Raw genomic sequence first — 374581 nt, 5'->3', positions numbered from 1 at the left:
CCGACCATCTTGGCGCCTTGAATTACGTTCAGCCCGATGCCGCCCAGGCCAAATACGACCACGTTGGCGCCAGCTTCCACCTTGGCCGTGTAGACCACGGCGCCCACGCCCGTGGTAACACCGCAGCCGATGTAGCAGACCTTGTCGAACGGCGCATCGGGGCGGATCTTTGCCAGCGCAATTTCCGGCACCACGATGTGATTGGCAAACGTGGACGTGCCCATGTAGTGGAACAGCGGCTTGCCGTCGAGCGAGAAACGCGACGTGCCATCCGGCATCAGGCCCTTGCCCTGCGTGGCGCGAATGGCCTGACACAGGTTCGTCTTGCGCGAGAGGCAGAACTTGCACTGCCGGCATTCCGGCGTGTAAAGCGGAATCACGTGGTCACCAGCTTTCAACGACGTGACACCTGCGCCCACCTCCAGCACGACGCCCGCGCCTTCATGGCCGAGGATCGCCGGGAAGATGCCTTCGGGGTCGGCGCCCGAGAGCGTGTAGTAATCGGTATGGCAGATGCCGGTCGCCTTGATCTCGACGAGCACTTCGCCGGCGCGCGGGCCTTGCAGGTCCACTTCCTCGACAGTGAGCGGAGCACCGGCTTTCCAGGCGATGGCGGCTTTGGTTTTCATGCGCATTCCTTTTCTTGAAGTGCAGCTCGCCCGACTTGGGCAGCGTAGGAAGGGCGATTGTAGAACGTTGCCTGCTGAGGCAACGTGACAGCGAAGTCATGTCATGCAGATCAGACTTCAGATTTCCTTACGACGGCCGTTTCATGTGCGACGGCAGGCCGACTGGGCCGTGTGCCGCATGCCTTACATGGTGGAATCCCTGCCATGGGCCTCGTAGTAGGAAACCATACCGTGCTTGCATCCATCCGTACTCGCATTTTGCTGACCTGCGTCGCCATCGTGGTCGGCGCATTGACCTTCGCTGGCGGTCTCAACTATCTCGTAACGCGCTCGTACAACGACGAGTCCATCCGCCAGAACTTGCAGTCCGTCGCGCGCGGCCACATCGCTGGCATCGACGACTGGGTAGCGTCCAAGACGCAGATGGTGGTGTCGTTGCAAGAAGTGGCGGTGTCTGCCGATCCGATTCCGGTCTTCAAGGCCGTGCACAAGGCTGGCGGCTTCATCAACGTCTATGTCGGCTACCCCGACAAGTCGTACAAATTCTCCAACCCCGAAGGCATTCCGCCGACGTATGACCCAACCGCGCGCCCCTGGTACAAGCAGGCCGTGGAGGCGGGCAAGCCCGTGGTGACGCCGCCATATGTGAGTGCCAGCACCGGCCAACTCGTCGTGACTTTCGCGGTGCCCATTCTGGAAGGCGGCACGCTCAAAGGCGTGATCGGCGGCGACGTGGCGATGGACAGCGTGATCGCCAACGTGAAGGCCATTCACCCGACGCCAGCCAGCTTCGGCTTTATCGTCAACGCGGCGGGCAAGATCGTCGCGCACCCGAATGACAAGCTCACGCTCAAGCCGGCGACCGATCTGTCGGCAGGGCTGAACGAAGCCACGCTGACATCGCTGGCGCAGGCGGAGAAGCCGGTGGAAGTGTCGGTGGATGGCGCATCCAAACTGCTCTACCGCCAAGGCGTAAAAGGCACCGACTGGGGCCTGGTGGTGGCGCTGGACAAGTCCGATGCCACGGCCGGCATGCGCTCGCTGGTGATGACGTCGATCGGCGCGCTGGTGGGCGTAGCCATCGTTGCGGCACTCATCGTGGGTGCGATGACGGCACGCGCATTCCGTCGCCTGTCGATGATCCGCGATGCCATGGACGACATTGGCTCGGGCAGCGGTGACCTCACCAAGCGTCTGCCCTCAGATGGCGAAGACGAAGTCGCCCAGATCGCCCGCTCGTTCAATACGTTTGCCGACAAGCTGACCGCCGTGATGCAGCAGATCCGCCTGGGCAGCGACTCGGTGCGCTCGGCCGCGCAGGAAATTGCTGCCGGCAATGCAGATCTCTCGCAGCGCACGGAAGAGCAAGCCAGCTCGCTGGAAGAAACGGCGTCGAGCATGGAAGAACTGACGAGCATCGTGAAGCAGAACGCCGACAACGCGCGTCAAGCCAGCCAGCTTGCCGTGACGGCATCTGACGTTGCCACGCGCGGCGGCAACGTGGTCGGCCAGGTCGTGCAAACCATGGGCGGCATAAACGAAAGCAGCAAGAAGATCGCCGACATCATCGGCGTGATCGAGAGCATTGCCTTCCAGACCAACATCCTGGCGCTGAACGCTGCGGTGGAAGCCGCGCGCGCTGGCGAGCAAGGCCGCGGCTTTGCCGTAGTGGCCAGCGAAGTGCGCAGCCTGGCACAGCGCTCGGCGGGCGCTGCGAAGGAAATCAAGGCGCTGATTCACGACTCGGTGGATCGCGTGAGCAACGGCACGGCGCTGGTTGATCAGGCCGGGGTGACGATGGCGGAGATCGTGGATGCGGTGAAGCGTGTGACCGACATCATGGGCGAGATTTCGTCAGCGTCGGAAGAGCAAAGCAGCGGCATCGAGCAGGTCAATCAGGCCGTCAACCAGATGGACCAGGTGACGCAGCAGAACGCCGCTCTGGTCGAGCAGGCGGCGGCCGCCGCGGAGTCGCTGGAGGAACAGGCCCACAACCTGAACGAGGCGGTGGGGCAGTTCCGCTTGTCGCACTGAACTGGGCTCAGGCCTGGGGAGCGGTTGCGCTGGCGGCCGCTTTTGCCTTGTCCTGTTCTTCCGCCAGAGCGAGGTCTGCGGCCCGGGCGCGCTTGACCGCGGGCCGTGCCAGGATGCGGTCGATATACGCGCGCACCACGGGCGTTTCGGGCATCAGCTTGAACATCGTGATCCAGTCCAGTGCGGCGCCCCAGAGCACGTCTGCCGCCGTGAAGCGCTCGCCGAGGAAGTAGGGCCCTTTGGCCAACTGGGCGTTGATCGCGGCAATGACCGTATCGAAGTCGCCATAGGGTGAGGTCGAATACGCGGCAGGCGGGCGGCCCATCGAATGGTCGACGACAGCGGGCTCGAAGCACGAACCGTAGAACGCCATCCAGCGCAGATATGCGCCGCGCAGCGGGTCGCCCACCGCGGGCGACAGCCCGGCTTCCGGATACAGCTCTGCCGCATAGAGATACACCGCCACCTGCTCGGTGACGATCACATCGCCGTGACGCAGTGTCGGCACCTTGCCCAGCGGATTGAGCGCGAGAAACTCCGGCGTCTTGTGCTGGCCCGTGGTCAGGTCGAAGGCGTGTACCTCGTAGTCGGCACCGAGTTCTTCGAGCAGCATGCGCATGCCCCGCGAGCGGCTGCGCGGCGAGTGGTAAAGGATCAGGTGGCGGTCTTGGGGCATCGTCGGCTCCGTATGCGATGGAAACGGGTGAGGAAAGACTGTCACTGTAGGCGCGAGGCATGCCTGCGTCTTGGAAAAATCCGCTGCGGCGGTGCATCATCGCGGCATTGTCTGTGCCCCCGCCGCTTCCATGACCGATCTACGTGACGTTGCCGCCAAGCCAAAGGGTGTGGTCGACCCGCTGGCGTTTCGCCAGCGTTTTCGCCTGAACCGTTACGAGCCGAGTGCTGCGTTGGCCGGGGTGCTCGATCACCACTGGATTGTCGAATGGGACTTGCGCGGCCAGCCGCCCTATACGCAGCGCACGCTGCCGTATCCGTGCGTCAACCTGGTGTTCGACCGTCAGCAGACCGCCGTTTTTGGCGTGGTATCGGGCGCGTTCGAAACCACGTTGGCCGAGACGGGCCGCGTGATCGGCCTGCGCTTTCGGCCAGGTGCGTTTCGCGCGTTCTTCGGCAAACCGGCGCGTTTGCTGACCGACAAGACCATGCCGGTTTCCGATGTGCTTGGCATTGGCGATGCGCAGGCAGAAGAGATCGTGCTGTGCGCACGTGACGACGCCGGCATGGTGTCTGCCGCAGAAAGGCTGCTGCTGCGCGTGCTGCCGCCGCCCGATCCCCAGGTTGAGCGCATCCACAGCATCTTGCAGTCGCTTCACCAGGACGCAGGCCTGATCCAGGTGCGCGACCTGGCCGAGCGCGCTGGCATGAGCGAACGCACGCTCCAGCAATTGTTCTCTGAGTATGTGGGTGTGACACCCAAGTGGGTGATCCGCCGATACCGCTTGCATGAAGCGGCCGACCAGCTTGCCAACGGCGCGGATGTGGATCTGGCTGAGCTTGCGCATAGGCTCGGTTACTTTGACCAGGCCCACTTCACGCGTGACTTCCGCCGCCTTGTCGGTAAGGCGCCCGCGGAGTATCGGCGCGCCAATCAGGCCTAGCGCGCCCGGCGCATCAATCCGCCGTGAGCGCCACGTCTGGCGACGCAGGCGGGCGATCCGCCATCACGCAGTTGCGCCCCGCCAGCTTGGCGGCATACAGCAATCGGTCTGCACGCCGCAGCAGCGGCTCCAGTTCGGGGCCATCGGCTGCAGGTGCTGCCGCCACGCCAAAGCTGGCCGTCATGCGGCAGGGCAGATCGGTGCCGGTGGGCACCGTCACCTCGGCAATGCGATGGCGGAGGTGATCGGCCACAGCGCGCGCCTGCGCGAGGTTATCTGCCCACACCATCACCGCGAATTCTTCGCCGCCGATGCGCGCCACCATGTCGGCGGACGGGCCCTCGGCGCGGCACAGGCTTGCAACGGTGCGCAGCGCTTCGTCGCCCACGGCATGGCCGTACGTATCGTTGATGCGTTTGAAGTGGTCGATGTCGAACATGATGAGCGCAATGAGCCGCGCTTCCGGCTGCGGCGATTTGCACATCGCGCTGGCACGGTCTTCAAAGGCGCGGCGGTTGAGCAGATGGGTGAGCGGGTCGGTCTCGGCCATGCGCGAGAGTTCCTGCATCAGGTGCGCGCGTTCCACCTCCAGCCGGCGGCGCTCGATGCTGTTGATACGCAGCACGCGGATCGCCTCGAACATCGCCCGGATCTCGCGCCGCGCGAAGCCGGTCGGGATGTGCACGCTCAAGTTGCCGCGCGCAATCCCGTCGATCAGCCGCGTGGCATTGACAAACGGCCCCACCACGTTGCGGCGGAACGAAATCGTCATCCATGCCAGCGCGCCCAACACCGACACCACGGCGCCTGCCGAGCCGATAAGCACCAGCAGCATCGCGCGTCGATGTTCGCGGATGTCGTCATCCGCCAGGCCCAGCACGATGTCGCGGAAATGCGTGATGGCGCGCATGGTGGGCACGTAGCGCTCGGCAAATGCGGCAGGGGTGATATCGACCCCGCCGGGCTGGCTGGCCTTTGCACGCACGGTGGCCACGTAGCGCAGCCCGTCGCCGAAGTATTGCGCGCCGAGCGTGGTGACGGCGTGCTGGTTCAATGCCGCCTGCGCGCCCACGCGGGTCTCGATCATGCTGCGCAGCTGGTCAATACGGCCTTGCGTGCGTTCGATGGCAAGCTGCTCTTCAAATGTGAGCATGCGGTGCATGGCCAGCGCACCGGTAAAGCGCGAACCGAGCTGGCCCGCGTATTCACGCAAATCGGCCGACAGCCGCGCCAGCGTCAGGCAATTGAGCACGTCAGGATCGCCGCGCGTGATGTTGGCCGTGCGTGCGTTGACGATGGGCAGGAATTCCGGGATCACCGCGATCATGCGGTTCACGCCGTCGGCCAGGTCGCTGCTGCCGCGCGAGCGCAAGGGCAGGGCGGTCAGCCGGTCGATGTTGGCGCGGGCCGCGGCCAAGTTCGTTTGGGCGCGGCCTGCTGCCTTGATGTCGGCTTCGCAGCCTGGGCAATGTTCCGGACCCAAGGCGTCGAGTAACTCGGCGATGTGTTTGTCGCTGGCGGCGCGCATGCGTTGCAGGGCCGCGATGCGCTCGGGCGCTACCGGCAAATCTTCGCCCAGCACGCCGTTGGTGGGGCCGCGTTCGGCTGAAACCTTCTCCATGGCCAGCAGTGTCATGCGCAGCGCCTGGACGCTGCGGGCTGCATTGTCGGCGCGGCCGTACGCCAGCCACGCGTAGCCCAGCAGCCAGCACGATAACGACAACACGGGAACGAGGACGATGGCGACGCTGGCGCCAAAGCGCCTGTCCATCGACGTTTCAGAAGACATGAACGGAGTGGTTGAGCGTCTTGGCGGGCGGTTGGGCAGAGCCGGGAGGCTGTTGCGAACGGGTGGCACAGGTGCCCGCGCTCATTGCCGCGCGCAGTGCACATCTCTGGCTAACGGCAGCATCGGGGGCTTCTTTACGCTGCCATTCAACTCGCGCCGCGGGAGCGGACTGCAAACAAATGCAAAAGGATTCTTACGGGATGTTCAGGCCGGAGCACAGAAAAAGGAGCCGGACGGTCAGGCCGTAGCGCTGGCAAGGCACGAGATGAGTGCAAGCCGAGAACGCCGCGTATCTCGTGCCTTGGGGGAGGATCGAATGATTCGGGCGGGCCGATTACTTGACTGCCACCTCCGAGTGCACGACTTCCGCCGCCTTGGCGAAGAACGGCCCTACCAGCTTGCGCCATTCTTGGAAGTCGTCGGACTCGCGAAAATCGACCATATGGTCTTCCACGGTGTTCCAGCGCACGAGCAGCACGTAGCTGGTGTCGCGCTCGACGATGTGGTGCAACTCGGCGCCGTGGCAGCCCTTGGCGCGGGCAAATAGCGGCAGGGCTTGCTGGACGGCGGCTTCAAACTCGCGCTGCTTGCCGGCGAGAATTTCGATGTGGGCCATTTCGAATACCACGTTGTGCTCCGTTCGGTTGGATGGGTGAGGAGACTATAGCTGGCAATGCCCGTTGCCATAGCCTGGCCGGCTTCGGGGTTGTTCAACCGTGGGCGCCAGCCTTCGGCGGGCTTCGTAAGCCTGTCTGCACAGCCGGCCGCCCCTATGACAACCGCGGTTGCGCGGGCATACTCGAATTTCATTGCCTGGCCTGGATCCTGCTCGGGCCTTTTAGACGTCACCTTCAAGCGAAAGCAACCCATGGATAGCGGAAACGACCACCAGAAATTTTTCTACCTCTTGCTGTTCGTCGTCACGCTCGGGCTCTGCTGGATTCTCTCGCCGTTCTTTGGCGCGGTGTTCTGGGGTGTCATCCTGGCGATCCTGTTCCAGCCCGTGCAGCGCGCGCTGGTCGCCCGGATGGGCAAGCGGCGCAATCTCGCTGCGCTCACCACGCTCGCCCTTATCATCCTGATCGTGATCCTGCCCGTCATCTTTGTGACGGCGACCATCGTGCAGGAAATCGGTGTTGCCTATCAGGAGATTCAGAGCGCGCAGCCGAATTATTCCCGGTACCTTTCCGAAGCGGTTCATGCGCTACCCACATGGGTGCAGCAACTGCTTGCCAAAGCCGGCCTGACCAACATCCCAGGCATCCAGAAAAAGCTGGCCGACGGCGCCGCGCAGATCAGTCAGTTTGCCGCCACGCAGGCGCTGAGCATCGGGCAGAACACGTTCCAGTTCGTGGTCGGTTTTGGCGTGATGCTGTACATGGTGTTCTTCCTGCTGCGCGATGGCGCCGAGATCGGCCGCCGAGTGCGCCGTGCGCTGCCGATGGACGAAGAGCACAAGCGCCTGCTGCTGACCAAGTTCACGACCGTCGTGCGGGCCACCGTGAAAGGCAACATTGCCGTGGCGCTGGTGCAGGGTGCGCTCGGCGGCCTGATCTTCTGGATCCTTGGCATTGACGGCGTGGTGCTGTGGGGCGCACTGATGGCCTTCCTGTCACTGCTGCCCGCAATTGGCGCCAGCCTTGTGTGGATTCCGGTCGCGCTCTACTTCCTGATGGTGGGCGCGGTCTGGAAATGCGTGATCCTCGTCGCGTTCTGCGGCGGGGTGATCGGCCTGGTCGACAACCTGCTGCGCCCTTTGCTGGTCGGCAAGGACACCAAGATGCCCGACTGGGTCGTGCTGATCTCCACCCTGGGCGGTATGGAGTTGTTCGGCATCACCGGTTTTGTGATCGGGCCGCTGGTCGCTGCGCTCTTCATGGCCAGCTGGGATATTTTTGCGCGCGGGCAGAACGAATGATGCCTCGGCCCGGCGGGCGGCCCATCGTGCTTATATCCGCTCGAACCGCAGACCTGCATGGCGGGTCAGGCGCTCGATGAATCGGTCATCAAACATCGTGGCCGGCGTCCAGAAACCGCCCGGGCGCCCGGTCTTGGTGCCGTCGTCTTTCACGTGGTCCAGCGCGAGGCTGGCGGCAGCCTGACCCAGCATCTTGCCGGTCGAGCCATAGCCGGGGTCGCGATCCCCGGTCACCTTCACGCGCAAGGTGTTCCCTTGATCGGTGCGGCCAAAGAGCCGCAGGTCATAGCGGCCTGCTAGTTGTGCCGCTGGCGTAGGGCCTTCGCCGGGTTTGGGCAACAGAAAACGCTCCATCACGATGCGGATGGGCTTGATGACAATGCCGAGCATGAAGGCACCCAGACCGGCCACCATCGTCACGGCTTTCAAACGACCGCTCAGGCCCGCCCCGGTGATCACCGCTTCGTCGTATCTGAATTGGCTGCCATAGGCGTTGCCGGACAAAGCGTTGGAGCGGTGCACCACGCGCTCGTTGATGGCCGCCATGACGAAGGGCGCAATCCACACATCGAAATCAGCATCGAATGCTGCGCCCCGGACCGAGCGCTGGCGTGCCGTGTAGCCGTGGCCCTTGGGGCAGAGCGCGTAAGGGTCGGCCAGTTCCTTGCGCAAGGTGGGGTCGGCAGCGGCTTCCTGCACGACGTTGATCAGGCTGGCCACCGTGCCGCCAGATGCGCCGCCCTTGAGTGTCTTGACCCGCAACTTCACCTGCGTGGCCGGCGTACCCCATTCCCGCATGGCGTGTTGCTGCAGGAAGTAGACGCCCATGTCCGATGGCACCGAGTCGAAGCCACAGCAATGCACGATGCGTGCTCCTGATTGCTGCGCCGTCGCTTCATATTTGTCGATCATGCGCCTGATCCATTGGGTCTCACCGGTGAGATCGCAGTAGTCCGTACCGCTTTCGGCGCAGACCTTGATCAAAGGCTCGCCGTACAGCGCGTAGGGGCCAACCGTGGAGACCACCACCCGGGTCTGTGCGCACAGTGCGCGCAACTGTTTTTCGTTTGCTGCGTCCGCCACGATGATCGGGAGGGATTCACCTGCCGCGCCCAATGAACGCTTGAGGTCCAGCAGCTTTGCGTCGGATCGGCCGGCGATGGCCCAGCGCAGCGTTTCTTCACCGGCCGAAAACTGTTCGGTCAGGTAGCGGGTCAGGATCTGGCCGACAAAGCTGGTGGCGCCAAAGACGACCACGTCGTAGTCCGGAGCGAGCATGGGGTCTTCCTTTTGCTGTGGGCGGATGAGGGCGCTGGCCTGCGCCACTTCGATCGTTGAGCGGCAAGCACATAGTGAAGGCGCCGAGCCCGCCCGGCAACTGGCTGCGCGGGTATCGCCGCTCCAGGTTGACGCGCGTCCCTCGGTGTTGCACCGGTGAATTTGCCGGACTTCAGCACCTGAAAGGCCGTTTCACATTGCGGAATTTACCCCAAAATTCTTCGTTGCCGCCGTCCCGTTTGCTGAAAACACGTTCCGCATCGCAAAATTTGTTTGCTATCTCTTTGAAAAATAAAGAGAAACTAAGTCTTATGTCTTATATAAGACCTTGCTGCGACGCGTCAAAGCCGACCTACAATAAATCCACGCTGCTCGCTTCGAAGTCCGTAGCTGCACACGCAACCGATTCTTCTCAAACGCGCTTTATTTCCAGGAAATTGACATGGCCCAGTATCAAGACGACATCAAGGCAGTTGCCGGTGTGAAAGAAACCTACGGCAGCGCATGGAACGCGATCAACCCCGAGTACGCTGCGCGCATGCGTGCCCAGAACAAGTTCAAGACGGGTCTGGACATCGCCAAGTACACCGCCAAGATCATGCGCGCCGACATGGCCGCCTACGACGCCGATCCGGCCAAGTACACGCAGTCGCTCGGTTGCTGGCACGGCTTCATCGGCCAGCAGAAGATGATTTCCATCAAGAAGCACTTCAAGAGCACCGAACGCCGCTACCTGTACCTGTCGGGCTGGATGGTCGCCGCACTGCGCTCGGAGTTCGGCCCGCTGCCGGACCAATCAATGCACGAGAAGACTTCTGTCAGCGCGCTGATCCGCGAGCTGTACACGTTCCTGCGCCAGGCCGATGCTCGTGAACTGGGTGGCCTGTTCCGCGAACTGGACGCCGCCAAGGACGCAGCCGCCAAGGCCGCCATCCAGGAAAAGATCGACAACCACGTCACGCACGTGGTGCCCATCATTGCCGACATCGACGCCGGTTTCGGTAACGCAGAAGCCACGTACCTGCTGGCCAAGCAGTTCATCGAAGCGGGTGCCTGCTGCATCCAGATCGAAAACCAGGTGTCGGACGAGAAGCAGTGCGGCCACCAGGACGGCAAGGTCACCGTGCCGCATGAAGACTTCCTGGCCAAGATCCGCGCGATCCGTTACGCGTTCCTGGAGCTGGGCGTGGACGACGGCATCATCGTCGCCCGTACCGATTCGCTGGGCGCAGGCCTGACCAAGCAGATCGCCGTGACGAACACGCCGGGCGACCTGGGCGACCAATACAACGCGTTCCTCGACTGCGAAGAGCTGTCGGCCGACCAGCTGGGCAACGGTGACGTCGTCATCAAGCGCGACGGTAAGCTGCTGCGTCCGAAGCGCCTGCCGAGCAACCTGTTCCAGTTCCGTGCCGGCACCGGCGAAGCACGTTGCGTGCTGGATTGCATCACCTCGCTGCAAAACGGCGCAGACCTGCTGTGGATCGAAACCGAAAAACCGCACATCGCCCAGATTGGCGGCATGGTGAGCGAAATCCGCAAGGTCATCCCGAACGCCAAGCTGGTGTACAACAACAGCCCGTCGTTCAACTGGACGCTGAACTTCCGCCAGCAGGTGTATGACGCGATGAAGGAAGCCGGCAAGGATGTGTCGGCCTACGAGCGCGCTGCGCTGATGAGCACGGAATACGACGACAGCGAACTGGCCAAGCTCGCCGACGAGAAAATCCGCACCTTCCAGGCCGATGCATCGCGCGAAGCCGGCATCTTCCACCACCTGATCACGCTGCCGACGTACCACACCGCCGCGCTGTCGACCGACAACCTGGCCAAGGAATACTTCGGCGACCAAGGCATGCTCGGTTACGTGGCTGGCGTGCAGCGCAAGGAAATCCGCCAAGGCATCGCCTGCGTCAAGCACCAGAACATGTCGGGCTCGGACATCGGCGACGACCACAAGGAATACTTCAGCGGCGAAGCAGCGCTGAAGGCTGCCGGTAAGGACAACACGATGAACCAGTTCCACTGATTCACGGATAAGTCTTACTTCAAGCAGAACGCCAACCCATTGCGGGTTGGCGTTTTTTTTCGCGAAAACGTGGCGATGCAGGCCAGAAAAGATTGATAACAAACGAACATCAATCCTTCCGAAAATTGCACTTCCCGTTTGTCGGTCTCCCGGTGAATATTGCCAAAACGACAAAACGCCGTTCGACGGCGTATTCTTTTTTTGGCTTCCAGGAGACACCTCGATGCACCCCCAGTCCAGCCTTTCGACCGGGCAATCAAAGGCCGCCGCGGTCTTCCGCGTCACTGCCGGGAATTTCCTGGAGCAGTTCGACTTCTTCCTGTTTGGCTTCTGCGCCACGCAGATCGCCAACGTCTTCTTCCCCGCCCAGAGTGAGTTCGCCTCGCTGATGATGACCTTCGCCGTTTTTGGCGCCGGCTTCCTCATGCGGCCACTGGGCGCCGTCGTGCTCGGTGCGTACATTGACGATGTCGGTCGCCGAAAGGGCTTGATCGTCACACTGTCGATCATGGCAAGCGGGACCGTGCTGATCGCGTTCGTTCCCGGCTACGCCACGATCGGCCTCCTGGCGCCTGCGCTCGTGTTGCTCGGGCGCCTCCTGCAGGGCTTCTCGGCGGGTGCCGAGTTGGGCGGCGTATCGGTGTATCTGGCCGAGATGGCCACGCCGGGCCGCAAGGGTTTCTTCACGAGCTGGCAGTCGGCCAGCCAGCAGGTCGCAATCGTCGTGGCGGCGGGCCTGGGGTTTGTGCTCAACCAATGGCTGAGCGCACCGGCCATCGCCGCATGGGGATGGCGCGTGCCGTTCTTCGTCGGTTGCATGATCGTGCCGTTCATCTTTGTGCTGCGCCGTAATCTTGAAGAAACGCAGGAGTTCAAGGCACGCAAGCATCGCCCGAGCATGAACGACGTATTCAGCACGCTGGCGCAAAACTGGGGCGTCGTCATCGCCGGCATGATGCTGGTTGCCATGACCACCACGAGCTTCTATCTCATCACCGTGTATGCGCCCACGTTCGGCAAAACGGTCTTGCACCTGAGCACGGCCGACAGCCTGCTCGTCACGCTGTGCGTGGGGGTGTCGAACTTCGTGTGGCTGCCGATTGGAGGTGTGCTCTCCGACAGGATCGGCCGTCGGCCGTTGCTCATCAGCATGACAGTGCTCACCATCGCCACCGCATATCCGGCGCTGTCGTTCCTCGCGCACGCGCCGAGCTTCATGAACATGCTGCTCGTGCTGCTGTGGCTGTCGTTCATGTACGGCATCTACAACGGTGCGATGGTCGTTGCGCTCACAGAAGTGATGCCCGTGCAGGTGCGCGTTGCAGGGTTCTCGCTCGCTTATAGCCTTGCGACGGCAGTGTTTGGTGGCTTTACCCCCGCCATCTCGACGGCCGCCATCCACATGACGGGCGACAAGGCGGCCCCCGGCTACTGGATGAGTTTTGCCGCCGTGTGCGCCCTCCTGGCGACGTTGACGCTCTATCGCCGTCGCGCGGTGGTGCTGGCACCGGCGCACTGACGCACAGCGCGTTCCGCATATTCACAAACACGTACGACCTGGCATGACCACCACCATGAAGACTCTGCTTCTGAAACTGTGCGCAGCCGCGCTCGTCGCAACCTCGGCAGTTGCAGCGCCCGTCCAGGCAGCCGAGCTGCACGTCATGAGCTCCGGTGGCTTCACCGCCGCCTACAAGGTGCTCGGGCCGAAATTTGCATCGCAGACGGGCAACACGCTCAACACCGCGCTTGGACCCTCGATGGGCAAATCGCCCGAAGCGATTCCGAATCGGCTCGCGCGCGGTGAGCCTGCCGACGCCGTGATCATGGTCGGCTACGCGCTCGACGATCTGATCAAGCAAGGCAAGGTCATTCCAGACTCGCGCGTGGAACTGGCCGACTCGCGTATCGGCATGGTTGTGCGCGAAGGCGCGGCTAAGCCCGACATCAGCTCGCCGGAGGGGCTCAAGCAAGCGCTGCTGCATGCCAAGTCGATTGCCTACTCGGACAGCGCAAGCGGCGTCTATATCGAGCGCGAGCTGTTCAAGAAGCTCGGCATTGAAGATCAGGTCAAGGCGAAAGCGAAGATGATCCCGCGCATTCCGGTGGCGTCGGTGGTGGCCACCGGCGACTATGAAATCGGCTTTCAGCAAGTGAGCGAGTTGCTGCCGGTGCAGGGCGCAACCTTCGTCGGAAAGATCCCGGAGTCGCTGCAATCGGTTACGCGCTTTGCCGCGGGCGTCCCCGTTGGCGCACAGCATCCGAAGGAAGCCAAGGCGCTACTTGACTACCTTGCTTCGCCCGGTGTGCAGGCAGACGTCAAATCGACTGGGCTCGATTCAGTACTTACCCATTGAGGCACGACGGCGCCCGCGTGGCACATCAAGCGGTCATGGCTATGCATTGCTTGCTGTCACGCCGCCACGCTTCGCTTCAATGATCATCCGGTGAAATTCCTCCGCGGCTGGTGTCAGCGCACGGCCGCGCCGTTTCACGATGCCTACGCGCCGGTTCACCACCGGCTCCACCAGCGGCACGCTCGTGAGAATCGGGTGGTCACGCCCCGGCATGGCCATCGATGGCACCGCGGCAACGCCAAGCCCCGCTTCAACCAACCCCAGCATGGTGGTGACGTGCCGCGTCTCGCACACGCTGGGCGCTCGCGGCGCCACGGCTGACAGCGCCTGGTCCAGCAACAGGCGGTTGCCTGACGTCTTGTCTACCGATACGTATTCGTGCGCGTACAGCTCGTTCCACGTAACGCGCTTCTTGCGGGCGAGCGGATGATCGCGCCGGCACGCTGCAACAAACCGCTCCTGCAGCAGCATCTTGAATTCGATCTCGGGCTCCTGGCTGCCTATGAAGCTCACGCCAAAATCTGCCTCGCCGCTGATGACTGCACCGAGCACTTCGTTCGCGCCTGCATCCAGCAGCTTGACCCTGATGCGCGGAAAGCGGCGGTGGTAGGTCGCAATCAGGTTCGGCAGAAAGTAATAGGCCACCGACGGCACGCATGCGATGGTCACGTGCCCGAGGCGGCTCGATGAAACGTCGCGGATGCCGAGCAGGGCGACGTCCAGGTCGTCGAGCAATTGTTCAGCACTGCGCGCAAACACGCGCCCGACGGTGGTGAGCGTGACGCTGCGTGTGGTGCGTTCGAACAAGGGCACACCCAGCGCGCTCTCGAGCTTATCGATCCGACGGCTCAACGCGGGCTGGGAAATGCTGATCGCCTCGGCGGCCTTTCGGAAGTTGCCCAACTCCACCACCGCGCGAAACGCCTGCAAGTCCGTCAAATCGAAATTGATGCCCACCGGCTTGCCTCCACATCTCAGATGCGCAGCATTTTGCGCGATTTATCACGGGGTGACACGGGGCGGAGAAGGACGGAAGCGATGCTGCTGTCACGGTAATGCACCCATTTGCGCAAGGAACCATGCCGGAACGCGCACCCGCGCTTTATCAAAAAAGCTCATCAAACCTGCCAATGCATTGAAATGTGCTGACGCTTCGTGTCACATGGCGCACCAAGCCGCGTCACCCCTCTTTCGTAGGGGGTGTGGCACGGTTCGTGCAACGCTGCGCACGGTTTGACGACAACAAGAAAAAGTTGGGAGGGTGTATGAGCAACAAGCCGGTGCCGGGGAGGCCGCCGTTGGAAGAGGTTTGCCAGCCGGGCAGCATGACGAAAATTTCGCGCCGACACTTCGTGATGGGGCTGGGGGCCTCGCTGCTGGCCGGTTGCGGGGGCGGGGGCGATGATGCCGACGCCGCGAGCGTCGCCCCGGCAACAACGGCAGGCGGCAGCACCACCGCGCCGGGCGCCCCGATCAACAAGACGCCCGTTGCGCCGCCCAGCGGGGCCGTGCAGATCCAGAGCTTCACGCATCCAGGCCTGCTGCATACAGAAGCCGATTTCGCGCGCATGCGCACCAAAGTGGGGGCCCACGCGTCCCCTTGGATCGATAGCTGGAACGTGCTGGTTGCGAATGGCCATACTCGCCTGACGAACAAGCCGAATCCGCAAGCTGCCATCTACCGGGGCAATGACCCGACGCGTGCTCAGAACTACGGCACGCTCTACCACGACATCGCCGCTGCCTATGGCGACGCGCTGCGCTGGAAAGTGTCGAACGACAAGCAATACGCCGACAAAGCCATCGAGTATCTGGACCAGTGGGCCTCGACGCTGACGACGCTGGGCGGCAGCGACGTGGCGTTGGCCGCCGGCATCTATGGCTACGAGTTCGCCAACGCGGCCGAAATCATGCGCAGCTACAGCGGCTGGAGCCGTGCCGGCCTGGCTGCCTTCCAGTCGATGATGCGCAAGGTCTTCTACCCTGCCAGTCATGGTTTCCTCACGCGTATCGACACGGCCATGGATACGCACTACTGGGCCAACTGGGGCCTGGCCAACATCGCGTGCATTCTGGCCATTGGTGTGCTGTGTGACGATGCCGATCTCGTCAACGAGGCCATCACCCATTTCAAGACCGGTGGCAGCAACGGCTGTATCCGGCAGGCCGTGTATTACATGCACCCCGGCAACCTCGGGCAATGGCAGGAGGCCGGCCGCGATCAGGGCCACAGCACGCTCGGCATTGCATTGACCGGTGCCATTTGCGAGATGGCGTGGAATCAGGGCATTGACCTGTACGGCTATGACAACAACCGCTTCCTGGCGGGCGCCGAATACGTCGCCAAAGCCAACCTGACGCAGCTGGACGGCACGTTCTATACCGTGCCCTTTGTCACGTACCAGAACAGCGCCGGCGTCATCCAGACGCAGTTGTCCACCGGAGGGCAGGGCGGTGCCCTGGGCCGCCCGTGCTGGGCGCTGGTGGCCAACCACTACATCAACCGGAAAGGCCTGGCGGCGCCTTACACGAAGCGTGCAGCTGACCACGTGGCGCCGGAAGGCGGTGGCGGCAACTACGGCCCCAACAGTGGCGGCTTCGATCAGCTGGGCTATGGCACGCTCACGTGCACGCTCGACCCTGGAACACCCGCAGCGGCACCGAGTGGCCTCACTGGGCATGCCGGCGCGGGCAAGGTCGTGTTGTCGTGGTGGGGCACCAGCAACGCCACCAGCTACAGCGTCAAGCGCGCCACGATTGCCGGCGGCCCGTACACCACCATCCGCAGCGGTGTCACAGACCTGCTGACCTACACCGATACGCCGCCCGCTGCCGGCACGTATTTTTATGTTGTGACAGCGCAAACGATTAGCGGTGAATCGACCGTCTCCAACGAGGTAAAAGCAATCACGGCGGTGCAGCTGCTTGCGCATCTCGCCTTTGATGAGGGCAGCGGCACCACCGCAGCAGACAGCTCCGGCAACGGTCGCAACGCCACGCTCAACGGTGCGGCATGGGGTGCCGGACGCAGCAGCAACGCGGTCTCGCTTAACGGCTCGGGCGCCTACGTGGCGTTGCCCAACGACCTCCTGGTCGATGTGTCGGACTTCACCATCGCGGCGTGGGTGTTCTGGGATGGCTCACAAACTTGGGCCCGCCTGTTCGACTTCGGAACGGGCTTTCACCGTTACATGATGTTGACGCCCCGCGGGCAGTTGCGCAGCGGCTGGGCCGGCATGCGCTTTGCCATGACGGCCAATGGCCCCGGCGATGGCCCTCCGGAACAGATCATCGACGCTCCCACCGAGCTGCCCAGCAAGCAATGGGTGCATGTGGCCGTGACGCTCTCGGGTTCCACCGGCACGCTGTACGTGGACGGTGCCGCCGTGAGCACCAACACAGCCATGTTCCAGGCACCGTTCCGCCTGGAGAGCACCACGCAGAACTGGCTGGGCAAATCGCAATACAGCACAGACCCAACCTTCAGCGGCCGGATCGATGATTTCCGCATCTATCGCGGTGCGCTCAGCGCTGCCCAGATTGCGTCGCTCATGACGAGTTGATTGCCACAGGCCCGATGGAGGCCCCGGCAACCAGATACCCCTTTTCTTTCAAGGATATTTTTTCGATGACCGTGTTTTCTCAACGATGGATTGCCGCTGCCGCGATTGCATTCGCGCTATTTGGCTGTGGCGGCGGGGCCGATAGCACGCAGGGCAGCAGCACGACAGGCAACGGCACTGGAACACAAGGCGGTACCAACGGAGGCACCACGGGCGGTACCACAGGTGGTACCACGGGTGGCCAGACCGGCGGAACTGGCGGCGGAACTGGAGGTGGAACCACCGGCGGCAGTACATCCACGCAGTCGGCCAGCGCCGCACTCGTCGCCAAGTTGGGCAAGCCTTCGCGCGTGCTCGTCGGCCTCGGTTCGAGCCAGTCGATTTCGGATATGCAAAGCCAGGGCATTCGGCCGGACATCATCGACGTCTACCTCGTCGGCGCGGGACCTGGCTCGTGGCCCTACTGGAACAGCCCCGACGGTGCCTACATCACGTATAGCGCGCAGGCCGCCCAGGCCTATGGCGCAACGCCGATGTTCACCTTCTATCAGATGGCCCAGAACGGTGACGGCAACCTCAGCGGCATCACCGATGCGACGTTCATGAACACGTATTGGAGCCAGGCGCGATTGATGTATCAACGCATTGCCGCCCTGAACGCGCCTGTACTGGTCAACCTGGAGCCCGACTTCTGGGGCTACGTGTTGGCGCAGGCACCGAACCATGATCCGACGCAGATGGCCGCGGTGGTGAGCAGCCAGCCCGAATGCAGCAGCCTGCCCAACACAGCCGCCGGCATCGGGCAGTGTCTGGTGCAGATGGCGCGCCAGATTGCACCCAAGGCGCTGATCGGATTCCCGCCCGCGTTCTGGTCAGGATCGCCGACTGCGGTGGCGGGGGAAATGCGTGCTGCGGCCGCGCACCAGGCCGACTTCATCGTTGCGCAGACCAGCGACCGTGACGCCGGCTGCCTGGAAGTTGCCGCCGTGTCGGAGTGCACGGGCCGCAGCGGCACGTTCTACTGGGACGAGGCCAACATCAACACGCCGAATTTCCACCAGTCGCAAAGCGGCTACCTGGACTATCGGACCGCATTGGGCAATGGGCTGCCGATTCTCTGGTGGCAGACGCCGCTGGGTGTGGCGTCCAGCACGCCGGGTGGCACCAACCAGCACTATCGCGATAACCGGGTCGATTACATGCTGCGCAACACGCAGGAATACGGCGACGGCCATACCTTCGCCATCGTCTTCGGCTCGGGCGGTACGTACCAGACGACGATCAACACCGACGGTGGCCAGTTTGCTCGCCTGCTCGGTCTGTATCTGGGCGGGGGCGGGGCCACGCTGCAATAACCGGGCGCGCGGCGCTCATGCGAGGTTAGGCAACCGTCGCACAGTCAACGCGGTTTCTCCCTTTGCGTTTGGCTTCGTAGAGCGCATCGTCCGCAGCCTTGGTCACTGCATCCAGTGACGCGAAGCTCGAGCGGCGCGCCGTAGCGCAACCGACGCTCACTGTGAAGGGAGCCAAGCCTGGGCTCCCTTCTGCCGTGCGGTTCCCTTCCACTTCGGCACGTATCGCTTCAGCGATTTGCCTGGCGCCGGCTTCGCCCGTATCGGGCAACAACACCACGAACTCTTCGCCGCCGTATCGGGCTGCAAGGTCGCCGCGTCGACGCGCATGCTTGGCAATGCAGTTGGCGAGGTACTGGAGCGCGGAGTCGCCCTGGGCATGCCCGTGCTCGTCGTTGTAGCGTTTGAAGTGATCGGCATCGACAAACAGCACGGATAGGCGACTGTCATTCCGTTGCAAACGGTCCCACTCGTTTTCCAGTGCGACATCCAGCGCGCGCCTGTTCTTCAGGCCGGTCAGCGGGTCGGTTTGCGTAAGCTCGCGTAGGTGGCTTTCGGCCATCACGCGCCCGCGCAGCGCAAAAGCCAGCAGCCATACGCCTGCGCAGAAAGCCAGGCTCACCGACAGCGACGACAACCCCACGATCCACGACAGCCGCTGCCACGGCGCAAGTGCATCGCTCATTGCCGGGGCCACCACGGCGATGAAGGGGGTGCCGGGCACACGTTGAAACGTATAGAGGCGCAGCACGCCGTCGCTGGTCGACGGTGCTACGTAGAAGCCGGACTCTTGATTCACCATGCGCGGGAACGTCAACGATTTGCCGAGATTGAGCGCGCGGGCTGCGCCGGGCGGCGGATTTCTTGCCACCAGCGTTCCGTCAGTCCGGACAATGGCCGTAATGCCGCGCGGCCCGACATCCAGTTTTTCAAGAAGCTGCTTGAAGTAATCCAGATCGATTGCGACCAGTGCGATGCCCGCGAACGTCCCGTCGGCGCGGTTCATCCTTCGGCTCAGCGCAATGGCTTCCACGCCCCCGCGAGAGCGCGCCTTATAGACGGCAGAGATGTAGAGGCCAACGTTTGCGTGGTCGCGATGGACGATGAAGTAATCGCGGTCGCTGAAATCCCAGCGGTGTGTCACAGAACAGCAACCGTCAATGAGCCGGCCCTTGTCGTCGGTAACGCCCATGCCCGTGACATACCGGGCAGAGGCTGTCGGGCTGAACAGCAGGTCGTGCTGTACCTCAGGATCGAGGTGTCGAATGCTGGGTTTGTCGAGTGCGGCGATCAGCGTCTGCAGCGACTGATCTGCCGATTCAACAGTGCGCGAGATGTGGCTTGCCAGAACGGCAGCGACGTTCCTTGAGGTTTCGTTAGCGTGCTCGATGGCCGTTTCGCGGTTGGCCCAAAGTGTGAGTGCACTGATTGCCAGGACAATCAATGTCAGCAGCGTCCCCAGCGCACCAACGATAAAGGGATGGTGGCCTGCCGATGTGGCCAGCCGTCGGGCGAGGGGGCGAAGGGGCATGTCGTTGTCTTGAGCACAACGACAGACCGCATGTCTGCCTGTTTGACGAGGCAGAGATGCGGTCTGTCTGAGGCGATGTTGATGCGTGCGTGGCACGCCATCACCGCTGGTAATCGGCACAAGACCGGAAAACTGCAGTCCAACAAGCGGTTTTTCATGCCGGGCTTTCCGGTTGGACCGAGCCCAACGCCGGCCGGCTTAGCCGGCGAGCGCGGCAGCGAAATCGCGATACGAGCGCAGCGGTCGGCCCAGGATGCGGGTCAAACGCTCGACATCGCCAGCCTGCGGAACCATGCCATCGCTGACATAACGCTCCGCCATCAGGCGCATCTCATAGGCCATCCATTTGGGCAGGAAGCTCGCCGCGTTGTTCTCGAAGCCGGTTGGATCGTCGCCGCCGTAGACGATCGGACGGCCGAGGGTTTGTGACCAGATGGAGGCCAGTTCAGCGCCAGTCAGCGTGTCGGGGCCCACCAGGTTGATGGTCTCGATCGGCAGCTTGCCCGGTGCCGTGTCCCGACGGATCAGTTCGATGGCCGCAACTTCTGCGATGTCGCGCGTGTCCACCATGGCGATGCCCTTGCTGCCGATCGGCATGGGGTAGACGCCATGGTTGACGATGACGTCCTTGGCCATGTGCTCGTTGTCCATGAAATAAGCCGGACGCAGGATGGTGGCGCTGAAACCCATCTGCTCGATCATGCGTTCTGCGCCGGACTTCACCGCAAAGTGCGGCACGTTCACGAAGCGCTCGGCGTGCATGACCGACAGATAGACGACGCGCTCAACGCCGGATTCGCGGGCAACGTTCAGCGCAATAAGCGCCTGGGTGAATTCGTCCCCTGCGACCGCGTTGAGCAGGAACAGCGTCCGGACACCAGCAAAGGCACGCCGAAGCGATTCGAGATCCAGCATGTCGCCTTGCACGACATTCACGCTGGCCGGGAAGTCGGCTTTTGACGGGTCGCGAACCAGTGCGCGCACGTCTGCACCGCGGTTGACGAGCTGATTGACGACTTGGCGGCCGACGCGGCCAGTAGCACCAGTAACGAGGATGGTCATGATGTTCACTCTTTGAGTGGGTTGGGTTCCCAGCTAAGGTAGGTGATCCATCTGTGGTCCGGAAGATGCTATAAATAGACTGGGTATCTCACTGGTGGAACACATGGATTTGCTTGCGCTTGCCGATTTCAACTTGGTTGCCCGGCATGGAAGCTTTGGCGAGGCGGCGCGCGCGAGCGGGCGTCCGAAGGCGACGCTGTCTCGCAGGGTGTCTGAACTGGAGACCAGTCTTAAGCTTCGGCTGTTTGAGCGCGGGCCTCGCGGGCTCAAGCTCACACAGGAAGGGCATGCGCTGTACGAGCGTACCGGCGCGCTGCTCACCGAGATTGCCGAGAGCGCCGCGGCAATTGCATCGGGAAGCGATCGGCCACGCGGCCGTCTGCGCATCAGCGCGCCAATGCTCTTTTCCCAGATCGCCATGGGCAAGCTGGTTGCCACATTCGCGCTGAAATATCCCGAGGTGCAGTTGGAGGTGACGACCGAAGACCGTGGCGTCGACATGATCGAGGAAGGGTATGACCTCGTGATTCGGGTCAATCCGGACCCGGACGAAAGCCTGATCGGACGCGTCTTCTTGCGTGATCGCCTCGTCGTCGTGGCAACGCCGGAACTGGCGCGGCCATCAGGCAAGACGGTTGCGCCGGCTGTCCTTCGAGGCCCCGGCTCTGGAAGCGCTGGCTGGGATGTCGCAGGGCCCCGGGGAAAGTCGCGCATAGCGATCAGGCCCGTCGCACACCTGTCGTCGCTGATCATGGTGCGCGACACAGTCCGTCTTGGCGTGGGCGCCGCCTGCCTGCCGGTGTCGCTCGTGGCCCACGATCTGGAGGCCGGCACGTTGGTGCATTGGGGCGATGTAGACGGCCCCGATATCGCGCTATGGGCGCTTTATCCTTCCAGGCGGTTGCTCAGCGCTCGCGTTTCCGCTTTTCTCGAGCACCTCAAAGACGCATTCCCGACGGGCGAGCCCGAAGAGCTGGCGGCTTATCTTCATTCCGCAGCATAGGCAGCCGGTTATAGCGCTTCGGGGTCTCCGCGCATTTCCGGCAATGGGCGATGCGCGATGTCTTCCGCCTCGGCGTGGTCCAACCCGAGCATGCGCAGCAGTGCCGATGCCGCCCGCTCCGGAAAATCGCTCTTGCTGTCGGCGAGGCCGTTCAACAGCGTGGCTGCCGGCTCCGTCTGCGCGTCGATCTGCACGCCCACAGCCACGGCGGCGAGCACGGTCCCGCCAACGGAAATCAGGCTCATCAGTGGATCGGGCGCGTCAAACCGACCTGCCGCAACGCCACGCCCGATGTCGCGAAGCAGCCGCTGGCCAAGCCCACGGCTGAGGATGCGAGGCGAGAATCCTTCGCGAATCAGGAACTGTCCCCACACCGGCTCCCGTCGCGCGCGCAGCAGCGTGTGCCGCACGGATACGGCGATCACTTCGGCTGGATCGGCAAGACCCTCGGCAATCCGATCCAGCGTGTCTGCGAACTCCTCGAACACCCAGTCCGTCAGCGCCAGGTAGATCGCCTCCTTCGATTCGAAGTGGTTGTAGAACGAGCCAAAGCCGACATCCGCAGCCTCGGTGATCTCGTTGATCGCCACGCCCTCCATTCCCTTCTCGGCCATCAGCTTGAGCGCCGCCTCTAACAGGCGCGACCGTGTCTCGCGTTTGCGACGCGCGCCACGCGGCTCCTTTTCTTCAACAGCGGTGGCCGCCGACGTGGCGGCTGCGGCCGCTGTGGCGGATTTGACGGCCTTGGCGGCGCGGGAAGTGGGAGTGCGGGGCATGGGATCGAATCGATGAAGCGGCGTTAGAGTTTAACCTGATCAAAGTTGACAAACTTATCAGTTATGATTTGAATATCGAAAACGCCCGCTCAATGGGCGATACAAGAACAGGAGTTCGCGTGGAGACAGCTGCACAAGAGGCGCAAGAAGCGCTTCCGTTCGCGCCCCAGTGCGCCCCCGCTGCCGATTTGACTTCTGCAGTCGATGTGCTGGTAGTGGGTTTTGGCCCCGTGGGTGCCATGGCTGCAAACCTGCTGGCCAGATACGGCGTACGGGTGTTGGTCGTGGAGAAATCCGCGGAGATCTTCATGGCGCCTCGCGCCATTGCGCTGGATAACGAGGCGCTGCGCATCCTGCAGTTGGCCGGAATTGGCGAGCGCGAGCTCGACACCATTGCGATCCCGTTTGTGCGCATGCGCTCGCCGGTGTTTGGCGAATTCGCGCGCGTGAATACGCTTGGCGGCGCAGACGGCCATCCGAAGCTCGTCACGTTCTACCAGCCCGATCTGGAGCGCAGCCTGAGGCGCCAGCTCCAGCAGTACGACGGCGTACACATCGCGCTGGGCGCGGAGTTCATGGGGCTGGAAGCCGCCGAAGACCACGTTGTGGCTTCGGTCGCAGTGGCCGGCGGACAGACGCATCGCGTGCGTGCGCGCTACGTCATCGGGGCAGACGGTGCCAGCTCCGTGGTGCGCGGGTTGATCGGACAGGCCTTCAAGGGAAAGACGTTTGCCGAAGACTGGCTCATCGTCGATGCGCGCAATGTGCCGCGCCCCATCGACCACGTTGAGTTCCTCTGCAACCATCGCCGCCCGACGCCTCACATGACGGCCCCGGGCGGGCGGGAGCGCTGGGAGTTCATGCTGAGCCCCGGTGAAACGCGCGCTGAAATGGAATCGGACGAACGCATCCGCACATTGCTCAAGCCCTGGTGCAACGTCGACGACATCGTCATCGAGCGCAAAGCCGTCTATCGCTTCCACGCGCGTGTGGTCGATACCTTCAGCAAGGGGCGCGTCTTCCTTGCCGGAGACGCCGCGCACATCACGCCGCCTTTCGTCGGACAAGGACTGGTTGCCGGCCTGCGCGATGTGGCCAATCTCTGCTGGAAGCTGGCATGGGTCGTCCAGGGCAGGGCAGCGCCGGGCATCCTGGATTCGTACGACCGCGAGCGCCGCCCGCATGCGAAGGCGATGATCAATCTCGCCAAGTTCATGGGCAAGCTGGTGATGCCGCGCAACGCCGGCGTTGCGTTGATCACGCACGGGCTGATGCGCCTTGTGCGCCTGGTTCCACCACTGCGTACCCAGCTCGAAGAACTCGGCATCAAGCCGAAGAACGCATTCGCACGGGGTCTGTTCGTGCAGGGAAAGGGCGGATCGCGCTTGCGCCGTGGTGCCGTGCTGGCCCAAGGCTGGGTGCGCGGCTGCGATGGCGCGACCCAATTGAGCGACGACGTGTTTGGCACCGGGCTAGCGTTGATCGGCTTTGGCCATGACGCCAGCACACACCTGGATGCCGACACCGCCAAGGCGTTTGCAGCGGCGGGCGGCAAGGTGGTCCAGATCACGCATCGGGGCCAGCGCCTGCATGTGGCGCAAGGCGAGCACTGGGAAGACCTTGAAGGTGTCTTTCTGCCGGGCTCCGTACCCTTCGGCTGGGCCGCCGTCATCCGGCCTGACCGCACCATCGTCCATGACGGCCCGGTACAGGATGCCGCCCGCCTTGTCCGAGAAAGCCTCGCATTGCTCGGCGCATCTGCCGGGCAGGTGTCTTCCCTGGCTCCCGTCGCACGCGCCGCTTGAGGTCTCACCATGAAACTCACGACAGCCCAACCTGCCCGCCACCCGAACCCAACCACCAAGGCGCTCGAACTGGCCTACCTGATCTTCGAGCGGCCTGACCTGACCAAGGCAGAGCAATTCCTCACCGACTTCGGCCTGCACACCGTGGCGCGCGACGGCGAGCGATTGTTCATGCGCGGCACCAGTACCGCCCCGTTCTGTTACGTGGTCAACAAGGCAGACACAGACCGCTTTGCCGGATTCGGCTTGCGCGTTGCCGACAGCAAAGACCTGGAAGCGCTCGCCCGCCTGCCGGGCGCATCGGGCGTGGAGCCCATCACTGCGCCGGGCGGGGGACTGTGCGTGCGCCTGCATGATCCGTCCGGCTTTCGTGTTGAGGCCGTGTGGGGCCAGGCGCCCAGCGGCACGCTGCCGCATCGCGCCGCCATGACGCTCAATACGGCCGACAGCATTGTCCGTGTGAATGACACGCAGCGCGTTCAGGCCGCGCCGCAGGAGGTCATCCGCCTGGGCCACGTCGTGCTGGAAGTGGCCGACTACCAAGCCACGAGCGCCTGGTACACGCAGCACTTCGGCTTCATTCCAAGCGATGTGCAGGTGCTGCCCGATGGCTCGCCGGCGGTGGCATTCATGCGGCTTGACCTGGGCGCTACGCCTGCCGATCACCACACGCTGGCGCTCGCCCAGGGCTTCGCGCCGGTCTACAGCCACAGCGCCTTTGAAGTGATCGACGCCGATGCCATCGGCATGGGGCAACGCATTCTGCGCGAGCGCGGCTGGAAACATGCTTGGGGCATCGGCCGGCACATCCTGGGCAGCCAGATTTTCGATTACTGGCAAGACCCCTGGGGCGACAAGCACGAGCACTACTGCGACGGCGATATGTTCACCGCCGACAAGCCGACCGGCATCCACGCCGTGAGCCGCGAAGCGATGTCGCAGTGGGGTCCGGTCATGCCGCGCAGCTTTACGAAACCCAAGCTCTCCCTCTCCAAGCTTGTCGCCCTGCTGAAGAACCTGCGGAACAGCCCCGACCTGACAGTCGGCAAGCTGCGCACGCTGGCCAAGCTCTTCGCGTAACCCCGCTTCATTTACCGACAGCCCCGATACGCCATGGCATTGAATGTTCTGCATTACCGATACCAGGGTCGCGCCCAGTGGGGAGTGATCCGCGCCGGCATGATCACGCCCGTCCCGGGGGAGTATCCGACCACCTCCGCCTTTCTCCAGTCCAACACGGTCGAGGCGCTGTCCGGATTGGCCGGCCACGCCATCAAGGTGTCGGAGGTTGAGATCCTCTCGCCGGTCACGCGCAACCAGCAGTTCATCTGTCTGGGTGCGAACTATCGGCAGCACATGATCGAGTCGGGCATGAATCCGGACGCCAAGCACTTCAACATGGTGTTCACCAAGGCACCGGGCTGCATTGTTTCGGCCACTTCGGATCTTGTGCGGCCACGACACGTGCAGTTTCTCGACTATGAGATCGAACTCGGCCTCGTCATGAAACGCGAGGTAACAACGCGCCAGCCGGTAACCGACGCCAACCTGCACGAGTACGTAGCCGGCATCGTCATCGTGAACGACTACTCGGCGCGCGACATCCAGATTCCGCAGATGCAGTTCTACAAGGGGAAGAGCTATCGCACGTTCGGCCCGGTAGGCCCGTATCTGTGTCTGCTGCAGCCGCGCGACTTTGGCCGGCTGCGCGACCTGCAACTCAGGCTGACCGTCAACGGCGTGACGCGGCAGAGCGACTGCACCGCCAACCTGGTTCACGGCCCCGCAGAGACCTTGACCGAGTTGTCGGGCGTTCATGATCTGCACACCGGCGACCTGATCGCCACGGGCACACCCGCCGGCTGCGCGCTGAGCGTTCCATCACCCGCCAAGCAGCGCATTGCCGCGCTGTTGCCGGACGCCACCAAGTGGCGAATGTTCATGAAGGTGCAGGCTGCGCGGCCGCAGTATCTGAAGCCCGGCGACATCGTCGAATCGCGCATCTTCAGTGCGGACAGCGAGATCGACCTGGGCACGCAGCGCAACCGCGTCGTGGAAGACGCAGCATGAACGGCATTGCAAACCAGAGCGACATCCTCGCCATTGAAGCGAGAGGAATGCCGGCAGATCTGCCAACCAGCACGTACGAGATGATCCGGCGCGGCGCGGCCATCAACCCGTCGGCCCCAGCGCTGTCGTTCTTCTTGCGCGCGGCAGATCACCGCAAGCCCCAGACGTGGACGTATCGCGAGCTTGTGCGAGACATCACGCGCACGGCGAACCTGTTGACGCGGCTCGGCATCCGCCGGGATGAGGTGGTCGCCTACGTGCTGCCGAATCTGCCGGAAACGCATTTCGTGATTTGGGGCGGAGAGGCAGCGGGCACGGTCTGCGCCATCAATCCGCTGCTCGAAGGGCCTGCCATTGCCGATCTGCTGAAGGCGGCCGGCGCGCGCGTGCTGGTCACGCTGGCGCCGTTTCCCGGAACCGATCTGTGGCCCAAGGTGCAGCGCATTCTGGGTGAAGTGGCATCGCTCGAGCATCTGGTGCTCGTCAATCTGGCTGATCGCGTGCGCGGGCCCAAGGGCTGGATGGCGTGGCTCGTGCAGCGCCGGGAATGCACACGGCTGCACGGCCGGGACGGTGTTCGCGCCGCCGTGCCCAGACATATCCACCTGCACGATTTCGGCAGGGCGATGGCGCGTGAATCTGGCGCAACGCTCGCGTATCCGCGCGTGTTCAAAGCAGGGGATACCTCTTCGTATTTCTGCACAGGCGGCACCACGGGGCTACCCAAGATTGCCATGCGCAGCCATGGCAATGAAGTGGCCAATGCGTGGGCGGCCGGGCAGTTCCTCGGCAACAGCGTGGGGCCCGGCAAGACGATCTTCTGCGGGTTGCCGCTGTTTCATGTGAACGCGGTGCTGGCAACCGGGCTTCTGCCGTTTTCCAAGGGTGCGCACGTGGTGCTCGGCACACCGCAGGGGTATCGCGGCGACGGAGTTGTCGCGCGCTTCTGGGAAATCGTCGAGCGCCACCGCATCAACTTCTTCAGCGCCGTGCCGACCCTGTATGCGGCGTTGCTGGATGTGCCCGTGGGCGAGCGCGACATCAGCTCGTTGGAATACGGCCTGTGCGGCGCGGCACCCATGCCCGTCGAAGTCTTCCGCACGTTCCAGCAGCGCACCGGCGTCAAGATTCTGGAGGGCTACGGCCTGACGGAAGGCACCTGCGTGAGCAGCGTCAACCCACCGCTGGGCGACCGGCGGCTCGGCTCCATTGGCCTGCGTGTGCCGGGCCAGCTCATGAAGGCCGTGGTGCTCGGTGAAGACGGGCGGTATGTGCGCGATTGCGTTACGGACGAACCTGGGGTCCTGGTCATCTCGGGGCCAAACGTGTTTGGCGGCTACGTGCAGCCAGAGCACAACAAGGGCTTGTGGATCGACCTGGGCGATGACCGGGCGTGGCTCAACACCGGCGATCTTGGCCGCATGGATCGGGATGGCTATTTCTGGCTGACCGGCAGAAAGAAGGAACTCATCATCCGTGGTGGCCACAACATTGATCCGGCCACCATTGAGGAGCCGCTGCACCGGCACCCGGCTGTTCAGATTGCAGCGGCCATCGGGCGGCCAGATATGCATGCGGGCGAACTGCCAGTGGCATACGTCCAGCTCAAGCCCGGCGCCACGGCCAGCCACGAAGAACTTGCGAACTTCGTGCGCGAAGCCATCCTTGAGCGCGCTGCACAGCCAAAGCAGATTCACATCGTGGATGCCATGCCGCTCACAGCGGTGGGCAAGATCTTCAAGCCCGCACTCAAGCGCATGGAAACCGCCGATGCCTTGCACTGCGCGTTGCGCGAGGCAGGTATCGAGGGTGTGCGCCTCGTGCTGGATGAGGACAAGACCACCGGCATCCTGGTACGTGCCGGCCTGCGTGACCCTGCATTGCACGATGGCGTGGCAGCGGTCCTTGGCCGATTCCCATTTTCGTTTTCCATCTCGCCAGACGGAGGCGCGCCTCCCTAGTCCGTCACGCCCCAGCTTGCCTTAGCCAATACAACGATTCCAAAACAGGAGACAAACCATGGCGCACTTCACCCTGCGCGTTGCCCCCGCTCGTTCATTTTTTGCCGTGGCGGCTGCCATTGCAATGGCAGCACCCTTGGCACATGCGCAATCAAACGAAGACCCGCCCGGCAGCGATGCCAGCTTCTTTGACCGATACATACGCGGGCGCAACGTGCTCTCGGTTGGGGTGCTTCGTATTCATCCCACGGATTCGTCAACGCCGCTGTCCACCTCAACCAGCGCGCTTGGCCTGGGTAGCTATGAGTCGCCCGGCACCAGTGCCAAGACGGGCAGCTCCACCACGCTGTCGCTCACGCAGACATATTTCGTCAACGACAACTGGGCCGTTACGGCGGTCGGGGGCATCCCACCCACCACGAACATCTACGGTCGTGGCAAGGTCGTCGCGCCCGTGCCGGGGCTTGGGAACCTCACGCTCATCGATCTGGGTCTGCCTAAGAACAACCCCGTTGCATGTGCCCGCGCGTGGAACCCGGCGCTCATTGGGCAGTACTACTTCGGAACCGCACAGAGCAAGCTGCGCCCGTTCATCGGTGCGGGCGTCAGCTACAACTTCTTCACCCAACTACGCCTGAACTCGAATTTCGTCAGCGCCATGCAGAACCTCGGCCAAGTCCTTCAGTTGGGCATGGGCCAGATTCCCACCGGCCCCGCCAAGGTGTCGGCTGCGACCTCCAGTTCGTGGGCGCCCGTCGCCAACATTGGTGCGTCGTACGAGTTCGCCCAGAACTGGACGCTTGTCGGCACCGTCGCCTATCTGCCTCTGAAGACCACATCCACCATCACGCTGCGCAGCCAGGAAGGCCAGGTGCTGGCCGTCAACAAGACGGAGATCAACGTGAAGCCAGTCGTCTTCAGCCTGAACGTTGGATACCGGTTCTAGCGGATCGGAGAAACCAAGGGTGAGCGAGCTGATGAACCCGGTGAGGCTCAACGCCGCTCGTGCCTGGGCATCCGCGGTGGGGCAGAGCGCGAGGCTCAGACCGTGGAGCTCGAGTGTTGAAGAGTGAAGCTCGACCCTCAGACAGTGGAGTACGACCCCCAAACAGTGAGATTCCAGTGCTTGAGGCTGAAAACGCGACCCTCCGACAGTGACGTTTCAGTGTTTGGCCCTGACGTTCGACTCTTTGAGGGTGGAGCTTGAGTGTCTGAGGGTGAAGCTCCAGTGTCTGAGGGTGGAGCTCCAGTGTTTAGGGGTGAAGCTTCAGTGATTAAGGGTGAAGCTTCAGTGTCTGAGGGTGAGCGTGAGATTCAGCCTAGCGCCCAACCCGCTGATGGGGAAGGGGGTTCTCCGCCACGGGGCCGTATCAATATGCGATGACGTTCAACAGCCACGACCATTACTGGCCGCCAGCGTTGGCTCTTCTCCTGCGCAGGGCGGCCTGCGATAGCGGATTGCCTGCGTCTGTTGTTACCGGCAGCGGTCGCCTTGCCTCAGACTAGAACGTGACGCACCTCAAGAAAGAAGCGCTGAATCTTTTGTTCAATTTTAGGATCGATCATTTCGTCCGGCCGCCTTCCGTGCGGGCAGGGAAGCCGTGGAGTCGTACCAAACAAGCGACAAATCAAGGGGCGCTCCAAATACACGCTGCATCCCTTGGTATCCAGATGAGGGCAACTTAGGTTTGCCAGCGCAGTGTCGCGCTCGGCATCGCTCTTAACGGGAAGCCTCGACATCTCCTCCGTTGAGGTGGTCACGGGTCCACAACAATCGTGACATCCCGGAATGCACTCGAATGTGGGAATTCGTGAGCGAAGAAACCTGATTTTTTGGCTATGCATCGGTGTAGTTAGGCGTAGCTGAGCACAAGGTTGTCGTCCATCGTGGACACGTTTCCCGGCATATGCGAATGGGCGTGGTCACTTCCGTGGCAAGGGCTTTCAGCTCTGGTCGATTCAGCGTCCGCCGCCGCGCTGCCAGCTCGCCTGCTCTTGCCAGAATTCGAGATCCGACGCGAGCCGTTTGCTTTGCTTCAGGTGGCGCGCAGCCAAGCGCAAGTTCAGAGCGTGCTCCATCTCCAGCGTGCGCGCACGCGTGAGCAGCGTGTCCAGCGCCGGAAGTTTCCACGACCCCTTCCAAGCGAACAACGTGTAGTTGCAGCTGTCCTCGGACGTCGAAACGGAGAACGACTCGCCGAATACCGAGTGCAACTCCTCAAGGTAGAACGGGATATCGCGATCACTCTCGAGGAAGTTGGCAACCAGAACGCCATCGTCGGCAAGGCGCGCGTAACAGGCAGCGTAAAAGTCTGCTGTCCCCAGTTGCGCCGCCATGCCATGCGCCAGAAATCCGTCGACCAGAATCACATCGGGTCGGGCATCCTGTCCTTTGACATACTCGGCGCCGTCCGCGCAGATCACTTCGAAGCGATCGTCGTCGCGGGGAATGTGGAACGTATCGCGCAAAGCGATTACAGCAGGGTCGATCTCGATTGCCACCACCTTGGTATCGGGGAGATGGTGGTAACAGTACTTGGCCAACGAGCCGCCGCCCAAGCCGATCATGGAGATTCGGGCAGGCGCCGGCTGCAGGAGCAGAAAGCCCATCATCGTTCGGGTATAGCCGAGCACCAACTTGTTTGGGTCGCGCCTTGACATGAGGCTCTGTACCCCATGCACGTCAAAATGGAGCGACAGTTCGTGCGCAGTTTCCAGCAGCGTTGGCGTCCCGTCGTTAGGGGCTTCGGCGAGAAACTTCACATAGGCGTCAAGGGAGCCGTAAGACATATCAATTGCCGATCTTGATCAAGCGTTCGTATGAATGAGTCAGGCACTCAGCAGTGCTGCAATGACTTTCACTGCGGCGGCGTCATCCCGACCAACGGCCTGGATCATGACCTTGGCGCCCGCGCGGGCGGGGAGCCGCATGACCTCCATGACATTCTTGGCGTTTGCCGTGCGCTCGTTGCAGACGAGCAGGATGTCGCAATCGAACTGGCTGGCGGCATGTACCAGCCGCGCAGATCCACTGCCTTGCAGACCAACGCGGCAGGTCATCTCGATCGTCGCTTCTACCACGGCATCCTCAAAAAACGGTGAATTCCAAACAGGCTCGCGGTCGCCTGGCTGCACCGCGAACTGGGGGCGGAGCACCTAACGCGCGTCTCAGGCTGTGCTTTGGTGCATGGTTGTATATAATGATAATGACATTATCATGCAATGATACTCCACATGGAATCCAAGACTGCGCGTCTCACCGTGTTGATCGATCCGGTGAAGAAGAAGTCCTTCGAGAAGTTGTGCGCGGCGCAAGATCAGACGCCGTCGCAAGTGGTGCGGCAGTTGATTCGCGACTATCTGGAGCAGCACGGCGTCAGCTATGCGACCCGCCCCAAAGTCGGGACGGCCACCCCGACACAAAAACGCAATCCGTAGTCTCTGAGCCCCTCAGGGCGGATCACCTCGAATTGCACTGACGCGTTGCCTGTGTCCTGGGAGGGACGGATACGCTGACGCCAGCGCGACGGCAAACCATGCGGCCACGGCCTTGGCGCACGCCTGCGCTCCCCAAGCGCTCTGTTCGAACGGGTTTAAGGGAACGGGGCTGTTTCCAGCTTGTGGCTGAGAACAACCCCAATTCATATAGCGTCTCGATGGTGTCAACGCTGAAATGCAGGGGTATCTTTTGCTGCGCGCCACTGGCACGGGGCGGGCCAAATTGATTTGCTAAGGACTCACGCTTGTTATCGGCATCAAAGGGAATTTGTCCGGACAGCAGCAAGGCGTGGCCTCTTCACGGCCACAGATTTGAAAATGTCCGGTTCGCGGGCTTACGCCTCGAAGGGGTTCGACAAGCGGGGCCAATAGTTGAGATCGCGACGCCGATAGTTCAGATCGGCGAAGCTCGGTGTGACAGCCCCGGGCGCTGCGATATGGAAGATCGCCTTGGCGCGCGGGGCGAATTCGGCTTGAAAGTGCTGGGTTGATTTCACGACAACCAGCCGCTTGCTTTCAAAATCGATCCCCAGACCCGTGAACGCGTCAACGCCAACCACTTGGTTGCGTACCGAGGCCAGAACAATATCGACACCATTGGCGGCCTCGAGCCAAACGGCTCGCCCAAACGGAATGGTCAATCCCGAAATGCTCTGCGTATGTTGATCGGACAGCGCGCGCACGGTCACGCGCAGGTCCAACGGGTCTGCCGAGGCCACACCGCATTTGCCACCCAAGCGCAAATCGAAGGTTGCGCCCACGCCGGCGTCGTGACAGATCTGGATCGCACCGAGATCCCAGAAGCACCCGATGGCGACGTTTGCGATCTGTCGCTCGATGATCCGGCGCAGGATGACCGTGTTGTCTCCTGGCGCCCCGCCCCCCGGATTGTCGGCAACGTCGCCGATCACGACGGGGCCGCTGCCAACCTCCAGGGCGCGGTCCAGCCCAGTATCGACGTCGAGCCATGCAGGCCGCGTGGCTTCGCGCTGGGCCCAGAATTCGTGGCCAAGCTGCGTGGCCAGCGCCGTCGCATCGGCGAGGTTGTTGTCGGTCACCACCCAAAACTTTGCGCCAGCCTCCGGAACATCGCCCCATGGGAACCCATGCCCGAGCGACACGGACAACACGCCGTCCCGTCCTTCCAGCGATTTCATGCGTTGAACGAACGTAGCCATTGGCTCACTGGTGGTGTGCCAGGCCCCAACCATGCGGCAGTCGTACACACCTGTGGTGGGGCGGATCTTGCCTGCCGCGGTGTCGAGCAGCAGTTGATACGCTTCACGCAAACGATCGATGGGATCGGTGTGCGGATACTCCTTGTAGGCGATCAGGATGTCTGCCGAGCGCCGCATGCGCTCCGTGAAATGGCAGTGCGGATCGAGTGTGGCGGCAATCGGCACTTCGGGGCCGACAATGGCTCGCACCCGAGATAGCAGATCACCTTCACAGTCGTCGTATCCCTCGGCCACCATCGCGCCGTGCAGTACCAGGAGCACGCCGCCAAGTGGCTGCGCTGCTTCGATCTTGCCTAGGATCTCGTCCCGCAGCGATTCATAGACCGCGCGAATCGTCGGGCCTGATGGTTGCGCCTCTGCGCAAATGCCCTCGACGATCTCATGCCCGTCGCGTTCCGCAAGTCGCCGCACTTCCGCAAGGGCGAACCCCATGCCTTGCGGGGCTCGCAGGCTTGCGTCGCCATGAAAGATGCCCGATTCCTCAAAGCCGCCCCAGCCAGTGGGGCAGGGCGCGAACGTATTCGTTTCGGTCGCAAGCTGAGCAGTGAATAGTTTCATCGTGAATCCTACGAGAGGGCGTGGAGATCGAAACCTCACTGTAGGCACACGCTGTTGCTAGTTTGTGAGCACTCTGTATCGCGTTCGACACGAGAGTGCGGCCGCAGGCAACACGGCGGCTGGGCGGGCTACCGGCGCGGCAGTCTCACCGTCGCTACCAGTCCTCCGGCCGGATCGTTGCGCAGCTCAAGCGCTCCGTTATGCCGCTTGACGATGTCGCTCGCGATGGCCAGTCCGAGGCCCGTGCCGCCAGTGTCCTTGTTGCGCGAGCTCTCAAGCCGGTAGAACGGTTCAAGCACGCGTGACAACTGCGCCTCGGGGATACCCGGGCCACGATCGGCGACATCAATGCAGATGAACGAGGGTCCGTCAGTCAGATGAATATGCGCCTCCTCTCCGTATCGGATGGCGTTGGCCACCAGATTCGTCAGGCATCGCTTCAAACCAAGCGGTTGCGCCATCAGCGCGCGTATCTCGCCGCTGACGGTGACGCGCTGCCCGCGTTCGGCGGCATCTTCCGCAATCGCATCCACCAGCGCGTTGATATCAACCGGGCTGAAGGCTTCAACGACTTCCGCGTTCCGCAAGAACGACAACGTGGCGTCCAACAACTGCGTCATCTCGTCGATGTCGCTTTGGAGCCGGTCATTCAACTCCCGGTCTTCAAGCGTGCGAAGGCGTAGCCGCATGCGCGTCAATGGGGTGCGTAGATCGTGCGAGACGGCGGCTAGGAATTGATTTCGCTCACTCATCTGGCGCCGTATGGCCGCTTGCATCGAGTTGAAAACCTGTGCCGCCTGCCGCGCTTCGATCGGGCCGGCTTCCTGGATGGGCGAAGCGTCGATGTGGTTCGCCAATTCGGCAGCCCCTTGGGCCAGTGAACGAAACGGTGCCGCGAGCATGCGCGCGCCGATCCAGGACGAGATCAATAGCGGCACCAGTTGAATCAGCACGGCCAGAAATAGCTGTAGCGGAACGCTCATGCCCGGAGGCGCCTTGAACGCTGCGGCGCTGTAGAACCACCACAAGACGAGAGCTGCGCAGGCCTGTGTCATCAGCACCATGGCCAGCATCACGAATAGCAAACGATAGAACGCGGAATCAAATGATGGCTTGGGCATATGCGTCCTAGGTACGTCGAATACGAATAGAAATCAGCATAGGGGGATTATCGCGCGCGACTGTATCGACTTTGTTTGTATTCCATTTCAACGTTGAAACAATGAACGACGGGGACGATGTTGCACCTCTGCTTGTTTCAGGACCGATACAAAGTACACACGAAACAGAAATGCCATGCACTTACCGTTGGCGACGAGTTGCGAAGTGAAACGGTGCTTTGAACACCGCAATCAGAAAGCGGAAAACTCGGAGGAGACGACAGTGAAAATGAACAATCGAAGGGCGCGTAGAGTGGATGCGACCGCGTCTCAGTTTCGCCAGGGTGGGCGATATATGACGTGGTTTGCCGGCCCGGTACTTGGCTTGGCGTCCCTGTACGCGCACGCACAAACGGTGAAGCCTTCACAGGACATGGTGCAGGTTGCGGCGCCTGATGCAGCGTCGGATACGGCAACTGGAGCGAGGCCTGAAAGCGGGACGGCCCCGGCTGAGAAGAGGGCGCAGGGAGCCGAGACTTCCGTCTCGCAGGGTAAAGAAGGCGCCACCCTCAACACGGTGGTGGTGACGGCAACGCGCCGCCGGGAGCCCGCACGTGAAGTGCCGATGCAGATCAACGTGGTTTCGGCTGAAGAGTTGCAGAAAGGCGGCGCAAAGACCATGTCCGACTTCCTGTCGTCGGAACCCGGTGTTGACCTGAACACGGCGGGCGGCAGCGGCTCTGGGCAAATCAGCATGCGCGGCGTGACGACAGGTGAGCAGACCGGGCCGACCGTCGGCGTGTACGTCGACGACGTGGCATTTGGCGGCAGCACCGTGTTCTCCCAGGGTGCAACGTTCGCGCTCGACATGAGCCTGCTGGACCTCAATCACATCGAAATTCTGCGGGGTCCTCAAGGAACGCTGTACGGTGCGGGTGCGATGGGCGGATTGCTCAAGTACGTCACCAACGAGCCGGATTCCGGTGAATTTTCGGGCCGCGCGTCTGCAGGCCTTTCCGTCACCAAGCATGGCGGCGTGAACAACTCCGCCAACGCCGTGTTGAATCTTCCGTTGAAGACCGATGTGGCGGCGGCACGGATTTCGATGTTCAGCCAACACGACGCGGGCTATGTCGATGCTGTAGGGCCACAGGCCGGTTCACGTATTGACCGCGGCGATACCTATGGCGCGCGCGCGTCGTTTCTTCTGACGCCCACGAATCAGTTGACGCTGCGCCTGACCGCGTTGACGCAGAACATCAACCGCAATGCACCGAACTACGTTGCCTATGGCAAAAATGGGCAACCCGTGGACGGCGATCTGACAACGCGGCTCTTTACGACGGAGCCCTTTCATCAGAACGTCCAACTCTATTCCGCCGGGGTTGAGTACGAGTTCGGCTGGGCACGCGCGAATTCGATCACGTCATACCAGTCGATGCGATCGGATGCGCCGCAAGACTTGTCGGTGGTGTACGTTCCGCTGCTCAACGGCCTCGGCCTCAACGTGAGTTCCGTTGCCGCAAAGAACGTGGCGACGACGAACAAGTTCACGCAGGAATTTCGTCTGACCTCGCCAGGTAACCGGACGTTGGAATGGCTTGCGGGCGTGTTCTACACGCGCGAGCGCAGTGACGCGAGCCAAGGGCTCATTACAACGCTGCCCGACGGAACCGTCGGCCCCAATTTGACCGCGCTTGAGGCACCGAGCACCTACAGCGAATACGCGGCCTACGGGGATCTGACCTATCACCTGACCCCGCGCCTGTCGCTGACCGGCGGCCTCCGTGTGGCACACAACACGCAGGAGTACCAGCAGACCACGTTTGGCGCGCTCGCGGGGCCCACGCAGACCATTACCGCCCCCTCGTCGGATACCAGCAAGACGTACATGCTTACGGCGAACTATGCGCTGACGAAAGACAGCAACGTCTACCTGCGCGCTGCCAGCGGGTATCGCCCTGGTGGGCCGAATGCGCTGCTGGTTGATCCAGTCACGGGGCTGCCTTCGTCTGGGAATCCCACGTTCCGCCCCGACACGCTGTGGACCTACGAGGCCGGCTACAAGGCCGATCTTCTGGACAAGCGCATGTCGGTTGCGATGGCGGTGTACGACATCGAGTGGAAGAACATCCAGCAGTTCGGCGCGGTCAATGGCGTCAATCAAGTGCTCAATGCCGGTGATGCGAGGATTCGAGGGTTGGAGCTCTCCAGCGCGTTCCGTCCGAATCGCCACTGGAATCTTGGTCTGAGCGTGTCACTCATCGACGCGAAGCTGACCACGGGCAATGTCAACACGGGCACCAATGCGGGCGATCCGCTTCCAAACTCGGCACGGGTTGCCGCCACGCTATCGGCCAGCTACCTCTTCGCGGTGAACGGATATCCAGCCTACGCAGGTGTGAGTCAACGGTTTGTCGGCAGTCGCCATGCTGGCTTTGGAAGCAATACAGGCCGCCCAGACTATCCCCTGCCGGGCTATGCCATGACGGATCTGCAGGCAGGACTCGACTTCAAGAAGTTCAGCCTCGCTTTCTACGTTCGCAACCTGTTCGACCGCCGTGCATTGCTTGCGGCAGGTACGTCCCTGGTTCCGATGGGTGGACCTGCGCTGGTCAGCGTGGCACAGCCTCGCACGATCGGTGCAACGCTGACGGTTCCCTTCTAACGCACATCACTCGAAATGACACACGATCCAATGGATATCAGGAAGCAACTCGACGCGTTGCTGGAGCCGTACAACAAAGCGGACCAGCCGGGCCTCGCGGTCGGCGTCGCGTTGCGAGGGGATGCGCTTTACCGGCGCGGCTTCGGGCTGGCCAGCATTGAGCACGGCACCATCAACACGCCCGCAACGCGCATGCGGATCGGCTCGACGAGCAAGCACTTCACGTGTCTCGCGGCGCTGCTGCTGGCAGAAGAGGGCAAGCTGGATGTCGACGCGGGCATCCGCTCGTATATCCCGGAGTTGCCGGTGCTCGCGGGCGATCCCACGTTACGCCAGTTGATGACGCACACCGGCGGCTACCGCTGTTACCTCGACCTGTGGGTGTTGACGCAGGGCGTGGTGACCATGCCTCGGGGCGCGGCCTTGGCGACGGAGGTCCGCCAACGCGACGTCAATTTCCGCCCTGGGGAGCGGATGATTTACTGCAACGGCGGCTACCACCTGCTGTCGCTTGCCATTGAGCGCGTCAGCGGCATGCCGTTCGAGAGCTTCCTGTCGGAGCGCATCTTCCGTGTGATGGGCATGGTCGATACCGAGGCCGTCGCCGACGACATGCAGATTCGGCCGCGCATGGCCACCCAGCACGTACCGGACGGAACGGGTGGCTTTATTCGCGGCTTGTTCCCTTCGTGGGAAGTGCGGGGTGAAGGCGGCATCGTGTCCACCATCGATGACATGCTGCGCTGGACGGCCCATCTGCGCGCGCCCGACAAGCTCGGCACCCAGGACGTGTGGCGGCAGATGCTGACCAAACCGCGCTATTCCAGTGGTGCCGAAGGTGTGTACGCGCTTGGGTTGATGCGCACACCGCATCGGAATGTTGAGTTGCTCCACCATGCCGGCGGCGTGTTCGGTGGGTCATGCCAGATGTTGACCGTGGCGGCGCATGCGCTTGACGTGGTGATTCTTACCAACGGTGCGCCGGTGGACCCGATTGCACTCGCAACGCAGATTGTCGACGTTGTTCTGGGCGACGAGGTACTCGGCGCATCGCGCGCCGAGCCACTGACCACCCGCGGCAATGAAACGCTGCTGGGCCGATACTTCTCGAGCGCCGATCGAGCGTACTGTGAGGTTGTCGATCGGGATGGGCACCTTGCTGCCGTCATACATAACCAGAAGCACCTGGCGCTACCGTTAATTGAGACATCGGACGGTTTGCGCATCGAGGACGGTACGGGTGGCGCGCTGATGATTCGGCCCGGCGAGACGTCGGCCGGCCGCGTGACGGCCATCGAGTTCATCGACTGCGGCCATGCATCGCTACTGGAACGGCTGCCAGATGAGGCGCCACCTGTCTCCGATGCCTTCGCGGGCATGGAGGGCGCTTACTTCAGCGGTGATGCAGCAGGGCATGCTGGACTGACGCTCTCGGACGGCTCCGTATCGATGCGGCTGGAGGGCCCCATGGGTGGTGTCAACTACCGGCTTGTCCCCGTTAGCGAAGACGTCTTCACGTTTGAACCGGCGGACGCGCAAGGTTTCTCCGCCGGTGTGCTGACCGTCGATCGTGTGAACGGGCGCGCTTCCCGTTTCTGGCTGGATACCTCGCGCACACGTGGCCTCGCTTTCTCGCGGGAGATATGAGAACAGGCGGAGCGGCAACGGTGCCGCTCCGCTTTTTTTTTACGTCAACCGCTGTGTCTCAGAGGCAGGGCTCCGGATATCGTGGCCGGTTGCCAACTGCCCGCATGAATGTGACACGTCGGCTCCGTTGGGTATCAATGCGGAAGCCGGGCGTCACCTGCTGGGATGGGTCTCGCGATAGCGTAACGATGCCATCGATGAAAGCCAGTGGGGCGATGGGATCCATGCCAAAGACGTGATCGGCGATAGGCGTCAGTCGATAATCACACCCTCCAGCTGAGCCTTGCATACGGAGTATCAAAGTACTGTGGTCGGCCGGATCGGGTTCGATGACGGCGCGGGCGTTGGCATCGTGGCTCTCGTAGATGCCACACACCTCAGCGGCGATCTCGGCCGTCATCGGGGGCGCTTCAGCAACGCGTTCGAATGTCTCGGCATGGCCGCAATGGGCGATCCGGAGATGGTCGATGTCATCGGGCGCGTTGTGCATTCCCCAGTGCACGGAGAAGGTTCCGTCAGAGCCGGCTTCAATGGCGACATCGTTGGTGGGGCTTCCTTCGATGGGGTAAAGCGGCAGGGGCTTCCCCGCGCAGAGCCAACCACCCAGCGCCAATGCGCCGTCGTGGTCCTGCAGTGCATACACCGCATTGCTCTCCAATGAGCGATAGCAGCCAACCCGCGCAGCATGTGCCGACGCACGCGCTGGTATCGGCGGCCCGTCGCCGCTCAAGACAGTGGCGAGCACGATATCGACGATGCGATGGGCGAGATCGATTGGGGTGCCGACCGCGCCGTTGCTGAGGAGCACCACATCCAGCCCGTGTGTGGCGGAGAACAGCATATGGCTGGTGCCCCCGACGACACCGCCCGAATGATGGGTGAGCTCGACGCCGCGATAGATGGTTTGCTTGAGGCCCAGGGCGTAGTTGCTGCGCTGTCCGCTGGAAAACACGGGCATCTCCAACATCTGCGCCCCGGTCGCATCCGTGCCGATGATCTTTTCGCCATGCATGTGCGCAGTCCATCGCAGCATGTCATCGACCGTCGAAACGATGCCGCCTTCACCCAGGATCTCTCTTGAGGGAAAGATGCCGCGCAGATACCCGCCTTCGCCATCCGGCACATGAAAGCTGGCGATGCCCGGCACCACGGCCATGTCGTTGTCGATGGAGGCCGTCTGGTGCATGCCCATCGGAGTAAAGATCCTCGCATTCAGGAATGCATCAAACGGCATGCCGCTGGCGCGCTCAATGGCGAGCGACAACAAGTGATAGCCCCCGTTCGAATACATCATGCGTTCGCCTGGGCGGAAATTCTCGTCGCGCTGGCGGATCTGTGCGGCGAGCGTTGCGCCACGCGGCGGGATGGCCAAGCCTTGCGTCAGCAAGGCCAGATCGAGCGCGCATCGTTGCCCGCCGCGGTGGGACATCAATTGACGCAGTGTCGGCGCACCGCCGGCACGCGAGAGCTCAGGAATATAGGTTCCGATGCCGGCGTCCGCAGCGAGAAGGCCCTCCTCGCAGAGCAGCAGTGCAGCCAGGCAGGTGAAGTGCTTGCTGACTGAGCCGATGCGCAGGCGCGTGGCGGTCGTCAGCGCGCGCGCGTGCTCAAGATTCGCCATGCCGAATGCCTTGCGGTAGAGCAGTTCACCATGCTGAGCGATACCGACAACCACGCCCGGACCATCGCTGCACGCGTAGGGGCGAAACAGCGCCGATAGCGCCTCGTACATGCATTCTCTCGATGGGCTTGTCATGGGGTTGTATCGTCGTCAATGCGAGTGAACAGCAAATTGCGCGTGCGCCAGGTGTCGAGCCGGAAACACGAGATGTTCCCGCCGCTGTCGCGTGAGAGGCGCATTGCGCCATACGCCATGCTGCTGGGGGCGTGCGGCGTGAAGGCAAGCATGTCGTTCGATTTTGGGTCGAGACGGTAGTGAGCGGCGCCGTGCCTGCCTTGGACAGACATTGCCAGAGCATTGCTTTCCTGCTTGATGATCGCAAGCGCATCGGCATCCAGGCTGAGGTAACGCCCGACCAATCCGTTGGCCGCGTCGGCTGCATGAAGCGCCGCATTGGCGAGGCGGTCCAGCGTCTGGCTTTGCCCGCACTGCGTCATGTCGAGACGCCTTCCGTCGCTGTGGAGTTTTAGATAAAGCGCACCCTCGGGGCCTTCATCCAGTGCCAGTGTCCTCGGCCGGTTGGGCACCAACTTGAGGGGCAGCGGGTGAATGACCAGGTTGTGGTGAATGAGATGCAGCGTGCCATCGCGGTCGACAATTTCGCAGTAGGCGCCCGTTTCGCATGAGTGGTACGTCCCCAGCCACGCAGGATATTCAACGGACGTTGCGGGGCGACTTTCCACTGTGGTGAGATGCGCCTCAAGCATGATGTCGATCACGCGCTTGGATAACGCGATCGGATCGATCGTGTCCGCGTTTGTCATGATCACGATGTCGAGGGCGTGCTCAGGCACCGTCAACATCTGGCAGGCACCGCCGATCGATCCACCGGAGTGGTGCAGCATCGAGACGCCGCGATAGCGTGTCTGCATGAGGCCGAGCGAGTAAGTGCCGATCTCTCCGTCGAAAAAGCGGACCGGGGTCAGCATTTCACGCCACGTGGCAGCGGAGCCAATGCGCTTCTCGCTGCGCAGGTGTGCGATCCAGCCCAGCATGTCATCCGCCGTCGATACGATGGCACCCTCGCCCAGGCAGCGCCATCCTGGCAGTAGCCCGCGCTCCCAGCCGCTCGTGGCGTCCCGTACATGCAATGTCGCCATGCCAGGCAGGATCTGCATATCGTGGGGCGCCGCAATGGTGTCGATCATGCCCATCGGACCAAAGAGGTGTTCCGCCAGAAACGCCTCGAACGACATGCCGCTGATGCGTTCAATCACGATCGACAGCATCTGATAGCCGCCGTTGGTGTACATGGCGCGCTCGCCCGCAGGGAAGTTGTGCTCGGACTGCCGTGCCTGCATCGCCAATGCAGCACCGGCGGGAACCATGCTCAATCCCTGTGTGAGCATGAAGAGATCAAGAAAGCACCGCTCCCCCCCGGAATGGTTCATGAACTGGCGAAGCGTGGGGTCGCTGTTCCGCGCGGGAAGCTCTGGGAGGTAGCGGCGCGCCGGCACATCAATGTCGAGCTTGCCGGCCTCGACGAGCAGCATGGCGGCCAAGCAAGCGAAATGCTTGGTGACGGACCCGATGCGCATGCGGGTGCATGGCGTATTGGCGACGCTGTGCTCCAAGCTGGCCATGCCAAAGCCACGGCGATAGCGCAGCGCGGCACCGTGCGTAATACCCACGACCAGGCCCGGTGTGTCACTACGCTGATACGGTGCAAAGAGGGCGTCGAGTCTCGCGGCTAGTGAAGAATTCATTGGCTTCGCGGTGGACGTTACGGGAGCATGGCATTGGTAACGGCGGACCCCCAGGCGTCGTCCGGGCACAACAAGAGGCCGTCCGAGTACTGGGCGCCAACCGCACGATCCCTGTTGAGAAACAACGGGCCATCGAGGTCGATGCGATCGCACAATTGTCCTAAGAGGAAGGCGGGTGCGATGGCCAATGACGTGCCCGGCATGCATCCAACCATGATGGAGAGGCCTGCAGACCGTGCGGTGGCGGCGAGTTCAAGCGCGCGTGTGAGTCCCCCGCACTTGTCGAGCTTGATGTTGACGATGTCGTATCGACGAACGACGCTGGGCAGGTCCTTAACATCCTGGAACGATTCATCGGCGGCCAGGGGTATCGGATAGTCCAACGTATCGAGGCAGGCGTCAGCACCGATGGCGAACGGCTGCTCCAGCATGTCGATGCCGACTTGCTGCAACACCGGAAGCATCGTATCGAGGTGAGCGCGCGACCAGCCTTGGTTGGCATCGACTGAGAGCGACACGTCAGGTCGCGCCTCACGAATCGACAACAGGCGGCTGGCATCGCGCACACTGCCATCGAGTTTGATCTTGAGCGCTCGGGCTTGGCGCAGGCTACGCGCCTTGCTCGCCATCGCCTGTGGGGTATCGACACCGATAGTCATCGTGGTCAGCAGGGGGCGCGGTGGCGGAAGCTGCGCGACGCGCCAGACCGGCAACGCTTCACGTTTCGATTCCAATGCCCAAAGCGCTGCGTCTACCGCATTGCGTGCGCCGCCCGATGGCAGCAGCGTCAGCAACTGCGCGCGGGTGATGCCTCGTTCGATAGAAGGCCGTACCGCTTCGATCTGCGCCGCGATCGATTCGGGCGTCTCGCCAAGATAGAAGACGCCGGCCGCTTCACCGACACCTTCATGGTGCGCGTCAGCGATTGTCACGACGACCACACGTGCAGCATCGACGAGATATCCGGTAATTCTGAAAGGCGCGGCCAGCGGCCAGTACTCGATTCGAATCGAGAGAGAACTGCGATCCATGGTGTTCGTTTGGTGATGGGAGGGTGTTATGCGTAGCGCTCAATCGCTTCGCGTACGCCTTTACCGGCGGCGCGCATCAGTACGCAAGCTGAAGAGAAGCCAACCAGGGCGACGCCAATGATCGCTACGAGGAGACCGTGGTTGACCGCCTGCAAGCGATCCGACATCACGCCGATGAAGACCGGGCTACCGGCTTGAACGACGATGGTGGTTAGCACGCCGATGGCGGCCACGCGCGAGCGCAGGTGCGCGGGGCAAATGCTTTGCATGATTGCGGGAAACAGCACCATGCCGGCAACAATGCAAGCGAATTGCAGTCCAAAGAGGCTGTAGACGAATGTCACCGAAGTGGCCGTCAGGTAGCCGACGGAAGTGAGCGCCGCGGCAAGCGCGCCCCACTCGCACACACGCAGCGGAGCCAACACGCCGAAGCGAGGGCTGAGGCGGCGAGCGATCAGCCAGCCCAGAACGCAGCCAATGACGCTGCCGATCGTGGCCGCGGCCCCCAACCCACCGCCAGCCGCAGCCGGCGCCGCGCCAAAACTCCGGACGGCAACGATGGGCATCCAGGTGGTAATGCCCGTGAAAGCCATGTTGACCAAGGCAATCGCGCCGAAGAATTTCGCCATCATGGCCCGTTCACGCGTGAAGTAGACGCGTGCGGTCAAGGGTGATGTGGCGACATGCTCGGTGGCGCGTATGTTCGTGCTGCGCTCGCCGTGCTTAGGGCGGATCATGGCGACCAGAATGACTAGAAGCGGCGCGGGGATGGCAACGGCAAAGAAGGCCAGGCGCCATGGCGAGAAGCCGGCCAACGCACCGGGTAGCGTGCCGTGCATCGTCGTGACGCCTTGCAACAGCGCGCCTCCCAGGGCCATGCCCGCACCGGCGCCGAGCAGGTTGACCAGCGCGAACACCGAGTTGGCGAGCACGCGCTGTCGTGCGGGAAACAGGTCGGGAATCATGCCGTAGATGATGGGCATCAATCCAGCCTCTCCGATGCCCAATCCGATCGAGGCGATGAAGAGTTGCCAGAAGCCGGTGGTGAGCCCGCAGGTGGCAGTCGCTGCGCTCCAGACCAGGATGCACACCGCCAGCACGAGGCGACGGTCGACGCGGTCTGCGATCCATCCGATGGGTAGCGCCGCCGCGCCCGCAAAGAGCGCGAGGCCGGCGCCTTGCAGCAGGCCGATCTGCAAGTCGGAGAGACCGAAGTCCTGCCGGATCGGTTCTGTAAGGAGAACAAGTATCTGCCGGTCGATATTGGCAAAGAACGCGACGATCACGAGTACCGCAAGGCCGAACCAGGCAAGCGCACCAGCGGACGCTTCCCTTGGGGCGGAGATCCCCATGGCGGGGGAAGGTAAGTCGAGTTTCGAGTCGAACATGGCGGAGCCGACAATTGAGGAGGAGGCGAGAGAGTGACCGAACGAACGGGCGGCCGCGCGGGGCCGCTTACGGCATGAACTGCTCGTTGCCGACCAGCCCGATGCGCTTCACACCCAGCCGCTGGGCGGACGCCATGACCATGGCAACGGCGCGATACGGCGCCGCCCTGTCAGGACGCAGGTGCAACTCAGTTGGCGCGGGGTCTGCGCTGACTGCCTCAAGCCGGGTTTCCAGCTGCGCACGGGAAGCCACCGGTTCGCCATTCCAGGCGAGCGAGCCATCGGGTGCGACGTCAATCTGGACGATGGTCGGCGGTGCCTGCTGAGGCTGCGCTGGCGCATCGGTCGGCATGTCCAGCTTCACCGCATGCGTTTGGATGGGGATCGTGAGGATGAGCATGATGAGCAGCACGAGCATCACGTCGATCAAAGGGGTGGTGTTGATCTCGACCATGACCTCGGCCTCATCGCCGTTGCCGCCATGCATCGTCATTGCCATGACGGGCCTCCTTTTGGTGTGAATGGGTTATTGGCGCGGCGGTGCTTCGGTAATGAAATCCACTTTCGCGATACCGGCGCGTTGACAGGCGAGGACGACACGCCCGATGGCGGCGTAACGTGCATCCAGGTCGCCACGGATGTGCACTTCCGGCTGCGGCTTTTGCACGGCCACCGTCTTGAGCCTGTCGACCAGCGTTTGGGTGTCCGGCACATGACCTTCATTCCAGAACACGTCGCCGTCCTTCGTGACCGCGAGGATCACGTTCTGGGGAGTGGTTTGAAGCGGATGGACGGCTTCTTTGGGAAGCGTGACGGGCACGGTGTGCGAGACCACCGGAATGGTGATCAGGAAGATGATCAGCAGCACCAGCATCACGTCCACCAATGGCGTCGTGTTGATGGTGGACATCACCTCATCGTGCTCGTCACTGCTGCCAGTTCCGACGGACATGGCCATGGCTCACCCCACGCGAGCAATCGCCATGGACCGCGTTGCGGCGGCAGCGGCAGCGGTGGTCTTGCCTGTGAAGAGAACGGTATGCAGCTCGGCGGAGAAGCCGCGCACACGCTCCATCACCGCCTTGTTGCGCCGTACCAGCCAGTTGTAGCCGAGCACAGCCGGCACGGCCACGGCCAGGCCGATAGCGGTCATGATCAATGCTTCGCCCACGGGGCCGGCAACTTTGTCGATCGATGCCTGGCCGGCAATGCCGATGGCCGTCAGCGCGTGATAGATGCCCCACACCGTGCCGAACAGCCCGACGAATGGCGCGGTTGACCCGACGGTACCCAGGAAAGAGAGGCCGTCCTGCAGGCGATTGGAAACGGTGTTGGTCGCGCGCTCAACAGCGGTGGTAACCCACGTGTCCAGGCTGATCTGTTCGAGCATCGCGCCATCGTGGTGGTCCCATGCTGACAGCCCGGCCTGTGCAATGAAGCGGAAGGGGCAGTCCTCGTTGAGCGCGCGTGCGCCGTCTGCGAGCGTGGGTGCAGTCCAGAAGACCTCTTCGGCAGTTTTTGCCCGGCGGAGCACACGGGCCTGTTCAAGCAGCTTCGCAACGATGATGTACCAGCTGCCCATCGACATCACGATGAGGATCAGCAGTGTGCCGCGAGCAATCAGATCGCCGCCTTTCCAAAGCGCCTCGAGGCCGTATGGATTCGTTACCGCATCGGTGGCGGCATGCGCAGCGCTGGTTGCCAGCGTCAGAGCGACGGCGGCGGCAGCTGGGTAGAAGCGTTTGAACATATTTGTCTCCTGGAACGTGTTGAAACAACGTGATGGCATTGGCTGTCGCTTGCAGCCTCAATCGAGCTTGAAAGAGAAAGGCACCTGCACCCGCACCTCCTGGCCTTGCGCGATGCAGTGGAATTGGCGCACGGCGTTCTCGGCCGCGCGATCCAACACAGGTGCGGCGGACGTGGTGACACGCAGGTCTTTCACGTTGCCGTCGGTGCCCACCGTGAACGCCACGACAACATCGCCCGTGAGGCCGTCGTTGATCGCTTCACGTGGATAGCGGATGCCTGCACGCACCTGCGTCGAGTTCGGGCACACAACGCCCACACTTGCGGCAACTGGCGCGGGTGCCGGCGCCGGCGCTGGAGGCGCGATCGGTGCAGACGGCGTTGGTGTGGCCGATTGGGCGGTGATGGTGTCTTGTGGCGGTGGTGTGGCGGTATGCACTTCCGGCGGCGGCACAAACGGGGGTGGCGCAACGTGCTTCGGCCGCGGCGGGGGCTCCGCCAGCTTCTTGGGAGGCGGTGGGGGCGGGGGCGGAGGCTTGATCTCTTCAAGCAGACGCGTTTCGATCGGCGTCGTGATGATCTTCACGACGTTCGTTGCGATACCGCTCAGCAGCGCGTACAGGATCACCACATGCAATGCGATCACGAATGCAATGCCAGCCATTCGACGAGCGTGCGGTTTGGGTTGGGCGTAGTTCATATGCCACGTGTCTCCTGCCTTGATAGGTCTTGTTGAGGAGCACGTTAAAGCCTGGGCATTTCCACTTCATCTCGACTTTGTATCGAGGTTGATACGAAGCGGAATGCGCGGGAAGCAGCTGGAGAGCGTGGCGCGATGGCGCGTGTAAAGCGCACATCTCGTTGCGCCACCGGCGCGCCCCGAATGTTGCGGGACGCTTGACCGTGGATGTATGCGCAACAGCACCCACGTCGATTATTTCAAGACTGAAATAATCCGTACAAAAAAGCCCCTATATTGGCGCCTCATAATTCCATGGGAGCGAGCGTGGCACGCTGCCGCTACGACACCGGAGAGGGGGAGACACCGTGACCAAATCTATTCATGTTCTCGCTGTCGACGACGACGCGCAGATCAGGGGCTTGCTGTGTGATTGCCTGGCCGATTTCGGCATGGTCACCACGCAAGCCGCCAACGGTGCCGATATGCATCGTGCGCTTGCCAATGGCACAGCCGATATTGTCGTCCTGGATCTGATGCTGCCTGATGGCGATGGACTCGATCTATGTCGCGAAATTCGTGCGAAGTCGGATATCCCGATCATCATCTTGACGGCACGCGGCGAGATGACGGACAGGATCGTAGGGCTTGAACTGGGCGCGGACGACTACGTCGTCAAGCCGTTCGAGCCTCGTGAGCTGGTGGCGCGTATCCAGACCATCCTGCGCCGCACGCGCGCCCAACTGCATGCGCATGCCGATACCCAGGAAGAGTGCCGATTCGCAAACTGGCGTCTGAACCTCATTGGCCGCCATTTGATCGCTGCCGACAATACGGTCATCCCACTGTCGAACGCCGAGTTCCGCCTGCTCAATGCATTTCTTGCAGCCCCAGGGCGCGTACTAAGTCGCGAATACTTGATGGATGCCGCACGCGGCAAGTCAACCGATGCATTTGACCGCAGCATCGACGTGCAGATATCGCGCTTGCGTCACAAGTTGCGAGAGGACATCAAGGAACCCAAGCTCATTCGTACGATTCGAGGGGAAGGCTACATGCTTGATACCAAGCAGCATTGAGCGTGGGTAGCAGTACTGCAGAACGGGATAGTTCTCGCCATCGAATCCAGGGAAGTCCACAAGCGCCGCCGATTGCCAGGGCAATGCCAGTGGAGAAAAGCGCGGGGACGCCGGTCAGCGCAACCGCCGAAACGGCTAGCGAGCTCCAGATTAGAAGCGCAAGGATTGCGAGTAACTCAGGCACGTACTTTCTCTTTCTTGAGTGCCTGTATAGGCACAGTCCACTGGGCAGCCGCACAACTACGATTGCGCGTTCTCAGAGTAGAGAAAGGCGCCTGCGGAGACTTCGCTGCGACGATTGGAACGCCGAGCAGCGCTTTCCTATGAAAACTAGCTGTGAATGGGGCGCCCGCGGCGATCAAGCCGCTGTTTCAGAGCAGCGGCGAGGTGTTCTCGCCCCAGCGAAGACAAATACTCCCGTGTCTTCTCACCTTTCCACGAGTCCCGCGGGGCTCATCCGTGCATATTTTCTTGTGATTCTTGGTGCTCGTTTTCCGGGCTGGAGCGGGAGGTTCCCGCCTCTCTCGGCGAGAGTAGGACCCCATTCGTTGTCCAGACTCACAGGGGTGGCGTCAGCTAAATCACTGAGGGGAAAGGTATTTTTGAGAAATGAGGTTAGTGAGGAGCCCCAGGAGTTCAGAGTTGAGCGAACAAAGTTCAGCGTTGAGTGAATCTCGACAACTGTCGAGATTCACTCAACGCTGAACCAGCAGGTCAGGATTTATGGACGTTTCCGACGGAAGTGCTCGGCCAACTTTGAACTCTTGGTTCGCTTAACTTTGAACTATCCGCGTTTTGGTTCACGTAACTCTGAACTTTCCGGAGGCGCCGCACACCGACCCCTTCGAGCGAGTCTAGCTTCGGGATTTTTCAGGTAGCCCTTCATCACGATGTTGCCGCGGAGTAAGAGTTCGCCTTGGGTTCTGCCATCCCGCGGCACAGGCTCACAAGTGACAGGATCGGCAACGCGAAGAGCCGATCGCAACGCTTGTTGCATAGCGCATAACTGCCAATCGGTGCATCGGCTCAGAGATTGGCACCCATTGATGCTGCAAAAAAAAATGGGCGTCGATTTGCATCGACGCCCAAAACCAAGCGCTCACAGAGAGAAGAGCGCTCAGAGACACAACGATTGTTCAAGCGATGGCTACCATCTCGTCGGAACTTCGAGATGAGCAAACGTAAAACCGCCGTAGCTTCCGGTCCATACAGAAGCCCTGTCGCTGACGGGTGAATCGGGAGGCCACACGCGGAGTTGATGTCCCCCTGCCTGAGCTAATGCCCGTTAAAGGGCTTCATGTCGGAGGCTGGAAGGTGTCCAGGAGCCAATCTCCTCTATGCCATCTGCAGTACAACTTTCCCCTTTGCTCGGCCGTTTTCAAGATAGGCAAGTGCTTCCTTTGCTTGACTGAATGGAAACACCTTGTCGATCACCGGGTGAATAGCTCCAGCATCGATAAGTTCCGCGATTTCTGAAAGCTGGAGGCCATCGGGGCGAACAAATAAGAATGAGTAATTTATATCGCTTTTCTTTGCTTTTCTAATTATGCTTCCACTAAGCAAGCCGAATACAATTTTCATGAGGAAGTTCATTCCTCTGGCCCGAGCGAACGCGGCATCCGGCGGGCCGATTAGCGAGACGACGTTGCTGTTGGGTTTCAATATCCGAAGGGATTTTTCAATTCCATCTCCCCTGACTGTGCCAAGGACGATGTCATATCCTTTCAGAACTGTTTCAAATTCTTGTTTTTTATAATCGATGACTTCATCAGCTCCGAGGTCGCGAACCAGCCGCACATTGCCCGTACTGGTGGTCGTTCCAACCTTCGCTCCCAGGTGTTTGGCCAGTTGAATGGCGAATGTGCCAATGCCTCCGGAACCGGCCGGGATAAATACCTTTTGTCCGCGCTTGAGACGTGCACGCTCTTTGAGCGCTTGCCAAGATGTGAGCCCGACCATCGGAACCGAGGCCGCTTCAACGAAGTCAAGGCTCGTCGGCTTCATCGCGGCCGCACGCTCTGGAAGGACAGCAAATTCGGCGAAGGTTCCGATATTGAGGTCGAAAGTACTCGCGAAAACTGCATCACCTGGCTTGAAGCGCGTCACGCGATTCCCGACCTCAACCACCACACCAGCAACATCGCTACCCATCGTTGTCGGCAGCCTAAACTTCAGGATTGGCTTGAACATTCCTTTCGGAATCATGTAATCAATGGGGTTCACGCCTGCAGCGTGAACCTTAACGAGGATCTCGTCCGGTTTTATCTCGGGCTGAGGAATGTCGGAAAAATCTAGCTGATCGACTTTTCCGTATCGTTTTAAGATTAGTGCTTTCATAATTATTCCCTGAATATTTTTGTCGATATCTTGGGTGGGTGCTAAATCCAGTCCAGGAAAGGCGGCGCCGCCACCCACGACGAATTTCGATCCACTGCTTACGCAAGAGCGGCTTCGTCGCTCTGGTTATGGCTTGTTCGTATCGCCAACGCGCGAGGTTGCCGTATCAGAGGTCGGCCCAAGGCTGAAGAACGACCTTCCCGGTGGTCCGTCGCCCCTCCATAAGCTGATGAGCGAATGGCGCCTGTGAGAGCGGTAATACTGTTCCTACCTGAAGCTTGAGTTTTCCTGTAACGATGAATCCCATAATTTCATTCAGCGTTGACTGGACTAGGTCGGGGAACGCCAAGTAGGCACCGATATAGAACCCGGTCACGGTGCGGTTCGGCACGGTGAGCTGCCAAGGATCGATCTGGGTGCTTTGTCCACTGGACTGTCCGAGAAAAACCATCCGGCCGAATGGTGCAAGGGTGTCAAGCGCTTGGCCGACCACGTCACCTCCAGCCATTTCCAGCACGACGTCTACGCCGCGACCGCCCGTCAGTTGTCGCACCTTGTCAGCCCAGCCGGGCGTGGTGTAGTCGACCGACGCATCGGCTCCGAGACGTTCAGCAATAGCTCGCTTTTCCGGCGTGCTGGCTGCGGCGATGACTTTGCTGGCGCCGTATAGCTTTGCAAGTTGTACGGCGAACGATCCAACGCCGCCGGCAGCCGCTTCAATCAAGACGCTTTCGCCCGCCTTCAGTTGTGCAGCCTTCCGCAGCGATAGCGCGGCGGTCAGGCCGTGACCCACTAGTGCTGCCGCTTGGACGGAATCGATGCCAGGAGGCAGTGGCATGACAAGCGCCGCCGGAACACAAATGTATTGCGCGTATCCCCCTGCGCCTGGGGTCGCAAGGACTGGTGTCCCGACGACTACCGAAGTGACTCCATTTCCAACGGCGACTACAGTACCTGCGACTTCCGCTCCCAATGTGAAGGGCGTAGGGGACGGATCCGGATAGTCGTCCCCACGCCGTCGCATGACGTCCGCGAAGTTCATTCCAACCGCTTCGATCCGGATTAGAACTTCGCCATCGTTTGGTGTTGGGTCAGGGACGTCCTCGTAGGTGAGAACTTCAGGGCCGCCTGTGTTGTGAAAACGTACAGCTTTCATTTGCTGCTCTCCGAATCAGAGGTGTTAGTAGCGCTATGCGCTCTGCTGTAAAAGGTTGTCGCTCTGGTCGGCATCCGCCGTCCTTTGCAAACGAGGGCAAGGCGATCGAATCGCTGCACCAATTTCGCTACGCTTCTTACGAAGCGATGCTCCGCCGATGGACTTGCCTGCGTCATTGACTGCAATTGCCGAGTGGTTGCGGTTCGGTAGTCGATGATGTTTCTACGTTTCTATCCCTGTCGTCGAGGATCGCAAAGCTCTTCGCAGTGTTTTGCCAACCGCTGACTTCGGCAGCTCAGAAACAAACTCAACAAACTTCGGTTGCTTGTACGCTGCCAAGCGAGCACGACAGTGTTCGCGGATCTGCTCTTCAGTCAGCTCCGCATGCGGCTCCTTGACGACAAACAAGTGCACCGCTTCGCCTGTCTTGCCGTCGGGAACACCAACGCTGGCTGACTCCAGAACGCCGGGACAGGAAGCGACCGCGGCCTCGATTTCGTTGGGAAACACATTGAAACCGGAGACGAGCACCATGTCCTTTCGGCGGTCGACGATCTTGATGAATCCGTTTGCATCGCATATGGCAATGTCACCGGTGCGTAGAAAACCGTCAGCCCAGAAGGACGTGGCATTGTCTTCTTCACGGCGCCAGTAACCGCGCATGACTTGAGGGCCGCGCACACAGAGTTCTCCTGGCTCCCCGATCCCGACTTCATGTCCGTCATCGTCGCGCAATGACACATCGGTCGACGGCAATGGAATGCCAACGGTCTCCGAGAAGTCCTCAAGATGCAGAGGGTTCAGGGTGACGATTGGGGAGGTTTCCGACATGCCGAACCCCTCCTTGATGTGCTGTCCAGTGAGCGAGTGCCACTTGTCCGAAGTCCCTTTTAGAATTGCACTTCCCCCTCCAAGAGCCAGGCGAAGGGAAGAGAAGTCCATTTGATGGATTCGGGGATGTGCCATCAGGTTGGCGAACAAAGTATTGACGCCCGTGACGATGGAGAAGCGATGCCTCTCAAAAGTCGCGACGAGTGAATCGATATCGCGTGGATTGGCTACGAGTACATTCTTTGCGCCTGCCGAAAAGAAGCTCAGGCAGTTCACCATCAGCGCAAAGATGTGATACAGCGGTAACGCAGTGATCACCAGATCGCGGCCTTCCCCGAAAATGCGCGGCGCGAAGGACTTGAACTGCAGGATGTTGGCGATGAGGTTGCCGTGCGAGAGAGCAGCTCCCTTGGGGACACCCGTCGTGCCGCCGGTGTACTGAAGATAGATCAGATCATCGTGATTCAGGTCGACCGGCTCGAAGACGAGTCCAGCGCCTGCATCGAGTGCGTCAGAGAACCACGTAAATTTGGTCAGCTCCCGCGGCAATGGGCTGCGTGGAGAGGGGCTGTCTCCAAGGTCGCCGGCCTCGGCAACGACGACATGTCGGATCGATACGGACTCCATCGCTTCCACCAGTGTGTTTGTCGCTCCGGAAAAAACGATGACAGTGTCGACGTCCGCATCCACCAGTTGATGTGCAAGCTCATGTGCCGTGTAGAGGGGATTGACGTTCACCTGCACTGCGCCCGCGCGGATGATGCCGAACATGGCCACCGGGAAGGCCAAGATATTCGGGGACATCAACGCGACGCGATCCCCCTTCTTGATTCCAAGCTCGCCCTGCAAGTAGGCCGCGAACTGCCGAGACAGACGATCGACGTCCCGATAGGCCAGTTCGCCACCGAGCGCGACAAAGGCCGGAAGGTGCGCGTATTGCTCCACCGCCTCCTGAATGAGCTGTGCGACTGAACGGTAGCGGCGATGGTCGATCTCGGACGGAATGTCGCTTCCATAGATCTTGTGCCAAATTCTTTCCATGCTGTCCTCGCTGTGACTACCGGTGGGAGTTGCCATGCGTTGCGGCCGGCAGTTGCTTTTCATTGGCACGACATGCCCGCCATGATGTCCGTATGATGATTGTCATATTTCTGAGCAAAGGAGTGCCGCAGAAGTAGCGGCATTAATGGTCAGTTGCTGCGTGTGGGGCCCAGTTGACTTAGCGCGGCATCACGCAGGGCCTCGGAAAGCTTGGGGTCGTCGACGGCACGTGCGAGCGTTAATGTGCCGACCATCATGGCGACGATAACGAGGGCTTGCTCATGCGCGCCAGGTTGCCCCCAGTTGGGTAATTGGCGCGTTACGAGGTCAATCATCTCCTTGATCCGCCGCGTGGCGGCTCGCCGAACTTCGGCTGTTTGTCGGGGCATTTCCGAGACAAGCGCCGCAGTACCACAACCGGTTTCCATGCCCTCCAAGTGCTCTTGGGAAAGATACGCTTGGGCCATCGCCCGAAGTGTTTCTTCGGGTGGAGTAGTGGCAGCAACGTGCTCCATCATCGCCACGCTTTCCGACCCTGCACGGTCAGCCGCTTCGGCAAGCATCGCCTCACGAGACTCGAAATGCGCGTAGAAGCCGCCGTGCGTTAGTCCTGCGGCTTTCATGATATCGGCCACACTAGTGCCGTTGTAACCGCTGCGCCGAATTGCACGCGCGGCGGCTTCCACGATCCGTTCGTGTGTGATTTCCTTTGGGCTTTGGGTGATTCTTTTCATATGATGGTTAGCATATTCCAACGAGCCCCGAAGTGCAAGTTGAGGTTTCGTTCCGCCACAACATTCGGAGAGGGCTGATCGGCAAGCTCCGCCGTCCCAGGAACGTCACATGCGGCGCACCGGGGAAGCGCCCACCAATATGAGCGGCGCTAGGAGTGTCAGCTACGGTGTGAAGTCTCCGGCCGTTATCGTGGTCGACCGGCGACATCTTCTAAATTTTCCTTGACCATTCATGACGCTCATCATATGATGGTCCTCATATTTGTGAGTCAGTGATTAATGAACCGCTGCCGAAGCCGACGCAAGGAAGAGACACATCAGCGCATCCTCGATGCAGCTGCGCGAGTTATTCGCAGCCGAGGCTACGAGGGGTTCGGAGTTGCTGAGGTGATGAATCAGGCCGGGCTGACGCACGGCGGTTTCTACGCGCACTTCAAGTCGCGAGACGCACTCTTTGTGGAAGCGCTCGAGCGTGCCAGTCGCGACATCGCCGTTGAGGCCGCGCTTGTAACTCGGCAATGGGCTGGCCCGGAGATTAGCGGGTTTCGCTGCCTAGTCGAGGTTTATTTGGCGGATCGGTTTTTGAGCTCACTGGATGGCGGTTGCCCCGTTGCCGCGCTCGCGACGGAGATGCCACGGCAATCGGGATCCGTGCGGCAGGCCTCAGTTGTGCATGTGCAGCAGCTTATTTCGGCGGTGCGCTCCACGCTTGCAGCATCGCATCGTGAGGCAGCAAGTATGGTGGCTGGATCGCTCATCGGTGCATTGCAACTAGCGCGCACGTTGGGGGATAACCCCAAAGGACGTGCACTTTTGGCGGCGGCTCGAGACTCATTGATTCAGCTCTACGACACGCCGACACAGGCACGCTCGGCTCCTCGGTAGGGCGCCAGCGCTTCGCAATTTTTTCGGGGCGCGCCAAAATATGATGAGCATCATAATTTTGGCTGCGCCAGCGACTTTGGAGGCGGACTTGAAGATTGGGAACGCAGTGGTGAGCAGATGACCTTCTTGTCGATGTCCAGACCACGCGTCTCTGGCGAAGTCTAGTCGTGATCAGTCCATGTACTGCCCCTCGGTCTCGTATCGTCCCGCGTTGAACACGGGACCAGCCGTTTTCGCAAACTTGGTGGCAATCGAATCTGGATCTGGATTGCTGCCGGTGTCGGTCAGGAAGGAGCCTGGCCGTCGCAGCGCCGTCTGACCTTAGCTGCGAGTTCGGCTCGTCTAGTCGGAACTAATAAACCATAAATTGGAGACAAATCATGAATTTCAGGAGCCCCGGAGCACGCTCTGGTCGCGCCGCAAGCCTGAGCTCAAGGTGCAGGCTATGAGCATTTCCTATGACTTCGACTACATCGTGATTGGCTCCGGCTTCGGTGGCAGCGTGTCTGCCTGCCGCCTAACCGAAAAGGGCTATTCAGTGGGTGTTATGGAGATGGGAAAGCGTTGGGAGGCCAAAGACTTTCCCAAGAGCAACTGGGACGCACGACGGTGGATGTGGTTGCCGGGCATGAAAATGCACGGCTTCTACAACATGCGGTTGTTTCGCCACGTCATGGTCTTAAGCGGCAAAGCGGTTGGCGGGGGATCTATTACCTATGCCAACGCGCTGCTAATTCCCCCTGACAAAGTTTGGGATGAAGGTTCCTGGGCCGACTTGCAAGACTGGAAAAACATCATGCCACGGTACTACGCCATGGCGGAGCGGATGTTGGGCGTGACCGAAAACAAGCTTTTGGGCGAGGCCGACCTGCGACTCAAGAAAATGGCCGAGCTTCACGGTGTAGCCAACACCTTTCACAGCGGCCGCGTCGCAACGTTCTTCGCGCCAAATGGAGAGCTCGGCGGCAAAACCTATCCTGATCCGTATTTTGATGGCGATGGTCCCGAGCGGGGGACTTGCGTTGGATGCGGCGGTTGCATGGTGGGTTGCAAGCACAACGCCAAGAACACGCTCGACAAGAATTATCTCTATTTCGCGGAAAAGCGCGGTGCTCAAGTCTTTGCCGAAACCAAGGTGGTGGACGTGCGCCCGCTCAACGGAAAGGAAGACGGCAGCGAAGGCTACGAGATTTTTACCGAGCGCTCCACCGCTTGGTTTAACAGGCAGCAGCGCAGCTTCCGCTGCCGGGGTGTGGTGTTCGCGGCCTCCTCGTTGGGCACGATGGAACTGTTGTTTCGTCTGAAACAACGAGGCTCCTTGCCGCGCATTAGCGACGACCTCGGCAAGCGCGTGCGTACCAATGCCGAATCGCTCGTCGGCGTGCGCTTTCCAGCAAAGGACAAGAGCATGTCACATGGCGTAGCAGGTGGTGCAGGCGTCTACATCGACGAGCGAACGCACATAGGGGCAGTGCGTTATCCGGAAGGCTCGGACGCCACTGGCCTCATGATGACCTTGTTGTGCGGCGGACGTGCAGGATGGACGCGAATTTTCGCGTGGCTGTGGACTCTTGCGAAACATCCTGTTCAAGCGTTCCGCGTGCATAACCCCATAGGGTTCGCTCGACAAACCGTCCTGTTTGTAGTGATGCAGACAGTTGATGCGTTCATCGACATGCAGTTCAAGCGCCGCTGGTATTGGCCATTCGCCAAGCAGTTATCTACTAGCGGTAACCCGATTCCCACCTTTATCCCCGAGGCAAATGCGTTTGTTGAAAAGGGGGCAAAGGCACTCGGCGGCATCCCTACGGCGTTCCTAACCGAGATTCTGTTCAACATTCCCACGACAGCCCATTGCATGGGTGGCTGCGCAATGGCGAATTCTCCGGAGCGCGGTGTGATGAATGCTCAAAACCGCGTCTTTGGTTATCAAAACATGTTGATCTGTGATGGCTCGATGCTGAGCGCCAATCTCGGCGTGAACCCGAGTTTGACCATCACCGCGCTGACCGAACACGCAATGTCCCACGTTGCACCGAAAACACCTGCAGCCCGCACCTTCTCGAGTACTCCTCATGTCCAGCCAGTCCACATCTAACGCCAGTCTGTTGAACCAGCCCTTACGCTTGCCTAATGGCAGCATCGTTCGTAACCGTCTCGCCAAATCTTCTATGAGCGAAACGCTGGGAACGTACGACAACCATGCCACGCCCAAGCTCGTCGAGTTGTATCGACGTTGGGCTGCATCGGGCCTTGGTCTACTTCTGACAGGTAACGTGATGATCGATCGCCGAGCGCTCGGCGAACCCGGCAACGTAGTCATCGAAGATGAATCCGACCTGCTCATCCTGCAGCAATGGGCCCGCGCGGCTACCGATCAGGGTGCGGCTGTCTGGGTGCAACTGAACCATCCCGGAAAGCAGTCGCCCAAGGGGCTGAACGCAAGCAATCTATCGCCCTCGGCTATCCCATTCCGTGAAGACATGGCAGCGTTTTTTGAAACGCCGCGAGAAGCCACAACCACGGAAATCGACGACATCATCAAGCGTTTCGGGCGCAGTGCTGCCATCTGCAAGAAGGCGGGCTTCAGCGGCGTGCAGATTCATGGCGCCCATGGATACCTCATTAGTCAGTTCTTGTCCCCTCATCACAACCATCGCACTGACGAATGGGGTGGCACTCCCGAGAAACGTCGCCGTTTTGTAATGGCCGTCTACTCGGAGATCCGTAGCCAAGTCGGCGCAGATTTCCCGGTTGGGATCAAACTCAATTCAGCAGACTTTCAACGGGGCGGCTTCACCGAAGAGGAGTCGATGGCAACTATCCGCGCGCTCGTAGAGGCTGGGATTGACTTGATCGAGATCTCCGGTGGCACTTATGAGGCGCCAGCCATGAGCGGTGCCTTCCAAAAGCCGCAAAAAGCTTCGACGGCGGCACGCGAAGCGTACTTCTTGGAGTTTGCAGAAAAGGTCAGAGCTGAGGTCCAAGTGCCGCTGATGGTGACCGGGGGCTTTCGCACGGCCGAGGGCATGAACGCCGCGCTCAGTTCAGGCGTACTCGACATCGTTGGCGTCGCTCGCTTATTGGCGATTGATCCTGATGCGCCGGCTGCTTTGCTAAACGGACGCGACAGCTCGCAGCGCGTGCGGCCCATCAAGACGGGCATCAAGCCGGTGGATCGCATGGGAATTATGGAGGTCCTTTGGTATACGCGCCAACTGAAGCGTATCGCGGAGGGGGGTAACCCTCGCCCGAACGAAAGTGCCTTAATAGCATTTCTCAAAAGTTTGGTGAATAGCAGCTGGGGAAACTACCGCACCAAGCGCATGAGAGCTTGATTGCCGCCCCTTTTCCTTTTGATGCTCGCTATGCGGGCCACGCAGCGCGGGCACAAGCAAGAACTTTATCGCAAGTGCCGAATTTTCTTGTCGGGAGTTCCGAGTGGCGGAGGCCACAAAACACTCCTTTGGCAATTACCTAACCTGGAATCAAAGCCGTGCATCACCTACTGAAGACAAGTCTGCTCGGATTCGCCTTGGCAGCAACGCTTATTTCAACGACGGGAGCGGCAGCCGACGCTCCGCCGGACGGTCCGAAGATGACCTCTCCAGCGGAGCAAGAGCAGGCGGTCACCTGGAAGAATGTGCCAACGCAAACCATCAAGGTTGGCGGAGTCGACTTCGCATACCGAGAGTTGGGAAAAAATCATGGCGGCACGCCGGTGGTGTTCCTTACGCACCTGGCGGCCGTACTCGACAACTGGGACCCACGTGTCGTGGATGGTTTCGCGGCGGAACACCATATTGTTACGTTCGACAATCGAGGTATCGGTGCCTCCAGCGATTCAACGCCGAGTTCGATCGAGGACATGGCCGATGACGCAATCGCTTTCATCAAAGCTATGGGGTTCAAGCAGGTCGACCTGTTGGGCTTTTCGATGGGCGGAATGATCGCGCAGGAAATCGTGCTCAAAGATCCGCAACTCGTCCGCAAGATGATTCTCGCCGGCACGGGTCCCGCTGGCGGTGAAGGTATCAGCACGGTATCCGGCGTAACGTTTTATGACGTTCTTCGTGGTGCTCTCACCCGCCAGGATCCAAAGCAGTATTTGTTCTTCACCCGCACGCCGAACGGTATTGAGGCCGGCAAGGCATTCCTGGAGCGTTTGAAGGAACGTTCGGAAAATCGCGACAAGGAGATCGCCACATCTGCGTTCTTGACGCAGTTGGAAGCGCTGCGTGTCTGGGGATTGAAGGAGCCAGAGGATCTATCAGTTGTCAAAAATCCGGTGCTCATCGTTAACGGCGATAACGATCGCATGGTTCCAACTAAGAATTCAGAAGACCTGGCGCGGCGTCTGCCTAACAGCAGCCTCATCATCTATCCCGATGCTGGCCACGGTGGGATCTTTCAGTACTACACGGAATTTGTTCCTAAGGCGCTGGAATTCCTTGCTCGATAGCCTGAAGTTCAACTTCCCTTTCGCGCGCAAATCATTACTGAGCCCGCGAAAAGGGGGATCAATTTAATTTAAGAATGGGATTTGTCGCCTGACTTCCTCATCCAGTGCGACTCTTACCCCTTCATACCGGAAGACCAACATGACTTATACCCACCTCACTGCCCCGACGCATTACGTGGAAGTCGATGGCAACAGATTTGCCTACCGCCGTTGGGGTAACAGTACGACTGGTGAGCCGCCATTGTTCTTCCTCCAACACTTCCGCGGTGGAATGGACCATTGGGATCCACTCATGACGGACGGCTTGGCCGCAGGGCGCGAGGTGATCCTGTACAACGGCCGCGGCATAGCTTCCTCTTCTGGAAAGCCACGCACCAGAATTGAGGATATGGCAGATGATGCGGCCGCCGTTATACGTGCGCTCGGTCTTCGCAAAGTTGACGTCTTAGGATTCTCGCTGGGCGGCTTTCAGGCTCAAGATCTGACGCGACGCCATCCTAGCCTTGTGCGAAAGCTGATGCTTCTTGGGACGGGGCCACGTGGAGGCAATCCTGACATGGACCCAGGTGTGATGGATGCGGCGCCGCGTCCGGTACCCACCGTGGAGGACTTCTTGTTTCTATTCTTCGGTCGGTCAGAAGCGGCGAAACAAGCTGGGCTCGACTTCTGGAAGCGTAGGCATGAGCGCGTTGATCAAGATCCGCCTAGTTCACCAGAGGTCACGCAGGCTCAGCTTGAGGCAAACATGTATTACTTGCCGAAGCTCGATCCCGAAGATCCTTTTGTGCATTTGCGGGAGATCAAGCAGCCAACATTCATTCTTAATGGCGTGAATGACATCATGGTTCCGACAATCAACTCCTGGCACATGGCGCAGAACATTCCAAACGCCCAATTGTTCATCTATCCAGACGCAGGTCACGCAGCTCAGTTCCAGTATCCGTCGCGCTTCTTGATGCACGCCACACAATTCCTGAACGAGTAGATTTGACTGAGTAGTCGATTTCGCTCGCTTAAATTTTTTGATGAGACGCTTGAGATAAGATCATGTTCAGGTTCAAAATCGTTCTGTTGGTTCTGGCAAAGCTATTACAACGGGCGGCAAAAAGCAATCCCGATTGCGTGAGCCACGTAAAGGGGAAGGATTTGATATTTCAGATCCGAACGATGCAGGGGAGCGGCCGGTACTTCATGGTAAAGAATGGAGGAATAAAGTCGGCTTCTGGGCTGGCGAAAAATCCGAAATTTACGTTGACATTCAGAGATGGGAGAATTGGATTCTCTGTTCTTTCCACTAAGGATGGGAAGGAGGCATTTCTCTCCGCGCTGCATCAGCAAGACCTCGTCGTCACCGGTGATTTTATTGAAGTAATGTGGTTCCAAAGGTTGGCTGATTATTTGAAGCAATAATAATGTAAAAATTTGGCCATCGAAAAAGATGGGTTCCGAGTTGTTGGGTTGTGAGTCTTATAGGTCGCCAATTTTTAATGCCAACAAGCCTTGGAGGGGATTTTGCTTAATAAATCTGAAGCTATCGGGTTGCAGTATTCGACGAAACAAGCGGAAGCCTTTGAAATGTGGATCCGGCGTTTCGGCGCTGTAACTTCAAAGGAACTCGATCTTGGGCTGTTGATGACCATCCACGAGTGGGTGATGGAAGGCAGGGTGCCAGCCGATCAAAGCGAAGGGCGATAGTGGGACTCAGACGATCGCCCGGGGTCTTCTTCTGTTGGCGCCGATCGTCTTTGCATCTCCGCAAACAGTCTCGCTGCAGAGTTTTGTCATTCGGTTCGATGCGTGAATTGCCGCGGCTCTGCCCGGTGCCGACTGGTGTCGGCGCGGGCTTCGCCAGACCGGTGGTCACCGCGAACTGGTGCATCCTCCGGCAACTTTGCCTGAGCCGGTGTCCGCCTGCACTTCAGTTTCCGCCTGTCGTTTCGGAAGATCGCCAGAGCGCCTCTCGCTGACCCTCAGCATCAGGTCTTGCGCGGCGTTGACTGGGCTCGGACCTACTTCCTGCGATCAGGCAGCCGGCGATGAGAAGTCGGTTCCCCGGAGGAACGGTTATGAAGAGATGACTCGCTGGATATCACGACGCAGCTCGAAATCATTGGAACACCGCGCCGATTGTTCGCTGCCGGTCATTTCAGCGCTTCTGCGCTGCTCTCGTTGTGCGAGAGGAATTCCAATGCCTTGGGTACGAAGTCTGCGTAGTGCTGAAAGATGCCTCCGTGCCCTGCGTCTTGATAAATGATGAGTTGCGCGTTGGGAATGCGGCGAGCCATGTCGTGGCTTAGCGCAGTAGGGACCATGATGTCGTTATCGCCATTGGCGATCAGGACAGGCATCGGCAGGCTGGTAAGATTCTGCGGCTTCTGTTGGCCCCAGGCCTTGATCGCTTTGAGTTGACGGAGGAAAGCGCGAGGTGTCGGCCCCTTGTCGCGACTGTTCTTGCGTTCCTTCAGTCGCTGCATGAACGCCTTTGCTGCCTGCCGGCCATTGGCCGTGGAGGTAAAGAATAGATAAGTCTTTGGATCGCGCAGCGTCAGCAGGCCCTTCAGTATCAGTGGCCAAGAGATTGCACCCACACGATCGATGCTCTGACCACCTGCGGGACCGGTTCCCGTGAGGATGAGTTTACGCACCAGAGTTGGTGCCTTTAGAGCCACGTCCTGCGCTACGAAGCCGCCGAGCGAAAAGCCGAGCAGATCGACCTGATCGAAACCCATGGTGCGGATCAGTGCGATGGTATCGCGGGCCATTTCTTCCACGGTTACCGGTGCGATGCCACCAGATAAACCAATCCCTCGATAGTCAATGGCAATAACGCGGTGCTTGCGAGCCAAGCCATCGACGATACGAGGGTCGAAGTTGTCCAGCACTGCACCCCAATGGTTGAGCAGAATTAGAGGGACTCCGCCGTGTGGGCCTAGTTCTCGGTAGGCGAATGCTCCTCTCTCTGTCCTGACAATCTTGTTCGGTGCTTCGGCATAGGCCATTGCCGATTGGGTTTCTGGATCGGACTTGGTCATCATTGCCTCCTTTGCGTTTCGTTTTTTATGCGTTGACATTGACAACGGTGCGACCTCGCACCTGGCCTCGGAGTACCGAGTTGGCGATGCCAGGCACTTCGGTCAAACCGATCACCTGTGTCGCGTGTGCAAGTTTGCCCAGATCCAGATCGGTGGCAAGGCGTTCCCATGCCTGCAGCCTGACGTCCTGCGGTGTGTTGACCGAGTCGATGCCTGCTAGGGTTACGTTGCGCAGGATGAAAGGGAGGACGGAAGCGGGTAAGTCTGCACCCTGCGCGAGCCCGAAGGCCGCCACGGCGCCACGGTAGCGCGTTTGCGCCAGCACGTTGGCCAGTGTGTGGCTTCCCACGGAGTCGATCGCGCCGGCCCAGCGTTCCTTGGCGATCGGTGCGCCAGGCTCCGACAGCGTGCGGCGATCAATGACTTCCGCAGCACCTAGCTCCCATAGGTACTTGGTCTCCTCCAGGCGCCCCGTGGAGGCCACCACCTTATAGCCGAGCTTGTACAGCAAAGCGATAGCGATGGACCCAGCTCCACCACTTGCCCCAGTCACCAGCACATCACCTTTGTCAGGTGTCAGCCCCATGTGCTCGAGTGCGAGCACAGACAGCATTGCGGTGTATCCAGCCGTGCCGATGGCCATGGCATCTCGCGTCGAAAACACGTCAGGCAGCTTGATCAGCCAGTCGCCGCTGACGCGTGCCTTCTGCGCGAAACCTCCGTGATGTGTTTGACTCAGACCCCAGCCATTGGCGACAACGCGGTCGCCCACCGCGAATCTTGTGTCCGACGATGCTTCGACGATGCCCGAAAAGTCGATGCCCGGAACTAATGGAAACTCGCGAATTACTGGGGCGCGTCCAGTGATCGCCATCGCGTCCTTATAATTCACCGCCGAATATTCAATCGCGATAGTGACGTCGCCCGGCATCATGTCGACTTCGTCGAAGTCGACCAAGGTGGTAGAAATTGCATCGCCCGTCTTGGCTGCGAGAAGCGCTTTGAATGTCATGGTCATGGCTCCTTTGATGCATTGGGTTCATCTGTCGACCCCATGCGGATGGGAAAAACTGAGCGACGGGCTGCTCGATCAGCCGACAGGGTGAGATGCCCTGGCACCGCCATCACCGGCGTCGTTAGCGGCTCTTCTTTCATCATGCGCACCGGCAGCGCCACTCCAACGGGTGAAACAAATGCCGCCGGTAGCGCAACGCCGTAACCTGTCGTACTCGGCAAATAACCCACGGCGTGCGTTTCGAGAAAGAAGGGGTGAGTCTCAGGCGTGCGGCAAATAGCGCTCGGCCGCGTGTGCTTGTCGAATGTCCGACATCAATCCTTGGCGTGCGCCATCTAACGCGTCCCAGCGCTCTGCAACATGCAGCGGCGGGATCGTGACCAATTCGCGGCGGTCGAAGCCAACCAGTGCCGCATCGACCAGTTCGTCGACCTCCATCACCTCGGGGAGGCTATTAACGTCAATGCCGGCGCGCTCCCAGATCTCGGTGCGGGTCGATGCCGGAAGCACCGCTTGCACATAGACGCCCTTGGGCGACAATTCCAAGTTCAAGCCTTGCGACAGGAATAGCACGAAGGCTTTGGTGGCGCCGTAGATGGACATGCCGAACTCAGGGGCGAAACCCACCACCGACCCAATGTTGACGATCGCGCCCGCACCGGACTGTGCGAAGCGCGTGGCAACCGCACCAGCGAGCCGCGTCGGTGCCGTGGTGTTGAGTGTGATCAGGCGTTCGATGTCTTCAGCGGTCTGCTGGACGAAGCTGCCCGACTGAGCCATACCGGCGTTATTGATCAGGACGCCGATGCGCGAGTCATCGCGCAGGCGAGTTTCGAGCGCGGACAGGTCGGCGGGGTGTGTGAGGTCGGCCTTTACGACTTCGACGGCCACATTGCATTCTTCGCGCAGACGCGCTGCCAGGGCATCCAGGCGCGACTTGTCACGCGCAACCAGCACGAGGTCGTGGCCACGGCGGGCGAAGCGGTTGGCGTAGGTGGCACCGATGCCGCTGGAGGCGCCGGTGATAAGGACAGTCGGAAGGCTGGTCATGGGTACTTTCCTTTTTTAAGGGTCGTTGTGGCAAGGCGCAGGCACTGGTGTGCTTCAGCCTGAGATGGTCGGGTAGTCGATGTAGCCCGCAGCGCCACCACCGTAAAGCGTGGCCGGGTTGATCTGTGTAAGCGGTGCGCCGGTCTTCAGGCGTTCAACAAGATCGGGGTTGCTGATAAACGGACGGCCGAAGGCGAACAAGTCAGCCTTGCCATCGTTCAGCTGTACGGTGGCAGATTCCAGGTCATACCCGTTGTTGGCCAGATAGGTCTGCTTGAACTGCCGGCGTAGCGCGTCATAGTCGAACGGGGCGATATCACGCGGACCACCAGTCGCGCCTTCGACAACGTGCAGATAGACGATTCCTAGCGCGCTGAGTTGCGAGACGATGTATTCGTACTGTGTCTGCGGATCACTGCTAGAGATTCCGTTCGCGGGGGAAACGGGGGAAATGCGCACGCCGGTGCGTTCGGCGCCGATTTCTTTCGTAACTGCGGCGACAACTTCGAGCACCAATCGAGCGCGGTTCTCAATCGAGCCGCCATAGGCATCTGCGCGCTGATTGGCCCCGTCTTTGATGAACTGCTCCAGCAGATAGCCATTAGCGGCGTGGATCTCGACGCCGTCGAAACCGGCAGCGATAGCGTTCGCTGCTGCTTGGCGAAAATCGTTCACGATACCCGGTAGTTCGTCGAGTTCGAGGGCGCGTGGTTCAGACGCGTCTACAAATCCGTTATTGACGAAGGTTTTGGTCTCCGCGCGGATCGCTGACGGCGCGACGGGTGCCGCACCCCCCGGCTGGACGTCGACATGTGATACGCGGCCCACGTGCCAAAGCTGGACGAAGATGAGCCCACCTTTGGCGTGCACGGCTTCCGTAACCTCGCGCCAGCCATCAATTTGCTCCGGCGTGTACAGGCCAGGTGTGTCCTGATAGCCCTGAGCTTGGGCCGACACCTGGGTAGCTTCGGTAATGATCAAGCCAGCAGAGGCGCGCTGGCCGTAGTAGGTCGGAGCCAATGAGCTGGGCACGAGACCCGCACCCGCGCGGTTGCGGGTCAAGGGCGCCATGACAATGCGATTGGCGAGCGTCAACTTACCCAGAACGTACGGTTCGAAAAGCGTCTTTTCGGTCATGTTGGTTCGGTCTTTCACAGGTAGGAGTGGCATTTATGATGATCATCATAATCTAACGTGTCAACACTTTGATGATGGTTGACATCAATGTATAGTTGAAACACGAGGCAGACACGGATTCACTCAGACGAAACATGAAGGTCACCAAAGCACAGGCGCAGGCCAACCGTGCGCGCGTTGTTGAGACGGCGTCCGCCCTGTTTCGGGAGCGCGGCTACGACGGGATTGGCGTTGCTGATTTGATGGCCGCCGCTGGCTTGACTCATGGCGGCTTTTACAAGCAATTCGGGTCGAAGGCTGACCTGATAGCAGAGTCGGCGGCCTGCAGCATCGCAAAGACAGCCGAACTGACCACCGGCGTGGATATGTCGGAATTCTTGCGGCTGTATCTCTCCCGAGAGCATCGCGACAGCCGCTCGACCGGTTGCACGCTGGCCGCGCTAGGCGGGGATGCCGCACGTCAACCAGAATCCGTCCGGACTACCTTTGCGGCCGGTATCGAGCGGCAGCTCGCTGCACTCAATGTTGGGTGCACTCAGATGGACAGTGCTGAAGCGGGCAGCGCAAGAGCGCAGTCTCTCAACATACTTGCGCACGCGGTCGGCGCCCTCGTCATGTCACGTGCCTGCCCGGACGATTCGCCGCTGGCAGACGAGATCCTGTCAGTGTGCCGCGACACAATCCTCGCGCTACTGAGTCCATCTGCTGCAAGCGGAACATGTGCACGCACTCCCCGATGATCCCCAGCCGATTCAGAATAAGGTACTGCCAATGACCGTAGACCAGACCATCGAGCTTTGGAAGGCAGACGAGGTAGCAATACGCGCCCGGTTGAGAGAAGCCGATGCGGCCCCTCAGGAGCAGGTCGCCGGACGATCTGGCATGGAGATCTTCGAGGCGATTTTTGCTGGCGAGCTTCCACCGGCGCCGATGGGCGAAACACTCGACTTCATTCCCATCCACATGGAGCACGGCGTGGCGGTGTTCCAAGGGCGGCCACAACGTCGGCACTACAACCCGCTCGGCACCGTGCACGGTGGCTGGTTCGCGACCCTCCTCGACTCGGCCGTTGGATGCGCGATTCACACCATGTTGCCGGCGGGCAAGGGGTACACCACGCTCGAACTTAAGGTGAACATGGTCCGGGCACTCAGCAGCGATGTGCCGCTTGTGCGTGCTGAGGGGAAGGTGATCCATGTAGGGCGCCAGGTCGCCACTGCTGAGGGACGCATCGTCGGACCCGACGGCAAGTTGTTTGCCCATGCAACCACTACCTGTCTGATCCTCAACTATCCTGCTCCCGCGACAAGGATCGGTCCATGAGCACGTCCCGCATCGCCGCAACGTTGCACTGAAAGGGCCCTGGTGCTGGCGAGTAAAGACGGTGTCACCAAATGCGCACGCAATAGCAGGGAAGTCGGATCACTGGCCGACAAGACCGTCAAAGTTCGGTGCGAACCTGTCGCAATGGGAGTACGAGCGGCCCGACGGAAGTTGTAACGCGCCGGCCGGTCCTTCCATCTACTCAGAGGTGGGCCTCCCTCAGTAGTCCCCTACATTTTTTTTGTGCGCACGGATTTGTGGGGTCGAGTCGGGGTATCTGTAGTGGTCAACCCATTCCGGACACTGCGTTAAGTTTTTCTTCTGCAACGGCCGGCGCCAGTCCGTGATTGAACTGATGCGGCCGTATCCAGTTGTACCGGTGCATCAGGTAATAGCTGATGTCCCGGTGTGCTTCATGCGCCGTCATGTAACCGACTGACGGCAACCACTCGGTCTTCAGGCTGCGGAACAGCCTCTCCATCGGGGAGTTGTCCCAGCAGTTGCCACGGCGGCTCATGCTCTGTTGTATCCGGTAGCGCCACAGGCGTTGCCGAAACTTCCGGCTTGCATACTGGCCACCTTGGTCCGAGTGGAACAGCAGCCCCTGCGGTCTGCCACGCTGCTCATAGGCCATGTCCAGTGCTTGCACGACCAAATCGGCGTCGGGACATGTCGAGAATGCCCAGCCGACGACCCGGCGCGTAAACAGATCGAGCACTACTGCCAGGTAATGCCAGCGGCCTTGCGCCCAGACGTAGGTGATGTCGCCACACCAGACTTGATTCGGCGCATCGACCGCAAACTGACGGTTGAGCCGGTTCGGGATGTCGATCCGCTCCACGGTGGCCTGCTTGTAGGCGTGGCTGCCGGGCTGCTTGCAGATCAGCCCCAGTTCCCCCATCAGACGACTGACCTTGAAGCGGCCAATCACCGTGCCTTGTTCGCGCAGCATGCCCATGATGCTGCGGCTGCCCGCCGAGCTTCGACTCTCGACGAACAGCTCGTGCACTCGGCTGCGCAGTGCCATGCGCTCGCTGTCGACGCGCTGGGAACGCTGCCGGTGGGCATACAGGCAAGACCGCGACACGTCGAAGACCGCGCAAGCCAACTCGACCGATTCGGTTCGGCAGATCTGATCGATTACCTCGTACGTTCGATGCTTTCCGACATCAAGAGCGCGGTAGCCTAATGGAATGGTCTGCCCCTCCTGCCGAGCATCGGCATACTGAGGGCTCTTCAACGGGAGGCCGCCATGAGCACACAAGCTGTTCGCGTCATCGGGATTGATCTCGGCAAGAACTGGTTCCATCTTGTCGGCATGGACGATCGGGGCCATCCGTTGTTTCGCAAGAAGCTCAATCGCACGCAACTCGCGGAGTTCGCCGCTACGTCGCCGGCGTGCATCGTCGCCATGGAATCTTGTCCCGGCTCGCAATACTGGGGACGTCGCTTCCAGAACGTCGGACACACGGTGCGTGTGATCCCAGCTCAGTTCGTGAAGCCCTACTTGAAGTCGAACAAGAATGACTTCAACGATGCCGAAGCAATTGCCGAAGCCGCCAGCCGTGGGACCATGCGAACGGTGCCACTCAAGTCGATCGACCAGTTGGAGATGCAAGCCATGCATCGCGTCCGGCAACGCTTCATCGTAGAACGCACCGCTGCCGTGGACCAGATGCGTGCCCTGCTGCTAGAGCACGGCATCGTGGTTCCGGTCGGCCGGGCCTTGTTCGCGCGCAGCGTGCCGCGCATTCTGGAAGACGCAGAGAACGGCTTGTCGATCAGGATGCGCCAGCTCCTGCAGCGTTTGCGGGAACGCTGGCAGGGGCTCGACAAGGAGATCGATTCAGTTTCCATCGAGATCCACGAGATCGCCAAGGATTCCGAGTTGTGCCGTCGCGCCATCACGGTGCCGGGGATCGGCCCCATTATTGCGAGCGCCATGGTCGCCGCAGTCGGTAGTGGCCAAGCGTTCGGCAAGGGGCGCGACCTTGCTGCGTGGCTGGGGCTGGTCCCCAAACAGTATTCGACAGGCGGCAAGTCCAATCTCGGCGGCATCAGCAAGCGGGGCAACGGTTACTTGCGCATGCTCCTGATCCAGGGTGCGCGTGCGCTGATGATCCACATGAAGCGTGAGCGATCTCGCATGGCGCAATGGCTCCAGGAAATCGAGAAACGTAGCCACCCACATGTTGCCCTGATCGCTCTGGCGAACAAGATCGCCCGCATCTGCTGGAAGGTGCTCGTCAGCGGAGAACCGTACCGACCGTTTCAGAATGCACCGATGACCGCCTGAGCACCACCGAACATCTGAAGGAAGTCACACCGTCTTGTTTTTGCGAGCCGCGATTGTTGATGACAGAACCGTTGACCGGCGCACCTTAAGCCTGGCTAAAAAAGCAGTCCTTCGTGACTGAACGCCTTATGAGGCAAGGCGCGCGCGGATTCCATCAAGGCCAGGGAGCAGCATTCCCAACCATAGGCCGGATACATTGACGCAAAACGTTCTTCTGACGTCGGCAAAGACAGCTTGCAAAACCGGGGCAGACCATACATTTTTTAAAATGACCTTCTCGCGCTCGAGGCGCTCAATGCGCGCCTCGAGTTCCTGGATACGCTGCTGATCTGCGGTCATGGCCTTGCCTTGCGGCGTGATGCCCTGGCGCTCCATCTGAAGCTGCTGCACCCACCGACGCAGCACCGATTCAGCGACGCCGACCGAGCGACTCGCCTCGATATGGCTGTAGCCCTGGTCGAGAACCAGGCTGGCAGCCTGCTGCTTGAATTCGGGGGAAAACGAACGACGTTGCTTGGCCATCAGACACCTCTCCACAGCGAGCATTCTCGCCTAAGTGAGTGTCCGGATTCATTAGATCACTACAATAGTCGATCTAGTTGACGATCCTGCTGCCCGAGCAAGTCCGACTCGACATCATTCATTCATCCGCACGTGCCATGCATGCATCCAAAGGCCCGCGCAGTCCGTGGGAGACGCGCTACTTTGTCGATACCGAGTTCACAGACTTTATCGATTGCCAGCTCATCAGCGTGGCTATCGTGGGCGAAGACGGCCGGGAGTTCTACGGCGAGCGTACGGACTTCGAGTTGTCCGCGTGTAGCGAGTTCGTTCGCGCCGCGGTGCTGCCACAACTTGGCCAGTTTCCCGGCCGCTCGATGCCGGCAGAGCAGTTGCGTGACGAGCTAATGGCGTGGTTGCTCGCCATGCCGACAAAACCCCAACGGGTATTATGCTTCGACTATCAAGGCGATTTCGACTTAGTGCTGGATCTGCTCGATGCCGAGATTCCCTCTGGCTGGAAGTGCGAGCACGTAGGCGGCCAGCTCGATATGGAACGGCTAGAAACGTACTTCCGTGAGCACGGTGGCCGGCATCACGCGCTGCACGATGCGCGCGCCAATGCCTTCGCTTTCATGTGAGGCCGCGCAGTTTCAATGACGCGTGATGCTCTGATCACGGCTGGGATGCCAGGGTACGCAACCAGTGGTACGACCGGCCTAGACCAACAGGGCTCGAATATCGTAGTGCCACGATAGGTACTAGACTAAATGTATCCAGCGGAGGCGAGATGAGCCCGACGAATGGAGCAAAGCCAACTGAGGGGGGCGCAAATCCACCCAAGGTAGTGATTCGCCGGTCAAAGCGGAGGCCAGTAGTCACACCTGAGATCAAGGCACAGTTGCGTGCCAACGCCCGGGTCTCTCAACGTCGCACGTTCCCCGAACTCCCGGAGTGGCGACGCGATGAGTCCGACTGAGCGTGTCGGCATGGATGTGAAAGGATAGTTGTTACGCGGGAATCCTCGCGTCTAGCTCAAAGATGTCTCGACAGTTCGTTACTGAGCCTGAATGGTTGAGCGTTAGTCTAGCCCCGTTGGTCCGGGCCGGTCGTACCACTGGTTGCGTACCCAGGCATCCCAGTCGTGCGGGAACGCGCAAACTCCCTTTTCCGGCACCAACGCACACGCACTTCCCGCGAGGGCTGCCGCAAACTGCTGGCGCCATGGCTCCGGTACGTCCTCAACGCATACATACTTGCGGCCCTGATATTCATAAAGAGGGACTGCCTTGATCAGATCATCACGTGTCATGCTCGCTCGCAATCGGTTGGCTTTGTGATTTCGATAGTCCGAAGTTGCTGCTGTCCAGTCGATCATGGCGTGGCGCCCTTATGTGACCTTTGACGCTTGATGGTGGCCTCGTAGCACTTGTCCGCCCAGGTGGCCCATCTCTTTCTGTCGCGAGCCGTCCGCAGATCAAGAATTTCCTCTGCCGTCTTCTTGTTTCGTCGTTCGAGACCGTATTCGTCGATAAGGTATGCCAAACCGTATTTGCTCTCTTCAGGACACGCGCAGCGTGCCCGGCGCTCAATGCAGGATTTGACCAACTCCGGGTTGTCTCTCAACCAGAGAATGAAATCCAAACTGACAGGCCAGTGGTAGCCTTCAAGACGGAGTCCACCTCTTCTGACCGCCGAAACGATCGCGTTCTGGACTTTGAGTTTGGTTGGACTAACCCATGTTTGTGGATAGCTCTCCGTTGTCGTCGCGAGCGGACGTTCGCAGAACGTGCAATGGCCAACGCCCAGCGCTTCGTCGTCCTCTGACATGCCAAGACAAGGCATGGTCCCGAGTATTGGAGCACCGCAGTTAGGGCAACGCTCCGACATTTTGACTTGGTGCTTTGGGCAAACAGTCCAATCCTTGAACCTCCACTCGATACGAAGGTACGGAACGAGATCTGTCGCAATGCATTGTGGACAGAACCGATACGATGGCGCGCCATCGTGAAAATTGAGCAGTGCTCTTGATGGGGGATGGAGGCGCACCGCGTGGAATACATCAGCGAGTTCTTGCAGTCGCTTCCCAGATATGCCGGTTCCCAGGCCGATGAAGCATACAAAGTGGCGCGGCACGGCAACATCAGGATCACGGCATGCTTTGATGCCTAAGAAGCTAGTCAAGGCCTTGTACGTCAGTCCGTGGAGTTGACAGACCCGCTGAATCCAAGATGCCGCAGACTCGTTGGGAAAGGGATACGGTGCGTTGACGATGCTAAGGGGACGATTCATCGGCGTCTCCGAACAGAGAAAGCTGTGGGTCGATGCTGGTCAGGCGTTGCAGTTGCCGCGAGGGGGCGCGTTTGTGCAAGCGTGAAATGAGCGAGGAGATGAACCGTCGGTCCGTGCTCGCCGTACTCTCGTCGTAGAGGGCCCGTAGCGCCGGCAATGGGATACGCAGCGACTCTCTGAGCGGGCGATTTGCGATGAGCGAGACCAACCGGTCGAACGCTCGGCAGACGAGCGCTGCTGCTTCGGTCGTCGGGAGTAGGCGATTGGCACACCGTGGGTGACTCACCTCTTGCTCAGCGTCGACAATGCCGAAGATCCAGAGCAACCTCAGGAGGGTGTCAACCGACAAGCCTCCGAATCCGCACGGAAGACAGCGCGATGCCTGAAAGGCAATCTGCTGGCATGCCGGGGCCACAAGATGTGCAACCTGATGACTTACTGCGAGTTCTCTCGAATCTGCTGCCCGGACCTTTTGGTCGTCAGTGGTTAGGCGCAGCCCGCACTCACAGAAATCAATTGCTGGCCGGCGCCAGCTTATCGAGCGGCCACATCGACACTCATCCAGAAGCCGAATGCCATGCTTGGGACAGGAGGTGACGAGGGATATCGACCAAATGGCCTGAGCCCTGCGGTCCTCTTGAATGCAGGCCGGACACAATTGAGGGTGTAACTGCCTGAGATGGTACGGGCGCAGAAACTGATGGCTGAGAAAGTCTGCCGCTTGCGCTCCATGGTGAAATCGCCGAACAACAAAGGCCTCCCGCAAGCGGCTCGGAGTGCATCCGAACATGAAGGCTATGGTTTCGCTAGCGTGCGAAGGAAGGTACAGGTGGCCCGGTGATGCCAGATGCCGGGCCAAATCAGAGAACGTGAGACCGTTCACCGTAGCCATGCGAAGGGCAAAGCCGACACCATCCTCATCCAGGCCAATTTCCTCCCTCCGAGGGAACGGCATGATGTCGGTTCGCAGCATCATAGGACGAAGGGGTTGTCCCGCGTGGAGCCCGAGCCAACTATTCGTTGAAACGCGAGTCTGAGATGTTCGATTTCAACTTTGGGTTGGTCGGCGTCGACGGCGATCATGGCTACTTCTATGACGAGGGTTTTCAGCGTCCGCATGACGCCTTGTGTGGCTTTGAAGATGAGCGTCGCTTGCTCTCTCAGTAAGGAGAGATCCACTTCCCGTGTCGCGCTCACGAAGCTTGCGATAACACCACGCCAGTTCTCATCATTCTTGAGGCTCGGCATGCTAAAGATGGAGGTGATTCGAGTTGTCAACTGTGCGTCACCGGTCTCAATGGTGCGCAAGCTCTCGATGCCACACAACAGAACTGGGCGCTTGATCCTCGTCATCAGTCGTTTCAGCCAGTCGATAATGGCTGTACGCACTTCATCCTTACGGGCAAGAAAGACGTGATGAAATTCGTCGAGCGCGATCATTTGTATGTCGTGCTGCTCGATGCTTGCGACAAGGACATTGAAAAGTACGGCGTTGGTTTTCCTTCCTGATCTCAGCGGGATGGCGTAGTTGAAATCAGCTAACAGGTCCTCTTGGATCTGAGCGACCGTAGGCGCTTCTTTCAAGGACGCCACCAGTACACTTTGCGATCGCAGGAATGGCCAGTTGCAGACGTTGTGCCGGACTGACTCGATTAGAAGAGACTTCCCTGCACCTGAGGGCGCGAGGACGCAGGCCCCGAAGGGGTGTTCTAAGCTGTTCCCCAGTTGGATGATCCTGCCGACGCCATCCAGCGTCTCTTTGAACGCTGGATGGTGAATTCGGATCTGGCTGATGCGGAGCCCCACTTGTAGTGCCTTTGCGCTGTAGCTCATGGTGCGTCTCCTGCGAACACTTCGAAGGTCGGGATGGAGCAGCTATCCGGCTCCGGCATATCGTTGTCGACTACGACGGAAGTTGGTTTGGTGCTCCCTGGTCGTTGCAGCGGGTTCGACCACGAAAGTGAGCTGACACCCTGGAAGAGCCCGAGCTCACGACTGCGTTTGACTTTCCGTCCGCCTCGAATCGCTTGCTCCCAGCGATCCTGCAGAGCTAGCCGAGCAGCTCGGAGTTCGGTTTCCGCATTTGCCAAGGTCAACTTGCGGCCAGCCTCTCGTCGAATCAGTTTGTGTTGGGTGAGCGTGAGTCCAGCCGCATATTCCTCGTCACGAGCCCCTACTGAGATCCACAGGCCTGTACGTGGATGCTGAACGAAGATACTGCCGAGGTCGTAGGGGTTGAACTTGATCAGCGTTTTGAACTTGGTACCGATGCATCGCTGCATGGATTCGAGTTCGTCATTCGTATACCGTAGGTACGTGTGGACTATCCCGCTGTGGTCCACCGTCTTGCTGGTACTCAGACCCGCGATCACCTCCAGATTTGCTGAGTTGTCGATAAGCGCCGGGGCGGGGCAACTCGTGAGCCCTTCCAGGAAGAGATCGATAGGGCGTGCGATCTTTCGTTCGTTGATCTCGAACGGATGAACATCGACAACCCACTGGAGGACGCCTGCGCAAAAGTCACTGAACGTGATACATGCAGTACTGTTGGGATCGATCGGATCCGGTCCCGAATCTGGCTTCTTGGGGCGTCCATGTGCCGGCAACTGCCGAGTGAGCTCACCGAGCATTCGCTCTACGCTCGGTTTGAACCACGGCATGCGAACGGGGCAATACTCAATATCCATGCACAGCTCGCTTGCGATATGGCGCAGATGCGGTGAGTGAAACGAAAGCGAGTTATCGAGTACGAGCGTTTCCCATAGCCCCATGGCGTGCCAAGTGTTGGACAGCCCTTGGCCGGCGGTAATGCTGTCTTTGGGCTGGGCCGCCACTTTGATGCTCTGCACCACTCGGCCAATGGTTTCTCCTTCGAAGGAGATGAAGAATCCCAAGATGTAGCTACTGAAGCTGCACACAAGTAGGGTGATGGTGGGGCGGCCAAGAGGAATGCCCAGCGCGTCGTCGATCACCACGAGATCAAGTAGCGTGTGATCCATCTCAACCCGTTCGAGAGGTCTGGTCGCATACAGGCCAGGTTTGCTGAAGCGCCATTTGGCGCGTGCTTGTGCAGGTCCGAGTCGCGCCCTGTCACGATCGAACGGCGTTGTCTCGGCCGCGAGTCGACGGATGGTCGACAGACTAATTGACGCAGCGGTTTCTTCAATGGAGTTGGCCTGTGTCGCCCGTTCTACCTCTCGTAGCACCTTGTCATGCACCATTCGCAGCGTGCATCCGTTGCGGACGAAGTAATAGCGTGCCAGAATGTTCTGGGCGATTTTGAGGACCGCTGGCGCGAGCTTCCTTGATGTGCGACGTCTTATGTTCCGAGACACCAGGCTGGTGGGATTTTGTCCGCTTATCTCGTAGTCACGCATCCACTGCATGACTGTTGGAGGTAGCGGAGGGCTATGATCTCCAAGCGTTGCGGCAATCGTTGGAATGGCTTCAGCGATGCGCCTACGTTGCCCCTTGGTAATGCCGCGCTTGCGCATATGCCAGACGTAAGCATAGGTGCGTTCGAATTGGCTCTTGTACTTCGCTGGCAGGGTTGCTGTACACATGACCGCATGACCGGCATGTGAGGTTTGCTCGGGCTGAGGTGCCCCGCTGTCCCGAACTACAGACAACTTGCCACCGGCGATATCGCTCGCAAGCTTGGCTATACGAACACGTCGAATCCTGGCTGTGGCTTGGTGCTCGAGTTGAACGTACTGGTTGTCCAGCACTCTGTGAACGCGCCACTGGGCGTCTCCATCCTGTATGACGAGATCGGTGTCAAGCGTGTAGACGGACATCATCGCCTCCGCTCGGGTAGACCACTTGGTCCTCGTCAAAATTGAGCGCCTCGTTGATCCGCAAACAACGACGTCCGATAAGATGCAGCACCGTATCGATCGATGTCTGCGCCTCAGATGCCAGCGCGCGGATTGGGATGCCCAGTGGGTGGCCCGACGCAACTACGGTGACTCGTTTTATTAGATCGGCAGGGAGTTGGCTACGTGCATACCGTAGGAGGATCGCAGCGCGGTCATGCCGCTTGTCCCGCCGAATGAACTTCTCAGTTGCGACCAGGAAGTCGAAGCCTCGCTCACATAGGACGCGTTCAGCACATGCAAGGCGAGGCTTGTTCTTTGTGTTGAGCGCCCGCTCCTCGGGTTTCACTTCAACAACAAGCTTTCGCGTCGGGCTGACCAAGAGGAAGTCCGGCACGTAGTTGCCGAATTCTCCGAGATTCAGGAGAAAAGGTTGGTGGGATATTGAAGAAATTTCAGGGTCGAGGAGCGCTATGCGGACGAAGTCGCGCTCCAGCAAGCTTTCATACTCGATGGTATTCGGCTGGAACCAGGGACATGCGATCAGCCCCACCCGCCGGTGGGGGGAGCGGGTGACGACCTTTCTTGCGGCAGGCATGAGGTCTCTCCAAGCAAAGGGATTCCCTCTTCCCCGAGGGGAAGGCTCGAAGAGGACTTGACAGGTGGGATAGTGGGTTCGATACTGACTGTGCCAACAGAGGTATCGAAGGATATCTCCACGCCGCCTAGTCCTCCGGGGTTAGGTGGCGTTTTTATTTTCTACATTGGGCTCTCCTCCACGCCCTTCGGCGTGCGGCTTACATAAGCAGGCGCTTGCTTGCTGCGCTGGAATACTTCCAACATCGCAGACAATGCTTTTGCGTCTGTCGGGGAGAGCGTGGGCAGGATCTCGGAGAATTGCGCGCATAAGCGATATGCGGCCGCCGGCGCGCCACGCGGCGGAAGGTTGAAGTTGCGCGACATTTCAAAGGCTTCGCGCAAATGAGCTTCGTCCACAGGATCCAAGTCCAGCACATGGACGATCTTGTGTACGAGTTCAGCTTCCTTGGGAAGCTTGGAGCCGCATTCAAGTGCGGAGACGTAGGCCTGGCGATAACCCAATCGTGCTGCGAACTCTCCCTGCGCTAGTTCGAACTTCGCGCGCAACGTTCGCAGAGCGATAGAGAACGGACTCATAGGGAAGACGTAGAATTGGTCTCCGCTAAGACTAAGAAATTAACGCTGCGCTTTCAAGGGTTTTATTTCTCAATCAATGGTATTTGTATTTAATTTTTCTTCATGATTTGAAACAGGATGTGGTTCTGCTTGATTTCAGCAGATTTTCTTAACTTCATCAGTAAAAGCGATGATTTGCGATTTTTCTGCTGAATTTGTAGTTTGCTGTTGATTTGCACCGAAGACCGACCCACCGGAGGTGCGGACGAAATCTTGAGCTACGTGGGGATAGTTGGATGCCGTATGGGTTGAAGCGCACAACTACTCCCCAGTCCCGCCGATTTCGTTGCTGAACTCAACTGGCCACCGTTTACTTTGATTCTCGGTTGCCACAACAACATTGTTAGCCGTTGTTCTACTGCTGAAGCTTTGCAAATTGCGCGGCGAGGAAGTCAACGAACAGGCGAATTCTGGAAGACAACTGGTGCCGATGAGGGTAGCTTTGTCGGAGCGGCTAGCTATACCACTCGCAGAGCAACGCACGTCAATTTGCTGTCATGATCAACCCACATCGAATCGATTTTGTTTCTCTATCGCTATTCGCCTTGGTGGCGCGCACCGGCAGCATCAGCAAGGCGGCCGCATTGGCGCATCTGGCGGTTGGCGCTGCGAGCAAGCGGATTTCCGATCTGGAGGTCGGGATGGGCGCGCCGCTGTTGGAGCGCCATTCGCGGGGTGTGACGCTCACGGTGGCTGGCCAGGCGCTCTACCGCCATGCGCAGCGCATCCTCGCGGACGTCGATCTGCTTGCCGCCGAATTGTCGGACTTCACCTCGGGCATCGTAGGCGTCGTGCGGCTCTGGGCGAATACCTCTGCGGTGACGCAATTCCTCCCACAGCAGCTGGCAACGTTCACGCAGGCCAATCCGGGCATCCGCATCGAGCTGGAAGAGAAGAACAGCAGCGATATTGTCCTGGCCGTGCTCGACGGCCGGGCTGACGTCGGCATCTTTGCGGACCGTACGCCGACGCTCGGCCTGCAGTGTCTCGATTACCGCGAAGACCATCTCGGGCTGGTCGTGCCCAAGCAACATCCGCTCAGCCGTCGCAGAGAACTTCATTTGGCCGAAGCCCTCGACTACGACTTTGTCAGCCTGTCGGAGGGGACATCGCTGGCCGAACGCTTACAGACCGAAACCGAGGCCATGGGGCGTCGCCTCAAGCTGCGCATTCGCGTGCGAAGCTTCGACGCAATGTGCCAGATGGTCGCCGCCGGGATGGGTGTCGCCGTGCTCCCCTTGCAGGCCGTGCGTGAGCTGGTGCGCTCAATGCAGTTGCGCCAGATCGCGCTCAAAGATGACTGGGCCCAGCGAAGCCTGCTGTTGGGCCTGCGTGACATCAATGCGGTGCCACGCCACGTCCGCACATTGATCGAACATCTAAGGTCGACCACCCCGTAGGTTCCTAAGCCGCTTTCGCGTTTCGTGAAAGCTCGGTTCTCGCATTTGTTCTTCTGCCGCGGCCCCGCCGCAACCAGAATGCCTGCATGCGCCATTCAGAGCGCACCACAACGATGCAGGTTGCCAGCCTCACCCATGTGAGCGCCCCGTCGCCTGATATCGGCATCCACAGGAGACAACGATGGCTGGCACGGAAACCATGCCGCTTCAGGCGGCCACACCACCGACGCAAATCGACGAAGCGCGCATCGTCAGCAAGATAGCGTGGCGCGTCATGCCGCTGATCATGGTGTGTTATCTGTTCGCCTTCTTTGATCGCATCAACATCAGCTTTGCCAAGTTTTCATTGCAGACCGACCTGGGTCTGAGCGACACGGCATACGGGCTCGGCGCCGGGCTGTTCGTCGTGGGCTATGTGCTGTTCGAGGTGCCGAGCAACCTCATGCTGTACAAGGTGGGCGCCCGGCGGTGGATTGCCCGCATCATGGTTTCGTGGGGCATTGCCACCGCGCTGATGGCGTTTGTGCAAACGGAATGGCAGTTCTATGGGCTGCGCTTCCTGATTGGTGCGATGGAGGCAGGTTTTGCTCCGGGCGTGCTGTACTACCTGACGATCTGGTTCCCGGCTGCTTACCGCGGCCGGATGACGTCCATGCTGTTCCTGGCATCTGCTTTTGCGGGGCTGCTTGGGGCGCCTGCATCGGGCCTGGTGCTTTCACACATGGACGGTGTGCTTGCCATGCGCGGCTGGCACTGGTTGTTCCTGGTGGGCGGGCTGCCGTGTGTGGTGCTTGGTTACATCGTCTTCAAGGTACTCAAGGACCGTATTGAAGATGCCCGTTGGCTTGCGCCGGAGGAGCGTGCGCTGCTGAGCGCCAACATCGCGCGGCAGAACCGCGATATTGCCGGCCACTCGCTGATCGGTGCGTTGAAGACGCCGGGTTTCCTCATGCTCGGGCTCATCTACTTCCTGATTCAGGTGAGTTCGTACGGCCTGAACTTCTGGGCGCCGCACATGATTCGCACGTCAGGTATCACCAACCCCACCACCATCGGTCTGCTGACGGCTGTGCCCTACCTGTGCGGGGCGATCACCATGGTCGTCGTGGGCCGTGTGTCCGACCGTACGGGCGAACGCCGCAAGTTCGTGATTGGGCTGATGCTGCTGGCCTCTGTTGGATTCTTCAGCGCCGGCATTTTCGACAAGCAGACCGCCATGCTGGTCCTGGCCCTCGCCATGATGGGCGCGGGCGTAGTGGCCGCCATTCCCGCGTTCTGGGCGCTGCCTCCCAAGCTCGTCGCAGGCGCCGGGGCAGCAGCCGGCATCGCCCTCATCAACACGCTGGGCCAGCTGGGCGGCATCGTGAGCCCGGTGGTCGTCGGACGCATCAAGGACATTGCGGGCAGCACCACGCCGGCGCTTTACCTGATTGGCGGCCTCGGGCTTGTGTGTGCGGCCATCCTGACGTTCGCGATGCCAGCCCAGCTGCGCGCAAAAGACTGAGGCAGAGAGATGGAACAACAACACGTGCAACCCGGTAACGGAATCCATCGCGCTCCCATGGCACTTCAAGGGGTGCGCGTTATCGAGATGGGGCAATTGATCGCCGGGCCTTTTGCCGGCAAGACGCTGGGCGAGTTCGGCGCCGAGGTGATCAAGATCGAGCCACCCGGCGCGGGCGACCCCCTGCGCAACTGGCGCATGCTGAAGGACGGCACCTCCGTTTGGTGGCAGGTGCAGTCCCGAAACAAGCGCTCGGTGGCGCTCGACCTGCGCAACCCGGAAGCGCAAGAGATTGCGCGAGAACTGATTGCTTCAGCCGATGTGCTCATTGAGAATTTCCGCCCCGGCACGCTGGAAAGCTGGGGGCTCGGTTGGGATGTGCTGTCGGAGCTGAACCCGGGCCTGGTGATGTTGCGTATCTCTGGCTACGGGCAGACGGGACCATACCGTGACTTGCCCGGGTTCGGCGCCATTGGCGAAGCCATGGGCGGCCTGCGTCATCTCACCGGCGAGCCGGGCCGCATACCTGTGCGGTGCGGCATCTCCATTGGCGACACGCTCGCCGCGTTGCACGGCACGATCGGCATCCTCACGGCGCTGTACCACCGCAAAGTGAACGGCGGCAAGGGCCAGGTCATCGACGTGGCCCTGAACGAGGCTGTGCTCAACGTCATGGAAAGTCTGATCCCGGAGTACAGCGCGTTTGGCGCCGTACGAGAGCCTGCGGGGAGCGCCTTGCCGGGCATCGCACCGTCAAATGCCTATCGTTGTGTCGACGGCTACATCCTGATCGCTGGCAATGGTGACAGCATCTTCAAGCGCTTGATGCACACCATCGGGCGCACTGATCTCGCGGACGATCCTGCCTTTGCCAATAATGCGGGCCGTGTCGCCCGGGTTGAAGAACTGGATGGCGCCATTGGCAGCTGGACGGCATTGCGAACGGTCGAAGAGGCGTTGCACCAGCTGGCTGAAGCGCGCGTACCGGCCGGGAAAGTCTATACGGCCAAGGACATCGTTGAAGACCCCCACTACCGTGCGCGAGACATGATCCTCTCGCAGCACACCCGTGAAGGGGACACGTTGGAAGTGCCGGGCGTGGTCCCGAAATTGGAGGGCACACCGGGCACCGTTCGCACCGCTGCGCCGCGATTGGGAGAGGACACCACTGCGGTGTTGCGAGAACTCGGTATCGCCGATGATCAGATCGACGTGCTGCGGAACAAAGGAGTCATTGCATGAGCGCCTGGCATGGAGATCGCCGCCGCATCCGCATCCAGGAGGTCGGCACGCGGGATGGATTGCAGGCCGAATGCACCTTTGTACCCACTGAAGAGAAGATTGCGCTGATCGATGCGCTGTCCTCTTTGGGCCTGGCCAAGATCGAAGTTACTGGATTCGTTTCCCCCAAGGCCATTCCCGTCCTGGCTGACGCGGAGGCCGTGATGAAAGGCATCCGTCGCGTGCCGGGCACGGTGTACAGCGCGCTCGTGCCGAACGTACGGGGCGCCGAGCGTGCGATCGACTGTGGGGCGGATGAGGTGAACCTCGTCATGTCGGCCACCGAAACGCACAACCTCGCGAATCTGCGCATGACCCGCGAGCAGTCGTTTAGCGGGTTGCAGGAGGTAGCTGCATTGGCTCGCAGGGCGGGTGTACGCGTCAACGTCTCGCTCTCGTGCGCATTCGGCTGTCCGATAGAAGGCGAAGTCGAGATGACAACCGTGCTGGACTGGGTGACGCGCTTTCACACCCAGTTGAGCGCCGACAGCGTCACGCTGTGCGATACCACGGGGATGGGGTATCCCACTCAGGTGAACACAATTGTGCGAGCGTTTCGCGAAAGATGGGCCGATGCCGCGTTGACGCTGCACTTCCATAACACCAGAGGCATGGGGCTAGCGAATGTGCTGGCGGCAATCGATGCCGGCGCTGACAGATTCGACGCTTCACTTGGTGGCATTGGCGGCTGTCCGTACGCACCTGGAGCCACCGGCAATATCTGTACCGAAGATACGGTTCATGCGCTTGAACTGATGGGCTACGACACAGGCGTCGACTTGGCTGGGTTGGTCGGTGCATCGCGTGGCCTTCCGGCGTTAGTGGGGCACGACACGCCGAGTCAGATCGCTAAAGCGGGACAACGGCTTCAACTGCATCCTGCGCCACAGGATCTTGACGCGATGCGAGTGCGAGCACATGCCCGAGGCTGACAAGATAGTTGCGCGTGTTGAGTTGCACCAAACTTGACCCACCCGAGGTAGGCGTCAGGTGTGGTGCAACTCAATAGCGCGACGTCAAGCACGAACCCTCGCGCCCCAACGTGCGGCAGAGGGGGGCGGCATGGCGCCGCCGCTAGACACAAGAGTTCATTGTTGCTTGCACGAATTTTGAGACAGGCTTGCCCAGTAAGATCGCTGGCCGCGTACCAGGGGCAAGCAGGCCCCAGGCTTCTTCGAATGTGAGTATGTTCAGAGTTCCAGTGAGTGGAGCACAGCATGCGTCTTCCAACGACCTTAGTAGATCAGGCGCTCACGAGCACAACGTGACGAGTCGCACCAGGCATGGTCATGGGCAACGCTTGCTTCTATGCCCGTTGCGGGCAGCTGTCTCGTTAAATAGAGAGGAATCGCCGAGCTGCTGGGCTGAGCGTCGTTAGGTCAATGTGCAAGCCATCAACATATATCCTGCGCAGTATCTTGTACGTAATATCGTCCAAGGTATGTTCCAGCTCCGCGAGGTTGCTACATACGTCGTACGCAGCTAGGTAACCCGCTTTCTTTGCAGCGATAACGCGCCCCAGATCTGACAGCCCTAGCCGTCGGCTGACCAACTCGTCTATGGAACCTAAAGCCAGCATCTCTTCGCGAATGCGTTGGCGTTGTTTGGTTGATAGCGACAGCGCGTAGCCGCTCGCTGATGGTTCGAGGCTTAAGCCTAAGAATTCGACGGCTTCATGGGGAGAGTGTAACGAGGACTTGGATTCTGGACCGATATCGGGAATCTCCAACCCAAGCTTCCCCAGCATATGTTTGCACTGCTCAGCGATCTCGCGACACTCGGATTCAGTGTGGCTGAAAAAGATAAGGTCGTCTGCATATCGGACAGCTTTCCACTTTTTCTGGACGACTTCTCTATCGAACCCGATGAGGACTACGTTGGCGAAGAACGGAGATAGCGGCATGCCTTGCCGTACTCCGAGACCATTTCGTATGCCAAGTTTGCGAATGCGCTGTTCGTTGCCACGCGAGGTCGAGGAAATTTCGCTGGCAATAACATGGCCCAGTATCGGATGTAGTGTTTTCTCTTTAACCAAAGAGCGTATCGCTTCGGTTAGGTGAGGTCGTGGAATGCGGTCAAAGAACGACGTGATATCGGTCTTGAAGACCCATTGAAATTTTGTGCGTAGAGAGATGGCTGCCTCAGCCGCCCGCTTGACTGAGCGGTGCTGAACGAAGCCATAGCTGATTTCGTTCGCTAGTACCTTGCCGTACTTCTTGGCTAGGAAGTCGAGGAGGGCACGTTGGACAATGCGGTCTCGAACAGTGGGTACGCAGATGAGGCGGTCCTTGCCGTTCTGCTTTGGAATCAGGAAGGGTTTAAGGGCAGAAAGCTGGAAGGTGCCCTCACGGACATCTTTGTTTAGCCGCGATAGGTGCAGCTTCGCATCGCGTTCGAAGTCGTTTATCGAAACGTCATCGACTCCAGTCGTGTTGCGCGAGGAGGGCTTGGTTTTTCGGTAGAGCCTGAGCCATGCATCCTCAAGGGCGGCTCTGGAGAGAGCTTGGTGGTACGCGTTTGTAGTCATTCGCAGGTTTCCGCGTCGGGGTTGCCTTCCCCGACCCGACGCGCATGAGAGCCCTGCCGGCGAACGCCTAGCAATGCGCCTCATGCGAGGCTTGGTTGCCGCTGATTCCGCCGGAGACGCGCCCGCGATGACTCGCGTTTGCGCCAGTTTGCCGCTTGGTCACGTGCAGCGCAACCCGCAGAGATGCCTGAAGGTCGACACACGCTTCCGCTGCGCCGCAAATGCGAATGCGTCTCATTTCTAGTGCTCCTGTTCCATCAAAACCTGCCAAGATCGCGAGGGCGGCCAGCCACCCAGCACAAACTCGTTTTGAGAACCAGAAGCGGCACGAACTTGTCGCATTTTCGTCACGCAGCCTCGTCCGCGCGCCCGCTTCCCTGCCTCCGGGCTGCCCTGCACGTTTCTTACTCGCCTTCCCAACGTTACTCGGGGAAGAAGGCGAATCCATAGACCTGCCGGCGAACGCCTTGCAATGCGCCTCATGCGAGGCTTGGTTGCCGCTGATTCCGCCGGAGACGCGCCCGCGATGACTCGCGTTTGCGCCTGTGGGCCGCTTGGTCACGTGCAGCGCAACCCGCAGAGATGCCTGAAGGGCGCTACGTACACCACAGATAGTAGCACCTGCTGATTTTTTTACTAGATATGGTGTCGTGTGTCGCTTGAGACGCACGATTCGTTAAGCGCTCAGCCGTGCGCTGGGGCTCGGGGGAGTTCAGAGTTACGTGAACAAAGTTCAGAGTTGCGTGAATCTCGACAACAACTTCCCCTGCGCCCGTTCTTGAAATCGTAATACCCCGTCCCTATAATTAGCACTCGCCGGGCAGGAGTGCTAACAAAGCCTCCACCCCCGATGCTTTCCCGATGCGCCGCGTCCTGCGGCGCGTTTTGTGAATAAACACTCACTTTGCATTGAGGAGTTTGTATGAACCTGCGTCCCTTGCATGATCGCGTGATCGTGAAGCGCCTGGACAACGAAACGAAGACCGCTTCGGGCATCGTCATCCCTGACGCCGCCGCTGAAAAGCCGGATCAAGGCGAAGTGCTGGCCGTCGGTCCGGGCAAGAAAGACGACAAGGGCAATGCGATCGCGCTGGACGTGAAGGTCGGCGACCGCGTGCTGTTCGGCAAGTACGCCGGCCAAGGCGTGAAGGTGGATGGTCAGGAAGTCCTGGTCATGCGCGAAGAAGACATCATGGCCGTGGTGGCGAAGTAAGCGGGCGCTCTGTCGCATCGGCTTACCAGTAACCCAATCCTCATTGTCTGCCCGGCGGATTTCCCCGGTGTAGGCAACATCCAAAGATCTCGGAGATTCTCAAGATGGCAGCTAAAGACGTAGTGTTCGGCGACGCCGCACGTGCCAAGATGGTCGAAGGCGTGAACATTCTCGCCAACGCAGTCAAGGTGACCCTGGGCCCCAAGGGCCGTAACGTGGTGCTGGAGCGCAGCTTCGGTGGCCCGACCGTGACCAAGGACGGTGTGTCGGTCGCCAAGGAAATCGAGCTGAAGGACAAGCTGCAGAACATGGGTGCGCAAATGGTCAAGGAAGTTGCTTCCAAGACCAGCGATAACGCCGGTGACGGCACCACCACCGCAACGGTGCTGGCCCAGTCGATCGTGCGCGAAGGCATGAAGTACGTTGCCGCCGGCATGAACCCGATGGACCTGAAGCGCGGCATCGACAAGGCTGTCGGCGCTGCCGTCGAAGAGCTGAAGAAGATCAGCAAGCCGACGACCACCAGCAAGGAAATCGCTCAAGTTGGCGCCATCTCGGCCAACAGCGACGAATCCATCGGCCAGCGCATCGCTGAAGCCATGGACAAGGTCGGCAAGGAAGGCGTGATCACGGTGGAAGACGGCAAGTCGCTGGCCGACGAGCTGGACGTCGTGGAAGGCATGCAGTTCGACCGCGGCTACCTGTCGCCGTACTTCATCAACAACCCGGAAAAGCAAGTTGTCCAGCTGGACAACCCGTTCGTGCTGCTGTTCGACAAGAAGGTCAGCAACATCCGCGACCTGCTGCCGGTGCTGGAACAAGTCGCCAAGGCTGGCCGTCCGCTGCTGATCATCGCCGAAGACGTTGAAGGCGAAGCCCTGGCAACGCTGGTGGTCAACAACATCCGTGGCATCCTGAAGACTGCCGCCGTCAAGGCTCCGGGCTTCGGCGACCGCCGCAAGGCCATGCTGGAAGACATCGCCATCCTGACGGGCGGCCAAGTCATCGCTGAAGAAGTCGGCCTGACGCTGGAAAAAGCAACCCTGAACGACCTGGGCCAAGCCAAGCGCGTTGAAATCGGCAAGGAAAACACCACGATCATCGATGGCGCAGGCGATGCCCGCAACATCGAAGCCCGCGTGAAGCAAGTGCGTGCCCAGATCGAAGAAGCGACCTCGGATTACGACCGTGAGAAGCTGCAAGAGCGCGTGGCCAAGCTGGCCGGCGGTGTTGCTGTGATCAAGGTTGGCGCTGCCACCGAAGTCGAAATGAAGGAAAAGAAGGCTCGCGTGGAAGATGCTCTGCACGCAACGCGCGCTGCCGTGGAAGAAGGTATCGTGGCTGGCGGCGGTGTTGCACTGCTGCGCGCCCGTGCGCTGATCTCCGGCCTGAAGGGTGCCAACGCTGACCAAGACGCCGGTATCAAGATCGTGCTGCGCGCCATGGAAGAGCCGCTGCGCCAGATCGTCACGAACGCTGGTGACGAGGCTTCGGTGGTGGTGGCTAACGTCATCGCCGGCCAAGGCAACTACGGCTACAACGCTTCGACCGGCGAGTACGGTGACCTGGTGGAAATGGGCGTGCTGGATCCGACCAAGGTGACCCGTACTGCGCTGCAGAACGCCGCTTCGGTCGCTTCGCTGATGCTGACCACGGATTGCGCCGTGGCAGAACTGCCGAAGGACGATGCAGCTCCGGCAATGCCGGGTGGCATGGGCGGCATGGGCGGCATGGACGGCATGATGTAATTTGCCTGTTCGGCAACCTGGCCCGGCCATCTTTCGGGATGGCTGTTCCAAGCAAAAAACCCCGTGGGTGCGAGCCCGCGGGGTTTTTTGTTGCCTGCTTTGTTAAGACGGCGTTAACGCTGCAATGTAGTGGGCTTCGATACAATCGGCCCACCCGCGAGCCTCAGCATCGTTAAGTATCGATAAGCGTCCTGAAGCGGGCACGACAACAACTCAGGGAAGGGAAAACAGATGAACGACATCGCACGCGAGTCCGTCCTGGGCAGCGCCCCCGCTCCGGCTGCGCCGCAACCCCTGCGACTGCGCTTTATCGGCAGTGGCTCCGAATACTTCCGCATCTGGATCGTCAACCTGTTGCTGACCATCGTCACGCTGGGCATCTACTCGGCCTGGGCGAAGGTGCGCACGCTGCAGTATTTCTATCGCAACACGCAACTGGCAGGGTCGAGCTTCGATTATCACGGCAGCCCGATCGCCATTCTCAAGGGCCGCGCGATCATTTTCGTGCTGGCGCTTGCGTTCAACCTCCTGGGCCATTCGTCGCCGCTGCTGGGGCTGGCGCTGCTTGCATTGATGGCCGCCGCGTTTCCGTGGCTGCTCGTGCGCTCGCTGCGGTTCCGCATGGCTAACTCCAGCTACCGCGGCCTGCGCTTCGCCTTTACTGGCAAGGATGCCGAGGGCTACATGGTGTTTCTGGTGTGGCCGATTCTGAGCGTGTTCTCGCTGTATCTGCTCGCACCGCTGGCGCACCAGCGCTTCAAGCGGTTCCAGCACAAGAACACGCGCTTCGGTACCGCGCAGTTCGATTTTTCGGGCACCCCGGGCAACTTCTACGGCGTGTATCTGCGCACCTTCGGGCTGGCGATCCTGGCGCTCGTGGTGGCCTCCTGCCTCGCGCTGCTGCTGGGTGTGTCGCTGCACCGCGCGCCGGGCGTGGGCCAGATCTTCGGCTTCATCCTCATCGGGCTGTTCATGTATGCCGCGATGCTGTTCCTGACGCCGTATTTCCTGTCGCGCTTGCAGAACCTCGTGTGGAACCACACCACGCTGGGCGCGCATCGCTTCCAGAGCCAGGTGGGTGCAGGCAAGCTGTTCTGGATTTTCGTGTCGAATGCGGTGCTGATCGTGATCACCATCGGCCTGTTCACGCCGTTTGCACGTGTGCGTACGGCGCGCTACAAGCTCGACTCGGTGACGATGCTTGCGGCCGGTTCGCTCGACACCTTCGTTGCCGGAGAAACCACCAACGTGGGCGCCCTGGGCGACGCAACGGTGGACTGGTACGACATCGATATCGCGCTGTAAGCGCGCTGCAGGCAAAGGCAACCGCTGTGATTCTCGCGACCTACTTCGACGGCCGTACCTCGCGCGCGCAACCCGTGCGCCTTGCCGTCGAGGCGGGCGAGGCGGTGCTGTTCGACGCGGAGGGCACGGCGCTGCGCCGCGCGGCGCTCTCTACGCTGCGGGTGTCAGAGCGCGTCAAGCATGCCCCCCGCTTGATCACCTTCGAAGACGGCGCGTTCTGCGAGATCAACGACCCGGCAGAGCAGGCATCGCTGAATGCGCTGCTGCATCGCACCGGCTATCGCGAGGGCTGGGTCGTGCTGGCGCAGAACAGCTGGAAGCTGGCGCTGGGCTCGCTGTTGGCCATGGTGATCGTGCTGGCGCTGGGCTACCGCTACGGCTTGCCGTGGGGCGCCAAGGTGGTAGCCAATATGGTGCCGCAGCGCGCCGAGGCACAGCTCGGGCGCAGCACGCTGAAAGCAATGGACGAGCGCTGGCTCCGGCCCAGCAAGCTCGCCGCCGCGCAGCAGGACCGCATCCGCGCACGGTTTTCCGCTCTGCACAGGCCGCCGCAGGCTACGCACACGTATCACATCGTTTTTCGTGATGCCGACATCGGTGCCAATGCCTTTGCGCTGCCTGGCGGCGACATCGTCGTGACCGACGCGCTGGTCAAGCTGGTGGGCGAGGGCGATGGCCTGACGGGTGTGCTGGCGCACGAGGCTGGCCACGTTGAATATCGCCATGGGCTGCGGCAAGTGATTCAGTCGTCGGCCATTGGGGCAACGGCGGCGCTGCTGTTTGGCGATGTCTCGACCATTCTGTCGGGCGTGCCGGCGGCGCTGCTGACGCTGCGCTATTCGCGTGACTACGAGCGCGATGCCGACCGCTACGCCGCGCTGCTGCTGCAGGAGAACGGCTTGTCTGTCGGCGCGTTTGCCGACGTGCTGCAGGCGCTGGAAGACACGCATGGCGGCACGCGCAAGGCAGATGCCACCAAGAAGGCCGACGCCGCCAGCGATGACGACGCCTCGGCGTTTTTCTCCTCGCACCCGCTGACGCGTGAGCGCATCGATACGCTGCGCCGCTTTGACCGCACGCACGGCGGAAGCGAAAACGGCGACGCGGAATGAAGTCTGTCGCCGGGATGGCCGCGCCGCATCAGCGGAACGTCCAGAACCGGTGCAGTACGAAGGTCAGCGGCGGCACTGTCGACAGGATGCCTGCCAGCCCGATCCAATAGCTCAGGCCCAGCGTCTGCGCGCACCACGAAATCGCAAGCGTCAATGCCAGGCCGAGCAGCGAGACGGCGTAGAAGCGCAGGAAGTTGGCGCGCGCCGGTTTGGCCGAAAAACTCCACAGGGCGTTGAGCAGGTACGAGCACACATTGGCGCAGACAAAGGCCGCGCCGTTGGCTGTCACCTGCGTTGCAGAGACGCCGCTGATGAGCGCCGTGGCAATCGCCACATGCACGCCGGTGGCGATAACGCCCGAGACTCCAAAACGGAACAAGCGGATCAGCAACATGCGATCCGGCAGCGGCAATGCGCCTGCCAATGCGTTCATGACGCTCGATTCTGCGTGTCGCATGATGCGTCTCCGGTTGGCTTCAACGCCGGGCTGCGTGGTTGCGCTGGCGTTCTCCCTGCGGTTGGCGCGGTCGGGCGCTGGCAATCGGAATCACTTGCCGGCTGTTGCTGCCTTGCACGCGGCTGCGTGGGCGCCGCTCCTGATAGCGGCGCTTCACCAGGTAGATGGGGCGACCCTTGGCTTCGTCATAGATGCGGCCGACGTATTCGCCGATCATCCCCAGGCCGATCATCTGCAACCCACCAAAGAACAGCATCAGCGACAGCTCTGAAGCGTAGCCCGGCACTACCACACCGAAGATCATCGTGCGCAGGATGATGAACGCGCCATAGCAGAACGCCAGCGCGGCAACGAGTGCGCCCAGATACGTCCAACTGCGCAACGGCAGCGTGCTGAAACTCGTGATGCCTTCCAGCGCGAAGTTCCACAGCCGCCAGCCGGAGAACTTCGACGTGCCTGCGCTGCGTCTCTCGCGTTCGTACTGCACGATCACCGTGCTGAAGCCCACCCACGCAAACAGGCCCTTCATGAAGCGGTGCCGCTCCGGCAACTGCTTGAGCGCGTTCACCACGGCACGGTCCATGAGGCGGAAGTCGCCCACGTTCTCGGGCAGCTTCAGGTCGGACAGCCGGTTGTGGATGCGGTAATAAGCGGCGGCCGTCACGCGCTTGAGGAACGAGTCGCAAGCGCGGTTGGCGCGCTGTGCGAGCACGACTTCGGCGCCCTTGCGCCAATGCGCGACCAGCGTTGGGATCAGCTCCGGCGGGTCTTGCAGATCAGCATCGATGGGGATCACGGCATCGCCCTGTGCCTCGTCCAGGCCGGCGGTAAGCGCGGCTTCCTTGCCGAAATTGCGGGTCAGGTCGACCACACGCACGCGCGGGTCGGCATGTGATACCGCAACGAGCTTGGCGAGTGTGTCGTCGGCGCTGCCGTCGTTCACGCACACGATCTCGAACTGCATGCCGTCGATCGATTCCAGGATCGGCATCACGCGGGCGAAGAACAGGTGCAGTGCATCGCCCTCGTTGTAGAACGGTACGACCAGGGAAAGCAGTGGCGGGTCGTGTGGGTCTTGATGGTTCGGCTGCATGACTTCCCCCAAAACTTTGATGACGATGTGCAGACCTATGGCTGGTCTGTTGGTGGTTATGCGGTGGTGCGCGCGTTGGCGCCTGCCGACATGCTTGCTGCTGATGCCAACCCGGGCTTGGCTTCGGTGGCGATGCGTACTCGCGCGTGCGTGAACGTTCGTTGCACGATCATCGCCATCATGGCCACCAGGAAGAACGGCCCGACCTGCGGCAGATGAAACAGCGGATTGGTGAACTCGAACACCGGCAGCAGCCATGCTGCAACCAGCAGCCCGCGCTCCGTGCTCGACAGGCCGAAGCGAATGCCGTGGTGGATGTAGCCTGCAATCGCCACGACGAGCCAGGTCAACTCATACGCACGCACATACGGCGAGATCAGCAACGTGGCGGTTGCCAGCGCAGCAACACGCAGCCCCGTATCGCTCGTGCGGCGCCATACAGCGGCGGTGGCAAGCATGGCCAGCACAGCGACCGACCCCTGAATCGCATAGGCCAGTTTGATACCGATGCCGGCTGCGCGCGCGGCCGCCAGGAACGTCGGCATGACGTACCACGCCGTGCCGCCGTGCTCGACGAGGTTGGTCTCGGCCCAGTGTGCGCTCTGGAAGAAGGCGGGCACGGTATCCCACCCGCAGACGGCAATGCTGATGGCGCCGAACAGCACGGCGGTGACTGCCGCGCTCGCCATCGTCTTCCATGCGCGGGTGACGAGCAGCACTACCGGAAACAGGAGCGCCAGTTGCGGCTTGATGGCCAGCAGGCCAATGGCCGCGCCAGCCAGCACGGGCCGCTTGTCGAGCCAGGCGACGGCGGTAGCGGCCAGCCCAGCGGTGAGCATGGAGTTTTGCCCCATCAGCACCGTTACGAACACAGCCGGCGAGCTGACCACCGACATCCACGCATGCTGATGTGCGTCCACCTTGTCACCAAGCAGCCGGGTTGTGGCCTTCACATAGAGGCCGCCGGTGGCCAGCATGAACAGCAGATAACTCGGCCACAGCGGCAGCAGCGACAACGGCAGCACCACCAGCAGAAAGGTCGGCGGATAGAGCCACGGCAGAATGCGCTCGCTGCCCGCTTCCAGCGTGCCGAATTGGTTGATCACCACCATGATCTTGTCGATGTCGTAGGCGTGCAGCGGCTGACCATGGAGCGCGATGTGCGATGCGCCCCAGAAGACGGAGAAGTCCGACGCGGGCCCAGTGATCCGCGTATCCGTGAAGCCGTTCGTCACCCAGGCTCCCAGCGCAAAAATCAGCACGAACACGGCCAGCATCACCTTGCTGCCCTTGCGCACCGTGTTGGCGTTGATCCAGTGGCGATCGGCCATCCGCGGCTCGTGTTCTTGTTGTGACGACTGGACCATGGCGCTTTCCCCGTGGATGGTCTGTGTGCCTAGTTCGCGAGGCGTGGCGGCACGTAGGCGCCGTAGTTGGTGCCGGAACCGCCTCCGCTGACCTTCGTGTTGGTTGTGAAGTTGCCTTCGATGTAGGAGTGTGTGCCGTTGGTGAAGATCCTCGTGATCGTGAAGCCGGCAAACGCGACCACGGGCGAGCTTGATCCGGGGACGACGTTGGCCACCACGGGCATCGTCACGGTGTAGGGCAGTGGAGGAATTGCGTTATAGACGCTGGTTTTCACGCCAGTGGAGATGTTGATGCTGTCTCCGATGCTGACGGTGGTCGGGTTGCCGCTCGTGACCAGACCTTTTTCGGTGTTGGCATCGGTGGCGCCCCCAAAGCCGGTCCACTCGCCGCTGGCGCAGGTTGGGCTGCTGGCAGGGTAGCTCGCGTCGATGTCGATTACGTAAGGCTTACCGGTCGATGGGTCGATCAGTGGCTGATTGGTGGTGTAGTTCCAGTACAGATCGAACAGGCACTTGTTGAGCGCCACCGGAAACAGTGCGCCGGGATTGGCCGTGCCGGGCGCAGCCATGACGGCGACCGCCGTGGCGCGGATATCCGCTGTGCCGCCGCCAAACACCCAGGTAAGCCAGCCCTTTACAGCGCCACCGTTGACACCCGAAGCGCGGGTAATAGTGACCTGCACACCCGGTACGTCGTTGGTTCCCGGCGTAATGGTTTGTGCTTGCATGCCAGCCGGGCTGCCCGTCAGGTTCCAGTAACCCGCGACTACGGTGCCGGTGGCGAGTTGCGTCCCATCGGAGGCATTCAGCTGGACTGCGTTTGTGCCTTTCGTGACAGCGTTGGTCCACTGCGGCGTGGGATTGGCCGGATACAGCCCGGCGGCGCCCGCCAGTGCGGCGGCATCCGCGGCGTTCTGCAGCTCGTTGCGCACCACATACAAATGCGCGACATCGACGGCGATGGCGCCAACCGACAGAAAGACAACCAGCAGCATCGGAGAAATCACCCCGATGGCGCCGCGTTGCCGAAGGGTGAGGGTTCGCTTGGTCATGACATACCTCGCACAGTGCAAGAGCTGCGGGTTACTCGCAGAGCATGGTGGTCTGCGCGCTCATCGCCAGCGACCCGGTGAAGGGCGCCAGGTGGCCCAGGACCAACCCGGTGAACGTGTACGACACCGTGACGGTGAGCGGGTTACCGCTGGCCGAGCACGTGGTGACTGCGCCGACGGTGCAGTTGGAGGCAGCGCCGAACGTTACGAGTCGGTTCTGGCAGTAGTTGGTTGCCACGCTCTGGATCTTGGTGCTGGTTGGCACCGGCGAGCTGAAGATCACACCCGCCCGCGCTGCCTCGCGGCTCGCGTTGGTGATGACGGCCTTGTCGTACCACGCCGCGCCAAATTCGACGATGCCGAACACGACCAGCAGCAGGATCGGAAAGACCAGGGCAAATTCGACACCGGCGGCACCGCGCATCTTGCGCGTGCGGGCAGGGCGGTGCGCGGTACGTTGGAAGGCACGGGAGCGCATGATGGTCTCCTTGAGGCGATGACGGGGTCGGCTGTTTGACTTCGATTTACTGTTGGGCCGCGACCGAGCGCAGTGCGCCAATCACCTGGATGGCAGCGGGGCCCAGCAGCACGACAAACAGCGACGGGAAGATGCAGAAGATCAGCGGGAACAGGATCTTGGTGCCGATCTTGGCGGCGCGCTCTTCGGCCAGCATGTGGCGCTTGGTGCGCAGCATGTCCGAATGCACGCGCAGCGATTCCGCCACGCTGGTGCCGAATCGGTCGGCCTGGATCAGCATGGCCACCAGCATGCTGACGTCTTCCACACCGGTGCGGGCGGCCAGGTTGCGCAGGGCTTTTTCACGTGCAAGGCCGGCGCGCAGTTCGAGTGTCAGCAGTTCGTACTCTTCGGACAGCGCCGGGCGTGCGGTGCGCATTTCTTCCACCACGCGCAGCACGGCGGCATCCAGCCCGAGGCCTGCTTCCACGCACACCATGATGAGGTCCAGGCTGTCCGGGAACGCTTCGAAGATGTCGCGTTGGCGGCGGCGGATCTTTGTGCGCAGCACGATGTTGGGCAGGTAGAAGCCAAGCAGCGCTGCGGCGAACAGCACGCTCAGGAATTCGTTCTGATGATTGGCATCGAAACGGCCAACCAGCGCCACCGACAGCAGCAGCGGCAGCCCGATCGCCAGCAGCGTCTTGATGCCGAAGTAGATGGCGGGTGCATCTGGCGAGCGCCAGCCGGCATGCACGAAGCGCGTGCGCAGCTCCGAAGCGTCCCAGCCGTCTTTGGGCAACGACGCCTTGGCCAGCGGCTTGGCGATCTGGCTGATCTTGTGCAGCCAGTCGTTGGATTTGTCCTGGGGCACGAGGCTCGGTGCCTCACGGTCAATTTGTCCGAGGCGCCGCTGCAGCGCACTCGGCCGCAGCACGTTGAGTGCGACCAGCACCGCGCCAAACACGATGATGAACGTGCCGCCAAGCAAGACTGTCTGTGCGATCTGCATGTCCGTTCAGGGTTGCCCCCGCCTCCGAATTCTGTTCTGTGCTCTATGGCGCTGATGTCGTGTCAGATGTGGATGCGTACGATCTGGCGGATCCACAACACGCCCACGCAGGTCATCACAATGGCGGTCCACATCATCTGAATGCCGGTCGGGTCTTTCCACAGCGTGGACATCAATTCCGGGTTCAACTGGTAGACCACCACCGCCATGCCGGGCGGCAGCGCGGTCAGGATCCAGCCGCCGAGCCGGCCCTCTGCAGAGAGCACGCGCACCTTGTCGAGCAACTGCAGGCGCTTGCGGATAAGCGAACCCACGTTGTCCAGGATCTCGGCCAGGTTGCCCCCCGATTCGCGCTGGATGAGGATGGCGATCACCAGGTAGCGCAGGTCGTCCACCGGCACGCGGTCGGTCAGGCCGGCGAGTGCATCGTTCAGCGAGACGCCGTAATTGATCTGGCCGAACACCATCGCTAGCTCGGCGCCGATCGGCTGCGGAAGTTCATCGCCGGCCATTTCCAGTGCGCTCGGCAGCGAGTGGCCCGCACGCAGCGCACGGCTGATCAGATCGGTCGCTTCCGGCAGCTGTGCCTCGAGCTTCATCAGTCGGCGCGTGCGTCGATGCAGCACATAGAACAGCGGTAGCGAGGCACCCGCAGCGGCCAGCGCAGCCGATGCCACCCATGGCGGGTTGAGCGTTGAGATACCGATGACTACCGCCACCGGCGCGATGACGGTGAGCGCCAGAAACCGCGCGACCGACCAATCGAGCCCCGATTGCAGCAACAGCAGGTCAAGCCGATTGACGCGCGGCAGCTTGCCCAGCAGCGCCGCCACTTCCTGCGATTCCGCCAGCACGCGCTGCTTGAGAATGCTCTCGTCGGCGCCGTGCCGTGCGCTGCTGAGCAGGGCCATCTTCAGCCGCTGGCTCAGGCGCTTGGCAGTCTGGCTGTGGCGACTGTCCCACCACAGATACACACCCGATACGCCCAGCGCAATGGCCACGAAAACCGAGAGCGTGAAACCGATCACCATGGTGTCCATGTCGGTTCTCCTTTAGACCTCGTATTGCACTGAGGGGTCGTACAGCGTCTCGGGCAGATGGATGCCGAAGGCCTGCAGACGTTCCGAGAATTTGGGCCGCACGCCCGTCGCGCAGAAGTGGCCCTTGATGCGGCCGTCTGCGTCGATACCCTTGCGGCGGAAGGTGAAGATCTCCTGCATGTTCACGACTTCGCCTTCCATGCCGGTGATCTCTTGCACGCTGACCAGCTTGCGATTGCCGTCGGTCAGGCGCGTGACCTGCACCACCACCGTCAGTGCGGAGGTGATCTGCTGGCGCATCGTCTTGGGCGGCAGCTGCAGGCCCGCCATGCTGACCATGTTCTCCAGCCGGGTCAGCGCATCGCGCGGCGTGTTCGCGTGGATGGTGGCGAGCGATCCTTCGTGCCCGGTGTTCATTGCGTGCAGCATGTCGAGCGCTTCGGCACCGCGTACTTCACCGAGGATGATGCGATCGGGCCGCATCCGCAGTGCGTTCTTCACCAGCGAGCGCTGGGTGATCTCGCCGCGGCCCTCGATGTTGGCCGGACGCGTTTCCAGGCGCAGCACATGGTTTTGGCGCAGTTGCAGTTCAGCCGCATCTTCAATGGTGACGATGCGCTCGTTCGAGGGGATGTAGCCCGAGAGGATGTTGAGCAGCGTCGTCTTGCCGCTGCCGGTGCCGCCCGAGATCAGGATATTGAGCTTTGCCTTGACCATGGCGTCCAGCAGCTGGGCCATTTCCGGCGTCATCGTGCGGAAGTTGATCAGATCCTGGATCGTCAGCGGGTTGACGGAAAAGCGCCGGATCGACAACAGCGGCCCGTCAATGGCCGAGGGCGGAATGATCGCGTTGATACGCGAGCCGTCGGGTAGACGCGCATCCACCATCGGGCTCGATTCATCAATGCGGCGGCCCACGCGCGACACCATCTTTTCAATCACGCGCATCAGGTGTGCGTCGTCGTGGAAGGTCACGCTGGTCAGCTCGAGCTTGCCGCGGCGTTCTACGTACACATACTGGTGGGTGTTGACCAGGATGTCGGAGACGGTCGGGTCTGCCAGCAGCGGTTCGAGCGGGCCGTAGCCGAGCATCTCGTCCTGCACGTCGGAAACAAGGCGGCGGCGTTCGCTCTCATTGAGCTGATGCTTGCCTTCGTCGACGATCTGTTCGACCAGTTGCGCCAGCTCGCGCTTGATCTGCTCGGGCGTGAGATGCTGCAGGCGGCTCAGTTCTACGCGGTCGATGATGATCTGGTGCACATCCTGCGCTACCTGCTGATAGGCCGCGCTGGTGTGGCCGTTCGAGCCGTTGGCGTAGGCAACGCGTTGCGGTAGTGCCTCGCCGGCTTGCTGAAAGAGTTGTTCTCGCAATGACATGATGGGCTCCACGCGATCGATGGGTTAGGCACTTGTCAGGCGCTTGTTAGGCTCGTACCGGCGCCGGCACTTGGTTGGCATGGCCGAACAGCTTGCGCAGCAGGCCGTCGCGCTGGGGCTGCGTGGCAGGAAAGAGCTGGCGCGCCATGTCCATCAGCGCGCGGCTGATATGACTGTTCTCGGCCATATCGAGCACGGGCCGCCCCTGGTTGACGGAGTCGCGTACGGCGGTCGGGTCATACGGCAGCACATGCGAGACGGGCATCCCGAAGGCGCTTTCCATGGTGTTCTGCGTCAGCGGAACGCGCTTGTCGTACTGGTTGACGACGAGCTTCAGCCGTTCTGCTCGATAACCGAGCGAGTGGCAGATCTCCATCAAGCGCCGGCCGGCGCGCAGGTAAGCGAGGTTCAGTTGCAGCACGGCGTAGATCACGTTGCTGTGGTCCAGCACCAGGATCGACGCCGGGTTGATGTCCTGCCCCAGGTCAAACACCACCACGTCGTACATCGATGCGGCCAGCGTCAGCAGACGTTCCAGATGCATCGCCTTGATCTCGCCCGCCTTGATCGGATCACCCGCGCCGGCCAGTACGTCGAAGTTCGCGCTGACGTGCGTCACGCAGGTATCGAGCAGGGAGGCATCCAGGCGGTCGATCTGGTTGCAGACGTTGGCCAGCGTTGCCGGCGGGGTCTGGTCGGTCACCAGGAAGGCGGCGTCGCCGTATTGCTGACAGAGATCGACCAGCAGCACATGCTTGTCGTGCCGGGCGCTGAGCACATGTGCAAAGTTGGCGGCAGTGAAGGTCGTGCCACTACCGCCCTTGCACGACAGAAACGACAGAACCTGGCCTTCGTTGCGCGAGCCGGACAGCGCATGGCTCGTGCAGCGTTGCAGCTCGTCGCGAAACTCCTGCGCATCGGGCGGCCAGGGCAGCACGCATTGCACGCCGGCGCGCATGGCACGCATCAGCAGGTCGGCAGACGGGTTCTCCGTCAGCAGCATGCACAGCGTGTCGGGGCGGTCCGTCGTCAGGCGGCGCAGTTGTTGGATGTCGTCGGTGCTGAAGCTGGCCGCTTCCAGGATCAGCAGATCGGCACCCTGCGCAAGACCCGGTTGGCCGAGTGCCTGGGCCGGGGCAGTGCACGTGCGCTGAACGACGTGGCTGGTGGCCTGTGCAATCAGCCCTGCGAGGTATTGCAGGTGCGATTCGTCGGCGGATACGAGAGCGATCTTGGCCATGGCCGGGCTCCTGTGAGCGTCTGGTGACGCGCCGCGCGAGGCGGCGCGTTTTCCTCTTTTTGCGTTCTTGCGTAGTGCGATCTACCGGCCCTGTGAATCCAGGCTGCTGCCCGAGCCCACGCCCACCGTGAAGGCGCTGACGTCGGCCGACGGTTTCACGAACTGCGTGTTGTAGCGGTCCATCGCGGCGGTGGCGGCACGCCCGTCGACGCCAGTCACCGGGTCGGCGTTTGCCGATGCATTCGGGTTGAGCGTCTGCATGGCCTGCACCGAGCGGACGGCCTCACCGAAGTGCTTGTCGTACACCGGAGTGGTTGTCATGCACCCGGTCAGGGTGAGGGCGATTGCGCTGCAGAGTCCCGCCCGCGCCAGCTTCGAAGTGATGTTCATGATTCGTCTCCTTGAAGGTCGTGCGGTCGGTTCAGTCGTGGAAGGGCTGTTCGCCCATCGACACGAAGCGGCGTGCGTCGGGTGCCGGCGCTATGGCGGCAGGCGCGGGCGGAGTGCCGTTGTCGGCCGGTGCTGCAGGTGCCGTGGCGGCTGCGGGTGCTTGCGCTTCGGCTGCGGTGTCGGCTGCAGCAGATGCGCTTGCGGCGGGGGCTGGCGCTTGAACAGGTTCGGCGGCGGTTGCGGTCGCAGCTTCCGCGGCCTTCGGTGCCGGCAGTGCGGAAGCAGGTGCCGCCGTGGCGGCCGGTGCCTTGGCCGGCTTGGCCTTGTGGCCTTCCATGTTGCCGTTGAGCAGGATCTCGCCGGTGTTGACCTGGCCGAATGTGTCGGTGGGCAGCGGGTAATCGGCAGGCAGCGGCTTGACTAGGCGCGGCGTGACCACGAACACCAGCTCGGTCTGGTCTTGCTGGAAGCTCGTGCTGCGCGCCAGCGCACCGATCACAGGCAGCTCGCCAACACCGGGGATCGCCTTGAGGCTGCCCGTGATGTTGTTCTTGATCAGCCCGCCGATGGCAAAGCTCTGGCCGTCATGCACCTGCAGCGTGGTGGAGGCGCGCCGGGTGGTGATCAGCGGCAGGATCTGCGTGTTGTTGCTGTTGGGCGCAGTCACCGCCACGCCCGTCGGCGACAGCTCGGATACCTCCGGCGACACCTTCAGGTTGATGCGGCCGTTTTCCATCACCGTGGGGGTGAAGCGCAGGCCCACGCCAAAGGTTTCTTCCTGCAGGATGACGGTGCTGGTTCCGCCCACGGCGGCACCTTGCGCCACCGGAATGAACACCTTGCCGCCGGCGAGGAAGCTGGCCTCCTGCCCGCTGATGGCCATCAGGCTCGGCTCTGCCAACACCTTGACGAGCCCGTCGCCCTTCTGCGCATCGAGCGCGAACTTCAACGGCAGACGGTTGTTCTTGCTGAAGTTGACGATGTCGTTGGAGCCCGACAGGAAGTTGGCGAGCGCGCCCACCGACCAGCTGCCGAAGGCACCGGCCACGTTCAGCGCGGAGCCCATCTGGTCGATCAGGGTCTTGGAAACTTCCGCCACCTTCACTTCCAGCATGACTTGTTGCGGGGCTTCCACCGCCATCATGTTGATGATGCGCGGGCTGCGCAGCGGCGCACCGTTCTGACCGCCCGCATTCATCTGGCCGGCGGCTTGTTGGCCACCGCCGCCTTCTTCACGCACGGGACCACGCGACTGACGTGTGACAAACGCATTGGCGATGTCCACGATCTTCTGCGCCTGCACCGAGTCGGTCACCGTGCCGCCCAGCACGATGCTGTCGGCTGCGGCGGAGACTTCGACGTTCTTTGCGCCCGGCACCAGGCGGCGCAGTGCAGCTTGCAGGCCGGCCGGGTCAGCGCCCACCGACACATCGATTACCGTGCACGATCCACTGCGGCCCTGCACGATCATGTTGGTGGAACCGACTTCCAGTCCCAACACGTACAAGGTCTGCGGCGAGACCAGCATCGCCTGCACCACGCGCGGGTTGCCCACGGTGCGGCTGCGTACGGGTTCGGGCAACTGCACCATCGTCGACTTGCCGATGGGGACGGTCACCTCACTGTGCTCGCGCATGGCGCCGGTGCAGTTCGGTCCTTTCGGTGTTGAATCGCGGCTGGCTTCGGCGTTGCTTGCGCTGCCGATGGTCAGCTGGATCGGCCCGCTGGCCGACATGCGCATCGGCTTGGTCGGAGCCGCCGCGTTGTTGGTCAGGATGGCGGATTCCACGCCGACCTGCGCGTGCGCCGCACCTGCCCAAAGCCCCCCCAACATGGCCACTGCGGTTGCAGTCGCCTTCATGTACGTCCCCATGCAGCGTGTCTCGCCGCGTTGCGTGATGAGTCGGTTCATGGTGATCCCCCAGATTGGTTGTTCTGCAAGACAAGGCCGGTTATGTGTTGCCTGTGACCGTGCCGGGGCCCTCTTCCTGGGGCCTTTGGTCTGTTCTTCCTGTTCTCTTGTTGATCGTTGCCCGTGACTTCCGTGGCGCTTCGCTTCAGAAGCACTCGGCGCTGTGATCCACGCCGGCAATCACGCCGATGCAGTTGCCGGGTGCGCGCTGCACAGCGGCCACGCGGTGTACGACCTGCACCGTTTTGACCACCGGCACCGCCACGGCAGCCGTGATGGCGGGTTCCTTGAGCAGCGTGCTCTTGGTCGCGCCATTGGTATCGGCGGGTTGCGGGTCGATCTGGTTGCGCAGCACCAGCGAGAGCGTGCCTACGCTGCGTGCGAGGTCGAGCTTCTCGGCTTGTTCGGGCGTGACTTCCAGCGTGACGGCGTTCACGACCTTGGGTTTGGTGTCGTCGCGGTTGACCTCTTGAGCGACGGCCAGCACCAGGATCTTTTCCAGCACGATCTTCGAGATCGATTGATCGGACCGATCGCCGGCCACCGGCTTGCCGTCTTTGCTGTCTTGCAGCGTGTTGACGATGATGTCGACGTAGCTGCCCGGCAGTGCGAAGCCCGCCACGCCCACGACGTCATTCACACGCACGGTGATGGCCCGTTTGCCGTCGGCAATGACGGCCGACAAACCGCCCGCCGTGCCTTGCGGCGTGAGCTTCGATTCCAGCACCGGCTCGCCGCGTGTCAGGCTTGCGCGGACGACGCGGCCGCTCAAGGCTTGCGTGTCGGAGATGGCGCCCGGCGGCAAGCTGGCGGTGGGCCAGTCCACCACCTTGACGAAGTCCGGCGACAGGCGCTGGCCGAGGTCGATATCGGCTGCGGCCACCGCCACCTTGGTAATGCCGCTGCTGCTTTGCTGTGTGAGCCAGCGCGAGGCAAAGACCACCGCCGCAAGGCCGGCGATCGTGGCAATCAACAGCATGGAGAGAATGCGCAGGTTTTTCATTTCCCAACCCCACTCAGATGGTTCTCAATCCCACCGCCACTTGGTCCGAAGACACGTGACGGGCATGCACGGCCGGCCAAGACGCCGGTCAGCCGAAGAAGACGGTAGAGAGGGAGGCGCGTGCCAGGAGGGACGTGGCCCGCAGGCATGGCGATGGGGCGCCGCGCAGGTCCTGGCTTGCCCGATGGTGCGACTGGATTGACGCATGTCACTTCTCCCCGGTCCTGGACCGTTCTTGCGTGGTCCTTGATGCCTCGTGTGTCTGGCGCGTGCCTGGTGGCGTTCATTCCGTCAGGCTGTCTGCGGCGACGCCGTGTGCTTGTCCAGCACCGCATCGGCACGCGTCAGGTGTTCCCCCCTCGGCTACAACACTCCCCACTTCACCAGCAACGTGCCTGCGGCAAAGGCCACCGCGTACGGCAACTGGATCGTTCCGCTGCGCTTGCCCCCGGTTTCCGGAGAAGGCACGGCCTTGCCGCCGAACGGCAGCGACATCAGCAGCGTTGAAACCCCTGCAAACGAGCGTTGCGCGTCGCGGCGCAGCAACACCATGGCAAGCGCGAGCACCCCGCCTGCCAGAAAACTCACGAAGGCAATGTGGAAGGCACCGAAGGGCCCCATGAACGCGCCGATCGCGCCCATCAGCTTCACGTCACCGGCGCCCATGCCACCGAGCAGGTAGACACCGATGCAAAGTCCCATGCCCACTGCTGCGCCACCGAGCCAGGCGAGCGCGCCTGCGGTGAAGCCTTGTGTGAGGCATTGCGCGAGAAGCGCAGCTACGAGGCCCGACGCCACCAGCCAGTTCGGGATGCGGCGCGAGCGCACGTCGCTCGCTGCGGCCATCACGATGAGCACGATCAGGCTGAGGTTCGCCAGGGCGCTCAGGCTTGTCATGGTGGTCATCTCGGGTTCCTCTCGGGCGATTGTTCTGGCTGTCCGCGCGGCATCGGGTGCCGCGGGCCAGCTTGTATTCGGCCGGATCAGGCCCGGGGCTGCCGGACCTGACCTGGGCGCACAGGCACTGCTCAGGCGGCGGCCGTCGACAGCTGGGTTGCGATCGAATTCCAGATGGCGCCGACCGCGGTCTTGACGGTGGTCCCGTAGGTCACCATCACCAGAGCCACAAAGGCCAGCAGCAGTGCGTATTCCACGCCGGCTGCACCGTCTTCTTCGCGCACGAAACGCTTGATCATGGCTTTCATTTCAATCTCCTCACGTCATGGTTCAAGGAAAGGCGCACCGCTGAAGTTCGGGCGCTGGGTTCTGGCCAGACAAGCCGGCCAAGGCCAAACCAGGGGTTCCGGAGATCGTGTGCGCACACCGGTGCCACACCGGCGCAAGGCCAGCATGTTCCGGAGCACGACAACACCAAGAGGCTCCCCCGACTTCACCAGTTCTCAGGGCTCGCACCGGCGTGGCCGCTGGTGTTCGCTCGCCCGGACATCGCCGCAAATCGCAGCAGGTGCCCACTGGGCGCCGTGGGCTGGTCCACCATTCCTCCAGGGACCGGCTCACGCCTGAAAGTGCAACAACTTCCGTGTTCACCGCAGACGCTCCCAGCGGTTTGCTGGTCTCTGCAGCCGGCTGGCCTCTTTGTGCCAGCGCGTTGACAACTTCCCCGTACGTCTTCTGTTCTGTTCGCTGCGCTGCTCGTCTGGCATGCGCTGTGTGCTACCGGCCCGTGGCGCGATTGCGCGCTGCCCAGGCCTTTGGAATATCAACCACCCGAACCACCGCCCTGCGAGCCCGATGATCCGAACCCGCCGGGTGTCATCAATACCGATGCCGCGTTGCTCCAGAAATCGCCCACGCTGGTTTCGACGCTCGCCATGACGGCAATCAGCACCAAAGCCACCATCACCAGCAGCAGGGCGTATTCCACGCTGGCTGCACCGGTCTGGCGGCATTTGATGTGTTGGTCTTTGGTTTCCACGTCCCACCCCCTCAGGTGTGCGTCGGTTCTGTCTTGTCTTTCCGAAACACCGTGCTGCTATGTCGGCGGGAGCAACAGAGCGACGAACGTGCCATTGCCGCTAAGTCCTTGATTTTAAATGGCTGGGCAGCCGTGCCAGCCTCTAGCCCAGGCAATCGGCCGGTGCTTGTTTCCCGGGCGTTACGCGCACTTTGTGCCGATTGCGATACAGCAAACGATGCCGCCGAATGAATTTGCGCAAACGCCAAACGTAAAAGTGACGCAGACGCGTTGTGCACCGCAAAAAGCCACGGGTAAGCCCGCAGCCGTGCCAGTCACATCAATGCGTGCATTGCTGAAACATGCGGCCTCTGCCGAGACAAGATGCGATGCATCGGTGTCGTCCGGCGCGGTGTGGCCGCGAGGCGTCTTAAGGAGCGCGTTGCAGGAAAAGAGGCGTGCTTTATCGGGGAGGTGGCCTACGGCAAAACCGCGGCCTGAGCTTGACGCCTGATACGCCGATGGCCATTTCCTCGTATGGAAGGATTAGGCGCGCGACCGACAGGGGTGGCGCGGCCGGGCATGTCAAAACCGTTTCAGTTCTGAAACATGGCTCGGCACGGCCGGGGAAGAAACGAATGAAGCGCAGCGCCGTTACAGCACGACTGGCCGGTCGCTCAGCTCGTTGGTGCGCGGCGTGCCATCGGAAGGCACGTGTGCGGCGAGGAGGTCGTTGATCTGCGCCAGCGCATCGAGCACCGGCGCCATGGCCACGCGCTGCGCGAAGCCGCGCGTGATGGTTTCGCAGATGGTGCGCCACGTGTGCGCGTCGACTTTCGCGGCGATACCGTGGTCGGCCAGGATCTCAACCGCGTGGTCGGCCAGGTTGATGTAGAGCAGCACGCCCACGTGCTCGCGCGTGTTCCACACCTCTAGCAGCCCGAACAGCATCCGGGCGCGGTGACGCGGCGATACACCAGCCCACGCGTCGCGCATCGGCAGCGAGCTTTCGATGACGACGCGCACTTCGCCGCGATGGCGTTGTTCGCCTTCGCGCACGGCGGCTTCGAGCTTTTGCAGTTCTGCCGGCGGAAACGCTCGTCTGGCGTGCGACGAGGTCGTCAGCAGATGGGTGAGGGCACGCCGGGCGCCGCGGTGATGTCGGGTCGTGGAAGCCATGGATGTGTTTACCGGTTACCAGTTGCCGGAGGCGCCACCGCCACCGAAATCACCACCACCCCCGCCGCCAAAGCCGCCGCCTCCACCGCCACCGCCGCCGCCGCCGCCGCCGAAATCACCGCCGCCGCGTCCCCAGCCACCGCCCAATCCACCACCCAAGCCGCCGATGGTGCCGGGGCCCCAGCCGCGATTGCCCATCACCACGCGCGAGCCGGGCCGGCCGGGCAGGCTGCCGGTCACGCGCCCGCCCGAGCGCATGGCCGCGCTGAGCACGAAGAACACGATGATCGCCAGCGGAAACAGCACGGGCAGCCAATCGCCGATGCCGCCACCGGATTGCTGGCGCTTTGCCCGCTCAGCCGGCGGCAGGCTCTCTTGCGCAATGACGGTCTGGATGGCCGAGATACCCGCTGACAGCCCGCCGTAAAAATCGCCCTGGCGGAAGTGCGGCGCCATTACGTCCTGCAGGACGCGCTTGGATTGCGCATCAGTCAGCGCCCCTTCAAGCCCGCGCCCGACTTCGATACGCATCTTGCGCAGCGAGGCCGGGTTGTCCTTGGCGATGAGGATGATCGCGCCGTCGTCCACGCCCTTGCGGCCGGCCTTCCACGCATCGGCCACGCGGATGCCGTACGCCTCGATGGGTTCTGGCGCAGTGGAGGGCACCATCAGCACGAAGATCTGACTGCCGCGCTGCTGTTCGTAATCGGCCAGCACCTGTTCGAGCGCGCTCTTCTGCTCGGCGCTGAGCGTGCCGGTCAGGTCGGTCACGCGCGCAGCCAGCGGCGGCACGGCCACCATGTCGCTTTGCGCCCGCGCAGGCAGCGCAGTGGCCAGCCACAGGGCTGCGGTCAGCAGGAAGGCGAAGCAGGCACGCGCGCGCATCGACATGATCGTCAGCTCGTCAGAACTTCACCGCCGGGGCGGTGGAGATACCTTTCTCGTTCTCGACCGTGAAGTTCGGCTTGACCTGGTAGCCCATTACCTTGGCCGTCAGGTTGGTCGGGAAGCTACGCGCAAGCACGTTGTACTCCTGCACCGATTTGATGTAACGCTGGCGGGCCACCGTAATGCGGTTCTCGGTGCCTTCCAGTTGCGATTGCAGATCGCGGAACGACTGGTCAGCCTTGAGCTGCGGATAGTTCTCCGACACCGCCATCAGGCGCGACAGCGCGCTCGAAAGCTCGCCCTGCACCTGCTGGAATTTCTGGAACGCTGCCGGATCGTTCAGCACCTCCGGCGTGATCTGGAAGCTGGTGGCTGCGGCGCGCGCCTTGGTCACCGCTTCCAGCGTGTCCTTCTCGTGCGAGGCATAGCCCTTGACCGTATTCACCAGGTTCGGAATCAGGTCCGCACGACGCTGGTATTGGTTGACGACCTCGGCCCAGGCGGCCTTGGTGGCTTCGTCCTTTGCCTGGAAATCGTTGTAGCCGCATGCAGACAGGAACGGCGCAGCCAGCACGGCCAGCGACAGCGCAAGCCAGCGCAGTACTGAAAAACGCGTCGAACGGAAGGTCAGGGCAGGGGTCATGAAGTCCTCTAGATCTGAATCTGAAAAGAATGTGGCATGAGACCGACATCGTCGCATGTCGTTTCAGCGCACTTTAGCTTATGCGCTTGACGCTCCAGTCACACATCAGTACGGTATGGGGACTTTTTTGACAATTTCCATGCGCGCGATTTCCTCTTCCTCGTCGATCTGCTCGGCACCGGCATTCAGCCTGTCGGTCGTGTCGACGCTCGCGCGCGCCAAAAAAGCCACCAAACAGCCGCTCGTCTGACCGGAGCGCTGTTCCGTCAGATGGGCGACGGAACAGCGGTTGACCGACACGTTAGACACGGTTGCCTCTCACCCGCATCTCGCGGGCCTGCATTCCCGAAGCGCTTCTGATGGTTCTTGACCGGTCGTTGATTCGTCCAGGAGTGTTGTCGTGCTTGAAAATTCATCCACCAATCTGTCGAACCACGAACGTCCGTCGTATGCGGGCATCTGGGTGCCCATCGTGACGCCGTTTGCCGATGACGTGGCGCGATCGGTCGACTACGGCGCGCTATATACATTAGTGGTGCGCTATCGCGCGCTGGGTGTTGCCGGCTTCGTGGCGTGTGGCAGTACTGGCGAAGCCGCAGCGCTGACGGATCAGGAACAGGCCGACGTGCTCGATACGGTACTCGCCGCCGCCGACGGCTTGCCCGTGGTGATGGGCGTCTCGGGCAGCGCCCTCGCATCTGTACGCGAGCGGATGCTGCGCCTCGCTGAGCATCGGCCGGCAGCGTTTCTGATTCCGGCGCCTTCCTACATTCGCCCGTCGCAGCGCGGGATCATCGAATACTTCACCGCATTGGCCGACGCCTCGCCCGTGCCGGTGCTGCTGTACGACATTCCGTATCGCACCGGCGCGAACATCGACACCGAAACGCTGCTTGCGCTGGCGGCGCATTCCAACATCCACGGCATCAAGGATTGCGGTGGCGATGCGGACAAGACGCAGCGCGTGATTGCCGACGGCCGATTGCAGGTGCTGGCCGGGGAAGATGCGCAGGTGTTCGGCACGCTGTGCGCCGGCGGTGTCGGGGCGATCATTGCTGCCGCGCATGTCCGCACGGAGCTGTTTGTCGAGATGGCAAGGGCGGTGCAGGAGCAGCGGTTGAACGATGCACGGCGGTTGCATCATGCGCTGGCACCGGTAATTCGGTTGTTGTTTGCCGAGACGAACCCTGGGCCTTTGAAGGCTTGGCTGGCTGCCGAGGGGTTGATTCGGAATGTGTTGCGGGCGCCGATGATGGGGGCTTCTGAGGGGGTTGCGAGGGAGTTGGGGGAAGTGGTTGCGCGGGTTTGATTTTGTTGTCGGTGGTCCATCCCTGTTTCGTACCCTGCCGGGCACGACCTACTTTTCTTTGTCTTGCCAAAGAAAAGTAGGCAAAAGAAAGGCGCGCCCGAGATGGCGAAAGACTCCTTGAATTTGCGTAACCGGGCGGAGGTGGGGAAAACTCGCTGCGCTCAGACAGTTCCCCACCTTTTTTCCGCCCGCTTACGAATATTCAAGGCGCCATCAAGGGCTCAACGTCAAAAGAAAAAGGCCAACCCCATCGTGAGGTTGGCCTTGTCGTTTGGGCCTGCGCTTAGGCGGTTTGGCCTTTGACTTTCCTGCCCTAGATGGAGCCTTGAATTTCTGTTGCAGGGAGGAAAAAGAAGGGAGGCCTGTCTGAGCGCAGCGAGTTTTTCCCTTCCCCTCCCTGCGACATAAATTCAAGGAATCTTTCGCCATCTCGGGCGCGCATTTCTTTGCTTACTTTCTTTGGGCAAGACCAAAGAAAGTGAGTCAGCCCCGGCAGGGGATGAAACAAGGGATGCACCACCAAGCCCCATCCCAAGAAACAAAACTCAAACAGCCCTAAACGCCTTCCGAGCCGCCTCAAACGTCGCATCCAAAATCCCATCATCATGCGTCGCAGACACAAACCCAGCCTCAAACGCAGACGGCGCCAGATACACACCCTGATCCAGCATCGCGTGGAAGAACGCATTGAAGCGCCCAACATCGCTCTTGGTCACTTCTGCAAAGCTCGTCGGCACGCCTTCGCGGAAGTAGATGCCGAACATGCCGCCCACGCTGTCAGCGGCAAACGGCACGCCAACTTCACGCGCGATATCGGCCAGCCCATCCACCAGTTTGCGCGTCTGCGCGGCCAGTCGGTCATGGAAACCCTCCGCCGCAATCAGCCGCAATGTGGTGAGCCCGGCCGCCACGGCCAGCGGATTTCCCGACAGCGTCCCAGCCTGGTACACGTTGCCCAGGGGCGCCAGGAACCCCATGATGTCGCGGCGGCCGCCAAACGCCGCGGCTGGCATGCCGCCGCCAATCACCTTGCCCAGACACGTCAGGTCCGGCTTGATGCCGTACAACGCCTGCGCGCAACCGAGCGCGACGCGGAAGCCCGTCATCACCTCGTCAAAGATCAGCACGGCGCCGTGCTCGGTGCACAGCGAACGCATGGCCTGGTGGAATTCGTTGCTGCCACGCACGAGGTTCATGTTGCCGGCCACGGGCTCGACGATGACGGCGGCGATTTCCTTGCCATGGCGGGCAAAGGCCTCGCGCAGTGCGGCCACGTCGTTGTACGGCAGCACCATCGTGTGCTTGACCACGTCTTCCGGCACGCCGGCGGAAGAGGGCGCGTTCTGCGTCGTATCGGCAAACGTCAGCAGGCCTGAACCGGCCTTGACCAGCAGGCTGTCGGCGTGACCGTGGTAGCAGCCTTCGAACTTGACGATCAGGTCGCGCCCGGTAAAACCGCGCGCCAGGCGCAGGGCGCTCATGGTTGCTTCGGTACCGGACGACACCAGCCGTACCTGCTCGATCGACGGCACGAGCTTGCAGATTTCCTCGGCCATCACGACTTCAGCCTCGGTGGGCGCGCCGAACGAAAAGCTATCGGCCGCCACCTCCTGCACGGCACGGACGACGTCCGGATGCGCGTGGCCAACGATCATCGGACCCCAAGAGCCCACGTAGTCGATATAGCGGGTGCCGTCCGCGTCCCACAGATACGGGCCGGCCGCCTTGGCGATGAAGCGCGGCGTGCCGCCCACCGAGCGGAAGGCGCGCACCGGCGAGTTCACCCCGCCGGGGATGGTCTTCTGGGCACGTTCAAACAGGGTGGCGCTGCGGGAGGGAGTCGGCATGGAGGGTTTTGGAAGAGAGCGTGGCGCCGAGCAGAGCGGCGCTGCGGCACGGTTTAAAGGCTGTTCAAGGCGATTATGCGGTGGTTTGCCGCAGATCCGGGTTGGATGCAGTCAAACACCGCGTCTGCCCGGCGCCTGTTCTGGCGCACCCGGGCGTGATTCGGTACCATCTGGCCTGCCATTTTAATAGACGGAACCCACCGAAGCTTTGCCCTATGGAACAACAGATTGAATACAAGACGTGGATGTGCCTGATTTGCGGCTGGATCTACGACGAAGAACAAGGCGCCCCGGACGACGGCATTGCGCCCGGCACGAAGTGGGAAGACGTGCCCATCAACTGGACGTGCCCGGAATGCGGCGCGCGCAAGGAAGACTTTGAAATGGTGCAGATCTGATCCGGATCTGACCTGTCTCCCGTCAGCAAGTGAGTGTTTGCCCTCTTGCTGACAGCCAAGTATCAGGAAATGACGGTTCGATGAATCGGCTCGTCGCTTCCATGCCACAAGCGCTCGGCGGACCGCCGGCGCCATTGACGGCGAATAGGTGACTTGTCACACTTCGTCAAATTCTGAGCTTCACACTTCATAAGCGGGCCGGGGGGCGTAGTTTTGAAGTCGTCGCCAGCGTGGGCCCTTTCCGTTTGGAGGGCACGCTGCGCGGCGATTTGCCGCGATCCATCCGGTCAGAATGTCGTGGCGACCCGTGGTCGCGCACTGCGAGAACATGATGCAATCCGCGCGGGTGGAACAACTGGCTGACTCTCAACCGCTGGCGAACTCTCCGCTGGCGCATTCCCTGACAGGCTGCAAGGTGCTGGTGATCGACGATTCCAGCACCATCCGCCGTACCGCGCAGATTTTTCTCACCCAAGCCGGGTGCCAGGTCATGCTGGCCGAAGACGGCTTCGACGCACTGGCCAAGGTGGGTGACCTGAAGCCCGATCTCGTATTCTGCGACATCCTGATGCCGAATCTGGACGGCTACCAGACCTGCTCGCTGATCAAGAAAAGCCCAAAGTTTCATGCCACGCCTGTGATCATGCTGTCTTCGCGCGACGGAATTTTCGACCGTGCGCGGGGCAAGTCGGTCGGGGCGGTTGACCACCTTGCCAAGCCGTTCTCGAAGGAAGCGCTGCTGGAGGCGGTCCAGACGCATTTGCCGGTGGCGCCAGCTGCCGCGCAGTGATGGCATCTCTCTTAACGAAGGACTGTTTGTATGGCAATCAAGAAAGTGTTGGTGGTCGATGATTCTCCGACCGAAGCGCTGCACCTGTCGGAGATCCTCGGCAAGAACGGTTTCAAGGTGACGGTCGCTGCCGATAGCGAGCAGGCCATGACCAAGCTCGAAGCTGAAACCTTCGACCTGATCCTGATGGACGTGGTGATGCCGGGCCAGAACGGCTACCAGGCGACCCGCGCCATCAAGAAGGACGAGCGCTTCCAGGGCATCCCCGTGATCATGTGCACGACCAAGGGTCTGGAGACCGACCGTGTGTGGGGCATGCGCCAGGGCGCATCGGACTACATCGTCAAGCCGGTCAAGGCCGAAGAGCTGCTCGAGAAGATCGCCAAGCTGGCGCAGTAAACCTGCGGCAGTCGGCCAATCGTTATCCAACCGCGCGCAACGCCTGACATGGCGTACAGCACAGGACATGAGCCAGACGTGAACGAACAGCGCACCAACCTGACCTCCCGCCAGCGCCTGCATGAATACCAGGCGATGCTGGCCCGCCGCCTCCAAGAGGCGCGCGCCAAGTCGTCGACGGAAGGCTTTCTGGGCGTGCAGATCGGCGAGCACCACTGGCTTCTGTCGCTGACCGAAACCGGCGAAGTGCTGGACTACCAGCCGCCTGCACGCGTGCCGCTCACGCAGCCGTGGTACCTCGGTCTCGTGAACGCGCGCGGCAACTTGCTTGGTGTGATCGATTTCGGCCTGTTCTGCGGTGAAGCGCCGACGGGCAGCGGCAGCGGCGCCAAGATCGTGGTGCTGTCCAAAGACCCGCAGCGTGCGTGCGCGATCGTCGTGCCGCGTGTGGCGGGACTGCGCAGCCTGAGCGATCTGCAGCCCGCCGAAGCCACCGTGGAAGAGGGGCGTCCTTGGTTGGGCCGCGCCTGGCGCGACGTGCACGGCACACAGTGGCGTGAACTGGATGTGCGGCAATTGCTGGCCGATCCGGCGTTCCTGCAGGTCGGCCGTAGCCGCACATAAAGCGATTGGGAATCAGGCCGTAGAGCCTTAGAGCAAACAAGAAAGATTGAGCATGCCGCTACGGGAGCGGGGTGTGCAGGGGCAAGAGGCGGTGCGTGGCGCGCGCAACAGGGCGCGCCAGATGTATTCGACGGGCACTGCCGAAGGTGCGTACCACGCCGGGTGGAACAAGGCGCGGACGCGGACGGGAAATCCATGCGGCTGATCTCGATAGAACGAGACGGCAGCATCGACAAAACAAGAGGGTCCTATGGGGTTCAAGTGGTTCAACGCAGGTCGCCGTGCCGCAGAGGCAGGGGCGCCGGAGGTTGCAGTGGAGGGCGCGTCGGCGGCTTCCGTGCAGTTGGCGCAGTTGGACAATGCGCCCCATACGGATGAGGGCAATCCCGCTGGCCCGCCCACGCAACTGGGCCGCTCGCCCATGGATGCCGTGGTCGGCTGGATGGAGCGCGTGCCGTTTGCTGCGCAGCAGCGTGTCTTCACGATCGGCCTCGTGGTCGGTCTGCTGGCCCTGCTGATCTCGGTGTACCTGGATAACCGCCAGGCCAACAACGGTTCGGTGCAGATTGAAATTGCGGGTGACACGCTGATGCACTCGCAGCGTCTGGCCAAGGCAGTGCCGGTGGCGCTGCTGGGTAACACCAACGCATTCGCACAGCTCAAGGAAAGCCGCGCGCGCCTGCAGGAGAACCTCGACGCGCTGAAGAACGGCAACTCCGAGCGCGGCGTGCGTGCCTCGGGTGGCGAGGCCGAAGCGCTGCTCGACAAGTCGATCGAAGAGTGGAAGCGCAGCGACAAGAGCGCCCAGGCCATCTTGGCGCAGGAAAAGACGCTGGTGGCGGTGGGTAAGACGCTGAACGTGTTCAACGCGTCGAACCCCGAATTGCTGGAAGAAGCCGAGCAGATCTCGTCGATGAAGCTGCAGACCAACGCGCCGGCCCGTGAAGTGGCCGCCTCGTCGCAGCTGGTGATGTTGACGCAGCGTCTGGGTAAGAACATGAACGAGTTCCTGGCCGGCGAAGGCGTGAACCCGGAAACGGCGTTCCTGCTCGGTAAGGACACAAACACCTTCCGCGAAACCCTGAACGGCCTGCTCAACGGCTCGGAAGCGCTGCGCCTGTCGGCCGCCACCGATGCCGAGACGAAGGGCTATCTGCAAGAGCTGTCGACCCGCTTCGACAACGTGCAGAAGACCACGCAGATCATTCTTGAAAACCTGCCGGGCCTGATTGCCGCCAAGCGCGCCCAGCAGCAGATCTTCAACGACAACGAAAAGCTGCGTGCCGACCTGTCGGATCTGCAGTCGGCCTATGCCGGCAGCGTGCGCAGCCGTCCGGTGACGCTCGGTGCGGTGGTGCTGTCGGCCATCCTGACCGTGGTCTGCCTGGCCGGCCTGGCCGCCCTGTACCTGCGCGATTCGCGCGTGCGTACGATGGAAGCAGAAGCCCGTCAGCGTGAAGCTGAAGAACGCCGGATGGTGGAAAAGCGCAACAACGATTCCACCCAGGCCGCAATTCTGCGTCTGATGAACGAACTGCAGGACATTGCAGACGGTGACTTGACCAAGCAGGCCACCGTGTCGGAAGACATTACCGGCGCCATTGCCGACTCGGTGAACTACACCGTGGAAGAACTGCGCGAGCTGGTCGGCCGGGTGCAACAGACGGCCGAGCAGGTGACGCAGGCATCGTCGGCAGTGCAGACCACGTCGGAAAGCCTGGTGGCCGCATCCGAAGAACAGTCCCGCCAGATTCGCCAGACCGGGCAGTCGGTGGTGGAGATGGCCGACCGCATTACGCAGGTCTCGCGCGGCGCTGCTGAATCGGCCAACGTTGCACGCGCCTCGCTGGCCGCTGCAGAGCAAGGCCAGCAGGCCGTGCAGAACGCCATCACGGGCATGAACGACATCCGTGACCAGATTCAGGAAACCTCGAAGCGGATCAAGCGCCTGGGCGAATCGTCGCAGGAGATCGGTGAAATCGTGGAGCTGATCTCGGACATTACCGAGCAGACCAACGTGCTGGCACTGAACGCTGCCATCCAGGCAGCATCGGCTGGTGAAGCCGGCCGCGGCTTCTCGGTGGTGGCAGAGGAAGTGCAGCGCCTGGCAGAACGTTCGGCCGAGGCAGCCAAGCAGATTGGCGCGCTGATCCGCACGATTCAGACCGACACGCAAGACGCGGTGCACGCCATGGAGCGCAGCACGGCGGGCGTGGTGGAAGGGGCGAAGCTGTCCGATAACGCCGGTACCGCACTGGTGGAGATCGGCCGCGTGTCGCGCCAGCTTGCCGAACTGATTGAGAGCATTTCGCAGACGACGTCGCACGAAGCGACGCTGGCTTCGGACGTTGCGCAGAACATCGAACAGATCCTGCACATCACGGAACAGACGTCGACGGGTACACGCCAGACCGCGCAGTCGGTGCGCCAGCTCACGCAGCTTGCTGAAGAACTGCGTGACTCGGTGGCGCGGTTCCGCATCGCCTGATTCGCGTAACGACGCCGTCACTGGATTTCGGGCGGGAGCGCCGAAGGGGTCACCCAGGCAACTGCGGCAACCGCCACCTGCTTTTTGGAAGCACACATGCGTCATCAATCTGCCGCCGAGCCCGCCCAGTCCCATCTTGCCTCGCTCGAGGTGGCTGGCGCCCCCGCGGTGCGCTCGAAGTCTGCCGTGCCGGCGCGTGACCTTTCCGCGCTGGCGTGGGTCGCGCCCAACATGCGCGCTGCGCTGGACGACGCCGTGCGCGAGTTCGGCGAATACGCAGCCGATGTCATCGCCAATCCGGAAGTCATCGGGGCGCGCGATACGACGTCGCTGCGCTTGGCCGGCCAGTATCTGCACCAGGCTGCCGGTGCACTGCTGATCGTCGGCCTGCGTGGTGTCGACGTGTATTGCCAGGCCGCCAAGCGCCTGCTCGAAGCCGTCGATGCCGGCACCGTAGCTGCCGACGCGCAGACGCTGGACGTGTTCTCGCGCGCCGTGCAGGCGCTGCAGGAATACGTGGCCGACCTGATGGCCGGTATGGCAGAAGAGCCGCTGCGCCTGTTCCAACCGTATCAAGCCGTGCTCGCCCGCCTGGGCGAAGAGCGCGTCCACCCGGCTGACCTGTGGGCCGATGAGCTGCGCCATCTGCCGGCCCTGCTGCTGCCCTCGCGCGATCTGCCGGGGCTGGCACGCCTGCGCCGCAAGTTCGAACTCGCGTTGCTGACGGCGCTGCGGGCACCGGCATCCAACGCCGATGGTGCGCAGGTGGATCCGTCCGCAGCAGCTGCAGCCTACGCCCCGCTGGAAGACCTGCTGCATGGCATTCGCGCGCTAGAGCGCGAACCGCGCCGCGCCGGGGACGATCTGCAGCGCGATCTGTGGCTCGTGCTGGCCCTGACGTTTGGCGCCTTGCGTGCCGGTCTGGTGCCGGCCGACATGACCGCCAAGCGCTTGGCGGCACGCGTCAACCTGCTGCTGCGCCAGTACTCGCACAACAACGTCCACCTGCCGCAAGGCCTGCTGACCGACGCGCTGTATCTGCTGGCCGGCATGGCCTACAGCAACGCGCCCGCGGCGCCGGTGGGCGACGACACGCTCGGCCCGGACATCATGGCCTGTGTGCAGGCCTTCGCGATTCCGCCCACGCACGCGCCCGCTGGCGCACTGCACACGCGCCAGTATTACGCGCTGCTGCCGGCGGACGCCAGCGACACGCTGCAACGCGTTGGCCGCTCGCTCGAAACGCTCAGCCAACAATCAGAGCCTGCAGCGGACGAACTTGATGCTGCACTGCAGACGCTCGCGCTGCATGCCGACGCGCTGGGTCAGCCGGCTCTGACTGACTTGTCGAACCGCCTGACCGAAGCCGCTGGACAGGACGTTGCCCCCACGCTGCAGTTCCTCTCGCGCATGCTGGCCCGCCCGTGGGCGCTGCATGGCGAATCTGGCGACTTGCGCAGCGCGTGGTTTGCCGCCCGCTGCAGTGAGCTGGCCGAACACGCCCGCGCCACGCAAGACGGCCACGCCGTACCGGCACCCGCATGGCTCACGCTGCTGGCCGAAGAAGCGGTGCAACGCCGCGCGCGCACCGAGCAGGTTCGCGCACTGCAAACGCTGCTGGCTTCTGCCGAAACGCACCTCGATGCTTTCGAGCGCGAGGGTGAAGAAAGCGGTGGGCTGCAAGAAGCTGCCCGCCTGTTCGGCGAGATGCAGACTGCCTTTGCCGCACTCGACGCCTATGAGGCCGTCCACGCTACCGAAGCCGCGCAATCGACCATCAACGCGCTGCACGCTGCGGGCGAGGGTGCTACTGCCGATCGCGAACGTTACCTGGCTGCGCTGGCCGCCAACGTCAGCGGCCTGCAAGCCCTGCTGGACGCACTGTCTGCCGGCACGGAACTGACCGGCGGCCAGGTCGACGAGATCGTCATCGAAGGCCAGTTGACGCCGACCGAGCGCGAAACCGCATGGCGGGAGTTCGCCTTCGATGCCGAATCCGGCATGCTGAACCGCCGCGAGCCGCAATCCGAAACGCTCGCCGGCGCAGGCGTGGCCAATGCCGATGCTGCATCGCCGCTGCAATCGCTGCTTGATCGCCTGCTGGCCAAGCAGCCAGTCGACCCGACCGACCCGCTGGCCGCCGAGTTGCGTACCGCGCTGCAAGAAGCACGCGACGCCGCCGCCATCGACGACGATCCGGCTCGCCGGCGTCGCCTGGAAGAGGCGCTGGCCCAGTTCGACGCATGGCAGATTGGCAGTGCCGGCGCGCTTGAGCGCATGCAGGCCGCATTGGCCGCTCCGGCTGCGGTGCCCGCTGCTGCCGCTGCACCTGCACTTGGTGCCGTGCGGGATACCCAATCCATTGATGCCGAGCTGCTCGACATCTTCCTGTCTGAAGCCGAAGAAGTGCTGGCTGGCGTCCGAGCCGATCTGCATGGCCTGCAGGCTGCCGCCGATATGGGCACGGGCGGCCTGGCTGCCGGCTCCGACCTGGACTTGCTCACGCAACTGCGCCGCGCGTTCCACACGCTCAAGGGCTCGGGCCGCATGGTCGGCCTCACGCGCTATGGCGAAGCTGCCTGGGCCATCGAGCAGGTGATGAATGTCTGGCTGGCCGAGAGCCGCGTGCCGACACATGACCTGGCCGCTCTGCTGGCGCGCGCCGAGTCCGAGCTGTCGACGTGGGCTGCCGCCATCGCGCAATCGCCCCAAGCCGATCACGCTATCGAACCGCTGGTTGCCGCTGCAGAGCGTGTGCGCCATGGCGGTCCGTTCGTGTGGCTGGAGGCCGTGCCCGAAGCGCAGGCAGCTCCCGAACACGTTGAGCCGCAAACGCCTGAAGCACCGGCTGCAGAAACCGCATCGCACGACGTCGACGCGGTGCAGCCGATGGAGCTGGCTGCGCCGGATGTGCCCGTTGCAGAAGCTGAAGAAGCCGTCGCGCTCACGTGGGATGACGAACCCCCGCTGCCCGAAGTCGAGGCGCCGATGCCCGAGGCCACCGCACCGGTGGTCGAGCATGAGGCAGTCGAGCCGGTTGCAGAGCACGTCGAAGAGGCTCATCAGGAAGCCGCCGCTGAACCGGTTGCTGCTGACGCCGATGCCAAGGTGATCCCGTTCCCGTTCGCGCAGACCGGCGAGCCGGAGGAAGCACCGCACGACGACGGCGTGAAGGAGATTGGTCCGGTCCGCATCAGCGTGGCGCTGTACAACGTCTACCTGCAGGAAGCCGACGATCTGATCCGCCGCCTGGGCGTGGATTTCTCTGAGTGGCGCCACGAAGGCCGCACGCCGCCGAGTGAGCTGGCACTGCGCGCCGCGCACACGCTGCAAGGCAGCTCCGCCGTGGTCGAACTGGAGCCAGTGCGCCAGTTGGCTGGGGCGCTGGAGCAAGTGCTGCTGAATCTGAACAGCCGCCCGGTGGCGATGCATCCGGGCGACTTCCGCCTGCTTGATCAATCCATCGAGCGCATGCGCGGCATGCTGCATCAATTTGCCGCCAGCCTCTGGCCGGAATCTGACGAGGCGATGCGTCGCAGCCTGGACGAACTGTGCGAGCGTCTGCTCGTGCGTCCGCGCCTGCCGCTGGAGCCGGCGCCCGCAGCCTTTACCGAAGCCGAACAGGCCGAGAACGAAACCGCTGGCTTGGCCGGCGAACCCGAGTTTGAGCCGGCGGAGATCACGCCGACGTTCGTGCCGTCGCTGGTGCCTGTGCACGAGTCGCCGGTTGCCGAGCCGGCCGTGGGTGAGCTTGTCCGCTCAGCACCGGCCGACGCGCTCGATCCGGCGCTGCTGGAAATCTTCCTGGAAGAAGCGCACGTCGCGCTGCCCGAGCTGGGCCAGCACCTGCGTGCATGGGAAGCCGCGCCGCAGGACCGCAATGCCGCCGGCCTGCTGCTGCGTAACCTGCACACGGTCAAGGGCAGTGCGCGCATGGCCGGCGCCATGACGCTGGGTCAGGCCGCGCACGAAATGGAAAGCGCCATTGAAGGCGGCTTGCGCCAGAACCGCGTGGACGACGCGCTGTTCCGCAAGCTCTACGTCTGGTTTGACCGCATTCAGGCGCACGTCGATGCGCTGGGCGCGGGCAATCTGCTGCCGCTCGATGCTGGCCTTGCCGATGCTACCGAGGCGCCGCAGACGGCAGCCGACGCGCAGACATCGTCCGGTACATCGATGCTGCCGGCTGTTGCAGTCTCGACGAACGTCGATCTGACCGGCGCGCGCAGCCCTGAAGCAGAAGCCCTGGAAGTCGCCGAACGCCAACGCGCGATGGTGCGCGTGCAGGCGCGTGCGCTTGACTCGCTTATCAACGATGCGGGTGAAGTCGGTGCCGCGCGGGCCCGTCTGGAGTCGGAAGTCGATGCGCTCAAGACCTATCTGTCGGAACTGAACGACAACGTGGCGCGTTTGCGCTCGCAGGTGCGCGAGATCGAAATCCAGGCCGAAACGCAGATGGAGTCGCGCATTGCCGATGCGGCTGCACACGATGAATCGTTCGATCCGCTGGAGTTCGACCGATTCACGCGCTTGCAGGAACTCACGCGGATGATGGCCGAGTCAGTCAATGACGTGGCGACGGTGCAGCAGAACTTGTTCCGCGGTTTCGATCAGGCGTCGCTCGATCTGGAAACGCAGGCACGCCTCACGCGCGGCCTGCAGCGCAGCCTGATGCGCGCGCGCATGGTGCAGTTCGATACCGTGGCCGATCGTCTGTATCGCGTGGCCCGCCAGGCGGCGTCGGAAACCGGCAAGGAAGTCCGGCTGTTCATCAAGGGCGGTACGGTGGAACTGGATCGCAGCGTGCTGGACCGCATGGGCGGCCCGCTCGAACACATGATCCGCAACGCCGTCGCACACGGCATTGAATCCGCCGACGAGCGTCGCGCCAAGGGCAAGAATCCGGCGGGCGAGCTCACGCTGGAAGTGCAGCAGGAAGGCAACGAAGTCGTGCTGCATTTCGTGGACGACGGCGCCGGACTGAACCTCGACCGCATTCGCGCCCGGGCACTGGAGCGCCAGCTTCTGGCGCCGGATGAGGAAGCCAGCGACGCGCGCCTCACCGAGATGATCTTCACGCCGGGCTTCTCTACTGCCGACCAAGTGTCCGAGCTGGCAGGCCGTGGCGTGGGCATGGACGTGGTGCGTGCTGAAACCGTCGCCCTGGGCGGCCGGATCTCGCTGCAGACCACGCCGGAAGTCGGCACGCGTTTCACTATCCACTTGCCGCTGACGACCGCCATTACGCAGGTGCTGCTGGTGCGTGTGAGCGAGCGCGTGTATGCGATTCCGTCGGGCATGATCGACCACGTGCAGCAACTGCGTCCGCAGGCGCTGGCCGAGGCGTACAACGCGGCTGCACTGCAATTGCCGACGGGCCCCGTGCCGTTCCACTACTTTGGCGCGCTGCTTGAAGAGGCGAAGTCCGTCACGGGCGGGCGCAAGTACTCGCCGGCCGTGGTGGTGCGCAACGGCGCCGAGCGCGCCGCCGTGCACGTCGACGAAGTGATCGGCAACCGCGAAGTGGTGGTCAAACACATCGGCCCGCACCTTGCGCGTCTGGAAGGGATTGCCGGTGCGACCACGCTGGGCGACGGCGAGATCGTGCTGATCTACAACCCCGTGGTGCTCACGCAGCGCTTTGAGCGTGAAGCTGCCGCACGTGGCATGTCCGATCAGGAAGCGACGGGCGCCGTGGCCGAGCTGCACCGCGACGGCAGCACCGATGCTGTGCCGGGCCTGGCTACACAGCCGATCGTCATGGTGGTCGACGATTCGCTCACGGTGCGCAAGGTCACGCAGCGTCTACTTACGCGCTCCGGCTACCAGGCCGTGCTCGCACGCGACGGTGTGGATGCGCTGCGTCAGTTGCAGGAGATCACGCCCGACGCGATGCTCGTCGACATCGAAATGCCGCACATGGACGGCTTCGACCTCACGCGCAACGTGCGTGCGGACGAACGCATCGGCGCCACGCCGATCATCATGATCACCTCGCGTACGGCGGACAAACACCGCCGCTACGCCGCGGAGATCGGCGTGAACGTCTACCTGGGCAAGCCGTACAACGAAGAGGAGTTGCTGCAGCATCTGCGCAACCTCATCGGCGAGCGTGCGCCCGCGGCCAACGCAGGCTGACGACACGCCTCGCATAAACAACAACGGGCCGGTGTTCTACCGGCCCGTTGTCTTTGGTGCGTGGCGATTCTCAATCGTCGTTGATCCTGCTCAGTGCCGCCGCCTCGGCGCCCGATGTGCGATGCGCCTTGGTGACGGCATAGCGGTCGAGCGTCGCAGCGCGCGCGGCCGCGTGGTCGACGATGGGCAAGGGATACGTCTCGCCCAACGCGACGCCTGCTTCCTTCAGCACATTGGCCGGCGCCGTCCATGGCGCGTGAATGTACTTGTCGGGCAGGTTCGCCAATTGCGGCAGGTACTTGCGGATGAAGCGGCCTTGCGGGTCGAACTTCTCCGATTGCGTGACCGGGTTGAAGATGCGGAACCACGGTTGCGCGTCGCACCCGCTGGAGGCAGCCCATTGCCAGCCGCCGTTGTTGGCGGAGAAGTCGAAATCGTTGAGCACGTTGGCAAAATACTGCTCGCCGCGTCGCCAGTCGATGCCGAGGTCCTTGATGAGAAAGCTCGCCGCCACCATGCGCAGGCGGTTGTGCATGTAGCCGCTCTGGAAGATCTGCAGCATGGCTGCGTCCACGAGCGGATAACCGGTGCGGGCGGCCTTCCACGCTTCGAAGCGCGCATCGCCGGTGTCTCCGTCTACCCAGCGGATGCGGTCGAATTCCGGATGGAACGCGGCGCCGTCTGCCAAGTCAGGGCGGTGATGCAGGATCATGAAATAGAAGTCGCGCCAGACCAACTCCGACAGCCACGTCGTCGCGCCCCGACTGCCGCGCAGCATGGCGGCATGCGCGCGCGCTGCGAGCGTGCGGATCGACACGGTGCCAAAGCGCAGGTGCGTTGACAGATAGCTGGGTCCGCGCACGGCGGGAAAGTCGCGGCGCGCATGGTAGTCGTCCATGCGCTCTTCAAACTCGTCGAGCAAGGCCTGGCCGCCCGACATGCCAGTGGGCAGGGCGATCTCCGACAGATTGGTGCGTGCGAAGCCCATCGCTTCCAACGCTGGCGTCGCGTGCGAAAGCGCCTGCGGCGGCTTGGCCAGCGCACCTAGGTAAGGCTCAGTCGGATACGCGCGCAAGTCGAACGGTGTCAACGCTGCCAGCCACGCGTTCTTGTAAGGCGTGAAAACGCCGTACGGTTTGCCTTGCCCGTTCAGGATTTCGTCGCGCTCGAAGATCACCTGATCCTTGAAGTCGAACCAGGCGCACGGCTGCTGGGCCAGCACTTTGCGCACCGCTTCATCGCGGGCCTGCGCAGAAGGTTCTTCGTCATGGTTGGCGAAGACGGCTTCGACGTTGAGCTGGCGCGCGATCTCCGGAATCGCCTGGCGCGGGTGATCATGTACGACGATGAGGTCGCCGCCGGCCTCGCGCAACGCGCTGCGCAGTTCCTCGATGGACGCGCGGATGAACTCGATGCGGCGGTCGGCCTTGAGCCCGCGCGCGAGCAGCGCGTCGAGGATGTCGCGGTCGAATACGAACACGCAATAGACCTCGCGGCAGTGGCGCAAGGCATAATGCAGCGCCGCGTGGTCGAAGTGCCGCAGATCGCGCCGGAACCACACTAGGCCTCGCTGGAAGTGCGCTCCGATGTTGTACGGCTGGCGGCTTGGGGCGGTGGAGGGCATCGGATGGAATCGGTTGCTCTTTATACCGGCCGAGCGTATCGCAAAAATCGCCCCTTTTTGTCTTGTTCACGTTGTTGTCATGGCTGATTCTTCTCGTCTTCCGCTGTATCGCATCCTGCAATCCCAGGGCTTCGGCACGCGCCGCTATTGCAAGGACCTCGTGCTCGCGGGTCTGGTCTTCATCAACGGTGTCGAGATGGAAAGCCCGGATGCGCTGGTCGATACCGCCGGCCTGGTGCTGGATGTCGACGGCGAGCGCTGGGCATACCATGCCCGCGCCTATCTGATGCTCAACAAGCCGGCTGGCGTCGAGTGCTCGCAAAAGCCGAAACATCATCCGAGCGTGTACACGCTGCTGCCGGTGCCGCTGCGCGAGCGCGCCGTGCAGTGCGTCGGGCGGCTCGACCAGGACACCACGGGGTTGCTGCTGCTGACCGACGACGGCCAGTTCGTCCACACCATCACCAGCCCGCGCCACCAGGTGCCCAAGGTGTATGAAATCACCACCGCCGAGCCCGTGACCGATGCGCAGATCACCCAGCTGTACGCCGGCGTGCTGCTGGCCGACGAAAATGAAAACGTTGCCGCCGCCTGGGCCGAGCGCGTAGACACGCATCACCTGCGCATGGCGCTCACGCAGGGCAAATACCACCAGGTGAAACGCATGGTGGCCGCCGCCGGCAACCACGTGGCCGGATTGCATCGCAGCGCCATCGGCGGCTTGTCGCTCGGCGATCTGGCGCCCGGCGAGTGGCGCTGGCTGGAAGCCGCCGATCTGGAAGCGCTGAACACCACGCCGCCGCACGCCAGCGGGTCAAGTGCCTGAAGCGGCACAATGCGCAATCCCAAAAAACCTTGCGCCGAGAGCCGATTCCTCCAAATGAGAGGGGCAGCGGCCGGGGGCTTTTGGTAAACTCCCTCTCATGGCCTCGCCTGACGCACTCATCAATCTCACGAACCAGTTCCTGATCGCTATGCCCGGCATGGCGGATTCGACGTTTTCGGGCACGGTCGTGTACATGTGCGAGCACAACGAGCGCGGCGCGCTCGGGCTCGTGATCAATCGGCCTATCGACATCGATTTGGCGACGCTGTTCGACAAGATCGACCTCAAGCTCGAAATCCATCCCCTCGCAGAACAATCCGTGTACTACGGCGGCCCGGTGCAGACCGAGCGCGGCTTTGTGCTGCACGACGCCACAGGCGCGTATTCGTCGTCGCTGGCGGTGCCGGGCGGGCTGGAAATGACGACCTCCAAGGATGTGCTGGAAGCCGTCGCCCAAGGCGGCGGCCCGCACCGCTTCATCCTGACCCTCGGGTATGCCGGCTGGAGTGCCGGCCAACTGGAAGACGAAATCAGCCGCAACGGCTGGCTGACTGTCCAAGCCGATCCCGAGATCATCTTCAACGTGCCTCCCGAAGAGCGGTTTGCCGCGGCGCTAAACCTGCTGGGCATCAACCCCGCCATGCTGTCGGGCGAGGCAGGGCATGCCTGAGCCGGCGCGTCCGGCCCTCCCTTCCGTGCCCGCAGAAGGCACCTTGCTGGCATTCGATTACGGCGAAAAACGCATCGGCGTCGCGTTGGGCAATTCCATTACGCGCTCGGCGCGGGCGCTGGAAACCATTCCTAACCGCTCGGTCGATTTCCGTTTCGCGCAGATCACGCGGCTTGTGGGCGAATGGCAGCCGGTCGGCTTTGTAGTCGGCATGCCCGTCCACCCCGACGGCGAAGAGCAGCCGATGATCAAGCTCGCCAAGCGCTTCGGCAATCAATTGCACGGCCGCTATGGCCTGCCGGTCACCTGGGTGGACGAGCGCTATTCGTCAATCGCCGCGCAGGACGCTGGTGCCTCCGACGATGTGCTCGACGCAGAAGCCGCGCGCATCATCCTCCAACAGTTTTTCGACGAACACGCATGACATCGCAACAGATCGATGCCGAGGCGCTGTACCAGAGCCTCGTTGCACAACTGCGCACGCGGCTGGCCGACGGCCACACCTGGTCGGTAGCCGGCATTGTCAGCGGCGGCGCCTGGATCGCCAAGCGGCTAGCGCATGACCTTGGCCTGCCCGATTACGGCGTCGTCAACGTTGCGATGCACCGCGACGATTACGCCAAGAAAGGCCTGCACGCCAAGGCGCAACCGACCACGCTGCCGTTCGACGTGAACGAGCGCCGCATCCTGCTGGTGGACGACGTGCTGGCCAGCGGTCGCACCATCCGCGCGGCCATCAATGAACTGTTCGACTACGGCCGCCCGGCGGCGGTGGAGCTTGCCGTATTGGTCGACCGCGGTGAACGCCAACTGCCTGTTGCGCCGGATTACATCGGAGAACGCATCACGCTGCCCGCCGATGAATCGCTCGTGCTGAGCGAAGCCGGCGAGGGCGCTGCCGCGCGCTTCACCTTCACGCGCGAGCCCAAGGGCACCTGATTTCAAGCGCGCACCGCACCCGCTTTGACCTGACCTGTACTGACCTCGTCGCCTTTCGTTTCTCATGCCCAAGACTTTCGCCAACCCGCAGCTCACGAAAAACGGCGAGCTCAAGCACCTGCTGTCGATCGAGGGGCTGTCGCGCGACATCCTCACGCACGTTCTGGACACCGCGCAGCAGTTCGTCTCCGTGTCGGATTCCGACCGCGAGGTGAAGAAGGTACCTCTGCTGCGTGGCAAGAGCGTGTTCAACCTGTTCTTCGAGAACTCCACGCGCACGCGCACCACGTTCGAGATCGCAGCCAAGCGGCTGTCGGCGGACGTGATCAACCTGAACATCAACGCGTCGTCCACCAGCAAGGGTGAGTCGCTGCTCGACACGATCAACAATCTGTCGGCGATGCAGGCGGACATGTTCGTCGTCCGCCACGCCAGTTCCGGTGCGCCGTACCTGATCGCGGAGCACGTCGCGCCGCACGTGCACGTGATCAACGCGGGCGATGGCCGTCATGCGCACCCGACGCAGGGGCTGCTCGACATGTACACCATCCGCCACTACAAGAAGGACTTCTCCAACCTGACGGTGGCGATCGTCGGCGATATCCTGCACTCGCGCGTGGCGCGTTCCGACATCCACGCTTTGACGACGCTGGGCTGCGCCGAAGTGCGCGCCATCGGTCCGCGTACGCTGCTCCCGGGCGGGCTGGAGCACATGGGTGTGCGCGTCTTCCACAACATGGAAGAGGGCCTGAAAGGCGTGGATGTGGTCATCATGCTGCGCCTGCAGAACGAACGCATGAGCGGCGCGCTGTTGCCCTCGGCGCAGGAATACTTCAAGGCCTACGGCCTCACACAGGAGCGCCTGGCGCTGGCCAAGCCGGACGCCATCGTCATGCACCCCGGCCCGATGAACCGCGGCGTGGAGATCGACTCCGCTGTGGCAGACGGCGTGCAATCGGTGATCCTGAATCAGGTGACGTTCGGCATCGCCGTGCGCATGGCGGTCATGGGCATTGTGGCTGGCAACAACGACTAAGAAAAGCAATGAAACTGCATATCAAAGGCGGCCGCCTGATCGATCCGGCTAACGGTATCGACGCACAACAGGATCTGTACATCGCGGCGAGCAAGGTGGTCGGTGTCGGCCACGCGCCGGCGGATTTTCATGCCAACAAGACCATCGACGCGACGGGCTTGGTTGTTTGCCCGGGCCTGATTGACCTGTCCGCTCGCCTGCGCGAGCCGGGCTTCGAATACAAGGCCACGCTCGAGTCGGAAATGGCGGCGGCCATGGCCGGCGGTGTGACCTCGCTCGTGTGCCCGCCGGACACCGACCCAGTGCTGGACGAACCCGGCTTGGTCGAGATGCTCAAGTTCCGCGCGCGCAACCTGAATCAGGCGCACGTGTATCCGCTCGGTGCGCTCACTGTCGGTTTGAAGGGCTCGGTGCTGACCGAGATGGCCGAATTGACCGAATCCGGCTGCGTGGGCTTCTCGCAAGCCGACTCGCCGATCATCGATACGCAGGTGCTGATGCGTGCGATGCAATATGCGCAGACCTTCGGCTTTACCGTCTGGCTGCGCCCGGAAGATCCGTATCTGGGCAAGGGTGGCGTGGCTGCAAGCGGCCCGCTGGCTTCGCGCCTGGGCCTGTCCGGTGTGCCGGTGATGGCCGAGACCGTGCGCCTGCACACCATCTTCGAACTGATGCGCAGCACGGGTGCGCGCGTGCATCTTTGCCGCCTGTCGTCTGCTGCGGGCATCGACCTCGTGCGTCGCGCCAAGGCCGAAGGCCTGCCGGTGACGTGCGATGTGAACGTCCACCATATTTCTCTGACCGACGTCGACATCGGCTACTTCAATTCGCAGATGCGCTTTGTACCGCCGCTGCGCTCGGGCCGCGATCGTGACGGTATCGTGCGCGCGCTGGCCGACGGCACTATCGACGCAATCTGCTCGGACCACACGCCCGTGGACGACGACGAGAAGCTGCTGCCTTTCGCCGAAGCCACGCCCGGTGCGACCGGCCTAGAAACCCTGCTGCCGCTCACGCTGCGCTGGGCCGCCGAGCACAAGGTCGAATTGCCGAAGGCGCTGGCCCGCATCACGAGCGAACCCGCCCGCGTGCTGGGTCTGCATGCGGGCTCGCTGGAGGTAGGTGCGATGGCCGACGTGTGCGTGTTCGATCCGGATGCGACATGGAAGCTGGAGCCGCGCACGCTGCGCAGCCAAGGCAAGAACTCGCCGTACCTGGGCTTCGAGCTGGCTGGCCGCGTACGCGCCACGATGGTTGCAGGCCATCTTGCCTATGACGGGCATTGATCAACGCATGGCAGGCGCGCCCGCCGAGGGGAGCACGCCGCAGCGCAAGCATGTGCTGCGCAAGCTGCGTTTGCTCGTGCATCTGGCAGAAGGTCTTATCACGTGCGCGCTACTGTTCTGGTGGGTAAAGCCTGAGACGAAGCAGGCGCTGATTCAGCGCTGGTCGCGCAAGTTGCTCGCGCTGTTCCGCGTCTCGCTCGTCGTGCATGGCGAGCCGGTCGCGGGCAAGGAGTTGGCTGGCTCCATGCTGGTGTCCAACCACGTGTCGTGGATTGACATCTACGCGATCAACAGTTGGTATCCGCCGCGCTTCGTCGCCAAATCGGAGATTCGCGGCTGGCCGGTGATTGGCTGGCTATGCGCGCAGACGGGCGTGCTGTTTGTCGAGCGCGCCCGTAAGCGCGATGCGCATCGCATCATGCACGTCATTGCAGATGCGATGCGTTCGGGGGATGCCATTTGCGTGTTCCCCGAGGGCACGACGTCTGACGGGCTGCAACTACTGCCGTTCCACGCCAACCTGTTTCAGGCGCCCGTCAGCGCTGGCGCACCCATCCGCCCGGTGGCGCTGCGCTATCGCATTGCCGAGACGGGTGAGTTGACGACCATTCCAGCGTATATCGGTGATCTGTCGATGATGGACACGATCAACGCCATGCTGAACGGGCCGCCGTTGGTGGTGGAAGTGTTTGTGGGCCCCGCCGTGGCCCCCGAGATGGACCGTCGTGCGCTGGCCGCACATAGCCAGGAAGCCGTTGCGACCCTGATCGCTCGCGCGGGCTAGGTCAAACGGCTATTTCTTTTTGTGCGCGAGCGGGTCCTGCGCCTGCTCGCAATCCACCTGGATCACGTCACGCCCGGCTGGCGCCAACGACAGCTTTGCCGCTGTCAGCTTGCCGCCCCAGACGCAGCCGGTATCCAGGCCCATCACATCGTCGCGCATCACCAGTCCGCGCGTAGACCAATGCCCAAACACGATTGGCGTGCCTCGCGTGCGGCGGCCCGGCACGTCGAACCACGGCATGTGGCCATCCGGCGCGCCATCGGCATCCGTTGTCTCGAATTCCATCGTGCCGTCGGGCTTGCAGAAGCGTAGGCGTGTCAGGGCGTTGATGGTCAGGCGCAGGCGGTCCATACCGACGAGATCGTTGCTCCACGTGTCCGGATGGTTGCCGAAGGCGTCGGCCAGGAAGGTTTTCCAATGTGGGCTGCGAAGTTCGCGCTCCACTGCACCGGCCAGCTCCAGTACGTCGCCTGTTGTCCACTGCGGCAGGACGCCGGCGTGCACCATCAGGAAGCTGTTTTCGAAGATGGCCAGCGGCTGGTGGCGTAGCCATGTGATGAGCTGGTCGCTATCGGGGGCGGAGAGGATGTCGGCGATCGTGTCTCGCTTGCCGGGTTTTCGGACGCCTGCAGCTACGGCCAGTAGGTGGATGTCGTGGTTACCCAGGACGGTGCGTGCGCGTCCTGCTTCGCAAAGCGCGATGACTTGGCGCAGCGTGGCGAGCGACTCGGGGCCGCGGTTGATGAGGTCGCCGACGAAGCGGAGGGGGGTGTTGGCGGGTAGGGCGGCGAGCAGCGACTGGAGAGGGGAGCAGCAGCCTTGGAGGTCGCCGATGGCGTGCGGAGGGTTAGCTACTACTTTCATGTGCGGTTAACCACGCATTCAGCGAGTATGAGGCGTCTCGGTCTCAAGTGTTACAACGCGCTACAAAAAGATCGGCCGCTTTGACAGGCTATGTCTGGGGGTCGGATAGAATACGCGACTTCTTACCATTGTTAGCACGTCCGTGGATTCCCACTGGGATGGAGAGCGGATTTAACGCGTGCGAATGTCCGTGTCAAGGAGTACACAGTTTGTCCCATATTCTGGTCACCGGGGGTGCCGGCTTCATTGGCGGCAATTTCGTTCTGAACTGGCTGGCGGATCCCAATGCTGACGGCATTGTTAACGTCGACAAGCTGACGTATGCCGGCAATCGTAAAACGCTAGCACCGGTTGAGGGCGATCAGCGTCATATTTTTTCGCAGACAGACATTTGTGATCGCGCCGCTTTGGATCGTCTGTTTCTCGAACACCAGCCGCGCGCTGTGGTGCACTTTGCAGCAGAAAGCCACGTCGATCGGTCGATCCACGGGCCGAGCGAATTCGTTCAGACCAACATCGTTGGTACGTTCACCTTGCTGGAGGCTGCGCGCGCCTACTGGGGCGGGCTGGATACCGACGCCAAGGCTATATTCCGATTTCTCCATGTTTCGACCGACGAGGTGTTCGGCTCGCTCGGTCCCGATGATGCGCAGTTTTCGGAAACCACACCGTATGCGCCAAATAGCCCATATTCGGCATCCAAAGCCGCATCCGATCATCTAGTGCGCGCTTATCACCATACGTATGGCTTGCCGGTTCTCACGACGAACTGTTCCAACAACTACGGTCCATACCATTTTCCCGAAAAGCTGATTCCGCTGATGATCGCGAACGCGCTCGGCGGGAGGCCGCTCCCGGTTTATGGTGACGGCCAGAACGTGCGGGACTGGCTTTACGTTGGCGACCATTGCGCCGCCATTCGCGAAGTGCTGGCGCGGGGCCGTCTGGGTGAAACCTACAACGTTGGCGGCTGGAACGAGATGACCAATCTTGAGGTTGTGCACACGCTGTGCGACCTGTTGGACCAACTCAAACCGAAGGTAAGTGGCTCTTACCGAGACCAGATCACGTTCGTGAAGGATCGCCCCGGCCATGACCGTCGCTATGCGATCGATGCCCGCAAGTTGGAGCGTGAGCTGGGGTGGAAACCTGCCGAGACGTTCGAGACCGGACTGCGCAAGACTGTGCATTGGTACTTGGACAATCAAGCTTGGGTGCAGGATGTGATGTCTGGCGAGTACCGGAACTGGCTTGCCACCCAATATACGGCATAACGTGACGGCGGCTCCGACGCTTCTAGTTACAGGGGGCAATGGCCAAGTTGGATTCGAACTGCGCCGTAGCCTAGTACCGCTCGGCCGCGTCATTGCCCTAGACCGAAGCCAATGCGACTACTTGTGCTTGGATGACTTGCGTCGCGTTGTGCGTAGCGTATGCCCAGATGTGATTGTCAACGCCGCAGCCTATACCGATGTGGATGGTGCCGAGTCGGATATTGAGACAGCCTATGCTGTCAACGGTATCGCAGCTGGTGTTCTTGCAGAAGAGGCAAGTGCACTCGGCAGCCTGTTGGTGCATTACTCCACTGACTATGTGTTCGACGGTAGGAAGGCAGAGCCTTATGTTGAGACTGATCCAGCCAATCCTCTATCCGTTTATGGCAAAAGTAAACTGGCTGGCGAGGAGGCAATTGCGGCGGCCGCCCCCCCGGCGCTTGTTTTGCGAACCAGTTGGATCGCGGGTGCTCACGGCAACAATTTCGTTAAAACCATACTTCAGCGAAGTCGTGAGTCGTCAAACCTGAGCGTTGTCGCTGATCAGGTCGGTGCCCCAACAACGGCATCTCTAGTCGCCGATGTGACGGCACAAATCATCAGTCGTTTCTGGCTAGGGGGGGAGCGGACGTCGTTCCCTGCAGGGGTCTACCATTTGGCGGCGGCAGGCGAAGTCAGTTGGCATGGTTATTCGGTTGAGTTGCTTCGCTATGCGGCAGCACTTGGTGTCGATATGAAGATCAACCCCGCCAGAATTGAGGCAGTTCCAGCATCCACATATCCGCGCATTGCCACACGACCCGAAAATTCGTGTCTGGATACACACAAATTGCGCCAGACATTTGGGCTGCATCTCCCAGATTGGCAGTCTGGCATACATCATCTGCTTGAGCAGATTCTTCTCTGAGATCACCCATCATGCGCAAAGGTATTATTCTCGCCGGCGGCTCCGGTACTCGATTGCATCCGGTTACTTTGGCAATTAGCAAGCAGCTGCTGCCGGTGTACGATAAGCCGATGATCTATTACCCACTGTCCACTCTGATGCTAGCGGGTATACGCAATATTTTGATTATTAGCACGCCACAGGATACTCCTCGTTTTCAGCAGTTGCTTGGAGACGGCCATCAATGGGGTATGAATCTTGAGTATGCAGTGCAGCCAAGTCCAGATGGCCTAGCACAAGCGTTTATTATTGGAGAGAATTTTCTGGATGGTGGGCATAGTGCGCTTGTGTTGGGTGATAACATTTTTTATGGTCACGATTTTCAGAATATGCTAAAGCGTGCCAACCAGAAAACAATCGGCGCAACAGTTTTTGCCTACCACGTGAATGATCCAGAGCGGTACGGGGTAGTTGCATTTGATGCCGATCAGCGGGTTAGCAGTATTGAAGAAAAACCTACTACTCCGAAGAGTAAGTTCGCAGTGACAGGTCTGTATTTCTACGATAACCAAGTGGTGGATATAGCGAAGAACGTGAAACCAAGTCCACGTGGTGAACTGGAAATCACGGCCGTCAACCAGGCATATCTTGAGAAAGGTGAACTCGACGTGCAGATCATGCACCGAGGTTATGCGTGGCTAGACACTGGTACGCACGAAAGTTTGCTGGAGGCGGGGCAGTTCATTGCCACACTCGAGCATCGTCAAGGGTTGAAGATCGCTTGTCCAGAAGAAATTGCTTGGCGCCAAGGATTCATTACGGCCGAACAGTTTGAGAAGCTAGCCTACCCGCTGGCTAAAAACGGGTATGGCCAATACATGCTCGGCTTGTTAAGAGAAGACGGCGCGTGATGAAAGTCGTACCCACAGACATTCGCGGGATGCTGATTATCGAACCCGAGGTGTTTGGAGATTCTCGTGGTTTTTTCTATGAGAGTTTTAATCAAAGGGCTTTTCGCGAGGCTACGGGCATTGCCGAAGTATTCGTCCAGGACAATCAAAGTCGAAGCCATAAGGGCGTGCTGCGAGGTCTTCACTACCAAGTTACGCAGCCGCAGGGGAAGCTCATCCGAGTGGTGCGAGGTGCTGTATTTGACGTGGTCGTTGACATTCGTGCGGATTCACCGACTTTTGGCCGCTGGGTTGCAACCCAGTTGACTGAGGAGAACCGCCGACAGGTCTGGGCGCCTGCCGGGGTCGCGCACGGCTATCTTGTTATCTCTGATGTTGCGGATCTTCTTTACAAAGCCACCGATTACTATGCACCGCAGTTCGAGCGTTGTATCAAATGGGATGATCCCATTTTGAATATTTCGTGGCCATTTAAAGAGCATGGGATCACAGCTCCTCAGCTCTCGGACAAGGATCTAAACGGATCAAAATTCAGTGCATACGCATGGTCGAAAGGAAAATGAAGTTCGCCCGAAGTTGTAATCATCAAGACGGAAAGTGATGTGATAGAAGCCTCTAACCTGCCTCTAGCACTAGAGTAAGATCGTTGGAAGCTTCTGCTCTTTGAGAGGGTATATGGAGATAAGTCTATCGGCAATCGACAAGTCTCGGTTTGGGGTGACCACCGCGAAATCGAGAATTCGGCGAGGAGACTCGGTTGTTGAATTGATTGCCCAAGCGAGAGCGCTACAGGCGGAATTGCTGATCGTCCGGTTGCCAACAATTGATATTGCATTGGCCCAAGAACTCGAAAGGTTTGGTGCAATGTTGGCTGATACCTTGATCTACTACGAAAAAAAGCAAGTAGAAGAATACAAGGTGGAACTACCTACAGGATTTCGTGCTTGTCTGGCGGACGAAGGGGACGCTGAACTCGTCGAACAAGCGGCAGAGAGTGCTTTCAAGGGCTATTTTGGCCACTATCACGCCGATCCGCACCTTGAACGGCATGATTGTGACGCCGTCTATGCGTCTTGGGCGAGGAGTTCCTGTGTAGATCAAGGTGTAGCGAATGCTGTTGTTTTAGTTAAATCAGGGGTTGAAGTAGCTGCATTTGCCACTTTGAAGCGGCTAGATGAAGCTCGCTACGAGGGCGTACTCTTCGGCGTATCACCCAAGTATCGGAACAATGGGCTTCATATGGCGCTTATGAGATTAGCGCAGAACTGGGGCGTTGAAAATCATGCGCCATCATTTCTGACCTCCACTCAGATAAATAACGCTCCTGTTCAGAAGAATTGGTGCCGGGCTGGGCTTGAACCACTTAACAGTTTCTATACTTTTCATATATGGCTACGAAATTGATTCCATTCAACAAGCCTTATCTCCACGGTCGTGAACTTGCATACATTGCTCAGGCCGCTTTGGCGGGCAAGGTCGCCGGAGATGGTCTTTTTTCAAAAAAATGCCATAGTTTCTTTGAGCGCCACTTCGGTTTCAAGAGAGCACTGTTAACGACGTCTTGTACTGACGCGTTGGAAATGTCTGCGCTGCTGCTGAATATTCGAGAGGGTGACGAGGTAATTGTGCCTTCTTTTACGTTTGTTTCAAGCGCGAACGCATTTGTACTGCGCGGAGCAAAATTGGTATTTGCCGACAGCGCGATTGACAATCCGAATATTGATTTTCAATTGATCGAATCACTGATTACTCCTCGCACTAAAGCAATCGTTGTGGTGCATTATGCAGGGGTTGCTTGTGATATGGATGGAATTATGGATGTCGCATCGCGACATAATATCGCTGTGGTGGAGGACGCCGCGCAAGCGATCGATTCTTACTACAAAGGTAGGCCGCTAGGCGGCATCGGGGTATTGGGGGCGTTTTCGTTTCACGAAACAAAGAATATTATTGCCGGTGAAGGTGGCTTACTCAGCATAAATGATGAGCGTTATATTGCTCGTGCTGAAATAATCCGAGAGAAAGGCACCAATCGAAGTGCTTTTTTCCGCGGCGAGGTAGATAAATACGGTTGGGTAGAAGTTGGGTCCTCTTTCTTGCCATCAGATATTGTCGCTGCCTATCTTTTTGCGCAGTTGGAAAATCTGGATGCTATTCAGGTTCGCAGAAAAACCATTTGGTCCAGGTATTGGAAGAACCTGAAGGATGTACTGCCTGAAATGGGCATTGGGATGCCAAATATCCCGGAATGGGCAACGAACAATGCCCATATGTTCTATCTGGTGTGTAATGATCTGCGCCAGCGCACTGATTTGATTGCCACATTGAAGAGCGCAGGCGTCATGGCAGTATTCCACTATCTGTCTTTACACAACAGCCCCTACTTCAAAGAGCGCCATGATGGGCGTCCATTGCCGAACAGCGATCGTTTCTCTGATTGTTTGGTTCGCTTGCCACTGTACTTCGACCTGTCGGATGACGATGTGGATTATATCTGCCAAATCATCATTGATCACTGCAAAAACAAGAAATGCGGAGCTTGAGCTATATTTATGCGAACCGCATACTCGGCTCTCTTAACTGGTTGCGCTCAGCTTTCCAAGGTTCTGGCAGGTTTTGTGTTACTGAAAATGATTGCCTATTACCTTGGAGCAGCGGGTTTGGGGGCGCTCGGTAACTTCATGAGTTTGACCACGATCGTGTCCATGCTCGCGGGCGGTGGAGTAACGAATGGGGTCATTAAGTATGTAGCCGAGTATAAAGGGGCGAAAAAAAAATTGTCGGAATTCGTCAATTCCGCAGTAGTGTATTCCTGTATCGCGTCTTTAGTAATTATGATCCTGGGGATGTCTTTCTCGGGGGTTATATCTCAGGTTATTTTTGGATCGCCGGAACTGCGATGGATCATCATTTTATCGGCATTATTTCAGTTTTGTTTCGCATTTGCCAATTTAGTGACGGGGGTTGCCACAGGCCTCGGTGAGGTACGGGCCGTCGCGAAGATTCAGATTGTTGGCAATGTTATTGGTCTGCCAATTGCATACCTGTTGTTGAGATTATTTGGTATTGTTGGTGCGGCAATAGGGATACTGGTAGTTCTTGGCGCACAGTTTCTACCCGCCTACGTCGCCTTTTACCTCTCAAGGTTCAAAATTGCTTGGATTCGGTTGGATGCAGCTAAGCCGCATGTCCGCAGTCTGCTGCTTTATACCGTAATGATCGCGACCAGCGTGATTGCCTTTCCAGTGATTGAGATAGCCATCCGAGATCGATTGATCCGGTATGCCGGATATCATTCGACCGGAATATGGCAGGGTGCTGTGAAGCTTTCAAGTGCCTATTTGAATTTTTTCAGTATTTTTCTGGCTTATTACTTCGTTCCGCTCGTGTCTGCGGTGAAGGATAAGGGGGAAGTCGCGAAGTATGCCTGGCGAGCATTGGTTGTGATCTCGTTGTTGTTCGTCGGGGGGGCTGCAGTTTTCTATTTTTTTCGGGATTTCTTTATATCGCTGTTGCTGTCAAGCAATTTTTCGGATCTCCGAGACTTTATTGTATTTCAACTGATCGGGGATTTTTTTAAAGCAGGTGCTTATGTGTTCGGCTATATCGCAGTCGCGAAGGCTGCGGCAAAGCTATATATAGTGGCGGAAATCGTGCAGAGTGTTGGTTTCTTTGGATTAGCCATACTCTTTGGTATGTATTTGCAGCCGCTGCAATCTGTTTTCTTGGCTTACATGGTGAACTATATGATCTATTTCTTTGTGGCGGTGCTTGTTTTCGTGCGCTGGAGAAAGGATTAGATTTTTCATACGGCAGAGACCGAAAATGGATTTCGTCCCATTCTTTCTTGTTCTCCTGTTTCTGTTTTTTTTGGGCCTATTGGAGAGGTCTGGCAGCAATGGACTGGGCAACTACTCCGCAAAGGTAGATTCCCTTTTGCTGCTGAGTTTGCTCGCTCTCGTCATGCTGGCAGCCTTCAGGTCAGTTGGTGTGGGCAGTGATGATGAGGCATACGTAACGATTTTTTCGAAGATTCCTAATGTAATCGATTGTGTTGACTTGCTGTGCGGATATGATTACAAGGAAATTAATGTTGAAGTCGGTTTTTTCGAATTTTTATCAATTCTTCATTTGTTGGGGGATGGGCATCTTACCTTATTCTTCTTTGCGGCGCTGATTGCGGTCTTTTTTAATCTCAAATCGATTCAGTTTTTTTCAAGGACTTTCTGTGGAAGTGTTCTGATCTATTTCTGCCATTTCTACTTGGCGAAAGAATTGAATGCGATTCGTATCGGCTTGGCTACGGCAATTGCTTTCTTTGCGGCAAAGTACTTGTATAAGGGGCGGCACGCTTTGTTTGTGGCGCTTGTTCTTTTTGCGACAAGCATACACGTTAGTGCGGCACTTGCTTTTTTGCCGGCTATCTTGATCTGGTTAGCCCCGCAGCGAAGGATGCTGATATTCCTCTCGCTTGGTGTTGTTATTTTGTCGATGTCTATCGACCTATCGAAGGTGGTAACGCCGCTAATTGGAGTCGATTTTCTAAGCGAAAAAATGGCGCTTTATGGCGGTGCTCAAGAATACAACTACGAGCTGTCCTTGTTTGACGTTGTCAACGTTAGGAACATGATTCTAATAGCCTTCGGTTTGGTCTATTGGGAAAATTTGAAGAGATTTGATAGCAAATTTCAATTTTGCTTCTATTTTTTTCTTGGCGCGGCATTGTTTAGAATAATGTTTGGGGATTTCGCAATTTTGGCGGGACGGGGATATGCGGCAATATCCATGTTTGAGTACATTGTTATGCCGTTGATGTTCGAGTTTTTTTTGGGTAGAAAATTGGGGTACGTATTGACATTCATTCTCGCCGCATTGACGCTAAGCCTCAATCTCTACGTTAGCACGGGGTGGAGCGGCGGTGTACCGTATTTCGGTTAATTAGCGGAGTTTCTGGGAATGAGCGGAAGTCGTAAGATTTTGTTTGTGCTTGGCGGACTCGCCATGGGCGGTGTTGAAACCTATGTGGTGCGATTGTCCAAGGTGCTGGCGCAAACAGGTTGCGCCGTGGATGTCATCTTGCTCTCGGGGAAGTTCGATCATCGACTGATGTTGGAACTGAGGGGGCATGCGCGCGTGTTGACCGTAGAGCATGCTGGTTTCCTATCGGCATCGAGTTGGATTAATGCATTTATTCCGTTCGGCCACGGAACGCGAGAAGAGTATGACATTGTCCACGTTGTGGATATGCTGACATTGGGGTTTGTTTTCTTGAACAGGGAGGTAATTCAGGCAAAGAGTCTCAGCATCGGTATCTATCATGCCAAGGAGTTGACTTGGTGGCGTGATAAATCAACGTATTTTCGACGTAAGTTGCTCGGTCTGTACGACCAGAACGTGAAACTTTCCTTGTTTCCAAGTGACGGGGTGGCGGAGCTTGCGGCGGATCTCGCCGGGGTCGGCGCGAATGGGATGCACGTGCTTCCTCTCGGGGTCGATTTATCAAAATATGAAGCATGTACTCCCGCTAGAAAGTCGCTGAAGATCGTCTCAGTTGGTCGGCTCGTGGATTTCAAAACGTATAACCGACATGTCATTACCCAGTTGTCCGCAATCAGAAAATTTGGGGAGTGTGAGTACTACGTCTACGGCGATGGCCCGGAAAAGGCCGTTTTGGAGCAAATCGCTAAGGACTGCGGAGTGGCCGATTACGTACACTTTATGGGGAAGATTGAATATGAAAGGCTACCGGAGGTACTGAGCGGTTGTTTCTGTTTTGTCGGATCGGGGACCTCGATCATAGAGGCTTCGGCCGCGGGCGTGCCTTCCATCGTTGGAATCGAGTCGATTAAGACCCCGCATTCGTGTGGATTTTTCTCCAGTGTGAATGGTGCATCCTACAACGAGCAATTAGCCACCGATGTTAGAATGCCAATAACTGATCTGTTTGAAAATCTGATAAAGCTCAGTGACGGCGAGTACGAAGAACTATCGAGGGAGCATAGAAAAAAAGCGCTGGAGTTTGATCTTCGGAACACTTCTCTCGAGTTTTTGAGAATGTCGAATACGCCGCCGAAGTTTGATTACTCCTTTAACCGCTGGCGTGCATTGGCTTCGTTTTTTTGGTCGATATTTCGATTTGGTCCACAAGCGTTGAGGAGTAGATTCGATCATGCGGACTAGTGAGAGTGGCTTGCGAGTTGTACTGGTGTCGCAGTATTTTTGGCCCGAGACTTTCCGCATTAATGAGGTGGTGGAATCCCTTTCTGGTCTTGGATGCAAAGTAACCGTGCTGACCGGGCAGCCAAATTATCCAAGTGGCGTGATCGAGAAGGGATATAAGGCGTTCTCGCTGCGTTCCGAGCGACGCAATGCGGTAACTATTCTGCGCGTACCGATGATACCGCGTGGGCGAGGGTCGGGTATGCGCTTGGTCGCCAACTACCTCTCGTTTGTGGTTTCCGCGACCTTGTTTGGGCCGTGGTTGTTGCGTGGTCAACAGTTTGATGTCGTTCTCGTTTACGCACCGTCCCCGATACTTCAGGCTATACCGGCAATTTGGCTTAAATGGATCAAGAGGGCAAGGCTAGTTACCTGGGTGCAGGACCTCTGGCCGGAGAGTTTGCGGGCGACGGGTTTTGTTCGTAACCAGCGAATCCTGAACGCAGTAGCCTGTGCGGTGAGGTGGATCTATAGGCGAAATGATCTGTTGTTGGTGCAATCCCACGCCTTCGTTAAGCCGGTGAGCGAGATGGCTGGCTGCACACCAGTAATTTATCACCCCAATCCGGGAGAGCTGGCATTTTCCACTTCGCAAGACGATAGAATCTCGCCGCTGGAATTGGAGGCAGGCTTCAACATCGTGTTCGCCGGAAACCTCGGCACGGTACAAGCGCTGGATACAGTGCTTGCCGCAGCGCAACTGCTAAGGGATGACCCAGATGTGCGCTTTGTGTTCATTGGTAGCGGTAGCCGCAGTGAGTGGCTGCAGCGAGAGATTCAGCGACTGGGCCTTGACAATGCGAGGATACTAGGCAGGTTCGCGTCTACCGACATGCCTGCGATACTGGCTCAGGCGTCCGCGTTGCTCGTGAGTTTGGTGAGGGATCCGATCATGAGCCAGACGGTGCCAAGCAAAGTGCAGGCCTATCTAGCCGCTGGTCGCCCCATCATTGCATGTATGGATGGGGAGGGTGCGCGGGTTGTAGTTGAGTCGGGGGCGGGCGTCGGATGTCCGGCACAGGACGCCCAAGCGTTGGCGGATGCTGTTCGCCAATTGCGTAACATGTCGCCTTCCGACTTGGAGCAGATGGCGGAACGAGGGCGTTCATACTATCAGCGAAACTTCTCTCCGGAGTTGCTTGCTGAAAGGCTCGTTCGTGTCTTGTCTGCCAAAGCAGGCGAGAAGCTGGACGCCACAGCAGGCTAGTACGTGCTACAACGTTTAATGGCAGAGCGAAGATGTTAGAAAGAAAAATGAAGGTATTGGTGCTCGGTGCCTCGGGCATGCTGGGTAACGCAGTGTTCCGCTTGTTTGCTGAAAGCCCGGGATTTGACGTTATGGGGGCTGTGCGTTCCCCTGGCTCCCTTCGGCTACTCCCCGATGCGCTTGCGGCTCAAGTGATCAGCGGCGTCGACGTGGAGCAGGTGGATAGCCTGACCCTCACTTTTGCCCAAATGCGCCCTGATGTCGTGATCAACTGCATCGGTGTCGTCAAGCAGATCGCAGAGGCAGACGATCCGTTGACAGCCATTCCCATCAATTCGCTGTTGCCTCACAGGCTTGCACGTCTTTGCGATGTGGCAGGCGCCCGCTTGGTGCACGTCAGCACCGATTGCGTATTCTCCGGCACCAAAGGCATGTACATCGAAGCGGATACATCGGATGCCAAGGATCTTTATGGGCGCAGCAAGTATCTCGGTGAAGTGGACTACCCCCACGCCATTACTTTGCGAACATCGATTATCGGGCATGAATTGGCACGTGCGACGAGCCTGATCGGATGGTTCCTTGCTCAGAAGGTTAAGGTCAAGGGTTTTACGAAGGCAATCTTTTCTGGGCTACCGACCGTGGAGTTGGCCAGAGTCATTCGGGATTATGTCATTCCATATCCGGAATTGCGGGGGCTTTACCACGTATCAGCAAAGCCGATCAATAAGTACGACTTGCTTAACTTGGTTGCACAAGCCTATGGCAAAGAGATAGAGATTGAGCCTGATGCTACGCTGATAATTGATCGATCTCTCGATTCAACCAGATTTACGCAGGCTACTGGCTATCAATCTGCTGAATGGCCGGAGCTGGTACGTCGGATGCGTGAGTTTGGTTAATTTGGAATATTGATCGAGGGTAATATGTTCAAAGATAAGGTTTTGTTGATTACCGGTGGTACCGGGTCGTTCGGTAACGCAGTTCTCAATCGGTTTCTGCATTCCGATTTTGCGGAAATTCGTGTCTTCAGTCGCGATGAGAAGAAGCAGGAAGACATGCGGCTTGCATTGAAGAACGACAAAGTCAAGTTCTATATTGGCGACGTCCGTGAGTATGACGCTGTACACGATGCTCTGCGGGACGTGCACTACGTATTTCATGCTGCAGCACTGAAGCAGGTTCCGTCCTGCGAGTTCTATCCGATGGAGGCATTGCGTACGAACGTATGTGGTGCGGAAAACGTCATGCGCGCTGCGATTGCCAACGGAGTGGAGCGCTGCGTTGTGCTCAGCACCGACAAGGCTGTGTACCCGATCAACGCGATGGGTATTTCCAAAGCGATGATGGAGAAGGTCATGGTCGCAAAATCGCGTCTATGCGATCCGAACAAAACGATTCTTTGTGCGACTCGATACGGTAACGTTATGGCTTCGCGCGGTTCGGTCATCCCGCTGTTCCTTGAACAGCTTCGATCGGGCAAGCCTATGACGATCACCGACCCTAGCATGACACGCTTCCTCATGTCCTTGGAGGAGTCGGTTGATCTGGTGCTGTACGCGTTCGAAAACGCAAAACCTGGCGATATCTTTGTGCAAAAGGCACCGGCATCGACGGTTGGCGATTTGGCGCTTGCATTGAAGGAATTGCTGGGCGCCGAGAACGCGATCAAGATCATTGGTACGCGGCATGGTGAAAAATTGTACGAATCCCTGGTGTCGCGCGAGGAGATGGCGCGAGCGGATGACATGGGGGATTACTATAGAATTCCCGCGGATTCCCGGGATCTCAACTACAACAAGTATTTTGTTGAAGGCGAGACGCAGATCTCTGAAATTGATGACTACACATCCCATAACACTAAACGATTGACGGTGCCTGAGGTGAAGCAGGTGTTGATGAGCCTTGATATTGTTCAGGATGCGGTCAATGCATAAATTGAAGGTGATGACAATTGTCGGTACGCGACCGGAAATTATTCGGCTTTCTCGCGTGATCGATAAGTTGGATCGATATTGTGATCATGTTCTGATCCATACGGGTCAAAATTACGATTACGAACTCAATGAGGTTTTCTTTAATGATCTAGCCATCCGGAAGCCTGATGCTTTTCTTGAGGCAGCAGGAGGGTCGGCGGCAGAAACCATCAGTCAGGTGATCGTGGCATCCGACAAGATGATGGAGCAATATCAGCCTGACGCATTGTTGTTGCTTGGGGATACGAATAGCTGTCTCGCCGCCATCTCAGCCAAGCGCCGCAAAATTCCGATTTTCCATATGGAGGCTGGAAATCGATGTTTCGATTTCCGGGTGCCGGAAGAAATCAACCGACGTATCGTTGATCACACCGCTGATATCAATCTGACGTACAGTGAGATTGCACGCGAACATCTGCTCCGTGAGGGTCTTCCACCCGATCAGATCATCAAGACCGGAAGCCCGATGCGCGAGGTGCTCGAGCACTATCGCGAGGGGATCAATAACTCCGATGTGCTTATGCGTCTTGGTTTAGAGAGCCATCGCTATTTCGTCGTGAGCTCTCATCGAGAGGAAAACGTCGATTCGCCTCACAATCTGAAGCGCCTCTTTGGCGTGCTGAATGCGTTGGCGCAGCAGTATGGGCTGCCGATTATTGTCTCTACGCACCCGCGCACACGAAAGCGGGTGGAGGCGCTCGGACTCGAGGCGCATCCGCTGGTGCAGTTTCACAAGCCCTTCGGATTTCTGGATTACATCCGTCTCCAAACCGAGGCGCGTGTTGTGCTTTCCGATAGCGGGACGATCACGGAAGAGTCTTCCATTCTCAACTTCCCCGCGTTGAATTTACGTGAGGTGCACGAGCGTCCGGAAGGTTTCGAAGAGGCTGCAGTCATGTTTGTGGGTTTTAATGTCAGCCGGGTGTTGCAGGGCGTGGAGGTGCTGGCCGCGCAGCCCAGGGGTCATGATCGCCTGCTGAATATCGTGAAGGACTATCAGCCTGACAATGTGTCGGACAAGATGCTGCGGATCATTCTCAGCTACACCGACTTTGTAAACAGAAAGGTTTGGCGCAAGGCCTGAATTCGTTCGATATGCGGGAAGCTTCTCAAAGCATGATTTTGGTGACGGGGGCAACTGGATTTGTTGGTCGAGCGTTGGTTGATCTGCTCGCACAACGTAAGCACTCAGTGCGGGCGGCAGTCCGGCAAAAGAGTTCGCTGTTACCCGACGCGGTCGAGCAAGTACAAGTCGAGCGGTTGGCATCCGATAGCGATTGGACATCAGCTTTGCAGGGGGTGGACGTGGTGATCCACGCTGCCGCGCGTGTTCACGTCATGGCGGACAAATCCGAGGATCCGCTTGCAGAGTTTCGCTGCGTCAACGTGCAAGGAACGTTAGCACTTGCCAAGCAAGCTGCGACATTCGGGGTCAAGCGCTTCGTCTTTATCAGCTCCGTTAAGGTCAATGGAGAGGCGACAACGCCCGGCCATCCCTTTACAGCAGATGATGCGCCTGCTCCGCTCGATCCATACGGCGTCTCGAAAGCGGAGGCCGAGCAAGGGTTAGTTGAACTAGCTGCGCAGACCGGCATGGAGATAGTGATCATTCGCCCGCCGCTGGTCTACGGCCCAGGGGTGAGAGCCAACTTCCAGGCAATGATGCGCTGGTTGGGACGGGGAGTGCCGTTGCCATTGGGCGCCATACACAACCGTCGCAGTCTGGTGTCACTCGACAATCTAGTGGATCTGATTGCTGTTTGTGTCAGCCATCCAGGAGCGGCGAATCAGACGTTTCTGGTATCTGATGGTGACGATGTATCAACTACAGAATTGTTGCAGCGAATGGGGAAAGCTTTGGGGCGGCCGGCCCGTTTAGTCCCGGTACCGGCCAGTCTACTCAAGCTCTCGGCGATTCTCGTGGGACGGCCGGGTATCGCACAGCGATTGTGCGGGTCGTTGCAAGTGGACATCACGAAGACGCGCGAGGTATTGGGATGGCAACCCCGCGAGACGGTTGATGAGGGTCTGAAGAAGGCTGCTGAGGGTTACACACGTGAAGCGTCTGTTTGATTTGGTATTGGCATTGTGCGCTGCTGTGGTCTTGGCGCTACCCATTGTGCTTGTTGCATTGGCCGTGCGCCTCACCTCCAAGGGGCCTGCGCTGTACTGGTCGGAAAGGGTTGGCCGTGGCAATAGGATCTTTCGTATGCCAAAGTTTCGTAGCATGCGAGTCGGTACGCCAGCCATGGCTACGCATTTGCTGACCGATCCGAAGGTGTACCTGACACCCATTGGCCCTTTCTTGCGCAAGACGAGTTTGGATGAGCTGCCGCAACTGTGGAGCATTTTGGCAGGAGATATGAGCTTCGTAGGTCCGCGACCGGCACTATTCAATCAAGACGACCTGATCGCTTTGCGCACCAAGTTCGGTGTGGATACATTGGTGCCTGGGCTGACGGGCTGGGCCCAAGTAAACGGGCGAGATGAATTGCCGATTCCTGAGAAGGTGAGGCTGGATGTCGAGTACATGCAAAGACAATCGTTGTTGTTCGATATCCGGGTGCTTTGGATGACGTTTGTAAAAGTGCTGCGTAGGGACGGAGTGGCTCACTGATGAAGCGACTGCTAATTGTTGGGGCAGGCGGGCACGGCCGCTCGGTCGCGGAGGCCGTACATGCCGCAGGCCAGTTCGTGCTGGTAGGTTTTGTCGATGACGGCACCGAAGCGCAGCAGGTTTGGGCTTGGCCGGTGTTGGGAACCCTATCCGATCTAGCGAAGTATCGCGATCTGGCTGATGCAGCCATTGTAGCGATTGGCAAGAACGATTTGCGGGAGAGGCTGTGCAGCCAGCTTCATGCAGCCAACTTTGAGTTAGCGACCGTCGTGCACCCTCGAGCTATCGTATCGCCCAGCGCGGTGATCGGAGCGGGAAGTGCCATCATGGCGAGCGCGATCGTCGGGACCGAGGCCGAACTAGGCATGGGGGCAATCGTTAACTGCGGAGCGGTGGTTGACCACCATTGCCGAGTCGAGAGTTTTGGGCACTTGGGTGTCAACGCTGCTATGGCGGGGGGCTCGGTTCTGGGGCATGGAGCCTGGATGCAAGCCGGCTCTGTTTTGGGCTATGGCGTCAAGGTTGCAGCGTGGGCCGTGCTAGAACCGGGCCACGCATTGCATGCGAAATGAGGGATTGAAGATTTCCAAGATGCTATTCCATAGATCAGCGGCACCCTTGCTCGCTCTGCCGCGTCCTGCCAAGCGCTTTGTTGTCGTGGCACTGGACTTGGTGCTGGCAGTGATTTCTGTCTGGATTGCGTACTACCTCCGAATTGATCAAGTAGGTCTTCCGCAACAACAGCAGATGTACGTCTACATACTGGCGCCTCTGCTTGCCTTTCCGATATTCGTGCGGTTTGGTCTCTACCGCGCCATCTTTCGCTATACAGGTATGTCCGCCTTGGCCAGCACCGCCAAGGCAACGGGCCTGTATGGTGCCCTGTTCTTCCTTGCCATCCTTTTGTTCAAGTGGGATGGGGTGCCACGAAGTGTCGGCCTGATACAGCCCATCATATTCTTGCTGCTTGTCAGTACCACCCGGGCGACGGCTCGGTTTTGGTTGGCAGGTCAATTGGGCAAGGGGCGTCATCATGGTCTCGGCCGCCTGCTGATCTATGGGGCTGGTGAGGCAGGCGTGCAGACGGCTTTAGCGCTTACAGTGGTGCGTGAGTTCGTACTGCTCGGTTTTGTTGATGACGATAAATCCAAGGTCGGGCGTACCATCAATGGGCTGGATATCCTCGCGCCGGAAGATGTGCCAGATGCTGTGGAACGCATGGGCGTGACCGATATCCTGCTCGCGGTGCCTTCGCTAGGGCAAGCGCGGCGCAATGCAATCATTGCCAAGCTGCGCGAACTACCAGTGCACGTCCGTACGCTGCCTGGCATGGTCGATCTCGCCTCTGGCCGTGTCACCGTGCGAGACTTCCAAGAGCTAGACGTCGAAGACCTGTTGGGGCGTGCTCCGGTACCACCCGATGAAGCGCTGATGGCACGCAATCTTGCCAATAAGACGGTGCTCGTTACCGGGGCGGGTGGCAGTATCGGCAGTGAGCTGTGTCGCCAGATCATGCTGCAGCGACCGCACAAACTGTTGCTGGTCGAGCATAACGAGTTTGGGCTCTATAGCATTCACCGAGAGTTGGAGGGCTTGCGTACGGAACACCAACTATGTGTGGAGATCGTACCGTTGCTGGCTAGCGTAGCGAACTTGGAGCGTTTGCGCGAGATCTGCCACCTGCATCGGCCAGAAACGGTATATCACGCCGCTGCCTATAAGCATGTCCCGCTTGTAGAGTGCAATCCATCGGAAGGAGTACTGAACAACGTCTTCGGTACGCTCAATATGGCGCGCGCCGCCACGGAGAGCCAAGTAGGGTATTTCGTTCTGGTTTCCACCGACAAGGCTGTTCGGCCCACCAATGTCATGGGCGCTTCAAAACGAATGGCTGAACTAGTGTTGCAGGCGCTCGCAGCAAGTGACGCTGTGAACTTCGGCCTTCTAAACGGCGATTCCCTGGAGGTGATTCCGAATCGCACGGTGTTTGCGATGGTCCGCTTCGGTAACGTACTCGGCAGCAGTGGTAGCGTCGTCCCGCTTTTTCGTAGGCAATTGCAGGAAGGTGGCCCGCTCACGGTGACTCATCCAGAAGTGACTCGCTATTTCATGACGATTCCTGAAGCAGCACAACTCGTGTTGCAAGCAGGTGCAATGGCGCATGGCGGCGAAGTCTTTGTGCTAGACATGGGCCAACCGGTCAAGATCATGGATCTGGCCCGGCGTATGGTGCAACTTTCCGGTCTGACGGTACGAGATGACCATTACCCCGCCGGGGATATCGAAATCAAGGTCACGGGACTACGGCCGGGCGAAAAGCTTTACGAGGAGTTGCTGATCGGTGACAACCCCGAGGGCACTATCCACGAACGCATCATGAAAGCTCGGGAACACTATGTGTCTTGGCCCCTGTTTGCTCCCGTCCTAGTCAAAATGCGAATCGCTGCTGAAGAAAACGACGAGTCTTCCATCAAGCTTATTCTGGCCGAGCATGTGCATGGTTATGGCTCGCCAGCGGCGGATGCCGTATGCGCTGGAGTGGATGTCGAAGTACCGGTTCGGTGCTGAAGAGGGCTGAAGCGAGAACTCTGTCGTGTCGAGAGAATCGTTGGTTGCTGCGTGACGTTGTGGCGATCAATGCTCAGGTGATAGCGCGCTTGGCCGACTCAATGTTGGAGTGGCTCGGCGTCTGAAATTGCAGACGCGTCCAGTGCCTCGACTACGAGAGTCTGCCGCAAGCTACTGTAAAAACACCGATGCTTATTGGTGTGCAACTATGCGGTGCGGAAAGACTCTCTAAGGAGTACTAAGCTTCCGCCAAGCATCAGGCCTACTGCGGCGCCCATGAGGATGAAAGCTGCGATGCTGGGCGTAGTGGGGCGTGCAGGAACATAGGCCGGGCCCATCTCCTGCGTCGGATACGTGCGTAGCGGGCCAAGTGCATCCTGATAGGTGGCAACCCGCATGCGTAACTCAATCACCTGCGTATTGATTAGCGTGATGGTATTGGAGGCCAGGACGTCCCGCGAGCCAGCGTTTGCTATGCTTCCTGAGGTCGCCACAGATTTGATGACCTCGTTGACGCGCGCGTAGTCCCGCTCCGCAGCAGCGAGCTTGTGTTGAGTAATCTCCAGATTGCCTCGAACATCGCTGACGGCTTGGTCGAACAGCTTTCGGTGCGCGGTCGAGAAAACGTTCAGGGCGATTTCCAGCGCCGATGCAGCGGATTCCCGAGAGTGGGCCGAGACCTCAACATTGATCACATTTGGGCTTCGACCAGCCGTTGCCTTCATTGACTTAAAGATTAGGTCGGAGTCGCTATTGCCTGTGTCCGGCCCAGGCAATCCAAGTGCTTTGAGCACTTGCAGACGCAGGCTCGGCAGGTTGTACCGCTCGGTTGCCGTCAATTGATTCTCGAGTGGCTGGGTGACAAGCGAGCCTTTGGCGTCAGGTACAGATACTTGCCCAAGCTGGATCACCATGCTGGCCATCCAACGAGGATGGACGATCTGATAGGTCAGCAATCCCACGCCTGCCCCAACGATACCCGCTAGGAAAATTGCTTTGAACGATTTCGCCAGTAAGCGAATAGGGTTCAATGCTGGAGAAGAGGTATCTGTACCCGTGCTAGGCATGTGTGGCGCTTCTTCTATAGATGACTTGGTCACGATTGTAACTTGCATTTGTACCGACTTATCTTTTGAGAGGGCTCGCGACGCCGGCTTGATCGCGCTTGGGGAGCATCGCAGTAATGGCGGTACATCGGGCAAGCGTCCACGATGCTGAGGGGAAGGGCGCAAGTTTCGGAGGCTTCGGGTGGTCCACTCGCCGGTGGCGGATTAGAGAGGCGTTCGCAAAAGATAGATTGCCGAGTTGCTACGACACTATGACTCATCCCTTGCTATGTGTCGCACGTTACGGAGGGGGCTTCAAACGTTTTGGACCGGTGCTCCCGGAGGTTGTCCAGCTCAGCGCTTACAATTGGCAGCATTGATTTTTCTTAGGGCGTTCTTATGCGTAGCATCAACCCCACCATCTTCAAAGCCTACGACATCCGCGGCATCGTCGAAAAAACCGTCGATGCTGAAACCGCTCGCCTGATCGGCCGCGCCTTCGGCTCCGCAGCGCGCGCCAAGGGTGAATCCGCCGTCGTCATCGGCCGCGACGGCCGCCTGTCGGGCCCGGAACTGCTGGCGTCACTGGCAGACGGCCTGCGCGCGAGCGGGGTCGATGTGATCGATCTGGGCCTCGTGGCCACGCCGATGGTGTACTTCGGCACGAACATCGAACTGGCCGGGCGCCGCGCCACATCGGGCGTGATGGTCACGGGCAGCCACAATCCGCCGGACTACAACGGCTTCAAGATGGTGCTGGCTGGCCAGGCCATCTATGGCGACCAAATCCAGGCGCTGCGCACGCGCATCGAGCAGGGTGATTTCACTGAGGGCGCAGGCGACTACGTTCAAGTGGACATCCGCCAACAGTACATCGACCGAATCGTCTCGGACGTCGAGCTGAGCCGCCCGATGAAGATTGCCGTGGACTGCGGCAACGGCGTTGCAGGCGCTTTTGCGCCGGAGCTTTTCCGCGCGATGGGCTGTGAGGTGACGGAGCTGTTCTGCGAGGTGGATGGCCATTTCCCGAACCACCATCCGGACCCCGCCCACGTCGAGAACCTGCAGGACCTCGTGCGCACGCTGCAGACCACCGACTGCGAACTTGGCCTCGCCTTCGACGGCGATGGCGACCGCCTGGGTGTGGTGACCAAAGATGGCCAAGTCATCTTCCCCGACCGCCAGTTGATGCTCTTCGCGGAGGAAGTCCTGTCGCGCAACCCGGGCGGCGAGATCATTTTCGACGTGAAGTGCACGGGCAAGCTGGCGCCGTTCATTCGCGAGCACGGCGGCAAGGCCACGATGTGGAAGACTGGCCATTCGCTGGTCAAGGCCAAGCTGAAGGAAACCGGCGCACCACTGGCCGGTGAGATGAGCGGCCACATCTTCTTCAAGGACCGCTGGTACGGCTTTGATGACGGGCTTTACACGGGAGCGCGCCTGCTGGAGATCGTCTCGCGTCTGGCTGACCCGAGCGCCACGCTCAATGCGCTGCCGAACTCACACTGCACGCCTGAGTTGCAACTGAAGTGTGCCGAGGGAGAATCTTTCGAGCTGCTCGACAAGATCAAGGCCAACGCCACGTTTGCAGGCGCGAAGGAAGTCAATCGCATCGATGGCGTGCGCGTGGAATACGAAGATGGCTTTGGCCTGGCGCGCCCGTCCAACACCACGCCGGTGGTGGTGATGCGTTTCGAAGCCGACAACGATGCCGCGATGGCGCGCATCCAGGGCGAATTCCGCCGCGTGATCCTGGCCGAGAAGCCGGACGCGCAACTGCCGTTCTGATCGCACGGTTCGCACTCATGAAGTTGGGGGAAAGGGTGACGGCATGCGTGTGCTGATCGTCAAGGTATCGTCGCTTGGCGATGTGGTGCATTGCACGCCGGTCGTGGCCGATATTCTGCGGGCCTATCCGGATGCCGAGATCGACTGGGTGGTTGAAGAAGGTTTCGCAGGGATCGTCCGCATCGTGCGGGGCGTGCAGGGTGTGATTCCGTTTGCGCTGCGGCGTTGGCGCAAGTCGCTTGGATCCGGAAAAACGTGGGGCGAGATGGCGGCGTTCCGTCGCGCGTTGCGTGCCAAGTCGTATGACGCGGTGCTCGACACGCAGGGGCTCATCAAGACGGCGCTCATTGCCGCGCAGGCCAAGCTGACGCCGGGTGGTTTCGTGGCGGGCCTTGGCAATCGCACGGACGGTGCCGGTTACGAACCGCTCGCCAAGCTGTTCTATCAGCGCAAGATTGAGATGGAGCCGCGCGTGCACGTGGTCGAGCGCTCGCGCCGCATGGTGGCCGAGGCATTCGGTTACGCGTTGCCCGATACCATCGATTTCGGTTTGCAGCCGCCGGCCGACTTGCCATTCAAGCTGCCGCGTCCATACGTGGCGCTGGTGCATGCGACTTCGCGTGCCGACAAGGGGTGGCCGCAGGCGGCGTGGGTTGATGTCGCACGTGAGTTGCTGGCGCGTGACTACGCTATCGCGCTGCCGTGGGGTAGCGAGGCCGAGCGGCGCACGAGTGAATCCATCCGCGAAGCCATCGTCGCTGCAGCGCCGGGCACGGTGGGCCGCGTGGTGATTCCGCCGCGTATGTCGCTGCCGGATGTGACGGCGTTTCTTGATCAGGCGACTGCGGTGGTGGGTGTAGACACTGGTCTTGTGCACATCGCGGCCGCGCTTTGCAAACCGACCGTCGCGCTCTACAACTTCACCACCTCGTGGCGCACGGGCGGTTATTGGACGCCTAATGTGCACGACCTCGGCAGCGCCGAGGCCCATCCCACCAGCGCGCAAGCGCTCGATGCGCTGCGTGCGCTGGGTGTGCTCTGATGCTGCGCGTTCTGTATCGCTGGTTGTGGCGCATAGCGCTGCCGTTCGCATTGCTGCGCCTGTGGTGGCGCGGCCGCAAGGAGCCCGGTTATCGTCAGCACGTTGGCGAGCGGCTTGGCTTCTACCCGCCACGCCCGAATCCGGATCGCCCTTTGCTGTGGGTGCATGCCGTGTCCGTTGGTGAGACGCGCGCCGCGCAGCCGCTCATCGATGCGCTGCTTGCGCGCTTTCCGCACCACGCTGTCCTGCTGACCCACATGACGCCGACGGGTCGCCGCACTGGCGCCGAATTTGCGTCGCAACGCAACGGCCGCGTCATCCAGGCCTACCTGCCGTACGATTTGCCGAGCGCAGTCGATCGGTTTCTGCGTCATTTCCAGCCGCGCCTTGGCTTGCTGATGGAGACGGAGATCTGGCCGGTGCTGATCGAGCGCGCCTATACGGCGGGCGTGCCGATGGTGCTCGTCAACGGACGCCTGTCTGCGCGCAGCCACCGGCGTACTGCACGTCTTGGCGATGCCGCGCGCCAGACGTACGCGCAGCTCGCCGCGGTGCTAGCCCAAACGCCCGACGATGCCGATCGCTACCGCTCGCTCGGCGTGCCGCGGGTGCGCGTGACCGGCAACTTGAAATTCGACATCACACCGCATGTGGACCAGATCATGGCTGGCCGCGTGCTGCACGACGCGCTACGTGGCCGGTCGGCATGGGTGGCCGCCAGCACGCGTGAAGGCGAAGAGGCGTTGCTGCTCGACGCGTGGCAAGCGCATCGCGCGCAGCATGTGGGGCGCAGGCATGCCTTGCTGATCCTCGTGCCGCGTCACCCGCAGCGTTTTGATGAAGTGGCCCAGGCCGCCGAGCGCGCAGGTTTGCGTGTTGTGCGTCGAAGTGCGTTGTCGGTGTCCGCGGCAGGGGTGATGGACGCCGAGCAACTTGCCGACGCCGACGTCCTGCTCGGCGACTCGATGGGCGAGATGGCGTTGTATTACGCGGCTGGTGAAGCGGCGTTCATTGGCGGCAGCCTGCTTCCGCTCGGCGGTCAGAACCTGATCGAGGCCTGCGCGGTTGGCACGCCCGTGGTCATCGGCCCGCATACGTTCAACTTCGCGCAGGCGACGCGCGATGCCGTAGCCGCAGGTGCGTGCGAGCAGGTAGAGGACGCCGCTGCGGTGATGCGTGTGATCGACGCGTGGCTGTCGGATGCCGATACGCGCGAGGCCGCATCGCGCGCTGCGCTGGCTTTTGCCGCCACACACGGCGGTGCGACGGCGCGCACGGTGGAGGCTGTGGCGTCCCTGGTCTTGCCGACGCTGTAACGTAGGGCACGTTCGGCACGAAAAGTGCGAACTCATGGCGAGCCGCGCAGACTAACGGCTCTTCATGTGGTTTGCATTCCGTTACCGTTCACGACACGTTCATGTCCCAACCGAATCGTCCCAAGCCGAGCCTGCTGCAAACGCCGCGCCGCGTGGTGCTGACCGCCGTGGCGCTGGCCGCAGTGACCGCCGCCACCATCATCGGTGCCGGCTGCATGACGCCGGCGCCTTCATCCACGCCCCCGGCGACGGCCCCCGCTGCCGCGTCAGCGCCGGCTGCTGAAGCCAAACAGACACCTGCTAACGCAGCGCCCAATCCGGGCCAGGCGACCCTCGCCCAAGCGCAGGGCGAAGGCCGCTCGCGTTTCGTGCTCGTGCGTTGGCAAGAGTCAGGCGCCGCGCCCAAGGAATTGCCATCCGCCGAGGGCGACGATGCTGATCCGGCTACGCAGCCGATCTCAATCGAGTTCAGTGGTGGCCTGGAGGCGGCCAACGGCGTGGTGTCCGGCTATTCGGGCTGCAACCGCTTCTCGGGGCCGTATGAGAAGCTCGCCTCGGGCATGCGCTTTGGCAACCTGGTGTCGACGCGCATGGCGTGCGACCCGGCGCGTATGGAACTGGAGACTGCGTTCCTGGAGGCGCTCAAATCGCCCCTGGCGACCGTCGGTATGCAGCCCTCGGCCAACGGCAAGCAAGGCCGCCAAGTCATCTGGAAAACAGCGAGCGGCGCGTTGCTGCAGTTTGCGGAGCGGCCGCTGCCGCCGCGCGGTCAGACACACTGATCAGCGTTTGGCCGATTTGCCGGCACGTTTCGCCAGTTCGGGTTTGGCGCTTGCCGGCGGCAACGCGGTGATATCGCTCGAACCGTTGGCTGTGAGCAGCGTATTCACCTGGATCACGTCTGCCTCGCTCAACGAGCCGGCGGCAGACTTCAGCCGCAGCCCGTTGACGATGGTGTCGTAACGCGCGCGTGCCAGATCGCGCCGCGCCTGAAAGAGCTGCGCCTGCGAATTCAGCACGTCGGTGCCGATGCGCACGCCCACCCCGTAGGCGAGCTGGTTGGAGTCGTACGCTGTGCGCGCCGATAGCTCGGCCGCTTCCAACGCTTTTACCTGCGCCAGCCCTGCGATTACGCCGATGTACGCTTGCCGTGCGCCTTGCTCGGCAGAGCGGCGGGCGAACTCGAGGTCGTTCGCGGCCTTGGTTTCCAGCGCGATGTTTTCGCGCACGCGCGACTGGATCGCACCGCCCGCAAAGATCGGAATCGACACCTGCACGCCAATCTGTGAACTGTCAAAGCGTGCGCCGCCCGGCAGCGAGGGCAGGTATTGGTTGCCGCTGGCATTGGTGTGGCCGGTCTGCGCCACCAGATCGACCGATGGCAGATGGCCTGCGGTCGCTTTTTTCACATCGCGCTCAGCGCTTTGCAGGTTGTACTGCGCCAGCGCCACTTGCAGATTGCTGCTGCGCGCCTGGTCGACCCAGGGTTCTGCCGAAGCGGGTTCAGGCTGGGGGATCGTGACGCCCGGGCGCACGCCGGCCAGCGTGCCAACGGGCTCTCCGATGATCTGCTTGAGCGCCGATTGCTTGATCTCGAAGTCGCTGCGTGCGGCAATGACGCTGGCGTCGATCGCATCGCGGCGGGCCTGTGCGTCGTTTGCGTCGGTGATGTTGGCGTTGCCGACATCGAAATTGCGGCGCGCCTGCTCGTATTGTTGCTGGATCGCATCGCGCTGCGCGGTGGCGAGCTGCAGCGTGTCCTGCGCGTTAAGCACGTCAAAGTACGCCTGCGCCGTACGCGTGATGAGATCGAGCTGCGCTTGCGCGAGCGAGGCCTCGGCGGCCTGCGCGGCAATTTCGCCTTGCTTGTAGGTTTCCCAGCGGTCCCAGCGGAAGAGCGGCTGCGACAGCGACAGCGTCCAGCCCGTCGATGAGAACGTCTTGTTGAATTCGGCCGGAGCGGTTTGATCGAAGATGACGCGCGTGGAACTCCAGGCGCCGCCGATCTGCGGTAGCAAGCCGGCGCGGCCTTGCGTGAGTTTCTCGCGTTGCGCGAGCGACTGCGCACGGGCCGACGCGAATTGCGGATCGTTGGCCAGCGCGGCACGGTAGGCGGAAAGGAGGTCGGTCGCAGCCGGCGTGTTCGGTTGGGTCTGCGCCCACCCGAACATCGGCATCATCGAACAGCACAGCACAACAAGCGAACCGCGCGCGGCCATCCGCGTACGGCTACTGCGAGCAACAGTCATAAAGCCCCCGAGCGAGGAGGAAACGTTCGCGTTCGGAAGGCAGCGCGGGCGCGTCAGACCCTGTTCAGTGCCTGTGGAGCGTGAACAGGGCTTTGCCCGGCGGCGGCTTCCCCAATCAGTACGTCGCCATCTGCGGGTCGACCTGGTTGGCCCAGGCGTGGACGCCGCCCTGCAGGTTGTAGACACGCGCGGGATCAAAGCCACCCTGCGTGATCAGATACTGCGCAACCTGCGCGCTGCGTCCGCCGTGGTGGCAGATGCAGGCGATGTCTTGGTCAGCATTCAGCTCGCCGGCACGCGCCGGGATCTGATCCATCGGGATGTGCGTGATACCAGGAATGGCACAAATCTCCAACTCCTCCGTCCAGCGCACGTCGAGCAGGACGGGCTTCGCGCGCGATGCGTCGGCGAGCCATTGAGCGAGGGCGGTGGGAGCGAGCTGTTGCATGATGATTGGGGAGCCGGGAGTGGTCAGAAGCGGAAGAGCGACGGTGCGGGAACGCCCACCAGCGGCGCCACGTACGTCTCGAACAGGTTGCGCGTTTGATATTCGGTGTTCGAGATGCGCGTGATGAGTTGTGCTTCCATGACCGGCGCCCCACCCACGAAGATCGACAGGCGACCACCCACCTTGAGCTGCTTGAGCAGTGCTTCCGGCACGGCGGGCACCGAGCCCGATACGCAGATGACGTCGTACAGGCCATCTCCCCAGCCTTGCGCGCCGCTGGCTTCGACCACGTCGACGTTGGTTACGCCGTTGCGCGAAAGATTGTCGCGAGCGAAGGCGATGAGCTCCGGCACGATGTCGAGCGTGGTGACCTGGCGGCCGCGATGGGCCAGCAGAGCGGCCATGTAGCCGGAACCTGCACCCACTTCCAGCACGTCTTCATGCTTGCGCACAGCCAGTTCCTGCAGCACCCGGGCTTCTACGCGCGGAGCCAGCATGTTCTGGCCGCCGGCCAGGGGGATTTCCATGTCGACAAAGGCCAACGCGCGGTAGGCCTCCGGCACGTAGTGTTCGCGCTTGACGACGCTGAGCAGGTCGAGAACGTCGGTATCGAGCACGTCCCAGGGACGGATTTGCTGCTCGATCATGTTGAACCGGGATTTTTCGATGTCCATGGGCATGCCTTCCACGCGGAGCGAGTGATGCAAATGAGGGTTTGACGACAAACCCGGCATTTTAGCAAGTCCGGAGGACAATCCGGCAGACATTGTCATGACGCGGCGCCTTCATCGGGGTTGCCAGGACCTTCTGGCAACGTGCGCCATGGTTGCGCGGTGAGGGCGGGCGGCGGCGGAATCACTGGGCCTGTCACTGGATTGCGAAGCACGCCGTGCAGCAGCAGCGACACGACATGGGCGATGAATGCCTTGGGTTCCAACTCCCGGTGCGAGCACGGGCCGAACGAATGCTTCCACATCATGAGGAAGATCATCGGCGCGACCATGGTCAGCGTGGTGAGGTCGATGTTGACGTCGCGGAATTCGCCGCGGGCCATGCCACGTTCGAGGATGCGCGCGAACAAGCGGTCGCAGCGCGCGATGACTTCTTCGTGGTAGTACTGCGCCAAGTCGGGAAAGTTGCCTGATTCGGCCATCAGCAGCTTGGTCAAGCCCGAAGCCGGCGATTCGCCGATCAACTCCCACCAGCCCATCAGAATCTCGTGCAGCAGCGCTTCGCTGGTGCCATCAAAGCTGTCGATCAGGGCCTCGCCCTCGGCCAGTGCGGGCACCAGGTTTTCCTGGACCACGGCCTTGAACAGCTCTTCCTTGTTGGCGAAATACAGGTAGACCGTGCCCTTGGATACCCCGGCGGCCGACGCCACATCTTCCAGTCGCGTGGCCGCATAGCCGCGCGCCACGAACAGGTTCAGCGCGGCGGCGACCAGTTCCTGGGGGCGGGCCTCTTTGCGGCGGGTCCAGCGTTTGGAGGAAGACTCGGAATCTTGATCAGTCACGGCGGTAGGGCGTCAGTCAGTGCGCACGGTCACTGACTCACAGATAACTTACTTTCCGGTCATTAATGTACGCATGCCGCAAGGGTGGGTCAAGCGGCATCGGCATTTGTCAATCAGACTGGGCCTCGATTGTGCTGGTGCACAATAGCGGTTTCCGCCCCGATTTCGTTGACTAGGACAGCATGGACTGTCGGCCCCACTGCGGCGCGTGCTGCATCGCGCCTTCCATCTCCAGCCCCATTCCAGGCATGCCGAACGGCAAGCCGGCCGGCGTGCGCTGTGCGCAACTGGACGAGGCCAACGGTTGTCGTATCTTTGGCCGGCCGGAACGTCCGGCGGTCTGCAGCAGCCTGCAGCCCGAGCCCGACATGTGCGGCGGCTCGGCCACGCACGCCATGCAGTTTCTGACCCGACTTGAAATCGCTACCGCAGCGCACTGATTTGTCATGACCGATTCCACGAAACCTGCCGCCCGCTCCAGCCGCGTCCGCTGGTGGGCGGGTGCGGCCGCTGTTGCAGTGGCCGTTGCCGTCACGCTCGTGGCTTGCATGCCGACCGGCTGGACCGGTGACGGCTACACCTTTTCTCGCGGCCAGATGCAGGACGCGCTTGCGCGCAAGTTTCCGTTCCAGCGGCGCTTTCTCGGCTTCTTTGACGTGACGCTGTCGAACCCGCAGGTGTCGCTCGACCCCGCGCGCAACCGCATCGCCATCCAGGCAGATGCCGTGGTGCAGAGCGGTCTGTTCCGCCAGCCGCTGACGGGGCCGCTGGCCGTATCCAGCGGTTTGCATTACGACGCACCCACGCATTCGATTCGCCTGGATCAGCCCAGCGTCGATCGCTTCGATTTGCAGAACGTGCCCGGCGGCATCGGCCCGCAGATCAGTTCGATCGGTTCGTTGATTGCCGGCCAGCTGCTCAACGACTACGCCGTCTACACGTTCAAGCCCGAACAGTTGAAAGTGGCTGGCATGGCCGTGGAGCCCGGTACAATCACGGTTTTGCCCGAAGGCGTGCACGTTCAGGCCAAGCGGCCCTGAATTCTGCTGCGCGCCCAGCGCTTCATTTTCTTTTCCCTCTTTGCTTACTGCATGGATATCGCACTCGCCATCAAAGCGCTGATTCTCGGCATCGTCGAAGGTCTGACCGAGTTCCTTCCCATTTCCAGCACGGGCCATCTGATCCTCGCTGGCCAACTGCTCGACTTCAATGACGAGAAGGGCAAGATCTTCGAGATCGTGATCCAGTTCGGCGCCATCCTGGCGGTGTGCTGGGAGTTCCGTCACAAGATCATCGACGTGATCAAGGGGCTGCCGAATGATCCACGTCAGCAGCGCTTTGCGATCAACGTGATCGTGGCGACGATTCCTGCGATCACGCTTGCGCTGATCTTCGGCAAGGCAATCAAGGCGCATCTGTTCAACCCGATCGTGGTGGCGTCGGCGTTCATCCTCGGGGGCTTCGTGATCCTGTGGGCCGAATGGCGCGAACGTCATCGCGGCGAGACGCATGACCCGCGCGCCAACGCGCTGCTCGAAGCGGCCAAGGCTGGCGCGCCACGCATTGAAACGCTGGATGACCTGCGCATCTCCGATGCCATCAAGGTGGGCTTTGCGCAATGCTTCGCGCTGATTCCGGGCACATCGCGTTCGGGCTCGACCATCATCGGCGGCCTGCTGTTCGGGCTGTCGCGTAAGGTGGCCACGGAGTTCTCGTTCTTCCTGGCGATTCCCGTGATTTTTGGCGCGACGGTGTACGAGCTGTACAAGTCGCGCGCGCTGCTGTCGGCGGACGATCTGTCGATCTTCGCGGTGGGTTTTGTGGCCGCATTTATCTCGGCGTTCTTCTGCGTGCGCTGGCTGCTGAAGTTCATTGCCACGCATGATTTCCGCGGCTTTGCGTGGTACCGGATCATCTTCGGGGTCATCGTTCTGGTGACGGCTTATACGCACCTCATCGCCTGGCAAGCCTAAGCCACCGGCGAGCATTTCCCTTCCTCGGTGCGAGGCTTTCGCACCGTCTGCACGATCGGGCGGATTCGGACACACTGGCAGCCTCTTTAGCCAGCCGCTGACTCCGAATCTCCCGATCATGAGTGCTCTCTTCCAGCCTTTTTCTTTGCGCGGTCTCACGCTTGAGAACCGCATCGTCATTTCGCCGATGTGCCAGTACTCGGCTGATAACGGCCAAGCTACGGCGTGGCATCACACACACCTGGGCGGTCTGTCGCTTTCGGGTGCCGGGTTGCTGATGATCGAAGCGACCGCGGTGTCGCCGGAAGGGCGCATCACCAATGGCTGCCTGGGTTTGTGGGACGACGCGACCGAAGCTGCGCTTGAGCGCACGCTGGCTGCCATTCGCCAGAACGCCCTGGTGCCGATCGGCATGCAGATCGCGCACGCGGGCCGCAAGGCCTCAAGCGCTCGCCCCTGGGAAGGCGGTGCATTGTTGGCGCTCGATGCCGGCGGCTGGGAAACGATGGGTCCGTCCGCGTTGCCGCAGCGCCCCGAAGAGCGCGCCCCGCGCGAAATGACCGATGCGGACCTCGCCCGCGTGCGCGATCAGTTCGTCGATACCGCACGCCGCGGTGTGCGGCTTGGCCTGTCGGCCATCGAGCTGCACGCCGCACACGGCTACCTGCTGCACGAATTCCTGTCGCCGATTGCCAATCAGCGCACCGATGCCTATGGCGGTTCGCGTGAAAACCGCATGCGTTATCCGCTGGAGATTTTTGATGCGGTGCGCGCCGTGGTGCCGGACAACATCCCGGTGGGCGTGCGCGTGTCGGCCACCGATTGGGTGGAGGGCGGTTGGACGCCGGAAGATTCGGTGGTGTTTGCGCAGGCGCTGCGTGCGCGCGGCTGCGATTGGATCGATGCGTCGTCGGGCGGTGTGTCGCCGCTGCAGCAGATTCCGCTGTCGACCGGCTACCAGGTGCCGTTTGCCGAGAAGATCCGAAACGAGGCCGACATCCCCACCTTCGCCGTCGGCCTCATCAACGAAGCACGCGAGGCGGAGGCCATCGTTGCGCAAGGGCGTGCGGACTTGGTCGCTGTCGGCCGGGCGTTCCTCTACAACCCGCACTGGGCCTGGGCGGCCGCCGCTGAGCTGGGCGCGACGGTCAAGGCGCCGCCGCAATATTGGCGCGCTTTCCCGCGCCACGCCAAAAACCTCTTCGGCGATACGCATTTCGGCGCACGCTGACGGGCGGCAGCCTGCGCGGACGTGGTTAGGCCCGCTTGCGGAAGACCACGTCCCACACGCCGTGCCCGAGGCGCAGGCCGCGCTTCTCGAACTTGGTGACGGGGCGATAGTCCGGGCGTGGCGCGAAGCCGTCAGCGGTGTTTTCCAACGTCGGTTCGGCGGACAGCACTTCCAGCATCTGGTGGGCGTATTCCTCCCAGTCCGTCGCGCAATGCAGATAGCCGCCCGGCTTCAGGTGGGCCGCCAGACGCGCCACGAAGGGGCTTTGGATCAGGCGTCGCTTGTTGTGGCGCTTCTTGTGCCACGGGTCGGGGAAGAACACATGAATCCCATCGAGCGTGCCTTCCGGAATCATCTGCGCCAGCACCTCCACCGCATCGTGCGAAACGATGCGGATGTTGCCGATCTCGCGTTCGCCGATCAGCTTGAGCAGCGCACCGACGCCCGGCTCATGCACTTCCACGCCCAAGAAATCGTCGTCCGGCCGCAATTGCGCGATGTGCGCGGTGGTCTCACCCATGCCGAAGCCGATCTCGAAGATGCGCTTGGCGCCGGTGCGGCCGAAGGCGGCGTCCCAGTCGAGCGGCTCGGTGGTGTAGGGCAACTGGAAGCGTGGGCCAAGCTCATCGATGGCGCGCTGCTGGCCGGTCGACGTGCGGCCGGCGCGGCGCACGAACGAGCGGATGCGGCGCGGGTGGCCGCTTTCCGCGCCCGTCTCGGCGCCTTCCGCGGTATGGGTGTCTTGCGATTCCGGCGTGATGTCGTCGGGGCCGGTGCCCGGTTGTTCGATGGGCTGCATGGAGATCCCGTGCCGGTTGCCCGTCGGTGGAATGGCGGGCGAGCAGGCAACAAAAAAGCCGCCGAGGGCGGCTTCAGACTGTTCGGTGGAGCGGGCGATGGGAATCGAACCCACGGCTCTAGCTTGGGAAGCTAGGGTATTACCATTATACGACGCCCGCGTAGCCGACCATTTTATGCGGGGTTGCGGGAGTTGGGCAAGTGACGGCAACGCGTCGATGAATTTAAAGTGACGTACACGCCTTTCCCAAGGCGGTCACCTGAAGTCGGAGGCAACAACGACGTGCGCGGCATCGACGAAATCAACGGCCAACGTCCGATTCTTTGTCGGTGGCATACCGCCCCGATGGCTTCTCACGCCGCCGCACCGTACTCCTCTTGTTCTCATCCCACGCAGGAAACACCGTCGAGCGCTTGACCACGCCATACGCAAAGCTCGTGTCGATGGCGGCGATGCCCGGGATGGCATGCAATTGCCCGCGCACGAACTGCTCGTAGTCCTGCAGGCTTTCCACCAGCACGCGCAGCAGGTAATCCGCCTCGCCGGTCAGCACATAGCAATCGAGGATCGCGTCGATGGCGCGGATGCGATTTTCGAAGGTAGTGACCACCTCCCGCGAGTGCTGCTGCAGACGAATATGCACGAATGCCGTGACCGGCAGCCCGTACGCCTCTTCATCAACGATAGCCGTGTAGCCACGGATGATGCCCGCGTCTTCCAGCAACCGCAGCCGACGCAGGCAGGGTGAGGGCGACAGGTTCACCCGCTCCGACAACTCCTGGTTGGTCAAGCGGCCTTCTTTCTGAAGGGCGGCAATGATCTGCCTGTCTTTCTTATCCATGTGATTTTTCCAGAGTGGCAGGTTCTGCCAAAGCGACGCGCAGTATTAGCGGAAATCGCAAGATACTACTTTTTGTACTGGGGCATTCTGTCTCCATTCTGAAAGCGAGGGTGGCGGCATGCGTGGTTCGACATTGACGGTAGGCGTGGGCGCGCAGGCCGGGCGAAATGCCTTCCAGGCCAACCCGCTGATCGGGTATGCGGCGATGGTGCTGACGGTGCTGATCTGGGCCGGGTTCGCGCTGTCGATCCGAGCGATTGGCGCGTCGCCGCTGGCGCCTGCCGACGTAGCGCTCATCCGATTCGGCCTGCCGACCTTGTTGCTGTTGCCGTTCCTGCCCGCCCGCTGGCCGATGCTGCGGCGGGTGAAGCCGCTCAGCGCGCTGATGGTCCTGGTGGGCGGCGGCGTGCCGTTTTTCTTCATGGCCTCGGCCGGCGGCAAGGTGACATCGGCCGCCCACGTGGCTGCGTTGATCGCGGGTACGACGCCGCTGTCGGTGGCGCTGATCGCGTATGTGGTGGACCGCCAGCGCATCGCTGTGGCACGCGGGCGGGCGATCGCGATCATCCTCGCGGGCGTGCTGCTCTTGCTGGTATCGCAATCGCACGCGTCGCACGGCACGTTTGTCGCGGGCGCCGCATTGCTGTTGCTGGCAAGTCTGCTCTGGGGCAGCTACACGCTTGGGTTGCGCCGGGCGGGGCTCGATGCCATCGGTTGCGCATTGCTGCTGAGCGTGCCGTCCTTTTTGCTGACTGCGCTGCTGGTGAGCCTGGGCGTGGTCGACAGCCATGTCGGGCACTTCACCGTGGCCAACGCCATGCCTTTCCTGCTGGCCCAGGGCTTGGGGGTTGGCGTGATTTCAAGTCTGTCCTACGCGCTGGCGATTCGTCATCTGGATACACCGCGCTGTTCCGCCATTGGTTCGCTGGCGCCCGCGCTGGCCTGTCTGGGGGCCGTGCCTTTGCTCGGTGAATCGCTGACGCTGACTGTTGCATGCGGCATTGCCGTGATCACCGCTGGCGTGATCCTCGCAAACCGCGCGTAGACCATCGCATCGCTCTTCCGGAGACCACACCATGCTCGCAACTCTCGCCACCGTTGCCCCGGACCCGCTGTGGGGGCTGACCGCTGCTTTCCGCGCGGACCCTCGCCCCGACAAGGTCGATCTCGTTGTCGGTGTCTACCGCGATGACTCCGGACAGACGCCGGTCATGGCCGCAGTGAAGGCCGCCGAAGAGCGCCTGGCCGCCGCCGGTGCCTCCAAGGCTTACCGTGGGCTGGCCGGCAATACCGACTTCAATGCCGGATTGGCGACGCTGCTGCTCGGCAACGACGTAGGTCGCCTGGCACGCCAGCACACGATGCAGACCGTGGGTGGGACCGGCGCGCTCAGATTGCTCGCTGACTTCATCGCCGTGGCTTCGCCCGGTGCTCGTGTTTGGGTGTCTGACCCTGGCTACGTCAACCACGTGCCCATCATGCGAGCGGCAGGGCTTGCAGTGGACCGCTACCGCTGGCGTGCCGAAGGCGGGGTGCTCGACGCGGATGCCATGTTCGCGGACCTGTGGGCTGCAGGTGCTGGCGATATCGTTCTGCTCCATGGTTGTTGCCACAACCCGACCGGCATCGACATGGGCATCGATGTCTGGCAAAGCGTGGCAGAGCGCTGCGCCAAGCAGGGCCTGATCCCGCTGGTCGACATGGCCTATCTGGGTCTTGCCGACGGTCTGGAGCAGGACACCGCGGGCCTGCGGTTGCTCGTCGATGCGCTTGATACGGTGCTGGTGGCGGCAAGCTGCTCGAAGAGCATGGGTCTGTACTGCGAACGCACCGGCGCGGCGATGGTGATTGGCAAGAACAGGGCTGCCCTGCAGCCGGTGGGCGGCGTGCTGGAGCGCATCACACGCAGCAACTATTCGATGCCGCCCGATCACGGCGCGGCCATCGTGGCTGCCATCCTTGCCGATGTCGCATTGGCGGCGTCCTGGCGTAACGAGTTAGAGCACATGCGTCAGCGCATCGTGGGCAACCGGCGCCGCCTTGATGACGCATTGGCCAGTCTGGGCGCTCCCGTTTCGCTACAGAATCTGTCGCGGCACAAAGGCATGTTTTCCATGCTGCCGCTGGATGCCGATGCCATGGAGCGTTTGCGCGTAGATCACGCCATCTATGGCACCCAGGGCGGCCGGATCAATATTGCCGGGCTCGCACCGGACCAGATCGACCGGGTGGCCGGCGCACTCGTCGCCGTGGCTTCCGACATGGCTTGTGCGTTGGCCTGAACGACCTGGATGACTTCGCCTTGAACCCAGGCAGCGCGCTCTGCACTGTCTGGAAGCAGGTCGCGCTCACATCGGTGCCGTTGCCTAACGCCGCAGCGCCATCGCCTGCATGGCCGCATCCACGAACTTCGCAGCGGCGTGTTCGCCCGCCATTGGGGCCGCAGCCTTCGCGCACGCCGCAACCACGTCGCACAGCGATTGCGGGTCTTCCTTGCAGGCACGCAGCAGCGGCATGGCGGTTCCCGCAGCCGAACCGAAGTGCTGCACAGCCAAACGCATCAACTCGACCTTGACCACGTTGGGCAACACGTCGGCCAACTCCGGCGGAACGGCAGGCAGTGGCACAGAGAAAGTCTGGACCGGAGCCGCAGGCGGTGCGCTTGGGTCATTGGCCGCTGGCTCGTCGATGGGGGCAGCTACCGCTTGCAGGCCGAGCGTCATTCCCGTCAACGGTGGCAGTTCGTCGTAGATGAGCGACAGGGCAGCGGGGATGCTGTCGCCAGCATCGTCGAGCAAGGGACGGTTGAAGTGGGTGATGGGGTCGAACGGTTGGGCGGCCGTTGCGTTCTCACGCGAGATCCCCGGCAGAACGTCGACCATGCCAGCCTGTTGCAGCCCCACCAGCAGTTCGTCTAGGTCCGGCCAGTCGCTCAGCAGTTGATGCAGTTGGCCGACCGTGCGGGCACCGTCGATGAGGATCAGCAGATGGCGCTGGCGCATCTGCATGTCGTGGCGGCGCTCGGCCAAGGCTTCACGGCCGTCCTCGGTTTTGACGAGGACGTTCGTCGTTGCAAGCATAGTGATTCCCCGTTAACCAGCTCGCCCGGCATCTTGATGTGCCGGTGCAAGCTGTACGTTAGTCATCACATCCGGGCCGTGCCATCGTTCAATTGGCGGAGATTGTGAACCGAGGGACCAACGATTGGTCTAGCTCCGCCACGATTCCAGTGCTGGTGCGGGCTCACCGGCGGTGCCGCTGTTCTGAGCCAACGACTGGGCGTAGCTCGCATACCACGCCAGAACGTCTGGATTGGCCATCGCATCAGGGTTGGCAACGCGCTCGGGCGGCGCGCCCAGCAGCAGCTTCTTGATCGGCACTTCCATTTTCTTGCCCGAGAGCGTGCGCGGCACGCCGGGCGCCTGTACGACCACGTTGGGCACATGCCGGGCCGACAGGCCTGCCTTGATGCGTGCGTTGATCGTGCTGCGCAGCGTGTCGTTGAGCGTCGCGCCTTCGCGCAGCACGACGAACAGCGGCATGAACGATTCCCGGCCGAGAAATTCTAGGTCGACGACAAGGCTGTCGAGCACTTCGGGCAGGTCTTCCACCACGCGGTACAGCTCCGCCGTGCCCATGCGGATGCCATGGCGGTTGATGGTGGCGTCCGAACGCCCGTAGATGATGGCGCCGCCGCGCGGGGTGATCTTGATCCAGTCGCCGTGGCGCCACTGGCCGGGGTACATATCGAAGTAGCTGTCGCGGTAGCGGTTGCCATCGGTGTCGCCCCAGAAGAAGAGCGGCATCGACGGGATGGGTGCCGTGCAGACCAGTTCGCCCACCGCGTCGATGAGGGGTTTGCCAGCTTCGTCCAGAGCTTCCACGCGCGAGCCGAGGTTGCGGCATTGCATCTCGCCCGCATAGACGGGCAGCGTGGCGACGCCGCCCACAAAGCATCCGGCGAAGTCGGTGCCCCCGGAAATCGGATTGAGCCAGACGTCGGCCTTCACGTGGTGGTAGATCCAGTCGTACGCCTCGGCTGAGAGCGGCGAACCGGTCGAGCCGACCGCACGAAGTTTCGACAGGTCGAAATCGCGACCGGGCTCGATACCGGCCTTCAGGCAGTTGGCGAAGAACGCTGCGCCGGCGCCAAAGAAGGTCACGCCCGCATCCTGTGCGAAGCGCCACAGCGTATTGAGATCGGGCGTGCCAGGATTGCCGTCGTAGATGGCGAGCGTCACGCCGCCGAGCAGGCCGCTAGCCTGCGAATTCCACATGACCCAGCCGGTGCTGCTGTACCAGTGATAAACGTCGTCCGGACCAAGGTCGAGATGCAGCGCGCCCATCATCGTCTGCACCAGCAGCAGGCCACCGTGGCCATGCACGATGGGTTTGGGCATGCCGGTGGTGCCGGACGAATAGAGAATCCACAGCGGGTGGTCGGCAGCGACGGGCGTGACGACGAGCGGTACGTCGTTCGCTGTCAGGTCGCGCCAGTCGCGGGCCGCCGGGAAGCGCGCGCGGTTGATATCACCGAGCAGTTGCGGCACGACGACGAGGTGTTCGACCGTCGGCAGCGCGGCGACCATCTCCGCGACCACGTCGGTGCGGTCGAACGCGCGCCCGCCGTAGTGATAACCGTCCACGGCGATCAGCACCTTCGGTTCGATCTGCCGGAAGCGGTCCGTTACGGCCACCTGGCCCATGTCAGGTGCGCAGACGGACCAGATCGCCCCGACGCTGGCCGTGGCGAGAAACGCCACGATCGCGTCCGGCGTGTTCGACAGATACGCGGCAACGCGGTCGCCAGGCACCACGCCCATCTTGCGCAGCGCATCCGCCAGCGAGGCAACGCGTTGGCGCAGTTCGCGCCATGACAGGTCGGCCAGCGGTTTCGTCTCGCTGGCGTAGCGAATGGCGGTGCGGTCGGGGCTGCCGCCTTCTTCCACATGGCGCATGACCTGATCGACGTAATTGAGCTTTGCGCCAACCAGCCATTGCGCGCCGGGCATGGTGCGCTCGCCGAGCATGCGCGTGAAAGGTGTCGAGGCGCGCAGATCGAGGTAGTCCCAGACGGACGTCCAGAATGCCTCCAGCTCTGTGGTTGACCAGTCCCACAGCTCGGCGTAGCCCTCGGACGTGGTGGCTGAGAAGCGCAGCCCGCGTTCGCGCGCAAGCCAGTCGAGGTAATGCGTCAGGCGCGCGCGCGCGATGAAGTCAGCCGATGGCGTCCACAGCAGGGCGCCTTCCTGGATGGTGCTCATGTGTCTCCTCCGCCGGTCAGGCAAGGGGGAAGGCCGCCCGCTCTATCGATGTGGCAGGTCGGCCAAGGGGGGATGGCGTTTCAGATGCCGCCCATGCACAGATACTTGAGTTCGAGATACTCGTCGATGCCGTAGACCGAACCTTCGCGGCCCAGGCCCGATTGCTTGATGCCACCAAACGGCGCAACCTCGTTCGAGATCAGCCCCGTGTTGATGCCGACCATGCCGTATTCGAGCTGCTCGGCCACGCGCCAGATGCGGCCGATGTCGCGGCTGAAGAAGTACGACGCCAGGCCAAACTCGGTGTCGTTGGCCAGGCGCACGACTTCCGCTTCGTCCTGGAACTTGAAGATGGCGGAGACCGGGCCGAAAGTTTCTTCGCGCGCGATGAGCATATCGGGCGTGGCGTCGGCCAGCACGGTGGGCTCGACAAAACGCTGCGAGCCGAAGCCCTGCATCAACTTGCCGCCGGCGGTCAGGCGCGCGCCTTTCTGCGTCGCGTCGTTAATGTGGCGCTGCACTTTCTCCACGGCCTGATCGTCGATCAGCGGGCCTTGCACCACGCCCGATTCGAAGCCATTGCCGACTTTGATGCCGCGCACCTTGGCCGAGAGCTTCTCGACAAACACGTCGTACACCGAGGCATGCACGTAGAAACGATTCGTACACACGCACGTCTGGCCGGCGTTGCGGTATTTCGACTGCACTGCGCCTTCCACGGCGGCATCGATGTCGGCGTCGTCGAACACGATGAACGGCGCATGGCCGCCAAGTTCCAACGCCACCTTCTTCACCGTCGGCGAGCATTGCTGCATCAGGATGCGGCCCACCGGCGTCGACCCCGTGAACGACAGATGCCGCACGATCGGCGATTCGCACAGGGCTTTACCGATGGCGATGGATCGGTCCGCGTCGCCCGTCACCACGTTGACTACGCCCTTGGGAATGCCTGCGCGGTGCGCCAGTTCGGCCATCGCCAGCGCGGACAGCGGCGTTTGCTCGGCCGGCTTGATGACGATGGTGCAGCCTGCCGCCATGGCCGGCGCAACCTTCCGGGTGATCATCGCCAGCGGGAAGTTCCACGGCGTGATGGAGGCGCACACGCCCACCGGCTGCTTCAACACGACCATGCGCTTGTCGCGCCAGGTGCTGGCCATCACGTCGCCGGAGACGCGCTTGGCCTCTTCAGCAAACCACTCGATGAACGACGCGCCGTAGACGATTTCGCCCTTGGCTTCGGCCAGGGGCTTGCCTTGTTCGGCGGTCATGAGTGCGGCGAGGTCGTCGGCGTTGGCAATCAGCAGGTCGAACCAGCGGCGCATCAGGCCGGCGCGCTCTTTGCCGGTCAGCTCGCGCCATGCGGGCCACGCCGCATTGGCCGCGTCGATGGCGCGCAGCGTTTCTGCGTGGCCGAGATTGGCGACGTCGGTCAGGTGTGCGTTGGTGGCAGGGTCGTAGACGGGGAAGGTCGCGCCGTCTGCCGCGCCCACCCACGCGCCGTCGACGTAGGACTGCGTTTTGACGAGGGTGCGGTCTGTGATGCGCTCCAGCGCGTTGGCGGCGGTGCGGGATGAGTCGAGTGCTTCGGCCATGGCGTTCTCCATAAGGAAGGCGGGCCCAGTAGACAAAGAGGGCCCGCCTTTTAGATGCAGCAGTCGCTTAACTCGCTAAGAATAACCGAACGATCGTTCGCTCGCAGGCCAGGCCGCCAAGCCTTGTGGTTATTGGAAGAGCGTGTCCCACATGGCGTCGACTTTGGCTTTGACAGCGGTATCCATGACGATGGGCTGACCCCATTCGCGCGTAGTTTCGCCGGGCCATTTGTTGGTGGCATCGATGCCCATCTTGGAGCCCAGGCCTGACACCGGGGAGGCGAAATCAAGGTAGTCGATCGGCGTGTTCTCAACCATGACCGTGTCGCGCGCCGGATCCACGCGCGTGGTGATCGCCCAGATCACTTCCTTCCAGTCGCGCAGGTTCACGTCGTCGTCCACCACCACGATGAACTTCGTATACATGAACTGCCGCAGGAAGCTCCACACGCCAAACATCACGCGTTTGGCGTGGCCGGCATATTGCTTCTTCATGCTGACCAGCGCCATGCGGTAGCTGCAGCCCTCGGGCGGCAGATAGAAATCGGCAATCTCCGGAAACTGCTTCTGGAGCAGCGGCACAAACACTTCATTGAGCGCCACGCCGAGCACGGCCGGCTCATCGGGCGGCTTGCCTGTATACGTAGAGTGATAAATCGGGTCGCGGCGCATCGTGACGCGCTCGACCGTGAACACCGGAAACCAGTCCTGCTCGTTGTAATAGCCGGTGTGATCGCCGAAGGGGCCTTCGAGTGCGTGTTGATAGCCGCTCGGGTGTGTCCGGTCCGGTTGGATGTGGCCTTCGAGGATGATTTCGGCGCCGGCAGGCACTTGCAGTTGTGCTTGCGCGAGCGAAGGTGTCAGGCATGTCGCAAGCTCGGTCCGACTGCCACGCAGCAAGCCGGCAAACTGGTATTCAGATAACGTGTCCGGCACCGGCGTTACCGCGCCGAGAATGGTCGCCGGGTCTGCGCCCAGTGCCACCGCAATCGGAAACGGCTGGCCCGGATTCGCGATGGCGTGCTCGCGGAAATCCAGCGCGCCGCCCCGGTGCGCCAACCAACGCATGATGACTTGGTTGCGACTGATGACCTGCTGTCGGTAAATGCCCAGGTTCTGCCGCTTCTTGTGCGGCCCGCGCGTGATCACCAGCCCCCACGTGACGAGCGGCGCCGCATCGCCTGGCCAGCATGTCTGTACAGGAATGCGCGCGAGGTCGACGTCATTCCCTTCCCATACGATCTCCTGGCACACCGGCGACGACACCTTGCGCGGCGCCATATCCCACACGGCCTTGGCCATCGTCCACAGCTTGCCGGCTTCACGCAGGCCGCGCGGCGGCTCGGGCTCTTTCAACGCCGAGAGCAGGCGCCCCACGTCCCGCAGTTCTTCGAGCGACTCCGCGCCCATGCCCAGCGCCACACGGCGCGTGGTGCCAAACAGGTTTGCGAGCACCGGCATGTCGTACTTCTGTGCGCCGTCCACCGGCTGCTCGAAGACCACCGCTGGGCCTTCGGCGCGCAGCAGGCGGTCACAGACTTCGGTCATTTCCAGGCGTGGCGATACCGGCTGGCGCACGCGGCGCAGTTCGCCCACGCGTTCAAGCTGGGCGAGAAAGTCACGTAAGTCCCTGTATTGCATGGAGATTTTGTAACCAAAGGTAAGGTGGATCGCCTACCACGTGGAGGGGCTGGCCCTCCGAACGGTCGTCCGGGAGACATTTTTTTGGTGTAGGCAGGGTGGCCGCGATTGTACGGCCAAAACCCCATGGCTCCCTGATGACAGAACGCATCGCAGGTCAGCTAGTCCCAACAATGCAGGCTGAATCATAACTTTTAGATATGAAAACTTACTTCTTTATGATTGACTTGGCATAACGCGCTTCCTACAATCCAATCCGATCTGGTAATTGTTGCAGCGCAACATGTTTTCGGCTAACGCCTTCGCTTAACTCTTCGACGTATGAGGGGCGACACCAGAGCACATCAGAATCGCTGCGGGACGTGACCTCCCCAAGGACACGCCCCGCATTTCTCTGGGCACTAGGGGAGTGCCCCCAACAGATGCCGGCTGACTGCAACAGCGCGGCATCCTTACTAAAAACCGTTGCGATTCGAAACGCACGGCGCCAAGCAAAAGAAAGGCGTCTACCGGATCTGCGCAGCGGACGGAGGTAAGTATGAACGGTTGGAAAACCCTTCATTCTTCCGGGATCGGATCGGCGCTGCAACGCCGGCTCGTAGCCCCGGTTGGCCGCCGCCTCGCGCGTGCAGGTCAAGTTGCGCTGCCTCGTAAGCTGCGCATGGAGTTGAACGCAGGGGGCGCTGCCGTGTCCCGCAATGAGTTGCATCCTGGCGTACTGCTGGTGTTCCGCAGCGGGCATGTCGTGCTCAACAGCATCGGCTTGCTGGCTGTGGCCGCCGCAGTTGCACTCTCGCTCAACAGCGAGTGGCGTGCCACGGTCGCTCAACGCGTGCTGCATTTCACGCCGGGTGTCGACACCAGCGTCGCCTCGGCCAATCCGTCACCCGCGATTGCGGCGGGCGTCCAGCCGGTAGCTTTTGCGCCGACTGCGCCGTCTGCCGGTACGGGCGCTGCCCAGGCTGTGGCCCCGGCTACGGCCCAAGGCGGCACGGTCGCGGCTGCTGGTTGGGACACGCTATCCAAGGTGCCGTCCGTGGCCGAGTTGGCTGCGCAGATTCCGAACACGCAAGTCGTCCGCGACGCGCGTGAGTCGGCAACCGCCGGTACCCCGCGAGAGCAGGCTGCCGTGGCGGAATACATCGCCCGCAAATACCGCGTGGCGGCCACTGCCACTGGCCAGTTGGTGAAGGCGGCCTACCAGACCGGCAAGGAAGTCGGCCTGGATCCACTGCTCATCCTGGGCGTGATGGCGATCGAGTCCAGCTTTAACCCGTTCGCCGAAAGCGGTATGGGTGCGCAGGGCCTGATGCAGGTCATGACCAAGGTCCACCAGGACAAGTACGAGGTGATGGGTGGTGTTGGTGCCGCGCTCAACCCGTACGCCAACATCAAGGTTGGTGCGCTCGTGCTGAAGGATTGCATCGCGCGTGCAGGTTCGATTGAAGGTGGCCTGAAGCTGTATGTCGGTGCGGTCACGCAAGGTGACGGCGGCTACGGCGGCAAGGTGCTGCAAGAGCGTTCGCGCCTGCGCATGGTGGCCACGGGGCATCGTTCGCCCATGACGGCGGCGTCCGAGCGCGAACCGGTGAAGCCGGTCGCGACGGCAACGCCTGTGACGCAGGCCGATGCGAAGACGCAAGCCGCCAAGCCGGCCGACAAACAACCGGCTGCGGGTCAGCAGGAAGAGGCACGGCTGGACGACAAGTCCCAAGGCCAGGCCTGATCGACTTGCTTCGCTGCGCTATATAAGAAAGGCCGTCCTTCGGGACGGCCTTTTTTGCTTGGGCGAGGCGCGGAGAGCGTTTTACCGGCCGAACAGCTTGCCCAACCTTGTGACCGCTTCTTCCAGATGCGCCATCGATGTTGCGTACGACAGCCGGATGTAGTGCTGCGCCGTGTGCGGACCAAAATCCAGGCCCGGCACGAGCACCACGCCGGCGTCATGCAGCATCGACTGGGTGAGGGCGTCGGCATTGGCGGCGTGCGGGTGGTTTACGCCACGGCAATCGGCGTAGACATAGAACGCCCCATCCGGCTTGACCGGTACCTTGAAGCCGAGCGACTCTAGGGCCGGCACGATGAAATTGCGGCGGCGACGGAATTCGGCCTTGCGCTGTTCGTAGATCGCCAGCGCTTCCGGCTCAAAGCACGCGAGCGCCGCGTATTGCGCCACCGCTGACGCGCAGATGAACAGATTCTGCGCGACTTTTTCGAACTCGGGCACCAGTTCAGCGGGGGCTACTAGCCAGCCGAGCCGCCAGCCGGTCATGTTGAAATACTTGGAAAAGCTGTTGATCGTGACGACATCATCGCCGAACGACAGTGCTGAGACCGGTGCCTGGTCGTACGACAGGCCTTGGTAGATCTCGTCAACGATCGAAAATCCGCCTCGCGCGCGTACCGTCTGCACGATGCGCTGCAGCTCATCCGGAAGGATCGACGTGCCCGTCGGGTTGGATGGGGAGGCCAGCAACACGCCCTGCGTGCGTTTTCCCCAGTGCGCTTCGACCTGGGCCGCCGTCAACTGGAAGCGCTCTTCCGGCCCCGACGGCACCAGCTTCGCCTCGCCGTTGAAGGCAGCCACGAAGTGACGGTTGCACGGATAGCTCGGATCAGGCATCAGGACTTCGCCGCCAATCTCCACTAGCACCGCACACGCCAGCAGCAGCGCTGCCGACGCACCCGCCGTGACGATGATGCGCTCGGGCGCAATGTCGAGGCCGTAAGTGGTCTGGTAGTAGCGGGCGATGGCGTGGCGCAGTGGGCGAATGCCCAAGGCGCCGGTGTACTGCGTGACGCCACGCCGCATGGCGTCGGCGGCGGCTTGAACTACGGGCTCGGCGGCGGTGAAGTCGGGCTCGCCGATGCCCATGTGGATGATGCTGCGTCCCGCCAGTTCCAGCTCACGGGCCTGCTTGGCCAACTCCATCACGTGAAAGGCGCGGATATTGGCCAGCCGGGCGGCTGTCTGCAGGCGGTGGGCGTCCATCTTGGAGCGGAGTGAAAAGGTAAAGCGAAAAGCAGACGCCGAATTACCGGCGGGCAGCGACCTCGACTGCGCGCACTTGCGCAGCCAGCTTGTCCAGCACGCCGTTGACGTACTTGTAGCCTTCCACGCCGCCGAAGGTCTTGGTCAGTTCAACCGCCTCGTTGATCACGACCTTGTACGGGATGTCCACGCAGTGCACCAACTCGTACGCGCCGACCAGCAGGGCGGCACGTTCGACCGGTGACAGTTCGGCAACCGGGCGATCCAGGTACGGCGTGAACGCCTCGGTCAGCGTGGTTTCTTCGCGGATGGCACCGTGCAGCAGCGCGTCGAAGTGCGCGCGGTCGGCCTTGTTGAAGCCTTGCGCGTCTTGCAGATGCGCTTCGACCACGCCCGGGTCGTTGCGATTGAGCAGCCATTGATACAGACCCTGCAGCGCCAGTTCGCGCGCACGGCGGCGCGCGCTCTTGGCGGGCGCCTTGGTCTTGGCTTGGGAATTGTCTTGCGTCATGGGAAAAGCCTTTGCGCGAGGAAGCGCTTATTCAGTCTCGCCGTCGTCGTCCTGGCCGTGATCCTGCAGACCGTCGAGGTCGTTGGTCAGGTTGGCCATTTCGACGGCGGTGCGGGCGCAGTCGCGACCCTTTTCGCGGGTGCGGGCGTGGGCCTGTGCGTCGGTGTCGGTGGTCAGGATGCCGTTGGCGATGGCGATGTTGAAGTCCAGGCCCACGCGCGTGATGCCGGCGCCCGATTCATTGGACACCAACTCGAAGTGGTACGTCTCACCGCGGATGACTGCGCCCAGCGCAATCAGCGCGTCGAACTGGCCCGATTCGGCCATCTTCTGCAGGGCCAGCGGGACTTCCAGCGCGCCCGGCACGGTCACGAGCAGCACGTCTTCGCCGGCCACGCCGAGTTGTTCGAGTTCAGCGACGCAGGCCTCGCGCAGCGCTTCGCACACGGGCTCGTTGAAACGCGCCTGGACGATGCCGATGCGCAGGCCTTCGCCGTTGAGATTGGTCGGGTAGAAGCCGTGGTCCATGGTGTATTCCGGTTGGGTTGCCGGTGAGGCAACGTCAAAAAAGAAAGCTGGGGCGGCAGCCGAGGCTGCCGGCAAAAAAATCAATGAGTGGCGGCGGACGAAGCGGAAGTGACGTCGGGCGCATCCGCCATCGACTGGTACGCCGTGACCTCCAGATCGTAGCCGACCATGCTCGGCAGCTTGAGTGGCGAGGCAAGCACACGCATCTTGCCCACGCCCACGTCCTTGAGGATCTGCGCGCCGATACCGTAAATGCGCGGATCGGGTTTCGTGCGCGGGCGCTCGTGCGGCGCATCCAGTGCGGTGAACTGGGTGAACAGCCGGTCCGCCGAATCGCCGCAATTAAGCAGGACGACCACGCCGGTCGGGGCAGCCTGGACGGCGCGCAGGGCGGCGGGCACGCTCCACGAGTGCGTCGTGCGCTGGCATTCGAGCAGGTCGAGCACCGACAGCGGCTCATGCACGCGCACCAGCGTTTCGGTGTCCGGCGTGGGCGTGCCTTTGACCAGCGCCAGATGGGCGCGGCCGGCTGCCCGATCGCGGAAGGCGACGGCGTGGAATGTGCCGAACTGCGTCTCCATCGTGCGCTCGCCGACGCGCTCGACGATGCTCTCGGTGCGGCTGCGGTATTGGATCATGTCGGCAATCGTGCCGATCTTCAGGCCGTGCTTCTTGGCGAATTCGACTAGGTCCGGCAAGCGCGCCATGGTCCCGTCGTCCTTCAGGATTTCGCAGATCACAGCGGCGGGTGTCAGGCCAGCCATCGCGGTCAGGTCGCAACCGGCTTCGGTGTGGCCGGCGCGCATCAGCACGCCGCCCTTTTGAGCCCGCAGCGGGAAGATGTGGCCCGGATTCACCAAGTCAGACGGTTTCGCGTTCTTGGCGGCGGCTACCTGAATGGTGCGCGCGCGGTCGGCGGCGGAAATACCGGTGGTCACGCCTTCAGCCGCTTCGATCGACACGGTGAAATTGGTGCCGAACTGCGTACCGTTGCGGCTGGCCATCATCGGGAGGTCGAGCTGATCGCAATGCTCTTCGGTGAGCGTCAGGCACACCAGGCCGCGCGCGTGCGTGACCATGAAGTTGATGGCTTCCGGCGTGACGAAATCACTCGCCAGGATCAGGTCGCCTTCGTTCTCACGGTCTTCCTCGTCGACCAGGATGACCATCCGGCCGGCGCGGATTTCGGCAATGATTTCTTCGACTGTGGCGATCGACATGGCGTAGCAGGGGTGCGCGTCGCCGGCCAACTCCCGCAAATCCGTAATTTCGGGGGCCGTGCGACTGCGTAAATGGGAAGCCCGCTATTGTACGTCAAGGTGGCCCCAAGCCAGTGGGGCCAGCGGTTCAAACGGCTGCCAGAGGTTGGGTGCCCACGGGCAGGCCGATGGCGGCGTGGGTCAGCATGCGTTCCACGTACCGGGCGATCAGGTCGATCTCCAGGTTGACTTGGCTGCCGGCCTTCAAGTGCTTGAGCGTGGTGACCGCCACGGTGTGCGGGATCAGGTTGATCGAGAACTCGCAGCCGTCGGCGTCGTCCCGGACGGTATTGACCGTGAGCGACACGCCGTTGACCACCACGGAGCCCTTGTAGGCGAGATATTTGCCCAGCTCCGCCGGCGCCCGCACACGCAGTTCGTGTGATTCGTTGACCGGCGCGAAATGCGTGACCGTGCCCAAGCCGTCCACGTGGCCGGATACGAGGTGCCCGCCGATGTGGTCGGCCAGGCGCAGGGCCTTCTCGAGATTGACCTCGCCCGGGCGTTCCAGCCCGACTGTCTTGGACAGTGATTCGCGCGACACATCCACGTCGAAGCGGCTGTCAGTTTTGGCAACAACCGTCATGCACGCACCCTGGATGGCGATCGAATCGCCCAACGCCACGTCCGCGAGCGGCAGGCCGCCCGAGTCGATGGACAGGCGCACGCCTGCATCGGCGTTGTCGCCAAGCGGCGAGACGGTTTCAATGCGGCCAACTGCGGCGACGATTCCGGTGAACATAAGCAATCAATCCGTGGGGTTGCGGCGCGCGAGGATGCGGAGGTCGCCCCCGATGCGCGAGATGTCGTAAAAAAAGAATTCGGCCGCGCCTTCCAGCGTCTGCAGCGGCCCCATATTGAACATGCCCTGGCCCGCGCCGAGCACCTTGGGCGCCAGATAGACGAGGATCTCGTCAACCAGCCCTTCGCGTAGCAGCGAGCCGTTGAGCTTGAAGCCGGCCTCGACGTGCAGCTCGTTGATTTCGCGGCGACCCAGCTCGCGCAGGACCGCGGCCAAGTCGACCTTTCCAGCGGCGTTGGGCAGGAGGATGACCTCCGCGCCGCGCTCGCTCAACGCACGCATGCGCCCGGCTTCAGGCTGGGCGGCAAAAATCAGCGTCGGCTCGTGGTGGCCATCTGTGGTGAGGATGTGGGCGTCGAGTGGCACGTCCAGTGCCGAGTCGATCAACACGCGGCGTGGCTGGCGCGGCGTATTAACGGCGCGCACCGTCAGTCGCGGATTGTCTTCGCGGACCGTGCCAATGCCGGTGAGGATGGCGCAGGCGCGCGCGCGCCAGCGGTGGCCGTCGTTGCGTGCTTCGGTTTCAGTAATCCACTGGCTGATGCCGTTGTCCAGCGCGGTGCGGCCGTCCAGCGATGCCCCGACCTTCACGCGCACCCACGGCGTGCCGCGCGTCATGCGCGAGACGAAACCGATGTTCAGCTCACGCGCCTCGCGTTCCAGGAGGCCGCAACGCACGTCGACGCCGGCGTCTCGCAGCTTCTGCAAGCCGCGTCCGGAGACGGCGGGGTTTGGATCTTCCATGGCCGCCACCACGCGCGCAATACCGGCTTCAACCAGACGATCAGCGCAGGGTGGGGTGCGACCAAAGTGGCTGCAGGGCTCCAGCGTCACATAGGCAGTGGCGCCGCGCACATCGTGGCCGCGCGACTGCGCATCCTTGATGGCCTGGATTTCAGCGTGGTCCTGGCCGGCGGGTTGCGTATGACCTTCGCCGATGACGGTGTCGTCACGCACGATCACGCATCCGACGCGCGGGTTTGGCGTCGTGGTGAACAAGCCCTTCTCGGCCAGCGCCAGGGCGCGCTGCATCATGGCGTGGTCGAAGTCGGAGAACATGGGTTTGAAGCGAGAATGAAAAATGGATTATGGGGATGGATACTCTAACTAACAGTCGCCGTTCGAATTTGGCGTGCAGACGCGAGCGCGGCCAGCGGCACTGATGACCACGTTACGTCTATGCCGGCCACTGGAAATTGCTACCGTGGCGCCGGATATCCGTGAGTATCCCATAGGCTCGTAGGAAAGCGCGTCGGGCGGCCGGTTCGAATAGAGCCGCACGATGGGCGCCGTCGGCAGTGGCTCGGACAACAAGGTTCTTGCATCCGATGCAGAATCAGCGCTGGCCCCCTGGGGAAACTCGAGCAGCCGCCAGCCGCTGGCCCAACCACGGGAGGCGTCGCGCGGGGTGAGCAGCGTTCGAACCCGCCGATGCTGTGCCGTCTTCTGGGCCAAGGACAGCGCGCTGGCCAAGCGATCGGCTTGCAGGATGACCATCTCGCGCTGCCAGTAATCGATAACGGGCAGCACGGCCGCTGTGGCAAGTATCCCTACGATCGCCGTCACGATGATCAATTCGATGAGCGTCACACCGGCTTGCGCCGGCCGTCGTTTCGATTCGTTTATGGCCAACATGCGGAATTTTCGGGCCAGCGCTCGCCCGTGCTGCGCAGGACCAACATGCCGCAGGCAGAATCTTCGCGCTCTGGAATTGCAATGACTTGGATGCATTGGGCTGGCGGCAACTCCGTGCCCACGCCGGAGCAAGGCTGGCTGCGGATACTGTACCCATCGACATACAGCTTGGGGCTGGGCATCGACATACCATCGTCATGCCTTCCTGTGCGCGCATAGCGTACTTCCAACTGCGCTAGAGCGGCCACCAACGCGGCGCCGCCTGCGGCACGTCGCGTTCGCTCCCAGTAGGTGGTCCATGCCGACTGTGCAGCAAACGCCAGCACACCGCCAACGACTAGCACGACCATCAACTCGATGAGCGTGAATCCACGTCGTGGTCGCATTAGCGCGTACTCGTTTCAGTCATCTCTCGCCAGCTCAACCGGCCGAGTTGACGTGTGTAGCGACGTGTTTCGAGTTGACGAGTGCGCCCGCTTTCAACATGCCACAGTGTTGTATTTACGCTTTGCGTGGGTTTACCGGCAGCGGTGGCGCCCCAAGCGTCCGTTTGCACGGTGATGAGCGGCGCGCTGGCGAGTATGTGGCCGGTGTGACCGTCCTTGCGCTGTGGCAGTCCAGTCAGTGTGTCCAGCAAGTAGGCACGGTCACGCCCTGCAATATCCCGCGTGGTGAGCAGGAGGCTATGCGAGCCAGCCGTGCTGAGGTCGTCCGGCAACTGCCCGCCGGGCAAGTCGATGCACCAGCCGTTTTGCGAGCTGTGCGCATGGGGTTCGATGACGACACCATCAGCGACATCCGTAGCGCCCAGGCTCGTCAAACTGTCACGTGAAAGGCGACGTGAACCACCGTCTGTTACCCCATATAGGGTGGCATTGCCGTCATCATCAACGGCAGTGAAGACCAGTAGCGGACCGCCGGCCGTTGCGGCAAGCAGAATCGGCGCGAGAATCCGCTGAATCGATCCGGAACGCGATGTGGCTGTAAAAAACGGAAGACGGCGATCGGCCTGGTTATTGCCCAGCGCGTTCGACCACGGCGGAGCGCCTGTCAGATCAAAGCGCCAGATTTGGCCTTGAGCGTCGCCAGCGTAGGCCGCAGTGGCAGTGCCTTTCAGCCCGAGGGCTATGGCGGCCGGCCCCAGGCCGCCACGACTGACGTCCGTCGGTATCGTGACCGCATAGGCTGTGCGATCCGGCAGCCAGGAGGCCGATCGCTGCTGTTCGACTGACAGCAACAAGAGCTTGCTCGGCGCGCCCGCTTTGCCGCGGCCATTGCCGCTGATGGCAAACCAGCGTGGTGTGGAATCGCCGCCGTCGGGCACGGCTACCACGGGGACAGGGCCTTCCATCTCACCAACATCGTGATCGTCGTCGCCGTCGTAAGCCAGCATGGGCGGCGGAGAGGAAGAAGATACCGGGTCGGTGACGTCGACGAGGAAGAGGCCGGGCGCCATCGCTCCGTTGGTGCATGCAAGTATCGAGTGCCATTCTGTACCAGTCCATGCATCGGCAGCGAATGGGCGTGGGCAGACGGGGCGTGGCACAGGCTGCCCTGGCGAAGCATTCTTGGCCGCCGTTACAAGAACAGCGTCAGGCATTACGGCGAAACGTTCTACCCCAGTAAGAGCGTCAAAACCGTGAAGCACGCCGTCGTTGGCGCCGACGTAGACCATCCAAGGCCGTCGCGCATGTTGCTCGCGGAAACGGATATGACGCGGGTCGAGTACAAAGCCGGGAGGGCCAAGCAGTTGCACGCGCGCGCCGCGCATGGCACCAAGCAGTCCAGTCCGCGGCCGCAGGGCCGGTTTGCCTCGTTCATGTCGCCGAATGCCGCGAAGATAGTTGACGCGCTCCGCTCCGACTTCGTCTGTCGCATTGATCACCGCTTGCTGCATGGGCGACAGGGCTTCCCACAGCAGGGGAGCTGGGGCGTGCTGTGCGGAATCACGGTCGCGGAACGTCCAGAGATGCCGCGTATCCACTGGCATTGCGTTGAGAATCGCATCGGCTTCCCAAAGATCGGTCGGTGCAGGCGCATCGAGTGTCCCCAATGTAGGCAGAAAGTGAAGGGCACGCAGTCGACCGGCCCATGCGTCGTCGCCATGCGCAACGATGACGTGTGTCGGCAGGTGTCCAGCAGAGTGATCGCTAGCTGCTGAAGCCATGGGCGCTCTCAGGGTAGCCATCAGCAAGATGGTGGCAAGCCTCGACATCAAGGCTCGGCCCCTCGAGGTCGATAGACCGTTTGCAGCTTCACATGGACGGCTTCATCGGCTCCGAAACCTACTGCCGTGATGCGGAAGAGCATGGGTATTCGGGGCGCGTTGGCGTGAATCCATTGTCCGGGTAGAGCATCGCGGATCGGCTCTATGACATAGCGCGCACGATGCGCCGGCTCACGCCAGGGGCTGTCGGTGGGCAGAAGCGATATCGCATTGCGTTCGTTCAGCATCAATCCCGAAAGCGTCTCGACGGACTCGCCGTCCTGCGGCCAACACAGGCCGCGACTTGCCGAATTCTTTCCGCATTGGTGTCGAGCAAAACCAGCCAAGGTGACGGGATCGAGGGCTGCAATACGTGCGGCGTCCAACTCGGCTTGGCACCCTTCGCGGCCGGGTGTGTCTGTAGCGATTGCGATCTCGCATTCGGCAACCGCCAACGCGGTTTCCGCTTCGTGCATCGCGAGCGCGCGATCGGCCGACAGCGCGGCACGACGATTGTGGTCTAGGACCAGATGCAACGCGCCCACCATGAGTAACCCCATGATGATCAGCGCGCTGGTCACTGCAATCATCGAGAAGCCGCTTGTTCGTGCGCAGCGGCTTAGCATGCATCCACCTCGCAGCGCAGCGGGTTACGCACAGCATAGGTCGCCACGAAATGGGCACGATTGCGGCGCGGGTCGGCCGGTCGGAATTGGAGGTCTTCGGCGAGTGCATCTGACGCCGTGGTCAGTTCGGGGAATAGGGAGATCGCGTCCGTGGTGGGCGTCTTAACGGCGAAGTGATCGCCCTGCACAACGACTCCCACGTGAACGAGCCGTACGCGAAACCAATCTTCGTCTTGCATCGACCGCGCCGACTTAACGGTGCTTGGCGACGTCGAGTCCGGACCAATTGTGTAGAGCAACTGGAGGGTCTCGACACCGCGGACGACGGCATCGGATGAGCCGTCGTCCGGAGCGTCGACATTTCGTTGGAACGCACGGCACACGAGTTGCGGCACGTTGGCGGCGCCGCTATACGTGACATAGAGCATGAGACCACCCAAACGTGGATCGCCTTCAGTTGCCTGGCGCTCTGGCACGCCGTACCCGAGGCAGTCCCGCATAGCGCCGTCGCCACCTGCACCACGGCCAGAAAAGCGCACCAGCAGGGCATCACTTGCGCCTTCACCACGACGGTCGCAGTCGAATGCGGGAGTCATGTGTGGTCTGCCGCAATTGTCTTTGCCGAGCAGCGATGAAGGCGCGTTCGCGCCTGGCCAGCGTCGGACAGACGACACGATTGGTGTATCGGTGATCCAGCCTGCCTGGCGTATCACCTTGCCAATGAATTCGATTGCCTCCATGCCGCGATCCTGGATCAGGGCATCGTCGGCCATCCGCCAGTAGTGGGCTCGTGCGATCAGGGTCAGTTGCAGCGCGATCCCCAACACCATCAATGCGATCGTCATGCCAACCAGCAGTTCGACCAGCGACACGCCGCGCGCCGGCCGGGCGAGCGGGCGAGGCATCTCAGCGGGCTTCCGTTCGTTTGAGTTGAGCGCGTGTGTCTACGCCAAGTTGATTCGCGGCGTGACTGGTGGCTTGCAGATTATCGAACCCGCGGAACATGGCGGCCGCACCCAGCGACAGAACGGCCAGGGAGATGAGGGATTCGATCAGGATGGCGCCGTGTTGGCGCTGCGCGGTGCGGGTAACGTGGTGGTTGTACTTAGGCATGGTCGGCAAAGGCGCGTTGAGCGCCGCAAGAACCGACCTACCTTAGGAGATATGCGGGTGTTTGACTGTTACGTTTGGTGGCAATCGCTACTGTGTCGCCGTGGGAACGCAGGTGCTATCAACCGCGGGGTCACAGGTTCGGGCGCGACCCAGTGCGTTGATGATGACGCCGCGTGAAGGGGGTTTGCCGTCGACAAACTTCACTATAAACGTGGCGTTGACCTGTGCGACTTTGCCAGGGGTGGTCACGGTGTAGCCGACCGGTGAGTAAGTCAACGAGGTCTGGCTCGCGGTCGAACTTGCTATGTTAGCGGTGCTCTTGAACGTCACAGTCATGCCGGTGGGCATGGCGTCGTACTGGCCAAGCAATTTGTCTGCGGTGGCGCTATATGTGCCATTTGGGCTTTGGCCCTCTGAGAAGACGCGCACGCCGCTATTCCAGCTGGTTCCATCTACCGGAGCGATAGTGACGTAGCTATTTGTCGCGATGGCGATGGAGCGCGCTTGACCGATCGCTGAAGTGATCGAATCGACGGCGGTAATGACCCGCTGCTTACGCATGAAGTCATTCAGGCTGGGGCCAGCCAGCATGAGAATGACGGCAGCCACCGTGATGGTGGCCATGAGTTCCAGTAGCGTGAAGCCACCAGAGCCGCGACCGTTCGAGCGATGTTTGAGAACGCCACGCATAGCTTCACCAGCACCCTGTTGTGGGGGGGATGGTGGCAGACGAAGCGCCGGGAAGTAGATTGCCCTTTTCGCCAGTGCTCCGATAGATCAGCGAGCCACATGTACTGTCGGCTTTGCCAGCAACGGGTGTGGCAGTTAGCTCAACGCACTGATCCGCTTGCCCGCCGACTGGGCTACCGGTGCACAGGGCTGCACCAATCGTGTAGTTGCTGCTGCTGGGCGAGTCGCCTGAGTATGTGTTGAAGCCGGTCCACGCAGTCCCGCCGCCCGCCGCCGGCGCATAACTGTTGACCTGCGCGAAATGGCGCTCGAACAGTTGCATGGTCGACAGGAGCGCTGCCTTCGCCTCCGCTCGCCGCCCTTTCTGAACGAACTGGTTGTAGCTGGGGTAGCCAATGATGGCCAGGATGGCGACGATCGCGACCACGATCATCAGTTCTACCAGCGTGAAGCCCCGCTGGCGGAAAACGAAGGAGCGTTGGAGTTGCATGTTGGCGCCTTCCATCAGTTCAGCGTGAAGTTGCGGACTTCGCGCCAACCGGCACGGCCGCGTCGCTGCGTAATCTGCGTGACCGAACCGCCCGAGCCACCCGAGCCATTCGAGTTGCCCACCGTCAGACCCTGGGTACCCGACGAGAGCACGATCTTGGTCTTGGTTTCGACCGTGCCGCCCACCGAGTCGCGCGAAGCATTGGCGATGGAGATGACGATCAGCGACGGTGCACCGAGCAGGCCGGTGGACGATTGATAGCCAGTGGTCGTGCCACCCAGCGGCATACCGGTCAGCACATTCAGCGCATAGCTGCGGCTACTGCCGTTGTTGCCGCACGCGTCGCCGCCAGTGAGCGAGTTGAAGTAGACCACCCCGTCGGAAGCCACTGCCGCTGTCACCTGCTTTTCCGTGTTGTCAGGGAAGTCAAGCACCCAGCCGGGCTTGCGAGGGCTGGCGTAACCCACCCCGGCGGCACCTGTTGCGTAAGCAACGCTGTATGACTTGCCATCCGACGATGCGGTTGCCGTCAGCTTGTTGAGCTTGCTGCGGTCCGTGATGTAGTTGGTGCTACCACCGTCGTCATAGATGCCGTAGAAGCTGTTGTATTGCGTCGGCGTTCCGGTATCGGAGGTTTCGTAGTACTTGCCGGTGCCAAACAGGATCATGTAACCGCCAGGCGCATAGACGATCTGGGGTGCCATGGTGATCGGCTGGTTCCGGCCGGGCGTGCTGTAGTTGTCGGTTGCGGCAAACAGCGGTTTCTTTGTTGTGCCGCCTCCGTAGGCGGGCAGGGCGGTGGAGGTCTCGTTCCAGGTCGTGCTGTCGCCCGAGAGTACGAACTTCCACAGGTTGCCCTGCAGGTCGCCTGCGTAGGCGGCCATGGCACGGCCATTGACGGCCGGCACGATGGCTGGCGTGGAAAGACCATTGGCCGTGGTGTATGGCGGCGTACCACCCGGGATCGGCGTGACGATCTTGAAGTAGTTGGTGTTGCGCTGCCAGGCCGTCCCTGCCGGCTTGTCCAGTGACAGGAGGAAGAGCGCTGCCGGCGCGTTGGCGTTGTAGCTGCTATCGACCGCGTTGGAGTTCAGGCCGTTGCCGACCATCACGAACCACTTGTAGATCGGCACATTTGGCGTCTTCGACGTGTCCGTGCCAGTCTGCAGTTTGACGATGAGCGGAGTGCCCATCACGTTGCCCATGTCGGCGTCGTCCTTGTCGGTGAACTCCCACAGCACGTTGGAGGCGGTGAAAGAGCCTCCCTTGGAGCCCGTCGGGTCGGTCACGTCCAGGGCGTACACGCCTTGAGCCCCGCCGCCGAAACCGCCCGTCAGAACTGTTCGCCAGTTGCCGTTGACTTGCGCTTCGGCAGCGACGGGTGTGGCATCCACGAAAAGCCGGTGGGCGTAAGCGGTGGATGTCAGCTGGTTCAGGCCCGAGAAGACTGCGTTCGGTACGTAGCCAAAGACTTCTGCGCCGGTGTTCGCGTTGAAGCCGTGCACCATGCCATCGTTGGCGCCCACGTAGATCATGGGCGTACGGCCGTTGTACGTGCCGGTGAACGTCGTGTATCCCGTATCCGTGATCGCGCCCGATGGGTCGCTCACATAGGTCGGCGCAGAGCCGATGATGTCGCCCAGGATGCTGTTGCGCGCGCGGAAGATACCGCTCGAGTTGACCGAGCTGTTTTCCTTGCTTTGGTCGCCCAGCAAGTAGTTGAGTCGATTTTGCCCGTTGCCATCGTTGGTGCCGTTACTAGGACTTGTGTTGAGCAACGTTTGCTGACTTTGCGAGATGTTCGCCCAGGCGAGGGTCACACCCTTTCCGGTGTCCGAGTTCGTGGTGAACACTGAGCGGCCGGTGTATTTGGTACCCGACGTACCGCCGTATGCCGTGGTCAGCAAGGCGCCAGCTTCCCACGCGGCCTGCGAGCTGACCTGCACGTTGGTGCCGTTCAGCGTGAGCTGATACGCCGCAAGACGTCCGTTCCACTTTTGGTCGAAGCCAGGGGCGTACACATAGGTATTGTTTCCGGAGCCGCCGGTGATGCGCGCACTCGACAGGGCAACGCCCGACAGCGTCCCGGCGTACGAAACGATCTGCGCGAAGATGTTCTTGATGGCGGCGATCATCGTGGCAGGCTGGCCACCCAGGAACCAGTTGTACGGAATGTTCGAGCCCGTCGGAGCCGCTTCCCATTCAGTGTTGTTGTTGACCACCGTGATGCCGTCCGGACCAAACGTCTTGAACGGATTGCCGTCGTTGTTGTTGTCTTGGAAGCCGCCGTACTTGGCTGCGAGAAAGAACTGGCTCTGGCGTTGCGTTGCTCCTACCGTGCCGTTGCCGTTTTCGTTTACGTCGATCACGAACGTCGTGACGCGGGCCGTCGGCATGTCGGGGCGGAAGCCATAGGTGTGCGCCCAGTAGGCGACGCCCGCGAGGTAATACGAAGCCCAATGCGACGTCGCGTGATTAATGTCGCCGAGGTTGGTAAACGACGAGCTGAGCGGGTTGCTATTGCCAGCGGCCGGCGTATTGGTTTCCAGCGCGCCAACCTTGTTGGTCCAGGCGCGAACGTCAAAGTTATCGTAGGAACTGACCGCACGAGCGGGGTCACCCTGGCCGGTGACCTGGTTGCCGGGGATGTAGTGATCCTCGTGGGTGTTGATGTCTCCGATCAGGAACGCGTAGTTGCGTTGGCAACCGCTCAGCATCGGGTCGGTATCCCAGGTGCTGTAGACCGGGAAGTTGTCCGAATACGTCGAGTTGGGCAAGCCTGCGACCGCTTCCGGCGTGGGGCCTTGCTTGAACTGGAGGTAGCGGATGCTCTCGTAGAACATTTCGCTTACCGGGTCATACGTCTTGTAGTTGCCGGTGGGGTTGTCGGTGGGGCCGCCCAGATAGCCCATCGGCTGACCGGAGAGCTGCGCGCTGGTGCGGCCGAACTTGTTCAGGTAATTAATAACGCCGCTGGTACCTTCGGTCGCGTTGAGCGGGTTGGCTGCGAAGATGCCGGTGACAGGATCGAACTCCGGGGCTGGGTTGGTGATCGCATTCAGGCTGGTGTCGACAGCGGTTGACCCGACGTACTTCATTGGCGCGCGCAACACACCGCCGTAGCGTTCGTCCTGATCCAACGATGTATCGTTGGTGCTGTCGTTCAGATATCCAAAGGCAGCAAAGCGCATGCGATCGGCATTGAGCTGCATCTGGCCGACCGGCTTGTAGTTGCCGTTGTAATTCAGACAGAGATCGGTGCGTGTGGAGCCTTCGTTGCTATCGCAGACTTGCACCTGAGCGCGGAATGAGCGGCGCTCTGTCAGGTTGCCCTTGCGGTCGTACTGGTCGCCGTAGCCTCCGGGGTTGCTGCAACTCGTGCTGCTGTAGTCCTGATCGGCAAAGAAAATGTGGTTGCCGCACGAGACGATATACAGCGTCGAATAGCTGAATGGCGTGACCTTGTTCGGCGCACTCACGTTGCCCGAGCCGTTGATACTCTTGACCGGAAAGTAAGAGCCGCTGCGGAAGAAGTCATCGCGCAATACCGCGCGCTGCAACACAGTTTGAGACTTGGTGTCGACCACTCGATCGCCACCAGTCAGTGCCATGCGGAATTCATCAATGGCCGAAGAGGCGGCCCAGTTCATGAAGTTGCCCGAGAAATTTCCCGAACACTCGAATGACGAGTTGGCCGCACCGGAGATCACGAAGTAGCCGTTCGTGGCATCGTAGTTGTAGCACTTCGTAGCATTGAAATAACCCAGGTATGTCTGGGTCTTGTCGTAGGCGCCACGATACGCTGCGCCCGTCGTCGGAAATTCCACCGACAGCGAGAGCATCAGGTTCGGGTGCACGTTCTGGCTGCGCCCATACAGCGGGACAGTGGAGATCGCCACGGTCGGCACGCTGTTAGCCGCGCCCATGACCGAAACCCAGCCCATTGCAAAAACGGCCAGCAAGCCGCGGATGATTTTCATGGTGTTCAGCCCCCCGAAAAGGCTTTGTTTTTTTGCCATGTTTGTCGTGTCGCCCCGTGCTGGTCAGCCCGGTGCATCGGTCTTGCGATAGACCGACTGCAGCATGACCTGTGCCCCCAGATTGGGCCCCCAACCGACTGCTGTGATGCGATAGAGGAAAGTGGCCGGCCCCTGCACATTCCCGCCGATTGTTCTGTCCGGCAGGATCTCAATGATGTAGCGCGGTTTTTGTGCGGGCAGCAGGCCCGTACCCGTGGGGAAGGTCCGGCCAGTGAAGTCGCCGAAACCCACGGTCTGCGGCGTGCCTGATGCACTCCAGCTCACCGTGTTCCAGACGCCGGTGGCGCCATCCGGGGCTGGTTGACACAGCCCCTGATAGGGCGTGGCCGTGCCAGGGCCGCCGGTGTTGCAGCCGCTGCCAGGAAAGCCAGTGGCTTTGGTCGGATCGAAGATCGCCGATCGCGTGTTGGTGGCGCTACCGTTGCCGGCCGATGCGTTCTGGATGTCGTATTCAGCGTCGCGCAAGGCCGCCTCGGCCGCCTGGAAAGCGATGTCCGTGTCGCGCTGGTTTCGGCTCATCCGCTTGGAGTCGATGGCCAGCCGCGCGCCGCCGATTGCCAAGAGGGTGATGACCAGCAGCATCACCAGTGCAGTGATCAACGCGAAGCCCGTCGAACGCCCTCGAGCGCGAGTGGAGATCATCAGCATGACGGATCCCCCGAGAAGCAGGTCATGTAGTTGCGCGTTTGGACCGTGGCGGTAAAGAGCCGGCGCGCCATCTGCGTGTTAGCCGTGGCTTGGTAGGTGCCGTCGCCGTAGGTGTATTGCTTGCCGAACAAGGTGAACTTCTGTGTGCCGCTGCCAACGTCTGCACTGGCGTTATCTGCACGTACTACGAGCGCCACCTTGACGGCGTAGACGTTCTGCCAGTCGGTCGTCGACATGTCAGTGGCGCGTTTGAACACGTCCGGTACCGCGTCGCCGTCTACCGATACGCCATACAGAAACTGCAGCGACTCCACGCCCGGCACCAGTTGCTGAGTGGCGAAGGTGGCCGTAGCGGCGCCTGTGCTGTCGCGCTGTCGGAACTTGCAGGCGAGGTACGGACCAGTGCTGTCCGTCTGAATGAAGAATATCGACAGGCCACGCTGGCTCGCTGCCAGGTCAATGCTGGTGGGGGAGGCGACGCCTTGGCCGGAACAGTCCACCATCGAGTTGTCCGGCACGGTCGGCGCTGCGGCGGTGCCTGAACCGAAGAAGCGGACTTCCAGCGCATCGTTTGCCGTGTCGACCATTGTGGTGGTACACGAAGCGCTGACAGTCTGTGAAAGCGATTCAACGTCGCCCGGACTGTTGCAACCGTCCACCCCGCTAATCATGGGCGGGTCGCTTTGAGCAAGCTGGATCATTCCACCGCCCGACGTATTCGGCGGCGAAAACGCCGTTTGCCGAAGGGCTCGCGTGATGACGCCGAGGGCGAATTGTCCGCGCTCTTCCAGGTTTGAGCTGTCGTCGATGGTCGTGTAGGTCGAGCGCGTCATCAGATAGAACGACACGGTCGCCACCAGCACCAGCAGCGAGATCACCAGGGCGACCATCAGTTCGATCAGCGAGAAGCCGCGTACATGAGCGATCGAACGAAAGGGAGGGCGACGCATCACTGGCCTCCCGTATCAACAACGACGACCATCTGCGGATTTGACGCCACCGAGCTGGCCGCATCTGCTGCGTTGGCTGCGGCGGCGCTGGCTGACAAGTCCTTGTTGGAGAAGCGCGAGACCCAGCCCATCTTGATCACGACCGGCGATGTGGCCGCCTTATCGCAGTTCCATCCGCTGAAACCGCCGGTAGTGGAGTAGGTCACGGTGTCACGGCAAACGACTGCGCGGCCGCCCGGCAGCGCGCCCTGAACGGCGCTTGCCCACTCGATGACATCGAATTGTGCGGCGGCGGCGGCGCACACGGCGCTGCCCGACGTGCACCCACAGTTAGTTGCGCCGGTGGCGCAACTCTGCGCATAGAAATTGATCGCGGACGTTCCGCTGGCGCTTTGGGTATCGATGAAGTACGGCGAACTGGCTGTGCTCAACGTGCCCGAATTGGCCCGCATCCGATCCGCCATATTCGACGCCAATTGCAGGGCCAGCGTGTCATACGCTCCCTGCTGCGTGAATCGATACGACTTGATTAAAAGATTGGCGACACTCAGCACGCCGACGGCCAAAATCAGCACGGCGATCAATGCTTCGAGCATGGTGAAGCCAAGCGCTTTCCCCGGCAAAGCGTGGCGCATGGTGACTCCCGCAAATTGTTCCGACCAACTATTTTTTTAATGCTTCTTTCGTCACTTATCCGGGCATGGTACGCCAAGATTGTGACAAAGTGCTACTTCTTTACTTTGACAGCGGATTTAACCGAAATTTTGGTCGGAACGCTAGCTGGAGCAGCGAGGAAGAACAGCCTCTATTGGCGGAATTCGTCGAGCATGTCGCGAAATTCCGACACATCCTCAAAACTCCGATACACCGACGCAAACCGGATGTACCCAATCTTGTCCAGCCGCTTGAGTTCGCGCATCACCAGCTCGCCCACGCGGTCGCTGCCGATTTCCTTCTCGCCGTGGCTGAGGAGTTTTTCTTCGATGCGAGCGATGGCCTCGTCGATGGCCTCGGCGGAAACGGGGCGCTTGCGCAGCGCCAGGCGCATAGAGTCTTTGACCTTGTTGCGGTCGTAGTCGACGCGGCTGCCGTTCTTTTTGACGACGGCCGGGAAGAACAGCTCGATGCGTTCGTAGGTCGTGAAGCGGCGGTCGCAGGATTCGCAGCGACGGCGGCGGCGTACGGTGTCGCCTTCTTCCGACATGCGGGTATCAATTACCTGGGTGGCCGCGTGGCCGCAAAAAGGGCATTTCATGCCGGTGGTCTCCTCGGCAACCTCAAAGAACGCACTGCGCTAAAAGAACAACGCCGCGATGGCCCCTCATTCATTTCGGGGCGCATCGCGGCAGGGTACTACGTGGCCGGAAGATCCGGCCATCGGCGGATGCCTTAGGCGTAGACCGGGAACTGCTTGGTCAGCTCAGCCACCTTGGCGCGCACGGCGGCGATGTTCGCTTCGTCGTGCGGGTTGTCCAGCACGTCGGCAATCAGGTGGGCGACCTTCACGGCCTCCGCTTCCTTGAAGCCACGCGTCGTCATGGCCGGCGAACCGAGGCGCACGCCCGACGTCACAAACGGCTTTTCCGGGTCATTCGGGATCGCGTTCTTATTGACGGTGATGTGTGCGTCACCCAGCACCTTCTCAGCTTCCTTGCCGGTGATTTTCTTGGCGCGCAGATCGACCAGCATCACGTGGCTTTCGGTGCGGCCCGACACGATGCGCAGGCCGCGGGCCATTAGCGTTTCGGCCATGGCGCGGGCGTTCTTCACCACTTGCTCTTGGTAAGCCTTGAACTCCGGCGACAGGGCTTCCTTGAACGCCACCGCCTTGCCCGCGATCACATGCATCAGCGGGCCGCCCTGGATACCCGGGAAGATCGCCGAGTTGATGGCCTTTTCGTGTTCAGCCTTCATCAGGATCACGCCGCCGCGCGGGCCGCGCAGGCTCTTGTGCGTGGTCGTCGTCACAAAATCAGCGTGCGGCACCGGGTTCGGGTACACGCCAGCGGCGATCAGGCCGGCGTAGTGCGCCATGTCCACCATGAAGTAGGCGCCGATCGACTTGGCGATCTTGCCGATGCGCTCGAAATCGATGCGCAGTGCAAATGCCGATGCGCCCGCGATGATCAGCTTGGGCTTCTTCTCTTGCGCCAGGGCTTCGAGCGCGTCGTAATCGATGTCTTCCTGCGCGTTCAGGCCGTAGCTAACCACGTTGAACCACTTGCCGCTCATGTTGAGCGCCATGCCGTGCGTCAGGTGGCCGCCTTCGGCCAGGCTCATGCCCATGATCGTGTCGCCCGGCTTGAGCACGGCGAAGAACACGCCCTGGTTGGCCTGCGAGCCCGAGTTCGGCTGCACGTTGGCGGCTTCCGCGCCAAAGAGCTGCTTCACGCGGTCGATGGCGAGCTGTTCCACCACGTCCACATATTCGCAACCGCCGTAGTAACGCTTGCCGGGGTAGCCCTCGGCGTACTTGTTAGTCAGTTGCGACCCCTGCGCGGCCATCACGGCCGGGGAAGTGTAGTTCTCGGAGGCAATCAGCTCGATGTGGTCTTCCTGACGCTGATTTTCCTTCTGGATGGCGGCAAAGATTTCGGGATCGATCTGGTCGATCGTATAGCGGCTGCGTTCGAACATGGCGAGTGTCTGGTCTGAAACGAAACGGAAATGGCGGAGATCGGGCGAGGCGTGGGGAAACATGCGCGCGGCTTGAACGACTGCGCCCGGTATTGGCCGATTGCAGTGGGTGTCCAAGTCACCCTGTGCTTCCCATTCGCTGCCCAGGCGAGCGGCAGGCGCCGTTGTGCATGACGCCAGAAACCTTGCGCTTCCTCGTGGTCGCTGCCCACATGTCGAAGCTGCGGAAGCAGCTTCAGGATTCGCCAGTCGCGCAAGGTGGAATGGTTGCCCGCGAGTGTACGACAGCCCCATGGCCGCCGCAAGAAGCGAGCGTGCAGACACGCACATTGCGGTGCAATACGGTCCGACGCTTCAGGTAAACTCTGATCTTTCGCTTTTTTAGGCCCGGAGACTCTTCCATGATCGTATTCGTGACCGGCGCAACCGCCGGGTTCGGCGCGGCCATCGCGCGGCGTTTCGTGCGAGAAGGCCATCGCGTGATCGCGGCAGGCCGCCGCCAGGACCGTCTCGACGTGCTCAAGGCTGAATTGGGCGACGCCGTGCTGCCGTTCGTGCTGGATGTGCTGGATGCCGATGCCGTTGCGGCTTTGCCGGGCACATTGCCCGAGGGCTGGCGCGAAGTCGATGTGCTGGTCAACAACGCTGGTCTGGCGTTGGGTCTCGAACCCGCCCAGCGCGCTGACCTGACCGATTGGGACCGCATGATCGGCACCAACTGCTCCGGGCTGGTTCATATGACGCGTGCGCTACTTCCTGCCATGGTCGAACGCAACCGCGGTCATATCATCAATATCGGCTCGATTGCCGGGACGTACCCGTATCCGGGCGGCAACGTGTATGGCGCCACCAAGGCGTTCGTCCGCCAGTTTTCGCTGAACTTGCGCGCGGACCTGACCGGCACGCGCGTACGCGTATCGAACGTTGAGCCAGGCCTGTGCTCCGGCACGGAGTTTTCCAACGTGCGTTTCAAGGGCGACGATGCCCGTGTAGAGAAGGTCTACGAAGGCACCGAGGCGCTCACCGCCGACGACATCGCCGAGGCCGTCTACTGGATGGCGGCGCTGCCGGCGCACTTCAATGTCAACGCGATGGAACTGATGCCCGTTTGCCAGTCATTCTCGGCCACCAGCGTGACGCGAGGCATGGCCTGAATTCCAGCGCAAGCCCTCGGCCGGTCGGTGGATGGCTGGCCGTCACTTGCGTCTTGGTAAAATTACCCGATGGCTTCTTTTGACTGGAACCTGCGCGTGTATTGGGAAGATACCGACGCAGGTGGCGTAGTGTTTTACGCCAACTATTTGAAATTTTTTGAGCGCGCCCGCACCGAATGGCTGCGCGCGCTTGGGGTCGACCAGCAGGCGCTGGCCGACACGACCGGGGCCATTTTCGTGGTGCGTAGCACCGCCGTGGACTACCGCGCGCCAGCACGCCTGGATGACCTGCTGCAGATCCGTTCGCGTATGGAACGGGTCGGCTCCGCGTCGGTCCAATTCGCCCAAGAAGGCTGGCGCGGCGACGTTTTGCTCGCATCAGGCACGATTCGTGTTGGATGTGTCGACCGGCTCACTTTCCGGCCGACCCCGATTCCCGCTCCCGTACTCGCAACCATCAAAGCCGCCGCATGAATCCCGTCGAGGTCACACAAGATCTGTCGATCGTCTCGCTGGTGCTGCACGCCAGCCTCCTGGTCCAATTTGTCATGGGCCTGCTGCTGGTGATGTCGCTGTTCTCCTGGACGTACATCTTCCGCAAAGCGTTTGCGCTGCGCGCCGCACGCAGCCAGACAGAATCGTTCGAGCGCGATTTCTGGGCCGGCGGCGACCTGCAGGCGCTGTATCAGAGCGCTGCCAACAACCGCCACACGACCGGGGCGCTGGAGCGCATCTTTGAAGCCGGCATGCGCGAATACCTCAAGGCGCGCGAGCTGCAGCGCGGCGGCGGCGATCCGAGCGCCATTCTCGATGCTTCCCGCCGTGCCATGCGCGCCGCCTACCAGCGCGAGATGGATTCGCTTGAATCTCACCTGCCATTCCTGGCGTCGGTCGGCTCGGTCAGCCCGTATATCGGCCTGTTCGGTACTGTCTGGGGGATCATGAACGCTTTCCGCGGCCTGTCCAACGTGCAGCAGGCGACGCTGTCGGCAGTGGCGCCCGGTATTGCCGAAGCGCTGGTCGCCACGGCCATCGGCCTGTTTGCGGCCATTCCGGCGGTGATTGCCTACAACCGCTACGCCACCGAGATGGACCGCCTGGCCAACCGCTTCGAGAGCTTCATGGAAGAGTTCTCGAACATCCTCCAGCGCCAGACGCGCTAAGGAGCCGCGCTCATGGCTACCATCCAGCGAACGCGCCGCGCCCGACGGGCCAAGGCCGACATCAACGTCGTTCCGTACATCGACGTGATGTTGGTGCTGCTGGTCATCTTCATGGTGGCGGCGCCCGTGGTGAACCCGGGGGTGGTCAATCTGCCGTCGGTGGCCAACGCCACGCCGCAGCAGACCCAGCCGCCCATCGTCGTGACCATCAAGGGTGACGGCACGATCCTTGCTCGCGTCAAAACAGGTTCGGGAGCAATCGAGCAGAAGCTCGCCAACAACAACGAGCTGCGCGCATTTGTGAAGCAGCGCACTGACGAAAACCCCGATCAGCCCGTCGTGATTGCCGCCGACAAGTCGGTCCAATACGACCGCGTGCTGACCGTGATGAGCGTGCTCAAGGGCGATGGCGTGAAGCGCGTCGGCCTGATGGTGAAATCGTCATGAGCACGTTGATGAACTGCGGCGAGGCAACCTGATCGTCATGGCTACGACGTCGTTGCACCGTTACGAGCCTGTTCGCGAGCGCGGCACGCTGCGCGCGTTCGGGCTGGCGGTCCTGACACACATTCTGCTGCTCATCTTTCTGTACTTTGGCGTGCAGTGGCAGAGCAGCACCCCGCGCGGCGAAGAGGCCGAGTTGTGGGACGAGGCGGCGGTTCAGCAGGCCGTGCAGCAGTCCGCCCCGGTGCCTGAGGTCAAGCCGGAACCGGTGATCAAGGCGCCGCCGGCCAAGGTGGAAGAGGAAGCCGATATCGCGCTCGAGCAGCAGAAGCGCAAGCGTGAGCAGGAGGCAGCCGCCGCCCGTGAGGCCGAGCTCGCCCGCCGCGCCGCGGAACAACGCGCCGAAGCACAGCGTCAGGCTCGTCTGAAGGAAGAGCAACAAGCCCATCAGGCGGAACTCCAACGCAAGGCCCTGGCCGAACAGCAGGCCAAGGAAAAGGCGGCGGAAAAGGCCGCTGCGGACGCCGCGCAGGCTCGCAAGAATGCGCAACTGCAAGCCCAAGCCGAAGCGAAGGCCAAGGCGGAAGCCGATGCGAAGCAGAAGGAATTGAAGGCCAAGGCTGCCGCAGAAGCCAAAGCCAAGGCCGACGTCGAGCGTAAGGCGAATGAATCGCGTGCCAATGCACAACGCCAGGCGCAGCTGGATCGGCTACGCGCGATGGCGGGTGCGGGTGCGACTGGCACGGTGGCAGGCTCCGGCGGTGGTGTCGGCAATGCGCAGGGCACGGGCGGCACAGCATCGGCAGGGTATGCCGAGCGTGTGCGGGCCAAGGTCAAGCCGAACATCCTGTTCGATCCTTCGGCCGTCAATGGCAACCCGTCGGCGGTCGTGTCGGTGCAGATGGCGCCGGACGGTTCGATCTTGTCCAAGCGCCTGACGAAATCGAGCGGCAACGGCGCCTATGACGAGGCTGTCATGCGCGCGGTCGAGCGTTCTGACCCGCTGCCACGCGATACCAATGGCAAAGCGCCGTCGAGCGTCATCCTGACGTTCCGGCCGAAGGAATAACGGGTCGGTGCTCGCGCAGGCTGCGCCGGCCGACGGTACTCAGATTCCGGATTTGATAGTAGGGAAGACGAACATGATGCGAACGATGTGGATCCCGATGTTCCGACGCGCGGCGCAGGCGTTGCTGCTGACCGCGGCAAGCGCCGGCGTGGCCCATGCCCAGCTCAACGTGGAGATCTCGGGCGTTGGCGCCAGCCAGTACCCGATCGCGATCGCCAACTTCCAGGGCGAGGCACAGGCCCCGCAAAACCTCTCGGCGATCGTCCGGGCAGACCTGGTGCGCAGCGGCCGCTTCTCGAACGTCGATGTGGCCGGGGCGGTCGTGCCGGAAAGCCCGGCGCCTGACCTGGGTGCCTGGAAGTCCAAGGGTGCCGCAGCCTTCGTGGGCGGCACCGTGACCCGCAACGGCGATCGCTACGAAATCCGCTTCCGCCTGTACGACACCGCCAAGGGCGAAAGCCTGGGCGGCCTGTCGCTTACGCGTGGCCCTGGCCAACTGCGCCTGGCTGCGCACGAAATTGCCGATTACATCTATCAAAAGCTGATTGGCGAGCGCGGTATTTTTGCGACGCGTCTGTCGTACGTGTCCAAGGTTGGTCGCCGCTTCCAGCTGCAGATTTCCGACTCGGACGGCGCCAACCCGCAGATCGCGTTGACGAGCAATGAGCCGATCATCTCGCCGTCGTGGTCGCCGGACGGCACCAAGGTCGCGTATGTGTCGTTCGAGAGCAAGAAGCCGGTGGTGTATGTGCATGACCTGGTGGCAGGCCGCCGCGCGGTCATCTCGAACCAGAAGGGCAACAACTCGGCGCCGGCCTGGTCGCCGGATGGTCGCCACGTGGCGGTGTCGCTCTCGCGCGATGGCAATACGCAGGTCTACCTGGTCAACGCCGATGGCTCGGGCCTGCGCCGCCTGAGCCGCAGCAGCGCGATCGATACCGAACCGTCGTTCTCGCCGGATGGCCGTTATATCTACTTCACCAGCGATCGGGGCGGTGCGCCGCAGATCTATCGCATGTCGGTCGACGGGGAAGAGTCGGGCGGTGCGCAGCGCGTGACGTTCAAGGGCAGCTACAACACGAGTCCGCGTGTGTCGCCGGACGGCAAGCTGCTGGCGTATATCTCCCGCGTGGGCGGTGCCTTCCGCCTGTACACGCAGGACTTGTCCAACGGCGATGTGAATGCGCTGACGGACACCTCGAACGATGAATCGCCGAGCTTTGCGGCCAACGGCAAGTTCATCCTGTATGCCACGCGCGTTGGCGGCAAATCGGTGTTGGCCGCCGTGTCGACCGATGGCCGTACGCGTCAGGTTCTTTCCCTCCAGGCCGGCGAAGTTCGTGAGCCGGCGTGGGGTCCTTTCATGCAATAACGAAGCTGTTCCACTAGGAGAAATCGGACATGTCGAAGTCCCAAACCATGATCAAACTCGCAGCCATTGCCGCGCTGCTGGCCCTGGGCGCTTGCAGCTCGGGCGTGAAGCTCGATGACACCGCCAAGAACGGTACGGGCGGTGCCGCTGGCACGGGTGCTGATGCCCGTACGGTGACCCCGGTGGACGTGGGCCGCGACGAACTGACCGACCCGAACAGCCCGCTGGCCAAGCGCAGCATTTACTTCGATTTCGACAGCTACTCGGTCAAGTCGGAGTACCAAGGCCTGCTGGGCCAGCACTCGCGCTACCTGCAGTCGCACAACCAGCGTAAGGTCCTGATCCAGGGCAACACCGACGAGCGCGGCACCAGCGAATACAACCTCGCACTGGGCCAGAAGCGTGCCGAAGCTGTGCGTCGCGCCCTGTCGTCCATGGGCGTGCCTGACAGCCAGATGGAAGCCGTAAGCCTGGGCAAGGAAAAGCCGCAAGCGACCGGCCACGACGAAGACTCGTGGGCACAGAACCGCCGCGCCGACATCGTCTACTAATCGGTATGGTTTGAAGTGGAACGCGCCGGCTGCGAGGTTGCGGCCGGCGTTCTTACGTTGGCAATCACATGAATACGATGATGAAACAGCGCGCTTATGGGGCCATGCGTCGGGCCATCCTGATGGCGACGCTCGTCGCGGGTGGCGCCCTCACCATGGCCGGCCCGGCGGCAGCGGGGGTGTTTGACGACGATGAGGCGCGCCGCGCCATCATCGACATGCGCGACAAGTTCAACAACTTCCAGTCGACGGCGGCACAACGCATCGATCAGAACAGCAAGAACCTGATCGACGCGCAAAACCAGATTGAAACGCTCAAATCGGAAGTGGCGCGCTTGCGCGGGCAGAACGAAGTGCTGCAGAACAGCGTCGATACGCTGACCAAGCAGCAGAAGGATTACTACTCTGACCTGGATGCGCGCCTGAAGAAGTTCGAGCCGCAGCAAGCAACGGTGGATGGTCGCGAAGGCATGGTCCAGCCGAACGAGAAGCCGGAATACGACGCTGCGCTCAAGGCATTCCAGGGCGGCGACTTCAAGGGCGCGGGCAACCAGTTCTCGGCGTTCGTGAAGAAGTATCCGCAAAGCCCGTATCTGCCGCTCGCGCAGTTCTGGTTGGGCAACGCGCTCTATGCGCAGCGCGACTACAAGGGCTCGAGCTACGTGCTGGAGAACATGGCGCGCACTAATCCGCAGCATCCGAAGGCACCCGATGCGCTGCTGCAGGTAGCGACCAACCAGGGCGAGTCGGGCCAGAAGGCGGCGGCACGCAAGACGCTCGAAACGGTGGTCTCGCAGTATCCCGGTACCGAGCAGGCCAAGACCGCGCAAAGCCGTCTGAAGACGATGCGCTGATCGGCAAGCCGCCTAGCATGTGGATCAACGCCCGCCCCGTGGCTGCACCGGCGGGCGTTTTTCATGGAGCGCCGAATGGCGGGCATAAGCCGTGCCGGGCGCGGGCAGGGCGGCGGCACGCTAAAATGCGGGCCTTCCTGATTTGCTTTGCAAGGCTTCGCCCATGAAAAAACGCGCCATCGTCCTGCTTTCCGGCGGGTTGGACTCTGCCACCGTGCTCGCCATGGCCAATGCCGACGGCTTTGAGACCTACGCGCTGTCGATGCGCTACGGCCAGCGCCACTCGTCCGAGCTGGACGCGGCCAAGAAAGTCGCGGCGGCGCTCGGCGCAGTGCGCCATGAAATCGTCGATCTGGACCTGCGCAAGTTCGGTGGCTCCGCGTTGACCGACGACGCGCTCGACGTGCCGACCGACGGCGCGCAATCGGGCATCCCGATCACGTATGTGCCGGCGCGCAACACGATCATGCTGTCGCTGGCGCTCGGCTGGGCCGAGGCGGTTGGCGCACGTGACCTGTTCTTTGGCGCGAATGCTGTGGACTACTCCGGCTATCCGGACTGCCGCCCCGAATACGTGGCCGCGTACGAAACGCTCGCCAACCTGGCGACCAAGGCCGGCGTGGAAGGCGAGCGCATCCGCGTGAACGCTCCCATCATCAACATGACCAAGGCGGAGATCATTCAGGCCGGCGTGCGGCTGGGCGTGGACTACGGCCTGACTGTGTCGTGCTACAAGGCCGACGACGACGGCCGCGCGTGCGGCGTGTGCGATTCGTGCCGCATCCGCAAGGCCGGGTTTGACGCCGCTGGCGTGCCCGACCCCACCCGCTACATCTGACGCACCATGCCTGACATTGATCTCAACGCGTTGTCCCACACGGTGCTGTGGGCCACGTTTGCGCTGACGTTCGTCTTTGGCGCGATCCTTCAGCGCACGCACTTCTGCACGATGGGCGCGGTGTCCGACGTCGTCAATATCGGCGACTGGAACCGGTTGCGCATGTGGGCGCTGGCCATCGGCGTGGCCATGATCGGCACGGGCTGCCTGAGCTGGCTTGGCCTGATCGATACGAGCAAGACGATCTACACGGCGAGCAAGCTGCTTTGGCTGTCGTCGTTGGTGGGCGGTCTACTCTTCGGTTTCGGCATGGTGCTGGGCTCGGGCTGCGGCAGCAAGACGCTGGTGCGCATTGGCGGCGGCAATCTCAAGTCGGTCGTGGTGTTCGTGTTCCTGGGGCTGGCGGCGTACATGACGCTCAAGGGCGTGTTTGGTGTGGTGCGTGTGGCAACGGTGGACAGCGTGGCCGTTACGTTGCCGACGTCGCAGGACTTGCCCAGCGTGCTGGGCCACGCGTTCTCCGCCGATGCGCGCATGCTGCGCCTGGTGCTGGCGCTGGTGATCGGCGGGGCGCTGTCGCTGTGGGCGCTGCTCGCGCGCGATTTCCGCACCGGTGACAACCTGCTGGGAGGCATCGGCGTTGGCCTCATCATCGTCGGCATGTGGTACGTCTCGGGGCATCTCGGTTACGTACAGGAAGATCCGAACACGCTGCAGGAAGCGTTTGTGGCGACCAACAGCGGCCGCATGGAAGCGCTGAGCTTCGTGGCGCCGGTGTCGTACACGCTGGAGTGGCTGATGTTCTTCAGCGATACGTCGAAGGTGCTGACGGTCGGCATCGTGAGCGTGCTGGGCGTGATTGCCGGCTCGGCGGCGGTGGCACTGGCCACGCGCACGTTCCGCTGGGAGGGTTTTGCCAATGCAGAGGACACGGGCAACCACATCATTGGCGGCGTCCTGATGGGCATTGGCGGCGTCACGGCGCTCGGTTGCACGATCGGGCAGGGGCTGTCGGGCGTGTCGACGCTGGCGATCGGCTCGTTCATCGCGCTGGCCGGGATCGTGATCGGCGCGGTGCTGGCGTTCCGCTATCAGATGTGGCGGATGGAGCGTCTGGTTTGATCTGAGGGGCGTTGACAGAATCGCCGATATCTTCCTATAATCGCGGTCTTTGGGGTCTTTAGCTCAGTCGGTAGAGCAGTAGACTTTTAATCTATTGGTCGCGGGTTCGAATCCCGCAGGACCCACCAAAATTCGAAGGGCTGACAGGCAACTGTCGGCCCTTTTTGTTTGGTTGTCCTCACGGCCAACTTCATCTCCTCGCGCTCTGCGTGGACGCAGCTTCCACATCGATAGCACGCTGCGATTCCCCCTTAGCGCATCCCCTTGATTACGGCCGGTCACATGGCCGGCGCGTCGCATTCTGCCGGCGCCGCTAGGGATTTCCTCTATAGCGCTCATAGCTACCAACCACCACCATATCCTCTGTTGGAACCGGTTCCATACGGAGAAAAGTGCACAAATGGCGGATATCGTGATCGTGGCAAGCGCGTTTGGCGCCGCTCAGGTGCTTGAGCAGGGGCATCACGCTTATGTTCCCGTGGCCGCGTCGGTCGGTGCCGCCGGCTTCGAGGTGCGGCGTGAACTGTTGCCGGCGGGGCTCGATGGCGCGGTATCGACAACGCTTCTCGCTGCCTTGGGTCGGCTGATTGCCGCGCATGGTCTCTGGGCGGTTTATTCGACGCCGGCCATGCTGTACACGGACGACGGTGCTCTGGACGCGGTCGCTATCCGCGGCGCGCTGCTCGAAGCGCAAAGTCTGGGCGCGCGCATCGTGAAGTTTCAGCTTGGCGGTTTTGCAGGCGATGCCTCGGCAGGCGTGCTGGCTCAACTGCTGCAAGGCTGGCGCGCACGGGTGCTCGTTGAGAACGGTCAACAGGCCGTGGGCGGCTCGCTGGCGCAGTTTCGAGGTTTGTTCGACGCATTGGAAGGGGCGGGCGTGGCGGACATGCTGGGCATGACGTTCGACATCGGCAACTGGGAATGGTCGGGCGAAGCCCCGCTGACGTGTGCACGGGCCTTGGCTCCGTACGTTGAATACATCCATTGCAAAAGCGTCGCGGGCGAGGGTGCACGCCGTTTTGCGGTGGCGCCCGCGGGCAACGATGCGCGGTTCGCCGCTGTGCTGGCGGCATTGCCCGGCGATGTTCCGCGCGGCATCGAATTTCCATTCGACGCGGTCGATCTCGCTGTCGATGCGCATCGGCATGTTACGTGGCTCAAGGCCGCCTGACCGTGACTCGACATCAAAGGAGCTTACGCATGTCACATACATTGGATGTCATCACCTACGGCGAGGCCATGGCGATGTTCGTGGCGACGGCGCCTGGGCCGCTCGCGCAGGCCACGCAGTTCACCAAGCGGATTGCGGGTGCCGACCTGAACGTGGCCATCGGCTTGAGCCGGCTGGGTTTTCGCGTCGGTTATGTGAGCCGGGTGGGGCAGGATTCGTTTGGCGAATATGTGCTGGAAACGCTGGCACGCGAACGGATCGATGCCTCATGTGTGGCGGTGGACCCGCAGTTTCCGACCGGCTTCCAACTGAAGTCACGGGCCGACGACGGCAGCGACCCGCGTGTCGAGTACTTTCGCAAGGGCTCGGCTGCCAGCCACCTCTCGCGCGCCGACTATGTCGCCGACTATGTGCTCGGCGCTCGCCATCTGCATCTGACGGGTGTGGCCCCCGCGATTTCAGCGTCGTCGTGTGAACTTGCATTCCACCTCGCGCGCGAGATGCGCGCAGCTGGTGGTTCAATCTCTTTCGACCCGAACCTGCGCCCAACGCTGTGGCCGTCCGCTGAGGAGATGGCGCGCACGCTGAACGCGCTGGCGGCGCTTGCCGATTGGGTGCTGCCCGGCTTGGCCGAGGGGCAGCAACTGACCGGCTATGACAGCCCGGCCGATATCGCGCGCTTCTATCTCGATCAAAGTGCTCGTGGTGTTGCCATCAAGCTGGGTGCTGCCGGCGCGTACTACCGGACCGCCGACGGTGCAGAAGGCATCGCCGATGGCGTCCGTGTGGAGCGCGTCGTCGATACGGTGGGCGCGGGTGACGGTTTTGCCGTGGGCGTTGTCAGCGCGCTGCTCGAAGGGCAGTCACCCGAGTTGGCCGTTGCGCGCGGCAACCGTATCGGCGCGCTGGCGATCCAGGTGATCGGAGATTCCGAAGGCCTGCCCACTCGCGCCGAGCTCGATGTGCTTGAGCGCCCGGCCCGCATGATGCGCGAGCCGGAACCCATTTCCAGCGTGTAACGCAGCGCTTCGACTGCCGCCCCTCGCGGGCGACGCAAACCATCAAAGGAGACACAACCATGGCAACGCAACTCGCTGCGCGGCGCTGGTGGATGATCATGCCGATCGTCTTTATCACCTACAGCCTGGCCTACCTCGATCGCGCGAACTATGGCTTCGCGGCGGCGGCCGGTATCAATCACGATCTGGGGATCAGCCAGGGGCTGTCGTCGTTGATTGGCGCGCTGTTCTTCCTCGGCTATTTCTTCTTCCAGATTCCGGGTGCGATCTATGCCGAGCGCCGGAGCGTGAAGAAGCTCGTCTTCATCAGCCTGGTGTTGTGGGGTTTGTGCGCTGCGCTCACGGGCGTCGTGAGTGACATTCCCTCGCTTCTGGCGATCCGGTTCGTGCTGGGTGTGGTCGAGGCGGCCGTTATGCCGGCCATGCTCATCTACATCAGCAACTGGTTTACCAAGCAGGAGCGTTCGCGCGCGAATACGTTTCTGATCCTCGGTAACCCCGTGACGGTGCTCTGGATGTCGGTGGTGTCGGGCTACCTCGTGCGCGAGTTCGGCTGGCGCCATATGTTCATCGCCGAGGGCGTGCCTGCCATCATCTGGGCCGTGTGCTGGTGGTGCCTGGTGCAGGACAAGCCCGCGCAGGCATCGTGGCTGAGCACACAGGAAAAGCGCGACCTGGACCAGGCATTGGCGGCGGAGCAGGCGGCCATCAAGCCGATGCGCAACTATGGCGAGGCTTTCCGCTCGCCGGTCGTCATCAAGCTGTGCGCGCAGTACTTCTGCTGGAGCATCGGCGTCTATGGCTTCGTGCTGTGGCTGCCATCGATCGTGAAGAACGGCTCGTCGCTTGGCATGGTCGAGACGGGCTGGTTGTCGGCGCTGCCATATCTTGCTGCCACCATCGCGATGCTCGCTGCGTCGTGGGCATCCGACAAGTTGGGTTCGCGGCGCGGCTTCGTTTGGCCGTTCCTGCTGGTGGGTGCGGCGGCGTTCGCTGCATCGTATGGGCTTGGGTCCACGCATTTCTGGATGTCGTATGCGTTGCTCGTCATTGCCGGCGCGGCGATGTATGCGCCGTACGGCCCGTTTTTCGCCATCGTGCCGGAGCTGCTGCCGAAGAACGTTGCCGGTGGCGCGATGGCGCTGATCAACAGCATGGGTGCCCTCGGTTCGTTTGTTGGCTCGTACTTCGTGGGCTACCTGAACGGTGCCACCGGCTCACCGCTGGCGTCGTACGCATTCATGAGCGCCGCGCTTCTGGCCGCCGTGATCCTCACGCTCTGCGTCAAGCCGCAACCGCGTGATGCTTATGCGCTTGCCCACCCCGTGCCTGGAAAGTGAGCTGATGAAACCTCTTGTCGTTGCGTATAAGCCGTTGCCCGATGATGTAGCCGCCCAGTTGCGCCAGCATGTCGAGCTCGTGCAGGTCGACGGTGCTGCGGCGTTGACCGAGGCGCTTGCCAACGCCGAGGGCGCGATCGGTGCAAGCCTGAAGATCACGCCCCAGATGCTCGACCGCGCGCCACGGCTCAAGGCGTGGTCCACGATCTCCGTCGGCTATGACAATTTCGACGTGCCTGATCTCACGCGCCGAGGCATTGCACTGGCGCATACACCAGATGTGTTGACCGAGTCGACCGCCGATACCGTGTTTTCGCTGATTCTCGCGTCGGCGCGGCGTGTCGTGGAGCTTGCCGAGTGGGTCAGGGCCGGGAATTGGCAGCGCAGCATCGGGCCAGAGCTTTACGGCACGGACGTTCAGGGCAAGACGATCGGCATCGTCGGGCTGGGTCGGATCGGTGCGGCATTGGCGCGCCGCGCGGCGCTTGGGTTCCGGATGCATGTGCTCTACACGAACCGGCATCCGCATCCCGAGGCCGAAGCGCAGTACGGCGCGCGCTGTGTGACGCTCGACACGTTGTTGGCCGAAGCCGATTTTGTTTGCCTGCAGGTGCCGCTGACGCCCGAAACGCAGCACCTGATCGGCGCGGCGGAACTGGCGAAAATGAAACGCAGTGCGATCCTGATCAATGCGTCGCGCGGCCCCGTCGTTGACGAGGCAGCGCTCATCCATGCATTGCGCAATGGCACGATTCGCGGCGCGGGGTTGGACGTGTTCGAGCACGAGCCGCTTCCGCCCGATTCGCCATTGCTGGCGATGAAGAACGTGGTGGCGCTGCCCCATATCGGCTCTGCAACGCACGAGACACGACACGCAATGGCCCGCTGCGCAGCCGACAACCTGGTCAGGGCGCTGGCTGGAACGTTGCGTGAGAACCTCGTGAATCCGCAGGTGCTGGAGCGGGCCCGCGGCTCATGAGCGGGGCGTGGGGATTGCGCTATGATCCTCGCACCCTGGCTCCGGCTTCTCGCGCCGACGGACTATTCTGAAGCGCATCGTGACTGATTTCCCATCCTCCTCCTCGCGCCCAGCGACCATCACCGACGTGGCCCGCGAAGCGGGAACCGGCAAGACCAGCGTGTCCCGTTATCTGAACGGCGAGATGCAGGTCCTTTCCGAAGATTTGCGACAGCGCATCGAAGCCGCCATCCAGCGGTTGAACTACCGGCCCAACCAGATGGCGCGCGGCCTCAAGCGTGGTCGCAATCGCCTGCTCGGCATGCTGGTCGCCGACCTGACCAATCCTTACACGATCGAAGTCCTGCAAGGCGTGGAGGCGGCCTGCCACACGCTTGGCTACATGCCGCTCATCTGCCACGCCGCAAACGAGATCGAGATGGAGCGCCGGTTCGTCCAGTTGCTGACAACGTACCGGGTCGAGGGACTGATCGTTAACGCGCTCGGTGCAGAAGAGGCGGTGTTGCGCCCGCTGCGGGGCGGCGGCATTCCTGCCGTGCTGGTGGATCGCACGGTCGAAGGGTTCGACGCCGACCTGGTGGGCCTCGATAACCGCGACGCCGTCAGGTTGGGGGTGCAGCATTTGCTGGATCAAGGTTTCGATTGCATCCTGTTCATCGTGCAGCCGTTTGAGCAGGTCAGTTCGCGGCGTGAGCGCGAACTCGCCTTCCGAGAGACGATGGCAGCGCGAGGCCAGCCAGCGGAGCCGACTGTGGTGCTGGACCTGAACGACCCGGCCTCAGTCGAGCGTGCGCTGGCAGAGATCGATGCACGCATCGAAGCGGTGCACCAGCGGGACGGAAAGCGACTGGCGCTGTTTGTTGCCAACGCGCCGGTTGCGCTGGTCGTCGCGCGGCATCTGCGCACGCGATTTGGCACGGCTTGGCAGGAGCGGGCGGCGCTGCTGTCGATCGATGATCCGGAGTGGGCGGAGTTGATCGGCATCACCACGATCCGGCAACCGACATACGACATCGGTTACAAGGCGGTCGAATTCGTGCATGAACGCATCGAAGGTGTGAGCGGCGATGCCCGAGTCGTGTTGCTCCCCGGTACGCTGGTCGAGCGTGCTTCGACGGTGCACTCGGTGGAGGAGGCGTCATGACGTTGCGCCTGTATCTTGCCGGGCCGGACGTTTTCCGTCCTGATCCCATCGCGCATGGCGAAGCGCTCAAGACGCTGTGTGCGGAGTTCGGCTACATCGGCCTGTATCCGTTCGATAACACGATCGCGCCCCAGGCCGATGGCCCCGCGACCGCCGCGGAGATCTACCGCCAGAACATCGCGCTGATCGACTCCGCCGACGCCGTGCTTGCCAACGTAGCGGACTTTCGTGGCTATGAACCCGATTCCGGCACGTGCTTCGAAATCGGCTACGCCATCGCCCGTGGCAAAGATGTGTGGTGCTACAACGTACCGGCGGTGCCACTCTTGGGGCAAGTGCTGAACACCAGCGGCAACGATGCAGACGGCTGGGCCGTGGAAGATTTCGGCCTGCCGCGCAATCTCATGATTGCTTGCAGCTGCTACCTCGTCGTGGGTGATGTGCGCGCGTGCCTGGAGCGCATGCGCTCGCACTACGCATAGTCGTGCGCTCGACATGCGTATGCAGATTGCTTCTTTCGGGGGTCGGAGCGGTCCGTATAGTGCCCGCCCCATCGACTGGTACGCGATGGAAGGCACCCTGCCTGACGCCACCGTCTGCGGCTGAACGCGTATCGATCTGAGCATTCCTTCGTTGGCACGCGACGGGCGCGGGCGGTGTAATGTGGAATTCGTCTATTGCCACGCGCTTACGTCATGTCCGACGCCGTTGTTGCCGCTGATGCACCTGCCGTTCACACGGCCCGATTCCACGTTCGCCGCTTGCCGGACGCACCGCTGGGCGCAGAGATTCTGGGCCTGGGCGATGCGGTGGACCTCTCTGCCGCTGACATCGCCGCCATCCGCCAAGCGTGGCTCGCACACGACGGCTTGCTCGTCTTCCGTGATGTGCAGTTCACCCCGCAGGCGCAGGTGGCATTCAGCCGCCGTTTCGGGCCGCAGCAGGTGCACGTGCTGAACCAGTTCCATTTGACCGGGTACCCGGAGATTCTCGTTGTCTCCAACGTGGTCGAGAACGGCCAGCCGATCGGTCTGGGCGATGCGGGGCGCGACTGGCATTCGGATCTGTCATACAAGCCGCTGCCGAGCCTCGGTTCGATGCTGCTGATGCGCGAGTTGCCGGAAGAGGGCGGTGACACGCTGTTTGCCAACATGGTCCGCGCATACGAAACGCTGCCCGCTGATCTCAAGCGCATGATCGAAGGCCGCCGCGCGGTGCATTCGTATGTGTACCGTTACGAGCGATTGCGCGCGCTGTCGACTTGGCGCCCGCCACTCACGCAAGCGCAGCGCGCCGCCGTGCCGCCGGTTGACCACCCCGTCGTGCGCACGCATCCGGAAACGGGCAAGCGCGCGCTCTTCGTCAACGAAGGCTTCACCTCGCACATCCTGGGTTTGCCGGAAGACGAGAGCACGAGCGTGCTGGAGCAGCTCTTCGCCCACAGCGTCCGCGCCGACAACGTCTACACGCACCGCTGGCGCGTCGGCGACATGCTGTTCTGGGATAACAGATCCACCATTCACTTCGCGCCAGGGTGTCCGGATAAATTTCGGCGCACGCTGCATCGCACGACGATTGAAGGCGATGTGCCGATTTAGGTGCCGTTCGTCTACAGCCCGGCCTCGGCCAGGCGGGCATCAATACTCGCCAGCGTCAACGTCTGTGCAAACAACCGCGTGAGCGATTGGCTCGCATACTTCGGCACCTCGTCCGCGGTGGCCCAGCGGTACGCGTCCATCTCGGGGATGAGTCGGCCGGTGTGATAGCTGTTGAACATCGACGTGCACGTCAGCGTGTTGAGTGCAACTTCTGCGCGGCGCACGCGTGTGGCGAACAGGTGCAGCTCCTTGTCACGGCGATACGGAAACCTGCCCAGTTCGATCAGGGCGTGGCTGTCGAGCACGAGACCGGTTTCCTCGCGCGTCTCGCGCAGGGCGGTGTCGCGGTGGTCCTCGCCGGGGTCGGGCGCGCCTTTGGGGATGTCCCAGTGACGCGTTTCAGTAGCGTGGGCGAGGAGCACATCGCCATCTTCGTTGAGCAGCACGAGGCCGCAGGATAGGGCGATCGGCATGTTATTTCGCTCCGTCGCGTTGCGTGATGCGCGCAGTCAGCAATTGATGCTCGCGGCTGAATAGCCGGCGATAGGCCAGCAGCACGGCCGCGACCGTCCCCAAGCCCGAAGACGCCGCCAGCAGAAACATGATGACGATCTGGTAGCGCACGGCCTCCAGCGGAGACTGCCCTGCCAGCACTTGGCCCGTCATCATGCCGGGCAGGCTCACTACGCCCACGACGGTCATCTGATTGATGATCGGCGTCATGCCGGCGCGCACGGCCGCGCGTGCGGCATCGCGCGCCGCCTCCCAGCGTGTGCCTCCCAGCGCAAGAATGGTCTCCACCTGGTCTCGCGTGGCCGTGAGTTCGCCGGTCATGCGCTCCAGGGCAAGCCCCACGCCGGTGAGCGTGTTCCCCAGAATCATCCCCATGATCGGGATGGCGTATTGCGGCTCGTACCACGGCCGCGCTTGCAATACGGCCATCAGTCCGATCACCCCGATCAGCCACGTGCTGCCGAAGACCGACAACGTGCCGTCCCATCGCAGGCCCGAATAGCCGCGCGCGCCGCGGCTACCGGTTGCATGCCCTGCAATCAACGTCATGACGGCCACGATGCCCAATACCACCGGCCAATACGCGTGAGCGAATACCCATTCGAGAACGAAGCCCACCGCCAGCAGCTGCGCGACGGTCCGCAAGGCCGCCCACGCCAAGCGGCGTTCCAGCCCAAGCCCCAGCCCGACGGATAACGCGCCGTTCACGAGGATCAGCGCGGCCGCAATGCCGACCTGCCAGGCGGAAAGCGAGAGGTCCTGCCCGTTCATCGCGTGAGCTCCGTGTCGAGCTGCCCGGCAACCATGTGCCAATGCCGACTGCCGATGCGTTCCGCTTGCGCCGGATCATGCGTCACCCACATCCACGCATGTCGCTCGGGCGCCTGAGCGAACCAGTGCTGCAACAGCGCCTCAACGGCGCGTGCGGAGGCAGGGTCAAGGGCGGCCGTAGGTTCGTCGAGCAGCAGGACGGTCGGCCCTGTCTGCAGCGTGCGGACCAGCGCTGCGATCTGCGCTTCACCGCCGGAAAGATCGATGGCGTTCTTGTCGAGAAAGCTGGCGTCGCGCTGGGCACCCGCAAGCAGGGCGATGGCGGCGTCGCGATCGAATCCGGCGCTGTGTCGCCGCGCGTGTAGGCGGTATGGCATGTGCAGGTTGTCTTCCACCGTACCGGGCAGGAGCGCAGGGCGCTGGCGCATGTACGCCACGTGACAGCGATAAGCCGGAACGGCGCGCGGGCCAATCGCCTGACCGTGCCATGTCACGTGCCCGCCATCGAGCGGATCGAGCAATGCCAGCGCGCGCAGCAGCACGCTTTTGCCTGCGCCCGATGGCCCGGATAGCGCAATACGATCACCGGCCCGCACAGCAAGGGTGGCAGGGTGCAGCAACGTGACACCGGTGCGTGCGTCGCGGCGTTGGAGGTGGGTGGCGGCCAGCATGGTGGGGCGAGTGTGTTGCATACGGTGCGGCATCAATGCGGCGCTTTTATGCATTATGCATATGAGCGGGTGTGGCGCGCCTCCGCCGTAATCCTGAACACACCCGCGCAGGCGCAGTGCCGTCGCCGCATGGTTACGCCATCCGCGTGCCATGCGGAGTGGCCCCTAGCCCAAATGGAGCAGCCTCAAAGCGTTGACGGGTGGCCGATGTCGGACGAATCCGACATGCCATTCAGCGACCGGAGGGTCGCCATTTGCGCATGCGAGACATAGGATCGAAGCATCACTAGAAGAAGCGACGGAGGGCGCCATGGAGACCGACAAAGTGCAAGTTGCCCACCCATGGTGGCAGCCGGGAGTCTTTGCATCGGCGCCGGCCATTTTTCTCTGGATCTGCGCGGAGTTGCCTCCCGATATGCTCGGCGCCATCTTCCATGCGGGCACATCGCCCGATTCCCTTCGGCATGTTGGTGACACGCTGTTCGTGATCGGCTGGACTGCCAGCGGTGCGTTGATGTGGCATGGCCGGCGGCGCATCGGGCATGAAGCGGATGTGGCAGCGCAGCCCGTTTCAGCCCAGGTGGATGCCACGGAGCAGCCGCACGGGCTCGCTGGATTGCGCCAGAACATGGCCCGGCGCTGGGAACGCATGCGCCATCCGATTCCGCTGCACTGATATTGCGTTGCCGCAAACGAGAAAGGCCGGATTGTCCGGCCTTTTTGGTGGGTGTGTCGCCCTCAGGAGGTGCTGCCAGGGATGATCTCGTCAGGATCGATATTCGAGGCGGGTGTTGGGGCGCTGGCAGGCTCACCTTGTGCTTCTTGCCATTTTTTGTAGCCCCACCAGGCCGCTCCGGCCACGATTCCCACCTTGCCGAGCTTGCGCGTGATCCGGCCGATGACGGTGCGGCGCAATCCTGCATACGCGAGTGACAGCGCAGTGCCGACCAGCGGGTATTCACGTGCAATGCCGAGCGTCCGCATCAGGCTGTTCGGCCGCGCCAGCGGGCGGAGTAGGCTTGGCAGCAACGCCCCAAGGCCGCCCAGGCTGAAGGTGCGGCTGGTGGCGCGATGTACATCATTGCGGGCTTGAGCGTAGTCGTAGCGCTCCAGGGCGGCGCGTGTCAACAGCAATTCCTTGCGAACGCTCAGTGGCAGGCGTGTCTCGCCACCGCGGCGTGACGGACGGACATGATGTCGCGCGCTCGATGCGGGTTCGTTCACGGACGTGCCGGGCGGCGGTGCGTGTTCGGTGGGGTCAGTCATCGGCGCAGGATCTCCCGGTCTTTGTCGAGTTCGGCCAGTGTGGCCTCGAACAGCGGCGGTGCGTTACGCAGCAGCGAGCGTACCTTCCACAGGCACGCCGCCGCACCCAGCGCATACAGCGCCGCCATCACGGCAAGGGATTGCCAACGATACGTATCCCAGCACAGGATGACCACGAGGGCCGTCAGCGTCATGATGGACAGGGCGATCAGGCTCACGGCCAGCATGCCCAGGAAGGCGGTGCCGAGCAGCCGTTCTTTTTCTTCAGCCAGTTCGACGCTTGCCAGCTCGAGCCGCGTCTGCAGCATCGAGACGACCGTGCCGGCCAATTTCTTCAAGGAAGCGAACAGCTTTGGGCTGGTGTCGTCGGTCATGAGGAGTGGAAATGGTGCAAAGCCGATAGCGCCGCTGCCAACGCAGCACGCGCCATGCCCGGAATGGAGCCGCCAAAACGCAACTGGCCGATGGCGCGATCCGCAGGGCGCGCGCCATCGGCCAGAAAGGGTGTTGCGGCTTACTTGCGGTTGAGCAGCAGGCCGATCAGTAGGCCCACGCCGGCCGCCACGCCCACGGCTTGCCACGGGTGATCGTGGACGTAGTCATCGGTGGCGCGTGCGGCAGCCTTGCTCTTGTGGACGACCGCGTCTTGCAGGTCCTGCGCTTTTTCCTTGGCTTGGCGGAGCATCCCCATACCGCGCTCGCGCAGTTCCGCGGCCTTTTCGCCGCTGCTGGACGCAGCTTGTTTGAGCAGGGTTTCAGCGTCGGACAGTACAGTCTTCACGTCGGTCATCAGTTTCTCCTTATTGACGGAATCGGCCAGGTTGGGGGAAGTGTTCGTCATGGTCGGGTCCTCGGTGTCGGGGGGTGTTCAATCGTCAATATGTCGACGCGCTTATTCGCTAGCATATGTGTGGGCGCCGCGAAACTTCAAGCGCTCGCGTCGCGCGCCCTGCGATGGATCAATGCTTTGGCCATTGTCCGGCAATGTGCGCACGCCTTCCACCCTGTTGTCAGCAAATGCCGCGCCTAATGACGAAAAGTGATGTTGTTGTGAATTTATAGTCGTTTTGGTTGGATGGCAATCTGGCTATAGTGGTTCCCAATCTGTGTATGGAGGACACGATGTCTCTACGTTTGGGCGATATCGCCCCTGATTTCGAGCAGGATTCCAGCGAAGGCCGCATCAAGTTTCATGAATGGCTGGGCAATAGCTGGGGCGTGCTTTTTTCGCACCCAGCCGACTACACGCCGGTCTGCACCACCGAACTGGGCCTGACCGCCAAGCTGAAGGATGAATTTACCAAGCGCAATGTCAAGGCGATTGCGCTGTCGGTCGATTCGGTCGAGTCGCACAAAGGCTGGATCAACGATATCAATGAGACCCAGAACACCAACGTCAACTTCCCGATCATTGCCGACCCCGATCGTAAAGTCTCGCAGCTGTACGACATGATCCATCCGAACGCGAGCGAGACCTTTACCGTGCGCTCGCTGTTCGTGATCGATCCGAACAAGAAGATTCGCCTGACGATTACGTATCCGGCTTCGACGGGGCGCAACTTCAATGAGGTGCTGCGCGTGATTGACTCGCTGCAGTTGACCGACAGCCACAGCGTGGCCACACCGGGTAACTGGCAAGACGGCGACGACGTGGTCATCGTGCCGTCGTTGAAGGACGAGGAAGTCCTCAAGCAGAAGTTCCCGAAGGGCTACAAGGCGGTGCGGCCGTATCTGCGCCTGACGCCCCAGCCCAACAAGTGACCGTCTCCTTGGTAGTGTGATTGCCGCCCGGCCTTGTGCCGGGCGTTTTTTTGCGTTGGAACCGGTTCAGGTCCCGAGGCAAAACAAAACCGGCCAGCCCTTTCGGGTCTGGCCGGTTTGTCTTTTGTGAAGACGGTTCAGTGAGCGATCAGATCGCCCAGCCGCCTGCGTAGAAGGCCACTAGAGCACCGGCAATCGCCACGGTGCCGATGTTCAGCTTGCGCCATTCGCCGGCCACCAGGCGACCAATCACCAGCGTGCTGAAGCCGAGCATGATGCCGGTGACGATGTTGCAGGTCAGCACGATGAACACGGCGCAGACCAGGCCGGACAGCGCGTCAACCATGTCGTCCATGTGCAGCTTACTCACGCTGGAGAGCATCAGCAGGCCGACATACATCAGCGCCGGGGCCGTTGCGTACGACGGCACCAGGCCGGCCAGCGGCGAAAAGAACATCACCGCCAGGAACATCACGCCGACCACGACAGCCGTCAGGCCCGTCTTGCCGCCTGCTGCCACGCCAACCGTCGACTCAATGTAAGCCGCGGCCGGAGCACCGCCGAAGAACGCCGAGAAGATCGAGCTGATGGAATCGGCCGTGAGGGCGCGGCCACCGTTGATGATGTGGCCTTTGTCGTTGAGCAGACCGGCTTGGCCGGCCACGGCGCGGATCGTGCCGGTGGCATCGAACACGGCAGTCATCACGAGCGCCAGCACGCTCGGCAGCACGGCGGCGGTGAGGGCACCGCGGATATCCATTGCGCCGATCAGCGAGGCATGACCTGCAGAGGCGAGTGAAGGCACGGCGAACACGCCCGTGAACTTCACGGCCGGGTCAAAGATCAGGCCCAGGATCGAGATGGCGATGATCACGATCAGGATGCCCCCCGGCACGCGACGACGCTCCATACCGAAGATAGCGGCCAGACCCAGCACCGACATCATGACCGGGAAGGCGGTGACGTGGCCCAGTGCAACAGGCAGGCCCTCGCCGGCGTTTTTGACCACCAGCCCGACGTCGTTGGAGGCGATCAGCAGCAGGAACAGGCCGATGCCGATGCCCGTGCCATGCGCCACGCCCGAGGGCAGATTGCGCAGGATCCAGGAGCGCACGCCCGTAGCCGAGATGGCGGTGAAGGCCACGCCCATCAGGAACACGGCGCCCAGCGCGACTTCTGGCGTCAGCTTTTGCCCCAGCACCAGCCCAAAGGCCATGAATGCGGTCAGCGAAATTGCGCAGCCGATGGCGATCGGCAACTTAGCCCATAGACCCATCAGCAGAGAACCGAAGGCGGTGGTCAGACACACCGCGACGAAGACTGCGCTGGTATCAAAGCCTGCCTTGCCCAGCATGCCCGGCACGACAAACACGGCGTAGACCATTGCCATGAAGGTGGTGATGCCAGCCACGACCTCGCGCTTTTGCGTGCTGCCGCGTGCAGAAATCTGGAAATAGCGATCAATGGCACGCGCGTCGGCGATGCCAGCGGCGCCAAGTTCCGTCGACGACGGAATGGACTGTTCAGCCATGGTGGGTTTGTCTCCTGGCAGGACTCCGCGCCGGCCGATCTTGGTCGTCCGCGTAAGGTGCCCTGTTCTGGTTTTGATATCGGTACGGGTGCCTGCGTACGCGCGCCGGCATTCTCCAGACCGTTGTCTCGCGATTGGTTTTGTCGCGTGGCGCTGCAATCTGCGTGTGGATCGCGCGCTCGTTCTATCGGTGTGAGGGGAGTGCGGCCCAACAATCCGCCGACACTTGGACCGAAGCATAGACGCGCGCTACCGCCGATTCATGCGGCGTGGCATATCCCGGTCATTTGCAAATTGGTATATCGCGAGGGAAGGAGAACAACGGTGCCCAGGACGGGCGAGAGGTGCGGCAGCGGGTGTGGCGAGTGGTGCACGAGTGTGCCCCAACTCGCCGGAAAAACAAAGCGCAATCAGAAGAAAGCCTGGATGCCGGTTTGTGCGCGGCCGAGGATCAGGGCATGGATATCGTGCGTGCCTTCGTACGTATTCACCACTTCCAGATTCACCACGTGGCGGATCACGCCAAACTCATCGGAGATGCCGTTGCCGCCCAACATGTCGCGCGCCACGCGGGCGATGTCGAGCGACTTGCCGCACGAGTTGCGCTTCATGATCGACGTGATTTCCACCGCCGCCGTGCCTTCGTCCTTCATGCGGCCAAGACGCAGGCAGCCTTGCAGGCCGAGCGTGATTTCGGTCTGCATGTCGGCCAACTTCTTCTGCACGAGCTGATTGGCGGCCAGCGGGCGGCCGAACTGCTTGCGATCGAGCACGTACTGGCGCGCGATGTGCCAGCAAGCCTCTGCAGCGCCCAGGGCGCCCCACGCGATGCCGTAGCGCGCTGAGTTCAGGCACGTGAACGGACCCTTCAGGCCGCGCACGCCCGGCATCAGGTTTTCTTCCGGCACGAACACTTCGTCCAGCACGATTTCACCGGTGATCGACGTGCGCAGGCCGACCTTGCCGTGGATGGCCGGTGCGGTCAGTCCCTTCCAGCCTTTCTCCAGGATGAAGCCCCGGATTTCATCCTCGCCGTTGTCATTCGGCAGCTTGCCCCAGACGACAAACACGTCGGCGATGGGCGAATTGGTGATCCACATCTTGGCGCCCGACAGCGAGTAGCCGCCGTCGACCTTCTTGGCGCGCGTGATCATCGAGGCCGGGTCGGAGCCGTGGTTCGGTTCGGTCAGGCCAAAGCAGCCGATCCACTCGCCAGTCGCCAACTTGGGCAGGTACTTCTGTTTTTGCGCTTCGCTGCCGAATTCATAGATCGGCACCATCACAAGAGACGATTGCACGCTCATCATCGAGCGATAGCCCGAATCTACGCGTTCGACTTCACGCGCGATCAGCCCGTAGCTGACGTAGTTCAGACCGGGGCCGCCGTACTGCTCGGGAATCGTGGGCCCCAGCAGGCCCAGCTCGCCCATCTCACGAAAGATCGATGCATCGGTTTTCTCGTGTCGGAACGACTCCAGCACGCGCGGCATCAGCTTGTCCTGGCAATACGATGCGGCGGCGTCGCGCACCATGCGCTCGTCGTCGGTCAGCTGTTGGTCGAGCAGCAGGGGGTCGGCCCAATTGAAGGCGTTGCGAGCGGTCACAGCGGTAGTCTCCGAGTCTTTGTTGTTCCGACATACGGAACACAGTTTCGAAATTTAGAGCTATCATAGCGCAACCACCGACGATTTCCAGGGCTTTTTTGCCATGAGCACGACCCGTCTCCCCGATCCCGAATTCGACACGGCGCCCGCCGAGTCGAGCGATCCGAATTTCGTCACGGCACTGGCGCGCGGGCTGGAGCTGCTGCGCGCATTCCGCCCGGGCGACACGCTGCTCGGCAACCAGGAATTCGTGCGGCGCACGGGCTTTCCCAAAGCCACGGTCAGCCGGCTGGCCGGCACGCTGGTGTCGCTTGGCTACCTGCGTTACGACGACGCGCTTGGCAAATATGGGCTGGACGCTGGCGTGCTCGCGCTCGGGTTTGCCTATCTGGCATCGAGCGACGTGATTCAGCTTGCGCGGCCGCACATGAGCGCATTTGCGCAGCGCTTTGGCGTATCGATCTCGCTGGGCAAGCGCGATCGCCTGGACATGGTGTATCTGGAGACGATCCGCCACGACAGCCCGTCGATGAGCGGGTCGTCGGGGCTGGGCGTGGGCTCGCGGCTGTCGCTGCTGTCGAGTTCGATGGGACGGGCGTATCTGGCTTCGTTGCCCGCGGCGCGGCGCGAGCGCTTGTACGAAGCATTGCGCACGCAGCAGCCGGCGCAGTGGGCGGCAGAAGGGGCCGCAGCAGATGACGCAGTGAAAGCCGGCATACGCAATGGCTACGCCGTATCCTTGCGCGACTGGCATCCAGCCATCCACGCGTGTGCGGTGGCGTTCTTCGCGCCGAGCCAGCGTGAGCCCTACGTGGTGAGCTGCAGCGCGCCTTACACGGCGGCCGACGCAGAGCGCATTCGAGGCGAGCTGGCTCCCGCGCTACGTGAGTTTGCGGCGCGGCTCGGCCAAGTGGCCGAGCCAGCCTGAGCTGCGTCGATCAAAGGTCGGTGCGCAGCTTCCAAAGCTCCGGAAACAACACGACATCCAGCATCTTTCGTAGGTAACTGACGCCCTCGGTGCCGCCCGTGCCGCGCTTGAAGCCAATCACGCGCTCCACCGTCGTCACATGCCGGAAGCGCCATTGCCGGAACGCGTCTTCCAGATCGACGAATTTCTCAGCCAGTTCGTACAGCTCCCAATGGTGTGTCGGGTCGCGATAGACCTCCAGCCATGCTGCTTCGACCGAAGCGTTGTAAGTCACCGGGCGCGACCAGTCACGCTCGACGCAATCCGCGTCGAATGCAAAGCCGTGGCGCGCCATGTAACGCACGGCTTCGTCATACAGCGACGGCGTTTCCAATGCAGCTTTGACCTGTTCGTAATGCTCGGTGCGGTGCGCGTGTGGCTTGAGCATCGCCGCGTTCTTGTTGCCGAGAATGAACTCGATCTCGCGATACTGATACGACTGGAAGCCCGACGATTGCCCCAGGTGCGGACGCATGGCCGAGTACTCCGGTGGCGTCATCGTGGCGAGCACGTTCCACGCCTGCACCAGCTGATCCATGATGCGCGACACGCGTGCCAACATCTTGAATGCGGGCGGCAGGTTGTCATTGCGCACGCAATCCCGTGCGGCGCGCAACTCGTGCAGCATCAGCTTCATCCACAGCTCGGTGGTCTGATGCTGGACGATGAAGAGCATCTCGTTGTGATCTGGTGAGCGCGGGTGTTGCGCGTTCAGGATCTGGTCGAGCGCGAGGTAGTCGCCATAGCTCATCGATTTCGAGAAATCGAGCTGTGCGTCGTGCCAGCCTTCGCTCTGGGCGGCATGCATGGGGCAGCCCGATGCTGCGGGTTGATTCGGGTTCGACATCTCAGGTCACCAGCGTACGTTCGTTGAATTGGGCCGACTGCCATGCGCCGGTCTCCAGCACATCGCGCAACACCTCCACGGCATCCCACACATCGGCAAAGCTCGTGTACAGCGGCGTGAAACCAAAACGCATGATGCGCGGCTCGCGATAGTCGCCGATCACGCCTCGTGCGATCAGTGCCTGCACCACGGCATAGCCGTTGGGGTGCTCGTAGCTGACGTGACTGCCGCGTACGTCGTGGTCACGCGGCGTGACGAGCGTGAGCGGGAAGCCCGCGCAGCGCGTTTCCACCAGCGTGATGAAAAGGTCGGTCAGCGCAAGGGATTTGGCACGCAGTTCGGCCATCGACGTTTGCGCGAAGATGTCGAGCCCGCATTCCACCATCGCCATCGACGTGATTGGCTGCGTGCCGCAAAGGAAGCGGCCAATGCCGGCATCGGCGGCATAGCGCGACTCCATCGCGAAGGGTCGCGCATGGCCCCACCAGCCCGACAGCGGCTGCCAGAAGCGTTCGCGCAGCGCCGGTGCCACCCACACGAAGGCTGGCGAGCCTGGGCCGCCGTTCAGATACTTGTAGGTGCAGCCGATGGCGTAATCCGCGCCGCCTGCGTGCAGGTCCACGGGTACCGCGCCGGCCGAATGCGCGAGATCCCAGATGGCGAGGGCGCCGTGCTTGTGCGCCAGTGCCGAGACGGCCGCCATGTCATACATGTGCCCGCTCTTGTAGTTGACGTGCGTCAGCATGGTCACGGCGACGTCATCACCCAGCGCGCCTTCCAGCTCTTCCGGCGAATCGATCAGGCGCAGCTTGTAGCCGTCGCGCAGCAGATCGGCCAGTCCTTCAGCGATGTACAGGTCGGTCGGGAAGTTGTGCGTTTCCGAAACGATGATCTTGCGGTCTGGCGCGTCTTCGCGCTGCACGCGAATCGCCGCGGCCAGCACCTTGAACAGGTTGATCGACGTGGTGTCCGTGACGACGACTTCATCTTCGCGCGCGCCAATCAGCGGCGCCAGTTTGTTGCCGAGGCGGCGCGGCAGCTCAAACCAGCCGGCCTGGTTCCAACTGCGGATCAGCCCGTCGCCCCATTCGTTGGCGACGACTTCCTGCGCGCGGGCAAGGGCAGCTTTCGGGCGTGCGCCGAGCGAGTTGCCGTCCAGATAGATCACGCCGTCGGGCAGCGCAAAGGCGTCGCGCAGCGAGCCGATCGGATCGGCCGCGTCGCATTCGAGGCAGGAGTTGCGGGTGATGGTCATGTGAATGCGGGGGCGAAAAAGCGGTTGGGGTTCTGTCGTTGTATCGATCAGGCCAGGCTGCGCAGCACGGCGCGCACCGGGCTTGCATCAAGCGTGGCGAACTTGAGCGGCAGGGCGATCAGTTCGTAATCGCCGGCTGGCACGTCGTCGAGCACCAGCCCTTCGAGGATGGCGAGGCCGTGTTTGCCGACGGCGTGGTGCGCGTCCATGGTCTTGGAGGTTTGCGGGTCGAGCGAGGCGGTGTCGACGCCGATGAGCTTGACACCGTGAGCAGCGAGAAGCGCGATGGTTTCGGGCGCGACCGCAGCAAAGTTGTCGTCCCACGTGGTCTGCGGCATGTGTGCATACGTGCGTAGCAGCACGCGCGGCGGCGTGTCGGTCAGCGCTTCACGCACGTGTTGCGGCTCAACGCGCGCCACACCCACGCAGTGGATGACGCGGCACGGGCCAAGGTACGCATCCAGCGGCACTTGCCCGATGGCAGCTCCGTCGGCGCGGTAATGGAGCGGCGCATCGGCATGCGCGCCCGTGTGCGGCGAGAGCGTGATGCGCCCGACGTTGACCGGGCAGTCGCCTTCCAACTTCCACGCAATTTCCTGCGAAAACGGCGTGTCGCCGGGCCAGGTGGGCGTGGCGGGCGAAAGGGCGGGGCTGATGTCCCACAAAGTGCGTTCCAAGGCGGCTCCAGGGCGGAAAATTCGATGAATCCGTGCCGAAATGATAGGGAAAACCACGCGCAATGGGTGTGCATAATCGTGCGCGCTATCTTGATGAATTCGCATAAAATTCAACGTATCAAAGAAATCACGCAAAGAACGACGACAAATGCAACTCGATACCACTGATCTGCGCATTCTGCAGGTATTGCAGGAAGACGGCCGCATCAGTAACCAAGACCTAGCCGAGCGCGTGGCGCTGTCGCCGTCGGCCTGCCTGCGGCGTGTGCGGATGCTGGAAGAGGGCGGCGCCATCACCGGTTACCGGGCGCAACTGGGCCGCGCCGCGCTCGGGCTGGAACTGGAAGCGATCGTGCAGGTGTCGATGCGCCAGGACGTGACGGGCTGGCACGAGACCTTCATGGCGGCCGTGCAGAGTTGGCCCGAGATCGTTGCCGCCTACATTATCACCGGGGACTGCAACTACATCCTGCGCGTGCAGGCGCCGAATCTGCAGCACTACTCGGAATTCATCATCGAGCGGCTGTACAAGACACCCGGTGTGATGGATATCCGTTCGAATATCGTCCTGCGTACGATCAAGGACCGCGATGGCGGCCTAGCGCTGCTGATGGAAGCGCGGGGCGTGCGCCCGCTGGAAGGCGGAGGGGTGGGCAAGCCCGGGAAGACAAAGTAGACGCTAGCGCTGGACTTTCTGACGAGAATCAATCCCCTACCGCAAGCATGCGCAGATAGTGGCCCCCGTGTTGTCGACCGGAGCGGGCCATGGCCAAGAAGTTTCCGCTGCATCCTGTGCACCCCGAGCGCATCTGCTGGGGCTGCGACAAGTATTGCTCCACCGACGCCCTGGGCTGCGGCAACGGCTCGGGCCGCACGCAGCACCCTGCTGAACTGCTGGGCGACGACTGGTATGAATTCGGAGATTGGGGCATCGACGCGGAAGCGCCGCCCAAGGCAGCCACTTCCACGTGATGTGGCGGCGTGTCAGTCGCCGATGCGTGTGAGAGACGAAAACGCGCCGCGATGGAACACCAGCGGTGCGCCGTCCGCGTCGATCACGCCGCAGCGCTCGACTTCACCCACGAAGATGACGTGGTCGCCCTCGTCATATCGGCTGCGGTTATGGCACTCGAACCATGCCAGTGATTGCGCGAGGATCGGCAGGCCGGTCGGGCTCAGGCGGTAATCGATGTTGGCAAAGCGGTCGCCCTTGAGCGTGGCGAAGCGCTTGCACAGGTCCAGCTGCTCAGCTGCCAGGATATTGATGACGTAGTGCGACCCGGCGTGGAACAGCGGAAATGAATTCGCCTGCGTGCCCAGGCTCCACAGCACCAGCGGCGGGTCGAGCGACACCGAATTGAACGAGCTGGCCGTTACGCCGACAAACGCTGGCGTACCTGGTCGACCTTCCGAGCGCGTGGTGACTACCGTCACGCCAGTGGCAAACTGGGACAGTGCATGCCGGAAGTGCGCGGCGTCAAAATCGGGCGGGGTGGCGTGGCCATGTGGGCGTCGATGTGCCGACGCTTCGCGCGCGAAAGATTCCGGGGCGCGCGTATCCATGGGAATGGCTCCGTGTTGATCCATGAAAACTACCGAAAGTAATGCTCAATTGTAACGGACGCCCGATAGGCCGCGCCGGGGTAGGGCTTTGCATGATTCTGCGGCCACATGGCGGTGCCTGTGTCAGGATTCGTGCTTTCGGCCGACCAATGGCAGCCCAATCAACCGCAGGAGAATCCGAATGACTGAACAACGCGCCCTTGAGACCGCCGTTCTGGGCGGAGGCTGTTTCTGGTGCCTGGAGGCCGTGTTCCAGCAGGTGCAAGGCGTGCAAAGCGTGGTGTCCGGCTATGCCGGCGGCCATGTCGATCGCCCAAGTTACCGTGCCGTATGCAATGGCAACACCGGCCATGCCGAAGTGGTGGCCGTGAAGTTCGATCCGGCCGTGATTCCGTATCGCGAGATTCTCGACATCTTCTTTGCCATCCACGACCCGACCACCGTGGATCGCCAGGGCAACGATGTCGGTCCGCAATACCGTTCAGCCATCTTTGCGCAAACGCCCGAGCAATTGGCGACGGCGCGCACGGCCATTGCAGAACTCGGCGCCAGTGACATCTTTGAAGCGCCCATCGTGACGGAGTTGGTGGATGCCGCTGACGGCAGGGTGACCTTCTGGCGCGCGGAAGACGAGCACCAGAACTACTTCCGCGACCACCCGGCCCAGGGCTATTGCGCGTTCGTGATCTCGCCCAAGGTGGCGAAGTTCCGCAAGCAGTTCGCGCACCGCTTGCAGGGCTAGGAGAGGGCGCCGAGGCTACGCTGCGTCTGCCGGCAGGCGCGCGGCGATGGCCTCGGCCAGCTTGATGCACGACAACGGGGACGACCCTTCAGCCTTATTGCTGACCAGGATCGTCACCTTGCGCCCGGCCGCCAGCGCGGCGACCGCCATGTCGGCCAACGTCTCGCGCGAGAACGGGTCTTCATCGACGAGCTTGTTGAACGGTTTGTACGCCGCTTCGGCTTGCGCGTAGCGATAGCGACTGTTCAGGTTCCAGCGCACCACCAATGGGCCGCCCGCGCCTTCATCCAGCAATGCAACGGCAGCGGCTTGCCGGTCCACAGCCGGCATCCGCTCATGCAGGCCGACGCAATAACGCACGCCTGCTGCGCGCAGCATCTTGATCAAGCGTGGCGTGAGCAGCGTGGCGTCGCGCAATTCCACCGCGTAGACGGCATCGGGATTGAGTTGCGGATCGAGCGGCGGCAACGCGGCCAGGAACGTCTCAAGCCTTTCCACAAAACCGGCTGCATCTTCGGCCAGCGCGCCCAGCGGCGAAAGCTGAAACACCAGCGGCCCGCATCGCGTCCCGAGCCCGCGGGTGGCCGGCTCGACAAAATCGCGGATCGCAAATTCAGCATTCAGGAAGGCGGGATTGGCCATGCGCCCGCGTCCATCCGATTCCCGAATCCACGCGTCGCATACGGCAGAGGTGGCCTTGACCGCAAAGCGGAAATCTTCCGGCACGCTGGCCGCGTAAGCGACGTAGTCCGCCAAGGGGATCGGCGAATAGAAACCGCGATCGATGCTGACCGTGCGCAGCAACGGGTGTTGGGCATAAGCCGCCAAGCCCTTGCGCGCGAGCATGGATTCGGAATATTCGCCGGCATATACCAGCCCGTCCCACCCCGGATACGACCACGATGACGTCCCAATGCGCAGCCCGCGCGGCAAGCGCTGGGCGAGCTCGGCCACTTCGGGTGCGACCGTGGCGGGCAGCACGCCCTGGCGGGTGGGGGAACGTTTGGTTTTCGGTGCGGACTTGACTGGTTCGGCGGCCGCGCCGTCGGTGATTGCGGGTGGCGCGCCGAACAGATCGTCGATGGGGGAACTGGCGGTCAACTGGTTACGCGTAGATATAGCGGCGCGACCACGGGATCGACGTCGCCGACTTGCCGGCCTTCTGCAGCACGGTCTGGAAGATCGAGATTTCGTCGGCGTCGAAGGCGTGTGCGCAGCCGGCCAGGTAGACGCGCCAGATACGGTATTTTTTCTCGCCCACCATTGCGCGGATGGTCTCGCCGTTGGTCTCGAACCGCTCGGCCCAGTGCTCGAGCGTGCGCGCATAGTGGCGGCGCAGGCTTTCAACGTCAAGCGCTTCCAGGCCGCCATCCTGCGCGGCGCTCAATGCCAGCGAGATGTGCGGCAGTTCACCTTGCGGAAAGACGTAGCGATCGATGAAATCGCCGCCGCCCATCGCGCTTTCACCGCCGGCCGAGTCCGACGACGTGATGCCGTGGTTCATGGCGATGCCGTCGTCGGCCAACAGATCGTGCATGCGACGGAAATACCCGGGCAGGTTCTTGCGACCGACGTGCTCGAACATGCCGACGCTCGTAATGCGATCGAACTGGCCTGTGAGATCGCGGTAATCCTGGATGCGGATTTCGATCTGGTCTTGCAAGCCCGCCGCCCGCACGCGTTCGGTGGCGAGCTCGTACTGGTTTTGCGACAGCGTTACGCCCAGGCAGCGCGCGCCGTATTTCTGTGCAGCACGCAGCACCAGCGCGCCCCAGCCGCAGCCGATATCGAGCAGCGTTTGCCCGGGCTGCAAGCGGATCTTGGTGAGGATATGGTCGATCTTCTTGAGCTGCGCCTCGTCGAGCGTCTCATCGCCGTTTTCGAAGTAGGCGCAGGAGTAGACCATGTTCTGGTCCAGCCACAACTTGTAGAAATCGTTGGAAACGTCGTAGTGATACTGGATCGATTCCTTGTCACCTTCCTTCGTGTGGGCGAAGTGGCGCACCACGCGGGCCAGCGCATTGCCACTGCTGACAGCAGCCGCTGAAGCCAGGCTGTAGCTCACGTTGATGATGTCGGCCAGCTTGCCCTCCAGGTCGATTTTCTCCTGGACATACGCTTCGCCGAGGTTGTTGAGCGTGGGGGACAGCAGCAGCGGCAGAGCGCTCGCTTCGCGCACGGTGAGCGTGACGCGGGGCTGCTCGAAGCGGCCCAGTTCATATTGGTCACCGTTCCATAACCGCAGGCGTACAGGAAGGTTGGCAGACTCGCGGATGTCCTGGATCCACTGTTCGAGTTTGCGGTCAATCGCCTGTTGGAAAAACATGTCGACGCCTCCCTGATGTGCAAATGTTCGGGACGGCCATCGGATTGCGGCCCGAACGGATCACATTAGCTTACGACAAACTTTCCCATTGTGCTGTGCGGGTCTTACGGGCGCGTGCCGGGCCAACCCATTGGCAGCAAGCGCCGTGCCGGCATGACGCGATGCGCAATAACGTATTGCGCGTATGTCCGTCCGGCTAAGGGGCGAGGCGGACGATCGTCCAGCTGCCATCTGCCTGTTTGCGGTACTCCAGCCGGTCGTGCAGGCGCGATGGGCGGCCTTGCCAGAATTCAAGCCGCTCCGGTAGCAAACGGTAGCCGCCCCAGTGCGGCGGGCGCGGCGGGGCATCGCCAAAGCGCTGGCTGTACTCGGCTTCGCGGGCTTCGAGCGTGGCGCGGTCGGGCACTTCGCTGCTCTGTTCGGACGCCCAGGCGCCCAGGCGGGAGCCCAGCGGGCGCGAGTGGTAATAGGCATCGCTCTCGGCGTCGCTCACTTTTTCGACGATGCCCTGGATGCGCACTTGCCGCTCCAGCCCGATCCAGTGGAACAGCAGCGCAGCGCGCGGGTTGGCCGCCAGTTCTTCGCCTTTGTGGCTGGCGTAGTTGGTGAAGAAGGTGAAGCCGCGTTCGTCCAGGTTCTTGAGCAGCACGATGCGGGCAGCGGGCTGGCTGTGCGGGTCCACCGTGGCGAGTGTCATGGCGTTGACTTCAGCCACCTCGGCCTTCAGGGCCTCGTCGAACCAGCGACGGAACTGGCGCAGGGGGTTGGCGTCGACGTCGGCGATGTCGAGCGAAGCGCGGGCGTAATCAGTGCGGATATCGGCGATGGAGGTCATGAGCGTGGCGGAAGCAGCATGCGAACGGGCCGAGTATAGACAAACGCTGCCCGCTGTCCTTTGCTCGCGCGCAAGGGCTGGCACGGTTTGCGCTTCGGGCGGGGTGCTGGCGATCTGTCCCGCGCCGCCTATATTGGCTAGTCAAGGGCGTCAGGCTGGCGCCGCCTGCCATGTTCCCCACAAAAATTTCAACAGGATGTCGAAATGGCCCCCCGTTCCCATTCTCCCGACACCGCCGCCGGCCTGACCCGCCGCCAGTGGCTGCAGGGTACGCTGGCATTGGCTGCGGCCGGGCTGGCGGGCTCGCAGGTGCTGCGTGCGGTCGCCCAGGCCCCGACTGAATCGCTGGATGCGTTCATGGCGTTGTCACAGGCGCTGACGGCGCGGCCGGCGCTCGATCGCGGCGTCGGCACGCGATTGCTGGCGGCGCTGGGCAAATCCAGCGCCGACTTTGCCGCGCAATTGCGGCCACTGGCGCAGGCGTTGGCGGCGGGCTCGCTTTCCGATGCGCAGCAGAAGACCGCGCTGCAGATTCTGGAAGCGTGGTACTTGGGTGTGGTCGACGGAAATGTCGTCACGTACGAGCAGGCGCTGATGTACAGCGTGGTCTCCGACACGCTGGTCATCCGCACGTATTGCCCCAACCAGCCCGGCTTCTGGGCCGAGCCCCCCGTCGAGAGGCAAGCCTGATGGCCCAATCTGAACAAACTCGCCAACAAGCCGATATCGTGGTGGTGGGCTCCGGCGTGGCCGGAGCGTTGGTAGCGTACGAGCTGGCGCGCGCGGGCAAGTCGGTGCTGATGCTCGAAGCGGGTCCGCGCCTGCCGCGCTGGGAAATCGTGGAGCGCTTCCGCAACCAGGCCGACAAGATGGATTTCATGGCGCCGTATCCATCCACGCCCTGGGCACCGCATCCGGAATACGGCCCACCCAACAACTACCTCGTGCTCAAGGGCGAGCATCAGTTCAATTCGCAATACATCCGGGCGGTGGGCGGCACGACGTGGCACTGGGCCGCGTCGACGTGGCGCTTTTTGCCGAATGATTTCAAGCTGCGCAGCGTGTACGGCATCGCGCGCGACTGGCCGATCCAGTACCAGGATCTGGAGCGCTATTACGGCCTGGCCGAAGCGGCCCTGGGCGTATGGGGCCCGAACGACGAAGACCTTGGCTCGCCGCGCAGCCAGCCGTATCCCATGGCGCCGCCTCCGCTCTCGTTCAATGAACGCACGATCAAGGAAGCGCTCAATGCGCACGATGCGAGCTTCCACGTGGTGACCGAACCCGTGGCGCGCAACAGCCGCCCATATGATGGCCGCCCGACCTGCTGCGGCAACAACAACTGCATGCCGATCTGTCCGATCGGTGCGATGTACAACGGTATCGTCCATGTGGAGAAAGCTGAGCAAGCCGGCGCACGACTGATCGAGAACGCCGTGGTCTTCAAGCTCGAAGTCGGCGCCAACAAGCGCATCGTGGCCGCACGCTACAAAGACTCGAAAGGTGCTGAGCACCGCGTGGAAGGCAAGTGGTTCGTGCTGGCCGCCAACGGCATCGAAACGCCCAAGCTGATGTTGATGTCGACCAGCCAGGATTTTCCGAAGGGCGTGGGCAACAGCTCCGACATGGTGGGGCGCAACCTGATGGACCACCCGGGCACCGGCGTGAGCTTCTATGCCGACCGCAAGCTATGGCCGGGGCGCGGTCCGCAGGAAATGACGTCGCTGATCGGCTTTCGCGACGGGCCTTTCCGCGCCACGCAGGCTGGCAAGAAGCTGCACTTGTCGAACATCTCGCGCATCGAGCAGGAGACACAGCGGATCTTCAAGGAAGGCAAGCTCATCAAGCCCGCCGAACTGGATGCGCGCATCCGCGACCAGGCTGCGCGCTACGTGCAGTTCGACAGTTTTCACGAGATCCTGCCGCAGCCCGAGAACCGCATCGTGCCGAGCGCGACGGAAGTGGATGCCATCGGTATTCCGCGCCCCGAGATCACGTATCACATCGACGACTACGTCAAACGCAGCGCGGTCCATACGCGAGAGGTCTACGCGACGGCGGCGCAGGTGATGGGCGGCACCAATGTCGAATTTCACGACGACTTCGCGCCCAACAACCACATCACCGGCGCAACCATCATGGGTGCCGATCCGAAAGACTCCGTGGTCGACAAGGATTGCCGGACGTTTGACCACCCGAACCTGTTCATCAGCAGCAGTTCCACCATGCCAACCGTGGGCACCGTCAACGTGACGCTGACCATCGCGGCGCTGGCGCTGCGCATTGCTGACCAACTGAAGAAGGAGGCGTGAGATGAAAACGCTCGCTTCTTTCTCGCTACTGTTGCTGACCAGCCTGGTGGCGAATGCCTGGGCGAAGGACACCCCAGCTGACGCTGCGCAGATCAAACGCGGCGAATACCTCGCCATTGCGGCGGATTGTGCGGCCTGTCATACGGCGCCGGGCGGCAAGCCGTTTGCCGGCGGCTTGCCGATGCAGATTCCGAGGCTGGGCACCATTTACAGCAGCAACATCACGCCCGATGAGAAGACCGGCATCGGCAAATGGACCTACGAAGAATTCGAGCGCGCCGTGCGAAAAGGCGTGGACGACGATGGCGACAACCTGTATCCGGCCATGCCGTATCCGTCGTACGCGAAGATCAACGATGCGGACATGCGCGATCTCTATGCGTATTTCCACAACGGCGTGACGGCCGTGCAGAACGATCCGCCACCGAGCACGATCCGCTGGCCGCTGAACATGCGCTGGCCGCTCAAGCTGTGGAACCTCGTTTTCCTCAAAAGCGAGCCGTACACCCCGAAGGGTGACAAGTCCCCGACGTGGAATCGCGGTGCGTACCTTACGCAAGGCCTCGCACACTGCGGCACGTGCCATACGCCGCGCGGCCTCGCCATGCAGGAGAAGGCGCTGGACGAGCGCGGCAGCGGTTATCTGTCCGGCTCAACGCTCGCGGGCTGGACAGCATTCAACATCACGTCGGACCCCACAAGCGGCATCGGCGCGTGGAAGCCCGAGCAGCTTGTGCAATACCTGCGAACCGGCAGCGTGCCCGGCGTGGCACAAGCCGCGGGGCCGATGGGCGAAGCGGTGCAGCACAGCTTTTCGCGGATGACGATGCAGGACGTCCAGTCCATCGCCGAATACCTGCGCACCGTGCCAGCCGTGAGCAATAACCTTGAACGCGCACGACAAGATTGGGGCAAGCCCGCCACCGATGTGACCGCCCTGCGCGGCAAGCCCATCGAAACCACGATTGACGCCGCGCGTCTGTACCTTGGCAATTGCGCCACGTGTCACCAAGCTGATGGACGCGGCACGCCCGATGGCTATTACCCGCCGTTGCTGCACAACTCCACGGTCGGCACGCGGGACACAACCAACCTCGTGCAGGTGATGTTGTTCGGCATTGAACGCAAGGCGGGCGACAAGCACATCGGCATGCCGGCCTTCGGACTTCAATTGTCCAACGAACAACTCGCCGCGCTCACAAACTACGTCACGCGCCAGTTTGGCGATCCGGCCACGCCGGCGGTGACGGCGGAAGCCATCGCAAAGCGGCGTTCAGCGAAGTAGCGGCGATGGTGCCGGCGGCGGATTAGCCGCCGGTCGTAAGCGGGTCACGCGAAGTGGGTGCTGCGGGACGCTGGGGCGCAACGGTCTTGCCCGGGGCGGGCTGCGTCGACTTCAAATCGCCTTCCGGCGTGCGGCCCGGGTTCTTGCTGTGATACGTCTTGCCCGGCGGCGGTGCGCTCGGGCGTTGGCGCACATCGGCGAGTAGCTTGCCGCAGGCGCTTTCGGGTGCAGGCTTGAGTTCGAGCACCGGCAATACTGCCGCCACCGGCGCCGTCAACGCCAATGCCACGGCGCCGCCCGCCCGCAGCGCAACGACGGCCGGGTTGACCGACACATCCGGATGCTTGTACGTGCCTTTCACGTACAACGGCGTGCGTAGCGAAAACACGCGTAGCCCCTTTGAATCCGGGTGGATGGTGAAGTCCAGCGCCTCCTGCTTGAAGCTCGTCGCGCCGGTCACGTCGATGACGGCATCCTGCGTATCCACCACAAACGTGCGCGCCTGCGCCAGGCCATTGCTCACGGCGAAGTCGCCGGCCGCGCAATTGATGGTGACCTGCTTGTCGCCAAAGAGCTTGGTAAGGATTACGTTGCCCACGTTCAGCCCCATGGCTTCTAGGATGAACTTGCTAATGGTGCCTTGCTCCACCAGGATCTTCACCTCGCCGTTGGATGAGCCGAGCAGCGCCGCCACCGAGTTGCCCGTGGCTGAGAGTCGCGCGTCACCGTTGATCTCGCCCACGCTGGCGCGCACCGATTCGATCTTCGGGAACAATTGCTTGATCTTGAAGTGCCGCGCTGCCAGCGCTGCGCGGGCCTGCATCGGCGTGACGTGTCCGTCGAGCTGGATGTTGGAGGAAAGCGTGCCGCCCGCAATGCCGAAGTTGAGCGGGTCGAGCGTAAGCACCGCGTCCTGCAGCTTGACGTGCGTAACGAGGTGGTTGATCGGCAGATCTGCGGTGTGGACGATGCGCTCGCCGGTGAACTTCACGTCGGCGTCGATGGCGTTCCAGCGATCGGTGCGGAAGGGCTCGACCGGCAGTACCTTGTCGGGGGGCTGGCGTACGGTTTTGCTGTCACCTGGGTCCGCGCTCGGGTCGGCCCGCTTGGCCTTGCTGGCGTTCGAGTCTGCACCGATGATTGGCGCGAGGTCAGCGAACAGCAATTGATGTGAGACCAGTTCGCCCGTCAATTGCGGACGCGGCTGGCGCATCGCAAAGGTGAGCGTGCCGCCCAGGTCGGAACCGCCCACGCGTCCCGTGAATTTTTCGTAGCGCCACATCGACCCTTGCTTGCGAAGTTCGCCGATCAACCGGCCGCGGGTGTCGAACGGTGGCGTATCCGGCAGCACCACGCCGGTCAGCGGATACAACTGCGCCATGCTTGCACCCGATAAGTGCAGGCGTAAGTCGATTGCCGTCAGGCTGGCGGGGTTGGTGAGCGTGCCGGCTAGGTCAATGCGTGTCTTGCCGACCGTCACGTCCGCCTGCAGCGGGTAGGGCCGTTGCGCATCCTGCAGGCGGAGCACGCCACCCGCCTTGCCGCTGCCCGCGATGGCGGCGTTGTTGTAGGTGCCCTTGACCGTCCACGCAATGCCATAAGGCTGCTGCGGATCCGGCGCGGTCGGCGTCTGTGCGGTGGTATCGGATGCTGTCGCGCCGGACGCAGTCGGCACCTTGGCGGGCTGGTCCTCGCTCTTGATGGCCGTGCCGTTGGCGGCGGTGTACAACGTCTGGTTGTCGACGGTGTCGATGGTCGCAGTCAGGTGAATGCGCTTGATGTCGTCGTCCAGGGCCAGCGAGCCCTTGCTGAATGCGATCTCGCGCAGGTCCAGTTTCCAGTCCGACGGCTTCTTGTTGTCGCCCTCGCTGCCCGCCAGATCGAACGTCCAGTTGTTGCGGTTTTGCTTGTCGCGTTCGAGCGCGATGGCCGGCGTGTCCAGTGTCACGCTCGGGACGACGATGCGGTGTGCCAGCAGCGGCAGCGCCTCCAGCACAAACGTGAGTTGATGGATGGTGGCCACGTTCGGCTGCTTGGCCCAATCCGGGTTTCCGACGGTGATGTCGTTGGCGATCAATCGCGGCCAGGGCACGTACGCACGCCAGCCGGATTCGCCTTCGGGCTTCTTCCACGTAAGCATCAGGTCGCCATTGATGGCGAAGGGGCGCCCGATGGCTTGCGAGACGCGATCATTCAGATAAGGCCTGGCGCGGTTCCAGTCGAAGGTCAGCACAAAGATGACCGCCGCTGCCACGATGACGACGGGTGTGATGACCAGTCCGAGGGCGAGTTTGCCGGATGTACGCATCGTCTTTTTGTTGGTATTGGCACAAAAATGCGACCGCGCACGTTGATATATAGTTCGGCGCAACCACGATTCAATTGTGTCATGAGCCAAGTAGCAATCAGCGCGCCTGCGCACCCACCCATCCTCGATGATGAATATGCACGCCGGTTTGGCGGTGTTGCCCGTTTGTACGGTCCGCAAGCGCTTGAGCGTTTTGCGGCGGCGCACGTGTGCGTGATCGGCATCGGCGGTGTGGGGTCTTGGGTGGCCGAGGCGGTGGCGCGCTGCGGTGTCGGCAAGTTCACGCTGATCGACCTCGATCACATCGCGGTGTCCAATACCAACCGACAGATCCACGCGCTGGGCGACGCCTATGGCATGGCCAAGGTCGACGCCATGGCCGAGCGCATCCTGCAGATCAATCCGCGCGCCGAGATCAGCCGCATTGATGATTTCGTGACGATCGAGAACGTCGAGGCATTGCTCGGCCACCCGTTTGATTACGTGATCGACGCGATCGATGCGGTGAAGGTGAAGACGGCCATCATCGCGTTCTGCAAACGCACGGGCAAACGCGTGGTGACGTGTGGCGCCGCAGGCGGGCAACTGGATCCGACACGCATTCGCGTGACAGACCTCTCGCGCACGATTCAAGACCCGCTGCTCGCCAAGGTGCGCGGCAACCTGCGGCGCCAGCATGGCTTTTCGAAAAACCCGAAGTCACGCTTCGGTATCGATGCAGTCTTCTCGGACGAGCCGTTGCGCTATCCCGAGGCCGAGCAGCAGGCGTGCGCCGTCGAGTTGCCGGTCGAGTCCAGCCACGCCGGCATCGACGATCTTGCAGCGGCTGGGGACATTGCCGTGGTCAATGCGCCGCCCGCTCCGCAGCCTGCGCAGGGGCCGCAAGGCCTGGCATGCGCGGGCTTTGGTTCGTCCGTATGCGTGACGGCGGTGTTCGGGATGGTGGCCGCGTCAACGGCGCTGCGTGCGATCGCCGACGTTTGACGGCGTGCGTGCTGCTTTATCGCGGGATCACCTGATCTAGCTTCTCGCGGATGGTGTCGGCGTACACGCCCGACCACCCGTCGCGCGGTTGGCTACCGGAAAAGACCACAAAACCAGGCATGACCGACACGCCGTATCGATCGGCGGTGTGCTGGTTCTCGTCGAAATCCATGGTGACGAATGTGGCGCGTCCGGCGTAGCTTGATTCCATCTGTTCGAGGCTTGCTACGGCGGATTGGCTCGGGTGGCTCCACTCTGCAGCAAAGCACACCACCACCGGGTTGCGTTGCGAGGCGTCGATCACATCGGATTGAAACGAGGCTTCGTTGACGATCTTCATGGGCGCTCCCAGCGTGGAGTGGACGCCCGCGCATCGAAGGCCAGCGGGCAGGGCCACTTTGACTCTAGGCAGCAGACCGCCGGTCGACAACCTGCGTTCAGCCGACGTGCTCGATGTTGCGCACCGAATTGCCCATTTGCGCCAGATACGTCGTCATCATGCGGTCCATCACGTCGACATGCTGGGCAAACCAGGCGGGCAACTCCGCCACCAGCCGGCGGCCCAACTCCATTTCGCCCGCAGCGGCGCGCTTGCGCACTTCGCGGCACAGCGCCAGCACGTTGTCGTGCTCGCCGCGGTGACAGTGACGCGGGGGGAAATCCGCGGCGTCCATCCACGCGTTTTCCTCACCGAAATGGTGCTCGGTGTGGTCGATGAAGGCGTCGAGTGCGGGGATGAATTCAGCGTCCGAAGCGTCGGCAATGGCGTTGAGCAGCGCACAGAATTCGGCGTGGTTGGCGTCGGTGGCGGCGTCTCCGAGTTGGAGCGCCTCAGACCATTCGATCACGGGCATGGCAGGTGAGGAATTGGATGGGCAAGGCGGTCAGCTTAAGCGACGGCCACCTCGCCACAGTTTGACGTCGGGCAAACGTGTTAGCCGGCGTCCGCCGCGGGATGCTGCTGCAGCACTTCTACCGCCCGCGTGTACAGCGCCACCGACGGCGCATAGCCACGCCCAATCTGATACAGCGTGCCGCCCTGTTCGGCCAGCAGGCTGGGAAAGCCGGTGATGCCCCAGCGGCGCGACAGGCGGAAGTCTTCGCGCGTTTCATCGCGCAACGCGTCCGTGTCGAACACGGCATCGAAGTGTGCCGCCTCAACGCCATTGGCGAGTGCAATGTCGCGCAGCACGTCGGCTTGCGTGGTGTCGCGGCCTTCGGCGTAGAAAGCGTGCTGGATGGCATGGAAGACGGTGAGCACGCGTTCGTCGTCTTCGGCCCAGTGCTCGCGCGCCATGACGACGGCGCGGCAGGCGGGTTCGGTGTCGTAGACGAAGCCGTCGCGGCGCATGGCCACCTCGGGCGACTGGTCGAACGGCATGCCGCTGCGTTCGGCCACGGCATGCCAGTGGTGCAGGATTTCGTCGCGCTTGTCTGCGGCCATCGGTTCGCGCTGGCCGGGGCGCAGGCCGCCGGTGATGAGCGTCACGGGCACCGGCGCGCCGAGGGTGTCGGCCAACCGCTTGCGCAGGTCAGCCAACTGCGGGCCGAAGCCGTAGCACCAGGAACACATCGGATCGGCTACGTAGATCAGTCGCATGGCGGCTCCTCAATTCAGTTTGGACGCCAGTTGCCGGCGCCAGTGCGATACCGCTTGCGGCGCGTCGCGCATCATGTCGAATACCGAAACCATCGTCTTGCGGGCGACGTCATCACGGAATGAGCGATCCCGCTCAACGATGGCGAGCAATTGCTCCAGGGCCGCTTCGTAATCCTGGCCGGCGATGTACTGTTGCGCCAGATCGAGCCGCGCCTGCAGATTGCCGGGCTCCGCTTCCACGACCGTGCGCAGGGCGCCGGCATCGGGCAGCGTGTCGGCCCGCTCAGTGGCCTTCAGCCGTGTTTCCAGCGGGGCATAGCGCTCGTCTTGCGGCGCCTTGGGCGAAAGCAATGCAAATTCGTCCTGTGCGGCATGCGCGTCGCCGCTGTCCAGCAACAGGTTCACCAGTTCAAAGCGGGCAGCATCGAAGCCCGGGTCGAATGCCAGCGCGTTCTGAAACGCTTCGCGCGCGTGGGCGGTTTCGCCGGCCTGGCTCGCGGCCAGCCCTTCGCGGTAGGCGATTTCTGCGGGTTGCGGAATCACGCGGTCCAGGAATGCGCGCAATTGCGCTTCGGGCAAGACGCCGACGAACTGGTCAACGGGCTTCCCATCCACGAATGCCACCACATACGGGATGCTGCGCACGTGGAACTGGGCGGAAAGCTCCGGGTTTTCGTCCGAGTTGATCTTGGCGAGCTTCCACTTGCCGGCGTACTCGGCTTCCAGCTTTTCCAGCATCGGGCCCAATGTGCGGCACGGACCGCACCATGGCGCCCAAAAATCCACCAGCACTGGGATTTGGCGAGAGGTTTCGATCACTTCCTGCGCGAAATTCTGCGAGGTGATGTCACTCATCGTCGGGATTCTCCTGAGGGGCAATGGCGCCGGTCCATACACCGGCGAGAGGTATCGTGCATTTTACTTGGGGGTGGGGCGGGTCGTTTCGAGCGCGTCCCCCGGTCGCCTGTCCGCCGCAATAACGTATGTCAGAGCAATGGTTGAAAATAGAACGATCGTTCGGATACCATCCGGTAAAAACAACACACAGATTCACGGAGACATGGCATGACACGACCGCACTTCCAGTTCTGGCCCCGACGTTTGCCGCACAACATCAGCTCGCCGCAAACGAGCCTTTGGTACAACCTGGAAGTGTCTGCCCGACGCTATCCGGACAAGGACGCGATCATCTTCTACGGTCGCCACACCACCTTCCGTGAGTTGCACGACGATGCGGTGGCCGTGGCGGGCTGGTTGCAGCAGGTGGCGGGGGTGCAGAAGGGCGACCGCGTGTTGCTGTACATGCAGAACTGTCCGCAGTTCATGGCCGCGTATTACGGCATCCTGCGCGCCGATGCGGTGGTCGTGCCGGTCAATCCGATGAACCGGCCGGAAGAATTCAAGCACTACATCACCGATGCGGGCGCAGCCACGGTCATCTGCAGTGCAGATCTGGCCGTCAACGTGACCACGGCCAACGCCGAGCTGCCGGAGGCGCAACGCACCCAGCACCTGCTGGTCACGTCGTACGCCGATGCGCTGCCGGCCCAGTACGAATATCCCGAAGATGCACCCCCCGCGTGGATCACCGCGCAGCATCCGGCGCAGCCCGGTGCCGTTGCATGGAACGATGCGCTCGCGCAGCGCCTCGTGCCCGGCCCGCATACCGCCGGACCGGACGACTTGGCAGTGATGCCATACACGTCGGGCACGACGGGTTTCCCGAAGGGCTGCATGCACCCGCATCGCACGGTCATGCACAACATCGTCGGTGGTTCGATGTGGTCGAGTTCGACCAAGGAAGGCGTGAGTCTGTCGATCATTCCGCTGTTTCATGTGACCGGCATGCAGTACGGCATGAACGCACCGATCTACATGGGCTCCACGGTCGTGATGCTGCCGCGCTGGGATCGCGAGGTGGCGGGGCGGCTGATCTCGCGCTACAAAATCACGCATTGGACGAACATCCCGACCATGGTGATCGACTTCCTGGCGAGCCCGCAGCTGGCGGAGTTCGACCTGTCGAGCCTGGCCTACATCGGCGGCGGCGGCGCGGCGATGCCGCAGGCTGTGGCCGAGCGGCTGCTGAAGGATTTCAACCTCGCGTACCAGGAAGGCTACGGCCTGTCGGAAACGATCGCGCCTACGCACAGCAACCCGGCGGATCGGGCCAAGCAGCAGTGCCTGGGCATTCCCGTATTCAACACCGACGCCCGCATCGTCGATCCGCAGACGCTGCAGGAGCTGCCGATTGGCGAGGTGGGTGAAATCATCGTCAGCGGCCCGCAAGTCTTCCTGGGTTACTGGGGCAAGCCGCAGGCCAGTGCCGAAGTCTTCATCGAGTTCGAAGGCAAGCGCTTCTTCCGCACGGGCGACCTCGGCAGGATGGACGAAGACGGCTATTTCTTCCTCACCGATCGCCTGAAACGCATGATCAATGCGTCAGGCTTCAAGGTCTGGCCGGCCGAGGTGGAAAGCCTGCTGTACAAGCATCCCGACGTGCAGGAGGCCTGCATCATCGGCACGCGCGATGCGTATCGCGGCGAGTCGGTCAAGGCGGTGGTGGTGCTCAAGGCCCACGCCAAGGGCAAGACCACCGAAGACGACATCATCAACTGGGCGCGCGACAACATGGCCGCCTACAAGTACCCGCGCGTGGTGGAGTTTGTGGATGCGCTGCCCAAGTCCGGCACGGGCAAGGTGATGTGGCGCACGCTGCAGGAGCAGGAAAACGCAAGGAATGAAGCGGCCGAGAAACCGGCAGCAGCCTAAAGAGAGCAACCGGGAGCATCAAGAGAAAGGGGCCTCAGTGGCCCCTTTTTCAATGTCCGCGCGCCTTGAACAAAAGTGCGCCGATCCCGTGGAAGCCACGCTGACGCGCATGCCGCATCGGCGTGACGCCACCGCGGTCGGCCAGGTTGGGGTCGGCTCCGCCGTCGAGCAGCAGTTGCACGGTTTTCTCGTATTTGTCGCTGCCGTCGCCCAGGGCCACGGCTTCAATCAGCGCGGTCAGGCCCAGGTTGTTGGTGGCATCGGGCGGTACGCCGGCCTTCACGAGTTCGTTGACGACTTCGACGTAGCCACGGCGTGCGGCCGGGATGAGCGCGGTGTCGCCGTCAGCGTTGGTGGCGCGCAGATTGGCGCCGTGCGAGAGGGCCAGGCGTACCGTTTCCGCGTCGCCCTGGATGGCAGCGAGCAGGAAGGCGCTGTTCTGCGTGTTGTCCTGCAGGTTGACGTCGGCGCCGGCCTGGATGAGCAAGCGGGCCGCCGCACCCATGTGCGCCATGACGGCGACGATGAGCGCGGTGCGGCCGTCGGCATCACGCGCCTTGAGGCTGGCGCCTTCGGCCAGCAATGACTGGATGGCCATGGTGTTGCCGGCCTGTGCGGCGAGGATCAGGTCGCGGTCACGCGTAGCGGGATCGCTGTGGCGGACGGGGCGGGCGTCGGCCGGGCGTGCCGCGCCGGGCGCCACTTTGGCGCTGGCGTTGGCTGCGACATGCAGGATCGGCAGATGCTGCTCCTGCCACGCATTGGCCATGTCGCCCACGGCCAGTGCCATCCCCAGCATGACGCCGATGAGCTGGTTGAGCGCGGGATGCGGGGCGATAAGCATGGCGGGCGGGTTCAGGCGCTGAGATAGGGATCGGGCAGCGGCGCGGTGTCCGTTGCGTCCGTTGTCACAGAGGGGGCGTTTGCCGCATCGGTGGCCTGCAGGCGCGACCACAGGCGGTCCAGGTACGGATCGCGCAGCCCATTGCTGGCCAAGCCGATCAGCGTGCGCTGCAGGTATTCGCGTGCCGGGCCGTACAGCCCGACCGCCTCGCGCAGGCAACCGACCACGCGTTCGTCGGGCAGGCGGCCGGCATAGGCCTCGTGCGCGCGGTTCATGACAAAAGCCAGCGCCATGACGCGTCGGCCATTGATTTCGGTGGGCAGCCAGCGGGGGAGGTACGCGCCGGTCAGCATTTCGCGGCGCCAGAGCACGCGGAATTCATGCTCCGCATGGTCGCGCGGAACGCGGAAGGCTACGCCTCGGCAACTGCCGCCGCGGTCCAGGCCGAGCACGAGTCCGGGGTTGTCCCAGGTACCGCGGTTGATGCGGGAATAGAGATAGAAGCCGCGGTGATAGCCGTGCACCGTGGCGCGGGTGGCCTCAGTGTGGAAGATCATCGGGTTCCAGATGAGCGAGCCGTAGCCGAACACCCAAGCGTCCTGGCATTCGCCGTGCGCAGCCGACAACCGCGCGAGCGTCGATGCAAGCGACGCTTCCAGCGCAGCCTCGGTCAGCAACGACGACGCGACGGGCGAATCACCCAGGGCGGCGCGCAACCGGTTCTGTTCGAGATCCTCTCGGGTGACGGCCATGTCGCAAGCATAGAGCAATCGTTACGAGTGGTCACGCAGGTGGACGGACGACGGCCCGGAAACAGGGCGTTGCGAGGCTCGGGGGACGTTTGACTATGGCGCGGCCGCAACGGTGAGGCATGCGCAGCCGGAAAACTGGAGGCGGGGGATCGGAATTGAACCGTCGTATACGGCTTTGCAAGCCGCAGCATTGACCACTCTGCCACCCCGCCGGGGGAGGCGGCTGCGATGCACCGTGTGGCGCATCGCAAGCCGGGGCGGATTCTAGCGCAGGATCAGACTTCCAGCAGATCGACCTCGAAAAGCAACGTTGCGTTCGGGGGGATCACGCCGCCTGCGCCGCGTGCGCCGTAGCCCAGGGCCGCCGGGATGATCAGCTTGCGCGTGCCGCCAACCTTCATGCCTTGCACGCCTTCGTCCCAGCCCTTGATGACCATGCCGCCGCCCAGATGGAAGGCGAAGGGGTCGTTACGGTCTTTGCTGGAGTCGAACTTCTTGCCGGCCTGGCCGTTTTCGTAGAGCCAGCCGGTGTAGTGCACGGTGACGTATTTGCCGGCCGTGGCTTCAGCGCCGTCGCCGACGACGACATCTTCGTATTGCAGGCCGCTTGCGGTGGTTTCGATGGTCATGATGAGCCTCGTGGAGTGGCGTGGGTGATAAGCGGAAAGAGCTCAGGCAGCGTCTGCGGCCTTGAGCGTTTCAAGCTGGACGTGGACGTTGTCCGCGTCGTTGGCGATCCAGATGTCGCCGTCCTGGATGGTGACTTGCAGACGCATGGTGCGTTCCACCATGGCGGCCAGCGCGGCCACGGTGTCCGCTGCGACTTCGTACACCGACACGTTGGCAAAGCGCGTGATCTTGGTCTCGATTTGTTGCCACCACACGCGGCTCGCGTTGCCGCTATATGTATAGACGGCGACTTGTTCGGCGCGGTTGCTGGCCTTGCGAATGCGAGTGTCGTCGGGGTTGCCGAGGTCGATCCACAGCTCGATGGCGTCGGTCAGGTCACGCTGCCAGAGTTCGGGTTCGTCCGGCTCGGACAGGCCACGCGTGAAGGCAAGCGTTTCGCTGGCGTGGCGGGCGAAGGCGAGCACGCGCACCATCATGCGTTCGTCGTTCTCGCTGGGGTGGCGAGCAACGGTCAGCGCGTGATTGGCGTAGTAGTGGCGATCCATGTCGGCGATCTGCAGATCGACCTTGTAGATCGTGGATTTCAGGGCCATGCGGGTGGTCGGCGGACGGGCCGTTTTTGGCAAAGCGCGCATTGTCGCACGGGCCGGTGAAGCTGACGGCATTGGCCTGGCGCATTCCCAACGGCGGCTGTTTGCGGTATATGAGCGGTGCGTGCGCTAGTCGGCGCATGTTTTTCCTATCCAAACCAGGACAATCAGAACGATGCGTTGGATATTCGGAATCGTGGGTCTGTTGCTCGGAGGCCTGTCGGGGGGCGTCGTCGGGGCGTTCTTTGGAGCGTTGATCGGTCTGGGACTGGCATCGCTGATTTTGTACATGGACAAGCGGGCCAGCGCGCAGTGGGCAAATCCACCCGACGCGCCGGACGCAGGCGGCGCCGCGCAGGGCCATGCGCCCGCCCAGCCTGCTGTGTCGCCACAGCCTGCGACGCTGCAGGAGCGCGTGGCGCAGCTTGAGCACGAGGTTTCGCTCCTGCGCCGGCAGATGGCTGAAATCAAAGGTGGAACGTTTGCTGTGCCCGCCAACGTGGAGGCCGCTGCCGTTGAGGCGCCGCCGATCGTGGCCGAGGCGTTGCCACTGGTGGAGACACCTGCCGTGCCTGTGCCGGCGCCGCAGGTGGTGGCTCCGCAGCCGACTCCTCAGCCTGTTCCCCAGCCCGCGCCGGTCTTGGTGCCGCACGAGCCCGATTGGGTCGAGCGCGCCGTCGGCGCTGCCCGCGACTGGCTGCTGGGCGGCAACAGCGTGGTGCGGGTCGGCATCCTGATCCTGTTCTTCGGTGTGGCGTTCCTGCTCAAGTACGCGGCGGACAACAGCCTGCTGCCCGTCGAATTCCGGCTGGCGGGTGTGGCGGTCGGGGCAATTGCGTTGCTGGGCATCGGCTGGCGCCTGCGCAAGAAGCGTCCGGGCTATGCGCTGGTGCTTCAGGGTGGCGGGGTCGGCGTGCTGTATCTGACGGTATTTGCCGCCACGCGCGTGGTGCCACTGCTCAGCCCGGGGATGGCGTTTCCGCTGCTGGTGTTGATCTGCGCGCTGGCCGCTGGGCTGGCCGTCAAGCAGAACGCGCCGGCGCTGGCCTTTACCGGCAGTGCGGGCGGCTTCCTGGCGCCGATCCTGATCTCGACCGGGCAGGGCAGCCACGTGGCGTTGTTCAGCTATTACGCGCTGCTCAATGCGGGCATCTTTGCCATTGCCTGGTTCAGGGCGTGGCGAGCGCTGAATCTGCTGGGCTTCGTCTTTACGTTCGGCATTGCGACGGCGTGGGGCGTGCTGCGTTACCAACCGTCGTTGCTGGCGAGCACTGAGCCGTTCCTGATCCTCTTCTTCCTGATGTATGTGGGCATTGCGCTGCTGACCGCGCTGCGCCGCCATATCAGCCTGACGAACTACGTTGACGGCACGCTGGTGTTCGGCACGCCGCTGGTGGCGATGGGGCTGCAGGCGGGGCTGGTGCACCACATTCCATTTGCGATGGCGTGGAGCGCCACCGCCCTGGCCGCGTTCTATCTGGCGATTGCGGGCTGGCTGGCGCCCAGGCGCGCGAGCCTTGGCCTGCTGTACGAGGCGATGTTCGCGCTGGGCGTGATCTTTATCACGCTGGCGATCCCGCTGGCGTTCGATGGGCGCACCACCAGTGCGGTGTGGGCGCTGGAAGGCGCCGCCGTGGTGTGGCTGGGTGTGCGTCAGCAGCGTCGGTTGGCGCTGGCGGCTGGCCTGCTCCTGCAGCTCGCGGCGGGTGCCGCATTCGCCGTGGATGCCGTGTTCGATTGGACGCCGCACAACGGCTGGGCTGTGCTCAACAGCCGCTATATCGGCGCGGTATTGATTGCGGCGGCGGGCGTGTTCAGCGGCTGGCGCCTGCATGGCAAGGCGGAGGCGCGGGCGTGGCTGAAGGCAGCGCCGGTGCTCGGCATTGCTGCGTCGGTCTGGGGCTTGCTGTGGTGGCTCGGCAGCGGCAGCAACGAGATTGACCGCTGGGCCTGGCGCATTGCCAGCAAGACAGTCGACCGGCCGGACATTCCGCTGTATGCGGCCTTCGCAGTGTTGACAGCGTGGGCTGCGCACGGCCTGCGCCGCAAGCTCGATTGGGCGCTGGCCGAATGGCCCGCGCTGGCGTTGTCGCCGGTGCTCGCGTTGATTTCGCTGGCTGCGATCGAGCATTGGGTGCCGTCACCGCTGGCCGGCTGGGGCGGCCCGGTGTGGATTGCGGCCGTGGTGCTGACCTTCGTGCTGCTGCGCCGCCAGGAGCGCGACGTGAAAGACAGCATCCTCGCGCCGCTGCATACCGTGCTGTTCTGGCTGATCTGCGGCGTACTGGCCACGGAAGGCTACTGGCGCCTCGATGCCTACGTGCCCGAGGGCACCTGGAGCTTCGCAGCGTGGGCCTATGCCTACGGCGCGTTGCTGGCCCTGCTGGCGGGCGCAGGCTGGCGTATCCGCTGGCCCATCGCCCGCTTCGAGCGCGCCTACCTGCTGTGGGGCGCCGCACCGCTGGCTGCCCTGCTGTGGCTGTGGAGCCTGGCGAGCGCCGGCAGCGACGGCAATGCCGCGCCGCTGTTCTACCTGCCGATTCTCAATCCACTGGACGTGGCGCAACTGCTGGTTTTCTTCGCCATCGCGTTGTGGATGCGTCGCGTGGCACTGCAGAAGCTCGTACCTGAGCCGATGGTGATCGGCTACGCCATCGGCGCGACGTTGTTCATCTGGGCTAACGCGGTGCTGCTGCGCACGCTGCACCATTGGGCGCATGTTCCGTACACGTTGGACGATCTGGGCGCCTCCATGCTGGTGCAGGCATCGCTGTCGATGTTCTGGACGGTGCTGGCATTGGCGGTGATGGTGTTCGCCACGCGGCGCGCCAGCCGCGCGCTGTGGTTCACCGGCGGGGCGCTGCTGGGCGTGACGGTGGTCAAGCTGTTCCTGTTCGACCTGTCACGCGTCACGGGTGTTGAGCGCATCGTGTCGTTTATCGGGATTGGCGTGCTGCTGTTGCTGATCGGCTATCTGTCGCCGTTGCCGCCGAAGCCCAAAACCAGCGCCGAAGCTGAAACCGGGGAGGTTCTGTGAAGAAGGTTGTTCTTGCGATGGCTGCGGCGTCGCTGTTGTCTGCCCCCGCCTGGGCCGAGCGCTTTGCGCTGACCGGCACGCCCGGCGCGCCTTACTACGCCGTCACGCTCAGCGAAGACGTCTACGCCCATGCGCACGAAGCCAGCCTGGCCGACCTGCGCATCCTCAATGGCGACGGCGAGCCCGTGCCGTTCACCATCGACATCCCGCGCGACCCGGCGCCGCAGGCCCGCACGCTGCAGGACGTGCACTGGTTCGCCACGCCCATCGACGATACGCAGAAGCCGGGCGCCGCTGGTGTCGTGCTCGGTACCGATGGCGTGCTGCGTGCAACGGGCGCTCAGCCATCGCAGGCGTCTGTCCGCGCGTGGGTGGTCGACCTTAGCCAGCTTCGTGACACGGTGACGGCGCTGATCGTCGCGCTGCCCGCTGCGGAATTCCAGAGCGGTGTGAGCGTGCAGGCCAGCGATGACTTGCAGCACTGGAGCCCGGTCGCCCAGGCCACGCTGTTCCGTCTGTCCAATCAGGGCAGCACGCTGGTGCAGGATCGCATCGAATTCACCGGGCTGCGGGCGAAATACTTGCGCCTGACATGGCAAGGCAAACCGCCTGTGCCGGAGGCCGTGCGCGCAGAACTGGCTGCCGGTGCGCCGGTCGCGCTCGCGGATAACGCCATCCAGTGGCGCTCGGATCTGGCGCCAGTGCAAACGCCCGCCGTCGGCGATTACTACTTCGATACCGGCGGCGTGTTCCCGGTTGAACGCGTGAAGATCCATCTGCCACAAGCCAACACCGTCGCGCAGGCGACGCTGTATGCGCGTGCCGATGCCCAGGCGGCCTGGCGGCCGGTGACCTCTGCGCGTCTGTTCCGGCTATCGGGCGCTGAGGGGAAGGGCGAGCAGGAAAACGCGGCCATCACCGTGCCCGCTACAGGGGAGCGCTATTGGCGTCTGCAAGTTGACACGCGCAGCGGTGGCCTGGGTGCCGGCGCGCCGCAGTTGGCGATCGGCTGGCGTCCGGCCACGGTCACGTATGCGGCGCGCGGCAATGTGCCGTTCACGCTGGCGGTGGCGGAAGTGGCGCGCGGCAATCCGGTCGCACGTGCGGATTTGCTCGCGGGTGCGTCGCCCGCCATTGCGCAGGCACAGCTTGGCGCGATGAGCGACTCGCCTGCCGACGCGCTGACGGCAGAACCCCCGGGCGGCCGCAAGCGCCAGTGGGTTCTGTGGGGCGCGCTGTTGGCAGCGGTGGCGGTGCTGGGCGGCATGGCCTGGCGGTTGTTCCGCGCGCCGTCCGTGCCGCCGGATGCATCGACTTAAACCGCATTGCCCAACAAAAACGGCGCCATCTGGGCGCCGTTTTTGTTGGCAGAGCGGATGTTCAGTGCACGAAGGCGGGTTGAACGAACAGCGCAACGCACAACGCAAAGCCCGCAAACCACATCAGCGAACGCAGCGGTGCCCAGTTGGCGAGATAGCACACCGTGTACAGCACGCGCACCACGATGAACGCGATGGCCAGCAGGTTGATGCGGTCGATGACGCCCCCGCCCAGGATGGCCACCAGCACGGCCACTGCAAAGAACGGAAACGCTTCAAAGTGGTTCTGCTGCGCGGCTCCGGCACGGCCCGCGACGCCGGTTTGCTGTGCGAGCCATGCGCGCGGATTGCGGTTGTCGTACCGCGGGCCTTTGGCCTTGGCGATGCCGACGCACACGATCGGCAACACTGCAGCCACCAGAACGCACCAGAGGGCGATCGGCATGGTCAGTCTCCTGGATTGGGGATGGATGTGAAAGTGCCGCACCGTAGCACAAGGTACGTTTTCAAACAGCTGATGCGTTAGTCGGCACCCTGCACGGCAATGCGCACATCCCCGAGCATGACCACCTGGCCCGCGCGAATCTTGGCGGTCTTGCGCAGTTCCGGCTGGCCGTCGACCGTGACCGCACCTTCGGCGACCACCGCCTTGCCGGCGCCGCCGCTGTCCACCACGCCGGTGAGCTTGAGCAGCTTGTGCAACTCGATGTATTCGGTGGTCAGTGCGAAGTCGATATTGGGCATGGATGGATCGCGAGGTTTATTGAGGCGTGGCTTCCACGCTGATGTCGAGGTCGACGCGGTCGCTCACGTCGGGCAGAAAGCGCGTCATGCCGAAGGCGCTGCGGGCAATGGAGAGGTGGAAATCGCCCCCGCAGACGTGGCGTGTGCTGCCGGGCATCTTCTCGTCTCCGCAACTGAAGCGGCGCACCTCCAGCCGCACAGGCTGCGTCACACCGTGCAGCGTCAGCTTGGCTTCGATGGCGATAAGCTTGCCGCCTTCCACGACAAAGCGGTCGCTGCGCAGGCGGATGACAGGAAACTGCGCGGCGTCGAGAAACTGCTCGGATTTCAGCACACCGTCCAGCACCCGCAGGCGCGTGTTGACGGATGCAGCATCGACGGTGAAATCGATGCCGCCCTGGTTGGTGGCTTCATCGAAATTGATGGCGCCGTCGATCTTGTCGAAACGGCCGCGCATCGTGCTCCGATCAAAATGCGAAGCGCCGAAGTAGACCGAGGTGTGTGCCAGGTCTGGCGCAAATGATGTGGCGAAGGCGGGGGTGGTGAACAACCCCGCCAGCAATAGGATCCGTGCACGCATGATGCCTCCGATATCAGAGGCCCATGGCGCGCATGGGCCGGTGTTTATTTGCCCCAGCTGTCCTTCAGGCCGACCACGCGATTGAACACGGGCTTGCCCGGTTGTGAGTCGGTGCGATCAGCCACGAAGTAGCCATGGCGCTCGAACTGGAAGCGGTCTTCCGCCTTGGCCGTTGCCAGCGTCGGCTCCAGGTAGGCCGTGACGATCTTCTTGGAGTCCGGGTTGAGCGCATCCAGGAAGTTCTTGTCGCCCGAATCCGGTTGCGGGTCGCTGAACAGGCGGTCGTACAGGCGCACTTCAGCTTCCAGCGCATGTGCGGCGCTCACCCAATGGATGTTGCCCTTCACCTTCACGCTGTCAGCACCCGGCGTGCCACTCTTCGTATCCGGAATGATGTTGGCGTGCACGGCGGTGATGTTGCCGTCGGCATCCTTGTCGCAGCCGGTGCATTCGATCACATAGCCGTAGCGCAGGCGCACCTTGTTGCCCGGGAAGAGGCGGAAGTAGCCCTTGGGCGGCGTCTCGGTAAAGTCCTCGCGCTCGATCCACAGCTCTCGCGTGAGCGGGAATTCGCGGCGGCCGAGTTCGGGCTGCTTCGGGTGCACGGGTGCGGAGCACGGCTCATTGAAATTGGCCGGCACGTTGTCGAGCACCAGCTTGACCGGGTCCAGCACGGCCACCGAGCGCGGCGCACGCGCATCGAGGTCGTCGCGCACGGCGCCTTCCAGGATGCTCATGTCGATCCAGCTGTCGGCCTTGGACACGCCAACGCGTTCGCAGAACAGCTGGATCGATTCCGGCGTATAGCCCCGGCGGCGGATGCCAACGAGCGTCGGCATGCGCGGGTCGTCCCAGCCGTCGACACGCTTTTCCGTCACCAGTTGCAGTAGCTTGCGCTTGCTGGTGATGGCGTACGTCAGGTGCAGACGCGCGAATTCGTATTGATGCGGCAACGGCGCGGGCAGCACGCCGGCGTCGCGCAGGTGGTCGAGCACCCAGTCGTACAGCGGGCGGTTGTTCTCGAACTCCAGCGTGCAGAGCGAATGCGTGATGTTCTCCAGCGCATCGGAAATGCAATGCGTGAAGTCGTACATCGGGTAGATGCACCATGCGTCGCCGGTGCGGTGGTGATGCGCATGGCGGATGCGGTACAGCACCGGATCGCGCATCACGATGTTGGGCGCGGCCATGTCGATCTTGGCGCGCAGCACGTGCTCGCCGTCCTTGTATTTGCCGGCGCGCATGTCACGGAACAACGCCAGGTTTTCGTCGACCGAGCGATCACGGAACGGCGACGGCGTGCCCGGGCGGGTGAAGTCGCCCCGGTTGGCGGCGATCTGCTCGGCGCTCTGGCTGTCGACGTAGGCCGCGCCGCGCTGGATCAGCACTTCAGCAAAACCGTAGAGCTGCTCGAAGTAGTCGCTGGCGTAATAGAGGTGCTCGCCGCCGGCATCGCTCCACGAATAGCCGAGCCAGTGCACGGCGTCGATGATGGAATCGACGTATTCGGTGTCTTCCTTGACGGGGTTCGTGTCGTCAAAGCGCAGGTGGCAGCGGCCGTTGTAATCCTTGGCCATGCCGAAGTTCACCCAAATGCTCTTGGCGTGACCAATGTGCAGGTAGCCATTGGGCTCCGGCGGAAAGCGCGTGACCACGGGCGGGATCGGCTGGCCGGTGGCGTCCTTGCGATTGGCGTAGGTGCCTTGCGTGAGGTCGCCATCAATGATCTGGCGCAGGAAGTTGGACGTGGGGGCGGCGGCAGTCGACCCGTTGGCAGTGGCGTTGTCTTGGCTCATGGGAGTGCGTGATTCGGCAATCCCGCGATTTTACAGTGCCCGGCGGCTTACGCCCCCGGACGCTATTTGCGCTGGGCCAGGCCGTCGAGCGCCTGTGCGCGCAACAGCTCATTCGAGGCGGTGAAAGTCTGCTGCCGGAGTTGCGCGATTTGCGCGGCGCGATCGGCTTCCGAAAGGCCGGTAAAGGCGTTGATGCGATCGCGTTCGCGCGTGTAGGCGTCGTAGCGGTTGCGCCAGTCGGCTTCTTCGCGGTTGCCCTGGATGAGGCGGTCGGCCACGAGGCTGTCCACGCCGCGCGCTGACAGGCGCTGGCGCATCTCGGCCTCGCTCATACCTTGTTTGGTCCACGCTTCCATGTCGCTGGCGAGCTTGAGCGGGGCGGAGGCATCGCGCCGCGCCTGTTGCACCGAGGGCGGCAGGTTGGCATCGATGGCGGCGATCCTGGCAGCGCGCTGCTCTGGCGTGAGCGACGGATCAGCCATTACGGCCAGGCGGTCGAGTGCGGCGGCGTCCATCGCTTCGTCATCGCCGTACCAGGCCTGGGCGACGTCCGCCCCCAGGTATTGGCGGCGCAACGCGGTGCGCTCGCTCAACTGCTGGCGTAGCGTGGCGATCAGCTCCGGCCGCTGCTGGACTTGTTCGAGGCTCGGCTTGTTGCGGCCGGTGGTGCCATTTTCAGACGCTGCCTTGCGATAAGCCAGGTAATGCTGCAACAGCGATTGCGCCTCCGCCAGCGCGGGCGTGATCAGCCTGGCGCGCAGATGGGCCTCGGCCATCGACACACGCTGTGCTTCGGGCAGCGACGCGGGCACATCCAGGAAGTAGTCGAACACCGCACGGTTGGCGGCTTCGACGATGAGGTGGCCGTGCGCATCGACGTGCAGGCCGTCCGGCGCCTGGGTGTCGGCCAACTCGGGTGCGGCCGCGGCGGTCGTCAATGGTTCGCCGCCCACGCCGCCGATGAATGCGCCCTTGGCCGCCTGCGGCTGCGAAGCCACAGGCGTGTCCGATGCATCCGACGTGTGCCACCAGTAGACCCCGCCCGCCACCGACACCGCCACCAGCACGGCGACAACAAACGTCATGGGTTGTATCGATGGCGATTGGGGCTTCATCGTGGCGATCGGCGTTAGGCGATTAGAGGGTTAGAGACCTGCCGTCTTCAGTCGATTGGCCTGCGTGCGGATCACAGCAACGGGGTCAGCGGCGCCCCAGCCGATCAGGCCGAGCAACTGGTTGACCTCATCCAGGTGGTTCCACGCGTAATCCGTCGACAAGACCTGCCCGAACTTCGCGCTGCACACGGAGACGAGCCCGTCGTTGGTTCCCGAGCCACGCGCCTGCATGACGCCGCCGCTGAACACCAGCACCGGATCAAACACGTCGAGAAGGTTGGTGGCGGTGGAGCGGCCCGTCCACGAATACAGTTTCTGCACGTTGCCGTTGCGCACGTCGGTGGCGCTGCCGGTGTTGCACCCGCTGGCCAAGCCCGCGCTCGGGAAGGCCTTATTGAAATCGGCCGCGCCCGACGTCGACAGGATATGCAGCGCCGCAAAACCGTTCTGCGGATTGCTATTGCCGTTGAACCAGCCGAGCACCGAGCCGAATATGTCGGCGCCGAGATTAACGAGCGCCTGGAACGGCGCCGGTGTCGACTCCACAAAGTCCGCAAACTCCGACCCCTTGTGCGGTGTGCCGATGGTGGTGACGGAGGCCACGAGGTTCGGTACCACGGCTGCCGCGTAGCGCGATGTCAGCCCGCCCTGGCTGTGTCCAATGAGGTTGACCTTGGCGGCGCCCGTGGTGGCCAGCACGCTGCGAATCTGGCTGACGAGTTGTTCGCCGCGCACGGTTTCATCGTTGAAGGCGGAGACATCGGCCACGTAGACATTGGCGCCGTTGGCGCGCAGGTCTTCGGGGATCTGGTACCAGTAATCGACCACGCCGAGGAACTTGCTGGTGCCCGAAAGGCCGTGCACCAGCACGATCGGGTACTTGGTGGCGGCATACGTGCTGGCGGCCTGGGCCGGTGCGGCCGCACCCAAGGTGAGCGCGGATGTGGCCAAGACGGCGGCTGCAGCGTGTGTGCGCAGGAAGCTGCGCGCTGATCCATAGACAGCATGGAGCAGGGAAGTCTGTGACATTCGGTTGTCTCCTGACATTGGATAGGTGGTCGACCTCTGTGGGCCGATCGCCCTCCGTTATCCGAAGCGCCGTGTCCAACGTCAACTGGAGTGGAGGTTTGGCTCTAATGCTGCGCTGCCGCGTGCGCAAACAAAAACCGGAGGGCGAGCCTCCGGTTTCGTAGGGTGCGATGCAGCAACGTCGCGCCTCTTACTCTTCTTGAAACGCCTCCGCGCGTTTCCTGTTGATAGCCGGCAGAGCCACCAACAAGATCAGGATGCCCGCTGCAATCAGCAGCCCCAGCGACAGCGGGCGCGTGACGAAGGTGGAGAAATCCCCGCGCGAGAGCAGCAGCGCGCGGCGGAAGTTTTCTTCCATCATCGGCCCGAGCACGAAGCCGAGCAGCATGGGCGCCGGTTCACAGCGCAGCTTCACGAACATGTAGCCGATCAATCCGAAGAGCGCCGTCTGGAAGATATCGAACGTTGTGTTCGACACCGAATACACGCCGATGCAGCAGAACACCAGGATGGCCGGATACAGAAAGCGATACGGCACCTTCAACAGACGCACCCACACGCCGATCATCGGCAGGTTCAGCACGATCAGCATCAGGTTGCCGATCCACATCGAGGCGATCAGGCCCCAGAACAGCGCGGGGTTGCTGGTCATCACCTGGGGGCCGGGCTGGATGTTGTGGATGGTCATCGCACCCACCATCAGCGCCATCACCGCATTGGGCGGAATGCCCAGCGTGAGCAGCGGGATGAAGGACGTCTGCGCGGCAGCGTTGTTGGCCGATTCCGGACCGGCCACACCTTCGATGGCGCCCTTGCCAAACTCGTGTGAATACTTCGACGTCTTCTTCTCCAGCGAATACGACGCGAACGACGCCAGCGTCGCGCCACCGCCGGGCAGGATGCCCAGCAGCGAGCCGAGCGCCGTGCCACGCAGCACGGCCGGGATCATGCGCTTGAAGTCTTCGCGGCTGGGCCAGAGGTTGCGCACGTGCTCGACAAAGGTTTCGCGGTGCTCTCTCTGTTCGAGGTTGGCGATGATCTCGGCAAAGCCGAACACGCCCATCGCCACCGACACGAAGTTCAGCCCGTCGGCCAGCTCCGGCACGTCAAACGAATAGCGCGCGGTGCCCGAGTTCACGTCGGTGCCGACCAGACCGAGCAACAGGCCCAGCACGATCATCGCGATCGCCTTGATGAGCGAGCCCGAGGCCAGCACCACCGCCCCGATCAGGCCCAGCACCATCAGTGAGAAATACTCCGCCGGCCCGAAGTTAAACGCGAATTCCGACAGCGGCGTGGCAAATGCCGCCAGCACCAGCGTGGCCACGCAGCCCGCGAAGAACGAGCCCAGACCCGCGGTGGCCAGCGCCACACCTGCGCGGCCCCGTCGGGCCATCTGATAGCCGTCAATGGTGGTCACGACCGATGACGATTCGCCCGGCAGATTGACGAGGATGGCCGTGGTGGAGCCGCCGTACTGTGCGCCGTAGTAAATGCCGGCCAGCATGATGAGCGCGGCTACCGGCGGCAGCGCATACGTGGCGGGCAGCAGCATCGCAATGGTGGCGATGGGGCCGAGACCAGGCAGCACGCCGATCAGCGTGCCAAGCACGCAGCCGATGAACGCGTAGATCAGGTTCTGGATAGACAGTGCGGTGGAGAAGCCGAGCGCGAGATTGGCAAAGAGATCCATGGTGTCGTCCGCGTCTCGCTCAATTGCCGATGAAGGCGGGCCACACCGGGAACTGCAGCTTGAGCCCGTAAACAAAGGCCGCGAGGCTCATCACCACCATCACGATGGCGGTGCCGACCGCGCCTTTGAGCGTGAACTCGTGGCTCGCCATGCTGGAGACCAGCACGAGCACCACCAGCGAGAGCACCAGCCCCAGCGGTTGCAGGAGCAGCCCGAACAGCACCACCGAGCCGAGAACCCACAGCAGCGTCTTGACGTCCCAGCGCGGAATGCGATCGATCACGCCCTTGCGCGACAACGATTGCACGACCACCACCACGCCCAGCAGCACGAGGACCACGCCCAGCCAGAACGGGAAGTAGCCGGGCCCCATGCTGCCTGCCGTCCCCATGCGGTAGCTGCGCGCCAGAATGGCAAACGCTGCACCGGCGACGATGAACATGACGCCGGATGCAAAGTCCTGGTGACTGCGGATCACCGGACGACCTTGTGGATCGTTCTGCAAGTCTGGTCTCCTCGGAATGGCGTGCAGCGCCGGGTGTGGCAGGCCGCCTTATGCCTTGTAAGGCGCCCAAGTTTGCACGCTAAGCAGACCGGCTTTCAAGCACCTTGCGGAGGGGAGGATGGACCGTGTCATGGTCCGGCGCGGCGCCTGGGCAAACGATTCAGGGTTTGTCCCTAGCGTTGCCCTGGGGAAAACTTGGGGCCGGGCAATGCGGTTGCGCGGCCCCATGCATTTACATGCCGATACCGCGCGCCATCAACACAGCCGCCAGCGGAATGAAGATGATCAAGTGCGATTCGATCATGACCCAACGCCGCGTCTTCGCAATTTCCGAGGGCGTGGGCACGAAGTTGGGCAGCGTCTTGCCTTGCTTCTTCCAGCGCAGGATGTTGATGGTCGGAACGATCGACATCAGCCCGACCAGAATGAACAGCCCGACCTTGACGTGGAATACCGGATTGTGAACGTAAAACGCGTAGCCCTTGGCGCCGTAGAACACGCGTAGCAACCCGGTGATCAGCACCGCCAGCGCGGCGAAGCCGAACACAGCGTCATAACGTGCCAGGCGCTGGCGGATCTCGGGCGTCATGTCCGGGCGAAGCACCACGGCCTCGGCGGTGAGAAAGACGATCAGCGTGAAGATCGAGATGTAATGCAGGTAAGCCAGCAACGCATCAAGCCACATGAGGACCTCGTCTTGGGTGGAAGAAGTTGCGATTAGATGACGCCTTGCGCGCGCAGTGCTTCGATCTGCTCGGGCGAGAAGTCGAGCACGTCGCGCAGCACGGTTTCGGTGTGCTCGCCCAGCAGTGGCGGGTGGCTCGCGGCCTTCGGTGGCGTGGCGCTCATCTTGACCGGGCTGCCGACCAGCTTGACCTTACCGGCACTCGGGTGAGGCAGGTCGACGCGCAGTCCGCGCGCTTGCACCTGCTCGTTGTCGAACACCTCGTCGAGCGAGTTGATCGGGCCGCACGGCACGCCGGCGGCTTCGAGCTTGTCGATCCATTCGCCTTTGCCGAAGCGTTTGACCATCTCGGCCAGGATCGGCACCAGCACGTCGCGGTTGGCCACGCGCTGCGGGTTGGTGGCAAAGCGCGGGTCGTCGGCCAGCTCGGGCATGCCGCCGGCTTCGACAAAGCGGCGAAACTGGCCGTCATTGCCGACTGCCACGATGATCCAGCCATTGGCGGCCTGGAACGTCTGATACGGCACGATGTTCGGGTGCGCGTTGCCCCAGCGCTTGGGTGCCTGACCGCTGGCCAGATAGTTCGTGTTCATGTTCGCCAGCATCGCCACCTGCACGTCGAGCAAGGCCATGTCGATGTATTGGCCCTCGCCGGTGCGATCCCGATGGGCAAGGGCGGCCAGCACGGCCACGGTGGCGTACATGCCGGTCATCAAATCCGAAATGGCTACGCCGGCCTTCTGCGGGCCGCCGCCAGGCAGGTCGTCGCGCTCGCCGGTCAGGCTCATGAAGCCGCCCATGCCCTGCACGATGAAGTCGTAACCGGCGCGCGCGGCGTAAGGGCCCGTCTGGCCGAAGCCGGTGATGGAGCAGTAGACGAGGTCCGGCTTTACCGCCTTGAGCGATGCGTAGTCGAGCCCGTATTTCTTGAGCTGGCCGACCTTGTAGTTTTCGAGCACCACGTCCGCATGTGCGGCGAGCTTGCGGACGATGTCCTGGCCCTCTGGCGTGCTGATGTCGACGGTGATCGAGCGCTTGTTGCGGTTGGCCGCGAGGTAATAGGCGGCTTCGGCGGTGTTGTTGCCCGCTTCGTCCTTGAGCCACGGCGGGCCCCAGGTGCGCGTGTCGTCGCCGGCGCCGGGGCGTTCTACCTTGATGACGTCAGCGCCGAAATCGGCAAGATTCTGCGCGCACCAGGGGCCGGCAAGCACGCGGGTCAGGTCGAGAACACGGAGATGGCTCAGAGCGCCCATGGATTGACGAATCGACACGATTGGAACGGGTGCACTCTACACCACGCCCAGGCAGGCCCTCAGCCCTACGCGACCAACCGGGGGAAATGCGGCGCAGAATGGACGCGACCGGGGCGCGAACCCCGTATAATCAACGGTTTGCACTAATCCAAGGCGCTCAGGAGCGGATGCTCCGAGGCGCAATGCTGACTCCGGCACCCCGCGACATGAAAGCCTCCGATATCCGCCAAAAATTCCTGACGTTCTTTGAGGGCAAGGGCCACACCGTGGTGCGCTCCTCGCCGCTGGTGCCGGGCAACGACCCGACGCTGCTGTTCACCAACTCCGGCATGGTGCAGTTCAAGGACGTCTTCCTTGGAACCGACAAGCGCCCGTACGTGCGCGCGGCCTCCGTGCAGCGCTGCCTGCGCGCCGGCGGCAAGCACAACGACCTGGAGAACGTCGGCTACACCGCGCGTCACCACACGTTCTTTGAAATGCTGGGCAACTGGTCGTTCGGCGACTACTTCAAGCTCGACGCCATCACATGGGCGTGGGAACTGCTGACCAAGGAATACAAGCTGCCGGCCGACAAGCTCTGGGCCACCGTCTACCAGACCGACGACGAGGCCTACGACATCTGGACCAAGGTCATCGGCCTGCCGCCCGAGCGCGTCGTACGCATCGGCGACAACAAGGGTGCGCCGTACGCCTCCGACAACTTCTGGCAGATGGCCGAAACCGGCCCGTGCGGCCCGTGTTCGGAAATCTTCTACGACCACGGCCCGGACGTGTGGGGCGGCCCCCCGGGAAGCCCGGAAGCCGACGGCGACCGCTACATCGAAATCTGGAACAACGTGTTCATGCAGTTCGATCGCCAGCTCGATCCGGCGACCGGCGAATACACGCTGACCCCGCTGCCCGCACCGTGCGTCGACACCGGCATGGGCATGGAGCGTCTGGCTGCGATCCTGCAGCACGTGCACAGCAACTACGAGATCGACCTGTTCCAGGCGCTGATCGCCGCCGCCGCGCGTGAGACCAACACCAAGGATCTGGCCAACAACTCGCTGCGCGTGATTGCCGACCACATTCGCGCGTGCTCGTTCCTGATCGTCGACGGCGTGATCCCGGGCAACGAAGGCCGCGGCTATGTGCTGCGCCGGATCATCCGCCGCGCCATCCGCCACGGCTACAAGCTCGGCTGCCGCGCAGCGTTCTTCCACAAGCTGGTGGACGATCTTGTGGCGCAGATGGGCGAAGCCTATCCGGAACTGCGTGAGGCGCGCGACCGCGTGGTCGAAGTGCTGCGCACGGAAGAAGCCCGCTTCTTCGAGACCATCGAGCATGGCATGTCGATCCTCGACGCCGCGCTGGGCGAGCTGAAGACCTCTGGTGCCAAGATGCTCGACGGCGAACTCGCCTTCAAGCTGCATGACACCTACGGTTTCCCGCTGGACCTGACGCAAGACGTCTGCCGCGAGAACGACGTGATCGTCGACGAAGCCGCCTTTGACGCTGCCATGAACCGCCAGCGCGAGCAGGCACGCGCGGCCGGCAAGTTCAAGATGGTCGCTGGCACGCTCGACTACACCGGCGACAAGACCACCTTCCACGGCTACGACCAGCTCGTGCGCGAAACCGCGCGTGTGACGGCGTTGTTTGTGGACGGTGCATCCGTGCAGGAAATGCATCCGGGCCAGACCGGCGTGGTGGTGCTGGACCACACCCCGTTCTATGCGGAATCGGGCGGTCAGGTTGGCGACCAGGGCACGCTCAAGGCTGCGACCGTCTGGTTTGACGTGGCCGATACGCTCAAGGTGCAGCCGGAAGTGTTCGGCCACCATGGCGAGCTGCGCACCGGCGTGCTGAAGGTTGGCGATGCCGTGGCGGCGGAAGTGGACGCTGTGCGCCGCGCGCGCACCATGCGCAACCACTCGGCCACCCACCTGATGCACAAGGCCCTGCGTGAAGTGCTGGGCAGCCACGTGCAGCAGAAGGGCTCGCTGGTGGATGCCGAAAAGACCCGCTTTGATTTCTCGCACAACGCGCCGATGACGCCGCTGCAGATTCGCGAAGTGGAAGCGCGCGTCAACGCAGAAATTTTCGCCAACGCCGCGACGAGCGCCCAGCTCATGGGCTTTGACGATGCGGTCAAGAATGGCGCGATGGCGCTCTTCGGTGAAAAGTACGGCGACGAAGTGCGCGTGCTGTCGATTGGTTCGTCGAGGGAACTGTGTGGCGGCACGCACGTGGCGCGCACGGGCGACATCGGCCTGTTCAAGATCGTGAGCGAATCGGGCGTGGCAGCGGGCATCCGCCGCGTGGAAGCTATCACCGGCGACAACGTGCTGCATTACCTGCAGACGCTCGATACGCGCATCAACGAAGCGGCCGCCGCGCTGCGTGCACAGCCGTCGGAACTGACGCAGCGCATCGGCCAGGTGCAGGATCAGGTGAAGACGCTGGAGAAGGAGCTGGAGCGCCTGAAGTCGAAGCTGGCCGCAAGCCAGGGCGACGAACTGGTGAGCCAGGCGGTGGACGTTGCCGGCATCAAAGTGTTGGCCGCCAAGCTGGATGGCGCCGATGCCAAGACGCTGCGCGAGACCATGGACAAGCTCAAGGACAAGCTGCAGACCGCGGCCATCGTGCTGGGCAGCGTGACCGACGGCAAGGTTGCGCTGATCGCCGGCGTGACGGCCGATGCCACCGCCAAGGTCAAGGCCGGTGAGCTGGTCAACTTTGTTGCCCAGCAGGTCGGCGGCAAGGGCGGCGGCCGACCGGACATGGCCCAGGCCGGCGGCACGGAGCCGGACAACCTGCCGCAGGCGCTGGCCGGTGTGGCAGCGTGGGTGCAGCAGAAGGTCTGATGTAACGCCTTCGCATCGGATGCGCTGAACGGCGCGCGTTCCCGGCAACGGGGCGCGCGCCGTTTTTGTTTTGGGGCAATCAGCGAGGCGGCGTAGTTTCCAGCTGGAAGACGCGCAGCCGCTCATTCCGATCGCCATGGCGGGCGCCCGACCAGAATTCGGTCCATTCCTCTCCGGGCGTTCGCGCGTGCGCATGGCTGTCCTGGACGATCAGCCATCGGCACTTGTGGGCGGAGGATTGTGCAACGGGTCGGTGCAGGATGCCGGTGAAGTAGCGCAGCATGGGCGCTTCCGATTCGCCCAGATGCAGGCTCGCCATGCAATCATCGGCGCGCCATGCCGGCGCCAGCTTGGCACTGAGGCTGTCGAACACAGACCGATAGCTCTTGGCCTCGTCCAGCCAGGGCAGCAGCAGGGTGCCGATCAACCCCCAGCCCACCATGGCACCGGCTGCCCACGACATCGCGCCGCGCCAGGCGCCGGCTTGTTTCAGCCGTGGCAGCAGCCAGAGCCATCCCCCTGTCAAGGCGAGCGCTGCGGCCACCAGCGTGGGGTCAAACGGCAAGGTCCAGTCGACCGGCAACCAGCGGTCGAGCCAGAGCAGGCTTGCATGCGATGTGTTTTCCGTCATGACGGCCCACAGCAGCCACGCAAGCAGCACGATGCTGCCGAACAGCGCGCGGCTGAAGTAGTCCCACATGGCGTGCACGCGCATCGGCAGCCGCGCGATCGCTTGCTGGCCGAGCATCGCCAGCGGCACGATGAACGGCAGCAGATACAGCGGGCGGGCTGTCGCCGAGACCTGAAGTGCAAGCAGCCCCACAGCCGCGAACACGAGGGGTAGCGCCACACGCGGTTTACGCCAATCTCGCCACGCGCCCCCAGCCAGTGCGACGAGCGCGAGTGGGCCGGCCGGAAACCCGATGGTCAGCAGCGAATGCCAGACGTAGAACGGATCGTCGTTCTCCGCGCCCAGCACGGGTACGGAAAAGCCCAGGAAGCGGCCGATGTTGTTGTCCCAGAACCAGACCTGGAAGAGATCTGGCGCGCGCAGGTAGAAGAGCGTCGGCCAGATCGTGGCGAATGGAAGGAAGACCAGCACCGCCGTGCCGAGTTGTCGCACGAACGCGCGACTGCGGCACGCGGGAAGCAGCACGCACGCGCTGACGATGGTGATGCAGAACACCAGCGGAATGAATACGCCCTTGGCCAGCAGCGCCATCCCCATACCGATGCCGAGCAGCCATGCGGAGCCGCGTGAACGTGCTGCCGGCAGCGCGCATTCGAACAGCCCGCAGAAGCCGATGGCGGTGCCTGCCAGCAATGCCACGTCGGTAATCATCTCGTGGGCGTGCTTGACGACGATCAGCGAGCCTGCGCACAGCGCCACCGTGCCGAGCACACGCGCGTCCATCCAGGAAGATGCATCTGTCGCCGCCCGTGCGAGCCGCGCCGTGAACGCAAGAGCCAGTCCGGCAAACAGCGCACTCGCGAGACGCGCGGCGTCATGCGCGGCCAGCACGTCGGCCAGCAACCAGACAAGCGCGCTTGCCGCCCACGCATAGAGCGGTGGTTTCTCGACAAAGGGTTGGCCGGCGCTGACCGGTACGATCGCGTCTCCGGTTGCCACCATGTGCTGGACGATGCCGAACGTATAGGTTTCGTCCTGCTTCCATGGGTCGTGGCCGAGGGTGCCGGGCAGCAGGTAGGCGCAGGCGATCAGCGCGACGAGGAGCCATTTGCGCAACGCATGCCATGGCCATGCGCGCACTGATGGGGCAGTGGGGGCGATCACCCCACCTGAGGCGAGCAGGGCAGGATTTGCTGTGAAGTCACGCACGTGCGTGGTCGCGGCGGGCGTGTGTGCGCTCCGCCGTCCAGGGCGTGTGGGTTCCTGCATGGTGCGAGGTTTCCGGTTTGCCGGATGCGGCCCGGAAGGTGGCCGGCCGATCGGCTTGGATGTCTGACAGAACGCCCCGATCCGGTTCGGGTGGGGCGGTGTGCAGTACATCACGCACAACTTACGGAGAACCTGAGCGGCGCGTCACAAACCTGAGCAACGGATTTCCATGGGGCACGCCGCGCGGCTTTCAGGGCACGGCGCGCCCCGCGTTGGGGCTTGTCTGCGCCATGAGAACAAGCTCGGGAACGCGGCCCGGCTGGAGACAGGCCCCGCCATGGCCTATACCGGGAAAACGTTGCCGATTGTGTAGGGATTGTGTGCCGCTTGGCAGGCAATTTGCATCGGTGGCGCGCGCTGTTCCCCACAGCGCGGGTTGATCCCATTCCTATCCCCAAATCCGAGGAGAACCATGAGCGTCCTATCTGACAAGGTCGACGCCCCGCCACCGCAGCCGCCGCACCGGCTGCTCGGGCGCAAAGGCAAACGATTGGCGCGTGCCGTCGCGGTTGGCGCGTTGCTGGCGGCAGGCGTTGGCGCGTCAACGCAGCCGGGTGCGCAACTCGCACCGGAGTCGCACGCGCGCAAGGTCAAGGTGCTGATCATCAGCATGTTTGCGCCCGAGGCGCAGCCGTGGATCGACAAGCTTGGCCTCACGCAAGAGGTGCCGGTGCCGGGCCTGTCCATCGACTATCCGAACGTCCATTGCAACGCGAGCGACGTCTGCCAGCTCACCACGGGCATGGGCAAGGCGAATGCCGCGTCGTCGGTGTCGGCGCTGATCTACAGCGGCAAGTTCGATCTGCAGCGCACGTACTTCCTTGTGGCCGGCATTGCGGGGATCGATCCGTCGCAGGGCACGCTCGGCAGCGCTGCGTGGGCGCGCTTCCTGGTCGACAGTGACATTGCCTGGGAGATCGACGCGCGCGAGGTGCCCGCCAACTGGCCCAACGGCTTCATCGGAATCAACACACAGGGCCCGGGGCAGAAGCCGCCGCTGGATTACAAGACCGAAGTCTTCCGCGTGAACGAGGCGCTGCTGCAGAAGGCGCTGGCGCTTTCCAAGGGCGCGGCGTTGGACGACAACGCAACTGCACGCGCCTATCGCGCCAATTACCCGAGCGCACCGGCCAACCAGCCGCCATCTGTCGTGCAATGCGACACCGCGGCGGGCAACACGTACTGGCACGGCGCCAAGCTGGGCGAGCGCGAAGCGGCATGGGTCAAGCTGCTGACGGACGGGCAGGGCACGTACTGCACCACGCAGCAGGAAGACAACGCCACGTTCGAGGCGCTTACGCGTGGCTCCAAGGCAGGCCTGCTCGACCTGCAGCGGGTGGCCGTGTTGCGCACTGCATCGAACTTCGACCGGCCGTATCCGGGGCAGACGCCGTATGACTCGCTGGTCAACAGCAACTCGGGCGGGTTCGTGCCGTCGCTCAACAACCTGTATCTGGCGGGCGGTCCGCTGGTCAACGAGATCGTCACGCGCTGGAGCGTGTGGAAACACGGAGTGCCTTCGCCATGATCGATTCCCGACTCAAGACCCCCATGCGATCCATCGCCAAGCTTTGTGCGGTCGGTGCCGCTGCGCTGACTTTGAACAGCTGCGCGTTCGATGGCGTCAAGGTCATCGTCATCAACATGTTCCAGGGCGAGGCACAGCCGTTCATCGACCGCTACGACCTCAAGGAGAAGGTCTACATTTCTGGCCTGTCACCCGACGCGCCGAACATGCTGTGCAACTACGACGGCATCTGCCAGGTCACCACGGGCATGGGCTATGCGAATGCCGCGTCGACGATTTCCGCGTTGCTCTATCGCAGCAAGCTTGACCTCTCGCACACCTACTTTGTGATTGCCGGCATTGCGGGCATCGATCCGGGGCAGGGGACGGTGGGCTCGGCGGCGTGGGCGCGGTATGCGGTCGATTACGGTCTCTCGCACGAGATCGATGCGCGCGAGATGCCGGCTGGCTGGCCGTACGGTTACTTCGGCATCGGCACCAAGGGCCCGGGCGAGAAGCCGCCGATGGACTACCGCACCGAAGTGTTCCAGCTCAACGAGACGTTGCTGCAGCGGGCATACACGCTGTCGAAATCGGCGACGCTGGAAGACAGCCCAGAGGCCATCGCCTTCCGCAAAAACTATGCGTATGCGCCGGCCAACCAGCCGCCTGCCGTCATCCAATGCGACGTGGCCTCCGCCGATACCTGGTGGGCCGGCCGCAACTTGGGCCAGCGTGCGCGTGACTGGGTGAAGACCATGACCGACAACAAGGGCACGTATTGCACGACCGCGCAGGAAGACAACGCCACGCTGGAAGTGCTGACGCGCGGCGCCCGTGCGGGCAAGGTCGACTTCAGCCGCGTGGCACTGCTGCGCGCCGGGTCCGACTTCGATCGCCCCTACGATGGCCAGACCGCGTCCGACGGGCTCATTAACTACGCGCAGCAGGGTGGTTTTGTGCCGGCTACGCACAACCTCGTCAATGCGGCCAAGCCGTTGTTGGACGACATCGTGCAGCACTGGCCCCAGTGGAAACAGGGGGTGCCGGCGAATTAACAGTTGCTGACATCACATTTCAATCTATATAATGCGAATCATTCTCATTTGATGGATGGCGATGGGCAATTTGCTGACCGCTGACCATCGCTCTTGCCGGGCGAGCCAGCGGGTTCCACCTGCCAGCCAACGGATCGACGCGCCGCGTGATGTTTTGCGGCGCGTTTTCTCTTCTCTCAGCGCATTTCCGCGCGTCCGGTTTCGCCAATCCTGATCGACCCTGTTGCCCGCGATGAACCGTCATCTCGCGGCCCGCGCGTTCTCCTGCGCGCTCGCCGCCATTCCTCTTGCCGTTTCTACATTGACACATGCCGAAGAGAGCCAGCCGGCCGCAGGTGCGGCCACGGTCGACCTGAACGAGACGACCATCACGGCAGGCAGCCAGCGGGGCTTTGCGGCCAGCACGGCACAGGTCGGAGCGTTCCGCGGCATGGCGTTGCGCGACATTCCCGCCACCGTGAACGTGGTCACGCGCGAGGCGCTCGATGCGCAGCAAGACACGTCGCTGTACGACGCCCTGCGCAATACGGCGGGCGTGACGCGCCAGCAGCTTTCGGGCGAGACGTTCGACAACCTCGCCATCCGCGGCGTGACGCTGGAGAACCGCACCAATTTCCGCTTCAACGGCTCGATGCCGATTCCGGCGCTCACGGCAATCCCGCTTGAAGACAAGGAGCGCGTGGAAGTGCTCAAGGGCGTGTCGGCGCTGTATTACGGCTACACGACCCCGGGCGGGGTGGTGAATCTCGTCACGAAGCGCGCGGGCAACACGCCGGTCACCGCGCTCGGCATGCAGTTCGACAGCAACGGCACCGTCGTCGGCACGCTCGACGTGGGGCGCCGCTTTGGTGAAGACAATCAATACGGCCTGCGTTTCAACGCGGCGGGCGGCTCGCTGCAGTCGCCGACGAGCGGCATTGACGGCACGCGCCAGCTTGCGGCCGTGGCCTTCGACTGGAAGGTCAACAGCCGCCTGAGCCTGAAGGCCGACGTGGAATACTCGCGCAAGGTCATCACCGAGCAGTCGGTGGTGACGCTGCCCGCCGCCAAAAACGGGGTCATCACCTTGCCCACAATGCCCGACCCGGCCAAACGCATTTCGCCGGGGTGGGCCGACTTTGACGGCAACAACACCAACGCGTTGCTGCGCGCCGATTACGCGCTTGCCGATACGTGGCTGCTGACGGTGGAGGGCGGCATGTCCGAGACGGCGCGCACGCGGGCGTTCTCCGAATTTCGCCTGACCAACGCGGTGACGGGAGCGGGCACAGTCTCTGGCCAGCGTCAGAGCGGCCGCTGGAACACCAGCCACGTGCGGATGGATGTTTCCGGCACCGAGAAGACGGGGTGGATCACGCATGACCTGACCTTTGGCGTTGCGCGATCCGACATGCGCCAGGCGGCCGTGTACTCGGACCGCTTCTCCGGCGCGCAGAATCTGTACAACCCGGTCGACCTCGGCTGGTTGCCGACCACGGGCACGGGCTTCACCGCCGAGCAGCGTGCCGTGGATACGGGCGTCTACGCGCTGGATCGCATGACGCTGTCGCAGCACTGGCAGGTGATCGCCGGCCTGCGCTACACGCGCTACACCAGCGAGCAGGCGCCCAATCGCTACGAGGCCAGCAAGACCACGCCGCTGGGGGCAGTCATCTACAAGTTCACGCCGGCGCTGTCGGCATACGCGTCGTACGCACAGGGCCTGGAAGCCGGTGCGCGCGCGCCCAACACGGCCGCCAACGCCAATGTGGCCATGCCGCCTGCGCTGTCGGAGCAGAAGGAAGTGGGCATGCGCTATGAAGCACCGGCCGGCACGCAGCTTGCCGCTGCCGTGTACGACATCGACCGCGCAGCGAGCTACACCAACGACGCGAACATCTTCGTGCAAGACGGCCGCGAGCGGATTAGGGGCGTCGAGCTGACGGCGCAGGGCCGCGTCACCAAGGACTTGTCGCTGCTGGCCTCCGCCGGGTGGACGGACGCGAAGTTCCGCGGTGTCGGGAACGGCCTCGACGGAAAAACGCCGGAAAACACGCCGCGCAGCACCGCCAGCCTCTTTGCCGAATACACGTTGCCGACGTTGCGTTCGATCTCATTCAATGCAGGCGCCTATTACCTTGGCCCGCGCCCTGTGAATGATGCCAACCAGGCAGAGCTGGGCGGCACGACGCTCTTCAGTGCAGGCGTGCGCTACGTGACACGCATCTCGGGCAAGCTGGCAACGCTGCAGTTCAATGTCGACAACCTGACCGACAAGCGCTATTGGGCGGGCGCCGGCAACAACCGTTTGTCGATGGGCGCGCCGCGGCTCTTCAAGCTCGGTATGAAGATTGATTTGTGATGCGCGTCAGCCACCCGCCGCTTTCTTCACTGCGCCCAGCACTTCCATCGGCAGCGGAAAGACAATCGTCGAACTTCTGTCACCGGCGATCTGCGTGAGCGTCTGCAGATAGCGCAACTGGATTGCCTCGGGCTGCTGGGCCAGCATGCGTGCGGCTTCGAGCAGCTTTTCCGACGCCTGCAGCTCGCCTTCTGCGTGGATGACCTTGGCGCGCCGCTCGCGCTCGGCCTCGGCCTGGCGTGCGATGGCGCGGATCATCGATTCGTTGAGGTCAACGTGCTTGATCTCCACGTTCGCGATCTTGATGCCCCAAGGGTCGGTCTGGATGTCGAGCACCTTCTGGATGTCGAGATTGAGCTTTTCGCGCTCGGCCAGCATTTCGTCCAGTTCGTGCTTGCCGAGGATGGCGCGCAGCGTCGTCTGCGCAAGCTGACTCGTCGCCTCCAGGAAGTTGGCCACCTGGATGATGGCGCGCTCCGGATCGACCACACGGAAATACACCACTGCATTGACCTTGACCGATACGTTGTCGTGCGAGATCACATCCTGCGGCGGCACATCCATCACCACCGTGCGCAAGTCCACGCGCACCATTTGCTGGATGGCCGGCACGATGAGCACCAGCCCCGGCCCCTTCACGCGCCAGAAGCGGCCGAGCAGGAACACCACGCCGCGCTCGTATTCGCGCAGCACCCGAAACGACGAGATGACCAGCAGCACGGCCAGGAAGATCAGGCCGCCTGCGCTGAAGAAGCCGTAGAGCATTTTTCTTCTCCTTATGAAGACGCGGCAAGGGGGGCGACGGGTTCGACCATCAGTGTCAGCCCATGCCGGGCGATCACACGCACCTGATCACCACGCGCAATGCCACCTTCGCAGCGAACGCGCCAGCGCTCGCCATGGACGCGTGCCCAGCCGTCGCTATCGGCATCGGCATCCGGTGTATCGACGTCCAGCACTTCGCCTGTCATGCCGATGAGCGTATCGCCGCCGCTCACGATCGGCCGCCGTCGTGCACGCACCGCCAGGCTGGAGATCGCTAGAACAACGGTCAGGCTCACGAAGGCCAGTCCGATGATGAGCGGCAGCGGCACGCCAAAGCCCGGCGTTTGCGTGTCGATCAGCATCACCGCGCCCAGCACGAACGCAACGATGCCGCCCACGCCGAGTGCGCCGAACGTCGGCAGGAATGCTTCAGCAACCATGCAACCGAGGCCGAGCGCGATGAGGGCAAGGCCCGCGTAGTTGATCGGCAGCATCTGCAGCCCGTAGAGCGCCACCACGATGCACACTGCGCCGAGGATGCCGGGCACAACCATGCCCGGCGTCGAGAACTCGAAGATCAATGCATACACGCCCACCGTCAGCAACAACAGCGCCAGGCTTGGGTCGGTAATGACGCCGAGAAAGTGGTTGCGCCAGTCGGGCTCCAGCGTGACGATCGTGGCGTCCGCCGTATGCAGCGTGAGCACGCCGGCGGACGTGCGCACCGCGCGGCCGTCGACTTGCTTGAGCAGATCAGGAAGGCTTGCCGCCACAAGGTCGATCACGTGCTGGTTGGCGGCTTCGGGCGCGTCGAGGCTCACGGCTTCACGCACGGCGCGCTCGGCCCATTCCGCATTGCGACCGCGCAGTTGCGCCAGGCCACGGATGTACGCCGCCGCGTCGTGCATCTGCTTGCGGGCGAGGGTGTCTTCGTTGCTGGAAGAGGCGGCAGGCGCGCTGGCCGGTTTGGCGCCGGGGCTGGGAGCGTGACCGCCCATGCCGATCGCCACGGGCGACGCCGCACCCAGGTTCGTGGCGGGCGCCATCGCGGCAACGTGGCATGCATAGAGGATGTAGGTGCCCGCGCTCGCTGCCCGCGCGCCACCGGGGGCCACGTAGCCTGCCACCGGCACGGGCGACGCAAGGATGGCCTGAATGATCTGGCGCATCGACGCATCGAGGCCGCCGGGCGTGTCCATCTGCAGCACAACAAGCTGCGCACCTTGATCGCGCGCCTGTTGCAGGCCGCGGATCACGTAGGCTGCGCTGGCGGGCCCGATGGCACCGGTGATCGGCAACACCACGACCGGCGCGGCTGCCACGGCAAGGCTGGTCCAGGCCGCGGCGATGACCGCTGCCAACCATCCTATCCAACGCCGCATCCGCAACGACGGTCGCATTCGCGCCTCCGTCCGTGATTGCCGCGGTTGTTGCCTGTTCGGACCTGCGGCACGGTCCCGATATCCGCTTTCAGTTTAGGCGGCAATGGCCTCGCGCGCGGGTGCGCTTGGCGCTGGTTGCGGCTCGCTCAGCACCTGAACCAGCGCCTGTAGAGCAGGCCCTGCCATATCGCGATGCCAGGCAAGCAGCGTATCGACACGGCCCGGCTTTTCCAGCGCGTGGATGCTGATTTCCGGCGCGTTCGTGTACAGCTCGAGCACCGAGCGCGGCACCAGCGCCACGCCAATGCCTGCCGCCGCGCACGCGATGATGGCGTGGTACGAGCCAAGCTCCAGCACGCGCGACGGCGCCACGCCGTCTGCTGCAAACCAGTCTTCGATCAATTGCCGATAAGCGCAGCCGGGTTCGAACGCGAGCAGGCCCGTGGTCTGCACGTCCGTAGCGCGACGGATCGGCGGATGGGCGCGGTGCGCAATCAGCACCAGCTCTTCCGCAAAGGCCGGCAGCGTCGTCATGGCGGCGCGCGTGTTGTTCAGGCACGCCGTTTCGGCAACGAACGCGCAATCGACCTCAAAATTCGATAGCGCCTGAAGAGAGTGGCGCGTGGTCATCGTCACCAGTTCGAGCTGCACGCGCGGCCAGCGCTGATGCAGCGTGGCCAGCAGGGCCGGAAGCCGGCTGGCTGCTGTGCTTTCCATTGAGGCAATGCGCAGGCGCCCGTGCGGCTCGCTCGGCTGCACAGCCTGGCGCGCTTCGGCGGCGAGGCGGAGGATGTCGTCGGCGTAGGTCAGCAAGGTCTGCCCGGCGGGCGTGAGCACCATGCGCTTGCTCTCGCGCACGAACAGTTGCACGCCCAGCGAGGTCTCGAGTTGGCGGATGCGCGTCGTCACATTCGACTGCACGCGATTCAGCTGCTGGGCCGCCCGCGTGACGCCGCCTTCGCGCACGACCGTCCGAAAGATCTCCAGCGAGGACAGATCCATGATGTATCTCAAATGCTAATGGGTTTGTTCAATATAATTCATTTTTCAGGATGGACGGCCTTGCGTACGATGAAGTGCCGATTTCCTCATCCGAGCCCTTCCATGGAGCACACGCTGCCGTCTACCTCTGCCTTGTCCGCCGCGCGTTCCCAGCGGGCCACCGCCTGGCGCGTGGCGATTGCGGGCATGGTGGCGCTGTCCGTGGCGATGGGCATCGGCCGCTTCGCCTTCACGCCGATCCTGCCGATGATGCTCCACGACGGCAGCCTGACGTTGGCGCAGGGCAGTTGGCTGGCAACCGGCAACTACCTGGGCTATTTCGTTGGCGCGCTGGCCTGCATGGCCGTGCGCGGCGACGCAGCGCGCCTCATCCGCATCGGGCTGGTTGCGACGGTGCTGCTGACTGCCGGAATGGGCGTCCTGCAAGGGCAGCCTGCGTGGCTTCTGCTGCGCTTTGCGGCCGGCATGGCCAGCGCGCTGGTGTTTGTCTTTACGGCGGGCTGGTGCCTTCATCGGCTGACCGAGCTGGGCCATGCGGCGCTCGGCGGCATCATTTTCTGCGGGCCGGGCCTTGGCATCGCCATTCCGGGCTTGGCGGCCAGCGGCATGGTGACGCTGGGTTGGCACGCAACGTCGGCATGGATGGCGTTTGGCGTGCTGTCGGCGCTGCTCTCGGCGGCCGTGTGGTCGACCATCCGGCCTGAAGCGCATGCGCATGCGCATGCCGCTCCGGCGCCGGCTCCATCCGGCACGGCACCCGGGCTGGATGCGCCTACCAGCGCGCTGACGATTGCCTACGGCCTGGCGGGCTTCGGCTACATCATCACCGCCACGTTCCTGCCCGTGATCGCGCGCAAGGTGCTGCCGGCGGGTTCGGTCTGGCCCGATCTGTTCTGGCCGATGTTCGGTGCGGGGGTAGCGCTCGGGGCGTTCCTTTCCACACGGATCAGCCTGGCGCGCGACAACCGATCGCTGCTGGCCACGGCCTACGCCATGCAAGCGGTTGCCGTGACCATCAGCATCGTCTGGCCGACGGTGGCGGGGCTGGCGCTTTCCAGCACGCTGCTCGGCCTGCCGTTCACGGCGATCACGCTGTTCGCCATGCGCGAGGCGCGCCGGCTCTGGCCGCATGCCGCGCCACGTCTGATGGGGCTCATGACGGCCGTGTACGGCATCGGCCAGATCGCGGGCCCGCCGCTGGCGAACCGGCTGTTTGCGGCTACGGGGGGCTTCAATGCATCGCTGGCCGTGGCAGCGGTGTCGCTCGTGGCGGGTGTGGCGACCTTTCTTGCGGTCAAGCGGGCGGCCCCGGCGCGTGCGTGATGCGCGGCATGTGAAGGCGCGTACAACGCGCTCGGCGCACCCGTTCTAGAATGCCTCCTCCATTGGAGGAGCCCCATGTCTTTTGCCCTGCGCCCCGATGCCGTTGTGCCCGGTGGTGAGATCAGCCAGGCCGAGCGCGCGGTGCGCGTCGATCTTGCCGCCGCGTATCGCCTGGCCGCGCTCAACGGCTGGGATGATCTTGTCTACACCCATCTGTCGGCCACCGTGCCGGGCGAGCCCGATCACTTCCTGATCAACGCGTTCGGCCTCGCGTTCGACGAGATCACCGCATCCAACCTGGTCAAGATCAATGGCCGCGGCCAGCTTGTTGGCGATTGGCCCGATGCGGCTGCGCGTCCGTCCGTCAACGTGACGGGCTTTGCGTTGCACGCTGCAGTGCATGCCGCGCGGCCTGACGCGCAGTGCGTGATTCATCTGCATAACACGGCGGGCATTGCTGTGTCGGCGCAGAAGCGCGGGCTGCTGCCGCTGTCACAGCATGCGCTGCGGTTTCACCAGCGCATCGCCTATCACGATTACGAAGGCCTTGCCTTTACGCAGGAAGAGGGCGCGCGCCTGACCGCGTCGCTCGGCCATCATTTCGCCATGCTGCTGCGCAATCACGGCACGCTCACCATCGGCCGCACCGTGGCCGAGGCGCACGTGCTGATGGCCACGCTCATCAAGGCATGCGAGATCCAGATTCAGGCGCTCGCTGGCGGCGACGTCGTCTCGCCCGCGCCGCAAGTGGCTGATCATGCGGCAGAACAGCTCGAAGATGGCGGCGCCGTTGAAGGCCTGATCGAGTGGCCGGCGCTGTTGCGCAAACTGGATAAAATCGACGCTTCATACCGTGACTGAGGCGACTGACACATCTGCCGCGACTGTCAAAGCGATTGACTAAATAGGAGACCCCATGCCGACTTTCCACATCGAGATGTTCGAGGGCCGCAGCGTTGAGCAGAAGCGCAAGCTCGTCGAAGAGGTGACGCGCGTCACCTGTGAATCGCTGGGCTGTGCGCCGGCTGCCGTCGACATCATCATCACCGACATCAAGCGCGAAAACTGGGCCACCGGCGGCGTGCTGTGGTCCGAACAGAAGTAACCCGTCCTCTTCCACTCCCATTTGCCGGTCCGCCATGCAGCCCATGCAGCATTTCGCCTCAGACAACTACGCGGGCTTCTGCCCGGAGTCGCTGAAGTACTTCCTGGAGGCCAACGGCAGCGGCCACGAGCCGGCCTATGGCGATGATTCCTGGACGCAGCGCGTGTGCGACCGCATCCGCGATCTGTTCGAGACCGACTGTGAAGTCTTCTTCGTCTTCAACGGCACGGCGGCCAATTCGCTTGCGCTGTCGTCGCTGTGCCAGTCGTATCACTCCGTGATCTGCCACGAGCTGGCGCACATCGAAACGGACGAATGCGGCGGCCCGGAGTTCTTCTCCAACGGCTCCAAGCTGCTGACCGCCAAAGGCGAGAATGGCAAGCTCACGCCGGACGCGGTCGAAGCGCTGGTCACGCGGCGCACCGATATCCACTACCCGAAACCGAAGGTCGTTTCGCTGACGCAGTCCACGGAAGTCGGCACGGTGTACACGGTGGACGAAGTGCGCGCGATTGCCGCGATTGCCAAGCGCCGGCAGCTGCGCGTGCACATGGACGGCGCGCGCTTTGCGAATGCGGTGGCGTCGCTCGGTGTGCATCCGTCCGAGATCACCTGGCGCGCCGGCGTGGATGTGCTGTGCTTTGGCGGCACGAAGAACGGTCTGCCGGTCGGCGAGGCCGTGGTCTTTTTCGATCGCCGCCTGGCGGAAGACTTCGCCTATCGCGTGAAGCAGGCCGGGCAGCTTGCGTCGAAGATGCGCTTCATCTCGGCGCCGTGGCTGGGTTTGCTCGAGAACGATGTGTGGCTGCGCAACGCGCGTCACGGCAACGCGATGGCGCAGCTGCTGCACGCGCGCATTGCCGACGTGCCGGGCGTGCGCATCATGTTCCCGACCGAGTCGAACGCCGTGTTCGCCGAGCTGCCGCTGCCCGCCATCGAGACGCTGCGCGCGCGCGGCTGGCGCTTCTATACGTTCATTGGTGCGGGCGGCTGCCGCCTGATGTGCTCGTGGGACGTGCAGCCCGAGACGGTGGAAGCCTTTGCCGCCGATATTCGCGCAGCCTGCGCGCAGGCCGTTTAATCGATCTGACTGCCATGAGTTTCGACTATCGCTTCTGTCCGCAATGCGCCACGCCGCTTGTTGAGCAGCACAATGCTGGCCGCCTGCGTATCGCGTGCCCGGCGCAGGACTGCGGCTTCGTGCACTGGAACAATCCGTTGCCCGTCCTGGCGGCGGTTGTCGAATATCGCGGGCAGATGTTCTTGGCACGCAATGCGCTGTGGCCCGAGGGCATGTTCGCGCTCGTCACGGGCTTTCTCGAACGCGACGAGACGCCCGAAGAGGGCATCGCGCGCGAGCTGAAGGAAGAGACGAACCTCGACGCACAATCGATCTCGCTGATTGGCGTATATGAGTTCATTCGCAAGAACGAACTCATCATTGCGTACCACGTGATCGCCGATGGCGAGATCGCGTTGTCGGAAGAACTGGTTGAATACCGCCTGAAGCCGTTTGAGAAAGTCCGTCCTTGGACGGCCGGCACCGGCTATGCCGTCGCAGATTTCCTGACCGCGCGCGGCCTGCCTGTCAGCTACATCGACATCCGTACCGGCGAACCGGCCGATCCGCCGCCGCGCCAATGGCAACCCACACGGCTCGTTACAATCCCGGAATGACTGATGCGAGCGGCGCTGCGCCGCTTGCCCGTACCACTGAGGAAGACATGGATTTTCAGAAGGAAATCGACGCGCGGGGCCTGAATTGCCCGCTGCCCATCCTGCGCACGAAGAAGGCGCTTGCCGACATGCAAAGCGGCGACGTGCTCAAGATTCTTGCCACCGACCCCGGCGCCACGCGGGACTTCCAGGCATTTGCCAAGCAGACCGGCAACGAGCTGCTGGAGCACAGCGAGCAGGACAAGGTGTTCACGTTCTACATGCGTCGCCGCTGATCCGGCAGCGCGCTCAATGACAACGGGGCGATCCGGTTTGGCCGGATCGCCCCGTTGTCATTTGGCGCGAATCGTTTCGCGAATTCGTGTGCCTTACTTGCGTGCTTCCATCGCCATGCGCAGCGCCAGGCTGGTCAGCACGGTGCCCATCAGGTAGCGCTGCACCGACAACCAGCTCGGTTTGCGCGAGAGGAACGCAGCGATGCTGCCGGCCGTCGCGGCGATCATCGAATTGACGGTCACGCTGACGCAGATTTGTGTGACGCCCAGGCAGACCGACTGCACCAGAACGCTGCCGTGCGCCGGCTCGATGAACTGCGGCAGCAGCGACAGATACAGCACCGCCACTTTCGGGTTGAGCATGCTCGTCAGCAAGCCCATCGTGTACAGCTTGCGCGGGCTGTCTACCGGCAACTCGCGTACCTGGAACGGTGCCCGGCCCCCAGGCCGCACCGCCTGCCAGGCTAGATACAGCAGGTAGATCGCCCCACCAAAGCGCAACGCATCGTAGGCAAACGGCACAGCCATCAGCAGGGCGGTGATGCCGAATGCGGCGCACAGCATGTAGAAGACGAAGCCCGTGGCGATGCCCGCCAGCGACACCAGCCCGGCGTTCCGCCCTTGGCAGATCGAACGCGAGATCAGGTAGATCATGTTCGGGCCCGGCGTCAGCACCATGCCGAGCGCAACGAGGGCAAAGGTCAGCAGGTTGGTGAGCGTGGGCATGGCGGAATCGCTGTCGGCGACGAGGATGAGGAGTCTGCAGGCTAGCACCGGCTTTGCTCTGGCCGACAGGTACAGAAATCCATAAATTCCCGCAATTCTGTATCGGTCCCGCGTTGCAAACCACAGGCGGCGCATGTTTCATTTTTTGATGAGCGTAGCCGACAGGGCAGGGGCGGCTTAGAGAATGCTGAACGATCGGTGACCACGTGCCATGCATGCGTCATCGGCGTTGTTGAAGGTATGCCGAACCCCTTTCATCCCCCCCATCCCTCGTTCCCATGCGCCTGCATTTCCTCCTTCCCGCCGTGCTATTCATGGCGTTGCCCGCTCATGCCGAGTTGCTCATCAGCGAGTACGTCGAAGGCAGCTCAAACAACAAAGCCATCGAAATCTACAACCCGGACGGCACCGAGGCCGATCTGTCGGTCTACAAGATCCAGCAGTACAACAATGGCGGCTCTGCGCCTACCGCGTCGTTTGCGCTCTCCGGCAAGCTCGCACCGGGTTCTGTCCATGTGATGGCCCATAGCACGCTGGCAAGCGCGCTCGGCAGCCGCGTCAACCAGACTGCGGCGTTCTCGTTCAACGGCGACGACGCGCTCACGCTGACACGCTCCGGCGTCGTTGTTGATCGCATCGGCCAGGTCGGCTATCAGCCGTCATCCGGCTTTTGGGGCACAGCAATCGCCGGCACGAAGGACCACACGCTGCGCCGCAAAGGCACGGTGAAGACGGGCGACACGAACATCACGGCGGCCTTCGATCCATCTCTGCAATGGGATGCGTTCAACATCGACGACTTTTCCGACCTTGGCCTATACAACGGCCAGGGCACCGTCACGCCTCCGCCGGCCGTTGCGACGTGCGGCGCGCCGGCAACGCACCTGGCGGATGTGCAGGGTGCCGGCGCGACTTCGCCGCTGGCTGGCCAAAACGTCGAGATCGAAGCCGTCGTGACAGCCGACTACAGCGGCAGCAACGGTTTCAACGGCTTCTTCGTGCAACAACCCGATGTACAGCGCCGCCGGTTGCCGGGCGTGTCGGAAGGGCTGTTCGTCTACGCACCCGGCGTCACTGCCCGCGCTGGTGATCTCGTCCACCTCGTCGGCAAGATCGAGGAGAAGTACGGTCAGACGCAACTGACGCTGGCCGCCGGCGGCATCGCAAGCTGCGCCAGCGGCAACAGCGTGACGCCGGTCGATGTGACATTGCCAGTGGCCGATGCCAAAGCGCTGTCGGCGTATGAAGGGATGCTTGTGCGCCTGCCGCAGACGCTGACGGTGAGCGAAACGTACGAGCTTGGGCGCTATGGCAGCATCCTGCTCAGCAATGGTCGCCTGCCATTGCCGACAAACGTGGCGCCGCCCGCGAATGGCGCGGCGGCGCAGGCCGCGGCCAATGCGCTGAACCGTATCGTGCTCGACGACGGCTCCAACCAGCAGAATCCTGGCACCGTGCGCTACCCGGCGCCGGGCTTGTCGGCGGCCAACCCCTTGCGGGCCGGCTATGCCGTGAGCGATGTGCAAGGCGTGCTGGAAAGGCGCTACAACGCCTGGCGCCTGCAGCCCGTGCTTGGCGCCGCGGCACCGGCTTTCAACGCTGCCACGAACCCGCGCGCTGGCGCACCTGCACGCCACGCGCAGGCCGATGTGCGCGTGGCCTCGTTCAACGTGCTGAATTACTTCAACGGCGACGGCAAAGGCGCTGGCTTCGACGATCGGACCAACCGAGGGGCAAAAAACCAGGTCGAGTTCGAGCGCCAAGAGGCCAAGATCGTCGCCGCCATCCGCGCGATCAACGCCGACGTGGTCGGCCTGATGGAAATCGAGAACGACGGCTACGGCGACCTCAGCGCCATTCGTCGTTTGACGAGCCAGCTCGGCGCCGATTGGCGCTACGTCGATCCCGGCGTGCCGAAGCTCGGCGGCGATGCGATCACGGTGGCGATCCTCTACAACAGCCGCACCGTGGAGCCGGTCGGCGTGCCGGCCACGCTGGCCATTGACGACAAGAACCGCCAGCCGCTGGCGCGCAGCTTTCGACGCATCGGCGGCACGCAGAACGTCACCGTGGTGGTCAATCACTTGAAGTCGAAGGGCTGCTCCGGCGCGACCGGCAAGGATGCCGACCAAGGCGATGGCCAGAGTTGCTGGAACCCCACCCGCGTCCGCGCTGCCGGCCTGATCGCCGACTGGCTGGCGACCTCGCCGACCGGCGTGGCGGATGTCGGCAAGCTCCTCATCGGTGACCTCAACAGCTATGCCAAGGAAGATCCCGTCGTGCTGCTTGCCGAAAAGGGCTATGCCGACATGGTGGCGAAGTTCGTCGGCAAGGATGCATACAGCTACGTCTATGGCGGCGAAGCCGGCTACATCGACCATGCGCTCGCCACCTCCGGCTTGGCCGAGCGGGTGCGCGCCGTGCATGAGTGGCACATCAACGCCGATGAGCCGATTGCGCTGGAATACTCGTTCGCCTACAAGAGCACCGAGCAGCAACAAACGTTCTACGCACCGGACGCGTATCGCTCGTCGGACCATGACCCGGTGTTGGTGGACCTCGCGCTGGATGCGCAAACCACTGGCGGCGGCACGAGTCCGGAAAGCGAGGCGGCGGTGGGTGGGGCCACGGGCAGTGCAGGGGTTGGGGGTGCCGGTGCGGTGGACCCGATCCTCGGGCTCGCGCTGGCCGCCGCTGCGGTAGCCCTGGCGCGGCGTTGTGCGTGTCGGTCTTGATCGTCCGCGCTCTTCCTCGGGCGACGCGCGCCAGTTCCGTCACCAGTCGAATCGCATCCGTGCCCCTTGCTGGCCGCTCGACGCCACCCTAATGCGCTTTTCGGCCCCTCCCGGTCTGGACTGAATTAAGCTTGTCAACGGGCACAATTCGCAACATTGCACCTGCGACGTGCCGGTGCAATCAATTCGGATATGGCGAGTGGGGGTGATGTGAGCAAAGTAGCGGCGACGGTGCGCGCGCTGGTCTTGAGCGTATGGCTCGGCTTGATGTCCGGGGGCAGCAATGCGGCCGCAACTTCGCTGTTCACGCCGGAAGAACATGCGTGGATTGCCGCGCATCCGGTGGTGCGTACCTGTGTCAACGCGCAATGGCGCCCATTCGAGTTTGTTGAAGCCGGCAAAGTGGTGGGTATCGTCCCGTCGTTCCTCGACGCGGTTTCGGAGTTGAGCGGGTTGCGCTTCGAATATGTCGACGGCGCGTGCTGGAAAGGCTCCATCGGAGCGTTGAAGTCCGGCACGATCGACATGTTGCCTGACTGGGGCAAGAACTACGACACGGCACCTTACCGAGACGGTTTCATTGCGAGTACGCCGTACTACGTCGGCACCATCGCAATCGTCACGGCCGAGCGTGAAAACCTGTTTGCCGGTTTCCCCCAGTTGGCGGGCAAGCGCATCGCCATCAAGGGCGGCGGCGGTCTCGAACTCGCTATTCGTCACGGGGGCGTGCCGGTAACGTTGCTGACGTTCCAGAATGAGTCCGATGCGCTGGAGGCCGTCGCAAATGACGAGGCAGACGCCGCCCTCGGGACAGACGCGTCAATCGTTCCGCAGTTGAATCGCCAGTTCAAGGGCCGACTTTTTCTCTCGGGCAGCATTTGGGACCGTCCATATGCGCTGACGATGGTTACGCGCGAGGACAGCGCCGTGCTGGCGTCGATTCTCGATAAGTCGCTGACTGCCATTCCCGCGTCAGACGCCGATGCCATCCGGCACCGATGGCAAGAAACGACGGATTACGGCGCCCCGTCGCTCGCATCGATCCTGCATTACCGCTGGCGGCAGGTCGCCCTTGTAGGCGGCGTTGTGCTGGCCTTCGCGGCGCTGGCATACGTGCTATGGCGTGCGCGCGTTGCTGCCGTCCGCAGTGAGCAGGACAAGGCGATGTTCCTGGCGTTCATCAGCCACGAAATCCGTACGCCGATGCACACCATCCTTGCGTCGCTGGAACTGCTGCAGCGCTCGCAACTGACCGGCGAGCAGGCAAGCCGCGCGAATGCAGCGGTCTCGGCATCGGAAACGCTCCTGGCGCTGCTCGACGATGTTCTCGAATACTCGCGCCTTGAATCGCGCAGCGTGACACTTTCGCTTCAGCCCACCGAGATTGGGCCGTGGGCCGAGCAGACGCTCGGCATGGTGCGTTGGCGATCGGAAGAGAAGAAGCTGGCGCTTTCCCTCGATCTTGCGTGCGCGCCGGATTTCAGCGTTGGCATCGACGCCATGCGCGTGCGGCAGATCGTTCTGAACCTGTTGGTGAATGCAATCAAGTTCACCGCGGCGGGCAAGGTGGTTCTGCGCGTCGATTACCTGCCGCGCAAGCGCCGTGGCACCGGCACGCTCGTACTCGAGGTCAGGGACACGGGCATGGGCATTCCTCCGGAGCGCCAGCGGAACATCTTCGAGCCGTACGCGCGTGTGGAAAGCCCGGGCAATCGCGGCGCCAGCGGCAGTGGGCTGGGCTTGTCGATCTGCCGCGAGCTGGTCGACTTGATGAAGGGCGTGATCACGGTCAGTAGCAGCCCCGAGGTCGGCACGGTATTCACCGTCATGTTGCCGGTGCGCGAACCGCACGCGGAATCCGCATCGCAAGGGGCTGCCCCGGAATCGTCGACTGCCGAGCAAGCGATATCACCGCGTCGGCCGCACAAGTCGCTGATGCCGGAATCGAAGGGCGGCCCGAATATTCTTGTCGTTGATGATCACGAGGCGGTGCAGCATGCGATCCAGCATCAGCTTGATGCGCTGGCTTGCCGCTCGGCCATCGCTGGCACCGGCGAGGCCGCGCTCGAACAGTTTGCGTCGACCGCGTTTGACATGGTGCTGCTCGACTGCAATCTGCCGGGCATCGACGGCTATACCGTTGCGCAACGCATCCGTGAAATCGAACACCAGCGCGGCGGCGAGCGGACGCCCATTGTGGCCATTTCGGCTGCGGCTGATGATGCGCATCGCATGCGCTGTTTTGGCGCAGGCATGGACGGCGTTCTCGGCAAGCCGCTGCGGCTGGCCGCCTTGCGTGAGCTGATCGAGCTTTGGTGTGGCCATGGCGATACCGGCTCGCACGCGGCGTCGGCAGAGCACGACGCGGCGCCGACGGTGGACGTGCATGCAATTTATCGCCAGACCATGAAGACCGACCTTGAGATGCTGACCCACGGCGTCACAGATCGGAATGTCGAACAGGCACGTCGAGCGGCGCATCGAATTTCCGGTGCTGCTGCCGTGGTGGAAGATCTGCCGACCCGCAGTCTGGCGAGCGAGCTCGAGCGGCATCTTTCGGAGTCGTCCGGCGAGATCACTGCCGACATTCAGGCGCTTGTCGCGGAACTCCAATCCTTGCACGGGGCTGGCACAGCCGACGCCTGATCCGCCCTTTAGGTGCGAGTCTCACTCTTCCTTGCATATGTGCTGTCCGCCTCTCCTGCGGTAGCGCGGGCCTTGTGCCGCCCAAATATCACTACCGCGTCGGCCCGGTAAGTTAAGCCGCTCCTTTCAGGGCTGGAAAGCCCCCTGTACGTAAATGGCGCGACGGGGCAGCGTGGAAACAAATGCATCAATCTTGCCCACTTTTCAGAGCAGTCTGATATGGCGTGAGCGTCTCGCTTGGAATACTTGCGCCTGCCTTCTTCGATAGGCATTTGTTCTCGACCAAGTTCAGGCACCTCCGTGCTGTGGTCTCAATCAAAGGGTAAGTCAATGAAAGCAAAACTGTTCCTGGCGGGCGTAGCCATGTCTGCTCTGTCTTCCGTCGCAATGGCTCAGACAGCCACCAAGGTGGACGGCACCATCAACTTCGAAGGCAAGATCACGAGCGATACCTGCAAGGTCTCGTCGGTCACGGGCGATGCTGGCGCCATTAACGTCAGCATGGGCACCGTCGCTTCGGACGATATCGGCACCGTTGCGGCGCCGAAGAACCTGAAGGAAGGTTCTGGCTCGGCCAATATTGACGTGGTGTGTAAGAAGGGCGCCAAGGTCAGCATGAAGTTTGCCGGCAAGGCCGCTGAACTGAGCGCTGACAAGAAGACGCTGCGCGTGAACAACGGCAACACCTCTGCAGGCTTCGCCCAAGGCGTGGGTATTGCCGTGTACGAAGGCACGGGCGCAACTGCCAACGCCTTCGACCTGAGCAATGGCGACCTGCTCGCACAAACCGAAGTGCCGGCAGAAGGCGGCTCGGTCAACGTGCGCTTTGCTGCTGCATATGTGGCTGCGGACGCCACCAAGGTGAAGCCTGGTATCGCCAACGCGAGCCTGCCGTTCACGCTGAGCTACGAGTAAGCCAAGTGCCAGCCGCTCCGGCTGGCTTCAATCGGCAGCGGAACGTGTCCGCTGCCGCCTCTTCTTCAAGGCAATTCCGGATATGAAAGCAAAACGATACGCCGTTGGCGCGGCGTTGGCGTGCGCGTTGGTTGCGTCCGCGAGTCACGCCAGCATTTCACTCAGCACCACGCGCGTCATCTTCGATGGGAAGAACAAGGAGAGTTCGGTGGTCGTCAGCAACGATGGTTCAGACGCGTTGCTTCAGGCGTGGCTGGATCCCTTGGACGACATGGCCGACGTTCAACTCCCGTTCGCCATTACGCCGCCATTGGCGAAGGTTGGGGCCAAGCAGCAGCAACTTCTGCGCGTGTTGTACGAAGGCATCGGCATGCCGACGGATCGCGAATCGGCCTTTTGGCTAAACGTGCAGGAAATCCCGCAGACCGCCAAAGAGGAGAACGTTCTGCAATTGGCTGTTCGTCAACGCATCAAGGTGTTCTACCGGCCCACTGGCCTGGCTGGCGATCCGGTCAAGGCACCTACACATTTGCAATGGCAGTTGAACCAGAACGCCGGCAAAGGGTTGTTGCGCTTGACCAATTCGAGCCCATATCACGTGACCGTGGTTGACGCCAAGCTGCGCGTCGGTAACGCCGATGAGTCGGTTGTTGACGCCAAGATGGTCGCGCCCGGCGCCACTTTGACATTGCCCGTGAAGCTGACGGCCGGCAGCACCAGCGCTCCTGAGCTGCGCTACGAAGTCATCAATGACTACGGCGGTCGCGAAAGTTACCGCGTCACCTTGCACGGCAGTCAGCCGAGCACGCCGGTCCCTGCCGGCAATTGATCGACCGCGTCGATCGAGTCGATCCGGCCCGTTTGGGCTAGATCAGCCCGCGCCCCTTTGTAGCGGAGCTTGCCTATGTGACACCCCCGATTCTCAGAGCCAACAGCGAGCATTGCGATGTCTAAACGCCCGACCACCAAACCACTCTCAAAAAAGATTGATGGAAATGCGACCGCTGCTCGCCCCAGGGCTACTCCGCTTTACCTGGCTTTGTGTCTGGCGATGTTTAACAGCGCGCGCGCTGCGGAGGGGGAAACGCTTGTCGCGCAGGTTGATCACTCACTCCTCGCGTTCAATACCGGCTTCCTGCACGGTCAGGGGCGCCCGGCAGACCTCAGCGCCGTGCTGTCTTCGGGCAACAGCGTGCCGCCGGGCACATATCGCGTCGAGGTGCAGGTCAATGGCAATCTCGTGGGGCGGCGCGACATCAATTTCCACCAGGAGGGCGGCAACGGTAAGGTTCGTCCATGCCTGACTGCGCAAATGCTTCAGGACTTTGGCGTCAACCTGACTGCCATCACGCCACCGCTCGATATCAACAGCCAAGCGTGCCTAGATTTGGCCCAGTTGATGGACCAAGCGGCCGCCGATTTCGATTCCGGTCGGCTGCAGCTGAAACTAAGCATTCCGCAGGCCTTTCTGTCGCGGGCAGCTCGTGGTTACGTGGATCCTGCCCTGTGGGATGAAGGCGTCACTGCTGGCTACATGAATTACCAGTTCAGCGGCAACTACGGCCACAGTCGCCTTGGCAATGACAGCAGTAGCTATTACCTAGGCCTGCAGAATGGAGTGAACATCGGCCGTTGGCGTCTGCGCAATGAATCGTCGCTGACCGGCAGCAATAGCGGCCAGACACGCTTCAAGAGCAATCGCACGCTGGTGCAGCGCGACGTCGATGCCATCAAGGGACAACTGACGCTGGGTGAGCAATATTCCGACGCGACGTTGTTCGACAGTGTGCGTTTCCGCGGGGTGCAAGTCGGCTCTGACGACGCGATGCTGCCCGATAGCGAGCGGGGGTATGCGCCTGTCATTCGGGGGCAGGCCGCGACCAATGCCGTGGTGGAAGTGCGCCAGAGCGGCTACGTGCTGTACCGCGCCAACGTGCCGCCCGGTCCGTTCCAACTGACCGATATTTTTCCGTCTGGCTCCAACGGTGATCTGGAAATTACGGTCATCGAAGCAGATGGTACGAAGCACGTCACGCATCAGGCGTTTTCCAGCCTGCCGCTCATGCTGCGAAAGGGCCGGCTGAAGTACAGCTTCGTGGCCGGCAAGTACGACGGTGACCAGAACACCTCGCCCAATCTGGTGAGTGGTTCTCTAGTCTACGGCCTGACAGACAACAGCACCGTGGCGGGCGGTTTCCAAGCCTCGCGCGACTTTCAGGCCGTCAACGTTGGTGTGGGGACGAATACACCCGTTGGCGCGCTCTCGGTTGACCTTACGCAGTCCAGCAGCCGCGCCGAGGGTAAGCGCGATACCGGGCAGAGTGTGCGCATCTTGTATGCCAAGACCTTTACCCGCACCAATACCAACTTCACGCTGGCGGCATATCGCTATTCGACGTCGGGCTACAGGACATTCAACGACCACGTCAATGATCTGGGCAACACGGGCGTTCAATCCGGCCGCAGCCGCTCGCGCGTTGACTTGACGACCAGTCAGGACTTGGGCGGCGTGGATCGCAGGTACGGAAGCGTTTACCTGAACGTCAGCCAGCAGACCTACTGGAACCAACCTGGGTCCAGCCGCAGTATCAGTGTCGGCTATGGCAACAACTGGAAGCAACTGAGTTACAACCTGAGTTTGAGTCAGACTCGGGACACGCGCTTTGGCGGCAGTGGCAACAACACCCAGGTCATGCTGACGATGTCGATCCCGCTGGGTGGCAAGGCCCGGTCGCCGCGTGCCTACACCAACGTGAGCAACGACAGCAACGGTGGCACCAATGTCCAGAGTGGCCTGAGCGGTTACGTGAGCGACAACACGTCGTATGCCATGCAAGCCGGCTACACCAGCCGAGGGCGCGGGGCTACGGGCGGTGCAAGCATTACGCACGATGCAGATGCAGGCCAGCTTTCGGTCAACGTCAACGTCGGACGCGATTACCAATCGACCAGCGTGGGCGCCACGGGCGCCGTGGTGGTGCATCGCGGTGGCGTGAACGTCAGCCGCACGGTGGGCGACACCTTTGCACTGATGAAGATGGAAGGCGTGAAAGGTGCCGATGTGCGAACCGACGGCGGCACGCCTGTCGGCCGTAACGGCTATGCGGTCGTGACCTACGCCCAGCCGTACCGCTTGAACGCCTTGCGCCCGGACACCCATAACCTGGGTGCAGATGTGGAGCTGGAAGACACCATCAAGCAGGTTGTGCCGCGCCGTGGCGCCATCGTGCAGGCAACTTTCAAGGGCTACAGCGGCCAGCGTGTGCAGTTCACGCTGGAGCAGGCCGGGGGCAAACCGGTGCCGTTCGGAGCCAGCGTTGAAGACGCGCAAACGGGCAAGCAACTGGGGATTGCAGACCCCAGCGGCAAGGCGTTTGTGCTGCTCAATCAGGAGCAAGGGACGTTGGCGGTCAAATGGAAGGAAGGGCAGTGCCAAGCGCCCTATGCGCTACCGAAGGCCGAGGCAGGGCGGAACTATCAGCGGCAGACGTTGCGTTGCCGGTAAGTGAGCAGTTTCCGAAGGCACGTCGAAAACTGATTACCTGAAACGCTCAAAAGTAATGCAAGGAAGACGGGATGATTAAAACACGTTTGATCAGGAGAGCGAATGCTGTCTTCGGCGGCTTGCGCGTGATAGCGGTAATTCTATTAGCAGCCCTTTGTGCTGTGCCGGCTCACGCTGCACTTTGTTGGTTCGACAAAGATAAGAGCACGAAGAAAGTTACGTTCACGATACCCGCAGATCTCCAGGTGCCGCGTGATACGCCGATTGGCGCAGTTATTTGGGAGAGCTCAATCTACAATGCAGTCAATCCAAATAACAACTATACGTGTAGTACCTTCCACCACTGGGGGCTAGGGAATAGAGTTGGAGGGTCCTCCAGTTCGGATGCTAAAAATATTTTGCCGATCGGGAAAACCGGCCTCGGGTGGAGCCTCTACTACAATTATTTTGAAGTCGACGATATTGGTCATCAGACCAATTCAAGACCGGGAGGAAGCTACAACCCTGATGGGGTTCGGATGCGGTTATATATAAAAAAAATTGGCCTTGTTGAGGCAGGTGCTCGCGTTCCAAGTGGGCTTATCGGAGTTGTGAGCGTTGAGAAGCTGTTCGACTCTTTTTCGATCAATACAAGTAACGAGGCTGGCGTTGGCACGCTGAGTTGCAAGTCGCCGGATGTTGTTGTGAAGATGGGAGACAAGAACGATACCGGGCAATTCAAAGGTGTCGGCTCATCATTGGCACCCGTCAACTTTTCGGTCGCTATGAAGGAGTGTCCCGAAGGCATCAACAAGGTGTCTTACCTGCTGAAGCCCAACACTGAAATCGTGGATGCAGCGCGTTCAGTCGTCGCGCTCGATGCCGCATCGACTGCAAAGGGTGTCGGCTTACAGATTCTCGATGAAAGCGGCAACCCTGTAGCGCTGAATAAGACGATCGTCTTCAGTGGCTACGATAAAGTTGGTGGGAATTTTGATATCCCACTCAAAGCGGCCTACCACCAAACCGCGACAGTAGTTGGACCAGGCACGGCAAATAGCTCGGTTGCGTTTGTGATGAGCTATGACTAGGTCTGCGTAGTGCGCTATTCCGCCCACTATGTCAGTGGACTGCCTATAAAACCGTCGTGTGCTTTGGACACACCAAGAAAAAACCCGCGACAGCTTGCACTGTCGCGGGTTTTTGCTTTGAAAAGCTGGTGGAGCCGGCGGGAATCGAACCCGCGTCCGCAAGCCCTCCACAGAGAGTTCTACATACTTAGTTCTGTCATTTGATTTAACCGCCGCATCGCGGACGAACACGCTCTACGACGGCGATTCACTAAGTTTTCGTCTCTAGGCCCGTGACTCACCTAAAGCTTATCTGACGTAGATGACCTCGCTAGTCTTGCGACCCTAGCCCGTCAGCGAGCCAGTGCGAGGACGGCGGCCCTTAGGCTGCCAGTGCGTAACGTTCGTCGTTAGCAGTTATTGCATTCCCATTGATTAACGAGGTGACGGGTCCTCGGTATGCCCTCCACTGCTTCGCAACCCACGTCGAAACCAGGTCGGCCCCAGTAAGGAAGTGTCGATTATCCCATAGATGGGCTACTTCAGCGAAAAATCAACCCGCGTCGTCTTGCCCTTGTCCTTGATGCCATCTGCGTTGAGTTTGGGGGCGACAACAAAAAGGCGCCCCGGATCCACACGCTCGGCAAGTGCGACATGCACCGCATTCGCCCGACGCTGCGCAAGCTCTCGCAGATCCGCATCCGTCACTTGCACATTCGTTTCCATCAGCTTGCGCATCTCGTCGGGCGGCAAGGATTTGGCCAGCCCGATCACGTTGCGCGGTTTCGGGAATTTGGCGGCTTTGTACGCGCGTTCAAGATACTTGTTCTCTTCTTCAGGCTTGACTGTCGTGTCGGCTTCGGCGGAGTCGCCTGCATCCTTGAGCTTCTGTTCACGAATCTGACGGTTCACGGCCTCCCGGCGCAGGCCGTCGCGGTCAAATTCCGGGTCGACGCGGCCGACAATGTCGACCTTCAGCGCTGGGCGGTCCTTGAGTGCAGTGGCCAGCTTGTCGAGCTTGGCCAATGACGCCTGACTGATGTTTGACGTGCCTGGATCAAACTCGATGTAGCCGAGTTCTTCTCCGCCGCTGCCGCCAAATGCGCTGGCGAGCAAGGAGAACGGTGCCGTTACGGCGCGTGCAATGAGGTTGACGAACGCGCGCAGGATGACACCGCCGATGCTGAACTGCGGGTCATCGAGTGAGCCCGACACTGGCACGCGCACGTCGATCTCCCCACGCGAATTCTTCAGCAGCGCCACCGCCAGGCGCACCGGCAGATTGGTAGCGTCCTTGCTTTCCACGCGATCGCCGAAGGTGAGCTGGTCGATGAAGATATGGTTGTCGGCGGTCAACTTGCCTTGGTCGAGCAGGTAGTGCAGATCCATCGTCAGCTTGCCCTTCGTGATCGGGTAGCCGGCGTATTTGGCGGAGTAGGGCGTGAGGTTGGTCAGCTCCACGCCGTCTGCCTTGGCTGTGAGATCCACAAAGGCCGTGGGCGCGAGCGGATTGACTTTGCCGTGGATGTCGACGGGCGCGGTGCCGTCGACACTGCCTCGCAGCGTCACGTCAGCGGGTGTCTGATTTGCGGCGGTGCTGATCGTGCCGACCGAGCCACCGATTGCGGTCAGGTTGGCGGTGTAATTCGGCTTGACGAAGTTGTCGGTGAAGCGGATGTTGCCGTCCTGCAGCGTGATGGCATCGACGCGCAGGTCGGCGCCGCCGGCTTTGGGTGCGGGACCGGAGGCCGTTACGGTTACGGCCGATGCAGGCGCTGCGGGAGCCGAAGCCGCAGCGGCCGACGCCGATGCGGGTTCGCTCTGCGTCAACGAGCGGCGCTCCTCGGTCGGCTGCACGCGGATGTCCTGCAGGTTCAGGCGGCCGTTCGGGTTGATGATGATCCGCGCGTAGAACGTCGATAGCGCAACGGCGCCCACCCGCACGCGCGGCGTGGTGCCGTCGTAATTCGCCTGGATGCGGTTGAGCGCAAGCGAGCGCCAGCGCAGGAAGTCGTCCGAACTTACGCGGTCTTGCAGGCGCACGTTGCCCAGCGTCGCGTTGCCCTGGTAGGTGACCGTCAGTGCCTTGCCCTGGTTGAGCACGAGGCGCCCATCCATCGATAGCAGCGCGCTCGTAATCGCTGCGTTCAGCGTCTTGTCCAGATACGGATCAAAACCCGCCAGCGACAGGTTCTGCGAGTTCACACGCAGATCGGCCTTCAGTGGCTGCGGCACCACTTCGCCACGCACATCGAGCTTGCCCTTCGTGCCCAGCCCCGCACCGATCTGCACGTTGACAGGTTTGCCAAGATCGGTGGAGGCGTTTTGCACGACCACGTTCAGCGGCTCGACACGGATCTTGACCGGACGCGAGTTCGATTGGTCTTCAAAGCCGACGGCACTGTTGTCCAGCTTCAGTGTCTGCACCGTCACTGCCCACGGCTTTTCGGCTGGGGCATTCGGCTTTGCGGCGGACTTGACCGGCGTCGCCGATTTGCCCGCGGCGGGCTGCGGCCCATCGAGCAGTGTCAACGTGGTCGTACCGTCCTTTTTGCGCAGCGCGTCGATCTGCAGGCCGTCGGCGCGCACTTCGTTCAGTGCGATGGTGCGGGCGCTCAGGTCGAAGCTCTTTACGTCTGCGCGCAGCAGCTTGGCGCGCAGCGCGGTGTCCTTGCCCGTGGCGGGCGCCAGCGACAGGTCGGCCAGGCTCGCGGTCAGCGGTTCCGCGCGTACGTTGAATTTTTCCGGCCCGAAGTCGAGCGCCACCTTGCCGTCGGCCGACAGCGCGCCGTTCTGCAATTGCGGGGCGCCCGCTTGGCGCAGATACGGGCTGATGCCGGCCAGCTTTACGCCGTCCAGCTTGAGTTCCAACTCGCCGGTGTTCTTCTCCAGTGACGTGTTGCCTTTGACATTGAGTGTGCCGCCTTGCGCCAGCTTGGCTCCCACATCGAGAGTGGTTGGGCCACCCAGCGTGCGTACGCCGATGTCGCCGTGGAGGTCTTCCAGCGTCAGGTCGGCCGCAGGCTGCGTGGTCGCGTCACGCCAATGGACCGTGCTGTTGGTCAGTTGCAGCTTGCTGACCACCACATCCAGCGGTTTCGGTTTGGCGGTCGACGCGGGCTCAGGTTTGGCAGCTTTCGCTTCAGCAGATGCAGGCTTGCTCCCGAGCTGAGCGAAATTGATCGCTCCATCTGCACCACGCGTGGCATCGACGCGCACGCCATCGAGCGTCAGCGCATCGAGGTGGAATACGTTGTCGAGCGGGCGCACGTCGCTCAGCGTTGCACGCACTTGTTTGGCGGCCACCAGCGGTGCCTTCTTGGCGTCGACCACTTCCAGGTTGTCGAGGCCGGTCGTGCCGTGTACGCGCAGCACCGGCGCGCCGCTCTTCGGCTTCTGAAAGTCGATCGTCAGGTCGGTTGTCAGCTTGCCTTGCGGCACTGCCACCGGCAGCGGGCCGGGCACGTAGCCGAGGTAGCGGGGCAGATCCAGGCCATCGATCTTGACGTTGAGGTTGGATTCGAGCGAATCGGCGAACGGCTTTGTCTTGCCCGCGAAATGCAGCGGTGCGCCGTCGATGCGCGCGGCCAGCAGCGGCTGCACGAAGATGTCCACGTCGGCCGGCAGGCTCGCCAGGAAAGGCACGCCGATCTGCAAGCCATCCACCTTGTGCTGCGTGCCGAGCGGCTGGTCGACAAAATCGATCGCGCCGTTGGCCAATTGCAGATTTGCGAAGACGAAACGCGCCGGCTCGTTCGACTTGGGCTTGGGTGGGTTCTCCGGCTGGCTTAACCTGTCGACGATGTCGGAGAAGTTGAAGCGCTGTTCGGCGGTGCGCACGATACGCACGTGTGGCGCGTCGATGCTGAGCTCTTCGATGACGGGCGCGCGGCGGAAGATCGAACTCCACGACGCGTTCACATGCAGATGGCCGACGTCGACGAACGGGGTCTTGCCGTCGCGCTCGGCGATGTGGAGCTGGTCAACATCAAGCCGCAGCGTGTATGGGTTGATGCTGATCTTGCCGACCGAAACCGGCCGTTCCAGCACCTTGCTGAGTTGCGTTTGCGCCAGGTGGCGCAGCAGCGGCGGGCCACCGAATGCGCCCAGCAGGCCGAACACCACCAGGAAGATCAGCACGCCGATCCCGGTGCGTTTGGTACGTCGCGATGTGCCGACCTGAGCCGCGCGTTGCCAGCCGGCCGTGCCGCGCACGCGATCAAGCCGTGCGCGCCAGCCGTTGGTATTCGATTGCAGATCAGGGCGCGAATCGCGGGAGGTGCTCATGCTGGTGTCGGTCCGGCCATGGCGTGGCCTACTTCGTCAGTCGGTCGACCGCCACGTCCCCGGGGGGAGGCGGCGGTCCTGAAAGATGCGGCGCCCAGGCTTTCACCTGGGCATCGTGGTCAAGCGCCTTGCGATTCGAGCAGCAGCGGAATCAGCTCGGCCGCGCTGGCAATCAGCGCATCGGCGCGCCATTCCACGGGCGATGGTCCATTACCACAATAGCCGTAACTGGCCGCAATGGTAGGCATGCCGGCGGCGCGGCCGGCTTCAATATCGCGAAGGTCATCGCCCACGTAGACGATCTGCCGTGCATCGACGCCGATGGATTCGGCTGCATGCAGCAGCGGGGCTGGGTGAGGCTTAGCGTGCGGCGTGGTGTCGCCTGCAACGACGCAGGCAGGCGGCACGGGGAACGACAGCTGGGCAACCAGCGGTACCGTCAGTCGGCCCGACTTGTTGGTGACGATACCCCAGGGGATGCCGGCGCGGCCCAGTTCCGCCAGCACGTCAGCCATGCCCGGAAACAGCTGCGTGCGCACACAGATTTCTGCTTCGTAGTTGGCGAGAAACGCCAGCCGCAGCGATTCGAATTCAGCATCTCCCGGCCCAATGCCGAACGCCACGCCAATCAGCCCACGGGCACCATGCGAGGCGACCGGGCGCAGCGCTTCGTAGTCCACCGGTTCGAGGCCGCGGTCGGTGCGCACCTTGTTGGCCGCCGCAGCAAGATCGGGGGCCGTGTCCGCAAGCGTGCCATCCAGATCAAACAGCACCGCGCCCAGCGGATCGGGAAATTGGCGCACCCTCATGCCTCGGCCGGACGGCGCGTCGCCATCAAGTAGTTGACGCTGGTGTCCTGCGTAAGGGCGTAGCGGCCGGTGATCGGGTTGTATTCCAGCCCGCGCATTTCTTGCGCTTGTAGGCCAGCACCGCGTACGAATGCGCTTAGCTCAGAGGGGCGAATGAACTTGGCGTAGTCATGCGTGCCGCGCGGCAGCATGTTCAGGACGTATTCCGCACCTATCACCGCCAGCAGGTACGCTTTGGCGTTTCGGTGGATTGTGGAGAAAAATACGTAACCGCCCGGCTTCACCAATGTCGCGCATGCGCGAACAATGGATGCCGGATCGGGCACATGTTCGAGCATCTCCATGCAAGTAACGACATCGAAGCTGCCAGGCTCACGCGCGGCCAGCGCTTCTGCGGCGATCTCCTCGTAATCGACGGTAATGCCTGCCTCGAGGCTATGCAGGTCTGCGACACGCAATGCTTTGCGGGACAGATCGATGCCTTTGACGTTGGCTCCGGCACGCGCCATGCTCTCTGAAAGGATGCCGCCGCCGCAGCCGACGTCGACGACGCGTTTGCCTGCCAGCGGTGCGATTGACTGGATCCAGTCAAGGCGCAGCGGGTTGATTTCGTGCAGGGGTTTGAACTCGCTGTTCGGATCCCACCAGCGGTGGGCGAGTTCGCTAAATTTTTCGAGTTCGCCAGGATCGGCGTTCGCGTGAGTGGTCGTCATGTTGCGCTGCGCCAGGGCATATCGGCTAGGTGAGGAAATGTACCAAAAAGCGTGGCCCCGACCAAATCACGGGGTCTGGAAAAAGGTTTCACATTGAAACAGAGGTGAACAAACGCGCATGTATCTCCTCCAACTGTCACCTTCGCTCAAGGAGAGATCAATGAAATCCAAACAAATTCTGATAGGACTGGGTGTTGTGGGCCTGACGGTGCTGGCAGGCTGTGCCGCGCCCGGTTACGGTGGTGGTTATAACGGTGGGTATGCTCAGCAGCCTGCTTATGGTCAGCAACCGGCTTATAGCGGACAGCCCCAGCAAACGGGCGCCCTTTATGGCCGGGTCGAATCGATTCAGCCGATGCAGGCCCCGGCAAACAGCCCGGGCATTTTGGGCACGATCATCGGCGGCGTGGCCGGCGGCATTCTGGGTCACCAAGTTGGTGGCGGTACGGGCAACACGGTCGCGACCATTGGTGGCGCAGCACTCGGTGCCTATGCGGGCAACCAAGTCGAACAGCGCGCCGGAGCGGGTGGGCAAACGGTGTACCGCATCACCGTGCGCCTGGATGATGGCCGCGTCGCGACCGTCACGCAGCGAAACCCGAACAATCTGCGCGTTGGCGATCGCGCCATGGTTGCTAACGACCAGGCGACACCTTCCTATCAATAAGAAGGGCGGTCATGAGGAAGGGGCATCGGTGCCCCAAATAGAAAAAGCGATGGCGCATTTGGCGTCATCGCTTTCTTATTGCCTATTTCCGCAGCAGACCAGTGGAGCATTTGCCGATGTATAGACGAAAAAAAGCCCAGCTTTCGCTGGGCTTTTTCCCGGTGTGAACCGAATTACTGAGCCTTGCGGGTGCCGACCACTTCGACGTCCACGCGGCGGTTCGGTTGCTGGCAGGCGATTTGTGCCTTGCGAGCGCCCTTGCACGACTTCGGATCAACCTTCAGCTGGCGCTTGCCCTTGCCTTCCGTGTAAACACGGTTGGCTTCGATGCCCTTGCTGACCAGGTAGCCCTTGACGGCTTCAGCACGACGGACCGACAGGCGGTCGTTGTACTTGTCCGAACCGAACGAGTCGGTGTGGCCAACGGCGATCACGACTTCCAGGTTGATGCCATTCAGCTTCGAGACCAGGTCGTCCAGCTTAGCCTTGCCTTCCGGCTTCAGCACAGCCTTGTCGAAATCGAACAGGGTGTCAGCAGCGAACGTAACCTTTTCGCTCGACACAACCGGAGCAGCCGGAGCAGCCGGAGCAGCCGTCGGAGCAGCAGCCGGAGCCAGAGCGCCGTCGCACTGAGCGTTGGCGGTTGCCGGCGTCCAGAAGCCATTGCGCCAGCACAGTTCGTTCGTGCCGTTCTTCCAGACCCACTCGCTCGTGCCGTTACCCCAGTTGTCGTTGACGGCCTTCTTTTCGTAGGGCACCGACTGAGCGTAAGCGGACGCAGCCATGGCTACCGCAGCTGCAGCGAACGCGAGCTTGGCAAATTTTTTCATATTTCTCCTCTCAGGATGAGATCACCGCAGAAGACTGCGAGCAGATGGGACGAAAACAAGTCATACATTCTTCGGAGTATAACATTCTCGGTGTGGTGAAGGCTCCACTTCGAACAATGTCTGCCTCTTCGCTGGGGGATTGTGCCACAAGCACGCACTCCTAAAAAGCAAATATAAGCGATTCGAACGGGGCGCCACGGCCTTGTGGTGTGTACGCAACAAGGCAGGAAATGGCTCGCAAACCCTTATGGGGACTGGCTCCCCGGTTTTGCCCTCGCTCGCAGGGAACGTGCCCGGGGTTGACGATGCGTCGCTCGCGCGTATGAGGGGAGGGGGCTTGCGGCATGGTAAAATGTTCTGTTATTCGCGCAACCGCAGCGTCCTGCAGTGGGCATCACTGTGCTCACTAGGGGACCTCTCACCGTTCGCCCAATGGATCAATTCGCCAAAGAGACACTCCCGGTATCGCTCGAAGAAGAAATGCGCAGCTCGTACCTCGCTTACGCCATGAGCGTGATCGTGGGCCGCGCCCTTCCAGATGTTCGGGATGGTCTCAAGCCAGTGCATCGTCGTGCGTTGTACTCGATGCACGAGCTGAACAACGACTGGAATCGCCCCTATAAGAAGTCCGCCCGTATCGTCGGGGATGTGATTGGTAAGTATCACCCCCACGGCGACACTGCTGTATACGACACCATCGTGCGGATGGCGCAGAACTTCTCTCTGCGCTACATGCTGGTCGACGGCCAAGGCAACTTTGGCTCGGTCGACGGCGACAACGCCGCGGCGATGCGTTACACCGAAATCCGCCTGTCGAAGATCGCCCACGAACTGCTGGCCGACCTCGACAAGGAAACGGTCAATTTCGAGCCGAACTACGACGGTTCCGAAACTGAACCGTCCGTTTTGCCGGCCCGCATTCCCAACTTGCTGATCAACGGTTCGTCCGGGATTGCGGTGGGTATGGCGACGAATATTCCGCCGCACAACCTGAATGAAGTGGTTGATGGCTGCCTGCATTTGTTGCGCAACCCCGAAGCGACGGTTGACGAACTGATTGAGCTGATCCCGGCGCCGGACTTCCCGACGGCCGGCATCATCTACGGCATTTCGGGTGTGCGTGAAGGCTATCGCACCGGCCGCGGCCGCGTCGTGATGCGCGCCAAGACGCATTTCGAGGATATTGATCGAGGTCAGCGCCAAGCGATCATCGTCGACGAGCTGCCCTATCAAGTTAACAAGCGCACGCTGCTCGAGCGTATCGCCGAGCTGGTCACCGAAAAGCGCATCGAAGGCATTTCCGACATTCGCGACGAGTCGGACAAGTCCGGCATGCGCGTGGTGATTGAGCTCAAGCGTGGCGAAGTGCCGGAGGTTGTTCTTAATAACCTCTATAAGAATACGCAGCTGCAGGACACGTTCGGTATGAACATGGTGGCGCTGGTCGACGGCCAGCCGCGTCTGCTGAACCTGCGCCAGATGCTGGAGTGCTTCCTGCTGCACCGCCGCGAGGTGGTAACGCGCCGCACCGTGTTTGATCTGCGTAAGGCGCGAGAGCGTGGTCACATCCTCGAAGGTCTGGCTGTTGCGCTTGCCAACATCGACGAGTTCATCGCAATCATCAAGGCCGCTCCAACTCCGCCGGTTGCGAAAGCTGAGCTGATGAACCGCAGTTGGGATTCGGGCCTCGTGCGCGACATGCTTGTTCGCGCGGAGAGCGAAACCTCCGGCGGCGGTGCTGCGTATCGCCCGGAAGGTCTTTTGCCCGTCTTTGGTATGCAGGCCGATGGTCTGTACAAGCTGTCGGACACGCAGGCGCAAGAAATCCTGCAGATGCGCCTGCAGCGCCTCACCGGGCTGGAGCAGGACAAGATCGTTCAGGAATACCGTGAGGTGATGGCGCAGATCGCCGATCTGCTGGATATCCTGGCACGGCCAGAGCGCATTACCGCCATCATCGTCGAGGAACTTACCGCCATCCGCGCGGAATTTGGCGATGAGCGTCGCTCGCAGATCGAACACAATGCGACCGAGTTGGACACAGAAGACCTCATTACGCCTCAAGATCTGGTGGTGACGCTGTCCCACAGCGGCTATATGAAGAGTCAGCCGATTTCCGAATATCGTGCGCAAAAGCGTGGCGGCCGTGGCAAGCAGGCTGCCGCGACGAAGGAAGACGATTGGATCGACACGCTGTTTGTTGCCAATACCCACGATTACATCCTCTGCTTCTCCAACCGCGGTCGCCTTTACTGGTTGAAGGTTTGGGAAGTGCCGCAAGGCAGCCGTAACTCGCGCGGTCGTCCGATCGTCAATATGTTCCCGCTGTCGCCGGGCGAGAAGATCAACGTGATTCTGCCCGTGAAGCAGTTCGACGAGCAGCACTTTGTGTTCATGGCCACCTCCAAGGGGACGGTCAAGAAGACGGCGTTGACGGAATTCTCGAACCCGCGCAAGGCCGGCATCATCGCGGTGGATCTGGACGAGGGCGATTTCCTGATTGGTGCGGACATCACCGATGGTCAGCATGATGTGATGCTGTTCTCCGACGCCGGCAAGGCGGTGCGCTTCGATGAAAACGACGTGCGCCCGATGGGGCGTCAGGCGCGTGGCGTTCGCGGTATGAACCTGGAAGAGAGCCAGCAAGTGATTGCCATGCTGGTTGCGCCGGCGGAAACCGAAGGCGAAGGTGCCCAGTCGGGCGCCGGCAGCGTGCTGACCGCTACCGAGAACGGCTATGGAAAGCGCACGCCGATCTCGGAATACACCCGACATGGCCGCGGCACGAAGGGCATGATCGCCATCCAGACCTCCGAGCGTAACGGCAAGGTGGTGGCCGCCGCGCTGGTGGCGCCTGAAGACGAGATCATGCTGATCACGACGGGCGGCGTGCTGATCCGCACGCGTGTGGACGAGATTCGTGAAATGGGTCGCGCCACGCAGGGTGTCACCCTCATCTCGGTGGGCGAGGGTAACAAGCTGTCTGGGCTCCAACGTGTGATGGAGTCCGATGCTGAAGGTGCAGAAGGAGGTATCGAAGGGAGCGATGCGGAGGATGCCGCCCCGGGTGCCGATGCACAGGCGGATGACAGCAGCGAGACATAATTAGAAACATCTTTTGCTTGCCGTTAGGCGCAGTTCTGTCATGATGCCGGACCTGTGCGCGGCAAGGGCTTGGAACTTTTGCATCACACGCCCGGCCTAAACGCAACGCTTATCTCAAGGGAGCAACAATGCACAAGAGTCTCAAACTCAAACATCTGATTGTGGTGGCCGGTTTCGCTCCGCTGTTTGCGTTCGCGCAGGCTGGCGACGCTGACAAGACGGCTGCCATCAAGGACCTGCTGACGACGATGAACGTCGATGCAGCCATCAAGGGTCAAGGTGAAGTGTTGGCCAACGGCGCTAAGCAGGAAGCCCCGCTGGTGCTGGAGCAAGCACTGGTCGAGAACAAGACTCTGAACGACAAGCAGAAGCAAGCTGCTGTCGACAAGCTGAAGAAGAACGGCGCCGTGCAGCGCATGACCGACGGCGCCGGCAAGGACTTCGACACGGAAGCGTTCCGCAAGGACGCTCTGCAAGCCCACTATGACTCGCTGGGCAAGTACTACTCGACCCAGGAAATCAAGGATCTGACCACGTTCCTGAAGACGCCGAGCGGCCAGAAGTTCATGGCCAACCAAGGTAAGGCGATGCAGGAAGTGTGGGGCAACGTGATGCAGAAGTACGGTCCGCAAGTCGGCAAGAAGATGCGCGACATGGCTGACAAGGAAGTTTCCGCTGCTGCGAAGTAATTAACCGGCATAGGCGGACGATCGGGGCGCAATCCCCGGCGCGCTGCCAGTTGGTAGATAATGGCTGTTTGGGTTTGCGCCCAGACAGCCATTTTTCTTTTGCCCTTCGCCCTATGAACCAAGCGGATCGAGCCCTTCAAGCCAGCCAAACGCGCGTGTACAACTTTTCGGCAGGTCCGGCGGTGTTGCCGCTCGAGGTGCTGGAACAGGCGAAGGAGGAGATGGTCTCCTGGCACGGCAGCGGCATGAGCGTGATGGAAATGAGCCATCGCGGCCGCGAATTTGAAAGCATCCTGGCAGCCGCGTTTGGCGATTTGCGGCAGTTGCTGGCGGTGCCGGACAACTACGAAATCCTTTTCCTGCAAGGCGGTGCCATCGCCGAGAACGCCATCGTGCCGCTGAACCTCATGCGTCGGCTGTCGGCGGATGCACCGAAGGCTGACTACGTCGTCACCGGCACGTGGTCCGTCAAGTCGCAACAGGAAGCGCGCAAGTACGGCGAGGTGAACATCGCAGCCACGAGCGAGGCCGAGCGCTTCCACAAGATCCCGGATGTCTCGAGCTGGAAACTGTCGTCAGATGCAGCCTACGTGCACCTGTGCACGAACGAAACCATTGTCGGTGTCGAGTATCAGGAGACGCCTGACATCGGTCAGGCGCACGGGCGTGTGGTGGTGTCCGACGTGTCGAGCCACATCCTCTCGCGGCCGATCGACTGGAATGGCTATCAGGTCCTCTACGGCGGCGCGCAGAAAAACATCGGCCCTGCCGGCCTGACGATTGCCATCGTCCGCAAGGACCTCCTGGGCCACGCGCACCCGCTGTGCCCGTCGGCATTCAATTGGCGCCTGGTGGCTGAGAACGGCTCGATGTACAACACGCCGCCCACTTACGCCATCTACATCGCGGGGCTCGTGTTCCAGTGGATCAAGCGCCAGGGCGGGGTCGAGGCGCTGGAGACGCGCAACATCATCAAGTCGAAGATGCTGTACGACTTTATCGACGCCAGCAGCTTCTACCGCAACGAAATTCATCCGACGTGCCGGTCGCGCATGAACGTGCCGTTCTTCCTCAACGACGAATCCCGCAACGAGGCGTTCCTCACGCAGGCGCGCGAGCGCGGGTTGGTGCAGCTCAAGGGCCACAAGTCCGTGGGCGGCATGCGGGCGAGCATCTACAACGCGATGCCGCTGGAAGGCGTAGAGGCGCTGGTCGACTTCATGCGTGAGTTTGAAAGAGTGTCCGCGTAAGGCTCACCCTCAATCACGGCAGAACATTGCGCGAAGCGCCCGCTTCGCGCGGCAATTTGCAATCCGTTGCCGAACCAGATTCCTACAATGACCAGTCAGTCAGACGATACGAAGCAAAACAAGGACGCCGCATTAGCGGCGGAGCTTGCGCCGTTGCGCACGCAGATCGACGCCATCGACAACCAGCTGCTTACGCTGCTCTCCGACCGCGCCAAGGTAGCGCAGGAAGTGGGCGAGGTGAAGAAGCGCTATTCGTCACCGGCGTTCCGGCCGGACCGCGAGTTGCAGGTCATCCGCAAGATGCAGTCCGGCAATCAAGGGCCGCTGCACGACGAGAGCATCGCCGCCATCTGGCGCGAGGTGATGTCCGCCTGCCGCGGCCTGGAGCAGGCGCTGCGCATCGGCTACCTCGGCCCGGCGGGCACGTTCTCGGAGCAGGCGGTGATCGCGCATTTCGGCCACGAGATCCAGCCGATGCCGTGCCCGAGCATCGACGAGGTGTTTCGTGCGGCGGAGTCTGGCACGGTCGATTGCGGTGTGGTGCCGGTGGAAAATTCGACGGAAGGCGTGGTGTCGCGCACGCTCGATCTGTTCTTGCAGACGTCGCTGAAGATCAGCGGCGAGATCGCGCTGCGCGTGCACCATAACTTGCTGCACAAGACGGGCGACATGTCGCAGGTGAAGGTGGTGCGCGCGCATGCGCAGGCGCTGGCGCAGTGCCAACGGTGGTTGAACACGAACTATCCGAATCTGCCGCGCGAGGCCGTGTCGAGCAACGCCGAAGCAGCGCGTATGGCAGGCGAGGACGAAACCATCGCTGCGCTGGCAAGCGTCCAGGCGGCCAACCGCTATGGCCTGCACGTGGTGCGTGCCAATGTGGAAGACGATCCGCACAACCGCACGCGCTTTGTTGTGATCGGCAACTACGAGACGGAGCCGAGCGGACGCGATCAGACGTCGTTGATCCTGTCGGTCCCGAACGAGGCTGGTGCTGTCTACAAGTTGCTGGCGCCGTTGGCAGAGAACGGCGTGTCGATGTGCCGCTTCGAGTCGCGCCCGGCGCGCAGCGGTGCGTGGGAATACTACTTCTACGTCGATGTGGAAGGCCATCAGCGCGACCCACAGGTCGCGCGCGCGCTGGAAAAGCTGCGTCACGACGCGGCGTATTTCAAAGTGTTGGGGTCCTATCCCTCGGCACATTGAGGGATTCAAGGCGCTCTGCACGGGCAGAGCGTCGATAACAGAGGAGCACCCCATGTCTTTGCAGTTCGGCCCCGAGTATGTCCGCGCCATCGCCCCTTATGTGGCCGGCAAGCCGATTTCCGAAGTAGCACGCGAGTTCGGTCTGGATGCCACGCGCATCGTCAAGCTGGCGTCCAATGAAAACCCGCTGGGCATGCCGCAGTCCGCCAAGAATGCGATGGCCTCGGCCATTGACGAGCTGGCGCGCTATCCGGATGCCAACGGCTTCAGCCTGAAAGCGGCGCTGCATGCCAGGTTTGGCGTGCCGGAAACATGGATCACGCTCGGCAATGGCAGCAATGACATCCTCGAACTGGCGGCACGTGCGCTGGTATCGCCGGGGCAGGCCGTGATGTATGCGCAGCATTCCTTTGCCGTGTACGCACTCGCGGCGCAGGAGGTGGGTGCGCGCGCCATCGAGGTGCCGGCTCGCGATTATGGCCATGACCTCGATGCGATGGCCGCGGCGATTACGCCGGACACGCGTCTGATCTACATCGCCAACCCGAACAACCCGACTGGCACGTTCCTGTCGTCCGACGAGATCGCGGCGTTCCTGGCCAAGGTGCCGCCGACGGTCGTTGTCGTGCTGGACGAGGCATACAACGAATTTCTCAAACCGGAGCAGCAGTACGACTCCACCGCCTGGGTGCGCCAATACCCGAACCTGCTGGTGTCGCGCACATTCTCCAAGGCGTACGGGCTGGCTGGCCTGCGTGTGGGCTACGGCATTGCGCAGCCGCAGTTGACCGATCTGCTCAACCGCATCCGCCAGCCGTTCAACGTCAACAGCTTGGCGCAGGCGGCAGCGGTAGCGGCGCTCAACGATGCGGAATTCCTGGGTCGATCAGCTGAACTGAACGCTGCCGGTTACGTGCAGTTGACGGACGCGTTTGATCGGCTGGGCCTCAAGTACGTGCCGTCTTCGGGCAATTTCGTCCTAGTGCGCGTGGGCGATGACACGGGCGCCGGTGCGCGGGTGAACGTTGCATTGCTCAAGCAAGGTGTGATCGTGCGTCCGGTCGGCAACTACGGCTTGCCGCAATGGCTGCGCATCAGTATCGGCTTGCCGGAAGAGAACGCCACGTTCATCGGTGCACTTGAGGCAGCCCTGGCACAGGAAAAAGCCGCCGCTTAACTTCAGCAGCGACCGTCGTAGCGCCCTGTATCAGGCTCGGGCGCTGCGCACATCGGGCTACAATGCCGCTTTGCTTTTTTCTGGCAGGGCGGTGTTGTGGCCTCTTCTTTTTCCAGTTCCCGGTTGGTGATTGTCGGCGTCGGCCTGATTGGCGGTTCGCTGGCGCTGGGCTTGCGTCGTGCGGGGGTGGTTGGGCATGTCGTGGGCGTCGGGCGATCTACCGCGTCGCTTGAGGCGGCGATCCGTCTGGGCGTGATCGACGAAGCCCTGCCGATGGAAGAGGCCGTGCGCGGCGCCGACATGGTCGTGCTATGCGCGCCCGTCGCACAGACGCTGCCGTTGCTGCTCGCCATGCAGCCGCATCTGGGTCCGGACACCATCGTGACGGATGCCGGCAGCACCAAGTCAGACGTCATCATGGCCGCCAAGACGGCGCTGGGCGATCAGGTCAGCCAGTTCGTTCCGGCTCACCCGATTGCCGGCCGTGAGCTGAACGGCGTGGAGGCTGCCCTGGCCGATCTCTATGTCGGCAAAAAGACCGTGCTTTGCCCCCTGCAGGAAAACCGGCGCAGCGACGTTGCCCGTGTGCAGGCGATGTGGGAAGCGGCAGGGGCGTTTTGCCACATCATGTCGGCCGTGCAGCACGACGCTGTGTTCGCCGCCGTCAGCCACCTGCCGCACGTGCTGTCATACGCGCTGGTCGCGCAGATCATCAATGCCGAAGACGGGGCGCTCAAGCTTGATTTCGCCGGCGGTGGCTTCCGCGATTTCACCCGCATTGCCGCATCGTCGCCCGAGATGTGGCGTGACATCTGTCTGTCGAATCGCGATGCGCTGCTGCGTGAACTTACAACGTACGAAGCCGTGATCGGACGCCTGAAGACGATGATTGCGGAACGTGACGGTGCGGCGCTCGAGCGCGTGTTCCGCCGTGCCAGCGAAGCGCGCTTGGCGTGGCCGCAACGCGTGGCAGCGGCAAATGCCACCGGCCCGCAATCCGAATAACGTTTGTTTTGAACTGAATGGATTCATGGAACATCTCGACGTTGGTCCGCTGAAGACGGCGCGCGGCACCATCAAGCTGCCGGGCTCGAAGAGCATCTCCAATCGTGTGCTGCTGCTGGCCGCGCTCGCCCAAGGCGAGACCGTGGTGCGTGACCTGCTCGACTCCGACGACACGCGTGTCATGCTCGACGCGTTGGGCAAGCTGGGCGTCGCGGTCGAAGGCCTGGGCGACAACGCATACCGTGTCACCGGCACCGCCGGCCGCTTCCCGAACAAGTCGGCCGATCTGTTCATGGGCAACGCTGGGACAGCCATCCGTCCGCTGACGGCCGCGCTGGCGCTGCAAGGTGGCGAGTACACGCTGCACGGCGTGCCACGCATGCACGAACGGCCGATCGGCGACTTGGTCGACGGGCTGCGCCAAGTTGGCGCGTGCATCGATTACACGGGCAATGAGGGCTATCCGCCGCTGGCGATCCACGCCGCACCGGTCGAAATCGACGCGCCGATTCGCGTGCGCGGCGATGTGTCGAGCCAGTTCCTGACGGCATTGCTGATGGCGCTGCCGCTGGTCGAGTCTGCCGGCAATGTCACCATCGAAGTGGTTGGCGAGTTGATTTCCAAGCCTTACATTGAGATCACGCTGAACCTGATGGCGCGCTTCGGAGTGCAGGTCGCGCGGGATGGCTGGGCGTCGTTTACCGTACCGACCGGCGTGGCCTACAAGGCGCCGGGTGAGATCTTTGTGGAGGGCGATGCATCGTCTGCCTCGTACTTCCTGGCCGCAGGCGCGCTTGGCGGCGGGCCGGTGCGCGTGGAGGGTGTCGGCATGTCGAGCATCCAGGGCGATGTCCGCTTTGCCGACGCGCTCAACCGCATGGGCGCCAACGTGATGGCCGGCGGCAACTGGATCGAAGTGCGCGGTGTCGAGCGCGACGACGGCAAGTTGCACGCCGTCGAGTTGGATTGCAACCACATTCCGGATGCGGCAATGACGCTGGCTGTGGCCGCGCTGTTTGCCGATGGTACGACCACGCTGACGAACATCGCGAGCTGGCGCGTCAAGGAAACCGACCGCCTGAGCGCGATGGCCACCGAACTGCGCAAGCTCGGGGCCGAGGTCGAAGAGGGCGCGGACTACATCCGCGTGACGCCTCCGTCGCAATGGACGCCCCCGGCCGGTGGCATCGACACTTACGATGATCATCGTATGGCGATGGCGTTCTCGCTGGCGGCGTTCGGTCCAGTGCCCGTGCGTATCAACGACCCGCGTTGCGTCGCCAAGACGTTCCCGGAATATTTCACTGCGTTCGGTGGCATCACCGCTTGAATCGCAATTAACCGCCTGCATTTCATCATGTCCGAGACAGCTGCTTCCATGTCGTACCCGGTCATTACCATCGACGGACCGACCGCATCTGGCAAGGGCACGGTCGCTCACCAGATCGCGGATCTCCTTGGTTTTCACCTGCTGGACAGCGGGTCGCTGTACCGCCTGGTCGCCCTCGCCAGCATGCGCGAGAACATCGACGACCACGACGTCGACAGTCTTGTGCGCATCGCGCGGAACCTCGATGTGCGTTTCAAGGCGGATCACATCTGGCTCAAGGGCGAGGATGTGAGCTTGGCGCTGCGGCATGAGTCCGTTGGTAATCAGGCTTCGGCCATCGCCGTGCATGGCGCGGTGCGGGAGGCGTTGCACGCACGCCAGCGCGCGTTCCTGGAAGCACCCGGTCTCGTGGCCGACGGCCGCGATATGGGCACGGTGGTTTTTCCTGAAGCGGTGCTCAAAGTGTTCCTGACGGCAAGCGTGCAGGCACGCGCTGAGCGGCGTTATAAACAATTGATTGCAAAGGGTTTTTCTGCTACAGTTGAAAGTCTTTCGCAGGACTTGGAGGCGCGTGATTTGCGGGATCGCACCCGCAGTGTCGCGCCGCTGCGTCCGGCGCAGGATGCGCGGCAGCTGGATTCGTCCGACATGACGGTCGATGAAGTGGTCGCGCAGGTACTGGACTGGTACCGTCAGGTGCAGGGCGCCAACCAGGCAAACTGACCCGGCTGGACTGGTTCGATCGGTGCTGGTGGCATGTCGCTGCCAGCGGTTGTTCAACTTATAACCCCGCATGCGTGTCTTCGCCCATTCTGTGCGAAAGCAATGCGAGGCATGTTCTGCGGATGCCTATTTTTTATGTCCCAAACTAACGAATCTTTTGCCGCCCTGTTCGAAGAGTCGATCGCCAAGTCCAATATGAAGGCTGGCGAAGTGATCTCTGCGGAAGTTGTGCGTATCGACCACAACTTCGTCGTTGTGAACGCGGGCCTGAAGTCTGAAGCTTTTGTTCCGGTCGAAGAATTCCTGAACGATCAGGGCGAGCTGGAAGTGCAAGTCGGCGACTACGTTTCGGTCGCAATCGACGCGCTGGAAAACGGCTATGGCGACACCATCCTGTCGCGCGACAAGGCCAAGCGTCTGGCTTCGTGGCTGAACCTTGAGAAGGCACTGGAATCCGGCGAGATCATCTCCGGTACCGTGACCGGCAAGGTCAAGGGCGGTCTGACCGTTATGGTCAACGGTATTCGTGCATTCCTGCCGGGTTCGCTCGTCGACGTGCGTCCGATCAAGGACACCACGCCGTACGAAGGCAAGACCCTCGAATTCAAGGTCATCAAGCTGGACCGCAAGCGCAACAACGTTGTGCTGTCGCGCCGTGCCGTGGTTGAAGCTACGCTGGGCGAAGAGCGTCAGAAGCTGATGGAGACGCTCAAGGAAGGCGCGATCGTCAACGGTATCGTCAAGAACATCACCGACTACGGCGCGTTCGTGGATCTGGGTGGCATCGACGGTCTGCTGCACATCACCGACCTGGCATGGCGTCGTGTGCGTCACCCGAGCGAAGTGCTGTCGGTTGGCCAGGAAATCACCGCCAAGATCCTCAAGTTCGACCAAGAGAAGAACCGCGTCTCGCTGGGCGTCAAGCAGCTGGGCGAAGACCCGTGGGTCGGCATCTCGCGCCGCTACCCGCAAGGCACCCGTCTGTTCGGCAAGGTGACGAACCTGACCGACTACGGCGCATTTGTCGAGATCGAAGCTGGTATCGAAGGCCTGGTCCACGTGTCGGAAATGGACTGGACCAACAAGAACGTGGCCCCGTCGAAGGTTGTCCAGCTGGGCGACGAAGTGGAAGTCATGGTTCTGGATATCGACGAAGACAAGCGTCGTATCAGCCTGGGCATGAAGCAGTGCAAGGCCAACCCGTGGGACGATTTCGCACGCAACCAGAAGAAGGGCGACAAGCTGGCTGGCCAGATCAAGTCGATCACCGACTTCGGCGTGTTCATCGGTCTGCCGGGCGGCATCGACGGCCTGGTGCACCTGTCGGACCTGTCGTGGCAAGAGACTGGCGAAGAAGCCGTTCGCAAGTACAAGAAGGGCGACGAAGTGGAAGCCGTCGTGCTGGCCATCGACGTCGACAAGGAACGCATCTCGCTGGGTATCAAGCAACTGTCGGGCGATCCGTTCAACAACTTCATCTCGACCAACGACAAGGGTTCGATCGTGCAGGTCACGATCAAGGCCGTTGATCCGAAGGGCGCCGTGGTGCAGCTGGCTGACGACGTGGAAGGCTACCTGCGCGCCTCGGAAATCTCGAGCGACCGTGTTGAAGACGCCCGCAACGTGCTGAAGGAAGGCGAAACGATGACCGCGATGATCGTCAACATCGATCGCAAGTCGCGCAACATCAACGTTTCCATCAAGGCGAAGGACAGCGCCGACCAACAGGAAGCGATGCAGAAGTTCTCGGCGGATACCGGCGCAGCTGGTACCACGAACCTCGGCGCGCTGCTGAAGGCCAAGCTGAACGAAACCAATCAGTAAGCATCAACCGGGTCGACCCTAAAGAACGACAAGGACGCGCGCAAGATGCCCATGACCAAGTCCGAACTCGTGGAAAAGCTGGCCGCCCGCTTCCCGCAGCTGCTGCTGCGGGATGCCGACATCGCGGTCAAGACGATCCTGGATGCGATGTCCGACGCCTTGGCGGACGGCCACCGCATCGAGATCCGCGGATTCGGGAGTTTTGGTCTGAATCGCCGTCCGCCGCGTGTCGGTCGCAATCCCAAGTCTGGCGAGAAGGTGCTGGTGCCCGAGAAGCGGGTACCGCACTTCAAGGCGGGCAAGGAGTTGCGCGAACGGGTTGACCGCAGCCTAGAGCGACAAGGCGACCCCTCTTCGGAGGGCGAGCCTGCCGTGTCGCTCGCGGCTGTAAAGGCTGCGCGAAAGACTGACAGCACCCGTCAGGCTGCCGGGTTTCCGGTAGACACGGCGGTGCCGTTGGCTATGTCGCGCTGAGCCCAGGTAGCACTTGGTAGTTTCAGGAACGCCCCGCTTGCCGGGGCGTTTTTTATTCTGGCAATGCTTGTCTCCCGCCAAGCGCGGCGTGGCTGGCCGCCATATGAATCCGCTACAATGCGGCACAACACGGCAATCGTGCCGCATCCGGCTGCTGCACCGCCGCCCGTTTCCGAATCCGCATGAAATTTCTCGTCTGGGTCGTCCGCATCCTGTTGTTTGTGCTGCTTTTCGTGCTGGCACTGCACAACACGGCGGAAGTCTCGCTAGCGCTGCCGTTTGGCGTGGTCTGGCATGCACCGTTGATCCTGATCGCCTTGGCGTTCTTTGTCGCTGGCATCTTGCTGGCCATGCTGGCGATGGCACCGCGTGTGATGCGGCATCGCTTTGCGGCAAGCCGCCTGCGTCGCCAGATCGGTCGCATGAAGAAGGCCGAAGAGGTGACCGAAGCGCCGACGACGCCCGTTGTTGCCGATTCTCCGTATCACGTTCCCGGCCCCAAGGTCTGACGCATGGATTTTGATCTCTGGTGGCTGTTGGCCATCCCCCTGGTGTTTGGCTTGGGCTGGGTGGCCGCTCGACTCGATGCCCGCCAGCTTCGCACCGAACAATCGTCGCTGCCGCGCTCGTATTTCAAAGGGCTGAATTTTCTGCTCAACGAGCAGCCCGACAAGGCTATCGACGCCTTCATTGAAGTCGCGCGTCTGGACCCGGAGACCACTGAGCTGCACTTTGCGCTCGGTAGTCTGTTCCGTCGGCGCGGCGAAACCGAACGCGCCATCCGCGTTCACCAAAACCTCGTCAACCGTCCGGATCTTCCGCCCAATGAACGCGATCACGCGTTGTTTGAACTGGGGCAGGATTTTCTGCGAGCGGGCCTGCTGGATCGCGCAGAGGAATCCCTGCGCATGCTGATGGAAGGCACATTCGCCGAGCCGGCGAAGCGCGTGCTGCTCGAGTTGTACGAAGTCGAGAAGGAGTGGCGCAAGGCCATTGAAGCAGCGCGTGAATTGCAGAAGCTGCAAGGCAAGGATTACGCGGTGCAGATCGCGCAGTTCTGCTGCGAGGTTGCGCAGGAAGCGTTGCAGCGCAAAGACGTGCCGACCGCCGTCGAATGGCTGGAACGGGCCCTGCAGGAGAATCCCAAGAACGTGCGTGCCACCATCCAGTTGGGCGATGTGGCGCAAGGGCGGGGCGATGTGGAAGGAGCCATCAAGCGTTGGCGCAGCATCGAACAGCAAAACACCGCGTTCTTGCCGCTGGTGGCCGAACGCCTGATGAAGGCGTACACGCAGCTTGGCCGCGCCGCCGAGGGACTCGCCTGGCTGCGCTCCAAGATGGACGCACGCCTGGGCCCCGAACTGCTCGATACGGTCTACAAATACGAATTGGACGTACACGGTATCGACGATGCCGTGGCGCTGATGCGCGACCAGATCCGTCGTCAGCCTTCGTTGATGGCGTTGACGCGGCTGGTGGAAGCCGAGGCGACGCGCGCGTCCGAGGCGGTTGGCCATGAGGCACCCGCGACGGCCGACGTTGCCGAGAGCGCGCTAGCGGATCCGGTTGAAGCGGGCGGCAATGCTGACATCCAGCGCGCGCAGGATCTCGGCGCCATTCGCGATTTGCTGCAAAGTCGTACGCGCAATCTGGCGCGCTATACCTGCCAGGAGTGCGGTTTCCGCGCGCGTCTGTTTTATTGGCAATGCCCCGGCTGCAACCGCTGGGAAACGTATGCTCCGCGCCGTACCGAGACGCTCGGCGGCAGCGGCGGCGCCAGCATGTAATTCAGTCCGGCGCGGCGCATTTGTAGCGGCCGCGCTGGCGCTTTTTTAATCTTCAAGTGTTTGTATGAAAATCACCATCATCGGTAGCGGTTATGTCGGTCTGGTCACCGGCGCGTGTCTGGCGGAGCTGGGCAACGATGTGTTTTGCCTCGATGTCGACCAGAAGAAGATCGACCTGCTCAATGCCGGCGGCGTGCCGATCTACGAACCGGGGCTGAAAGAGCTGATCGAGCGCAACCGCGCGGCCGGCCGCATCCAGTTTTCGACCGACGTGGCTGCCAGCGTGGCACACGGCGACGTGCAATTCATCGCTGTGGGAACGCCGCCCGATGAAGATGGCTCGGCCGACCTGAAGTACGTGCTGGCTGCCGCCCGCAACATCGCCCAGCATATGACGGGCTTCAAGGTGATCGTCGACAAATCGACCGTGCCGGTGGGAACGGGCGACAAGGTGCGCGCCGCGGTTCGCGAAGTGCTGGCGACGCGCGGCAAGTCCGACATCGGCTTCTCGGTGGTGTCGAATCCCGAATTCCTGAAAGAAGGCGCCGCGGTGGACGACTTCATGCGCCCGGACCGCATCGTGCTCGGCACGTATGGCGATAACGACGGTCTGCGCGCCAAGGCCATCATGCGCACGCTTTACGCGCCGTTCAACCGCAACCACGAACGTACGTTCTACATGGACGTGCGCTCCGCCGAGTTCACCAAGTACGCCGCCAATTCAATGCTGGCCACGCGCATCTCGTTCATGAACGAGATGGCCAATCTGGCCGACAAGGTGGGCGCGGATATTGAACTCGTTCGCCTGGGCATCGGCTCAGACCCGCGTATCGGCTATAGCTTCCTCTACGCCGGCACTGGCTACGGCGGGTCGTGCTTCCCGAAGGATGTGCAGGCGCTCGTGCGCACGGCGCAGGAGTACGGTCAAACGCTGCACGTGCTGGAAGCCGTTGAAGCGGTCAACGACAAGCAGAAGGAAGTGCTGGTCGACAAGATCGAAGACCGCATGGGCGTCGACCTTACCGGCCGCACCTTCGCCATCTGGGGTCTGGCGTTCAAGCCGAACACCGACGACATGCGCGAAGCACCGAGCCGCATCCTGATTGCAGCGCTATTGGCGCGTGGCGCTCGCGTGCAAGTGTATGACCCGGTTGCGATGGAAGAAGCCCGCCACGCGTTGGCACTCGATCTTTCTGCCGAACAACTGGAACGTGTGACCTTCTGCGCCGGTCAGATGGACGCGCTCAAGAATGCCGACGCGCTGGTCATCGTGACCGAGTGGAAGGCGTTCCGCAGCCCGGACTTCAACGCCGTGAAGGCCCTGTTGAAGACACCGATGGTGTTCGACGGCCGCAACCTGTTCGAGCCGCAAGCCATGCGCGACGCGGGCTTTGAATACCAGGCCATCGGGCGCTCCACCCAATCGTAATCACCGAGACCCTCCGGCCGCTGCCGACGCCCAGACCCATGACCACGCTCGCTTCCGAACAGATCCACGCCGCCCGCATTCTCGTGGTCGGCGACATGATGCTCGACCGCTACTGGTTTGGGGATGTCGATCGGATTTCGCCGGAAGCGCCGGTACCCGTCGTGCAGATCAAGCGCCAGGATGAACGTCTTGGTGGGGCCGCCAACGTGGCGCGCAATGTGGCGGCACTCGGCGCGCAGGCAGCCATGCTCGGTGTGGTTGGCGACGACGAGCCGGGTCGCAGCATCGAAACGCTGCTCGGGGAGAGCCACGTTACGGGTCACCTGCATCGTGATCCGGCGGTCAACACGACGATTAAGCTGCGCGTGCTGGCACGTCAGCAACAATTGATTCGCGTCGATTTTGAGAACGCGCCCACGCACGAAGTGCTGATGTCGGTGCTTGATCGTTTCGGTATGCTGGTGCCTCAGCACGACGTGGTGGTGCTGTCGGACTACGGCAAGGGCGGTCTCACCCACGTCGGCAAGATGATCGAGACGTCGCGCCAGGCGGGCCGCCGCGTGCTGGTCGACCCGAAGGGCGACGACTATTCGCGTTACAAAGGGGCGACCATGATCACGCCCAACCGCGCTGAAATGCGCCAGGTGGTGGGTTCGTGGAAATCGGAGCAGGACCTGACCATCCGCGCACAGAACCTGCGTCGCGATCTGCAACTCGAGGCGCTGCTACTCACGCGCTCGGAAGAAGGCATGACGCTTTATACCGAGCACGAGGTGCTGCACGTGTCGGCGCAGGCGCGCGAAGTGTTCGACGTCTCGGGCGCGGGCGATACCGTGATCGCTACGCTGGCTACGCTGCTGGGTGCGGGCGCCAACATCAAGGAAGCCGTGCAGTACGCGAATCGCGCAGGCGGCATCGTGGTCGGCAAGCTGGGCACGGCTGTCGTCACCCACGCAGAACTCTTCAACTGATCATCTGATCAACAGATCATGACCATCATCGTCACCGGCGCGGCTGGCTTTATCGGCGCCAACATCGTCAAGGGCCTGAACGAGCGCGGCGAAACGGACATCATCGCCGTCGACAACCTCACGCGGGCCGACAAGTTCAAGAACATCGTCGACTGCCAGATCAGCGATTACCTGGACAAGACCGATTTTGTTGAGCGTTTTGCGCGCGGCGAGTTCGGCAAGGTCCGCGCGATCTTCCATGAAGGCGCCTGCTCCGACACCATGGAGACCGACGGCCGCTACATGATGGACAACAATTACCGCTACTCGCTGGCGGTGATGCGCGCGTGCCTGGACCAAGGGGTGCAGTTTCTCTATGCCTCGTCGGCAGCCACGTACGGCGCTTCGGAAACGTTCCGCGAAGCGCCCGAGTTCGAGCGGCCACTCAACGTGTACGGCTATTCCAAGCTGCTGTTCGACCAGATCGTGCGGCGTGTCATGCCGACCGCGCTGTCGCAGATCGTCGGCTTTCGCTACTTCAACGTCTATGGTCCGCGTGAGCAGCACAAGGGTCGCATGGCTTCTGTGGCGTTCCACAACTTCAACCAGTTCCGCGCAGAAGGGACGGTCAAGTTGTTCGGCGAGTACAACGGCTACCCGCAAGGTGGCCAAATGCGCGATTTCGTGTCGGTGGAAGATGTGGTGAAGGTCAACCTGTTCTTCTTCGACAATCCGGACAAGTCGGGCATCTTCAACCTCGGCACGGGCCGCGCGCAGCCGTTCAACGATATCGCCACGACGGTCGTGAACACGTTGCGCGCAGCGGAAGGCAAGCCGGCGCTTTCTACCGAAGAGCTGGCACAGGAAGGCCTGATCGAATACGTGAAATTCCCGGACGCGTTGCGTGGTAAATATCAGTGCTTCACGCAAGCGGACCAGTCGCGCCTGCGCGCCGCGGGTTACACGGCGCCGTTCCTGACGGTCCAGGAAGGCGTGGAGCGTTACTGCCAGTGGCTGTTGAAGCAGCCGGCCTGATCGATCAGTTCTGCTAAGAATCAGACGGCGTGTGACTTTTTGTCCGTTCGCTGCGGAATCGCCAGGACGCTCTTTAATATGTGTCGAAACCGCCACCTCATGTGGCGGTTTTTTTTATTCCCTATACCAAGGAGAAGCACATGTTGAAGAAGCTGTTGGCCACCGCCTTGATGTCGCTGTCGATGCTGTCGGTCTCGTGGGCTGCGGTAGATGTGAATACTGCAGATCATGCTGCGCTCGAGACGCTGTCCGGCATCGGCCCCAAGCGTTCCAAGTCGATCATTGAAGAGCGCACCAAGAACGGTCCGTACAAAGACGCCGCCGACTTCAAGGCTCGCGTGTCCGGCATTGGCGACAAGACGCTCGTCAAGCTGGAGAACGAAGGTCTGACGTTCGGCGCTCCGGCAGCGGCATCGGTGCCGGCCGCAGCCAAGAAGGACAGCAAGGACGCAAAGAAGAAGTAAGTCTGCGGTCACCTGCCACCAACGCCCCGCCTCGAGCGGGGCGTTTTGCCATGAGAGGGGCAAGGGATTTGGGCTGCATTACAATGCCTTGATTCCCGTCCCCCACGCATCATGGCCTATCTCACCATCGAAGACACCATCGGCAACACGCCGTTGGTTCAGCTCCAGCGCATTCCCGGCGAAGGCAACGCGCGCCGCGGCAATGTCATCCTCGGCAAACTCGAGGGCAATAACCCAGCCGGCTCGGTCAAGGATCGCCCTGCGCTGTCCATGATCAAGCACGCCGAAGCGCGCGGCCGCATCAAGCCGGGTGACACGCTGATCGAATCCACGTCGGGCAACACGGGCATTGCCCTGGCCATGGCCGCTGCTGTGCGTGGCTACAAGATGGTGCTGATCATGCCGGAAGACCTGTCGGTGGAACGCCGCCAGAGCATGGCCGCTTACGGCGCGGAGATCATCCTCACCCCCGTCAAGGGCGGTATGGAATACGCACGTGACCTGGCCGACGCGATGGAGAAGGAAGGTAAGGGCGTCATCCTCGATCAGTTTGCCAACCCGGACAACCCGCTTTCGCACTACGAAACCACCGGCCCCGAACTGTGGCGCGACACCGAAGGCCGCATCACGCATTTCGTCTCGGCGATGGGGACGACGGGCACGATTACCGGTGTCTCGCGCTTCCTGAAAGAGAAGAACGCCGCCATCCAGATCGTGGGCGCACAGCCGGAAGAAGGCTCGCGCATTCCTGGGATCCGCAAGTGGCCCGAGGCGTATATGCCGAAGATCTACGATCCGAAGTACATCGATCGCACCGAGCCGGTGAGTCAGTCCGACGCCGAGCACATGGCGCGTCGCATGGCTCGCGAAGAAGGTATCTTCTGCGGGATATCTGCGGCGGGTGCGTTGTGCGTGGCACTGCGTGTGGCCGAGGAAGTGGAAAACGCGACGATCGTGTTCGTGGTGTGCGATCGAGGCGATCGTTACTTGTCGACGGGCGTTTTCCCCGCCTGACGGCACGCCGCATCGCCAAGAAAAAAGCGCAGCCGAAGCTGCGCTTTTTGTTTGCGTGGACGGTGGATCAACCCTGCATCGCCTGCCGCACGGCTTGGCCCAACTCGTACACCGCAGCTGCGTAGAAGAAGCTGCGGTTGTAGCGCGTGAGCACGTAGAAGTTGCGCAGGCCGACGCGGTACTCGGTCGGCTGACCCGGCGTGGGCAGGTCGATCATCAGCACCTCGGTTTCCTGCTCGCGTGCGGCATCGACGCCCGGAGCCAGCGCCAGACCAGCGCGCGTGAGCCTCGACAACGTCATGCCGGGATACGGCTGGCCGTCTGCGGCTGCTGCTGCAATGCCCTGGCTGTCCGCATCGCCGGCAATGTTCCACATCACAGGGCGGTTCGGTTCCCAGCCGTGCATCTGCAGGAAGCGTGCGACGCTGCCGATGGCATCCACCGCGCTGTTGCGCAGGTCGATATGACCATCGTGGTCGTAATCGATGGCGTATTCGCGGATGCTGGTTGGCATGAATTGCGGAATGCCGACTGCGCCCGCATACGAGCCGAGGACCGAGAAGGAGTCCGTGCCCGTGTCGCGGCACCAGAGCAGGAAGTCCTTGAGCTGGTTACGGAACATCGTGCTGCGGTCTTCGCGGTTGGGCGTGTCGGGGTAGTCGAAGGCCAGCGTGGACAGCGCGTCCATCACGCGGAAATTGCCCATGTCTCGGCCGTAGATGGTCTCGACGCCCAGGATGCCCACGATCACGTCGGCCGGCACGCCAAATTCGTTCTCGGCACGGCGCAGTGTGTCGCCGTATTGCTGCCAGAAGCGTACGCCAGCGCCAATGCGGATCGGCTCGATGAAGCGGCCGCGATAGGCGGTCCAGCTGCGACGCGCGGGCGTGGCCGGGGGCAGAATCAGGCGCGCCACCGTAGCGGAATAGGCCGTTCCGGCAAACAGCGTGTCGAGCGATGTCCGGTCAAAGTTGTACTGCGCGACCAGCATGCCGATGAAGGCCTGCGTTTGCGGATTGTTGCGATAACGATCGGGGTCGATCTCTTCTTCATGCACCGCAACGCGGCGCTTGGGCGACTTGGCAGCTTTCTTGGCAGCCAGCGAGAGCGCCGGGAAAGAGAGCGCGGAGAGCGCTGCGCCGGCCACCAGGGCGCGCAATACGGGACGACGGGAAGAAGGCGATTGGCTCATGGGCAGGCTTCATACAGGATCGGGGCATTGTAGCGGATGCGTCTGTTGGATCGCCCAGGCGCGCGGCGTTGTGGCACAGCCGTGCTAACGTAGCGGCTGGAGACACTGAAGCACACCGGATCACAACAACATGGCGACCGGCCTCTACACGCATCCCGAATTCCTCCGGCACGAGATGGGACCGCACCATCCCGAATGCCCGGACCGCCTGCGCGCGATCGAAGACCAGCTCATCGCCAGCCGCATCGACGACCTGCTCGTTCCGTGCGAGGCGCCGCCCGCCACCGAGGCGCAGCTATGTCGCGTCCATCGCGCTGAATACGTGCGCGAGCTGGTGGCCAGCGTGCCGATTGCCGGTTATATGCCGATCGATCCCGACACCTCGATGAACCCGCACACCTACATGGCCGCGGTGTTGGCCGCGGGGGCTGCGGTGGACGCCACCGACAAGGTCATCGCCGGCGAACTTGAAAATGCCTTCTGCAGCGTGCGCCCACCTGGCCATCATGCGGAGCCGGGCCGCGCAATGGGCTTCTGCTTCTTCAACAATGTGGCCGTGGCCGCGCGTCATGCGCTGGACCATCACGGCTTGCAGCGCGTGGCGATCGTCGACTTTGATGTGCACCACGGCAACGGCACCGAGGCGGCGTTCATCAACGAGTCGCGCGTGCTGATGTGCAGCATCTTCCAGCACCCGTTCTACCCGTATTCCGGCACCGAGGCGGTGGCGGCCAACATGGTGAACATCCCGCTGCCGGCCTATACGAACGGCCTGACCGTGCGCGAAGTGGTGGAGACCATCTGGCTGCCCCGCCTAGAGGCGTTCCAGCCCGAAATGCTGTTCATCTCCGCCGGTTTCGATGCGCACCGCGAGGACGATCTGGGCCAGATGGGCCTGGTCGAGGCGGACTACGCGTGGATCACGCAGCAGCTCATGCAGGTGGCGCGCACGCACGCCAAGGGCCGGATCGTCAGTTGTCTGGAGGGCGGCTACAACCTCAGCGCGCTTGGGCGCAGTGTGGTGGCGCACGTTAAGGCCCTGGCCGAGCTTTAAGCGATCGACGATGACGAATCGTCAATGACATTCAAAAAAGTAATAAAGACATCGTTAAAGAATCGTTCCTCGCATGTAGGGTCTGCCTTACACTAGCGCCTTATTCCAACAAAAAAGAGACGGCAACGGCCTCGGCACAGGGCGGTTGCCGTTTTTGTCTGTACGCATGATCGAACTCAAGGGGATATCGCAGCACTTTCGGGGAGCGGGCGGCCATGACGTCCACGCGCTGCGCGATGTTGACCTCACCATCGACCGGGGAGATATCTTCGGCATCATCGGCCGCAGCGGCGCGGGCAAGAGCACGCTGGTCCGCGTCATCAATCTGCTGAATCGGCCGACCTCCGGCACTGTCACCGTGGCGGGGCAGGAACTCACCGCACTCAATGCCGATGGCTTGCGCCAAGCGCGCCGCAAGATCGGCATGATCTTCCAGCACTTCAACTTGCTGTCCTCGCGCACCGTATATGACAACGTGGCGCTGCCGCTGGAGTTGGCCGGCACGTCGCGTGAACGCATACGCGAGATCGTGTTGCCGCTGCTGGAACTGGTGGGCCTGTCTGCGCACAAGGACCGCTACCCCGCGCAGATTTCCGGTGGCCAGAAGCAGCGCGTTGGCATCGCCCGCGCGCTGGCGAGCCAGCCGGATGTGCTGCTCTCCGACGAGGCGACCTCCGCGCTGGACCCGGAGACGACGCGCTCGATTCTCGACCTGCTGCGCAAGATCAACCGCGAACTGGGCCTGACCATCGTGCTGATCACGCACCAGATGGAAGTCATCAAGCAGGTGTGCGACCGCGTGGCGGTGCTCGACGCCGGCCGGGTGGTGGAACTGGGCCGCGTGATCGACGTGTTCCTGAAGCCCGAGCATGACGTGACGCGCGCTCTCATCGGCGAGGTGATCTCGCAGGAATTGCCGCCCTCCGTTCTGGCGCGAGTTGAAAGCCGCCTCACCGCACGTGAGCAAGGTGGCCGTGACCACCTGTTCCGCCTAGCCTTTACCGGCGCAGGCGTAGACCAGCCGGTGCTGGCGCAGGCGATCCGCAACTACGGGCTCGACTTCAATATCTTGCACGGCCATATCGACGAAATTCAGGGTCAGGCCTTTGGCTCGCTGGCGATCCTGGCCACGGGCGACACGGCTGACATCAACAACGCGATGAACTTCCTGCGCGAGCAAGGCGTGGTGGTCGAGGAGATCAACCATGTGGTCTGATCTGACTGATCTGTTCCTGCCGGCCTTCTGGGAAACGCTCGCCATGGTGGGCGTGTCCGGCGGCATTGGTGCGCTGTTCGGCGTGCCGCTGGGCGTACTGCTGTATCTCACGACTTCGGGCGGCGTGCTGTCGGCGCCGCTGTTCAACCGCGTGGCGGGCCTTGTCGTCAATGCCGTGCGCTCCGTGCCGTTCATCATCCTGCTGGTCGCGGTGATTCCGTTCACGCGCCTGCTGGCGGGCTCGTCCATCGGCACCGCCGCGGCCATCGTGCCGCTGACGATCGCGGCGATTCCCTTTGTCGCCCGCCTGGTCGAGACCGCGTTGCGCGAAGTGGACCGTGGCCTGATCGAGGCCGCCCAATCGATGGGTGCTACGACGGGTCAACTCGTCTACAAGGTGCTGTTGCCCGAGGCGATGCCCGGCATCCTCGCTGGCCTGACGATCACCTTCGTCAGTCTTGTCGGCTACTCGGCCATGGCCGGTACCATCGGCGGCGGCGGCCTGGGCGATCTGGGCATTCGCTACGGCTATCAGCGCTACGAATCGGACATCATGCTGGCGGTTGTCGTCATCCTGATCGTCTTTGTGCAGGCGGTGCAATCCACGGGCGATTGGCTCGTGCGCCGCCTGAGCCACCGTTAATCATTCAATCGACAGACATAACGAGGAAACACAATGAATCGCCGTCAACTGCTGCAATGGTCCGCGAGCCTTGGCGCCGCATTGGCACTGGTCGCAGGCAGCGCGCTCGCGCAGACCAAGCCGATCAAGATCGGCGTGACCGCTGGTCCGCACGCCGAGATCATGGAAGAAGTGAAGAAGGTCGCCGAGAAGGATGGCCTGAAGCTGCAGATCGTCGAGTTCAACGATTACATCCAACCGAACGCAGCCTTGGCCGCCGGCGATCTGGACGCCAACAGCTATCAGCACCAGCCGTATCTGGACGACCAGATTGCCACGCGCGGCTACAAGTTTGTGAGCGTCGGCCAGACCATCACCTTTCCGATGGGGATCTACTCGAAGAAGATCAAGTCGCTGAAGGAACTGAAGGACGGTGCGCGCTTCGGCCTGCCGAACGATCCGACCAACGGCGGCCGCGCGCTCCTGCTGCTGCAATCGCAAGGCGTGATCAAGCTTAAGCCGAACGCCGGTTTCAAGGCCTCGCCGCGCGACGTGGCCGAGAACCCGAAGAAGCTGAAGTTTGTCGAGTTGGATGCCGCGCAACTGCCGCGCTCGCTGGATGATCTGGATGCCGCCGCCATCAACGGCAACTACGCCGAGAAGGCCAACCTGGACCCGACCAAGGACGGCATCGCCATCGAAAGCCCGAAAGGCCCGTATGCCAACGTGATCGCCATCCGCGCCGCCGACAAGGACCAACCCTGGGTTGCCAAGCTGGTGAAGGCGTATCATTCGGACGCCGTGAAGGCCTTCGTCAAGACGAAATACAAAGATGCGGTGATTGTGGCTTGGTAATCACTTTGTGATTTCTCGGTGACCCGGTAGAGGGCTCTACCGAACAGATTGCCGGACGTTTCACTGGCGTCCGGCAAATTTTCGCGGTTAAAATAGCACGACCGTTCGGAAAAATTACGCGAGCGACCAGCCCCCCTTATAATGGCCGGCGTTTTGCAAAATCGTCTTATCAATTAGTGGAGTGAGCGCATGAAAGTCCTGGTCGCAGTCAAGCGCGTGATCGATTACAACGTGAAGGTTCGCGTGAAGACGGACGGCAGCGGTGTCGATCTTGCCAACGTCAAGATGAGCATGAACCCGTTCGACGAGATCGCCGTGGAAGAGGCGGTTCGCCTGAAGGAAGCAGGCGTCGCTACCGAAGTGATCGCCGTCTCGTGCGGCGTGACGCAGTGCCAGGAAACCCTGCGCACCGCCATGGCCATCGGCGCCGACCGCGGCATTCTGGTCGAGACTGCCGAAGAGCTGCAGCCGCTGGCCGTCGCCAAGCTGCTCAAGGCGCTGGTCGACAAGGAACAGCCTCAGCTGATCATCCTCGGCAAGCAGGCGATTGACGACGATGCCAACCAGACCGGCCAGATGCTGGCTGCGCTGGCTGGCCTGCCGCAAGCCACGTTTGCCTCGAAGGTGCAGATCGCTGATGGCAAGGCTTCGGTCACACGTGAAGTGGACGGCGGTCTGGAAACCCTGTCGGTCAAGCTGCCGGCCGTGGTCACCACCGACCTGCGCCTGAACGAGCCGCGCTACGTGACGCTGCCGAACATCATGAAGGCAAAGAAGAAGCAGCTCGACACGGTCAAGCCGGAAGATCTGGGCGTGGACGTTGCACCGCGCCTGAAGACGCTGAAGGTAGTCGAGCCCGCCAAGCGCAGCGCCGGTGTGATGGTGCCCGATGTGGCCACGCTGGTGTCCAAGCTCAAGACGGAAGCCAAGGTGTTGTAAGCGGTCATCCGCTTCGCACATCTTCCAAGCACACCGAACAGGCAGATCAAGATGACCGCACTCGTTATTGCTGAACACGACAATCAATCCATCAAGGCCGCGACGCTGAACACCGTGACGGCTGCCGCCCAATGCGGCGGTGACGTCCACGTGCTGGTGGCCGGCGCTGGCTGCGGCGCCGCAGCACAGGCCGCCGCACAGATCGCCGGCGTAACCAAGGTGCTGGTGGCCGATGCGCCCCAGTTTGCCGATGGCCTTGCCGAGAACGTCGCCGAGCAGGCCCTGGCCGTTGCCGGCAACTACAGCCACATCCTGGCGCCCGCCACCGCCTACGGCAAAAACATCCTGCCGCGCGTGGCCGCCAAGCTCGACGTGGCCCAGCTGTCCGACATCACCAAGGTCGACGGCCCGGATACCTTCGAGCGCCCGATCTACGCCGGCAACGCAATTGCCACCGTGCAATCGGCCGACAAGGTGAAGGTAATCACCGTGCGCGGCACGGCATTCGACCCGGCTGCCGCAACCGGTGGCTCGGCTGCTACCGAAAACCTGACCGCCGTGGCTGATGCCGGCATCTCGCAGTTCGTCTCGCGCGAGGTGACGAAGAGCGACCGCCCGGAACTGACCGCCGCGAAGATCATCGTGTCGGGCGGCCGTGGCGTAGGCTCGGGCGAGAACTACACCAAGGTGCTGACGCCGCTGGCTGACAAGCTGGGAGCCGCGCTGGGTGCCTCGCGCGCCGCTGTGGACGCCGGCTTCGTGCCGAACGACTACCAGGTTGGCCAGACCGGCAAGATCGTCGCGCCGCAGCTGTACATCGCCGTCGGTATCTCGGGCGCGATCCAGCACTTGGCAGGCATGAAGGATTCCAAGGTGATCGTTGCGATCAACAAGGATCCGGAAGCGCCGATCTTCCAGGTGGCGGACTACGGCCTCGTGGGCGACCTGAACGCTGTCGTGCCGGAGCTGGTGACCGCACTGGGCTGATCGCACCGCGCAGCACGCTTCGTTTGACGCGTGCTGCTCTGCCCGACGCAAAGCCGTTTCCGACCCGTTTGGAAACGGCTTTTTTATACGCGAGCGCCATCAGGAGAGTGCGTCACGCACTCGATGAGGCACTGTCCTGATCGCGCTTAACAAGAGTTGGAGAGAGACATGACCTATCAAGCCCCAGTCAAGGACATGCTGTTCGTGATGAACGAGTTGGCCGGCCTGGACAACGTCGCGAAGCTGCCTGGCTTTGAAGACGCCACCGCCGACACGGCGCAAGCCGTGCTGGAAGAAAGCGCGCGCTTCACCGGTGAAGTGGTTGCGCCGCTCAATGTGGAAGGTGACCGCAATCCGAGCAGTTGGAAAGACGGCGTCGTCACGGCCACCGCGGGTTTCAAAGAAGCGTTTGCCCAGTTCGGTCAAGGTGGCTGGCAGGGCGTGCAGCACCCCTTGGAATACGGCGGCCAGGGCTTGCCCAAGCTGATCGCCACGGCGTGCATCGAAATGCTGAATGCGGCCAACCTGTCGTTCGCACTGTGTCCGCTGCTGACGGATGGTGCCATCGAGGCGTTGCTGACGGCCGGCACCGAAGAGCAGAAACAGCTTTTCGTCCCCAAGCTCATCTCGGGCGAATGGACGGGCACGATGAACCTGACCGAGCCGCAGGCCGGCTCCGACTTGGCACTCGTACGCACGCGCGCCGAGCCGGTAGGCGACGGCACGTTCAAGATCTTTGGCACGAAGATCTTCATCACATGGGGCGAGCACGACATGGCCGAGAACATCGTCCACCTCGTGCTGGCGCGTACGCCGGGTGCGCCGGAAGGCGTGAAGGGCATCTCGCTGTTTGTGGTGCCGAAGTTCATGGTTAATGAAGATGGCTCGCTGGGCGCCCGCAACGATGCGCATTGCGTGTCGATCGAACACAAGCTCGGCATCAAGGCGAGCCCGACGGCCGTGCTGCAGTTTGGCGACAACGGCGGCGCGATCGGTACGCTGGTCGGCGAAGAAAATCGCGGCCTGGAATACATGTTCATCATGATGAACGCGGCGCGTTATGCGGTGGGCATGCAGGGCATTGGCGTGTCGGAGCGCGCGTATCAGAAGGCCGTCGCCTATGCGCGCGAGCGCGTGCAGAGTCGCCCGGTGGATGGCTCTGTTGCCAAGGCCGTGCCCATCATTCACCACCCGGACGTCAAGCGCATGCTGCTGACGATGCGCGCCATGACCGAAGGCGCACGTGCGCTGGCCTATGTGGCCGCCGCAGCGTGCGATGCCGGCCATCACGCTGCGGACGACGCTGCACGCAAGCAGAACGCAGCGCTGTACGAATTCCTGGTGCCGATCGTGAAGGGCTGGAGCACCGAGATGTCGATCGACGTGACGAGCCTGGGCGTGCAGGTGCACGGCGGCATGGGCTTTATCGAAGAGACGGGCGCCGCGCAGTTCTATCGTGATGCGCGCATCCTGCCGATCTACGAAGGCACCACGGCCATCCAGGCCAACGATCTGATCGGCCGCAAGACCGTGCGTGACGGCGGTGCGGTGGCGCTGGGCATTTGCGCGGAAATCGCTAAGTTGGAGGCGGCGCTGGCGGCAAAGGGCGGTGCGCATTGCGACGCGATGCAGGCGCGTCTGGCAGCCGGCCGCGAGGCACTGGAATCGGTGGTGCGCTTTGTGGTCGCGCAGACCAAGGCGCAGCCGAACGCCGTGTTCGCGGGCAGCGTGCCGTATCTGCGACTGTGCGGCATCGTGCTGTCGGGTTGGCAGATGGCGCGTGCGCTGCTGGTGGCCCTCGACCGCGAGAGCGAAGACCCGAACTTCTACGGCGCGAAGATCGCCACGGCGCGCGTGTTTGCAGACGTGTTGCTCACGCAGGCACCTGGTATTGCGCAGAGCGTGCTGACGGGTGGCGAGACGATCGGTGCGATGCCGGAAGTGCAGTTCTAAGCGGCATCAGCGGGGCAAAAAAAGGGAGGCTTCGGCCTCCCTTTTTTATTGCATGCAGCGTAGACGATCAGGCCAGCGCAGGCTTGGTTGCCGGCATCGGCGTGCCGCCCAGGTAGCGATACACCGACAGGTCGTCCGAGCGGATGGCAGGCGAGCGGCCCGACACCAGATCCGACAGCAGCTTGCCCGAGCCGCATGCCATGGTCCAACCCAGCGTGCCGTGGCCAGTGTTGAGCCACAGGCCGCGCACGGGCGTCTGGCCGACGATGGGCGTGCCGTCTGGCGTCATCGGGCGCAGGCCGGTCCAGAACGAGGCGCGCGACACATCCCCGGCACCCGGGAACAGATCGTTGACCACGAACTCCAGCGTCTTGCGCTTGCTCGGGTCCAGGCGTTTGTCGTAGCCGACGATCTGCGCCATGCCACCCACGCGGATGCGGTCGTCAAAGCGCGTCACGGCCACTTTGTAGGTCTCGTCAAGAATGGTGGACGCAGGGCTCTTCGCCGCGTCCGTCATCGGTACGGTGATCGAGAAACCCTTGAGCGGGTAGACCGGCACGTTCACCAGATTCTTCAGGAACGGCGTGCTGTAGCTGCCCAGCGCCACGACCACGAGATCGGCGTCGATCGGCTGGCCGTCGACCAGCGCGCCGCGTACGGCGTCGTTCTTGAAGATGAGGCTGTTGATCGTGCTGTTGAAACGGAAGCGCACGCCGAGCTTTTCCGCCATCGCGGCCAGGCGCGTGGTGAAGAGTTGGCAATCGCCCGTTTCGTCATTGGGTAGGCGCAAGCCACCGGCCAGCTTGTGGCGGGTCGAGGCCAGGCCTGGTTCACTGCGCACGAGGTCTTCGCGCGAAAGCAGTTCGTAGGGCACGCCAGCACGCTCGAGCACGGCGATGTCGTTCGCGGCGCCGTCAAGCTGTTGCTGGGTGCGGAAGATTTGCAGCGTGCCTTGCTGGCGGCCTTCGTAGGCGATGCCGGTGTCGGCGCGCAGGTCGCGGATGCAGTCGCGGCTGTATTCGGCCAGGCGGACCATGCGCTCCTTGTTTTGCGCATAGCTGGCGGCGTCGCAGTTGCGCAGCATCTGCCACATCCACTTGAGCTGGAAGAGCGTGCCATCGGGGCGGATGGAAAGCGGCGCATGCTGCTGGAACATCCACTTGATGGCCTTGAGCGGCACGCCCGGGGCGGCCCACGGCGACGCGTAGCCCGGCGAGATCTGGCCAGCATTGGCAAAGCTTGTCTCCAGCGCCGGACCGGCTTCACGGTCGACGACGGTGACTTCATGGCCCGCGCGGGCCAGGTAATAAGCGCTGGTCACGCCAATCACGCCGCTGCCAAGAACGAGCACGCGCATGGTGATACTCCCCGGAGATGCATTTGCGATAGATGCCGCTATCGTATTCGCACAACTCCAGTAGATGTTTCTGTATATTTGCTGGAAACAGTAACAACTTCGATTTTGAGGCGTTTTCCACCATGCGAACCCAGCGCAAGCCCGTCCGAGCCCTCGATAAGCTTGACCGGCGCATCCTCGACCTGCTGCAGAAGGACGGACGGCTGTCGATGAAGGAACTCTCCGAGGCGGTCGGTCTGACCATCACGCCGTGCATCGAGCGTGTCAAACGGCTGGAGCGAGAGCGCTTCATCCTGGGTTATTACGCGCGGCTCAACCCCGCCATGCTGGGCGCGTCGCTGCTGGTGTTTGTGGAGATCAGCCTGGGAAGCAAATCCGGCAACATGTTCGAGCAGTTCCGGCGTGAGGTGCTGCGCATTCCCGAGGTGCTGGAGTGCCACCTTGTTTCGGGCGATTTCGACTACCTCATCAAGGCGCGCATTCGCGAGATGAGCGAATACCGCCGCTTGCTGGGCGACATCCTGCTGCAGTTGCCCGGCGCAGTGCAGTCCAAAAGCTACATCGTGATGGAGGAGATCAAGGAGACGCTCGCCATCGACGTGACGGAAGCGGGCGGGTGACGTAGCGTTGTCACGGAAGCGCCTTAGGCTGGCCGGCACCTTCATCACCGACACCGGAGCCCGCATGTCTGACCAGCCGCTTTTCAAGCCCACCCGCCGTACGCTTATCAAGGGTCTCGTTTCCGCCAGCGGCACGGCGCTGCTCGGCTCACGTATTGGCGACGTGCTGGCCCAGGGCGTCGCACCGGCCGCAGTGACGTCCGACCGCCTGCGCCCGCAACTGCCTGGCGGTGTGATGAGCGGTGATATCACGGCCGACAGCGCCATCGTCTGGAGCCGCACCGATCGCCCTGCGCGCATGATCGTCGAATATTCCACGGATGCCGCGTTCAAGAATGTCGTGCGCCGTGTGGGTCCGGCGGCCCTGGAAAGCGGTGGCCTGACAGCCCGCGTTGACCTCACGGGCCTGCCCGCCGGCGCTGACCTGTTCTACCGCGTCCGCTTCCAGGATCTCGTGCACGACAAAGCCTTCAGCGAGCCCGTCACCGGCCGTTTCCGCACGGCACCTGTGTCGGCCAATCGCGCAATCTGCTTCGTCTTCTCTGGCGATGAAGCCGGCCAAGGCTGGGGCATCAACGAGCGCTTTGGCGGCTATCGGCTGTACGAAGCGATGCGCCGCGAATCGCCTGACTTCTTCATCCACTCCGGCGACCAGATCTACGCCGACGGCCCGATCCAGGCCGAGGTGAAGCTGCCCGACGGCTCGATGTGGACCAACCTCGTCACCGAGGCCAAGTCGCACGTTGCACAAACGCTCGACGATTACCGCGGCGCCTTCGCCTACAACCAGCTCGACAAGAACAAGCGCGCCTTTTCCGCCGAAGTGCCGTTCCTCGTGCAGTGGGACGACCACGAGGTGCGCAACAACTGGTATCCCGGCCAGCAGATCGGCCCGGAAGAGAAGCGCTACCAGGAGCGCAGCGCGTCGGTGTTGGCCGCCCGCGCGAAGCAGGCGATGTTCGAGTACAACCCGTTCCGCTTCAATGCGATCGACCCGGAGCAGATTTACCGCGCGTTCCAATACGGCCCGCTGCTCGATGTGTTCATGCTGGACGAGCGCAGCTATCGCGGGCGCAACTCGCCGAACCGCCAGACCAAGCTGGATGCCGATTCGGCCTTTCTCGGCTCGGCACAGACGGCGTGGCTCAAGCAATCGCTCAAGCAGTCAAAGGCGACGTGGAAGGTGATTGCCAGCGACATGCCGATCTCGCTGGTCGTGCCCGATCTGAATCCGGACGTGCCCAAGGGCACCTACGAAGCCTGGGCGAATGCGGATGACGGTGCGCCGTCGGGCCGCGAGCTTGAACTGGCCGAGATCCTGCGCTTCATCAAGCAGGAAAACATCCAGAACGTGGTGTGGGTGACGGCAGACGTGCACTACGCGCAAGCAACGTACTACCACCCGTCGCGCGCCAAATTCACTGAGTTCAAACCGTTCTGGGAATTCGTCGGTGGGCCGATCAACGCGGGCACGTTCGGACCGAATGAAGTGGATCAGACGTTTGGACCGGACGTGCGCTACATCAGCATTCCCAAGGACAATCCGCAGAACCAGTCGCCCGCAGCGCTGCAGCAGTATTACGGCCGCGCCAAGATCGACCCGGCCACGCGCACGATGCACGTTTCGCTGCACGACCTCGACGGCAGATCGCTCTGGGAAGTGAAGCTCGATCCCGAGGCGTAGCCAGCGTCACCCGCAGCGGAGTAGAAGCGGATGCGATAGGATCAGCAAGCCCCCGCATCCATTCTTTCTGCTGTGTCCGATATGTCCGATCGCCACGTCCCCCGCAAGGGACGCGGCGCCACTTCCAATCTGCAAGGCCGTTTCGAACGCGACGAACGCACGCGCGTCGACGACGGCTGGCAACCGCTCGTCGGGCATCTCGATCCGGATGAGGCACCGCCGCGCATCGAGACCTCCGTCTCCGTCGAACGTGCGCGCTCGATCTTGAGCCATAACCAGTCGCCGGATATTCCGTTTGGGGTGTCGCTGAACCCGTATCGCGGGTGTGAGCATGGTTGTGTGTATTGCTTTGCGCGGCCCACGCATGCGTATCTGGAGTTGTCGCCGGGTCTGGATTTTGAGACCAAGCTGTTCGCGAAAGCCAATGCCGCCGAGGTGCTGCGTGAAACGCTGGCCAAGCCCGGCTACCGTTGCGAGGCGATTGCGCTGGGCGTGAACACCGATGCATATCAACCGATCGAGCGCGAGTTGCGCATCACGCGGGACGTGCTGCAGGTGCTGCACGATTGCGATCACCCGGTCGGGCTCATCACCAAGTCGACATTGATCGAGCGCGACATCGATCTGCTCGCCCCGATGGCGGCGAAGAATCTTGTTGTCGCCGCCGTCACAATCACCACGCTCGACGCCAATCTGGCACGCAAACTGGAGCCACGTGCCGCCACGCCATCGCGCCGCCTGCGCACGATTCGTACGCTAGCCGAGGCTGGCATTCCGGTGGGAGTCAGCGTCGCGCCGATGATTCCCTTCATCACGGACGACCACATGGAGCAGATTCTGGAGGCTGCGCACGAGGCGGGCGCCACGTACGCGAGCTATATCGTGCTGCGCTTGCCAAACGAACTGAACGCGGTGTTTCAGGACTGGCTGATGGCGCATTTCCCCGACCGCGCGCAACGCGTGATGAATCGCATCCGCGATCTGCACGGCGGGCAGGATTACAAAGCGGATTTCGCCACGCGCATGCGCGGCACCGGCATTTGGGCCGACTTATTGCGGCAGCGTTTCTACAAGGCCGCCGACAGGCTGGGCTTCAGCTATCACCGCTACAACGAACTGGTGCTCGATACCTCGCAGTTCAAACCTCCGGCGCGCGCCGTCAAGCCGCGAAAGCCGGTCGATGAGCGCCAGGGCAGCTTGTTTTGACTACTGCGACAGTTCTTTCGCTGCCTGCACCTGCGTTTCGAAATACGTCTGGAAAGTAATGGCGAGGCCGGCCATCAGCAGGCCGGTGCCAATCATCAGCGTGAGAATGCTGAGCAGGACGACAGGCCAGCCCGAATGCGTCGGCGTGCCGTCGGCATTGAACTGCGCATCCCATTTTTCGTCGGGACGCAGGCCGTAGACCAGTGCAGACAGATAGCCTGCCAGCACTGAAGATCCGCCGATTATTGCGCAGACCCAGCCTGGGACGCTCGCACGCTGCGTCGACCACAGCAGCGCCACGCCAACCACTCCGAGCACCATGGCAAGCACTTGCGACCACGCCCAGAAATCGCGTCCGCCCTTGAGGTAGAAGCGATGCGCGCCCACGCTCCCGAACAGGAAGGCGAGCAGCACGGTCAGCAGCTTGGATTTTTTTTGAGGAGTGGTCGTAAGCATAGCGGGCGGTGAACACACGGCAAGACAACACAGCGCCGCGCATTCTACGCCCAACATCAACCGCGGCGCAGCCAAATGGCGGCGCCGGGAGCGCGTCCTAAAGACGCATCAGCAGTGGGAAGAAGAGGCCGTCAGTTCGGCCGGATGCGCGCAACGCTGCGGAGCGCTTGCGGCAGTAGAGGCAGGATCACTAAATCGGAACCGGATGGAGCGACGGCACGCTCATCGAAACCGTCGAGTCCTGCTGTAGCTGAGATGCCTGATGGCGCGAACCAACTTCACCGTAGAGCAGGTGAGCGAGCATCAGCATAAAGGCCGTGGTCCAGACGAGGCCGAGGATAAGCCGCACATGGCGGTGGAGGGAGAATGCCATTGGAGCACCTGTTGTCGTTGTGATTGGTGTGATGCTGGGTGCACGCCACACGTGTGCACGCAGCATCCAGTACGACTCAGGTGTGCCCCGGCAAGTTCCGGGATGTGAAACGCGGCAGCGTGTGCGCCTCAGCCCCGGCGCGAGCCGCGCCAGTTACCCTGGTCGCCATTGCCGCGTTCCTGGCGCATGCGCTCCTGCTGTTGCCAGTCGCCGCGGCCACCGCCGTCCCGAGGTTGAACGCGACCGTTGAGGCGGTCATCCGCACGGGCACGCGCTTCCATGCGCTCCATTTGCGCGCGGATGCGGGCCGCCTGCTCGCTACGCGTGTCGGCAAAGAATTGCGCCACCAACGGACGCGTCTGCGGCGCCGTCTGTGCCGTTTGCGTCCAGACGGGCAGGGCGGATTTTGCAAAGGCGACGGCGGCTTGACGCGCCGATGCGTTGGCAGCCACAGCGCCCGCAGAGGCGACGATCAGAACGCCTGCCGCCAAGGGGCGAAGCAATGCGCGAATCGGCATGGCTATCTCCTGTCGGGCAAGGATTCGAAAGCGCCACGCGCCGCGTGCTTCTGATGTGTGCAACAGAGATCGGCTGCGCGTGTTCATGCTTGTCAATGTAAGGCTTCACTCAGCAGGCATCCACTGTCCGAACGTTACCCGTGTAACGAGATGTTTCGTGCACGCTTTGCCATGGCGAGGGGCGACGCCGAGGTCATTTCCCGGTGTAGCGGATGCGATACACAGCGCCGGCCAAGTCGTCGGACACCAGCAAGCTGCCGTCGGGTGCCACGAGCACATCGGCGGGGCGTCCCCACGCCTGTTCGCCCTGCAGCCAGCCGTGCGCGAACGGTTCCTGCTTCGTCACATTGCCGGCAGCGTCCAGTGCGACGCGCATGACGCGGTAGCCCACCTTTGACGATCGGTTCCACGAGCCGTGCTCGGCAATGAAGATGTTGTTCCGGTACTCCGCCGGAAAGCTGTCCCCTGAATAGAACCGCATGCCCAACGCCGCCACATGCGCTCCGAGCTTGGCCACAGGCGGCACGTAGTTGCTGCACGGGTGTCCGGCGCCGAATTCCGGGTCGGGAATGTTGCCCGCGTGGCAGAACGGGTAGCCGAAGTGCGGAGTGGGTTTGGTGATGCGGTTCAGCTCGTCGTCGGGCACGTCCTCACCCATCAGGTCACGGCCGTTGTCGGTGAACCACAATTCGTGCGTGGTCGGGTGCCAGTCGAAGCCGACTGTGTTGCGAATGCCGCGCGCCACCAGTTCCAAGCCGCTGCCGTCGGCGTTCATGCGCATGATGTTGGCGTACCGGTTTTCATCCGGGCGGCAGATGTTGCAGGGTGCGCCAACGGACACATACAGCTTTCCATCCGGCCCGAATGCGATGAATTTCCAACCGTGATGGGTTTCCGTCGGCAGCTTGTCGTTGATAACCACTGGCTCGGGTGGATTGCCAAGTCGTTTGTCGATGCCATCGAGCCGCACCACACGCGATACCGCAGACACATACAGGTTGCCGTCACGCCATGCCACGCCAACAGGGAGTTGCAGCCCGGACGCCACCACACGGATGGGCGCATTCGGCGTCTGCCATGGCATCGCGTAGACTTTGCCGGCGCGGCTTCCAACATAAAGAATGCCGGCCGGAGATAGCGCCATTTCACGTGCGGCCGGCATCGCGTCGGTTAGTACCTCGACACGGAAACCAGGCGGTACGTGGAGTGTCTCGATGGGCAGCTTCGCGAGCGCCGCGGTGACTGCGCCAAGCCAAGCAGCGACCACAATAGCGGGCTTTATGTACCGTCGTTGCCGCGCGTACCGCCCGGCATCTCCATTCGCTACGCCTAAGTGTTTGTTTGGTCGGAGAAATTGCGCTATACTTGCGTGTTTCTCTGTACGCATATCCAGTTTTTCAAGGAATAGATCCATGGTCGTGATCCGTCTGGCCCGCGGTGGCTCCAAGAAGCGCCCGTTCTTCAATATCGTTGCGACCGACTCGCGTAACCGCCGTGATGGCCGTTTCATCGAGCGCGTCGGTTTCTACAACCCGCTCGCCGGTGAAGGCGAAGAAGGTCTGCGCATCGTGCAAGACCGTCTGACCTACTGGGAAGGCGTGGGCGCACAACTGTCGCCGACGGTTGCCCGTCTGGTGAAGCAAAACGGCAAGAAAGCTGCTGCCTAAGTTTTAGCATGCGTCGATCGACGGTGCCGTCCGAGCACTTCCTGCTGTGACGCGCGCCGCATCGACACGGCCCGGTCCTGTGGCTGCTGCAACGCAAGCAACCTCGCAAAAGGTTGCCGAACGGCTGCAAGCTATGCGCCCGGGCGCGGGCTCCAACCCGGCGCTCCCCGACGATCTCATCGAGGTGGGTTATGTGGGTGGGGCTTACGGTATTCGCGGCTGGATCAAGGTCCAGTTGCACGGCGACGCTGACGCGCTGCTGAATGCTCGCACCTGGTGGCTCAAGCCGGCTGCTGGTGCACTGGCAACGTCGGCAGACTGGCGGGTGTTTCCCGTCGGCACGTCGCGTGAGCATAGCGGTACGGTGGTGGCGGGTTCGCCTGCCGCGCCTGACCGCAATGTCGCCGAGGCACTGCGCGGCTATGCCGTGTGGGTTAGCCGGGCCGATTTTCCCGAGCCGGACGATGACGAGTTCTATTGGGTCGATCTGATCGGCGCCACGGTCGTCAACGAGCAAGAGGAAACGCTTGGCACGGTGGGCGGCCTCATCGATAACGGCGCGCATCAAATACTGCGTATCGTCAGTGAAGGCGAGGTCGAGCGGCTCGTGCCGTTTGTCGAGGTTTACGTGAAGTCGGTGGATGTTGCGGGCAAGCGCATCGTCGTCGACTGGGGTCTGGATTACTGAACATGCGGCCGGAGAATTCGGCGATGCAGTTCGACGTCGTATCGCTGTTTCCGGACATGTTCCGGGCGCTCACGGACTGGGGGATCACCAGCCGTGCAGCCAAACAGCAGGTGTACACGTTGCGCACCTGGAACCCGCGCGATTTCACGACGGACAACTACCGCACCGTGGACGACCGCCCTTACGGCGGTGGCCCAGGCATGGTGATGTTGGCCAAGCCGCTGGAAGCGGCGCTGGACGCGATTCACGAGGCGCAAGCGCCTGCGGCGTCGCATGTGGTGCTGCTGTCGCCGCAAGGCAAGCCGCTTACGCACAAGCGGGTGATGGAACTGGCGCAACTGCCGGCCCTCACGTTGCTGTGTGGCCGTTACGAAGCGATCGATCAACGTCTGGTCGACCGTCGCGTAGATGAGGAAATCAGCCTCGGCGATTTCGTCCTCTCCGGCGGAGAGATTGCCGCGATGGCAATCATCGACGCCGTAGTGCGGCAATTGCCCGGCGTGCTGGGCGATGCGCAGTCGGCGGTGCAAGACAGCTTCGTCAACGGTTTGCTGGATTGCCCGCATTACACGCGGCCGGAAGAGTACGAAGGTGTGCGTGTGCCCGATGTGCTGTTGGGGGGGCACCATGCCGAGATCGAAAAGTGGCGCCGCCAGCAGGCGCTATTGAATACGATGCGCAAGCGGCCCGATCTGATCGAGGCAGCGCGCAAGCAGGGTTTGTTGTCCCGCAGCGATGAGGTCTTCCTCGCTGCCGCGGCGATAACGGCAAAGGGGTCAGAGGCTTCCACACAGGAAGGTTCGACCAAGTGAAGTTCCCATCCTCTACCGGGGCCGCGATCACCGATCAGGCAAAACGCCGGCATGATGGTCTAGGAGAAAAAGATGAATATCATCGAGCAAATCGAGCAGGAAGAAATCAAGCGCCTGACGGCCAACAAGACGATCCCCCCGTTCGCCCCTGGCGACACCGTGATCGTCAACGTGAACGTCGTTGAAGGCACCCGCAAGCGTGTGCAGGCGTATGAAGGCGTCGTGATTGCCAAGCGCAATCGTGGCCTGAATTCGTCGTTCATCGTTCGCAAGATTTCCTCGGGCGAAGGCGTGGAGCGTACGTTCCAGCTGTACTCGCCGCTGCTGGCCAGCATCGAAGTGAAGCGTCGCGGTGATGTGCGCCGTGCGAAGCTGTACTACCTGCGCCAACGCTCGGGCAAGTCGGCACGCATCAAGGAGAAGCTGACCTTCAAGCGCAAGGAAGCCGTAGCGGAGTAATCTGCGCGCGTTGCGAAAAGGCACCTTCGGGTGCCTTTTTTCTCTTTTGCGGCGGAAGATGGACCGCATATGTGTCTTCCGCCCATACCCATACATTGCCATCCGATGCGCCGTCCCGTATTCGATCCTGAGCAGTTGCCGGTGGTGCCGACCGAGGCATCATTGCCTGCGCTCGGGGTCACGCGGCTGACCGCCGAGTTCGTGCGCGAGCGGCTGCAAATGCCGCCCGACTGGCAGCCGGAGCAGACGGATGAATCCCGCCTGATCGACGCTTCGCTCAAGTTGCGCGAGGCAGCGGTGTTGGTGCCGCTGGTGCAGCGCGAGGCGGGTCTGACGGTGCTGCTGACGCAACGCAATGCGTCGCTTAGCCAACATGCTGGCCAGGTCAGTTTTCCGGGTGGCGGGCGCGAGGACTTTGACCGGGACATGGTTGATACCGCACTGCGCGAAACGAGGGAGGAAGTCGGCATCAGTGCGGATCACATTGAAGTGATCGGTCGCCTGCCTGACTACATCACCGGGACGGGTTTCCACGTAAGCCCGATTGTCGGGTTGCTAGTGCCTGATTTCACACTTCAGCCCGACCCAAGCGAAGTGGCCGAGGTGTTTGAAGTGCCGCTGGCCTTTTTGATGGACCCGGCCAACCACGAAGTGCGCGAGTTGCGGTGGGAAGACCGTGTGCGTCGTTTCTATGCGATGCAATATCGGCGATCTGGCCAAGAGTCTGACTCTGGTCATCACTTCATATGGGGTGCGACGGCGGGTATGCTGCGCAACCTGTATCACCTGCTGGCAGCGTAGCGTCGGCGCGAATATGGGCCCGAAGGTGCGCTGTTGCGCGCACGCTGTGTGCTATCGTCTTGCACATCGCCTCCACGGCGTGATCCACGCTTTCGCAACGCCTTTCCAATGACTTTTTTCTCCGTACTCTGCGCGCTGATTCTTGAACAGTTCCGTGCGCTCAGCCGGGACAACCCGATCTACGACGTCGTACGCGCACTGGCCGCGCGGGCAGAAGAATGGTTCGACACGGGCCATCGTCGCGATGCTGTGCTCGCCTGGTGTGTGGTCACGCTGCCGGCCGTGGTGGTCGTGGCGCTGGTGCACTATCTGCTGTCGTCGATCAGCCTTGGGCTGGCGTTCCTGTGGAACGTGTTGATGGTCTATCTGACGCTCGGTTTCCGCCAGTTCAGCCACTACTTCACCGACATCCATGAGGCGCTGCGCAGCGATGACATTGTCACTGCGCGCCTGCTGCTCAACGAATGGTCGGGCCGGGACACGACCGATATGCCCGTCAACGAGATCGTCCGCCATACGCTCGAATGCGCGATCGTGGCGGCGCATCGTCACGTGTTTGGCGTGTTCTTCTGGTTTCTGGTGCCAATTGGGCCGGCGGGTGTGGTGCTGTATCGCGGCGCTGAATACCTCGCTCGCCACTGGAGCGATACGTCGACGGAGCGCAGCCCCGCACTGGGCCTATTCGCCCGTCAGGCGTTTTTCGTCATCGACTACATCCCCGCGCGCCTGACTGCGATTGGCTTCTCCATCGTCGGCAACTTTGAAGATGCCGTATACGCGTGGCGCAATCGCGCTGCCAAGTGGAACGACGAAGTGAATGGCATCCTGCTGGCCGCCGGCGGCGGTGCACTCGGCGTGCGCCTGGGCACGCCCATTGCGCAACGCGATTCGGTCGATAGCATTGCCGACGAGGATGGCGCTTATCCGATGGAGGTGGGGCAGGAGCCGAACGTGCGCACGCTGCAGTCAGCTGTGGGACTGGTGTGGCGCGCGGTGGTGCTGTGGATGCTGCTGCTGGCGATGCTGTCGATCGCCGTGTGGCTGGGTTGATGCGGCTCGCCTAGCTGCTGAACGATCAATCAGGCCGCATCCTCGCGGTCTTTGCCGCAGCGCCAGCACTGGGCGAACTGCGGCTCGTGACTCTCTCCGCAATGCACGCAACGCCATGCCGGCCCGGTGGGCGGATGCTGCGCCTGCTCGAGCAGCGCTCGGGCCTGCGCTTCCTGCGCCGGGTTCACGAGCCAGACTTGCGCCGCGCAGTCCTGCGGCGGAACGTCACCTGCTACGCTGCTCAGGTAAATGTTGCGCAGCTCGGTGCGGATGCCGGCTGCAGCCAGCACGTTCTGCCAGTGTGCCGCCATGCCGAGCGATGAACTGCTGATCAGCAACTTCATCCAAGCCCCCCGAACGTGTTACGAAGCCGTTACCAAGGTTTCTGTTGCTCCGATTCGTGCAGCAGTTGCGCGTAAAGCTGGTGCCGCCGTGGATCGATCTTGCCTTCGGCAATCGCGCCCAGAATGCCACAGCCGGGCTCTTGCAGGTGACGGCAGTTATAAAAGCGGCACTCGGTCAGGCGCGGGCGGAATTCGGGAAAGGCGCGTTCCAGCATCCCTTCGCTCAAGTGATGCAGACCAAACTCCTGGAAGCCCGGCGAGTCGATCAGCACGCCGCCCTGGCCCCATTCAGCGGGTAGGTGATAGAGCCGCGTGAACGTGGTCGTGTGCTTGCCGGAATCCAGCTTTTCGGAGATCTCGCGCGTTTGCGCGTCCACGCCCGGAATCAGCAGATTCAGCAGCGACGACTTGCCCATGCCCGACTGCCCGATCAGGATCGAAGCGCGCCCGGCCACGTGAGGTTCGAGCGCGGCGTGCGCGGCGTCCGGCGCGCCATGCACGGTCAATTCCACAACGGTGTAACCCAGGTCTTGATAGAGCGCCAGGCGTGAGCGAGCCGTCTCCAGCCGCGCGGTCAGGTCGATCTTGTTGAGCAGGATGAGTGGGGTGAGACCGAGGGATTCTGCCGCGACAAGCGCGCGGCCGAGCAGGTCTTCCGAAAAGCTCGGCTCGGTGCCGAGCATGATGATGACCTGATCCAGATTCGCGGCCAGCACCTTCGATTTGAACTGATCGGAGCGGTGGAACAGGTTACGGCGCTCGTCCACGCGCACGACGACGCCCTGGTCGACGGCGGTGGCTTCATAGACCACCCGATCGCCGACAGCGCATTCGCTGCGCTTGCCGCGCGGGAAGCATTGCAGGAAACCGCCGCCCTCGCGTTCTACGAGGTAATGACGCCCGTGTGCAGCGATGACAAGCCCATGTTCGCCAGTGGCAGCCTGCTTATGGGCGCGGCCCGGTTTGCCGCGCGTCATGCCGCGCGTGCCTGCACAAGGCGCTCCACGCGCTGCGATGCAGTCGGGTGCGAATAGTAGAACGTTGAGTAGACCGGGTCCGGGGTGAGCGTCGATGCGTTGTCCTGGAACAGCTTGACCAGCGCCGAGACGAGTTGATTGGCGTCGGCGTGCTCGGCGGCAAAGGCATCCGCTTCGTACTCGTCCTTACGTGACGACAGGCTCGCCAGCGGCGAGACGAAGAACGTGAACACCGGCAGCACCAGGAAAAACAGCATCAGCGCCAGCGCATGGTTGTCGGAGAACAGGTTGGGCGCGACGCCAAGACCCAGGTAGAACCACGTGCGCGTCATAAGCCAGCCGAGCAGCGCCAGCGCACCGAGGCTCAGCACGAACGTCACGGCGATGCGCTTGGTGATGTGGTGGCGCTTGAAATGGCCGAGCTCGTGCGCGAGCACGGCTTCCATTTCGGACGGATTCAGGCGAGCGAGCAGCGTATCGAAGAAGACGATGCGCTTGGTTGCACCAAAGCCGCTGAAGTAGGCGTTGCCGTGGGCGCTGCGGCGGCTGCCGTCCATCACGAAGAGGCCCTTGCTGGCGAAGCCGCAGCGCTTGAGCAGGCTTTCGATGCGCAAGCGCATTTCCTCGTCCTGCAGCGGGGTGAACTTGTTGTAGAGCGGCGCGATGACGTTCGGGTAGATGGCCTGAACAAACAGCATGAACGCCATCCACACGACCCAGGTGTACAGCCACCAGTGCGCGCCCATCTTGTCCATCAGCCAGAGCACCGCCAGCAGCAGCGGCAGACCCAGCACGGTACCGATGGCCAAGCCCTTAAGGTTGTCGGCTAGCCACAGCTTGAATGTCATCCGGTTGAAGCCGAAGCGTTCTTCGACGACGAATTGTGCGTACAGCGAAAACGGCAACTCGATCACGCTGCTGATCACGATGACCGACGCGATTAGCGCCACGCCATACGCATAACCGGGGCCAAACACGCTCAGCCACGCCTGGTTGATCCAGTTCAGCCCGCCGAGCAGCGTCAGGGCGATCAGCAGGGCCGCCTGAACCGGCACTTCCAGCATCGCCAGACGGGTGCGGGCGATGGTGTAGTCCGCGGCCTTGTGGTGCATGTCCAGCGTGATCGACTCGGCAAACTGCACAGGTACGGCATCGCGGTGACGCGCCACGTGACGGACTTGCCGCGCGGCTAGCCACAGGCGCGCGGCGGACATCAATATAAGAGCGATCAGGAAGACAGCGGTAAAGGCGGGCATGTGGGGAAACACCTATCAGATATGCGAAAATTATAGCCTTCAGACATTTTCTCAAGGCCCTTGAGTGAGCACCCCAGTGAGTACCCCCGTTTCCCCGTCCGCCACATCCACCTCGACCTCCAGCCGCGTTGCCGCCAAAAGCGATAACAACCTCGTTTGGCTCGACATGGAGATGACCGGCCTGAGCCCCGAGAACGATCGCATCATCGAAGTGGCCGTGGTGGTGACGGATTCGGAGCTGAACATCCTGGCTGAAGGCCCGGTGTTGGTGATCCATCAGTCCGACGAGCTGCTCGACGGCATGGACGCCTGGAACAAGGGCACGCACGGGCGTTCGGGCCTGATCGACAAGGTCAAGGCATCCACCACGACCGAAGCGGAAGCGGAAGCGGAACTGCTGGCCTTCCTCAAGAAGTGGGTGCCGAAGAGCAAGTCGCCGATGTGCGGCAACTCCATCTGCCAGGACCGCCGCTTCATGGCGCGCTACATGCCCAAGCTCGAGGAGTACTTCCACTACCGCAACCTGGATGTCTCCACGCTCAAGGAACTCTGCAAGCGCTGGCAGCCGGCCATCGCCAAGGGCTTTACGAAGCACCAGCGGCACACGGCGTTCGCAGACATCATCGAGTCGATCGAGGAGCTGCGCTATTACCGCGAGCACTTCATCCGCGACGTGCCGCAAACGCCGGACGCGGAAGCGCTGGCGTCTTCGGTCGCCCCGTAAGCGTTAAACCTGCAGGGGTTTTACGCGCACAGCGTGCTTGGGCCGCCAGGCCTTGACCACGCTGTCGTGCGTCTCGACATACGGGCCGCCGATCAGGTCGATGCAGTATGGCACGGCCGCAAAGATGCCCGGCACCGTGGCGCGGCCTTCCACATCCTTCAAGCCTTCCAGCGTTTCCTTGATGGCACGCGGCTGACCGGGCAGGTTGATGATCAGCGTGGCGCGTGACGGCGTTTCGCGGATCACTGCCACCTGACGCGACAGAATCGCCGTCGGAACGAAATGCAGGCTGATCTGGCGCATCTGCTCGCCGAAACCCGGCATTTCCTTGGTGGCGACGGCCAGCGTGGCTTCGGGAGTCACATCGCGACGCGTCGGGCCGGTGCCGCCCGTGGTGAGCACCAGATCGCAGCCGGCATGGTCGACGAGGTCGATCAGCGTTTCGGCAATCGCCGCTTGATCGTCCGGAATCAGCCGCGCCACCCCTTGCCACGGCGATGAGAGCGCGGTGCCAAACCAGTCCCGCAGCGCGGGAATCCCTTCGTCCTGATACGTGCCGGCCGAGGCGCGGTCCGAAATCGACACAAAACCGACGATCAGCTCATCGGCTTGGCGGCGGGTGATCGGCGCGGAGGGGGCGGGGGCAGTCATGCTTCGTCGTCTTCGGCTTCGGGTTGATCGGCGTCGTCTTCGTCGCGGTCGTTGGCCGACAGGGCCTGCTTGACCATCTGGAACAGCTCGCGCGACGACTTGGGCGGCTTGGCCAACTGTGCTTCCTTGCGCGCATTACGCACCAGCGTACGCAGCGCCTGGACGTCAGAATCCGGGTGCGCTGCAATGAACTCGGTGATGGCGTCGTCGCTGGCGATCAGGCGGTCGCGCCAACGCTCCATGGCATGCAGGCGTGCGGTTTCCGCTTTCGAGGCGCCAACGAAGGTGGCCAGGACGCGGCGAATGGCCTCCACTTCCTCGTCGGTCAAGGTGCGCATCAGCTTGCCGATGTACTGCATCTGGCGGCGCTTGCCTTCATGGGCGGTGGTGCGTTTGGCTTCGCGCAGGGCGTCAACCAACTTTTCAGGCAGCGGCACCTTGGCGAGTTTGTCCTTGGGCAGCGCTTCCAGGGCAGTGCCCAGGTCTTGCAAGGCGTTTACCTCGCGTTTGCGCTGCGATTTGCTCTTGGGCGTATCCGGATCGTCCTCGTCACCGATGTCGGTGCGCACGACGGGTTGGAGATACGTGGGGTTGTGTCGGGATGCTCGGCTCATGGCGCGCATTGTATCTTGCTATGATGGGCACTTTCGCCAGTTCTTGCCCGCTTTTGGCAAAATCCCGGCCCCCGTTTCTCCCCTCCATTGCCAATGTCTCATACGCTCGATTCCAAGACCGCCCCTGTGTTTGCCTACCGCCGCGAACAGCTCGAGGAGATGGCCACCGATGTGCTCCGCATTGCACGCGAACTCGGCGCCTCCGATGCCGCAACGGAAATCTCCGAAGGCCAAGGCCTGTCGGTCACGGTGCGCAAGGGCGAGATCGAGACCATCGAGCAGAACCGCGACAAGATCGTTGGCGTGACGGTCATGCTCGGTAAGAAACGCGGCAACGCCAGCACGTCGGACTTTTCGCCGGCGGCACTGCGCTCGACCGTCGAGGCTGCCTACAACATTGCGCGCTTCACAGCCGACGATGATTGCGCCGGCTTGGCAGAAGAAGAGCTGCTGGAGAAACACCCGCAAGACCTGCAGCTCTATCACCCGTGGATGATCGACGCCGAAGCCGCCGTGGAGATCGCACGCGCCGCGGAAGCTGCTGCCTTTGCCGTAAGCCCGAAGATCCGCAACAGCGATGGCTCGAGCATCTCGGCGCAGCATTCGCACTTCGTGCTGGCCACGTCGCGCGGTTTCATGGCGGGCTACCCGTATTCGCGTCACTTCATTTCTGCTGCGCCGATTGCCGGTTCGGGCGCGCATATGCAGCGTGATGATTGGTATTCGTCCAAGCGCTCGCCGGACGATCTGGCGGCGCCTGAAGCGATCGGCAAGTACGCGGCAGAACGTGCGCTGGCGCGTTTGTCCGCGCGTCGGCTGACAACGCGCAAGTGCCCCGTGTTGTTCGAGGCGCCGCTGGCGGCGGGTTTGCTGGGGGCCTTTGTGCAGGCGGTGTCGGGCGGCGCGCTCTATCGCAAGTCGACGTTCCTGCTCGATACGCTGGGCAAGGAAGTTTTCGCGTCGCATGTGCAGATCACGGAAGACCCACACGTCCTCAACGGCATGGGCAGCGCGCCGTTCGACGAGGAAGGCGTGCGCACGCAGCGCCGCGATGTGGTGAAGAACGGCGTGGTGGAGGGCTACTTCCTGTCGACGTATTCCGCGCGCAAGCTCGGCATGCAAACCACGGGCAACGCCGGCGGCTCGCACAACCTGACGTTGTTCTCCAGCAAGACCACGCCGGAAGACGACTTTGCCGGCATGCTGCGCCGCATGGGTACGGGCCTGTTGGTAACCGAGCTGATGGGTCAGGGCGTGAACTACGTGACGGGCGATTACTCGCGCGGCGCGTCAGGCTATTGGGTTGAAAATGGCGTGATTCAGTATCCGGTGGAAGAAATCACGATTGCCGGCAACCTTGGTGAGATGTTCCGCCAGATCGTTGCCATCGGAGCCGATGCGCTCGTGCGTGGTACGAAGGAAACCGGCTCGATCCTGATCGAACAGATGACGATTGCCGGCGAGTAAATCGCCGCCGCCGAAATGAAAAACGCGCTCGAAACTGAGCGCGTTTTTTTATCGTCTGCCGCCGGTTACTGCTCGTTCGATGGCGGGCGTTCGTACGTAACGAACGCGTAGTCGAAATCGTTGGGCGCTGCCGCGTGGTGCGTCTCGCGTGCGACCTCGTGCCAGAGCTTCGGGTCGGGCGCGGGGAAGTGCGCGTCGCCTTCGAAATCGGCGTCGATTTCCGTGACGATCAGGCGGTCTGCGCTCGGGAGGGCATCCGCGTACAGTTGCGCGCCACCGATCAGAAAGATCTGCTCGGCGCCTACGCACAGACGCTGCGCGTCTTCCATCGAATAGGCAATCTCGCAGCCCGGCAGCTCGAGCTTGGCATTACGCGTGACGACAATGTTGCGCCGGCCCGGCAGCGGGCGGCCGATCGAATCGTACGTCTTGCGGCCCATCACGATGGGCGCGCCCATGGTCGTGCGCTTGAAGTGGGCGAGATCTTCGGGCAGGCGCCAGGGCAGGGTGTTGTCGCGGCCAATCACGCCATTGCGGGCGCGGGCGACGATGAGCGTCAGGATGGTCATACGGTTACACGGCCACCGGTGCTTTGATGGCTGCGTGGCTTTGGTAGCCGACGATCTCAAAGTCTTCGTACTGGTAGTCGAAAATGCTTTCAGGCTTACGCTTGATGTGCAGCTTTGGCAACGGCAGCGGCTCACGTGCGAGTTGCGTCTCGACCTGTTCGAAGTGGTTGTTATAGAGGTGACAATCCCCGCCAGTCCAGACGAAGTCGCCCACATCGAGGCCAGTCTGCTGCGCAACCATGTGCACCAGCAGCGCGTAGCTGGCAATGTTGAACGGCACGCCCAGGAAGATATCCGCACTGCGCTGGTAGAGCTGGCACGAGAGCTTGCCGTCAGCCACATAGAACTGGAAGAACGCGTGGCAGGGCGGCAGCTTCATGCGCGGGATCTCGGCTACGTTCCAGGCGGAGACAATCAGCCGGCGCGAATCAGGGTTGCGCTTGATCTGCGCGATCAGCTCGGCGATCTGGTCGATGTGTTCGCCGTTAGGCGTCGGCCAGGAGCGCCACTGGGAGCCGTACACGGGGCCCAGCTCGCCGTCGGCGTCAGCCCATTCGTCCCAGATCGTCACACCGTTGTCTTGCAGCCACCGCACGTTGGTCGAGCCTTGGAGGAACCACAGCAGTTCATAGACGATGGACTTGATGTGGACCTTCTTGGTGGTCACCAGCGGAAAGCCGTCCTGCAGGTTGAAGCGCATCTGGTGGCCGAACACGGAGCGCGTGCCGGTGCCGGTGCGGTCGGCTTTGTCGGTGCCATGTTCGTAGACATGGCGCATCAGGTCGAGATAAGGCTTCATGCGAGCGCGGGCGAAAAGGCGGGGGCGTCGGATATCAGGTGAGCCGCATTGTAACGTGAGCCGCGCGGCGCCGACTGTACCGGCAGTGTCCGGAAACTGGCCCGGTCGGATGAGCGGCACGGTAGGACTGGCAAAGCGCAGAATTGTCGATGTTGCCTAGCAGGCAACGCTGGCAAGATCGCCACATCACTTTCAACTGTCTGCCGGAGAAACACCGTGTCGTCTATGGCTACCCAGGCTTCGGCCACCCGTGCCGCCGAATTGCGCTCTCTTCGCGCAGCCGCCAACGTGGTCCATGCGGCGATTGCGCCGACCCCGCAGTACTGCTGGCCGTTGCTCTCGGAAGCGATGGGGGCGGCGGTGTGGGTTAAGCATGAAAACCACACCGAAGTGGGCACGTTCAAGGTGCGGGGCGGGCTGACTTATCTGCATGCCTTGCGCCAACGTGAGCCAGAGGTGCGCGGTGTGATTGCGGCGACGCGCGGTAATCACGGTCAGTCGATTGCATTGGCGGCGCGCGGGAACGGTATCGCCGTCACCATCGTCGTACCACATGGCAATAGCGTGGAGAAGAACGCCGCCATGCGCGCACTTGGCGCAGAACTCATTGAAGCGGGTGATGACTTCCAGGCAAGTCGCGAGTTCGCCGATCAATTGGCCGGTGAACGTGGCTTGCACTTTGTGCCCTCGTATCACGACGATCTGGTCGTCGGGGTGGCGAGCTACTGGCTGGAGTTTCTTGAGGCCACGCCGTTGGATGTGGTCTACGTGCCGATCGGCATGGGTTCCGGGATTTGCGCGGCAGTGCGAGCCCGCGATGCGTTGGGGCTGTCGACGCGCATCGTTGGCGTCGTGTCGGCACATGCCCGATGCTACGAGCAGTCGTTCACCAGCGGTACCGTGGAGTCGGCGCCGGTGTCCACGCTGCTGGCTGACGGGCTTGCATGCCGCACACCGGATGCGAAGGCGCTGGAGGTGATCCGCGCCGGCGTCGACGAGATCATTACGGTGACGGATGCCGAAGTGGCAGAGGCCATTCGCCTGTACTTTTCCACCACGCACAACGTGGCGGAGGGCGCCGCCGCCGCGGCCCTTGCGGGTGCATGGCAGCAGCGGGAGCGGATTGCTGGCCAGCGCATCGGCCTGCCGCTGACCGGCGGCAACATTGATCGCGCCAAGCTGGCACGCGTGCTTGCCGGTCAGCCGATCCTGGCTTAGGCGGGTTGTTGGCGGCGACGTTGGACAAGCCAACCGCCGCCCAGCACGACCACGAACACCACCACATACACTGCCCACTTAAGCGGCGGCTGTGCGGCAAAGAACGCCTTGAGAACCGGTTCGGCCACGATCATGTGCGCGGCCGTATAAGCCAGCACAGCGGCGCCGCCGTAGATGATGACCGGGAAGCGTTCGATCAGGCGCAGTACCACGCCGCTACCCCACACCACGACCGGCACGCTGATCAGCAGGCCCAATACCACCAGAAGGAAGCTGCCGTGCGATGCGCCGGCAATGGCGAGCACGTTGTCGATGCCCATCACTGCATCGGCAATGATGATGGTCTTCATCGCACCCATCAGCGTGGTGCTGCCCGCGCCGTGTTCATCGCCGCCCTGGCCGTCGTCAGCCAGAAGCTTCCATGCGATCCACACCAGCGCCAAGCCGCCCACCAGCATCAGGCCCGGAATCTTCAGCAGCCACACCACTGCCAGCGTCATTAGCGCACGCACGATGATGGCGCCCGCCGCGCCCCACATGATGGCCTTCTTCTGCAGCTCGGGCGGCAGGTTGCGCGCCGCCAGCGCGATGAGGATGGCGTTATCGCCCGCAAGCACGAGGTCGATCACGATGATCGATGCCAGCGCGGCGGCAAACTGCATGGTGAAGATGTCAGACAACCATTCCATGGTGGCTCCAAGTCAAACAACAATAAAAATCGGTTGACCGAACAGCATGGAGTGCTGGGGCGAGGCGCTTTGCAGACCATGAAATCCGGTTGCAAAGGTCTTGCTCGACACGAACAGGTTGGGAACCTGCTGGTGCCGGCACGACCGGAAGCGTGGGCTTCGTCATGACGATCGTGCCTGGGGCTGAAGAACCCCCGAGCTACTCCCCTTTGAGGAAGCCCGCATTATATCGCAGCGGGCGGATTGTGCGCTGCAAAAACGCAACGTCGGCCTAGCAGCACGGTGTGCGTGATTTTTTCAGCGGTGCGGGTGATTTTTACGATTAGCGCGATGCCGCGTTGTGGCAGCCTCCGGCGAAAGAACGGTGGCGCTGTCACAAAGCGGCGTCTACGCTGCAATTTCATCCGCGCGTCACCGACGTGCGGTGATGGCATAGGCGCGATGGCACATTTCTCGCTGTCAATGGCCCTCATGACCATGCAGCACCGTGCCGTTCCACCCACAACGGGAGACACCATGCAGGCCACCAAGCCGTCCGCCGATGCCTATGCCCGCCGCGCGCTGGCGCGTCTGATCCAGCCCCAGCCCACGGTCGACGCCATTGGCGCGGGCCTGACTTTCTACCAGCTCTTTACGGAAGACGACGCTGCCCTGCGTGCCGAGGCAGAGGCTGGCTTGCTCTCACCCGCGGCCAATATCAGCCCGAAGTTCTTCTACGATGCCCTCGGCTCGCGTCTGTTCGAAGCGATTACCGACCTGCCCGAGTATTACCCGACGCGCACCGAAGCCGCCATCTTCAGCCTGCACGGGGCCGAGATCGCGATGCGCGTAGGTCGCGGCGCCACGTTGATCGACCTGGGCGCCGGCAATTGCGAGAAGGCCGCACGCCTGTTCCGTACGCTTGCGCCGTCCCGTTATGTGGCGATCGACATCTCGGCAGATTTTCTGCGGGATACGCTGCGTGGGCTTGCGCGTCAGCATCCGCAATTGCCGATGGTCGGCATTGGCGCCGATCTGTGCGCACCGCTGGTGTTGCCTGATGCCGTGGGCGACGGGCGTCGCGTGTGGTTCTACCCTGGTTCGAGCCTTGGCAATTTCACGCCGGAAGAGGCGAGGGCATTTCTCTCACGCCTGCACGAGGCTTCCGCGCCTGGCGACAGCGTGCTGATCGGCATTGACCTTATCAAAGATGCCCACCGGCTCGAAGCCGCTTACGACGATCCGCTCGGTGTGACCGCCGCGTTCAACCTGAACGTGCTGCGCAACCTGAATCGGCTCTTGGGGGCGGATTTCGACGTGCGGGATTGGCGCCATGTCGCGCTGTACCGCTCAGAAGCCCATCGCGTTGAGATGCACCTAGAAGCTCGTCGCGATGTAACGGTGCGATGGGACAAGCAAGCCCGCGCCTTCGCCGCTGGCGACCGCATGCACACCGAGAACTCCGTCAAATACGACTTGGCGAGCCTGCAAGTGATGTTTGCCGATGCCGGGTTCGAGGATCTGCATGCCTGGACTGACACCGGCGGTGACTTTGCCGTCTGCCATGCGAGCGTAGGCCGTTAGGCGCGAGCGCGGCGCCTCCAGGCCGGTGCGATAATGGATCGATTCCTGCCCGAGGTTTGCCGCGATGGCTGAATTCTTCATGCTCCCCGATCCGACCTTCATCGGATCGCTTCCCGACTGGACCGACGGCCGCCGCTTGCCGCGCCAGGGCATCGCGCACAGCTTGGTCGATGCGCGCAACCGCACGCTGGCGCTGTTGTCGGCGTTTGGAGATACGCAGCGCGGCTGGCAGATTGAACGCGTGGAGCATCACGCTCCGCCGCTCTGGACACTCGGTCAACTGGCCTGGTTTGCAGAGTTCTGGTGCCTGCGCGAACCGCGGCGCAACGGCAGCGACACCATCGAAGACGGCGCCGGTACCGAGTGGGACTTGGCGCTGTGGCAAGCTACGCTGCCCGCCGCACTTGATGGCGCTGACGCCTTCTTCGACATGGATCGCATGCCGCCAGAAGCGTGCTGGGAGCTGACGCTGCCCGGCATTGCCGCAATCAAGCAGTATGCGCATGACGTGCTCGACCGCGTGCTGCGTAAGCTCGCCACGCTCGGCAGTGATGACGATGCGGCGCTCGAACCGTTCCGCTGGGCTGTGTTCCACGAAGATCTGCGCGCCGAACATCTGCACGGCCTGCTGCAGGTGTTGGGCCTGCAACCCGCTGGCCAGCCGCCGCTGGCCGCCGTGGCCGTGCCGGCTGCGCAGACACTGTCGTTGCCCGGCGGCCGCTTCCAGATGGGCTGGCCAGACGCCGATGGGTACTTCTTCGACAACGAGTGTCCACCGTACCGCACGTATGTGCCCGCGTTCGAGATCGATGCGCAGCCGGTCACGAATGGCCAATACCTGGAGTTCATCGAAGACCGCGGCTACGACCATCCGCAGTGGTGGTCGCCGGCCGGCATGGAGTGGCTGATGATGCAGGAGCGATCGGCGCCTCTCGGTTGGCAGCGCGATCCCGCCACGCGTACCTGGCAGGCACTGCGCTACGGTCAGGCGCGTACGATCAACCGCGACGAACCCGTGCGCCATGTGAGCCTGTACGAAGCCCAGGCGTGGTGCCGCTGGGCCGGCCGTCGCTTACCGACCGAAGACGAATGGGAGATGGCCGCGGTGCAGGGTCGGGCCGGCTTTCATTGGGGGCAGGTGTGGGAGTGGACGTCGTCGCCGTTCGAGCCGTATCCGGATTTTGTACCGGGCATGCCGCGCGGTCGTGTGGCGAGCCTGTCGGCGCCGCATTTCATGACGATGCAGGCGGTGCGGGGCGCTGCCGCACATACGCCGCAACGCACCCGTCACCCGCGTTTCCGGGGCTTCCTGCTGCCGGAGCGTGATGACGTCTTTGTCGGCTTCCGAACCTGCGCGCTGTGATGGAAGCCTTTTCGGGCACGACCGGCAAGTCGAGTCGCGATTGACCGGCGTTGCCCAAGAAGCAAAAAACCCCACGCTGTTAGACGTGGGGTTTTTTGTTGGCTGTCTGCTAAGGCCATCCGGAAAAGATGACCCTTCATCGATCATCGATCAACGATCGAAATCGCGCGAACGGCCCTTGCTGCCATAGCTGTCGCGGTTGCCGTCGCGATTGCCGTAGCTGCGACGCTGCGCGCCGTTGCCACCGTCGCCGAAGCGGCTGCCGCCGTTGTTGTCGCCGAAGCGACGCGGGGCGGCGCCTTCACGGTTGCCATCGCGATTGCCATAACCGCCACCGTTGCCGGTGCCGGCGCTGTTGCCGTAGCCACGGTTGCCGTCTTGCGTGCCTTGCGTACGCGCGGGGCGTTGTTGCCAGTCGCCACGGTTTTGCTGGCCTTGGCCATACGACGGACGCGGGGCGCGGTCGTCGCGGTTCCATTCACGTTGGGCGCCTTGGTAGCCGCCGCTGTTGCCGTTGCGGTCGTCGCGGCGCGGAGCAAAGCCGTCGCGGTCCCCGCCGAAGCTGCGTTGGAAGCGGCCTTCGTTGTTGCCGCTATTGCCACCGTTGCCACCTTGGCGTGCGCCGTAGCCTTCACGCTGGCCGCGATAACCGCCGCCATTACCACCGTTTCCGCGGTAGCCGCCACGGTCGCCGCCGGCACGCGGGCCACCAGTGCGGGGCTTGGCCGAGCGCTTCGGCTCCAGGCCCTCAACCACCGATGCGTCGATGCGGCGATCAACGAAGCGCTCGATACGGCGCCATTGGAACGTGTCGTTGTGGTTCACCAGGTTAATGGCGATGCCGCTGCGGCCCGCGCGGCCCGTACGGCCGATGCGGTGCACATAGTCTTCAGCTTGCTTGGGCAGGTCGAAGTTGACCACGTGCGTGATGTCCGGCACGTCGATGCCGCGGGCCGCCACGTCGGTGGCCACCAGCACGCGCAACTGGCCGCGGCGCAGCGCCGTCAGCGTACGGTTACGTGCGCCCTGATGCATGTCGCCGTGCAACGCGCCAGCGGAGAAACCGTGCTCGGTCAGGCGTTCGGCCAGCGAATCGGCATCGCGCTTGGTCGCCGTGAAAACGATGGCTTGCTTGAGCGACGCATCGCGCAGCAGGTGATCCAGCAGCTGCTGCTTGTGCGACATGTCGTCGGTGAAGTGCAGGCGCTCTTCGATGTTGCTTTGGTCGATCTTCGCGGCGGCGATTTCGATACGCTGCGGCTCGCGCATCATGCGCTCGGCCAGTTGCTCGATGCGGCGGTCCATCGTTGCCGAGAACATCAGCATCTGGCGCGTGGCCGGCGTGGCGCCGACGATGGCTTCGATGTCATCCGAGAAGCCCATGTCCAGCATGCGGTCGGCTTCGTCAAAGACGAGCATGTCGAGTGCCGACAGGTCGATGCGGCCCGAGTCGATGTGGTCCAGCAGGCGGCCAGGCGTGGCGATGATGATGTCCGGCATGCGTGCCAGCATGTCGAGCTGCTTCGGATAGGGCATGCCGCCCAAGATGCTCGCGCAGACGATGCGGCGCAGATGACGGCCGTATTGTGCGGTGGCTGTGGTTACTTGCAGGGCCAGTTCGCGCGTGGGCGTGAGCACAAGCAGCGACGGCTTGGCCGGTGCCGGGCGGGGGCGGCGGCCCTTCATGCGTTGCGGCGGGCCGTCCATGCGCGGACGCTGCGGCTCAGGCTGCTCGCTGATGCGCTGGATTGCCGGCAGAATGAACGCGGCGGTCTTGCCCGAACCGGTCTGGCTCGTGACCAACAGGTCGCGGCCCGACAGGCAGGCCGGAATGGCTTGCGCCTGAACTGGCGTCGGCGTGGTGTAGTTCACTTCACCCAGCGCACGGACGATGCGGTCGTCCAGGCCCAGTGCAGCAAAGGCGCTGGCACGGGTCGCGGTTTCGGCGATGAGATTTTCGGTATTGGTGTTGCTGGTTTCAGCGTGCGCAATAGCGCCGCTGCCGTCTTGAGGCTGCGTCATGTCGAATAGGTAGTAAGGCTGCCGCGCCGCTACATCAACGGATGCAGACGACGGAAATGGGATACGGCGACCGGTTAATCACGGGCGTCGGCGCCAATCGGATAAGGCCGGTTCGACAGACGGGCTGCAGAACGGACAGGCGGGGGAGTGGGCCGGCCTCAAGCTGAACAGGTCAGCGAGGTGGGGCGGCGGTCCCTTCGGCGTGATGTGAATCCACGCGGGAGATCGGAGACGATGCCAAGCACAATGGCAATCGGCTGCGCATGCATGCAACGGACGGGGATTCTGGCGATGACACTGATTTTGATACCAGCCATCGACCCACCGCGGACCGAAAAATACGGCAGTAAGCAGCCAAGCCACGAACTATAGCACGAATTTTTGCAGTGCGCAAAAATACCGGCGACACTGATGTACGTGCCCGCGCCGCCGCTTGCCCGATTGAACCCGCGGCCTATACTGAAAAGACCGGCCATGCTTACGGCCGGAAAGGGGCGGATGATGGAATTCCCGATGGCCTTCTCCAACCTGTACCTGTTGCTCGCCGTTTGCGTTGCGGGCGTGATCGGACTGGCGTCTGCGCCACTGGTGATCCGAGGTGCGCGAGTAGGGATCCGCGTGCTACTGACGATTATCGGGGTGCTGATCGGGCTGCTCGTGCTCGAAGCGCTGCCGGTGCTGATCTAGATGGCCCGGGGCCATCCGCAGCCATAGGCCCGCCCGTATGTGGCGGGCCTCGTTGTTTCGTGCGGGCAAAAAAACAAAAGCCAGGCGTGTTGCCTGGCTTTGTCGTATCTGCTGGTCCCGCCGACAGGAATCGAACCTGTATCTCACGCTTAGGAGGCGCGTGCACTATCCATTGTGCTACGGCGAGTGACCGACTCCCGGGTGACGCCAACGGCCGCCCGAGCGAGCCGCGATTCTACGCAATTTGCAGAGCCAAGACCAGAGAACCGCCGAAGCACAGGGCCGCGTCGGCAGCGGCTACCGACGCTATATGAAACGATGATGACGCCCCGGGTTTTGTAGGTTGTTGCCCACAGTCCAGATGTTCCTGTGAGGGGGCAAACGCTAAAGCGAACGAACGATCGGTCAAAGAATCAGATTTAAGTATTACGAACTTTCCACGGTTGTTCACGGAAGTTATGCTTCATCACCCCTTTCAGAAACCCCTAGGCGACCAACATGCTGACATCCGAAGAACGGGACGATCCGTGGACGGTGGAGCCGTCGCTGGAGAGTCTGCTTCCCAAGCATCGGCCCGGGACGATTGATCGACCGATCTATTTCCGTCACACCGATACCCCTGACGGCCACGTCATCAAGCAATTTCCTGACGGTTCACGCCAGCTCGTGCGCTTTGTCGGCCTCGAAGAGCAGGTCGTCAAACACTTTCTCTGAAATCCGTTTCCCGCCTCGGTAAGTCTTCGGCACATGTCGTAAGACATGATGTGTTGTGTTTCCTGACGATGCACTGAACTGGTGAGCGCTCTATCATTCGCAATTATTTTACGTAAGCGATTGATAAGTTCATGGGAAGTATGCAAGGGTTTGCGCCCGCCACGCTGCGGGCGCACAACCATGATGCTGGTCAGCAAATCGGCGCTGCGCCGACCGCCATCGACATGGTGGTGCCGTGGCCGGTGCGTGAATGGTCACCCGCGGTGGCGTTCGATGAGGCGGCTGCCATGCGGTCCGCGTTGGAGCGCGGCAATGTGCTGCACTTTCCCGCGCTCGATTTCCCACTTGATGCTGGGGAGCAGCGCTTTCTTGACGCACGCTGGTCTGACGGCAAGACGAAGAACATCAACCTGCGGGCAAATGAATCCAGCGTGCGCGGCGCCGTCGGGCAGCCTGCCGACCTGCGCGATCTCGCTACCCTGCTCCGGCGTTACGCTGATGCTGCCGAGCGCCTCGTGCTGACGCTGTTTCCCAGCTATGCCCCGCACCTGAAGCGGGCCGGCACGTCGTTGCGGCCAGCCGAGATTGCCGGGCGGCCAGTCAGCTGGCGTAAGGACGACACGCGCTTGCACGTCGACGCATTCCCGTCGAACCCGCTGCACGGCCAACGCCTCTTGCGTGTGTTCCATAACGTCGATCCGGATGCCCCGCGCGTCTGGCGCATCGGCGAACCCTTTGCCGACTTCGCCCAGCGGTTTGTGCCGAAAACACGTGGGATGCTGCCGGGACAATCGTGGCTGATGCACAAGCTGCATGTCACCAAACGCCCGCGCTCCGAATACGACCACCGCATGCTGCAGTTGCACGATCTCGCGAAGGCGGATCTGGCCTATCAGCGCCGGGCACCGCAGCAGACGTTCGAATTCGCGCCGGGTGCGACGTGGGTGGTCTTCAGCGACCAGACGCTGCATGCGGCGATGCATGGCCGCGCGATGATGGAGCAGACTTTCTATCTTGACCCAGCGGCGATTGCCGATCGCACCCATTCGCCCGAAGCTGTCCTGTCGCGCATGCTCAACAAGCCGATGCTGCCGGCCCAGCGCTGATAGCGCAAAGCAAAACGCCGCCTGACTGCACGGCGGCGTTGCCTGATTTCACCGTTGCGTTCAGTCGGCGACCTTGTCGCTCGGATACTTGAACGAATCCCGGAGCAGGAAGCTCATTGGAATATCCAGCTTTGCGCTGTGCGGCGGAATCGGCTGCTGGAACCACTTTTTGTAGAGCTTGTCGGCGTCGTAGTCGAGGATGATGTTGGTCATTGCGCGATCAACGAGGCGCTTGAATTCGGCGTCGTCCTTGCTGAGCATGATCGCGTAGGGCTCGACCGTCAGCATGTCGCCGACGACGGCGTAGTCGCTTGGCGTCTTGGTGTTGGCGCGGAAGCCATAGAGCAGCACGTCGTCCATCGCAAAGGCGTCCGCCTTGCCAGCTTCGACCATCGCAAACGATTCAGCGTGGTCCTTGGCTTCGAGAAACTTCATGTTCAGCACGCGCACGTCGTTCATCTTGCGCAGTTCCGCCACGCTGGTGGTGCCCTTGGTGGTGACGACGGTCTTGCCGCGCAAGTCATCCCATCTGCGGATACCTGACGAAGCCTTGACGATCATGCGGATGCCCGCGATGTAATGCGGGATCGTGAACGCCACTTTCTCGCGGCGTTCGCGGTTGTTGGTGGTCGAGCCGCATTCGAGGTCGGCTTTGCCCTCGATGATGGCCGGCATCCGCGTCGAAGGCGTGACCATCACATATTGCACTTTCAGATCAGGCCGCTTGAGGTCCGTGCGCAGCTTGTCGACCACGCGCAGGCACAGGTCGACGGCGTAGCCGACGGGCTTTTTATCGGCGTCGTAGAACGAGAAGGGTACGGAGCTTTCGCGGTAGGCGACGCGGACGGTGCCGGTATCGCGGATGCGATCAAGCACCGGCGTGGAGGACGCTAAGGCAGCGCCCGGTATGAAACTGGACAGCGAAGCGTAGAGCAGCACTGCAGCCGGCAGCGCGCGCGTGAAGAACGGCATGGTTGTATCCCCCGGAAAGAATCGGCGGCCCACTTTATCGTTATGCCCGGCTCGTGGCCGGAGGGCCTGCCGCATGATACGGCCCGGCGCAGCAACCTGCAGGGCTGTGCTTTTTTGGTGTTGTAAGCAGGCTGCAAGAGTGGATTTCACCGTCTAAAAATCCACGCGTGACGAGTGCATTGCAGTGGTGCGTGGCGCACACGCCGCGTGCGCGGCGCACCGCCTCAGCCTTTCGATCGGTGCAACGGACGCGCTTGCAGTGCATGCCTGAACCTTGCATGCGTTGCGGCAGTGCAAGGCCGCACCGGGCCTAGCGTTAGGCGTTTTTCCCTACCGGGTTTGTCCCGACTGCCCGAGACGGACGAGGGGCGCTATGCTCCGGCCATGTCTTGTTCGCAAGGCATCGAGGAGAGACTCTTCCGGCCCGCCGAAAGCGGGCCGTTTTCTTTGCTGCGCTCGTTCTCTAGCTCTGGTTCGGCAGCACATTGCCCGGCTGGGAAGACTGCCGCGGCCAGTTCGAGAACGCGAAAATCCACAGCGCTATCAGGTTCACCACCGGCACCAGCACAAGCAGGGCCCACCACGGTGAGAATCCGGTCCGCAGCAAGATCTGCCGCACCGGAATGCCTGCCACGATCAAGATGATCAACACCCCGAAGAGTCCGCGCATCGTCATTCCCCTTTCGTAACGGTATGGATGGCGCGGCCGGAAAAAGCGAGTCCGGCGGCACAAGCGTTATAGCACCGGCACCTGCAAGCGCAATGTCGCCGATGGACGAGGCGCGGGGCGACTACAATACGCGCCTTCCGGCCGCACGCGGTCTGCATCCTTTTCACTCCAGCATGGCCCTGTTTTCCATTACCGATGCGCAACTGGCGTTCGGCCACGTGGCGCTGCTCGACCACACCGATTTCTCGCTGGAGGCCGGCGAACGCGTTGGCCTGATCGGCCGCAACGGCACCGGCAAGTCGTCACTGCTCAAGATCGTGGCGGGTACGACCGCACCGGATGACGGCCTGATCGCCCGCCAGAGCGGCGTCACCTCGGCCTATGTCCCGCAAGAGCCCGAATTCGACCCCGAGCAGACCGTGGCCGAAGCCGTGGCGATGGGGGTGCCGCATGCCGCCGGCCTCCTTGCCGAATACGAAGCGCTGATCACCTCGATGGGCGATTCCCACGATGAAGACGTGCTGCACAAGCTGCAGGCATTGCAATCCCAGTTGGAAGCGGCAGACGCCTGGCAGTTGCGTACGCGTGTGGAGACGACCATCGCCCAGTTGGGGCTGCAGCCCGGCGCGCGCATTGGCTCGCTGTCTGGCGGCCTGACCAAGCGTGTGGCGCTGGCCCAGGCGCTGGTGGGCGCGCCCGACATCCTGTTGCTGGACGAGCCGACCAACCACCTCGACTACGACTCCATCCGCTGGCTCGAAGATTTGCTGCTGGCCTTCCGTGGCAGCGTGCTGTTCATCACGCACGATCGCGCGTTTCTCGACCGCGTGGCCACGCGCATCATCGAACTCGATCGCGGCAAGCTGCGTTCTTACCCCGGCAACTTCACGGCGTATCAGACGCGCAAGGCGCAGGAGCTGGAAGCCGAAGCGCTGGAAAACGCCCGCTTCGACAAGCTGCTCGCGCAGGAAGAAGTGTGGATCCGCAAGGGTGTGGAAGCGCGCCGCACACGCAGCGTTGGCCGCGTCGCGCGGCTGGAACAGATGCGTGTGGATCGTCAGGCGCGCCGCGAGGTGCAGGGCAACGTCAAGCTCGAAGTCTCGCAGGGCGACCGCTCCGGCAAGATCGTCGCCGAGCTGATCGACGTGACCAAGCGCTATGGCGACAAAACCGTCGTCGACAACTTCACCGCCACCATCATGCGCGGCGACAAGGTCGGCATTCTCGGCGCCAACGGCGTCGGCAAGACCACGCTGCTGAAGTTGATCCTCGGCGAACTCGCACCCGATTCGGGCACCGTGCGCAACGGCACCAATCTGCAGGTGGCCTATTTCGACCAGATGCGCGCGCAGTTGGACCTGAACCGGTCGCTCGCCGACACCATCAGCCCGGGCAGCGACTGGATCGAAGTCAACGGTCAGCGCAAGCACGTGATGAGCTATCTGGGCGATTTCCTCTTCCCGCCCGAGCGTGCACGCTCGCCGGTGGCCTCGCTGTCGGGCGGCGAGCGCAACCGGCTGCTGCTGGCGCGCCTGTTTGCCCGTCCGGCCAACGTGCTGGTGCTCGACGAGCCGACCAACGATCTGGACATCGACACGCTTGAACTGCTGGAAGAGCTGCTGCAGGAATACAGCGGCACGGTATTCCTGGTCTCGCACGATCGCGCCTTCGTCGACAACGTCGTCACCTCGGTGATTGCGGCAGAAGGCGAGGGCCGTTGGCGTGAATACGTGGGCGGGTTTTCCGATTGGCAGACGCAATCGGCGCGCTCGGCCAAAATGGCGCAAGCCGCCAAGCCCGTCGCTGAAGAGAAGAGGCCCGAGGTGGCCAAGTCGCGCGAGCGTGCCACGGTCAAGCTCAGCTACAAGGAGCAGCGCGAACTCGACGCGTTGCCCGCCACCATCGAAGCGCTGGAGGCGGAGCAGAAGCAGGTCGGCGGCGAACTGGAAGACGGCACGATCTACGGTCGCGACCCGGAGCGCGCGCAAAAGCTGGCCGAGCGCCACGAAGCCATCGAACTGGAACTGCTGGAGGCGCTGGAGCGCTGGGAAGCCCTCGAGGCCAAGCGCGCCGGCACGGTGTGACGCTGCAGTAACCACGCAATATGTCAGCGGGATGTCGACCGAATGTGGATTTCGGGTCGCATTCCAACGCTGATGATCCCTCCGCATTGTTGAGGACGGCTTCCTTTACAATGCGCGCTGCATTCCCGGTGCTTGGGGACAGACCCAAGCCTGGTCAGTTTTTCCGCCTTCCATGAGCAAAACCTCCCAATACAGCGAATCGTCGATCAAGGTCCTCAAGGGCCTGGAACCGGTCAAGCAACGGCCGGGCATGTACACGCGCACCGACAATCCCCTGCACATCGTGCAGGAAGTCATCGACAACTCCGCTGACGAGGCGTTGGGCGGCTACGGCAAGCTGATTGCCGTGACGCTGCACAAGGACGGCAGCGTAAGTGTCGAAGACGATGCGCGCGGCATTCCTGTGGGCATCCACCCCGAAGAGGGCGTGCCGGTGGTCGAGATCGTCTACACGCGCCTGCATGCCGGCGGCAAGTTCGACAAGGGCCGCGGCGGCGCATACGCGTTCTCCGGCGGCTTGCACGGCGTGGGCGTGTCGGTCACGAACGCGCTGTCGACGCGGCTGGAAGTAACGGTCTGGCGTGACGGCAATGTGTCGACGCTGGCGTTCTCCGGCGGCGACGTGATCGAACCGCTGACCACCCGCAAGGCCGAACGCGGCGAGAAGAAGAGCGGCACACGCGTGCGCGCGTGGCCCGACGCCAAGTATTTCGATTCCGAGAACATCCCTCAGGCCGAGCTGCAGCGCTTGCTGCGCAGCAAGGCGGTGCTGCTGCCGGGCGTGAAGGTCACCCTCACGCTGGAAAAAACCGGCGAGACGCTCGAATGGCAGTACGACCAAGGCCTGCGCGGCTATCTGGTCGAATCGCTTGCGCAGGGCAGCGGCGCCGAGCCGGTGATTCCCCTGTTTGAAGGCGAACACTTTGCCGACCCCGACAAGCTCGGCGAAGAAGGTTTTGCCTTCGGCGAAGGCGCGTCTTGGGTGGTGGCCTGGACGGAAGAGGGCTCCCCGGTGCGCGAATCGTACGTCAACCTGATCCCCACACCGGCCGGCGGCACGCACGAATCCGGTTTGCGCGAAGGCTTGTTCCAGGCCGTGAAGAGCTTTGTCGAGATGCACGCGCTCCTGCCAAAGGGCGTCAAGCTGATGTCCGAAGACGTGTTTGCGCGCGCTTCGTTCGTGCTGTCGGCCAAGGTGCTCGACCCGCAGTTCCAGGGCCAGATCAAGGAGCGCCTGAACAGCCGCGATGCGGTGCGGCTGGTCTCCACCTTTAGCCGTCCGGCGCTGGAGCTGTGGCTGAACCAGCACGTTGAGCACGGCAAGAAACTGGCCGAACTCGTCATCAAGCAAGCGCAGGCGCGTACACGTGCCGCGCAGAAGGTCGAGAAGAAGAAGGGCTCCGGCGTGGCCGTGCTGCCCGGCAAGCTGACCGATTGCGAGTCCGACGACGTGACCCGCAACGAGCTCTTCCTGGTGGAAGGCGACTCCGCTGGCGGCTCGGCCAAGATGGGCCGCGACAAGGAATTCCAAGCCATCCTGCCGTTGCGCGGCAAGGTGCTCAATACGTGGGAAACCGAACGCGACCGCCTGTTCGCCAACAACGAAGTGCACGACATTGCGGTCGCCATCGGCGTGGATCCGCACGGTCCGAACGATGCGGTCGACCTGTCGGGCCTGCGCTACGGCAAGATCTGCATCCTGTCCGATGCTGACGTGGACGGCGCGCACATCCAGGTGCTGCTGCTCACGTTGTTCTTCAAGCACTTCCCGCAACTGATCGATCGCGGGAACGTATGCGTGGCCCGGCCGCCGCTGTATCGTGTCGATGCCCCCGCGCGCGGCAAGAAGCCGGCGCAGAAGCTCTACGCGCTGGACGACGGCGAGCTGGAAGCCATTGAAGACAAGCTGCGCAAGGACGGCGTGAAGGAAGGCGCCTGGCAGATTTCCCGCTTCAAGGGCCTGGGCGAAATGAGCGCCGAGCAGCTCTGGGAAACCACCATGAACCCCGACACGCGCCGCCTGCTGCCCGTGGCGCTGGGCGAACTGGGCCAAGACCAGACCATCAACATGATGAACATGCTGATGGGCAAGGGCGAAGCCGGCGCGCGCCGCACATGGCTGGAAGCGCGCGGCAACGAAGTCGAAGCCGATATTTGATCGCTGACCGACAACGATGAAGCTGTTTGCACGTTTCGCACTCGCATTGACGGCGCTGGCCCTGGTGGCCAGCCAGCCGGCGCGGGCGGACGTCTACGGCTACATCGATGAAAACGGTCTCGCGCATTTCGCTGCCGAACGATTGGACGATCGCTACGTGCTGTTTATGAAGGGCGCCGCGGTGGCGAGCAAGGGTGACGACAAGGCCAAGGACGACAGCGCCATCGCCCTGCCGGCAACCGAGCTGCCCGATGCCGATGCGTACCTCAACGCCAGCAAGCGCGATGCACTCGACAACGCGGCCGGCATGCGCCAGCGCCTGGTGCGCGCGGTGCTGCAGCATCCGAACGTGCCGACGGTGGAGCCGTTGATCCGCCAAGCCGCCAGCAAGCACGGCATCGACCCCGCGCTGGTGAAGGCCGTGATTGCCGCTGAATCGGGTTTCAACCCGCAGGCCGTGTCGCCCAAGGGGGCAATCGGGCTGATGCAGGTGATTCCGGACACCGGCGCGCGTTACGGCGTGACCGGCGACGCCCGCCGCACGGCTGCACAGAAGCTGGCCGACCCGAAGACCAACATCACCACCGGCGTGCGTTACCTGAGCGATCTGCTGCGCATGTTCTCGGGCAACCTTGAGCTTGTGCTGGCTGCCTACAACGCGGGCGAAGGTGCGGTGCAGAAGCACGGCAACGATATTCCGCCGTACGCCGAGACACAGAACTACGTGAAGACGGTGCTGCAGTTCTATCGCTACTACAACCCCGTTGCCGCCGTGCCCGGGTTGATGAACGTGAGCGCCAACGGCGTCATCGCCACGCGCAAGCCGGGCCGCACGGGCCGGCCCGCACGCATCGAACTCGTATTGGACCCGGCCACCGGCGTGGCCACGAACCTACCCCAACATTGATCCCGGCGGCGCCGCCACGTTGAAGCGCGCCGCTTTCGCTTGAGCCTCCATGGAACAACAAGACATCCTCTTCGACCCCAGCGAGCCGGCCGAAGCGCTCACGCTTGGCGCCTATGCCGAGCGCGCCTATCTCGACTACGCCATCAGCGTGGTCAAGGGCCGCGCGCTGCCCGAGGTGGCCGATGGCCAGAAGCCGGTGCAGCGCCGCATCTTGTTCGCGATGCACGAGATGGGCCTGCGCTCCGATGCCAAGCCGGTCAAGTCGGCGCGCGTGGTGGGCGACGTGCTGGGTAAATACCACCCGCACGGCGATCAATCCGCCTACGACGCGCTGGTGCGCCTGGCGCAGGATTTCTCGCTGCGCTACCCGCTGATCGACGGGCAGGGCAACTTCGGCTCGCGCGATGGCGACGGTGCGGCGGCGATGCGCTACACCGAAGCGCGCCTCACGCCCATCTCGCGTCTGCTGCTCGAAGAGCTGGACCAGGGCACGGTCGATTTCATCCCGAACTACGACGGTTCGATGGATGAGCCGAAGCTGCTGCCGGCGCGCCTCCCGTTCGTGCTGCTTAACGGCGCATCGGGCATTGCGGTGGGGATGGCCACGGAGATCCCGTCGCACAACTTGCGCGAAGTGGCGAATGCCACCGTGGCGCTCATCCGAGACGACAAGCTCACCAGCTCCGATCTGATGCAGTACATGCCGGGGCCGGACTTTCCGGGCGGCGGTCAGATCATCTCGTCTGCAGCTGACATTGCACAGGTGTATGAGAGCGGTCGCGGCAGCCTGAAGGTGCGCGCGCGCTGGAAGATCGAAGAGCTCGCGCGCGGCCAGTGGCAGCTCGTGGTGAACGAATTGCCGCCGAACACCTCGTCGCAGAAGGTGCTGGAAGAGATTGAAGAGCTGACGAACCCGAAGGTGCGCACGGGCAAGAAGTCGTTGTCGCCGGATCAGCTCACCATGAAGCAGACCATGCTGGGTCTGCTCGATGCCGTGCGCGACGAGTCCGGCAAGGACGCCCCGGTGCGCCTCGTGTTCGAGCCCAAGAGCAAGAACATCGACCAGCAGGAATTTGCCAACACGCTGCTGGCACATACGTCGCTGGAATCGGGTGCGGCCATCAACCTGGTGATGATCGGCACGGATGGCCGCCCGCGCCAGAAGGGGCTGGCCGAGATCCTGCGCGAGTGGATTACCTACCGCTTTGCCACGGTCACGCGCCGCACCCGCCATCGTCTGGGCAAGGTGGAAGACCGCATCCACATCCTCGAAGGCCGCCAGCTGGTGCTGCTGCGCATTGAGGATGTGATCCGCATCATCCGAGAGAGCGAGGAACCCAAGGCCGCGCTGATCCAGGTGTTCAACCTGAGCGACCGCCAGGCCGAAGACATCCTGGAAATCCGCCTGCGCCAACTCGCACGCCTGGAAGCCATCAAGATCGAGCAGGAACTGAAAAACCTGCGCGAAGAACAGGGCGAGCTGGACGTGCTGCTGAAGTCCGAGACCATGATGCGCCGTCGCATCATCAAGGAGATCGAGACCGACGCGAAGCAGTACGGCGACGACCGCCGCACCTTCATCCAGGAAGAGCGCCGCGCCGCTGCTGAAGTGAAGGTCGTTGATGAACCCGTCACGGTGATCGTCTCGCAGAAGGGCTGGGTGCGTACGCGCCAGGGCCACGGCCACGACGCCACGCAGTTCGCCTTCAAGGCGGGCGACACGCTGTACGACACGTTTGAATGCCGCACCACCGATGCGCTGCTGATCTTCGGCACGCGCGACGACAAGGGCACGGGTCGCGTCTATTCCGTGGCCGTGGCGAACCTGCCTGGCGGCCGTGGCGACGGCGTGCCGCTGACGACGCTGATCGAACTCGCGCCGGGCACGCACATCGCCCACACGTTCGCGGGCCATGCCGAACAGAACCTGGTGATCTCCACGCGCGGCGGCAACGGCTTCCTGGCCAAGGTGGGCGATATGGTCGGCCGCCAGAAGGCCGGCAAGGCGTTCCTGACGCTGGACGAGGGCGATCAACCGAACAAACCGGCGCCGGTGCCGGCCGACGCTTATGGCGTGGCGTGCCTGTCCGAAGGCGGCCGCATGCTGCTGTTCCAGATCAGCGAGTTGAAGACGCTCGCCAGCGGTGGCCGGGGCGTGATCCTGATGGAGCTGGAGAAGAACGAAACGCTGCTTCAGGCGGTGGCCTTCGGTGCAGCGGGCTTCGTGCTGTCGGGCACTGGCCCACGCGGCGGCAAGGCCGTTGAGCAGACCATGACGACCCGCGCGCAAGAGCCGTACGCCGGCAAGCGCGCACGCAAGGGCAAGACGCTGGAGCCCAAGCTGCGCGATCCGAAGCTCTCGTTGCCCAAGCCCGCGCCGGACGCCGCCTGAACCCATGAGCGATCCGACCGCCGCGCCTGAAGCCAACATCGCAGCAAACATTCCGTCCTGCAGCAAGCTCTTCACCGAGTTTGCGCGGATGGGCCTGTCGGGCTTCGGCGGCGTGCTGCCCTTTGCGCGCGCCGGCATTGTCGATCGCAACCGCTGGCTCTCCAACACGGAGTTCGCCGAGCTGCTGAGCCTGGGCCAGGTGTTGCCCGGCCCGAACATCGTCAACCTCTCGGTCATGCTGGGCTACCGCTATCACGGCGTGCGCGGCGCCGCGGCCGCCATGGGTGGCCTGGTGCTGGTGCCCGCGGTGCTGTTGCTGCTGATCGTCATGCTGTACGACCATTACAGCGCGCTGTCGGTGGTGCAGAACCTGCTCAAAGGCATGGCGGCCGTGGCCGCGGGGCTGGTGCTCTCCACGGCGGTCAAGCTGGCGCAAGGGCAGTCGCGTACCTGGCGTGCCATCGGCATCGGCTTGGCCGTGTTTCTGACGATTGGCGTGCTGCAATGGCCGCTGCTGCCAGTCATGCTCGTGCTGATTCCCCTCGCGCTGGTACTGGAGTGGAGGGCTACGCGATGAGCTACCTCACCACCGTCTTCGATCTGTTCTGGCACTTTCTGGTGCTGTCGTTTCTCGCCATCGGCGGGGCCAGTTCGACGCTGCCCGACATGCACCGTTTCCTGGTCGACACGCGGCATTACATGACAAGCGAGCAATTGAGCGCCATGTACGCCATCTCGCAGGCGGCCCCGGGCCCCAATGTGCTGTTCGTGGAGTTGTTCGGCTGGCAGGCGGCGGGTCTGGGCGGTGCAATCGCATCGCTGGTCGGCATCTGCGGGCCGTCGTGCGTGATTGCTGCCGTCATCGCGCGCGTCATGGACCGCAAGCCCGATGCGCGCTGGATTGCGCTGGTCCGTCGCGGCCTCGCACCGCTCACGATCGGCCTGCTGTTCTCCACCGGCTGGGTGCTCGCACGCGGCGCAGACAGCAGTTTCAGCACCATCGCGCTGACCGTGGCGACGGTCGTGGCGTGCACCTTCACCCGCGTCCACCCGCTGGTGCTGGTGGGACTGGGGGCATTGGTCGGCGGCATGGGCTGGGTGTAGCGCCGGTGCCGCAGGGCTAGCGAAATCCAAGGCGGACGCGTGTCCGCCTTTTTCTTTGGGCGCCTTGCGGCACATGCGCGGCACTGTTCCTCGGGAATACCCCAATGCCATCGATAATGTATATACAACAACATATATGGATACGCGATGTTGTCTGTATATGGCTTCGCGTCTGATCGACGCATGCGTCGAGCCCGGACCGGCCCCGCAGGCAACCTCGCCGACATAAAGAGGAGACAGTTTGGAACACCTTCAACGCAACCTGCGCGCGCGGCATATCCGCTTTCTCGCGCTCGGTTCGGCCATCGGCACGGGCCTTTTCTATGGCTCCGCTTCGGCCATCCAGCTGGCCGGGCCGGCCGTGATCCTCGCGTACATCATCGGCGGCGCGGCCGTCTACATGGTCATGCGCGCGCTCGGTGAGATGGCGGTGCGCCAGCCGGTTTCCGGCTCGTTCGGGCGCTACGCGCGCGACAACCTCGGCCCGCTCGCCGGCTTTCTCACCGGCTGGACGTACATCCTCGAAATGGTGATCGTCTGCCTGGCCGACGTGACCGCCTTCGGCATCTACATGGGCTTCTGGTTTCCCGAGGTGCCGCAATGGATCTGGGTGCCGGGCATCGTCATGCTCATCTGCGGCCTGAACCTCTGCAACGTCAAGGTGTTCGGCGAGATGGAATTCTGGCTCGCGCTGATCAAGATCGTGGCCATCGGCGCCATGATCATCGGCGGCACCGTCATCCTGTTCCTCGGCGTGAAGATGAACGGCGAGCACGCGTCGGGCCTGAGCAATCTCTGGTCGCACGGCGGTTTCCTGCCGCACGGCGTGGGCGGCCTCGTGGCGTCGTTTGCCGTGGTGATGTTTGCGTATGGCGGCGTCGAGATCATCGGCATCACCGGCGGCGAGGCGCAGAACCCCGACAAGGTCATCCCGAAGGCCATCAATGCCGTGCCGGCACGCATCCTGTTGTTCTACGTGCTGACCATGTGTGTGCTGATGGCGATCTTCCCGTGGACGGGCATCGACGGCCAGGGCAGCCCGTTCGTGCAGATCTTCTCGGGGCTGGGCATCCAGTCTGCGGCAGCGATCCTGAACCTCATCGTCATTTCGGCGGCCATTTCGGCCATCAACAGCAACATCTTCGGCGCGGGCCGCATGATGTACGGCATGGCCGAGCAGGGCCAGGCGCCGCGCATCTTTGCGGCCACGTCGCGTCACGGTGTGCCCTGGGTGACGGTGCTGTTCATGGCCGGTGCGCTGCTGGGCGGCGTGGTGCTGAACTACCTGATCCCCGAAAACGTCTTCGTGATCATCGCGTCGATCGCCACGTTCGCGACCGTCTGGGTCTGGCTGATGATCCTGCTCTCGCAGGTGGCCATGCGCCGTCGCCTGTCGGCCGAAGAAGTGCGTGCGCTCAAGTTCAAGGTGCCGCTGTGGCCCGTGGGGCCGGCACTCGCCATCGCGTTCATGCTGTTCGTGATCGGCGTGCTGGGCTACATGGAAGACACCCGCGTGGCGCTGTACGTTGGCGCAGGCTGGGTGCTGCTCATGTCGACAGCATGGTATCTGCGCGTGAAGCCCAACGCAGCAGCCGTTCTGGCTGAAGAGGCAAGCGGGGTGTGAGCCCGGCCCGCCCGCAAAGAGAAGACAAGACAAGTTTCGGAGACACCCCATGTCGAACCACACCTCTGCGCCGTCCTACGCCGGCCGCGCTGGCGCGCAGGCGACCGGCCATGCGCAACCGCTGTCACACACGCGGGCCATTGCCGCCATCACCATCGGCAACGGCCTGGAGTTCTATGACTTCGTGGTCTACAGCTTCTTCGCCACGCTGATCGGCCGGCTGTACTTTCCCGTCGGCAACGCGACCGGCCAGTTGCTGATGTCGTTCGCCACCTTCGGCGTGGGTTTCCTGATGCGTCCGCTCGGCGGTCTGCTGATCGGCATGTACGCCGATCGCGCAGGCCGCAAGCCCGCCGTGGCGCTCACGTTGTGGCTGATGGGCCTGTCGTCGCTCGTCTTTGTCGTCACGCCCACCTACGCCCAGATCGGCATCCTCGCGCCCATGCTCGTCGTGCTGGCGCGGCTGGTGCAGGGCTTTGCCATCGGCGGCGAGATGGGCGCTTCGACTGCGCTGCTGCTGGAATATGCCGACGATCGCTCGCGCGGCTTCTATACGAGCTGGCAGCCGTTCAGCCAGGGGCTGGCAGCGCTGTTCGGCGCGCTGGTCGGCCTGCTGTTGAGCAATGTGCTGGCACCGGCAGCGCTGGAGTCGTGGGGCTGGCGCTTGGCGTTCGTCATCGGCATTCTCGTCATCCCGGTCGGCCTGATCATCCGCCGCCGTCTGGAGGAAACCGCCGCACCGCCCAGCACGCGCGAGGCGGACGCCACGCTGCCGTTGCTGCGCGAACACCGTCGTGCGCTGATCGCCAGCATCCTGCTGATGATCGGCGTGGCGTCGTCCACGTACATCATCGTCTACTACCTCAGCAACTACGCCGTGAGCGTGCTGCACATGCCGCTGTCGCTGGGGATCTGGGCGGCGTGCATTGCGGCGCTGGTGCAGGTGGTGCTGTCGCCGTTCGCCGGCCGGCTGGCCGACCGCGTCGGGCGCCGCAAGGTGGTGCTGTGGTCGCGCGTTGCACTGCTGGCGATGATCTATCCGGCCTTCGCACTCATCAACGCAGACCCATCGCTCGCCCGGTTGCTGATCGTGGTCGGCTGCCTGTCGGTGCCGATGTCGATGACCTCGCCGGCATCAATGGTGCTCGTGAGCGAGGTGCTGCCGCAGCGGCTGCGCGCCACGGGGCTGTCGATCGCCTACTGCGTGGCCATTGCCATCTTTGGCGGCTTCGCGCAGTTCTTCTCGACCGAGCTGATCCACCTCACGGGCAATGCCAACGCGCCGGCGTTCTACGTGATCGGCTGCGGCCTGGTCTCGCTGATCGGTCTGGCGATGGTGCCCGAGACGCTCGGCCGCCGCCTGTCGTAACGCTCAGTCCACGCCAACGAAACCGCCGGTCTGGTGCGCCCACAGCCGCGCATACAGGCCGCCGTGTTCCAGCAACTCCGCGTGCGTGCCGCTCTCGACGATGCGGCCACCGTCGAGCACCACCAACCGGTCCATGCGCGCGATGGTCGAGAGCCGGTGCGCAATGGCAATCACGGTCTTGCCCTGCATCAGCGTTTCCAGGCTTTCCTGGATGGCGGCTTCCACTTCCGAATCCAGCGCTGACGTGGCTTCGTCCAGGATCAGGATCGGCGCGTCCTTGAGCAGCACGCGCGCAATCGCGATGCGCTGCCGCTGACCGCCCGAGAGCTTCACCCCGCGTTCACCCACCAGCGCATCAAAGCCGCGTCGCCCTTGCACATCGGATAGCTGCGGGATGAACTCGTCGGCGCGCGCACGATGCACGGCCTGCATCAGCTCCGCCTCGGTACTGTCGGGTTTGCCGTAGCGCAGGTTGTCGCGAATGGAGCGGTGCAGCAGCGATGTGTCCTGCGTGACCATGCCGATCTGCTCGCGCAGGCTCTCTTGCGTCACGGCTGCAATGTCCTGGCCGTCGACGAGAATCCGGCCGCGCTCCACGTCGTACAGGCGCAGCAGCAGATTCACCAGCGTCGATTTGCCCGCACCCGACGGGCCAACCAGGCCGATCCGTTCGCCGGGGTGCACCACGAGATCCAGCCCTTCGATCACGCCGCTGCCCTTGCCGTAGTGAAAGCCGACGTGCTCGAAGCGTACTTCGCCCCGCGTCACGTGCAGCGGCTTGGCATCGAGCTGGTCGATCACGGCGCGCGGCAGCGCGATGGTCTGCATGCCGTCCTGCACCTGCCCGACGTTTTCAAAGATGCCGTTGACCACCCACATGATCCAGCCCGACATGTTGTTGATGCGGATCACCAGCCCCGTCGTCAGCGCAATGGTGCCGGCGCTCACCCGGCCCTCGCTCCACAGCCATAGCGCGAGCGCCGATGTGCCGACAATCAGCAGGCCGTTCATGGCCGTGATGGTGAAATCCATGCCGCTGATCATGCGGCCGGACAGGCGCGTCTTGTCCGTCTGCTCGGCCATGGCGTCGCGCGCATAGCTTTCTTCGTGCTGCGTATGCGCGAACAGCTTGAGCGTGGTGATGTTGGTGTAGCCGTCAACGATGCGGCCCATCAGCTTGGAGCGCGACTCCGTGGCGATGACCGAGCGCGCCTTCACGCGCGGCACGAAGTAGCTCAGGGCCGCGACGTAGCAGCCAATCCACACCAGCAGCGGCACCACGAGCCACCAGTCGGCCCTGGCGAACAGCACCATCGCACTGATCGCGTAGATCACGACATGCCAGAGCGCATCCACGGATTGCACGGCGGAATCGCGCAGCGAAAAACCGGTCTGCATGATGCGCTGCGCAATGCGGCCCGCAAAGTCGTTCTGGAAGAACGTCAGGCTCTGCTTGAGCACGTAGCGGTGGTTCTGCCAGCGGATCAGGTTCGACAGGTTCGGGTTGATGACCTGATGCACGAGCACGTCGTGCAGCCCGAAGATGACCGGCCGCGCGATCAGCGCCACAAAGGCCATCCACAGCAGTTCGTTCCGGTGGCGGCCGAAGAACGCGGGGCCGGGTGTCGCCTGGATCATGTCGACGATGCGGCCGAGGAAGTCGAACAGCGCGACTTCAATCAGCGCGCCCAGCAACCCCACGACCAGCAGGAACGCGAAGACGCCGCGCACTTCGCGCAGGAAGTAGGCGTAGAAGCGCCAGACATTGGCCGGAGGCTGTGTGTCGGGCAGGGGGCGGAACGGATCGATGAGCTTTTCCAGGCGGCGCAGCAGCATGTCGGGTCGGGGGTGAACAGGAGACCGACGCCCCAGGGCGGGACGTGCGCGGAAGAGCCGCCCATGATACGCGCGTGAAAGTGCCCATGTTGGCGGGGTGGCTTACGGAGTGCTGGGCTCGGCGATCGGCGTTCAGAACGCCGTGCGTGAGGTTTTGAACTCGACGATTGGGGTTCCGAACGCCACGCGTGGGGTTGTTGAACTCCGCAATTGGGGTTCAGAACGCGACGTGTGAGGTTTTGAACCCGGCGATTGGCGTTCAGAACGCGACGCGTGAGGTTTTGGACCCGGCGGTTGGGGTTCAGAACGCGACGCGTGAGGTTGTCGAACCCGGCGATTGGCGTTCAGAACGCGGCGCGTGAGGTTTTAGACCCGGCGGTTGGGGTCCAGAACGCGACGCGCGAGGCTTTTTGTTCGGCCGTCGGAGCTCAGAGCTCGGCGCGTGAGGCTTTTTGCTCGGCAGGTGGAGCTCAGAGCTCGGCGCGTGAGGCTTTTTGCTCGGCGAGTGGAGCTCGGAGCTCGACGCGCGAGGCTTTTTGCTCGGCGGGTGGAGCTCGGAGCTCGACGCGTGGGGCTTTTTGCTTCGCCGTTGGAGTTCGGAACCCGACGTGCGAGGCAGTTGGTTCGACGTGTCGGCTTCGCATGAAAAAAGCCGCTCGGTTGAGCGGCTTTCGGGTTCCGTCGGGAGCGGGGGCTCAGTGCACCACCATCCGCGTGAACGGCTCCACATAGGCCTGCAGGGTAATCATCAGCCCCACCAGGAAGGCCAGCGCCAGCGAATGGAAGAACACGTAGCGCAGGATATCGCCCTCGTGGCCGTACCACTTGGTGGCGGTGGAGGCCACGACGATGGACTGTGCATCGATCATCTTGCCCATCACGCCGCCCGAGCTGTTGGCTGCGGACATGAGGATCGGCGACAGGCCCAGCTGCTCGGCCGTGGTCTTCTGCAGGCCGCCGAACAGCACGTTCGAGGCCGTATCCGACCCGGTGAGCGCCACGCCCAGCCAGCCCAGCATCGTGCCGAACAGCGGGTACAGCACGCCCGTGTGGGCGAAGGCCAGACCCAGGGTTGCGTCCAGACCGGAGTAGCGCGTGAGGTAACCGATGCCGAACATCGCGCAGATCGTCAGCAGCGAATAGCGCGTGAGCTTGATGGTGTTCCAGTACTCCTTGAGCATGCGCGGCAGCGAGTAGCCCATCAGCAGGCCGCCCACGATGGCCGAAACCAGGATGCCCGTACCCGCCATCGACAGCACGTTGAAGTTGAACACCGCGCCTTCGGCAATCACCTTGGGTACCACCGGCGGGCCCTTGAGCACCATCTTGTCGAGGCCCGGAATGGCGAACTTGAATGCCCAGAGGCCGTCAGCAAACGCCTTGAACTGCGGCACGCCCCAGATGAAGACGAACACGGTCAGGATCACCCACGGCAGCCACGCCTGCATGCGCGAGATCTTGCCGTTGGTGGCCGTGGTGGCTTCGCGCGCTTCGGCGGCGGCTTCAGGGTCGACTCGGGAGTTGTCTTCGCGATTGCGCAGGGCGGTCGAGGTCCAGATCGTCTTGGGCTTCCAGACCTTCAGGAACAGCGTGAGCGTGCCCATCGACACCAGCGCCGCAATCACGTCCACCAGCCACGGGCCGTGGAAGTTCGACACCAGGAACTGCGGAATCGCAAACGACACGCCCGCCACCAGGATCGCCGGCCAGATCTGCAGCATGCCGCGGAAGCCCGCGAACGCCCAGATCAGCCAGAACGGCACCAGCACCGAGAAGAACGGCAACTGGCGGCCGACCATGGCCGAGAGCTGCAGCAAATCCAGCCCCGTGACCGACGCCAGCCCGATGAGCGGGGCACCCAGCGCGCCATAGGCCACCGGCGCGGTGTTGGCGATCAGGGCCAGGCCCGACGCGGCCAGCGGCGAGAAGCCCAGGCCGATCAGGATGGCGCCCGTAACGGCCACCGGCGTGCCGAAGCCCGCGGCGCCTTCAAAGAACGCGCCAAAGCTGAACGCCACCAGCAGCAGTTGCAGGCGGCGGTCTTCGGTAATGCCGGAAATCGAACTCTGTAAGACCTTGAACGACCCGTTCAAGGTGGTGAGCCGATGCAGGAAGATGATGTTGAGAACGATCCAGCCAATCGGGAACAGGCCGGAGACGATGCCCAGACCGGCTGCCTTGCCGGCCATGGCGGTCGGCATGCCGAACACGAACGAGGCGATCCCCACCCCGACAATCAGCGCCAGGCCCGCAGCCAGATGCGCCTGCATATGGAAGAACGCCAGCGAGCACAGCAGCACCGCAACCGGTATCCCGGCCGCTAGGGTCGACCACACGGCACTGCCGAGCGGGTCATAGACTTGATTCCACATCTTGATCTCCTCCTGTTTGGGCGTTTCGGTTCTTCTCGATACCGAACGTCTTCTGTCGCCCCTTTTCGCAGGGGCAAACGCGGATTGTAGGAACAAGCGTGTCCGGATCCCGGCAATATTCTGTCACTTTCGCCCTGAAAAGTATTCATCGGCGGCGGTGCGAGGGTTGACGCGGCGCACGCAATCGCACCGGGTAAATCCGGGTTGTGGAATCATTGCGCCTGCAGCGCAGACCACCACCCCATTTCGCCCCCTATCCATGGCTTCTCTGACGGCCTTTCCGATTCGCCGATGCGGCTCCCGATGGGCTGGCGCCGTGGTCACCGTGTTTGTGGCATTGGCGGTGCTGTCGCCTGCCGTGCATGGCCAGACAGCGGCAGCGCCCACGCAGGCAAACACCGAATCGACGCGCCCGCGTATTGGTCTGGTGCTCTCGGGCGGCGGGGCGCGCGGCTATGCGCATATTGGCGTGCTCAAGATGCTGGAGCGCATGCGCATTCCCGTGGATGTGATTGCCGCCACCAGCATGGGCGCCGTGGTGGGCGGGCTGTACGCCAGCGGCATGCGTGCCGATGCGCTGGAGCAGAAGCTCTCGCAGGTCGACCTGAGCGACATCGCCTTCGACCGCAACGACCGCGCCAAGCTGCCGCAATCGCTGCGCGAGGATGATTTCCAGTATCCGATCGGCTTGTCCGCCGGCTATGGCGACGGCAAGCTCAAGCTGCCCGCCGGGCTGGTGCAGGGCAACCGCCTGCTCGCGCTGCTCAAGAACTGGACGGCGCAGTGGCCCGACAACATCGAGTTTTCGCGCCTGCCGATTCCGTTCAAGGCCATGGCGACGGATTTGGCCACGGGCGATGGGGTGATTCTCGATCACGGTTCGCTGCCGCTGGCGATGCGCGCCAGCATGGCGGTGCCGGGGCTGTTCGCGCCCATCGAGGTGGGCGGGCGCACGCTGGTGGATGGCGGCCTGGTGAGCAACCTGCCTGTGCAGCTCGCGCGCGACATGGGCGCGGACATCATCATCGCCGTCAACATCGGGTCGGACTTACAGCGGCCGGAAGACCTGGCCTCGCCGGCAGCGGTCACGCAGCAGATGATCACCATCCTCGTCGGCCAGAACGTGCGGGCGCAAAAGGCGCTGCTGCGCGGCAAGGATGTGCTGATCGAGCCGCAGCTCTCGGAGCTTTCGTTCACCGATTTCGCCAAGGGCCCGCAGGGCGTGCGGCAGGGCGAGCGCGCCGCGCAGGGCGTTGAGGCCAAGCTCGCGGCGTTGTCGCTGTCACCGCAGGCATATGCCGCGTACCGCGCTACCCGTGAGCCGCAGGGCACGCTGGTGGCGGGCGCACGTATTGATGCCATTGACGTGACCACCAGCGGCCGCGTGCCGCCCGCACGTGTGCGCCAGTTGATCAAGGTGCGCGAAGGCGACGCGTATGACGCCGAAGCGCTCAACCGCGAGCTGTCGGCGCTGGCCACCACGGGCGACTTCGAAACCGTCACGCAGCAACTGGTGGAAGAGAACGGCGTGCATACGCTCAAGATCGACGCGCATGAAAAGTCGTGGGGCAACCAGTTCTTCCTGTTCGGGCTGGGCATGTCGACCAACTTCGACGGGCGCGGCGCGTTCAACGTCAACCTTGGTCATCGGTATCCATGGCTCACGCAGAGCGGGCTGGAATGGCGCAATGACATCGTGCTTGGCAGCAACCGGGCGAGCATCCATACCGAGTTGCGCCAGCCGCTGTGGCAGGCGCGCGGGTTCTACGTGGCGCCGTATGCCGAGTACTCGCGCCGGCGCTCCGATCTCTACTTTGACGACCAGCCACCCACCCGGGACGCCAAGCCGTTCAACAACCTGACCATCGAGACGGCGCGCGCCGGCGTTGACCTGGGCATCCCGTTGGGCCGCAAGGGTGAACTGCGCCTGGGCGTGAACTACGTCAGGAAGGCGGCGACGTTCAATTACCTGGAGCTGATCGCGGACGAGTCCGGAAATATCGTGGATGCGACGACCGTTGACACCTTGCGCGCCCAGCAGCCGGCCTTCCGCGCCCAGCTCACGCTGGACCAACTCGACGATCCGCTGTTCCCGCGCAGCGGCTATTACTTCTACAGCAGCGTGGAAGCGGGTTTCGGCTCGCTCGACAAGAAGTTCAACACCGCGCAGGCCAAGGGCCTGTGGGCGACCAGCTACGGCCGCCACACGTTCAATGTGGCGTTGGAAGGGGCGGGCCTGTTTGGCGTCAACAGCCCGACGCGCGAAAACAACGGCAACACGGGCAACGGCGCCAACGAGGGCTTCTTCCTGGGCGGTTTCCAGCACCTTTCCGCTTATGCGCAGGATCAGTTCAACGGCCAGTACATGCTGTACGGCCGCCTCACGTATCTGTACGACCTGCGCATCGATGACCTGCTCGGCCTGCGCGCTCCGGTGTTCGGCGCCAGCGCCGAGGCCGGCAACGTCTGGCAGTTGCGCAACAATTTCGGGCGGGGCCCTTACCTGAAGAGCGGCAGCGTATTTGTTGGCGGCAACAGCCCCATCGGGCCGCTGTACTTCGGTTTTGCGGTGGCGCCGCAGGGCGTGTGGAACGTGTACCTGCAGCTGGGTCGCGTCTTCTGAAACAGCGCCAAGCAGAAGCAGGCCGGCCTGCGTACGCACGCAGCGCCTGCTTCGTAAGGTCTTGATCAGACTGGGAAATCAATCGGTCAGACTGCGGCGGATGTGCGTGCTAGCCTTCCGCTTCGCTTTTTCAAGACCTCGGGCGCGGTCGCGCCCAGCCCCCTCTCATGATGTTCTCTGTGTTGTTCCGTCGTTCCCGTTCGCCTCGGTGGTTGCTGTGCGCGTGCGCGTTGGCTGTGTTGCAGGCGTGCGGCAAGCATGTCGATGAGGCCGCCAAGCCGGCCGGCCCGCCGGAGGTCGAGTTTGCCGTCGCGCAACGCTCCGATGCGCCGCTGGTGACCGAACTGCCCGGCCGCCTGGAGCCGTATCGCACGGCGGAAGTGCGTGCGCGCGTTGACGGCATCGTCCTCAAGCGGGCCTACGACGAAGGCCAGGCGGTCAAGGCTGGCCAGGTGCTGTTTCGCATCGATCCGGCGCCGCTCAAGGCACAGGTGGACGCCGCGCAAGGTGCGCTTGCCCGTGCGCAGGCGCAACTCGCCATCGCGCGTGACAAGGCTGTGCGCTACAAGGGGTTGGCCGCCACGCGCGCCGTGAGCGAGCTTGAATATGCTGAAGCGCAAGCCGCGGAGCGTCAGGCCGCTGCAGACGTGGTGTCCAGCCGTGCCGCGCTGGAAACCGCGCAACTGCGCTTGGGCTATGCCACCGTCACGGCGCCGATTGCCGGCCGCTCGCGCCGCGCGCAGGTCACCGAAGGCGCGTTGGTCAAGGAAGACGCTGCCACGCCGCTCACCACCGTCGAGCAGATCGACCCGATCTACGTGGACTTTGCGCAGCCCGCTGCCGAGGTGCTCGCCTTGCAGCGCGCGCTCAAGAAGGGCCAGGCCGCTGCATTGAGCGGCCAGGACATCGGCGTGCAGGTCATCCTGAGCGATGGCGTGGCATACGAGCGCCCGGGCAAGCTGCTGTTCTCCGATCTGGCGGTAGACCGTGCGACGGACAACGTCTCGATGCGCGCCGTGCTGCCGAACCCCGATGGCTTGCTGCTGCCCGGCATGTACGTGCGCGTGAAGCTCTCGCACGCCGTACAGCAAGGCGCGGTGACGATTCCGAAGGGCGCGTTGCTGCGTGATCGCCATGGGGCGACGGTGTTTGTGATGCAGGCAGACAACACGCTGGCTGCACGGCCCGTGGCTGCGCAAACGTTGGCTGGCGATCAATGGCTGGTGACGAGCGGGCTGTCCGGTGGAGAGCGCCTCGCCATTCCAGGCATGCAGACGCTGGAAGCGGGCATGGCGGTCAAGCCCGTGCCTGCGGCATCGCGCGCCGACACGAAGCCGAAGAAGGGCTGACCATGGCACGCTTCTTTATCGACCGCCCGGTCTTTGCCTGGGTGATTGCGCTGGCCATCATCCTGGCCGGCGTGCTCGCGCTGCCCAAGCTGCCGGTGGCGCAGTATCCGAACATCGCGCCGCCCAATGTCAGCATTTCGGCCAACTACCCGGGGGCGTCCGCGCGCACGGTGGAGAGCGCCGTCACCGCCATCATCGAGCGTGAGATGAACGGTGCGCCGGGGCTGCTGTACATGTCGTCGTCGTCCGACGCGGCGGGCAACGTATCGATCAACCTGTCGTTCACGCAGGGCACGAGCCCCGATCTTGCCGCGGTGGAAGTGCAGAACCGGCTGAAGATCGTCGAAGAACGCCTGCCTGAGGTCGTGCGCCGCAACGGCATCCGCATCGAGAAGGCGGCCGAGAACTACATGATGTATCTGTCGCTGACGGCCGAGCGTGGCCGCTTTGACGGCATCGACCTGGGCGACCTCGCTTCGTCGGATTTGATTCCGCAGTTGCGTCGCGTGCCGGGCGTTGGCACCGCGCAGTTGTTCGATGCGGAATACGCCATGCGCATCTGGCCTGATGCCGACAAGCTGACCGCATTGGGCCTGACCGCCGGCGACCTGAGCGACGCCGTGCGCCGCTACAACGCGCGCATCACCGTGGGTGAGATCGGCAGCGGCGCCGTGCCGGGAAGCGCGCCCATCAACGCGAGCGTTACCGGTGACGATGGGCTGACCACGCCTGAGGCATTCGGCCAGATTCCGCTGCGTGCAGATGCGCAGGGCCGCATGGTGCTGCTGCGCGATGTGGCGCGCGTGGAGCTGGGCGGCAGCGATTACCTGTACCTCTCGCGCATGAACGGCAAGCCGGCCACGACCATCGGCATCAAGCTCGCACCGGGCGCCAACGCCGTGGGCGTGGCCAAGCGCGTGCGCGCGGTGCTGGACGAGGCGCAGGCGCATTTCCCGCCGGGCGTGCGCTACGAGGTGGCGTACGACAGCTCGCGCTTTGTCGGCATTGCCATCGAGCAGGTGGTCAAGACGCTGCTCGAAGCCGTGGTGCTGGTGTTCCTGGTGATGATGCTGTTCATGCAGAACCTGCGCGCGACGCTCATCCCGACGCTGGTCGTGCCGATCGCGCTGCTGGGCACGTTTGCGGTGATGCTGCCGATGGGTTTTTCCATCAACGTGCTGACGCTGTTTGGCCTGGTGCTCGCCATCGGCATCCTGGTGGACGATGCCATCGTGGTGGTGGAAAACGTCGAACGCGTGATGCATGAAGAAGGGCTTTCGCCACGCGAGGCGACGGCCAAGGCGATGCGGCAGATCAGCGGGGCCATCGTCGGCATCTCGCTGGTGCTGACGGCGGTGTTCGTGCCGATGGCGTTCTTTGGCGGCGCGGTAGGCAACATCTACCGGCAGTTTTCGCTGTCGCTGGCGGTGTCGATGGTGTTCTCGGCATTCCTGGCGTTGACGCTCACGCCCGCGCTTTGCGCGACGCTGCTCAAGCCGGTGCAGGCCGGCCACGGTGCCGAGCGAAAAGGCTTCTTCGGCGCATTCAACCGGGGCTTTGCGCGTTTGACGGCGCGCTACCAAGGCGGTGTTGCCAAGCTGCTGAACCGCACGGGCCGCGCGCTGGTGGCGTACGGCGCCGTCATCGGCGTGGTGGTGCTGCTGTTCACGCAACTGCCGACGGCCTTCCTGCCGGAAGAAGACACCGGCGAATTCATGACCGTCGTCATGCTGCCGACTGGCGCCACACAGGCGCAGACGCTGGACGTGGTGCGGCAGGCCGAGCAGCACTTCATGACGCAGGAGCCGGCCGTTGCGTCCACGCTGGCCATCACGGGCTTCAGCCTGTACGGCAACGGGCAGAACGCGGCCATGCTGTTCCTGACGCTCAAGGACTGGAAGCAACGCAAGGGCGCTGACCAGCACGTCGATGCGGTGGTCGAGCGCGCCAACGCGGCGTTCGGCAAGATCAAGGGTGCGATGGTCATGGCGATGAATTCGCCCGCGCTGCCGGAACTGGGCAGCAAGCCCGGCTTCGACCTGCGCTTGCAAGACCGCGGCGGCGCCGGCTACGAGCGCCTTGCGCAAGCGCGCGACCACATGCTCGCTGAAGCTGCCAAGCATCCGGCGCTGTCGGAAGTCACGTTTGCGGGCCAGGGCGATGCACCGCAGGTCTTGATTGATGTGGACCGCAAGAAGGCGCTGTCGATGGGCGTGTCGATTGAAGACGTCAACCGCACGCTGGCCGTGATGTTCGGCTCCGATTACGCAGGCGATTTCGTCTACCGCAACCAGGTGCGCCGCGTGATCGTGCAGGCCGGCGGCAAGCAGCGCGTTTCGGTCGAGCAGCTTGGCCGCATGCATGTGCGCAACGCGGCAGGGGCCATGGTGCCGCTCTCCGCATTCACCACGACGAAGTGGATCGTCGGGCCGCTCAAGCTGGATCGCTACAACGGCTTTCCGGCCATGACGATCACCGGCGCGCCCGCACCGGGTCACAGCTCAGGCGAGGCGATGGCGGCGATGGAGTCGATTGCGCGCGGCCTGCCCGAAGGCTTCGGCTACGAATGGACGGGGCAGTCGTTCGAAGAGCGTCTGTCGGGTGCGCAGGCGCCGGCGCTGTTTGCGTTGTCGATCCTCGTCGTGTTTCTGTGCCTGGCGGCGCTGTACGAGAGCTGGTCGATTCCGCTGGCGGTCATGCTCGTGGTGCCACTGGGCGTGCTGGGTGCGCTGCTGGGCGCCACGCTGCGCTTCCTGCCCAACGACATCTACTTCAAGGTCGGGCTGATTGCCACCATCGGCCTGTCGGCCAAGAACGCGATCCTGATCATCGAAGTAGCCAAGGATCTGGTGGCGCAAGGCATGGGCTTGATCGAGGCCACGCTGGAGGCCGCGCGACTGCGGTTCCGGCCAATCGTGATGACGTCGCTGGCGTTTGCATTTGGCGTCGTGCCGTTGGCGATTGCAACCGGTGCGGCATCGGCCAGCCAGCGCGCCATCGGCACGGGTGTGCTGGGCGGGATCATCACGGCGACAGTGCTGGCGGTGTTCTTGGTGCCGTTGTTCTTTGTGGTGGTGCGGGGCGTGTTCAAAGGCAGCGAGCGGCAGCGCCGGCTGGACGCGGCGCACGAGCACGAGACTGCAGGGCCGGCCGCCTGATCGGCGGCGTCATCAATCAGCGGCGGCTGGGCTCTTGCGCCTGGCCGCTGCAGGGTCGAAACCGAAGAAGCCGAGGACCTCTGCGGCGACCTGATCGCGGTCGTTGTCCACGCAGATCATGTGGTAGCTGTTTTCAAGCACCACGCTGCGTACGTGGGGCAGGGTGGCCTGCAGCGTTTGGGCGGAGCGGAGGCTGGTGAGTTCGTCTTCGCGCGAATGGATCACCAGCGTCTGGCACTGCGTATCGGGCGCCCCGGCCAGGGCCCAGCGTCGCAGCCGGTCCACCTGCCGGATGCACGCCAGCGGCACCCACGGATAGTGGAAGCTGTCGCCGCGGGCGAGCTTCGCCTTGATGATCCGCCGCAACAGCGGGTTCTTGATGCCGAACGGCTCATCCTCTTCCACGCGCATGCGCGCGGCCATGCCCGGGATGCGATAGACCACGTAGCGCAGATCCCGATACCACGGCGTCGACCAGCCATCGATATGGATCGGCGTGGCGAGCAGCGCCAGCCTGTCTTGCGGGCGCGCAATGCCATGCCGGACCCGGTGCGCCAGCACCAGCGCCAGCAGGGCACCCATGCACATTCCGGCGATATGCACGGTGTCGTGCTCGGCGATGAGCTGCTCATACGTTTGCGTGAGCGTTTCAAGCCAGGCTTCGGCGGGCATGTGGATCAGGTCTTCCGGGCGCGTCCCGTGGCCGGGCAAGGTTGGCACGTGCGTGACCGCGCCGGCGTTGCGCAGCGCTTTCTGCAGCACGCCCACGTCGTAGGCCGTGCCGCCCAGGCCATGGATCAGCAGCACAGCCGTGCTACCGGGCGCCGATGCCGTCACAGTGCGGTCTCGACCGACCAGGTACCGGTGACGAGCGCCGTGTTGCCAACGGCGTCCGTCAGTGGGCGACCGGTGTCCACCACGGTGTGCAGCGTGCCGTCGCGCGCCGTGATGCGCAACGTCTGGCGGCGTGCGGGCGTCGCGGCCTCGTCTTCCAGTGCGGCTGCTCCGAGCCAACGTGCACGCAGCGCATCGCGGTCATCCGGATGCACCAGTTGCAGCACAGTCGAGATCGACGCCATGCTCGCCGGTTCGTGTCCGAACACGAGAGCCACGTCGCCGCCCCAGTCGATGCGGCCGCTGGCGGGGTCGATGGTGTAGACAAGCTGGCCCGACGCCGCCAACGCCAGTTCCACGCGGTTCTGCCACTGCGCGCTTTGCTCGTGCAGTTGTTCGCGCGTGGTCTTGAGCGCGCTCACCAGCAGCACCAGTAGCGCGGCAATGCCCAGGTACAACTGCGCTTCCAGCAGCGACTGGCCATAGTGGTGATCCAGCACGGCGAAGGGGCCGTCGCCCTCGGCGGTTTGCGTGAGCGCTACCAGCGTGAGCAGCAGCACCGCCATCGAGCCACCGCGGCCGCCCCACAGCAGGGCCACCACCACGGCAAAGAACAGCGGGACGTACGTCAGCGCGAAGCCGATTCCGTCGCCAAATTTGGCATCGCTGTTGCCATCGAAGATGACGTACGCCGACAGCGCCAGCGCAACGACGGCCGCCAGACCGAGCACGAAATCCGTGCGGTCCGTGCCGCCCGAGCGGAACGCGCGAAAGCGCGACCATGCCGCCAGTACCGGCGTGACGATCAGCACGCCTAGAAAATCCGATGCCGCCCAGATGCGCAGCACGTGCCCGAACGAGCCGCCTTGTGACCATGCAAACCATGCCGCCCCGAACAGCGCCCCCAGCAGCGCACTGACCGCGCCCGCCACCAGCATCGCGCGCACGAAGTAGAGCCCTTCAAGCGGCACGCGCGCCAGTCGCACCAGCGCCACGGCCAGCGCGGCGCTGCCCGCTTCGTCGAGCACAAAGAGCATGGCGTGCGCGGGGTTGGTGTGTTCGATCGCGGCCAGCGCCAGTTGCGCTACGGCAAACGCTGCGCCCAGCCCCGGCCATTCGCGGTACGGCCGCAGCATGAACGCGGCCATGGTCACGCCCGCCGGCAGCCAGATGTAGCCCGTCATGTCGACCGGCCCATTCAGCCGGTGCGACACGATGGCGGCAACCAGGTAAAGCGCGCCCCAGAGGATCGTGGCGACGGTGGTGGAAGGTCGGTTCAATGGCATCCGGGTTTCCCTCGGTGAAAACAAAAAACCGCGCCGGCGTAGGTGCCGTGCGCGGTTGGTGATGCTACCGCAACCGGTTTCGGGCGGGCTTAGACGACAGGCAGCGCCAGGACTTCCCGCGCGGCGCGGCGGTCGCGCAACTCGGCCATCCACCGCTCGAGATTCGGTCGCGCCGGGCGGTCCATCGGCAGGCCGAGCCAGCGGTGCGTGGCGCAGCCGCAGACGATGTCGGCCATGGTGAAGCGGCGGCCGGCCACGTAGGGCTGCTTGGCCAGCACGGCTTCGAGGACGGCGGTGCTGCGCTCCGCGGCTTGGCGCGAGCGTTCAATGCGCTCGGCGTCGCGCTGATCTTCCGGCGTGCGCACGAGCTGGAGGAACGCATCCACCATCGACGGGCTGTACGACGTGGTCTGCCAATCCATCCAGCGGTCGGCATCGGCGCGCTCGTGAAGCTCGAGCGGGTAGAGGTTGCCCGGGCCGTAGCGCGCCGAGAGATAGCGCACGATGGCGTTGGATTCCCACAGCACGAAGCGCGTATCGCCGGAATCGTTCAGGCCGTCCTCAATGACGGGGATCATCCCGTTCGGGTTCATCGCCTTGAATTCCGGCGTGTCGACACCGCCAAAGGCGCCGCCGACGTCGATGCGCTCATGGTCCAGCGACAGCTCGCGCGCGCACCAGACCACTTTCTGAACGTTGACCGAAGAGAGTCTTCCCCAGATCCGCAGCATCGACGACGGCTCCTTTCTTAGATGGACGAGTGAATGGTGTTAGCTAATTTAGGCGGCCTTGGGCGTGAGCGCAGCGATTTCTGCGCGGATCAGCTCGCCCAGCACGGCAATGCCTTGCTCGATGCGCTCCGGTGCCACCGTCACGAACGCCAGGCGCAGGGTATTGCGACGCGGCGCATTGGCATAGAACGGCGCGCCCGGCACGAACGCCACATTGCGCGCGACGGCCTTTTCCAGCAGCGCCATCGTGTCGATGCCTTCCGGCACCTCAACCCAGATGAACATGCCGCCTTCCGGACGATTCCAATGCACACCGGCCGGCATATGGCGCGTGAGCGAGTCGAGCATCGCTTCGCACTGCTTGCCATAGAGGTTTCGGATGCTCGGGATGTGCGTATCGAGCAGCCCGGTCTTCAGCACCTCGTACGCCACGCGCTGCGTGAAGCTGGGCGTATGCAGATCCGATGCCTGTTTGGCCTGCACGAGTTTGAAGTGGATATGTTCGGGCGCGATGATGTAGCCCAGGCGCATGCCCGGCGCCAGGATCTTCGAGAACGAGCCCATGTAGACCACGCCGTCCGGATTGAGCGAGCGCAGCGACGGCAGGGCATCGCCGGTGTAGCTCAGTTCGCCGTACGGATCGTCTTCCACGAGCAGCACGCCGAGTTCCTTCGCGCGGGCTACCAGGGCTTGGCGGCGGTCCAGCGGCAGGCGGCGGCCGGTCGGGTTCTGGAAGTTCGGGATCGTGTAGAAGAAGCGGGCGCCGGCAGCCAGCTCTGGCGTGAGCGCGTCCGGCAGCAGGCCCTTGTCATCGGTGGCGATGGACGTATAGGCCGGCTCGAAGAGCGAGAACGCCTGCAGGGCGCCCAGATACGTCGGCGTTTCGACCAGCACCTTGCTTTGCGGGTCGATGAAGATCTTGCCCAGCAGGTCCAGCCCCTGCTGCGAACCCGTGGTGATCAGCACGCGCGAAGCGGTGGTGCCATGACGTTGGGCGATCCACTCACGCAGCACCGACAGGCCTTCGGTCGGGGTGTACTGCAGTGAGGCTTGCGGGTTGTCAGCAAACATGCGGGCGCACGCCGCCTGAATCGCTTCGACCGGGAAGGTGACGGGGGCGGGCAGGCCACCGGCAAACGAAATGACCTCAGGACGTTCGGTGATCTTGAGGATTTCCCGGATCGCCGAGCTGGTCAGTTTCTGAGCGCGGCTGGAGAAGGTACAGGCGGTGTGGTCCATGGTGTGGTCCTAGTGTTGCGGCGCCCACCTCGTGAGCGGGTGCCGTGGGTGGGCAAAGCGAAAAGAATAGCAGGCAACCGGCCCATCCAACATTGGGCCGTCACCTTAGAGACTGCTGGAAAAAGCGTCGCTCAGGTCGCTCAGGCGACTTCGGCAATCAGCTCGATCTCGACGCACGCGCCGAACGGAATCTGTGCGACGCCGAAGGCGCTGCGGGCATGCTTGCCGGCGTCGCCGAACACGTCGGCAAACAGTTCCGATGCGCCGTTGGTCACCAGGTGCTGTTCAGTGAATTCCTGGGTGGAGTTCACCAGGCTCATCACCTTGACGATGCGCTTGACGCGGCTGAGGTCACCGCCCAGGTGCGTGTTCAGCGTGGCGATCAGGTCGATGGCGATGGCGCGTGCGGCTGCCTTGCCTTGCTCGGTGGTCATGTCGGCGCCCAGCTTGCCAACCCATGGCTTGCCGTCTTTCTTGGCGATATGGCCGGACAGGAAGACCTGGTTGCCGGTTTGCGCGGCCATGACGTAGGCGGCAGCGGGGGCGCCGGCGGCGGGCAGTTCGATTCCGAGTTGCTTGAGCTTGGCCTGAGCGTCGTGCGAGGCGGTCATGAAGACTCCTTGGTAAGTGCGGTCAACAAAAGAGGGAAGACGTTGCTATCGGCGTACCGACGTTCGCCGGCCGATGCCGACCACGGCAATCACAGCCAACGCAAACAGCACGGTAGGCGCGTCGAGCGATTCGCCCAGCAGCAGCCAGCCGCCGATCAATGTCATGAAAGGTTGCAGCAATTGTATCTGGCCGACCCGCGCAACACCGCCTGCCGCCAGCCCGGAGTACCAGAACAGGAAGCCGATGAACATGGAGAAGGCCGACACATAAGCCAGCCCCATCCAGGCGCGCGACGACGCATGCGCCAGCGCCTCGGCCTGATGTGTCGATGGCAGCCACGCCAGCGCGCCCACCAGCGGCAGCAGCACGGGCAGCGAGACGACCAGCGCCCAGGCAATCGTCTGCGTGCCGCCCAGTTCGCGCGCGAGCTTGCCGCCGGTGGCATAGCCGAGGGCGCCCGTCACCATCGCGGTGAAGAGCAGCCAATCGGCGCGGTGGAGGGCGCCGGCACCTTGCAACAGCGCAAAAGAAACGACAAGCACACTGCCCACCATTGCGCAGAGCCAGAACCCGGCGGACGGCCGCTCACGCCCGAACCACGCGGCAAAGATGGCGGTCGCAAGCGGCAGCAGGCCGGTGATGATGGCGCCATGGGCCGCCGGCACATCGCGCATGGCCAGCGATGAAAACAGCGGAAAACCCACCACCACGCCCATCGCCGTCACCGCAAGTTGCCACCACTGATTGCCGCGCGGGCGCTTGCCGGCCGAGAACGCGCCCGTGGCCGCCAGCATCGCCAGGGCCAGCACACTCGCCAGCACCGCGCGCGCCAGCGCCACAAAGGTGGCATCCAACTCGGCGACGGCCATGCGTGTGAACGGCAGCGTCTGGCTGAAGAT

General features: G+C 62.4%; 336 protein-coding genes, 4 tRNA genes, 1 other RNA gene, 5 pseudogenes and 1 riboswitch (1 of these 347 cut by a window edge). Of the genes and pseudogenes, 180 read left to right on the top strand and 166 right to left on the bottom strand.

The features are described 5' to 3' along the window. Positions 1-629: alcohol dehydrogenase catalytic domain-containing protein (locus NG898_RS16615; RefSeq protein WP_252693428.1), on the bottom strand; the 629-nt coding region annotated here is incomplete at its 3' end. 231 nt (positions 630-860) lie between these two features. On the opposite strand from NG898_RS16615, the gene NG898_RS16610 reads away from it, so the two are divergent. Beyond that, complete coding sequence (locus NG898_RS16610) at positions 861-2663, top strand: methyl-accepting chemotaxis protein (protein ID WP_252693427.1); 1803 nt, start codon at positions 861-863, stop codon at positions 2661-2663. Positions 2664-2670: 7 nt separating this feature from the next. Here NG898_RS16610 and NG898_RS16605 read toward each other — a convergent pair whose 3' ends face one another. Then, positions 2671-3339: a glutathione S-transferase family protein gene (locus tag NG898_RS16605; RefSeq protein WP_252693426.1), complete on the bottom strand. Its 669-nt coding sequence runs from the start codon at positions 3337-3339 to the stop codon at positions 2671-2673. A 130-nt stretch (positions 3340-3469) separates the two neighbouring features. Here NG898_RS16605 and NG898_RS16600 point away from each other — a divergent pair, with 130 nt between their 5' ends. After that, positions 3470-4282, top strand: a complete 813-nt coding sequence (locus NG898_RS16600; RefSeq protein ID WP_252693425.1) for an AraC family transcriptional regulator — start codon at positions 3470-3472, stop codon at positions 4280-4282. A gap of 13 nt (positions 4283-4295) precedes the next feature. Here NG898_RS16600 and NG898_RS16595 read toward each other — a convergent pair whose 3' ends face one another. Both NG898_RS16595 and NG898_RS16590 read right to left on the bottom strand, forming a co-directional pair. Next, the gene (locus NG898_RS16595) at positions 4296-6053 is read right to left on the bottom strand and encodes a GGDEF domain-containing protein (protein ID WP_315862499.1); all 1758 of its coding nucleotides are present in this window, start codon (positions 6051-6053) and stop codon (positions 4296-4298) included. A 352-nt stretch (positions 6054-6405) separates the two neighbouring features. Continuing rightward, positions 6406-6687, bottom strand: coding sequence for an antibiotic biosynthesis monooxygenase family protein (locus NG898_RS16590; RefSeq protein ID WP_252693423.1), 282 nt, complete (start codon positions 6685-6687; stop codon positions 6406-6408). 252 nt (positions 6688-6939) lie between these two features. Here NG898_RS16590 and NG898_RS16585 point away from each other — a divergent pair, with 252 nt between their 5' ends. After that, positions 6940-7989, top strand: a complete 1050-nt coding sequence (locus tag NG898_RS16585; protein WP_252693422.1) for an AI-2E family transporter — start codon at positions 6940-6942, stop codon at positions 7987-7989. 30 nt (positions 7990-8019) lie between these two features. On the opposite strand, the gene NG898_RS16580 is transcribed toward NG898_RS16585, so the two are convergent. Then, the gene (locus NG898_RS16580; RefSeq protein ID WP_252693421.1) at positions 8020-9267 is read right to left on the bottom strand and encodes a saccharopine dehydrogenase family protein; all 1248 of its coding nucleotides are present in this window, start codon (positions 9265-9267) and stop codon (positions 8020-8022) included. Between the two features lie 442 nt (positions 9268-9709). Here NG898_RS16580 and NG898_RS16575 point away from each other — a divergent pair, with 442 nt between their 5' ends. The 3 genes from NG898_RS16575 (at position 9710) to NG898_RS16565 (ending at position 13653) form a co-directional block, all read left to right on the top strand. Then, the gene (locus NG898_RS16575) at positions 9710-11296 is read left to right on the top strand and encodes an isocitrate lyase (protein ID WP_252693420.1); all 1587 of its coding nucleotides are present in this window, start codon (positions 9710-9712) and stop codon (positions 11294-11296) included. Positions 11297-11519: 223 nt separating this feature from the next. Then, a complete protein-coding gene (tcuC, locus tag NG898_RS16570) occupies positions 11520-12815 on the top strand; it encodes an MFS transporter (protein ID WP_252693419.1) in 1296 nt (431 codons plus the stop codon). Between the two features lie 55 nt (positions 12816-12870). Next, entirely contained in the window at positions 12871-13653 is a 783-nt protein-coding gene (locus NG898_RS16565; protein ID WP_252693418.1) for a substrate-binding domain-containing protein, read from the top strand. 39 nt (positions 13654-13692) lie between these two features. Here the strand turns inward: NG898_RS16565 and NG898_RS16560 are convergent, their stop codons facing one another. Beyond that, a complete protein-coding gene (locus NG898_RS16560) occupies positions 13693-14610 on the bottom strand; it encodes a LysR family transcriptional regulator (RefSeq protein WP_252693417.1) in 918 nt (305 codons plus the stop codon). 308 nt (positions 14611-14918) lie between these two features. Between NG898_RS16560 and NG898_RS16555 the strand changes: the two genes are divergently transcribed. Both NG898_RS16555 and NG898_RS16550 read left to right on the top strand, forming a co-directional pair. After that, positions 14919-17216 (top strand): LamG-like jellyroll fold domain-containing protein, encoded by a 2298-nt coding sequence (locus NG898_RS16555; RefSeq protein ID WP_420803699.1) that lies wholly within the window; start codon positions 14919-14921, stop codon positions 17214-17216. 65 nt (positions 17217-17281) lie between these two features. Further along, positions 17282-18571, top strand: a complete 1290-nt coding sequence (locus NG898_RS16550) for a hypothetical protein (protein ID WP_252693416.1) — start codon at positions 17282-17284, stop codon at positions 18569-18571. A 25-nt stretch (positions 18572-18596) separates the two neighbouring features. On the opposite strand, the gene NG898_RS16545 is transcribed toward NG898_RS16550, so the two are convergent. Beyond that, positions 18597-20099 (bottom strand): GGDEF domain-containing protein, encoded by a 1503-nt coding sequence (locus tag NG898_RS16545; RefSeq protein WP_252693474.1) that lies wholly within the window; start codon positions 20097-20099, stop codon positions 18597-18599. A gap of 198 nt (positions 20100-20297) precedes the next feature. Beyond that, complete coding sequence (locus NG898_RS16540) at positions 20298-21161, bottom strand: SDR family oxidoreductase (protein ID WP_252693415.1); 864 nt, start codon at positions 21159-21161, stop codon at positions 20298-20300. A gap of 103 nt (positions 21162-21264) precedes the next feature. Here NG898_RS16540 and NG898_RS16535 point away from each other — a divergent pair, with 103 nt between their 5' ends. Further along, positions 21265-22164 carry a LysR family transcriptional regulator gene (locus NG898_RS16535; protein WP_252693414.1) on the top strand — a complete coding sequence of 300 codons (900 nt, stop codon included), beginning with the start codon at positions 21265-21267 and terminating at the stop codon, positions 22162-22164. Between the two features lie 8 nt (positions 22165-22172). Here NG898_RS16535 and NG898_RS16530 read toward each other — a convergent pair whose 3' ends face one another. Beyond that, entirely contained in the window at positions 22173-22940 is a 768-nt protein-coding gene (locus NG898_RS16530; RefSeq protein WP_252693413.1) for a TetR/AcrR family transcriptional regulator, read from the bottom strand. Positions 22941-23059: 119 nt separating this feature from the next. Here NG898_RS16530 and NG898_RS16525 point away from each other — a divergent pair, with 119 nt between their 5' ends. The 5 genes from NG898_RS16525 to NG898_RS16505 are packed head-to-tail and all read left to right on the top strand — an operon-like array spanning position 23060 to position 29722. Further along, on the top strand, positions 23060-24745 hold the full coding sequence (locus tag NG898_RS16525) for a bifunctional 3-(3-hydroxy-phenyl)propionate/3-hydroxycinnamic acid hydroxylase (protein ID WP_420803698.1): 1686 nt from the start codon (positions 23060-23062) through the stop codon (positions 24743-24745). A 9-nt stretch (positions 24746-24754) separates the two neighbouring features. Further along, the gene (locus NG898_RS16520; protein WP_252693412.1) at positions 24755-25825 is read left to right on the top strand and encodes a VOC family protein; all 1071 of its coding nucleotides are present in this window, start codon (positions 24755-24757) and stop codon (positions 25823-25825) included. Between the two features lie 33 nt (positions 25826-25858). Further along, on the top strand, positions 25859-26815 hold the full coding sequence (locus NG898_RS16515; protein ID WP_252693411.1) for a fumarylacetoacetate hydrolase family protein: 957 nt from the start codon (positions 25859-25861) through the stop codon (positions 26813-26815). Then, entirely contained in the window at positions 26812-28776 is a 1965-nt protein-coding gene (locus NG898_RS16510) for an acyl-CoA synthetase (RefSeq protein ID WP_252693410.1), read from the top strand. The genes NG898_RS16515 and NG898_RS16510 overlap by 4 nt, the downstream gene beginning before the upstream one ends. Positions 28777-28834: 58 nt before the next feature. After that, positions 28835-29722, top strand: coding sequence for an OmpW/AlkL family protein (locus NG898_RS16505; RefSeq protein ID WP_252693409.1), 888 nt, complete (start codon positions 28835-28837; stop codon positions 29720-29722). Positions 29723-30273: 551 nt separating this feature from the next. On the opposite strand, the gene NG898_RS16500 is transcribed toward NG898_RS16505, so the two are convergent. The 3 genes from NG898_RS16500 to NG898_RS16490 form a co-directional block, all read right to left on the bottom strand. Further along, positions 30274-30621, bottom strand: coding sequence for a YkgJ family cysteine cluster protein (locus NG898_RS16500; RefSeq protein ID WP_260780931.1), 348 nt, complete (start codon positions 30619-30621; stop codon positions 30274-30276). A gap of 114 nt (positions 30622-30735) precedes the next feature. Then, a complete protein-coding gene (locus NG898_RS16495) occupies positions 30736-31566 on the bottom strand; it encodes a fused MFS/spermidine synthase (RefSeq protein WP_282562200.1) in 831 nt (276 codons plus the stop codon). A 39-nt stretch (positions 31567-31605) separates the two neighbouring features. After that, positions 31606-31857, bottom strand: coding sequence for an HPr family phosphocarrier protein (locus NG898_RS16490; RefSeq protein ID WP_252693408.1), 252 nt, complete (start codon positions 31855-31857; stop codon positions 31606-31608). A gap of 153 nt (positions 31858-32010) precedes the next feature. Here NG898_RS16490 and NG898_RS16485 point away from each other — a divergent pair, with 153 nt between their 5' ends. After that, complete coding sequence (locus NG898_RS16485) at positions 32011-32214, top strand: ribbon-helix-helix protein, CopG family (RefSeq protein WP_252693407.1); 204 nt, start codon at positions 32011-32013, stop codon at positions 32212-32214. A 395-nt stretch (positions 32215-32609) separates the two neighbouring features. Here the strand turns inward: NG898_RS16485 and NG898_RS16480 are convergent, their stop codons facing one another. Both NG898_RS16480 and NG898_RS16475 read right to left on the bottom strand, forming a co-directional pair. Then, positions 32610-34070: a M81 family metallopeptidase gene (locus NG898_RS16480; protein ID WP_252693406.1), complete on the bottom strand. Its 1461-nt coding sequence runs from the start codon at positions 34068-34070 to the stop codon at positions 32610-32612. A 128-nt stretch (positions 34071-34198) separates the two neighbouring features. Next, positions 34199-35191 (bottom strand): ATP-binding protein, encoded by a 993-nt coding sequence (locus tag NG898_RS16475; protein ID WP_252693405.1) that lies wholly within the window; start codon positions 35189-35191, stop codon positions 34199-34201. A gap of 187 nt (positions 35192-35378) precedes the next feature. On the opposite strand from NG898_RS16475, the gene NG898_RS16470 reads away from it, so the two are divergent. Next, a complete protein-coding gene (locus NG898_RS16470) occupies positions 35379-37838 on the top strand; it encodes a TonB-dependent receptor (RefSeq protein ID WP_252693404.1) in 2460 nt (819 codons plus the stop codon). 30 nt (positions 37839-37868) lie between these two features. Next, positions 37869-39485, top strand: a complete 1617-nt coding sequence (locus NG898_RS16465) for a serine hydrolase domain-containing protein (protein WP_252693403.1) — start codon at positions 37869-37871, stop codon at positions 39483-39485. 58 nt (positions 39486-39543) lie between these two features. Here NG898_RS16465 and NG898_RS16460 read toward each other — a convergent pair whose 3' ends face one another. The 8 genes from NG898_RS16460 to NG898_RS16425 form a co-directional block, all read right to left on the bottom strand. After that, on the bottom strand, positions 39544-41217 hold the full coding sequence (locus NG898_RS16460) for a serine hydrolase domain-containing protein (RefSeq protein ID WP_252693402.1): 1674 nt from the start codon (positions 41215-41217) through the stop codon (positions 39544-39546). A 20-nt stretch (positions 41218-41237) separates the two neighbouring features. Then, positions 41238-42872, bottom strand: a complete 1635-nt coding sequence (locus NG898_RS16455) for a serine hydrolase domain-containing protein (RefSeq protein ID WP_252693401.1) — start codon at positions 42870-42872, stop codon at positions 41238-41240. A 17-nt stretch (positions 42873-42889) separates the two neighbouring features. Continuing rightward, positions 42890-43903, bottom strand: a complete 1014-nt coding sequence (locus NG898_RS16450; protein WP_252693400.1) for a dipeptide epimerase — start codon at positions 43901-43903, stop codon at positions 42890-42892. A gap of 26 nt (positions 43904-43929) precedes the next feature. After that, complete coding sequence (locus NG898_RS16445; protein WP_252693399.1) at positions 43930-45291, bottom strand: MFS transporter; 1362 nt, start codon at positions 45289-45291, stop codon at positions 43930-43932. Between the two features lie 67 nt (positions 45292-45358). Continuing rightward, positions 45359-45790 carry an ExbD/TolR family protein gene (locus NG898_RS16440; RefSeq protein ID WP_252693398.1) on the bottom strand — a complete coding sequence of 144 codons (432 nt, stop codon included), beginning with the start codon at positions 45788-45790 and terminating at the stop codon, positions 45359-45361. Positions 45791-45817: 27 nt separating this feature from the next. Continuing rightward, on the bottom strand, positions 45818-46249 hold the full coding sequence (locus NG898_RS16435) for an ExbD/TolR family protein (protein WP_045203595.1): 432 nt from the start codon (positions 46247-46249) through the stop codon (positions 45818-45820). A gap of 3 nt (positions 46250-46252) precedes the next feature. Next, positions 46253-47041, bottom strand: coding sequence for a MotA/TolQ/ExbB proton channel family protein (locus NG898_RS26110; RefSeq protein ID WP_282562199.1), 789 nt, complete (start codon positions 47039-47041; stop codon positions 46253-46255). Between the two features lie 57 nt (positions 47042-47098). After that, on the bottom strand, positions 47099-47740 hold the full coding sequence (locus tag NG898_RS16425) for an energy transducer TonB (protein ID WP_252693397.1): 642 nt from the start codon (positions 47738-47740) through the stop codon (positions 47099-47101). 347 nt (positions 47741-48087) lie between these two features. On the opposite strand from NG898_RS16425, the gene NG898_RS16420 reads away from it, so the two are divergent. Next, a complete protein-coding gene (locus tag NG898_RS16420; RefSeq protein ID WP_252693396.1) occupies positions 48088-48798 on the top strand; it encodes a response regulator in 711 nt (236 codons plus the stop codon). A gap of 1335 nt (positions 48799-50133) precedes the next feature. Here the strand turns inward: NG898_RS16420 and NG898_RS16410 are convergent. The 5 genes and pseudogenes from NG898_RS16410 to NG898_RS16390 form a co-directional block, all read right to left on the bottom strand. After that, complete coding sequence (locus tag NG898_RS16410) at positions 50134-51135, bottom strand: NADP-dependent oxidoreductase (protein WP_252693470.1); 1002 nt, start codon at positions 51133-51135, stop codon at positions 50134-50136. A 166-nt stretch (positions 51136-51301) separates the two neighbouring features. Beyond that, the gene (locus NG898_RS16405) at positions 51302-51973 is read right to left on the bottom strand and encodes a quinone oxidoreductase family protein (RefSeq protein WP_232040199.1); all 672 of its coding nucleotides are present in this window, start codon (positions 51971-51973) and stop codon (positions 51302-51304) included. Continuing rightward, a pseudogene (locus tag NG898_RS26105) lies at positions 51974-52291 on the bottom strand (quinone oxidoreductase family protein); the annotation flags it as partial. It lies immediately after the preceding gene. A 222-nt stretch (positions 52292-52513) separates the two neighbouring features. Then, entirely contained in the window at positions 52514-54199 is a 1686-nt protein-coding gene (locus NG898_RS16395) for an AMP-binding protein (RefSeq protein ID WP_252693395.1), read from the bottom strand. A gap of 113 nt (positions 54200-54312) precedes the next feature. Next, positions 54313-54897 carry a TetR/AcrR family transcriptional regulator gene (locus tag NG898_RS16390; RefSeq protein ID WP_111395597.1) on the bottom strand — a complete coding sequence of 195 codons (585 nt, stop codon included), beginning with the start codon at positions 54895-54897 and terminating at the stop codon, positions 54313-54315. 279 nt (positions 54898-55176) lie between these two features. Between NG898_RS16390 and NG898_RS16385 the strand changes: the two genes are divergently transcribed. From NG898_RS16385 to NG898_RS16360, 6 genes are all read left to right on the top strand, one after another. After that, positions 55177-55782 carry a TetR/AcrR family transcriptional regulator gene (locus NG898_RS16385; RefSeq protein ID WP_111395596.1) on the top strand — a complete coding sequence of 202 codons (606 nt, stop codon included), beginning with the start codon at positions 55177-55179 and terminating at the stop codon, positions 55780-55782. Positions 55783-56227: 445 nt separating this feature from the next. Then, complete coding sequence (locus tag NG898_RS16380; protein WP_252693394.1) at positions 56228-57880, top strand: GMC family oxidoreductase; 1653 nt, start codon at positions 56228-56230, stop codon at positions 57878-57880. Continuing rightward, a complete protein-coding gene (locus NG898_RS16375; RefSeq protein WP_252693393.1) occupies positions 57858-59120 on the top strand; it encodes an NADH:flavin oxidoreductase/NADH oxidase family protein in 1263 nt (420 codons plus the stop codon). The genes NG898_RS16380 and NG898_RS16375 overlap by 23 nt, the downstream gene beginning before the upstream one ends. Positions 59121-59278: 158 nt before the next feature. Continuing rightward, positions 59279-60244: an alpha/beta fold hydrolase gene (locus NG898_RS16370; protein ID WP_252693392.1), complete on the top strand. Its 966-nt coding sequence runs from the start codon at positions 59279-59281 to the stop codon at positions 60242-60244. 139 nt (positions 60245-60383) lie between these two features. Then, positions 60384-61229, top strand: a complete 846-nt coding sequence (locus NG898_RS16365; protein WP_211906896.1) for an alpha/beta fold hydrolase — start codon at positions 60384-60386, stop codon at positions 61227-61229. Between the two features lie 62 nt (positions 61230-61291). Next, entirely contained in the window at positions 61292-61654 is a 363-nt protein-coding gene (locus NG898_RS16360; RefSeq protein ID WP_252693391.1) for an SCP2 sterol-binding domain-containing protein, read from the top strand. A gap of 731 nt (positions 61655-62385) precedes the next feature. Here NG898_RS16360 and NG898_RS16355 read toward each other — a convergent pair. The 4 genes from NG898_RS16355 to NG898_RS16340 all read right to left on the bottom strand — a co-directional run bounded on the left by NG898_RS16355 (position 62386) and on the right by NG898_RS16340 (position 66478). After that, positions 62386-63276, bottom strand: coding sequence for an alpha/beta fold hydrolase (locus NG898_RS16355; protein WP_252693390.1), 891 nt, complete (start codon positions 63274-63276; stop codon positions 62386-62388). 25 nt (positions 63277-63301) lie between these two features. Beyond that, positions 63302-64288 carry an acrylyl-CoA reductase (NADPH) gene (gene acuI, locus NG898_RS16350; protein WP_252693469.1) on the bottom strand — a complete coding sequence of 329 codons (987 nt, stop codon included), beginning with the start codon at positions 64286-64288 and terminating at the stop codon, positions 63302-63304. A gap of 264 nt (positions 64289-64552) precedes the next feature. After that, on the bottom strand, positions 64553-65341 hold the full coding sequence (locus NG898_RS16345; RefSeq protein WP_111395327.1) for an SDR family NAD(P)-dependent oxidoreductase: 789 nt from the start codon (positions 65339-65341) through the stop codon (positions 64553-64555). Between the two features lie 54 nt (positions 65342-65395). Then, entirely contained in the window at positions 65396-66478 is a 1083-nt protein-coding gene (locus NG898_RS16340) for an alkene reductase (protein WP_111395328.1), read from the bottom strand. Between the two features lie 134 nt (positions 66479-66612). Here NG898_RS16340 and NG898_RS16335 point away from each other — a divergent pair, with 134 nt between their 5' ends. Together NG898_RS16335 and NG898_RS16330 are read left to right on the top strand one after the other, a co-directional pair. Beyond that, positions 66613-67218, top strand: coding sequence for a TetR/AcrR family transcriptional regulator (locus tag NG898_RS16335; protein WP_252693389.1), 606 nt, complete (start codon positions 66613-66615; stop codon positions 67216-67218). Positions 67219-67249: 31 nt separating this feature from the next. Next, a complete protein-coding gene (locus NG898_RS16330) occupies positions 67250-67801 on the top strand; it encodes a PaaI family thioesterase (protein WP_252679796.1) in 552 nt (183 codons plus the stop codon). Positions 67802-68087: 286 nt separating this feature from the next. On the opposite strand, the pseudogene NG898_RS16325 reads toward NG898_RS16330, so the two are convergent. Continuing rightward, positions 68088-69011 (bottom strand): annotated as a pseudogene (locus NG898_RS16325) (IS3 family transposase); the annotation flags it as partial. 42 nt (positions 69012-69053) lie between these two features. Between NG898_RS16325 and NG898_RS16320 the strand changes: the two are divergent. Next, positions 69054-70097: an IS110 family RNA-guided transposase gene (locus tag NG898_RS16320; RefSeq protein ID WP_252693388.1), complete on the top strand. Its 1044-nt coding sequence runs from the start codon at positions 69054-69056 to the stop codon at positions 70095-70097. Positions 70098-70358: 261 nt separating this feature from the next. Here the strand turns inward: NG898_RS16320 and NG898_RS16315 are convergent. Next, a pseudogene (locus tag NG898_RS16315) lies at positions 70359-70619 on the bottom strand (transposase); the annotation flags it as partial. A gap of 77 nt (positions 70620-70696) precedes the next feature. Between NG898_RS16315 and NG898_RS16310 the strand changes: the two are divergent. Beyond that, entirely contained in the window at positions 70697-71239 is a 543-nt protein-coding gene (locus tag NG898_RS16310) for a 3'-5' exoribonuclease (protein ID WP_252693387.1), read from the top strand. Between the two features lie 440 nt (positions 71240-71679). On the opposite strand, the gene NG898_RS16305 is transcribed toward NG898_RS16310, so the two are convergent. From NG898_RS16305 to NG898_RS16275, 7 genes are all read right to left on the bottom strand, one after another. Then, positions 71680-71976 carry a hypothetical protein gene (locus NG898_RS16305; RefSeq protein ID WP_252693386.1) on the bottom strand — a complete coding sequence of 99 codons (297 nt, stop codon included), beginning with the start codon at positions 71974-71976 and terminating at the stop codon, positions 71680-71682. Next, positions 71973-72890 (bottom strand): TniQ family protein, encoded by a 918-nt coding sequence (locus NG898_RS16300; protein WP_252693385.1) that lies wholly within the window; start codon positions 72888-72890, stop codon positions 71973-71975. Before NG898_RS16300 ends, NG898_RS16305 begins: the two co-directional genes overlap by 4 nt. Further along, positions 72874-73845: a TniQ family protein gene (locus NG898_RS16295; RefSeq protein ID WP_260505263.1), complete on the bottom strand. Its 972-nt coding sequence runs from the start codon at positions 73843-73845 to the stop codon at positions 72874-72876. The genes NG898_RS16300 and NG898_RS16295 overlap by 17 nt, the downstream gene beginning before the upstream one ends. A 17-nt stretch (positions 73846-73862) precedes the next feature. Further along, on the bottom strand, positions 73863-74723 hold the full coding sequence (locus tag NG898_RS16290) for a TniB family NTP-binding protein (RefSeq protein WP_252693384.1): 861 nt from the start codon (positions 74721-74723) through the stop codon (positions 73863-73865). Continuing rightward, positions 74720-76687 carry a transposase gene (locus tag NG898_RS16285; protein ID WP_252693383.1) on the bottom strand — a complete coding sequence of 656 codons (1968 nt, stop codon included), beginning with the start codon at positions 76685-76687 and terminating at the stop codon, positions 74720-74722. Before NG898_RS16285 ends, NG898_RS16290 begins: the two co-directional genes overlap by 4 nt. Continuing rightward, the gene (locus NG898_RS16280) at positions 76668-77303 is read right to left on the bottom strand and encodes a TnsA endonuclease N-terminal domain-containing protein (protein ID WP_252693382.1); all 636 of its coding nucleotides are present in this window, start codon (positions 77301-77303) and stop codon (positions 76668-76670) included. Before NG898_RS16280 ends, NG898_RS16285 begins: the two co-directional genes overlap by 20 nt. Before the next feature lie 161 nt (positions 77304-77464). Continuing rightward, complete coding sequence (locus NG898_RS16275; protein ID WP_252693381.1) at positions 77465-77881, bottom strand: helix-turn-helix domain-containing protein; 417 nt, start codon at positions 77879-77881, stop codon at positions 77465-77467. Positions 77882-78420: 539 nt separating this feature from the next. Here NG898_RS16275 and NG898_RS16270 point away from each other — a divergent pair. The 4 genes from NG898_RS16270 (at position 78421) to NG898_RS16255 (ending at position 83037) form a co-directional block, all read left to right on the top strand. Continuing rightward, entirely contained in the window at positions 78421-79320 is a 900-nt protein-coding gene (locus NG898_RS16270) for a LysR substrate-binding domain-containing protein (RefSeq protein ID WP_252693467.1), read from the top strand. A 199-nt stretch (positions 79321-79519) separates the two neighbouring features. Next, positions 79520-80824 (top strand): MFS transporter, encoded by a 1305-nt coding sequence (locus tag NG898_RS16265; RefSeq protein WP_252693466.1) that lies wholly within the window; start codon positions 79520-79522, stop codon positions 80822-80824. A 9-nt stretch (positions 80825-80833) separates the two neighbouring features. Continuing rightward, a complete protein-coding gene (locus NG898_RS16260) occupies positions 80834-82066 on the top strand; it encodes a CaiB/BaiF CoA transferase family protein (RefSeq protein ID WP_420803697.1) in 1233 nt (410 codons plus the stop codon). Next, a complete protein-coding gene (locus tag NG898_RS16255) occupies positions 82063-83037 on the top strand; it encodes a hydroxymethylglutaryl-CoA lyase (RefSeq protein WP_252693379.1) in 975 nt (324 codons plus the stop codon). The genes NG898_RS16260 and NG898_RS16255 overlap by 4 nt, the downstream gene beginning before the upstream one ends. 401 nt (positions 83038-83438) lie before the next feature. Here the strand turns inward: NG898_RS16255 and NG898_RS16250 are convergent, their stop codons facing one another. Then, positions 83439-84632, bottom strand: coding sequence for a reverse transcriptase domain-containing protein (locus NG898_RS16250; RefSeq protein ID WP_252693378.1), 1194 nt, complete (start codon positions 84630-84632; stop codon positions 83439-83441). Positions 84633-85554: 922 nt separating this feature from the next. Between NG898_RS16250 and groES the strand changes: the two genes are divergently transcribed. From groES to NG898_RS16230, 4 genes are all read left to right on the top strand, one after another. Further along, entirely contained in the window at positions 85555-85845 is a 291-nt protein-coding gene (gene groES / locus NG898_RS16245) for a co-chaperone GroES (RefSeq protein ID WP_004629730.1), read from the top strand. A 104-nt stretch (positions 85846-85949) separates the two neighbouring features. Next, complete coding sequence (groL, locus tag NG898_RS16240; protein ID WP_045203590.1) at positions 85950-87593, top strand: chaperonin GroEL; 1644 nt, start codon at positions 85950-85952, stop codon at positions 87591-87593. A gap of 231 nt (positions 87594-87824) precedes the next feature. Beyond that, a complete protein-coding gene (locus tag NG898_RS16235; RefSeq protein WP_252693377.1) occupies positions 87825-88898 on the top strand; it encodes a YjgN family protein in 1074 nt (357 codons plus the stop codon). Positions 88899-88924: 26 nt separating this feature from the next. Further along, a complete protein-coding gene (locus NG898_RS16230; RefSeq protein WP_252693376.1) occupies positions 88925-90010 on the top strand; it encodes a M48 family metallopeptidase in 1086 nt (361 codons plus the stop codon). Between the two features lie 28 nt (positions 90011-90038). On the opposite strand, the gene NG898_RS16225 is transcribed toward NG898_RS16230, so the two are convergent. The 19 genes from NG898_RS16225 to NG898_RS16135 form a co-directional block, all read right to left on the bottom strand. Further along, entirely contained in the window at positions 90039-90467 is a 429-nt protein-coding gene (locus tag NG898_RS16225) for a GtrA family protein (RefSeq protein ID WP_252693375.1), read from the bottom strand. Between the two features lie 19 nt (positions 90468-90486). Further along, a complete protein-coding gene (locus NG898_RS16220; RefSeq protein ID WP_252693374.1) occupies positions 90487-91560 on the bottom strand; it encodes a glycosyltransferase family 2 protein in 1074 nt (357 codons plus the stop codon). Positions 91561-91616: 56 nt separating this feature from the next. Next, positions 91617-92891, bottom strand: a complete 1275-nt coding sequence (locus NG898_RS16215; RefSeq protein WP_252693373.1) for a glycosyltransferase family 87 protein — start codon at positions 92889-92891, stop codon at positions 91617-91619. 65 nt (positions 92892-92956) lie between these two features. After that, positions 92957-93979 carry a TadG family pilus assembly protein gene (locus NG898_RS16210; RefSeq protein ID WP_252693372.1) on the bottom strand — a complete coding sequence of 341 codons (1023 nt, stop codon included), beginning with the start codon at positions 93977-93979 and terminating at the stop codon, positions 92957-92959. A 31-nt stretch (positions 93980-94010) separates the two neighbouring features. After that, a complete protein-coding gene (locus NG898_RS16205) occupies positions 94011-94457 on the bottom strand; it encodes a TadE/TadG family type IV pilus assembly protein (RefSeq protein ID WP_252693371.1) in 447 nt (148 codons plus the stop codon). A gap of 46 nt (positions 94458-94503) precedes the next feature. After that, positions 94504-95448 carry a type II secretion system F family protein gene (locus NG898_RS16200; protein ID WP_252693370.1) on the bottom strand — a complete coding sequence of 315 codons (945 nt, stop codon included), beginning with the start codon at positions 95446-95448 and terminating at the stop codon, positions 94504-94506. Positions 95449-95510: 62 nt separating this feature from the next. Beyond that, positions 95511-96488 (bottom strand): type II secretion system F family protein, encoded by a 978-nt coding sequence (locus tag NG898_RS16195; protein WP_252693369.1) that lies wholly within the window; start codon positions 96486-96488, stop codon positions 95511-95513. 12 nt (positions 96489-96500) lie between these two features. Next, positions 96501-97865, bottom strand: coding sequence for a TadA family conjugal transfer-associated ATPase (locus NG898_RS16190; RefSeq protein ID WP_252693368.1), 1365 nt, complete (start codon positions 97863-97865; stop codon positions 96501-96503). A gap of 46 nt (positions 97866-97911) precedes the next feature. Next, positions 97912-99105, bottom strand: coding sequence for a CpaE/TadZ family protein (locus NG898_RS16185; protein WP_252693367.1), 1194 nt, complete (start codon positions 99103-99105; stop codon positions 97912-97914). Positions 99106-99186: 81 nt separating this feature from the next. Then, a complete protein-coding gene (locus NG898_RS16180) occupies positions 99187-99495 on the bottom strand; it encodes a hypothetical protein (protein WP_252693366.1) in 309 nt (102 codons plus the stop codon). A gap of 31 nt (positions 99496-99526) precedes the next feature. Continuing rightward, complete coding sequence (locus NG898_RS16175) at positions 99527-101407, bottom strand: type II and III secretion system protein family protein (protein ID WP_252693365.1); 1881 nt, start codon at positions 101405-101407, stop codon at positions 99527-99529. 145 nt (positions 101408-101552) lie between these two features. Continuing rightward, positions 101553-102410, bottom strand: a complete 858-nt coding sequence (gene cpaB / locus NG898_RS16170; protein WP_252693364.1) for a Flp pilus assembly protein CpaB — start codon at positions 102408-102410, stop codon at positions 101553-101555. A 363-nt stretch (positions 102411-102773) separates the two neighbouring features. Beyond that, the gene (locus NG898_RS16165; RefSeq protein ID WP_252693465.1) at positions 102774-103307 is read right to left on the bottom strand and encodes an A24 family peptidase; all 534 of its coding nucleotides are present in this window, start codon (positions 103305-103307) and stop codon (positions 102774-102776) included. Between the two features lie 131 nt (positions 103308-103438). After that, a complete protein-coding gene (locus NG898_RS16160; RefSeq protein ID WP_027678035.1) occupies positions 103439-103615 on the bottom strand; it encodes a Flp family type IVb pilin in 177 nt (58 codons plus the stop codon). A gap of 515 nt (positions 103616-104130) precedes the next feature. Further along, positions 104131-104346 carry a Flp family type IVb pilin gene (locus NG898_RS16155; protein WP_252693363.1) on the bottom strand — a complete coding sequence of 72 codons (216 nt, stop codon included), beginning with the start codon at positions 104344-104346 and terminating at the stop codon, positions 104131-104133. Positions 104347-104979: 633 nt separating this feature from the next. Then, complete coding sequence (locus NG898_RS16150) at positions 104980-105504, bottom strand: TPM domain-containing protein (RefSeq protein ID WP_252693362.1); 525 nt, start codon at positions 105502-105504, stop codon at positions 104980-104982. Between the two features lie 15 nt (positions 105505-105519). Next, positions 105520-106395 (bottom strand): TPM domain-containing protein, encoded by an 876-nt coding sequence (locus NG898_RS16145; protein WP_252693361.1) that lies wholly within the window; start codon positions 106393-106395, stop codon positions 105520-105522. Between the two features lie 13 nt (positions 106396-106408). Next, positions 106409-107035: a LemA family protein gene (locus NG898_RS16140; protein ID WP_252693360.1), complete on the bottom strand. Its 627-nt coding sequence runs from the start codon at positions 107033-107035 to the stop codon at positions 106409-106411. 105 nt (positions 107036-107140) lie between these two features. Further along, positions 107141-107344, bottom strand: a complete 204-nt coding sequence (locus NG898_RS16135; protein WP_252693359.1) for a hypothetical protein — start codon at positions 107342-107344, stop codon at positions 107141-107143. A gap of 91 nt (positions 107345-107435) precedes the next feature. Between NG898_RS16135 and dapA the strand changes: the two genes are divergently transcribed. Then, complete coding sequence (dapA, locus tag NG898_RS16130; protein ID WP_252693358.1) at positions 107436-108344, top strand: 4-hydroxy-tetrahydrodipicolinate synthase; 909 nt, start codon at positions 107436-107438, stop codon at positions 108342-108344. A gap of 545 nt (positions 108345-108889) precedes the next feature. Here dapA and hemL read toward each other — a convergent pair. Next, positions 108890-110191: a glutamate-1-semialdehyde 2,1-aminomutase gene (gene hemL, locus NG898_RS16125; protein ID WP_252693357.1), complete on the bottom strand. Its 1302-nt coding sequence runs from the start codon at positions 110189-110191 to the stop codon at positions 108890-108892. Positions 110192-110406: 215 nt separating this feature from the next. On the opposite strand from hemL, the gene NG898_RS16120 reads away from it, so the two are divergent. The 6 genes from NG898_RS16120 (at position 110407) to NG898_RS16095 (ending at position 121028) form a co-directional block, all read left to right on the top strand. Continuing rightward, positions 110407-110589, top strand: coding sequence for a rubredoxin (locus tag NG898_RS16120; RefSeq protein ID WP_003261842.1), 183 nt, complete (start codon positions 110407-110409; stop codon positions 110587-110589). 292 nt (positions 110590-110881) lie between these two features. Next, a complete protein-coding gene (locus tag NG898_RS16115) occupies positions 110882-111379 on the top strand; it encodes a response regulator (protein ID WP_045204650.1) in 498 nt (165 codons plus the stop codon). A gap of 30 nt (positions 111380-111409) precedes the next feature. Then, positions 111410-111778 (top strand): response regulator, encoded by a 369-nt coding sequence (locus NG898_RS16110; RefSeq protein WP_004629647.1) that lies wholly within the window; start codon positions 111410-111412, stop codon positions 111776-111778. 78 nt (positions 111779-111856) lie between these two features. Next, positions 111857-112402, top strand: a complete 546-nt coding sequence (locus NG898_RS16105) for a chemotaxis protein CheW (protein WP_252693356.1) — start codon at positions 111857-111859, stop codon at positions 112400-112402. A 250-nt stretch (positions 112403-112652) separates the two neighbouring features. Further along, complete coding sequence (locus NG898_RS16100) at positions 112653-114890, top strand: methyl-accepting chemotaxis protein (protein ID WP_252693355.1); 2238 nt, start codon at positions 112653-112655, stop codon at positions 114888-114890. Positions 114891-114986: 96 nt separating this feature from the next. Then, complete coding sequence (locus tag NG898_RS16095) at positions 114987-121028, top strand: Hpt domain-containing protein (protein ID WP_252693354.1); 6042 nt, start codon at positions 114987-114989, stop codon at positions 121026-121028. 70 nt (positions 121029-121098) lie between these two features. Here NG898_RS16095 and NG898_RS16090 read toward each other — a convergent pair whose 3' ends face one another. Further along, complete coding sequence (locus NG898_RS16090; RefSeq protein ID WP_252693353.1) at positions 121099-122652, bottom strand: cryptochrome/photolyase family protein; 1554 nt, start codon at positions 122650-122652, stop codon at positions 121099-121101. Between the two features lie 79 nt (positions 122653-122731). Here NG898_RS16090 and NG898_RS16085 point away from each other — a divergent pair, with 79 nt between their 5' ends. The 7 genes from NG898_RS16085 (at position 122732) to NG898_RS16055 (ending at position 128193) form a co-directional block, all read left to right on the top strand. Beyond that, complete coding sequence (locus NG898_RS16085) at positions 122732-123478, top strand: pseudouridine synthase (RefSeq protein ID WP_252693352.1); 747 nt, start codon at positions 122732-122734, stop codon at positions 123476-123478. A 97-nt stretch (positions 123479-123575) separates the two neighbouring features. Then, positions 123576-124148: a YqgE/AlgH family protein gene (locus NG898_RS16080; protein WP_012435022.1), complete on the top strand. Its 573-nt coding sequence runs from the start codon at positions 123576-123578 to the stop codon at positions 124146-124148. After that, positions 124141-124572: a Holliday junction resolvase RuvX gene (gene ruvX / locus NG898_RS16075; RefSeq protein ID WP_252693351.1), complete on the top strand. Its 432-nt coding sequence runs from the start codon at positions 124141-124143 to the stop codon at positions 124570-124572. The genes NG898_RS16080 and ruvX overlap by 8 nt, the downstream gene beginning before the upstream one ends. Then, positions 124569-125087, top strand: a complete 519-nt coding sequence (pyrR, locus tag NG898_RS16070) for a bifunctional pyr operon transcriptional regulator/uracil phosphoribosyltransferase PyrR (RefSeq protein WP_252693350.1) — start codon at positions 124569-124571, stop codon at positions 125085-125087. The genes ruvX and pyrR overlap by 4 nt, the downstream gene beginning before the upstream one ends. A gap of 64 nt (positions 125088-125151) precedes the next feature. Then, positions 125152-126123, top strand: a complete 972-nt coding sequence (locus NG898_RS16065; protein WP_065856972.1) for an aspartate carbamoyltransferase catalytic subunit — start codon at positions 125152-125154, stop codon at positions 126121-126123. 8 nt (positions 126124-126131) lie between these two features. Continuing rightward, positions 126132-127409 carry a dihydroorotase gene (locus tag NG898_RS16060; protein ID WP_252693349.1) on the top strand — a complete coding sequence of 426 codons (1278 nt, stop codon included), beginning with the start codon at positions 126132-126134 and terminating at the stop codon, positions 127407-127409. After that, entirely contained in the window at positions 127396-128193 is a 798-nt protein-coding gene (locus NG898_RS16055) for a lysophospholipid acyltransferase family protein (protein ID WP_252693348.1), read from the top strand. The genes NG898_RS16060 and NG898_RS16055 overlap by 14 nt, the downstream gene beginning before the upstream one ends. Positions 128194-128202: 9 nt before the next feature. On the opposite strand, the gene NG898_RS16050 is transcribed toward NG898_RS16055, so the two are convergent. After that, a complete protein-coding gene (locus NG898_RS16050) occupies positions 128203-129057 on the bottom strand; it encodes a symmetrical bis(5'-nucleosyl)-tetraphosphatase (RefSeq protein WP_252693347.1) in 855 nt (284 codons plus the stop codon). Between the two features lie 209 nt (positions 129058-129266). On the opposite strand from NG898_RS16050, the gene rfbB reads away from it, so the two are divergent. The 17 genes from rfbB (at position 129267) to NG898_RS15965 (ending at position 146715) form a co-directional block, all read left to right on the top strand. Beyond that, the gene (gene rfbB / locus NG898_RS16045) at positions 129267-130331 is read left to right on the top strand and encodes a dTDP-glucose 4,6-dehydratase (protein WP_252693346.1); all 1065 of its coding nucleotides are present in this window, start codon (positions 129267-129269) and stop codon (positions 130329-130331) included. After that, positions 130321-131238: a dTDP-4-dehydrorhamnose reductase gene (rfbD, locus tag NG898_RS16040; protein WP_252693464.1), complete on the top strand. Its 918-nt coding sequence runs from the start codon at positions 130321-130323 to the stop codon at positions 131236-131238. The genes rfbB and rfbD overlap by 11 nt, the downstream gene beginning before the upstream one ends. An 11-nt stretch (positions 131239-131249) precedes the next feature. Then, positions 131250-132128 carry a glucose-1-phosphate thymidylyltransferase RfbA gene (gene rfbA, locus NG898_RS16035; protein WP_252693345.1) on the top strand — a complete coding sequence of 293 codons (879 nt, stop codon included), beginning with the start codon at positions 131250-131252 and terminating at the stop codon, positions 132126-132128. After that, the gene (gene rfbC / locus NG898_RS16030) at positions 132128-132691 is read left to right on the top strand and encodes a dTDP-4-dehydrorhamnose 3,5-epimerase (protein ID WP_252693344.1); all 564 of its coding nucleotides are present in this window, start codon (positions 132128-132130) and stop codon (positions 132689-132691) included. The genes rfbA and rfbC overlap by 1 nt, the downstream gene beginning before the upstream one ends. 202 nt (positions 132692-132893) lie before the next feature. Then, a complete protein-coding gene (locus tag NG898_RS16025; protein ID WP_252693343.1) occupies positions 132894-133532 on the top strand; it encodes a GNAT family N-acetyltransferase in 639 nt (212 codons plus the stop codon). Continuing rightward, positions 133529-134671: a dTDP-4-amino-4,6-dideoxygalactose transaminase gene (rffA, locus tag NG898_RS16020; protein WP_313904449.1), complete on the top strand. Its 1143-nt coding sequence runs from the start codon at positions 133529-133531 to the stop codon at positions 134669-134671. Before NG898_RS16025 ends, rffA begins: the two co-directional genes overlap by 4 nt. A gap of 9 nt (positions 134672-134680) precedes the next feature. Continuing rightward, positions 134681-135928 (top strand): O-antigen translocase, encoded by a 1248-nt coding sequence (locus NG898_RS16015; RefSeq protein ID WP_252693341.1) that lies wholly within the window; start codon positions 134681-134683, stop codon positions 135926-135928. A 25-nt stretch (positions 135929-135953) separates the two neighbouring features. Next, entirely contained in the window at positions 135954-137066 is a 1113-nt protein-coding gene (locus NG898_RS16010) for an EpsG family protein (protein ID WP_252693340.1), read from the top strand. Positions 137067-137084: 18 nt separating this feature from the next. Then, positions 137085-138308: a glycosyltransferase family 4 protein gene (locus tag NG898_RS16005; protein ID WP_252693339.1), complete on the top strand. Its 1224-nt coding sequence runs from the start codon at positions 137085-137087 to the stop codon at positions 138306-138308. A 10-nt stretch (positions 138309-138318) separates the two neighbouring features. Next, positions 138319-139554 carry a glycosyltransferase family 4 protein gene (locus NG898_RS16000; RefSeq protein WP_252693338.1) on the top strand — a complete coding sequence of 412 codons (1236 nt, stop codon included), beginning with the start codon at positions 138319-138321 and terminating at the stop codon, positions 139552-139554. A 47-nt stretch (positions 139555-139601) separates the two neighbouring features. Further along, positions 139602-140456 carry a dTDP-4-dehydrorhamnose reductase family protein gene (locus NG898_RS15995; protein ID WP_252693337.1) on the top strand — a complete coding sequence of 285 codons (855 nt, stop codon included), beginning with the start codon at positions 139602-139604 and terminating at the stop codon, positions 140454-140456. Between the two features lie 24 nt (positions 140457-140480). Further along, positions 140481-141491, top strand: coding sequence for a polysaccharide biosynthesis protein (locus NG898_RS15990; RefSeq protein ID WP_252693336.1), 1011 nt, complete (start codon positions 140481-140483; stop codon positions 141489-141491). Then, positions 141484-142614, top strand: coding sequence for a non-hydrolyzing UDP-N-acetylglucosamine 2-epimerase (gene wecB, locus NG898_RS15985; protein ID WP_252693335.1), 1131 nt, complete (start codon positions 141484-141486; stop codon positions 142612-142614). The genes NG898_RS15990 and wecB overlap by 8 nt, the downstream gene beginning before the upstream one ends. Positions 142615-142646: 32 nt before the next feature. Continuing rightward, entirely contained in the window at positions 142647-143603 is a 957-nt protein-coding gene (locus NG898_RS15980) for a UDP-glucose 4-epimerase family protein (protein ID WP_252693463.1), read from the top strand. Next, entirely contained in the window at positions 143587-144147 is a 561-nt protein-coding gene (locus NG898_RS15975) for a sugar transferase (protein WP_252693334.1), read from the top strand. Before NG898_RS15980 ends, NG898_RS15975 begins: the two co-directional genes overlap by 17 nt. After that, positions 144147-144719, top strand: a complete 573-nt coding sequence (locus NG898_RS15970; protein ID WP_252693333.1) for a NeuD/PglB/VioB family sugar acetyltransferase — start codon at positions 144147-144149, stop codon at positions 144717-144719. Before NG898_RS15975 ends, NG898_RS15970 begins: the two co-directional genes overlap by 1 nt. A gap of 19 nt (positions 144720-144738) precedes the next feature. Then, positions 144739-146715: a polysaccharide biosynthesis protein gene (locus NG898_RS15965; protein ID WP_252693462.1), complete on the top strand. Its 1977-nt coding sequence runs from the start codon at positions 144739-144741 to the stop codon at positions 146713-146715. Between the two features lie 206 nt (positions 146716-146921). Here NG898_RS15965 and NG898_RS15960 read toward each other — a convergent pair whose 3' ends face one another. Next, positions 146922-147815 carry a GumC domain-containing protein gene (locus NG898_RS15960; RefSeq protein WP_252693332.1) on the bottom strand — a complete coding sequence of 298 codons (894 nt, stop codon included), beginning with the start codon at positions 147813-147815 and terminating at the stop codon, positions 146922-146924. A gap of 345 nt (positions 147816-148160) precedes the next feature. On the opposite strand from NG898_RS15960, the gene NG898_RS15955 reads away from it, so the two are divergent. The 4 genes from NG898_RS15955 to NG898_RS15940 all read left to right on the top strand — a co-directional run bounded on the left by NG898_RS15955 (position 148161) and on the right by NG898_RS15940 (position 152689). Beyond that, positions 148161-149549, top strand: coding sequence for a phosphomannomutase/phosphoglucomutase (locus tag NG898_RS15955; RefSeq protein ID WP_252693331.1), 1389 nt, complete (start codon positions 148161-148163; stop codon positions 149547-149549). A gap of 43 nt (positions 149550-149592) precedes the next feature. Then, positions 149593-150591, top strand: a complete 999-nt coding sequence (waaC, locus tag NG898_RS15950; RefSeq protein ID WP_252693330.1) for a lipopolysaccharide heptosyltransferase I — start codon at positions 149593-149595, stop codon at positions 150589-150591. Next, entirely contained in the window at positions 150591-151907 is a 1317-nt protein-coding gene (gene waaA, locus NG898_RS15945) for a lipid IV(A) 3-deoxy-D-manno-octulosonic acid transferase (RefSeq protein ID WP_252693329.1), read from the top strand. The genes waaC and waaA overlap by 1 nt, the downstream gene beginning before the upstream one ends. Before the next feature lie 101 nt (positions 151908-152008). After that, positions 152009-152689 (top strand): META domain-containing protein, encoded by a 681-nt coding sequence (locus NG898_RS15940; RefSeq protein ID WP_252693328.1) that lies wholly within the window; start codon positions 152009-152011, stop codon positions 152687-152689. Here the strand turns inward: NG898_RS15940 and NG898_RS15935 are convergent, their stop codons facing one another. The 4 genes from NG898_RS15935 to NG898_RS15920 form a co-directional block, all read right to left on the bottom strand. Next, positions 152690-154126: a TolC family outer membrane protein gene (locus tag NG898_RS15935; RefSeq protein WP_252693461.1), complete on the bottom strand. Its 1437-nt coding sequence runs from the start codon at positions 154124-154126 to the stop codon at positions 152690-152692. Between the two features lie 145 nt (positions 154127-154271). After that, positions 154272-154604, bottom strand: a complete 333-nt coding sequence (locus NG898_RS15930) for a rhodanese-like domain-containing protein (RefSeq protein ID WP_252693327.1) — start codon at positions 154602-154604, stop codon at positions 154272-154274. A gap of 23 nt (positions 154605-154627) precedes the next feature. After that, the gene (locus tag NG898_RS15925) at positions 154628-155278 is read right to left on the bottom strand and encodes a protein-L-isoaspartate O-methyltransferase family protein (protein ID WP_175537113.1); all 651 of its coding nucleotides are present in this window, start codon (positions 155276-155278) and stop codon (positions 154628-154630) included. 95 nt (positions 155279-155373) lie between these two features. Then, positions 155374-156117, bottom strand: a complete 744-nt coding sequence (locus NG898_RS15920) for a TetR/AcrR family transcriptional regulator (protein ID WP_252693326.1) — start codon at positions 156115-156117, stop codon at positions 155374-155376. A 182-nt stretch (positions 156118-156299) separates the two neighbouring features. Here NG898_RS15920 and NG898_RS15915 point away from each other — a divergent pair, with 182 nt between their 5' ends. From NG898_RS15915 to NG898_RS15900, 4 genes are all read left to right on the top strand, one after another. Beyond that, a complete protein-coding gene (locus NG898_RS15915; RefSeq protein ID WP_252693325.1) occupies positions 156300-156557 on the top strand; it encodes a YkgJ family cysteine cluster protein in 258 nt (85 codons plus the stop codon). A 6-nt stretch (positions 156558-156563) separates the two neighbouring features. Continuing rightward, positions 156564-157157 (top strand): DUF1439 domain-containing protein, encoded by a 594-nt coding sequence (locus NG898_RS15910; RefSeq protein WP_252693324.1) that lies wholly within the window; start codon positions 156564-156566, stop codon positions 157155-157157. 51 nt (positions 157158-157208) lie between these two features. Then, entirely contained in the window at positions 157209-158090 is an 882-nt protein-coding gene (locus NG898_RS15905) for an undecaprenyl-diphosphate phosphatase (RefSeq protein ID WP_004629568.1), read from the top strand. Between the two features lie 118 nt (positions 158091-158208). Next, positions 158209-159321 carry an NADH:flavin oxidoreductase/NADH oxidase gene (locus NG898_RS15900; protein WP_252693323.1) on the top strand — a complete coding sequence of 371 codons (1113 nt, stop codon included), beginning with the start codon at positions 158209-158211 and terminating at the stop codon, positions 159319-159321. A gap of 25 nt (positions 159322-159346) precedes the next feature. Here the strand turns inward: NG898_RS15900 and trmB are convergent, their stop codons facing one another. From trmB to NG898_RS15885, 3 genes are all read right to left on the bottom strand, one after another. Then, positions 159347-160120, bottom strand: coding sequence for a tRNA (guanosine(46)-N7)-methyltransferase TrmB (gene trmB, locus NG898_RS15895; protein ID WP_252693322.1), 774 nt, complete (start codon positions 160118-160120; stop codon positions 159347-159349). 86 nt (positions 160121-160206) lie between these two features. Beyond that, positions 160207-160280, bottom strand: a tRNA-Gly gene (locus NG898_RS15890). A 141-nt stretch (positions 160281-160421) separates the two neighbouring features. After that, positions 160422-160961, bottom strand: a complete 540-nt coding sequence (locus tag NG898_RS15885) for an Lrp/AsnC family transcriptional regulator (RefSeq protein ID WP_252693321.1) — start codon at positions 160959-160961, stop codon at positions 160422-160424. Between the two features lie 118 nt (positions 160962-161079). Here NG898_RS15885 and NG898_RS15880 point away from each other — a divergent pair, with 118 nt between their 5' ends. Together NG898_RS15880 and NG898_RS15875 are read left to right on the top strand one after the other, a co-directional pair. Beyond that, positions 161080-162006 carry a DMT family transporter gene (locus NG898_RS15880; protein ID WP_252693320.1) on the top strand — a complete coding sequence of 309 codons (927 nt, stop codon included), beginning with the start codon at positions 161080-161082 and terminating at the stop codon, positions 162004-162006. 31 nt (positions 162007-162037) lie between these two features. Beyond that, the gene (locus NG898_RS15875; protein WP_252693319.1) at positions 162038-163243 is read left to right on the top strand and encodes an amino acid aminotransferase; all 1206 of its coding nucleotides are present in this window, start codon (positions 162038-162040) and stop codon (positions 163241-163243) included. Positions 163244-163327: 84 nt separating this feature from the next. On the opposite strand, the gene NG898_RS15870 is transcribed toward NG898_RS15875, so the two are convergent. From NG898_RS15870 to ubiD, 4 genes are all read right to left on the bottom strand, one after another. Continuing rightward, positions 163328-164041, bottom strand: a complete 714-nt coding sequence (locus tag NG898_RS15870) for a hypothetical protein (protein ID WP_252693318.1) — start codon at positions 164039-164041, stop codon at positions 163328-163330. A gap of 129 nt (positions 164042-164170) precedes the next feature. Further along, on the bottom strand, positions 164171-166225 hold the full coding sequence (locus NG898_RS15865) for an acetoacetate--CoA ligase (RefSeq protein WP_252693317.1): 2055 nt from the start codon (positions 166223-166225) through the stop codon (positions 164171-164173). A gap of 80 nt (positions 166226-166305) precedes the next feature. After that, positions 166306-167817, bottom strand: coding sequence for an NAD-dependent succinate-semialdehyde dehydrogenase (locus NG898_RS15860; RefSeq protein ID WP_252693316.1), 1512 nt, complete (start codon positions 167815-167817; stop codon positions 166306-166308). Between the two features lie 129 nt (positions 167818-167946). Continuing rightward, positions 167947-169458 (bottom strand): 4-hydroxy-3-polyprenylbenzoate decarboxylase, encoded by a 1512-nt coding sequence (ubiD, locus tag NG898_RS15855; RefSeq protein WP_252693315.1) that lies wholly within the window; start codon positions 169456-169458, stop codon positions 167947-167949. A gap of 538 nt (positions 169459-169996) precedes the next feature. Here ubiD and NG898_RS15850 point away from each other — a divergent pair. After that, entirely contained in the window at positions 169997-171184 is a 1188-nt protein-coding gene (locus tag NG898_RS15850; RefSeq protein ID WP_252693314.1) for a lytic transglycosylase domain-containing protein, read from the top strand. 81 nt (positions 171185-171265) lie between these two features. On the opposite strand, the gene NG898_RS15845 is transcribed toward NG898_RS15850, so the two are convergent. The 20 genes from NG898_RS15845 to glyA all read right to left on the bottom strand — a co-directional run bounded on the left by NG898_RS15845 (position 171266) and on the right by glyA (position 190585). Next, positions 171266-172450, bottom strand: coding sequence for a pyridoxal phosphate-dependent aminotransferase (locus NG898_RS15845; protein ID WP_252693313.1), 1185 nt, complete (start codon positions 172448-172450; stop codon positions 171266-171268). A gap of 43 nt (positions 172451-172493) precedes the next feature. Then, a complete protein-coding gene (gene nusB, locus NG898_RS15840; protein WP_012761449.1) occupies positions 172494-172961 on the bottom strand; it encodes a transcription antitermination factor NusB in 468 nt (155 codons plus the stop codon). A gap of 27 nt (positions 172962-172988) precedes the next feature. Beyond that, the gene (gene ribH, locus NG898_RS15835; RefSeq protein WP_252693312.1) at positions 172989-173489 is read right to left on the bottom strand and encodes a 6,7-dimethyl-8-ribityllumazine synthase; all 501 of its coding nucleotides are present in this window, start codon (positions 173487-173489) and stop codon (positions 172989-172991) included. Positions 173490-173569: 80 nt separating this feature from the next. Then, positions 173570-174709: a bifunctional 3,4-dihydroxy-2-butanone-4-phosphate synthase/GTP cyclohydrolase II gene (gene ribBA, locus NG898_RS15830; RefSeq protein WP_252693311.1), complete on the bottom strand. Its 1140-nt coding sequence runs from the start codon at positions 174707-174709 to the stop codon at positions 173570-173572. 127 nt (positions 174710-174836) lie between these two features. After that, positions 174837-175490 carry a riboflavin synthase gene (locus NG898_RS15825; protein WP_252693310.1) on the bottom strand — a complete coding sequence of 218 codons (654 nt, stop codon included), beginning with the start codon at positions 175488-175490 and terminating at the stop codon, positions 174837-174839. A 6-nt stretch (positions 175491-175496) separates the two neighbouring features. Then, the gene (gene ribD, locus NG898_RS15820; protein ID WP_252693309.1) at positions 175497-176609 is read right to left on the bottom strand and encodes a bifunctional diaminohydroxyphosphoribosylaminopyrimidine deaminase/5-amino-6-(5-phosphoribosylamino)uracil reductase RibD; all 1113 of its coding nucleotides are present in this window, start codon (positions 176607-176609) and stop codon (positions 175497-175499) included. A 48-nt stretch (positions 176610-176657) separates the two neighbouring features. Further along, positions 176658-177185: a GspH/FimT family pseudopilin gene (locus tag NG898_RS15815; protein WP_260780881.1), complete on the bottom strand. Its 528-nt coding sequence runs from the start codon at positions 177183-177185 to the stop codon at positions 176658-176660. After that, a complete protein-coding gene (locus NG898_RS26240) occupies positions 177173-177571 on the bottom strand; it encodes a prepilin-type N-terminal cleavage/methylation domain-containing protein (protein ID WP_260780880.1) in 399 nt (132 codons plus the stop codon). The genes NG898_RS15815 and NG898_RS26240 overlap by 13 nt, the downstream gene beginning before the upstream one ends. Next, on the bottom strand, positions 177571-179352 hold the full coding sequence (locus tag NG898_RS15810; RefSeq protein WP_252693307.1) for a pilus assembly protein: 1782 nt from the start codon (positions 179350-179352) through the stop codon (positions 177571-177573). The genes NG898_RS26240 and NG898_RS15810 overlap by 1 nt, the downstream gene beginning before the upstream one ends. Positions 179353-179399: 47 nt before the next feature. Continuing rightward, positions 179400-179981 (bottom strand): pilus assembly PilX family protein, encoded by a 582-nt coding sequence (locus tag NG898_RS15805; protein ID WP_252693306.1) that lies wholly within the window; start codon positions 179979-179981, stop codon positions 179400-179402. A 29-nt stretch (positions 179982-180010) separates the two neighbouring features. Next, positions 180011-180922, bottom strand: coding sequence for a PilW family protein (locus tag NG898_RS15800; protein ID WP_289813033.1), 912 nt, complete (start codon positions 180920-180922; stop codon positions 180011-180013). 1 nt (position 180923) lies between these two features. Continuing rightward, entirely contained in the window at positions 180924-181130 is a 207-nt protein-coding gene (locus NG898_RS15795) for a type IV pilus modification PilV family protein (RefSeq protein ID WP_252693304.1), read from the bottom strand. A gap of 87 nt (positions 181131-181217) precedes the next feature. Continuing rightward, complete coding sequence (locus NG898_RS15790) at positions 181218-181820, bottom strand: GspH/FimT family pseudopilin (protein ID WP_289813032.1); 603 nt, start codon at positions 181818-181820, stop codon at positions 181218-181220. Positions 181821-181824: 4 nt separating this feature from the next. Then, complete coding sequence (locus tag NG898_RS15785) at positions 181825-182310, bottom strand: type IV pilin protein (protein WP_252693302.1); 486 nt, start codon at positions 182308-182310, stop codon at positions 181825-181827. A gap of 14 nt (positions 182311-182324) precedes the next feature. After that, on the bottom strand, positions 182325-186290 hold the full coding sequence (locus NG898_RS15780; protein WP_252693301.1) for a pilus assembly protein: 3966 nt from the start codon (positions 186288-186290) through the stop codon (positions 182325-182327). A 63-nt stretch (positions 186291-186353) separates the two neighbouring features. Continuing rightward, positions 186354-186998 carry a pilus assembly PilX family protein gene (locus tag NG898_RS15775; protein ID WP_252693300.1) on the bottom strand — a complete coding sequence of 215 codons (645 nt, stop codon included), beginning with the start codon at positions 186996-186998 and terminating at the stop codon, positions 186354-186356. Next, positions 186992-187948: a PilW family protein gene (locus NG898_RS15770; protein WP_252693299.1), complete on the bottom strand. Its 957-nt coding sequence runs from the start codon at positions 187946-187948 to the stop codon at positions 186992-186994. Before NG898_RS15770 ends, NG898_RS15775 begins: the two co-directional genes overlap by 7 nt. Next, positions 187948-188583, bottom strand: coding sequence for a type IV pilus modification protein PilV (gene pilV, locus NG898_RS15765; protein WP_252693298.1), 636 nt, complete (start codon positions 188581-188583; stop codon positions 187948-187950). The genes NG898_RS15770 and pilV overlap by 1 nt, the downstream gene beginning before the upstream one ends. Before the next feature lie 170 nt (positions 188584-188753). Then, positions 188754-189203: a transcriptional regulator NrdR gene (nrdR, locus tag NG898_RS15760; protein ID WP_027677963.1), complete on the bottom strand. Its 450-nt coding sequence runs from the start codon at positions 189201-189203 to the stop codon at positions 188754-188756. Positions 189204-189337: 134 nt separating this feature from the next. Next, a complete protein-coding gene (glyA, locus tag NG898_RS15755; RefSeq protein ID WP_252693460.1) occupies positions 189338-190585 on the bottom strand; it encodes a serine hydroxymethyltransferase in 1248 nt (415 codons plus the stop codon). 134 nt (positions 190586-190719) lie between these two features. Continuing rightward, positions 190720-190848, bottom strand: a riboswitch (ZMP/ZTP riboswitch). A gap of 138 nt (positions 190849-190986) precedes the next feature. Here glyA and ydfG point away from each other — a divergent pair. The 18 genes from ydfG to NG898_RS15665 all read left to right on the top strand — a co-directional run bounded on the left by ydfG (position 190987) and on the right by NG898_RS15665 (position 206403). Next, positions 190987-191739 (top strand): bifunctional NADP-dependent 3-hydroxy acid dehydrogenase/3-hydroxypropionate dehydrogenase YdfG, encoded by a 753-nt coding sequence (gene ydfG, locus NG898_RS15750; protein WP_252693297.1) that lies wholly within the window; start codon positions 190987-190989, stop codon positions 191737-191739. Positions 191740-191808: 69 nt separating this feature from the next. Next, positions 191809-192213, top strand: a complete 405-nt coding sequence (gene ybgC / locus NG898_RS15745) for a tol-pal system-associated acyl-CoA thioesterase (RefSeq protein ID WP_092971768.1) — start codon at positions 191809-191811, stop codon at positions 192211-192213. Further along, a complete protein-coding gene (gene tolQ / locus NG898_RS15740) occupies positions 192210-192902 on the top strand; it encodes a protein TolQ (protein ID WP_004629517.1) in 693 nt (230 codons plus the stop codon). The genes ybgC and tolQ overlap by 4 nt, the downstream gene beginning before the upstream one ends. 12 nt (positions 192903-192914) lie before the next feature. Next, positions 192915-193349 carry a protein TolR gene (gene tolR, locus NG898_RS15735; protein WP_092971767.1) on the top strand — a complete coding sequence of 145 codons (435 nt, stop codon included), beginning with the start codon at positions 192915-192917 and terminating at the stop codon, positions 193347-193349. A 37-nt stretch (positions 193350-193386) separates the two neighbouring features. Beyond that, the gene (tolA, locus tag NG898_RS15730; RefSeq protein WP_252693295.1) at positions 193387-194415 is read left to right on the top strand and encodes a cell envelope integrity protein TolA; all 1029 of its coding nucleotides are present in this window, start codon (positions 193387-193389) and stop codon (positions 194413-194415) included. A gap of 76 nt (positions 194416-194491) precedes the next feature. Then, positions 194492-195787: a Tol-Pal system beta propeller repeat protein TolB gene (gene tolB, locus NG898_RS15725; protein ID WP_392397870.1), complete on the top strand. Its 1296-nt coding sequence runs from the start codon at positions 194492-194494 to the stop codon at positions 195785-195787. Positions 195788-195816: 29 nt separating this feature from the next. Further along, positions 195817-196338: a peptidoglycan-associated lipoprotein Pal gene (gene pal, locus NG898_RS15720; RefSeq protein WP_004629508.1), complete on the top strand. Its 522-nt coding sequence runs from the start codon at positions 195817-195819 to the stop codon at positions 196336-196338. 68 nt (positions 196339-196406) lie between these two features. Beyond that, positions 196407-197192 (top strand): tol-pal system protein YbgF, encoded by a 786-nt coding sequence (gene ybgF, locus NG898_RS15715; RefSeq protein WP_252693294.1) that lies wholly within the window; start codon positions 196407-196409, stop codon positions 197190-197192. Between the two features lie 163 nt (positions 197193-197355). Next, positions 197356-198030: a 7-cyano-7-deazaguanine synthase QueC gene (gene queC, locus NG898_RS15710; protein ID WP_252693292.1), complete on the top strand. Its 675-nt coding sequence runs from the start codon at positions 197356-197358 to the stop codon at positions 198028-198030. Between the two features lie 6 nt (positions 198031-198036). Then, complete coding sequence (locus tag NG898_RS15705; RefSeq protein WP_252693290.1) at positions 198037-199152, top strand: YeeE/YedE family protein; 1116 nt, start codon at positions 198037-198039, stop codon at positions 199150-199152. Positions 199153-199204: 52 nt separating this feature from the next. Next, a tRNA-Lys gene (locus NG898_RS15700) sits at positions 199205-199280 on the top strand. A 272-nt stretch (positions 199281-199552) separates the two neighbouring features. Next, positions 199553-200323: a sugar phosphate isomerase/epimerase family protein gene (locus tag NG898_RS15695; protein ID WP_252693288.1), complete on the top strand. Its 771-nt coding sequence runs from the start codon at positions 199553-199555 to the stop codon at positions 200321-200323. Between the two features lie 29 nt (positions 200324-200352). Further along, complete coding sequence (locus tag NG898_RS15690; protein WP_252693286.1) at positions 200353-201342, top strand: sugar kinase; 990 nt, start codon at positions 200353-200355, stop codon at positions 201340-201342. Between the two features lie 59 nt (positions 201343-201401). After that, positions 201402-202682 (top strand): MFS transporter, encoded by a 1281-nt coding sequence (locus NG898_RS15685; protein ID WP_252693284.1) that lies wholly within the window; start codon positions 201402-201404, stop codon positions 202680-202682. 4 nt (positions 202683-202686) lie between these two features. After that, on the top strand, positions 202687-203661 hold the full coding sequence (locus NG898_RS15680; RefSeq protein ID WP_252693282.1) for an NAD(P)-dependent oxidoreductase: 975 nt from the start codon (positions 202687-202689) through the stop codon (positions 203659-203661). 79 nt (positions 203662-203740) lie between these two features. Next, on the top strand, positions 203741-204805 hold the full coding sequence (locus NG898_RS15675; RefSeq protein WP_252693281.1) for a LacI family DNA-binding transcriptional regulator: 1065 nt from the start codon (positions 203741-203743) through the stop codon (positions 204803-204805). Continuing rightward, entirely contained in the window at positions 204802-205287 is a 486-nt protein-coding gene (locus tag NG898_RS15670; protein ID WP_252693279.1) for a nucleoside 2-deoxyribosyltransferase, read from the top strand. Before NG898_RS15675 ends, NG898_RS15670 begins: the two co-directional genes overlap by 4 nt. A 213-nt stretch (positions 205288-205500) precedes the next feature. Further along, positions 205501-206403 carry a TauD/TfdA dioxygenase family protein gene (locus NG898_RS15665; RefSeq protein ID WP_252693277.1) on the top strand — a complete coding sequence of 301 codons (903 nt, stop codon included), beginning with the start codon at positions 205501-205503 and terminating at the stop codon, positions 206401-206403. A gap of 11 nt (positions 206404-206414) precedes the next feature. Here NG898_RS15665 and NG898_RS15660 read toward each other — a convergent pair whose 3' ends face one another. Genes NG898_RS15660 through NG898_RS15650 form a run of 3 tightly spaced genes read right to left on the bottom strand, consistent with a single transcriptional unit; the run spans position 206415 to position 208358 of the window. After that, positions 206415-206876, bottom strand: coding sequence for an NUDIX hydrolase (locus tag NG898_RS15660; RefSeq protein WP_252693276.1), 462 nt, complete (start codon positions 206874-206876; stop codon positions 206415-206417). A 1-nt stretch (position 206877) separates the two neighbouring features. After that, complete coding sequence (locus NG898_RS15655) at positions 206878-207687, bottom strand: ABC transporter permease (RefSeq protein WP_252693274.1); 810 nt, start codon at positions 207685-207687, stop codon at positions 206878-206880. Then, the gene (locus NG898_RS15650; RefSeq protein WP_252693458.1) at positions 207684-208358 is read right to left on the bottom strand and encodes an ABC transporter ATP-binding protein; all 675 of its coding nucleotides are present in this window, start codon (positions 208356-208358) and stop codon (positions 207684-207686) included. The genes NG898_RS15655 and NG898_RS15650 overlap by 4 nt, the downstream gene beginning before the upstream one ends. 310 nt (positions 208359-208668) lie before the next feature. Between NG898_RS15650 and NG898_RS15645 the strand changes: the two genes are divergently transcribed. After that, positions 208669-209034 (top strand): hypothetical protein, encoded by a 366-nt coding sequence (locus tag NG898_RS15645; protein WP_252693272.1) that lies wholly within the window; start codon positions 208669-208671, stop codon positions 209032-209034. 62 nt (positions 209035-209096) lie between these two features. On the opposite strand, the gene NG898_RS15640 is transcribed toward NG898_RS15645, so the two are convergent. The 3 genes from NG898_RS15640 to NG898_RS15630 all read right to left on the bottom strand — a co-directional run bounded on the left by NG898_RS15640 (position 209097) and on the right by NG898_RS15630 (position 210465). Beyond that, entirely contained in the window at positions 209097-209624 is a 528-nt protein-coding gene (locus tag NG898_RS15640) for a DUF3318 domain-containing protein (protein ID WP_252693270.1), read from the bottom strand. Beyond that, the gene (locus NG898_RS15635) at positions 209621-209998 is read right to left on the bottom strand and encodes a phage holin family protein (protein ID WP_027677941.1); all 378 of its coding nucleotides are present in this window, start codon (positions 209996-209998) and stop codon (positions 209621-209623) included. Before NG898_RS15635 ends, NG898_RS15640 begins: the two co-directional genes overlap by 4 nt. Before the next feature lie 140 nt (positions 209999-210138). Continuing rightward, positions 210139-210465 carry an ElaB/YgaM/YqjD family protein gene (locus tag NG898_RS15630; RefSeq protein WP_009238780.1) on the bottom strand — a complete coding sequence of 109 codons (327 nt, stop codon included), beginning with the start codon at positions 210463-210465 and terminating at the stop codon, positions 210139-210141. Positions 210466-210746: 281 nt separating this feature from the next. Here NG898_RS15630 and NG898_RS15625 point away from each other — a divergent pair, with 281 nt between their 5' ends. Beyond that, positions 210747-211385 carry a peroxiredoxin gene (locus NG898_RS15625; protein ID WP_252693268.1) on the top strand — a complete coding sequence of 213 codons (639 nt, stop codon included), beginning with the start codon at positions 210747-210749 and terminating at the stop codon, positions 211383-211385. A 148-nt stretch (positions 211386-211533) separates the two neighbouring features. Here the strand turns inward: NG898_RS15625 and NG898_RS15620 are convergent, their stop codons facing one another. Further along, on the bottom strand, positions 211534-212916 hold the full coding sequence (locus NG898_RS15620; RefSeq protein WP_252693266.1) for an NCS2 family permease: 1383 nt from the start codon (positions 212914-212916) through the stop codon (positions 211534-211536). Positions 212917-213326: 410 nt separating this feature from the next. Further along, positions 213327-214520 carry an acyl-CoA dehydrogenase gene (locus tag NG898_RS15615; protein WP_045204570.1) on the bottom strand — a complete coding sequence of 398 codons (1194 nt, stop codon included), beginning with the start codon at positions 214518-214520 and terminating at the stop codon, positions 213327-213329. A gap of 103 nt (positions 214521-214623) precedes the next feature. Between NG898_RS15615 and NG898_RS15610 the strand changes: the two genes are divergently transcribed. Beyond that, positions 214624-215448 carry an IclR family transcriptional regulator gene (locus tag NG898_RS15610; protein WP_252693265.1) on the top strand — a complete coding sequence of 275 codons (825 nt, stop codon included), beginning with the start codon at positions 214624-214626 and terminating at the stop codon, positions 215446-215448. Positions 215449-215458: 10 nt separating this feature from the next. On the opposite strand, the gene kynA is transcribed toward NG898_RS15610, so the two are convergent. Genes kynA through kynB form a run of 3 tightly spaced genes read right to left on the bottom strand, consistent with a single transcriptional unit; the run spans position 215459 to position 218266 of the window. Then, a complete protein-coding gene (gene kynA / locus NG898_RS15605; RefSeq protein ID WP_392398023.1) occupies positions 215459-216295 on the bottom strand; it encodes a tryptophan 2,3-dioxygenase in 837 nt (278 codons plus the stop codon). Between the two features lie 40 nt (positions 216296-216335). Then, on the bottom strand, positions 216336-217589 hold the full coding sequence (gene kynU / locus NG898_RS15600; protein ID WP_252693261.1) for a kynureninase: 1254 nt from the start codon (positions 217587-217589) through the stop codon (positions 216336-216338). A gap of 47 nt (positions 217590-217636) precedes the next feature. Then, positions 217637-218266 (bottom strand): arylformamidase, encoded by a 630-nt coding sequence (gene kynB, locus NG898_RS15595; RefSeq protein WP_252693259.1) that lies wholly within the window; start codon positions 218264-218266, stop codon positions 217637-217639. A gap of 148 nt (positions 218267-218414) precedes the next feature. Between kynB and NG898_RS15590 the strand changes: the two genes are divergently transcribed. Both NG898_RS15590 and NG898_RS15585 read left to right on the top strand, forming a co-directional pair. Further along, a complete protein-coding gene (locus tag NG898_RS15590; protein WP_252693257.1) occupies positions 218415-218942 on the top strand; it encodes an Lrp/AsnC family transcriptional regulator in 528 nt (175 codons plus the stop codon). Positions 218943-219031: 89 nt separating this feature from the next. After that, positions 219032-219238, top strand: a complete 207-nt coding sequence (locus tag NG898_RS15585) for a DUF3079 domain-containing protein (protein WP_092971742.1) — start codon at positions 219032-219034, stop codon at positions 219236-219238. Between the two features lie 12 nt (positions 219239-219250). Here the strand turns inward: NG898_RS15585 and NG898_RS15580 are convergent, their stop codons facing one another. Continuing rightward, entirely contained in the window at positions 219251-219829 is a 579-nt protein-coding gene (locus NG898_RS15580) for a flavin reductase family protein (RefSeq protein ID WP_252693255.1), read from the bottom strand. Positions 219830-220010: 181 nt separating this feature from the next. Between NG898_RS15580 and msrA the strand changes: the two genes are divergently transcribed. Further along, a complete protein-coding gene (msrA, locus tag NG898_RS15575; RefSeq protein ID WP_252693253.1) occupies positions 220011-220571 on the top strand; it encodes a peptide-methionine (S)-S-oxide reductase MsrA in 561 nt (186 codons plus the stop codon). Positions 220572-220586: 15 nt separating this feature from the next. Here the strand turns inward: msrA and NG898_RS15570 are convergent, their stop codons facing one another. From NG898_RS15570 to pdxH, 3 genes are all read right to left on the bottom strand, one after another. Beyond that, positions 220587-221672, bottom strand: a complete 1086-nt coding sequence (locus tag NG898_RS15570) for a DUF72 domain-containing protein (protein ID WP_252693251.1) — start codon at positions 221670-221672, stop codon at positions 220587-220589. Between the two features lie 4 nt (positions 221673-221676). Continuing rightward, complete coding sequence (locus NG898_RS15565; RefSeq protein WP_252693249.1) at positions 221677-222897, bottom strand: SAM-dependent methyltransferase; 1221 nt, start codon at positions 222895-222897, stop codon at positions 221677-221679. Positions 222898-223093: 196 nt separating this feature from the next. Further along, positions 223094-223732 carry a pyridoxamine 5'-phosphate oxidase gene (gene pdxH / locus NG898_RS15560; protein ID WP_252693248.1) on the bottom strand — a complete coding sequence of 213 codons (639 nt, stop codon included), beginning with the start codon at positions 223730-223732 and terminating at the stop codon, positions 223094-223096. A 204-nt stretch (positions 223733-223936) separates the two neighbouring features. On the opposite strand from pdxH, the gene NG898_RS15555 reads away from it, so the two are divergent. Genes NG898_RS15555 through NG898_RS15545 form a run of 3 tightly spaced genes read left to right on the top strand, consistent with a single transcriptional unit; the run spans position 223937 to position 227329 of the window. Then, positions 223937-224422, top strand: a complete 486-nt coding sequence (locus NG898_RS15555) for a sorbitol dehydrogenase family protein (protein ID WP_252693246.1) — start codon at positions 223937-223939, stop codon at positions 224420-224422. Continuing rightward, a complete protein-coding gene (locus tag NG898_RS15550; protein ID WP_252693243.1) occupies positions 224422-226044 on the top strand; it encodes a GMC family oxidoreductase in 1623 nt (540 codons plus the stop codon). Before NG898_RS15555 ends, NG898_RS15550 begins: the two co-directional genes overlap by 1 nt. Before the next feature lies 1 nt (position 226045). After that, entirely contained in the window at positions 226046-227329 is a 1284-nt protein-coding gene (locus NG898_RS15545) for a cytochrome c (protein WP_252693242.1), read from the top strand. A 22-nt stretch (positions 227330-227351) separates the two neighbouring features. Here NG898_RS15545 and NG898_RS15540 read toward each other — a convergent pair whose 3' ends face one another. Then, a complete protein-coding gene (locus NG898_RS15540; protein ID WP_252693240.1) occupies positions 227352-229637 on the bottom strand; it encodes an AsmA family protein in 2286 nt (761 codons plus the stop codon). An 81-nt stretch (positions 229638-229718) separates the two neighbouring features. On the opposite strand from NG898_RS15540, the gene tcdA reads away from it, so the two are divergent. Then, positions 229719-230621 carry a tRNA cyclic N6-threonylcarbamoyladenosine(37) synthase TcdA gene (gene tcdA, locus NG898_RS15535; RefSeq protein WP_252693238.1) on the top strand — a complete coding sequence of 301 codons (903 nt, stop codon included), beginning with the start codon at positions 229719-229721 and terminating at the stop codon, positions 230619-230621. 16 nt (positions 230622-230637) lie between these two features. On the opposite strand, the gene NG898_RS15530 is transcribed toward tcdA, so the two are convergent. The 4 genes from NG898_RS15530 to trxA all read right to left on the bottom strand — a co-directional run bounded on the left by NG898_RS15530 (position 230638) and on the right by trxA (position 233076). Beyond that, on the bottom strand, positions 230638-230961 hold the full coding sequence (locus tag NG898_RS15530; RefSeq protein ID WP_252693237.1) for a thioredoxin family protein: 324 nt from the start codon (positions 230959-230961) through the stop codon (positions 230638-230640). 97 nt (positions 230962-231058) lie between these two features. Further along, positions 231059-231475 (bottom strand): bacteriohemerythrin, encoded by a 417-nt coding sequence (locus NG898_RS15525; protein ID WP_252693235.1) that lies wholly within the window; start codon positions 231473-231475, stop codon positions 231059-231061. An 80-nt stretch (positions 231476-231555) separates the two neighbouring features. Beyond that, on the bottom strand, positions 231556-232221 hold the full coding sequence (locus NG898_RS15520; RefSeq protein WP_252693233.1) for a DsbA family protein: 666 nt from the start codon (positions 232219-232221) through the stop codon (positions 231556-231558). A 9-nt stretch (positions 232222-232230) separates the two neighbouring features. Next, entirely contained in the window at positions 232231-233076 is an 846-nt protein-coding gene (gene trxA, locus NG898_RS15515; RefSeq protein ID WP_252693231.1) for a thioredoxin, read from the bottom strand. Between the two features lie 210 nt (positions 233077-233286). Between trxA and NG898_RS15510 the strand changes: the two genes are divergently transcribed. Further along, positions 233287-234993, top strand: coding sequence for a long-chain fatty acid--CoA ligase (locus tag NG898_RS15510; RefSeq protein ID WP_252693229.1), 1707 nt, complete (start codon positions 233287-233289; stop codon positions 234991-234993). A 49-nt stretch (positions 234994-235042) separates the two neighbouring features. Here the strand turns inward: NG898_RS15510 and NG898_RS15505 are convergent, their stop codons facing one another. From NG898_RS15505 to NG898_RS15485, 5 genes are all read right to left on the bottom strand, one after another. Continuing rightward, the gene (locus NG898_RS15505) at positions 235043-235837 is read right to left on the bottom strand and encodes an ankyrin repeat domain-containing protein (protein ID WP_252693228.1); all 795 of its coding nucleotides are present in this window, start codon (positions 235835-235837) and stop codon (positions 235043-235045) included. 11 nt (positions 235838-235848) lie between these two features. Beyond that, a complete protein-coding gene (locus NG898_RS15500) occupies positions 235849-236589 on the bottom strand; it encodes a gamma-glutamylcyclotransferase (protein ID WP_092971725.1) in 741 nt (246 codons plus the stop codon). A 136-nt stretch (positions 236590-236725) separates the two neighbouring features. Beyond that, positions 236726-236801, bottom strand: a tRNA-Cys gene (locus NG898_RS15495). A gap of 63 nt (positions 236802-236864) precedes the next feature. Further along, a complete protein-coding gene (locus NG898_RS15490) occupies positions 236865-237218 on the bottom strand; it encodes an FKBP-type peptidyl-prolyl cis-trans isomerase (protein WP_012761517.1) in 354 nt (117 codons plus the stop codon). Between the two features lie 42 nt (positions 237219-237260). Next, on the bottom strand, positions 237261-237812 hold the full coding sequence (locus NG898_RS15485; protein ID WP_045204548.1) for a YaeQ family protein: 552 nt from the start codon (positions 237810-237812) through the stop codon (positions 237261-237263). 172 nt (positions 237813-237984) lie between these two features. Here NG898_RS15485 and NG898_RS15480 point away from each other — a divergent pair, with 172 nt between their 5' ends. Both NG898_RS15480 and NG898_RS15475 read left to right on the top strand, forming a co-directional pair. After that, positions 237985-240846: a DUF2339 domain-containing protein gene (locus NG898_RS15480; protein WP_252693226.1), complete on the top strand. Its 2862-nt coding sequence runs from the start codon at positions 237985-237987 to the stop codon at positions 240844-240846. Beyond that, the gene (locus NG898_RS15475; protein WP_252693224.1) at positions 240843-242165 is read left to right on the top strand and encodes a DUF3999 domain-containing protein; all 1323 of its coding nucleotides are present in this window, start codon (positions 240843-240845) and stop codon (positions 242163-242165) included. Before NG898_RS15480 ends, NG898_RS15475 begins: the two co-directional genes overlap by 4 nt. 61 nt (positions 242166-242226) lie before the next feature. Here the strand turns inward: NG898_RS15475 and NG898_RS15470 are convergent, their stop codons facing one another. The 10 genes from NG898_RS15470 to NG898_RS15425 form a co-directional block, all read right to left on the bottom strand. Then, a complete protein-coding gene (locus tag NG898_RS15470; RefSeq protein ID WP_092971721.1) occupies positions 242227-242610 on the bottom strand; it encodes an MAPEG family protein in 384 nt (127 codons plus the stop codon). A 77-nt stretch (positions 242611-242687) separates the two neighbouring features. After that, positions 242688-242909, bottom strand: a complete 222-nt coding sequence (locus NG898_RS15465; RefSeq protein WP_252693222.1) for an RNA-binding S4 domain-containing protein — start codon at positions 242907-242909, stop codon at positions 242688-242690. Positions 242910-242925: 16 nt separating this feature from the next. Further along, positions 242926-243489, bottom strand: coding sequence for a YceI family protein (locus tag NG898_RS15460; RefSeq protein WP_252693221.1), 564 nt, complete (start codon positions 243487-243489; stop codon positions 242926-242928). Positions 243490-243533: 44 nt separating this feature from the next. Further along, positions 243534-245285, bottom strand: coding sequence for a glutamine--tRNA ligase/YqeY domain fusion protein (locus tag NG898_RS15455; RefSeq protein ID WP_252693219.1), 1752 nt, complete (start codon positions 245283-245285; stop codon positions 243534-243536). 62 nt (positions 245286-245347) lie between these two features. Further along, positions 245348-246370 (bottom strand): lipase secretion chaperone, encoded by a 1023-nt coding sequence (locus NG898_RS15450; RefSeq protein ID WP_252693217.1) that lies wholly within the window; start codon positions 246368-246370, stop codon positions 245348-245350. Positions 246371-246430: 60 nt separating this feature from the next. After that, positions 246431-247429 (bottom strand): lipase family alpha/beta hydrolase, encoded by a 999-nt coding sequence (locus NG898_RS15445; RefSeq protein WP_252693215.1) that lies wholly within the window; start codon positions 247427-247429, stop codon positions 246431-246433. Between the two features lie 190 nt (positions 247430-247619). Next, positions 247620-249122 (bottom strand): tripartite tricarboxylate transporter permease, encoded by a 1503-nt coding sequence (locus NG898_RS15440; RefSeq protein WP_252693214.1) that lies wholly within the window; start codon positions 249120-249122, stop codon positions 247620-247622. Positions 249123-249141: 19 nt separating this feature from the next. After that, a complete protein-coding gene (locus NG898_RS15435; RefSeq protein WP_252693457.1) occupies positions 249142-249564 on the bottom strand; it encodes a tripartite tricarboxylate transporter TctB family protein in 423 nt (140 codons plus the stop codon). Between the two features lie 295 nt (positions 249565-249859). Continuing rightward, a complete protein-coding gene (locus tag NG898_RS15430; protein WP_252693212.1) occupies positions 249860-250312 on the bottom strand; it encodes a DUF2214 family protein in 453 nt (150 codons plus the stop codon). Between the two features lie 32 nt (positions 250313-250344). Then, positions 250345-251565 carry a CaiB/BaiF CoA transferase family protein gene (locus NG898_RS15425; RefSeq protein ID WP_252693456.1) on the bottom strand — a complete coding sequence of 407 codons (1221 nt, stop codon included), beginning with the start codon at positions 251563-251565 and terminating at the stop codon, positions 250345-250347. Positions 251566-251771: 206 nt separating this feature from the next. Here NG898_RS15425 and alaS point away from each other — a divergent pair, with 206 nt between their 5' ends. Next, positions 251772-254414, top strand: coding sequence for an alanine--tRNA ligase (gene alaS / locus NG898_RS15420; RefSeq protein ID WP_252693210.1), 2643 nt, complete (start codon positions 251772-251774; stop codon positions 254412-254414). Positions 254415-254493: 79 nt separating this feature from the next. Here alaS and NG898_RS15415 read toward each other — a convergent pair whose 3' ends face one another. Then, a complete protein-coding gene (locus NG898_RS15415; protein ID WP_252693208.1) occupies positions 254494-256314 on the bottom strand; it encodes an ArnT family glycosyltransferase in 1821 nt (606 codons plus the stop codon). A 412-nt stretch (positions 256315-256726) separates the two neighbouring features. On the opposite strand from NG898_RS15415, the gene NG898_RS15410 reads away from it, so the two are divergent. The 3 genes from NG898_RS15410 to NG898_RS15400 all read left to right on the top strand — a co-directional run bounded on the left by NG898_RS15410 (position 256727) and on the right by NG898_RS15400 (position 261220). Then, on the top strand, positions 256727-257842 hold the full coding sequence (locus tag NG898_RS15410; protein ID WP_252693206.1) for a purine-nucleoside phosphorylase: 1116 nt from the start codon (positions 256727-256729) through the stop codon (positions 257840-257842). Continuing rightward, positions 257839-258879 carry a purine-nucleoside phosphorylase gene (locus NG898_RS15405; protein ID WP_252693204.1) on the top strand — a complete coding sequence of 347 codons (1041 nt, stop codon included), beginning with the start codon at positions 257839-257841 and terminating at the stop codon, positions 258877-258879. The genes NG898_RS15410 and NG898_RS15405 overlap by 4 nt, the downstream gene beginning before the upstream one ends. 232 nt (positions 258880-259111) lie before the next feature. Beyond that, positions 259112-261220 (top strand): TonB-dependent siderophore receptor, encoded by a 2109-nt coding sequence (locus NG898_RS15400; protein ID WP_252693202.1) that lies wholly within the window; start codon positions 259112-259114, stop codon positions 261218-261220. Positions 261221-261226: 6 nt separating this feature from the next. Here NG898_RS15400 and NG898_RS15395 read toward each other — a convergent pair whose 3' ends face one another. The 3 genes from NG898_RS15395 to NG898_RS15385 all read right to left on the bottom strand — a co-directional run bounded on the left by NG898_RS15395 (position 261227) and on the right by NG898_RS15385 (position 264369). Then, positions 261227-261985: a slipin family protein gene (locus NG898_RS15395; RefSeq protein WP_252693201.1), complete on the bottom strand. Its 759-nt coding sequence runs from the start codon at positions 261983-261985 to the stop codon at positions 261227-261229. Positions 261986-261996: 11 nt separating this feature from the next. After that, complete coding sequence (locus NG898_RS15390) at positions 261997-263385, bottom strand: NfeD family protein (RefSeq protein WP_252693199.1); 1389 nt, start codon at positions 263383-263385, stop codon at positions 261997-261999. A gap of 75 nt (positions 263386-263460) precedes the next feature. Beyond that, on the bottom strand, positions 263461-264369 hold the full coding sequence (locus tag NG898_RS15385; protein ID WP_252693197.1) for a LysR family transcriptional regulator: 909 nt from the start codon (positions 264367-264369) through the stop codon (positions 263461-263463). Between the two features lie 102 nt (positions 264370-264471). Here NG898_RS15385 and NG898_RS15380 point away from each other — a divergent pair, with 102 nt between their 5' ends. The 6 genes from NG898_RS15380 (at position 264472) to NG898_RS15355 (ending at position 268749) form a co-directional block, all read left to right on the top strand. Next, positions 264472-265692 (top strand): YbfB/YjiJ family MFS transporter, encoded by a 1221-nt coding sequence (locus NG898_RS15380; protein WP_252693195.1) that lies wholly within the window; start codon positions 264472-264474, stop codon positions 265690-265692. 75 nt (positions 265693-265767) lie between these two features. Further along, the gene (locus NG898_RS15375; protein WP_252693193.1) at positions 265768-266553 is read left to right on the top strand and encodes a class II aldolase/adducin family protein; all 786 of its coding nucleotides are present in this window, start codon (positions 265768-265770) and stop codon (positions 266551-266553) included. 55 nt (positions 266554-266608) lie between these two features. Further along, complete coding sequence (locus tag NG898_RS15370) at positions 266609-266797, top strand: 4-oxalocrotonate tautomerase (RefSeq protein WP_147218136.1); 189 nt, start codon at positions 266609-266611, stop codon at positions 266795-266797. A 43-nt stretch (positions 266798-266840) separates the two neighbouring features. Continuing rightward, positions 266841-267878 (top strand): threonine aldolase family protein, encoded by a 1038-nt coding sequence (locus NG898_RS15365; RefSeq protein ID WP_252693455.1) that lies wholly within the window; start codon positions 266841-266843, stop codon positions 267876-267878. Positions 267879-267892: 14 nt separating this feature from the next. Further along, positions 267893-268474 carry an NUDIX hydrolase gene (locus NG898_RS15360; protein ID WP_252693191.1) on the top strand — a complete coding sequence of 194 codons (582 nt, stop codon included), beginning with the start codon at positions 267893-267895 and terminating at the stop codon, positions 268472-268474. A gap of 47 nt (positions 268475-268521) precedes the next feature. Beyond that, on the top strand, positions 268522-268749 hold the full coding sequence (locus NG898_RS15355) for a sulfurtransferase TusA family protein (protein ID WP_252693454.1): 228 nt from the start codon (positions 268522-268524) through the stop codon (positions 268747-268749). Positions 268750-268842: 93 nt separating this feature from the next. Here NG898_RS15355 and NG898_RS15350 read toward each other — a convergent pair whose 3' ends face one another. Next, complete coding sequence (locus tag NG898_RS15350; protein ID WP_252693189.1) at positions 268843-269475, bottom strand: LysE family translocator; 633 nt, start codon at positions 269473-269475, stop codon at positions 268843-268845. Positions 269476-269753: 278 nt separating this feature from the next. Between NG898_RS15350 and NG898_RS15345 the strand changes: the two genes are divergently transcribed. From NG898_RS15345 to NG898_RS15320, 6 genes are all read left to right on the top strand, one after another. Further along, the gene (locus NG898_RS15345; protein WP_252693187.1) at positions 269754-272210 is read left to right on the top strand and encodes an ExeM/NucH family extracellular endonuclease; all 2457 of its coding nucleotides are present in this window, start codon (positions 269754-269756) and stop codon (positions 272208-272210) included. Positions 272211-272402: 192 nt separating this feature from the next. Then, complete coding sequence (locus NG898_RS15340; protein WP_289813030.1) at positions 272403-274856, top strand: ATP-binding protein; 2454 nt, start codon at positions 272403-272405, stop codon at positions 274854-274856. Between the two features lie 330 nt (positions 274857-275186). Beyond that, positions 275187-275771: a fimbrial protein gene (locus NG898_RS15335; RefSeq protein ID WP_252693186.1), complete on the top strand. Its 585-nt coding sequence runs from the start codon at positions 275187-275189 to the stop codon at positions 275769-275771. An 82-nt stretch (positions 275772-275853) separates the two neighbouring features. Continuing rightward, entirely contained in the window at positions 275854-276600 is a 747-nt protein-coding gene (locus NG898_RS15330; RefSeq protein ID WP_252693184.1) for a fimbrial biogenesis chaperone, read from the top strand. 222 nt (positions 276601-276822) lie between these two features. Further along, positions 276823-279276 carry a fimbria/pilus outer membrane usher protein gene (locus NG898_RS15325; protein ID WP_252693182.1) on the top strand — a complete coding sequence of 818 codons (2454 nt, stop codon included), beginning with the start codon at positions 276823-276825 and terminating at the stop codon, positions 279274-279276. A gap of 71 nt (positions 279277-279347) precedes the next feature. Next, positions 279348-280346: a fimbrial protein gene (locus NG898_RS15320; RefSeq protein ID WP_252693180.1), complete on the top strand. Its 999-nt coding sequence runs from the start codon at positions 279348-279350 to the stop codon at positions 280344-280346. Positions 280347-280472: 126 nt separating this feature from the next. Here NG898_RS15320 and ssrA read toward each other — a convergent pair. The 4 genes from ssrA to ubiG all read right to left on the bottom strand — a co-directional run bounded on the left by ssrA (position 280473) and on the right by ubiG (position 286134). After that, positions 280473-280830, bottom strand: a transfer-messenger RNA (tmRNA) gene (gene ssrA, locus NG898_RS15315). A 32-nt stretch (positions 280831-280862) separates the two neighbouring features. Then, positions 280863-284612 (bottom strand): DUF748 domain-containing protein, encoded by a 3750-nt coding sequence (locus NG898_RS15310; RefSeq protein WP_252693178.1) that lies wholly within the window; start codon positions 284610-284612, stop codon positions 280863-280865. Positions 284613-284731: 119 nt separating this feature from the next. Continuing rightward, entirely contained in the window at positions 284732-285421 is a 690-nt protein-coding gene (locus NG898_RS15305; protein ID WP_252693176.1) for an HAD-IA family hydrolase, read from the bottom strand. After that, a complete protein-coding gene (gene ubiG, locus NG898_RS15300) occupies positions 285418-286134 on the bottom strand; it encodes a bifunctional 2-polyprenyl-6-hydroxyphenol methylase/3-demethylubiquinol 3-O-methyltransferase UbiG (protein WP_252693174.1) in 717 nt (238 codons plus the stop codon). Before ubiG ends, NG898_RS15305 begins: the two co-directional genes overlap by 4 nt. Before the next feature lie 160 nt (positions 286135-286294). Between ubiG and NG898_RS15295 the strand changes: the two genes are divergently transcribed. Beyond that, entirely contained in the window at positions 286295-286801 is a 507-nt protein-coding gene (locus NG898_RS15295) for an outer membrane lipoprotein (RefSeq protein WP_092971690.1), read from the top strand. Positions 286802-286974: 173 nt separating this feature from the next. On the opposite strand, the gene ompA is transcribed toward NG898_RS15295, so the two are convergent. After that, positions 286975-287631: an outer membrane protein OmpA gene (gene ompA / locus NG898_RS15290; protein ID WP_004629211.1), complete on the bottom strand. Its 657-nt coding sequence runs from the start codon at positions 287629-287631 to the stop codon at positions 286975-286977. 432 nt (positions 287632-288063) lie between these two features. On the opposite strand from ompA, the gene gyrA reads away from it, so the two are divergent. The 17 genes from gyrA (at position 288064) to cysM (ending at position 307090) form a co-directional block, all read left to right on the top strand. After that, positions 288064-290736 (top strand): DNA gyrase subunit A, encoded by a 2673-nt coding sequence (gyrA, locus tag NG898_RS15285; protein ID WP_252693172.1) that lies wholly within the window; start codon positions 288064-288066, stop codon positions 290734-290736. 128 nt (positions 290737-290864) lie between these two features. Beyond that, entirely contained in the window at positions 290865-291425 is a 561-nt protein-coding gene (locus tag NG898_RS15280) for a DUF2059 domain-containing protein (RefSeq protein WP_252693170.1), read from the top strand. A gap of 113 nt (positions 291426-291538) precedes the next feature. Beyond that, the gene (gene serC, locus NG898_RS15275; RefSeq protein ID WP_252693168.1) at positions 291539-292675 is read left to right on the top strand and encodes a 3-phosphoserine/phosphohydroxythreonine transaminase; all 1137 of its coding nucleotides are present in this window, start codon (positions 291539-291541) and stop codon (positions 292673-292675) included. Positions 292676-292762: 87 nt separating this feature from the next. Next, the gene (pheA, locus tag NG898_RS15270) at positions 292763-293878 is read left to right on the top strand and encodes a prephenate dehydratase (RefSeq protein ID WP_252693166.1); all 1116 of its coding nucleotides are present in this window, start codon (positions 292763-292765) and stop codon (positions 293876-293878) included. Between the two features lie 52 nt (positions 293879-293930). After that, complete coding sequence (gene hisC / locus NG898_RS15265) at positions 293931-295055, top strand: histidinol-phosphate transaminase (protein ID WP_252693164.1); 1125 nt, start codon at positions 293931-293933, stop codon at positions 295053-295055. Between the two features lie 96 nt (positions 295056-295151). Then, complete coding sequence (locus NG898_RS15260; RefSeq protein WP_252693162.1) at positions 295152-296060, top strand: prephenate dehydrogenase; 909 nt, start codon at positions 295152-295154, stop codon at positions 296058-296060. 25 nt (positions 296061-296085) lie between these two features. Next, the gene (gene aroA / locus NG898_RS15255) at positions 296086-297390 is read left to right on the top strand and encodes a 3-phosphoshikimate 1-carboxyvinyltransferase (protein ID WP_252693160.1); all 1305 of its coding nucleotides are present in this window, start codon (positions 296086-296088) and stop codon (positions 297388-297390) included. Positions 297391-297417: 27 nt separating this feature from the next. Further along, positions 297418-298113, top strand: a complete 696-nt coding sequence (cmk, locus tag NG898_RS15250; protein ID WP_252693159.1) for a (d)CMP kinase — start codon at positions 297418-297420, stop codon at positions 298111-298113. 135 nt (positions 298114-298248) lie between these two features. After that, positions 298249-299937, top strand: a complete 1689-nt coding sequence (gene rpsA / locus NG898_RS15245; RefSeq protein ID WP_004629196.1) for a 30S ribosomal protein S1 — start codon at positions 298249-298251, stop codon at positions 299935-299937. Between the two features lie 45 nt (positions 299938-299982). Next, on the top strand, positions 299983-300411 hold the full coding sequence (locus tag NG898_RS15240) for an integration host factor subunit beta (RefSeq protein ID WP_252693158.1): 429 nt from the start codon (positions 299983-299985) through the stop codon (positions 300409-300411). A 182-nt stretch (positions 300412-300593) separates the two neighbouring features. Beyond that, positions 300594-300920 (top strand): LapA family protein, encoded by a 327-nt coding sequence (locus NG898_RS15235; protein WP_252693156.1) that lies wholly within the window; start codon positions 300594-300596, stop codon positions 300918-300920. Between the two features lie 3 nt (positions 300921-300923). Further along, positions 300924-302198, top strand: coding sequence for a lipopolysaccharide assembly protein LapB (gene lapB, locus NG898_RS15230; RefSeq protein WP_252693154.1), 1275 nt, complete (start codon positions 300924-300926; stop codon positions 302196-302198). A 64-nt stretch (positions 302199-302262) separates the two neighbouring features. Beyond that, positions 302263-303627: a UDP-glucose dehydrogenase family protein gene (locus NG898_RS15225; RefSeq protein ID WP_252693153.1), complete on the top strand. Its 1365-nt coding sequence runs from the start codon at positions 302263-302265 to the stop codon at positions 303625-303627. 38 nt (positions 303628-303665) lie between these two features. Further along, a complete protein-coding gene (gene rfaE1, locus NG898_RS15220) occupies positions 303666-304598 on the top strand; it encodes a D-glycero-beta-D-manno-heptose-7-phosphate kinase (protein ID WP_252693151.1) in 933 nt (310 codons plus the stop codon). An 18-nt stretch (positions 304599-304616) separates the two neighbouring features. Further along, positions 304617-305612: an ADP-glyceromanno-heptose 6-epimerase gene (rfaD, locus tag NG898_RS15215; protein ID WP_092971677.1), complete on the top strand. Its 996-nt coding sequence runs from the start codon at positions 304617-304619 to the stop codon at positions 305610-305612. Between the two features lie 140 nt (positions 305613-305752). Beyond that, positions 305753-306076 (top strand): ComEA family DNA-binding protein, encoded by a 324-nt coding sequence (locus tag NG898_RS15210; protein WP_252693149.1) that lies wholly within the window; start codon positions 305753-305755, stop codon positions 306074-306076. Between the two features lie 111 nt (positions 306077-306187). After that, the gene (gene cysM / locus NG898_RS15205) at positions 306188-307090 is read left to right on the top strand and encodes a cysteine synthase CysM (RefSeq protein WP_252693148.1); all 903 of its coding nucleotides are present in this window, start codon (positions 306188-306190) and stop codon (positions 307088-307090) included. A gap of 67 nt (positions 307091-307157) precedes the next feature. Here the strand turns inward: cysM and mltB are convergent, their stop codons facing one another. Beyond that, the gene (gene mltB, locus NG898_RS15200; protein ID WP_252693146.1) at positions 307158-308282 is read right to left on the bottom strand and encodes a lytic murein transglycosylase B; all 1125 of its coding nucleotides are present in this window, start codon (positions 308280-308282) and stop codon (positions 307158-307160) included. A gap of 130 nt (positions 308283-308412) precedes the next feature. On the opposite strand from mltB, the gene NG898_RS15195 reads away from it, so the two are divergent. The 7 genes from NG898_RS15195 (at position 308413) to NG898_RS15165 (ending at position 315908) form a co-directional block, all read left to right on the top strand. Beyond that, a complete protein-coding gene (locus NG898_RS15195; RefSeq protein ID WP_252693144.1) occupies positions 308413-309336 on the top strand; it encodes a histone deacetylase family protein in 924 nt (307 codons plus the stop codon). Positions 309337-309502: 166 nt separating this feature from the next. Further along, positions 309503-310552: a methionine ABC transporter ATP-binding protein gene (locus NG898_RS15190; RefSeq protein ID WP_252693142.1), complete on the top strand. Its 1050-nt coding sequence runs from the start codon at positions 309503-309505 to the stop codon at positions 310550-310552. Further along, positions 310542-311195, top strand: a complete 654-nt coding sequence (locus NG898_RS15185; RefSeq protein ID WP_252693140.1) for a methionine ABC transporter permease — start codon at positions 310542-310544, stop codon at positions 311193-311195. The genes NG898_RS15190 and NG898_RS15185 overlap by 11 nt, the downstream gene beginning before the upstream one ends. 33 nt (positions 311196-311228) lie before the next feature. Continuing rightward, positions 311229-312029 (top strand): MetQ/NlpA family ABC transporter substrate-binding protein, encoded by an 801-nt coding sequence (locus NG898_RS15180; RefSeq protein WP_252693138.1) that lies wholly within the window; start codon positions 311229-311231, stop codon positions 312027-312029. Between the two features lie 189 nt (positions 312030-312218). Further along, the gene (locus tag NG898_RS15175; protein ID WP_147216743.1) at positions 312219-312968 is read left to right on the top strand and encodes an electron transfer flavoprotein subunit beta/FixA family protein; all 750 of its coding nucleotides are present in this window, start codon (positions 312219-312221) and stop codon (positions 312966-312968) included. Between the two features lie 51 nt (positions 312969-313019). Continuing rightward, positions 313020-313955 (top strand): electron transfer flavoprotein subunit alpha/FixB family protein, encoded by a 936-nt coding sequence (locus tag NG898_RS15170; RefSeq protein ID WP_027677863.1) that lies wholly within the window; start codon positions 313020-313022, stop codon positions 313953-313955. A gap of 168 nt (positions 313956-314123) precedes the next feature. Next, positions 314124-315908 carry an acyl-CoA dehydrogenase gene (locus tag NG898_RS15165; RefSeq protein WP_252693136.1) on the top strand — a complete coding sequence of 595 codons (1785 nt, stop codon included), beginning with the start codon at positions 314124-314126 and terminating at the stop codon, positions 315906-315908. A gap of 67 nt (positions 315909-315975) precedes the next feature. Here the strand turns inward: NG898_RS15165 and NG898_RS15160 are convergent, their stop codons facing one another. Next, on the bottom strand, positions 315976-317265 hold the full coding sequence (locus NG898_RS15160; RefSeq protein WP_252693134.1) for a D-amino acid dehydrogenase: 1290 nt from the start codon (positions 317263-317265) through the stop codon (positions 315976-315978). A 122-nt stretch (positions 317266-317387) separates the two neighbouring features. On the opposite strand from NG898_RS15160, the gene NG898_RS15155 reads away from it, so the two are divergent. From NG898_RS15155 to NG898_RS15145, 3 genes are all read left to right on the top strand, one after another. After that, positions 317388-317885, top strand: a complete 498-nt coding sequence (locus tag NG898_RS15155) for an Lrp/AsnC ligand binding domain-containing protein (RefSeq protein ID WP_252693132.1) — start codon at positions 317388-317390, stop codon at positions 317883-317885. A 64-nt stretch (positions 317886-317949) separates the two neighbouring features. After that, entirely contained in the window at positions 317950-319569 is a 1620-nt protein-coding gene (locus NG898_RS15150; protein WP_252693130.1) for an alkaline phosphatase D family protein, read from the top strand. Between the two features lie 81 nt (positions 319570-319650). Next, positions 319651-320775 (top strand): PA0069 family radical SAM protein, encoded by a 1125-nt coding sequence (locus NG898_RS15145; protein ID WP_252693128.1) that lies wholly within the window; start codon positions 319651-319653, stop codon positions 320773-320775. On the opposite strand, the gene NG898_RS15140 is transcribed toward NG898_RS15145, so the two are convergent. The 4 genes from NG898_RS15140 to NG898_RS15125 form a co-directional block, all read right to left on the bottom strand. Further along, a complete protein-coding gene (locus NG898_RS15140; RefSeq protein ID WP_252693127.1) occupies positions 320776-321231 on the bottom strand; it encodes an NINE protein in 456 nt (151 codons plus the stop codon). It lies immediately after the preceding gene. Between the two features lie 190 nt (positions 321232-321421). Next, positions 321422-321604, bottom strand: coding sequence for a hypothetical protein (locus tag NG898_RS15135; RefSeq protein WP_252693125.1), 183 nt, complete (start codon positions 321602-321604; stop codon positions 321422-321424). A 128-nt stretch (positions 321605-321732) separates the two neighbouring features. After that, entirely contained in the window at positions 321733-322122 is a 390-nt protein-coding gene (locus NG898_RS15130) for a hypothetical protein (protein WP_092971663.1), read from the bottom strand. Positions 322123-322315: 193 nt separating this feature from the next. Next, on the bottom strand, positions 322316-323389 hold the full coding sequence (locus NG898_RS15125; RefSeq protein ID WP_252693123.1) for a PQQ-dependent sugar dehydrogenase: 1074 nt from the start codon (positions 323387-323389) through the stop codon (positions 322316-322318). A 145-nt stretch (positions 323390-323534) separates the two neighbouring features. Between NG898_RS15125 and rpsP the strand changes: the two genes are divergently transcribed. From rpsP to NG898_RS15095, 6 genes are all read left to right on the top strand, one after another. Then, positions 323535-323789 (top strand): 30S ribosomal protein S16, encoded by a 255-nt coding sequence (gene rpsP, locus NG898_RS15120; protein WP_024976244.1) that lies wholly within the window; start codon positions 323535-323537, stop codon positions 323787-323789. Between the two features lie 133 nt (positions 323790-323922). Beyond that, on the top strand, positions 323923-324477 hold the full coding sequence (gene rimM, locus NG898_RS15115) for a ribosome maturation factor RimM (protein WP_252693121.1): 555 nt from the start codon (positions 323923-323925) through the stop codon (positions 324475-324477). 23 nt (positions 324478-324500) lie between these two features. Then, the gene (gene trmD, locus NG898_RS15110; protein ID WP_252693119.1) at positions 324501-325289 is read left to right on the top strand and encodes a tRNA (guanosine(37)-N1)-methyltransferase TrmD; all 789 of its coding nucleotides are present in this window, start codon (positions 324501-324503) and stop codon (positions 325287-325289) included. A gap of 72 nt (positions 325290-325361) precedes the next feature. Beyond that, positions 325362-325748, top strand: a complete 387-nt coding sequence (gene rplS / locus NG898_RS15105) for a 50S ribosomal protein L19 (protein ID WP_045204485.1) — start codon at positions 325362-325364, stop codon at positions 325746-325748. A gap of 105 nt (positions 325749-325853) precedes the next feature. Continuing rightward, entirely contained in the window at positions 325854-326549 is a 696-nt protein-coding gene (locus tag NG898_RS15100; protein ID WP_252693117.1) for a CoA pyrophosphatase, read from the top strand. 108 nt (positions 326550-326657) lie between these two features. Continuing rightward, positions 326658-327599, top strand: coding sequence for a CobD/CbiB family protein (locus NG898_RS15095; RefSeq protein ID WP_252693115.1), 942 nt, complete (start codon positions 326658-326660; stop codon positions 327597-327599). A gap of 29 nt (positions 327600-327628) precedes the next feature. Here the strand turns inward: NG898_RS15095 and NG898_RS15090 are convergent, their stop codons facing one another. The 3 genes from NG898_RS15090 to NG898_RS15080 are packed head-to-tail and all read right to left on the bottom strand — an operon-like array spanning position 327629 to position 330176. Continuing rightward, entirely contained in the window at positions 327629-327943 is a 315-nt protein-coding gene (locus NG898_RS15090) for a DUF2007 domain-containing protein (RefSeq protein WP_252693113.1), read from the bottom strand. 29 nt (positions 327944-327972) lie between these two features. Then, the gene (gene rsgA, locus NG898_RS15085) at positions 327973-328920 is read right to left on the bottom strand and encodes a ribosome small subunit-dependent GTPase A (protein ID WP_252693112.1); all 948 of its coding nucleotides are present in this window, start codon (positions 328918-328920) and stop codon (positions 327973-327975) included. Next, complete coding sequence (locus tag NG898_RS15080) at positions 328917-330176, bottom strand: M48 family metallopeptidase (protein WP_252693110.1); 1260 nt, start codon at positions 330174-330176, stop codon at positions 328917-328919. Before NG898_RS15080 ends, rsgA begins: the two co-directional genes overlap by 4 nt. 76 nt (positions 330177-330252) lie before the next feature. Here NG898_RS15080 and orn point away from each other — a divergent pair, with 76 nt between their 5' ends. Continuing rightward, on the top strand, positions 330253-330900 hold the full coding sequence (gene orn / locus NG898_RS15075) for an oligoribonuclease (RefSeq protein WP_420803696.1): 648 nt from the start codon (positions 330253-330255) through the stop codon (positions 330898-330900). A 3-nt stretch (positions 330901-330903) separates the two neighbouring features. Here the strand turns inward: orn and mog are convergent, their stop codons facing one another. Together mog and yjgA are read right to left on the bottom strand one after the other, a co-directional pair. Further along, positions 330904-331551, bottom strand: a complete 648-nt coding sequence (gene mog, locus NG898_RS15070; RefSeq protein WP_252693106.1) for a molybdopterin adenylyltransferase — start codon at positions 331549-331551, stop codon at positions 330904-330906. Further along, the gene (yjgA, locus tag NG898_RS15065; protein ID WP_282562194.1) at positions 331548-332165 is read right to left on the bottom strand and encodes a ribosome biogenesis factor YjgA; all 618 of its coding nucleotides are present in this window, start codon (positions 332163-332165) and stop codon (positions 331548-331550) included. The genes mog and yjgA overlap by 4 nt, the downstream gene beginning before the upstream one ends. Before the next feature lie 93 nt (positions 332166-332258). On the opposite strand from yjgA, the gene pmbA reads away from it, so the two are divergent. Beyond that, positions 332259-333632 (top strand): metalloprotease PmbA, encoded by a 1374-nt coding sequence (pmbA, locus tag NG898_RS15060; protein WP_252693103.1) that lies wholly within the window; start codon positions 332259-332261, stop codon positions 333630-333632. Between the two features lie 65 nt (positions 333633-333697). On the opposite strand, the gene NG898_RS15055 is transcribed toward pmbA, so the two are convergent. Together NG898_RS15055 and NG898_RS15050 are read right to left on the bottom strand one after the other, a co-directional pair. After that, the gene (locus tag NG898_RS15055; RefSeq protein ID WP_147214144.1) at positions 333698-334201 is read right to left on the bottom strand and encodes a dihydrofolate reductase; all 504 of its coding nucleotides are present in this window, start codon (positions 334199-334201) and stop codon (positions 333698-333700) included. A gap of 4 nt (positions 334202-334205) precedes the next feature. Beyond that, positions 334206-335000, bottom strand: a complete 795-nt coding sequence (locus tag NG898_RS15050) for a thymidylate synthase (RefSeq protein ID WP_045204474.1) — start codon at positions 334998-335000, stop codon at positions 334206-334208. Between the two features lie 216 nt (positions 335001-335216). Between NG898_RS15050 and NG898_RS15045 the strand changes: the two genes are divergently transcribed. Continuing rightward, the gene (locus NG898_RS15045) at positions 335217-336218 is read left to right on the top strand and encodes a threonine dehydratase (RefSeq protein ID WP_252693101.1); all 1002 of its coding nucleotides are present in this window, start codon (positions 335217-335219) and stop codon (positions 336216-336218) included. On the opposite strand, the gene NG898_RS15040 is transcribed toward NG898_RS15045, so the two are convergent. After that, entirely contained in the window at positions 336215-336907 is a 693-nt protein-coding gene (locus NG898_RS15040) for a TerC family protein (RefSeq protein WP_252693099.1), read from the bottom strand. The genes NG898_RS15045 and NG898_RS15040 overlap by 4 nt on opposite strands. A 516-nt stretch (positions 336908-337423) precedes the next feature. Here NG898_RS15040 and egtD point away from each other — a divergent pair. Continuing rightward, positions 337424-338470, top strand: coding sequence for an L-histidine N(alpha)-methyltransferase (gene egtD, locus NG898_RS15035; protein ID WP_252693097.1), 1047 nt, complete (start codon positions 337424-337426; stop codon positions 338468-338470). A gap of 64 nt (positions 338471-338534) precedes the next feature. Continuing rightward, positions 338535-339833 carry an ergothioneine biosynthesis protein EgtB gene (locus NG898_RS15030; protein WP_252693095.1) on the top strand — a complete coding sequence of 433 codons (1299 nt, stop codon included), beginning with the start codon at positions 338535-338537 and terminating at the stop codon, positions 339831-339833. A gap of 150 nt (positions 339834-339983) precedes the next feature. On the opposite strand, the gene NG898_RS15025 is transcribed toward NG898_RS15030, so the two are convergent. Next, positions 339984-341855, bottom strand: a complete 1872-nt coding sequence (locus NG898_RS15025) for a DEAD/DEAH box helicase (protein ID WP_252693093.1) — start codon at positions 341853-341855, stop codon at positions 339984-339986. Between the two features lie 498 nt (positions 341856-342353). Here NG898_RS15025 and NG898_RS15020 point away from each other — a divergent pair, with 498 nt between their 5' ends. Further along, a complete protein-coding gene (locus NG898_RS15020; RefSeq protein ID WP_315862498.1) occupies positions 342354-342542 on the top strand; it encodes a hypothetical protein in 189 nt (62 codons plus the stop codon). A gap of 112 nt (positions 342543-342654) precedes the next feature. Here the strand turns inward: NG898_RS15020 and NG898_RS15015 are convergent. Next, a tRNA-Arg gene (locus NG898_RS15015) sits at positions 342655-342729 on the bottom strand. Between the two features lie 311 nt (positions 342730-343040). Here NG898_RS15015 and NG898_RS15010 point away from each other — a divergent pair. Together NG898_RS15010 and NG898_RS15005 are read left to right on the top strand one after the other, a co-directional pair. Continuing rightward, positions 343041-343256 carry a hypothetical protein gene (locus NG898_RS15010; RefSeq protein ID WP_024976225.1) on the top strand — a complete coding sequence of 72 codons (216 nt, stop codon included), beginning with the start codon at positions 343041-343043 and terminating at the stop codon, positions 343254-343256. Positions 343257-343387: 131 nt separating this feature from the next. After that, positions 343388-344362, top strand: coding sequence for a Kdo hydroxylase KdoO (locus NG898_RS15005; RefSeq protein ID WP_252693090.1), 975 nt, complete (start codon positions 343388-343390; stop codon positions 344360-344362). Between the two features lie 60 nt (positions 344363-344422). On the opposite strand, the gene NG898_RS15000 is transcribed toward NG898_RS15005, so the two are convergent. Then, entirely contained in the window at positions 344423-345334 is a 912-nt protein-coding gene (locus NG898_RS15000; protein ID WP_252693088.1) for an amino acid ABC transporter substrate-binding protein, read from the bottom strand. 463 nt (positions 345335-345797) lie between these two features. After that, on the bottom strand, positions 345798-346004 hold the full coding sequence (locus NG898_RS14995) for a hypothetical protein (RefSeq protein WP_252693452.1): 207 nt from the start codon (positions 346002-346004) through the stop codon (positions 345798-345800). A 23-nt stretch (positions 346005-346027) separates the two neighbouring features. On the opposite strand from NG898_RS14995, the pseudogene NG898_RS26235 reads away from it, so the two are divergent. From NG898_RS26235 to NG898_RS14955, 10 genes and pseudogenes are all read left to right on the top strand, one after another. Next, positions 346028-347008, top strand: a pseudogene (locus NG898_RS26235) (ABC-F family ATP-binding cassette domain-containing protein); the annotation flags it as partial. A gap of 204 nt (positions 347009-347212) precedes the next feature. Further along, a pseudogene (locus NG898_RS26230) lies at positions 347213-347524 on the top strand (ATP-binding cassette domain-containing protein); the annotation flags it as partial. Positions 347525-347782: 258 nt separating this feature from the next. Beyond that, positions 347783-348088 (top strand): hypothetical protein, encoded by a 306-nt coding sequence (locus NG898_RS26225; RefSeq protein ID WP_420803701.1) that lies wholly within the window; start codon positions 347783-347785, stop codon positions 348086-348088. 172 nt (positions 348089-348260) lie between these two features. Further along, positions 348261-350246, top strand: a complete 1986-nt coding sequence (locus NG898_RS14985) for a DNA topoisomerase IV subunit B (RefSeq protein ID WP_252693084.1) — start codon at positions 348261-348263, stop codon at positions 350244-350246. Between the two features lie 16 nt (positions 350247-350262). After that, a complete protein-coding gene (locus NG898_RS14980) occupies positions 350263-351153 on the top strand; it encodes a lytic transglycosylase domain-containing protein (RefSeq protein WP_252693082.1) in 891 nt (296 codons plus the stop codon). A 49-nt stretch (positions 351154-351202) separates the two neighbouring features. Further along, entirely contained in the window at positions 351203-353545 is a 2343-nt protein-coding gene (parC, locus tag NG898_RS14975) for a DNA topoisomerase IV subunit A (RefSeq protein WP_252693081.1), read from the top strand. A 4-nt stretch (positions 353546-353549) separates the two neighbouring features. Then, entirely contained in the window at positions 353550-354122 is a 573-nt protein-coding gene (locus tag NG898_RS14970) for a chromate transporter (protein WP_252693079.1), read from the top strand. After that, positions 354119-354649, top strand: coding sequence for a chromate transporter (locus tag NG898_RS14965; protein ID WP_147214159.1), 531 nt, complete (start codon positions 354119-354121; stop codon positions 354647-354649). Before NG898_RS14970 ends, NG898_RS14965 begins: the two co-directional genes overlap by 4 nt. 241 nt (positions 354650-354890) lie before the next feature. Beyond that, entirely contained in the window at positions 354891-356273 is a 1383-nt protein-coding gene (locus NG898_RS14960; RefSeq protein ID WP_252693077.1) for an amino acid permease, read from the top strand. Positions 356274-356322: 49 nt separating this feature from the next. Continuing rightward, entirely contained in the window at positions 356323-357642 is a 1320-nt protein-coding gene (locus NG898_RS14955; protein WP_252693075.1) for an MFS transporter, read from the top strand. 3 nt (positions 357643-357645) lie between these two features. Here the strand turns inward: NG898_RS14955 and NG898_RS14950 are convergent, their stop codons facing one another. Both NG898_RS14950 and NG898_RS14945 read right to left on the bottom strand, forming a co-directional pair. Further along, positions 357646-359478: an ABC transporter ATP-binding protein gene (locus NG898_RS14950; protein ID WP_252693073.1), complete on the bottom strand. Its 1833-nt coding sequence runs from the start codon at positions 359476-359478 to the stop codon at positions 357646-357648. A 695-nt stretch (positions 359479-360173) separates the two neighbouring features. Then, positions 360174-361850, bottom strand: a complete 1677-nt coding sequence (locus NG898_RS14945; RefSeq protein ID WP_252693072.1) for an L-lactate permease — start codon at positions 361848-361850, stop codon at positions 360174-360176. A 259-nt stretch (positions 361851-362109) separates the two neighbouring features. Between NG898_RS14945 and NG898_RS14940 the strand changes: the two genes are divergently transcribed. The 3 genes from NG898_RS14940 to NG898_RS14930 all read left to right on the top strand — a co-directional run bounded on the left by NG898_RS14940 (position 362110) and on the right by NG898_RS14930 (position 368980). After that, positions 362110-364473 carry a patatin-like phospholipase family protein gene (locus NG898_RS14940; protein ID WP_252693070.1) on the top strand — a complete coding sequence of 788 codons (2364 nt, stop codon included), beginning with the start codon at positions 362110-362112 and terminating at the stop codon, positions 364471-364473. Between the two features lie 167 nt (positions 364474-364640). Then, on the top strand, positions 364641-365822 hold the full coding sequence (locus NG898_RS14935; RefSeq protein WP_420803695.1) for an efflux RND transporter periplasmic adaptor subunit: 1182 nt from the start codon (positions 364641-364643) through the stop codon (positions 365820-365822). 2 nt (positions 365823-365824) lie between these two features. Beyond that, positions 365825-368980, top strand: a complete 3156-nt coding sequence (locus NG898_RS14930) for an efflux RND transporter permease subunit (protein ID WP_252693068.1) — start codon at positions 365825-365827, stop codon at positions 368978-368980. Between the two features lie 12 nt (positions 368981-368992). Here the strand turns inward: NG898_RS14930 and NG898_RS14925 are convergent, their stop codons facing one another. The 6 genes from NG898_RS14925 to NG898_RS14900 form a co-directional block, all read right to left on the bottom strand. Then, positions 368993-369817, bottom strand: coding sequence for an alpha/beta hydrolase (locus tag NG898_RS14925; RefSeq protein ID WP_252693067.1), 825 nt, complete (start codon positions 369815-369817; stop codon positions 368993-368995). Then, complete coding sequence (locus NG898_RS14920; protein ID WP_092971630.1) at positions 369814-371100, bottom strand: MASE1 domain-containing protein; 1287 nt, start codon at positions 371098-371100, stop codon at positions 369814-369816. Before NG898_RS14920 ends, NG898_RS14925 begins: the two co-directional genes overlap by 4 nt. Before the next feature lie 89 nt (positions 371101-371189). Continuing rightward, entirely contained in the window at positions 371190-371831 is a 642-nt protein-coding gene (locus tag NG898_RS14915; RefSeq protein WP_252693065.1) for a glutathione S-transferase family protein, read from the bottom strand. Positions 371832-371879: 48 nt separating this feature from the next. After that, the gene (locus NG898_RS14910; protein WP_252693063.1) at positions 371880-373070 is read right to left on the bottom strand and encodes an aminotransferase-like domain-containing protein; all 1191 of its coding nucleotides are present in this window, start codon (positions 373068-373070) and stop codon (positions 371880-371882) included. A 140-nt stretch (positions 373071-373210) separates the two neighbouring features. Beyond that, positions 373211-373681, bottom strand: a complete 471-nt coding sequence (locus NG898_RS14905; protein ID WP_004629056.1) for a RidA family protein — start codon at positions 373679-373681, stop codon at positions 373211-373213. Positions 373682-373726: 45 nt separating this feature from the next. Then, positions 373727-374581: the 3' portion of a DMT family transporter gene (locus tag NG898_RS14900; RefSeq protein ID WP_252693061.1), read on the bottom strand. It continues 84 nt past the right edge of the window; the window shows 855 of its 939 coding nt (coding positions 85-939); its start codon lies beyond the right edge, outside the window — the gene reads right to left on this strand; the stop codon is at positions 373727-373729.

Source organism: Ralstonia mojiangensis, from assembly GCF_023955645.1.
Lineage (GTDB): Bacteria > Pseudomonadota > Gammaproteobacteria > Burkholderiales > Burkholderiaceae > Ralstonia > Ralstonia mojiangensis.
The sequence above is the reverse complement of the archived record's forward strand: the minus strand, read 5'-3'. Positions and strand labels throughout refer to the sequence as shown.

What these genes read in the sequence shown, in the direction of transcription:
- NG898_RS16605 (WP_252693426.1), bottom strand. Translation starts at nt 3,339, where the DNA reads ATGCCCCAAGACCGCCACCTGATCCTTTACCACTCGCCGCGCAGCCGC.
- NG898_RS16600 (WP_252693425.1), top strand. Translation starts at nt 3,470, where the DNA reads ATGACCGATCTACGTGACGTTGCCGCCAAGCCAAAGGGTGTGGTCGAC.
- NG898_RS16595 (WP_315862499.1), bottom strand. Translation starts at nt 6,053, where the DNA reads ATGGACAGGCGCTTTGGCGCCAGCGTCGCCATCGTCCTCGTTCCCGTG.
- NG898_RS16590 (WP_252693423.1), bottom strand. Translation starts at nt 6,687, where the DNA reads ATGGCCCACATCGAAATTCTCGCCGGCAAGCAGCGCGAGTTTGAAGCC.
- NG898_RS16585 (WP_252693422.1), top strand. Translation starts at nt 6,940, where the DNA reads ATGGATAGCGGAAACGACCACCAGAAATTTTTCTACCTCTTGCTGTTC.
- NG898_RS16580 (WP_252693421.1), bottom strand. Translation starts at nt 9,267, where the DNA reads ATGCTCGCTCCGGACTACGACGTGGTCGTCTTTGGCGCCACCAGCTTT.
- NG898_RS16575 (WP_252693420.1), top strand. Translation starts at nt 9,710, where the DNA reads ATGGCCCAGTATCAAGACGACATCAAGGCAGTTGCCGGTGTGAAAGAA.
- tcuC (WP_252693419.1), top strand. Translation starts at nt 11,520, where the DNA reads ATGCACCCCCAGTCCAGCCTTTCGACCGGGCAATCAAAGGCCGCCGCG.
- NG898_RS16565 (WP_252693418.1), top strand. Translation starts at nt 12,871, where the DNA reads ATGAAGACTCTGCTTCTGAAACTGTGCGCAGCCGCGCTCGTCGCAACC.
- NG898_RS16555 (WP_420803699.1), top strand. Translation starts at nt 14,919, where the DNA reads ATGAGCAACAAGCCGGTGCCGGGGAGGCCGCCGTTGGAAGAGGTTTGC.
- NG898_RS16550 (WP_252693416.1), top strand. Translation starts at nt 17,282, where the DNA reads ATGACCGTGTTTTCTCAACGATGGATTGCCGCTGCCGCGATTGCATTC.
- NG898_RS16545 (WP_252693474.1), bottom strand. Translation starts at nt 20,099, where the DNA reads ATGCCCCTTCGCCCCCTCGCCCGACGGCTGGCCACATCGGCAGGCCAC.
- NG898_RS16540 (WP_252693415.1), bottom strand. Translation starts at nt 21,161, where the DNA reads ATGACCATCCTCGTTACTGGTGCTACTGGCCGCGTCGGCCGCCAAGTC.
- NG898_RS16535 (WP_252693414.1), top strand. Translation starts at nt 21,265, where the DNA reads ATGGATTTGCTTGCGCTTGCCGATTTCAACTTGGTTGCCCGGCATGGA.
- NG898_RS16530 (WP_252693413.1), bottom strand. Translation starts at nt 22,940, where the DNA reads ATGCCCCGCACTCCCACTTCCCGCGCCGCCAAGGCCGTCAAATCCGCC.
- NG898_RS16520 (WP_252693412.1), top strand. Translation starts at nt 24,755, where the DNA reads ATGAAACTCACGACAGCCCAACCTGCCCGCCACCCGAACCCAACCACC.
- NG898_RS16515 (WP_252693411.1), top strand. Translation starts at nt 25,859, where the DNA reads ATGGCATTGAATGTTCTGCATTACCGATACCAGGGTCGCGCCCAGTGG.
- NG898_RS16510 (WP_252693410.1), top strand. Translation starts at nt 26,812, where the DNA reads ATGAACGGCATTGCAAACCAGAGCGACATCCTCGCCATTGAAGCGAGA.
- NG898_RS16505 (WP_252693409.1), top strand. Translation starts at nt 28,835, where the DNA reads ATGGCGCACTTCACCCTGCGCGTTGCCCCCGCTCGTTCATTTTTTGCC.
- NG898_RS16500 (WP_260780931.1), bottom strand. Translation starts at nt 30,621, where the DNA reads ATGCATAGCCAAAAAATCAGGTTTCTTCGCTCACGAATTCCCACATTC.
- NG898_RS16495 (WP_282562200.1), bottom strand. Translation starts at nt 31,566, where the DNA reads ATGTCTTACGGCTCCCTTGACGCCTATGTGAAGTTTCTCGCCGAAGCC.
- NG898_RS16485 (WP_252693407.1), top strand. Translation starts at nt 32,011, where the DNA reads ATGGAATCCAAGACTGCGCGTCTCACCGTGTTGATCGATCCGGTGAAG.
- NG898_RS16480 (WP_252693406.1), bottom strand. Translation starts at nt 34,070, where the DNA reads ATGAAACTATTCACTGCTCAGCTTGCGACCGAAACGAATACGTTCGCG.
- NG898_RS16475 (WP_252693405.1), bottom strand. Translation starts at nt 35,191, where the DNA reads ATGCCCAAGCCATCATTTGATTCCGCGTTCTATCGTTTGCTATTCGTG.
- NG898_RS16465 (WP_252693403.1), top strand. Translation starts at nt 37,869, where the DNA reads ATGGATATCAGGAAGCAACTCGACGCGTTGCTGGAGCCGTACAACAAA.
- NG898_RS16460 (WP_252693402.1), bottom strand. Translation starts at nt 41,217, where the DNA reads ATGTACGAGGCGCTATCGGCGCTGTTTCGCCCCTACGCGTGCAGCGAT.
- NG898_RS16455 (WP_252693401.1), bottom strand. Translation starts at nt 42,872, where the DNA reads ATGAATTCTTCACTAGCCGCGAGACTCGACGCCCTCTTTGCACCGTAT.
- NG898_RS16450 (WP_252693400.1), bottom strand. Translation starts at nt 43,903, where the DNA reads ATGGATCGCAGTTCTCTCTCGATTCGAATCGAGTACTGGCCGCTGGCC.
- NG898_RS16445 (WP_252693399.1), bottom strand. Translation starts at nt 45,291, where the DNA reads ATGTTCGACTCGAAACTCGACTTACCTTCCCCCGCCATGGGGATCTCC.
- NG898_RS16440 (WP_252693398.1), bottom strand. Translation starts at nt 45,790, where the DNA reads ATGGCAATGACGATGCATGGCGGCAACGGCGATGAGGCCGAGGTCATG.
- NG898_RS16435 (WP_045203595.1), bottom strand. Translation starts at nt 46,249, where the DNA reads ATGGCCATGTCCGTCGGAACTGGCAGCAGTGACGAGCACGATGAGGTG.
- NG898_RS26110 (WP_282562199.1), bottom strand. Translation starts at nt 47,041, where the DNA reads ATGTTCAAACGCTTCTACCCAGCTGCCGCCGCCGTCGCTCTGACGCTG.
- NG898_RS16425 (WP_252693397.1), bottom strand. Translation starts at nt 47,740, where the DNA reads ATGAACTACGCCCAACCCAAACCGCACGCTCGTCGAATGGCTGGCATT.
- NG898_RS16410 (WP_252693470.1), bottom strand. Translation starts at nt 51,135, where the DNA reads ATGAAAGCACTAATCTTAAAACGATACGGAAAAGTCGATCAGCTAGAT.
- NG898_RS16405 (WP_232040199.1), bottom strand. Translation starts at nt 51,973, where the DNA reads ATGCCACTGCCTCCTGGCATCGATTCCGTCCAAGCGGCAGCACTAGTG.
- NG898_RS16395 (WP_252693395.1), bottom strand. Translation starts at nt 54,199, where the DNA reads ATGGCAACTCCCACCGGTAGTCACAGCGAGGACAGCATGGAAAGAATT.
- NG898_RS16390 (WP_111395597.1), bottom strand. Translation starts at nt 54,897, where the DNA reads ATGAAAAGAATCACCCAAAGCCCAAAGGAAATCACACACGAACGGATC.
- NG898_RS16385 (WP_111395596.1), top strand. Translation starts at nt 55,177, where the DNA reads ATGAACCGCTGCCGAAGCCGACGCAAGGAAGAGACACATCAGCGCATC.
- NG898_RS16380 (WP_252693394.1), top strand. Translation starts at nt 56,228, where the DNA reads ATGAGCATTTCCTATGACTTCGACTACATCGTGATTGGCTCCGGCTTC.
- NG898_RS16375 (WP_252693393.1), top strand. Translation starts at nt 57,858, where the DNA reads ATGTCCAGCCAGTCCACATCTAACGCCAGTCTGTTGAACCAGCCCTTA.
- NG898_RS16365 (WP_211906896.1), top strand. Translation starts at nt 60,384, where the DNA reads ATGACTTATACCCACCTCACTGCCCCGACGCATTACGTGGAAGTCGAT.
- NG898_RS16360 (WP_252693391.1), top strand. Translation starts at nt 61,292, where the DNA reads ATGTTCAGGTTCAAAATCGTTCTGTTGGTTCTGGCAAAGCTATTACAA.
- NG898_RS16355 (WP_252693390.1), bottom strand. Translation starts at nt 63,276, where the DNA reads ATGACCAAGTCCGATCCAGAAACCCAATCGGCAATGGCCTATGCCGAA.
- acuI (WP_252693469.1), bottom strand. Translation starts at nt 64,288, where the DNA reads ATGACATTCAAAGCGCTTCTCGCAGCCAAGACGGGCGATGCAATTTCT.
- NG898_RS16345 (WP_111395327.1), bottom strand. Translation starts at nt 65,341, where the DNA reads ATGACCAGCCTTCCGACTGTCCTTATCACCGGCGCCTCCAGCGGCATC.
- NG898_RS16340 (WP_111395328.1), bottom strand. Translation starts at nt 66,478, where the DNA reads ATGACCGAAAAGACGCTTTTCGAACCGTACGTTCTGGGTAAGTTGACG.
- NG898_RS16335 (WP_252693389.1), top strand. Translation starts at nt 66,613, where the DNA reads ATGAAGGTCACCAAAGCACAGGCGCAGGCCAACCGTGCGCGCGTTGTT.
- NG898_RS16330 (WP_252679796.1), top strand. Translation starts at nt 67,250, where the DNA reads ATGACCGTAGACCAGACCATCGAGCTTTGGAAGGCAGACGAGGTAGCA.
- NG898_RS16320 (WP_252693388.1), top strand. Translation starts at nt 69,054, where the DNA reads ATGAGCACACAAGCTGTTCGCGTCATCGGGATTGATCTCGGCAAGAAC.
- NG898_RS16305 (WP_252693386.1), bottom strand. Translation starts at nt 71,976, where the DNA reads ATGATCGACTGGACAGCAGCAACTTCGGACTATCGAAATCACAAAGCC.
- NG898_RS16300 (WP_252693385.1), bottom strand. Translation starts at nt 72,890, where the DNA reads ATGAATCGTCCCCTTAGCATCGTCAACGCACCGTATCCCTTTCCCAAC.
- NG898_RS16295 (WP_260505263.1), bottom strand. Translation starts at nt 73,845, where the DNA reads ATGCCGTTCCCTCGGAGGGAGGAAATTGGCCTGGATGAGGATGGTGTC.
- NG898_RS16290 (WP_252693384.1), bottom strand. Translation starts at nt 74,723, where the DNA reads ATGAGCTACAGCGCAAAGGCACTACAAGTGGGGCTCCGCATCAGCCAG.
- NG898_RS16285 (WP_252693383.1), bottom strand. Translation starts at nt 76,687, where the DNA reads ATGTCCGTCTACACGCTTGACACCGATCTCGTCATACAGGATGGAGAC.
- NG898_RS16280 (WP_252693382.1), bottom strand. Translation starts at nt 77,303, where the DNA reads ATGCCTGCCGCAAGAAAGGTCGTCACCCGCTCCCCCCACCGGCGGGTG.
- NG898_RS16275 (WP_252693381.1), bottom strand. Translation starts at nt 77,881, where the DNA reads ATGAGTCCGTTCTCTATCGCTCTGCGAACGTTGCGCGCGAAGTTCGAA.
- NG898_RS16265 (WP_252693466.1), top strand. Translation starts at nt 79,520, where the DNA reads ATGCCGCTTCAGGCGGCCACACCACCGACGCAAATCGACGAAGCGCGC.
- NG898_RS16260 (WP_420803697.1), top strand. Translation starts at nt 80,834, where the DNA reads ATGGAACAACAACACGTGCAACCCGGTAACGGAATCCATCGCGCTCCC.
- NG898_RS16255 (WP_252693379.1), top strand. Translation starts at nt 82,063, where the DNA reads ATGAGCGCCTGGCATGGAGATCGCCGCCGCATCCGCATCCAGGAGGTC.
- NG898_RS16250 (WP_252693378.1), bottom strand. Translation starts at nt 84,632, where the DNA reads ATGACTACAAACGCGTACCACCAAGCTCTCTCCAGAGCCGCCCTTGAG.
- groES (WP_004629730.1), top strand. Translation starts at nt 85,555, where the DNA reads ATGAACCTGCGTCCCTTGCATGATCGCGTGATCGTGAAGCGCCTGGAC.
- groL (WP_045203590.1), top strand. Translation starts at nt 85,950, where the DNA reads ATGGCAGCTAAAGACGTAGTGTTCGGCGACGCCGCACGTGCCAAGATG.
- NG898_RS16235 (WP_252693377.1), top strand. Translation starts at nt 87,825, where the DNA reads ATGAACGACATCGCACGCGAGTCCGTCCTGGGCAGCGCCCCCGCTCCG.
- NG898_RS16225 (WP_252693375.1), bottom strand. Translation starts at nt 90,467, where the DNA reads ATGCGACACGCAGAATCGAGCGTCATGAACGCATTGGCAGGCGCATTG.
- NG898_RS16220 (WP_252693374.1), bottom strand. Translation starts at nt 91,560, where the DNA reads ATGCAGCCGAACCATCAAGACCCACACGACCCGCCACTGCTTTCCCTG.
- NG898_RS16215 (WP_252693373.1), bottom strand. Translation starts at nt 92,891, where the DNA reads ATGGCCGATCGCCACTGGATCAACGCCAACACGGTGCGCAAGGGCAGC.
- NG898_RS16210 (WP_252693372.1), bottom strand. Translation starts at nt 93,979, where the DNA reads ATGACCAAGCGAACCCTCACCCTTCGGCAACGCGGCGCCATCGGGGTG.
- NG898_RS16205 (WP_252693371.1), bottom strand. Translation starts at nt 94,457, where the DNA reads ATGCGCTCCCGTGCCTTCCAACGTACCGCGCACCGCCCTGCCCGCACG.
- NG898_RS16200 (WP_252693370.1), bottom strand. Translation starts at nt 95,448, where the DNA reads ATGCAGATCGCACAGACAGTCTTGCTTGGCGGCACGTTCATCATCGTG.
- NG898_RS16195 (WP_252693369.1), bottom strand. Translation starts at nt 96,488, where the DNA reads ATGGACACCATGGTGATCGGTTTCACGCTCTCGGTTTTCGTGGCCATT.
- NG898_RS16190 (WP_252693368.1), bottom strand. Translation starts at nt 97,865, where the DNA reads ATGTCATTGCGAGAACAACTCTTTCAGCAAGCCGGCGAGGCACTACCG.
- NG898_RS16185 (WP_252693367.1), bottom strand. Translation starts at nt 99,105, where the DNA reads ATGGCCAAGATCGCTCTCGTATCCGCCGACGAATCGCACCTGCAATAC.
- NG898_RS16180 (WP_252693366.1), bottom strand. Translation starts at nt 99,495, where the DNA reads ATGAACATCACTTCGAAGCTGGCGCGGGCGGGACTCTGCAGCGCAATC.
- NG898_RS16175 (WP_252693365.1), bottom strand. Translation starts at nt 101,407, where the DNA reads ATGAACCGACTCATCACGCAACGCGGCGAGACACGCTGCATGGGGACG.
- cpaB (WP_252693364.1), bottom strand. Translation starts at nt 102,410, where the DNA reads ATGAAAAACCTGCGCATTCTCTCCATGCTGTTGATTGCCACGATCGCC.
- NG898_RS16165 (WP_252693465.1), bottom strand. Translation starts at nt 103,307, where the DNA reads ATGACAAGCCTGAGCGCCCTGGCGAACCTCAGCCTGATCGTGCTCATC.
- NG898_RS16160 (WP_027678035.1), bottom strand. Translation starts at nt 103,615, where the DNA reads ATGAAAGCCATGATCAAGCGTTTCGTGCGCGAAGAAGACGGTGCAGCC.
- NG898_RS16150 (WP_252693362.1), bottom strand. Translation starts at nt 105,504, where the DNA reads ATGGCTTCCACGACCCGACATCACCGCGGCGCCCGGCGTGCCCTCACC.
- NG898_RS16145 (WP_252693361.1), bottom strand. Translation starts at nt 106,395, where the DNA reads ATGTCGATGCGCGCGCGTGCCTGCTTCGCCTTCCTGCTGACCGCAGCC.
- NG898_RS16140 (WP_252693360.1), bottom strand. Translation starts at nt 107,035, where the DNA reads ATGACCCCTGCCCTGACCTTCCGTTCGACGCGTTTTTCAGTACTGCGC.
- hemL (WP_252693357.1), bottom strand. Translation starts at nt 110,191, where the DNA reads ATGCCGACTCCCTCCCGCAGCGCCACCCTGTTTGAACGTGCCCAGAAG.
- NG898_RS16120 (WP_003261842.1), top strand. Translation starts at nt 110,407, where the DNA reads ATGGAACAACAGATTGAATACAAGACGTGGATGTGCCTGATTTGCGGC.
- NG898_RS16115 (WP_045204650.1), top strand. Translation starts at nt 110,882, where the DNA reads ATGTCGTGGCGACCCGTGGTCGCGCACTGCGAGAACATGATGCAATCC.
- NG898_RS16110 (WP_004629647.1), top strand. Translation starts at nt 111,410, where the DNA reads ATGGCAATCAAGAAAGTGTTGGTGGTCGATGATTCTCCGACCGAAGCG.
- NG898_RS16100 (WP_252693355.1), top strand. Translation starts at nt 112,653, where the DNA reads ATGGGGTTCAAGTGGTTCAACGCAGGTCGCCGTGCCGCAGAGGCAGGG.
- NG898_RS16095 (WP_252693354.1), top strand. Translation starts at nt 114,987, where the DNA reads ATGCGTCATCAATCTGCCGCCGAGCCCGCCCAGTCCCATCTTGCCTCG.
- NG898_RS16090 (WP_252693353.1), bottom strand. Translation starts at nt 122,652, where the DNA reads ATGCCCTCCACCGCCCCAAGCCGCCAGCCGTACAACATCGGAGCGCAC.
- NG898_RS16085 (WP_252693352.1), top strand. Translation starts at nt 122,732, where the DNA reads ATGGCTGATTCTTCTCGTCTTCCGCTGTATCGCATCCTGCAATCCCAG.
- NG898_RS16080 (WP_012435022.1), top strand. Translation starts at nt 123,576, where the DNA reads ATGGCCTCGCCTGACGCACTCATCAATCTCACGAACCAGTTCCTGATC.
- ruvX (WP_252693351.1), top strand. Translation starts at nt 124,141, where the DNA reads ATGCCTGAGCCGGCGCGTCCGGCCCTCCCTTCCGTGCCCGCAGAAGGC.
- pyrR (WP_252693350.1), top strand. Translation starts at nt 124,569, where the DNA reads ATGACATCGCAACAGATCGATGCCGAGGCGCTGTACCAGAGCCTCGTT.
- NG898_RS16065 (WP_065856972.1), top strand. Translation starts at nt 125,152, where the DNA reads ATGCCCAAGACTTTCGCCAACCCGCAGCTCACGAAAAACGGCGAGCTC.
- NG898_RS16060 (WP_252693349.1), top strand. Translation starts at nt 126,132, where the DNA reads ATGAAACTGCATATCAAAGGCGGCCGCCTGATCGATCCGGCTAACGGT.
- NG898_RS16055 (WP_252693348.1), top strand. Translation starts at nt 127,396, where the DNA reads ATGACGGGCATTGATCAACGCATGGCAGGCGCGCCCGCCGAGGGGAGC.
- NG898_RS16050 (WP_252693347.1), bottom strand. Translation starts at nt 129,057, where the DNA reads ATGAAAGTAGTAGCTAACCCTCCGCACGCCATCGGCGACCTCCAAGGC.
- rfbA (WP_252693345.1), top strand. Translation starts at nt 131,250, where the DNA reads ATGCGCAAAGGTATTATTCTCGCCGGCGGCTCCGGTACTCGATTGCAT.
- rfbC (WP_252693344.1), top strand. Translation starts at nt 132,128, where the DNA reads ATGAAAGTCGTACCCACAGACATTCGCGGGATGCTGATTATCGAACCC.
- NG898_RS16015 (WP_252693341.1), top strand. Translation starts at nt 134,681, where the DNA reads ATGCGAACCGCATACTCGGCTCTCTTAACTGGTTGCGCTCAGCTTTCC.
- NG898_RS16010 (WP_252693340.1), top strand. Translation starts at nt 135,954, where the DNA reads ATGGATTTCGTCCCATTCTTTCTTGTTCTCCTGTTTCTGTTTTTTTTG.
- NG898_RS16005 (WP_252693339.1), top strand. Translation starts at nt 137,085, where the DNA reads ATGAGCGGAAGTCGTAAGATTTTGTTTGTGCTTGGCGGACTCGCCATG.
- NG898_RS15995 (WP_252693337.1), top strand. Translation starts at nt 139,602, where the DNA reads ATGAAGGTATTGGTGCTCGGTGCCTCGGGCATGCTGGGTAACGCAGTG.
- NG898_RS15990 (WP_252693336.1), top strand. Translation starts at nt 140,481, where the DNA reads ATGTTCAAAGATAAGGTTTTGTTGATTACCGGTGGTACCGGGTCGTTC.
- wecB (WP_252693335.1), top strand. Translation starts at nt 141,484, where the DNA reads ATGCATAAATTGAAGGTGATGACAATTGTCGGTACGCGACCGGAAATT.
- NG898_RS15980 (WP_252693463.1), top strand. Translation starts at nt 142,647, where the DNA reads ATGATTTTGGTGACGGGGGCAACTGGATTTGTTGGTCGAGCGTTGGTT.
- NG898_RS15970 (WP_252693333.1), top strand. Translation starts at nt 144,147, where the DNA reads ATGAAGCGACTGCTAATTGTTGGGGCAGGCGGGCACGGCCGCTCGGTC.
- NG898_RS15965 (WP_252693462.1), top strand. Translation starts at nt 144,739, where the DNA reads ATGCTATTCCATAGATCAGCGGCACCCTTGCTCGCTCTGCCGCGTCCT.
- NG898_RS15955 (WP_252693331.1), top strand. Translation starts at nt 148,161, where the DNA reads ATGCGTAGCATCAACCCCACCATCTTCAAAGCCTACGACATCCGCGGC.
- waaC (WP_252693330.1), top strand. Translation starts at nt 149,593, where the DNA reads ATGCGTGTGCTGATCGTCAAGGTATCGTCGCTTGGCGATGTGGTGCAT.
- waaA (WP_252693329.1), top strand. Translation starts at nt 150,591, where the DNA reads ATGCTGCGCGTTCTGTATCGCTGGTTGTGGCGCATAGCGCTGCCGTTC.
- NG898_RS15940 (WP_252693328.1), top strand. Translation starts at nt 152,009, where the DNA reads ATGTCCCAACCGAATCGTCCCAAGCCGAGCCTGCTGCAAACGCCGCGC.
- NG898_RS15935 (WP_252693461.1), bottom strand. Translation starts at nt 154,126, where the DNA reads ATGGCCGCGCGCGGTTCGCTTGTTGTGCTGTGCTGTTCGATGATGCCG.
- NG898_RS15930 (WP_252693327.1), bottom strand. Translation starts at nt 154,604, where the DNA reads ATGCAACAGCTCGCTCCCACCGCCCTCGCTCAATGGCTCGCCGACGCA.
- NG898_RS15925 (WP_175537113.1), bottom strand. Translation starts at nt 155,278, where the DNA reads ATGGACATCGAAAAATCCCGGTTCAACATGATCGAGCAGCAAATCCGT.
- NG898_RS15915 (WP_252693325.1), top strand. Translation starts at nt 156,300, where the DNA reads ATGGACTGTCGGCCCCACTGCGGCGCGTGCTGCATCGCGCCTTCCATC.
- NG898_RS15910 (WP_252693324.1), top strand. Translation starts at nt 156,564, where the DNA reads ATGACCGATTCCACGAAACCTGCCGCCCGCTCCAGCCGCGTCCGCTGG.
- NG898_RS15905 (WP_004629568.1), top strand. Translation starts at nt 157,209, where the DNA reads ATGGATATCGCACTCGCCATCAAAGCGCTGATTCTCGGCATCGTCGAA.
- NG898_RS15900 (WP_252693323.1), top strand. Translation starts at nt 158,209, where the DNA reads ATGAGTGCTCTCTTCCAGCCTTTTTCTTTGCGCGGTCTCACGCTTGAG.
- trmB (WP_252693322.1), bottom strand. Translation starts at nt 160,120, where the DNA reads ATGCAGCCCATCGAACAACCGGGCACCGGCCCCGACGACATCACGCCG.
- NG898_RS15885 (WP_252693321.1), bottom strand. Translation starts at nt 160,961, where the DNA reads ATGGATAAGAAAGACAGGCAGATCATTGCCGCCCTTCAGAAAGAAGGC.
- NG898_RS15880 (WP_252693320.1), top strand. Translation starts at nt 161,080, where the DNA reads ATGCGTGGTTCGACATTGACGGTAGGCGTGGGCGCGCAGGCCGGGCGA.
- NG898_RS15875 (WP_252693319.1), top strand. Translation starts at nt 162,038, where the DNA reads ATGCTCGCAACTCTCGCCACCGTTGCCCCGGACCCGCTGTGGGGGCTG.
- NG898_RS15870 (WP_252693318.1), bottom strand. Translation starts at nt 164,041, where the DNA reads ATGCTTGCAACGACGAACGTCCTCGTCAAAACCGAGGACGGCCGTGAA.
- NG898_RS15865 (WP_252693317.1), bottom strand. Translation starts at nt 166,225, where the DNA reads ATGAGCACCATCCAGGAAGGCGCCCTGCTGTGGACGCCATCGGCTGAC.
- NG898_RS15860 (WP_252693316.1), bottom strand. Translation starts at nt 167,817, where the DNA reads ATGGCCGAAGCACTCGACTCATCCCGCACCGCCGCCAACGCGCTGGAG.
- ubiD (WP_252693315.1), bottom strand. Translation starts at nt 169,458, where the DNA reads ATGCAATACAGGGACTTACGTGACTTTCTCGCCCAGCTTGAACGCGTG.
- NG898_RS15850 (WP_252693314.1), top strand. Translation starts at nt 169,997, where the DNA reads ATGAACGGTTGGAAAACCCTTCATTCTTCCGGGATCGGATCGGCGCTG.
- NG898_RS15845 (WP_252693313.1), bottom strand. Translation starts at nt 172,450, where the DNA reads ATGGACGCCCACCGCCTGCAGACAGCCGCCCGGCTGGCCAATATCCGC.
- nusB (WP_012761449.1), bottom strand. Translation starts at nt 172,961, where the DNA reads ATGACGCAAGACAATTCCCAAGCCAAGACCAAGGCGCCCGCCAAGAGC.
- ribH (WP_252693312.1), bottom strand. Translation starts at nt 173,489, where the DNA reads ATGGACCACGGCTTCTACCCGACCAATCTCAACGGCGAAGGCCTGCGC.
- ribBA (WP_252693311.1), bottom strand. Translation starts at nt 174,709, where the DNA reads ATGTCGATCGCCACAGTCGAAGAAATCATTGCCGAAATCCGCGCCGGC.
- NG898_RS15825 (WP_252693310.1), bottom strand. Translation starts at nt 175,490, where the DNA reads ATGTTCACCGGAATCGTCGCCGCAGTTGGCCGCATTGAAACCGTCTCG.
- ribD (WP_252693309.1), bottom strand. Translation starts at nt 176,609, where the DNA reads ATGTTCTCCGACTTCGACCACGCCATGATGCAGCGCGCCCTGGCGCTG.
- NG898_RS15815 (WP_260780881.1), bottom strand. Translation starts at nt 177,185, where the DNA reads ATGTTGGCCATAAACGAATCGAAACGACGGCCGGCGCAAGCCGGTGTG.
- NG898_RS26240 (WP_260780880.1), bottom strand. Translation starts at nt 177,571, where the DNA reads ATGCGACCACGACGTGGATTCACGCTCATCGAGTTGATGGTCGTGCTA.
- NG898_RS15810 (WP_252693307.1), bottom strand. Translation starts at nt 179,352, where the DNA reads ATGGCTTCAGCAGCTAGCGATCACTCTGCTGGACACCTGCCGACACAC.
- NG898_RS15805 (WP_252693306.1), bottom strand. Translation starts at nt 179,981, where the DNA reads ATGATTGCAGTGACCAGCGCGCTGATCATCATGGGGTTACTCATGGTG.
- NG898_RS15800 (WP_289813033.1), bottom strand. Translation starts at nt 180,922, where the DNA reads ATGCCTCGCCCGCTCGCCCGGCCGGCGCGCGGCGTGTCGCTGGTCGAA.
- NG898_RS15795 (WP_252693304.1), bottom strand. Translation starts at nt 181,130, where the DNA reads ATGCCTAAGTACAACCACCACGTTACCCGCACCGCGCAGCGCCAACAC.
- NG898_RS15790 (WP_289813032.1), bottom strand. Translation starts at nt 181,820, where the DNA reads ATGCGTGGCGTTCTCAAACATCGCTCGAACGGTCGCGGCTCTGGTGGC.
- NG898_RS15785 (WP_252693302.1), bottom strand. Translation starts at nt 182,310, where the DNA reads ATGCAACTCCAACGCTCCTTCGTTTTCCGCCAGCGGGGCTTCACGCTG.
- NG898_RS15780 (WP_252693301.1), bottom strand. Translation starts at nt 186,290, where the DNA reads ATGAAAATCATCCGCGGCTTGCTGGCCGTTTTTGCAATGGGCTGGGTT.
- NG898_RS15775 (WP_252693300.1), bottom strand. Translation starts at nt 186,998, where the DNA reads ATGCTGATGATCTCCACTCGCGCTCGAGGGCGTTCGACGGGCTTCGCG.
- NG898_RS15770 (WP_252693299.1), bottom strand. Translation starts at nt 187,948, where the DNA reads ATGCGTCGCCCTCCCTTTCGTTCGATCGCTCATGTACGCGGCTTCTCG.
- pilV (WP_252693298.1), bottom strand. Translation starts at nt 188,583, where the DNA reads ATGCGCCACGCTTTGCCGGGGAAAGCGCTTGGCTTCACCATGCTCGAA.
- nrdR (WP_027677963.1), bottom strand. Translation starts at nt 189,203, where the DNA reads ATGAAATGCCCTTTTTGCGGCCACGCGGCCACCCAGGTAATTGATACC.
- glyA (WP_252693460.1), bottom strand. Translation starts at nt 190,585, where the DNA reads ATGTTCGAACGCAGCCGCTATACGATCGACCAGATCGATCCCGAAATC.
- ydfG (WP_252693297.1), top strand. Translation starts at nt 190,987, where the DNA reads ATGATCGTATTCGTGACCGGCGCAACCGCCGGGTTCGGCGCGGCCATC.
- ybgC (WP_092971768.1), top strand. Translation starts at nt 191,809, where the DNA reads ATGGCTTCTTTTGACTGGAACCTGCGCGTGTATTGGGAAGATACCGAC.
- tolQ (WP_004629517.1), top strand. Translation starts at nt 192,210, where the DNA reads ATGAATCCCGTCGAGGTCACACAAGATCTGTCGATCGTCTCGCTGGTG.
- tolR (WP_092971767.1), top strand. Translation starts at nt 192,915, where the DNA reads ATGGCTACCATCCAGCGAACGCGCCGCGCCCGACGGGCCAAGGCCGAC.
- tolA (WP_252693295.1), top strand. Translation starts at nt 193,387, where the DNA reads ATGGCTACGACGTCGTTGCACCGTTACGAGCCTGTTCGCGAGCGCGGC.
- tolB (WP_392397870.1), top strand. Translation starts at nt 194,492, where the DNA reads ATGCGAACGATGTGGATCCCGATGTTCCGACGCGCGGCGCAGGCGTTG.
- pal (WP_004629508.1), top strand. Translation starts at nt 195,817, where the DNA reads ATGTCGAAGTCCCAAACCATGATCAAACTCGCAGCCATTGCCGCGCTG.
- ybgF (WP_252693294.1), top strand. Translation starts at nt 196,407, where the DNA reads ATGAATACGATGATGAAACAGCGCGCTTATGGGGCCATGCGTCGGGCC.
- queC (WP_252693292.1), top strand. Translation starts at nt 197,356, where the DNA reads ATGAAAAAACGCGCCATCGTCCTGCTTTCCGGCGGGTTGGACTCTGCC.
- NG898_RS15705 (WP_252693290.1), top strand. Translation starts at nt 198,037, where the DNA reads ATGCCTGACATTGATCTCAACGCGTTGTCCCACACGGTGCTGTGGGCC.
- NG898_RS15695 (WP_252693288.1), top strand. Translation starts at nt 199,553, where the DNA reads ATGGCGGATATCGTGATCGTGGCAAGCGCGTTTGGCGCCGCTCAGGTG.
- NG898_RS15690 (WP_252693286.1), top strand. Translation starts at nt 200,353, where the DNA reads ATGTCACATACATTGGATGTCATCACCTACGGCGAGGCCATGGCGATG.
- NG898_RS15685 (WP_252693284.1), top strand. Translation starts at nt 201,402, where the DNA reads ATGGCAACGCAACTCGCTGCGCGGCGCTGGTGGATGATCATGCCGATC.
- NG898_RS15680 (WP_252693282.1), top strand. Translation starts at nt 202,687, where the DNA reads ATGAAACCTCTTGTCGTTGCGTATAAGCCGTTGCCCGATGATGTAGCC.
- NG898_RS15670 (WP_252693279.1), top strand. Translation starts at nt 204,802, where the DNA reads ATGACGTTGCGCCTGTATCTTGCCGGGCCGGACGTTTTCCGTCCTGAT.
- NG898_RS15665 (WP_252693277.1), top strand. Translation starts at nt 205,501, where the DNA reads ATGTCCGACGCCGTTGTTGCCGCTGATGCACCTGCCGTTCACACGGCC.
- NG898_RS15660 (WP_252693276.1), bottom strand. Translation starts at nt 206,876, where the DNA reads ATGCCGATCGCCCTATCCTGCGGCCTCGTGCTGCTCAACGAAGATGGC.
- NG898_RS15655 (WP_252693274.1), bottom strand. Translation starts at nt 207,687, where the DNA reads ATGAACGGGCAGGACCTCTCGCTTTCCGCCTGGCAGGTCGGCATTGCG.
- NG898_RS15650 (WP_252693458.1), bottom strand. Translation starts at nt 208,358, where the DNA reads ATGCTGGCCGCCACCCACCTCCAACGCCGCGACGCACGCACCGGTGTC.
- NG898_RS15645 (WP_252693272.1), top strand. Translation starts at nt 208,669, where the DNA reads ATGGAGACCGACAAAGTGCAAGTTGCCCACCCATGGTGGCAGCCGGGA.
- NG898_RS15640 (WP_252693270.1), bottom strand. Translation starts at nt 209,624, where the DNA reads ATGACTGACCCCACCGAACACGCACCGCCGCCCGGCACGTCCGTGAAC.
- NG898_RS15635 (WP_027677941.1), bottom strand. Translation starts at nt 209,998, where the DNA reads ATGACCGACGACACCAGCCCAAAGCTGTTCGCTTCCTTGAAGAAATTG.
- NG898_RS15630 (WP_009238780.1), bottom strand. Translation starts at nt 210,465, where the DNA reads ATGACGAACACTTCCCCCAACCTGGCCGATTCCGTCAATAAGGAGAAA.
- NG898_RS15625 (WP_252693268.1), top strand. Translation starts at nt 210,747, where the DNA reads ATGTCTCTACGTTTGGGCGATATCGCCCCTGATTTCGAGCAGGATTCC.
- NG898_RS15620 (WP_252693266.1), bottom strand. Translation starts at nt 212,916, where the DNA reads ATGGCTGAACAGTCCATTCCGTCGTCGACGGAACTTGGCGCCGCTGGC.
- NG898_RS15610 (WP_252693265.1), top strand. Translation starts at nt 214,624, where the DNA reads ATGAGCACGACCCGTCTCCCCGATCCCGAATTCGACACGGCGCCCGCC.
- kynA (WP_392398023.1), bottom strand. Translation starts at nt 216,295, where the DNA reads ATGCATGCCGCCCAGAGCGAAGGCTGGCACGACGCACAGCTCGATTTC.
- kynU (WP_252693261.1), bottom strand. Translation starts at nt 217,589, where the DNA reads ATGACCATCACCCGCAACTCCTGCCTCGAATGCGACGCGGCCGATCCG.
- NG898_RS15590 (WP_252693257.1), top strand. Translation starts at nt 218,415, where the DNA reads ATGCAACTCGATACCACTGATCTGCGCATTCTGCAGGTATTGCAGGAA.
- NG898_RS15585 (WP_092971742.1), top strand. Translation starts at nt 219,032, where the DNA reads ATGGCCAAGAAGTTTCCGCTGCATCCTGTGCACCCCGAGCGCATCTGC.
- NG898_RS15580 (WP_252693255.1), bottom strand. Translation starts at nt 219,829, where the DNA reads ATGGATACGCGCGCCCCGGAATCTTTCGCGCGCGAAGCGTCGGCACAT.
- msrA (WP_252693253.1), top strand. Translation starts at nt 220,011, where the DNA reads ATGACTGAACAACGCGCCCTTGAGACCGCCGTTCTGGGCGGAGGCTGT.
- NG898_RS15565 (WP_252693249.1), bottom strand. Translation starts at nt 222,897, where the DNA reads ATGTTTTTCCAACAGGCGATTGACCGCAAACTCGAACAGTGGATCCAG.
- pdxH (WP_252693248.1), bottom strand. Translation starts at nt 223,732, where the DNA reads ATGACCTCCATCGCCGATATCCGCACTGATTACGCCCGCGCTTCGCTC.
- NG898_RS15555 (WP_252693246.1), top strand. Translation starts at nt 223,937, where the DNA reads ATGGCCCCCCGTTCCCATTCTCCCGACACCGCCGCCGGCCTGACCCGC.
- NG898_RS15550 (WP_252693243.1), top strand. Translation starts at nt 224,422, where the DNA reads ATGGCCCAATCTGAACAAACTCGCCAACAAGCCGATATCGTGGTGGTG.
- NG898_RS15545 (WP_252693242.1), top strand. Translation starts at nt 226,046, where the DNA reads ATGAAAACGCTCGCTTCTTTCTCGCTACTGTTGCTGACCAGCCTGGTG.
- NG898_RS15540 (WP_252693240.1), bottom strand. Translation starts at nt 229,637, where the DNA reads ATGCGTACATCCGGCAAACTCGCCCTCGGACTGGTCATCACACCCGTC.
- tcdA (WP_252693238.1), top strand. Translation starts at nt 229,719, where the DNA reads ATGAGCCAAGTAGCAATCAGCGCGCCTGCGCACCCACCCATCCTCGAT.
- NG898_RS15530 (WP_252693237.1), bottom strand. Translation starts at nt 230,961, where the DNA reads ATGAAGATCGTCAACGAAGCCTCGTTTCAATCCGATGTGATCGACGCC.
- NG898_RS15525 (WP_252693235.1), bottom strand. Translation starts at nt 231,475, where the DNA reads ATGCCCGTGATCGAATGGTCTGAGGCGCTCCAACTCGGAGACGCCGCC.
- NG898_RS15520 (WP_252693233.1), bottom strand. Translation starts at nt 232,221, where the DNA reads ATGCGACTGATCTACGTAGCCGATCCGATGTGTTCCTGGTGCTACGGC.
- trxA (WP_252693231.1), bottom strand. Translation starts at nt 233,076, where the DNA reads ATGAGTGACATCACCTCGCAGAATTTCGCGCAGGAAGTGATCGAAACC.
- NG898_RS15510 (WP_252693229.1), top strand. Translation starts at nt 233,287, where the DNA reads ATGACACGACCGCACTTCCAGTTCTGGCCCCGACGTTTGCCGCACAAC.
- NG898_RS15505 (WP_252693228.1), bottom strand. Translation starts at nt 235,837, where the DNA reads ATGCTTATCGCCCCGCATCCCGCGCTCAACCAGCTCATCGGCGTCATG.
- NG898_RS15500 (WP_092971725.1), bottom strand. Translation starts at nt 236,589, where the DNA reads ATGGCCGTCACCCGAGAGGATCTCGAACAGAACCGGTTGCGCGCCGCC.
- NG898_RS15490 (WP_012761517.1), bottom strand. Translation starts at nt 237,218, where the DNA reads ATGACCATCGAAACCACCGCAAGCGGCCTGCAATACGAAGATGTCGTC.
- NG898_RS15485 (WP_045204548.1), bottom strand. Translation starts at nt 237,812, where the DNA reads ATGGCCCTGAAATCCACGATCTACAAGGTCGATCTGCAGATCGCCGAC.
- NG898_RS15480 (WP_252693226.1), top strand. Translation starts at nt 237,985, where the DNA reads ATGCGTTGGATATTCGGAATCGTGGGTCTGTTGCTCGGAGGCCTGTCG.
- NG898_RS15470 (WP_092971721.1), bottom strand. Translation starts at nt 242,610, where the DNA reads ATGCCGATCGCCCTCTGGTGCGTTCTGGTGGCTGCAGTGTTGCCGATC.
- NG898_RS15465 (WP_252693222.1), bottom strand. Translation starts at nt 242,909, where the DNA reads ATGCCCAATATCGACTTCGCACTGACCACCGAATACATCGAGTTGCAC.
- NG898_RS15460 (WP_252693221.1), bottom strand. Translation starts at nt 243,489, where the DNA reads ATGCGTGCACGGATCCTATTGCTGGCGGGGTTGTTCACCACCCCCGCC.
- NG898_RS15455 (WP_252693219.1), bottom strand. Translation starts at nt 245,285, where the DNA reads ATGAGCCAAGACAACGCCACTGCCAACGGGTCGACTGCCGCCGCCCCC.
- NG898_RS15450 (WP_252693217.1), bottom strand. Translation starts at nt 246,370, where the DNA reads ATGACGTTTGTTGTCGCCGTGCTGGTGGCGGTGTCGGTGGCGGGCGGG.
- NG898_RS15445 (WP_252693215.1), bottom strand. Translation starts at nt 247,429, where the DNA reads ATGTCACAGACTTCCCTGCTCCATGCTGTCTATGGATCAGCGCGCAGC.
- NG898_RS15440 (WP_252693214.1), bottom strand. Translation starts at nt 249,122, where the DNA reads ATGGATCTCTTTGCCAATCTCGCGCTCGGCTTCTCCACCGCACTGTCT.
- NG898_RS15435 (WP_252693457.1), bottom strand. Translation starts at nt 249,564, where the DNA reads ATGTTCATCGTCGCCGGTGCAGCGTTTGCCATTCTGGCGCGCAGCTAC.
- NG898_RS15430 (WP_252693212.1), bottom strand. Translation starts at nt 250,312, where the DNA reads ATGTGGCTTGATGCGTTGCTGGCTTACCTGCATTACATCTCGATCTTC.
- NG898_RS15425 (WP_252693456.1), bottom strand. Translation starts at nt 251,565, where the DNA reads ATGGGCGCTCTGAGCCATCTCCGTGTTCTCGACCTGACCCGCGTGCTT.
- alaS (WP_252693210.1), top strand. Translation starts at nt 251,772, where the DNA reads ATGAAAGCCTCCGATATCCGCCAAAAATTCCTGACGTTCTTTGAGGGC.
- NG898_RS15415 (WP_252693208.1), bottom strand. Translation starts at nt 256,314, where the DNA reads ATGCAGGAACCCACACGCCCTGGACGGCGGAGCGCACACACGCCCGCC.
- NG898_RS15410 (WP_252693206.1), top strand. Translation starts at nt 256,727, where the DNA reads ATGAGCGTCCTATCTGACAAGGTCGACGCCCCGCCACCGCAGCCGCCG.
- NG898_RS15405 (WP_252693204.1), top strand. Translation starts at nt 257,839, where the DNA reads ATGATCGATTCCCGACTCAAGACCCCCATGCGATCCATCGCCAAGCTT.
- NG898_RS15400 (WP_252693202.1), top strand. Translation starts at nt 259,112, where the DNA reads ATGAACCGTCATCTCGCGGCCCGCGCGTTCTCCTGCGCGCTCGCCGCC.
- NG898_RS15395 (WP_252693201.1), bottom strand. Translation starts at nt 261,985, where the DNA reads ATGCTCTACGGCTTCTTCAGCGCAGGCGGCCTGATCTTCCTGGCCGTG.
- NG898_RS15390 (WP_252693199.1), bottom strand. Translation starts at nt 263,385, where the DNA reads ATGCGACCGTCGTTGCGGATGCGGCGTTGGATAGGATGGTTGGCAGCG.
- NG898_RS15385 (WP_252693197.1), bottom strand. Translation starts at nt 264,369, where the DNA reads ATGGATCTGTCCTCGCTGGAGATCTTTCGGACGGTCGTGCGCGAAGGC.
- NG898_RS15380 (WP_252693195.1), top strand. Translation starts at nt 264,472, where the DNA reads ATGGAGCACACGCTGCCGTCTACCTCTGCCTTGTCCGCCGCGCGTTCC.
- NG898_RS15375 (WP_252693193.1), top strand. Translation starts at nt 265,768, where the DNA reads ATGTCTTTTGCCCTGCGCCCCGATGCCGTTGTGCCCGGTGGTGAGATC.
- NG898_RS15370 (WP_147218136.1), top strand. Translation starts at nt 266,609, where the DNA reads ATGCCGACTTTCCACATCGAGATGTTCGAGGGCCGCAGCGTTGAGCAG.
- NG898_RS15365 (WP_252693455.1), top strand. Translation starts at nt 266,841, where the DNA reads ATGCAGCATTTCGCCTCAGACAACTACGCGGGCTTCTGCCCGGAGTCG.
- NG898_RS15360 (WP_252693191.1), top strand. Translation starts at nt 267,893, where the DNA reads ATGAGTTTCGACTATCGCTTCTGTCCGCAATGCGCCACGCCGCTTGTT.
- NG898_RS15355 (WP_252693454.1), top strand. Translation starts at nt 268,522, where the DNA reads ATGGATTTTCAGAAGGAAATCGACGCGCGGGGCCTGAATTGCCCGCTG.
- NG898_RS15350 (WP_252693189.1), bottom strand. Translation starts at nt 269,475, where the DNA reads ATGCCCACGCTCACCAACCTGCTGACCTTTGCCCTCGTTGCGCTCGGC.
- NG898_RS15345 (WP_252693187.1), top strand. Translation starts at nt 269,754, where the DNA reads ATGCGCCTGCATTTCCTCCTTCCCGCCGTGCTATTCATGGCGTTGCCC.
- NG898_RS15340 (WP_289813030.1), top strand. Translation starts at nt 272,403, where the DNA reads ATGGCGAGTGGGGGTGATGTGAGCAAAGTAGCGGCGACGGTGCGCGCG.
- NG898_RS15335 (WP_252693186.1), top strand. Translation starts at nt 275,187, where the DNA reads ATGAAAGCAAAACTGTTCCTGGCGGGCGTAGCCATGTCTGCTCTGTCT.
- NG898_RS15330 (WP_252693184.1), top strand. Translation starts at nt 275,854, where the DNA reads ATGAAAGCAAAACGATACGCCGTTGGCGCGGCGTTGGCGTGCGCGTTG.
- NG898_RS15325 (WP_252693182.1), top strand. Translation starts at nt 276,823, where the DNA reads ATGTTTAACAGCGCGCGCGCTGCGGAGGGGGAAACGCTTGTCGCGCAG.
- NG898_RS15320 (WP_252693180.1), top strand. Translation starts at nt 279,348, where the DNA reads ATGATTAAAACACGTTTGATCAGGAGAGCGAATGCTGTCTTCGGCGGC.
- NG898_RS15310 (WP_252693178.1), bottom strand. Translation starts at nt 284,612, where the DNA reads ATGAGCACCTCCCGCGATTCGCGCCCTGATCTGCAATCGAATACCAAC.
- NG898_RS15305 (WP_252693176.1), bottom strand. Translation starts at nt 285,421, where the DNA reads ATGAGGGTGCGCCAATTTCCCGATCCGCTGGGCGCGGTGCTGTTTGAT.
- ubiG (WP_252693174.1), bottom strand. Translation starts at nt 286,134, where the DNA reads ATGACGACCACTCACGCGAACGCCGATCCTGGCGAACTCGAAAAATTT.
- NG898_RS15295 (WP_092971690.1), top strand. Translation starts at nt 286,295, where the DNA reads ATGAAATCCAAACAAATTCTGATAGGACTGGGTGTTGTGGGCCTGACG.
- ompA (WP_004629211.1), bottom strand. Translation starts at nt 287,631, where the DNA reads ATGAAAAAATTTGCCAAGCTCGCGTTCGCTGCAGCTGCGGTAGCCATG.
- gyrA (WP_252693172.1), top strand. Translation starts at nt 288,064, where the DNA reads ATGGATCAATTCGCCAAAGAGACACTCCCGGTATCGCTCGAAGAAGAA.
- NG898_RS15280 (WP_252693170.1), top strand. Translation starts at nt 290,865, where the DNA reads ATGCACAAGAGTCTCAAACTCAAACATCTGATTGTGGTGGCCGGTTTC.
- serC (WP_252693168.1), top strand. Translation starts at nt 291,539, where the DNA reads ATGAACCAAGCGGATCGAGCCCTTCAAGCCAGCCAAACGCGCGTGTAC.
- pheA (WP_252693166.1), top strand. Translation starts at nt 292,763, where the DNA reads ATGACCAGTCAGTCAGACGATACGAAGCAAAACAAGGACGCCGCATTA.
- hisC (WP_252693164.1), top strand. Translation starts at nt 293,931, where the DNA reads ATGTCTTTGCAGTTCGGCCCCGAGTATGTCCGCGCCATCGCCCCTTAT.
- aroA (WP_252693160.1), top strand. Translation starts at nt 296,086, where the DNA reads ATGGAACATCTCGACGTTGGTCCGCTGAAGACGGCGCGCGGCACCATC.
- cmk (WP_252693159.1), top strand. Translation starts at nt 297,418, where the DNA reads ATGTCCGAGACAGCTGCTTCCATGTCGTACCCGGTCATTACCATCGAC.
- rpsA (WP_004629196.1), top strand. Translation starts at nt 298,249, where the DNA reads ATGTCCCAAACTAACGAATCTTTTGCCGCCCTGTTCGAAGAGTCGATC.
- NG898_RS15240 (WP_252693158.1), top strand. Translation starts at nt 299,983, where the DNA reads ATGCCCATGACCAAGTCCGAACTCGTGGAAAAGCTGGCCGCCCGCTTC.
- NG898_RS15235 (WP_252693156.1), top strand. Translation starts at nt 300,594, where the DNA reads ATGAAATTTCTCGTCTGGGTCGTCCGCATCCTGTTGTTTGTGCTGCTT.
- lapB (WP_252693154.1), top strand. Translation starts at nt 300,924, where the DNA reads ATGGATTTTGATCTCTGGTGGCTGTTGGCCATCCCCCTGGTGTTTGGC.
- NG898_RS15225 (WP_252693153.1), top strand. Translation starts at nt 302,263, where the DNA reads ATGAAAATCACCATCATCGGTAGCGGTTATGTCGGTCTGGTCACCGGC.
- rfaE1 (WP_252693151.1), top strand. Translation starts at nt 303,666, where the DNA reads ATGACCACGCTCGCTTCCGAACAGATCCACGCCGCCCGCATTCTCGTG.
- rfaD (WP_092971677.1), top strand. Translation starts at nt 304,617, where the DNA reads ATGACCATCATCGTCACCGGCGCGGCTGGCTTTATCGGCGCCAACATC.
- NG898_RS15210 (WP_252693149.1), top strand. Translation starts at nt 305,753, where the DNA reads ATGTTGAAGAAGCTGTTGGCCACCGCCTTGATGTCGCTGTCGATGCTG.
- cysM (WP_252693148.1), top strand. Translation starts at nt 306,188, where the DNA reads ATGGCCTATCTCACCATCGAAGACACCATCGGCAACACGCCGTTGGTT.
- mltB (WP_252693146.1), bottom strand. Translation starts at nt 308,282, where the DNA reads ATGAGCCAATCGCCTTCTTCCCGTCGTCCCGTATTGCGCGCCCTGGTG.
- NG898_RS15195 (WP_252693144.1), top strand. Translation starts at nt 308,413, where the DNA reads ATGGCGACCGGCCTCTACACGCATCCCGAATTCCTCCGGCACGAGATG.
- NG898_RS15190 (WP_252693142.1), top strand. Translation starts at nt 309,503, where the DNA reads ATGATCGAACTCAAGGGGATATCGCAGCACTTTCGGGGAGCGGGCGGC.
- NG898_RS15185 (WP_252693140.1), top strand. Translation starts at nt 310,542, where the DNA reads ATGTGGTCTGATCTGACTGATCTGTTCCTGCCGGCCTTCTGGGAAACG.
- NG898_RS15180 (WP_252693138.1), top strand. Translation starts at nt 311,229, where the DNA reads ATGAATCGCCGTCAACTGCTGCAATGGTCCGCGAGCCTTGGCGCCGCA.
- NG898_RS15175 (WP_147216743.1), top strand. Translation starts at nt 312,219, where the DNA reads ATGAAAGTCCTGGTCGCAGTCAAGCGCGTGATCGATTACAACGTGAAG.
- NG898_RS15170 (WP_027677863.1), top strand. Translation starts at nt 313,020, where the DNA reads ATGACCGCACTCGTTATTGCTGAACACGACAATCAATCCATCAAGGCC.
- NG898_RS15165 (WP_252693136.1), top strand. Translation starts at nt 314,124, where the DNA reads ATGACCTATCAAGCCCCAGTCAAGGACATGCTGTTCGTGATGAACGAG.
- NG898_RS15160 (WP_252693134.1), bottom strand. Translation starts at nt 317,265, where the DNA reads ATGCGCGTGCTCGTTCTTGGCAGCGGCGTGATTGGCGTGACCAGCGCT.
- NG898_RS15155 (WP_252693132.1), top strand. Translation starts at nt 317,388, where the DNA reads ATGCGAACCCAGCGCAAGCCCGTCCGAGCCCTCGATAAGCTTGACCGG.
- NG898_RS15150 (WP_252693130.1), top strand. Translation starts at nt 317,950, where the DNA reads ATGTCTGACCAGCCGCTTTTCAAGCCCACCCGCCGTACGCTTATCAAG.
- NG898_RS15145 (WP_252693128.1), top strand. Translation starts at nt 319,651, where the DNA reads ATGTCCGATCGCCACGTCCCCCGCAAGGGACGCGGCGCCACTTCCAAT.
- NG898_RS15140 (WP_252693127.1), bottom strand. Translation starts at nt 321,231, where the DNA reads ATGCTTACGACCACTCCTCAAAAAAAATCCAAGCTGCTGACCGTGCTG.
- NG898_RS15135 (WP_252693125.1), bottom strand. Translation starts at nt 321,604, where the DNA reads ATGGCATTCTCCCTCCACCGCCATGTGCGGCTTATCCTCGGCCTCGTC.
- NG898_RS15130 (WP_092971663.1), bottom strand. Translation starts at nt 322,122, where the DNA reads ATGCCGATTCGCGCATTGCTTCGCCCCTTGGCGGCAGGCGTTCTGATC.
- rpsP (WP_024976244.1), top strand. Translation starts at nt 323,535, where the DNA reads ATGGTCGTGATCCGTCTGGCCCGCGGTGGCTCCAAGAAGCGCCCGTTC.
- rimM (WP_252693121.1), top strand. Translation starts at nt 323,923, where the DNA reads ATGCGCCCGGGCGCGGGCTCCAACCCGGCGCTCCCCGACGATCTCATC.
- trmD (WP_252693119.1), top strand. Translation starts at nt 324,501, where the DNA reads ATGCAGTTCGACGTCGTATCGCTGTTTCCGGACATGTTCCGGGCGCTC.
- rplS (WP_045204485.1), top strand. Translation starts at nt 325,362, where the DNA reads ATGAATATCATCGAGCAAATCGAGCAGGAAGAAATCAAGCGCCTGACG.
- NG898_RS15100 (WP_252693117.1), top strand. Translation starts at nt 325,854, where the DNA reads ATGCGCCGTCCCGTATTCGATCCTGAGCAGTTGCCGGTGGTGCCGACC.
- NG898_RS15095 (WP_252693115.1), top strand. Translation starts at nt 326,658, where the DNA reads ATGACTTTTTTCTCCGTACTCTGCGCGCTGATTCTTGAACAGTTCCGT.
- NG898_RS15090 (WP_252693113.1), bottom strand. Translation starts at nt 327,943, where the DNA reads ATGAAGTTGCTGATCAGCAGTTCATCGCTCGGCATGGCGGCACACTGG.
- rsgA (WP_252693112.1), bottom strand. Translation starts at nt 328,920, where the DNA reads ATGACGCGCGGCAAACCGGGCCGCGCCCATAAGCAGGCTGCCACTGGC.
- NG898_RS15080 (WP_252693110.1), bottom strand. Translation starts at nt 330,176, where the DNA reads ATGCCCGCCTTTACCGCTGTCTTCCTGATCGCTCTTATATTGATGTCC.
- mog (WP_252693106.1), bottom strand. Translation starts at nt 331,551, where the DNA reads ATGACTGCCCCCGCCCCCTCCGCGCCGATCACCCGCCGCCAAGCCGAT.
- yjgA (WP_282562194.1), bottom strand. Translation starts at nt 332,165, where the DNA reads ATGAGCCGAGCATCCCGACACAACCCCACGTATCTCCAACCCGTCGTG.
- pmbA (WP_252693103.1), top strand. Translation starts at nt 332,259, where the DNA reads ATGTCTCATACGCTCGATTCCAAGACCGCCCCTGTGTTTGCCTACCGC.
- NG898_RS15055 (WP_147214144.1), bottom strand. Translation starts at nt 334,201, where the DNA reads ATGACCATCCTGACGCTCATCGTCGCCCGCGCCCGCAATGGCGTGATT.
- NG898_RS15050 (WP_045204474.1), bottom strand. Translation starts at nt 335,000, where the DNA reads ATGAAGCCTTATCTCGACCTGATGCGCCATGTCTACGAACATGGCACC.
- NG898_RS15040 (WP_252693099.1), bottom strand. Translation starts at nt 336,907, where the DNA reads ATGGAATGGTTGTCTGACATCTTCACCATGCAGTTTGCCGCCGCGCTG.
- egtD (WP_252693097.1), top strand. Translation starts at nt 337,424, where the DNA reads ATGCAGGCCACCAAGCCGTCCGCCGATGCCTATGCCCGCCGCGCGCTG.
- NG898_RS15030 (WP_252693095.1), top strand. Translation starts at nt 338,535, where the DNA reads ATGGCTGAATTCTTCATGCTCCCCGATCCGACCTTCATCGGATCGCTT.
- NG898_RS15025 (WP_252693093.1), bottom strand. Translation starts at nt 341,855, where the DNA reads ATGACGCAGCCTCAAGACGGCAGCGGCGCTATTGCGCACGCTGAAACC.
- NG898_RS15020 (WP_315862498.1), top strand. Translation starts at nt 342,354, where the DNA reads ATGATGGAATTCCCGATGGCCTTCTCCAACCTGTACCTGTTGCTCGCC.
- NG898_RS15010 (WP_024976225.1), top strand. Translation starts at nt 343,041, where the DNA reads ATGCTGACATCCGAAGAACGGGACGATCCGTGGACGGTGGAGCCGTCG.
- NG898_RS15005 (WP_252693090.1), top strand. Translation starts at nt 343,388, where the DNA reads ATGGGAAGTATGCAAGGGTTTGCGCCCGCCACGCTGCGGGCGCACAAC.
- NG898_RS15000 (WP_252693088.1), bottom strand. Translation starts at nt 345,334, where the DNA reads ATGCCGTTCTTCACGCGCGCGCTGCCGGCTGCAGTGCTGCTCTACGCT.
- NG898_RS14995 (WP_252693452.1), bottom strand. Translation starts at nt 346,004, where the DNA reads ATGCGCGGACTCTTCGGGGTGTTGATCATCTTGATCGTGGCAGGCATT.
- NG898_RS26225 (WP_420803701.1), top strand. Translation starts at nt 347,783, where the DNA reads ATGGCGCAAGCCGCCAAGCCCGTCGCTGAAGAGAAGAGGCCCGAGGTG.
- NG898_RS14985 (WP_252693084.1), top strand. Translation starts at nt 348,261, where the DNA reads ATGAGCAAAACCTCCCAATACAGCGAATCGTCGATCAAGGTCCTCAAG.
- NG898_RS14980 (WP_252693082.1), top strand. Translation starts at nt 350,263, where the DNA reads ATGAAGCTGTTTGCACGTTTCGCACTCGCATTGACGGCGCTGGCCCTG.
- parC (WP_252693081.1), top strand. Translation starts at nt 351,203, where the DNA reads ATGGAACAACAAGACATCCTCTTCGACCCCAGCGAGCCGGCCGAAGCG.
- NG898_RS14970 (WP_252693079.1), top strand. Translation starts at nt 353,550, where the DNA reads ATGAGCGATCCGACCGCCGCGCCTGAAGCCAACATCGCAGCAAACATT.
- NG898_RS14965 (WP_147214159.1), top strand. Translation starts at nt 354,119, where the DNA reads ATGAGCTACCTCACCACCGTCTTCGATCTGTTCTGGCACTTTCTGGTG.
- NG898_RS14955 (WP_252693075.1), top strand. Translation starts at nt 356,323, where the DNA reads ATGTCGAACCACACCTCTGCGCCGTCCTACGCCGGCCGCGCTGGCGCG.
- NG898_RS14950 (WP_252693073.1), bottom strand. Translation starts at nt 359,478, where the DNA reads ATGCTGCTGCGCCGCCTGGAAAAGCTCATCGATCCGTTCCGCCCCCTG.
- NG898_RS14945 (WP_252693072.1), bottom strand. Translation starts at nt 361,850, where the DNA reads ATGTGGAATCAAGTCTATGACCCGCTCGGCAGTGCCGTGTGGTCGACC.
- NG898_RS14940 (WP_252693070.1), top strand. Translation starts at nt 362,110, where the DNA reads ATGGCTTCTCTGACGGCCTTTCCGATTCGCCGATGCGGCTCCCGATGG.
- NG898_RS14935 (WP_420803695.1), top strand. Translation starts at nt 364,641, where the DNA reads ATGATGTTCTCTGTGTTGTTCCGTCGTTCCCGTTCGCCTCGGTGGTTG.
- NG898_RS14930 (WP_252693068.1), top strand. Translation starts at nt 365,825, where the DNA reads ATGGCACGCTTCTTTATCGACCGCCCGGTCTTTGCCTGGGTGATTGCG.
- NG898_RS14920 (WP_092971630.1), bottom strand. Translation starts at nt 371,100, where the DNA reads ATGCCATTGAACCGACCTTCCACCACCGTCGCCACGATCCTCTGGGGC.
- NG898_RS14915 (WP_252693065.1), bottom strand. Translation starts at nt 371,831, where the DNA reads ATGCTGCGGATCTGGGGAAGACTCTCTTCGGTCAACGTTCAGAAAGTG.
- NG898_RS14910 (WP_252693063.1), bottom strand. Translation starts at nt 373,070, where the DNA reads ATGGACCACACCGCCTGTACCTTCTCCAGCCGCGCTCAGAAACTGACC.
- NG898_RS14905 (WP_004629056.1), bottom strand. Translation starts at nt 373,681, where the DNA reads ATGACCGCCTCGCACGACGCTCAGGCCAAGCTCAAGCAACTCGGAATC.